This is a genomic window from Romboutsia sp. D33t1_170424_H2, assembly GCF_015669105.1.
In the GTDB taxonomy this organism is placed as follows: Bacteria; Bacillota; Clostridia; order Peptostreptococcales; family Peptostreptococcaceae; genus Romboutsia_C; species Romboutsia_C hominis.
This window is the reverse complement of record NZ_JADOZQ010000001.1, coordinates 115,344-575,642: the sequence shown is the minus strand read 5'-3', so window position 1 is coordinate 575,642 and position 460,299 is coordinate 115,344. Positions and strand designations below refer to the sequence as shown.

Below are 460,299 nucleotides of genomic sequence, written 5' to 3'. Positions count from 1 at the left end.
ATAAGATTTTTATATAACTTCTATATAAAATTAATTTTATGTTTAATGTAAAAAATACATAAACTATAATAGAATTTTTTATGTATTTTTTAACTAAAATTTAATATTATATATATAGAAAAAGTTATGAAAATAAATATTCTCATAACTTTATATATTTAAATTTTATATACTATCTTTTTGAATATCTTAATATGACAATCCCATTGTCTGAAATATACTCATCTAAGTGTAAATCTATTTTAGGGTTATTACCCAAGAATAATGGTCTACCTTTTCCAAGTATTGTAGGTATTATTCCTATTATATATTCATCTATAATATCTGCTTTTATAAAGTTGTCTACTAATTTCCCTCCTCCAAATAAAAATATGTTCTTTCCTTCTTTTTTTCTTTCTTCTTCTATTACTTTACATATATCGCCATTTATAAAATGTATATTTTCATAATCTTCTAGCTCCTTTGATGTAGCTACATACACCTTTTTGCTTTTGTAGTCATTATGAAAATTTTGGTCATAACATTTTTTTCCCATTACTACAGTATCTACTTCACTTAGAAATTCATTAAAATCCCACTTTTTATCACTATTTAAAGAATTATCTCCATCTCCAACTATCCAGTCAAATCCTCCATCTTCACTTGCTATATATCCATCTATGCTAATTGCTAAGTTTAATATTATTTTTCTTTTCATATTTATGTCTCTCTTTCTTACTAATTTTTTTAGTTTAATTTACATTTTATCATAAAATATTTTAAATTATAAATATATTATAGTACATAGTTTCTTATATTCTATTAAAAATAGATATTATATTAAATTATCAACTTAAAATCATTAATTGTTAGTATTACTATATAAAAAGAGCACCTCTTTTTTAGAGGTGCTCTTTTTTAGCTTATATTAATTTATTTTACATAGCTAATTCAAGATATCCACTTGGGTGGAAGTAGTATATATTTGATGTATTTTTATCTACAAAGAAACCTAAGTCAGTATCATAGTCTGGGAAAAATACATATCCACTTAATCCTTTTTCTTTTAATGCACTAAAGTTATTTTCATCACCTTGGTATGTATAGTTTGCGTCTTGATTATACATTTTTAATAAATCTTTAGCTTGTTCTTGATTTAATACTTTTATAACTTCAACTTTACTTTCTTCTTTTATGTCTGGTTGTACTTTATCATTTGAAACTACTACATTTTCTTCTTGTACTTTATCATCTTCAGTTTTTTGTTTATTTTCAACTTTTGCATTTTCATTAGTAGTTGTATTTTCTTCTTTAGCTACTTGATTATTTTCTTGTTTGTTTTCTTCTTTATTTATTTTATTATCATCTTTTTTAACTTCTTCTTTATTTTCAACTTTTACTGCTTCATTATGTACTTTATTATTGCTTTCATTTTTTATTACTTGTTTATCTATGTTGTTATTTTCTTCTTTATTTACTTCTTCTTTTGTATTAGTGTTTATACCTTCAACTGCTTCTACTTTAGGTTTGTTATTAGAATTTTGTGCAAATATTATGTTGTTTATTGGACTTACAAATAACATCCCTCCACATAATACTGATAATGCTGTTATAGCTCTTTTCATTTTAATCACGTCCTTTTAATTTATATAAATTTATGTAAGTTTTTATTTTATTTCCTTCTATGTATTTATATTAACATATTAAAATTATATATAACAGTTACACGGCTGTTACCTTAGATTACAAGTTCGTAATTAAGGTAACAAGGATGTAACTTTTATATTTATACTTTTTGGGTACAACAAAAATTCGCTTTGCTTGAGCGACGTGTCGGCAAAACACTTCATGTCGCCCACGACTTCGTCTGTTGCTCAAAATATCTTTTTTTGCATTTTAATCTTATTGATATATGTTGTCTATGTAAGCTATCAACAGCTTTATGCTTAATATAAAGTACTGGTATATAAAAAAAGATAGCATAAGCTATCTTTTTAATAAATATCTACTGTTTTAGCACTAACTACATCAATACCTGTGTCTAGTATGTTTTTAACTATAACATCTCCTACACTTATTGGTGCACTTACCTTTATAGTATCTAATTCTCTCATTATTTCAAACATCATATCTTTTGGTATAGATTCTTTTGTTTTTACTGGCAGTAGGTTTAAATATGAATTTTCAAGTCTTACAGTAGTAGTTATAACTCTTTTAGGATTAGTTAACTCTTCTACTCCATACTTTTCTCCTCTTTTACAAGTATTTCCTTCTACTTTATATCCATCATCAGTCTTAGTTACTACTAATGGACATCCCATAGGACATACTATACAAGTTATATTTGCCATATTTAAGCCTCCTTAACACTTACAGTTATATTTTCTTTTATATCTTTAAATAAATCTTTAGATAATTTTATATTTTCCATTTCAGATGGTATCATATGTTTTCTTTTCTTTTCTAATATTACTTTACCATTACTTTCTACTACTAATTTTTTGTTACTGTATATATTTCTAACTCTCATAAATAAATTTATATCTTCATCACAAGTTGTGTCTATATTTTGTGGTACTATATAAGAAATTCCTTCACTTGCTAAAGTTTTTACACTTTCATTATTTTTTAATTTATTTAATGAGTATAGAGCTGCATTTTTACCAGCTATTCTACTTTCTTTTGTAACAAAATCTACTAAGTCATGTACATGAACTACATTACCACAAGCAAATACACCATCTATATTAGTTTCCATGCTATTTCTAACTATTGGTCCACTAGTTTTACTATCTAGACTTACTCCTAAATCAACACTTAACTCATTTTCTGGTATAAGTCCTACTGATAAAAGTACTGTATCACATGGTATATATTCTTCTGTTCCTTTTATAGGCTTTCTATTTTCATCAAGTTTTGAAAGTGTAACTCCTTTAACTCTTTCTTTTCCATGAATATAACTTATACCTGTGCTTAACATTAAAGGTATATTAAAATCATCTAAACACTGTACTATATTTCTAGTAAGCCCACTACTGTGAGGATTAACTTCTACTACTGCCTTAACTTTAGCGCCTTCTAATGTCATACGTCTTGCCATTATAAGACCAATGTCTCCTGATCCATATATAACTATTTCTTTACCTACCATATATCCTTCCATATTTGATAGCCTTTGAGCTGCTCCTGCGTTATATACTCCTGCACATCTATATCCTGGTATATCGATTGCACCTCTAGTTCTTTCTCTACATCCCATAGCAAGAACGATTGAATCTGCACTTATATTTATAAGTCCATCTTCTCCAAGTGCTTCTATAGTTTTATCTTTAGTTATATTAAGTACCATAGTATTTAGCATATAATCTATATTTTCTTCTTTTATCATTTCTATAAATCTATGAGCATACTCAGGCCCTGTTAGTTCTTCTTTAAATTCATGAAGTCCAAATCCATTGTGTATACATTGATTAAGTATTCCACCTAATTCTCTGTCTCTTTCTATTATAAGTACATCTTTTGCACCATTTTTCTTAGCTTCATAAGCTGCTCCAAGACCTGCTGGTCCTCCTCCAACAACAACAACATTATATTTCAACTAACTCACCCCTCATTTCCTTAACTTTACCTACTACCATGTTTGATTTGTCATAATCTTTTAATACATCTTCAACATTTATCTTAAGTTCTCTAGCTATTATTTCTATAACTTTAGGACCACAAAAACCACCTTGGCATCTTCCCATTCCTGGTCTTACTCTTCTTTTAACTCCATCTACAGTTTTAGCTCCACATGGAGATTTTATAGCATCTATTATTTCACCTTCTGTTACCATTTCACATCTACATATTATCTTTTTATATCTTTCATCTTTTTTTGCTATTTCTTCTTTTTCCTTAGTGCTCATATGTGAAAATGGCTTATTTTTTCTTCTTATTGGGTTAAAGTTTGTGTTTTTCTCTAAGTTTAATCCCTCTTCTTTTAGAATTTCTACTACATATTTTGCAATAGCTGGTGATGAAGCTAACCCAGGTGATTCTATTCCACCTACATTTATAAAGTTTTTGCATTTATCTGATGCAAATATCATAAAGTCTCCTGTATTTGGTGTTGCTCTAAGTCCTGCAAAAGATGTTATTGTCTTTCTAAAATCTATATTTTCTATACTTTTTCTTGAGGCATTAACTACTTCTTCTATACCTTCTCTACTTGTAGATATATCTTCTTTGTCATCTACAACATTTGCATTTGGACCAACTAATAAGTTTCCATGAACTGTTTGAGTTACTAATACACCTTTACCTTTTTTTGTTGGGCATTGGAATAATGTATGATTTGCTATTTTCCCTTCAGATTTATCTAGTATTTTGTACTCTCCTTTTCTAGGTATGATATAATACTCATCTCCGCCTATCATATTGTTTATTTTGTCACTGTATACTCCAGCTGCGTTTATTACATATTTTGATTTTATTATTTTGCCATTTTTTAGTTTTATATTAAATTCATCATCTATTTTATTAATATCTACTACTTCACTTTCTAATTTTAAATCTACTCCATTTGTTATAGCATTTTCCATAAGTGCTATATTTAAATTAAATGGACAAACTATACCTGCTACTTCACAAAGTAGTGCACTTACTACGTTTTTATTTACACTAGGCTCAAGTTTTAATACTTCTTCTTTGTTTAGTATTTTTAGACCTTCTACACCATTTTTTATTCCTCTATCATAAAGTTGTTGTATATGTTTTTTATCTTCTTCATCGAAAGCTAAAACTAAAGAACCATTTTGTTTAAATTCTACATTTAGCTCCTTACAAAGTTTAGGATACAACTTGTTACCTTCTACATTTAATCTTGCCTTTAAACTTCCTTCATGTGCATCATATCCACCATGTACTATAGCACTATTTGCTTTAGTAGTTCCTTGACAAACTTCAACTCCCTTTTCTAGTACTACTGTTTTTAAATTATATTTAGATAATTCACGAGCTATAGAGCTTCCCACAATTCCAGCTCCTATTATTGCTATATCATACATAACTTTCCCTCCAACTTATGTTTTTTCTAAAAAAAGACAGAGAGCCCCCTATACGTTGTATAGAAGGCTCTCTCATCTCTTAGCCAAAAATATTTAAATATTGTACTTAATAAAATTCACTTTGTTATAATTTGTAAATTATAGATATTACTTTAAAATTGTAAACATTTTCCTTCATATATTAATTATATACTATAAAATATTTTTTGTCACTAATTTTATATTAACTCTCAACTGATGCTAATTCAGATTTAAGTTCTTCATCTTCTCTTGCCCAATCAAGACTTCTTTGTACTGCTTTTTTCCATCCTTTATATAATAAGTTTCTCTTTGCATCACTCATATTAGGAGTAAACTCTTTATCTATTATCCAAGATTTTTTAATATCTTCTTTGCTATCATAAAATCCTACAGCCAATCCTGCTAGGTAAGCTGCTCCTAGTGCAGTAGTTTCTACTACTTTTGGTCTATTTATATTTGCATCTAATATATCAGACTGGAACTGCATTAAGAAATTATTTGCACTTGCTCCTCCATCTACTTTAAGACCATTTAGCTTTAGTCCTGAATCTTCTTGCATAGCATTTAATACATCTTTAACTTGGTATGCTATTGATTCAAGTGTTGCACGAACTAAATGTGCTCTATTAGCACCACGAGTAAGTCCCATTACGCTACCTCTTGCATACATATCCCAATATGGTGCTCCAAGCCCTGCAAATGCCGGTACTACATATACTCCATTAGTATCATCTACACTTTGAGCATAAAATTCACTTTGGCTAGCATCATATAATATTCTAAGTTCATCTCTTAACCATTGTATAGATGCACCACCTATAAATATACTTCCTTCTAATGCATATTCAACTTTCCCATCTACACCCCAAGCTATTGTTGTTAATAATCCATTTTTAGATTCTACCATATTTTCTCCAGTATTCATTAACATAAAGCAACCTGTTCCATAAGTGTTTTTTGCACTTCCTTCTTCAAAACAAGTTTGCCCAAATAGTGCTGCTTGTTGGTCTCCTGCACATCCTGCTATTGGTATTTCAGCTCCTGCTAACATTTCTTTGTCTGTGTGTCCATATACACAGCTAGATGGTTTTACTTCTGGTAACATACTCTTTGGTATGTTTAACATTTCAAGTATTTCATCATCCCATTTTAACTCTTTTATATTATAAAGCATAGTTCTAGCAGCATTTGAGTAATCAGTTACGTGTACCTTTCCACGAGTTAAATTCCATATTAACCAAGTATCTACTGTACCAAATAATAGATCTCCATTTTCTGCTTTTTCTCTTGCACCTTCTACATTATCAAGTATCCATTTTATTTTAGTTGCTGAAAAATATGCATCTAGTATAAGTCCTGTTTTTTCTTTTATAGTATCTTTGTATCCTTTAGCTTCTAATTCATCACATATACCTGATGTTCTTCTACATTGCCAAACTATCGCATTGTATATTGGCTTTCCTGTATTTTTATCCCAAACTATTGTAGTTTCTCTTTGGTTAGTTATACCTATTGCACAAACTTCATCTGGTCTTATAGAATTAGTTTCTAGAACTTCTCTCATAACTCCACTTTGGCTTCCCCATATTTCCATAGGGTTATGTTCTACCCATCCTGCATTTGGATAAAATTGAGTAAATTCTTTTTGAGAAGTTGCTATTATGTTTCCACTCTTATCAAATAATATTGCTCTTGAACTTGTTGTTCCTTGATCTAGCGCCATTATATACTTTCTTTCCATACAAATCCCTCCCTGAAATTTTAAAATTTATATTTATAATTATTGTTGTATTTAATGTTTCTACTTAGATGTTTCTGTAACCTCTTCATCATCTAAATATCTTTTTACACCTTTGTCATATACAAATCCTGCAAGTAAACCACCTATAATTGGACCTACTATTGGAACTAAGAAATACATATTTTCTCCTAATGCATTAGTTCCCCATCCTGCTATCATTGCAAATAATTTTGGTCCAAGATCTCTTGATGGATTCATTGCAAATCCTGTTAGTACTCCAAAACTTGCACCTATTATAGCTATTGTTAAACCTATCATAACTGGTGCTAAATTAGCATGAGGCTTGTTTGAGTTTTTAGCTTCTCCAACTGCAAGTATAACCATAACTAAAAGCATTGTTATTATTATTTCTGTAAATAAAGCTGTCATTATACTTATATCAGCATGTGGGTATGTTGAGAATATTCCCGCTGTAGTCATACCACTTGCACTTGCTCTTACTATATTATTAGCATTTTCAAAAGATATGAATAAGTTCTTAAATAAAAAGTAAACTGTAGCAGCTCCTACAAAACATCCTAGTATTTGAGCTATTATGTACGGTAAGACCTTTTTCTTTGGAAAATCCCTATACACCATTAAAGCTATAGTAACTGCTGGGTTTATATGTGTACCCGACACTGCTCCTGTAACATATATTGCCATGGTAACAGCAAGGCCCCATATTATACCGATTTCCCACTGTGAAATACTAGCTCCATTTAATACAAGTGATGCAACTGATCCACAACCTATAAATATTAGTATCCAGGATCCTATAAATTCAGAGATACACTCTCCCATCAATGTTTTTTTCAACTTAATTCCCCCTTAATTTTTATAAAATCAATTTTTTGTAAAAAAACAGAGAGAGCTCATAGTAAAAAAACTATTAGCTCTCTCGTCTCCAGCCTAGTATTGATTTAATTAAATAATAATAAAAAAACTTTTTCCCGTCAATATTTTTTAAGGTTAAGTTTTTAACATTGCAGTTAAGTTTTTAACAGCCTTTTTTTAATCCTTACCATATACTTTTATCTGTAGTTGAAACTGCCATAGCACCACAAGATAATATATTTATAACTTCTTCTTTTTCATCTATAAGTCCACCACATATTATTGGTATATTAGGATAAGTTTTATTTATTCTTTTTACTATCTTTGGCATTATTCCAGGCATTATTTCTATAGCTTGAGGCTTTACTTTCCTTAAGCTTTCTATAGCATTTTCAAGTGACATTGAGTCTATAAAGAAAAACCTTTGCACAACATCTAGGTTTAGCTCTAATGCCCTTTTTACAATATTAGTTTTAGTAGTTATTATTCCATCTAATTTTACTTCTCTTTTTATATAATCAACAATAACCGGATTTGATGCTATTCCAGATATCATATCTATATGAACAAATACCTTTTTATCATATTTATGAAGATATTCGATTATTTTTTTTAAATTAAGTATATCTCCATTTAATAAAAATACAATATCACAATCTGATTTTGCTACAGCTTCTAAGTTTTCGTCATTTTTAATTGCACCTATTATAGGATTTACTTCTAAAATTTCTCTCATTTTTTCCCTCCAAATTTGTATGCGTCTATATTTATTATACATTAATAAAAAAAAGTGCAATATTAATTATTTTTTTAACAAATTTTAAAATATAAAGGAGGAACGATTCGTTCCTCCTTTATATTTAGTCCATTTAATTATTTATAGTCATTTTGATTTCGTAAATCATCCCAAAAATTTTCTACATTAACTACTTCTTTATTTATCCCTTTATAACCATCCTAATAAAATTTTTGATTAATATGTATTCAACTTTTAGTTACATTAGCTTTATATAATAAAAAAGTTGGACTATAGATTAGCCCAACTTTTATTTATTCTTAATATTAGTATATTTTTATAAATTCTTCTAATAATGAACTAGCATTTTTAGCTGCTATTGGTAAGAATTCCTCATATGATAAATCAGCTTCTCCATTGGCTTTATCAGATATTGAACGAAGTATAACAAATGGTATATCATTTAAGTAAGCTACTTGTGCCATAGCTGCTCCTTCCATTTCTACTGCCTCTACATCTTTAAAATTATCTTTTATTTTTTTAGCAATATCTCCACCTGCTACAAATTGGTCTCCTGTAGCTACCATTCCATCTACTATATTTACACCTTTTACATTCTTAGCAGCTTCTTTTGCTTTATTTATCATATTTTTATCTGCATCAAAGAATCTTTTATTTAATCTTGATATTTCTCCAAGTGGATCTCCAAATGCTGTTGTATCAAAATCATGCTGAACTGTAGTTGTTGATATAACTACATCTCCTTGATTTAAATCTTCATTCATAGTCCCAGCAACTCCAGAATTTACAAGAGCTGATACATTAAATTTATCAACTAAAACTTGAGTACACATAGCCATATTAACTTTTCCTACACCAGAACGAACTAACACTATATTTTTATCATGTAATGTTCCTTTGTAAAATTTTATACCTGCTATAGTCGTAGTTTCTTTTATATCCATCTTTTCTTTTAATATTTCTACTTCTTCTTCCATAGCCCCTATTATACCTAATACATTTTCATTTCCTGTTTCTGATTGTGATGTACATCCTACCATTAAAAATATTGATAATAATATTGTTGGTAGTAAAACTAATATTTTTTTCATTTTCTAATTACTCCTTAATTTTATGTCAAAATCATTTTACAATATTATTTATATCATTATTTTCATACATTTTCAATATTTTTTTATATTTTTTATGTATTATTATGAATTTTTATATATTTAAATTAAATAAAGTTCGTTTTTTTACTTTGTAATATATCTATTAGACACTTTAATTTTTATAAAAAAATAGATATAATAAGTTATTGAAAAACTTACTATATCTATACTTTTATCATATATTTTTTATGTTTTGATTATATGTACTTAAAATAACTGACTAAATATATGTGTATGTTCATTAAATATATTTATACCTATGCCTATAAGTATAATTCCACCTATAAGTTCTGCATATCCATTAAATACGTTTCCTATTTTTTTACCTATAAAAACTCCAAATAAACACATTATAAATGTTATAACACCTATAGCTATTGATACCTCTACTATGTTTATACTTAAAAAAGCAAAACTTATTCCCACTGCTAAAGCATCTATACTAGTAGCTACAGATAACACTAAAATATCCTTTGTAGAAAGCTCTTCTTCAGATGTAGCAGCTAACAAAGTATCTACTTCATTTGCTTCTTTTCTTTCATCTATAAATCCTTTTATCATTTTATATCCTAAGTAACTTAATAATATAAGTGCTATCCAATGATCTATAGATTTTATGTACTTTTCAAATCCAATACCCATAACCCACCCTAAAAGTGGCATTCCACCTTGAAATATTCCAAAGAATAAGGCTATTTTTATACCTAAAGATTTTGTTAAATGTTTAATAGTCATTCCTTTTGTTACCGATACAGCAAAAGCATCCATTGAAAGTGCTAAAGCTGTAAATAATACTGCTGTAATACTCATAATTGCCTCCTAATTTTTTATTTTTGCAAAAAAATAACGAGACTCTAGGTATGCAAAATAAGCATACCTGAGTCTCGTTTTTTAAGATTAGACCAGACTATTTAGTCATTATGTTGACCTAATCACACAATACGTGCAAACTACTCCCTCAGTATGATAGGATATACATCTTATTATAATACAAATTTATATATAAATAAAGTTTTTAATCATTTAGTATATAAAAAATAGATAGACTTATTTTTATATAAGTCTATCTATTTTTAACTAAGTATATATTATTCATTTATAGGCTTTTTTAAAGCTGCTAATGCTATCATACCTACTACTGAACCTATTGCTATTGCAGCTAAGTATCCTAAAGGGTTACCAACAACTGGAACAACAAATATTCCTCCATGTGGTGCTCTTAGTGTTGCGTTAAACATCATACTAAGTGCTCCTGCTGTTGCTGAACCTAATACACAAGCTGGTATAACTTTAAGTGGGTCTGCTGCTGCAAATGGTATTGCCCCTTCTGTTATAAATGATAATCCCATTACATAGTTAACCTTACCTGATTCTCTTTCTTCTTTTGTAAATCTATTTTTAAAGAAAGTTGTAGCAAGTGCTATTGCTAAAGGAGGTACCATACCACCTGCCATAACTGCTGCCATTATTTCAAATTGACCTGATTGTAGTGATGCTACTCCAAATACATAAGCTGCTTTATTTATTGGTCCACCCATATCTATTGCCATCATACCACCAAGTATTAATCCAAGTATTAATTTAGAGCTTGTTCCAAGTCCATTTAAGAAATTAGTTATTCCTAAATTAAGTGCTGCTACTGGAGGTATTATTATAAATGTCATTATAATACCCATTAAAAGTGTTCCAAATAGAGGATATAAAAGTACTGGCTTTATACCATCTAGTGAATCTGGTAATACACTAAATACTTTCTTAAGTCCTACTACTAAGTATCCTGCTATAAAACCGGCAAGTAATGCTCCTAAGAAACCTGAACCACCAGTATTTGCTAATGCGCCTCCAACAAATCCTACTACTAAAGCTGGTCTATCAGCTATACTATATGCAATATATCCTGCTAGTACTGGTAACATAAATTTAAAAGCAGTATCTCCTATTGATTTAAAGAAGGCTGCAAGTGGTGTGTTTGACCCAAAAGTATCTGGGTTTATTGAGTAATCATCAAGTAAAAATGCTAAAGCTATTAGTATACCTCCGCTTACTACAAATGGTAGCATGTTTGATACACCATTCATTAAATGCTTATATACTTTTCTAAATGTACTTTCGTCACTACTTTCTTCTTTTGTTTCTACATTGCCGCCGTGATTATATATAGGTGCATCTCCATTTTCTGCTTTAGTTATTAACTCTTCTGCTTTGTGTATTCCATCAGCAACTTTAGTTATTATAACTTTTTTTCCGTTAAATCTAGCCATATCAACTTTTTTATCTGCTGCTACTATTATAGCTGTTGCATTTTCTATTTCTTCTTTAGTTAATACATTTTTAGCCCCAGATGAACCATTAGTTTCTACCTTTATGCTAACGCCCATTTTATCAGCTTGTTTGTTTAGGCTTTCTGCCGCCATAAAAGTATGTGCTATACCTGTTGGGCAAGCTGTAACTGCTAATACTTTTGGGTATTTTGAAGCTTTTTCTTTAATTACTTCTATTTTTTCTTCTTTTTCCTCTGGAAATTTCTCTTTTTCTTTTTTATCTATTAAACTTAAAAACTCATCTTCACTTTTAGCATTTATAAGTTTTTCTCTAAATTCTTCATCCATTAGTATTGTAGATAATTTTGATAATACTTCTAAGTGAGTATTATTAGCTCCCTCTGGTGCTGCTATCATAAAAAATAAATGTGATAGGCTACCATCAAAAGATTCATAATCTACACCATCTTTACAAACAGCTGCAGCTAAACAAGCATTTTTAACTGAACTAGTTTTAGCATGAGGTATAGCTATTCCCTCTCCTATTCCTGTTGTACTTTGATTTTCACGAGCTATTATTGCTTTTTTATATTCTTCTTTATTATTTAAATTGCCACTATTTTCTACTAAATCTACTAGTTTATCTATTGCATCACTTTTATCAGCTGCTTTTAAGTTGAGATTTATAGATTTTTTATTTATTAAATCTACTATTTTCATAGCTTATCTCCTTTCTACATTTATTTCATCTATTAAGCTATATATATGTTCTTTATTTGCTAAATCATTAGAAAAAGCTGTCGCACCTCCACTAGCTGCTCCTAGCTTTAAAGCTTCCTTGTAATCTTTTGAATTTAGATATCCAGCTATAAATCCAGCTACCATAGAATCTCCTGCACCTACTGAGTTTTTAACTTTTCCTTTTGCTGCGTTACTTATAAATGTTTCTCCATTTTCTGTTATAAGTAATGCTCCATCTTTTCCTCTTGATACTAATACATTTTTAGCTCCCATATCTTTTAACTTTCTAGCATAAGTTATTATGTCATCAGTAGTTTCTAATTTAACATTGAATAATTCTTCTAATTCATGGTTGTTTGGTTTTATTAAAAATGGTTTATGTTTTAACACATTTATTAATAAATTTTTAGTTGCATCTACTACTATTTTTATATTTTTATTTTCTAGCCTTTTCATTATATTTTCATAAAGAGAAGAATCTAAAGTATTGGGTATACTTCCTGCTAATACTAATACATCATTTTCTCTAAGAGCATCTAATTTTTCATATAATCTATTTAAGTCTTTGTCACTTATATTTGGACCTTGACCATTTATCTCTGTTTCTTCATCACTTTTAACCTTAACATTTATTCTTGTAAATCCATTTTCTATATTTATAAAATCTTCATTTAATCCTTTGTCTCTTAATACATCTTTTATATAATTACCAGTAAATCCACTAACAAATCCTAGTGCTCTACTTTCATATCCTAGTTCTTTTAATATTAAAGATACGTTTATACCTTTACCACCTGGATATACATGTTCTTCTTTAGTTCTATTTACTTCTCCATTTTTTAGATTATCTAGCTTTATTACATAATCTATAGATGGATTAAGTGTAACTGTATAAATCATTTTATCACCTCGTTGTGTTATCCTATATATTTATAATATTTCAGAATACCTTTTCCTAAAAGACAAAAAATTTCTCTTACTTAAAAGAGAAATTTATCTATTAAATATAAATGCATATTTTTGCCTTTATTATATTAAATTTTTTACAAGTTATAAGTTAAACTAGATTTACTTAAACATAGCTATAAACTTATCATAATTTTTAGATTCACATATACTTATAACTTTAGCTATAGAATCTATTCTTTTGTATATATTTGAAAGTAAGTCTTCATAATTTAGCGTACTATCTTTTTGTATACAAAGCATTACTATAAGCCTTACGTCTCCTACTTCCCAGTTTATGCTTTTTTTAAATATTCCTATTGCTATAGCATTTTTATAAACCTTTCCTTTAGCTCCATGAGGAATAGCTACCATATTCCCAATTTCTGTTGTAGCTATCTTTTCTCTATCTATATAAGATAATTTCATTTCTTCATCTATATAGTTCTTTTTAAGTAATTTATCAGACATATAATCTATTACGTCATATTTATTATCAAAATCTAAGTCTGTAAAGAATAAATCCTTATCAAATATTTCAGATAAATTTATATTATAATAAATTTTACCTGTATCTATAAACTTTTCTATTATCATTATTTCCTTTTCATCTAAAAATGGTGATACATTTATAACAGGAATATTTTTAATATCTATAGGTACCGTAGATATTATAAAATCTACATCAAGTACTCCTATAAAATCTATTAAGTAAGAAGGAATTACTTTTAGTATTTCAATTCTTTTATCAAATTTAGCTTCAATCTTTGCCTTTATAAGCATAGATGTTCCAATGCCTGATGCACATACTATTATAGCTTTTAATACTTTTTTGTTTTCTTTATGAGAAGTTCTTTGTAATGCTCCTCCTATATGAATTGCAATATTTGCAATCTCATTTTCATCTATTTTAATATCTAAATCTTTTTCTAATGTATTTTTTGCAATAGTTGCTAGTTCAAATGCAAATGGATACTTAGCCTTTATATCGCTTGCTATTATACTTTGAGTATTTATGTTTAGTTCTTTATTAGTACAAAAACTAAGTATATGCTTATATAAATACTTTTTAAATATATTATCATTACTTAAATCTATAGATGTAGCTAATTTTAAATTTTTAATAAACTCATCTATAGAGCTTAGTACTTTTTCTTCATATTCTTTATTGTAATTACTGTTTATTTTTTCTTGGTAGTTATTAATATATATTTTTATAAATTCTTTATAATTATTATTATCTTCTAATGATAGTGATAGTAGTATATAATTGAATATATTATTAAATTCATAATCAGTAAATATTATATGTTTTTTATGTATATTGTATAATATTTCACTTCTTATTGAAGATATATTTGAAGCTACAATGTCACTAAAAAAGTCTTCAATATTTATGTTTTTGTACTTTAAGCTACTTTCTATTATACACTTTATTATATTTTTAGTATCTCCTGAAATACTAATACCTAGCTTATGTTTTGATATAGTTTTTAAATTATAATTTTCAAGTATAACTTTAACTTCTTTTAAGTCATTTTTTATGGTAGATAGACTAACATACATTTCATCTGCTAAACTTTCTATTTTCAATGTTTTATCTTTATAAAGTAGTAGTATCTTTTTTAATATATATCCTACTCTATCTATATTAACGTTAGTTTGTTCATCATCTTTATCAATAATAGAATCTACATTTCCAACTAATATATATCCTTTTCCTCTTATAGAATCTATTTTTACATTTTCTAAAGTAGAGTTTATCTCTTTTATTTCTCCTTGAACTGTTTTTGTAGAACAATCTAGTTCATATGCTAAAGCCTTACTAGTTATAGGTTGTGTACTTTTGTTTAATATATTAATTATCTTAACTTGTCTACTGTTTAAAATATATGTCAATATCATCAATCCTTATTATAATTTTTTATCTATTATTTTATTCTACTATAAGTGTAATTATAGTTTCAAATAAAAATTTATTTTCATTTACTAAGTATTTATCATTTATTTTTAAAGTAAAGTAACCTATACATAAGCATCTTTAAAGCTTATATACAGATTACTAATTAATATACATCAGACATTTCTAAATCTACTATTTTATTTATATCTTTTATACTTGAACCTTCATTTTGCATTTCATTTACTTTCAAATGTCTAGGAAGGCATATCTTAAAAGTAGAACCTTTATTTATTTCACTTTCTATTTGTATTTTTCCATCATGAATATCTATTATTTCCTTTACTATACAAAGTCCTATTCCACTACCTTCATTGTGTCTAGTATATAAGTTGTCCACTTGATAAAATCTATGAAATATATAATCAACCTTTTCTTTTGATATACCTACTCCATTATCTTTTACTTCAATAACTACATTTTCTTTTTCTTTATAAATATACACACTTATAACTCCATTTTCAGGTGTAAACTTTATAGCATTTGATAACAAATTTAATATAACTCTTTGAATTTGAAATATATCTATAGCTACTTTTACCTCTTCACATTCTGTGTCAAATACCATATCAATATTTTTTCTTCTTGCAAAATCTATACTAGACTCAAATATATCTTCTACAACACATACTATATTGCAATTTTCTAAGTTTAATTTTAACATTCCAGATTCAGCTTTAGTCATATCTATTATATTATTTGATATTTTAAGCAGTCTATAGGCATTTTTATCTACATTTTCTAGCTTACTTAATATATAATCTTTATCTAGATTTCCTTTTTCAAGACTTTTTTCTAATACTTTAGTTGTTCCTAATATTATATTTATAGGTGTTCTTAATTCATGGCTTAGATTAACTATAAAATCTGATTTTAATTTCTCTCTTTCTTTTGCTCTTTTTTGTATTTCTATTCTTTTTAATTTATCATTTCTAAATCTAATAAAAATTATGATTATACCTATAATAATTATTATTGATATGATTTGTAAAAATATTAAAACTCCTTTCATCCATGTAGGAATTAGTAATTCAAAAGGATCTTTATTTAAAACAACTACATCCTTTATTACAGAAAAAGGATTAATATTATACTCATATATACTGTTATAATCTACGTATGATTTTACTTTAGGTTCTGGAACACTTTTAATATTTTCTATTTTTTCTCCACTTTTTAACTTAATTATCATCTCTCCAATTATACTACCTTGTTCTTGCCCTATATCCATGCTACCACCTAATATCCCAGCATTCATATAGGTTTGATCGTTAGAGTATATTGGTGCACTGCTATAATTTTTTATTGTGCTTATAACTTCTATAGGAGCTATATACTTTCCTGAATTCTCGTACTGAAATTCTCCTCCTATTACATTAATAGTATCTTCTGAGTTTTTAATCTCACTTAATTCTTTTGTTATATCTTCTAAATAATTACTTTTTATATGTCTTATTTTTACTTGATCTTTTAAGTATCTATCTACTATCCTTGTTACTTCCTTATAAATAGAATATCCATATCCTGATTCTTCTGTTATTATATTTATATATCTTGCTTTAGGAGTTAAGTCTTTCATTAAAATCATTAAATCTAATGTATCATCACGGTGATATATACCTGCCATATTTTCTTTTTCTTTGCTAGTTTCTTCTAAATTGTTATCTACTCCACTAAATAAAAGAGGTAATTTATAAAAATTACTATTTATATTTTTTACTTCATTTTTAAAAACTTCATAAGCTTCATCATTTACTGTATATATAACATCTATACTTCCCTTTGGGTACTTTTTACTTAACATATCTTTTAATGATTTTATATATTCTTTATTGTGATTAACTCTAAAATCTAAATATTCAACTTTAAAGTTTATATTTGACTCATTATTATTTGATATATAATTTTTAAGCCCCATTGTTATATTTGATTCCCAGTAATGTCCTTGATGATAAGAGTTTAGTACTAAAACGTTAAATGACGCATCTTTTGTACTTTTTGCATGTATTTTAGATATAAACATCTGTGTCATTAATATAACAGTTAATATGTATATTATTTTCTTAAATTTTGTCATTTATTAAATCTCCCTGTCTCAAAATATACTCAAGATTTAATAATTCTACATTATTTGTTTTTTCCCTTTATTATTTTTATTTAAAATAAATAAACCTAAGGAAATAATCCTTAGGCTATATATTAATATTTATATTTATTACATAGATAATTTAAGTATTTCTTTTATTTCTTCATGAGTAGCAGTTATTGAATTAGTTAAACCACAAGCATCTTTTAATACATTAGCTGCTAAAGTGTCAAAATCTTTTTCTTTCACTCCAAGTTCTTTAAGTCCTGTTGGTATATTTACAGCTTTTGATAATTTTTCTATAGCATTTATACAAGCATTAGCCCCTTCTTCATCATTCATATTAGATACGTCTATGCCCATAAACTTAGCAACATCTTTTAATCTATTTGCACATACTTTAGCATTAAACTTCTCAACTCTTGGAAGTAATACTGCATTACATACTCCATGAGGTGAATCATAAAATCCACCTAATTGATGAGCTATAACATGAACATACCCTAATGATGTATTGTTAAATGCAACTCCTGCTAAACACTCAGCATATGCCATATTTTCACGAGCGATTAAATTTTGTCCATCATTAACTGCGCATATTGGAGTCATATTTTTCTCTACTAAAGCCATTTTAACATGTCTTTCTTCATCTGTTATTATAGAGAATATTGTTAACTCACTACCTGTTCCTGCTGTTGTGTTTACACATATTAGTGGTAATTGAGGTAGTTTTGATTTATTAACACCTTCGTAATCTTTTATTTCTCCTCCATTAGTATGCAAGTATAGCTATTATAGATCATAAAAAGATAGTTGGGCCTATACTATCTAGTAATATTAATAATTTAAGTTTATGCTGTAATAACTTATTTAAGTCTTTGAATTTAAAAGAAGTAGGATATGAATTTATTGCTCAAGGTTCATTATTTAATAGGAATTATATTAAATAATGAACTATATATTCTTAATAGCAATATTTTCTATAGATATACTTTTATTATTAAAGCTTTTATTGTTACATTTGGTAATTATATCGACTGAATAACTTTCGCTATCTTCAAAAACTAAGACGTGTTGTTGATTTAATTGTATAGTTAAAGGTTCTGTTTGAGTATATAAATATCAAATATATTATGAATAAGCTTTATATCATTATTAGTTAATGGTCATCTTACTATAACTTCACTTATACCAATGATATCATTGTCTCTGCTATTTGGAATCATATATTCATTCATAAACTTTCGAGATTTTTCATCATTCATTTGTTGAAATCCAATTTACAATGGAATTCCTTCAAAAAAATTAATATAACTATTTTGCCAAGGCATAGTTCTTGTAAGCATGTTGAAAAACCATTTAAATTTTAAATGCTCAGGTTTTGTAATTTCAATACTTTTTTTATTTAATAAGTTATAAACTTCATCTATATTAACTACATCTAACATAATACAAATTAATCCTCTATGCCCATTGTTGTATAAATCTACCCATTCAGTTTTCCAACCACCTCCATTAGATCTTAAAATATTTATCATCTCAAAATATTCATTTCCAATCCATAAGTTAGAGGCTTTGTTAATAATAATGATATAATTTTTTTCAAGATATTATCCTCCTTATCTCACTATCTTAATTACATATTTTATTTTCTAATTACATTGTAATCATAATACGTATCAAAAAGTTTGAATTTTAGAAATATATTTTAAAATTAGTATAAAACAGGAGCATCTGCTACTATTTTTTATTTAATTATTAATAGATTTAACAAACTCTTCTAAAAATTTAAAATCTATGTTTTTACCAATAATGTTGTATCTAGATACAGTGCTATAACTTAAACTTTTAGCTTTGCCCAGTATTATTTCTAGTAATATACTTTCTTAAAATATGACTATTTTCACTTTTTATTAATTTGTAATTGTGATTACTTTTGAAGTAAAAAATAAGGAGGAACGATTCGTTCCTCCTTGTAGTTTTAGAATTTATAAAGTTTAATTATTTTAATTTTATTCTATTATAATCAAACATTAAGAAACTAAATTTTTCGTCTAATATTGTTCATTACAAATCCACTTTTAGGCAACGTAGGTATCCTTTCTAGGCTATAACTTAAATCCTGATTAGGTACTTCAAACTCAATCTTATTAATAAGAAAATCAATACTAGCTTTCATGATTTCAATTGTAATTTTTTCCCCTGGACAGCGATGACCTTTTGCAGGATCTCCGCCACCTTGAGGAATAAAATCAAATAAGCTCTCATTACGCTCTTTAAAACGCTCTGGTATAAATTCAAAAGGCTTCTCCCATATTCGTGAATCATGATTTGTACCATAAATATCAAGAATAACAAGCATGTCTTTTTTAAATTCGTATTTATTCCAAGCAAAATCCTTTTTTACTCTTGCCCCTAAAAATGGCCCAAATGGGTAATAGCGTCTAACTTCTTGCACAAACATTTCAAAATCTTTACTGTTACCAGACAAAAGTTTTTCTTTACACTCTGGGTGCTCATATAAAGCCAAAGCCGAAAATGTAATAAATGTTGAGATAGCAACAATTGGACGTAGTATGTTGATAAGTTCCACCGCAGCAATTTTAGTATCTAGTTGACTACCATCTAACTCTCTATGAAAAGCCATAGCATAAAGTGCTGAGCTTTCTTCAACCTTAAGCTTACCAGAACGAACATCTTCTATGACTTTTTCTATCCACTCTTCGGCTCTAGATCTAGCTATTTTACCTTTCCAATATCGTGGCCCTACTGCTCCAAGGGCATCAACCATTGCACTAAAATCCTCTGCTCTCTCTTTTACCTCAGATTCTAAGAGAGGAACCCCAGCCCAATTACATGCTACCCAGCATAAAATATACTTTGCCTCATCAAAAAGTACAATCTCCTTATTATCTTTCCATTTACTAATTGATGATTGCAATTTATCCATTAGAAGTTTTGAAAGTTGATTTTGATGATGTGAGTTAGCCAATGACATAAAAAGATTTTTACGATGCCTATGTGATTCTCCATCCATAGACTGTACACCACCTATACCAAACAATGTTTTTTGTACTCGTTTTGGAGCAGCACCATTTCGCTTAAATAACTCTGAATCATAAAAAATCCTTGCTGCTTCCTCTCCAACTATACAGATTGCTTTTTCTCCTAGCAAATGTGTCTCAAATATATCCGACTGATATTTATCTACCCTATTTTTTATAAATAGATATGCCTCTTGGGACATAGCTATAGTATGGTCAATACCTTTATCTTGTGGAACTTGTTCTTTAATTGGCATTATCTTATATACTCCTTTATATTACATGTTTTAAAAATTACTTTGCTCTTTTATTTTTTCCATACAAATTATAAGCTATTCTACTTGTTTATAAAGATATAATAAATGATGGTGTTCTATATAGCTTATTTATCTAATATTTCTTTAAAGTAAAAAATAAGAGGAACTATTCGTTCCTCTTACTAAAATTATAATTTATATAGCTTATTTTTAATTTTATATTACCTAAGCTCATCTATAACAGAACCAATTATCTTAATTCCTTTTTCAATATCCTCAAAATCAAGCCTTGAAAAACCAAGTCTTAATGTATCATGCCCACTATCATCTGTATAAAATACATCTCCACACATAAATATAACGCCTTTTTCATAACACCTAGTTAATAACTCTCTACTATTTATATTGTCTAATTTCAAAAATATATGAAGTCCACCTTCGCCCATAATGTAATCTGTATGTATATATTTTTTTACACATTCTAGTGCAAATTCATATTTTTCTTTATAGAATTTTTTAATTTTTTTCATATACTTTTCAAAGGATCCATTATTTAAATAATCATATAAAATAGCTTGATCTAAAAAAGATACATGAATATTTTTACATCTTTTAACACTTTCTAATTTACTTATAATACTCTTATCAGCTAATATCCAGCCTATTCTCATGCCAGGGAAAAGTACCTTTGAAAAGCTTCCTATATATAATACTCCATTAGATTCACCATCAAGGGCTGCAATTGGACATATGTGAGAACCTGTATGAAGTAGTTCTTCATTAAACCCATCTTCTATTATAGGAACATTGTACTTTTTCATAAGATTATAAAGTTCATATCTTTCTTTGTGTCTCATAACTATACCCGTTGGATTGTGATAAGATGGAACTACAAATGAAAGCTTAACATCATTATTTTTAAGCTCTTTTTCTAAAATCTCTAAATCCATTCCATTGTCAGTCATATCAATTCCTACTATATTTAAATCATAAACCTTAAAAAGCTTTATAGCAGTATTGTGAGTAGGATTTTCACATATAATAGTGTCCCCACTTTTAGTAAATGAAGATAGTATTATATCAAGACCTTCTGTAAATCCATTAGTTATTAATATGTCTTTGTTAGAAGTGTCAACGCCCTTATCCTCCATATATGAAAGTAAATAGTTAATAAGTGGTTGATATCCTTTTGCATAGCCATAGTTAAGTAGCTTATGACCTTCAAGAGATATTCTATTTAAAAATGATTTTTTTATTTCGTCAATATCAAACAATTCTCCTTGAGGAGATATGCTTTTAAAAGATATTAAATCTTTCTCCCAAGGTATTTCACTTTTTACTATATCAAGTTCTTCGCATAAATTTGCGTATTTATTATATTTTTCATCCCAATTTATATTCCAAGTATTTTCCTTATATACATTAGATATACTTACAAATGTTCCTTTTCCTTTTTGAGAGTGTATAACCCCTTCATCCTTTAATTCTTCAAAAGCAGATATTACTGAATTTCTACTTACATTTAGTATTTCGCTAAGCTCTCTAGTAGAAGGTAATTTGCTTCCTTTATTAAGCATTCCCTTTGATATCATATCTTTTATGTTATTTTTTATTTGTATATATATTGGTTCTTCATCATTAAAATCTATATTTGAAAATATCAAGTGTTATATCACCTCTATATTAATAAGTATTTTTATTATTTATTTAAAATCCTATTTAAAAGGAAAGTTATAACTAATGTAACTATTGAAAATATTAGTCCAATCATTAAAAAAGATATTGTATATATGTTAAATTTTATAATTAAATCTAATAAAAAAATACTTTCATTTTTTAACATTGTACTAATTATAGTTAGTATTATAGATATAATGTAGCATATAACTAATCCATTTAAACTTCCTTGTATATCTTTTTTGCTTAATGTCATATGAGTTGAAATAAAGTAAACTAATATAAGCATTATTATATGACTAATACTAAAAATATCTTTAGTTAAAAACATACTATCTATTATTACTTTTGTTTGTATTAATAAAATATTTATTATACTATTTATATCTATATTATTTAAACTATTTAAATAATCTATGACATTTATATTATTTATAAGATCATTATAAGTATTAGGAGTTAAAATCATCATTATTAACCATATTAAAGCTGTTCCAAATATCATAGGTGCTATTCCTATAAAAAAATCACCTACCCTTTGATACAAACTATTTGATTTATAAGAGTGCTTAACGTATCCAAATACCCCATCTGAAAGTGCTTTTTTAGGTCTAAATAATTTAAAATCAACTATTTTATGATTAAATATTTTTGCCATTATCATATGACTTAACTCATGTACTACCGTTCCTATATATCCTGTAATTACTAGTCCTTTAAATCCAAATGTAGATACTATAAGTCTTTCATTGATAATTTGAATTACATTAAATATAAATCCAAAAACTATAAAAGTACCTAAAACTGCAAATAGATTTTCAAGACTAGTTATTAGAATTTCTATCATTTAATACTCTCCTTATTTAGTTTTACTTAGATAACAAATATAGGAGGAACGAATCGTTCCTCCTTATAGTTTTAGAATTTATAAAATTTTATTAATTACTTTTAAGCTAGTGAATATTCTATTATCTTATCTATTAACTCACTATACTCTATACCTCTAGCTTTTGCACTTTGAGGTATTAAACTAGTAGCAGTCATTCCTGGTAATGTGTTAAGTTCTAAAACGTAAGGTACTCCTTCACTTATTATAACATCAACTCTTACATAAACTCTACAGTTAAAAGCATCCCAACATTTTTTAGAAACTTCATTTACTTTTTCTTGTAAATCTTTATCTAAGTATACTACTTCTTCTTTTGCACCTTTTCCATCTTGTGAGTATTTAGCTTCATAATCAAAGAATTCATTTTCTGTTTTTATAGATATTGTTGGGAATACTTCTCCGTTTAATATAAATGAAGTGTATTCTTCACCTTTTATATATTTTTCTATCATAGCTTCTTTATCATATTTTAATACTTCTTTAACTGCATCATATATTTCACTTTTATCTTTTATTAAAAATGTAGCTACACTAGAACCCCCACTATTTGGCTTTATAAATAAAGGATATCCAATCTCTTCTATTTTGTCATAATCTATTTTATCTAAGTCCTTTACAGTAGTCCAAGGAGCTGTTGGTATGTTTCCTTCTTTTAATATTTTTTTACTCATATTTTTGTCCATACATAAACCACTAGTTAAAGGTCCACATCCTGAGTATGGTATATCCATTGCTTCAAGTATTGCTTGAACTGTTCCGTCTTCTCCAAATTCTCCATGTAGTGCAAGTAGTGCAAAGTCTAATCCTTTTGCTTTTTCAAATATATCTTGTTTTGAATCTAATATTACTTCTACTACTTCATATTTATTTTTATCTATGCTACCTAGTATTCCTCTTCCTGATTTTAGTGATACTTCTCTTTCTGAAGATACACCACCCATTATAACTCCAACCTTCATCATTTTATCCATCTCCTATATGTCAATTAGTTCTTTTCTTGTTTATATTAAGATTATATGATTAAATGAGCTTTATTTAAAGTACCACATATATGTAAGTTTTAAGTAGTAGTGGTACCACTGTTATTTTCATATAAAAAGCCATATATAAGTATGAATATATTTCTACTTATATATGGCTTTTTTTAAATTAATATTATTTGCAAAGTTATATTAAGCATTATTTAGTTTATTTTTATTGCTAATGCAACATTTATTTTAGTATATACATATATATTTAACATTAAAATATCATATTGTAAATAAATGCTGAAACTATAGCTCCACATATAGGTGCTATAACTGGTATTGGAGCATATTGCCAGTCAGAATCTCCTTTATTTGGAACTGGTAGTATAAAATGTGCAAGTCTTGGCCCTAAATCTCTAGCTGGATTTATAGCATATCCTGTAGGTCCTCCTAAACTTAAACCTATGCCCCATACTACTATACCTACTGCAATCGGACTTATTCCTTCAGCTAATGTATATGCTCCTATACCTAATATTGCAAACATTAATATAAAAGTTCCTATAAATTCAGTTATAAAGTTTGACTTTAAGTTTCTAACTTCTGGAGCTGTACAAAATACACCTAATTTAATACTTTTATCTTCAGTTAATTTAAAATGGTCATAATAAGAAATTAATACTAATGAAGCTCCTATAAATGCTCCTATAAATTGTGCTATTAAATACATTGGAACATCTTCCCACGGAAACTTTCCAATAGATGCAAGAGCTAATGTTACTGCTGGATTAAAATGAGCTCCACTTATATTACCAAACATAAATACTGGTATGGTAACTGCAAATGCCCACCCAGCTGTTATAGATATTATTCCACCATTTACACCTTTTGTTTTTTTAAGTATTACATTAGCTACAACTCCGTCTCCTAGTAATACTAATATCATCGTTCCTACTAATTCTGCAAAAAATCTTAAATCCATAATATTTCTCCCATTAAATTCCCCCCTCATTTCTGAAGGGGGATAATACTAGCTAATAATGATACATAAGCCATATTTATTCTAGCTTATAAATTCTCACAAATATCAACTGCTTGTCTTATGTTATTAGCTATTAACTTTATGAAAAGCATCAACAGCAGCTTGTGCTATTAATCTATCTTCTTCTACTGATCCTCCACTTACACCTACAGCTCCTACAACTTGTCCATCTACTACAATTGGTAGACCTCCACCAAAAGGAACTATCCTAGCATTGTTTGTAAGTTGAAGTCCATATAAAGATTCTCCTGGTTGAACAACTTCACTTATCTCATGAGTTCCTTGTTTTAAACAAGCAGATGTAAATGCTTTGTTTATTGAGATTTCTATACTTGTTATAAAAGCATCTTCCATTCTATGCATTAACATAAGGTTTGCACCTTTATCAACTGCTGAAAATACTACAGGTACATTTATTTCTAAAGCTTTTTTTTCTGCTGCTTTAGCCATTTCTTTAACTATTTCTAAGCTTAATTCTTTATATTCATTTAATTTTTTCAAGTAATATCACCTCTTTATATTTTCTTAAGTTCAATTCCTTTAACTAATCTTGCTCCGTTAGCTCCTAGGTTTCTAAATGATCTTAATTCTTGATTAAAATCTATACAAAATAATGGTCTATCTTTTTTTAATTTATTAGTTGTTAAGATTATCTTTTCTTTATTTATACCAATTCCTACAGACAACCTAGATTTTAAAGATGCTTCATGACTTAAAGTTTCACAGTTATTAAATTTCATTTGTTTTACTATATACGGAATTCCTTCTTCTTCTATTCCCCACAAAACTTCCTTAAATTCATCTATATCTGTATCAGCTGAGTGATATACATATATACTAGGTGTATCTAAATCATAACTCTTTATAATCATAGCTTGCTCCTTATTTAGATGCTAATATAAGTCCTGTTGCTACTGCATTTCTTGGACCTTCTATTCCTCTTATATTTCCTCTACCTGCTACAACTCCATAGTGAGATAGTGCATCAGTTATAAGTTGTGGTACTTCAAAGTCTAGGGATGAGCCTCCAACTAATACTACAAATTCAATATCTCTAATATTGCCTGTAGGAGACACTATACTAAGTGATCTTAGACAGTTAGTAACAAACACTTTTTCTTTAGCTAATCTTCTTATATTTTTTATTTTTTCAACTGAATTTTGACCATCTATAGGAATCAGTTCATTATCTTTTATAATTACAACTTTTGCAAAAACTGATGGGTCTAGTGGTTTTTCAAAAAATTCTACACTTCCATCTTCATGTCTTATATTAAATAGCGATTCTACCTTTGCTAAAGAATACTTCTTTATATCTTCAGCTGTTGAAAAATCTTCAAGGCCAAGTTCTGATTTTATAAGCATAGTTACCATATTTCCTGCACCTGCTAAATGTATTGATTTAACTTCACCTTTATTATTCATTATAGAAGCATCTGTTGAACCTGCTCCCATATCAAGTATTGCAAGAGGTACGCTAGTACCTGGAGTTGTTAATGCTCCTTTTATAGCAACGTCAGCTTCTACTCCACCAACTTCTACTTTTATCTTTAGCTTTTCTTCAAGTTCATCTGCTATCATTTGCATTTGGAGTTTATCTGCTTTAACCATAACTGCTATTCCTACAGCATTTTCCATTGAAAACTCTTTTGCAAGTCCACCTTTTACGTTTTGTGGAGTAAATGTATCTACCGCTAATAAATCTTGAATCTTTATATCTGATATGTTTTGATTAGTAAGCTCACTCATTACTTGCCTTACTCTTTCAATCATTCCACCTGCATTAGTTCCAGCTTCACCTTTTATATCACAAACTGGTAAACTTAAATTAACTCCATCCATTATCTTCTTAGCACCTTGGTCAACATCAACTATTTCTTTTCTTCTTTCCCCTTCGATAATTATCTTACCAGCAGGAATTTTTTTCTCCTTAACATCCCCTTTAGGAGTCTTTATAACTACTGCAGATCTATTTCCTATAAGTGCTCTAGATATAGGAACAATCATCTTAGTTTCTTCAGAAGTTAAATTAAACACAGTTGCTATTCCATAAGGATTTGACAACTTATCTATAACCTTTCCTTGCATAGCAACTTCAACTGCACATAGCATGCCTATAGGTACTTTTTCAAGTAGAGTTACTTCATCTACTATTGGTATTTTTTTATCTAACCTATTATTTATTAATACTGCATCATCTCTTTGAACAATGGCACCAGTTATATTTATTCCTCTTTCAACTGCAAAATTTATTCTATATGATGCTTCTAAAAAATTTATATCTTCTAACACAAGAGGAATATAACTTTCTTTTAAATCTATATCTTCTAAATTTTCTAAATCTCTTATATCTATGGTTTTACCTATACCTAAACCTTCTCCACCAGGTGTAGCTGGGTTATGCCCTATCATAGTTGATTCAGTTATTATAGTTTCAGTTATAGTTTCCATAGCTACATCTCCTATAACTGGAGCTGCTTCATTTATTTTTACTAAATCTAAATCTTCCATTTTTAGCTTTGCATTATTAAGAGCAATATTTAAAGATGAAATTACACCATTTATATTCTCTTTTGTTCCTTTTATTCCACTAGTTGGGACAATACTACTAGAAATAAAATCTACTTTATCATCATAAACTTTTGCAAGTGCTACTTCGGTAGTAGCATTTCCAATATCTACACCTGCTATTATTTTCATTTTGCTTACATCCTTTTATTTATTATTCTATTCTTAGTTTTTTTCTAACTTCATAAACCTCTGCCGCTTCTCTTATAAAGTCTGCATTTACTTTAGCGTCATAAATGTTTTCAAGTTCATCAGCTATTTCAAGTAATTCTTCTTTTGTAGATCTAAAAGGTCTTAATGCATTATATATTTCTAATATTCTTTCATCAGGAACACTTATAAGTTCACCTGCTCTTCTAAAATTTCTTGCTATTGCATTTCTATTCATTCCTTCAGCTATTTGAGCTTGCATTTCTAAAGTTTCTTTAGATATTCTTATATCTTCAGGCTTTATATCTTGTGACATAACACTTTCTAATGTTATATCTTCTAGTTTTTTACCTGTTGGAGTCTTTATAAGATTTGGTATCTTAGTTGCTAAAGGATAATCCTTAGGTGTTATTCTATTTTTTTGCATGAAATTTCTCCTTTCTATAATTAGAATTTAACTTTTATATCATTTGGTTTTTTATTTTCTATAATATGTTTCGTTTCCTTTATATGAAGTAATGCAGCTATTGCCATAAACTTTGGTCTAGCCATTTGATCATTTTTAGTTGGTACTGGATTTGGTGACTCTCCCTTTGCATATTTTGCTGCATTTTTTCCTATTGCTCTAAAAGTATCTAAATCTAAAAGAGGTGCTTGTGGAAAAAGTTCTACATTGTTTAGTGGAAGTAAATCCTTTTGATGTATAACTGTTGTTCCCTTAGATTGAATACCTATACCAATTCCTGAACCACTTAATTTCGCAGCATCATTTGCCATAAATGAGACATCAGAAGTTCTTAGTATTCTAACAACACGAGCATGTAATCCCTCTTCTTCTATACCTGCTATAAGTTCTCTTAATACTTCATCATGTTTTATATTAACTATAGTTTTAGTTTGATATTTTAAAAATGCAGGTCCTATCCCTATAACTACTTCATCTGATCTTGTTCCAACACTAGCTTCTCCCATTTCTTCTATTTGAAGAGTTGGCATTATAAACTTATCCATCTATATCAACTCCTTAATCTATATCTTCTGGTTTTATTACATTAGGTATATTCTTTATTTCATTCCATCTTTCTTCACTTAATCTATATCCTGTTCCAGGACCTTTATAGTCATTAATGTCATTAACGGCACTTATAACATCAAAGTTTTCATCTAATATAGCTGATGTTTGTAAATAATCTCCTGTAACTCTTTGCTTAAGCATGTTTAATACATTATTTGCAACATCATCAAATCCATGTTTACTTAACGCTTTAACTATATCAAGTCCAGTTATTTTATTTTTTAACATTTCTTCTGCTGCTTTTAAATCTTCAACTATGTTTCTTTCTGGCATATCTTTACTTCCATGTGCATAAGTTGCAGCTTCTACCTCTTCATCAGTTACATCAGGGAATCCTAATTCCTTAAATACTGCTTGTATAGCTTTTGCTGCTTTATTTCTAATAGCTATTATTTCCTCTTCACTTACTGGTCTAAGTCCACCATCTACCATTAAATCTCTTTGAAGTATATTATAGTCATCAAAATCTTCTGCATCGAAGTTTGATCCAGCGAACATATTATCATAGTTTGGAACTGCACTATATCCTGAGAATATAAAGTCCGTTCCTGGAAGCATTTGCATTAAAGTTCTCGCAGTTCTTCTTATATCAGAATGTGAGAATGTTTGATCATTTGCAGATGCTACTTCTATATCTAACATAGATGCAATTAGATTTTCTGCAAGTACAGCTCTTATTCCTGATGGAACAGCTCCTGTCATACCTATACAACTAACAGCTCCATTTTGAAGTCCTTGAACTCCAGCACCTTTAGTTATATATATACATCTTGCTTCTAAATAAAGCATTGATTTACCTTCTGCATATCCCATTAATGCTTCTGATCCAGTACCTGATGTATATCTCATTTTTAATCCTCTTGAAGCATAAGCAGATGCTAAAAATGCTTTTGACCAAGGTGTATCATCTCCATCTGTAAATACTGACTCTGTTCCATATACTGAAACTGTTTCAGCATAACTTGTAAGACCTCTCATTCCTAAGTCAAGTTCTGTAGCTTCTTCAACAGAACATTGAGTTAATATCCCTCCACGGCCAACTTGAGAACCTACAAGTATAGCTAATGCATTAAAAGGTGCATATCTAACTATTGCAACAGTAGTTTCTTGTTCTGAAAATCCTCTTTTTGCTGCTTCTGCTGCATCTGCTGCTATTTGAACTGGATTGTCTTTTAGGTTAGTTACATGGCATTGATTTGACGGAGTTTTTCTTGCTCTAGTCTTTTGAAGTGCCATCATCATCTCAACAACATTCATATGAGATACAACTTCAACAATCTTAGCAGGTGTTATAGCTGTACTTATATCAACTATTTCCTCTCTTGAAACATTTATATCTACTAATTTTTTAGCTATTTCAACTGAATCTAAATTCATGTATTCTTCTGCTTTTTCTAAATTTATAGCGTAGTCTGCTATAAATCTATCTATCATATCAAAATCTTCTCTTTTTTTACTATCTAACTCAACTACCTTACCATTTTCTATCTTTATAGAAGGCTTTGGATCATTTGGGCTACCCATTGCTATTAATCCTTCATCTGCCCACTCTCCAATAAGACCATCTTGATTTACTGGGCGCTTAGCTAAAACTTCAAATCTTTTTGACTTCATATTCTCATCTCCCTTAGTTAAATCGTTTTCTCGGTTTCACTTGTTATAATTTTAACTTATTTTTATATTTATTCCATTACAATATTTTGCCTTTATATGTGATTTTTTTATCAATTTATACGTATTTAAATAAGATTATTTTGTCTTTTATGTATTTTTAAATAAAAAAATAGTCCTATATTTAAATAGAACTATTTTTAATATGTAAATCTCTATATTTTTTTGGGGTAATGTTTTCTGACTTTTTAAATACTCTTATAAAATAACCACAATCTTCAAATCCAAGATTTATTGCTATGTTATTAATTGGCTCATCTGTACTTACTAGTAATTCTTTTGCTTTAGATATTTTTTTAGAATTTAAGTAGTTTATAAAATTTAATCCAGTTTCTTTTTTAAATAACTTACTAAAGTAACATTGGCTTAAATTGCAAACAAGTGATATCTTATCCAAAGTTATATTTTCATTTATATTATTATCAATATATTCAATAGCTTGTATTATAGGTGACTTAATTTCATTTTCTTCGTTAATCTTTAAATTAACATTTTCATCTATGTTTTCTTCTTCTATTTCTATATTCACTTCTTCTAATTGGTTTTTCTTATTTTCTTCTTTTAATTTATGACTAGCTTCATTTAATGACATTTTAAGAATTGCTTCTTCCACTATATAGTTACTAATATGAAACATCATTTGTGCTATGGCTTTTATCTTCGTAATACTAACAACAGGTAAGTTTTTATATTCTTTTTCTAGCTCTTTTTTTAAATCTTCACCTAAATTATCAAAGTCTTTATTTACCCGTACAATTTCTTCTAATTCGATATTTTCATTATCTTCAAGTAGAACTTGACCAGCCATAACAGCACCTAAGTATTGATCTTTAACTATTATTGGTGCAGCAAAGTCTACTAAACCTTTATGGCATATATATATATATGAATTTTTCATTCTTACAGATTCTAGTCCACCTCTTGAATCACATTTTTCACAAATGGCTGAATATCTATCTATTTTTCTAATCATAGAACAAAATTTAGTACAATTACTATGATTTGTTATTGCCTTTCCCTCGTAATTAACCATTATTATAGCTATTCCTGTAGCTTGTGCTATATCATCTTGTATTTTTTGGAATGATTCTATGTTTATTATTTTTTCTAATGATAATGTATTGTTCAATGTGACACATCCTTTTTACATTTTATAGACTCTTTTTATGTCTTTATTATATTGTTATGTGCAAACTTTTTCAATACCTTAATACTAAGCATACTAAATAAGGAGGAACAATTCGTTCCTCCTTTAATGTTTCATCTATAAACTAAATAGTTCATTAATATCCTCTTCACGTAAACTAGATAATAATGAAGAGTTATTCATATCACCACTTATAATATTTTCAATTAAATCTTTTTTATCATCTTGAAGCTTTATAATCTTTTCCTCAATAGTTCCTTTAGCTATAAGCTTTATGACTTCTACAACATTTTTTTGACCAAATCTATGTGCTCTATCAGTTGCTTGGTCTTCAATAGCTGGATTCCACCAAGGGTCAAAATGTATAACAATATCTGCACTTGTTAAGTTAAGACCTGTTCCTCCTGCTTTTAGGGATATTAAAAATACCTTATTTTTATCACCTTCATTAAATTCATTAACAAGGTTTATTCTCTTGTTTGCACTAGTTGAACCATCTAAATAAGAATAATTTATATTCTCTTTATCTAATCTATCTCCTAGATTTTTAAGTACTGATGTAAACTGAGAAAATAGTAATATCTTATGTCCTTCATTTATATTTTCTTTTATTAATTCTAAACAAACATCAATTTTAGAACTTCCACCACTATAGTCTTCTATTAGTATAGATGGGTCTAGACAAAGCTGTCTAAGCTTTGTTAAATATGAAAATATAGTTATTTTATCTTGTTTGAACTCTTCATTTTCCCTTTTTTTGTTTATGTCATTTACAAGTGCTGTGTATGCTTTTTTCTGAGGTTTGTTCATTTCAACGAAGAACTTCTTCTCAATTTTTTCTGGCAATTCTTCTAAAACATCTTTTTTAAGTCTTCTTAATATAAATGGATTTATCATTTTCTTAAGTTCATCTATATTTTTATTATCGCCTTTTATAAATTTTTCTTCAAAAGACCTTCTATTGAATAAATATCCTGGCATTAAAAAATCAAATATAGACCAAAGTTCTATTAAATTATTTTCAATAGGTGTTCCAGTTAAAGCAAATTTAACCCCTGCATTTATATTTTTAACACATTCTGTGTTTTTAGCAAATGGATTTTTTATATTTTGAGCTTCATCTATTACTAAATAATCAAAATACATTTTTTCATAATACTCAAAATCATTTCTAAGAGTTGAATATGTAGTAAGTACTACATCTACTTCACTAATTTCCTTAAATAATTTAATTCTTTGATTTTTATCTCCATGCATAATTAGTACTTTCATACTTGGAGCAAAGTTTTCTATTTCATCCTTCCAGTTATGTACTAGGGAAGTTGGAGTTATTATTAGACTTTTTTTATTTTCCTTTGAAAGTAAAAAAGATATTGTCTGTATAGTTTTACCAAGTCCCATTTCATCAGCAAGTATACCACCAAATTCATAATGATTTAAAGTGTTAAGCCACTTATACCCATCTATTTGGTAATCTCTTAATGTTGCATTTAGATTTTTAGGTACTTTAATATCTATACTATCAATAGTATTTATTTTATCTGATATTGATTTTAAATACTCTTTTCCGCTTATAAATTCTAATTCATCATTTTTTAAAAGTTCATTTAAATATATAGCTTTGTTATTATTTATCTTTAACTTACTACTACTTATATCTTTACTTAAATCACCAACTAATGTATCTAATAATTTAAAAAATTCTTGTACTTTATCATCTTTTAAATCTATTATAGTATCATTTTTAAGCTTGAAAAATCTCTTCTTTTCCTTAAAGGCTTTTAATATTTTTTTGTACTCTTTTTCATCGACATTTTCAATATTAAAGTTAATTTCTAAGTACTTTCTATCATTATTTTCATTTATACTTGCATTTATATTTGGATTTATTATATTATATTTAAACTTATCAGAATAATAAACTTCACCAATTTCTTTTAGTTCTCTTATTTTATCGCTTAATAATATATATAAATCAAGTTCACTTCCTACAAATACAAACTTATTATCAGTTTCTTCTTCAAATTTTAAATTATTTAAAACTTCTTTTATATTATTTTCTTTGTTAACATCTCTTATTATATAGTAATCTTTATTTTCTTTTTCATTACCATATATAAATTTTAAATCAAGAATTATTAAATCTTTTTTTCTATCTAAGTAAATCTTAGTATTTAAGTCTTTTCTTATCTTTTTACTTATGTTTTCATCAATTGATACATTTAAACTAGCTTGTTCTAACTTTGGTATTACTTTAGTTATAACTTCTTGTGCTTTTGATTTATCAAATTTTATACTATTATCTTCTTTTAAATGCTTATAAAAGTGCTTATATGAACTATATTGATTTATTGAAGGTAGGTATATATCTCCATTATAGAAAAATACATCTGCCTTTTCATTTAAAGGAATTGGCATATTTTCATCACTACTTATAACTAATTTATCATTTTTATCTTCTATATTAAAAGATATTGGTAAGTCTTTATAAAGTATATTAGGTTCATATATTATGTCATCTATTTTTATCTTAATTCTTTTATTTCCTAAAGTAGTTAAAAATCTTTTTAAAGAATCTCCAATTATATTTAAAATTTTTCCCTCTACTAATTCTATTTGATCTTTATCTTTTTGTAATACTTTAAATTGTTCGTTTATAGTTACCATTTCATCTATATATGAAGCTATTGCCTCATCTTGTGATGAAAAAGTATGTTTTTTAGGCTCATATTTAAAGTCTTTTCCATAAATTATGCTACTTCCAAATTTTCTAGCTTCTGTAAAATCACTTAGGCTTTTTAAAACATACATCTTGTTTTTTCCTATCTTAAATTCAACTTTTGCATATTGTTGATTTGTAGATGTATCTATTAATACCTCTAGATTTATTTTTTCTTCAGTCTCTATACTTTCAAGTATCATATCTTGTGGAGTTTTCTTTTCTATTATATCTATTGTTTCTATACTTTTTATATTTTCATGTAAAGCTTCAAGTGGAAACTCTTCTTTTGATTGTTTTATATCATAAATAGCTTCTAAAAATGTTGCTACTAAGTGTTTACACATATATGGATGACCATTAGGCTTTTTATTTTTAACATAATCATCACATGTGCAAGAGGTATCTTCAAGGGCTAAGTTTTCTAGATTTAAAGCTAATTCATTTTTATAGTCTATATATGCCTTAGATCCTTCTACTATTGAATGTATGCATATATATTTACCTTCTATAAATATATTTAGGTTGTATACATTTCCTATTTCATAGTATTCTTGTCCTCTACTCCATCTAGTTATATTAGTTATTTTTTTTGCATTTGAATTTATTTTATCTAGTATCACGAATTCACCCCTAACTACCTTTTACTATTTTGTATTATATCATACATTGTATTCTTTAATACGATATAAAAGGTCTACCCCAATAAATTAGGCATAGACCTTTTATATATTTTTAAATAATAATCTATATATTATATTAAACTTTAAGTAAACAATATAATTAAACAAAATATTGTTATAATATTACAAATTGCACTTACTATCCCTTCGTGCTTACCAGTTTTAATATTTGCCACACTTATTCTATGTTTACTGTATGGGTAAAGTATTGGTACACCTGTTGGGGTTAACATATCTAAAAGAAGATGACTAATATATCCAACAGTCACTCCCCAAGCAAATATATCTAAACTATTATAAATCATATTAGAAAATATTGTACATAAAACTATTAACACTATTAAAGATGGATATTCTAAATCTAATAACTTTTTTATTTTTTTGTTATGTACAAATTTAGGTCTCATTGAGTTTAGTGCTGTATCTAATGCTATCCATATTAAAAATCCACTAATTATTCCTATTGCTACTCTTGATGTTATGTCTTTAGTATAGAAATTTTTAAGTATATATATGCCACCAAGGGAAAGTATAGCTACTATAAGTGCTGCTACTAAGGTATGTGTAAATCCTCTGTGTTCTGTATGCTTTGCTACAAATTTAGATATTGGCTTTAGTTTTTTACCTACCTCACTACCTTTATGATCTATATCTGGTAGTAATGCTCCAAAAGATGCTCCTGTAACTAACATTACACCTTGTTCTATTGATATATTTTTAAATCCCCCTAGTGCTACCACCGTAAGAGTTGCTAGCGCTACTCCACCACACTTATGTGTTGTTCCATTCATTATATTTCTCCTAGTCTATATACTATCTTTTATTTAGCTTATCCTAAAGCTATTAATTCTAATTTTAATACTTATATAATATACACATTAAAATCTACTTTAGTCAAATAATTATTATATAATAAAAGAGCTTCTTAAAATATTTAAAATTTTAAGAAGCTCTTTTAATTTTATTTAATTATATTAACTAAGCATTAAATTTAATACAGATAATGCTCCTATTATCCAAAGTGTTAAGCTAATCTTTTCAGTTTCCTTAGAAACAACATGCATTATAATGTATGAAATAAATCCAAAACATAATCCTATACTAATACTATAAGTAAGTGGCATTAATAAAACTGTTACAAATGCACTAACAGCAATCTTACTATCATTAAAGTCAACTTGTCTAATACTTGAAAACATAAATACTCCTACCATTACAAGTGCTGGAGATGCAGCATAAGATGGTACTACACCTAAAAGTGGTGTAAATAGTAATGTTATTAAAAATAGTGAAGCTGTAACTACTGATGCAAGACCTGTTCTAGCACCAGCTGCTATTCCTGCTGCTGATTCTCCAAAAGTAGTAACAGTACTTGTTCCAAGCATAGAACCTATTAAAGTAGACGTAACATCTGCATATAACATTCTTGATAAACCTTTTATGTTACCATCCTTATCTTCAAGTCCCATTTGCTTACAACAACTTATTAAAAATGCTAAAGAATCAAACATATCTATAAACATAAATGAAAATATTGGTCCTATTAATGAAAACTTAAGTGCCCCTAATATATCAAGCTTAAAAGCAACTGGATCTATACTTGGAGGAGCTGAAATTATAGATGTAGGAAGTTCTACATATCCTAATACTATAGATAAAACAGTTGTTACAATAATACTTATTAAAATTCCACCTTTAACTTTTTTAACTTCAAATATTCCCATTAAAACAAGTCCAAATAAAGCTATTAAAACTGTTGGTGTAAAATCAGCTAAAGCAACTAATGTATCAGGATTACCAACTATTACTCCCATACCTTTAAGTCCTACAAATGATAAAAACAATCCAATACCTGCAGCTGATGCTATGCTAAGTTCTTTTGGTATTGCATCTGCAATATATTTTCTAACTCCAGTTATTGCTAAAATTAAAAATATCGTTCCAGATATAAATACAACTCCTAGAGCTTGTGTCCAGTGAACCCCTTCTCCAATAACAAGTGAATATGTGAAAAATGCATTAAGCCCCATACCTGGTGCAAGTGCAAAAGGTGCATTACCTAAAAATGCAAATATTAATGTTCCAATAGCAGTAGCAAGTATTGTTACAGTTATAAGTGCTGATTTATCCATCCCTGCATCAGATAGTATTGCAGGGTTTACAAATACTATGTAGGCCATAGTTAAAAATGTTGTAACTCCACCTATTACTTCAGTTTTTGCATTTGATCCACGTTCAGTGTATTTAAATATTTTATCCAAAAAAGATAAAGATGCCTTACTTTGTTGTTTTTGTGCTATCATACTTTCCTCCTAGATTTTAATTTAAAAAAAGATATATATTCTAATTGAATAGAACATATATCTTACAAATCTAGTCTATAAGTATGTGTAGCTATTCATAGCAAACTCATTTACGGCGAGTTCGTAGAAACATATGGACCATATCACCATATTATACGAATAATATATCTATATTTTGAATTAATTATACATCATCACTGAATTTTTATCAATATTTTTATTTAAAGGTTTGTATTTTTAATAAAATTTTAGTTATATTTTCATATTTTAATATATAATTTTATATTATTTTTCAAAAATTAAATTAAAATCCGAACTATTTTATGTAATTATAAATTATATTCATAAAATCTAAGTCGTACTTATCTACACATTCATTAAAATCATCATTTATATAATTTTTTTCATCTACATTTTCTTTTATATATTTTTCTGTGTCAATTTTATCAATTACATCTTTTTTAACTATCTCTGACTTTATTATTTTACCTCTGTAGATAATATATATTTTATAAGTGTCCTCACTAACTTCATTTAATGCAATTTTTATATTTTTGTCTATACTACTATTTATTACTTTTTGCTTATTAATTAAGCTTTTTATCTTGTCCATATCGTCTTTTATCTTAGATGCTTTTTCAAAGTTAAGACTCTCTATTTCTTTATTCAGATTATCTTTTAGTATGCTAAGTATATTATCGCTCTCACCTTTTAAATCACTTATTACTAATTTTATTATTTTATCATATTCATCTTTAGATATTTTTTCTCTACAAGGTCCTATACATTTATTTAAGTCATAGTTTATACACTTATTCATTTTTTTGCATCTTCTTAGTTTATAGTTTTCGTTTAGTATTTCTTTTATTTTCTCTAGGTTACTTAACTTTGTATATGGACCAAAGTATATGCTATTATCATCTATTTCTTTAGCTACTTCAAGGTATGGGTAGTCTTTATTTGTATCTATTTTTATATATGAGTAATTTTCATGGTTTTTCATTAGAGTATTGTACATTGGCTTTATTTTCTTTATATACTCACATTCTAGTAATAGTGCATCTAGTTCTGTATCTGTCTTTATTATTTCTATATCATGTATTCCCTTTACCATTCTTTGTATCTTTCTTGAGTGATTTTTAGAATTTGCAAAGTAGCTTTTTATTCTATCTTGAAGCTTTTTTGATTTTCCTACATATATTATATTGTTATTTTTATCTTTCATAAGATATATACCTGGTGTTTTTGGAAAGCTATTTATTTTTTCTTTTAAATTCATAATATCCTCCAATAGCTTATTTTTTATGATTATACAATAAAAATATAGATAGTTTAATGATTTATTGATTTAAATATCTTATTTTGTTAGACTATTATATATTATTGTTTAAAGGAAGGATATATTATGGGGAAAAAAATTTATACATTAATAATTATTGCTGTAGCTATAGTAATTATAGCAATTCCTGTGTACTTCATATATTCTATATTTTTTATAAAATCTACTTCTAAAAACTTTGAAACAACAGGTATTATTACTGAAATGGAATTTGAAGAGGGTAAATGGGAAACAAAAGAAGTTACTAAAAAGGTTAAACAAGAAGATGGAACAACGAAAAAAGTAAAGGAAAAGAAAAAAATATACGATTATGAAGAATGGGACTTAGAAATTGAATATACTGATAGTGAAGGTAGGGAAAGAGTTTATAAAGAGGAGCCAATCGAAAAGTCTGATTTATATAAAAGCTTAGAAAAGAATAATTTAAAAGTTGGAGATAAGGTGAAGTTATTAATTGAAGAACGTTTTAGAGGGGATTCATTGGTAGGAACAGATATAATAGGTGTAATAGAAGATAAAAAATAAGGAGGAACGAATCGTTCCTCCTTATTTTTTAATATTTCATCATGTCTGGTATAACACCTCTTACTTCACCACAATTTACATCAATATTATATTCATCTGAATTATACTTTTCATATAGTAGCCTTTTACCTTCATCTACTAAATCAAATATAGCATATGCTAATTCATTTTCCAATGTATAATTATCCATTTCACAAAGTCTATGATAAATTAGTTAGATAAAATCCCACAGATTTTAGAACCTATTTATAATAAGTGTTAAGTTAAAAATATTTCTGATGAGGTAGCTCTTACTTATCTTTATATGTTATTTTATCTCAAAATATCATCTACTTCTCATATAATTTTTCGACTTTACTCCAATCAATTACATGCCATATATTTTCAACATACTCAGCTCTACGATTTTGATAGTTTAAATAATAAGCATGTTCCCAAACATCTATTGTAAGTATAGGTGTTAACCCTTGTTCAAGAGTTGTATCTTGATTAGATGTAGCTTTTACATATAAATTTTTATTTTCATCCATAAGTAAAGATGCATAACCTGAACCAAACTTAGATATAGCAAGTTTGTTTAACTCACTCTTTAAGTTCTCAACACTACCGAAAGTATCATTTATCTTATTTAGTAAATCTCCTTTTGGTATTTCGCAAGGGTTTGGAGATAAATTTGCAAAATATAAATTATGATTGTAAACTCCACCACCTTGATTTATTACAGACTGTCTAATTTCTTCTGGTAAACTAGATACATTTTTTAATATATCTTCTAATGTTTTTCCTTTAGTAAATTCTTCATAGCCTTTTAATATATTATTTAGATTATTAACATAAGTTTGAAGATGCTTTCCATAGTGAATTTCTAAAGTATCCTCGTCTATATACGGTTCTAAATCGTGAAATCCATAAGGTAATACTATTTTATCAAACATTTTAAACACCTCTTATTTTAATGCTCGTACTTATTAAAAAAACATAAGTATCTAATTCCTATTGATTTTTAGTAAATACTTCATTATTATATTTTTATTTTCTTATATTTATACCCAAGTAAAATATATTTAACAATATTTTAGTTTGTTTTCTAATTTTTAATCTTATTTATATATTATTTTTATTTACATATATTTTAACTTCACTTTCATTAATTTCATATCCAATCAACAACTTCTTAACTATCCCCATAATACTATTAGCATTTAGATTTATCTCTAAATATAAATCTACTTCACTTAAATAATACGGTGCTTTCATAGTACTACTTTCTCTTGCAAAGTAAAGTCTTTTCTTTCCTCTTATGTCCATAGCCACTTTTATAAACTTTTCCTTATCTCTATCTATTAAATACTCACACACTTTTATATAGATATCTTTCCAAAATGAAACAGTTATTTTATTACTCTCTATTTCTATACAGTTTGGAGATTTTCCTGTAAAATCAGAATCTAATCCTAAACACTCACTGTTTATATCTGTACTAGGAGAATTTTCACCCTCATCTTTTATACCTTCTGGTCTATCCACATCTAATATATCATTTAATTCTTTTTCTGATACTACTTTGTCTAGCCCATTATGTACCACTTGATTTATCTTTATGCTATGTAATACTACTCGTACAAAATCTTTGAAGTTTTTATTTATACTAAATAACTTGTTTATAGTTTCACCATCAAGTTTTTCTTTTCTTCTTGGTTGAATTAATATTTCACTATCTTCTACATTAATCAAATTTAATTTTATAATTCCTATATTAAATGCACTAGATAATCTCTTTATCTCTTGCATTAGTTCTATATCATCAGTATTTATATCAACACCTACCAAATACCCTTCATTTGCCCAACTAGAGTTAGATACAGCCTGGAAAAATTGTTCTCTTAATGTTTCTATAGTTATAGTTTTTTTTAATTCAAAAGAGTATATAGTAGCTCTATTTATAGAAAAGTTACCACAAAGTTCTAATACCTTTTCATCCCAATTTTCAACTGGTAAATTAAAACCAACTATATCTGGATGTAACCATTCACTTTTTCCTTTTCCTAATTTAGTTGATACTTCGTGAAATATAGTTTTTGTATATATGTTCATCTTTTTAGCAAGATACCTTACTAAAAATGGATGTAATTCTCTTTCATGTATATCATTTAAATCTATATGTATATTGCTCATTTACTTCTCCTTCTTTATTCTATCCTCAGCTTCCTTCATCTTAAGCTCAACAGTAAACAATAAAGCCCTTACAAGGTCATCATAAAACTCCCTCTTAAAATCATCAAAATATGTATAACTATCAAAGCTTATAACACCATTGTTCTTAACACCAAACCTCTTACAATACTCCTTATGGCACATAGAAATAAGCCTTCTGTTAACTCCTAAATCTCTATTTTCATAAAGCACCTTCTTTAACATTTCCTCTTTATCAAGATACTTAATATCCTTTTCCTTAAACATTCCATCTAGCTTTTTCATAGCCTTTTCATATACCTCATCACCAAATTTAATACCTTCTTCATAAGGAGGTGCTGCTTCTATTTCTAAATTAGCATCTTGTGCTACTTCCCAAAAGTCCATTTCAAGTTCATCTATAATACTTGTAAGTATTTTTAAATTAGGTTCTCTTTGCCCTTGTTCATATTTTGCTATTGCATGTTTGCTTATTCCAATCCTTTTAGCTAGTTCTTCTTGAGTTATATTTTTTCTTTTTCTAGCTTCTTTGAGTTTTTTTCCTAAATTATCCATTTTTATCACCCATTAAATAATAACCCATTTTGGGTTATTATTCAATATTATTGGGTTATTTATTAAATAAAAAAGAGGAACGTTTCGTTCCTCCTTATTAATAAATATTAACTATCTTATTCTAAACTCTTTAATTATAGTATAATTGTAAAATATATAAGAATAGAAAACTTACCAAATAAGATATATTTTGTAGAATATATAAACTAAAGAAATAACTGAACTTTAGCATTTATATATTTAAATCACTAAAGTACAGTTATTTTATAGTCTATTTTTAATTTTATCTACCTTTTACATACTAGTTTTATAAATACGTTCAATTAATTTTTTATAAATTAGTTATTAAACCATTCACTAGGCGATTGATTAAAATAATGAGGTAAAAATTCTATAACGTTGTAATCTTGTATACCAGAAAGTTTAAGTGGCTCATTAGATAGGTACTCATCTATTTTTTCAATAGATTCTGCCTTCATAACAAATAGTCCTCCACTCATATTTTCTTTAAGTCCAGCCATTAATATTAATCCTTCATCCATTGCCTTTTGAGAATAAGCCATGTGCTTTTTCATGATATTTTCATCAATTGGATTTTTATTTTTTAGTTTTCCTTCAACAATAAAATACTTCATTTTTATTATGCTCCTTTAACTATGTATGATAAATATATTTGACTAGCATTTCTATAATTAGACTTAACTTATTTAAAATGATAAATACCCTTAAAAATACATTTAAAAACTATTAACTAAACAAAATAAAACAACTCTTTCATAGTTTTTGTAATATACCTACTAAGATAGAGTTTGTAATTAAATTTAGTAAACTTCTACCACCCTTCTTTGCTATACTTATCTATTAATTCTCTGTACCTAGATTTGCTGAACGTATTACAACTATTAATTATCATTTTTTATATACTCGATTAAATCATCTAAGGAATTCATATATAAATCTAATGATGTTCCATTTTCTAAATTACTGCTTCCATCTGCATTTAAACCTTTCTCTGCTGTACTTCTAACAACTAGACCACTATTTGGTAGTTTAAATACTATAGGGTCAATACCTACGCCGTCCCCACCGCTATTTTCATTTCCTACAACTTTTGCCCAGCCACTATCTTTACAAAATATAGCCAATCCTTCAGCTGCTGAAAATACTCTTTTATCTACCAATAAATATATATTTCCATTATAACCTTCTTTATTTTTTATACCATCAAATATACTTTCATTAGAAAATTTTAATTTATATTCAGTGTAATATTTAAAATCTTCTATATTTCTCACTTTTTTTAACATATCCTTGTTAGGAAATTTATTTATATCCTTTAAATCATTTCCTCTTGCTTCATAATATTCTTTTGTTATTTTTCCATCTTTATGAAGTGCATATGTTGTGCTTTCATATGTATTGTTTACTATAGGACTTACTATATGGTCAATCCATAATTTACTATTACCACCTCCATTACCTCTTATATCTATAATATAGTCCTTATAATTATTAATCTCTTTATATAACTCATTTATTTTATTAATATCTTCATTAGTAAATTCACCAAAACTATTGATTTTAATATACGCTATCTCATCATCAATTATCTTTGTTTCTATATTACCCTTATAATTTTTAGAAATCTTTTCATTAATTTTTTTATTTAAACTTTGTAAATTATTATTTTCACCTATGTAGTTTTTCCATTTTTTATTTTTATCTATTAAATCTTTATCATTTAAAACATTACCTTGATAGCTTCCTTTATATAAATTTATATACCAATCTATGATATCTGGTGGTATTAGATTGGTATGACCATCTCCAAGTAAATTTATTAAAGTGTTCATTATGTTATAAAATTCTTCATTGCTATTACTGTTTTCTACTTCTTCTTTAAAAACATCATATAAATCTAAGTATTCTGTATTGTATTTATTATAAAATACATCGAAGTTGCCGTAATTTTCTTTCATTGTATTTATATAATAATCAAAATCCTGTACTTTTTCTTCTTTAGTTAATTCTTTTAATTTATCATTACTGCTACATCCAATTAATAGACATAATAAAAAAATTATTACAATTAATTTTATTATTTTCCTCATACAATCCCCCTAATTAACCTTAATACAAGTAAAAGAATGTTTTTATATATTTACTTTGAATTTATAAACTTTAGTACCTTCTTTTTATATTTATCATTATAATCCAACCAAATCTTAACATGCTCACTATCATTAACCGTTATTTTGACCATATACTTAGTAACATCGACATCATCATAACTTAATCTTATTTACGATATTTACCGTAAACAACAAGTAATTCATTCTTTAAATAAAGTATATATATTCTTAGATGAAAATTCATTTGTAATTTTTAATGGCTATAAACTTTGATTAAAATATAAACTTAAATAATAGGTATAACTAAAAAAGAGTATGTCTGTTGAAATTAATATATTTCAGCAAACATACTCTTTTTTAGTTGGTTTTAACGTATATAACAATATCTTATGTATTTTTTGCTTGTTATTACTATATACACTAAAACCATCTGATATCTATATGTTAATCTTTTTTAATACTTTTTATAAAAATTATTTTCCTTAATTTCTAGTTAACTGAATAAGTTACTAGCTCATTTTCTCTAACATTTTCTAAAGAGAATTCCATTGTATCTATATGATTAAAAACACGTAAATATAATTTACCTAAATTTTGATCATATGCACACATATAACTTGAAAAATCTGAGTCATCTTTCTCTTCAAAAAAGCGTTCGACTCCCTTTGGAACCCAAACAGAATTTAAAATACTAAATAATTGAGCAGGTGATTCTTCATCACTAACTTCTCCTATAAGATTTCTTAAATATACTGCACGTACAAATCTTGATGGTGAAGTATAATCTCCTGGTAATCCAAGTAGACCTGTACCATTTGAAATTGGCGTAATTACAGTTTTATTGTTTAAATGATTTTGTTGTCTATTAAATCCTTGTGCTTGAATATAATTTGCTAAATTAGTCATATGCCAATCAAATGTTGGATCATTAGCCATTACACCTACATTATTATCAAAAACTCTAAAACGTCCATTATTTGTTGGTTCTAATACAACTGAATTACCCATCTTGTCTGTAAAAGTATAATGAGCAGTGATAGGGTTTCCTTTACCTAACTCTCCTAATGCAGGAATATCATCACCAGTAACTGCAACTTTTGATATATTTTTCTTTATATCACTAACATTTTCAAAGTTGCTTAAAATCCAAGGAATTACTTCACCACTATTAATAGCTGTAAGTCCTTCATTTTCTATGTTGTCTTTTTTATCCCATGTACATGCATTTAAAAATAAAAGTCCTCCAGCAAGTCCTTTTTCATTTACTCCATCAAAAAATAAAGTAGAGCCTGATAGACTTATACCTAAAAAAGCATATTTTGTTTTCCATGGTTTACTTTGTGTATCTAAAGTAAAATTTTTAGGAACAATAGTTACTTTTGAACCAATATCAAATGGATTAAAAGAAGTATCTAAAGTTCTTCCCCAATAAAAGTTATTTTTGTTGCTTGAAATGTGAACATGCGTACACATTTAAATCATCTCCTGTCAATTTATTATAATCTTTTATTTAATATTTTTTATACCCAAGATTATCCATTCAAAACAGAAAAATTTCTATTATTAATTTTCCCTTTAAGTTGTCCTGTACTCTGTCTAGACATTAAATTTACTCTAGTTCAAGTACTCTTCCTTATAAAAAACTATCTATTTAAATTTTGCTTATATACGTAAGTATTTCTTTTATCATCTATTCCTTAATCAATTTTTATTATTAAAGGACCGTGTATACTTGTTGTAAAGTTTTATCATATATACCCTGTTTAATTCCACTTAAATGTGTCCTAATGTCATTAATTTTATACAAAATACGTAACTAATCTCTAAAGTGAAATTTAGTAAATAGTTATATTATAATTAAATTACAAAGCATTTATTTTTCCTATAAAGTTTAGGAATAAGACAATAAACATAGATAAATTTCCTAATAATGAAATTAATAATATTGAATATCTTATAGTGAATACTTTATAAGGACAATTTCTATAATTGAATGTAAGCTTTTTTCCAGAATAAGATATCATAGCAAAAAGTGTAAATATTACTAACAATCCTTGTGCACTTACACTAAATAATTTAAATAAAGAATCAAGATTATTGTTTGTCCAAAATGAGTAATTCAATAAGCTTAAAATAGCGGTAATTATTGCAATTAATTGTGATATTTTAATCAGATCCTTTCTAGAAATCTAGTTTTTTTAATTATTATAATATATCATAATAATTAAACTAAACTTAAACTAAGCTTAAATTATTATTAAATTTAATTTTAACTAATCTTAAAAAACATTTAAAGATATCTAGAAAAATACTCTTAGAATCTTAATTTATCATAATTGTATGGGATACTTGTTCCAACCAATACATCTTCAATTTTATCTATTATTAACCAGTCATCCATCTTACTTTGTTTTTCAAATTCTACAAGACACATACATTTTTTATGCCAACCTTGCGTCTGTTTATTAGTAAGATTCAACTTCTCTTGATTATCGGTAAGAACAGTATTTATTTCATCTTCCGATAGCTTTACATAATTAGCATTTTGTATATGTACACTAAAACAGGTGTTTTCATGATAAATTTTAAAAATAGCTCTGTTAGATAACTTCGTGATAGATAGTAAGTAAAAAGGCTAGAAACATTGAAAATACATCAATTTCTAGCCTTTTTATATTTAAAAATAATAATTCGTAATATATTAAAATTGTTCATAAATCCAAGTGATAGATTGGTATATTATTTATCTTCTTGTTCATTTAAAATCAATCCATATTTCTTCATTAACACTAAGTATATAAATGATAATAAAGATCCTGCTAACCCATATATAGCATCAACAATATCTTTCGTGTTTATAATGCTTAAAAATAATTCATATGCAAAATTTCCTAAAATCAAACTTATACCTAATACAATTACATACCGAAATTTAATATCAAATAAGACCATAATATAACCATAAGCCAAGTAAAAAAGCATACTTAAAGAAAAATTTGATATATGTGAAGTAATAGTGTTATTAATAAATACAATATCACTATTAAAACTATTAATCCACCTAATAATAGTTAAAATGAAACAAAAACAAACTAATGCAAAATAACATATATTAAATCCCTTTTTTATATTGTATTTAGATTTTGGTTTCATATTATTCTCCAATTCAAATTTATATTTACTTAATAATATAATAAAGTTCTAATTCCTGTAATATAACGTTTGCAAACTTTATTATATTATACTAAATATTCAATTATTTTCCAATTACCAAATAATTGAATATGTTCATTAAATCATATGTTTTTTGAATGAAAAATAGAGTAATAATATTATTACTCTATTTATATTTATTTAGTTATAATATAATTTTAATTTCATATGCAGTATAGGGAATGGATTACCCTGTTCATCGAACTTAGATTTTAAGAACTCTAGTAAAATATAACAAAAACAAGTTATTTATGAGTGTGTAAATGTTTGTCCCTTAATTAATATAAAAATTCCCTAGAATTGATTATACTGATTATTTTCTATAAGTTTTTACTATATATAAAAACTTCTTAGTGACTAGTTAAATTTTACGCTTAAAGAATATTAAATCTCCAAAATTTACTCCTACCGAGCTTCCAAAACTTATACTAAAAATACTACCTAAATTTATACTTGAACTTTTCAGAATAAACTCTAAAATAAATAATACTATAAATGAACATAAAAAATCTTTTAAAGCATTAATTAATCTTCTTTTTCTATCCATTGAATTTAAATATATGATTTTTATTATTAATGAAATTCCTCCTATGACTAAGCATGAAATAAAACTTATGACAAAAAAACTTATACTATACTGTACTATTTCTCCCTCTCCTATAATAAATCCATTAAAAATCAATACAAGTACGGAAAGTATAAATAGGTATATTAATGCCCTTGTCAACTTAAATAATTTATTGTATTTATCCATCGAACCCCCCATTAATTTGTATTACTTTAATAATATATCTTTGAAAAATAATTTACAATCCATATAATAATTCTAAATATATCTTAAATTTTACTTTAGGAATTAATTATCTACTTTACATAAAGTTAAAATTAACACATTATTTATTCAAATAAGAATAATTTCCATTAATTTGGAAAATATATTTTTAACCAAAGATCAAATGGAGGTACATATTTAAATGTTTAAGCATGATAAAAAGTTATTAAGAGAAGTAAAAGTAGAAAAACCAAACCCTCAATATGCAGTTTTAATGCAAGAACAATTAGGTGGAGGTAATGGAGAGCTTAAAGCAGCTATGCAATATATGGCACAAAGTTTTAGAATAAAAGATCCTGTTATAAAAGATTTATTTTTAGATATAGCTGCAGAAGAACTTAGTCATATGGAAATGGTAGCTCAAACTATAAACTTACTTAACGGACATGATGTAGATTATAAGGCTGTTGATTCAGGAGAGATAGAGACACATGTATTAACTGGATTATCACCTGTATTAATAAATTCATCAGGAGCACCATGGAGTGCAAATTATGTAACTGTAACAGGTGATTTAGTTGCAGATTTATTATCTAATATAGCATCAGAGCAAAGAGCAAAAGTTGTATATGAATACTTATATAGACAAATTGAAGATAAATACGTTAGAGAAACTATTGATTTCTTACTTAATAGAGAGGAAGCACATAATGCTTTATTTAGAGATGCATTAAATAAAGTTAAAGATACAGGCTCAAATAAAGACTTTGGGGTTACAGAAGATTCTAAGTTGTATTTTGACTTATCTACTCCTGGGCCTAACCATGATACTAAAATAAATATTACACCACCATCATTTGATAACCCTATAAATAATGATAGTATTCCAGTTGGAAAAAATTCTAAAAAGTAACATTAAGTATATCAATTTAAAATATACACTGTAATTAGGTATTTATAAAATAAAGTTAAAGCCCTTAGAACCCAAATAAATGGATTTCAAGGGCATTTTTCCTAGATATATTTACTTTAAATGTGTTTTAGATACTAATTGAAATTAAATTTATTTGTAAATTGTACCATATTTTTACATTTATTGTTTTTTAATTATAAGTCTATATTTTTTATTCATCATTATCATTATAATTATGATCTTTATCATCGTCTTTGTTATTATCTTTATATTTAAGATCTTTATCGTCATCATCTTCGTTATTATCATTATAATCACGATCTTTTTCATCATCTTTGTTATTGTCATTATAATCACGATCTTTATCATCGTCATCTTTGTTACTGTCATTATAATCACGATCTTTATCATCGTCATTATCTTTGTTGCTGTCATTATAATCACGATCACTATCGTCATTATCTTTATTGTCTTCATATCTATCTTCAAGTTCATCTTTTATTTCTTTATTTAAATAAACTGGAGTAGCTTTATTTTTTAGTAGATTTATAAGCTCATCAACAGACATATTTTCTATAGTATCTTCTAATAAATCTTCATTTATTATCTCATCTACTTTATATCTTCCAAGGCTTATCCCTTTTTCAATTGCCTTTTCTCTATCTTGTGATGAACCATACATATAAACTATTTCAACTCCACTAAAGTTTTTTCTTATTATATTTTGGATATTTTTTTCAAATACTTTATTGTTTGTATTTTCTAAAAATGCAAACCCTACTATCATTGAATCTTTATTCTTTATATCTTTATTACTTTGTACATAGGATCTAATAATCTTAGTTGCTTCATCAAGACTTTTCCCATTTAAATCTTTCATATTCATTTTCTTTCCATCTTTATTTAAACCTTTTGCATTAACTACTATTTTATTCTCATCAACTTCAATCCCTATACTTGGATTTATATCTAATGTCACTAATGCATATGGATTAGATATAGGTTCTTTGTCTTTACCTGAAAAGTTAAATATAATTATAAAGAAAATTGATGCAACTAATACCAATGGCTTTATCCATTTTTTATTTTTAAATTCTATAACTTTGCTTTCTTTAATTATATCTTCTTCAGTAAATATAATTGCATCCCCAATCAATAACCCCTTTTTAATTTTTATTTTTAATATATCCCCACTATTTATCATAACTATTGCATGGTCTTTGTTTAATTCCATAACGATACCTTTGTAATACATAAGCTTAGTCACCTCTATTTCCCTATCCATAACATTAGGTTTCTATATTTTTTAAAGAAAATTATTATAAGTGAAATTATAAACTTTTTACTTCTCTTTATCACTTTTTCTGTAACCATATATTTTAAAGAGATTTTTTTTATTGGAAGTCTCTTTTTTTCATACATAAAATCAGTAACCTCAAGGTATTTACTTGCTTTCTTTGATACATTAATAGCATTTTCCCTTGTATCACTATGCTTTGGTGCCTCTTTTATTAAATCTTCCATTGTTAATTTAAATAAATTAAGTTCTTCTTTAAATTGTTGTATTTCATTTATAAGTTCTGTTTTATCTTCAATTGGATTATATAAGATATTATTTATGTCTATCCCTATCTCCTTATATAAATCTATTGATACAACATCAACCTTTTTTTTCTCTTTTACTAAATAATTTTTTACTCTGCTTTCAATTACTATCTTTGCAAATGATAAAAATGGACCTTTTTCTTGATTATATTTATCTAATGCTTCAACAAAAGCCATAAGGCCTATGCTAAATTCATCGTCATTTTCAATTGAAACATATTTACCTGTAACTTTTGAAATTGTATTTATTATAAATCCGATATTTTCTTCAACGATCTCATTTATATCACCCTTTAGAAATACCTCTTTTGACATAATTATTATTCCCATCCTGATTCTTGAAATATATTTGCTAGTTTTATATAATAAATAACTTTCTATTTAATTAACTACATATACTTTTCTTATTGATAAAATTAATATTAGTAATGTTCAATTACATTACTAATAGAAGTTTCTTAATTTAAATTATTAATTTATATATCATCCAATAAGTAAAAGCAGATATTTTAGTAAACTATCTGCTTTTGTACTTTATATAACTTCTGTACTTGGTGCTAATACATTTACACTATCTATTTTTTCAAACTTTAGTAAGTCATCTATCAATAAATTATCTTGATTATTTGATACCTTTATCTCGTAAACTATTTCAAAGGAATCACTTAATATATTTTTAGCTTTTATATTATTTTTAATTTTATATTTATCAAGTATCTCTTGAATTATATTTAAATTAACTTCTTTACCTCTTACAACTAGCAATAATTTATTTCCACACTTACTTTCTTTTCCCGTAATAATCATAAATAAAGCTATTAAACAAGAGCTTATTAGACATAAAAAAAGATTTTGTGTGGCTGATGCAAGACCTACTGACATACTCCAAAAAATAAATCCTATATCTCTATAATCTTTTATATTTGTTCTAAATCTTACTATTGATAATGACCCTAGCATTCCTAGAGATATGGCTAAATTACTTTGAATTAAATCCATAAGAACAGTACTTATAAAAGCTATCATAACAAGTGTTATATTAAATTTCTTATTATAATTTAGCGTATCATATGAAAGCTTATATGTATAATAAATTATTGCAGAAAAAACAATAGTCATGATAATACTTTGTATAATAAATTTTGGTGTTTGTGCATTTTGAATTATTGAGTTTATATCTATATTTCCTTTTAAAATTTGATTCATAATATCATCTCCTGTCTAATAATAATATCTATTTAATAATTGTCTTGATGTTCCATACTTGCTTGGAGGCTTCCCAATAAAATTACATTTTGATAAAATTTCTTGTATCTGATAAAACAAGAATCTATCATATTTAACTTCAAGAATAGTTTGATCCTTAGGCATAGCTTGTTTGAAGTTTATATCTTCATCAAATAAATTATAATTAAAGTTTGTATACCTTAAATTGTTATCAAGAGTTATTCTTGTATTAAAGCTTTCATGTGTGAATGCTCTCCTATCATACTCAACCATAGAAACTGGTCTATAATTATGAGTTTTCATTAGATTAAATGCATAATGTGAAAGAGGATTATTATTATATTTTAATAGTACAGAATAATCTCCATTTATTAACTTTATTGCATCTTCTTTAGAAATTGTTATACTTTCTTTTAATTCTCTGTCTAAATGTTTTCGCTTAATTTCAAATTTAGCAAAAGTATCCGTAGTGTTGTATATTCTTAGTCTTACACGCTTTCTTTTTTCAGTTTTTACTAACTTTTGTGTAAAATCTTCATTATCAATACTATCAAAATATACACTTCTTGTTTTATAGCCATTATAATCACCATATTTATCTGGAGTTAATACTTTACTTAAATAATTTAACAAGTAAATTCTATCTATAAGAGAAACTAAAAACTTTACTTCTTTTCTTGATACAGATAACATGTCAATATTACTCATATTTTCACCTCCTAAATTATCTTTCGATATATAATACAATTTTTTTTAAATATTTAGGGACTTTTTTCTAATATTAAAGAAATTTTTAAATAAAAATATAATTAATTTAGAATATACTGATACTATGAATGCTCATTTAAGATTTATCAAATAAATATATTTATAGATTTTACATAAAGTTAAAGCCCTTAGAATCTATTTATTTAGATTTTAAGGGCTTTTTTACTATATTTCTTTAGGATGTATTTTTTAAGAATAATCAAAAATGTATCTCTTTTGTTACCACATAAATGAATCTATAGTTTAAAATTAGCATAAATTACATTTTTAAAATATATACGAAATGAGGGGTATCTATTATGGATATGTATTTTTTTGATCCAACTTTTGACTTATTTACGGTCATGTTTTTTATAATCTTTTTTCTTATTTTAGGTACAATTATAATTAATATAATTAGAGGTGTTAATCAATGGTCTTACAATAATAAACAACCTATATTAGATGTAAAAAGTAAAGTTGTTTCTAAAAGAAGTGAAGTTATAAGACACGCTGGACATGTTGACTCAAATGGAGTACATCATAACGGAGGTTCATCTACAAACTATTATATTACATTTGAGTTTGAAAGTACTGATAGAATGGAGTTTAGTGTTTCAGGAAAAGAATTTGGTATGATTGTTGAGGGAGATGTAGGGACTTTGAAATTTCAAGGGAGTAGATATCTAGAGTTTAAAAGAGATATTTAATCTCCAGAATATGTTTATTTATAAATTTTTATACAGGTTTTATTGAATAATTATCCTATAATTAAAACATCTACGACTAATAAAACAGATATAGGGGAATTATTATTTGAGAAATATCTAAAAGATAGTTATGAGAATTATATAAATGGCGAATATGAAACTATAAACATACTTAATGGCTATAATATAATTAGTTCTGAATTAACAAATATTTGATGTAAATAAAGAATTAGGTTATGAAGGAAAAGAAATACATGAAAGTGTTGATAAAAACTTAAATAAAATGCTTAATAGACTTAATTATTTAAAAGAAGTGTATTCTAAGCCTCTAAAATAAAATATCTAATTATAAGTTAGATAATATATATAGCTTTAACTCTTGAAATTTTAGTAGTAAGCTTTTGTTCACTTACTTTATTTATAAAAACTCTAAAGATATATATAATAATTCTTCATACATAAAGTTTATAACAAGTTTCTAAATTAAAATTCTCAAAATAGTAAAAAAAGAGTGTATCTATTGAAATTGCTACATTTTAGTAAATACGCTCTTTTTTCTTTTCTATGAAATTTTATTTATTAATTATTATACTAATTTTGATTTATTTTTATCTATATTATTTGCATTTATTATATATTTTCTTTAATTATCTAATCTTTAAAATTTAATCCTCTTACTATTCAGGTACTATAGTAACTGTACATTTAGATTTTTTTACCACATATAAAGTTACAGAACCTATAGAATCAATAAAGTTCTTTTTAGTAGATTTGGTCATTATTATTTCATCAAATTTACCATCTATTGATTTTGATATAATTTCTTTGCCTGGATCTCCCAATATCCAATATTTTTCTACTTTATATCCTTGCAATTTATTCTTAAACTTTTCTAACATAATACCTGCTTCTTTTTGAGATTTTTCTATCTTCATGTCTATAATCATTGGATTTGTAATATTAGTTAAGCTAATATCACTAACAGTTATCAATACTATTTCAACTTCATCTTTAGAAAAATTATTTGATACAAAATCTAAAGATTTTTGGCTTCTTTCTGTTCCATCAATAGGAATTAATATTTTTTTCATTTCTCAACACATCCTTTTTAAGAAATATTAACTGTATAATTAATATATTATCAGAAAATATTGTAGAAAAATAGTCTTTTTTGGAAAACATTTCCCAAATTATTATAAAAATTTAAAAATTAAAAGGAATGGTTATTATGCCAATGATTGAACTTATTGATTCTATTATAACTTCTAGAATAGGAGGATTTAGTTCATTGTTTTATAAGTATTTTATAAATAATAAAATTTAAGAATGCAAATTTAAACTATTACTTAAATTTGTATTTAGGTAATAGTTAAAAAAAATCTAATATCTTCAATCCTTGTAAAGCCTATCAAAATAAAGAAAAGTCAAACTTAATTTTATTAATTCATCTCTAAATGTATTTAAACCATTTTTAACTATATAATAGTATGTATACTAAATGGCTTTATACCTGTACAGTGGTAAGTATAAAAATCCATATTTTTATTTGATAGTTTCTCGCTCATTAACTCAATAAATTCAAATCTCTCACTTTTCATTGATACAGTATTGAACAAGTGAAATCCAGCAATAGTCATATCTAAATTGTTACCAATTATCTTCTCTGCTGTTTCTATAATATTAGTTATACCACGATGAGAACAACCTGCAATAAGTGTATATTTATTGTTTTCTTTTAAAATAAGATTTTGCTCATGATTAAAATTATCTTGAACATATCTATCTTCTTCTTTTTTTAGTAGTGATTTATTTGAATTTGGAATTAAATTATTTCCTTTAACATTTGAAAATAAATATATACTATCATCTAATTTATAATTACCATCAATTAAAACAATTCTATGATTATTCTTAATTTTAGCATCTAGCCCTACATAATATTTTGCAAACTTCATTATTGAAGTATAGTCCGTGAGAAATAATAACTATATCAACATCAGAAATATCAATGTTTAGCTTTCTAGCGTTTTTTATAAATGTATCATCTGGACCTACATCAAACAAAATACTATGTTCTCTAGTTTTAATATGTAAGCACAATCCATGTTTTTTCTTATATTCTTTTGATATTGTAGTATTCTCAACTAAAGTTGTTATTATCAAATATAATCCCCCAATCTTTTCCCCAATAAATTAGTATCTAAATTATTTAACATATAACCATCTCATTTATTGATATTATACAATACAAAAGTTATCTTTTTAATATATAATAGCTTAGTTAGGGAAAATATACCAATTGTACAAGAAAAATTCTCCTAAAACAGATAATATAATATATATGATAGCCTCATTTTTAAATATGGACATAGTGGTTTTATATGTATCCACAGTATCTTCACTTTTAGATATAAAAGCAATTTCTTTATTTATGCTATTAAATAAATTGCTTACAAGTACCCATATAAAATACCCCAAAACAGCACCTAAAGAATTCATTACTAAATCATCAATATCTGTAGCTCTATGGTTGAATAGTTGACAAATCTCAATTGCTAATGAAAAGCCTACTCCAGTTAGAAATACTCTAATAGGATTTCTAAATCTCTCCCAAATCAAAGGAAGTAAAAATCCTAAAGGCATAAACATAATAATATTTAAAATATAAGTCAAAATACCATTTGAGTTAAATAAAATTAAATTTATTTCTTCTAATCTAATAATTCCACTATATTGACCTATATCCCATACACTACCAATCCCTGCTACACTAATTGCTAAATAAATATAAATTAAGAAAATATATACCCATATTAAATGTGGTACTAGATATGTTTTTTCTTTTAAATCTCCCTGTTTTATAGCAAATATTTGGTATATTACACAAGGTAATATTACACAAATAAATGGATAAAGACTCGACATAATTATAAGTTATCTCCTTTCAAAATTTGATTTGTTTATTAATATAAATACTAGCATAATAGTAATTTTTAAATATTAAGAAAATATTAAGAAGCTCTTAATATTTATTAAGGTGTATTTTTTTAATTTAAGTCATATATAAAGTCAGTGTGATATATGTGTAATATAGAGATATAAATATATCACATTAACAGGGGGTATTTTTAACTTATAAATTTGATACAGGAAACTAAAATTATGGCAAAATTTATTAGTAACTTAAAAAAGTATCGTCAATTTAATGAATTAACCCAAGAAGAATTAGCTAATAAAGTTAATGTTAGAAGAGAAACTATAGCTCGCTTAGAAAATGCAAAGTACAATCCTTCACTTGAATTAGCTGTTAGAATTTCAAAGGAGTTAAATACTCCCCTTGAAAAACTATTTATCTTTGAATTTTAAATAGTATTGAAAAATATTGTAATTAACCAATTAATAACTTAAAATATAAACTTGTTATACTAAATAATATATAAAATTATAAACAATAAAAAGACTAGAAAAAACTGGTCTTTTTTTATTTTGCTCTATTTTAAATAATTGTTGATAATTAATTACTTTTTTTAAATTAAGTTGTAATATAGATATATAAAGTTTTAAAAAGATATTTAATAAAGACCAAGTATGTATTTAAATTAAATAGAAATTTCGGAGGAAAAGAAATATGAAGATAAGGGAATATAAATCAAGTGATTGTGATAAAATAGCAGATTTGTTTTATAATACTGTTCATTTCATTAATGCAAAAGACTATACACAAGAACAATTAAATGTATGGGCTACAGGAAATATTGATATTTATAAATGGGATAAATCTTTTTTAAATAACTATACATTGGTTGCAGAAGAAAATAATATGATAATTGGCTTTGGTGATATTAATAATGAAGGATATCTAGATAGATTATATGTACATAAGGATTATCAAAACATTGGTATTGCTACTGCTCTTTGCGATAAATTAGAAAAGCGATACCATGTAGAATACATTATAACTCATTCATCCATAACTGCAAAACCATTTTTTGAAAAGCGTAGATATAAAGTAATAAAAAAACAATTTGTTGAGAGAAATGGTATAAGGCTAACGAATTATATAATGAAAAAATATATAAATTCCAGTTTATCTGCATATTAAATGAATAATCTTAAATTTATAAGCATTTTACTCCTACTATAAATTTTATCTCTAGTATATAACACATCCTAATAAAAAAAGAGGAACGATTCGTTCCTCTTTTTTTATTAGTTATTTATAACGTACCCATCATCTGGAACAAATTTTATTGTAACTCCCTTTAGCTCTATATTAGTGCCATCCTTTAATACTACATTTTGTTCTTCTCTTTGATAAAAATCATCATTTCCACTTACGCCCATTATTAGATTTACTCTAAAGTCAGATGACATTACATTTCCTCCACCTTTTACAGCATATAAATCATATACACCTTCTGGTATATCCTTACCTACTAAATAAGTTCCATTTCCTAAAGTTATACTTCTTGCATCTAATTCAGCTTGTTTTTTTGCTTCTTCTTCTTTTTTCTTCTCTTTGGCTATTCTTTCTTGCTCTTTTTTATTTTCTTCTTCTTTTTTATGAGTTTCTATTTTCATAGCCTCTTTTTCTGCATCTTTCATTTCGAAAAATGGCTTTGCTTCATCTACTTTTGCTTGTAATTCATTTACTGTGTTCTTTGAGCTTTCTAGTTCATTACTTACTTTATCATACTTTGATTTTAATTCGTCATAGTCAGCTTTTGATACCATACCAGATGCTCCCATACCTATTCCTAGGAAAATTGCTACTACAAATGTAACTATATAGCTTATTACTTTCTTTGCACCCATTTCCCTAATTTTAGTTAAAAACTTATTCATATAATTGCTCTCCTTAATACAAAATTTATTATTCCTATTTAAAAATTTTTATACTGCATCACTTATTAATCTACCTATAGCCATTACATCTATGCCTTTGCCTAGTTCAAACTCATATTGAACACTACCTATTACTAACTTAACTTCACTATCTAAATCAAAACTTCCAGAACTCTCTATTGCATAGCTGTTTATTTTGTTGTAATGGAAAAACCTAAATTCTTTTTTCTTTCCTGTTAATCCTTGGATATTAAGCATTATTACTCTTTTGTCTGTAAATACAAGTTCATCTCTTATTCCTTTAAATGAGTATATTATTTCTTCATTAGTTCCTAAGAAGTGATTGAATCCTTCATGTTCTTTTCCCATATTTTCATATCCGAAAAATCCTAATTTTACTATGTTCATACTTTATCTCCTTTTCTTTATTGAATACCAGATATTGTTATTTTGATTTTCACCATATTAATTATACATATCTACCTTGTCGAAATTTGCCATTTTTAGTCGTCTTATTAATTTTTTTATATTTTTTTGGTAGAATTTACAGTTAAATATATTAATATATTAATTTTTTCATTTAATATATTGTAAAATAAGACCTTTTAAAAATGTTTAGTTAAATAAAAAAAGTGACTAGAAATTATTCTAAATCACTTTTTATTTATGTTATTAAGTTATAAAAATATATAAATAATTTAATTACGATTCACAATTATTTATATACACCCTTTTAAAGACTCAATATTCTCGTTAAGAGTATTTAAATATTTTATTCTTGCTTCATATTGTTTAATTGTTAATGACCCTAACTGTGTTTGACTGTACATAATAGATGAGTTTTGAACCTCATAAAAATTATCAAATTTTATATCTAAATTATTTTCTTTACAATAATCATTAAGGATACTTACATATTCTTCAACTTTATTAAAGTGTTTCTCATGAAGTTTAACAAAAGGTGTCATTAGCATAAACATAATTGCGTTAGTTGTATACATAAATACACTTAGATTAGACTTTGATTTTTTTATATGATTTTGAATAATATTACAATCATTTTTAATATTTGACATATAAATCTCCCCTTTTATTTATAATTATATAATAGATTAGGTTAGATATAATAGTTACGATTTATATCAAATATATACACATATATTAATTTTTAAAATTAATTAAACAAGAATATTATTTCTTTTTCCATAATACTTTATATACCTTTCATATATTGCTTTTTTAATCTTTCAATTATATTTTTACATATTATGCAAATAAAAATAAGGAACGAATCGCTCCTCCTTATTCTTATTTTTCTGATTTTATATTTAAAACTAATTACTAGCTTGTATATACGCTTTAATTTCTTCTATATTTGGATATTCTCCACATTTGATAATCTCATCATTTATAAATATTATGGGTAACTTTTTATTGCTCATTTCCTTGACTAATTTATTTCCACCTGTATTTATTAAAAAATCTATTTTTTTAGGTCTAGCTCCATATACATCCACCTTATAAGTTAAAACTTCTATATCGTTATATTGAGACTTTAACATATTTAAATCTTGATAAAATTTTGAAGCTTTCATATCCTTAGATGTATCCGTTAAACCTTGTATTCCATAATTCATTGATTCAAAAATCTCTATTCTCACAATTATTCACCTTCTATATAATTTTATTTTACAAACTAGTATCTGGTTTTATTTGCTACTTCAACAAATACTTCTTACTTATATAAACATATTCAAATTTATGAATATGTTTACTTATATTTAATATAAATATATTATCTTAAATATAGATTTATTTTGAGTTACCCTCTCTTATAAGTCTTGCAAATTTATTTGGAAGTATTTCATTTTCCTCAATTTCTTTTGCTAGTTTCTCAAAATTATATTCTACTTCAATTATTTCAACTTCAACACTTGAATACGTTTTTGCTAACTCATCATCATTTTTTATATCTATAATTACATAATTTGCATCAGGTCTATTAGTTTTTGGCTTTCCTACACTTCCTGCATTTACAAGTAATTTTTCTCCATGATACTTTGCATATGGTATGTGCGTATGACCACAAACTAATATATCCTCTACCAACTCGTTCATAACTTCATCTGCTTCTTTAGAGTTTTCCTTTAAGTATTCATTTATTACTCTAGTACTTCCATGAACAAATCTTATAGTTTTATTGTTAAAAATTAATACTACTTCTTTCGGAAGATTTCTTAAATATTTTTTATTTTCTTCAGTTATTTCTTTCCCTGTAAAATGCATTGAAAGTCCAGCATTATGAGCATCTTTAGGATCTGGATAATCACATCCACATACTATTTTAGAGTTTCCTATAGCATCATCATAATTTCCCATTATAGTAAGTATATTTTCTTCCTTTATCCTATGTATAACTTCATTTGGTCGAGTTCCATATCCTACTAGATCACCTGTGCATACTATCATATCTACATTTTTTTTGTCAATATCTAATAAAACTTTATCAAGTGCATATATATTACTGTGTATATCTGATATTACTGCTATTCTCATGTTCTTCCCTCCTAAAGTGATTTTCTTTTGTTAATTTTACAAATTATATCTTTAACTTTAGATACATTTTCACAATTTAATCCAGCATCTTTATAGGCTGTTAAAATATCATAGTCATATTTTAATTTTTCCTCTTTATCTAATTCATTTTCTAAAAAAACTTTTATAAAGTTATATTTTTTTAAAGTTTTTTCATCTAATTTATAATACACATATTTTGCCTCTTTGTAATAAGTAACTATATTAGCATTCATTAACTTATTCAAATGCCTAGATGCATTAGATTGTGTAATTCTAAGTATTGATTCAATTTCACAAACGCATAATGGACCTTCTCTTAAAATATTGACTATTCTTATTCTAGTTTCATCTCCTAGAGCCTTTAACATTCGTATTATCTTCATAAAATCTCCTTCATCAAATTATCATATTCACTTTTAATCATATGGTATGCTAAAAAATTAATTTTGTAAACTATTATATCAATTCTTTTTTATATCCTTCTTCTTTATAATTAGCTTAATATAATAAAAATAGCCAAGGATAAAAATCCTTGACTTTATTTTTAGTGTTGAGCATTAAGACGCTTTACATAACTTGTTTTTCTTAAAGAGCAAGTAATAGGAACTGCTATAACTATACTTGTTATTCCTTGAACTATGTTTGCTGGTATAGAACCTGCTGAAACTAAAACACCTCCATTTAATAATATACCTGCTAAAAAGTAACCAATTACCATAACTATACTTCCTAGTAAAGTTGAAGAAACCATATTTATCATTGTATGTCTTTTTAATATAGTAACACCTACTATATATCCTTCTAAACCTTTTATAATAAGAGTAAATAATGCCCAATGAGAATATCCACTTAAAATATCTGCTAGTGCTGAACCTACTCCCCCTGCAATCATTCCTGTAAATGGTCCAAATAAAATTGATGAAATAAATATTACACTATCACCTACATTTACATATCCTTGTGTTCCAGGTATTGGAATTTGAATAGTCATTGTAGCAAGGCATACTAAGGCTATCATAAGTCCATTTATTACAATTTTTTTAGTTTTATTATCCATTTTACTCCCTCCAAATTTTTAGTATCTTATAAGTTAATTATATTTGTGTTTATAAAAATTCTCAATATTAATTGTAACCATACAATTTGTTTTTTAAGGACAAACTAAACTCATACACATATATTAATTTAACTTAAAGCATCTCTCTAATAGAATCTAATAAAAAGGAGTTGATAATATGAAATGGTACTTAGACTTTGGTCATGGTGGCAAAGACCCAGGAGCATTGGGAGAGTTTTCAAAAGAAAGCGACGTAGTCTTAAAGGTAGGAAACTTAATAAAAAATACATTAGAAAAATCAAATGAAACTATAATAACAAGTAGAACAAATGATACATACCACACACTAGAAGAAAGAGTAAATAAGGCAAACAAAGAAAAATGTAATTACTTTATAAGCATCCACCTAAACTCATCAAGTAATAAATCAGTAAGAGGATGCGAAGTATGGGTATACGACAAAAATTCAAAACTATATAATCTATCTAAAAACATTTGTAATTCCCTATCAAAATCAATAAATACTAAAAATCGAGGAGTGAAAATATCTAAGGAATTTTATGTGCTTAGAAAAACAACAATGCCTGCACTATTAATAGAAATAGATTTTATATCAAATATAGAATTTGAGAAAAATCTATCTAATAGTTATTTCCTGGAAAATATAGCAAATACAATATCAAAAGAGCTTTTATCTTTTGAAAATAAGGAAGTGAATAATAAAAAACTATATCGTGTGTGTATAGGAGCTTTTGAGGATAGTGAAAATGCTATAAATCTTAAAAACAAAGCTATATCTAAAGGATTTAGTGATGCTTATATAATATAAGAGATAGATGTGTAAAAAAGTATAAAATATATTATCTAATTATATTTATTCTCAATTTTAATAATATATAAATCAAGGAGGAACGATTCGTTCCTCCTTCTTATAAATATTAAACCTTATACTTAATCTATATTCAAATACATCTTATATTGATAATATTATCTGAAAATTATAGACTTAAAGAAATTAAAATGAATTTAAATTATCAGTTAGTTTATAATTATAGTAGTTTTATCTAATACATTATTATAAATCCACCTAGCATTTTCTGTAGCTAATCTAACACATCCATGGCTCAAAGCCATACCAAGTCTATCATCAATTATTTCAGTTCCTGCTGCATTAAATAAAATTGAATGATAATAGTAGCTACCTCGGATTCTAGTAGCGTATTTTACCCTATAAATATCAGAACCAAAGTAAGGCTTTCTACCGCTAACATAAAAAGTTCCCTTAATAGTTGGTGTACTAGGTTTTCCTACTGTACATGACCACTTATAAAGTAATTTCCAGGAACCATCATAATTTTTTTCAAATATATAAGTAAGCTTATTTTTTAAATCTGTTGTAATTAAATTTGTAGTAGGGCTTTTAATTTTATTATCATTTACAAACTTTGTCATATCTGTGTAAAAGTACTTAAAATCATATTCTTTAGGTGGGTTTCCATCATCAGAAAGGAAATAGCTAAATATATATCCTTCTTGATTATTATACATAACATGACTCCAATCTCCATTTACAGACAGAACTTGTACTATAGATTTTGGAGGAATTGTAGTTACTGGATTTGATTCAGCAGATGGATAAGATCTTAAAGTAACATCTGTCCATGTATATTTCGTTTTGGATAAATAATCACTATATATATATCCTCTTTTTCCATTATATAATACTTCATACCAATATTCTTCAGCTTCAATAACTTGAACCTTAGACCTTGCAGGTATTACAGTGATTACATTTGAAGAAGTAGACTTTTCTTCTCTTAGATTAGTGTTAGCTAAGGTATACTTATATAAATTTTGTTGTTGTCTTTTATATTCTTTCATACTTCACCTCTAAATTTACTTTCTTATAATATCCTATGAGGCTTTTTCTTTATTTGGCACCATTATACTCAATACTAGCTAATACAAAATTTTTATTCTTAAATATAAAAAACACATTGACTAATTAATCAATGTGCTTTTTATATTTATTTTTTATAAAATATATATCCTTTTCTTTTACGCATTCTATTTGTAGATATTTTCCTATACAATATTATAGACATTGCTAAAACAACTCCTACAACAGCAACAAAAATACCATATGGTACTATATTAGCTTTAATTAAATCAAATAATGATATATCCACTTTTCCTGGTACCTTTGCTTTATAATTTGGTAATGAAAATGTTAGCTCTACTTCTTTATCTGCTAATTTCCATGCATTTTTATCTTTAGTGTTATATTCTATTTTTGCATTTTTATCATTGATAGGATTTTTATAATACATTATATCTTTTGATACTACAATTGGAGCATCTACAGTCTTTTTAGGCCCGAATAACCCAAATAACTTGTACTCTAATTTTAGAGTATCAATCTTTTCTCCAGCTTTTTTAAATACTTGCTTTTTAGCATTATATCCATCATCTGCAATTATCTTTGTATCATTAAATACATCTACATCATTTGCCCCATACACAGAATTAAGAGCAACTGTAACTAATTTTCTACCATCTCTTTCAAAGAAACCAACAAAACATCGACCTGCTTTAGCTTCATTTCCTGTCTTTCCACCTATATTGCCATGTTGGCCAAGCATTTTATTTCTTGTTTCAATAATAACAGATGATCCTGCTAGGTTAACAGTTACCTTTTTATTTTTTTCTGATATTGTATCTCTAATCCATTCATTCTTAAAAGCTTCTCTTGCAATTATTGCTATATCATATGCACTTGATAAGTTTATTTCTTTATTTTCTGGATTTAGAGCATTGCTTTCTAATCCACATGGATTTACTACATGTGTATCTTTTAATCCCATAGACTTTGCTCTGTCGTTCATCATCTTTACGAAATCTTTAGTATTTCCAGCTACAGAGTCTGCCATTAAATATGCAGCATCATTAGCAGAAAAAATCATAACGGCTTTCATAAGATCATCACTTGAAATTTTATCTCCTGGATTAACTTTTTTAAAGTTATTTAATGCAGTTTGAGTAGTTTTAAGTGCATCTTCAGTAAACGAAATCTGCTCTGACTTTGAAGTATTTTCTGCATAAATTAATGATGTTAGTAATTTTATAGTACTTGCTACAGGCATCTGCTTATCGGCATTTTTTGATGCTATAATTTCACCAGTATCCATATCCATAACTATTGCCGACTGAGCAACTATTCCTTGGATTTGACCTGTGTTATCTTGGGCATTAGCTAAACTACTAACAGATGTTAGTGCTAATATTAAAATTGTTAGAATTATTGTCTTAAAAGACTTAAATTTTTTCACTTTAAACCTCATTTCTATCGTATATTATTAGTTGCTACTTTTAAAGTTTTATAGCTTTTTTCTTGGTCTTAGCCTAAATATAGCCTTCTTAGACGTAAGAAAGCACTCTTACTAATAGAATAAGAGTGATTTAATCGATTTCTTTTTAATTATACTATATTAATAATAAATAAACAAAAACTTATTTATAATGTGAAAAATAACAACTATCTTCTATTATCTAGAGATATATTTTTTATATAAAATTAAAAAGCTATTGATAATTTATCAATAGCTTTTTCGTAAATTTCAATGTTAAAGATAATTCTCAACAATCAAATCCACAATTGTATTATTAAATATAATATTCTAGTATATATATCTATATAAATATTAATAGTTATATTTTTAGTTATTGTATTGTCTATCTCTAACTTTTTCTTTAATATATTTTTCTACTTCTTCTCTAGGTATTCCTAAGGCAATTGAAAATTCATCATTAATTAATCCTTGAGCTAGTTTCATAAACTTTTCATCTACTTGACCTAGTTTTTTTCCATTATATTTCTTCTTATAAACACCTAATATTACAGCTAATAAATCTACACACTCATAGTTTTTAATAAAACGTTTATATTTAGATTGCAATAAATTTACACTTTTCTCATTACAGTCCATTTCCTCCATGGAAGAAATACCCTCTATTAATTGTTGAACTTCTTCATACGTAGAAATTGCTCTCATAAATACATCTGTATCTATTGGTGTGAATATTTTTCCATTTTCATATATTGGTTTTAGTGTGTAATAATCCTTTTTATTGTTAATACCTGAAATATTAAGTGGACCTATATCCTCTACTTCACATAATCCACAATTACTATAAATAATAAATTCTCCAATTTTGTACATGCTTTTATCTCTCCTCTTTTATTTTATATATGAAAATAAAACTTAGCCTATTTAACTAGATTTATCTTTCTAAAGCTGTACTGTATACTAATATAGTATTTTATTTAAAGTTTACTAGTAATGTAGATTTTAAGTTTAAATTATTTTCTATATTAAATATTATTATTAATATTATATTCAACTCTTTATACTGTTATAAATATAAAAAAGACCCCACTAAGGAATCTTTCTAATAACAATGTATATATTATAATATAGTTATATTTTCTGCTTGAGGACCTCTAGCCCCTTTAACTATATTAAAGCTTACTTTTTGACCTTCTTCTAATGATTTGAATCCATCTGATTGTATAGCCGAAAAATGAGCAAAAACATCATCTCCACCTTCAACTGATATAAATCCAAAACCTTTTTCATTATTAAACCATTTTACTATTCCGTTATTCATATAACTTCTCCTATTGAACCTGCATCAAGATATTCTTGACTTGCTTTTGTATCTCTACAATATTTATTATATCATAAATATATAATAATAGATACTATTATATATTTTTTATTTTAAATCTGTCTTATTTATTTTATATTAGTGTATATTTTTAATTTATTAAATCTGACTCAGCTGCTAAAGGTATCGCTTAGAATTAACAGTGTGTGCTCACATTTTAATATATAGTCTATACAACCTAAATAGGTCTTAAAATTATTTCTTATATAAATGCTGAAAATGAATTTGAAACTATCACCCCTAGCAGCTTAGGTGGCACAATTAAAAGTGGTATAACAAATATAGCTTTTTATAAAATATTTGTTCATGCCAAGGGGTTTCATTATACTGATAAATTCATTTGCTGCGGAAAATGTGTAGAACTCTGTTCTTTAAATAATATTAATTTAAATAATCAAAAGCCAGTTTGGAAAAATAATTGTACTCATTGTATGGCATGTATTTGTGGTTGCTCTACTGAGGCTATTGAGTATAAAAATAGTACTCAAAATAAAGAAAGGTACTATTTAAAATAAACCTTCTAAGACTTAATATACTCGTCTATTCTTATATTACAAATTATTATAGATACCTACCAAAAATACGCTTCTATCAATATTTTTAAGAAGCGTATTTTTTATAGTATTAAATATGTCCTCCATAATCAAAGGAATTACAATATGCATCGACTTTATCTATTTCAACATATTCTGCATGGCACTTTTTATTTTCATTATATCTACAATTATGAGCCTCACATTTTATATCAGATGGTTTTGTAGTTGAATCCCCTGTACTATTTACAAAACTGTTATTAGAACTATTAAAAAATGATTCTTTCTCATTAGGACTTCCAGCTAAACTATTTGCTAAACTACTACTCTCTCTATCTACAAAGCTTGTACAACTAGTCCCTTTAACCTCTACTGCACCAAGCCCACTTACATGTATGGCACCTGCCTTACAGTCATAATTTATGTTATGTATACAATCAGTTGCATTACATTTTAAATTCCCACTTTGCATTTTGTTTTCCTCCTTAATAAATATCTATTTTATTATTTCCAAAATGCAAAATATAATTCGATTTGATGTGTTTAACTTTATCTAAAAAAATAAATAATATCTATAAAACAGACTATATATGTCCTATTTAAGGTTTATATTAAAAAAAACACTTTATATCTTAAAGAATTTTTTACTGTATATAGTGAAAAATATAATATAAGCAAATTTTTTATCAAAATTAATAAAGAGGTGCATATATATGAATGACTTTATAAAACAAGCAGATTTAATAAAAGATGAAATAGTAAATTATAGAAGAATAATTCATAGTAATCCAGAAGTTGGGGCTAAATTACCTAAAACAAAGACTTTTGTAATAAATACATTAAAATCATTTGGATATAATCCAAAAGAAATTTGTGAAAGTGGTATAATAGCTACTATACAAGGAAATAAACCAGGAAAAACATTTTTATTAAGAGCAGATATGGATGCACTTCCAATGGAGGAAGTTACTGAGTGTGATTTTAAATCAACAAATGGATGTATGCACTCTTGCGGTCATGACATGCATACTGCAATGCTTTTAGGAGCAGCTAAACTACTTAAACAAAACCAAAATCAAATTGAAGGTACAGTTAAATTAGTATTCCAACCAGATGAGGAAGGATTTACTGGGGCTAAAAATATGTTAAAAGCAGGTGTGCTTGAAAACCCTAAAGTTGATGCTGCTATGGCTATGCATGTTCACTCTGGAACACCTTCAAATGTTGTATTATATGGATTAGGAACTAGTATAGCAGGATGTATTAGATTTAGAATAGTTGTAAAAGGAACTGGATGCCATGGTGCTCTTCCTGAAACAGGCGTAGACCCTATAAATATTGCTTCTCATATATATTTATCTTTACAAGAGATAATTAGTAGAGAAATATCTCCAACTAAACCAGCAGTACTAACAATTGGTAAATTTGCTGGTGGAGATGCTCCAAATATAATACCTGAAGAAGTTGTTATGGAAGGTACAATAAGAAGTTTAGATAAAGAATTAGGAGAATTTATATTTAATAGAATGAGTGAAATAGTAACTTCAACAGCACAAATGTTTAGAGGACAAGCACAACTTATAGAATTATCCTCTGTTCCACCTCTTACAAATGATACAAATTTAGCTAATGAACTTGGAAACTATGTAAAAGATTTAGTTGGAGAAAAATCTGTTGTTTCATTTGAAGGTGGAGGTATGGGCTCTGAAGATTTTGCATCTTACTCATATGAAGTTCCAAGTGTTTACTTTATGCTAGGTGCAGGTACTGAACAAGAAAATCCACTATATGGACTTCCTATGCATAATAATAAAGTTGTATTTAATGAGGATATAATGGTTACAGGAGCAGCAATGCATGCTTATTGTGCTATTCAGTGGCTAAAAAATAATAAGTAATTAATTAAAAGGAGAAAGATATGAGATTATTAGAAATACTTTTTTATCTATTAAAAATCAACTCTAAAACTACAATAAAGAATTTAGCAGAGATGTTTAATGTATGTGAAAAAACTATACAGAGAGATTTAGATAAATTATCGCTATTGGGTATTCCTATAATTTCATATCGAGGTGTAAATGGTGGAGTAGAAATAGATAAAAATTATATAATAGCTAAATATATATTAACTGACAATGATTATAAAGATTTAATATTATCACTATATATTTCTCAGCATATAAAACCAGACTTAAAAAAGACAGATCTTATTGAAAAATTTAGGCTAGTTGACTCTGATAGATGTAATAAAATATTAGAAAAATTAAAAGAAATATTTATAATAGACTTAGATGAAGACCAAAGTATTAATAAAAAAGATGTATATAAAGTAATTGAGGATGCTATAGATGATAAGTCTTTTGTAAAGTTACAGCTTGAAAATACTGTCATGGAAGTATTTCCTATTTCTTATGTTTTAAAAAAGGAAGGATTGTATTTATATTGTTATGATGAGGAGTATAAATTAGTTTTAATGAATATGGTATTTGATGCTTTAAAATGTGATAAATATTACACCGGGCCTATAATTAAATACAATGATAACATGAATAAATTAAAAAATTATCTATAATTTTTAATTGATGTAACTAGTATACCAAAATTGATTTTTACCAAAATACTGTCATCATACCTAAAACTTGGTAAATTCTATTTTACGTATAAATAAGGAGGAACGAATCGTTCCTCTTTATTTATCCTATAATTTAATCTCTTCCCCTTAACACTTACCAAGTACCCCTTACTCATCTTAAATAGTCCTACTACCAATATACTCATCAATATTAATAATCTCATTAAAGCTATATATATTTTTACAATACCATACTAGATTTAATTCTACAAAACTTTATTCTTCAATAAATTTTACCAATTCTTCGTTAAATCTCTCTTGCTGATCATAAAAGGATGCGTGACCACTAAATTCAAATGGTACAAGCTTTGAGTTTTTAATACTTTGATTTTGTACTTTGCCTAGTGAAAATGGAACAACTTTGTCATGAATTCCATGAATAATTAAAGTTGGAACATTAATTTCTCTTAGATCAGTAAATAACACTTCATTTATCCAAGTATTTGCAATAGCTGCTGTTGACCAACCTGCTGCCTGTAAGCCTAATTGCAAGAACCAATCAGAGAATGGTTTAGTTATATACTGAAAGAAAAAAATGTCACCAAAATCACTCAACATTTTAGGACGATCAGTATATGTTCCCTCAATAATTTTGGTAACCTCCTCTTTTTCTAAACCATATGGAAAATTTGAACGTTTGATAAGGCTAGGAGCTGCTGCTGCAAAAAGAGCAAGTTTAGATACTCCGTATCCTTTATGGCGAGACATGTATCTGATAGCTATAGCTCCTCCAGTTGAATGTCCTGCCAGTGTAAAATTATGTAGCCCTAATGCATTAACCACACATCTAACATCGTCTGACAATCTATCGTAGTCATAACCTTCATAAGGCTTATCTGACTTACCAAATCCTCTCTGATCTATACCAATACATCTATATCCCATTTTAGGAAGCTGATTAAACTGATATTCAAACAATTTATGACTCCCTGGCCACCCGTGCAAAAACAAGATTGTCTTCTTCCCCTCTGGGTTAAGATCTTCTACGTAAAGTTTTACATTTGATTCTACTTTAACATAATATCCCATACAAATACCTCCATTAATAGAAAGTCTTTATTAGTAGCTTATTCTTATTGATATAAATATGTAAGTTGTCTTTTGCCTTTTTATCCTGTATTTTAATTTTCAAATATCGTAAGTTAAAATACTAAATGCTTTTAATCATACTAATATTTTATTTTTAAAGAACTATCATAATTTAGGGTATAATATATATCATTAATAGTAATTTTCACATGTCAAGAGGTAAAATTATATGAAAAATAATAAAATAAAACAGAAAGTCCCTCCTTGGGAAAAACCTATATTTATAATGATAGTAACCATTGTTGGAGGGTATATGAATGGATATACCTACATTACAAGGCATCATATATTAGCTAATATGCACACTGCTAATATGTCTAAATTAGGAATTAACATAGCACTTGGTCAGTGGCAAGGTGCACTAAGCTACTTTATTCCAATTGTTGCTTGTATATTAGGTGCTGCATTTAGTGAACTAGTTAAAGCTCTACTTGTAATACATAAATTTAAAGGAGATTGGAGAAAACTAGCCCTAATCTTAGAAGCAATTGCACTATTCTTTATAGGACTTATACCTACTTCTTTCCCGGATATTATTGTTACTAATCTAGTTTCTTTTTTTATGGGATATCAGCTGTGTTTATTTAGAGAATGCCTTGGTATTGCATTTAACACAACTATATGTACAGGAAATATTAGAAATGTTGGTCAATTATTATATAGTGCATTAGACGAAAAAAGTAAAGATTCTATAAGAAAGTTAATTATTTTTACATGTCTTACTTTCTCTTTTGCATTAGGAGCTATTCCAGGGACTTTAATATCTATTGCTATAAGTACTAAGGCTGTATGGGTTTGTAGTTTTATATTATTAACACAAGCAGTTTGGATAAATATCTATGAATGTAGTATGGTTTAATTTTATAAGAAACTCCCATACCTAAGAAATTCATCTTAGGCATGGGAGTAAAATTTACTTTTATTTAGTCATATAATCATTCTTCCATTGTCATCATACCATATATACAATAGTTATTTTTCAACTTTACTTTGCTATACAATAATACCCATGATTCTCTATATAAAAATATAGATTATCTAGCTATTTTTCCAGCTCCATATTGCATTAAGTTTTCTACATCATCTACATTAACTAAGTTTGCATCTCCATATATACTATGCTTTAAAACTGATGATGCGGTTGCAAATTCTACCAGGTACTCAGCTTCTTTATTATTTAATATAGAATATAGTATTCCAGCAGTTAAGGCATCCCCTCCACCTACTCTATCTACTATATCATCTATAATATATTCTTTAGATGTATAAAACTTCCCTTCAGTATAATAATTGCACTGTAAAGTATTTACTGATACTGACTGTATAGTTCTTATGGATGAAAACATATGATTTATATTTGGATAAATCTTATTTATTTCATTATAATAATGACTTAACTTTTCATACTTATCTTCATATTCACAATTCATTTTTAATATATTTTCAGCATCTAATATCCCTGCTGATAGTATATTTACGAAAGGCAATATCTCTAATGTAGCTTGTCTTGCTTCTTCTATAGTCCAAAGCTTTGCTCTATAATTTGAGTCATAACTTACTAATATATTGTTCTTTTTACAATGCTTTAGTATATTCATAGTTAATTCTCTTAGTTCTTTAGATAAAGCTAAAGTTATTCCTGAAAAATGAAATAAATCTACATCTTCTAAAGCTTTTTCTATATCTAAATCAGTAACTTTCATATTACTAAATGCTGAGTTTGCTCTATCATAAATTACTTTTGATGCTCTATTTCCACTTCCTACTTCTAAAAAGTATATTCCCGTTCTTTCTTCACCTTTTTGAACTTGGCTAGTATTTACTCTATGGCTATTTAAATAATTTATGATTCCTTCTCCAATGTCATTATTAGAAACTTTTGTTATCATTTTTGTATCTATTCCAAACTTTGATAAAGATATTAAAACATTTGCTTCTCCACCACCATAATTTGCATTATAGTTGTTTGTATTAGATATCATAAAACCTTTATTAGTTGCTAGTCTAAGCATTATTTCCCCAAATCCAGCTACTCTCATTCTATTATCCTCTTGCTTTGTTTAATTTTTCTATATATTTTTTGCATATTGATGTTATTTCATCAAATTTACCTTCTTCTCCGATAGTATTTAACTCTCCACCTATTCCTACTAAATCAGCTCCAGCATTTATCCATGCATCTAAGTTATCTATGTTAACTCCTCCAGTTACCATTACATTTGCATATGGAAGTGGTCCTTTTATAGCTTTTATATAGCTTGGTCCAAATGCACTTCCTGGGAATAATTTTATAACATCGACTCCACTTTCATGTGCTAAAACTATTTCATTTATAGTCATAACTCCTGGTATGTAAGCTACTTTATATCTATTACATAAAGTAGCAGTTTCTAAATTAAATGATGGTGATACTATATATTCAGCTCCTTGTAATATAGCAAGTCTCGCAGTTTCAGGGTCTAGTACTGTTCCTGCTCCTATCACTACATCGTCTTGAGTTTTAAATTCTTCACTTAATTCACGTATTATTTCATTTGCAAATTTATTAGTATAAGTCACTTCTATTGCTTTTACATTTCCTTTTATACAAGCTTTTGCAATGTTTATTCCTGTTTCTTTTGTATTTCCACGAACAACAGCAACTACGCCACACTCTTGTAGTGCTTTTAAAACTTTCATCTTTTTCATAATAAATTCCTCCGATTAAATTTTTATATTTAAAAAGAGAATCTCAAATAATTATATATTAATTTTGAGATTCCCATTTATTTAAAAGCTAATTACAAAAGACCTGGTAAAACGTTTTGGAATAAAGATAGTATAGATATAAATGCAAGTGCTGATAAACCTGCTATAAATCCACCTACTGTCCAACCTCTTATAGTGTCTTGAACTGATATTTTAAAGAATCTACTTATAGCCCAGAATCCTGAATCATTTGGAAGTGATAAACCTATTCCACCTGCACATATTGCTATTGCACATAATATAGGAGATACAGAACTTGCTGCTATTGTTCCACTTAATATAGATGCTGTTGTCATAAGCGCAACTGTTGTTGAACCTTGTGCACAACGTATAATTTGAGATATTAAGAAACAAAGTAGTAATATTGGTATACTAAATTGTGATAATGAACCAGCTATATAATCTGCTATTCCTGTTGCTTGTAAAACTTTTCCGAAAGCTCCACCTGCTCCAGTTATTAGTAATATAAGACCAATTTGGTCAGCTGCGTCATTCATAATATCAGATATACTTCTAGTTATATATGGTTTTGATATAAGCGCTGCATATATAACACCTATCAACATTGCAACATTTTTATCTCCTAAGAACTTAACTAAAGGTACTACCGAATTATTATCTCCTAATGCTAAAGGTACAAAACTACCTAAAAGTATAAGTATTATTGGAACTAATAATATTGATAAAGACTTCATAAAAGATGGCATAGGTCTAGTTTCCTTATTCGCTTCTAATTCATCTTCTATCTCTTCTATATCTTCAAAAGTATAGAAATGTCCATTTTTCTTATCTTGCTTATCTAAAAACTTACCATATAATATACCACCTGTAATTGTTGCTACAAAAGCTGTTAAAATTGCATATACAAAGAATATTCCTACATCAATTCCTAAACTTTCTGAAACAACAAGTGGTGCTGGTGTAGGTATTACTAATGAATATGTACAAGTAGTTGCTACTGATATTGCACATGCAAATGTTACCATTGATATATTAGTTTTTTTAGATAAAACTCTTAACATAGGTGCAAACATTATATACACTACATCCCCAAATACTGGTATACCAGTTAAAAATCCTGATATAGCTATTGCTGCTGGACTATTTTTCTCACCAAACTTATTAAGTATTGCATTAGATATAGTTTCTATTGCTCCACATTCAAACATAAACTTTCCTAACATTACACCTAATCCAGTTACTATCCCAATTCCACTTAATGTAGATCCAAATCCACCTGAGATAGTAGAGGCTATATCTCCTATTGGCATTCCAACTAAAATAGATGTTACTAATGATGTTATTAATAATGCTATAAATGCATTAAGTCTAAACTTTATTATTGAAACTAGTAATATAGCGATTGCTAATAAAAATACACCTATTAATAATGGTCCAGTTAACATATTTTTCCCCCATTTTATAATTAATTTTTAATTATTTCATATATCCACCTAACATTGGATCAACTGCACTTTTAGAATATATACTTAGTATTCCTGATTTGTATTTTTCCTCTTTAGGAACCCAATTTTTTCTACGTTCTTCAAATACTTTTTCAACTTCTTCTAAGCTACATTCCTTGCCATTAATTCCTATAACTTGTAACGTTCTACTTTGTATATCAATTTCTATTAAATCATTTTCACAAACTAAAGCTATTGGTCCCCCTACTGCAGCTTCTGGTGATATATGCCCTATTGCAGGACCTTTAGATGCTCCAGAAAATCTTCCATCTGTTAATAATGCTATACTCGCTGATAATTCTTCATCTGATGATATAGCTTCTGTTGTATAAAACATTTCAGGCATTCCACTTCCTTTTGGACCTTCATATCTTATGATAACTGCATCACCTGGCTTTATAGCTTTTGTTAATATTGCATTTATAGCTTCTTCTTCACTATCAAATGGTCTAGCTTTTAATATAGCTTTGTGCATTTCTTTTGGAACTGCAGAGTGCTTAACAACAGCTCCTTTTGGTGCTAGATTACCTCCAAGTATAGCTATTGCACCATTGTCACCTATTGGATTTGTATTTTTACGTATTACGTCTTCTCTTTTTAATCCAACTTTACTTAAATACTCATCACACTTTTCATAATACCCATTTGTTTTTAAATCTTCTAAGTTTTCACCTAATGTTTTTCCTGTAACTGTCATAACATCTAAATGTAAATAATCTTTTATTTCTTCCATTATTGCAGGAACTCCGCCAGCATAGTAGAAGTACTCTGCTGGCCATTTTCCAGCAGGTCTGATGTCTAGTAAGTACGGTATATTTCTATGTATTTTATCAAATTCATTTGCATCAAGGTCTATTCCAAATTCACGTGCAATTGCTGGTATGTGTAATAATGAATTAGTTGAACCTGAGATTGCTGCATGTATCATAATAGCGTTTTCAAAAGATTTATAAGTTACTATATCTCTTGGCTTTAAATTTAACTTAGCTAACTTAACAGCATAACGTCCTGCTTCTTTAGCTACATCTTCTAAATCTTTGCATGTTGCTGGCATTAAAGAACTTCCTGGTAACATTAATCCTAATGCTTCTGCCATAACTTGCATTGTTGAGGCTGTTCCCATAAATGAACATGCACCACATGAAGGACATGCATTATGCTTGTAATATGTTAACTCTTCTTCTGTTATTTCTCCCCTTTGATACATAGCACTATACATTCCTATTTGCTCTAATGTAAGTAAATTAGGCCCAGCTTCCATAACACCACCAGTAACAACTATTGATGGGATATTTACTCTACCTATTGCCATTAAATGAGATGGAACACCCTTATCACAACTTGAGATAAATACTCCACCATCAAAAGGTGTTGCATTTGCATGTATTTCTATTAACGCTGCTAGCGTATCCCTTGATGCTAACGAATAATTTATTCCATCATGGCCTTGTGCTTGACCGTCACATATATCAGTTGCATAAAATCGAGAACCTTTTCCTCCAAGTTCATTAACACCTTTAATAGCTTGATTTACAAATATATCAAGATGTGCACTTCCTGGATGACTATCTCCAAAAGTACTTTCAATTATTATTTGTGGCTTAGATAAATCATCTACACTCCATCCCATCCCTCTCCTTAAAGGATCCATTTCAGGAGCTATTTTTCTAACTTCTTGACTAATCATATCCTACTCTCCTTATTGGTTTTTATAATACGTCTGACGTCTTTCTTTACTTAATATTAACACGTCTGACGTATTTTTACAATATTTTATCTAATTTTTTCATAAAAACTTTTTCCTAATGTATTTAAGTAGGTTTAATCAGCATATAATTAAATACAAAAACAAAAATACATCTGATTAATCAGACGTATTTTTGTTTTTGTATTTAATTTGTTTTTCAGCTACTATTCTATTTATATTTCTACGGTTGTATGCTAAGTGAAGTAACATAGCATCATGTGCTTCATTTGCATTCTTATTTTTTATTGCATTTAAAATCTCTTTATGAGTTTCTATTGTTTCATTTTTTAATTGTGTATTTGTAACGTCTATAAATACTGCTATAGATTTATTTATTATTGGAACTAAACTTGTTGTTACTAAGTTTTTACTGCTTCTAGCTATTGCTGTATGAAATTCTATATCTTTTTCCATATGTGGTATTCCATTTAATATAAGTTCTTCAACTTCATCACATAATTTTGATAGCTCTTCTATATCTTCTTTAGTTGCATTTATAGCTGCTAAACTTGCTATTTTAGGCTCTATCATAAATCTTATTTCTAATAAGTCAACTGCTAGTTTTAGTTTGTCTTTTACAAACATTAATCCTAATGGATCATCTGCTACCCCACATTTTATAAATGTTCCTGAACCTCTTTTTATTTCTAGTATATTTCTTGATACTAATGCTTTTATCGCTTCTCTTATTGTACTTCTACCTACACCTAATTTATCTGCTAGTTCATATTCATTTGGTAATTTGTCTCCTATTTTTAGGTTTTCATCTACTATTAACTTTATTATTTTTTCTGAAGTTGTTTCTCCTAATGGTTTTGTTATTTCTTCCTTCATATTTTACTCCTCTTGTTTTTTGATATGTTTTTTGTAGAGTCTTTACGCTTAATTATGTAATTGCTTATTCTAAGTTTTTATGTCTCCTTATAAAATAAAAAACCACTTATCTATTAACCGTAGAAAAAGTGGTTTAAAGTTTTACTTTAAATTAAATAAAAATAATTTATACTAGAAATCACTACTCTACATGACTAGATTGTGATTTCTTTTTTTTCTTACAACTATATTATACTATATTAAATTTAAAAATAAAGTACCTGGAGATAATAAATTTACTATCTTCAGGTATTTTTTATCTTATCTATTAGCTTCTGCATATATCTTTTCAGCCAAATAATGAATCATATAATTTTGTAAATTATTATTAGTTAATATTTCTTTTACCAATCTATCATTTCTATTCTTGGTCTTAACAATCCCCCTCTTAAAATGACTCTTAGCAAAAGTGTTAACTAAATCTTCATAACTATTAGCCTTAGCTATATCCATGATATTCTTATCATTTTTAAACATCTCTTCATACTGATCTATTATAATTCTATCTTCCTCTGTAAGTCCTACTCCAAAAACATCATTTATCTTTTTAATTATATCTTCTAAATATTCTTCATCATCTTCACTTACACGAGAAGTAGCAGTTTCAGATATACCAACTAATTCACCTTCACCATTATAAAGTGATATATCATTACCTTTTTTATCATCATCACCTAACTTTTGTAACTTATAATAATCCAAGCTTAACATATCATCTATATCAATTCTTTCCTTACCCTTTTTAGGTAATTTCTTTAAAAGTGCTACTAAGTAAACTTGTAATCTTAAAAGATTTAGATTTTTAATAGGGTAAATCTGAATTAAGAAATTATAAAAAGTAATATACTTTTGACACTTTTTCTTAAACTCATCTGCTCTTTTTTCGTCTTCTTCCTCTAGATAACAATATCTCTCTACAGCTTTATCTATTAAGCTATTCATATTAGCGTCTTGTGAACTTGTTCTTTTGTCCTTATAAAACAACACTGTAAAATCATTTACCTCTTCATCAGTATATATTCCATACTCATGTAACTGATACCAAAGGTCATTTACTACATTAGGATCTGTAACTTTATCTATATTAGTCATTTCAAAATATGGCTTATAGGCTTCTTGTATATCCTCTACACTATTTTGGAAATCTAAAATAAAAGTATGTTTATTAGGATAAGTTCTATTAAGTCTTGATAAAGTCTGAACAGTTTTTACACCATCTAACTTCTTATCAACGTACATAGCACAAAGCTTAGGTTGATCAAATCCCGTTTGATACTTTTCTGCAACTATAAGTAACCTAAAATCACTTTTTTCAAAAATACTTGGTAAATTTGAATCAGTAATATCAGGTGCTACTTCCTTATTCATACTTACTTCTGTATATTCAATATCTTCATCTTTTACAGTGCCTGAAAAAGCAACCAATGCTTTCATATTGTACCCTTTTTCTTTTATGTACTGATCTATTGCTAATTTATACTTAACAGCATGTAATCTACTTGCTGTAACTATCATTCCCTTAGCTCTACCTTCTAACCACATAGACCTATTATATACAAAATCATCTACTATAGTTTCAACTTTCTGTCTTATATTATGTTCATTTAAGCTAACAAACTTATTTATAGCTCTTTTAGCTTCTCCCTTATCAAACTCAGGATTATCAGCTATTTTCTTTCCAACCTTGTAGTATACACTTACTGGCATAAAGTTTTTTAATACATCTAGTATAAATCCTTCTTCTATAGCTTGTTTCATAGAATATAGATGAAATTCATGAGGAAGTCCATCTTCACCTATTCTACCAAATACTTGCATAGTCTTATTCTTAGGAGTAGCAGTAAATGCAAAGAAACTTATATGGTCTAAATTAGTTCTCTTTTCTATAAGGTCATTCATCTTATCTATACTAGATTTTTCATTCTTTTCATTTTCTGCATCAATTTTTTTAGCTTCTTCTAATGTCTTTCCTGCTAAAGTTTCTTTTAATGCATTCATATTCTCTCCAGATGTAGAAGAATGTGCCTCATCTATTATTACTGCATAACGTCTTTTTTCTAATTGTTCTATCTTAGGTAATGCATATTGGAATTTTTGTATAGTTGTTATAATAATTTTTGCTCGATTTACAATAGCATCTGCTAAATCTGATGAATTTTTATTATCATCAATCTTAACAACCAATCCGTTTTTATGCTCTAATTGATATATAGCATCTTGAAGTTGCTTATCAAGTACCTTTCTATCAGTAACAACTATTACAGAATCAAATATAGCGTTGTTATCTTCATCATGAAGACTTGATAACCTATGTGAAGTCCATGCTATAGTATTAGTCTTACCACTACCTGCACTGTGTTGTATAAGATAATTTTTACCTGCTTTATTTACTTCTAAATCTGCTACTATCTTTCTAACTGCATCTAACTGATGAAACCTAGGAAATATGGCTCTTTTATTTCTCTTATCATCTTCTTGTATAAAATAAAATCTTTTTATAATATCAAGTAAACTATCCTTAGTAAGTATTTCTTCCCATAAATAAGAAGTCTTTTCCTTACCTTCTACCACAGGATTTCCCTTTCCTCTGTTGTTACCTTTGTTAAATGGTAAGAAAAATGTTTTATCTCCCTTTAACTCTGTTGTCATATATACTTCATCTGTATCTACTGCAAAGTATACTAATACTCTTTGGTTAAATCTAAATAAGTTTTCATTTGGATTTCTATCTTCTTTAAATTGCTTTATAGCATTATATACGTTTTGATTAGTAAATTGATTTTTAAGCTCCATTACTACAACAGGAAATCCATTTAAAGATAATACTATATCTAAGGTATTGTTGTGTTTAGAACTGTATTTTAATTGTCTTGTTATTTTGAATATGTTTTGCTTATAGTTTTCATATGCTGTTTTGTTAGTAGTTAGATTTGGTTTATTGTAGAATAGTTGAAATTTTCCGTTCATCATTATATCTTCTACACCATTTCTAAGTACACTTATAAGTCCTCTTCTTTTGATGTTTGTGCTAAGTAAATCTATAAAAGCTTTTTTGTAGTTACTTCCTCTATTACTCTTAAATTCCTCTAATAATTCTTTCTGAGTGTTTTCTAAAAATCTAAATAAATCGTCTATAAATAAAGAATTTTCAAGGTCAAATTCTTGTGAGTGTCCTTGTTCATAACCAATTGAAACTAAGTGATTTTCAATTGATTCTTCTAAATGTTTTTCCTTTGGTAGCATGTTTCCCCCTCCTATTAATTTCTAATAGTTAAATTATAAACCCTCTATCAATTAATTGATAGAGGGTTTTATTGCAATTCTAGAATGTATGCTTAACTAATGAGTATATGGTTATTTGCTCACACATTTTTATAGCTTTTTCAAGCTCCATACTATTTAATCTATCTATAAACAAATCTGCAACTAAGTTATTGTATCTTTTTTTCTTAGGTATCCGTTTATAATCATTTACATCTTCACATACCTTTATAACCTCTTTAGTTCTATACTCTGAGTCATTTAAATTAAATCTAATAATATGATTATTTATAAAATCTTTTTCATAATCATTATATTTATATTTTTCGCTAACTATAAATTCTTGTTCTAATAAATTGTATTGTAGTTTATATTTATTATTTGTAGTTTTATTTGTAACACCAAATGGTTGTAATATAATCTTAGCTTCCTCTTTTTTCATATATATATCTTTTATATCTTCATATGCTTTACAAGGTATATTGCAAGTTGATTCACATTTACAATTGCTTTCAAATTCTTTTACTTCACAATCTTTAAGTTCTCTTTTTTTCTCTCCTACCCTTTTAAAGGATAAATTACACTTCATACAAGATATAGCTATATTTATATTACAATCTTTTAATTTATCCGATTTTTTCTTTTCTATAGAATGTTCTAGATGAGCTGATAACTTGTTATCAACAAGTACTTTACTATAACAATACATGCAATAGTTATCAGATGTTTCAAGTAATACTTTTTTAAGATTTTGTTTTCCTTCCTCACTGGAGTAAATATAATTTTTATTCAAATCGTACTTAGGTTCAAATATTGGTATATCTAATAAAAATAAATCTTCTCTCAATTTAATCACCAATTTTTAATTTGATGTAATAATAATAATTGAGAATTTGTTAAATTCTTATTTTCTATTTCCTCTAAGTCCTTTTCTTCTTGTTCACTCCACTTATCACTAATCTTTAAACTTAACAATCTACGTAAAGTAGTATTAACATCACTTTTACCTTCATCTATATTCTTATTATATAAATTTCTAAATATTTCTTGTACATCTGTAATTGTATTAAAATCATTACTATCTAAGTATTCATAGTTATTTCCTTTTAAAATAATTAAGTTAAAGTTTTTACTACTTGCTATTACTTCAGCTGAATGTGTTGTAAATATCCAATTAAAGTGTTGAAACTCATTTTTTAAAAACTCAACTATTCTAGACTTATTTTTAGACGATAAATATTCATCTACTTCATCTATCACTAAAGTTATCTCATTAGAGCCTTTATTTTTATCTAAATAAATTATTTCTAAAAACAATCTAATTATAGCTTGATATCCATTAGACAAGTTTTCTATTTCACCATTTATAATAATCTTTTCTTTTGATGAAAACACACCATACTTTACTTCTTCTACATCAATATCAACCTCTAAAAACTTCCTAAGTAAAATCTTAAGTTCATCTAAATATTCAAAAAATATCCCCTCAACATGTCCCATTCCATCTGAATATAAATCAAATGAATCATTTAAGTTAAAAATATCTTCTTCTACTCTACGTTTGCTTATATTTTTGTAGTCTCTTTTACTTTTACTATCATTATTAGTAATTTTTGAACTATCAAAAGTTCTATTTATAGCATCTATCAAATAATACCTCTTAAATGATAAATTAACTAAAGACTTTAGTATTTCTGATTTTCCACTTGAGTTATCACCTACTATAATACTATTTTCATGAGTTAGGTTAAGATTATGTATTTTATCTATTACCTGATTTAACATACTCTTGTAACTTGTTGTAGACATACTCAAATCTCTCCTTTACTTTAATCTTTGCTGATGAAGGAGACTTTATATAACTTTGGTATTGTTCATCTTCTATAATACTTATACAAAAATCATCACTTATCTTATAATTCCCTAGCGTATATATACTTGCTAGATATAAACTTTCTAGTAGTAAATGTGGTATCTTCGTCTTACCTTCAAATCTATCTATAAAGCTTTTTATATTTAATTCATATTTATTTATTTCATATTCATTAAATGTTATAGCTTCATCTGAAAAATCATTTAATAACGATGTATATGAGCCATTATAGTTATTTATAATAAATTGCTTATTATCATTTAACTTAAAATATCTTTCAATAGATGCAAACCTTAAAAGCAGCTCTACATCCTTACTATGTTTATGCTTATCACCATATAAACTTCTCCATTTTTTATTGAAATTATTTATTTTATGAATCATATCATAAAATGCTGATTGATAAGCACCATTTCTAACTTCCTGATTTTTAAGCTTTGTACCTCCAGTATTCAGGTTTTTAAACACTGTATAAAGTATTCTGTTTTTGTACATGTTTTGACCAACATTTATTTCTATTATTGTTATTGGTGTAAAATCTAATTTTCTTTTTACTACTTTATCTAATTTATCATAGTTTATATTTTCTATTTTTTTAGTACTTTTAATTTTTTCTATACCATCTTCTATATATTTTTCATTTTCTATATATTCAAACTGGTATTTAACATCTCTTAATAAGTTTTTTCCTATAAGTAAATCTTCAAAGCTTATATCATCATTTGATAATATAGGATCTGTCATTATGCATGATAAATCTACGTTATTTTTTTCTAAATTCTTAAAATATTTACCTTTGTAGTATAAAAATAAACTTAGCATTCTTTGCTGACCATCTAATATCTCTAGCTGGTTGTAATCATTTCTATATGCATAAATAGGAGGAATTGGAAGACCTCGTAATAAAGATATTGCCAACTCTTGAACTTGCTCTTTTTTCCATACAAACTTTCTTTGGTACTTTGGAATTACAAAGTTCATAGAGTCAAACCCTTCTACTAATGTTTTAAATCCCATCTCACTTCTTACTTGTGTTATATTCATATTAGTCATTATGCTACAATCACTTTGCTCTGTTGTCTCTTCTATATCTTCATCTATTTTGTTTTGAATATTTATTTCTTTTTCTAGGTTATTCATTGCCTCACCACCTTAAATAAAATTTATTATAAACACCTTCTAGTCAAAGTATTAATATTGTACATATTTGGTATATTTATCAATTTAATTATATCATATATACTTATATTTTATTGCATGCTAAATTTACTAAAGCCTAGATATTTAGACTTTAGCAAGTTCATTGTATTATATATTTATCTTGCACTAGCTAATATTTTATCTTCAGCAATGATATCTTCTATTGTAAATGAGTAGTTTATTATGTCTTTAATCATATTATAAAAGATATCATTATGCTTTTTTTCTTTGTTTAAATCTTCTTTACTTATTTTATTTATAACCATCCACTCTTTATTATCAAAAAATTTAATCTCACTATTTAACCTTTTTACTAATCTATCTCTTCTCTCATATTTTGAGCTCTTATCTTTTAATCCGCTATTTAGCCTAGCTATAGCTCCTTTACCTGCTAAATCAGATATATTTTTTACTAGATATATATACTTATCCTCTTCTAGAGCTTGTGATATTTCTAGTTGTGAAAAATATTCCTTTGCACTACCAAACTTGCTAGTACTTACACCTAAGGCTATATGCATTTTTTTAATTCTATAACTATAGTTACCACTTAGTCCCCACTCACCAATATTTATATAGATTACTTCTTGCCTTCCATTTATTTCAAGGCATGAATATTCATCTTCTGTATTTTGACTATTTAAAAAATTGTACATTTTCATATCTCTATCAAAAAATACTAATGATTTTTCATATCCACTTACATCATCAATCCTTATTTTAGCCTTTATATTTTTATATTCTAATTCTATGATATTGTCTAAATTGGCATTAAGTAAGATATCTTTTATTATTTCTGCATTATAATTTGTGATTAACTCCATAGTTCTCCCTCTGTTATATATATTTTATTCCACTCTAGTCAATATTTGTACATCATTCTTTATAAAGTCATATTATATATTCATTCTTTGGTTGTGGCCTTATTTTCATCTGCTAATTTACTCCATATATTTACTGGATTATTATCTAATGTTAAATCATTTTTTAGATATTATAATCCATTTAATATATATTCTTTGGTTTCTACAGAACCTGTATAGTTTCCTTTGGCACTCCCTTTATGAGTCCTTCTTAGCACAGAACTAAAATCACACTCTTTTGACAATTTTTTGATACAGAAAAAGGACTTCCTTTAAATATTTCTCCTGCACTTATTTGCCATTCACCTCTAGATTCTATATTTTCTTTTGTTATTATCTCTATAGATTTTATTGCTACTTGTGAGAATTTAACCATTTTTCCTTCTTATGTAGAAAATACTAGAAGTTAATCTAGTATCTCTATTTTTCCTGTAACTGCTTCACTTATTAAACTTTGTTTAGCTTCTTTTAATTTCTCTATTTGTTGTTTGATTTTATATAAAATATTATCTACTCTTTCAAGTTCTTGAGATAAATACTCTACTATTGATCTTTGAACATTCATATCTCTAGTAAATGTTATAAAAATTTCTTTTAGATGAGTTATAGATATTCTTGGTAATGCAGCTCCTTTAATAAAGCTACTTATCTGTTCTTGAGATATATTTGAGTTTAACAAGTATTCAAAGTATTTAGATTCTAATCCTTTAATAGGTGTTAATATAACTAATGATGATGCTACTACAAAATCTTTATCATAATCTATAGTAACAGTTTTACCTATAGTACCATCCTTACTTATTAAAACATCCCCTGGTTTTGGATTGCAGGAATTTCTCTTAAGATATTCATAATTAGATACAGATGTAAGTAAACAATTATCAAAATCTAGGAGTCCATTTTTTAAATCTTTGACAGATAAAAATGGATATACTCCATTTTCTATTTCTGGAGAAATATGCGCTCCATCAGTAATATAACCACACAGATACTTTAGTTGTCCATACTCCCAATCTTTAGGTATATCCCCTAACCATTCAACTCCACTATCCTTCATCTCTTCACTACTTCTCTTAACTATCTCATATCCATCATCAGTCTTAACAACCTTCACCTTACCAGTAACAACCTCACTTATAAGGCTCTTTTTAGCTTCTTCTAATTTTTTTATTAGTTCTTCTTTTTTAGATATTATTAAGTCAAATTGTGAAGTCTTTTCATCAAGAAAGTTTGCTATTTTTTCATCTTCATTTTTTGAAGGAATTGGAATACTAATTTTTTTCATTTTTTCAATGTTAGTAGACCATAGGTCATCAACTATTCCACTTCCCCATCTATAAAATTCTTCAGAAAAATAGTAATTTCTAAATAGACTATGAACATACTGAGGACATAACTTTTTTGATGTTAGTACATTGCATATTAATGAAACCGAACCATCATAAGATGAAACACCACAAGACCCTTTTCTATCAGCTCTACTATTTATAACAAAATCACCTACACATACCATTTTTCTATTATCACTATTATCTGATTTTGCTACATTCTCCAACTGTGGTAATATCCCTTTCTTTGTAACAGATAACGGTGGATATTCTTTATCACTTACTTTTTCATTTCTTACTTTGAATTCTTTATCTATCCTACTTACAGTCCAGTCCTTAGGAATCTTACCTATCCACTCAACTCCACTATCCTTCATTTCACTTTCATTTCTATATCTATACTTCATTACCCAAGCACCTTCCTTATCTCTAGTGCTATCTCACTTTCCAACTCTTCTACCTCCTTCATAATATCCTCAAAAGCTCTAAGTTCCTCATACTTATAAAAATGTCTAGTAAAAGGTATCTCATACCCTATATTATTTATTGTACTTTCGTCTATATAAGCATCTTCAACATGAGGTTTTACCTCTTTTTCAAAATACTCATACACATCTTCTTTAAGTGCTATACTTTCAGTATCTTTTAAGCTACTATCACTTTCTATATTTCCTTTAGTATCTTTGCAAACTACTGCATCTTCATTTCTTACTCCAATAGCATTAACTATAGCTTTTATAAGTCCTGCAGATAATGCTATATCATATACCTTAGATTTGGATTTTAAGTCCTTAATAAACTTATCTCTATCCATATACTCAAATTCACTATCAAAACTTTCTAAAAGCTTTAATAATTTTTCTTGTTTTATTCTTCCCTCAGCTTCTTCTATTGCCTTCACTTCTTCATCTTTTTTCTTAGAAACTGCAAGATTTATAAATTGAGTAGTACTTTTAACATTTTCTATAGCTTCTTCATTAACTATAAAACTTAACTTTAAAGGTCTTTCTATTGTTACTTTTCTATATCCAAAATCTTTATTATCAAATATTTTACTTTTTTCACTTTCTTCAAAGCTTATATATATCTCTTTTATTTCTTTTATTTGTTCAAGAGTTATTTCTTTTCTCTTGTTTCCTAAGCTTTTTCTCATAGGTTGATAATATTCAGTAGCATTTACTAATTGAATCTTACCTTTTCTTTTAGCTTCTTTTTTATTAGTAAGCACCCATATATATGTTGCTATACCTGTGTTGTAGAACATATCAGTAGGTAGTGCTATTATACCTTCTAATAAATCATTTTCTATTATATATTTTCTTATATTACTTTCTCCACTTCCTGCATCTCCAGTAAATAATGGACTTCCGTTAAATATTATAGCTATTCTACTTCCATCTTCATCATCATACATTTTGCTTATCATGTTTTGTAAGAAAAGTAATGAACCATCACTTACTCTTGGAGTACCTGCTCCAAATCTTCCATCAAAGCCTAAGTCAGCTTCTTCTTTTACTTTCTTTTCTTCATCTTTCCAAGTTACACCAAAAGGAGGATTTGATATTAAAAATCTTATTTTTTCTCCACTAAATCTATCTTGAGTTAGAGTATTTCCAAGTCTTATATTATCTGGGCTTTGTCCTTTCATTAGCATATCTGCCTGACATATTGCAAAAGATTCGTCTAGTAATTCTTGTCCATATACGTTTACTATTGCACTTGGGTTTATTTTTTCTACATATTCTTCAGCTATTGAAAGCATACCCCCAGTACCACAACAGAAGTCTGCTATTGATATTACTTTTCCTTCTTCTGTAAGGAAGTTTTCTTTACCCATAAATAGCATTTCCATACAAAGTTTTATAACTTCTCTTGGAGTGTATTGTTCTCCTGCTGCTGAGTTTTCCGTAAATCTTCTTAACATTTCTTCGTAGATGTATCCCATTTTATTGTTAGATACAGCGTTTATGTGAAGATCTACTTCATACATTTTGCTTAAAACTGCATATAGTTTGTCCTTTTTGTCTAGTTGGTTTATTTCATCTTTAAATTTGAATTTACCTATTATTTCTTTTACATTGTTAGAAAATCCATTTAGGTATTCTTCAAAGTTTGATTTTATATTTTCACTATCATCTAATAGATTTTTCCATGTAAAATCACTTACATTATAGAATTGTAAGTTTATATTATGATTTTCTTTTAAATCTACTATTACAACTTCATCTCTTTCTTCTTCTGGTAAGAAGTCATATTCTGAGTATACTGATTTTATTGTTTCTCTATTATAATCATCTAGTAGACAATCAAATCTTCTTATTACTATCAGTGGTAACATTACTTTTCTATAATCTTCTTCTTTATATGTTCCTCTTAAACTTTCTGCTATGTTCCATAAAAATGCAACATGATTGAAATTCTTATCTATGTTCACTTATACTATCTCCTTTTATAAAATTTTTCGTTAATTTATATTATATTTTTCATTAATTTATATCATAATTATATCATTCAAGAATGCAAAAAAACATACTGACTGTTTAAACAATATCTTTTTCGTGGATTTCAATGTTGGAGACGAGATAAGTCGAACACCTGTCAACCATTTAAATAAATCCTATTTAAATACTTATCATTTATATAATAATAAAAAAACCAACATAAGTAAACAAAGAGGAACGATTCGTTCCTCCTTATCCATATATCCTATAATTTAATCTTTTCCCCTTAACACTCACCAAGTAATCCTTACTCATCTCAATAATCCTACTACCAATAGCCTCATCAATTTCAACAAGCTCATCAAAGCTCTTTTCCGTACTTACAATCATTGGCAAATTATTAAAGTATCTATAATTAACAATCTCAAATACAATATTTATATCACTTTTACTAATCCCACCCTTAAACAAATCATCAATAAGTAGTACCCTAGCCCTTTTATACCTGCCAACAGCTTTTCTATAATACTCCTCATCCATAATATTTTGCTTAAGAGATATAATAACATCCCTATATGGCATATACAAAACCCCTACCCCACTATCCATCAAATCATTGCTGATAGCTAGAGATAAATGAGTCTTTCCACTTCCTACTTGACCCATAAATATTATAGAGTTTTGTCTAGTCTTTTCTATATCTTTAAAATTCTTTTTATAACTTAAGGCCTTGTAATAAGCATCTATTGTCTGAACATCATAAGCATAGTTAAAGTTTTTAAAAGTCTTTTTTCTAAACTCATTACTTATACCACTATTTTTTAATATATCTTCACACTCTCTTAAAGCCCTACACTCACAGGGTATAGCAGTATTATCTTCTATTATAAATTTTAAATCTCTACACTTAACACATCTATACTCATTGTAGGAGTCTTTGTATTTCTCTGATTTGTTCTTTACTTGGCTTTTGATATATTGGCTCGTCTTCAAGTTCTTTGATACATCTACTCTTTCCATTTATCCTATCCCCTTTGTTTTTAGAACTTACTTCATAAGCATTTAAATCCTTTAAGCTTCTTATATTATTAGTTATCCACTTATTTATAATGCCATTTATATATCCTTTATTAACATGTCCTCTATCAATAGCTACTTCTATAGCTCTTTTAAATAATTCTATATCTATATTTTCACTTATATAAATTAGCCACTCACTAACTAATTGATTTACAAATCCTATATTTTCTTCATATAATTTAGCATACCTACCTACATCATTTACTTCTTCTTCTTTATATTCTTCTTTATCTTTTTCTTCTTCTTTTTCTTGTCCTATATTTTCATACGACTCGTTATACGTATGGTGGTACGAGTCGCCATTGCTATACATATCAAACAAATCTTTTATTTCTTTTTTAGGTATACTCTCACTTACATATTTTATAAGTGATTTATCTTTTACTTCTTTTAACTCTTTATTTATACAATCCATCATTGGCTTTCCAGTTCTATCTAGGTTGTACTTTCCCCAATGTTTAATGGCCAATTCCCTAGTTTCTTCATTATATTTTATAGTTTTGTATTTATTTATAAATATGTCCATTAAAGTATTTATAGTTTCAACAGAATAGCCTAGTTCAAAGGCTATCTGTTTTTTAGTTATTTTATATATTCCTATTTGAGTAGTATTTTGATTGCTAAGAATATAGACCATAAATATTTTACATTCTGGAGTATATTCTTCTAATACTTTATCATCTCTCCAAAACTGTGTATGTATCTTTCTAAATATTGCCACAACCTCACCTACTTCATTCTAAAAGTTCTAGATGTACTTGTTTTTGTATAATTTTTAATTATTTCTGGATAATCTACTTTTAATTTTTTAGTGTCTATACTATTTTTAATTACTTTCTTCCAAGTTATTTTTCTATCTTTACAAAATGCTGTTTCATACTCTCTCATTTCACTTTGAATAATATGTTCTATTGTCTTTTTTTCTTTTTCAAGCTTGTTTATATTATCTACTATGCTATTGTACTTTTCTATTTTTTCATATAGACCATCATCTAGCACCACTACTTCATTTAAAGTATCTTTATAGGTTTCTTTTAAAAACTTCCCAAACTCATCACTTCCAAATGGTAGATTTACCTCTTTTTCTTTTTTCTTAATGAAATCTGTAATTTTTCTCATATCCAAATTCCTCCCCTATAATTTTTATAAAATATTTTTGACCTTTCCCTGTTATATAAGTAGTTACTTTTATCTTTTGACCATTATTTGTATTTACTACATACTGACGAGTTTTAAATAGTCCTTGTTCTACATACTTTTGCTTTGGTTGATTTTCATCTCCTTGATTCATAATATATCCATTTACTCTAAACCAATAAAAAAGTCTATTTCTTCCTATATCTATTCCTAGTGAATTTAGCATTTTAGCAAATGCCCCTATACTTATAGCATCTTCACATTCCCCTACTACTTGTCCTATTTTTATATATGGTTCAAAGTCTTTTATAGCTTTATTTAGTGCTTTTACTTTTTCTTTTTCACCTTTTAATTTTTGAGCTAGTTTTAATAGAAATTCTGGATTTTTAAGTATTTCATCTACTGTTTCATCACTCATATATCCCCCATTTCTTCTTATGCTTGGTAAAATCTCTTCTACTACCCACTTTTCAAATTTCTTTGCACTAGGTAGTTTAGATTTTAATACTAGCCTATATAGATTTGCTTCATCTATAAATTTTTTATTTATATTTTTAGTTTTTAAACTTCCATCTTTATTCTTTCCAGTTATTACTTTTGCCCTATAAATTGTCCCCATATCTTTATCACAATGATCTCTTATTGCTTTTCTAGGATTAGTGTATCCTAGTATTTGTGCTACTTTAGTTGCTTCAAAGTATTCTTTATTGTTTTCAAATACTACACTTATTTCTCCATATTCACTACTTTTAAATACCTTTAAATCAAACATTTTATCCCCCATTTTTTAATTAAAATTTATTTCATATTTAGATAATTTATTTGTTACCTAAAAATATGCTTTCCACACTAACTCCAAGTATTTTAGCTAAATCTAATGCTTCATAAACTGTAAATGAGCTTTTCTCATTTTCTTTTTTTACATAAGTTACTTTTGACATATGTATAAGTTTAGCTATCTCCTTTTGTGTAAATCCTTTACTTACCCTTAACCCCTTTAAGTTTCTTTTATATCCCATATTTACTCCTTTATATATTTTATGATTATTTTTATTTAAACTTTGGTAACTTCCCTTGATAATTTAATAGTATTACCCTTTAGGTAAAATATCAACATGTTTTTATCCAAAAGGTAAAAATATGGTAACAAGTTGTATTTTTAGATAATTTTGTTATACATTTGGACTACTTCTGCTATAATTAAATTAAGGTGGGTGAAAAAATGGAAACTTTATCTATGAGATTAAAAGCTTTAAGAAAAGAAAGAGGGTTGACTCTTGAAGAGTTAGCTAAAGAATTAGATACCACTAAGGTAACTCTATCTAGATATGAAAATGGAATAAGAGAACCAAAAGGTGAAACTTTAAATAAATTAGCAAATTATTTTAATGTTTCTACTGATTATTTGTTTGCTAGAACTGATGATAAAAACTACTTATCAGATGAAGGAATAGCTGATGTTAAATTAGAAATGGATAAAATGCTTAAAAAGATTGGAGCTCATGGTAGTTTAATGTTTGATGGTGAGCCTATGACTGATGAAGAGCTAGATAGTTTTTTACAATCAATGGAGGTTGTTCTTACTTTAGCTAAGAAAAAGCAAGAGTCAAAACTAAGGGGAAAATAATTAATATTATTGGGGAGATTTTATGAATGCTAAATATGAAGCTAAAAAGCTTATAAATAAATATAAAACTAATAATCCTTTTGAACTTATGGATTATTTAGATATACTGTATATTCGCTATCCTCTTAAGGGAAATCTTAGAGGATATTATACTAAAGAATTTGGTGAGAAAGTTATATGTATTTCTAGTCGTCTTTGTGATGAGGAAGTTAACTTAGTAGCAGCTCATGAACTTGGTCATGCTATACTTCATGAAGATAAAAATATATTATTTATATCTAGAAATACACTTCAATCTAAGGATAAACTAGAAAAACAAGCTAATAAATTTGCTGCTGAAATACTTTTAGATGATAATATATTTAGTGAGTATTATGGTTATTCTTTAGAGGAAATTTCAAAGTGTGAATGTGTTTCTTATGAATTAGTTGAGCATAAGTACAATAATCTTAATAAGTAAATTTTATAAATAATAAAGAGGGCTAATTTTAGCCCTCTTTATTTGTAATAACTGAATATAAAAAGATATGTATTTTTGAACGCAAAATAGAGATTAAGCCTTATACAAAAATGCACCTAGCAAGGCTTGATTACATTTGTAAAATAATTAAATTAACTATAAATTAAAAGATTTATCATCACTCTTTATATTCTTCTTATCAGCAACCCCAGTAAGCATAAGAGTCAACGCACCATCTCCAACAACATTACAAGCTGTTCCAAAACTATCTTGAAGAGCAAATATAGTTAATATAAGAGCTGTTCCAGTTTCATTAAATCCAAGAACACTAGTTATCAATCCAAGAGATGCCATAACTGTTCCCCCAGGAACACCAGGTGCACCTATTGCAAATACTCCAAGTAATAATATAAATAAAACCATATTCCCAACACTTGGAAGATGACCATAAAGAATTTGAGATACAACCATTACAAAGAATACTTCAGTTAAAACAGAACCACAAAGATGTATATTTGAACAAAGTGGAACAGAAAAATCTAATATATCTTTTCTTAAAACTTTAGACTTCTTAGCACATTCTAGTGCTACAGGTAATGTTGCAGCAGAGGACATACTTCCAACAGCTGTTAAATAAGCTGGACCATAATATTTTATAACTTCCATTGGATTTTTTCCTGACATCATACCTGCAATAAGGTATAATACTGACATCCATATAAAGTGACCAATAAGTACAATAACTATAACTTTTAAGAATACTGGAAGATGATTAGTTATAGAACCTTCATATGCTAAACTAGCAAATGTTGTAGCTATAAAGAAAGGTAATATAGGTATTACAACTTTATTAACCAAGCTTAAAACTATATTTTGAAACTCATTTAGAAATTTTTCAACTAAGTCAGCTTTAGTCCAAGTTACAGCTAAACCAACTATTATAGATAAAAATAAAGCACTCATAACAGGCATTACTTGAGGTATGTCTAATTGAAAGATAAGTTCTGGTAATTCACGTAAAGACCCTGTAGTTGAAGCGATTGATAACTTTGGAATTAATATGTAACCAAATATTGCAGAAAATGCTGCTGCACCTACTGATGATATGTAAGCAAAACCAATTGCAAATCCTAATAATTGAGAAGCATTATGTCTTAATTTAGCTATGGATGGAGCTATAAATCCAATGATTATTAATGGAACTGAGAAGAATATAACCTGACCTAAAACGTATTTAAGAGTAACTATTACGTTCATTACGGACTCTGAAGATATAAATCCAACTATAAGACCAATAGTAACTGCTAGTACTAGCTTAAATATTAAGCTATCGAAAATCTTTTTCATAATAAATCCCCCTTTTAATATGAATAAATTTTTAAAATAAAATATTTAGTATGACAAAATATTATCATCATCAACACAAATGATAGCAAACTAGTACTTAATATTCAACAAAATTTAAGTATTTCTATAATATTAAATCAGATACACAAAAACAGAGTAATAAATTTAGATTACTACCCTGTAAGCTCACAATATATTAAATAAATAAACTACTTAATTTTATCTAACTTATCAAAAAATATTGAAATCTCACCACAATTTGGACAAACAGTAGCCTTTACTTTTCCTTTTGTATCTGAAAAAACTCCACTTCCCTTTCCTAATAACACTGAAGCTTGAGCTGTAAAATTTTCAGTTTTCAACATGTAATCTTCAACCATAGTTTCATTACATCTTAAACACTTTCTCATACTATCTCCTCCATTTGAATATTAACAAAAAACATTTTTTGAGCATCATTTACTTTGTTTTTGTCCTTTTTAAAATATATTTTAATCTATCATAAAATGTAAACTTATGATTACATTCAGTACAATTTACCACAATAGTTTCCCCTTTCAACCTTTTATTGTAATATATAACAATTGATAATTTAATTATAGCAGAACTTATAGTTAAACAACTGTCCACTAAAAGAAATAATTTGTTAATGATTTAGTATTTATATCTCCATATGCTTTTTAATATTTTATTTTTTAACTATCTTAAATAATTACATGATAAACAAGCAATAAAAATAGCTAGACCTATGGGAATTACCTAATATCTAGCTATTTTAACTATATAAATAATCTGATTAAATATGCCAATACTATAGAAGTCATTAAACTATATATAGATCCCTTTGGAGTATCGTATAAAACAACTAATATAGTTATAAAAAACACTGTATTTATTATACTTGTAAAATCAAAATACCACATTCCTATACTAAAAGAACATAATATCATAACTGTAATTATACATACCTTAATCATAAATGGTACAATTCCATTTCCTTTAGCATACCAACAAACAAATGCCAATAATGGAGAAATAATTGTTACTGCATACCATATCATCATGTAATTCATAGGATTAAATCCTGCAAAAATAATACTATATAGATGATAGCTAACACACATACCTAAAAAGAATAAAAATACATTAATGCCTGCTCGTAAAGGTGTATTACTAAAAATAGATATACATACTGCTATTAAAATCCACACTCCAAGTAAAGAGAATACATTTCCTAAATCGAGTATACCTAAAATATGTTGCCACCAAATACCATCATCTATAGATAAAGTATCTAGCCACTTTGAAAAAATTCCAAGTCCAATTCCAAGAAAAAAAATTATGATTGAATTTATTATCTTTTTTGAAGTCGTCAAATCATACTTAGGAATTCTTATTTGTTCTAAAAATTTTATCACTGTCTAACTCACTTTCTTATGTAAATTCCTATTTATATATATTATTTAAAATATTTCCTAAATGATAATCCCTAAAGATAAAAATATTTTAAATCCTCTATTAGTTTACTTTTTATGCTTATTTTTATTATATAAAAATAAGCCAACTCCAGCTATCAATATACCAAATACTGCAATTGCCCCGTATGGAATTGTAAAAAAATATGTAGTCATTTTATACCCCCTCTATTTAACACTTTGTCCACTAAAACTCCATTCATCGTAAAACTCATTTAAAAACTCTTCCATAAATTTATGTCTTTTTTCTGCTATTTCTTTTTCTGCTTAATATTTAGCTAAGTTATAAACCCTTTCTATGTGAAACCAATCATGTCCACTTCCTTCACCATATAGTTTGTTCTTTACAAACTTCTTAGTTTTTTCTATCATTAAAATCTTATTCATATCTCTTAGCCCTTCATTTAATAATAAAGTTTATAATAACATACATTTAATTTTTTATGGATAGTTTTTAACCTATATATTATTATTTCTTCTTAAATTTATTAGATTTTAAAACTCTCATAGCTATTATATATCCACATTCTGTACATACACTAGCTACTACTTCTTGTGTTTTAGGAATTAAACTATTCGAATTAATTAATCCACCATAACCTACAAAACTACCTTCTCCAATTTCATTACATTCGCATAATGGACATTTTTCTAAATCCATTGATAATCCCCCTAAAATATGTCTTATTTAAATTAGCATTATATTAAAATTGTTCAGTATTTATTATGCTAATTTAGCTAATTTTCTCATCCACCAATCCTTAGTTAAATACATATATCCATTTGGAGTTATTACAATATATTCATCATTTACATCTAGTACATCTGGTACTCCCGTATATACTATATCTATATAAAGATTAAATCCCTTAACTTTTCTATTTAATTCACATCTTAATTCATCTATATAATCACAAAATCTATTTTCTACCATAATTTCATAGTAAGAAATCGCACTTTTACCTCCAGCTTGCATATCCCACCACTCAATGAAATATGGATATGCTTTTTTACAGCATTCCCTAAGCTCAATATATTCCAGCTCTAAAAAATTATCTACATTATATATTTCACTAACAAGTATACTCATTCTATTATGGTTAATATTATTACACCTTTCTTCTATAACTCCATTAAACCATAATTTCCACTGTGATTTTAGCTTTTCAATATGTAAATCATCGAAAACTAGATTTGATAGATTAGTTGGCCAAGGTGTATTTGATTCATTAAAGTTTTCATTATCAATTAAATTATACATACACCCAGTAAATATAATAAAGTTTAATAACTCATCCTTAGATGTTCTAATAGACCAAGATTCATTAGTATCTTCACTTATCATTTTAAATACCCCCTTACTATTATTTTTTATTTTGTGTTATATAATAATTGTAAACAAATAATATACATAATTATACTATATGTTATAACTATTTGTATATTTCAACATAATTGACTTTAACTTGTTATCTTATATCTTTAAAATGATAATATACATAAGATTAATGTAAACCTTAATAAAGATATAATTTTATTGTTAATTATTACGTTTACTGATATAATTTTATTACAGTAAACGTAATAAAGGTTACTGTAATAAAGGAGACATAAAATGAGAGATAATGTAAAAGGTGGTGCTTTAACAGAAACGACACTTTTTATCCTATTAGCACTTTACAAGCCTAACCATGGCTATGGGATTATGCAATTTATAGAATTAAAAACAAGTGGTCGTTTATCATTAGGGGCTGGGACTCTCTATGGAGCTATTAATACTTTGTTAAAAAAAGGATGGATAGAGCCATACGAAAGTAAAGATGATAGTAGGAAAAAGGAGTATTTAATAACATCTAAAGGTAAAATCGTAGTTGAAAATGAAATTGCACGATTAAATGATGTTCTTAATATCTCTTTAAAAATAGTAGGGGATGATAAAATATGAAAAAAATAGTGTTTAAGTATTTCTTTGATTTTTTAGAGGGTCAAGAAAAATGGTTAAATCAAATGGCTAAACATGGATATAGACTTGTTAAGGTAGGAAAATTAACCTATGAGTTTGAAAAATGCAATCCATCAGAATATATATACTGCGTTGAATTTGTTGCTGATAAATCAAACTCTGAAATAAAAAAATATAAGAATTTTTTAGAAGATGATATTGGATATAAAAGTTTTATAAAGAATATAAATATAAATTGGTCATTTGGAAAAATGAAATTTAGACCATGGAGTAATGGCGGTAAAATTGCAACTTCCCCAGGAAGTTTTAACAAAGAATTACTAATATTAGAAAAGCAAAATGATGGAATGGATTTTAACCTACACACAAGTAATGATGATTTAATAAAATATCTTACTCCAATACGAAATATGTATTTATTTACAACTATACTTCTTGCAATAATTACTTTTGTAAGTAAATACAAAGCTTCTAATCATTTATTATTAAATACTCTATTATGGGGATTAATTTTAATTACTCTATTTTTAGGAATACAAACTATAAAATACTTTAACTTAGTAAAGAAATATAAAAAAGATAAAAAGCTTTATGAATAATTCAATATTAAAAGAGTTATAAAAGAGTTATATATGATATAAAGTTTAAACTATATATAATTAAATTTATCACATAGCTATACCACCTGACTAAATCAATTTTAGTTACTGTGATATAGCTACTTTTATTATTGTTTTAACTTTTTCCACTTTCGTATTTTCATTCTAAATTATTTAAATTCTTATATAAATAATTTTAAAAAAATTATTAATAAAATTTAATAAACTGGTTAAAATAATAACTGTAACAGACAGGTAAAAATTTTCTTCCCTATCTAAAATATATGGGAGTATGGCTCAGTTGGTAGAGCAATTGACTGTTAATCAATGGGTCACAGGTTCGAGCCCTGTTATTCCCGCCACTTTAAAAACTCTTAGTTTTGGCTAAGAGTTTTTAAAGTGGATATTTAAATATTTTATCAATTATATTATATAAAGAGTCAACAAAGTTTAATTAACATAATTCCATTTTGTATATCACAGACTATTTATAAATATTTTATAATAGTTAAATAATTTAAAAAAAATATTAATAAAATTTAATAAACTGGTTAAAATAATAACTGTAACGGACAGGTTAAAATTTTTACCCCATCCAAAATATACGGGAGTATGGCTCAGTTGGTAGAGCAATTGACTGTTAATCAATGGGTCACAGGTTCGAGCCCTGTTATTCCCGCCACTTTAAAAACTCTTAGTTTCGGCTAAGAGTTTTTTATTTGGCTATTTAAATATTTTATCAATTATATTATATAAAGGGTCACCAAAGTTTAATTAACATAATTCTCTTTTGTATATTAAAGCTATTTATAAATATTTTATAATAGTTAAATAATTTTTAAAAAATATTAATAAAATTTAATAAACTGGTTAAAATAATAACTGCAACGGACAGGTTAAAATTTTTACCCCATCCAAAATATATGGGAGTATGGCTCAGTTGGTAGAGCAATTGACTGTTAATCAATGGGTCACAGGTTCGAGCCCTGTTATTCCCGCCACTTTAAAAACTCTTAGTTTTGACTAAGAGTTTTTTTATTTGGCTATGTTTTAATAACAAAAAAGTAATTGTATACCTACTTATATACTCCTACTTTTTATTCACATTTTTACAATGAATATCCATACAATCTTTCAGCCGCAAATTAGCTACATCTTACCATTGTTTCACCAGTTTTAATTCTATCTTTATCATAAACATCCCATATTTCCATACTTTCACACCTTCAAAATATATATTTAATTATAATTTAACTATATAAACTTAACATGATTTTTTCTTTTCCTTTTAGTGCCATTTTTACAAGAAGTCCATGTTTTATAACCTGATGAATTAGGTCTTTCCCCAGCACCATATCTCATAATCAAGCCTGCAATTATCATTAATATACCTAGATAATATGAATGTTCAAAGTAATTCACATTATACCCCTCCTATTTTTCTACTTATATATAAATATATTATTTATTAAAACTTATCTTACTCTTAAAAATAAGAAATGTTTTACCTAAAAGATATCCAATTCCTATCGCTCCCATGCTAGGAAATAAGTATTTAAATAAAAATGCTATATTATGAATTACTAATTATTTAAACTTCTAGATTTCTTAATTCGTAATATAACAAAATTATAATCTAAATCAGAACTCATTTGATATCATACTTTTTACTTCTTCAATACTATGAAATTTCAAGTATTGATCTATAAAGAATTTATTTTCATCACTACTCAATATATAAACTTTATTATCTTTAATATTTTGAATATATCCTATTTTATTACCTATCCATAAATTATAACGATGGACTCTACTTGATACTCCCTCAATTTTATTATATAAAAATAAGGACATAGTATTTGTTGGTTTTCCTAATTTTCTAGCATTTTCTGAGTTTATATCTATACCATTTTTTCGTTTTGTGAAACAAACCCTAATGATATATTCTTCATCTTCTTTTGAGATGTTTTCATTTTTATCAAGGTTAAGTGCACCAATACTTCCACTTATTACTGCTCCACCAAACTCTTCATTACTTTTTACAAATACTTTTATAACAATAAACATAATAATTATTATCAAACCTAATATTAGGATTATCTTGTTTTTCTTCGAATTCATTTTTCCCCCTTGTATAATACTGTATAGCCTATTATATAATTCATAATATATAACAATTTCTAATTAATCTTTTCGTATCTATGCAACCTATGAGGTAATAAATCAAACAAAGGAATAGTTATAAATAATATTAATATTTGCAATTTAAATTTTAGCATAAAGTCATTTAAAGTAATGATATTATTAAATACAAATATATTTGACATAGTAATAATAAAAATGTATATTCCCCTATATACATTTGCTTTAGATTTATAAATTGAGTTACATTTTGAACATTTCAAATGTCCTTCTAAACTAAAAAAACATTTTAATCTATCATAAAATGTAAACTTATGATTACATTCAATACAATCTCTCACAATAATTTCCCCTTTCAATCTTTTATTGCAATATATAACAATTGTTAATTTAATTATAACAGAATTTACAGTTTATGAAGTGTCCACTAAAAGAGATGATGTCAGAAACACAAATAAGACAATCACTTAAATTTATATAATAACTTAACACAAAAACATAATAATTTTAGATTACTACTCTGTTAGTTCAAAATAAATTAAACTAATTTATATCGTACTCATTTTAAAATTCTACTAGCACTCTAGTTGGAAGAGCATCTATACCCTCTACTTTTATAGGTAAGCAATATACTTTAAAATTTTCATCAGGTATACTTTTTAAATTACATAAGTTTTCTATAGCATAGATTTTATTTTTTGCTAAGTACTCATCTATAATACCGTGGTTTCTTTTCAAACCTAAACCTAAAGTATCTATACCTATCATATTAACTTTTTTATTCACTAGATATTCAATTACCTCCATAGAAATTTCAGGATGATTACTATATTTTTTATCATCATCTAGATAATCATCCCAGTTAATTTGAAAGAATACATATACTCCCTCTTTAATACGAGAAATATCTAAATCACTTAATTTAACCTGTCTATTCTCTACATTAGAAACATCAAACTTTATACCTTCTGATATCAATCTATTATTTTCTATTACTACATCTGCTCCCATTACATCTATGTGAGTTCCCATGTTGTGAATATCTCAAGAAAAATTAATTGTAGTATATTCATTTCCACTTCTAGAATATCTCTTCACATGCTCTACTTCCAATGGCTTTGAACCCACTCTATATACTTTTCCAATTTGAGTTGTTTGTGTTATATCTACTATCATATAAAACTCCATTTCTAATATTTAGTTAACTTATATTTTACCACTAATACTTATAAAATTTAATTAACTATATAACAATTGTTAATTTAATTATGTCAAAACTAAAACTTAATAATATGTCCACTAAAGCAGATGATTTTATAAACAATACTATTACATAAAATTATATTTATCAAAATCTTATAAAGAAAAACTAGGCTTAAAGCCTAGTTTCTCCTATTTTAATATTTACTTTTCACTTTTAAGCCACTTTAGAGCATTTTTAAGTTTTATTGGATTTCCATACATTAAAGTAGCCATTCTGTATATCTTAGCACCACCTATTCCTGCTAATACTGTTGATACTATTAATATTAATGCAGATATTATAAATTCTACTGATGTAACAGCTCCTGTTGCAACTCTTACTATCATTGTCATTGGAGATGCAAATGGTATGTATGAACAAACCTTTATTAGTGTACTATCTCCATTAGTTAATCCAAATATACTAATCATAAATACTACAATAAATATCATCATTATAGGTCCAACACTTGACCCTATGTCTTCTGTCTTTGATACTAAAGCTCCCAATGCTCCAAATATAAATGAATAGAATAGGTAACCTAATATTCCAAATATAGCAAATGTAGCTATTAATTCTGGTGGAATTTTAAATAAATTATCTAATATTCCATTCCAGGCTTCACTGTTTACCTTATATGCAATAAGTACTGATGACATTATTACTCCAACTTGTATTATACTTGCTATTGCACCTGCAATAACTTTACCAAATATTAAATTATTTGTATTTGTACTTGTAACTAATACTTCTATTGCTCTATTGCTTTTTTCTGCAGTTATTCCCATGGCAATTAATTGACCATACATTAAAATCATCATATATATAACGAAGATTAGTATATAAGCATAAAAATAATTATTTGCACTATCTTTGCCTAGTATTTCAACATTAGCTGCTATTTTGGTATTATAAATTGCATCTACCTTATTAAAATCCATTCCTTCGCTAGTAATTTTATTTTTTCTATACTCTTTTTGTAAAAGTTCATCAAATATATACTTATTTTCATCATTAAACTTAGTATTTTGAACAACATAATCATACTCAGTTGGATTTTTAACATTAAAACCTGCTTCTACATCTTTATTTTCAACTAACTTATCTAATTCATCTTTATTTTTTACCACTTTCCAATATGAGTTTGGAAAATAAGTCTTTAGCTCTCCTTTATTAGGAATAATATTCTTTTCATCATATATTGCAAAATTAGTTTTATCTTCTTCTATAAGATCCTCTACTTTAGCTTCACCTTTATTTCCTATTGGCAATATAGATGACATATCTATAAAATTAGGTAGGGATAATCCAATTATCATTACTAATGAAATTATTATAGTACTTATTATAAAAGATTTTTTATGAAAGTAGTTTCCAAGTTCAAATTTTAGTACTGTGAAAAATTGTTTCATTACTCTTCACCTACTTTCTTTACAAATATATCTGTTAAGTCTGGTTCATATACAGAAAACTTCTCTATATCTATATTTTCTTTTAATATACTTTCTAAAAGTTGGTTTTTCGTTGTATTTTCATTTAGCACTAATATTAAATAATCCTTTTTAACTTCATCTACCGTTACTAATTCCTTAAACTTATCTTTACATATAGATTCTAAATCATTTAATGTAAAATTCTCTGCACTTAGTATTAATCTATTGTTACCAAATTCTTTTTTTATTTCTTTAAGATTTCCACTCAGCACAATCTCACCTTTATTTAAAATAGCTATTTCTTCACAAAACTCTTCAACATAGCTCATTTGGTGGCTAGAAAATATTACTAGTTTATCTTGATTTATTAATTCTCTCACAGTATCTTTAAGTATCTGTGAATTAACTGGATCTAATCCACTAAATGGTTCATCAAGTATAACTATTTCTGGATCACATACTAATGTTTGTGCTAATTGAACCTTTTGCTGATTTCCTTTTGATAAACTCTCTAATGTTCTATTTGCATATTCTTCTATACCTAATTTTTCAAGCCATATCTTTGTACTTTCTTTTGCTCTCTTAGCATCTGCACCTCTTAACTGAGCTAAGTAAACTATCTGTTCTGTAACTTTCTTTTTAGGATATAATCCTCTTTCTTCTGGTAGGTACCCTATCTGGTAATCTCTTGGGTTAAACTTCTTTCCATCTATTAATACCTCTCCTGAATTAGCCTTGAAAACGTCCATTAATATACGAATTGTTGTAGTTTTTCCTGCACCATTTCTCCCTAATAGTCCAAGTGCCTTTCCACTTTCAACTGAAAAGGATATTCCATGTAATACTTCATTTTCTGAAAAACTTTTTCTTAGATCCTTCACTTCTAGCTTCATATTTTCTCCCCTCTTTAAAGATGTTATCTACTATATAGTATATTAACGATTATTTATATTCAACTATTTCCCTTAACAAATCTAATTCACTAAACACTTTATAATTACCCATGAAACTTCTTAAAGTATCAGTTAAGTTGACTTTATCAATTTTTTATTGTAATATATAAAATAAGTTCCATGAATTTCAACATCTTCTACTCTCAATTATCAGAAAATAAAATCATAAGAATTTAAGTTTCTAAATTATTCATTATGATGTTTAAAATTTAAATTTATATTAAGGAGGGTAAACTTATGTTTCAATTTTCAAATGAATTAAAAATGCTGACCCTAAATTTAGATATAATTCAAAGTATTGCATTTACTACTGCTGTACTTTTAATAGGGTCTTTTATAAAAAGTAAAATCTCTATATTAAATAAATACTGTATACCATCACCAGTTGTAGGAGGATTTTCTTTTGCAGTAATAGCCTTTATATTAAGGCAAACAGGAATAATTACGATAGTATTTGATACAACGCTACAAAATATATTAATGACAGCCTTCTTTACAACGGTTGGATTCACTGCAAGTATGAAAGTCTTAAAAAAAGGTGGAACACAAGTAATTAAGTTTTTAATTATATCAGTATTATTGATATTAGCTCAAAATATAGTTGGTGTTTTCTCTGCTAAGTTAATAGGTGTAGACCCACTATTAGGACTTGTTTCAAGTTCTGTTTCTATGACAGGTGGTCATGGAGCTTCTGGTGCATTTGGACCTCTTCTTGAAGCAAATGGACTTAAAGGTGCTCTTAGTATAGCTATGGCCTGTGCTACATTTGGATTAGTATCAGGAAGTATTATAGGTGGTCCTCTTGCAAATAGATTAGTTAAAAAACATAATCTTCAACCAGAGGAAATAGAAGTAAAAGAAGAATTAGTATCAACAAACGTAAATGAAGAAGTATCATACAATGAAATATCTATAGGAAAACTTTCAGAAAGTAAATTGACAAGCTCAATTATACAAATAATAATAGCTATGGGACTTGGGACTATAGTATCAGGCTTATTTTCATATATAGGTATAACAATGCCATCTTATATAGGTTCTATGATTGTAGCAGCTATTATGAGAAATATTTCAGATGCAAAAGGGATACATAATGTATCAAGCAATGAATTAGAATGTATAGGTTCAATATGTTTATCATTATTTTTATCAATGGCTATGTGTAGCTTAAAATTATGGGAGCTTGTAGACCTAGCTATACCTATACTAATACTACTAACTTTACAGACATTATTAATGATACTATTTGCCTACTTTGTTACATTTAACGTTATGGGAAAAGATTACACAGCAGCAGTGCTTGCAGCAGGACATTGTGGATTTGGTCTTGGAGCTACACCAAATGGAATAGCAAATATGGAGTCTGTAACTTCTAAATATGGTCCAGCACCTAATGCATTTTTCATATTACCACTAGTTGGAGCATTATTTATAGAATTTATAAACTCAGCAGTTATAACGACTTTTATGAATCTACTATAAACATATTTATTTACAAAAATAATGTATAAGATATTAGAATATATAAAAATAATGTATTTAAAATAATTGTATATTTATTTCAAATATATATAATAAAAACCGTATCACTTCTTGTGATACGGTTTTTCCTTTGTAATTCTAAATCACTAATTTATAATGTATAATTATATAGGATATATTGGAATTTCATATGAAAGTATATATTAGGGGGAAAACATAATGTCATTTATAATTTTTGTAATATGGGCATATTTATCAACACTATTATTTAGTTTTTTATTTTATAAGTTAAATCATATCAAACCACAATTATTTCAAAGAGTACAAATAAAAATAAATAATTTAAGTGAAAAAAAGAAACGTAGATTAGGAATAATTGCAAATATATTATTTTTAATAATAATTTTTATTTTACCTATATTTAATGATAGTGATATTATAGCTGGTTTAATTATAGGTTTTTTATTTTCATTCAAGGATATATGTTTTAATAATAATGTTATTGAATATGCGTTAAAAGATCATAATGGGATAAAGTAATATATAAAACAATACACAGTATAAAAGAATATCAAAATTGCCATTCTTTTTAGTTATTATAATAGGTGTAAGTTATCATTTAATATATAACAATTATTTGGTTAATTAGGGGGTGATATATTATGGATAATGTTATTAATTTTAAATTAGTTATTCCATTTATGATTTTAATAATTATGTTTTTAGGGAATTATATATCAGAAAAGAAGTTTAAACCAAATAAAGCACTTTTAGAAGAAATTGAAAATTTAGAATTTTCAAGAAGATTTTTTATATTAGGTATAATACTAGTTATCTTAATAACTTCTCCTCTAAATAAAAATACTTATTTTTCTTTATTAATAATTATAGTCGCTTTAATAGCTGAATGGATTAGAATTAAATATGCTTTAAAATTTTTAAGTGATAAAGATGAAAGTGAAAGCACTAAAAAATATATATCAACTATGGCTATTTTTCAATGTGTATATGCGATAGCTTTAGCTTTCTATTTTATATTTTTTTAATAAAATTATACTTATATAAAGATTGTATTAGGTATTATACCATTATTCATTAGTTTATATAAAGTTAAAAAAGTATACACCAAGATAGATGATTTCATAAATACTAACAATACTATTAAATAATCTTAGTAAATAAACATACATAAATTAATACTCCCTTATTTCACAATCTATTATTTATTAAAACTTATCTTACTCTTAAAAAATGTTTTACCTAAAAGATATCCAATTAGTCCTAATCCAATTCCCACCACCCCCTGCTAGGTAACAAAAATAAGAGTAATAATTTTTGATTATTACTCTATAAGTTCATAATTAATATGACACCATAAAATAAGATTAGAAATACTTCTAACCTTATTTTATATATACTAATTTAATTAACCGCTCCTAACTTATCAAAAGGATATAAACGTATTGAAACTTTACCAACAACATCATCTAAAGATATAGTCCCTACCTCACTATTTCTACTATCTCCACTATATGGTCTATTGTCACCCATAGTAAATATGTGATTTTCAGGTACTATAATATCTATATCACCAGATGTATATACACCATTTATGTAACTTTCATTTAAAAGCTCACCATCTATATAAACTTCATTATTTTTTATGACTATATGTTCCCCGGGCAATGCAATTACTCTTTTTACTAAGTTTTTTTCCTTATTACTTTTTGGGTCAATTAACTTAGTATTAAAAACTATTATATCCCCTCTTTTAGGACTTTCAACTTTGTACGCTAACTTATTTACAAATAAATAATCTTTATTTTCTAATGTTGGATACATAGACTGTCCATTAACTATAGTTGGTTGAACTATAAATGTTATTCCTATTACAAGAACTAACGAAAAAAATATGGTTTTAATCCATTCTAATATCTCATATTTTACTTTTTTATTCAAAATTAACCCCTCCCTAATATAATTCTAGGATAATTATATATAAAAATACAATTAAAATACAGAATTTTTTCCAATATATTCTTTATAAGGCCTTTTAAGTTCTTTATGAGTCATTCTTCTATAGCCTTGGTAAACATAGGGATAAAGCAATACTAGATATGTTACTACAAAAGAAACTTATATTGCACAATATAATATCAAAAATATACATATCAAATTAACATAATGTAGTATAATTTATAATAAAATATAAGGGGGTAATATTGATGAATATAGGGAATAAATGTAAAATAAAAGACATTTCAAAATGTTTAGCAGATGAGTTTAAAGCTCAACAAATTACTAAAGAAGATCTTTTAAATTTAAGTGGAAATCTTTCTACTATTGAGTTAAATGACAATTCAATAATATATAAAATAAGTGATTTAGATTTCATTCAATCACTATTAAGTGAAAATGAAAAATCAGAAATACAAATAACTATAAATCATTTAAGCGAAAATGTTAAAGATATAGATTGCTCATCTTATGAATATCAAATAAGTACTGGAAAATTAATAATTATTGTTTTAGAAAGCGAAGATGGAGATAATTTATCTAGTTTTATAATGGATGGAAATGGAGAACTATTATTTAATTATTTATCAAAATTTATTGGAGATGATATTGAAAAAATCGAGAATCCTTTAGATGAAGTAATTGAAGAATTAAAACATTTTACGCCTTACGGAAAATATTTTAAATAATATAAAAAGTAGATCTATTACTATGATAAATAATCTAAACTTTTATGCTATGTTTAATTATAATGTTGAAAAATACAATGATTAAAAGGACCGTTATACGGTCCTTTTAAATTAGAATTCTTTATTATATTTATTTTCATGTACGACTTTTTAAATTACTTTATTTTATAAAATTATTATCTAAACCTAAATTTAGAAACTACTAAAGAAATTGCATAATTATCAAATAAATTAAACTATAACAATTTTTCAAAAGCTATTCTTTTACTTGAATCATCTACATATATTATTCCGCAATACTTAAATCCATTTTTCTTAAGTACCCTTTGCATAGGAATATTATCTTCATGTGTATCAATTTTAATACTATGTACACCACTATCTACACAAAGTTGTTCTACACATTTAATGATCTCAGTTGATAGACCTAACCCTTTGTGGTTATTACTTACAGCTACTCTATGGATAGCTGCATATTTATTGTTACTTAGCCACTTTCCATCATAGATAGAGTCATACGTTGGCTCTCCTTTAAATGTTACCATTGAAGTAGCAACAACCTCACCATCTTTTTCTAGTACATAGCTTTCAACATTTTTTATATCCCCAATAATTGTATCTTCGTTTGGATAACCATTTTGCCATTGGTCTATTCCTTTATTTTTAAAGAATTCTTGGGCTTGATTGATAATTTTCATTATACTTTTTACATCATTTGTTTTTGATTTTCTAAACTTCACTAATATCCTCCTTGTCAGTTACGCATTCTTTAACAAATGCAAAACACTGTTTTATATCTTTATGATTTAAATTTTTAACATCAAAATTAAATACTTTATACATCATTTGAACACAGTAACCTATCCCAAATACAGTTAATAAAGTACCCAGTCCAACAGTCCCACCTAATATCCATCCAGTTATTAGAGCCAGACCTTCTATAAAAAATCTTATTATACTTACAGGCTTTGATGTAAGCTTTACTAAGACTACCATTAATCCATCTCTCGGACCACATCCCATTTCACACCCTATATATAAATAACTTCCTATTGCATTAACAAACATACTTCCTATCATAAGTAATACGCCGTAAAATAAATTAGCACTTGTAGGAATTATATCTATATAGATTATTAAATCTATGAAACATCCAATCATAATCATATTTGCTAATGTTCCAAATCCTATTTTTATACCTAATATACTAACTATAATTACAATTAATAGACCGACAATTATACTTGCCTGACCGATTGTAAGGCCAACTAAATTAGACAAACCTTGATGAAAAACATCCCATGGACTCAAACCCAAATTTGATTTTATTAACAGTACAGTAGAAAGTGCACATAATAAAAATCCTGATAACATTCTTAGAAAAAGCATTAATATTCTTTTCATAATTAATCTCCTAAAAAATAATAGCTGAACTTTAACTATTATTTTTAACTATTCTCCAATACCTTTTTTTAATATATCTCTATGATATAATTATATTATAACTGTTTATATATATCATCATAATTAATTTTAATCTACTCTTTAAGTTCTTTATTTTCTTATTCAAGTCTGTTTATTTTTCTTTTTGGCTATGTGTTAGCTAACTTTGTGATAATATTATGATAAAAGTAAACATACCTTAGTATTTTCAATATTTTTCATCACTTCATCTGAAGTAATTTTTTCTCCTTTTATATCATCTTCTATCATTTCAAAATACACTTGTTTTAAGCTCTTTATTTTTTTCCCATCATTACCCTTCATATATACCATAACCATTCCTACTATTCCCAATAAAAAACATATCCTTAAGACAATATTTCTTTTTTTGTTCATGAATCTCCCCCTAGATTTAATAATTTTACTAGCTTTTATCTTTAATAATATTGTACTATCAATAGATTAATTTTCTATAATTTTATTTAAATCAAAACACCAATAATATTAAATTATGGTACATAATTATTTTACCTATTTTTAAAATTTAACTAGTTTATATGCACAAAAAAAGTATCTTAAAAATTAAGATACTTTTTTGAATACATAATTTGAATACATAATTAAGGGTTTAAGGATTTATTATAGTTTGGCTACTTCCTCACCAAAGTATATATATCCATTAAAGGAAATTGATTATCTTTATCAAACTTTCTAATTAAATGATAATATTTTTCAATTAATTTGTCAATATTTTTTTTAAATTTTTATCATTAAATTCTCTAATAAATCTACTAAATAAAATTTTGTTAATAATCTTATAAATATTATTAAAGAAGGCTAATTTTTGTCCTCTTTATATACAATATGCTATGCAAAAAAATACCCATTTAATTTCTTTAGCTAACTTAAATCAAGATACTTTACTTCAAGTTTAATGAAACCATTTTGTAATAGGAAAACGATTAAATATTATGTATAATATAACTAAAGTTTGAAATTGTTATAAATTGTAAATAATATATGTGGGTAAATAATTTAAGGGGTGGAGATGTATAATTTAAAGCAAATATATGAAAATGAAATAAAAATTAAACCAATATCTTTATTAAAATCACTTTTTGCTATAGCTATATATATTTTAGTTCAAAATATAATAAGTTTGTTATCAGTTTTTATCAGTGTTTTAATAAATCCAAACATGTCTTTTGGAAATAATATTATACTTGTAATGATATTAACAGTATCTATAAGTATAGCTATGGTAATATTGGCAGGGCATATATTTACCGAAAAAGGTAGTACTAAAATAAATAACAATAATTTTAAACCTAACAAGAAAGATTATTTACATATTTGTTTAATAATAATAGGGTATATTTTAATTAGAGAGGCTGTATTGTTTGAAGTATTAACACAGTTTGAAGGACCTATACCTGATGAAACTATTGATTTTATTATTGAAAATTCTAGTGGTATAGAATTTTTTGTACTAAGTTTAATGTTATTTTTACAAACACTTATAGAAGCACCTATATTTGAAGAACTGTTTTTTAGGGGAATATTATTAAATGGATTTCTAAGTAAATATAAAATAAATCATAAAAAAGCTATAATATATTCTGCGATAATATTTGCCATTGCACATTTAAATATACCTCAAGGGATAAATGCCTTTATATTAGGAGTAATACTAGGATATATTTATTATTATACAAAATCTATGAAACTATCTATTTTCGCTCATTTTATAAATAATTTAATTATATTTATACCAGTACCAAGTAATATAATAATTAAAATTGCATACATTTGTTTAGGATTATATTGTATTGTAAAAGGGCTGAGCTACATAAAACAATTACAAGAAAAAAATAACAAGCTAGCTATAGATAATTAGTTATAAATTTACGGTGGGAGGTATTTTATCATGTTATTATGGATTATGGTGTTTCTTGGTACTTTACTCTTTGTTGTGGGACTTTATTTTATTGTAAAAAATTATAAAGATGGAAAATACATAAAAAAATATGGAGTAATTTCTTATATAGGCTTAGGCATAGCAGTTCTTGGAACAATATTATTAATGGAGCCTGTATTTACCAAATTACCCCCAAATTTATCTGGAGTTGTACCAAGTTTTATATCTTTAGCTATTTTTATGATATCAGCTCAATTATTGCTAAAACCTACATTTTTAAAAAAATAATTACCAATTTATTGAGTAGATTAAGTAAAGAATCTTAACATATTTAAACTAAAGTATATAAAAATGGCTAGACTTTTGATAATTCAAATAGTTCTAGCCATTTTTTTCTTATTTATAATACAAAATTCTAATGAGGTCTGAATTTAATAAAAAAGACATTTATTATGCTAATAAATTATACATTATTTTTATTATCTTTTATTGCCCGTGTTAATTTACGTAAATTATCATTTATAGAAATTAATAATATTAGAATTAAAATACCTATAATCCCTGTTCCACCTGAATTATTTATACTATTATTTACATTGTCTACACTATTTTGCAAATTAGATATTTCACTAGATATATCTTTAAGTTGCTCTATTATTTGATTTTGTTCTTCCACTGTCTATCTCCCCATACCCTTTTGTTAAAAATTTTAAGAATTACTTATATAGTTTTTGATATATAGTAATTGTTGCTTTTTTATATTATATACTTTTTAGAATTTTTTTCCAATAATTAAATAAATTAAATCTAGCCCTTATAAATTTAAACTAATTCAATGAATCTATTCTTGAATTAACGAAAATATTTCCACATCCAAAAAGACGCCTTCTTTAAACATACTTTGTCTAAGCATTCCCTCTTTTTTAAATCCAAGCTTTGTTAATAAGTTAGAAGATGAATTATTCCCTATAACAACTTCAGCTTCTATCCTATGCAAATTTAAATCATAAAATGCGTATCTAATTATTTCACTAACAGCTTCCATTCCATAGCCATTGCGCCAATAAGCACTATCTATATCATATCCTAAATTACATTTTTTGTTTTTAAAATCTATGCTATTATACCCTGCTAACCCAATTAATTTATTATTTTCCTTAAGAACAATTCCCCATCTCATACCATTACTTTCTGAACTAGCTTTTAAAATTTTATCAATTAATATTTTAGCCTCATTTTCACATTTAAGTGATGTTTTTCCTAGGTATTTAGTCACTTCATCTTTTGATAGGTAGTTAAATATATCTGATGAATCATTCTTTGATATGCTTCTTAACAATAATCGATTGGTTTCTAAATTCTTAAAATTCATATTCTAATCCCCTTATTAAAATATTAAGTCTACAATATTTCTTTTTTTATTCATAAATCTCCCCCTAGATTTAATAATTTTACCAGTTTTGCTCTTTAATCAAATAGCTATGTTTTAAATTAATATTGAAAATGATATTATTAAAATAAATATACAATTATTATATAATGCGAATTTAAAAGCAGGGGTTATACTCCTGCTTTTGTTGTTAAAATAATTTATAAAATCAACATTGGTTTAAAACAAAGCCAGTACAATAAGTACAATTGATCAAACTAATTAAAATAATCAGTTTTCTATATAATTTTAAGGCAACCTCTGTTTATGGTATTAGATAAAATTTTATGCACATTGTTTAAAAAACTTTTTCATATCTAAATAAATAATGACTATTATAGCTACAATTATTACAATAGTTTCACAAATACCTCCTTCAGGTCCAAACTGTCCACCTGACAATGAGGGATTTCCAACCAGGTTTAAATCAAATAGTGTACCAACAGAAGTATTAGTTCCACTAACTTCAAACCCAAATATATTTCCCATAAAGAAATTCCATGAACAGTGAATGCCACAAGCCCCCCAAAGGTTATTAGTTTTTAGAACATAAAGTCCAAATAAAAATCCTGTTAAAACTAAATTTATAACCGCTATATAGCTAACATTTGGATTAAGTAAATGCATAAATCCAAAGTAAGTAGATGATACAATTAAACCAACCCATACATTGTACTTAGCACTTAAAACATTCATAAGCCATCCGCGAGTTACAATTTCTTCGGCAGAACTTTGAACTATCCATCCAATTAGTATTATACTTATATACTTTATAGCAGATAAGCCTACTGGTTGGCTAGGATTATGATTTACACTTATCAGTCCAAAAGAATACAATAAAGCTATTTCTGAAACAGTTAATATAGCGCCTACTGTAAAGCCAATTAAGTATTTTTTTATCCATCCTTCCTTACAAAAACCGATAGAAGAAAAAGGTCTTATATAGTAACATATAAAATTAGATTCCTAAGAACTAAAAATATTTGAAAAATTCAAAAATAGGAGCATCTCTATGCTGAGATATTCGCTTAAATTTACACTATTGTATTTAGTTTATCTATGGGTAGAGTCAGCATTTTGAGTATTTACAATGTTAATCAAAGTACTGACTTTATATCTTTAAGTAACTATTCTAAAATTGGGAAAGTATAGGTTTTATGCAATTACAAGATTATATTTTATAATTAGAATGAATTGACATTAGAAACTAAAATATTATGGTATATTTTTCTATATTTAGCATTGCAAAGTAAAGTCTTTGAAAAATAAAGTTAATATAGTTTTAAAAAAAATACAAAAGAGTATATCTAATGAAATATAGTTATTTCAAAGGATATACTCTTTTGTATATACAGCTATTCCGAAAATCTAAATTTCGGGATTAGTGATTTATTTTATGTATTAAAAATTATAATTAAATAAATATAGATTATCTGATTTATACTTAAACATTCTATTTTAGAGGTTTAGAATATATGTCTTTTAAATAGTTAAGCCTATCAAGCATTTTATTTAGATTTGCTTCAACATTTTTTTGATTTTTCTTTCCTTCATAACCTAATTCTTTATTTACATCAAATTCATCATCTACTGCATCAGCATTAACTTTAATTGTTGCAGACATGACTTTCCATTTCCCATTTATTTTTGAAAGATATACTACATAATCATTTCCTGCCCCGGCTTCATATATTTCCCTAGTATTTTCATCTTTAAAAGAGTAATATTCCTCTATATAAACATTAATTTTTACACAGTTTCCAGAGCTCACAAAGTTTCCATAATCAAATTTAAAATTTTGAGAAAGTACTTTTGTATAATTTGTTTTATTATTAGTAGCTTTTACAGTATTTCTTGCTAATAGATATTTCTTTAATTGTTCATTTCCAACTGTTGAGAAATCATTTTTTCCTCCATTATAATTGTAATCATCTTTGATAAAAGTTTCCAATACTTCTGTTATAGAACTTCTTTCAAAAATAGCATGTTTATATACATATACACTAGAAATAAGAAGAATTGATAACCCTAGCAAAAGAATAAACCGTTTGTTTTTCGCCTTTATCATGTGATAGCCTCCATATATATATATAACTAGTCTCTAAAGTAAAATTTTAAGACTACTTACTTTAGTTTCAGGGAATAGTTATTTTATTTACTAAGTTTTTTAAACACCCGAGTTATATGCAATAACATATAGCATAGGAATTGTTATATATGTGATTGCTATTAAGCAATAATGAATTACCATATTTATATTTTTATTTATTATCCAATATATTACTGATAAAAAGCAATATATTAAAAATACACCTGCTACCATTATAGGAATATTATATGGGTAATCATAAACTGTTGCCATTATAGGAACCACATATAGATTGTGGTCTATAATCCAATTAGGTACTGATACAGAGGAGAAAGCTAAAATTCCTGCTATAATCCAATCTATCATCTTCCAGTCTTTATACTTACTCATTTCTGAATTCACTCCATTCAAGTTAGCTTATTTACTAATTTTACCATAAATAAATTAAATTCACAAAAAATGACTAGCAATTTCTAATTATGAAATTCTAGTCATTTTTGTGTTTTTTATGTATATCTACTGATATAAAACCAAATCCTTTTTCATTGCCAAACCATTTTACTATTCCGTTATTCATAAAAAATACCCCTGTACACCTATTTCTAGATTTCTCTAAATTTATTAAAATTCAAAAATAAATAATTCTTCAATGGGAGTATTTAACTCCCTTGAAATTCTAACAGCTAATTCAAGTGAAGGATTGTATTTTGCATTTTCTAAGCGAGCTATAGTTTCTCTTCTAACACTAACTTTATTAGCTAATTCTTCTTGAGTTAACTCATTAAATTGACGATATTTCTTTAAATTACTAATAAACTTTGCCATATTTTTTACTTCCCTAAATCAAATTTGTAAGTTAAAAATGCCCATAAATTCATTGATATTGCAAAAGTAAGTGCTACTATTAATATTTGTAGTCTATAAAGTGTTAGTACATCTACTGTATATAACTGAATTAATACACTTGATACAATTGCTATAGCAAAACATGCAGGAAATACTATAGAAGCTGCTCTATGTTTATTGTAAATTAATCTCTCATCTTCACAATCACCTAGCTTGTACCACCAATAATTAGCTAATTGACCAAAGAAGGCAAAATATATAAGTCCTAGTGGGTCACCGTTTAATTCTTTAAAACCTAAAAATCCAAAAAGTGCAAAAAAAATTGAATACTAGTTTAACTCTTTCATAAATAAATCCCCCTTCATATATGTGATATATTTATATCTCTATATTACATATATATCACATTGATTTTTATATTATGACTAAAGTAAAAAATATATATTTTAATATTTGGCTATATTAGCCAACTTTGTGATAAATTATAGATAAAAAAAGATGTACCTTAGTTATTTCAATATATTAAAATACTAAGGTGCATCTTTTACTAAATTTAAGATTTTATTTTACAATATATAGAACAAACAATAGCATTTAGTGTAATTGTAATTACAAGAAGTAATGCTGATGCAAGTGCTACTGTACTTAAAGTATCCATCATTGCTGTCCAGTCCTCTATATTAACTAAATGACTTATGTAGAAAATTTGCATACATAATGAAATAGCACATGCACTAGCACTAGCTATAGAGAAAATACTCCAATTCTTATTAATAGACTTATTCTCCCTCATAAGATTAATTATTGGAAGTATAACAGCAATCACTCCAAATAGTAAGCTTCCCCTATTTAACAGACCATAACCCATAATGATATTTACCCCCTAGCTTTCTAACTTATGTATTTGTTTAACGAAAAATAATTGACGTTAAATTACAGTTACTAACTTTGATTATATTATACATTTTATTGAATTATTTACCAAGTACAAAATAGTTCAAAATTTTTTAGATAAAGCATACTTAAACTTTACATCCATTATTTATCAATTTAGTGTTCATTAAATAAACTAGTTATTTATATTAATAAGCAAATTAAATCTACATTACTTACTTCTTCTTTTTATTATTCTTCTTTATCTTATTCTTTTTCTTCTTCTTTTTCTTGTCCTATATTTTAATACGAGTCGTTTTAATTTTTTTCACTACTTGTTAACGATTGGTTATACGTATAGTGGTACGACTCGTTACAATTTTAAAACAAGTAAAACTTAGTATATAAATATAAAAAGGAAGGGATTACATGTTATTTTGAATCCCTTCCTTCATTAAATCTTAAACCTATTTTATTAGTCTCCAATAATTTTAATAAATACTTTATTATAAATTTACCTTATTAGTTAAAACATCATATCCTGTGTATGCTAACGCTAGTGATGCCGTTAGTAGTCTTTCATGACCAAGTAGGGTTATTGTAGCATCTGCTAATTCTTTTTCCTTAATTTCAGTAATCCCAAGAGCTCTTAAATTTTCATTAAATAATAATTCTTTAATATAAATCCCCCTTTATTTAATTAGCTTTGTCTAATTAATTTAGCTGTTGTTATATCTTCTTTTAGTATTCTTTTTATATGAGTAACACTCATATTGTACTCTCTAGCTAAATTATTTACATTAAACCCATTGTATTTTTTTATAATCTCTCTATTTCTAGCATTTTTTATAGCGCTAGTATATGTTGGTATATAAACATTACTTCCTCCATACATTCTAGCTATTTCTAAAAACTTCTCCTTACCTACTATTTCAAGTAGCACCTCTAATCTTTCACTAACATCTTCATTTTTTATCTTCATATTTTCCTCCTAAACAAAATTTGTACACTTATGTTTTAACTACATGTGTTTAATCTTAAGTATTATCTAATTATAAGTAAGGGAAGTTACTTATAGTTTAAATTTAAAGGGGGAATGAAAATGGCAGTAACTATAACTAAAAATCCATCATATTTAAAGCTTAGATTTGATTGTGGAAAAGATGATGAAACTGGTAAAACAGTAGTAAGAACAAAGTCTTACTCAAATGTAAATCCAGATGCAACTGATCAAGATGTATATGATGTAGGTACTATATTATCATCACTTCAAAATCAAACATTACTTGAAGTGGCTAAAGTTGATAACAATACTTTATCAGCTTAGTATTAATTATAATTTTAAGGAGGTATGCTATGGAAATCAAGAAAAAATTAATTATGTCTTTTAAAACTTTATCTGGTAAAAAAATATCTATATCAGTTGATGACCCTAGAGAAAATTTAACTGAATCTGAAATAAAAACAGCTATGACTACTATATTATCTAAAAATATATTTAAGGTAAATGGTGAGGATTTAGATTCTTTAGTTGAGGCTAAAGTTGTTGAGACTGGCACTACTGAATACGATTTAGTATTATAATATAGGTAATATTATGGAATTTGATATACAAACTTTAATATCTAATATTGGATTTCCTATCACTTTGTCTATGTATTTACTTATACGAATTGAAGGAAAGCTATTAAATCTTACTGATAGTATTAATAATTTATCTAACAATATATTAAGTATAAAAAAGGGATGAATTTCATCCCTTTTTATTTTAATTCTTTTTCTTCTCTAGGCATTTTTCAGGGTAAATATAAATTAATTCCCATTTGCCATCTTTACCTTTTTTATAATCAGCTATTTTTATATCAACACCATTAGTTAACTGATAAAATAAAACATAGTATTCATTTCCATCTTTATCATTAAAATAAACTCTCTTTTCATATCCTTCTTCCTTAACATCTATATCACCACTAACTAAAGAACACCAATCTCCATACTCAATGGCAACAAGACTCCTTGCATCATATGACCATCCATGATAAGGTGCACACAAATAGTTTTCAGCTGTATATTTTATATCTTTAATTTTATAATATCCATTTTCTTTATCTAAATAAATATATCCATAATAATATGTAAATAATCCCTTTTGCTCCTTAGAGCCTTCTATTACTTCTAGTTCAACAAAGTACTTAATTTCATTAGGATTATTTTCACTTGGTGGAACTTCATTTAGCTTTATTAAATTAATGTGTAGCTTGTTTTCAAATGATTTTAAATAATCTTTATATGAATATTTTTCTTTATAAGAGTCTGATAAAAAGTTATATGAAACAGGATAAGGACCCTTTGCTTCACCTAATGTACCACATCCAGTGTTTGTGCTTTTAGTAGGATTTGCTGCTTCTCTTAAAACACTAAAATAGTTTATTATAGTGTCCCTTGGATTTTTTAAAAGCTTTTTAGGTAATTTTACATCAGAAGGTTTGCCATTATAGATATCGTAAAGTGAAGTTTCTATTCTATCGTTTAATATAGGCATATTAGATGGTCTAAAAAATCTTTCTAGGCTATAATGTTCTTCACTATTATCAACATCATGTTCATCTTCTACTTTTCTTTCTTTTATATATTTTCCACCTAGTGTTAATTTATCATGTTTTCCTTCACATATTCCTATTATAGGTGTGCTTATTAGTGCTATTGTAATTAAAAATATAACTTTGATTTTAAACATAGCTGTCCTCTTTTCATTTCTTAGTAAGTTCATTACTATGTTTAACAAATAGAATTAAATTTATTATTAAATTTATAAAAATAAATAAATCACAACTAAAAATATAATTATTTATATATTGGATTATTTTGTATTTACCTATTTACACGTATTCAAATACGTGTTATTTTATATATAAATAATAAATTAAAAAATTATCTTAAGTCTATTTTTCTTTATATTAACAAACCAATTATTATCAAAGGAGAAAATAAAAAATGAAAAAAGATTTTTATACTTATATAGCCGTAGTATCTTTAGAAAAAGATGATTCACGTCCTGATAAATATTATGCAGCATATGTCCCAAATTTCGGTGAAGTATATACAGATGGTGAAAACTTAGAAGAACTCTTAAGAAATATAACTGAATGCTTAGAATTTGGAATATATGGAAGAGAAAAAGACAATGAAGATTTACCAGATCCAATAAATCCTATTGAATATAAAGATAAGTTAAATGATAATGAGTTTTTAATGTCTGTAAATGCAATAATGCCTAGAGTGAGAAAGGCTTTTGATAATATATCTATAAAGAAAACTTTAACTATTCCACAATGGTTAAATATAGAAGCTATGAAACAAAATTTAAATTTTTCTCAAATACTACAAGATGCTTTAAAAAAAGAACTTGGAATAATAGAAAAGTATTAATATTTAAATAATTTTTAAAAATATATTCACTATTCTTATTATACTTTTTATAAAATTTATGATATAATGTTAAATGTTCAATTTTAATACAGATACCTTTCTGTGTTAAATTTGTTTTCTGTGTTAAAGCTGGTAGGATTTTTTCCTGCCAGCTTTTTATTTTTTCTGTTATATGAATTCTTCAATTCTCTCAAATTTAAGTATGTCACTTTTTAAATTATCCCAATCTTTTTTTAATAAATCCATATATATTACATCTGCAAACTTACCATATCGACTATCAAAATAAGCCTCTCTAATTATACCAATTTCTTTAAAGCCTAATTTTCTATATAATTGTTGTGCTCTTTTATTATCACTCATAGTAGTCAGCTCTATTTTATTTATATTTAAGAACTTGAACATAAAATCTATAAAGTGATATAAAGCATCTACTCCATTACCTTTACCTTGCTCTTCAATATTGCATATTTTTATGCCTAACTCAGCTTTCTGATTCCTACTATCCCAATTACAGTAATTTATTTCCCCTATCGGAACCAAAGTATCTTTTTTACAAATAATAAATCTTTTAGAATTTGGAAACATTGTTGTATCTTCAATATCTTTTAAAATGCTCTTCTTTATCGATTCTTTACTCTGTAAAGTTCCAAATACATGAGTAGCATGTTCCATCATATCTCCATCATTCCACCATTTATATAAGTATTCTTCATCTCCTAGTTCCAATTGTCTTATTATTAAATTTTTGCTATTAATCACTTTGCTTATCCCCTTTTAATAAAAATTTTATAATAAACACTGCTACATAAAATTTTACATATTAATTTAATATCCTTTAATAACTTATAAGAAAATTAGTGTACATAAAAATAGATGTTTTCGTGAACATTCATATTTATAACCTTTTTACACTCTTTATTTATTATCTAATTTACTAAGTATTAGTTGAGTACAATAAATTATGGTAAATATTATAGTTGCAAACATTGATACATATATCCCAAGCTCTCCTAATACAGAATTTAAAATCATATTTACAACAAACAAACATACCAAAACTATACCTATAGTAATTAATAATGAATATAGTATTTTTTTATCCAAACTATCACCCCTTATCTCATATTTACTATCCATCGCCATAGTAATCAGCAAAGTATAAAATTCCTTTTTTTACTACTTTATAATTGCTAAGTATCCCTTGGGTTGCTTTTTCTACTGGTGGATTAGTTAACGTATAACATTTTGCCTTTTGACTTTCTAAAAACTCTTTGTCTATTTTGTTGTGAAATTCATCATCAACTATATCTTTCGTAATGGCTTCTATAAAATATCCCCTGCAATTTTTGAATACTTATATTATAGCTTAATATTAGTATAATACATTTAAAAAACAACATCTCTTTTAAACATATAAAATAAAAAAGGGAATGAAATACATTCCCTTTTTTATCTATTATTTTAATGTTGGCCAGAAATCTTTATTAGCTTCTATCATATCATCTAATATAGCTTTTGCAGTATGAGCAGAACCTATAGTCTTATTAACTATAAATGCCTCTAATACTTTTTGATAAGAACCAGTTATAGCTCCCTCTACTAATAATTTTTCTGAAGCTAATTGTTCTTCTATTAATCCTTTATAGAAATCTCCTATTGGCTCTCTAGATATAACTTGTGGACCATCCTTTGTTATATATGCTGGCACTTCAACCATAGCATCATATGGTAAGTTTGGTATAGTACCTTTATTTTCTACTATTACTAAGAACTTTTTACCTGTATCATTTTTAAGTGCAACAGCTAAGTCCATTATAAAGTTACCATGTTCACCATGATAGAATGTCTTTTTGTCCATTTCTCCTGTTTCTAAATACTTTTCAACACCTTTAAATAGATTAGATTCTCTCCCATCCATTACCTCATTTGCTCTAGTTCTATCTTTGTTAGATTGAGATACTACAAGATCTGATAATAAGTAGTATTGAAGATAACTGTTTGGGAAATACTCAGGCATTAATTCAACCATTGTTTTCATATTAGCCCAAGTTTTTAACCAAGAAGCATCATTGTGTCTTATTCCAGCTTCTTTTGCTTGTTCTATCTTTTGTATTATATCTTTTGATAATAATGTTCCATTTTCAATTACATAGTCTTTTGCCTCTTTAAGTATATCTCTTCCTTGATACTCTAACTTTGTAAACCATCCAAAGTGGTTAAGTCCAAAGTAATCATACTCCATTTCATGAGCATTTATATCTAGGCATTGTCCTATTTGGTCAAGTATAGCTATTGGCATATCACATATATTTATTATTCTTGCATCTGGTCTTAATCTTCTACAAGCTTCTGATACTATTGCAGCTGGATTTGAGTAGTTTAATATCCAGTGATCTTTTTTAGCATATTTATTTGCATAGTCTATAACTTCTATCATTGGGAATATTGTTCTAAGTCCATATGCAAGACCACCAGCTCCACAAGTTTCTTGACCTACACATCCATGCTTTAAAGGTATTTTTTCATCTTGTTCTCTAAGTGCATATTTACCAACCCTCATTTGAGCAAATATAAAGTCTGCATCTTTAAATGCTTCTTCTGGTTCATTTGATAATGTTAATTTAGTATCTACATTACACTCTTTTATTATATAATCAACTATTACCCCTACTTTATCTTGTCTTTCTTTATCTATATCATATAAAACTACTTCATCAACTTTTAAATCCTTATTTCTAAGTACTATTGATTTTACTATTCCTGGAGTGAATGTACTTCCCCCACCTACTATTGTTATTTTCATATTTAATTCCTCCCTTTATATTAATTTAATACATTAGCTTGCTTTTATTGTTTGTAAGTATTTATCCACTAATTGTCTTACAGATGATACTTGAAGACCAAATATTATTTGGATATTTTTACCCTTTTTAACTATTCCACTATTTTCAACTTTATTTATTAAATCATCTTTTATTAAAGATTCATCCTTTATTTCAACTCTTAATCTAGTAAAACAGTTATCAACATTAACAATATTATCTATTCCACCTAATCCATCAACTATATAGGATACATCTATATCATTATTTACTTGATTTAGCTTTTCTTCTTTACTTTCTTTTTTATCTTCTCTTCCTGGAGTTTTTAAATTTAATTTATTTATTAATACTCTAAATAAAGCGTAGTAAAGACCAAGTTGAGCTATACCAACTGCAAAGAAAATTGGCCAGTTAGTTTTATCTACTCCTGCTGCTAAGTTCATTATTATTACATTTATTATTCCGCCCCCAGCAATTGAAGTAACATCTAAAACGTAAAGTGTAGCAAGTGCTAAACCTGTAAGTAAAGCATGTACTACTAAAAGTATTGGTGCTGCAAATAAAAATGCAAATTCAAGTGGTTCTGTTATTCCAACAAGTACTGAAGTTATTGTAGCTGGAAGTAATATTGATTTTACTTTTTGCTTATTTTCAGGCTTTGCACAATGATACATTGCAAGAGAAGCACCAACTAATCCAAACATCTTAGATATTGATGTCGCTTGGTATATTATAGATGTTGAGAATTTCGTAATTTCTGGATTATTCATTTCCATCATTGCTATTGGCATTGCACCTGCATATATTTTACCACCAACTTCTATAACTCCACCTAAGTCACTAAATAAAAGTGGTGTGTATACTAAGTGATGAAGACCTGTTGGTACTAATATTCTATCTAAGAATCCATAAGTAAACATTCCAAGTGCTCCTGAATCTGATATAAATCCAGTTGTTTTAGATATTACCCCTTGAATTGATGGCCATACAAATGTCAAACCTACTCCTAAAAATATTGCTATTGGTATAAGTGTTACTAATGTAAATTTTGTACCTGAATACATCTGCATTGCACCTTTAAACTCTTTATCACAAGTTCTGTTATATATAAATCCTACTAAACATCCTATTAATATTCCTATAAATACTCCCGTATCTAATACTTGAACTCCTAAAACTAATGCTTGTCCTGAACCCATAAGATTTTGAGGATCTACTAATTTCCCCATCATACTTAACATTGTGTTCATTGATTTTAGATATGTAAAATATATCATTAATGATATAAGTGCTGCTCTATGCTTGTCTTTTTTAGCATATGCTGAAGCTATTCCTATTGCAAATATAATACCTAAGTTTTCTATTATAAACATCATAGATGAATATAATATATTCCCTAACATTTGAAATGGTGCAGCTTTTAGAAATGGTATAAAATTACTTATAGTAGGGTTTACTATTAAAACCCCAAATGTAGTTATTAGACCTACTATAGCTAAATACATAAGTGGCTGTACCATAGCCTTTGAAAAACCTTCTGTTATCTTAAGAATTTTTTCTTTCATATTTTAGTCCCCCTAATTTTATTTTCATAAATAAATAAGGCAAGAACCAAACTACAACTATCTAAAGTCATAATCTAGGTCTTGCCTTATTTAAAAGTAACAATCCATCGTATTATTAATTTTTACTACTTACTTTTTTTATATGTAATATTAAATATATTATTTCCTGCTTTGAAAGGGTATAATTAAATGATCGTTCTGTGTATTTAGATATTTTATCTACACAATTTTTTTCTTCTTTATACTTACTTACAATCATATTATATATATCGTCATCTTCTAATTTTAGCTGTTCTTTTTTAAATACTCTTTGAGAAAAGAACTTTAAATGAGTTACTAGCCTTATATAATCAAGTGAATCTTCATTAAAATCTAAATTAAAATGAGTTTTTATAATTTTTAATATATCCTTTGTTAATATAGTTATATTCATAGTGTTATACATTTCTTCTCCAAGAGATGCATTAACTATATGAAGTGCTATAAATGCTGCTTCATCCTCAGGAAGTTCTATGTCTAACTTGTCTTTAATTAAATTAATAGACCACTGTCCTAATCTATATTCATCTTTGTATAATGTTTTAATTTCCCAAATCATAGGATTTTGAAGTACAATATTTTCTTTAAATCTATCTACTGCAAATACTATATGATCTGTTAAAAGTACATATATAGATGAATTTAATTTTTTCCCTAATACATCTTGAGCATGCTTTACTATTTCCTCTGTTATTAAAAGATACTCACTTGGTGTATTTTCTAATAGTTCTATTAATTTTTGATTTTTTGAAGGATTATCCATAGTAAATATTTTTTCTATATTATCTTTATCTATAAGGTCCCCTGGCTTTTTTTTAAAACCTATACCCCTTCCCATAACAACTGCTTCTTTACTTTTGGAATCAAGTACGGTTACAACATTGTTATTAACAATCTTGTCTATAATCATATTTTCCCCCCTAATTCATAAGTCTATAAACTCGGATGTCTTTTAACTATATAACATTTATCATTAAAATAAAAAAATCTATACCAAGTCTAACGTAATATCGCGACTCAATATAGGTTTTGCCTTCTAAAAGTAACAATCCTTTTTCGTATTTTAACTTTTTATTATGTCTATATTATATATGCCACAGGAAAACATTGTCAATATATTTTTATAGAATTTTCTTAAATTTATTTTTATTTATTCAATTGACAATTTTTACATATATTTGCTAGAATCTAAATAAACGTGTTACTGTTAAATCAGGCATAAGTTTATTTGATAAACTTATGCCTTTTTTTATTATTAAATAAAATAATATATATTTTTTATAAATTATAATATGAAAGGATGGTGAGGTTCCTACTTTAGGAACTAACTTATGTTTAGTATATTTAAAAAGAAAAATTTGGCTTTAAAAGCACCTATATCAGGGAAAGTTATAGATTTATGTAATGTTCCAGATGAAGTTTTTTCAAATAAAATGTTAGGGGATGGAGTTGCTATTGATACTACTGGAGATGTTGTAGTTGCTCCTTGTGATGGTACAATTGAACTTATAATGGATACTAATCATGCTTTTGCTATGAAAAGTAATGATGGTTTAGAATTGTTAGTTCATGTTGGTATTGATACAGTTACTCTAAAAGGACAAGGATTTAAACTTTTACGTAAAGTTGGTGATAAAGTTACTGCTGGTACTCCTATTTTAGAGCTTAATAGGCAAATTTTTATTGATAATAATATATCTTTAATTACTCCAGTAATAATTACTAATAATGATGCATTAAAAGAACTTAATCCTATGATTGGATCAGATGTTAAACATGGTGATGATAATATAATTGAATATAAACTTTAGATAAAGAGGAACGAATCGTTCCTCTTTTATTTTTCCATTTTTTATATTTTAATTCTTCTTAATAAACAGTTGCAATTGATAATAAATATCTATAAAATTGTAAATATATAAGGAGGTTTAAAATGGACAATATTAATAAATTTCAAAGTTTGATTATATTATTGATGGTTTTAATAGGAATAATACTCGGGCAAATAAATATTATACAAACCTATTCTGAATATTTAATTATGCCTTCTTTGATAATAATGTTATTTTTAGTATTTATACAAATACCATTAAAAGATATTACAAAATCATTTAAAAATATAAAGTTTACATTAACAGCAATACTTATAAATTTTGTATGGACACCTATTTTAATATTCTTTTTAGGGAAATTTTTCTTACAAAATAGTCCAGAGCTTTTAATTGGATTTATAATGCTTATGGTAACACCTTGTACTGATTGGTATTTAATATTTACAGCTATAGCAAAAGGTAATGTTGCATTAGGAGCATCAATTTTACCACTAAACTTTATGCTTCAATTACTACTGCTTCCTGTGTATGTATTTTTAATTGGAGGCTCAAGTGTAAACATAGATGCATTAAGCCTTACTCAAGGAATGGTTGTAAGCTTATTTATACCTCTTTTATTAGCTACTATTTTTAGAAAAATTACAATTAATAAAAAAGGTTTAAGTTATTTTGAAGAAAATATATCTCCAAAGGCTTGTGATTACCAAGGTTATTTTTTAAATTTAGCAATAATTTCAATGTTTGCATCTCAAGGTAAAGTATTACTTAAAAATCCTCAAGTGCTTTTACAGCTTTTACTACCAGTACTACTATTTTTTATAATTAACTTAGTTATTGGACAAGTTGTTGGTAGAAAAATAAAATTAAGTAAAGAGGATAATGTTGCTTTAAGCTTAACTACTTTAGCTAGAAACTCACCTATAGCACTTGCAATAGCAGTTTCAGCCTTTCCTAATGAACCTTTAATATCATTAGCACTTGTAATAGGCCCTTTAATAGAATTGCCTGTGTTGTTTTTAGTATCTAAAATATTATTAAATATTAACAATAAAATAAATGCAAAAAATATATATTAAAAGCTAGGAGGAACGAATCGTTCCTCCTTAGCTTTTATATCTATATAAAATACATATTAAGTTTAATAGTTTCAATGCTACCATAAACTTCATTAATAGCTTTATCAACATCTTATTTATTGAAACCTATGAAAAAAACTTATTTTTATTTCTCAAACAACATCTTATTGAATTAACTATACTTAATAATAAAATTTACAAATTTAATGAAATCATTTTGTGATTGGAAGGTAATTGAATATTATGTATAATACTACTTAGGTCACAATTATTATAATGTGAAATTAAGCTAGAAATAGATATATTAAATAGAAAGGTGAATATTTATGATATACTGCAGTAACTATAAAATTGGTTTAGAAGATATAGGAATAAATAATGAAGCGACTAATAAAGCACTTCTTACAATAATGGAAGACGTAGCAGGGCTTCACAGTGCATCTGTAGGCTATGGAGTTTTAGAAATAGAAACTAAAAAGAGAGTATGGATGCTTTTGGATTGGAAGGTGAAGGTCATAAAAAGACCTAAATATAATGATGATATAAAGGCAGAAACATGGTCAAGAAAAGTAGAAAGACTCTATGCATATCGTGATTTTCAGCTTAAGGATAAAGAAGGAAATATAATTGCAATTGGAACATCAAGATGGATATTTGTTGATACAGATAGAAGGAGACCAGTAAGACTTACAGCAGATATTGCAGATTTATATGAATCAGAAACAGATAAAAATGTATTTCCAGAAAAAATAGAAGATATTGAATGTGAAGATTACCTTTTCAAAAAGGACTACTATATTCAAAGAAGAGACATTGATATAAATGAACATATGCATAATTTAAGCTATCTAGATATGGCCTATGAAATTTTACCAGAGGATATTTATAAGAATAAAGTTTTTGACAATATAAGAATAGTATACAAAAAAGAAATATTATATGGCGAAAAGATTGAATGTTATTATGAAGAGCAAAACAATAAGCATATTATTACAGCAAAGACCGAAGATAAGATAAATGCTATAATAGAATTGTCATAGAAACATAATAGAAAGGACTTAAAATGGAAATCTATTTACCAAAAATAATAGCTAATTCACCAACTAAGCTACCTATACTTGAGAAAACAATACTTTACTATATAATAGACAAAGCCTTTAAATCTAAAAATGAAAATACTAAAAATTTAAGCTTAGAAATTAATATAAATGAAATAATAGAAATTATAAAAAATACATCAATAGAATGTATTGATGTAGTATTTCAAACTAAACAAGCTATAAATAATCTTAAAAACATAAAGTTAAGTTTAGTAGATAATGGTTTTCATATAAAGCTTAAACCAATTGAAAATATCTCTTTATACGCTTCAACAGTTTATGTTGACTTAAATCCAATAGTTATAGAATATTTAGACCAAATCCTATTTGGAAACTACATTAAATTTGACCTACTTAAAAATTCTATAGTTAATAAAACTAAAACCTTTATATAAAATTTTATATTAAAATAAAAATACCAAATATAATCATAAATATATTTGGTATTTTTATTTTAACATTCTACTCTCTTTTTAAAAAAAGTTTTTTTATTGTATAAGTAATCAACCAAATAACCCATAACAATAACTCCAACTATATCAATTACAAGTCTAACAAGAGTAAACTCATATCCAATAGCACTTATTTCAAATGTCAACGTAGAAATCTTAACAACACACCAAGCATTTAAAAATATAATTATATTTGAAAACCTAACCCCTTTATCCATAAGAACTTTGGCAAAAGGAAATGCTGCATACATAGGACCTGCTGCAAAACATGCTAAAGCAAAAGATAAAAATATACCAAGTAAGCCTGATTTATTTCCCATATACTTAATAAAATACTCTCTAGGAACCCACTCATCCAAAAGAGAAAGTAAAATCATAACCCCTGGAAGTATACCTAACATTTGTAAAATACTAGATTTTACGTTACTAAAAATATTAGTTCCCAAATTATTATTAAAAAAATATATAAATATGCAAATAATAAATCCAATAAGTACATATTTATATCTATTTAAAATAAATCTTATATTTATCATCCTAAAATTCCCCCTACAAAAGAAGCTACTACAAAAGCAAATAAAAATGCTACAACATTTCTATAAAAAGCAGCCTTCTTTCCTATAAATTTTGATTCTAGTGGAAGTGTTAGTATTCCAACCATAGTAGAAGTTGATATAAATGCTGCTACTTGTGCATATCCAGCCCCACTTTTAAGTAGAGAATCCCCTACTGAAAAAGCCACAAATGTAGGCATCATAGTAACTGCACCTATCACTGATGATATAGTTGTTCCAATAAATTTTGATTCTTCGCCAATAAGCTTTGATATAGACTCTGTGTCTAATACAGATAAGATTATAGCAATTATAATTACAATAAGAAAAAATTGAGGCATTATCGCTTCTAATGATTTCACACCTTTTACAAAAGCACTTTTTGTTTTTTTTGAATCTCTTATAAATGAAAAAATAAATAAAATAATACACATTAAATAAATAATAAAATTAATCAAACATACTCCCCCCGTAGCCATGCTATAATTAGAATTTAATTATAATATGCAATATTTATTATCATTGCCACTTAAAGAAATTATAGAAAAAATTCTATTTATTATTTAACAAATCTCTAACAACTTCAGATGCTATAATAAGACCTCCAGAAGATGACATAAAAGATATACTTCCAGGAATTATTCTATGACCATCTGATATTTTTTCTTTTAACTCTAAAGGGTTTTCACTTGAAAAAACTACTTTTAAATGATCAATATTTCTGTCCCTTAATTCTTTTCTTACTACTTTAGCTAGAGGACAAGTATGAGTTTTTGAAATATCACTTACTTCTATTTTTGTTGGATCTAATTTATTGCCCATACCCATAGAACTAATTATTGGTATATTTCTTTTTTTACACTCTTCTATTAAATGAATTTTAGATGATACCATATCTATTGCATCTACTACATAATCATAATCATCATTAATTATTTCTTTGCTAGTATCTTTATTAAATATAGTATTTATAGCTTTTATATTTAAGTTTTTATTTATATCTAAAAGCCTTTCTTTTACTACTTCTACTTTGTCTTTGCCTAATTTTGAGTTAAGCCCTGGTAGTTGCCTATTAAAATCACTTTCACAAACTTTAGCATAATCTACTATAGTTATATTTCCTATTCCAGCTCTTACTAAAGCTTCTACACAAAAGCTTCCTACTCCCCCTACTCCTATAACTAGAATATTTGAATTTTTAAGTTTCTCTAATCCATCTTCACCTATTAAAATGGCTGTTCTTTTTATAAATTTATTTTCCATTTTAACTCTCCTTTTTATTTATATCTTAATTAGTATAACAAAAAAAGAAGGAACGATTCGTTCCTCCTTAATAATCTTATTTATTTAATTATATAGCTATTATTAATCCAACTACTAATGCACTTAGTACACTAACGAAGAATCCACCTAACATTCCTTTGAATGCTAATTTAGCTAATAAACTTCTCTTTTCTGGACAGAATACTGATATTCCTGATATACATATACCCATACTTGATATATTAGCAAATCCACAAAGAGATATTGCCATCATAAGACCAGTTCTGTAGTCTAAGTTTGGTAACATTGTACCTAATTGTCCGAAAGCAACGAATTCATTTAATACTAACTTACTTCCTAAAAGCTGAGAAGCTGTTAATATCTTGTCTGTAGGAAGACCCATTAATGCTCCTATTGGTGCAAATATATATGATAATATTTGTTCTAATGATAATCCTACAACTCCTAATATACCATTAACAAGTGCAACTAAAGCTATTATAGCTATAAGTGAAGCACCTATACCTAATGCCATTTGAAGCCCGTCATTAGCACCTTGAGATATTGCAGATATAAGGTTTGGATTATCCCCTTTATTATCTATGCTTATTTCTTCTTTAGCACCTTCATGTTCATGACCCTTAGCTACAAATTCATGTTCAACTTCTGTTTCTGGAAGTATTATCTTAGATACTATTATACTTCCAAGTGGCACTAATGCTCCACCTATAAGTAAGTATTCCATAGGTATTCCAAGACCTGCATATCCCATTAAAACAGTTGCAGACATACTACCCATACCAGATACTAAAACTAACATTATTTCACTTTTAGTCATTCCTGATAAGTACTTTGAAACTAATATTGGAGATTCAGTTTGTCCTAAGAACATATTAGCAACAGCAACGAAACTTTCTACTTTAGAAGTTCCAAGTACTTTACCTATAACCCCACCTATTGCTTTAACAACAGCTCCTATTATACCTAAGTAGTATAATGCAGCTACTAACGCTGATATAAATATTATGTTACCTAAAACTTGTATACCAAATATCATCCCTGTTGGAGCACCTGAATCTGCTAGTGGCCCAAATACAAATGATAAACCTTCAAATCCATAACTTAAAGTAGCAGTTACTACATCAGATACCTTTTGTAGTGCAGCTCTTCCAAGTGGGAATTTTACCAGTAAAAATGCTAGGATAAATTGTATTATAAATGCTTTAGCTATCATCTTTTTATTTATTGCTTTTTTATCAGATGATAATAGATACAATATTCCTAACAAAATAATTATGCCTAGTGCATTTATTAGTATTGTCATATTTTCTCGCCCTCTACTTTTGTTTAATTTCTGATAAATTTAGTTTATTTATCTAGTCTAAGTATTTATGATATGCACCTCTTAAAAATTAAATATTAGAAGCCTTGCCCCATACATGTCATTTTTCAATACTTTTCGACAATTAATAAAACTTTATTTACCAATATAATTAAAATGTAAATGTTATTTTTCTTTAATATTATAACCTTTTCTTATTTATTATGACAAGACTTTTATTTTATTTATTAATTATTTATTTACATTTTTATATATATTACCCATTTTTAATCTTTATATTATCTAAATTTATAACAATTTAATCTAAGTATTAGTATAAAATATATTAGCTTACATATACTTTTAATATATAATTTATTATTAAAGGAGTATAAAATGAAAAAAAACTCTAACAAAAAACATGATAATTTATCATTTTTAAATCATTTTGATGACCAATACAATCAAATAATAGATAATAACGACGTTTTTGAAAGTTCTGATAGTGAAACTACTGATTTAATAAATTTTAGAGTAATAAATACAAATAACTCTTATCCATCTCAAGATCCTAATATTTACGAAAGTAATAGTGAAGATAACAAATAATAAAGTTACTTAAAAGGCATGTAAAAACATGCCTTTTAATATTGTAAAATATTAAATTTTTATGATAAGCTAAAATTATTATATATTTAGGAGAAAGTTTATGAAATTTATAAAAGATTCTTTTATAGTTAATGACTATGTTAAATTAGCAATAGTAGACAAAAGAATTACTCCTACTATGGAGAAAAATCTAAGAGCTAGAGGTATAGATTTAATAAAAACAATTGGATGTGAAAATTCTTATGATGCTATAAAGTTTCATCCAGATATAAGTATATTTAAATTAAATGATGAAAATATAGTTGTATCTCCTGATGTCTATGATTATTATAATGATAAACTTAAAAAGTATAACTTTAATGTCATAAAAGGAAATCTACCTATAGAAAGTAAATATCCTAACAATATACAATACAATGTTTGCTTGTTTGGAAAGTATGCTATTCATAATTTTGATTATACAGACAAAAACATTTTAAAGTACATAAAAGAAAATAATCTTACTATGATTAATGTAAATCAAGGATATACAAAATGTTCAGTATGTATTGTTGATGAAAATTCTATTATAACTTCAGATGAAGGTATATATAAAGAAGTAATAAAACATAATATTGATTGTTTACTTATATCTAAAGGAAATATTGATTTATTTAATATGAATTATGGATTTATAGGTGGATGTAGCGGACTTATATCTCATAAAGAATTAGCTTTTTACGGTAATATAAAGCTTCACCCTGATTATGATAAAATTTGTGATTTTGTTAAATCTAAAAATAAAGAAATTATTTCTTTAAGTGATGAAAAATTATTAGACTTAGGCTCTTTAATACCTATTATGTACTAATTTTTGAAAGGTGTGACATATTTGAGCGTTGATAAATTAAAAATAACCTTTAATAATGGCTTTACTAAAATAGTAGAAAGAAATAACATTAAAAACTTTAATGCCCTACTTGATTGGATGGACAAATTTAATTCTAATCAATATGTAAGTTTACTTACTGTCTCTGGATTTGAACTTGGTAGTTCTATATCTTTAGATAAAAATAATATAAAATCTATAGAAATAATAGATTAATAAAAAAAGAGGACTTAAAAGTCCTCTTTTTTATTATCCTTAAGATTTTTAACTTTATTATAATTGTAGTATAATCATTAATAAGCACAGTACATACTAAAATAGAAAGGAGTATTTTATGAATATTGTTGAAGTTTCAAATATATCTAAGAAAATATCTAAATCTATAATTCTAGATAATTTAAGCTTAAATATAAAAAAAGGTGAAATAGTTGGTCTTATAGGACCTTCTGGTGCTGGTAAAACGACTTTTGTTAAAGCTATAATAGGTATGGAAAAAATAGATAGCGGATTTATAAAAGTATTTAATAAACCCATTCCTAATTTAGATGTATTACAAAACATAGGATATATGGCACAGTCAGATGCTTTATATGAAGATTTAAGTGCAAAAGAAAATTTAGATTTCTTTGGAAAAATATTTGGATTAAATAAATCTAAAATAAAAGAAAGAATAGATTATACTTCAAAATTAGTTAATCTTGAAAATCACCTTTCTAAAAAAGTTAAAAGTTTTTCAGGAGGTATGAAAAGAAGACTATCACTTGCTATATCTCTAATTCAAGACCCTGCTCTTTTAATATTAGATGAACCTACTGTAGGTATAGACCCTCGCCTTAGATTTGATATATGGAATGAGCTTTATAACTTAAAAAATGAAGGAAAATCTATAATAGTAACAACTCACGTTATGGATGAAGCAGTAAAATGTGATAGATTAGCTTTAATAAGGGACGGTAAAATAATTGCTACTGGTACTCCTAATAATTTAATAAAAGAATTTGAAGTTAATACTATAGAAGAAATATTTTTAAAATTAGGAGGTGAAACTAAATGAGAGTTAAAGCATTAGCAATTAGAATTATAAAACAAACTATAAACGATAAAAGAACCCTAGCTCTTATGATGTTTGCACCTCTTATAGTTATGTCTTTAGTATATTTTTTATTTAATTCAAGTAAAGATGTAAAACTAAATGTAGGTGTTTATAATACTAATAGTGAATTTAATGATAACTTAAAGGAAACAGATTTAAATATACTAAATTATTCAAATAAAGATAATATAAAAGATAAAATATTAAAAGATGATTTAAGCGCATTTATATATTTAGATGATAATACTTTAAATGTTACTTATGAAAATAGTTCTCCTCAAAATAGTAAACAGATAGAAGCTAAGATAAATGCTACATTAGCAAAAGACGAAATGATTAATATTAAAAATTCACTTAGCTCATATCAAAAGCAATTTGCCTTTTCTAAAAATACACCTAACTTAAGCACTAACTTAGATATTAGCAAAGTATCTGTTAAAAGTAACTATATATATGGAGATGAAAATTTATCTTACTTTGATACTTTAAACCCTATACTAATTGGATTTTTTGTATTCTTCTTTGTATTTTTAATATCAGGTATATCTCTTTTAAAGGAAAGAACTTCAGGTACATTAGACAAACTACTTTCTACTCCAATTAAAAGAAGTGAGATTATAAGAGGTTACTTACTAGGTTATGGATTATTCTCAGTTATACAAACTATAATTTTAGTACTATTTTCTGTATATATACTAAATATAAAAATAGTTGGAAGTGTATTTTTAGTAATAATTATAAATATATTAATAGCCTTTGTAGCATTAACTTTAGGTGTTTTAATGTCTACTTTTGCAAATTCAGAATTTCAGATGATGCAATTTGTACCAATTATAATAGTACCTCAAATATTTTTTACAGGAATAATTCCAGTAGAATCTATGGCTAATTGGTTACAAGTTTTATCTAGATTTACACCATTATACTATGGTTCTAATGCACTTAGTGGTGTAGTCCTAAAAGGATATACCTTTAATGATATATATATGGATATAATTATATTGCTACTCTTTGCTATAATACTTTCATTATTAAATATAGTAGGTCTAAAAAGATATAGAAAAATATAAAATTCATTTTTTAATCAAATAAAGCGTACCTTATAAAATTATAAGGTACGCTTTATTTTTAGTCTACTCTTCTAAATTTAAATCTAGTTCTTTCATCAGCATTTACTGCCCTTGCTACTAGTCTAGCATCATTTTCTCTAACTCTAACAAAGTATCCATTAGGTGCCCTTAATACATATTCTCTATCGCCTGTTCTATATATTGTAAACTCTGTAGCTCCTCTTCTATCAGTATCTGCAATTAAAAAGTCTCTATTATCTACTCTTACGAAACTTCCTCCTGCTTCTCTTATTCTTGCTTTATTACCATCTATTATAAGTCTAAATGTATCACCGCTATTAGCACTTTGAGCTGTTGCATATAAAAAAACATCTCTTCCAATTACTACAAATTTATCGTCAAATACTGACTTTATCTTTACTCTTGACCTTTCATTACCACTATCAGGCTGTGGCTTTGACTTTAGTTGTTGTTGTTGTTGCTGTGGTTGTGGTTGCGGTGGCATGCTTGGTAAACCAACTTGTCCTGGGGATCCTCCTTGAAATTGTTGATTTGTTCCTTGATTTTGGGATCCTCCTGGAAATTGTTGGTTTGTTCCTTGATTTTGAGACCCTCCTGGAAATTGTTGATTTACGCCTTGATTTTGAGATCCTCCTGGAAATTGCTGATTTGTTCCTTGATTTTGAGCCCCTCCTGGAAATAATTGATTTGTTCCTTGATTTTGAGATCCTCCTGGAAACTGTTGATTTGTTCCTTGATTTTGAGATCCTCCTGGAAACTGTTGATTTGTTCCTTGATTTTGAGATCCTCCTGGAAACTGTTGATTTGTTCCTTGATTTTGAGACCCACCTGGAAATTGTTGATTTGTTCCTTGCCCTTGTAAAGATTTATTATTCATATTATTTTTATTCATATTGTCATTATTTAATTGCATGTAAAATCCCCCTAGTTGATTTTTTTATTTTGTATATGTATATGACAATATATAATTAAAAGTTACTCTATTATGTATATCAAATAGATACTATTATTTTTTATAATATTATAAAAAGGTGTAGAATAATCTACACCTATAATATACTTATTTGAATATCTTCTATTCTTCTTTTATTAATTCTTATTAATTTAAGAATTAACTTCCCTAAATTAATCTGTATGTCTTCGTTCTCATTTGGAATCTTTCCTAGCTGATTTATAATATAACCGTTTAAGGTGTCATAATCTCCTTCTTCAATGTTAACATTAAATATTTCGTTAAAGTCACTTACACTTAATACTCCTTTAACCATAAAGTTGTTGTCATCTATTTTTTTGATTTTATCATGGTGTAAATCACTTTTGTCATAAGTTATACCCTTGATCTCACAGATTAAATCTTCCATACTTACTATGCCTGAAAATGCTCCATATTCATCTATTAATATAAATAAATTATCATTTTGTGAATCTATTGAATTGAATAATTCACTTACATTTTTAGTTTCTGGTATGAAACACGGTTTATGAAGAATCTTTCTTATGTCTATATTTTTAAATCCTTCTTTTCTAGCCTCAATCATTAAATCTTTTACATGTAAGACTCCTATTATATTGTCTACATATTCTTCGTATACAGGTATTTTTGAATAATTTATTATAGATATATCATCTAATATAGTATCTATATTTTCATTTACATCTATTAAAAATGCATCTTTACTTGATACCATAATTTCTCTAGCTACTTTATCGTTTAATTCAAACTTACTATCTACAGCTAGATTATCTAATTCATTATTTTCTTTTTTACCTGTTATAATGTGAATAATATTATTTATAAAGTCCTTCACATTTTTAAAAATTGATTGTAAGATGGTCCTTTCGGGTTCAGGTTCTAACATACTCATATCTCCTTTAAATATAAATTTTTAAATGATTTTATCACAGTTAATTATATAAGTCAATTTACCTATAGTATATACTATGACTTATGTCTGTATAAGTTGTTAGACAAATATTTACTACGTCTATACTTATATCTTATAATTTTATTTTATATTAAAATTAAATATTTTAAAACCAATTTTTATAAAATTTACTTTGAACTTTTATTCATATTTTTTACTTAATAAATTCACTTTAGGATTGTTTCATCCTACAAAAATAATTCATTATACATTTTTTACTTTTATACCCTAATTTACTTAGAATAAACATTTTCCTTTACAACTTTTTTAATAAATACACTTTTATTTATCTTAATTTACATACCATATTAAATAGTATAAAATTATATTAGGGGAAAATTTTAACATATTAAACTTTTTAGGGGGTATCCATGTTCATAAAAACTACTAATCCTGCCTTTAAAAATTTTGGGGAACTAGTTTGTGAAAATTTAGATAGAGATTTTTCAAAAGATATAAATATAAAAAATAAAAGTATTAAGAAATTAAAATTAACATCTGATAACTCTACCTTTTTAAAAGTAAATAAAGGTGTTGTTATGATACTAGTTTCATTAGATGGAAAAGATATAAAATCTTTTATAATAAATAGGATAATTAACTTAAAAAAAGGAATATATTTCAATTTAATATCAATTTCAGATGAAAGTGAAATAAGCATAATATCTAAAGATGAATTTAAGTCTATAAATCTAAAAGAAGAATATACTTATACTAAAATTTCATCTTCCCTTAATATTGATCAAATTTATACTAAGTTTTATCAAGAAAAGGGGACTAACTATTCTTTTGCTGGTGAATCTCACCCTTATTGGGAGCTTACATATGTTGATAAAGGAAACCTATCTACTAATGTAGATGGTAAAGAATATAATTTAAAACAAGGCGATCTCATATTTTATGCTCCATTTCAATTTCATACTCAAGCTACTTCAGATAATATTAGCTCTTACTTAACTATTAACTTTAAAATGGACTCTAATGACTATGAAGTACTTTGTAATAAAGTATTTACTTTAGAAAGAGAATCCTACAATATTATAAGTAAACTTATAGAAGAACTTTCAAACGACGATATATACTCCAATGATTTATCTATTTGTTACTTAAAACAGCTTATTATACATACTGCCAGGCTAAAAAATACCTACTTTCAATCTAAACCAACGACTCACATGCGACAAACTTATGAAAACAGCTTATTAAATGAAATACTTTCATTTATAGATGAACATATATACGAAAAATTATCTATAAATACATTATGTAGTCATTTTTGTATAAGTCCATCTATGATACACTCATTATTTAAAAAGAATATGGATAATACTGTAAAAAATTATATAAATGAATTAAAATTATCAAAAAGTAAAGAACTTATTAAAAACACTTCTTATACTATTAGTGAAATATCTGAGATGCTTGGGTTTTCTTCTATTCACTATTTTTCTAAAAAATTTAAGACATCATTTGGTATTTCTCCAACTGAATACTCAAAGTCAATATATGATTAACCTCATTTTTATTAATTCTAAACAATTTTATACTTAACATAAATTCTATATATATGAAAAAGCTGGCTTATATGCCAGCTTTTAATTTATCTATTGATTACATTTTGATCTTTTAAAATAATTTAATCCTACTCTAACTAATACTCCTATTATTCCTATAAATAAAAATAGATATCCTATAGGTATTAAGAAAAATGGCTCTACTAAAGTACCATCTGGTGCTACTTCACTTCCTATAAAATTAAAACTTACAAAACATCCTATACTTATAATAAATGGTATTAAATTTAAAATATATTTTTTCATATTTCCTCCATACACGATATATAATTATTGTTTTTCGATAAATAGATTATATAATACATAAAGATATATTCCAATACTTTTTTATTGTTTTTCGATATTTTTTTATTACATATTTGCAATTATATTATCTAAAATATTTATATAACCTTATTAAAAATTCACAAAAGTTTAATAAAAATAAATAATACCAATGACTATTAATAATCATTGGTATTATTAAAAAATATTAATTTAAGGAATATCTATTTCTATTTTTTCATCTTCAAAATATTTAGTATTATTTTCCGAATAGATTACAGGAATTATGGTAATCTTCTTTTCGCTACCTTTACGTTCAAAATTATGGTATATACCATTTCCATTTGAATTACCAATTCCCCCACCAAATAATCTATTTCCACTTTCATCTTTTACAGAGACATCTGCATTATGTATTAAGGATGTTACATTGGACTGATCTCCTTCTAATTGTGTTTTAATATTCACTGAAGTAGGAGAAATTCTTACTTGATCAATTTTAAATTTAACTCCTTTACCTATATCTATAACTTTGTTAATATCGACAATTTTTAAATCACTAGATATATTAGAACTATTTATAGTTGTATTAAACTCCCAATTGCCAAAACTTTTACTTAATAACCTTCCTTTTTCAGTCTTTGATTCCCCTATATCAAAATCTTTAAATTTAATTTTTAAATTATAATCTTTATTTTTTTCTAGATTATCAAGTATCTCAAAGTCAGTATCCACAAGTCCATCTCCGTCAGTGTCAATACTAGTTAAATTAACAGTATATAAAAACTCTTTTTTATTTTCAGCTCTTAAATCTCTTTGCATGATTCCCCCACCTTGACCAGGGAAAGACATATTTCCTATAGTTACTATTGGTATATCTGGTATAAAATCTTTTTTATTAATGCCATACTCTTTAAAATCAAAATTAGTATAATCCATACTTAAACTTATAATTAATTGTCTATCATCAAGCATTACATCTCCTAGATTAAGAACTAATCCATTATCTTCTATTGATTGATTCCCTTCAAATTTGTACTTCTCAAATTCACCATAATCTCTATCTAGGAAAGATTCAATATGATTTACTAATCTATCAATATATGCCCATGTAGTTTCATTAGTTAGAGCCACAGAGCCTAGTATAAGTGTTGCTGATATACTTGCTGCTATTAATTTTTTATTTACTTGTTTTCTTGACTTTAACTTAGATTTCATTATATTTTTCATTTTTTCATTATCAGTTTTTACTTCATCATATCTATCAAATTGAATTTTTTCATTATTTAATACTTTATATTTATCTATCATATTATTTTCCTCCTTCATTTAATAAAGCTTTTCTTATTTTTGCCTTACCCCTAGATAATTTACTATGTATACTTGAAATAGCTAACTTTTTATCATTTGCTATATCTACTACACTTTCATCATCTAGATAATATCGTCTAAATATTTCTTTGTCTTCTTCTGATAAGAAGTTTAATGTCTCATTTAATTCCTCTTGAATTTCTACCTTTAGTAAATTTTTGTCTATATAATATGTTTGTTCATCTAAACTAGATGTCTCTATCTTATTTAGATATTTTCTTTTGTAGTCAATTGCTTTATATTTAGCTATTGCACATATCCAGTTTTTAAAAGAGTTTTTATCTTTTTCAAATCCTTCTATATTATCCCAAATGGCTAGTAAAGTATCACTAACACATTCTTCTTCGTAATTAATAAGTGTACCTAAATGATATCTAACTACTGAAGTAATAAGGGCATTATACTGGTCTATTAAAATTTCCATTCCTTTTTGATTTTTCTTTTTGATATATTTAATCATTAATTTGTCTTGCAAGTTACTTCCTCCTAACTATAAAAGCTTTTACACTAATTAATTCGTAAATAAAATTAAAAAACTTGCATGTTTAAATATTTTTTTATTTAATTATTTATTTGTTATATAATCAAAATTTTGACACTAACTAAATTACTCTAGCAAAATCAATACATTTAACAGTGCCATAAACTATTAATTTATAGATTTTATCACAAAGAACTTTATACCAAATGATTTATAGATACGCAAGTGTAAGTAAAAAACACAAGAATGTATTATTGATTTTTATACAGATAAGTCACTTAGAAAAGAAGTTAAAAATATTTTAAATAAAAAGTTGATATTTTTGGAAGGCATTTATTTGAAGGTTATAATTAATAATATATAACTAAAAATGTACATAAATTAACACCAACTAATATCAGAATAAATTCTATGATATTACTTGGTATTACTTATCTTTAATAAAGTTTTATAGTTTTTGAAAAATATTTAATAATAGATATTTACTATAAATATTTTATAATTTTAGCAGGATTTCCACCTACTACTACATTATCCAAAACATCTTTTACAACTACAGCTCCTGCTGCAACCACTACATTATCACCAATTGTTACCCCAGGCGCTATAACTGAATTTCCACCAAGCCAAACATTATTTCCAATAGTAACTGGCTTACCATATTCTAAGCCAGATATTCTTAATTCTACATCTAATGGGTGAGTTGCAGTATATATGCATACTCTTGGAGCCATCATACAATTATCTCCTATTGTTACTTTACAAACATCTAATATAATGCAATCATAATTTGCAAAGAAATTTTCTCCTACATAAATATTGTATCCATAGTCACAACGGAAAGTAGGTTTTACACAAAAATTTTCACCTGTTTTTCCAAATAGAGATTTTAATATTTCACTTCTATTTATATCTGAAGAATTGTTAAATTTTCTAAGAATGCTTTGAGCTTTCTCATGTTCTTTTACTAATTCACTATCTAAAGCACAATAGAGTTCTCCTGATAACATTTTTTCTTTTTCTGTTTTTTGATGTATTATTTTCTCCTTCATTACAAATATCTCCCTAACTAATTTTGATTATAAATTTATCTGCTTTTCCATTCTTATATCACTATACCAATTTTCATTGTAATACACAAAATTTTCAGATTTTCCTATTGCTCTATATCCATTTTTCTCATAAAAATTTATAGCTTTAGTATTGTATTCAAACACTCCTAACTCTATTTTATTTTTACCTAACTTCATTACCTTATCTTCTAATAGCTTCATTACTTTTAGTCCAATACCTTTACCCCTATATTTATTATCCCCTACACATATACTAATCCAAGCAGTGTCATCACTTTCATTAAATAACATTTTAAAATTTGTATTAATAGTTACAAATCCAACCTTTTTATCATTTTCAACTATCATGTATGTATGCTTGTATTCATTTATTCTAGTTCCTTCTATTAATTCCTCTAATGTTATATCTTCTATTTCTCCTTCTTTAAAATTTGGTCTAAGTAAATACTTTATACTGTTGTCATTATTCCATTTTTGTATTAATTTAAAATCATCTATATCTTTATGCGTTATCTTTTTTAATTCTACACCCATTAATTTTTCCCCCTTTATACAAATAAAGTATATAGATTAATCTATATACTTTTACTTCTATTCTTTATAAACATAATACAAACAATCATTTTCAAAATTAGTTAATGACTCATATTTGCTTTCTTTTAACTTACTTATTAATTCATCACTTGGATTATGTATATATATTTCAGCTTCACTAGAATTTTCTTTTAATAAATAATAATTTACACAGTCATTAATACCTTCAAAAGTATTATCTATACATATTATAGAAGGATTTCCTTTCACTTTAACTATACATCTATGACCATTTACTATTACTAAAGAATTACTTTTAACTAACTCCTCATATATTTCTTTACATAAATTAAAATAAGTAAATCCATAAGTTATTCTATTTTTATTTTTCTTAAAATAATCTAAGTTTTTAAATTCTTCATATGATATGTCCCATTTTTCAATATTAATATCATTTATATCTTTATTATAATTATCATTTTCTTTAAATACTACCATACAACTATCTTCTAAATAAAAATTCTTTGCCTTCATCATATTTATGCTAGCTACAGTATCTTTATGAGTGCACATTGCTATATTAGTTATCTTATTATTTCTTAAATCTTCTCTTGCTAAATTAAATAGCATATCGCAAATTGCATGTGCATATTGTCTCCCTCTATAATCAACATGTACTCTAAGCCCTTCAAGCCATCCTTGTCCATCTATTAGAATACTATATTTTCCTACTGCTACCACCTTATCATCTACAACTAGCCCTAAAAAACACCCATCTTTTTCATCTACCCATTTGTGAAATACACTAGGTAGATAATCATTTCCTTCCCAAATATTTCTTGATATATCCACTATATCATCATAGTCTTCATGTGTAAGTATTTTATAATTCATTTTTTCACCCTTTTTACTTCTTTGTTTTAATAAAATTGATTTATTTTAATTATACATCTTATTTACTTATTATTAATACATAAATATATTTTATCCTAGGAGGAACGTTTCGTTCCTCCTTCTTTAATCATGAAAATGTGTCCACGATTTTATAAATACTTATATATTATTTTGACTACTTCACAAGGCTTTATATATTCTTAAAATCAAATAAACAATAAAAAGAGCAGTAATTTCAATCTTACTACTCTCAATATAATAATTTTATTTAAATAGATAAATATTACTCCTCAATATTTTTATATAAAGTATATCCACTCATCAACATCCCTAATCCACCTATAAAAGAAAAAACAAATCCACCTGTTCTAAAATTATCTATATTAGATTTAACAATCATTTCATATTGAGATGTTTCCATTCCTCCACCACTAGCTTGAATTGCATCATATCCCATTTTTAGCCCTATAGATGTCGATAAAAATATTAATATCATACCGATAATAAACGAAATTACCATACACTTTAATGAACCAATTAAAAATTTATTTTTCATACTTCCCCCTTAGTTTAATATTGACTGCTAATTTAATTATAACACACAACATTTTTAACGCATATTCATTCAAACAGAGGTTTTGTATTTATATTATTTTATAATTAAAAAAGCTATAAAATTTAGTATCTTCCCTAATTTTATAGCTTTTTAACTTATTTTAATTTTTAGTTTACATAACCTAATTATATTAGATTTTACTATACTCTAATACTTCTATCTCTTTAAATAATTTTTCAACTTCATTTACATTTATAAATCCAGTTTTAATATTCATAGCATTAGACATTCCACAAGCATTAGATAACCTTAGACAGTCCTTTAATGAATAATCATTTAATAATCCATATGCAAATCCTGCTATTGATGAATCTCCACTACCAACTGTATTTTCTATTTTTATACTTGGTATTTTTACTTCATATATACTATCCTTATTTACAAGAATCATCCCTTCTTTGCCCATAGATATACATATATTTTCTATATTATATCTTAATAATTTATAAGCTTCTTTTATAGCATATTCTTTATTATTTATATTACACTTACATAAAGCCTCTAGTTCATCTATATTAGGTTTTATCATATATATATGACTATTTATTGCACTTTCAAGGTATTTACCGCTAGTATCTAATATAAATTTTATATTTTTAATCCTACATATTTCTCCTAACAATCCATAATAATCAATTGGCAATCCTTTAGGTAAGCTTCCACTAGCTACTAGTATTTTAGTTTCTTCTAATATATTTTCTAAATGTCTTTCAAACTTTATCATGTCGTTTTCTTCTACTGTAGGACCACTTTCAAGTATTTCTGTACTTACTTTATTTTTATCTATTATATTTAAACAAACTCTAGTTTCACCATCTATTTTTATAAATTCATCTCTAAGACCAATCCTTTTTATTTCATCCTTTATATAAAGACCATTGTATCCACCTACAAAACCCATACATATAGGATTATGCCCTAATTGATTTAGTACTCTAGCTACATTTATACCTTTTCCACCTGCACTTTTTTTAACATCCCCTGCCCTTTGAACTTTTCCTATTTCAAAAGTTTCTAGTTTGTAAAGTGTATCTATTGATGGATTAAATGTTACAACTGTTATCATAAGCTTTGTCCTCCCTTTTTATGATTACACTAATATTATATAAATTTGATTTATTTATGTATTTGTAATTTCATTTGATTAATTTGTTATTTTCTTCTTCATATTTAATATATTTTTCATATTGTTGTTCTAAAATTTCTAAGTTTTATAAATTATTTTACTTGTCATAATTTCAAATTGATTTTTATAAATATTTGTCCTACACTTAACTTGAATACAGTTAGCAATACAATCTAAATTTTTAGGGGGAAAAGGGAATGAAAAAATTAGTTGTTACAGACAGATCTCTATGTCAAAATTGCTTAGCTTGTGAAATGACTTGCTCAAATGCATTTTATAAGCATTATGGATTAAACACTCCATGTATAAAAATAGGATTAAAGAAAGATGATTCTTTAGACGTTAAGGCATGTAATCAATGTGGTCTATGTGCTAAAAAATGTCCTCAAGGAGCAATAACTCAAAATCCTAAAGGTGTTTATATGATTAATAAGAAAAAATGTAATGGTTGCCTTACTTGTGTTGATGCCTGTCCTAAAGGCATAATAGCAAAAGTAGATGATAAGCCTGTGCCATCTAAATGTATAGCTTGTGGACTTTGTGTTGATGCTTGTCCTATGGGAATTCTTGAGATTAAAGAAGGTTAATTTTATAATAAAATATATTAATAACCCCTGTTTAATATAAAAACAGGGGTTATTAATATATTTTATATTTAATAAATATTATTTTTTAATATATAATAGTTATTAATAACAGATATACAATTTTATCTACCTAAAGGGGGATTTTATGAATCATTTAACAATTTTAATAAAGCCTAGTTCTAGTGCTTGTAATTTAGATTGTAAATATTGTTTTTATAAAGATATATCAAAAAATAGGGATGTTTATACTAATGATTTTATGGATATTTCTACACTAGAAAATATAGTTAAAAATGCTTTAAGTAAAAATGTAGATTATATAAACTTTATATTTCAAGGTGGAGAGCCTACTTTAGTAGGTATTGATTTTTATAAAAAGCTTATAACATTACAAAATAAATATAACAATAATAATATTAATATTGTAAATTCTATTCAAACTAATGGTATAAATATAGATGATGAATTTGCGATTTTCTTTAAAGAAAACTATTTTTTAGTTGAAATATCACTAGATGGTTTAAAAGAAACTCACGATTTATATAGGACATATAAAAATGGATCTTCCACTTTTGATGAAGTTATATCAGCTATTAATATATTAAAAAAATATAAGGTTAATTTTAATATACTATCTGTTGTAACTAAAGAAAGCGCTAAAAATATAGATGAGATTTATGAGTATTTTAAATCTAATGATTTTCCATATATACAATTTATACCCTATATAAAAAACTTCGAGATAGATAATCAAAATAAATATATAGAAAATGAGTTTAAAAATTACTTAGACACTACTAGTTTTTATATATTTTTAGATAAATTATTTAATCTTTGGTATAAAGATATTAAAAACGGTAAGTTTGTAGAAATAAGAAACTTTATGGATTATATAACTGTTCTTAAAGGATATAATCCAACTAGCTGTGGTATGAATGGATTTTGCAGTCTTAATATAGTTATTGAATCCAATGGTGATGTTTATCCTTGTGACTTATACTGCTTTGATTATTGGAAATTAGGTAACATTAATAAAGATTCTTTAGACGAACTTATGGCTTCTTCTAAGGCATTAGAATTTTTAAATCGTTCTTTATACATACATAATACTTGTAAAAAATGTAAGTACTTTAAGCTTTGCGGTGGTGGATGTAGACGTAACCTAGAGCCTTTTGTTGATAATATACCTTCTTTTAATTATCAATGTAAAGCCATCAAACAATTTTTAGATAAAAACTTAAATAAATTAGTATCTATATCTAATATGTTTGATTGAATATAGTTTTATTTAAAAATTTTAAAATTTAAATATATAAAAATGTATCCTATGTAAGTAGATAATTTAAAAACTACTCTATAGGGTACATTTTTTTAATTTACTTATACATTAATTTTTACATATTTAATTAGGCTAATATATTTTATAGATTATTTTAATCTTCATCTTCTATTTTTATCTTTTTGCTAAGATAGTGCCAAGAGTTCCAAACAGATACTAACTTCCATCCATCACTTCCATATTTATTTAATATTTCAGCTGTCTTTTTAGCATTTTCATTTATTACTACACATTTATATTCATATGTTTTTTTGCTCATAAAAAACCCCCTTAAATATACTCTTATAATTGATATATTTAAGAGGGTTATAATATATGCTATTTTTACAAATTTTTAAGTTAATTTTGTTTGCTTAAATTGTCTATGTTATTTTATTTTTGTTATCATCACTTTGTATATAATATAAGCTATAAAAATATCCTTTAAGGTCGATTAATTCTTTAAAGCTTCCTTTTTCTATAACCCTTCCTTCTTTCATAACTATTATCTCATCATAATTTATTAATATATTTTTTATAAGCTTGTGAGTTACAACTATCATCGTTAAATCATTAAGACTTAACAGTGATGTTTCTAAGTTATAAGCAGTTTCATTATCTAATGCAGATGTAGACTCATCTAGTATAAGTATCTGTGTATTATTTATAAGGGCTCTGGCTATAGCAATTCTTTGTTTTTCTCCACCTGATAACTTATTTCCATTTTCTCCAACATGTGACTCTATTCCATTTTCAAGTTTATTTATAAGAGGTAATATCCCTGACCTTTTACAACTTTCTAACACTTGTTCATCGCTATAATTTGCAAATAATTTTATATTTTCCTTTATAGAATCATCAAACATAAATACATTTTGTTGTATCATTGATATATTTTTATATAAATCTAAACTGTATATTTCTTTTAAATCTTTATTATCAAAATTTATACTTCCTTCATAGTCTGTATAATACCTCATAAGTAATTTTATTAAAGTACTTTTACCGCATCCACTTTCTCCAACTATTGCATACTTTTTATTTTTCTCAAAAGTTAAATTTATATTATCTAAAGCTTTTCTATCACTAGTATATGAGTAATTAAGGTTTTTAACTTCTATAGAATTTTCAAACTCATTAAGCTTAACTTCTTCTATACTTTCATTGGATGTTTCAAGTATTTCTTCTATTTTATCTGCTATAAGAGATACTGATTTTATTTGATTTATGAGAGATATACTTGTTTTAACTGGAGATACTATATGAGTACTTAATTGTATTATTATTATGGCAGTACCTACTGATATACTTTTTTTATACATTAAATACCCACCTAAAATTAATACTCCTAGGTATATAGTTACACTAAAAGATAGAGAAAATCCTTTTATTATTGCTTCAAGTATTGCATATCTTCTTTTACTACTTTCTACTTTAATCGAACTCTCTTTAAATATTTTATTTATCTTATTACTTATATTAAAGCCTTTTATAACTTCAAATCCTGTAAATAAATCTTTCGTTAATGAAGTTATTTCTTCTAGATTTTTTGAGTATTCATTCTTTTCTATAACTAACTTCTTAGATAAAGCATTTGGTATTATAAATCCAAGTGCTCCAAATACTGCTATAAATACAACTATAGATGGACTTATAAAAAATAATACTCCCAATGATATTGTAAAAGATATTAATGATGATATTATTAAAAATATATTATTTAAAAAATTATCTTCTATCATTTTTACATCATTGTATAATACTGATATGTACTTACCACTGTTATCTAGTGAAAAGTCTTTTATATCTTTATTTATTACTTTAGAAAATATATCACATCTTAAGTAATTTACTGTATTTTTTATATATTTAGACATTACAAGACCATCTAAATACTCTGTTATAAACATTATAATTATTAATCCAATTGTTGCCACTATTATTGGTATAAATTTATTTACATCCCCACTTGCAAATATGTCTACTATAAATCCCATCATGAAATCAAAACATATACTAGCTAACGCTACTAAAGATATCGTAGCTATTCTTGTAAAAAACTGCCCTTTGTATTTTAAAGCATATTTCAAAAGCATTTTCATAACTATTTCTCCTAATATTAACAATCAATTTTTAACTTATCTAAACTATTTAAATTTAAACTTTAATATAAAAACTGTAGTTTAGACTACAGTTTTTATATATCTATATTATTTAATAGTTCTTTACTCCATCCTGAAGTTGTACTAGATATCACTCCTATTTCTTTAACTATATCGTATTTTATACTTGCCATAATTCACATCTTTACCTTTATTATACAATGATTATACCACAAAAATGATTGTATAATACTTATACAAACAGTATATTGTTATATGGAATTTGTGTAATTTATTACTCACTACAAGATTTTAAAACTTCCTGTAATGATATTTTTTCTATTTTTTTCTTAGCTGCATATGTTCCTAGCATAAATATAAATAATATTATAATTAAGCCAACTATACCTTGCCATATTTCAAATTCAAATGGCATAACCATTCCAAACTCACTAGCTAGGTATCTAATGCCAAATCCTAACCCAAGTACAGTTATTGGTATACTTACAATATATGAAATTATAGAATAAACTAGGTAACTACTTAACATCATAGAATTAACTTCTTTTTTAGAATATCCCATTACTTTAAGTAAAGATATTGAATAATAATTATCTTCTACAGTCATAGTTGTAAGCACATATAAAACTATAACAGCTATAAATACTGCAGTAATTATCATTGAATATATAGCTACTTTTACAAATCCTTGCATTGATTTTGTTTGTTCTAATATATCATTTTTATTTATAACTGATAAATAATCACCTTTATCCAATTTATCTTTTGAATATACACCAGTATAAAAATCATCTTTATCTATATTTTTAAATGCTTCATCTTTAGTTATTATATTACTTAAATTCTTTCTATCCATATATACTTTAGGCTCTCCATAATCCCTAGATATTCCTACTATCTTTTCTTTATATACTTTATCATTTATAGTTATATTTATAGTTTCACCATTTTTTACTCCATAAGTTAAGTAAAAACTATTATTTACTACAATACCATCTTTTAATTCTTTAGTTATATCATTAATTTTTTTATCATATATTTTATGTAATTTATTATCACTGTCTATTCCAGTAATGTTTATATTGTCTTCTTTGTATATGCCATTAGGTAAACTTATAAATTTCTCATCATCATTGTTAAGCTTTGGATATTCTTTAGACATATCGACAATTCCCTCATATATATATCCTACTGATTTATAATAATCTACACTCATTTTATCAAAGAAATCAGACATCATAAGACTCATTATTATAAGCATTGATGAAAATACTATTCCTAAGAAAAATACTATAAATTTATTAGTATTTGCAAGTATAAATGAGTATTTAAATTTTGTTTGAGGTTTAGCATTTTTTAATAATTTACTAACTAATTTATTAAGTTTTCCTACCTTTTCATTATCACTTGATTTTATAAGGTTTATTGCCTTTTTAGAAAGCATCTTATTTATAAGTATAGTTGAAAGTCCTATTATAACTACTAATGGTACTACTATTGCTACTAATAATACACTTAAATTAGTTTTTATTTCTCCACTAGGTATTAAATAAAACTCTAAGTAAAAATTACTCATATATGGTGCTGTATATACCCCTAATATATATCCAATAAGTAAAAGTGGTAAAGATATTATTGTTAGTATCATTATATATGGTTTAAGTATTTCATATTTTGAATATCCTAGTGCTTTTAAAACTCCTATTTGAGTTTTTTCATTTTTAACTATTCTATAAGTTATCATAAGTACTATTAAAACAGCTATTGTACTAATACTTACACTTATACCTATAGTCATAGCTTGACCGCCCTTTATTTCTTCATATATTGCTCCACTTTTCATTTGATTTTTTGTAAGTACTATACTAGTTATATACTTTAAATCATTTTTATCCTTATATGTTTTAATAATATCTTCATTGAAGTTTTTTAAGCTTTCTTCATTATTAGAAACTCCAGATAAATAAAAATCTTCTTTTCCCTTTATACTTTCATATTCTGTATTATTTACTAATCCTAAAGTCATTTTAGAATTATCTATATTAAAATCTGTTCCACTTATAGGCAGTGTATTATCTGCAAACAATACAAACCCTGTTATAATGTAATTCTTTCCGTTTATGTCAATACTATCGCCTATATCTAAGTTATTTTTCTTAGCATATATATTAGTTACTGCTATTTCATTATCTAATTTAGGCTTATTTCCTTTTTCTATATATGATAGGTTTATATTTTTACTATCTTTAAATAATGTTATCTTATTACTTTTACCATTATTTTTAAAGTTTACTTCTTTGTAAGATCTATTTTCTAATTTAAAACCTTTATAATCTTTTTCAAATGCATTTATTCTATTTTCTATTATCTTATTATAAATATTAATATCTGACTTTTTTATATCACTTAATGTATATATAAGCATACTACTTGCTTTCATTTTTTCTTTATCTGATAAATTATTAATATCAAATTCTGTTAAACCATTTATCATACTTATAGAAAAATCTTCTTGATTAGTTTCATTAATAAAATTTTCCAAAGGTGTTTTTAAGCTATCAATAGCATAAAACATGGTTGTATATAAAAAAGAACTAAGTGCTATTATTATACCTATGGCAAGAATTTGTAATTTCTTTTTCTTAAATGTATTTAAAGTATTTTTAAATAAAACTCTTACCCCCATTTTATTTCACTTGCCTTTCTTTTTTTGGTATTTAAGATTTCTTCGACTATTTTTCCTGAATTCATTTTTATTACTCTATCAGCCATAAATGCAATATTTGGGTTATGAGTTATAACTACTGTTGTTGTTTTAAATCTTTCATTCATATTTTGTATCATTTCTAATACTTGCTTTCCAGTTTCTTCATCTAATGCACCAGTTGGTTCATCACAAAACATTATCTTTGGATTTTTAGCTATACTTCTAGCTATAGAAACTCTTTGCTGTTGCCCACCACTTAATTGGTATGGATATTTATCTTTTTCATTTTTCATACTTACTGCATCTAACACTTCATCAATATTTAATGGATTTTTTCCTATACTTGAACCTATTTCAATATTTTCTTTTACTGTAAGATTTTGAAGTAGATTATACTGTTGGAATATAAACCCTAAATTATTTCTTCTAAATTTTGTAAGCTTATCTTCATTGTAATCACTTATTTTTTCATCATTATAATAGATTTCTCCACTACTTGGTGTATCTAATCCACTTATAACATTTAACATTGTACTTTTTCCACTACCACTTGGACCTAGTATAACTATAAATTCACCATCCTTAATTTCTATATTTATATCTTTTAATGCTACTGTTTCAACTTCTCCACTTTTATAAATTTTCCCTACATTCACTAATCTAATAGACATGACAAAGCCCTTTCATTTTTAAATTTTTTATAATTAATTATATTCATACATTTTTAAGTACTTTTAATAAAGTTATTATATATTTATATTCTCAACTTTTATTATATAAAACACCATGTATAACTTTAAACATTAAAATTATTAAATAATAAAAATCACATTTAATGCTTTGTTCATATGCTATATTAGACGCTAAAAATTATTAAATTTCAAAGGAGGTGTTTGGTATATCATACTACCAAGACAATGAATATAATTGCAGCTGCTTATCAAAATATAGTATAGTTGGAGCTAATTCTTTAGATATTGATGTTGACTACTGTGAGCCTGAAATAAGATCAGACATTGTTATGCCCGAGCACAAATCAGTTAGACTTTGGGGGCAAATAGTAAATCATAAAGGAGAGCCAGTAGAAAATGCCTTAGTAAAATTGTTAGGAGTTGAATGTTATGACGATCAAATTTACTATAAAGGAATAGCTCATACTATAAGCGATTGTGAAGGATTTTATCAATTTGATTTATCTGACTATGAAGATAAATATTCTAGTTTCAAATTATTAGTAAACAAAGCTACTTATGATTCAGAAAAGGTAGTATCACTTGAATCTAACAACTGTGATTCTTGTTGTAACCAAAATTACTGCGATGATTACTCTAAGTGTGATATTTCATCATTTAGTTCTCTAAACTATTACCCTAGAAAATTTTCTACTTTTTATGAAATAAAAAATAATTTTAATTGCATATGTAAAAAAAATCACAACTGCAAAAACAGGATAACTTGTAACAAAAAACATGATAAAAATATCTCCAGAAGCTAGTTTGCTTTTGGAGATATTTTTTGTGTATAAAATGCTATCTTAAATCCATCATAAAATAAAAATATATAAATATGCTAAGTTATCTAAGTTTTTACTTCAATATAAAAAATATATAAACTAAAATTTCTATATATCCATATTATTTAATAATTCTTTAAGAGATTTTAATTCCTCTGCTGTTAAAGTTATTCCTTTTCCCATTTTTTCATGTTCTGATGACCAATCTCTTAAATCATACTTAGGTTCCCTATTGTTCCAACTTATAATATTTAATTCTTTTTTCCACCCTGAAGTTGTAGTTGATATTATCCCTACCTCTTTTACTATATCATATTTTATACTTGACATGATTTCACCTCTTTATGTTTGTATATATAGTAATTATACCACGAAAAGTTTTATATAAAACTTTAATAAATAATTTAACAAATGCTTTAATTTACTTAATTTTTATTAAAAATATCAATCTTTATTAATTAAAAGTTATTAAATTACTATAAATGTATATTTTATTTATTTTGGTAAATAATCCTAATAGCAATATTTTATTAAAGGAGTATAATATGAGTTTATTAAAAGATAGTAGAACAAAAGAAAATTTAATGAGGGCTTTCGCTGGAGAAAGTCAAGCTAGAAACAGATATACATTTGGAGAAAGTTTAGCTAAAAAGCAAAATTTATATGTAGTTCAAAAAGTATTTAATTATACAGCAGAACAAGAAAAAGCTCATGCTTGGGTTTTTTATAATCATCTAAAAGAACTTTCTGGCTCTTCTATAACTATAGATGCTGGATATCCTGTTGAAGTATATGACGATTTAATTAAAACATTAAAAGATTCTCAACATAATGAATACGAAGAATGGGATAAAGTTTACAAAGAATTTGCTAAAACAGCTCGTGAAGAAGGTTTCTTAGAGGTAGCTAATAGTTTTGAGAAAATATCTGAAATAGAAAAAATTCATGGAGATAGATTTGGAAGATTTGCTAGTGACCTTGAAAACAATACTCTATTTAAAAAAGATACTGAAGAAAAGTGGATTTGCTTAAACTGTGGTCATGTTCATACAGGTACTAAAGCTCCAATGGCTTGCCCAGTTTGTTCATATCCACAAGGATATTTTATATTATATTCTAATTCACCATTTGAAAATTAATAAAAATCCCTAGTTATTCTAGGGATTTTTATTATCTACAATTACATACACATTTACAATTTAAGTTACACCCGCAGTTATGATCATTTGAATTACACCCACAGCTATGATTATTCGAGTTACATTCACAGTTATGACCATTTGAGCTACATCCATCATTCTCTTCATGACAATTTTTATGACATTCATCACTTTGTTTCATAAGTCTTCGAGCTTCACACATTAACTCTTCACCCTCATTTGATAATCTTTTACAATCATTCCATAATCTACGAGCTCTTTCACATTCTTCCATAGCTTGTCTTTTTAATTCCTCTGCTCTTCTTTCTGATTGTTGTGCTTGCTGTGCAGCTTGATTTGCTCTATTTATTCTTTCATTAGCTTCATCACATTTTCTTTGAGCTAAACATTTAAGTCTTCTACATTCTGAGCAATCAATATCATGATCACATTTACATTTATGATTTTTTTCACACTCTTTTTTATTTATGTTTATGCCTTTACAACAAAAATTTTTATGACATCCACAATTATGCTTTTTATGATTTCCTTTTTTGCATACCATAATATCCACCCTTTTTTTTTATTAGACATGATATATTAAATATCATCTTCTTAATAATATATATATGCAGTCTTCTACAAAATGTGAGTCAACTTTTATAAATACTTATATTTTTTTGTACTTAATAACTAATTATATAGAGGAAACTCTATATATTATAAAGAATACTTATATAATCTTTTAATTTGGAGGTTTTTATATTATGAGAAAGTTATTTATGGCTTTTTTATTATTTTCATTAAGTATGTATTTAATAGGTTTTAATTCTTTTGATAATAATATAGACCCTAATTTGAAGTTTGAATTATTAGGTTATATAAATGATAATAATTGCACAAAAATAAATATAAGATTAAAAAATGAATCGAACAATGAATTTATAGATCCAGATATTAGCTTAATATTAAGCGATAAATACGAAAAACAATATGGCTATACTATAAAATCTAAAGATATAAATAATATTACTCCAAATAGTTATGTAGATTTAGAATTTGCTTTTGAAAATAAATTAAATTTAGAAAAGTATAACCTCAAAGATGGAAATGTAATATTTAAATCTTTTATAAAAGATAAGTCTCCTTCAAATTCTATTAATATGCTTTTTACTATAAATTAGGTATAAAGTAAAATATGAGATAGTTATAGTATAATTTAAAACACTACTATCACTATCTCATATTTATTAAATATTTTTAATTATAATAACATCATCCCTATTGATAATATAATAGCTGATGATATATATATACAAATGATTATCTTACTTGCAAACTTAACCCATGTACTATATTCAACCTTTGCTATAGCAAGTCCCCCCATTATAACTCCAGATGTTGGTGTTATAAGATTTACAAGTCCGCATCCAGCACCAAGAGTTGATATAATTAATTCTGATGGAAATCCTAAACTTTTTGCTAATGGTCCAAATATAGGCATTGATACACTAGCTAAGCCTGATGTAGAAGGTATTAAAAATGATAAACATATATATATTAAAAATGCTATGTTTATAAATAATATAGGTGACATTCCACTTAATGCATGTGATGCATTATTAAGAACATAAACATCAAGTCCTGTACTACTCATTATAACAGATACTCCTCTTGATATACCTATTATAAGCGCAACTCCTACCATCTCAGATGCTCCGTCTATTATAGCTGAAACTATTTCTTTTTCTTTTAATCCATATACTACACCAATTACAATAGCCATTAATGTATACCATGTAGCAAGTTCTGAAAACCACCAGTTTCCAAGTGCATTACCTGTTAAAAAGTCAGTATGCTTAAATATAGTTATTCCAAACTTTTCCCAAGGAATAACTCCACATATCATAACTACAAATGATAATCCAAATAAAGCTAATACTATTTTTCTCTTAGTTGTAAATTCTAAAGTCTCTTTTTTTGAATTTATAAATGCACTTTTAGCTGATTCTACTTCTTCTTTTGATAATAAAGTTGCATTAGGATTTTCTTTAACCTTTTTAGCATGCTTCATAACAAAGTATATAGATATTAATAGTGATGACAACCAAAGTGCTGCTCCAATTCCCATAACTACCGCTTGATTAACTTCAACTCCAACACCTTTAAGAGAATCTATACTTATTGAAACCACAAATGGGTTTACAGTTGAACCTAAAACTCCACATCCAGCACCAAATAATATAGTAGCAACTGCTGTTAAAGAATCAAATCCAGCAGCTAACATAGTAGCTGTTATTAATGCATAAAAGGCTAATGTTTCTTCTGACATACCAAAGCAAGTTCCACCTAATGAAAATGTAAACATTAGTATTGGTATTAATATGAATTCTTTCCCATTTAGCTTTTTTACTATTGAACCTATTCCTGCATCAAGTGCCCCTGTTTTTGCTACAACACCTAAAAATCCACCCATTAAAAGCACATATAAAGATACATCTATAGCATCTTTTAATCCTTTTATAGGAGACATTACAACGTCTGATATCCCTGCTTTATTAACCTGTGGTATAAACTGTGTAATTATACCTATTACTATAATTATAGAAAACAATATAGTATATGCAGTAGGCAGGTTAAACTTCTTTTTGTCAGTTTGTCTTCCCATAACTTCCTCCGTATATTTTTTTTCTAAAATAGTTATAGCATACTTAATAATAAATTAAAATACTTTACTTTTAAATTTATGTTATATTCAGTAGTTTTTTTTAATATTTTGTCATATCTAATTAGTAATAAGTTTTTATATTTTACACAACCTATATTTATATAATTTATTTAAAGGATATGGTTAATTTGGATTTTAAAAATATTTTAGAAAAATTAATAATTATTTTACAAGGTTTATCTACAATAGTCATAATATGGGGTATAGCAATTCAATTTGCTTTATGGTTAAAATCAGAAATTGTATCTAAGACTAGAAAGACTGCTGTTGAAAATGTTACTACCATCAAAAACTTTTTGGGCACATACATACTATTTGGCTTAGAAATTCTAATAGGTGCAGATATTATAGAATCAATACTAGACCCTAGCCTTAATCATATATTAGGCCTTGCTGCCATAGTTATAATAAGGACAATTATCTCTTATTTCTTAAATAAAGAAATTGAATCTATTAATAAAAACTAATATATTAATTTTTAGTATTAAAAAAAAATATTGACATAAATAAAAAATAGATTTATTATTTAAAACAATAAAGTTAATTACATAACTAAATGCAATGATAAGAAATAGTAAAAGTAAGTATCTTTAACAGAGAGTTACCGGTTGGTGAGAGGTGCAATTGATTTTACTTTGAACACATCTTTAAGCAGAGCACCGAAAAGATATCTTAGTAGGCTGTTTCCGGATTCCCTGCACCCGTTATAGTGCTAGAGTATAAACAATTTATTTGTCGTACTCAAAGAGGTTAGTGTCGTGAGGCATTAATAAATAGAGGTGGAACCACGTGAGTTAACTCCCGTCCTCTAGCAATAGCTAGAGGCGGGAGTTTTTTTAGTTTATTTCCTTATGCGCGCAAAGAAATACACTTAAAAAATTAAATTTACTATAAGGAGATATTATATGAAAAATATATTAAAAAAATTTAGTTTAATGATATTAATTATAATCCCTCTAATATTAATTGGAGGTTGTGAGAAAAAATTTACTAATTATAAAAATAATAATCAAGATAATACAGTCGTTATAGGGTATGACAATACCTTTGTACCTATGGGTTTTTTAGATGAAAATAATGAAGTTGTAGGATTTGATATAGACCTTGCTAAAGAAGTTTTCTCTAGGCTTAATATGAATGTAAAATTTCAAAATATAGATTGGAGCATGAAAGATACAGAGCTAGACTCTGGTAATATAGATGCTTTATGGAATGGTTATACACTAACAGAAGAAAGAAAGAAAAAAGTAGAGTACTCTAATCCTTATCTAACTAACAAACAAGTTATAGTTACCTTAGATAATTCTTCTATAAAAAATAAATCTGATTTAAAAGGGAAATTGCTAGGAACTCAACAAGGTAGTGCTGGTTTTGATGTTATAGAAAAAGATACTAATATAGTTAATAACTTACAGGATAAAACACCTATACTTTATGATAGCTTTGACAATGCATTTAGAGACTTAGAGTTTGGTAGAGTTGATGCAGTTGTAGCTGATGAAGTATTAGCAAAGTATTATATAAGCAATTCAAATAAACAAAATTTTGTTATCTTAAAGGATAACTTTGGAGAGGAAAGCTTTGTTATCGGATTTAAAAAAGGAAATACTTCACTTTCCAATAAAGTAAATAAAGCTTTAACTGAAGTTAAAGAAGATAAAACTTTCGATAAAATTTATAAAAAATGGTTTAACTAGATTTAGGAGGATTTAATATGTTACAAGGATTAAAAATAGTGTTTATTGTATTTATGCTAACACTTATAATATCAATACCTCTAGGTATAATTATTTGCACATTAAGATTATCTAAAAACAATATTTTAAATGGTATTTCAAAATTTTATATATTAATCTTTAGAGGTACTCCACTTTTACTACAACTAATATTTATATTCTACGGACTTCCTCTTTTAGGAATTGTATTTGATAGATTTACAGTAGCAATACTTGCCTTTTCTCTAAACTATAGTGCATATTTTGCAGAAATATTTAGAGGAGGCATAGAGTCAATAGATAAAGGTCAATATGAAGCCTCTTTAGTACTTGGATTTGACAGATTTACAACTTATAAAAAAATAATAGTACCCCAAGTAGTAAAAAGTATTTTAGCTCCAATGTCTAATGAAGTTATAACATTAATAAAAGATACATCTTTAGTTTATATATTAGGACTTAACGATATACTAAGACTTGCTCAGATAGCTTCTAATAGAACTTTAAGTTTAATTCCCCTACTTAAGGTTGGTCTTATATATTTAGGATTAATTTTCATACTAAGTAGTGTCTTTAAAGCTTTAGAAAATAAGTATTCATATTATAGATAGGAGTTTTTATATGTTAGAAATAAAAAATTTAAATAAATCATTTGGTAAAAATAAAATATTAAATAATATATCATTTAATATAAATAAAGGTGAAATTGGAGTTTTACTTGGAAAATCAGGCGCTGGTAAAACAACTTTACTTAGATGTATATGTGGACTAGAAGATTTTGATAGTGGAAGTATTATAATAGATAAAACCACTATGAAAAGCTCTATGGATATACTAAAGTTAAAAGGTCAAATTGGAATGGTATTTCAAAATTTCAATTTATTTCCACATATGTCTGTACTTGAAAACATTACCTGTGCATTAGTTAATGTACTAGGTCAAAGTGATAAAGAAGCTTTAGAAAAAGCTACTAGTATTTTAGATTTAGTTAACTTAAAAGATAAACTAAATTCATATCCTTTTGAACTATCTGGTGGACAAAAACAAAGAGTAGCAATCGCTCGTGCAATAGCCCTATCCCCAAAGATATTATGCTTTGATGAACCTACATCTGCACTAGACCTAGAATCTATAGAGGATATAATAAATATCATGTATAAGTTAAAAGAAAATGGTATGACTATTTTAATAATTACTCATGACTTAGATTTTGCAAATAAAATTTCCGATAAAAGCATAACTATAAAAAATGGATTAGTTGATAATTTAGCCATACTTTAATAAAAAATTTCCTTCACTTGAACTACGTATAGGCAAAGTGTTTCATATCACCGACAACTACTTCCATTGCTCAAGTTTAGCGATTAATCTAAAAAAAGTATATCTTAACAATTGTTAAGATATACTTTCCTTAAAATGCAGTATTCGTAGCAGTTATTTCGTAGCTATCAAAATCATCTTTTTCACATAATATTTCAACTTTTCTTTTTTCTCCTGGTGCTATATCACTTTCATTAGTAAAAGATTTTTCTATAACAGTACCATCTTTTCCTAATAGCTTATAATCAAACTGAACATAATCTATCATTTCATTACTTGTATTTTCAAAAACTCCAACTATTTTAGTCATGTAATCTTCTTTTTTTATTTCCCAAGTAATATTTTTAGCCATCTCTTCTATTTTCTTATTTTCTTTTTCTGATTGTGATTGTGTTTCTTCTATAGCATGGTTAACACTAGATGCACCTTGTGCAAGCATTAGAGCGCAACCTCCTATTATAACTACAAATCCTATTATAACTCCTAGTAAAACTTTTTTCATAAATAACCTCCATAATAACTATTTCATTATTTATTATAAAGTTTATTTATAGCCTATTGGTATGCTCATAGCATACAACTACCCTACAATATAAGTTAATGGTATACCTAGGCTCCAAAATATTATATTAGAATATAGTACATATCCAAGTATCTTTATATGTAATTTATTACTTTTTATAATTGGTAACTTGTTTTTTATATCTAGAAAATTAGTATATAATAAAAAATACATTAAAAGCATTATTACTACTATTAAGTTTTGTATTAATTCACCAATGCTACTTCCAACAAATAGTCCTATTATTAAAAATATATAAAATACTGTAGATAGTGTCATATTGATCCTATTTCCATTTCTAAACCCTGGTATATACTTAGATTTTAACCTAGTGTTTTTATTAATTTTTTTAGTTTTAATATTTATAGGTTTACTACTATCTTCATTTATAATTTTTTCTTTTAATTTATATCCTATTTTGTTTATATTTTTTTCTTTACTGGCTTGTGTTTTATAAATTAATTTTATTAAATCACTCTTTAGTGCTGATACATCTTGATACCTATCATCTGGAGATATCTTAGTACATTTCTTTATAACATTTTCCAATAACCCTTTATTTTCAACTTCTTTTATATGCTTTCCTGTAGTTAGCACATTCATCATAATACCCAATGAGTATATATCGCTTCTACAATCACTTTGTTCAAATCCAAATTGTTCAGGAGATGCATAACCTTTAGTGCCTAGTAAAATTGTATCCATATTTTCTCCATATTTATAATTTCTAGATATATCAAAATCAATAAGCTTTAATACATTATCATTACTTATCATTATATTAGATGGCTTAATATCTCTATGTATTATTGGCGGGTTTAGATTATGTAATATATTTAATATGTCACATAAAGATATTATATAATTTATAACTTCTATTTCTTCTAAATGACCTGTTTCTTTTAATTTTTCATGAAGAGTTTTACCATTTACAAACTCCTCTATTACTACCAACTTATTATCTATTTCAAATACTTCATATATTTTAGGCATATTTTCACTTTTTATATTCTTTAAAGCATCATATACATCTTTATTACATTCTTTTAATAATCTTTTTATATATGATTTATTTTTTATATTATTATGAACAAGTATTACTTCACTTTTACTACTTTTATGTATTGTTTTTAGTTCTTCATATAAAGACAACTCTAGTTCTGCTTCTAAATTCAAATTTAATCCCTCTTTATCTACATTTTTCAGTAAAATTATATCATACATAAATACTATTTTGTTAAACTTCTAATTTAATGATAATATTATACTATCTATAAGGAGGTTTTATATGAACGTAAAAACTATATCCCCTTTTTCTATATTATCAAAATCTATAATTTTATTTATACTAGGACTTATTATGTTATTTAGTTCTGATTTTATAGGAAGTATAACAACTGATATGATACTAACTTTTTTATTACTTATAGGTGCATTATCTATGCTAACTTATATTTTTAACAAAGAAAAGCGCCATATAAGTACACTAGTTGAAGGTATTCTTTGTATTTCTCTTGGGCTTTTTATTAAATATAATCCTATTTTTTTAACGGTATCTATTATAAGAATAATAGGTCTGTATGCATTATTAAATTTTGTAGGTAGAATTACTGCAGCTATTATTTTATACAAAAACAATGTAAAAGAATGTGTAAGGGGCTTTATTTTTAGCTTAATATCATTAGGATTTGGTGTTGTTTTATTATTTTATCCACTAGATTATATATCTATAGTAGATAAAATATGCAGTATATATGTAATACTAATATCTCTTACACTTTTTTCTGATTTTTTAAGGGAGATTTTAGATATTAATACCTTTAAATCTAATTTAAAAAGGAGATTTAGGATTACACTACCAATAGTTTATGCAGCATTTATACCTCAACATCTATTAGATAAAATTAATAATTTTATCAAGGTAAATCCTAATAATAAAGTTTTAGTTGAAAATAGTGACTATGATAATTTAATAGATAGTTCTTTTTCAACAATAGATATATTTATTCATCTAGCACCTGATTGTGCTAATGGATTTGGTCATGTTGATATATCTTTTGATGGAATAACTTATTCATACGGAACTTATGATAGTAGTTCTAATAGATTATTTACACTTGTTAGCGATGGTGTTTTATTAGAAGCTGATACTAAAAAATATATTAATTTTATAAATTCTAAATGCAATCGGTCTCTAATAGGGTTTACTTTAGCATTAAATAAAATTCAACATAATGCTATTAAAGATAAAATATCATCTATTAAAAATAATTGTATTCACTGGGAATGTAATTCAAAGAAAGATCCTTTTAAAGAGTATACTGATGAAACAAATCTAATGTTTTTAGATACTAATTGTAAATTTTATAAATTCAAATCTGGGTATTTTAAAACATACTTTACTCTAACAGCAAATTGCGTAAGACTTGCAGATACTATCGTAGGTTCTATAGGTTTAGATTTAATAGCAATAAATGGTATAATAACACCTGGTACTTATTATAATTATTTAGATAATTTATTTAAAAGAAAAAATACTATAGTTGTAAAAAAACAACTTTATATGAAACAATCTTCTATATAAATTGGAGGTAATAGCTTGAATAATGAAACAATAGAGTTAATGAGTGTTTTAAAAAATATAAAAGATGAAAGTTGTTTAGATGAATATCTAGTAGATATCTATGATAAATATAAAGGCTTAGAATTCAAGACATTTTTTGAAGATATTTTAAAACATAAACAAATTACTAAAAGTGAGCTTATAAAAAATGCTCGTATAGATAGAACTTATGGTTATCAAATTTTAAATGGAAGCAAAAAGCCTAGTCGCGATAAAGTTATAAAACTTTGTATAGGAGCAAATCTAGATATTAAAGAAACTAATAAAGCCTTAAGACTTGCCGATTGCGGTGAACTATATTCTAAAAATTTAAGAGATGCTGTGATTATATTTGGTTTAAACAAAGGAATTGGTATTCTAAAATTAGATGAACTCTTATACGATAGGAATTTGGCTTGCTTAGATGATTAAGATTTAAAAAGGTAATAAGTTTATGTTGTTACATACTTATTACCTTTTTTATATTTAGGATTAAATTATATATTTTATTTATCTATACTCATTTTTATTTACATTAGCTTCTTCTTTTATTTCACTACGCATATTATTAAGAGATTCTTCTCTTCTTTTATTTTTTTCCTCTAATTTTCTTCTTTCTTCAGGATTATCTACCTTTTCAATCATTTCATTTGCTAATCTAATATTTTTTAGAGTATGATTTATATTACATTGTATTTTCTCAACATTGTCTCTTCTATCGTCTGGATTTGGTTTCATTTTATATCTCCTTTTAATTAATTTTCATTAGTTATATTGTTCAATACACATATTTTTATTCTAGTTTGATTAAGTCAAAAAATATATATTATAGAAATTATCCTAAGATTTTAAATATCTAGTTTATATAGCTAAAGTGTTTAATTTTATTTTTTTTGATTTGACATTTGATATTTTTTTTTGTACTATTATAGAAAATGCAATAACAAATCAATACCCGATTGAAGCTTTATAGAAGAGCTGTCATTTTGACACACCGAAGGAGTCGCACTCTCAGGTACTTTTATAAGTAGGACTGTAAAGCTTAGGGAACTCTGGAGAGACCTATATAGGCGCCGAAGGGGCAAGGCAATTTTGCTCAATCTCTCAGGCAAAAGGACAGGGATTATGTACTATACTTACTTTTTGTATAGTTTTATAGTTGTAGTTTATCCAGAGCTAAGTCTTAAGACTTGGCTTTTTTTATTCAAGCAATTATTATTCTTATTATTTAGAAAATTAAAAATTTCTAAATATCTTATCTTCCTGTCAATTAATTCATTTTCCTTTATTGATTTATTAAGGCATAAAATTCACTTCGCTTAAAAAATAAGCGAATATATAAGGAGTGTATTTTTATGAATTTAATTGATGTTTTATCTCAAATTAACTCATTTATATGGGGACCACCTTTACTAATACTATTAGTTGGTACTGGTATATTATTTACTTTTAAACTTGGATTTTTACAAATAACTAAATTACCTACTGCTTTAAAATTAATATTTAAATCAGAAAATAATGGTAGTGGAGATATTTCAAGCTTTAGCGCTTTATGCACTGCTCTTGCTGCTACAGTTGGTACTGGAAATATAGTTGGTGTTGCTACTGCTCTAAAAATAGGAGGTCCTGGTGCATTATTTTGGATGTGGGTTGCAGCATTTTTTGGAATGGCTACTAAATATGCTGAAGGAGTACTTGCTATAAAGTATAGAACTAAAAATGAAAAAAACGAAATTTCTGGTGGTCCTATGTACTATATAGTAAATGGTATGGGATCTAAGTATAAACCTCTTGCTATTTTCTTTGCTATAAGTGGTATTTTAGTTGCTCTTTTAGGTATAGGTACATTTACTCAAGTTAATTCTATAACTGATTCTATTAATGGAAGTTTTGGAATTAATCCTAAAATAACTGGAATTATATTAACATTAATTGTAGCCTTAGTTATATTTGGAGGTATTAAAAATATTTCAAAAGTAGCATCTACAGTAGTTCCATTTATGTCTTTTGTATATATACTAATGTGCTTTTTAATTATTTTAGGCTCATTTAATAAAATACCATCTACATTTATCTTAATACTAAAAAGTGCTTTTACACCTACATCTTCTATAGGTGGATTTATGGGAGCTAGTGTATCTATGGCTATTAGAAATGGTATTGCTCGAGGCGTATTTTCTAATGAATCTGGACTTGGTAGTGCTCCAATTGCAGCAGCTGCTGCTAAAACTAATCATCCAGCTGAGCAAGGTCTTATATCTATGACTGGGACATTTATAGATAGTTTGATAATCTGTTCTCTTACTGGATTTTCTCTTATATTATCTGGTGTATGGAAAGGAGATTTAAATGGTGCTCTTATGACTCAAAGTGCATTTGAAAGTGTTCTTCCACATATTGGACCTTTATTTTTAACTATTAGTTTAAGTTTATTTGCTTTTACTACTATACTTGGTTGGTGTTATTATGGAGAAAGATGTTTTGAGTTTTTATTTGGTATTAAGTTTATAAGCGCTTACAGGGTTGTCTTTGTTTTAATGATACTTATTGGGTCATTTTTAAAACTTGAAATGGTTTGGATAATTGCGGATATGGTTAATGCTCTTATGGCTATACCTAACCTTATAGCTCTAATTTATCTTACTCCTGTAGTTATAGCTGAAACTAATACCTATATGAATTATTTAAAATTAAAAAAAGAAGATTCTTATGCTATTAATATATAAATAAATTACATTAATAACTTATATTTTATATGTATTATTTTAAATAAAAAACCTGTATCAATATTATTGATACAGGTTTTTTATTATTATATCTAAAATTATATTATACATTCTATAAGTTCTTCTTTGTTCACTCGATAGAAATACTTATTTATATCAATATTTTCTAATATATCTAATATATCTTTTTTATTATATCTACATCCATATAGTAAATTTGATATATCCTCTATTTCGCCTTCTCCAAAAAAGTCTCCATTTATTTTACATTCTTTTATTATACCTTTATCTACATTAATCCTAAACTCTACTTTCCCACCATCTAATCTTTTTCCTTTAACAATCTCAAATTTAGGAGATTTTCCGTAGTTCCATTCCCAAGTTTCAAATTTTTCTTTAGCTATTTCTTCTACTCTCTTTATATCTTCTTTTGTTAAATTATAAACTCCACTAGATTCTTTAAGTAAACTCTCTAGCATTATATCTTTAAACTTTAAACTATCCATATCTTCCTTTAAATAGTTTTTAAGATTTGCAACCCTATCTTTAACTGATTTTATTCCTTTAGATATTATCTTATCTTCAGCTACAGTTATACTTCTTACCATTTCCTCTATGTTAGTATCAAATAGTATAGAACCATGGTGTAATTTACATCCATTTTTAACACATTGTGCATTTCCAGAGAATTTTTTGCCATCTACTAATAAATCATTCCTACTATTAAAGTATGCATCTATTCCTTGACTTTTTAATGCTTCAATAATTGGCGTTGTAAATGTTTTAAAGTCTATTCCATTTCCATTATAATTTTTAGTTATAAAGCTAAATTGCCATCCATTCATATCCGTATATATAGTTCCGCCACCTGTTATACGTCTAACTACATTTATATTATTATTTTTTACATAATCTTCATTAATTTCTTCTATTGTATTTTGGAATTTTCCTATCATAAGTGTTGGATTTGTTCTCCAAAACATAAATATAACATCATCTTTTAAGTCTTTCTCATTTATAAGATAATACTCTAGTGCAAAATTAAAGTATGGATTAGTTGAATTATTTTCTACATATATCATGGTTTTATCCCCTTTTGTCTATTTAATAGCTTCTTGTGCATTATACGAACTTCTAACTAAAGGACTACTTGCTATATACTTAAATCCTTTCTCTACTCCAACCACTCTATATTCTTCAAATTTTTCTGGTGTTACGTATTCATAAACTTCTATGTGTTTGTTTGATGGTCTTAGATATTGACCTATTGTAAATATGTCGCATCCTACCTTAAGTACATCATCCATAACCTTAAATACTTCTTCATCACTTTCACTAAGGCCAACCATTATACCAGTTTTTGTTAATATGTGAGGTGCTACTTCCTTTACATATTTTAAAACATCTATACTTCTTTCATATATTGCTTCTGGACGAACTGTATCATATAATCTTTCTACAGTTTCGACATTATGATTTATTACATCAGGATTTGCTTTTATAACTATATCTAAATTTTCTTTGATACCTTTTAAATCTGGTATTAGCACTTCTACAGTAGTATCTGGATTTAAACTCTTCACAGCTTCTATAGTTTTTGCAAAGTGACTAGCTCCACAATCCTCTAAATCATCTCTTGTTACACTTGTTATAACTGCATGAGATAATCCTAGTTCTTTTACTGCTTTTGCTACATTTTCTGGTTCATTTATATCAAGATTTTGAGGTTTACCATTAGTTACATTACAAAACCTACAATTTCTAGTGCATTGACTTCCCATTATCATAAATGTAGCTGTTCTTTTTTTATAGCATTCACCTAAATTAGGGCATTTTGCTTCTTTGCATACTGTATTTAATGATAACTGTTCCATCATAACTTCAATCTCTTTTATAGATTGACGTTCATAATTTACTCTTAGCCACTTTGGCTTTCTTCTTACTTTTGTTTTTTCCATATAATCCCCCTGATAAACGTTTGTCATATACCTTTCTTTATACAATATTAGATATTAACATATAAATTCCTTCATACTTATTCAAATTTTAAATAAAAGTTCATTACTTTTTTAATTATATATACTATATCTATTTCTTCCATTATTTTTAGACTCATACAATGCCTTGTCTGCTTTATCTATTGCTAAATATATATCTTCTTTCATATTTTTCTTTTTAGTATATATACCTATACTTGTAGTTACTATGTCATTAACTAATGAATACTTATGTTCTATTGCCTTATTTTTTATATCTTTTTGTATTTTTTCTACTATTTCTATGGCTTCATTTTCACTAGTGTCCTCTAGTATAATAACTATTTCTTCACCTCCAAATCTTATTCCTATCCCTTTCTTTCTAATATTCATAAGAACTGAATTTGATACTTCTTTTATTACTTTATCTCCTTCTATATGTCCATAATTATCATTATATTTCTTAAAGTAGTCTATATCTAGTAATACTATAGAAATTTCCTTTTCTTCTAGTTTCTTTATATTTCTCTGTTCATAATCATCTAGATATCTCCTATTATAAAGACCTGTCATACTATCTTGATAGTGTAATTTTTTTAATGCTTTCACACGAACTATTCTTGCTATTAAAATAATAATTAATATTACTACTATACATGTCATAATTAATACTTTTATTTGTTCGTTTTTCTCTTTCTCTTTTAATACTTCATTTTCATATGCCTTTATTGAATATTCAATATAATCATTTTTTATAATTTCATCTAAAGATTCTTTCTTTTCTTTTAGTATTTCATTGTATTTTTTATATGATTCTAGATCTCCTATTTTACTGTATATTTCAGCTATATCAGAATAGATATCAATTTCTATATATTTAGCACCTTCATTTTTTAGCTTTAGTATTTTATTATATATATCTAAAGCTTCTTTATAATTTCCTTCTTCTTTTAATATACTTGCATATGATAATCCTAAGAAAATATCTTTATGAATAAAATATTCTACTTTATCTTCTTTTAATAACTCTGAACCTTTTTTTATATATTTTTTAGCTTCTTCATAATTTCCTTTATGTATATTTATATTGGCTATATTATAATTTAGAAGAATTTCTACATCATCTTGTTCATTTTTATCTAGATATTTTATATATTTTTTTGTCTCATTTACTACATCACTACATTTATCGTAATCACCGATACTTAAGTATGCATGCATCTGATTTATATATGTATTTACCTTTGCTTCTGCATTGTTTAATTTATTTGGTATTTTTATATTTATTGCCATATCATACCAATCTATAGCTTCTTTATGAAGACCTAATTCATATACTATATTACCTATAAGAGTATATGCTTTAGCTTCATACACACCAGCTTTATCTATATTTGGATGTTTCTTTGCTAAATTTATAACATCTAAATAATTATATATAGCTTTGCCATACTTTCTATCCATAGTATATATTATAGCTAAATTTCCTCTTAATGCCATTTTAGTCTCTATATCTAAATTGCTAGTTTCTTCTATATATGATTTTAGTAATTTTATTGATTCATCCTTAGTTTTTGCATTATAACTTAATGGAAATATTACTTCCCAAACTACATTACTATTATTTTTATATGACTTATCTTCCTTTATATATGTAATTGCCTTCTTAGCATTAGTTATTAAATTTTCACTTTTGCCTTCTTCTAAAAGACAATTATTTAAAAGTATATAATTGTATACTTTTAAAAATGTATCCTTAGAATTTTTTATATCCTTTTTGGCTAATTCAAAATTTTTTATTGCACTTTTATAATCATGTATACTATAGTCTATATAACCTTGTATAAAGTAATATTCACTGTCTTTTACTTCACCCTTTAAATTAGCCCTAACTTTGTTTATATAGTTTTTTTCTAATTCTTTTTTATTATATGTACTCTCTATACTATCTATTATGCTATCTTTACTCAAATTACTATCATTTAGTTTTTGTGCATATACACTATTATTTTTTATTGATACACAAATTATAAATAAAATAGTAAGAAGTAAAAAAATACTTTTTATATTTTTTATCATTATATTTTTTCCCCTCATTTTCTTACTTAGATATTTTTTGATATTAACAATTATTTGGTTATTAAATATATATTTAACTATTTTTTTATTAAATTGTACAAATTAAAACACATAATAATTAACATAGTATATGTAAAAAGATTTTTTATATTGTTTTTCTTCATCTTTCCTAATAAATAACTTCCTATAAATCCTCCCATAATACCACCTACAACCATGAAAGGAAGTACCTCTAAGTTATATACACTAAATCCTTCTGATAAAAACACCGATAAAAGTTTAGACCCTTGTGAAAAAAATATTATAAATATAGAATGTATAGAGCTTTCCTTACTTCCCATACCTAATATATACATTAATGCAATTACATTTATCGGTCCTCCACCTATTCCTAAAAATGAAGAAATTATACCTAATATAATACCTATCAATGCACAAAATCCTATATTATTAACTCTAAAACCTTTAATTTTACCTTCATTAATATATAAAATTAAAACTACACCCATAAGTATAAATAATGTAGTTGATTGTATTTTTTGGCCTAGTAAATTGTTGTTTAAAGCCGCTAAAAATAAGGTAAATAAATTTTTACCTAATATCCCACCTATTATAGAACCTATTGCTAGAGATATAGTTCTCTTTCCATCTAATTTAACTTTATTTTTTATGCTTTTTAATAAAGCTACTATTGACATAGAAAACACAGTAAAGCTAGATAATATACTTATCGTACTTATATCATAATTTCCTAATGTATCAAGTACTGGCTTTATTATAACTCCTCCACCAATTCCTGATATTGCACCAATAGTCGTCGCTATTATTCCTACTAAAAAATATATGATATTCATTAATTCCCCTCCCTTATGCAAAATATCTTAATTTATGGTCTATAGTCATATTTTATCATAGTATTATTTATTTTTTATGATAAGTTTATAATACCATTTCAATGAATCCTTTGATTTTAGCCAATCTGTATTATTATTTATCTTCATCTTTTTTCATATTTTTAAATTAATCTTATCTTATTAATTCTTGCAGTTTTTACAAAAAGTACATATAGCAATTCAATCGCTTTAGCTGTATCATTTATAACCCCTCTTATTATGGGCAGCGCATTCTTCTTTTTATTTAAAGGAAGTAAATTTTGTTGTTCCTATGAAAGTAGCAATTCATTTGAAAGATAGGTAAGTTAACTTTGTGTAATATGTCTAATACATTGATGTTTAAAAAATACAAACTACAAAAACTTAATAAATTAAATAATATTGCTATATAATTATAATCATGTTTATTTACTGCATCTAAAAAAGTAGATATATCAAATATTTTTTATTACTTGATATATCTACTTTTTTAAGATTCTATACATTACTTTTTGTAAATTAAAGCATATAAGATGTATATTTTATATTCTTTAATTATTATCAGTAAACTCCATATTCCATTTATTTTCTATCTAATTTACTATAAATACATTTATAGTCTGCGTAAGCAACTATACAAAGCATCGATAATAATAATATAATTCAAAAAAGGTTTTCACTTTAGCTAGTGAAAACCTTCATGGTTTATAATTAATTATTCATTAATTTATTATATATATTTTTAAATATTATATATATCTGAAAACTCTATATTACACTTTTCTATTTGTGAATCTCTTAAATTTTTATCTAATATAGTTACTTCTTCATCTTCAATTAAAGATACAGGTATTTCAAATATAAATTCACTTCCTATATTTAATTCACTTTCTACCCTTATAGAACCTCCATGCATTTCTACTAAAGATTTAACTAAGGATAAACCAATTCCACTACCTTCTCTTCTTTTTATTAGTGCATCATTTACTTGTCCAAATCTATCAAATATAATTCCTATTTTATCCTTAGGTATTCCAGTCCCATTATCTTTTACAGATACTATTACCTTTTTACCATCTGATTTTAAACTTACTATTATTTCTCCATATTCTCCTGTATATTTTATTGCATTTGATAATAAGTTTAGCATAACCCTCTCTATTTTATCAGGGTCACATGCTAATATTTCACACTCTGTATCAGTATCAAATATTAAATTTATATTTTTACACTCTACATAATTTACAACTGATAGAGTTATATCCTCTATTATATTAACTATATTATTATTAGAAAGTTGTAATTCATAGTATCCTGTTTCTATTTTACTTATATCTATAAGATTATTTACAAGTCTTAAAAGTCTATAAGAATTTTGCTTTATTGTACTTATATGATTAATAAGTTTTTCAGTAGTTATGCTATTTTTATATATACTTTGATTTAATAACTGCATGCTCCCAAGTATTATATTAAGTGGAGTTTTAAATTCATGTGATATATTAGAGAAAAATTCATTTTTCATACTCTCTATTTCAATAGCTTTTTCTAGTTTTTTAGTTTGTTCTTCAACATACATTTCTTTTGTTATATCTCTTCCTGTAACTAAAAAATGATTTTCTTCCTCTACATACTTGCTACCTATATGTAACCATATATATTTACCATTTTTGTTTAAATATCTATACTTAACATTTTTTCTAAATTTAGAACCTTTTTTAAAATCTTTAACTGGTAATACCTTTTTCATATCTTCAGGATGTAGTAAATTTTTTAAATTAATATTTATTAATTCTTCTTCTGTCCATCCTAATACTTCACTCCATTTTGAGTTTGCTTTTTTAAAATATCCATTTTCATCTATAACCCCTACTAAATCAACTGCTGTTTCTAAAAACAATGCCAATTCTCTTTCTGTATTGCTTCTTTTTTTATTTTCTATTTTTATTTCATTAGTGAGTTTTAAGTTTTTGATTAATATAGCCATCTGACCACATATAGCTTTTATAAAATTACTTTGGTCATATTCTGGTGGTTTATTATCATATTTATAATATATAGTTAATATGCCTATAATGTCATCTCTTAATTTTATTTTATAAGTTCCTATGTATTTCACTCCATCATTTTCCATTTTTTTACATATATCTATATGGCTTACTTCATTTATATCCCTTAAGCCATCTGACATATTATTAAAAATTTCCAACTCTATTGTATCTTTACCTAGCTTTATTATACCTTCATGCTGTGATACAACAGAATAACCTCTTCTTATATATGATTTTAATTCTTTTTTATCTTTATCATACAACCATATAGATATTCCATCAATACTTAAGTATTTTAAGAGCTCATAACAACCATTTTCTAATAATCCTTTTATATCACGATTAGATCTATTTAAAATATTATTCAAAGTTGATACTTGATTGTGGTTATTAAATACCTGCTTTTCTATCTTTTTTCTCAAACTTATATCCCTTGTAGCTCCTACCGTATAAATTACATCTTCATTTTCACCAAGTATAGGTGCCTTATACGATTCAAACTCTTTGCTTATTCCATTTACTATTATAGCTTCTTCAAGTAGCCTTGGCTTTTTTGTATTTATTACCTCTTCATCTACCTCTTTATATAAATGTGCATATTCATCTTTAAAATTATCTATATCATAATTTCCTATCATATTTTCTTTTTCTTTGTTGGCAAGACTTGCTAGATATCTATTTGAGTATAAATATTTACCATCTATATTCTTAATCCATAATCCTATCGGTATACTATCTAGTAGATTATCTAAGTCTTCTATTGTATATGATTTGCTTATTTCTTTACATAATATAAAAATTACTTCTTTTTCTTCAAAAAAATCTATTATTATATCACAGTTAAATTTGACAATGTCTTTTGTCTTTCTATAAAACAACAAATCTATATTTTCTTCTTTTTTTATACAATCAATATCTTCTATATTATATAAAATATTATTTATATTATTTTGTATTATATCCTCTTGTTTATACCCTAATTTTTCTAATAATACTTCATTACAAAATAATATATCTCCTTTATTATTTATAATTATTATATTCTCATTTAATTTATTAAATATCCTTTTCATCGGTATATTTCCCCCTGTTATATCTTTCCCTATTATAATTATATATAACTTATACCTAAATTTAAATAAAATTTTAACACATATATATAAAGTTTTTTATAAAAAAATAGCTATTTTTACATATAAAAATAACTATCTTTTATTTTGTATTAAGATATTTGACCTTCTAATTTAACTTCTAATTCTACAGATTTTTCTTCTTTTGGAAGTACTATATTTAAAACTACTGCTATAATTGCAACTAATACAAGTCCTGAATCTCCAAATATTAATTGTATAGATTCTGGCATATTAGAAAGAACTCCTGGAACAAATGATAATCCAACGCCAACTCCTAATGAAAGTGCTACTATTGTGCTATTTCTATTATTAAGAGGCTCACTAGTTATAAGCTTTATCCCACTAACTGCAATCATTGCAAACATCATTACACTAGCTCCACCTAATACACTTGAAGGCATTAAAGATATTATTGCTCCAAATTTTGGAAATACTGCTGCTAATATTAAAAATACTGCACCTGTTGCTACTACATTTCTATTTATAACTTTAGTCATGGCTATAATCCCTACATTTTGGCCAAACGAAGTATTTGGAAGTACACTAAACATTGCCCCTATAACACTTCCTATACCATCTGCCATAACTCCACCTGCTATTTCTTTATCAGTAGCATCTCTTCCTATCCCTGAATGGGCTATTGATGTTATATCCCCTACTGTCTCAACAGCTGAAACTATAAATACACAAGCTACTGCAAATATTGCGTCTAGATGGAATTCAAACCCGAATGTAAACGGCATTGGAACAGATATCATAGACATCTGAGATAGTTGCGAAAAATCTATCTTTCCCATTGGTATTGCTACTATATATCCAACTATAAGTCCTATAAGTATTGATGCTAAACTAGTTATCCCTTTAGTATATTGATTAAAAATTAATACAGTTAGTAAAACTACTGTTCCTAATATAAGATTTGATATTGAACCAAAGTCACTAGCTCCTACTCCACCTGCAAAATAATTTATACCTGTTGGAAGTAAAGATATACCCATAGCTAAAACTACTGTTCCTGTTACCACTGACGGGAAAAATCTCCTTAATTTTTTCATACTTTGACCAAACATTACTTCTATAAGCCCACCTACTAGACATGCTCCAAGTATCGTTTCATATCCATACTTAGCACCTATTGCTGTAAGTACTGGTACAAACCCAAAACTAGTTCCCATAACTATTGGTAACCTTGCTCCAAATGGACCAACTTTATAACATTGTATTAATGTTACTATTCCAGATACAAACATAGCACATTGTATTAAAGAAGTTTTATCAGCTAATGACAAGTTAAGTATATTAGAAATTATTATAAGTGGTGTAACATTTCCAACAAACATCGCGAGTATATGCTGAAGACCTAAGGGTATAGCTTCTGTTAATTTTGGCTTACCATCTAGTTGATAAATAACCGAACTTTGATTCTTCATTTTATATTTCCTCCCCTATGAAACCGATTATTATTCCACAAATTTATTTAATAATTCGTATTTATAGGTTAATTATAGCATAACAGTATTTTTTTTCAATAATTTATGAACTTTTTTTAAATTTTATCTATTTAAGTACGATTTAATAAGTACTTTATTCTTAATATTCATATTAATTTCTATTTTTTATACTAGTTATTCTTCATTTATTTCTAATTTAAGTTTTTTTAATATTAAAAGTCCGAATGCTCCTATAAAAGAAGCCAACATAACTACTATCCACCCTATAGATATAGAGCTTGAATCTATAATTTTCCCCATTATCATAGGTCCCATTGCATATCCCATTCCAGTAATTAATGGTATTACAGAACTTATCCTTCCCCTATGAGATATAGGAGTATTGTTCGCTATAAAAGCCGAACTATTAATAGCTATTAAAACTTCGCCTATAGTTAATAATATTATTGCTAGGAAAAATAATGGCATCACTTTTGAAAAACTAACCACTAAAAAACATAACCCATATAAAATTCCTCCTATAGACATAATGTTCATAGATTTATATTTTTTAGTTTTACTAGTGAGTATAGGAGTTAATATAATTACTATAAATCCATTTAATCCTCCTAATAATCCATACAATCTTGCCCCATCCTCTCCAAATATTTCTCCCATTTGAAGAGGAAGAGAAAATCCCCATTGAGAATATGAAAATTGATATAATAGCATTATAATAGGAAATGCTATTAGTATAGGTCTTTTAATTAATACTTTTAAAGTAGAAAAATCTTTATATTCATCATTATATATTTCTTTTGACTCTATTACATTGCTTTTTTTAATTTTTGTTGGCTCTTTTACATAAAATATAAATAGTGTTAAGGCTATTAAGGTAGTTATAGCATCTCCTATAAATATTAAAAATAAATAATCTTTATATAAAAATCCACCAAGTATTGGACCTATAGAAAAACCAATATTCACTCCCATATACAATAGTGAGTATGATTCTTTTCTATTTCCTTCATTAGTTAAATCTGCATTTAACGCATCATAAGCAGGTGATGATATTGAATAAAAACATGATGATAATATCATTATCTTAGCTGTTAATACAGTAGTATCCATAAGCCCACATATAATTAACATAAGTGCACCTAAAGCTTGAAATGTTATTATAACTTTTCTTCTTCCAATCGTATCACTTAACTTTCCTCCAGTTATCATACATGGAGCCTGAAATACTGCAAGCATTGTCACAAATTGACCGGCTTCAAAAGCTGACATTCCTATTTTTTGTGTAAGTATCAATGACATAAGAGGATGTACAAAAGAACCTATACTATTTACTATTTTACCTATAAACAATATGTATATCTCTTTTGGGAGTCCTTTATATGTATTAAGTAATTTATTAATAATAATCCCCCCTAAACTCTATTACCTCATTCATTAATAATTAATATTAGTATTTCTATTTATATTTTTCAATAATTTATATATCTAAATGCGCCTACTTAAATAATTTATTCAAATAAAATAGTAGGTTATTTAATATAAATATTAATTAACCTACTATTTTATAACTATATTATTGTGTTACTAATTTAATTATCACTTACTTTTTTATTATCGTCTTCTTTTTCTAATTCATTTATATTCTCAGCTATTTCTTTTATAGAGGAACTATTTGAAAGTATATATTTTGCATACTCAATTGCGTCTTTATAATGTCCATTTGAAAATTTATTCTCCATTAGTTTCCTCCTAAATTTAATTTAACATGGTGGGAAATGATGTTTTTTAGCTAATCTTTCGCCTACTATGTCACCTATTTTTTTATTAGTACTTATTTCTTTTGCAATTTCCATTCTATTTTTATTTTCTTTTAATAACTTATCCATATGTGGATTATTATCTGACCTTCCTTCATTTACTTTAACTTCTTTTTTCATAACTTTATCCTTTCTTTTAAATTGTGCTTACTTTTAAGTTATCCATATATTGAAGTTTTATTATTATAAGTTTTTTTATATTTTAGATAAATTTGTTTAAACTAATACTCTAAATATTTCATATACTATTACATAACTATAAATAATTAAAAGCGCTACTTAAAATTAAGTAGCGCTTTTAATTATTTATTTTTATAAGTCTAATTTTTTTATATTTTCTTTCATTATCTTTATAGAATCATTTAACTTTTCTTTTTCTGTAGCATCAAGTGGTAAATGTATCACTTCTCTTACTCCATCTTTATTTACTATACTTGGAACTGCTATATACACGTCTTCATTTCCATATTCTCCATTTAAATATGATGATACTGTAAGTACTGTATTTTCATTTTCAAGTATAGCTTTAGTTATCTTAGTTAAAGCCATTCCTATACCATAATATGTCGACTTTTTACAATCAATTATTTTATAAGCTATATTTCTAACTTCATCTTCTATTTTTTCTAAATCATCAAAATCTATATTCTTATCTTTTCTAGATGCTATTTGATATATTGGTTGTAATCCACAAAGTGCATAACTCCAAGCTACAAATTGAGAATCTCCATGTTCACCCATTACATATGCATTTATATCTTTAGGATTTACATTTAATCTTTCACCTAATGTATATCTAAGTCTAGCTGAATCTAGTGTCGTTCCTGATCCTATGACTTTCGATTTATCATAACCAGATAATTTCCATGATACATAAGTCATTATATCAACTGGATTTGTAGCTATTAATAATATTCCTTTAAAGCCTGTCTTTTTTATTTCTCCTATTATAGACTTCATTATTTTTGTATTTTTATGTAATAAGTCTAATCTTGTCTCTCCTTCATTTTGTATAGCACCTGCTGTTATGCATATTATGTAGGCATCACTACAATCGCTATAATCCCCCGCATATATCTTCATTTTTCTTGGTGCAAAGCTAAGTCCATGATTTAAATCAATAGCTTCTCCTTCAGCTCTTTTTTTATCTAAATCTATAAGTACTAATTCTTCGCATGTTCCTTGGTTCACCATTGAATAAGCATAGCTCATTCCCACCATTCCTGTTCCTACTATTACAACTTTACTTTTATTCATTTGGCCCCTCCTAGTTAGTCTTTTCATATTATATACCATTTTTTGCAAATTTTAAATCTTTAAAATTGTTTTTATAATAGATTTCACTTTTTTGGATATACATATTCTCATATATTAAAATAAAATATTTATTTTTTAGTAGCTATAGATATACTTACTTTTAACTCAAAAAAAGGTCTTCTATTTAAATAGAAGACCTTTTTTTTTATTTCATATAATTTTTTATATTAGCATTTTCATCTATAATACCTTCTATAGTGTCATCTTTACAAGTCATTATAACTGTTACCCCTGGCCCATGACCTGATTTCACACAATCACTATGAACTACAACTCCTATACTTACAGCACCTTTTAAATATCCTACACCATATGTGTTATCACAATCTTGAAGTAATACTAAATCACCAAATTTTAACTTATCAAGCCCTAATCTCTTTATTTCTTCCATATCAGCTGTCATTATGTCATAATCACCATCTGTAGCAGCACTTTTAGAACCTATACCAGACCCCATTAAATATGCTGGAACTTTTCCTACAACATTAACTTTAAGCTTTCCATTTTCTTCTTTTATGTTTAATTTTTCAAATAAATTAGGATCTATATTCATTATGTGTACATTTTCATAATTATTTAACTTAAGCCCTTGTCCATATGCTTTTACCATTATTTTATCATCGATTGCTAAATCTTCTAAAGTTTCATCATCGAAATATATTAACACATGGTCTATACCTCCATGCATGCCTGTTACATATCCCTTTTTACCTTTAGCATCCCCTGATACTATTTTAGCTTCATTTCCAATACATGCAAATGTCATTAATGCTGCATTTTCTGAACTATTTTCATTTCTTATAGATACACCTGGCTCTACATGGTCACCTGCCCAATTAAAAACACTATCACCAACAGATACATTATATGATATTCCACCTGTTGCTGGAAGTATCATAGGTTTTCCATCATAACTTATTCTATAGTTTCCACCTATTGGATGATGAATTTTACCTTGTACTGACCATTTAACTACATGTTCTTTATTAGTATTTAACATATATCCCCCTCCTATTTTTAGATAATTTTTTATTTTCATTTATTTTATATTATAGCTATATTTTGGTAAAAGTTGAACAACAAAAATTGACTTTACTCATACTACCTACACTTTTTCTTAGTATTCACTAAGAAAAACCTTCGCTTAAATCTTTTAAAATTAATAGAATTTAAAATTCACTATATTATAAATAAGGATACCTAAGTTTAGATATCCTTATTATTTTCTAAGACTTTCATTTATTCCATCAGCTACGAATTCAACTTTCGTACCAACTATAACTTGAGCACTAGTCTTGTTTAATTTAACAACACCTTTTGCTCCCAATAATTTTAAACCTCTTTCATTCATTTTATCAGTATCAACTAGTTCTAATCTTAATCGAGTTGCACAGTTTTCAACCTTAATTATATTCTCATCTCCACCTAGATATTCTATATATTTTCTAGATATTTCATCTTCACTAGTTGCTGCTACTTCACTATTTTGTATTGGATTTGAACTAAGTTCATCATCATCTTCTCTACCTGGAGTTGGTAAATCTAGCTTAACTATTAAAAAGTAAAATACTACAAAGTATAAAGCACCAATTCCAAGCCCTACTAGTAATATATATATTGGATTAGTAGCTAAGTTAAAGTTTAGTAAATAGTCTATCGCTCCTGCTGAAAATGTAAACCCATGAAGTACTCCTAGTGAATCTGTAATAAACATAGATATTGCTGTAAGTATTGCATGTGCTACTAATAATGCTGGTGATAAAAATATAAATAAAAATTCAAGTGGCTCTGTAACACCTGTTAATAAAGCTGTAAGTCCTAAAGATAAAAGCATACCTGCTACTGCTTTTTTCTTTTCTTTCTTAGCTGCACAGTATATAGCAAATGCTATTGCTGGTAAACCAAACATCATTACTGGGAAAAATCCTGCCATAAAGTGTCCTGCTGTAGGATCTCCTGCAAAGAATCTGTTTAAATCTCCTGTTGTCCCATTAAAGTTTCCTAATTGGAACCAGAAGAATGAATTAAATACATGATGAAGTCCCATTGGTATTAATAGACGATTAAAGAATCCATATAATGCTGCTCCCATAGCTCCAAACCCTGCTATAGCTGCTGATATATCTCCTAAAAAAGCTTGAATACTAGGCCAAACTATAGCTAAAGGTATAGCTACTATAGCTGATATTAATCCAGACATTATAGGAACTGCTCTTCTTCCACCAAAGAATGCTAAAAATTCTGGCAGTTGAACTTTTCTATATCTATTATATGATAATCCACCTATTAAACCTGCTAGTATACCTCCTAAAAATGATATATTTAATGTTGATGCTATTTCTGGTGCAAAATTTATACCCCAGTATTTAGTAGTAACATTAGTTAAAGTTAAATAAGATATAACACCTGCTAGAGCTGATGCACCATTTTGATCATCAGATAAACCAACTGCAACTCCTAGCGCAAATAATAATGGTAAATTATCAAATAATGCAGACCCTGCTGCTCCAAAAAATGGAAGTATTTGAGACATAAATGGCACTGCATACAATGCTTTTATTACATCAGGTTGTCCAATTCTTAGCATAATACCTGCTATTGGTAGTGCCGCTATAGGTAACATAAGTGATTTACCTATACGCTGTAAAAATTTAAGCATATAATTTCCTCCTGTTGATGTCATTATTTATTTTAATTTAATTTTATTACATATAAAAGGTCCTTAGATATATCTAAAGACCCCCCTATTTGTTAGTTATTTAACTATTTCTATTCTATTTTCTTCTTTAGCTTCTACAGCACCTGTTACAATTTTTACAGACTGTCCATCTTCTAAACTAGTAAATATTATAGGACTTATATCCGATGTTGCATTATTTTTTATAAAGTCAACATCCATTTTCATTATTTTATCTCCTGCTTTAACTTTATCTCCAACATTTGTGAATATCTCGAAACCTTCACCTTTTAAATTCACTGTATCTATTCCTAAATGTATAAGTAATTCTAAACCATCATCAGTTTTTAACCCCATAGCATGTTTAGTATCAAATATCATCTCAACTGTTGCATCTACTGGTGATACTATAACCCCATCATTTGACTTTATAGCAAATCCATCTCCCATAATCTTGTTGGAAAATACCTCATCTGGTACATATGATAACTCTAATATTTCACCATTTGTAGGCGATAATATAATACTGCTTTTATTTTTCTTTTTGAAGATATCAAATATTCCCATTGCTCTTTGCTCCTGTTCTTTTGTTAATTTAATTTTCTTTTTAGTTGTAGTTTACCATAAATACCGTCAAATTTTATACTTTTTTTATATTTTTTTTACTTTTTATGAAATATTCCCCATTGAATTTAAATTTATATTTTAATACTTATTTATTATTATATATACTAAAAAACTATAAAAATAAATTTATTTTTATAGTTTTTTAGTGTACTCTAAGTATTTTAATTTTTATTTCTTACTTTTAAATCTATTCCAAGCTTATTTGCTAACACTTTTGACATTTCTATTTCTTCTTGCGATATTTCATCTACAACGGAAAAAGCTACTTCACTTATATACTCTTTACATTCTTTTGCAAAATTTATCATATATTCAAATGATACTTCCCCGTATTTAGGTCTTGTAACCTTTGTATAAACCTCTTTATTTGGAGCATTTAAGCTAATTGATATAGAATCTATATTATCCTTTAATAGTATTGCTGTTTTCTTTTTATGAATCAAATCACTTAAACCATTGGTATTAACCCTAACTTTTACATTACTTTTTTCTTTTATAAACTTACTAATTTCTATTACTTCGTCTAGTCTAACTAAGGGTTCTCCATATCCACAAAATACAACTTCATTATAATCGCTTAAATTATAATTTTTAAAAGCTTCCTTTATTTCGTCAATACTTGGTTCATGTTCTAGCCATAAACTTCCACTTTTTTCAATTTCATCCTTCTCATCTCTTATACAAAATATACATCTACATGGACATTTATTAGTTAAGTTTACATAAAGACTATCACCTATTGTATATAATATATTCATATCTATCTCCTTTTTATTAAAATTTTTTCTTTATTTCTAATTTATCAAAAGTACTTCCAATTAATAAAAACACTATAAAGCTTCCTATTGGTTGTACAAAACCTACAAGAGACAATACAAATGCACCTACAAATGTACCTGATATAATTCCCCCTGCTATCATATATAAAAACCATCCTACAAATCCCGCAATAAAGCTTCCTATTATATTTCTTTTAGTTATTATTTTTTCGCTATTTGAGCTTATAAATAATACTAATATTGGCTTTATTATTATTGTTGGTATTAGCCATATAGCTGCACCACTAACTAAATCTGCCATTCCAGCTCCTATTGCTGCACAAATCATTGCGTAAGGAGTAGGAAGTATAGCTGCTGCTAAATATATAAATGAATCCCCTATATGAACATACCCTCCATTAGCTCCTACTGGAATATGTAATATATATGCTGTTGTTAAACAAACTAGTGCGGCAAATAAAGATGATGTCACTAAAAATTTTGTTTTAGTTTTACTTACTTCATTCATTCTATCCATAATTATTCCTCCACTTTTAATGAATCCTAATTAAATATTACTACCTAACCCATACAATTTCCATATATGGATCTTAAATATATAATAAATATAAAATGTAATGATACAATTTTATTTAAATATTAAAAGAGCTAAATAATTTAGCTCTTTTAGGTATTTATTTATGTTCTTTTTCCATTTGTTTTTTTAAATTTTTAGCAAATTTTTTTTCTTTATATCTTTCCATTCCATCTTCCACTTGATTTTCCATATTAGCCATAAATCCTAGTACATTTTCTTTTACATCTTCTGCTTTTTCTTTAGCTCCATCAAGTCTTTTTTCCATATCATTTTTCATATTATTCATATAATTTTTCATAGTAGTCATATATCCTCCTTTATTTATATTATTTTTTGCATTTTATTAAAAATTATTACTTTCTTTTTTTGTACAAAATCTAATTTATTATTTTATAAATTATACATTTTACTTACAATTAAAAATATCCCCTATATAAAATATAGGGGATATAAATAATGGCAACCCATAGGAGGATGTGAGGGAGTGTTGCCATTATTTTAGGGTATTATATTATGGTTTTTAAGCTAGTCTTTCTATACTTATATATTAACTTTTTAATATGAATTTAATATGAGTTTTAAGTGAATGAACTTTGAAAGTTTAATTAAACTCTATAGTAAATATTACTGAATTCTCTTTATTTTTTATGTTATGCTTAAATCCATGACTTTGAAGTATTTTACTAACTAAATATAACCCTAGCCCACTTCCTCCAGTTTTTCTAGATCTTGATTTTTCTACTCTAAAAAATGGCTTAAATATCTCATTTAGATATTTTTTATCTATAGTAATGCCTGTATTTTCGACTTCTAAATATATTTTTGAATCAGTTTTTCTTCTAGCAATTTTTACACTTTTAGTATACAGCTTCACTATTATAGTTTCTTTATTTGGTGAATATTTTATAGCATTGTTTATTATATTACTTATTGCTTTTTTTATTCTATCTGCATCACATTTTACATACAAATCTTTTTCTATATCTATTACTGTATTTAAATTTTTATCTTCTATTAAAAATGCTTGTCTTTTTATTATATTTTCAACCATATTGCTTAAATTAACAGTATCTAAAGTCAAATCAGTTTCTAATATTTCACATTTTGATACTTCTATCATCTCATTTACCAATTCTTTTAACTCTTGTGTAGTATCATATGATTTTTCTAAATATAAATCTCTATCTTTATATTTCCCTATATTATAAATCATACCTTCTAGTTGTCCACTTATTATAGTTATTGGCGTTTTTAGTTCATGAGATATAGTAGCTATAAATTCTTTTCTTTTATTTTCAGCTTCTCTTTCAGTTTCTATTATATCTATCAAAGGTTTAGTTATTACTTTTGTATATATGTATGCACCTATTATAGCTATTAATATAGCTACCCCTATAATATATGGCATAAGATTTCTTATAACCTCAGTAGCTTCATCTATAGGCTGAAGCGGCATTACTATACTTAAATTATATGGGAGTATTGAATCTTTAGTATATATAGTAATGTTCTTAGGGTATTCTCTACTATTATTTATTACATATTTACTATGATTAAGTATTAATAATTCTGTTCTACCATAAATTCTTCTTCCACTTTGGTTAGTTAAAAGAACAGATAGATTTTGACTCGCTTCTAGTTGATGTAGCTTCTCTTTTAATTCATCCGTTGTATAAAATACTGATTCTTTCTTAAGTCGTGCTACACTTTTTTCGAAATTCCCTATTTTATACTCATAATAATATGTTGGTAATAAAAAATATAAGATTAGGTATATTATTATAGCTAATGCTAGTAATAACCCTGTTGTTATTGTAAATAGTTTATACTTTATATTTAATTTTTCCCATTTACTAAATATCTTTTTCAAGAGTATATCCTATACCTTTTACTGTTTTTATATATGGCAATACTATTTTTTTTCTTATATTTTTTATATGTGCATCAACTATTCTTGTATCTCCATAATAGTCATATCCCCATATACTATCTAATAAACTTTCTCTAGTTACCACTTGTGGATATTTTTCTATTAAAGTCTTAAGTATATTAAATTCCTTTAAAGTAAGTTCTATAGTTTCTTCTTTTATTTTTGCTGTATACGTATTTAAATCTAATTTTAAGTCTTCAAAGATTAAACAGTCACTACTAGTTTGTGATGTCCTTCTAAGCACTGCTTCTACTCTTTTTATAAGTAACTTAAATGAAAAAGGCTTTGTTATATAATCATCACACTCTAAATCAAACCCTTTTATCTGATCTGATTCGTCAGTTAATGCTGTTAAAAATATTATAGGTACATTTGAATTTTTTCTAATCATTTTACATACTGAATGTCCATCTAAATTTGGCATCATAATATCAAGTATTATTAAATCATATTCTTTTTCCTTAAACTTTTGTATACCTTCTACTCCATCATTAGCTGAGTCTATTTTATATCCCTTAGAACCTAAAAACTCAACTATGAGTTCTTGTATATCTGAATCATCTTCAATAACTAATATAGATTCACTCATTTTATCAACTCCATTTGATCTTTATTTATATTTAATTTTATCATAATTAATTTATAACTATATGAATTTTTTATGAAGTATATAATTTTTTCCGTAATTAAAAATAAGGAACTATCAATTGATAGTTCCTTATTTTTATAATTTGTGTACATTTATAGCTGACATTCCTTTTGGAGCCTCTACCATATCAAAGCTAACTTCTTCACCTTCATGTAAATTTTTTTCATCATTTTCTTCTTTTATATTTGTAAAGTGAACAAATACGTCTTCACCAGTATCACAAGTTATAAAACCATATCCTTTTACACTATTAAACCACTTTACTACACCGTTGAACTTTGCCATTTTGTCTACTCCTTTAATATTATTTTAATTAATAATATTATTTCTTTACTTATATATTTTATACTATTAACTATTTAAAGTTCATCTTGTTTTGATTTACTAATACCAAATAATAGCTTGTCTAATTTATAAACTTTATTTTCATCATTTTACACTATTTTAAATTAATTTTTTATAAACTAAAAAGAGTTACTTAAGGTAACTCTTTTTTATTATTTGTATGTTTTAAAGTTTTTTAGTCTAAGTGCATTACTTACTACTGATACTGAACTTAAACTCATAGCTGCTGCTGCAAACATTGGATTTAGTAGCGGTCCTCCGAATATATAAAGTAGCCCTGCTGCTATTGGTATTCCTATTGTATTGTATCCAAATGCCCAGAATAAGTTTTCTTTTATATTCTTAATTGTCTCATTACTTAGTTTTATTGCATTACATACATCAATTAAATCACTTTTCATTAAAACAATATCTGCAGATTCCATAGCCACATCTGTTCCATTTCCTATAGCTATACCTACGTTAGCTTGTGCTAGTGCTGGTGCATCATTTATACCATCTCCAACCATAGCAACAAACTTACCTTCATTTTGAAGATTTTTAACTACATTTGATTTATCTTGAGGTAATACTTCTGATACTACTATATCTATTCCAACCTCTCTAGCTATAGCATTGGCAGTCTTTTTATTATCTCCTGTTACCATAGCTACTTTTATTCCCATTTCATGTAATTTGTCTACTGCTTTTTTACTATTTTCTTTAACAGTATCGGCAACTGCTATTATTCCAGCTATATTATTTTCTATAGCTATATACATAGGTGTTTTTCCTTCTTGTGCTAACCTATCAGATTTTTTATGTAGAGATTCTAGACTTATATCTCTACTTTCCATTAATCTTTTATTACCAAGTAATATATTTTTATTATCTATGTTTACTTCTATACCATGTCCTGGTATAGCTTTAAAGTTTTTAACTTCTACAAATTTTATTCCTATTTCTTCACCATACTTAACTATAGCTTCCCCTAATGGGTGTTCTGATGTTTTTTCTGCACTTGCTGCTATTTGTATTATATATTTTTCATCTATATCATCACTTACTATAACATCTGTTACTTTTGGCTTACCTTCAGTTATAGTTCCTGTTTTATCAAATATTACAGTATCTACTTTATGTGCAAATTCTAAAGCTTCTCCACCTTTTATAAGTATTCCATTTTCTGCCCCTTTTCCTGTACCAACCATTATAGCTGTTGGTGTTGCAAGTCCTAATGCACATGGACAGGCTATAACTAATACAGATATAAATATTGTTAAGACAAACTCTAAATCTTTATTTCCAAATAAAGCCCAAGCTGCTGCTGACACTATAGCTATTATTATAACAACTGGTACAAAATATCCTGATACAGTATCTGCAAGTTTTGCAATAGGTGCTTTTTTGCCTTGTGCATCTTCCACTAATTTTATAATTTGAGATAAAGCTGTATCACTACCTACTTTTTCTGCTTTAAATTTTATACTTCCATGCTTATTTATACTAGCTCCAGTTACCTTATCACCAATATTTTTTTCAACAGGTATACTTTCCCCTGTAAGCATTGATTCATCTACTGATGTAGTACCATCTACTACAACACCATCTACTGGTATCTTGCTACCTGGTTTTACTATTATTATATCTCCAACTTCAACTTCATCTATTGGTACTTCAATTTCTTTATCACCTTTTAATATAAGTGCAGTTTTTGGTTGAAGTCCCATAAGTTTTTTTATTGCTTCACTAGTTTTTCCTTTTGATCTTGATTCTAAATATTTCCCAAGTAATATTAAAGCAATTATTATTCCTGCACTTTCATAGTATAACTGATGATGTCCGTGAGGCATTTGTCCATTATAATTTGCTATTTTAAATGTTGTATATACACTATATAAAAATGCTGCTGATGTACCTATTGCAACTAGAGAATCCATATTAGGACTTTTTGTTAGTAATGCTTTAAATCCATTTACATAGAATTTATACCCAGCTCCCATTACAGGTATAACAAGTAACATTTGAATTAGTGCATAATTTAAAGGGTTTGTATTAGGATTTATTATGCTTGGTACTGGTAATGGACCAAAGGGTTTTGTTATCATAGGTCCCATCGCTATATAAAATAGTGGTATAGAGAATCCTACAGCTATTATAAACTTAGTAAATAAAGTTTTCATTTCTTTTTCTTTTCTTAATTTATCTTCATCTATTTGATTTTTATCTTTATTATTCTCTAATACTTCATATCCTGACTTTTTAATAGCTTCTTCTAATTTAGATAATTTAATCTTGCTTGGATCATAACTTATTGATGCTATTTCTGTAGCTATATTCACACTTGAACTTTCTACTCCATCTAATTTCTTAGTAGCTCTTTCAACAGCTTTTGCACATGCTGCACATGTCATTCCACCAATTTTTAAATCAACCTTTTTATATGTTGTATCTTCTAATATATCATATCCTGATTTTTGTATAGCTTTTTTAAAGTCTTCAAAACCAACTTTACTATCATCGTATACTATTTCTAACTTTTCTGTCACCATGTTTATACTCTGACTTTGTACTCCATCTAGCTTTTTGACGGCTCTTTCAACAGCTTTTGCACATGCTGCACAAGTCATTCCTGTGACTTTATACGTTTTTGTAATTATATTACCCATGTCATTTGACTCCTTTATTTTTTAATTATATTTTTTCTATACCCTGTATAGGTATATTAAAACATTTTTTATAAGTCTATAAATTTTTAAGTGTTATCACTTAACAAATAAAAAATATACTTTCCTAATATCATAATAATTTCCTCTTATACTTAAAATATCCATTTTATAACCTATTTTTTATCAATACTTTTATACTAAAAAATCCTTATCTGTAAAAAAATAACCTATGTATAGACTTATTATCTACCATAGGTTGTTTTTTCTTTACTAATATTAATCTCCGTCTCTTCTATTTTTTATAAAATCTATTGCTATATATAACACTACTACTATAGTTAATATAACTACTAGCTTTACTATCCACGAACTCATTGAAAAACTATAAAACATTCTTCCAAAAGGACTAAATCCTCCGCTATAATATCCTCCTCCAAATATAGGCCTACTTGATTTAGGCTCATCATAGTCATAATATTTTTTATTGGTATTAGAATTATTTTCATTACTTTCATTTTTAGGCTTTGTATAAAAACTTCCTGAGTCTGGTTTTATAGTGCTATTTGATTTGCTATCTGTTTTACTGTCTATATTGCTGTTATCACTTGGCTTAGTCGTAAAGCCTCCTGAATCTGGCTTTATAGTACTTTGTGGTTTGCTACTTTTACTGCTCTTTAAGCTACTACTTGGTTTACTAGAAAAACTACCAGAACTTGGCTTTATACTCTTTGGCTTAGAGTAACTTTTACTAGAACTACTTGAATGAAAAGAGCTCCTACTTCTTGAGTAAGCTACTTCACCTAAATCTTTCCCATAGGCCTCTGATTTTATCATTGAGAGTGAATTAAATGTAACTAAAAACGTAAATAAAGCTACTAATAATAGGGGAAATAATCTTAACTTATTTTTCTTCACTATACTGTAAGCCCTAGTTCTATAAATTTATTATTAAGTCTTATAAGTTCATCTTGACTATCATCAACTATTACAGAATCATAATTTTCTTCCCCTTTAAATTTAGAGTATCTTAATAAATGTTGATTATCATAGTCTTTTGAATCAATTAAATATACATATCTAAATATATTGCTATCACTTTTTTCTATTAAGTATCCTGCTACATTAAATATTATTTCTTTATTACCATCGTATAAAGTCACAGTTTCCTTTGTTTTAGTAAATGCATCAGTTTTTTTATCACATCCATATACATATTCTTCTTCTCTACAATTTAAACAAGAATTAACCATGCAATTTGATGCACAATTTATACACTTACATTTGCTACACTTTTGTAGTTTATCTATATCCCTTTTTTTATCTATAGTTAAATAATTATTAATTTTTGATTCTATATCATCACTTTTACTGAATAATTTTTTAAAAAAGCCTTTATCTTTTTTACTTTCACTTTCTAATCTATCTAAAAAGTCCATATAATCTTTTAATGTTTCAACTTTATTTATAAATGTTCTTTTATTTAATTCATTTTCATCTAACATTTGTCTTAAGTCATCATAAGAAAACATTATATCTGAGTAAATCTTTTTATATTTGTCTTTTTCGCTTTGTATTATTTCATTTGCCATAACTTTGCACCCCTTACATTAACTAATAAAAAAAATTTGCTTCGTCTATATAACCAACTTTTATGATTTGGTATTTAAACGAAGCATTCATCTACAAATATTTAAATAGATTAATATAATCTACTTATTTTTTCATTTGTTCTTTTATTCTTTCTAATTCTTTAGCTACTTCATCATCAACTGATGGAGAACTACTTATATATTCATCTAAAAGTTCATCTTCGTCTTTAGGTTTTAAATCTTCTAATGCTTTACCATAGCTTTCCTTTTGAGCAACTTTCTTTTCTAGTTCATCTAAGTTTATACCATGATCATCATTTAAACCAGCTAATGTCTCATTTATATCATTATTTATTTCAGCAACATCAAGTCTTGTAGCTAATTCTTGCTTTTTAGATTTCATTTTAGATATTTCTATTTCTAAGTCTGATATTTTATTTTTTACAAGTTGTATTTTTTCATCTTGTTCTTTTATTCTAGCTTCTGTTTGAGTTAATTTTCCTTGAAGTTCTAATTTTTGTTTTACAAAGTTTTGCGCTTTTTCATTGTCTTCCTTTTGTATAGCAACTTTAGTGGCTTCTTCATATTTATCTATTTTTTCTTGTATATCTTTTTTCTCATTTCTAATTCCATCTACTGATGCTATAAAGTTTGCACATTGTTTTTTAGCATCTTGTAATAACTTTTCTTTTTTAGTTATAGATAGTTCTAACATTTCAATTGGATTTTCATGCTTATCTAACGCTTTGTTAGCCTTTGCATCCACTATATTTTTTAGTCTTTTAAAAAAGCTCATTTTTCATCCCATCCTTTTATTATTGTGATTATACATTGATAATCATGACCTTATAATATATTGTATATTTATATATAACATGTGTCTATACTATAATTGGTATAAATACTGTAACCTTTTAACTTAATATATAAATATATGTTATATTTCATTTTATAATATTTATATGAATTCTTTATGAAATATTTGTTAAAAATTAGTATAAATATACTTGGAGGTAAACATTTGAGATATGTAATAGTTAGTGTTTTAAAAAAAGATGCAGGCAAATTTAATAACACTTTAAGAAAGGATGTCTTTGATAAGTTTGGTGTTAAATCTTCTAAACTGCCTGCTCACTTTACTATAAAATCCCCTTTTGAAAGTGATGATATTTCGCAATTAGAAAAAACATTAAATATATTTTCTAATTCTAATGATGCTACACCTTATGAAATCCATGGATATGATCATTTTGATGATCGAGTTATATATATGAAAGTTTTTATGAGTAATGATGCTAAATTTGTTCATGATAAACTTATAGATGAACTTTCCTCTATAAATTATATAAACTTTGATAGCCATGATGGTAAGGATAAAATATTCCATGTTACAATAAGTTCTAAAAAAATAAGAAGTAAGTTTAATGAACTGTGGGATTATGTAAATAATATCCCTTGTGATTTCTATTGCAGTTTTGATAATATTTCAATATATAAGTGGATAGATAATAATTGGATACTTCACAAAGAATATATTCTCAAATAAATATATTTTTATATAAAATTCCCCTTTAAAAAATAAAGGGGAATTTTATAATTATATACAGTTTCTAATTTTTGGACCACCAACTCTATCTACTTCACTACTTTCGTATAAGTTTACTATCGTATTAAATCCTTTTGATATCTTAAAATATATATTATCTATTGATAGATTTATATTCATTCTTGCATTTTAATTTTGTAGTACTACAAATTGATCAACATTTGAAGTTTTAGTGGAGCTACATCCTACCAACATAAGTGACGAGATAAATGTAATTCCAAGAACTGTTTTTGCCTTCTTTGTTCATATTACCCACACTAATATTTCCCATGTTTTTGTTTTAATTTATATTGTATATTTATAGATAGATTTTTTTATCGATTTTCTGAATTATATATATTAATTAATTTATATATATCCCTTTCCTTTTATATATGATAAAAAATTTACTTCGCCTAAGCGACGTGTCAGAGAAACACTTCGTGTCGCCAATGACTTCATCAGTTGCTCAAAATATCTTTTTTTCGATCAACTAAACTTATTGGTATTACTTGACTACAATAATTATACACAGTTTTTAAAGTATCATAATTTCCTTAAGCATAAAAAATACCATGATTAATCATGGTATTTTTTTATTTTTTTATCATATCAAATAGCTCTTTTTCTGTTTGCTTTATAACAAGATTTCCATCAATCTTAGCTACAGCCTCTTTTGAATACATTCTACAAACACCTATACATCCTGTACTTACATTTTCTTCTCCAGCTATTTCTTTTAATTTATTAACATCAACGTTTGAGCAATATGGACACACTCTAATCATTTTCATTCTCCTTATTTAATTAATTATTTTAAATTATTATTACCCTATAAAAATATACAGTAAACATTTGTATATTTTTATAAATTTTATTCAATTTGAATTTTTTTGAATTTTCTCTTGCGTTTTTGTCAATAAAGATGTTATTATAGTTTAGTCTTTGTTATGAATAAAGTATATTGTATACAAAGATGAACTTATATAATTATAAATAAATTTTTTTGGAGGAAATCATGAACGAAACTAAAGTTAAAGTTGTAACTGCTGATCCTTCAGCATTAGGGCTTTTTGGATTAGCAATGATAACATTAGTTGCATCATCTCAAAAGTTAGGATTAACTTCTGGTGTATCTTTTGTTATCCCATGGGCAATATTTTTAGGAGCATCTGCCCAATTAATGGCAAGTATAAACGATTTTAAACATAACAATACATTTGGAGCTACTGCATTTGGTGGATATGCATTTTTCTGGTACTCAGTTGGATTAGTATGGTTAATTCAAAATGGAGTATTTGGACAAGCTTTAGCTTCTACTATAGATGTTAAGCAATTAGGTTTTGCATACTTAGGTTACCTAATATTTACTTTATATATGACTATAGGTGCAATGGAGACACATAAAGTATTATTTATAATATTTGTACTTATAGACTGCTTATTTATAGGGCTTACTTTAAGTTCATTCGGTATAATGTCAGAAGCAACTCATACATTTGCTGCATACTCAGAAATGCTTATAGCAGTATTCTCATTCTATGGTTCTGCTGCTTCAGTACTGAATGCTCATTTTGGAAGAGTATTTTTACCTGTTGGTAAGCCATTTGGAATATTCAAAAAATAATTTAATATTAACTAAGATTTTTAAATTTATATTATAATAATTTTTAGACATATTTTAGACATTAAAATCCTACCTATATAAATAGGTAGGATTTTTTCATTTAATTAATATTTTTTATTTGTATTTATTGATTTCCTCATTGTTATTTTCATTAAACTAAAAAATGCAATCTAAATTCTATTCAAAATTTTTAATACATATCTACCCTTTACCACAAACATTTTCCCTTAGATAAAAAAACTAACTTTTATTTTTTATCTTTAAAATTAACTTTAAATTATTTTTTTTTACATAAAATATATTCATTGTTATACTTTTATTTTAAGTTTTAGTATCTTGTATACACAGTTATACTGTGCTATACTAAATAAGTTATTTTAATGCGAAAGGAGCATATTCAATGTCAAAAAACAAAATAATAAACATAGCGGTTATAGCCCACGTTGATGCTGGTAAGTCAACTTTAGTTGATGCTTTCTTGCATCAATCTGGAACATTTAGAGATAATGAAGTAGTTAAAGACTGTGTAATGGATAGTAATGACCTTGAAGCAGAAAGAGGTATAACAATATATTCTAAAAACTGTTCTATAAACTATAAGGACTACAAGATAAATATAGTAGATACACCAGGACATAGTGACTTCTCTTCTGAAGTTGAACGTGTTATAAAGACTGTTGATACAGTTATATTACTAGTTGATGCTAGTGAAGGACCAATGCCTCAAACAAGATTCGTTTTACAAAAATCTTTAGAAGCTGGACTTAGACCAATACTTTTCATAAACAAGATAGACAAGCAAGATCAAAGAGCTGAAGAAGTTGTTGATGAAGTATTTGACTTATTCGTTGACTTAAACGCAACTGATGAGCAATGTGAATTCCCAATAATATACGGTATAGCTAAACAAGGTATAGCTAAGAAAGAAATGGACGATGAAAGTACTAACTTAGCTCCATTATTTGAAACTGTTGTTGAACATGTTGAAGCATACCCTGATTACAGTGAAGAACCTCTTCAATTACAAATATCTGCACTTGCTTATGATGACTATGTAGGTAGACTTGGAATCGGTAGAGTTTACAAAGGAACTATAAAAAATGGTTCTCAAGTTTCTATATGTAAAGCTGATGGTTCAGTAGCTAAAGGAAGAATATCTAAGCTTACAGTTTATGAAGGATTAAACCAAGTTGAAAAAGATGAAGCTTATGCTGGAGATATAGTTGTTATAGCTGGTATAAGTGATATATCTATAGGTGAAACTATATGTGATAGTGACAATCCAATTCCAATGGAAATGATACACATAGAAGAACCTACTTTATCTATGAACTTCTTAGTTAATGACTCTCCATTCTGCGGAAAAAGTGGTAAGTTCGTAACTACAAGACACTTAAAAGATAGATTAGACAAAGAATTAGAAGTTAATGTTGGTCTTAAAGTTGAGCCATTAGACACAACTGATGGATACAGAGTATCAGGACGTGGAGAGCTTCACTTATCTATCCTTTTAGAAAACATGAGACGTGAAGGATACGAAATAGGTGTTTCTAAACCAGAAGTTTTATTTATAAAAGAAGATGGTAAGTTATTAGAGCCAATGGAAAGAGTTATAGTTAACTGTCCAGAAGTTTACTCAGGAACTGTAATAAATAAATTAAACCTAAGAAAAGCAATGATGGAAGCTATGGAAATAGAAGGTGACTATGTTAAAATAACATTCATCGCTCCAACAAGAGGATTACTTGGATACAGAAGTGAATTCATAAACGATACTCGTGGAGAAGGTTCTTTAGTTAGATCATTTGAGAGATATGAAGAACATAAAGGTGAAATACCTGGAAGAACTAACGGAGTTTTAATAGCTCAAACAGCTGGTACTACTATGGCTTATGCTCTTAATGCATTAAGCGAAAGAGCTCAAATGTTTGTTGACCCTGCTGTTGAAGTTTACGAAGGTATGATAATAGGTATGAACTCTAGAAAAGATGACATGACTGTTAACCCTTGTAAAAATAAGAAATTAACTAACGTTCGTGCTTCTGGTACTGATGAAGCAGTTAAGTTACAAGCTGCTAGAACATTCACATTAGAAGAAGCTTTAGAATTTATAGAAGATGATGAGTTAGTTGAAATAACTCCAGATGCTATAAGACTTAGAAAGAAATTCTTAAATGAGCATGATAGATTAAAATACAACAAATCTAGACAAGCTAATAAATAGTTTATAAAAAGAACACTTTAGTAATTCTCTAAAGTGTTCTTTTTTATATTTCTAAAATATTAATTCTAGATACTATTTATTATTCAACATTTTTAACTTTATACACTTTAGTCATATAGAAATAGAATGGTACAGCTATTAGTAATCCACCTAGTCCCCATACTATCTTCATAGGGTCACTAATTCCTGCTTCTATTAATAGCCATAAACTAATTAATACTGCAAATATTGGTACAAATGCTCCACCTGGTATTCTAAATCTTACTTGCTTATCTTTATATTTCTTTCTAAATACTAATACTGCTATACATGTTGGTATATATTGTATAAATCTAGATATAACACTTATTTGTAATAAAAATTTAAATGAACCTGACCAAGCTATTAAAAGAGTTCCAACAACTGTTATTATTATTGCTATATATGGAGCACCTTTTTTATTATTTTTAGCTATGCACTTTGGAACTAATCCTTGTTCAGCTAATGCAACCCCTGATCTTGGTGTTAAGAAAGATGCTGCTATATTTATACCACCAACAGATATTACTGTTCCTATTGTTATTATATAAGTTCCAATATTACCTACCATTGATTTAGCTGCATCTGCTACAGGTGTTGCTGCTCCACTTAACTTAGGACCTAATACACCAACACTTATAGCTAAAACAAACACATATACAATTGATACTATTGCCATCACTGTAATTAAAGCTTTTGGAACGTTTTCCCTAGGATTTTCCATATCCTTTGCTGCAACTGCCAAAGATTCAAATCCTGTAAATGCATAAAATAATGATATTGCAGCTGCAACAAATGCTGTTGTTGTAGCTTCACCAGATGGTACAATTACAAACGGTTTAAAGTTACCACCTTTTACAAAGAAAATTCCTACAACTATAAAGAATATTAATGGAACAAGTTTACCTATAGTTATTATATCATTTAAAACTTTTGATGCTTGTACACCCATTATGTTTACTATTCCAAGACCTATTAATACTACACCTATTATAACATTTTTAGTAAATGGATCTGCTGCTTGAGGCCAAACAGTAGAAATCGTTATTGCAAAAAAGTTTGCCATAGCTGCCCAAGCTATCATACCTATAGCCCACTTCATAAATCCAACTTCAAAACCTATAAATTGACCAAACGCTTCCTTAGCATAAAGATATGGTCCACCATTTTCATCAAACCAACTTCCTGCCTCAGCAAAACAAAGCGCTATAGATACTGCAAGTACTGTACAAAATACTAGTACAACAATACTTGCAGGTCCTATCATTTTATATGCCTCTCCTGGCAATCCAAATATACCTGAACCTATGATTGAGTTAATGCCTAGAAGTACTATACTCCAAAAACCTAATTTTTTACTACTTTCCATAGTCTTCCTCCACCAAAATATATATTTATAATTATTTAGTTGCTTCTGTTATTAATGCCTTAAATAGCTTTTGCATGATAGGATAATCCTTTGTCATCATTTCTGGATGCCATTGAATTCCTAATACAAATTCTTCTCCTTCTTTTTCTATAGCTTCAATTACTCCATCTTTAGATTCTGCACAAACTATATATCCATTAGCTAACTCATTTACAGCTAAATGGTGAAAACTATTAACATGTATCTCACTTTCTCCTAATATATTATGTAACTTCGTACCTTCTCTTATTATGGCTGTATGTGTAGCTACATTTGATAAATGACCTTGATTATGTTTTATATAACATCCATCTATTAGAGATAAGTCTTGATATAAGCTACCTCCTTCACATACATTTATAACTTGTTCTCCTCTACATATACCTAAAATTGGCTTCTTCATTTCTAAGGCATATTTTAATAATTTAAAATCATAAGCATCTCTTTTAGGTAATATTCCACCTAATTTTTGATGTGGTTCTTCTCCCCAATTTAAGGGATTTACATCATGCCCTCCAGATAAAATAAGAGCATCTATATTTTTTACTTGTTCTCTTATTATTTCATCATTATAAACCATTGGAACTATGTAAGGTACACCCCCACACATAGCGACTGATTGAACATAGTCATTATTTACATATGCTCTTTCGTATCCTGGAAACATTCCTCCTTCATCTATTATAAGGCTACCTGATATACCTACTATAGGCTTTTTGTTTGTCATAAATTAATGCACTCCAATTCTTCTATTATTTTTAGATTATAACTATAATCTTTTGTACATCAATTACTTTAAGCAAACACTATGCCAAATTTGTATTTTATTTTTTTATATTTAGATATTTTGTATAATTTTTAAGTCCATTAACTTAATATATTTTTTAATTTTATACATTTTCAGATGTTCTTCTAATAAAGGTATACACTCATTTTATGAGTTAATTTAGTCTAGTTTCATGAATATTTTCAATAGAAAAATAGCAATAATCATAAAAATTTTTTCAATATTTGTTTTAGGAAAACTTTTACTTTACTTATTAAATAATACATAATGTTAAAATATATTTATAGGTTAAATAGGCAGTTAAATCTGCCTACTTAACTGCCTATTTTAATAACTTAAGCACCTCTATTCCCTTTTGACTTAATTCGCTTCCTTTCCTACCACTTTTTGATACTACAATATTTCTTCCTTTTAATACTTCTAATATATGTCTAATTTCACCTTCACTTATTAGTATATCTTCTTTTATAAGTTCTTTAAGTATAGCACTTCTTCCTAATGATTTATTTAAGTCATTATGATTTTTGATACATTTCATTACCTTTACTGTCTTTTCTAAAGATGTTCTATTTTTTATATAATCTATATCTTTTTTATAATCCTTTTTTATATTAGTTAGATTATGAGGTAAATCATTTGTAGTAACTTCATCTTTTGATGCCATAGTATCTATATACATAGCTGTATTTCTTAACTCTCTTATATTACCTGGCCAATCATAATCATTTATTATAATTTTTACATCTTCACTTACCTTAATTTTTCTTTTTATAAAATGTTTAAGCATCATATCTATATCTTCTTTTCTCTCTCTAAGTGGAGGTATGTGTATAGGTAATACATTTATTCTATAATATAAATCTGCCCTAAACTTTTCTTCTTTTATCATTTTAAGCAAATCTCTATTTGTTGCTGCTATTACTCTAACATCAATATCTATTACGCTTTGTCCTCCAACTGGCATAATTTGATTTTCTTGAAGTACTCTAAGTAACTTTGTTTGAAGATACATAGGCATATCCCCTATTTCATCTAAAAATATAGTTCCATTATGAGCTTGTTCAAATAGTCCTTTTTTACCACCTTTTAATGCACCAGTAAATGCTCCTTCTTCGTATCCAAATAACTCACTTTCTAATAAATTTTCAGGCATAGCAGCACAGTTTATAGCTATAAAAGGTTGTTTACTTCTATTTGAATCATTATGTATAGACTGAGCTAACAACTCTTTTCCAGTTCCACTTTCACCAGTTATTAAAACTGTATAATCTGATTTAGATATCTTTCTGGCTAACTTTTTTGTATTTTCCATATTTATAGAATTAGTTTTAATATCATCAAAAGTATATCTAGCTACTTGACCTTTATCTTTAAGAACTTTACTTAAATTTTGTTCTAATTTTTTTATATAAGTTACCTCTTGTATACAAAAATATGACCCTATATTTTTACCAAAGCTATTTATTGTGTGCTTGTTTATTGTTATATACTTATCTTTATATTTAATAACATTATCATCTTTTGTCTTATCTTTATTTAATATATCTTTTAATTCTTTATCATCTAAATTTTTAATGTTTTTACCTATTATATCTTCTTTTATATCTAAAATATTTTTCACACTTTCATTAAGGACTTTTATAATACCTTCATTTGAAAGTAATATCATACCATTTTTAGATAACTTTATAATAGATTTTAGCTCATCATTTTCTACTGTAAGATTTTTATAGGTATGATTTATTCCTGAATGTATACTAATAACTTCTTCAGAGTATTTTATTAGTCTTTGTGTTACTTCTTTTTCATCGATTTTTAGTTTGGTTATTATTTGTAGAAATGTAGATATGTCTATAAATCTATGCCCTATATCAATTACTTCTTCTATATAATCAGGAACTAAGTGTGTTTCACCAGGAGTTACACAAACTTTAATATCCTTGTATTCTTTTTCTTTATCATAGGGAATTAAATTTAAGTGATTTATACCTATGTGGTATAGCATGGATATAGTTTCAAGTATTGTTTCCTTGTTATCGTTTACAACTAACACATCTATATTTCTAGGTAGTGAAAACAGTCTGTATATATCTTTTTGCTTTACACTTCTATTTATTATTATTATTTTCTTGCTATCATCTATATAATTTTTTAGTTTTATAGACCTATCTCTAAGCATGACAAGAATTATATCATCATCGATTTTTTGACCTTTTTGTAGATTATTAAAAAAATAATTGTTTATTTTTAATTTGTCTTTGAATATCATCTTTATATTGTTGTTTAAAAAGACCTCTAATGTGGATAATCCATCTGTAACTATACCTATTGTTTTCATATTAAGTCTCCCTTTTTACTTTGTATTATATATTTTTTAATTTTTGTTATCTAATTATCCACTATTATATCTAATTTATACTTAATTTGTCTTTTATAAAAAAGAAGTTTGCTATTTTTATAGCAAACTTCTTTTTTATGTTTATTCTATATCTATTTAATATTTTATTTTATGTCGTCTATTGGTTTATATCATCTAGTATGTGATTCTCGCTTAAACATGATAAGAATGTTAATCCATACATAACACAAACTATTACTGCTGTTATAAGTATTATACCCATATCTATCACTCCTTTGCTTATATTATATCTTTAATATATGAAGTATTTATGAATTTATTTTGAAATTTCATGTATATTCATTAGTTTTTCCTATTTTTTACTATGTATACATTATAGTACTTTTTTATTATTTATTTATAGTTTAAATATTGTAACCTTTTTAAATTTTTATAATATATCATTATACAATATCTTTATTTTTCTAAAAATTTACTTGTTATTTTCTTACAATTTATTATATAATATTATTAGTACCTGGTATTAATATTTGATATAATTTTTTTTATATTAAGGAGGCGTTTTTTATTAAAGCATTAAAAATTGGAGATTTAATAGCTAAAGTTCCTATAATACAAGGTGGAATGGGTATAGGAGTATCTAGATCTTCCCTTGCAGCTGCTGTAAGTCGTGCTGGTGGTATAGGAGTTATATCTGGCGTACAAATTGGCTATGATGAAAAAGATTTTGAATATAACCCTCTAAGAGCTAACTTATCGGCCCTTAGAAGTCATATAATAAAAGCTAAAGAAAATTCTAATAAAGGAATAATAGGTGTTAATCTAATGGTAGCTATGAACTACTACGAAGAACATGTAAAGGAAGCTATTTCCTCTGGTGTTGACCTTATAATATCTGGGGCTGGTCTTCCTATTAAATTACCTTCTTTAATTAAAGGCTCTAAAGTAAAAATTGCACCAATAGTCTCAACTGCTAAAGCTTGTAGTGTTATCCTAAAAATGTGGGACAAAAAAGACAAAACTACAGCTGATTTAATAATAGTTGAAGGTCCAAAAGCTGGAGGTCATTTAGGTTACAAAAAAAGTGAACTAGAAAATATAGATAGCATTAATTATGATAAAGAATTTGTAGATATACTAAAAATTACCAAAGCTTATAGTGTTAAATATAATAAAGAAATACCAGTGGTAGCCGCTGGCGGCATATTCAGTGCTGATGATGTTTTAAAATATATAAATCTAGGTGCTAGTGGTGTACAAGTAGGTACAAAATTTGTTGCAACTTATGAGTGTGATGCATCTTATGAATTTAAACAAACCTATATAAATTCTACTAAAGACAATATAAATTTAGTTGTAAGTCCAGTTGGAATGCCTGGTCGTGCAATACACAATAAATTTATAGAACGTAATTCTATATCATCACCTAAAATAACTAAATGCTATAATTGTTTAATTCCTTGTAATCCTAAAACTACTCCTTATTGTATATCAGAAGCTCTTATAAATGCAGTAAAAGGAGATGTTGATAATGGATTGCTATTTTGTGGTGAAAATGCCTACAAAGTAGATAAATTATCTTCTGTTGATGAGGTTATAAGAGAATTAACTTCTAAGTTATAGATAATTAAATTTTAGCTTTAATTGTATTTAAATGCTCTTACACTCCTAAATCTAGGGCTATTTCCTAATTCTAAAGCTAAAAATTTAAAATAAAAATAGACTAACATATGTTAGTCTATTTTTATTTTCTAAAACTAATATATTTTTATCATTTAAATGTATCTTTAACTTCTTTTAACTTTTCTATTATATTTATATGTTGAGGACATTTCTCTTCACATAATCCACATTCTACACATTTTTTTGCATCATTTCCCGACCCTACTAAAAACATATTGTATTGTTCTTTATTTTTTCCTATATCATTAAACATGAATGCATTATTTAATAATTCAAAGCAGTTTGGTATTTTAACACTGTTTGGACATGGTATACAATATTTACATCCAGTACAATTTACTCTTATTTTGGATTTAAACATATCTCTAAGCTCTTTTATCGTTTCTTTTTCATATTTACTCATAGATTCTTTTATACCTTCCTTAGAAGCTATATTTATATTCTCTACAACTTGTTCTAAACTTGACATTCCACTTAAAACTACATCTATCTCTTTCTTATCATATAAAAACTTAAAAGCCCATCCTACAGCATTTCTACTAGTTGAGCTATTATTAATTATATTTGTTATATCACTAGATAAATTATTTACTAATGCTCCTCCTCGAAGCGGTTCCATTATAACTATACCTAATCCTTTTTCTCGAGCATACATAAGTCCATCTGTACCTGCCTGATAATCTTCATCTATGTAATTATACTGTATCTGGGCAAATTCCCAGTCATAGTCATCTACTATTTCTTTAAATACATCTAATGTATCATGAAATGAAAAACCAATATGTTTTACTATTCCTCTTTCTTTTATATCTTTTATAAAATCAAATAACCCATTTTTCCTTAATCTAGTATAATCTTTCTTATTTAGATTATGTATTAAATAAAAGTCTATATAGTCAGTTTGTAATTTTTCTAATTGTTCATATATATATTTATACATATCTTCTCTTTTATTTACTAGCCATGAAGGTAGCTTTGTCGCTAATTTAACCTTTTCTCTATATCCATCTTTTAATACTTCTCCTACAAATATTTCACTTTCTCCATTATGATATGGGTATGCTGTATCTATATAATTTATACCGTTATCTATTGCATATATAAGCATTTCCCTTGATTTTTTCTTGTCTATTTTATTATCCTTTAATGGAAACCTCATACACCCAAATCCTAATATAGACACTTTTTCACCAGTATTTCCGATTTCTCTATATCTCATATTACTTCCTCCCCCTCTAAAAATATTATCTACTTATATTATATTTAATAATTTTTCCTATATATTACAATTTTTTATTATTAATCAAATAAATCATGCTATATTCTTTATTTTTTTAATATATTTTTAACTGAAAACTTGATTTATGTTTGATAACAAGGTATCCTATTTAAAGGATATAAAATTTTTAATATTATTTTTAATAGGAGAGTGATGGAAAATGGATCAAAGTCCTTTGGGGGATATTGATTTAAAAAGCATCACTTATTATTATCTTTTAAATGGCTAATTTACTTATCTTCTTATATAAATCAGTCATTTAATTAATAATACTAAGTGATAAGATTTATATAAAATTGAATAAAGGATGTGTTGCCATGATAAGATACTATAAGACTATTGACAACAAATTAGAAAAGTTAAATTCATTTGAAAATGGCTGTTGGATAAATCTTGTTGAACCTAATCAAAATGAAATAAGTGAGATAGTTGATTTATTAAATATAGATGAAGATAGTGTAAGATCTGCTCTTGATGAGGAGGAACGCTCTAGAATAGATGTCGAAGATAATCATACACTTATACTTATTGATATCCCAGTTGATGAAAGTGATGTAAATTCAACTCATTATACTACTATTCCTATTGGTATAATAATGTGTGAAAATGCAATACTTACTGTATGTTCTGCTCAAACTAAAATTATAAATGATTTTATTGTAGGCCATATAAAAGAATTTTACACTTATAAAAAAACTAGGTTTATACTTCAAATTCTTCATAAAAATGCTAGTTATTATTTATATTATCTAAGAAAAATAAATAAAATAACTACCGTTATAGAAAAAGAAGTTACTAAATCTATGAAAAATAAAGAACTTATACAGCTTCTAGAACTTGAAAAATCATTAGTTTATTTTTCTACTTCTTTAAAAGCTATAGAACTAGTTTTAAATAAAATGGTTCGTACTACTAGTATAAAAAAATACTCTGACGATGAAGATTTGCTAGAAGATGTTATAGTTGAAAATAAACAGGCTTTAGAGATGGCCACTATATATGGAGATATATTAAGTAGAATTATGGATGCTTTTAGTGCTATTATTAGTAATAATCAAAATAATGTTATGCAGTTTTTAACATCTGTTACTCTTATAACTACTATACCTACTATTGTATCTGGTTTCTTTGGAATGAACGTTGGAGGTATTCCTTATGCAAATCATATTAATGGATTTTGGATTGTAATGGTTATTACTGCTTTAATTTGCTTAGTTGTTACATTCTTTATGTCTAGAAATAAGCTATTATAATATAACAATTAATTTTAATATATTCTATAATATAATTTTCATATATTATAGAACCCTTGTAAAATAACTTGATTAACAAGTTTTTTATAAATCAAGACCTTCGAGGCAGACATGCTCTACCTTGGAGGTTTTTTATTATAAAGTTGCGTGAACTTATATTTACTTATTTATTTTTGGGAGGTAATTGTATGAATTACATATTACTAATTTTCGGTTTTTTACTGCTTATAAAAGGGGCTATCTACTTTGTTGACGGTTCATCAGATATTGCCACTATACTAAAAATTCCTCCAATTTTAATTGGACTTACTATTGTAGCTTTTGGTACATCATTACCTGAAGTTTCAGTTAGTATAATAGCTTCTATAGATAATCAAAATGGTTTATCTCTAGGAAATATTATTGGCTCTAATATATTTAATATATTGATGGTTTTAGGTACAACTGCTTTTATTAAAAATTTACAGGTTAGAAAATCAATAGTAAAAAAGGAGATGCCAATACTTATAATTACCTCTATGATAGCTTTATACTTGTCAATAGACTTAACTATAAGTCGTATTGATGGTATGATACTTTTATTGTTATTTTTACTATTTTTATATGATATGATAAAAGAAGCATTAAGAAATAGAAACTTGTCACTAAAAGAAAGTTATGAATTTTTAGAAGCAAATACAAATATAGCCTCTATATCTATAGATAATTCTTTAGCTAAGTCTTTATTAATTTCAGGAGTTGGTCTTATAGCTATTATAATTGGTGGGAAAATGGTTGTAAGTTGTGCAACTAATATAGCTTATTCCTTTGGCGTAAGTGATCACTTAATTGGTATCTCAGTTGTAGCACTTGGTACTTCTTTACCAGAATTTATTACATCTGTTATTGCAGCCACTAAAGGTGAAAACGATATTGCTGTTGGGAATGTAATTGGTTCTAATATATTTAATATTTTATTTATTTTAGGTGCATCAGCATTTATCTCTCCTTTATCTCTAGAGCCTGCACTAATATTGGATAGTATATTTATGATATGCGCTATAATACTTTCTTATATATTTGTTGTTCAAGATAAAGAAATAACAAAGTACGAAAGTTTATTTTTAATAACTACATATTTTATATATATGATATATTTAGTTTCAAGGTAAAAATACCTCAAAGTAATATATTTTACTTTGAGGTATTTTCTTCTATTATTTATCTATTATCATTTCTTCTAATGGTTTTTCAAATTGTAATTTTAAATTCTCATCTTTTTCTAATATATATATTGGTACATACTCTTCTTCTTCCTCATTTAAATCAATTTCTTTAAATGGCGGAGTAAGTACTTCATCAAAGTTTATGCTCAGATCTGGCATTGTCTTTAATATTTGCTTAGAATTATCATATTCTTCTTCTGCTAGACTTTTATACATATCTAAACTTTTCTTATAATATATACCAGCTAGCATGTATTCACATTTTTTATTTCCTAAATTAAAACCTTCTTTATAGTATTTTTTAGCTTCTTCATCTTCATTTAATTTTAAACTTAATTGCCCTAAGTTATATATAGATTCTTCGCACTTTTGGTTTCTAGCCTTTTCGTACCAATACTTTGAATTTGTATAGTCTTTATAGAAAATATCATATATAAGACCTAGCATGTGTTGTGAATATATATTTGAATCATTCGCTGGTGTTTCAAACATTTTCTTTGCTTCTTCATAATTTTCTTCTGCAAAGTATATTCTACCTAAATGTATTCTTGAATTTATGTGATTTTTTAATATGGCAATATTAAAATACTTCTTAGCATTTTCTATATCATTATTAGCTTCATATATACATCCTGCTTTATAGCTAGATTCTACATCTTGATTTTCACTAGCTCTTTTATACCACATTAAAGCTTTCTCAAAATCACACTTATCTTCATATATCTTCCCAAGCTTAACTTGACATGATAACTTATTTTCTATTTTTCTATAACAAGATATGGCATTGTCTATATCATTTATCTTATGATATAAATCACCCATATTTTCAATAGATTCTATTAATCCTCCTTCTATACATTCCTCATAATATTTTTTCGCTGTTTCATAATCCTCTTCTTCAAAATATAAACCTGCTAAATTATTTTTAGCTTCTATTATATCTGAATTTGATGCTATCTCATAATACTTTTTAGCATTTTCTATATCATTATTTCTATTATATAAGTTTCCTAATCTATAACTTGCTAAAGCACATCCATTTTTTATACTTTCTTCATAATATTCTATAGCATTTTTATCATCTTCATCTCTATCATATATATATGCCAATCTATATTGAGACTTTGTACAACCTTTGTCAGCACTTTTTATATAATATCTTTCGGCCTCTTCAAATTCTTCATTAATCTCCATTATAAGACCTATATTAAAGCACCCTTTTAAATTTCCTACTTTATGTAAATGTTTATATAAGCTTATTGCTGACTTATCATCACCCTCTATATAGTTTATTATCGCTAAATTATACTTAGATTCTTCATTTAATAATACTGAACCCTTCTTATAATATTCAATAGATTCTTCTTTTTTTCCTAATTTATCATAAAGTATACCTAGATTAAAGCAAGCTAAACCAAAATTACCTTTAGCTGCTTCTTTTAACCACTTTTCACTTCTTATATAATCTTTAAGCTTATAATGAACAACTCCTAAATTATTTTGGGCTTGTAGATCTCCTAAAATAGCCAATTTTTCATACCAATAAAGTGAATATTCATAAGCATTAGATATAAAATATATATTGCCTAGACTAAGAGCAGCTTCTTCTTGTCCATTCCTAAATGCCATAGAATACCACTTTTCTGCTTCATTGTATTGACCTCTAGATTCAAATATATTACCTAATGCATATTGAGATTTTACATATCCTTCTTCTGCAGATTTTATATATACTTCTATAGCTTTATCTATTTTACCCATTTTCTCAAGCAAACTTGCTTTAGTATGATGTATTGCTGGGTCTTTTGGAATATTTTTTATATTTTGTATTGAAAATTTTGTACTTCTCATATTTAACTCCCTATTTAAACTTTACTTTTATTTTAGTAATCTGTTTTAATAATTATATATTATATAACAAACTTACAATTTTTAGCTAATTTTTTGTCTTTCTGTAATAATATTGTAATAGTAGATATATTTAATTAATTTTTATGTAGTGTATAGCCATGCATACTAATATCTTATATAATTTATGTATAAATTATATTTATTATGAGTTTAAGTGGCTTGTTCATTTATGTATTAGCATTATAATGTTTTTTAATAAATATTTATAATTTAGTAAATAGGAGTGATTTTATGAATATAGATTTAATTTTTAAAATAGTTATGGCTATTGTATTAATTGGTATCGCTATAAAAGCAATTAAGTTTTTAGGTGGATTAGTCTTTAAGATAGCACTTGTGCTATTTATAATACTTTTAGTTTATAGAATGTTTATCTAAAATAGAAAATACCCCACTTGATTTACTTTAAGTGGGGTATTTTCTATTTTAATGTTTTTAAATCTATATATGCTTCAATTTGAGGTATATACAACATATGATTTTCTTTTATATGTGTATTACCAAATTCCTTAAGTTCTTTTCCTTCTTTATCTTTAGTTATTTTGTATCTTACAACTTCATTACCTTCATTTATACTTGCATTAAAAAACATTCCTTCATACTGCTTAAATCTAAAATTAAAATTATCTCTTGTAAGTTTTATAGTTATTTCTGCCATAACTCTTCCTTTCTTTATATATTTTAATTTTGTCTTATTATATCATAATTATAAATCATAAAAAAGAGCCATCTAATATTAGATAGCTCTTTTTTATATTAAAAATATAGCTCTTTAATCTTCATAGCATCATTTGTCCAACCATTGTTTTTACGTATTAATTTTAAATTTTTACCTTTACTTACTAATATTGTAACTAACTCTTCTTTCCCCTTTTCTTCTACAATAAAATCCTCAACATTTTTTAAGGGTATCTTTGATAAATTGTTTACCTCGGATAATCCCCCTAATGGTACATGATATATTCCTTCTAAGTATAAATTTTTATCTGTTAATGTAACTATGTATTCATTAACGATTTCTCCTGCTGCAACTAGTGATTGACTCGCTACAAACATATTGGTTAAAAAATTTAATACTAATTCAGTATTGCTTACTTTCCTATAACACTTCATACTAGCTCTTACTATTTCGTTGTCTTCTAATTCTAACTCCCTACTCATAAGACTTTTCCTCCTAATGATGTGATTATTATGATTAATAATTTATAGCTAAGTACTCTTATATAAAATAAGCTTTTCCTCCATTATACAATGTATAATTGACTCAATCAAGTAAATTATTTTTTTATGTATATTTATATTCTTTTTGTCAATAATATAAATGTTATTACGTTACTCTCAGAATTTATAACATTTAAGAGGCTGTTGCAAAATGATTAGATTTAATCATTCTACAACAGCCTCTTTGCATTACATATATTTTTCTGTATCTTCTGGCAGCCCTTTTTTCTTTAATCTATATTCCACTATCTCTTTTACTATAGAGTATAGCCAAGCAAATAAAGGAACGCCTATTATCATTCCAACTAATCCTAATAACTTTCCTGCTACTAATAATGAGAATAATATCCAAAATGCTGATATTCCTATTGAATCTCCTAATATCTTAGGTCCTATTACATTACCATCTAATTGTTGTATAATAATTATTATTAATATAAACCATAATGCTTTAATTGGAGATACAAACATTATTATTATAACTGAAGGTATCGCTCCAAAGAACGGCCCAAAGAATGGTATTATGTTAGTTATACCTATTATTACTGATATAAGTAATGTATATGGCATTTTAAATATTGTAAGTACAATGAAAGTTAATACACCTATTATAGCTGAATCTATTATCTTTCCACTTAAAAACTTACCAAATGTATCATTAGCTCTATTTGTTAACTCAATAGCTTTGTCAGCACGTGCTTTATTAAATATCGCATAAGTTACTTTTTTGCTAAGTCCACAGAACTTTTCCTTATCTATTAACATATAAATAGATATTATTAAGCCTAATACTATATTCCAAACACCTGATGCAGTAGTTTTTAACATGCCTCCAAGTACCGGAATTAAATTAGATATTATTTTTATAGTATAGTCTATAAATTCGTTCCACTTACCTACAGCTATAGTCATATATTCATTGTTTAAATCTATATTTTTAGTTAGACTTTCTATGAATACAGTTACATTATTTACATATGTTGGTATGTCATTAACAAGTCCTACCACACTGTCTACTAACTGTGGTAACACAAATTGTATAAATAAATAAAGTATTATAAAAGCTGTTGTGTAAGTTAATAATAAACTTATAGCTCTTTTACCTTTTTGTTTCATGTTTTTAATTGAATCAAACACTAAAATTTTTTCTTCAAAAAATACTAGTATAAAGTTAAGTAAATATGCTATTACAAATCCTATAACAAAAGGTTGTAATGTTGACATAACCCAACTTAAGTTTTCAGTAAATGCTGGTAGTTTGTCTAATATATTAAAAAACAATAAACTACAGCATATAACTATAATCGCATACACCGATATAGTAGTATATTTGTTATTCCATTCAACTTTCATTTACTTTGTGATTCCTCCTAATTAAATTTACCTTCTAATAGATGATTATTTTTTACCTATCATATAATTATAACCAATATAACATATTTATTGTCAATAAATTGATATATTTAATATGAATTTATCTTCATATTAAAATTTAATCTTAACTACATAGTGTTTCATCTTTGTCTGTTTTAGTAAGACCACTTATATATTTTAATATTATTGATTTACCCACATCATTTATTCCAAGTAATGCTGTTATCTTTCCTTTTTATATATTTTCATTTTATGTTGAAATACAATAAATTCGACTTTTGCTTTTTTACTAAGCTTAATTTATATATTAGTAATTTGTTAAATACTTTTTGTATAATTTTAAATATTTTTGTCGAAATTAGTAACTTTTTCTGTATTTAGTACATATTATTTATTAGATATATGAAAATATATCTTTTGATTTAAATCTTAAATAATAAAAATATAGTGGAGGTTTTAATATGTTTGGAAACGACTTTAATGGATTTGGAAGAAATAATGGTTTTTGTGATGATAACTTTTTAATAATATTACTTTTATTACTTTGTAACGATGGATTTGGCTGCGGTCACGGTAGAGGCCATGATGGAGACAATTGTGAAGATAACAATAGAAGATGTAATAATAACGAATTCTTTATATTTATAATAATCATTTTATTCTTCTGTAATAAAAAAGGACATGGTAATTGCTTAAGATAATGTAAGTTATAATATATATTAATTAACAAAAGGCACCTATTATAGGTGCCTCATTTATATATATATTTATTTTTTATTTAAATTAATTACATAATTCATTAATTTACTCCAATCACTTTGTCGAAATTAGTAACTTTTTCTGTGTTTTATACATATTATTTATTAGATATATGAAAATATATCTTTTAATTTAAATCTTAAGTAAAAATATAATGGAGGTTTTAATATGTTTGGAAATAATATTTTTTGTAATGATAATTTTTTAATAATATTACTTTTATTACTTTGTAACGATGGATTGGACTGCGATCATCATAATGAATGTAATCACCATAATGAATGTGATCACCATGATAAATGCAACGATAGAAATGTATTCTTTATATTTATAATAATAATTCTTTTATTCTGCTGTAACAAAAAAAGACATGATCATTGTTAAGATAATATAACTTATAATATCTATTAATTAAAAAGGCTCCTATTATATCATAGGTGCCTTTTATATACAATTTTTTATATTTTTAATTGATTTAATTACATAACTAATTCACTCTATTTTTTTTGTCGAAATTAGTAACTTTTCCTGTATTTAGTACATATTATTTATTAGATATAAAAAATTATATCTTTTAATTTAAATCTTAAGTAAAAATATAATGGAGGTTTTAATATGTTTGGAAAAAATAATTGTTTTTGTGATGATAACTTTTTAATAATATTACTTTTATTACTTTGTAACAATGGATTTAACTGCGACTTCGACTGCGATGATAATAATAAATGCTTTATATTTATAATAATAATCCTTTTATTCTTCTGTAACAAAAAAGGACATGATCATTGCTAAGATAATATAACTTATAATATATATTAATTAATAAAAGACACCTATAATATTATAGGTGTCTTATTTATATATGCAATTATTTTTTAGATATCTTTTTTATCATTCCCATAATTTCTTCCATAGACTTTCCTTCTACTTCTTGCTTTAGTTTATTTATATCTATGTCTTCTAATATATTACTTATATCATTATTCATATTTGGTTTGCTTTTATCATTTTGTACATTATCAAAATCTATATTTGATGCTATTTTTTTAGCCATTTCTACAATTTCTTCCATAGACTTTCCTTCTACTTCTTGCTTTAGTTTATTTATATCTGCATCTTCTAATATATCACTTACATCATTATTCACATTTGATTTATTTTCTTCATTTTGTCTATTATCGAAGTTTATACTTGATGATACTTTTTTAGCCATTTCTATAATTTCTTCCATAGATTTTCCTTCTACTTCTTGTTTTAATTCATCTATATTTACGCTTTCTAGTATTCTTTTTAAATTTTCATTTATATCTTCATTATTTTTATTACTTTTTTCATTTCCATAATCTAGTTCCATTTTTGATATTCCTCCATTCATTAGTTTTATAATTTCGCCAATTGAATTATTATTACTTTCGTTTAGTTTATAATCACTCATTAACATATTTGATAATAAACCATCTAATACATTTACACCTTCTAAATTAGATTTTGAATATATATTTTCATCTAAACTCATTATGGTTAATGGATTAATTTTATTATTATTAATATATTGTAGTAATAATTCTACCAACTTGTTTGTGTTAATTTTCTTGCCTGACTTTTTGTTGTGCTCTTCTCCTTTATGATTTTTATTACCATTAATTCTAGTATTGTTATGCAAGCCTGTTGCTTTATATCTATTGCTACTCTCGATTGACTTTTTATTGTTCTCTTTTTCTTCTTTATCATTTTGATTTACATTACTTTTAGTGTTATTATTTGATTCTATTACTTTGCATTTGTCACTACTCTCGTCTGATTTTTTGCTTTGCTCTTTTTCTTCTTTATTATTTTGATTTACATTACTTTTAGTACTGTTATTTGATTCGGTCACTTCGCAGTTATCACTACTCTCGTCTGACTTTTTATTATATTTTTCTTCTTCTTTACAATTTTTGTTGTACTTTCTTTCAACACTCTTGTTCAAATTGTAAAAAGGAGATCTTTTAGAAATGCTATCCATTAACATATAATCTTCATAGTCTTCATAACCTTCTATTCTATTATTTTTCTCTTCAGAGTTCACAAAATAAGCCTCCTTTTATTAATTAAAGTATCTATACGACACCTTACATCATTATATGTATTAAATTTCTTAAGGGTGACTTATTTAAAATGCTTGATAAAATGAATATCTCTTATATTTTCCCATCACTTATTGTATATATATTTTACTTATTTTGGTGACTTATTGTTTCCTTTTAAATGTTTTTATCATATATGTATATTATGTAGTATTACTACTAAATTAAAATATTTGACATGGGGTGTTTGTATGCATAAAGATTGTATGAATAAAACTAAGAAGTGTAAAAAGTACTATGATTTAGATGATTGCCATTGTGAAAAAGAATATAAAAAAGATAAGGGTGCAAATTTAAAAATGTCCCCTATGTTTGTATATCCTGTCGATTTGTGCAACTGTGAAATATTTCATATATTATGTAATTGTATAGGAAGGATTGTTGGATTAAAGTTAGTAGATAATAATTGTATATTAAGACTTTGTATATGTGATGTAAATAGTTGCGGAGTTGTTGGTAAAACTCCATCCGGTAAGGGACCTATATACGTAAAACTTAATGCCATTCAATATATAGATTTTGGTAAAGAAACCTATGTTAATCCTCTATGTGGTACAAATTTGAGTATAGGTGTACAAGTACCTAAGGGTGAAATGGGACCTATGGGGCCTGCTGGTCCTAAAGGCGCTAAAGGTGAAATGGGACCTATGGGACCTGCTGGACCTAAAGGCGCTAAAGGCGAAATGGGACCTATGGGACCTGCTGGATCTAAAGGTGAAATGGGACCTATGGGACCTACTGGTCCTAAGGGTGAAATGGGACCTATGGGACCTGCTGGTCCTAAAGGCGAAATGGGGCCTATGGGACCTGCTGGATCTAAAGGTGAAATAGGACCTATGGGACCTGCTGGTCCTAAAGGCGAAATGGGACCTACTGGGCCTAAGGGGGCTCAAGGTGAAATGGGACCTATGGGACCTAAAGGATATGAAGCTCCTGGTAAAAAAGTAAAAGAAAAATATATGCCTCCTAAAAAAATCCCTTATAAAAATTAATATAAAATATATAAAGAGGAAGCTTGATTATTTTAAAGCTTCCTCTTTATATATTTTATATTCTTCTTTATCTTCTAATTCATTTACAAACTCTTCATTATTTTCTATTAGCCAAAGCTTTTTATTTCTAGAAAGTTTTTTTATATAACTTTCTAATTTCATAGCTTTACTTTTCGTATCACTTACAAAACATACTTCTAGTTTTAAAAAACCTCTTGATCTTGTGTATTTAGAATTTATACCTTTTTCGTGTTCTTTCATACGTCTTATTACATCAGTTGTGTATCCTGTATATAAAGAATTATCTCTACATCTTATTATATATGTAAAATGCATAAAATCATCCATCCTTAATTTTTAACTTTATAATATATAATAACATGTTTTAGATATATTATGTTACTTTTTGAGATTATCTTATCTTCACAACTTTACCAGGTATTCCAACAACTGTAGCTCCATTTGGTACATCTTTTAAAACAACTGCATTTGATCCTATTTTTGAATTTGATCCTATATTGATAGGACCTAAAACTTTGGCTCCTGCCCCAATTATTACATTATCACCAACAGTTGGATGTCTTTTTCCCTTTTCTTTTCCTGTTCCACCTAAAGTTGTTCCATGATATATAGTTACTCTACTTCCAACCTCAGCAGTTTCTCCAATAACTACCCCCATACCATGATCTATAAGTATTCCTCCACCTAATTTAGCCCCAGGATGTATTTCTATACCTGTTAAAAATCTTGAGATTTGTGATACTAACCTTGCTAAAAAAAATCTCTTATGTCTATATAAAAAATGAGAAATACTATGCCCTATCCTTGCATGTATAGATGGATAAAGTAAAAATACCTCTGTTTTGCTTCTTGCTGCTGGATCATTCTCCATTATATACTCAATATCTGCTTTAATTTTCTCAAACATATAATCATCCCTCTATGATTTAATTAAATATATTCAAAGACATATATTTATCTAACCCATCTGGTGATACTGTAACTATTTTCTTATTAGGAAATCTCTTTGATAATTCTAGTGCACCATAAACATTTGCACCTGATGATATTCCTACTAATATCCCTTCTTTTTTAGCCATTAATCTTACTCCTTCATAGGCCTCTTCATCACTTACTGTAATAACCTCATCTACTATACTATCGTCATAATTTTTAGGTATAAATCCTGCTCCTATACCTTGAATTTTATGAGGTCCTTTAATATTTTTAGATATTACAGGTGAACTTTTTGGCTCTAATGCTACCACCTTAATGTCTTTATTTTTTTCTTTTAGGTATCTTCCTATTCCTGTCAATGTTCCTCCTGTCCCTACACCACAAACAAAAATGTCTATATCTTTAACATCATTTAATATTTCAACTGCTGTTGTATTGTAATGAGCATATGGATTATCTTCATTTTCAAATTGATTTAAACTTATATAGTTTTCATTATTTTCTATTAACTCTTTAGCTTTATTTATAGCACCATCCATACCTAGCTTGCCATCTGTTAATATTAATTTGGCACCATAACATTTCATAAGTGTCCTTCTTTCTTCACTCATAGTGTCTGGCATTACTATTATAACTTCGTATCCTTTTAAAGCTCCTACCATTGATAGAGCTATACCTGTATTCCCACTTGTAGCTTCTACCAATACACTTCCATTTTTTAATATATTTCTTTCTTCTAGCCCTTTTATCATATTTAAAACAGCTCTATCTTTTATACTTCCTCCTGGGTTGTATTTTTCTAGTTTTACATATATATTTTTATTACCTATATTGTTAAGTTTTATCATAGGAGTATTTCCTATTGTAGATAGTATATTTTCATTAATCATAATTTGCTCCTTATATTTTAGTATTTATTTCTATTATTTTATAATATATAAATATAAATCCCATAAATATATATATTTATACTATAAAAAAAATCACTTACTTAATCTTAAGAATATCTGCCTATAAAATAAGTTAAGCTATATCATAAACTTATGATACATCTTAACTTATTTTATAGGTAATTAATTCTATGGTCTTCTGGCTCCTCTATAGTGTTTTTCGTAATAACCTGTTAGTTTAGATTTTTTAACTCCATCTTTTGGATTAGATGCATGTATAAATTCACCATTTCCTACATACATTCCCACATGACTAACTCTGCCTTTATTCATAGTATCGAAAAATATTAAATCTCCGACTTGTAAATCCTTTTTGTCAATAGCTTTGCCAAACTTACTTTGTTCATAGGATACTCGAGGTATATCTTTACCTAGTGCATTTTTATAAACATATTGAACTAGCCCAGAACAATCAAAAGATTTTGGTCCTGTTGCCCCCCATACATATGGCTTTCCTATTTGGCTTTCTAGCAATTTTATTGCATCATCCATCTTATTATTACTTTTTTGAGCATTATTTATATTACTACTATTATTAACTTTACTTACGTTAACATTACTTAAAAGTGTATCTAAACCATTAAGTTTATTTTGATTCTCATTACTACAGCTACAACTACAGCTACATGTTGGACTATCATTAAGTATACTATTAAATGTACTTTGTAATACAAAATCAAATACATTTGAATTATTGTTTGTACAAGCTTTATTTTTTGAATTAGATTTGCTTATAGCATTTAAAAGCTCTATCATAACTATTTGGTTAACATTCATACTAAATCTCCCTACTTACTTATATATAAAAAACCGTACATTAAATAATACGGTTATCATATATATATATTTAGTATTTATATAATATAATTAATGAAATAGTTTTTCACCTAAGTTTATAAACATTTGAAGTAGTAGATATGATTTTATATCTATTTTTTCTCTTCCGTTTATTATTTCTTTAGCTTCTTCCTTTGATACTAAAAATGCTTCTATATCTTCATCTTCTTCTAAAAATTCTTTACTTAAATTGCCATCACATAAACAATATACAAATGCTACTGATTCATCAGTCATTCCTGGAGATAAATATAATTTATCATTACTATTTATATTATTTATACTTATAAGTTCTAGACCTGTTTCCTCTTTTAATTCTCTTTTTACCGCTTTTTCTATACCCTCTTCATTATCCACAAGTCCTGCTGGAAGTTCATATATATAACTATTTATAGGTACTCTAAATTGTTTTATAAGTACTAACTTCTTTTCGCTTTTATGATATGCTGCTATTACTACTGCATCTATTTTATCTTCTTTATCGTTTATATATATTTCCTTTAGATTATTTTCATCTTTTCTTGATGCTACCATCCAGTGTCTTATGTCATTATTTTTATTTTCATATTCAACATCATAAAGCCCTACAAATTTAGTTTTAACTAATGTGGTTACATCTTTTATTTTAGTCATGTTTTACACTTCCTTTTTATTTATTCTATGTTAATATTATACTAATGTATAATATATTTTTATAGTATATAAGTTATTATATTCATTTACGATTATTAATATTTTAATTAAAAAGAAAGGATTATATATGGAAAATTTATTTTTATTTTATATGTTAATTATAAATATAGCTTCTTTTTATTCAATGTATATAGATAAGAAAAAGGCCATAAATCATGAATATAGAATAAGCGAAAATACTCTTATGATGCTATCATTAGTAGGTGGCAGTTTAGGTATATTAATTGGAATGTATAGATTCCACCATAAAACGCAAAAAAACAAGTTTAAAATAGGAGTTCCAATAATTTTAATTATTCAGATGCTAATTTTAACATAATAAAAAAGCCTACAAGGTAATAAATACCTGTAGGCTTTTTATAAAATTAAGATAATGTTTTAAATTCATATCCATTTGATTTGAAATATTCTATTATTTGAGGTAATGCTTTTGCAGTAGCTTCTTTTCCATATGTATCATGCATTAATACAACTACCATTTCTTTACCTTGTGCTGTCTTTTTAGCATATTCTACTAATTGAGCTGGAGTTTTTCTTCCACCTTCTGCATCTCCACTTAAAGCATTCCAGTCTATAGATGCCATTTTATTTTCGTTTAAATACTGATCTAATGGTTCCATACCTTTCCATGACATATGTCCACCTGGACATCTTATAACTCTTGTTGAGAAGTTTGGACCTAAAGTATCCTTTAATATCTTATCAGTTTTTGCAAAGTCACCTTTAAAATTATCTAAATTTAAAACTCTATTAGGATAAAGTATTTTATAATCATGGCTATAAGAGTGATTAGCTATTGCATGACCCTTATCAAATTCTTCTTTTATAAGTTCTTTAGCTTTTGATCCGCCACGTTCAATATTTTCTCCTGTTAAGAAAAATGTTGCTTTAACTCCGTACTCATCTAATATTTTTAATATTTGTGGAGTAACTGTTGTTGATGTTCCATCATCAAAAGTTAAAAATACTACTTTTTCTCCATTGTTGCTATAATCGTATTTCTTTAATTTGTCAGCCACTTTTAATGCATCATAAGTATATTTTTTACCTTCATGATTAACTCCGACCATTCTCTTTTTAGCTTCTTCTTCTTCTTTACGCTTCTTCTCAGCTGCTAATCTTTCTGCCTCAGCCTTTTTTTGCATTTCAATTTTTTCTTGCTTTTGTTCAGCTATAAATGATGCTGTCGCTCCGACTAACTTATAGCCTCCAAATATTATGACTATTGATGCTACTGAAACTAATGCTACTTTTTTAACATCAACGCGACCTTTTTTCTTAGAACCAAAGTTTATATTGTTCTTTTTCGGCATAAAAAATTCCCCCGTTCTGTCTTTTATTGTCTATAATTGTTCTACATTTAATTATATAGCACTTATTTGTAAAAAACCACATGATAAAATTTACAATTTTGTATCCAACTATTTTATACTAATGGTTTTTAATTTATCAAATAATGGTATCTAATTTCTTTAATTTTCATTATATCTAAATATTTTAAATTATAGAAATCTTACTATTTTATTCCATATTGTTTACAAGAATTTTTTTTAGTGTTATATTGATGTTGAAAACTTAACAAAACGTTTTCAAGAAAATTGTAAGACACTACTATTTAATCAAATTTAGGAGGGAATTACTATGGAAAACTTAAGAGGGAAAAAATTTGCTACAAAAGCTATTCACGGAGGACATCATAAAGATCCAGTATCTGGTGCTTTAACTACACCAATATTCCAAACATCAACTTTTGTATTTGATAGTGCTGAACAAGGTGGTAGAAGATTTGCTCTTGAAGAAGGTGGATACATATATTCTAGATTAGGAAATCCTACAAATTCTCAATTAGAAGAGAAAATGGCTTTACTTGAAAATGGAGAAGCTTGTATGTCAACAGCTTCTGGAATAGGTGCTATAAGTTCTGCTCTTTGGACTGCTTTAAAAGCAGGAGATCATGTTGTTGCTTCAAAAACATTATACGGTTGTACATTTGCATTACTAAATCATGGTATAAGTAGATATGGTGTAGATGTAACTTTCGTAGATGCATCTAATATAGATGAAGTTAAATCTGCTATGAGAGAAAATACTAGAGTTGTTTATTTAGAAACTCCAGCAAATCCAGATTTAAAGATAATGGATATTGAAACTATATCTAATATTGCACATGAAGTTAAAAATTGTATAGTCATAGTAGATAATACATTCTGTACTCCATACATACAAAGACCTCTAGAATTAGGTGCAGATGTAGTTGTTCATTCAGCTACTAAATACTTAAACGGTCACGGAGATGTTATAGCTGGTTTTGTAGTTGGTAAACAAGACTTTATAAATCAAGTAAGATTATTTGGAGTTAAAGATATGACTGGTGCTGTTTTAAGCCCATTCGATGCTTATTTAATACTTAGAGGTATGAAAACTTTACAAATTAGAATGGATAGACATACTCAAAATGCTATGAAAGTTGCAGAATTTTTAGAAACTCATGAAAATGTTATAAAAGTAAATTATCCAGGACTTAAAAGCTTCCCTCAATATGAACTAGCTAAAAAACAAATGGATATGCCTGGTGGTATGATAGCCTTTGAAGTTAAGGGTGGATTAGAAGCAGGTAAGAAATTATTAAATTCTTTAGAATTATGCACTCTTGCTGTTAGTTTAGGGGACTGTGAAACATTAATTCAACATCCAGCTTCAATGACTCATTCTCCATATACTCCAGAAGAAAGAGCTGCAGCAGGAATTTCAGATGGATTAATTAGAATATCTGTTGGATTAGAGGATTGTGATGATATAATAGCAGATTTAAAACAAGGTCTTGATAGACTATAGTAATTTTTCTTTAATATAACTAGAGAGGTAAACGCCCTCTCTAGTTTTTATTTAGATAACTTTTATAATTTAAATACTAGTTGCTTACCATTATCTATATAATTTTTATTACCATTTTCTATTTTTTCTTTAAGCTTATTTATATCACATTCATCATTTATAACTATACAATTTTTATTATCTATAATCTCTACATTTCGCTTAATATTTATACAAGATAAAATCCTATTTTGATTTATGCAAAAATTAATGGTATGATTTGTACCAGAATTTTCATTTGTCTCACATACTATTAAAGCATTGCTTAATCCACTTTGAAGTCTATTCCTTCTTATAAAATTGCTTTTATGTATATTACTTCCTAATGGATATTCGCTTACTAAGCACCCTTTATTATCTACTATATCATTTGCTAACTTTACATTACTTTTAGGATATATATTATCTAAAGGACATGGTAAAACCGCTACTGTACTTCCAAATGCATCTAAGCAACCTTTATGTGCTTGTTCATCACAACCTTTAGCTAGTCCACTTATAATACTATATCCATCTTTCCCTAGTAAATAGGCCATATTGTAAGATGACTTTAGCCCTTTTACACTAGCTTTTCTACTTCCTATTATAGCTATTGATTTATTATTTGTCATAGCACTATAATTTCCTTTATAAAAAAGTAATAATGGTCTATCATTTATATGTCTTAACTTTTCAGGATAGCTACTTTCTAGTATGCTTACAATTTTTATATTTTGTTTTATACAAGATTCTTTAATTTTATATGTTTTATTAATAGCTATTTTTATATCATCTAACGTATATATTCGTTTTGTTTTACCTTTCAAATTTGCCTCTTCCAGTAAATGTAAAATCTCTTTTTCATTATGTTTTGTACTTTTGCTAATATGTAGTATGTATTCTATTGTTTTATTTCCTATGTATTTTAAATTAAGCAGCGTAAGAATTAAATCATTCATATCTTTCTCCTGATTTATCGTTTTAATTAGTTTAACCAATCTAAATAGTAATTTTTGCTTTTCAGCAAATTTTTTTGCATAGTTGCTTATTTTTTTGCAATAACGCGTTTTATATTTTTATAATTTTTTTAATTTTTAGATAATTTTCTAATTAATTACATATATAATACTTTTTTATTTATTATCATATACATCTGGCATATTATTTGCTTTATTTAATTGTAATCATATTTTTATTTACTTCTAGTGAAAATTATAAATTTCTAAGGGGGACTTTTATTTTATGAGTAAAAGAGAAAAAAAGCAAGCTACCTTAGTTGATGCATTAATACCAATTGTATGTTTAGCTTTATTTCTAGGTATATCTATATTTAAATACGGAGCTTCTCCTCATGTTCCTTTAATCGGTGGAGCTATAGTCGCTGGCTTAGTAGCTGTTTACAGACTTGGATTTGAGTGGAGCGAATTAGAGGAAAGCATGTTTTCTTCTATAAAAATGGCCATGCAGGCTATTCTTATCATAATGATAATAGGTGTGCTTATTGGAACTTGGATAATTAGTGGTGTTGTTCCATCTATGATTTATTGGGGATTAAAAATCTTATCTCCAGGAATATTCTTAGCAGCTACTACTATTATCTGTGGTATAGTTTCTTTAGCTACTGGTTCATCATGGAGTACTATGGGAACTGTTGGAGTTGCTCTTTTAGGTATTGGGCAAGGTCTTCAAATTCCAGCACCTATAGTTGCAGGAGCAATAATATCAGGTGCTTATTTTGGAGATAAACTTTCTCCTCTATCAGATACAACAAACTTAGCTCCTGCTATGGCTGGTGCTACTTTATTTGAACATATAAATTATATGCTTTATTCAACTATACCTTCTCTTTTAATATGCCTTGTACTTTACAGTATAATAGGTATGAGATATGGAGGACAAGAATTAGACATGTCTAATATTAATTTAATAAGAGATACTTTGGCTAGTTCATTTAATACTCTATCACCTATATTATTTATACCTCCAATAGTGGTTATTGGTCTGGTAATATTTAAAGTTCCTGCTATACCTGGGCTTATATTTGGTGCTATTTTAGGATTTGTATTTGCTATAGTATTTCAAGGTGCATCAGTTGGAGATATAATAAGTGCAGCTCATACTGGTTTTGTTTCTAATACTGGTGTTGCAGAAGTTGATGAATTATTATCTAAAGGCGGATTAATGAATATGATGAGTACTGTTTCTTTAACAATATCTGCTCTAGCTTTAGGTGGAATACTTGAAAAAACTGGTATGTTAGAGGCTTTAGCTTCAGCTTTACTTAAATTTGCAAAAGGTACATTTGGAGTTGTTTTTTCAACTATGGTTACATGTGTAATGACTAATACAGTAGCTGGTGAACAGTATTTATCTATAGTTATACCTGGAAGAATGTTTAAAGATGAATACGCAAAAAGAGGTCTTCATCCTAAAATGCTATCAAGAGCGCTTGAAGATAGTGGGACTATGAGTTCTGCCTTAGTTCCTTGGAATACATGTGGAGCTTACATCTATGGTACATTAGGAGTTAGTACTTTTGCCTATCTTCCATATGCATTCTTAAACTTAATAAATCCTATTGTTTCACTATTTTTGATAGCAATTAAATTTAAAATAGCTACAATCCCTAAAAAAGAAGTAAATAAATAAAATACTAAAAAATAAAAGCATCCATATGGATGCTTTTATCTATATATATCAGAAAATTCTATATTACACATTTCAATCTTACTATTTTCTGATATAAATTTCTTTATATTTGTTTTGCTTTTTACTAACTTGCTTGGTAAATAAAATTCAAACTTACTACCTTTTCCTACCTCACTTTTTACACTTATATCTCCGCCATGAAGATTTACTAAAGATTTAACTAGTGATAAACCTATTCCACTACCTTCATAACTACTTGCTATATTACTCTTTACCTGTGTAAATCTTTCAAATATACTTTGTAATTTATTACTATCTATACCTTCTCCATTATCACAAACAGATATATACACTCTATCTCCTTTGCTTTCTACATTCACATAAATACATCCATTAATACTTGTATGTTTAATAGAATTAGATAATAAATTTAAAAGTATTCTTTCTATTTTTTCTGGATCAAATGCAAGTATCATTTCCTCACAGTTTGTATCAAATACCAAATCAATTTGTTTATTTTTAGCATAAGGAGTTACAGATAAACTTATCTCTTCTACTACATTTACTATATTATAGTTTCCAAGCTCTAATTCATAATATCCTGCATCTATTTTTGTTATATCTATGATATTATTTACCAATCTTAGTATCCTATATAGGTTTTGCTTAAATAATTTAATATAATTTTCTAAATCTATCTTATCATTAAATTTTATATTTTCTTTTACTATATTAATATCTATTAACTGTATTATTCCAAGCATAATATTAAGCGGTGTCTTAAATTCATGGGATATATTTGCGAAAAATTCATTTTTCATTGACTCTAAATATATATTTTGCTCTAATTTTTGCCTAGCTTCTACATCTTCTTTTTCTTTATCTATATCTCTTACAGAAAATGCTATGATATCTCTTTCTTTTATATATTTTAAGTGCCATCTCAGCCATTTATAGCTATTATCTTTACATATCATTTTATTTTCTATTACCTTTACATTTCCATCCTTTAAACTTAAGATATTTAAAAATTCTTCTTTATGATCATCATATATTTTATCTATTATACTAGTTGATGTTAATTCTTCTTCATTAAATCCTGTTATTTTATTACATTCTTTTGTAAAAAGTTTAATGTAAGCATTTCTATCTATAGCTCCTATTACATCTGCAGATATACTTAAGAATACCTCCAAATCCTTTTTTATAAATTCTACTTTTTTTATTTCATCTATAAAGTTAATTATAGTACCTTCTAAATCTATATTTTCTAAGATTTTATATATATCGCTGTCTTTTTTTATTTCATCTAAAATAGCACTCATATCATATATTAATTTCTCTGAATTTTTAAACTCCCTTTTTCTATTGTTATCTATATTAATTACCATATTATCTATATTATTGTCAGTTATATCTCTTACTAATATATATGTACCATTATCTTTCGTTTTAGTTATATTAGTGCTTAATTCAAATTCTCCATTTGATGTATTTAGTTTTATACCTATATCGAAGTAGTTTTTAAACTCTAATTTTTCTATTTTTACTTTACTACTTATATCTATGTTTAAGGAATTAATGTCTTTTTCATTTATATACTCTAATAACTTATTGTTACAAAATATTATATTAAAATCTTTATCTAATATAAATATACTATCACTCAAATTATTAAAAAACTCTTTCATTCTTATCTCCCCCAAATATAACCCTTAATAAGTATTCTACACTTTTAGGCAATTTCCTTGAATTGTATTACCTTTTTAGAGTTTAATTTATAATAAAAAAGAAGATACTTTTAAAAGCATCTTCTTTTTTTATATTATATAACATCCATAAATTTTTTAGTTTGACCATATATATCATCATATTTTAATATCTCTGATACTATTGCATATCCATCTATATTTTCATTTTTTAAAGCAGATATATTAGATAGATTTATACCACCAATACATACTATTGGTATATCTATATTTTCTTTTATACTTCTTAATTCTTCTATACTCACATGTTTTGCATCCAATTTAGTAGTTGTAGTAAACATTGATCCTACACCTATATAATCTGCACCATCATTTTTTGCCTTAAGTGATAATTCTAGATTTTGAGTAGATACCCCAATTATCTTATCATTCCCTATTAAATGTCTAACTTCACTACATGGTATATCACTTTGTCCTATATGAACACCGTCTGCACCTACTAACATTGCTATATCTACTCTATCATTTATTATAAAAATTGCATTATATTTTTTTGTAAGTTCTCTTAATTTATAAGCTTTTTCTAAAAATTCTTTTCCTGATGCTTTTTTCTCTCTTAATTGAACTGTTTTTACGCCTGCTTTTAATGCTTCTTCTATAGACTCATAAAAATCTCTACCTTTTAAAATATCTGAGTCTGTAACTAAATATAATTTTAATTTTTCTCTCATCTTTATCTCCTATATTAATTTTTTAGTATTTATTGGCTAATTGATATATTTAAAACCTTACTAAACCTCTTTATAGGTATAAATAATATTAATATGCTAGTTAATAATCCTTCTACACCTGCACTTGATATATTATATACACATGAATATACTATAGGATTCATTCCTTTAGGTGCATATTGTGCAAAATATAATACTCCTGATATTATATACATTAAAACACTAAGGCTAGTTGCTAATATGCATCCTGCAAATATATTAAGTTTTTTATCTCTTCCAAATATTCCTGCTAACCCTAGTACCATCATTGGAAGTATATAATCTAATAAAAACTGAGCTGGATGTATTATTGTTGGTCCACTTATTAACTTTATTAAAGCAAAAACTAAACCTGCAGTTATCCCAACTTCTTTACCGTAAAGTATAGCAAGTAGCATTGTAGGTAACATTGAAAATAAAGTTATTCCCCCGCCTTGAGGATATTTTATAAATTGAATCATAGAAAGTATATAAGACATTGCTGAAAACATACCGATTAGTACTATTTCTTTTGTGCTTAATTTTCTATTTTTCATATCTTTTAGATACAAGCAAAACCATCCTATACTAACGATTAATATAACTATTCCTAATATATTATTTAAACTAGACATAAGTCTCCCTCCTTAGTTTCTTTATAGGCCATATTCCAAAATTCTAATTCATGTAAACTTGATTTTATAAATATTTCTTTTAAGTTTTCTCTTTCTTCATTACTTATATCTCTACATAAATAGTTAACATAATCTAACCACTCCCTTAGATTCTCGTCAAATTTTCCTTCAGAGTACATATCTATCCATTCTTTGTAGTAATTTCCTTCTAATGTCTCTTTGTAATTATCTAGTAGATAGTGTCCTATATAATTATAGCTCCAGTTACAAGGCATTGTAGAGATTACAATTTCTCTTAAATTTCCTTTTAAGGCTATAGCTTGCATATAACTAGTATAATTATCTGTTGTTATTTCATATTTACATGTTTCTGCTATTTTTGGTGGTACTCCTAATTTGTTCATATAACTAACATGTACTGCTGTTTCATATTCTATCGATGCACTTATGGCTCTACTGAAAAAGTTCATTTCCTCTATAGTCTTTGACTTTATTAAGCACATTGCAAATACTTTACCAAATTCTTTAAGGTATAAATAATCTTGTACTAAATAATTTTTAAATTTCTCTTTAGGTAAAGTACCTTCTCCTAGTTCTTTTATAAATGGATGTTCTAAGTATTCTTGCCATATATTTTTAACTTCTTCAAATAAATAATCTGTAAATTTCATTATATAACCTCAACCTTTCCAAATTTATTTAGCTTTTCTTCATCTAGGTCATATATATTATTCATAAGCTCAACTTTGAAGTCTCCTATAGATATATTTTCTTTATCAGCTAGCTGTCCGCATAAACTCATCGTCATTATCCCCATAGAGATAGCCTCTAAAGTTTTATCACTACTCCCAAGATATGATCCCATTAAGCTAGCACACATACACCCTGTACCAGTTATATACTTTAACTTAGGTGTTCCATTATATATTTTAATTATTCTATTTCCATCAGTTACACTATCTACTTTTCCAGTTGCACAAACTACACATTCTAATTTGTTAGCAATCTTTTTTATAGCCTCATCAATATTTTTGTCATCATCAAAAGAGTCAACACCCTTGCCTTTAACATCAAATCCACCTATATATTTAATCTCAGCTACATTTCCTTTTATTGCAGTAAATCTTACTTCATTTAATAATCTTTTTACAAAATTTGCCCTAGTTTTTGTAGCAAATACCCCTACTGGGTCAAGTACAACAGGTTTATTGTACTTATTGGCCATTTTACCTGCTTGTAAAAATAATTCTAAGTTAGAAGATTTCATAGTACCTATATTTATAACCACTGCACTTGCTACCTGAACAATCTCTTCTACTTCTTCATATGAAAAACTCATTAAAGGACTCGCTCCTAGTGCCAATGTTATATTAGCACAATCATTTATAGTTACTTCATTAGTATAATGAAGTACTAATGGATTAATTTCTTTAACTTTATTTATTAAACTATACATATTCTCTACCCCAATACTATATTTTCTTATTTTCTATTTCATAGAAATGATGAACAGGTCCTACTCCACTTCCTATATCAAAACTATATCTTATTGCGTTTGTTATATACTCCTTACTTCTTTTTACGCTTTCACATATATCATATCCTAATGCTAAGTGTGCAGCTATTGCTGAAGATAGTGTACATCCTGTTCCATGCGTATTTTTTCTATATAGCCTTTCACTCTTATATACTTTAAATATATCTTTGCCTATAAGTATATCTACAGCATCACCGTCTAAGTGTCCCCCCTTCATAAGTACAAACTTCGGACCTAATTCTAATATTTTTTGACCTGCTAATTTCATATCCTCAACATTGTCTATTTTAATACCTGTTATTTCTTCTGCTTCTGGTGTATTTGGTGTTATTATGTAGGCCATTGGTATAAGATACTCTATCATACTTTGCTTAGCTTCTGGCTTAAGTAGTGAATATCCACTCTTTGATATCATTACCGGATCAATAACTAGATTTTCTGGTTTGTATTTATCTAGAGTTTTTGCTATTTCTTTTATTATTTCTTCACTAGATACCATACCTATTTTTAAAGATTTTGGACGTATATCATCAAATACAACTTCTATTTGTTTTTTAATTATCTCTTTGCTTAAATCTTCTACCATGAATACACCTTTAGTATTTTGGGCTGTTATAGCTGTTATAACACTCATCCCATAAGTTCCTATTGCACTAAATGTTTTTAAATCAGCTTGTACACCTGCTCCACCAGACGAGTCTGAACCTGCTATTGTCAGTGTAGGTATTTTGTAGTTTTTCATATGATCTTCTCCCTTTTATTTATTAAATATTTAATTTGCTAAAGCTTGTTATCTCCTCAATTAACTTCAATATCATATATTTTTGCAATTAAAAAGCTATACCCCAACATTGGAATATAGCCTTAATTTCTAATTTAATATATAATATAATAATATATTATCAAGCTTTCCTACGCTGGTATTATCCAGATCAGGTACAAGGGTTAACGTTTCGTCTCTCAGCCTTTCGGCACCCCTAGCAAATATTTTATTTTATACTTATAGTATATTTCTATAATCTAAATAAATCAACTTTAATTATAATTTATAAAATCTTCTGTATATTTATAAATACTAACATTTATTTAATACCCATTAATATATAAAACTAACATTAATATTTTATATTAATAAATAATATTATTAGTATTAATTATAACTATATGATATTATTTATTAATACGGAAAATATAAATAAAAAGTTTACTTCGTTTAAGCGATATTCAGGATAACTATTTCTATGTCGCAACGATATAACGTTCACTAATGCTTTAAGCAACGTGTTGGCAAACTATTTCGGTCAAATCCGTTGCTCAAATTATAAAGATATTAAGAGGTAATATATAATGAATTTTGAAGAACTTGGAATTAGTAAAGATTTAGTAAATGTACTAAAAAATAGGGGAATTAACTCTCCTACACCTATACAAAAAGAAAGTATTGGATTTATAAAGTCTGGAAAAGATGTTATAGCAGAAGCTCAAACTGGTACGGGAAAAACTCTAGCATTTTTACTTCCTATATTTGAAAATATTAATCCAAACGCTAATTATGTTCAAGCACTTATATTGTCACCAACAAGAGAGCTAGCTATTCAAATAACTGAACAAGCCATTGAACTTTCAAAAGGTAAGAATATAAATGTATTATCAGCTTATGGTGGAAAAGATATAGCAGGTCAATTAAAAAAGTTAAAGGGAAATATACACCTTATAGTAGCTACACCAGGAAGACTTTTAGATCACTTAGATAGAAAAACTGTAAATCTTAGTAAGTTAAAAACTTTTGTACTAGATGAAGCTGACCAAATGTTATTTATGGGATTTAAAAATGAAGTTGAAGCTATATTAAAGGAAGTTCCTAAAAAGCGTCAAACATTGTGTTTCTCCGCTACTATGAACTCACAAGTTAAAAAATTAGCTTATAGATATATGACTGATCCTGTTGTTGTATCTATAGAAAAAGAAGAAATAACACTTGAAAATATAAATCAAGAAGTTGTAGAAACTACAGATAGAAGAAAACAAGATGCACTATGTTCTGTACTTGATAAAGATAATCCTTTTTTAGCTATAATCTTCTGTAGAACCAAAAGAAGAGCAGATGCTTTAGATGAAGCACTTTGTCAAAGAGGGTATAATTGTGCTAAACTTCACAGCGACATCCCTCAATCAAAACGTGAAAGAATTATGAAATCTTTTAGAAATGCAGATATACAATATCTTATAGCTACTGATGTTGCATCTAGAGGTATTGATGTTACTGGTGTTACTCATGTATATAACTATGATATACCAGAAACTTCAGAAGACTACATACATCGTATTGGTAGAACTGGTAGAGCTGGTGAAAAAGGTTATACTTGTCTATTTGTTGCCCCAAAAGATGAAAGATATTTAGAGCAAATTGAAAATGCTATTCAATATACTATCCCAAGAAGAGAAATAGATAATAACTAATAGTAATGTTAATAAAAATACCTAAAGGAATTATTCCTTTAGGTATTTTTATTTTCTATATCAATATTCTCTAATTCTTCTTTAGTCAATATCTTCTTTCTAGATATAAGCATATTGCACTCCATGCAATAATAATTAATAGTACCTCATCCATCTAGTACATCTAATTTAGATTTACAGTATGGGCAATAATAATCCTTGTTCATATTGTCACTTCCTTAATGTTTATTATGATTATTATTTTACTAGTCATGGAAATGCTATTCAATATTTATTTGTTAAATAATTACCATTATTTATAACTATAAACCAGACTCCTTAAACTTATCATTCATAAATTCAGTTATATTATGGAAAGTTTTCTTAAATATGACTAATGATATAAATATTACAAAGAATATTGCTAACATAGATAAATCATAATATACAGCACTCATGCTAGGTCCTGCTATAGCTTCTCTAAATCCATCTATAGCATAAGTAAATGGCCAATATGGTTGTAATATTTCAAATATCTTAGGGTTAGTTTGTATAGGATATATCCCTCCAGAACCTGCTATTTGGAAGACCATAATAACTATAGCTATAGCTTTACCTAAGTTCCCAAATAAAGAAACTAATGTAAATATAATTGTAGTAAATAGTATAGAAGATACTATAGTAAATAAATACATTAAAGGTATACTAACAGGCTTATCAAATATAAATATATTACCTGTTGCAATTATTAAAGACTGTATTAATGATACTGTCATAAATGTAAGCATTTTACCAAAATGTTTTTGAACTAAATTAGTTTTTTCTCCCGCTAATTCTTCACACTCTGTTGTAAGTAGTGATGTAGATAAAAGTGCTCCTACCCATATTGCAAGTACTGAGTAAAATGGCATTAAAGCGACTCCAAATATACCTGCCTTATATAACTCTTCTGTCTTAACATTAACAGGTGATGATATAAAAGATGCTATCTCTTTTGAATTTTTATCTAATATTGAAATTAACTTGTCTAAATTTTTATCTGTTAATATCTTAGTTTTTTCTACTAACTTATCTAAATCATCTTCAAACTTATTAAGTTCTTTTGATATATTACCTGCTTGTTTTACAAAAACATCACTACTTGATATTCCATAAGTAGAAAGTGCATCTATTTGAGGTATTATAACATTTATACTTTCTAATATGTTGTTTATATCAGAAGAGCTAGAAATCATAGCATCTCCTACACTATCTAAAACATTAGATACATCAGAAGTAAATATAGTATTTGTTAAATTTAACTTATTGTTAAATGAATTTTCTAATTCTGATAAAGAATTAAGTTGTTCATCTATTTGTTCTTTAGTTCCACCACTTTCAATTACTGATTTTAACTCACTTAATTTATCTTTTTCTGAAGAAAGTATAGTTTTTAAAGTATTAAGTGAATCTATTATATTTTGTGTCTTAGAACTTTCATGTTTGCTATTTATATTTTCAAGATCACTTATAACTTTATCTATCGTATTTTCCATAGTTGATATCAATTTTAATACCGACTCTATCGTATTTTCTACATTTTCAATTGAAGAACCATCATTTATATTTTTTAAATTATCAATTTCATTTTGTAATTTAGTATTTATATTATTTATAGTATTCATATTATTATTCATATTTTCTGATGCATTATTCACACTATCCTTTGTAACTAATACTAAATTTTTACTATTTTTTACTACATCTTGAAGACTATTTATTTCTTTTTTTATCTGAGGAAGATTTCCTTTTGTATTATTTAAATACTTTTTAAGTGTATTTGCATGAGAATTTGCTTCTTTTACATAATTATTTATTTTCTCTAAATTATTATATGTACTATCTAAAGCATTTTTTAATTCTATTATCTGCGGTTTATTGTCTTCTAACTTAACTCCTAATGTTGATAAAAATGAAAAAGCTTCTTTATTTAAAGTATCAACAAAATTAGCTTTTATTTCTTCTACTAACTTATTTTTAGCAACATCTGTTATTTTAGTAGCTATTGCATTAACTTTTTCATTAGCCTTATATATAATATTTGGCTTTTGAGGGTCTTTCGTTGTAAGTGTTGACAAATCTTTAGAAAAATCAGGTGGTATTTCAATTAATGCATAAAATTTTCCTTCATTTAACTGATAATTTCCTTGCCACTCATCTACAAACTGCCACCCTATGTCTTTATTCTTTTTAAGCTCTTTAACTATTTCATCACCTACATTTATAAACTTTCCATCAACGGAAGTTCCCTCATCTTGATTTACTATAGCTACTGGAATATTTCCCGTGTTTGAATAAGGATTCCAGCAAGCCTCTATATTAACCCACGCATATAACGATGGTATCAAACAAAGCCCTCCGATTATTATAAAGGCTGACTTAATAGTTAATATATTTTTTAAATCTCTTAAATAAATTTCAAAAATCTTTTTCATATGTTCACCTCTATAATTATTCTGATAAACCAGATTCTTTAAATTCTTTCTCAAATTTTCTAACTGATTTATTAAGCTTTTCTTTAAGTAAATATCCTATGAGTATAGTTACTACTCCAAACACTATAAGTATAGACACATTAAACATAACTGTACTTAAAAGTGGACCTGCTATAGCTTCTCTTAAGTTGCTTAGTGTATATGTAAATGGGAAAAATGGTTGCATTATTCTAAATATTAAAGGGTCTACTTGTATAGGATAAGTTCCTCCAGATCCAGCAATTTGTATAACCATAAGCACTATACCTATTGCTTTTCCTATATTCCCAAATAGAGAAACCAATGTATATAAAATAATTGCAAATGCTGCTGATGAAAGTACTGTAGTAAATATAAATAGTCCTAGATTTTCAGTTTGAACGCCAAGTACAAATTTATCTCCAAGACCTACTATAAAACCTTGTATCATTGCTAAAAATACAAATGTAATCATTTTTCCAATGTATTTTTCTTTTATACTTAATTCTTTAAATTTATCCACTTCAGTTGTAAGAAGTGATGTAAGTACTAATCCTCCAACCCATAGTGAAAGTGTTGTATATATAGGTGCCATACCAGATCCATAATTTTCAATAGGATATATTGGTTCTGATTTTAAATTAAATGGATTAGATATATAATTTCCCATAAGTTGTGGCTTACTTTGAAGTATTGAAATTATAGAATTTAAATCATTATCACTAACTTTTTTTAATTCTGTACTTAATATATGTATAGTATCTTTAAATTGATTTAATTTAGAGTCTAAATCCTTAGACATTTCTGCAGTTAAACTACTTCCTTTAGATACATACCCTAGCATATCATTTAAAGCTTGAACTAATCCCTTTGAGCTATCTACTAATGTAGCTGCATTTTTAGCTGCATTTACTAAACTATCCGCAGTATTGTTTAGTGCTGGTCTAACCTTAGAATCATAGGAATTTATTGCATTATTTACATTACTTGATAAATTACTTGCAGTTGAATTTATAGAGTTTAATGTATCTTTCATAGATTCTATTGATCCATTTAGTTGATTTTTAAGATTCCCTATGTTTTCTTGCTGTTTACTTAATTCATCTTTTATTATATTTAATTCATTAATTAATTTATTTATATTTTTATTAGATTTAACTTCATTAAATTCTTCTAAATATTTAATAATTGAATCTATTTGGTTTTTAGTACTATTAATTTGATTATTTATCTGCGATATCGCTGATGCAACATTTGCTTTTGAAATATTACCAGAATTATGACTAATACTATTTACTATATCCTTTGTCTGATTATTTTCATTATTAATCTGGTTTAAAGTTGATTTAATACCATTAAATGAGCTATTTAAATTATCTTTTATGTTTTCTATATTTTTACTTGTATTCATATTATTATTAGATACTGCATCTAGCCCACCTGTAACTTGTGGTAGTGTACTTTGTATACTTTTTAAATATGTAGCTAAGTTCTCAGAATTATTATTGACACTATCAAGTATAAAATTAATAATATCCATGTGTTCATCTAAACCTATCACAGCTTTTTTTAATTCTAATATTTTATCTTTACTATCTTCAATATATTTTCCATATGTATTTAATGAAGAGAATAAAGTTTTATTTACAGTGGCTATAAAATTTGAATTAATCTCATTTACAAGTGTTTCCTCAGCAACCTCTGTTATTTTACCTGCTACTGGATTTGATTTAGTGTTTACTTTATAAATAATGGTTGGCTTTATAGGTTTTCCACTTGTAACACTAGTTAAGTCCTTTGAAAAATCGCTAGGTATTTCTATCATTGCATAATAGCTTCCATCTAATACACCCATATTACCCTTTTTAGAGTCAACGAATTTCCATCCAATGTCCTTATTTTTCTTAAGTTCACTTATGACATCGTCTCCAACATTTAATTTTTTGCCATCTAGAGTCGTTCCCTTATCATTATTTACTATAGCAATTGGAACTGTACTAGTATTTTCATAAGGGTTCCAACAAGCTTTTATATTTACCCATGCATATAACGATGGTATGAAGCATAATCCTATCACTATTATTAGAGCTATAGGATTTTTAATTAGATTCTTCATATCTGTTTTAAAAATTTTAATGGAATTTTTCATATTTACCTCCATTTTAGTTTGATTCCTAAACATACTTCATGTAGTATTATATCACTTTTCACGTTATAATTAAATTTTTTTAAAATCATAAATTTACTTATTCTATAAACTTAAAAGCCATTTTTATATAAAATATTATAAAAAAAGCTATCTTTAAAGATAGCTTTTTACCTATACCAGTTGTATTTGAGTACTTAAGTTATATACTACTTTTTTTTCTACATAATTACTTGTGCAAGCTGTTAATATTCCACCATAGCTAGTAACTACAAACCCTAGTATATCTCCTATATTATATATACTTTCACTATTTGTTATATCTAGTATCATATGGTCAGAACTTGCACCTATTATCTGTATATTTTCATCAGTTGGAAATATTGATTCAATATCTATATCTTGCTTTCCTATGCCAACTATTGCTCTTTTTATTATACCCTTATCCTCATAATGAGGTACTTTTCCAAAGGCATCTTTACCTATTTCTCCTATTGGCATTGACGGTTTATCTTTTATTTCTATAATTTCACAATATAATTTAAAACTATCATGATATGTTTCTTCTATGAAGTTTCCATATGCAGTTTCTTTTCCAAGAAGTATGGCTTCTCCTAGTCTTAGATTTGTTATACCTTTTGGCAATTTTCCTTCTTGAAGTAAATATATAGAACTTGAATTTCCACCAGATATAAATTCTAATTTTATCTTATGTTTATCTTCTATATTTTTAGCTATTTTTACTAACCCTCCTAAATTTTCCTGTGATGGAAGTATAGCTCCATAGCAAGTTAAATTAGTGCCTATCCCTATAAGTTTTATATTTTTTAGGTTTAATACGTTATCTACTACATTACATAGCTCTTCTTCATTAAAATATCCTTCTCTTAAATCCCCTAAATCGACCATTAAAACTATATTATGAACTTTATTAATGTTTTTAGCTTCTTCATTTAATCTATATATAGTTTCTATTTCAGAATTAAAACTTATATCTGAGTATTTAACAACTTCTTTTGATTCACTTATCATTGGTATTCTAAGTAATATTTTAGGAAGTTTTAGACTTTGAAGTTTCTTTAAATTTTTAATTCTTGAGTCAGCTATATAATCTACATATTCGTTACTTATTTCTTCTACGACTTCAGGAATTGCACAATATGCTTTTGTTACTATAGCCATTTTTAAGTTCTCTTCATTTAATATACTTTTAAGCCTACATACATTGTGTTTAAGTTTAGTTATATTTATTTCTAATCTTGGATACACAAAGTTTCCTCCTTAAAATTTAAACTCTTTAACATAAGCTTAAGAGCTGCATCTTCGTATTTTTTAGATAATACTCCAAGAGATGCCATTATATAGTCATTATCTACTAATACCTTTACAGTTTCTTTTGGAAACAATAAGTCCTTATTTTTGTTGTTTTTAGGTATTTCTTTCATTATTTTAACTCTGTTAGGAAGCCTAGTTAAAGCACCACCAGTTCCTACAATATATCTAACTTCTGTTAAGTCCTTACCTTCAGCTATCCTACTTTTACCACTAGTAGAATATATACTCCTTATAATTCCTGAATGTCTTTTAGTGGCACGAAGAGCTGCTTCTTTAGTAAGTCTTTCTACTAAAATTATTTGTTCTTTAGTTTTCGGTATTGGTAAATAATTTTCTATAACTTCATCTAAGTTTATATCACTTAATTCTTCCTGTAGATTTTCTTTTCCTATGGTATTTACTATATTTCTCATATTAACGTAAACTCCTAAGTCACCTTCAACACTTCTTTTAGCTATTGGTTCTGGATTTACAAGTATTCTACTTATTCCATCATTTCCTTCTGTTACAGAATGTATATCAGTAGTTGCACCTCCTACATCTATAACCATCAAATCTCCTATATTTTTTCTAAGTAGCTTTGATGCCTCCATAACAGCCCCTGGTGTTGGCGTTATATGAGAATTGACTAATTCTTTTATATGTTCCATACCCGGCGCATTAGTTATATGTTCTTCAAATACATTTTGTATAACGCATCTAGTTGGTTCTATATTTAGATAATCAATTTTAGGATATACGTTGTCAACTATATATAGCTTATAGTTTGTATCTTCAAATATTAATTTTATTTCTTCTATATTTTCAATATTTCCAGCATATATAACAGGTATTCCTAGATTAAGTCCTGCTATTAATTCTGCATTATAAATTGCAGTATCTCGCTCTCCATAGTCTACCCCACCAGCTATAAGTATTATATTAGGGCTTATCTCTTTTATTTCTTTTAAATCCGTTCTTCTTAGTTTTCCCGCTGTTACCTTATGTATAACAGCTCCCGCTCCAAGTGCTGCTTCTTTGGCAGCTTTAGCCGTCATATCATATACAAGTCCATGAACAGTCATTTTAAGACCACCTGCTGCACTAGATGTAGCAAAAAAGTCATTATATTCTATACTGTCTACTCCTAACTTCTTAGCTAAATCATCTATTGCTCCATTTAGTCCATTTCTTACATCTCCACCTTCAAATACAGTTGTTGGTGCTTGACCTTGACCAATAAATTTTGGACTGTCTGTATGTATGCCGAAAAAGGCATTTACAACAGTTGTTGTAGAGCCTATTTCAGCAACTAATACATCTACTTTCATGTTTAATTATTTCCTTCTAGTGCTAATTTTTCTCTTCTTTTTTCAACTAAGAACGTAGCTACGTTAACCCCTCTATCACTTCTTCCAAATCCAGCATCCATTCCATTTTCAACTGCTATATCAGGCGTTACTTGAGTTCCTCCTGCTGCTACCATTACCTTATCTCTTATTCCCTTTTCTACACAATATTCATGTAATTTTTTCATATTTTTGTAGTGTATATCATCATGACTTATTATAGTTGATGCAAGTATAGCATCTGCATTTAACTCTATTGCTGCATTTACTAATTTTTCAACTGGTACTGATGTTCCTAAGTAGTGGCATTCTATACCATATTTTTCTATACCACCATGTTTTATGTCTATAACTTCTCTAAGTCCAACAGAGTGTTCATCTTCTCCTATTGTTGCACAAACTATCTTCATAGGCATTTTTTCTATATCTTCTCTTATTTCATCATCTGTCATTACCTTTTGCTCTTCTGGTATATCAAGTTTAGCTATATCTATGCTAAATGGAACTTTACCTTTTAACTCTATTCTAGTTCCTTCTGCACTATGCATAACTTCTCTGTGGATAACTTCTACTTCTTCTAGATTCATTTTCTTAGCAAATTCTATAGCTGCAAATTCAGCAGTTCTCTTATCTGTTGGTAGCATCATAGTAAGCATTACTGTACCATCTGCACACCATTCCATTTCTGGCTTTATCTTAGTAGAATTTCTAAATTCTTCTACCTCTTTAAGTCTTACGTTTACATTATCCATATCATCTAGTTCATCTATATATATTATTTTATCAGGTTCTTCAAAAGTACATCCATCTATCAACTTAGAAGGATTATCTACTAAAGTTTCATCATATTGAGCTACATTATTGTATCCAAAGTGAGCTGTAACTGGAGCTAGATAATCTTCATCTCTTTCATATACACTTCCTGCTCCTACTCCTTCTCTTATCTTTCTACTTATTCCGTCTCCATTTCTTTCTGGGTAGTTACCAGAATCAACAAAGAATCCTTTTTCAACAGCTTCGAAATATCCACCTTCTTCTAATATTTCTTCCATATATAATACTGCTCTTTCTTTTAACTCTCTTGCTTTATCTCTAAGTGGACCTGTTTTTTTAAGTTCTATCATATCCATAAGTCCATCCATACCAACAAGTGCTTGTTTTGCAGTATCACAAGCTTCTATGTTGTACATATGCCAAGGAACGTTTCTTCCTTCGTCTGGAGTTATAGTAGATTGTATATCCGCTCTTGTTAAAACTGAAGTCAATAAGTTAAGTACATGAGTTACTGTTGCTTCTCTAGTTGATGAATCCATATATTTAGTATTCATTTGTGCTCTCATTTTATAGTCACTAAATAACTCTCTTAAAGCTACTGCATAAGGTAGGTCTAGTGTTAAACATGGTGCTGGAGGTGCTGTTGGTGGTACTGTTGATAGGCATATATTGTCTTTATTAATTCCTACTTTTTCTGAGAATACTGAGTTTAGTGCATGTTGAACCATAAGTTCAGGCATAACCTTCCAAGCTTCTCTAGCTGTTGCATTTGCATTGTGTGCTCCATCTATTTGAGCCATATTAGCAAAAGCCATTATATTTTTTGCTTCACAAGCATCAACAAATGATCTTATCATATTTATATTTCTATATAATACGTTGTATTGTGGGTCTTGATGAGCTCCGTTTATTCCTTCTTCTGCAAACATTACAGCAACCTCAGGTCCTGCAACTCCACTTACATAAGAATGATAGTTTATTGGTCTTCCAACTTCTTCTTCTATAAAATCAAGAGCTTTTCTTTGTGCTCTAACTTGCTTTCTTGTTATAGGAACTCCTCCTATTCCCTGTGGTGTTCCTTCTATTAATCCATCAAAGTGAGATTGACCAGCCGTTCTTATAACCATTAAATGGTCTGCTCCATGATGTGCTGCCATTCTCATTCTTCTTATATCATCTTCAAATCTTCCTGATGCTATTTCTGTTGTTATAACTGCATTAGGTTGAGGGTCTATATTATTAAAGTATTTAGCTGAAGGAAGTGCTACACTTTCTTTTAAAGGTGCTGAACAATCCTTATATTTAAAAGGTCCCATTTCTAAATCTTTTTCATTTTCTCTCCATGTCCAGCCTCTTCTTTTTGGTCTATAATTTTCTAGATCTTTTAATATATATTCTATATCTAATTTTTTATTTTCTTTTAACATTGTGCTCCCTCCTTCGCAAATAAACTAACTGCTTCATCCCAATACTTATTTTCTATAAGCATAAGACCAGCTTCGCGAACACTTATATTTTTTTCTTTGGAAAATTTATAAACAACATGCCCCGCACCTTTTCCTATAAGTCCATTTTCAAGTACACCATTTACTATTTCTTTAGCTTCTAAAGAAGAAAATCCCATTCTTAGTAGTACTGATCTTTCTATTGATGGTGTGGTATTTTTTCTTCCTAGTTCTATCATCGGTTCAACTATTTCACTTGCTAAGCTCCAAAATCTATTCTTTAATTCTTCATCACTTAAATTTGCTAGATGAACTCTTCTTTCATTAAAATCATCATTTCTCTTTTTCATACGTCTCCCCCTATTCTCTATTACTTTCTATTTATGAATCTCTATATTATAATTTTAAACCCTAATTTTTAGTTTTTTACACTCTATACCAACTAATCATGATAAGTGAAATAATTAGTATGTAAGGCTATTTCCCTTTAACTAGTACTTCATTAGCAACCTTTTTTACAAACTCTATATCACACTTACAATCTTTAGCTAAAAATTCTATATCTTCATTATTTAACTTACTTACATTATTATTTTTTATTGCATTTTTTATATAAGATTTTTTTATCTTATTCATATCCAAATCAACTGCTTTTATCATACTTGGATGTGATGGTAATATTAAATTTTCTCCACAAACTTCATCTTGTGGATTTCCGAACTTAATTTCTATCCCATTTTCACGCGCAAATGTAAGTTGTGGATTTATATGTTTTCCAGCTCCTGTATACTCTGTTTCTTGAACTACTATTATTTGGTCTTCATCTAGTTCTCTAGCTAAACTAAATGCTACTGCCAAAGATGTATTTCCAGCTGGACCTCTCTCTATACCTTCAAGTTGTGCTAGTAGTTCTGTCATATAAAATACTTCCCCCTGACTTACTGTTAAGTATCTATCCATATATCTTAGTGGTCTTGCAGCTGACCTTGGTACATCTGAACGGTCTGGCCAAGTACAAAATGGTATACCAAACCCAGTGTGCCCTGTAGTAAATGATTTTTTATTAAATTGAGTATCACTAGCCATATGAAGTCCTTTTAGGTTGACGCTTGCACCTACTACTTTAACATCTGTAGCCCCAGCTTTTTTTAGTCCTCTAGCTGTTCCCGTTAAATTTCCTCCCCCTGCATTAGTGCATACTACTACATCTGGATCTTTTCCTAATTTTTCTCTACACTGCATAGCTATTTCATATCCTAATGTCTCAACACCAGCTATCCCAAATGGAGAATAAAGTGATGCATTAAAATATCCTGTTTCTTCTAATAATGTTAAAAATGTATAAAATAACTCAGGTCCTACAGTTAATTGAACAACTTCTGCACCATAGGCTTCACATTTTCTTGCTTTTTCTATTATTTCAGGCTGACCTATTCCATTACTGTCATAACACTCCTGAACTATTATACATTTAAGGCCTTGCATAGCTGCTTGAGATGCAACTGCTGCTCCATAATTTCCACTAGTTGCTGCAATTACTCCCTTATATCCCATCTTTTTAGCATGATATACTGCTGTTGCTGCACGTCTTGCTTTAAAACTTCCAGATGCATTACATGCTTCATCTTTTACAAATATCTTTGCACCTTTTCCCTTTGGCGATACTTTTCTAGCAAGTTTAGTTATATTTTTAAGCTCTATTAATGGAGTATTTCCTACTGCGAAATTTCCTTGGATTTTTTCTATTTCGCTTAAAGAATATCCTGTTTCTTTCATCATTTTTTCATAATCAAAGGATATTCCTTCGTTTTCAAACTTTGTATAGTCTATCCCTATTGCATTTTTCATTATTTCATTTTTTCTACTCATTACAGCACTATAACTATTATCTTTCATTTTCTTCACCTCCAAATAGTATATTTCTTGCCTGTAAACCTATTTGAAGTAATTCTGGTATACACTTTCCATAATCATGTTCATAATATGGTTCTACTTTTAGTAATTTTCCACTTACATTTCTTCCTGTTATAGTTTTTATATTGACTAGTTCCCCAATATTAGCATCTTCTTCTATAAATCCTTTAACCCACATTTCAAGAGGATGTAATTTTGTATCATCTGGAACTTGTGGCGCCCTTTGGCTAGATTCTAATACTATGTTGTGAATTATTACCCAATTTCCACGCTTAGCATCCATAAATCTACTCTCCTTTTTTTCCAATACTAGTAAAATTAATTTACTAGTATTGGTTTGTTATATTCTTTATTTATAAATTTATATTTAAGCCTTAACAGTTTCTTTTAAATTAACTAATTCTCTCATATCGCCCATTATTGCTCTTGGAACAGGTATATCAAGCATTGTTCTAAGTCCTGGTATTGCATTTATAACATGTGGTATAGAATTTACACACATTGCTATAGTACCTATCCCTCCTGGTATCTCTGGAGTTATTTGTAAATTTATATTTGGAGTACCTTTTATAGTTACATAATCTCCTGTTGATTGCCCTTCTAAGTGAGGTAATATTTGTTGTGGATGTTCCATTTCTATTTTAACTTTTCCATCAACATATCCATATCCACATTGTCTACAACCTGCAACATTTCCTGCTTCTACCTCAGCGTACTCGCTCTTTCTATATACACTACTCATTATTGGTTCTCTAGTTTCCTCTACTTTTTCTAAATTCCATCCTATACCATGTGTTATCATGTTTATAGATTCAGGAAAACCTACATGACCTGCTATTGATCCATCTTTAACGCCATTTTCAAATTCATCTTTTGTAACTCCAACCCCCTGTTCTATCATAACTGCTTTACCAAATGGAGATAAGTCATTTACTCTAGCAGCCTTTATATACTCTACTTCTTCGCAAGTTCCAGTTAAAGCAAGTATTAGTAAATCAAGTACAAATCCTGGGTTTATTCCTGTACCAAGTACACTTACTCCATGTTCTTTAGCTATCCTATTTAATTCTTTAGCTAATTCTGGTTCTTGTGCTTTTGGATAAGACATTTCTTCTGCTGTTGATATAACGTTTATTTTTCTTTCTAATATGTATTTTATCTTATCAAATGCTCCTTTAGTGAATGAGTCAGTTGCAAGTAACACAACATCTGCACATTCATCAGTGAAAGCTTCTTTATAATCAGGCTTTATTATAACTTCTGGCCTTTCTCCTCTTTCACACCCTAGTACATCATATACACTTTTATTTACTCTTTCTGGATGCATATCACAAACTGTAACTATATCTACTCCATTTTTTTTAAGTAACATTTTTGCCATTCCACTTCCCATTGCTCCAAATCCCCATATTCCAACTTTTATATTTCTCATATATACTTCCCCCTTATATTTATTTTTTTATGTTTTATATACAAAGCAAGGATAATGCCAATTTTTTAATTTTTCCTATTTTTTAAAAATTTATCTATTTTTATCCCCGTCGTTTTTTATACATAGGGTATCTTTCCTTTTTTACATGCAAGAATTTTATATTAATCATAAAACTTTTGATACCTCATACAGATTATATATATCAATAGGTTTGAAAATGAAAAAAGAGCATTAAATTTTGCATGTACTGCAAAATTTTTTGCTCTTATACTATCTATTAATTCTTATATTATATTTTTTCATTTTATACTGAAGGTTTTGCCTTGTTATTCCAAGTATAGCAGCTGCTTTTGTTACATTTTCTCCTGATTTTTCTAAAGCTTCATGTATATATCGTTCTTCTATATCTCCTATTATCCAATCTAAAGGCTTTGAGCCTATATCTATTATATATGTATTTTCTGATAAATTGGTTTTATATTCATTTATATTTATCATATCTTCATCTAAAACATCTTCATTTTCCATAAGACTCATACTAGAATATATAGTGTTTTCTAATTCTCTTACATTTCCTTGCCAAAAGTGATTTTTAAGTACCTTAGCTCCCTTTTCAGATATACCAATTAAGTTTTTATTTAATTTATAATTATATTTTTTTATAAATTTATTTGCAAGCAATATAATGTCTTCACCTCTTTCTCTAAGTGGTGGGATTTCTATATAAATTACATTTAATCTGTAATATAAATCTTTCCTAAGTTTTCCTTCATTTAATATATCTACAGGATTTTCATTAGTTGTAGCTATTACCCTTACGTCAACTGGTATATCCTTTGTTCCTCCAACTCTTCTTACATATCCTTCTTGAAGTACCCTAAGTAGCTTTGCTTGAAGTTGAAGTGGCATAGAATTTATTTCATCTAAAAGTATTGTACCCTTATTAGCTTGTTCAAATAAACCTGGCCTATCTATTGCACCTGTGAATCCTCCTTTTACAGTTCCAAATAGTATTCCTTCTAATAAGCTTTCGGGAAGTGCCGCACAATTTTGTGCTATAAATGGTTTGTCTCTTCTTTTACTTTCATAGTGTATAGATTGACTTATAAGTTCTTTTCCTGTTCCTGTTTCCCCATATATAAATACTGTTGCATCACTTTTAGTTGCTTTTTTTGATATGTTAATTGCTTTTTTTATACATTCACTTTCACCTATTATATCGCTAAAATTATATCCTTCTTTTGTCTTATTTTTTCTATTATTTTCCTTAATATCATTTAATTTTATAATCTGTTCTGATAATGTTTGAATTTGAGTCATATCTTTTGAAACTTCTAATGCGCCAATTAGCTCCCCATTAATTTCAACTGGTATTGTCGTATTTATAGTAGTTATTTCTTTTCCATCTTTGTTTAAGTATTTTTGTACATTATCTTTTATCTCTTTTTTATTTCTAATAACCTTAAGTAGCGTACTATTTTTTATTTCCATATTTTTTAATACATCTTTGAAAGATTTATTTAATACATCTTCTTTATTCATATGTTCTAATTTTGCCATAGCATTATTATATATTAATGTTTTTCCATTTTTATCTATAAAATGTATACCTTCATCTATGCTTTCTATTATTTTTTCTATAACTTCTTTATATATATTATTTTGCATAGCCCCTCCACCTAAATATCTATTTTATAATATAAAAATTTTTTGTATCAAACTTTTTCTTAAAATTACAACATACTTTTAAGAATTTAACTTTTGCACCCTATTTTCCTTTTTTATCAAATATATTTATTAGATATATAATTTTATATTATTTCAATTATTTATATATGTGTTATAAAATATCTTTCTATTTTTGATGTAGGTATTTATACTTTTTTCTGCTATAATTTCTATATAATTACAATTTTTTTCAAAAGGGTGTATAAAAATGTTGAATAAAGTTAAAAATAATTTTAGGTATTTAATATTACCTACATTAATAGTTTTATTTTGTCTAAATACTACAAATACAAATGCAATTTCAACAAAAAATGTATTATTCATCAGTTCATACTCTCCAAGTTTTATAACATTTGATGACCAATTAAATGGTATCTGTGATTCTATCGATAGTAACTACGAAGTTCAAATAGAATATATGGATATAAAAAAATTTAATGATGAAGAATTCAGAAAAAATTTCTATAATTTAATAAAATTTAAAACTAAAAATTATAGAAAATATGATGGCATTATTCTCGGGGACGATGCTGCTTTAGATTTTGCACTAAATAATTTAGAGTTATTTAAAAATACTGCTGTGGTATTTCTTGGTATTTCAGATGAAGATAATATAAAAAGGGCAATGGAGAGTAATATAAATGGGGGTGTTATTGAAAAGCCATCTATATCAGAAAATTTAAATCTAATACATAATTTATTTAATGAAAATAAAAACTTAATCTTAATAAGTGGTGATGAAAGTAAGTATAAAAAAGAGATTGATGAATTTTATAGCTTTAAATCTAAATACAAAAATTTTAATTATAAAAATATTGTAATACCCGATAAAATTGATGAATCCTTTTTATCTAAGCTATCTAATATAGATAAAAATAAAGATGTTGTTTTGTATCTACATCCATATATAATCAACTCACCTAAAGACTTATATATATATGAATCAGTTGAAACAATCTCTAAGTATATAGATGCACCTATGTTTACAACCTTAAACTATAATCTTTATGATAATATGGTTGGTGGGAAAGTAGTAAGTCATTATGAACAATCTACTCTTGCAAGTAAATTACTTAAATCGATATTAGATGATAAAGTAAATACAAAACAACTTATAACCAGTGATGAGGCTAATGTATGGTGTTTTAATTATGATAATTTAGTTAAATATAATATACCAAAAAATAAGCTTCCAAAAAACTCAATAATAATAAATAAACCCATTCCATTTTTTGAAAAACATAAGGAACTTATTTTTCCTGTTACTTTGACTTTAATTGGACTAGTATGTATAATAATTGCTTTACTTATACATGCCCATAAAACTTCAAAACATAAAGAGGAATTAAATAAATCTAAAAAGATTGCTGAGGATGCTAATATTGCAAAAAGTAATTTTATAGCTAATATAAGTCATGAACTTAGGACACCAGTTACTGTTATTTCATCAGCTAATCAACTTTTAAGTATATTATTATCTAAAGAAACTTTACATAATGATGATAAAATACTTAGCAACTTAAATATTATTTCTCAAAATTCAAATAGACTCATTAGACTTATAAATAATGTTATCGACGTAGCTAAGTTTGACTGTGGGTTTTATAACTTAAAACTTAAAAATATCGATATAATATCATTTATAGAAAATACTGTTTTATCTGTAATTCCTTATGCTAAATCTAAGAAACTAAATATAATATTTGACACTAATATAGAAGAACTTAATATGTGTGTTGATCCTGAAAAAATTGAAAGGATAGTACTAAACCTTCTTTCAAATGCTATCAAATTTTCAAGTGAAGGAGAAGATATATTTGCAACAATAATTTTAGATGAAAATAATTTTAATTTTATAGTTCAAGATAATGGTGTTGGTATAGATGAGGCTAACTTAAATAAAATATTTGAAAAGTTTACTCAAATAGATAGTGTATTTACCCGACAAAATGAAGGAAGTGGAATAGGACTTTCTATTGTTAAATCATTTGTAAAACTTCACCAAGGTACTATAAGTGTTAACTCAAAATTAGGTGAAGGATCCTCTTTTATAGTATCATTACCTATAAATTCTACATTAACTACTGGTGATGATTTAGAAATACCTTCTAACTTAGATGGTGCTAGCATTGAACTATCTGATATATTTAAATAAAAAGATACAAGTTAAAACTTGTATCTTTTATTATATTAAAATTTCATCTATATCTCTTATAAGCTCTAATTTCTTAGTGTCACTTATTTCTTTATTAACTTCTATTTTCTTTTTTAGTGCTAACAATTTCTCTTTTTTTATATCTAGTCTAGATTTTCTTATGTCCATTTCATCAAAACTTTTACTTAACATATTTATAAGAGACGCCATTTCATCAGAACTTCCTGCTATTCTATTTAATAACATTAAATTTTGTTCTAATAACTCTGGTATTTCGCTTAATGAATATCTAAGTTGATGATCTATTTCTCCATATCCTTCTTCAAATATAGTTCTAACTTGTATCTCAGATATAACTTTTTGCGTCGTAGGGTAAGATTCTATAAGATAATGTACTGACCTATACCCTGATATTCTTGAACACACTTCTATACCCAATTCTTCAAATTGCTTAGTATTATCCCCTTCTCTAACATTTGCTACTATTTCATTAACACGCCACATAAGGCTTATAAAATCATGTATTTCTTTCCAATCTTCCTTAAATATATGTATAACTCTTATTCCTAATAAATCTGTTATTTCTTGTTTATAGTTTGATACAGTAAAATTAAAATCTTCTCCATACTTTTTTCTTCTGTCTGGTGTTTTTCTTATTACTTTTTCTAATAAGTGTTCTTCATCTTTAACCCTAGTTTTAACTGAGTGTACTTTTTTATGTGCCCTTAATATATTTGCTATTAATTCAGCTTGCGTTTCATAACTTTTTCTATAATTTTTAAAGTCCTCATATATATCTACTAGATCATTCCAATTTATATTATTTTCAATTAAAAAATCTTCACTTATATTGTAACTATTTAAAAAGTCTGTTTTATTAATCATTTCAGCCTCCACTTAAGTTCGTATAAATAATATTATAACCTATAAAAAACTTTATTTGTAAGCAATCTTTCTATAGGCTAATAGATATATTATTTTGATTGTCTATAATAAATCCATATTTTTTATATAAATTTCTTAAATCCTTTTCACTTATAATATTCTCATCTGCTACTAATAGACCTTCTATAATTTTTATTTCCTTTAGATTATTCTCTTTAAGTACCTTATTAATATCTCTAATTATATCTTTTAAATTAATAAGTATCTTTCTACCATATCCTTTTTTTGATTTAATAGCTCTAAAATTATTTATGTATAAACTAGATCTTTCTTTGTATTGATAGTATACACATTCCATATATGCCTTATTTTTACTGCCACTTAATGTTTGTATATTCACAGGTATACCTACAGATATAGTATTTATATCTATACTAATGATAATATACATTAGTCTATCTAAATTATCTTTATATTCTTTAATTATTATATTTTTTTTATCATTTGATTTTATATACCTTTTTAAATTTCTTAAAAATTTAACATAGTAATTATACTCATCAATATATTTAAAATCATCTTCATTTAAATTGTATTTATTATTATCTTTAATCACACTAAGTTTTAGTTTGTTTATAGCACTTATGTCTTTAGTATTTATATATTGTTTCATTTTATTTATCTTAATATCTAAAGTTTCCATATGCTCCCCCCTAAAAATAGTATTTTTACAATTTTATAGGAGTATAAAACAAAAAAGAACTTACTCATATGAGTAAGTCCTTTAATTTATTTAATACTATTTATATTTTGAGCTACTATAATATGCTTATAAGTATTGCACCTTTTGAAGTATATGTTCCCATAACTGATCCAACTTCACTTATAGTTATATTTTTAAAATCATATTTATCTTTCATTATCTCTTTTATTTTTTCTGCTTTTTCTATACAATTCGAATGTGCTATTGCTAATGATTTTTTATCATCATTTATATATTTACTTACACTATCTATTACTTTTTTTATACAATTATTATCTCCTCTTGCTTTATCTACTGGTTTAACTACACCATCTATTACCTGTATTATAATCTTAAAATTAAGCACATTTATTATTTTCCCAGCTAAAGGATTTACTCTTCCTCCCTTTATAGCATTTTCTAGAGTATCTAGTGCTCCAAAAAATATAACTTCATTTTTTAATTTTTCAATTTCACTAACTATTTCCTCAAGAGATTTCCCTTCCTCTGCTAATTCACATGCTTTAACAACTAATAATCCTTGACCAATTGAGCCATTTAATGTATCTATTATTTCAATCTTTTTGTTGTTTTCTTCTAAAAACATATTTTTAGCAAGCAATGCTGTTGAGTATGTAGCTGATAATTTAGATGTTAATGTAAGTACTAAAATTTCCTCTTCCTTGCAGTCATAATGCTTTACAAACTTTTCAGGAGATGGACAAGAAGTTTTTGGAAGTTCATTAGAATTGTCCATCCTTTTATAAAATTCACTTTTTTCTATGTCTCCATCTTCATAAACATCTTCTCCAAAAGAAACATTAAGTTTTACTATGCCTATATCATATTTTTCTATTGTATCTTTATTTAAATCACATGAGCTATCTGTTATTATTTTTACCCTTTTCATAGATCTTTCCTCACTTTATTATTTTTAAATTCACCATAATATTAAAAATATAAATCAGTCGGTCGGTTGACTGATTTATATTTTCATTGTATATTTACTATATATAAAAGTCAATAGTTAAAATATATTATTGAGATCTTCTCAATTATATGATTTATTGACAATAAAATTTTATGATATTATAATTTACTTGTTATAATAGTAGTATTTGAAAGGGATATCACATGAAACCAAATAATATGAAAGAAAATATTTTGCTTACTGCAACAGATTTGATGATTAAAAATGGTATTAAAAATACAAGTCTAGCAGATATAGCAAAATCTGTTGATATAAGTAAAGGAACTTTGTATTATCATTATTCTTCTAAAGATGATTTAATATCAGATATAGCCAACATGCATTTAATGGCTATTACAAATGCTGCTCTTGATTGCGTATGTAATATAGATTCTGATGCTTCTAACGAGCAAATGATAAATCTTATAATGGATAAAATATCAACTATTGAAGGAAGAGGCAGAATTCACATGTATATACTTTGTGAGGCTATAACTAGTAATGATAATTTAAGAGAAGAAATAAAACTTAAATATATTGAATGGAGAAATACTATTAAATCAGAGCTTATAAAAACTAATAAAAAAGATGCAGAAGCCCTTTCTTTTTTACTAGTATCTATAATAGATGGTTTAGTTGTACAAGGTTTATTAAAAACTGAAAAGATACCATATGAATCTATAGCTAACTTTTTAGTTAGTCGTTTTATATAAAAGACATCTTAAATTTAAGATGTCTTTTTTATATAATAGTGATTTTCCTATATTTAAAATACTGTTTTTATATTAAGAAAATAATCTTACATTATAGTATAATAGTACTCTCGTCTTCAAATACTATAAGCTTGTCTAGATTTTTTATATCACTCACTAATCTTTGTAGTGCTAAATCTTTTTTCTTAGCCTCTATCATTACATCTACATCCTTATTTACATTATCTTTTATTAAATATATAAACTTTAAGAATTCTTTAGCATCTATATAATCAGAATGTCTTCTATCATTTTCAAATTCTCTAGGCGTAGAAAAATGTATCTTAGGTTGCAATTTTTCATTTTTCCACGTATTAAATATATCATTTAACAATCTATCTATATTTTCACCATTATTGTTACAATTATGGTGATGTATGTCTAAAACCATAGGTAAATTCAGTATTTTACATATATACAAAACATCTTTTACAGTAAATATTTTATCGTCATTTTCTAAGATTAACTTATTTTTAACTATAACTGGAAGTTTATTAAAATTTTCTATAAATCTTTCTATAGCTTTTTCTTTTTCTCCCTTTGCTCCACCAATATGAATAACCATCTTAGCATCCTTACAATTTATATCTTCTAAAAAATTAGCTTGCATAGTTAAATTCTTAGATGTATTTAAAAATACACTTTCTCTATCAGTATTTATTACATTAAATTGGTCTGGATGAATATCAATTCTTAAGTTATTATCATTTATGATCTTACCTATATATTCAAAATCTTTTTTAAAATACTTTCTATAGTCCCACATAACTTCTGGATGAGTTGCTAATGGTATAAGATTTGAAGTTATTCTATAAAAGTGTATATTATTTTTTATATTATATTTTAATATTTTCTCTAAATCAATTATATTTGAATATGTTACTTTTTTTAATTTGTTCAATCTTTCTTCATCACTATTCATACTAGAATATCTTTTAAATGTAAGAGTACTTGATGAAGTTACTTTTGGTAAATTAAGTGCTATAGCAACATATCCTAGCCTTATTCTCATATCTATTCTCCTTATCATCTTTTATATTTACTATTAATTTTTGCTTTTTTTTTAATTTTATTAATAGATAATATTTACTATTAATTTTTCATATATATATACATGTCTATATTAATATAATTATTTTTATAGACTATATATTAACTTAATGAGGAGATAAATTTTATGAACATAGTTAAAAGAAGAAAACTTTTAATAAATGCGTTTATTTTAACGTTTACCACCGTTACACTGGGATTTATAAATACTGGATTTCGAGTGTATATTTCTAATGAAATTGGTGCTGAAGGTATGGGGTTATATCAGCTTATAATGAGTATTCATATAATGACTTCTACTTTTGCCATATCTGGTATTAGAGTAACTACCACTAGGCTTATAGCTGAAGAACTTGGAAAAAATAACAGAGCTAATATAAAAAAAATTATGAATAGAGCCTTTGTATATAGTCTTTTCTTTAGTTCTTTAACTACATTTATAATTTACAATAGTTCAGAGTTTATAGCTATAAAATTTATCGGAGATGAAAGAACTATATTCCCTCTAAAAATATTAGCTTTAAGTTTACCTTTTATCGGTATTTGCTCTTGTCTTCATGGATATTTCTATGGAATGAGAAAAATTGTAAAAAGTATAACTTCAGATATTCTTGAAGTATCTTCATCAATGATAATAATAATAACTTTTTTAGGTTTATATTTGCCTAAAGGTCTTGATTATACTTGTATTTTAGTAGCTATAGCTATGACTGTGGCTAATATACTAGCAGCTGTTTATTCTTACATTCTATATTTATTTGAAAAAAAATCCGGATTTAGGCGCATTGATAGTACTAGTTCTAATTGTAGTTTATTGACTATCTCCAAAATAGCTTTTCCTATTGCTTGTAGCGCTTATATACAAACAGGCCTTAGGACTTTAGAAGATATTTTAATACCAAATGCTCTTAGACAATTTGGTTCTACTACTTCTGCTTCTTTATCTATATTTGGTATGATTAAGGGTATGGTACTTCCTATTCTCTGCTTTCCATCTATATTTTTAGCTTCGTTTTCTACGCTAATAATACCTGAAATAGCCGAAGCTAAAGCACTTAATCAAACTAATCGAGTAAATAGTATAATATCTAGAGTTTTTAAATTTACACTTATGATAGCAGTGTTTGCATCAGGACTTTTTATTATATACTCTAAAGAAATGGGCATTACTATATATAATAGCGCTAAAGTTGGAGATATGATGAGAATTCTTGCTCCTTTGATACCTTTTATGTATCTAGATAGAGTTGTTGATGGTAGTTTAAATGCTCTTGACCAACAAGTTAGTACATTAAAATATAACCTTATAGATATGAGTGTTAGAATTGCATTAATATTTTTTGTAATCCCTAAAAAGGGTATTGAAGGTTTTATATTAGTATTATTTGTTGGTACTTTACTAAATGCAACTTTAAGTATAAATAAACTATTAAAAGTTACAAAACTTGAGTTTCTTATAGGTGATTGGATTTTTAAACCAGCCATATCTGTTACTTTGTCTGCTACTATAGTAAAATATATTTTTGATGTCACAAATATAAAGACTCTAATTATACCACAAGTATTACTAGTTATTTTGTTTTATTTTATATTTTTAATATTATTTAAATCTATAAGAAAAAATGATGTTATGTGGTTTATAAATGCTTTTAGAAAGGATATAAATCCTACTAAAATTAGTGACGTAGGTTTTTATAAATTTTACAATAATATGTAAAAATAAAAATACTATAGGAATCCTATAGTATTTTTATTTTAATTTATCTCTTTTAAGAATTTAATTATACTCTTAGCAGTTTTGTTAATTTGCTCTTTTTCACTTATTAATGCTTCATTATCTCCATTTTGAAGTCCATAATCTCCAAAATAGGAATGATTAGCACCTTCTATTTCTACATAAGTAGTATTGTTGGGTAAATCTTTTTTAGAATCTATTAGTGATTCAAAGTTTACTACACCATCCTTACTTCCCCATATAGACAATACGTCTTTTGTCATATTTTTTAACTTATCAGTCATAGGATATGATGAAAGTAATACAACTCCATCTACTAAGTTGTTTTCAGCTGCAAAGCTTGAAGCAACTACTCCCCCTAAAGAATGTCCTCCTACTACCCAATGTGTTATATTTTTATATTCCTTCATTACTTTACTAGCTTCATTTTCTCCAAGAAAAGCTATATTAAGTGGCATTTTTAATATAACTACTTCATACCCAGCCTCTGATATCTCTTTGCATATTGGTGCATAAGCTTCTGGATTTATTTTAGCCCCTGGATAAAATATAAACCCTTTAGTTACATCCTTATTTTTTGGAGTAAACACTATATTTTTATCTATTTTAACTTCTACCTTCTTATCACTTATTAACGCTTCTTTTGCCAATGTTCCTGGTTCATATGTATTTCCTATCCATATAAAAAATCCTAAAAGTGATATTCCTAACATTATAGAAATTGTTATAAGTATTTTTCTTTTGATATTTTTTCTTCTTAATTCTTTTTCCTTTTGTTCAGTATGCTTATTTATCTGATCTATTATTAGTGGTCTTTCTAATTCCATAGTTATGCTAAAAGTATCGTCTGATATTCTTTCTTTTCTGTCTTTTCCCATATGCTCCCTCCATAACTCAAAATACTATTATAGTTTATCATATATAAAGTATATTTTCATTAAATTAAGTAACTATTTTTTATTAAATTATCCAGTAAAATCTTTTATCCACTCTTTTATAGACCTATCCATTTCTATTGAAAATTCTGAACTAATTTTATTTTTGTATATTAATTCACCAAAGTTTTTAGCATTTTTTTGGTTATTTTTTATCATTTTTTCTTCTTTATATTTATACATTTTATTTAAATCATCTTCATTTAATCTTTGGTATTTTTCTTCAAAAACAACATATTCTTTTTCAAATCTATCTCTATAAATCTTTTTAAAATTATCAGGATAATAGCCTAGTGTTATCATACAAGCTGGGAATGTATAGCTTGGTAAATCTAATATTTCTTTATGCTTTTCATAATTTTCCATAATATCTCCTATATAGCAACTTCCTATACCTAGGCTTTCAGCAGTTAAAACTGCATTTTGACATGCTATTATAGCATCATTTACTCCTAACATAAAATCATTTATTCCTGGTGTTTTTATACCTTTAATATCACATATCTTAAAATAGTCAAACCATTTTCTCATATCTGCTAAAAATAATAATATTACTTGTGCATTTTTTATAAATGGTTGATTATCACAAGTTTTACTTAATAATTCTTTAGTATTTTTATTTGTTATCTTTATAATAGAATACATCATCATATTTCCTGCTGTTGGCGCTTTTATTGCACTATTTATTATTAAATCTAAATGTTCTTTCTCTATCATTTTATCCTTGTATCTTCTTAATGACACTCTTTTATTTATAGTATTTATTACTTCATTCATAATATCCCCTCCCTATATAATTATATATCTATATGCAATTTATATTAATAAAAAATAAGCACCACGTAAAATTTACGTGATGCTTATTTTTTAATTTATTTTATTTCCACAACATGTGCAATATATGGAATCTATATCTATATTCATATTACATATTTCACAAGTTATATATTCTTTTTCTTCTAGCTCAAGTTCTACCTTTTTGCCACATTCTGCACAGAACTTAGCACCTTTACTTATTGTGTTCCCACACTCGCATATACTCTCTTTCATAGATTTATTCAGTTCTTCTATTATTTTCATATTTTCATATATTATTTTATCTATTTTTACTATATCATTACTTATTTCATCAAAGTCAGTATCTACGATTTCATTTTTTCTTATCTTATCATAAAGTAATATTCCCATATCTAAAAATAACCTTGCTTTTAATTCTTGATTTTCATTTATAATCTTATTTATACTATTTTTTTCTTTTATTAAATCTACTTTATCTTTAATCTTTGATACTTCACCTTCTATTTTCTCTTGTAAATTTTCCATATTTATCCTCCAATTATACTTATTCAAAATTATAAAGTTTATATCCTATAAAGGCTAATATATAGCTGTATATAAATGAACTTATAATTGTAATTATAATAGGTAATCCAAATGTAATAACATTATGATTATTTGCATTTGTAGTTAACATTCCCACACCAACATCAATTTTACTTAACATAGATATTAATACCATAATAAAAGAATACATTGTACTAAATATAAGCAATACATTTTTATCATTATTTTTAAAATTTTTCTTTAAATTACATCCAGCTATTAATATTATAAGACTTACTAATATAAATACTATTATAAATATAATCTTAGTATCAAAAAATAAATCAGAATTAAATATATTAAATATAGATATTGTATAATCACCTATAACCATAGGAATTAAATTTGCAAATCCCCACATATAAACAGATAATTGACTTACAATTATTCCTGTGTTTATATATTTCATATATTCAGATATACCAAACTCGTATAAATATGTACTATCGGATATAGTAAGTATACCAACAATTATAAATACTAATATGTAACCTATTATAAATATATTTATAACTTTTTTAAATATATTTATATATATGTTTTCTTTGCCTATTCTTTTTTTATATCCTATAGTAAATGTAGATAAAAATCCTATTAAAAAACTATTTATAAATATACTTGTTGTAGCAAACTTTACTTTAAGTAAAGTAGCTATGTTCATCATATCATATGAGTTTAATTCAATTTTTGATATCATACTTATAACTGCCATAAATAAAGCGTAAACTATTCCAACCCCTATAGAATTTATAATAAGTTCATTAGGTGTGTTACTTTTATTTTTCATAAATAATATATTACTTATAACTAAGGATATTATAGGTGCTATTAATAAAGATATTACTCCTAAATGTACGCTTACTTCACCTACACCTATTAAAGATGATGATGTTATATTAATACTACCTAAATTCATACCTAGCATTGTATGAAGTGGACTTATACTAATCCCTAATTTTCCTAAACTTATATCCATCATACCATTAAAAATTACAGATAAAATAAATAAAATCAATATAGATGATACAGAGGTTATAAATATATTAGTCCTACTAGCATAGCTTTTTATATTATTAATATTAAATTTACTTTTTTCTCCTATATTAAATAAGTTTTTATCTACTACTTTAAAAAGCTCATTGCCGCATTGTTTACAATAATTACTTCCATATTTACTTTCAGTATGGCACTTAGAACAATTCATTTCATTATTTATTTCTAGTCTATAATAATTTGAAATTTTATTTAAGATTTTCCCATCCTCTTTTGAATAATTACTATATTTTTCTTCTGTATTCATTCTTACCTCCAATACAAGCATTTAACTTATTTATTGCTATACTCATATTATCAAGTATACTATAAAACTCTAGCTAAAAGCTAGAGTTTACAATCCAATTATTCCCTTTTCTAAATTATATAATTTGTTGAATCCTTCCATATGAAGTAGATTACATGCTGTTATACTTCTATGTCCACTTCTACAGTAAACAATAACATTTTTTTCTTTGTATTCTTCTAATTCATCTATCTCAAATAATAAATTATTTAATGGTATATTTATAGAGTTTTCTATATTATTCTCTTCATATTCTTCCCTTGTCCTTATATCAATTAATATAGTATCCTCTTTTTTCATTAATTCTTTTAATTTTTTATTATCTATATTTATATAAGCCATATTATCCTCCTTAAATCTTTAATCTATCTATTTAATACCCTGAATATTTTGTTAAAAACATTGTATTAATTAACTTTTCTAGATTTCATAAGCTTAATATGTCTTATTATAAATGATATTTCCATAGTTATAGCTGCACAACTTATAAGCCTTTGAACTATATCTGTTGTATCAACTGCATAGTTATAAAAATATATAATTAATAAAATATCTATTATCAACATTATATTGTCAAGTATCTTTATCATTTTGCCTCCAATTTTTATTATGATTAATAATTATAACATAAAATATAATCTATTTTTCTATATTTTATTAAATTAGGACTTATACTACTCATATATTATTTAGATAATTTGTTAAATTTTTCTGTATATAAAGTTCGCTTATATTTAGTAACGTGTAGATAATTCGATTTAAAGCCGAATAGTAAAATTAAAAGCTTAGGATATTCCCTAAGCTTTTAATTTTACTATTCAATTGTTATTGCACTTACTGGACATCCTTCACATGCTTCTTGTGCACTTTCTTGTAAATCCTCACTTATTTCTCCTTCTATAGCTACTGCTAATCCATCATTATCCATATCAAATACTTCTGGGCATATTCCTACACATGCTCCACATCCTATACATACGTCTTTATCTACAAATGCTTTCATTTTAAAGCCTCCTATTTAATTTGTTTACATTATGTATATATCCATATTGTGATGGTCTAAACAGATTTTTTTATATAACTAATTTTTTATTTATTTTTTAAATATTATTATAATATAAAAAGCACTAAACATAAGTCTAGTGCTTTAATATATAAATATTAGAATTCAGCATTTTTAGGAGTTCTTGGGAATGGTATTACGTCTCTTATATTAGACATTCCTGTCATGTACATTATTATTCTTTCAAATCCTAGTCCAAATCCTGAGTGAGTAGCTGTTCCGAACTTTCTAAGTTCTAAGTACCACCAGTAATCTTCCTTGTTTAATCCCATTTCTTCTATTCTTTCTAATAGTTTTTCTTCTCTTTCTTCTCTTTGAGAACCTCCAACTATTTCTCCTACTCCTGGAACTAATAAGTCCATTGCTCTAACAGTCTTTCCATCTTCATTCATTCTCATATAGAATGCTTTTATGTCCTTTGGATAATCAGTAACAAATACTGGAGCTTTAAATATTTGTTCTGTTAAATATCTTTCATGTTCTGTTTGAAGATCATCTCCCCAATTAACTGGGTATTCAAATTCATGTCCGCTTTCTTGTAATATTTTAACAGCATCTGTATAAGTAAGTCTCTTAAATTCAGAGTTTACTACGTTGTTTAATCTATCTAATAATCCTTTGTCTATAAAGTTATTGAAGAATTCCATTTCTTCTGGAGCATTTTCCATTACGTAGTTTATTACGTATTTTATCATGTCTTCAGCAAGTTCCATATTGTCTTCTAAGTCTGCAAAACATATTTCAGGTTCTATCATCCAGAATTCTGATGCATGTCTTTGAGTAAATGAGTTTTCAGCTCTAAAAGTTGGTCCAAATGTATAAACATTTCTAAATGCAAGTGCCATTATTTCTGCATTTAATTGACCACTAACTGTTAAGTTAGCTTCTTTCCCAAAGAAGTCTTTAGAATAGTCTATATTTCCTTCTTCATTCTTAGGTATGTTGTTTAAATCCATAGTAGTTATTCTAAACATTTCTCCTGCACCCTCACAGTCACTTCCTGTTATGATTGGAGAATGTGCATACACGAAGTTTCTATCTTGGAAGAACTTATGTATAGCGTATGCTGCTAAACTTCTTACTCTAAATACAGCAGAGAAAGTGTTACTTCTTGGTCTTAAGTGAGCTATTGTTCTTAGATACTCTAATGTATGTCTTTTCTTTTGTAATGGATATGAAGAATCTGATTCTCCTTCTACTACTACTTTAGTAGCATGTATTTCAACTGGTTGCTTAGCACCTTCTGTTGATACTAATTCTCCTTCTACAAGTATTGATGAACTTATTGGTAATTTAGATATTTCTTTGAAATTCTCTAATTTATCTTCTGCTATTACTATTTGCATGTTCTTAAAGAAACTTCCATCATTTAACTCTATAAACCCAAAGTTTTTAGATGCTCTAGATAATCTTATCCATCCAGCTACATTTACAGTTTTACCTACATACTCTTCTTTTTTTCTGTACAAGTCTTTAATTTCTATAAATTCTTTTTGCATTTTGTTTCCTCCATATTTTATTTTTGTACTTCTTATTTTATTTATTACTAAAATATTTATTATTTTGTATTAAAAAAGCCCTTCATCCCTATAAAAAGGGACGAAAGGCTGTTGCTCTCGCGGTACCACCCTAATTGCCAAAACTGGCCTCTTAGTAAGCATTGCTTATAGTCTGTAACGGGACTTCCCGTCTAAGTCTACTCTCTTTCAAGATTTCGGTTAGAAACTCCGAGATGTTCTTCAATATAAACTTCGTATTGAGCTTTCACCATCCTCAACTCGCTATGACTACCTTTTATATTTACTCTTCTCTTCACAGTCTATTATTGTTATATTATTTCAACTATTTAAAAAGATTATACCAACTTATATTTTTTTAGTCAATAATTTATTTTCTAAATAATTATCACAAATGTTTAATACTATATTTATTTATCAATAATATTAGCTAGGAGGTGCATTGCTTGAAATATCTATTTATATTTTTATTTATAATAACATTTATATCACCATCAGTTGATAAAGAATATTCTTCTAATATCATACGCTCATCTGTTTATAATTATATAACTTCTCTAGATAGAGCTAAAGATTATTTTGTAGAAAATGTTTCATTTTTTTCAAAGCTATCTAAATTAAGCTATAAAAAAGCATACGATAATGTCATGAAAGATAGAATATTAGTTAAACACTTAGTTTTATCCGGCGAGACTTTAGACGATATAATAAAAATTTATAATTCTGATATTGAGAATATTGAATATTTTAGATTAGTAGCTCTTAATGAAAATCCTGATACCATTTCCAAAGATTATCAAATATCTTATGGTGATTATATACTCGTTCCTAGTGAATAATTTATATTTTATGTAGACCTATTAAAATAGGTCTACTCATCTTAATATTTTAGCTAATTGTATAAATGTATTTTGCAAATCAAGTACTCCATAACCTCTTGTTACATTTGGATATATATATAAATCTTTCTTTCTTGCTCCAAGCATTAAGTAAGTTTTTAAAACTTCTGTAAATAATAAATTTCGTTTAAACGTACTCTGACTTGATACATATTCCATAAGTATAGCTACAACCCCACTTATCATAGAACTACTTACTCCTGTCCCCGTTGATGTTGTATAATTCCCGTTTTTAGATGGAGATATTATATCAACCCCTGGTGCTAATAAATCTGGCTTTATAGGTCTACCTCTTACTGGGCCTTTTGATGATCCTATCCATACACTATCAATCTTATCATCATATGCTCCTATAGTTATTGCATTTGAAACTGCACCAAACAAAGTTATAGTTACAAATGAATTTGGATCTATAAATCTAGTTTCATTAGAGATTAAGTTTTTATTTGGTAAATAAGCATCGTACAATCCATCTATAATAAATTCTGGAAATAACCTTAAAGTCCATACACCTGGCTTAACATTATTCAATTTTATTGTTAATTCTTGAGTCGCTGATTTTATCCAAGGATATAAATATCTCATTTCATAAAATGTATTTTCTATATTAAACTTGCCTCTATATATATAATCATCTGGTGCATATACAACTCTATAGCTTATTTCTCCTGATGGTGATATTATTGCTGCTGCTATTTTATCTGGACCTGCAACACTTAATGTTATATCTAAATTTTTTTGCTCTCCAATTTGAATTGGTATGTCTTGAATATCATTTAAACTACTTACCTGTCCTTGGTAATGTATATCCGTATTTCCTTCATTTCCAGCACCACTAACTACTATTACACCACTTACTGTTAAATAGTTAAAAGTATCTAATAATGTAGTTACTACTACAGACCTTGATCGTTCACCTAAAGTTAAATTAATTATCATATTTTTTTCTTCTTTTTGAGCTATATCTATAGCATATTTTATGCCTGCTAAAAAGTCTGATAAACCATAATTAATTTTTCCTTCTTTATAAGTATCTTTGTATTCTCTTAACTTTATTACTAATAATTCACTATCTACTGCTACCCCTTTGTATTCTCTGTTTAAGTTTCCTCTACCACATGCTATTCCCGAAGCTACTGTCCCAGTTCCAATAGTGTCTTCACTTAGACTTGGGTCATTATTTCTTATATATTCATTTATAATATCTTTCTTAAACTCACTTCCAAATTTTAGCCCTGTTGGTGGAGTTCCAAACTGACTTTCTTGATCCCATATAGATACTATTTTTGTGGTACCGTCTGGGTTTAAAAAATCAGGATGTAGATAATTTATTCCAGAATCTATAATTGTAATTATACATCCTTTTCCTGATGAACTTATATATGGATTTTTATCAACATAGTCAATACCTGATGCTATTTTTACGCTTGTTCCACTTTCTAAATTATCAGTTATATTAATTAATGAACTCATAGGTACTGATGGTATCCAATCTGATATGCTTTTTATAATTTTTAATGTTTCTTCTTCAAAACTTTCATTAACATAAATTGCTGCTATTTGACTATTTAGTATAATATATTCATCTATGTTATATAAATTTAAATCAGCCTCTAAACGTTCTAAATTCTCATAAACAACCACATATGATTTTTCCATATAGATATATTCTCCCTAAAATTACCTTAATTGTTCAAACAATCCTCTTATATCTAACTCTCCATATCCATAGCTATAATTAGGATATCCAACATCTTGATTTCTTCTGGCTCCTGCACTTAGATATGTTCTTATCTTTTGTACAAATGCTTTATTTTCATAATTCCCATTTACTTGTATATATTGAAGAAATAATGCAACTGCTCCTGATGTATAGGCTGATGCTATACCTGTTCCAGTACCTGTTGCATATGTTTTATTTATATATGGACCTATTATATTTACACCCGGGGCTACTATATCTGGTTTTAATACTGATTCTATAGTAGGTCCTCTTGAAGATGATGCCCATAAACTATTATTTATAGTATCGTATGCTCCTACACTTATTACATCATTTAATGTTGATGGATAATTTATAGTATTTTCCGGGTCACTCTTTGAAAATTTAGTTCCTGGTTTGATGAATTTTCTATTTTCTAGATACATATTATATATTCCATTTGTTATATATGCTCCTATTAATCTAATTTTCCAGATTCCCTTTTTAGCATTGGCTAAAGTTATTACTGTTCTTTGTTGGCCTGAGTAAGAAAATGGATACGAAAAAGATATTGTATATCTAGTATTTTCAAAATTGAATAGTCCACTTATAATATTAAAATCAGAAACAAATGCAAGCTGACTTTCCTCTCCACTTGGAGATATTATATATAAATCAATTTTATCTGGTCTATTTACCCATAGCTCTATATTTAAGATTTCTTCATCCTCACCTATATCTATCTCCACATCTTGTATATCTCCATTAAATCCTAATTTTCCTGATGCATGCGTCTGTGTATTACCTTCATTTCCTGCTCCTATTACTTGGCATAATCCATGCTCAAAAAACAATTTATCATAAGAAAGCCTAGAGCTAATTCCTACCAAACTATTATTTCCCAGGGAAATATTGTTAACAAGAGGTTTTCTTTCTTGTCTTGCCTTTTGATTCATATATTCCATAGCCGCTATTAAATAACCATTATTATAATCATTTTCTATTTTCTTTAATTTTACTATTATTAGATCTGATTCTTCTGCTACTCCTTTATACTCTGGATTTAAGTTTCCTAATCCTGCGCATATTCCACTTATCATAGTTCCTGTACCTTCTTCATCTACAGATAAAGAACCATCATTTTCTAAAATTGCTTTATTTATATCCTCTCTATTATACTCTGTACCTATATAAAATCCATTTGGTGGTTTTCCTTCTTTTGTTTGATCCCATAAATATAAAATTTTAGATGTTTTATCTGGATATATAAAATCGGGATGTAAATAATCAATCCCAGAATCTGCAATACCAATTATAACTCCTTTGCCGCTTATTGATAAATTAGGATTTTCTTTAATAAAATTTGCCCCTATATCTTCGTTAGCCACAACACCATTAAAAGTACCTCTATTTATATTCACTAACGATGATAATCTAACACTAGGTTCTAATCTATATATTGATTTCAAGTTGAAAAGATATTCAAAATTGCTAACTTCATAATTCTCCATAAATAATATACCAAAGGTATCTGAAATCTTTTCAAACTTAAATTTATCTCCTAGTTTTTTTAAATCTTCTTCAAAACCTTCTCCATAAACAACATTACCCACTAAGGTATAATTTACTCTAAAGTCTTTTTTCATAGTATTTATATCACCCCCGTATATACCATTATTTTTGTTAAAAATTTTTAGATAAAAATTTTAATCTTCTCTATAAAAAAGTATGCTTTAAATTCTTAAAGCATACTTTTTTTATTATAATCTACTTCCATTATCAACCCACTCTTTAGCATTTTCTACATTATTTAAAGATGGTATTGATACATTAGTTACTTCTTGTAGTTCCTGTGTATTTGCCCAAGCAGCTGTGCTTTCTTGATTTGTTGGCCTATTTGATTTTAATCTTTTATTATTTTCTCCACTTAATGCTTTACTTTTTTCATTTTGCAAAACTATCACCTCTTTTCATTTTTAGTTTTTGCATTATTTCTTATAAAATACGCTTTATTCAAAGTTATTTGAAATAGAAATAATGGTATCTTTGAGATTTAAAACTCCATATCCTTGAGATACATTTGGAAATGTATATATCTCATTCTTAGTCGCACCAAGCATTAAATATGTTTTTAACTGTTGAGTATATAATGCTTCTTCATACTCATTAGTTTGTTCTTTTATAAACTCCATCATTAATGCTAATACTCCACTTACTACTGATGAACTTACTCCAGTACCTGTTGCTGTATTATATGATTTGTCTTTGTATGTGGAAATTATATCAACACATGGTGCTACTATATCTGGTTTTATCCCACCATTTTTTATAGGTCCTTTTGATGAACCTATCCATAGGCTATCAGTCCTTCCATTGTATCCACCTATTGTTATTACACTTTCTGGTGTTGCATACATAGTTAGAGTTGCTACTGAATCTGGATCTAGAAATCTAGTATTTTCAGACATTAAATTTTTATTTGGCAAATATAAATCATACTCACCTCTAATTATAAATTCAGGTGCAAGTCTTACATTCCATATACCAGGCTTAACGTCTAGTAGTCTTATTATTAATTCTTGATGTCCTGATTCTAGCCATGGATAAGTAAATTTCATTTCATAGGCTGTGTCTTCTAAGTTAAACTTTCCTCTATATACGTAAAAATCTGGAGAATACATTATTTGATAGCTTACTTCTCCGCCTGGAGATATTATTGATGCCCCAATCTTATCTGGACCAACTGCCACTATTGTTATGTCTAAATTTAACTGTTCTCCTACTTGAATTGTTATATCATTTTTTTCTTCTAAAGATGTAATTATTCCTTGATAATGTATATCTGTATTTCCTTCATTTCCTGCACCACTTACTACTATAATTCCTGGTTTACCTATATCCGAAAATGTTTCTAACATAGTAAGATTTACTATTGATTTTGACATAAGACCTACTGTAAGATTTATTATTAATTCTTTTTTCTCTTTTTTAGCTATATCTAAAACATACTTTATTGCAGCTAAAAAATCTGTTTTTTCATAATTTGTTGTACCTTTTTTGTATCTATCTTTGTATTCTCTAAGTTTTACTATTATTAGTTCACTATCTACCGCCACACCTTTATATTCTCTATTTAACCTTCCATTGCCTGATGCAATTCCAGCTGCCATTGTTCCTGTGCCTATATTGTCTTTAGTTAATGTATCATCATTTTCTTTTATAGCTTGATTTATTTCATCTCTTGTAAATTCACTTCCATATAATAATCCTTTTGGAGGATTTTTTTTCATACTTTCTTGGTCCCATATCGATACTATCCTTGTTGTACCATCTAAATTTATAAAATCTGGGTGTAAGTAATCTATTCCAGAGTCTATTATAGCTATTAATATACCTTTTCCTGTAATATTTATATACGGATTTTTATAAATATAATCAGTTCCAGCAGCGCTAGTAGTACTTTCTCCTTCACTCATATTATTTGTTATATCTATTAATGAACTCATTGGAGCTGAATTTTGCCACCATGCAATAGTATCTATTTTAGTTAATTTTAATTCATCAAAATCTATAGGAACATATATTACTAATATAGTATCATTTAATATTATATATTTTTCTATTTGATTTTTTAATAAATCATTTATTACTTCATCTAAACTACCTTGATACACTATAATATAAGATTTTTCCACAGTGATTTTACTCCCTATCTAACTTTATTTTAATTGATTAAACATTCCAATTATATCTAGCTCTCCATATCCATAACTTTCATTTGGATAAATTATTTCCTTATTTCTTTTTGCACCTGCCTGAAGAAAAGTTCTTATCATTGTTGTGAATGATTTTTGTTTATAATAGCCTTCAACTAATGTGTATTGTAAGTAAAAACTAACAGCTCCAGATACATACGCAGCTGATGCTGCAGTTCCAGTTATAGTGGCATACTTATTATCTGGGTATGTTGATATTATGTTTACCCCTGGAGCTATTATGTCTGGCCTTAACAAACCATTTATAGTTGGTCCTCTTGAAGTAGGTGGCCATAAACTATTATTTATTATGTTATATGCTCCTACTGATATAACATCACTATATGTAGAAGGATAATTTATAGTATTATTTGGACTTGAATCTCTAAACTGAGTCCCTGGTTTTATAAGCACTCTATTTGGTAGATATATATTATAGATTCCATTACTTATGTATTCTCCTCTTAATCTAATCTTCCATACACCTTTTGTTACATTCTTTAGTCTTATTATAGTTTTTTGCTGACCTGAAAACGATGTTGGATATATATAAGTTATTGCATACCATGTACCTTCAAAATCAAATATTCCCGTTACCTCATTAAAATTTTCAACTTCAATGAACTTACTTACTTCTCCACTTGGTGATATTACTGCTACACTAGCCTTATCTGGTTTATTTATCCATAAATTAATATCAAGAAATTCTTCATCTTCAGCAAGTTCCAATTCTATATCTTGCTCATCTCCATTAAAATTAATCACTCCTGTAGCATGAGTTCTAGTATTGCCTTCATTTCCAACTGCAGATACAAGGCATACTCCTCTACTAAATAATGGTGTATCTGATAATATCCTCTGTGTAGCTCCTACTACGTCATTACTTCCTAAAGATATATTTATTACCAAAGGCATTTTCGCTTCTGCTGCTTTTTTATAGGCATAATCCATCGCAGCTTCTACAAGTGCATTATTATAATTTCCATCAATTTTTTTTAGTTTTACGATTATCAACTCTGCATCTGGAGCTACACCTTCATATCGTTTATCTATATTTCCAAGTCCTGCACATATACCACTTAACATTGTACCTGTTCCCTCTTCATCTACTGACAAAGACTTATCATTTTCTAAAATTGCTTTATTTATTTCTTCTCTTGTATATTCTGTACCTATATAAAACTCATTTGGTGGTCTACCATCTTTAGTTTGATCCCATAAATATAATATTTTAGATGTTCTGTCTGGATATATAAAATCTTCATGTAAGTAATCTATTCCAGAATCGATTATAGCTATTAATACACCTTTACCGGTTAAATTTATATTTATATTATCTTTAAAAAAATTTGCACCAATTTCCTCTGTGGCTACAACTCCGTTCTCTATCCCTCTAGTTATAGTTCCTAGTGAGTTCATTGTTATTATAGGTTCTGAGGTTTTATAAGAGCTTAAACGTTTTATTGTACTAATCTTATTTTGTTCTCCTAAAGGTATCATTAATATTCCATTTTTATCACTTATAGGATAAAACTTATAATCTAAATTTGTTTTTTTTAATTCTTCTTCAAATCCAGGTCCATGAAAAATTTGAATATATGTTTTTATATCGTCTGGAATTTCTAGTCTTCTAAGCTTTTTCGCTTTTTTTTTATTACTTCTATATAAAAAATCGTATTCATTATTCATTTGAGACATACTACTCAAATCTACATTTGATAAATCAAAAAGGCCGTATCCCATAGAGTTATTTGGGTATCTATATACAGGGTTTCTTCTAGCTTCCTTTATAAGAAATGCTCTTAACTTTTGACCATAAAAAAATAAATCATTTCTATTTACAATTCCCCATTCCATTAAGAGCGCTGCCGAGCCAGTCACATGTGGAGTAGCCATACTCGTTCCTGTTAAGGCACCTAAACTCCCACCTGGTAATACTGATAGTATATCTTCTCCTGGAGCTAGTAAGTCTGGCTTAATTACATTTCTTTCTATATCCCCTTCTCCTGAGAATACAGATACATTGTCAGTTCTTGAGTTAAAACTTCCAACAGTTATTACCTTACTTGCAGTTCCTGGAACAGTTACAGTCAAATTTTTATCTGCACCTAAAAATCTAGTATCTTTGCTTATTCCCTCTGACGTTGGTAGGTATATATTTACATTTCCTACGACTACATCTATAGGCGTAAATACCAATTTCCATATTCCCGCATTTATAAATGTATTCGATGTCATTTGAAGAGTAACCCTTCTTATAAGAGAATATGGTGCTATAGGGTAAAAGTATCCTTTTATTCTAGTTGCACCTATTATATTTCTTATTTCTCCTGATGTTAATGATATTTCTTGCGTTTTAGCGTTAGATGGACTTACCAACCTAACACTAAAATTATCAATAAAGTCAGGCCATATATTTATATTTAGTATCTTTTCTGAATCACCTACTACAAATTCAACTTCAACTTCTCTATCTTGCTTTATGTTTATATTTCTATGTCCGCCTTTGTCTGCATTATTTCCAGCTGCAACAACTATATTATTCTTCCAAAATGAACACATATCATCTATATATTGTTCAAATAACGATAATCCTCTATGAGATCCTTCATTACTACCATAGCTTATATTTATAACAATTGGCATTAATAGTTCTAATGCTTTATTTAATACAAATTTTATAGCCCTCATAAACTCTGTACTTCTAGAAAAAACATCAGTTGATCTATTTCCAACTCTTACAACTATTAATTTAGCTTCATTTGCAATTTGAGCGCATATCCCTGCTACATGAGTTCCATGGGCACTAGTTGCAGATATCGGTATTATCTTTTCTCCTCTTATTGCACTATTTATATCTTCATTTGTATAAAGAGTACCATTTCTAAATCCTTCTGGAGGGTTTCCTTGTATTGATTGGTCCCAATAATAAAGTATTTTTGAATTTCCCTGATTATCTTTAAATACATCTAAATTGTAATCTATCCCCGAATCAATGATACCTATTATTGTTCCTTTTCCACTTAGATTGTTTAAACTCTTAAACCTAGTTATTCCAGTTCTCGAAAAACTTTGTACATCTTGAGTGGTTAATATAAATGGTTTTTCTATAAATACTATTTGAGGATAATTAAGTAGCGCATCAATTTTTTCTGCACTATCAGCTGTTATTATGGCGTAGTTATATTCTAAAATTTCTACGAATACCCCTAATTCTTGTTGTATAAACGAAATATCTCCATTATATCTGACAATTACTTCAAATTCGATAAAAACACCCCCTATGCTTATACCTATATTTATTTTTGCTATTTCTAATATTTATAATATATATGTATGTATTTATGCTAAATTTATTGTATAATACATATATTGATTTATTTTAAATCAATTAAGATAAAATATTAGATTAGAAAGGATGTATTAATTTGAAAAATAAAAAAATTAATCTAAGTCTCGTACTTACATTAGTAGTTTCTTATATAATAATAAAACTTATAGATAATTATCAGTACTTCTTAGGTATTTTGAAAGTTTTATTTTCGCTTTTAACTCCATTTGTTATAGCATTTGTATTAGCATATATATTCACTCCTATTGTTAGTTTCTTAGAAAATAAGTTTAAGATTAAAAGGATATTTGCTTTATGTATAACATATGGATTTTTACTTCTTATAATAGGTTCTTTCATATTCATTACAGTACCTATATTAATAAGTAGTTTAGCAGATATAATAAGTCAAGTTCCTTTATATGCTGAAAAGACTCAAACTTTTCTTATACAGATTGGTGATAGCTTAAAAAATGTTGATCCAAATACTTTAAAATCAGTAGGAGATAAACTATTTTCTGCTATGCCACAAATAAGTAATTTACTAATAGGATATTTAGGACAAGTATTTTCAACTACATTCTCGATATCTAAATTTATTGTACAATTTGTATTAGCGTTTATAATATGCTTTTACATTATTCTCGAAAAAGAAGATTTCTTTTCATTTTATAAAAAGACTCTAAACGTAATATTTGGTCAAAAGTTTTGTAATTTAACTTTAGATATTGGAAGTACCTTAAACGAAAATATAGGTAAATATTTCACAGGAAAAATAATAGATTCTGCTATAGTTGGTTTAATATCAGGTATAGGTCTTCAGCTTATTGGGTCTCCATATTCTTTATTATTTGGAGTTTTAATGGGAGTTACAAACTTAATTCCTTATTTTGGACCTGTTATTGGTATGACACCAGTCGTATTAATAAATATATTTTATAACCCTAGTATAGCAATATTTTCATTAGTATATTTAATGCTAGTTCAACAAGTTGAGATTGCCTTTATAGAACCTAAAATAGTCGGTGGTCAGCTAGGGCTTAGTCCATTTTTAACTATACTTGCTGTAACAATTGGTGGCGGTTTTTTTGGTATACCAGGTATGATTTTATCAGTTCCTATAATGGGTGTTATAAAGATATATCTTAATAAATTTTTTGATTATAAACAAAATCAACTAAATATATAAAAAATGAGTAGCATATGCTACTCATTTTTTATATATTTACTGTTTATGTATAAATTAATTACGATATTGTAATCATAAGTAACAGGGGTGTAACTATTATATTTTGATAATTATGTTAATATTTAATTATAGAAATAATATTTATATAATTAAAATAATTTATGAAAGTTGGTGTATTATGAAAAAGGCAATTATAGTTTTATCTATCTTATGTGGTTGTTTAATTATTCAACAACCTTTACAAAAAGTTGTTTTTGCTCAACCTGCTATCACAATTTCAAATAATCAACATGAACTTACTAAAGAAGATGCTAAAAACCTTCTTATAAAATATAATGATAAAGTAGATTATATATATCAAGGAGATGCTAGTAAATTCGAATATCTAAAATCTAAAAATCTTGAAGGATATGTATTCTTACCAGATGTAGAAACAGATATTGGATATTTTGTTGATAAAAATACTAGTGATATATACTATTTCCATCCAAGTGGATATTTAGAACTAGTAAATGATATAAAAAAATAAAAGGAGTGGGTAACCACTCCTTTTATTTTATGAATTTTCTTCGATTTTTTTACTAAGCCTAGATAACATATTCTTAGAAAAGTCTGATATATCTTTTGGGATACATGTATACGTAGATAATATTGAATAGATTTCAATGGCTCTTTTGTAGTCTCTTTTGCCTGCATATGACTTAAAAGCTTCTTCTGCTAAATCTTTAGAAGCACTACTTATTTGTTCATATCTTCTTCTCAAAACCATCTCTCCTCTAATAAAGTATATCTACTTATATGTTTTTTATTACTGATTTATTACTGGTTCTTCTATATCTACATCTTCATCGCTAACTTTTCTTTTTATAATTTCAATATTACTATGTTTTGAATATTTATCATCCTTGTTAGCCTTTACATAAACTTCTAGGTCTACATTTTCATCAGAAAGTTTTATTGTATATTTATTACTTTCTATATTACTTTCAAGAAGTGTAAACCCTTCATCTTGATTTAAATTGTTTTTAACATAAATACTGTATTTAACATTTTTTATATCTAATTTATCCCAAGTAAGTGTTGCTAAATTATTATTACTATCTATAGATGCTTTTAGATTTTTAACTTCTACATTCTGTATATCTTCATCTATTGGCTTTATATCTATAGTGCTACTTGGATTTGTCATACCATATTTAGTCTTACCAACTACATATATGTTTATATTTGGTATTTTACCATCTATTAAATCAATCTCTATATTTTTATGTATAGTATTTGAATCTATTTTATCCTTTTGTACTTTTATTGAATCGTATAAATTAAAATCTGAATCATTTAATGAATTATTTTTTAAGTATATATAATATTCATTTACATCATTTATATAATCCCATGATAATTTAACTAAAAGTTTACCATCTACTATCTCATATAAAGCTTTTATATTCTCTACTTTGTTACTTGTAATTGACTCCTTACTAACCTTTATAGTTACTATTTTTTCTTTTTCACCACAGATTATTCTTACCTTTTCTTTTCCTTCTTTTATTCCGGTTATAACTCCTGTGTTTTTATCAAGACTTATATTTCTGTCTAATCCTAATTTATTTTCAACTAGTTCATATCTTACCTTAGGATGTTTAAGTCCAACAGGCATAGTTATTATATCTGGTTTCAACGTTTTACTTTTTTCAAGTCCTACTTCTATAGTACTACTTATAGATATTTCTGCAATCTTTGCTTGTATATTATACTTTAAAGTTTCTACCATATCTTTAGACTTTATATACACCTTAGCGCTACCTACACCCACAGCTTTTATTTTATTGTCATCTATTTTTATAACATCTTCATTACTACTTTCATAAAATACTTTTTCTTTTTCTTTAAATTTGTCATAATCTACTTTAACTTCTGATGTTATAGTAGCACTATCTCCTACATACTTTAAATTATTATCAACACTATATGTTATATCCTCAACTTTCGGATCTATAACTCTTATGTTGACTTTCCTTAGCACTCTTTGATTTTTCATAACACCTATTGTTGATATTCCTTCTTTTTTACCTATTAATTCATTTCCTTTTATCTCTAGAATATTCTTACTATCTAATACGTTAAACCAAATATCAGGTTTTTTTGCATAAGATGGTATACAAATATAGTCTCCACTAGATAATTTAACTTTATCATTTAATTTTATAGTATATTCATCTATATCTGTAACATAATCTCCATTTACTACTTTAAGTTCTATACCTCTTACAATAGGGCTTAAAACTCCAAATTTAAAAAGAAAGTACTGCAAAAATACTAATATAGGTAAAGATACTAATATGAATAACCACTTGCTATTTTTACTAACCTTCTTCATTTAACCACATCCTTTATGACAATTCATTTTATCTATGATTAAATCTTAGTGTACTAATATCTATATTAATTCCATATGTTTACTAAAATCCCTTTAAAGCACTTTTTATTATCATATTTGATTATTATCCATAAAGTTAAACTCTAATCATTCTTGCATTTAAGTATAACTTTATAATTTAATAAAAAAATTTTACAATAAATAAAAGCTACAGATTTAGGAATACCTATATCTGTAGCAAAATATTATCTATCTTTTACTTGGACATTATACTTTTCTATTAAATTATCGACAACATTATTTTGTTTTTCATATGATAGCTTATACTCTAATTCTTCTTTTATATCATCAAAGTTTTCTTGCTTTTCATCAGTCTTTTTTATTATGTGATATCCAAATTGAGTTTCTACGGGTTCTTTACTTATTTCACCTACTTTTAAAGCAAATGCTTCTTTTTCAAATGGCTCTACCATTTGCCCCTTTGTGAAGAAATCAAGGTCTCCTCCATTATCTTTACTACTATCTTCAGAATATTCTTTTGCTAATTTAGCAAAATCTTCTCCAGCTTGAGCTTTTTTAAGTATTTCATCTATTTTTTCTTTAATCTTTTTCTTTTCATCTTCACTTAAAGCATTTCCATCTTTATCTGTAGTCTTAAGAAGTATGTGAGATGCTCTAACCTTTAAGAATTCATCTTTGTTTTTATCATAATAGTTTTTAGCTTCTTTATCACTTACTTCTGAAGCCTTTTTTATATATTTAGTAGCTATAATTTCCTTTTCTAAATCTTTTTCTGAATCTTTCTTACTTATACCAAATTTATTTATATATTCTTCTTCTGATATTCCAAATTGTTTACTAATACTTTCCATTAAAGAACTATATTCAGCATCAATTTCTTCTTGTGTAGCTTTTATGCCATCCTTTTTTCCTTCTAAATATAATACTTCTGTTGTAGTCATATAATCTATCATACTATCTTCATAAGCTTTTATTTGTTCATCCGTCATTTCTGTTTTACCATTTATATAAAATAAAGGTTCCATCTTTTTTTCAAGTTCTTTTCCAGTTATTTTAGTATCTCCAATTGTTGCTATTACCTTATTGGCACTATAGTTTTTGTGTGTCGCTGGTAACTTTCTTCCAGCATTTTTTCCAGTAGTAAATCCTACGCCTATACATAATATACCTACTAATGAAGTTATTATAACAGTTTTTATCATTCCTTTATTTTTTTTTGCTGGTTTTATTTCACTTTTTTCTACCTTTTCATGTTCATCTAAATTATTTATCTTCTTATCTTCAGACATTTACATCCTCCCTAATACCTATTTTTTATAACTATTTATATTTTACATCATTTGAAATGTAAATAAAATTAAAATTTAATAAAGTAGTGTATTCTTGTCTCTATCATTAACTATTTTAGTATATATAAGTGAATGGTAATTGAAGTGCTTATGAATTTATTATGAATTTAAATATTTCTTAAACTATATCTTATTTCATATCTACCTACTTTTGTATCTTTTTCTTTTAGCATTTTAACAACTTCTTTTTTATCTTTTTTTAAATGATTCGCACATTCATCTAAAGACTTAAATATCTCTATTACTTCTCCTTTTGTGTCTATAAGTTCTACTTTCTTTTTCCCCCCTCTTTTAATTATTGATTTATATTTATTAAAATACTCATCATACTCTTCATCTATACACTCAAATATATAGTGCATTTTCACAGGGTCTAATTTATCACTACATAATATTTCTTCTCTTTTTTCCTTTGATATTTTTGAAGTAAATATTTTATTATTTAATATCGTTAAAATCTGAGAGGGCTTTTTATTACTATCCAAATAACTTTCATACTCTTTTTCAAGATTTAACTCTTTACTTAAATACTTTATAGCTCCTCCTAGATAATCAGTATATCCATACTTTAGGTTTTCCTTTATATACTCAATAGGAATTCCTAGATTTTTAGCACACTCTTTATGTGTCTTAAAAACTCTCTCTTCTTTTGTATATACATCTATAGCTTTAATAGACATACCTCTTTTTATTTTTATATCTTTTATATAACATTTATCGTCTTCACTAACAATTTCTATACTTTTATTTTCAATTTTTTCTTTTTTATGTTCTTTACTTTCATTATAAGTCCTATCTTCATTATGTATTCCATCTTTTTTAACTTCTTTTATTTCACTTATTTTATTATTTTTATCTGGTTTTACAATCTCTTCTTTATATACTACTTTATCTTTTTTATGTATTTTTGAGTTATCTTTATTTTGTTCTACTAAATGTTTTACCTTATTTATAAATTTCTTTAACAACACTTTTCCTCCCTAAAATTGTCGATATTATATGTATTATGCCTTATAATATATTACTAAAATATACGTTATTAGTAAACTAATTCCATAATTTTATTAATTAATTATTTAACACAGATTTTTGGGTATCATGTAATAATTTCTGTATATAATTATCCTTTTTTCTGTTATAATATAACATAATATAACTTATTTCGAGTTAATTAGTGTACTTTATATTTATATATAATATACCTTTAATATAATTTAGTACATTATATTTTATATCATAATATAATAAAGGGTGGTAATATAATGCTTAAAAACTTAAATGAAGCCAACAAATGTATTAATTGTAAAAATGCAAGATGTCAAAATAATTGTCCTATAAATACTCCAATCCCTCAAATTATTGAGCTATACAAGGATGGTAAAATAAAAGAAGCTGGTAAAATACTATTTGAAAATAATCCTTTATCAGCAATATGTGCCATAGTATGTCCACATGAAAACCAATGTAGAGGTAATTGTATAAAAGGCATAAAAGGTGAACCTGTACGTTTTCATGATATTGAACATGAAATATCTAGCGAATATTTAGAAGATATAACTCTAAAAAAACCAAAACAAAATGGTGTTAAAGTTGCTGTTGTAGGTTCTGGTCCTGCTGGTATTACAGTTGCACTTAACTTAGCTTTAAGAGGCTATGATGTTACTATATTTGAAAAAAATGAAAAAATAGGTGGAGTATTAACTTATGGTATACCATCTTTTAGACTGCCAAGAACTAATATTGATTTATTAGAAAAAAGACTAAAAGAATTAGGCGTTAAAATAAAAATAAACTCGCTTATAGGTCCTGTAGTTACTTTATCTAAACTATTTGAGGATGGATATAAATCTATATTTATCGGTACTGGTGTTTGGAATCCAAGAAGACTTGATATAAAAGGTGAATCTCTTGGACATGTTCACTATGCTATTAACTATCTAAGATCCCCTGAAAGTTATGACCTTGGAAATAAGGTTATAGTAATAGGTGCTGGTAATGTAGCAATGGATGCTTCTAGAAGTGCAAAATACTTTGGCTCAGATTGTGTAGAAATATTCTATAGAAGAGACTTTGATAGTATGAGTGCTACAAAGCATGAAATACATGAAGCTCAAAATGAAGGTGTTTTATTTAAAACTTTCAAGGCCCCTGTTGAAATAGTTGATGAAGGTATAATATTTGAAGATACTGAAGTTGTATTAAATGAAGATGGCACTGAGTCTTTAGTTTCTATAGAAGGAAGTCAAAAGCTATATGAATGTGATAGTATATTAATAGCTATTAGCCAAATTCCTAAAAACAATATAGTTATAAACAATAAAGGTCTTGATACTAAAAATAATGGACTTTTAATGACTAACGAGTTTGGCCAAACTACAAGAGAAGGTGTATTTGCCTGTGGGGATGTTACAAATGGAGCTAAGACTGTTATAGAAGCTGTTGTAGATGCTAAAAAAGTTTGTGATTCTATGGATAACTACCTTAAGCAATTTATAAAATAAAAAAAAATTCCTAGATATCTAGGAATTTTTTTTTGCTTTAATAAGATTTAACTTCTTATAACTACTCATTATTATAGGGATCATAACTAAAGAACCAATTAGAGCATCTATCATATCTATAACTGTATCCTTAAGCCCACCTACTTGCATATTAGTTCCTATAAAAGTATCTAATAAAAATTCAATTATTTCCCATAAGCTCGCTACCCCCATGCTAAACATAAATAGGTATATAATTATAAATATTTTGCTTATAGATTTTATTTTGTTATCATTAAAAAATAACAATAATGAATATGCTACACTACAACTTATAAGACCTGACCAAACATGTAAAAAATCATCATAATGATTTATGTCGTAAAAATCATAGCAAGAACCTAATAAAGAAGATATCATTATAAATAAGGCTAATACTAAATATAAATTGTCATTTATAAGCCTTTTATTCTTTTGATTTATCTTATGAAGCGCTATTGTAGCTATTAAGCAAAAAGATGCTATACCTATGTTTCTTATTTCACCATTTTTAAAAAATAATATAAGAGATATTGAGTATAAAATATATAAAGCATATGTTGTATATTTCGTTGATTTTTTATTACCCATAATAATCACTCTTTTCCTATTATTGTATTATTTATATATTAATTTTAATATGTGTTTATAACTTACTATTTTAACATTTTTTTATATTTTACAATATTGATATAGTCAATATTGTAAAATATAAAAATGTAGGAATTACTTTCTATAATTCCTACATTTTGTATTATCCATTATTAATTACATTTTTATCTATAAAGTTAAATATTCTATTAAAATATTCATCTCCTAATACGTCATATCCGTTTACATGCTCTACATTATCTATAAGCCATAATTCTTTTTTATCATGCGGTATATTTTCATATATTATCTTACTACTTTGTGGTGAGCATACCTTATCTTCTTTTCCATGTATTAAGAACATTGGAGTAGTTATATTTTGAACTTCTTTATAAGGTTTTACATCTTCATAAGAAAATCCTGATTTTACTTGTGTGTATATATCTCCCATAAATTTTGCATATCCTACAGGGAGTAGTGGTATATTTTCAGCCTCTATTCCAAGTCTTATTGCATCAGCCATTTCATGATATGGTGAATCTACTATATAAAAGTCTACATATTTATTTTTTTCATTTAAACTAGAGTGCATAAGTGCAGTACCTGCTCCCATTGAATGTCCATGTACCCCAAGTAATCCATTAGGGTATCTTTCATGTACAAATTTAGTTACATTTTCTAAATCATATCTTTCATATAGTCCAAATGTATAATCATCTCCTCCAGTATTTCCTGTATGTCTTTGGTTGTATATAACTGCATTATATCCTTTTTCTAGGTACTCATATGCCTTATCTAGATATTCATAATAATAACTTTCTATGCCATGAACTAATATAACAGTCTTATCTGTTTTTATGTTTGACTTTATAAGCTTAGCTTCTATTTTATAACCATTTTCTGGTGAATCTATAAATACATCTTCATTTTCATAATTTTTAAGTCTTTCTAGTGGCTTATTTTCTCTACTTGAAAATACTTCTACAACATCTTCATTTTTTATTTTCTGACTAGAACCTACCGAACCATCATAAACTAAATATCCTATAAATGTAGATACTCCTATAAATACTGTCAAAGACAATCCTATTACTTTTAATCTTATTTTATTGCTTTTATTCATATTTTTCTCCTTTGTTACCTAGTACTAAAACCTAGTATACAATATTTTTTATTATTTTTCTACATGTTTACAAGTTTTTTATTTTAAATTAAAATAAAGCATCTTACTATGTTTAGTAAGATGCTTTATTTACTATAGGTAATAATTTATAAATTCTTTAATATCTATACTTAGTATACTATTTCTTTAACTTAGCTAAAGCCTCTGCAAATGGATTATTAAATACTTCCTCATTTTTGTTTTGATTTTTTAGATACTTATTAATATCTTTTTTAGATGCTTTATTTTTTTCTTCACTTTTTCTTTTGTTAAAGGCACTTAACTTTTCTCTATGACCACAGCTACAAACAAAAGTCTTTCCTTCTCCTTCTCCACGAAGTTCTAATCTCTTATGGCATACTGGACATCTTGCATTAGTAGTTTGGGATATAGTCTTTCTAGTATTACATTCTCTATCTTCACATACTAACATCTTTCCTCTTTTACCTTTAACTTCAAGCATATATTTTCCACATTCTGGGCATTTATTTTTGGTTAAATTATCATGCTTAAATTTACTATCACTATCCTTTATTTCTCTAACTATATCTTTTGAGTATTCTTTCATTTCATTTATAAATACATTTTTATTAAGCTTTCCTTTTGATATATCTGTAAGCTTAGTTTCCCATGTTGCTGTTAATTCTGGTGTTTTTAATTCATTTGGTACTAATTCTAATAATTGTTTACCCTTTGATGTAATATGTATTTCTTTTCCTTTTTTCTCTACTACAAACGTATTAAATAATTTTTCTATTATATCTGCTCTAGTGGCTACTGTTCCAAGATTACTTTTTTCCATAAGAGTAAGAAGGCTTCCTTCATTTAGATATGATGGAGGATTAGTTTTTCCAATAGTTTTATTAATATTTGATATACTTAAAATTTCGCCTTCTTTTACTACTATTACATTACCATAATCTTCATCATCATCTAAGTCTTTATAGTTTTCTCTATATCCTAGATTTATCACTCTATTTCCTTTAAATATAAAGTGCTCATCTTCAATACTAGCATTTATTAACGTTTGTTCATACTCAAATGGAGGGCAAAGTACTGATAAGAACCTTTTAACAACAAGGTCATATATTTTTCTTTCTTTGTCGCTTAACTCACCTAAAAATACTCTTTCTTCTGTAGGTATTATTGCATGGTGGTCTGTTACTTTTTTATCATCTACAAATGATTTATTTGCCTTTATATTAGACTTTAGTATTTTATTACATACTCTAGAGTAATCACTTATACTAACAGCCTTAACTCTATCTCTTAAGGTTTCTACTATATCAGATGTTAAATATCTAGAATCTGTTCTTGGATATGTAAGTACTTTATGGTGTTCATATAGCTTTTGCATTATAGATAGCGTTTCTTTAGCAGAATATCCATATATTTTATTTGCATCTCTTTGTAATTGAGTTAGATCATATAATCCTTGCGAATATTTTTTCTTTAGAGTTTTATCTACCTTTATTATCTTTAAATCTTTTCCTTTTATTTTGTTTATTATTTTATCTATCTTTTCTTCATTAAAACTACTACTTTGATTATTTTTATCTATCCAAGTAAATAAAATATCTGAATTTCCTTTATTGGATTTTAGATTTATTCCATAATAATTTCTTGGCTTAAACTCTATTATTTCTTTTTCTCTTTTATATATCATTCCTAATGTTGGTGTTTGTACTCTACCACAAGAAAGCTGTGCATTATACTTTGTTGTGAGTGCTCTAGTTGCATTTATACCAACTATCCAATCAGCTTCTGCTCTAGCTATTGCTGAGTAGTATAAATTGTCATATTCTTTTGCATCTTTTAATTTGTTAAATCCATCTTTTATAGCTTTATCTGTATTTGACGATATCCATAAACGCTTTAAAGGCTTTTTGACTTGTATTTTATCTATTATCCATCTAGCTACAAGTTCTCCTTCACGCCCTGCGTCTGTAGCTATTACTATCTCACCTACATCGTCTCTTATCATTTGAGATTTTACTGTATTAAATTGTTTGCTAGTCTTTTTTATAACTACTGTTTTCAAATATTTTGGAAGTATTGGTAAGTCATCTATATTCCATGATTTATACTTTTGACCATAGCTTTCTGTATCTGCTAGCGTTACTAAGTGTCCTAGCGCCCATGTTACTATATATTTACTTCCTTCTATATATCTATTTTTATCTTTATTGCATCCTAATACCCTAGCTATATCTCTTCCTACTGAAGGCTTTTCTGCTAGTACCAATGTTTTTTTCATATTTATTTCCTTTCTTCTAGGCTAAATTTAAATAAGCCTCTACGTTGTTCTATTTATAATATTACCATATTTTATACATAAATAATAAAAATAAGTAAAGGATAGTTAACTTCTAGCTAACTATCCTCTATATTATATTTTTAGTTTATCTATAAAAAATTTCTTCAAATGATGCATGATCAAAAACTTCTTGTTTTTTACCATCTATTAAAACATTCACACCCTTTATCCACTCACCATCATAATCTCTTTGTAGTAGTGTTTCTACTATTGTCTTTTGATTTATATATCCACCTGTTGAACCCTGGAAGTGTTGTCTCCAAGAATTTTCATCTACTAGGTTTATTGTAGCTATCCCATCATTTATTGACTCTAATTGTATATTTGCTTTTTCATCTTTAAAATAGTCTTTCTTTAAAGATAATAATAAAGCATTTATTTTGTTTTCTAGCGTATCGTCTTTATCTATATTATGTATGTCTTTTAGTACTATCCTTTTTTCATTATCTTCAGAGTCAAATGTGTATAATTTAAAATCTATTTCTCCTTTAGAATTTTCAATATTTATATTTTCCTTATTGATTTCTTCTAGATTTTCAATAGGTTCTTCTTTTTCTGTATTTATACTATTATCATTTTTATCACTATTTTCTATTCCTTCTTTATCAATTTCTTGTTCTTTATTATCTTTATATGTATCTTTATTTTCCTCTATACTAAGTTTGTTTGTACTATCATTATTTTCTATTGTTGCGTCTGAACATCCTACTAATGTTATACTAAGTGCTAATGCTAGTAACCCTATTTTGATTTTCATATGTATCTCCCCTTTTGGTTATATTATTTATACTATCATACCAAATTTTATGCATAATATGATTACAATAAAAAAACAAAATAAAAGACAATGGATTTAATGGTGTAACCATCAAATCTATTGCCTTTTACAAAGCTATATGCTTTTCCCTCTTTTTGACTTTTATTAGATAATACTTGCTTCTTAGCATTTAGCCATCTATTGGTTTTGACCTTATTAGCTAACAGCCATAGATTAAAATGAGGTAGTTTTAGCCTAGGTGAACTATCTAATATGATAAAATATCTCGTCTTCTAAACACCCAATAGTTACTAGCAAAAGGTTCGGCAACCCGAGCTTTTATCTAGTGTGCTTAGATGCACAATTAATTGTGTAGTTATATATTAACCATTTTTAAAAAAATAATTCATATTTTTTTAAATTTTTATTAATATTTATAAAAATTTAAAAACGAATAATCATAATAAGAAAATTTTCTTTTATTATAAAAGTTAAATACTCTTTTTAATGGTGATACATTTTATTTAAACCTAATATCAAATCCTTAAGCGCACTAATCCTATTAGATTTAACAACTTATTATATTAATCATATAAAGTTTAAGATTTTAACTACTAATAATAATGAATAACTCCACATGCCCATCGCTTTCCTGAATTTCCTGCAGGTTGTGAAGTAAAATCATCATATCCTTCATGAAGTATAAAAGATTTTCCTATAACTTCATCTACAGTAAACCTATTGGTAAATACAGAAAGTATCCCTATTCCATTAGCAGATAGTATTGGCGGTAAATCTCCTGCATGCATAGGGTGTTCTGTGTTGGTTGAATTATAATGAGATTTTGCAGAAGTAAATGGATTATTTTTATCTTCTATTGAACAATCGCCTACTTCATGGATATGAAATCCATGAAACGAACTAGTTTGATTATTTATACTAGGTATTCCTGTTATATATGCCTTTACATATACCCCCTCTTCTAATTGATACAGGTATACTATTCCTTTTATACAAGATGCTAATGGTCCTCCATTTATTTGAGCATATGCATTTGGTTTAGATGGTTTGTATCCAGAAAATATTTTTTGAATATCATATTTTGGGCAAGAATTATCCATGATGCACCTCCTTATAATGAAATACATTTCTATCGCTATATATCTTATGATTTACATTAATAGAATGTTAATATTTATTTCATATAATTTTAGATGCTTTTTATGAGGTTTTGACGTAATTAATTTTTAATGATTTAAAAATAAAAAATCTCCATCTTATTTTGATGGAGATTTTTTATTTAAAAGTGTAATAGCCCAATATCACATTCTATAGAGAACTTATCTCTACTCATTAGTCCGCCATAAGATATATTCATGAAAAATATCTGACATCCTAGTCTTTTATTTATTATTATCTTATATCCATCAACTTCATGAAGTTCATCATCTTCCTTTATTTCATCTAACATAAAGTCTAATTTTGCATCTTCATATATAGACGGACGATTTTTATATATTCTTATATATTTATGCTCGCTATTTTCTAATATTTTATCAAATTGTTTTTTAGCTTCTTCAGTTATTAATATGTCCATATTATCAGCCTCTCCTATCCTTCTGTCTCTTTAATATTATACCATATTTATATAAATAATTATTTCTAATAGTTTAAAATTTATTAATTGAATATAACTTTTATATTTTGAGTAAAATATATTCAATTACGTATATATGGAGGTTTTTTATGGAATCAAATCATAAACATTTACTAGACCCACAAGCAGCAAATTTCAATGATACTGTAGTTCCTAAGACACCAGTCTTTTCTGGTAACGATATAACTTGTGAAGTTTATTATTTTAAACCAAATCAAGATTTAGCAATGCATAGACATCCAAATGGCGAGCAAATATTTTTCTTTTTAAAAGGCTCTGGAGTTATGACTGTTGAAGAAAAAGAACATAATGTTCATACTGGATGTACAGTTTTTGTAAAAGCGAATGAATGGCATGGCATTAAAAACTCTGATAAAGAGGATATGGTTGCTGTCCAAGTTACTAAAGTTAATGCTGGTGCTGAATACAAAGATAAATAAAATTTTTATTAAAATTTTTAAATAATTTTATACTTAGCGTAAAATCCTTGCAAACAAAAAAGCTTGATTATTTAAATCAAGCTTTTTGTATACTTACAATTTATATTTAGGTTTTACTGAATTACTTTTTTACTAACTTTAATTCAACTGGTATATATTTATTTATTTTCTCACCTTTTATAACCTTATTGGCAGCTTCAACAGCCGTCTCTCCTATAAGTATTGGTTGTTGTGCTACTGTTGCATCCATTTTCCCACTTTTAACAGATTCAACTGCATCATCTGTTGCATCAAATCCAACTACTAATACATCTTTCATATTAGCATCTTCTAATGCTTTTTGAGCTCCTAAAGCCATTTCATCATTTTGAGCAAATACAGCATTTATATTATCCTTTGATTGAATAATATTTTCCATAACAGTAAGTCCCTTACTTCTATCAAAGTCTGCACTTTGTTTAGCTATTAACTTAAACTCACTATTTTTTATACCATCTTCAAATCCTTTACCTCTATCTCTTGTAGCTGAAGAACCTGCTATACCTTCAAGTTCTACTACATTTCCTTTTCCACCAAGTTTTTCTATTAAAAAGTCTGCTGCCATTTTTCCTCCAGCAACATTATCAGATGCAACATGAGATATAACTTCTCCTCCATTTGCTGCTCTGTCAACTGTTATTACTGGTAACTTTAAATTATTAGCGACCATAACAGATGCTATTGCTGAATCTGAATCAACTGGGTTTAAAAGTACTATATCTACATCTCTAACACTTATATCTTCCATATTAGATACTTCTTTAGCTGGGTCATTTTGTGAATCAAGAACTACTACTTCATATCCTAATTCTTTTGCTTTTTCTTCTACTCCAGCTTTTAGATCTACGAAAAATGGATTGTTTAATGTTGATACTATAAGTCCTATCTTTTTTACTCCATTATCTTTAGAACTACATCCTACTAGTAGGCTTGATGATAATATTATAGTTATTATTATAGAAAGAAATTTTTTCATTTTATTTCCTCCTAGTTACTTCTTCTGTCTAAAAGTACAGCTATTAATATAACTACACCTTTTACCATCATTTGATAATATGATGATACATCTAATATATTAAGTGCGTTACTTAATACACCTATTATTAATGCACCTATTATAGTTCCAGTTATTTTACCTTTTCCACCTGTTAAACTAGTTCCACCAAGTACTACTGCTGCTATTGCATCTAACTCATATCCAGTACCTGCTGTTGGTTGTGCAGAATATAATCTAGAGGTTATTATAACTCCAGCTAGTGCTGATAATATACCACTTATTGTGTATACCCATATTTTTATTTTATCTGTATTAAGTCCTGATAGCTTTGTTGCTTCTTCATTAGAACCTAATGCATAAGTATATCTTCCCATTTTAGTACTATTTAGTATATAAGCACATACTAAAAATACTACTATCATTATTATTGCTGGAGTTGGTATAGAGAATATTTCTCCTCCACCTATTTTACCAAAGTTTATTGCTAAATCTCCACTCCCTAATGTTATAGGCTTTCCATCTGTAAATACTAAAGTTAAACCTCTAAGTATTGTCATAGTTGCAAGTGTTGCTATAAATGGTTGAAGTTTTCCTTTTGAGATTACAAATCCATTTAAAAAACCAACAACAGCTCCTATTAATATAGATATTACTATAGCTATTACTATATTTTGTCCTGATACAAGTAAACTCGCACAAATTGCTCCACTTATAGCAAGTATTGAACCTACAGATAAATCTATTCCTCCTGTTAATATAACAAAAGTCATACCAGCTGCTATTATTGCATTTACTGATGTTTGTCTTAATATATTAAAAATATTTTTAGTGCTTAAAAATGATGGACTTAATATTGAAACTATACCTACTAACAATAATAATCCTACTAAACTTTTATACTTTATTAATATATTTTTTATATCTAATTTACTATCTTTCGTATTTTGTATACATTGTGATGACATAACTATACTGCCTCCCTAGTTTCTACTGCACATTTTAATATTGCTTCTTGGCTTACTTCTTCTTTCTCAAACTCTCCAGTTATTCTTCCTTGGCTAAGTACTAATATTCTATCACTTAATCCAAGTATTTCTGGCATTTCTGAAGATATCATTATAACCGCTTTTCCCTTTGACTTAAAATCATTTATTAAGTCATATATCTCTTTTTTAGCTCCTACATCAACACCTCTAGTAGGTTCATCAAGAATTAAAACATCTGGATTTGTAAGTAGTGCTTTTGCTATTGCTACTTTTTGCTGATTACCACCACTTAAATTTCTTATAAGTTGTTCTTGGCTTGGTGTTTTTATATTTATCTTATCTATATAGCTATTTACTATCTCTTTTTCTTTTTGCTTATTTATTTTAAATAAAGATGATATAGTATTTAATGAAGATATGGTCATATTTTCTCTTATAGATAAATCTAAGATTAATCCATCCCCTTTTCTATCTTCACTAACATAAGCTATTTTATTTTTTAAACCGTCTTTTGAGCTTCTGTTAAATATCTCTTTTTTATTTACATATATACTTCCACTTTCTTTTTTTATATGTCCATATATAGTTTTTGCAAGTTCCGTTCTACCTGCCCCCATAAGTCCTGATATACCGACTATTTCTCCACCTTTTACATCAAAACTTACATTATCTACAAATTTATTTTTTAGATTTTTAACCTCTAGTATAGGCTCTCCTTTTTCACATTCAATTCTAGGGAATTGGTCTGTAAGCTTTCTACCTACCATCATCTCTATCATTTTATCTTCGTCTATATCTTTTATTTCTTCTTGACCTACATATTTTCCATCTCTTAGTACAGTTATATAATCACATATTTCAAATATTTCTTTTAGTCTATGTGATATATATACAATTGCTTTTCCTTCTTCTTTTAACTCATTTATAACCTTAAATAAACTCTCAGTTTCCTTATCTGTTAGTGCATCTGTTGGCTCGTCCATTATTATTATCTTTGCATCTAATGATAAAGCTTTTGCAATTTCGATCATTTGCTTTTGACCTATGCTTAAGTTTTTTACAAGACATTTTGAACTAGTCTCTACATTTAACTTTTGAAGTAACTTTTGACTATCACTATGTAGTTTATTAAAGTCTATTTTAAGTCCATTTTTAGGTTCTCTTCCTAAAAATATATTTTCGCCTATGCTTAAATCATTTACTAAGTTAAGCTCTTGATGTATTATTGCAATTCCTTTATCAGCTGCATCTTTAGGCCCTTTTATATCTTCTTCTTTTCCATTATAGTAAATTTGGCCTTTTGTCTTTTTATATACACCACTTAATATTTTCATAAGTGTAGATTTTCCCGCTCCATTTTCTCCCATCAAAGCCATAACTTTTCCTTCATAAAGCTCTAGATTAACCCCGTCTAGTGCCTTAACTCCTGGAAATTCTTTTACTATATTTGTCATTTTCAAAATAGGTGTTTTCATGTTAAAATACAACTCCCGATTTTAATATTATATTAGCATAAGGACTGCACTCCCCAGTTCTAACAAAAGCTTTACTGTTATTAGTCATCTTTTTAAATTCTTCATGACTCACTTCTGTAACTTTTACATTTTCAAATCGTTTTAATATTTCTTTATATATTTTTTCGTTTTTTTCTTTAATCTCACTAGCTATTATTATCTCTTCAACACATAGTTCTTCTAATATTACATCTAAAGTATCTATAAAACTTGGTACGCCGTGAGTTAATGCTAGATCTATCTTTTTAACATCATCACTTATCGGAAGTCCACAATCTCCTATAGTTAAACTATCAGTATGACCCATTTTAGATATAGTGTATGATATTTCACTATTTATCAGTTTAGTTTTTTTCATAATTTACCCCCTAAAGTTCTCAACTTCTATTAATGTTGGTAAGCTACTTTGAGCACCCTCTTTCATAACTGATAATGCTCCAACTTTTGAAGCAAAATCCATAGCATATTCCATATCTTTGCCACATGCTATTGCCACAGCCAAAGCTCCAGTATAACTATCACCAGCTGCTGTAGTATCTATAGCTTCAACTTTATATGCCTTTTTAAACATTGATGTTTCTTTATTTATATATAAACTTCCCTTAGAACCTAAAGTTACTATAAGTTCTTTTACACCTTTGTTTATCATTATTTGTGCACATTCATTTATATCATCTTCATTACTTATTGATTTTTGGCTTATTATTTCAAGTTCAGTTTCATTTGGAGTTAATAAATCGACATTTTCTATTATCTCATCTTCTAAAACTACTGCTGGTGCTGGGTTTAATATAGTATACTTACCTAGTTCTTTAGCTTTTTTAAGAGCATATTTTATAGTTTCTAGTGGAGTTTCAAGTTGAACTACTACTATATCACTATTTTTTATTGCATCTATATTTTTATCTATATCTTCTTTAGTTAATTTATAATTAGCTCCTGGTGCTACTACTATAGAGTTTTGTGCATTTTTATCTACCGTTATAAGTGCTACACCACTTGGACCTTCTTCTACTTGTATGTAATCAGTATTTACATTATCTTTTTTTAATGAGTTTACTAAAGTTTCTCCAAAGCTATCATTTCCAACTTTACCAATCATAGTTACATTTCCATTTAACCTAGCCATAGCTACCGCTTGGTTAGCTCCTTTTCCGCCTGGAACTTCTTTGAAATTACTTCCTAATAAAGTTTGTCCTGCTTTTGGCATCTTTTCTACATTTACAACTAAATCCATATTTAGACTACCTATAACGCATATATTCTTCACAATGTTCCTCCTAATTTTTATAATATATATATCATTTCTATTTTAATATTCATTTTATCTTTCCTATAGAGTATCATATTTATTTATTAAGTGCAACATATTTATATATTTATATATATTTTTTTACATTTTATATCAATTACAACTCTAATTTTATATAAAAGTATATAATTATATTTTAATAATATACTCTTATATAAAAAATTCGCTTAGCTTATGTCCGCCAACAAATTTGTCCGTTACTCAAAATATCATTTTTTACATTTTAAACTTATTAGTATATCTTACTTATTATCAATAGTTTTATAACTAATATAATTTCCTTGTATGTAAAAAATTCGCTGCGCTCATGTCGCCAACGACTTCGTCCGTTGCTCAAAATGTCTTTTTTACGCTCATAAAACTAATTAGTATTACTTAATTTCAATAGTTATCCACAATTTATGAAGTATCATAATTCCCTTAAGCGAAAAAAATGAACTAAAACAATTATGTTTTAGTTCATTTTTACTATCACTATATACTTATTTAAAGCTTTATGCCTTTATTAATCTCTAAATATCCCTTTTATATTTCTTTATTTTACTACTATATTCATGAGTTTAGTTAATTCTAAAGCTTGAATAGGTGTAAAAATTCCACCTGAAACATCTTTTATACTTACTTCTAAACTATCTATATTACAAGTAGTTAAATCTACTTTATCAAGAGAACTTCCTCTAAAAACTGATTTTGTTAAATCTGTAGATTCTAAAATTAAACCTTTACTTTCTATTTCCTGAAATACTGAATTTCTAAAATTAGAATCTTTAAAACATATATTTTTTAATTTAGCATATGAAAAATTTGAATATATCCCTATAGTATCCTTAAATACTACATTTTTCATTAAAGAATCATCGAATCTACTGCCTATTAATTTACAGTTTATAAACTCTGTTCTGTATATACTACTATCTGATATATCTATATTAGATAAATCACAGTTTTCAAATATACAATCTACTATATCTATTTTTTTTAAATCGCACTCCTCAAATATTATATTCTTAAAAACACAGGAATTAAAACTAATTCTTATATTATATATATCACTTATTACAGTATCCTCTATTATTTTATTTTCTATACTTTCCTCATTTATTATAAGTTCTACTATATTGCTACACTCTTGTAGATCACTATATATTTTTGGCTTTTCTATTTTATACACAACAGACATTTATATCTCCTTTATATCCTCTAATTCTTTTTCTTTCTTATTGTATTTTTTATTTTTACTACAATACCCATATATATTTTTATATTTATTTATAAATAATATAGATATTATTACCGTCAATAGTTCTGCTAATGGGACTGCTAACCACACTCCATTTACATTTAAATATTTAGGTAAAAAAGTTATTCCACATACTATAAATACAAAGGTTCTTAAAAAAGATATAGTTGCAGATATTTTTCCATTTGAAAAAGCTGTAAACATTGCAGAAGTAAATATATTAGTTCCCATAATTAAAAAACCTATAGCAAATAGCCTAAATCCATTATAAGCAATATTAAAAACATTACTTTTAGATTCTGAGAATAATCCTACTATTATTGGAGATGCTAATATCGCTACTGTAAATAATATCACAGAACTTAACAATATAAATATTATACTATACTTTATTATCTTTTTAAGCTCATGCTCATTTTTATTCCCATAATTGTAGCTTATAATAGGTGCAACCCCTGATGAAAATCCTATATATGCAGATGTTATTAAAAACTCACCATATAAAACTATAGTTATAGCGGCTACTCCATCTGATCCTAAAAGTTTCATCATAACTATGTTAAATAACATTGTAGTTACCCCTGCCGATAAATTCGTAACCATTTCAGATGAACCATTTGTTATTGTAGTTAATATAACGTTAATGTCTAAGCTAGGCTTTACAAAATATAAAGAAGCTTTTTTTCTGCTAAAATATATTATTCCAAGTATTGCTGGTATTAAATTTCCCATACCTGTTGCATATGCCGCTCCTGATATTCCCATATCCATAGGAACTATAAATAAATAATCTAATATTATGTTACTAAATCCGCCTATTAAGGTAAATAATAATCCTATATTTGGCTTCCCTGCAGTTATTGTAAGATATTGAAATAATAAATTAATTATAAACGCTGGAACAAATATTAAAGTTGCTGTTAGATAATCTCTACAATACCCATATAATTTATTATTGCCACCAAGTGTATATATTATCTTTTCCAAAAATGTATATCCAATAAATGATATTAAGATTCCTAAAGTAGCTCCTAAAAGTATTATTAATGTAAAATTCTTTTTAGCTTCTTCAGTTTTCCCTTCACCAATTTTTTTAGCTATAACTGCGCTACTTCCAGTTGCTAACATTACACCAACTGCTATTACCACATTTATAAATGGATATACTATATTTACAGATGATAATGCGTCAGTATTTACAAATCTAGATACAAATATTCCATCTATTATTGTATATAAAGACATAAATACAAGCATTACCACCGATGGTATAGTAAATTTTATAAGTGATAAAAAGCTAAAGCTTTTTGCTATTGAATTATCCATTTTATCCTCCTAAATTTTGTATCTTATCATATTATACAATAAAGTATATGGTTACAATACAGTCAATAGATATTTTAGTAATGAATATAATAAAAAACTACTTAGCATAAATTTATACTAAGTAGACTTTTATTATAATATATTTAATTTTATAGCTTCTAAAACTCCATTATCATCATTACTTTTTGCAATAAATCTAGATACTTTCTTTAAATCATCATGAGCATTTTCCATAGCATAACTGTGATAAGCTGCTTCCATCATCTCCAAATCATTTAGATAATCTCCAAATACCATAGTTTCATTAAAATCTATACCCATTTTCTCTTGAAGTGCTTTAATTGCCATTCCTTTATTGGCGCCTTTATTCGTTATATCTAACCATATCTTCCCAGATATAGATACTTGTAAATCATCTCTATAGTCGTCGTAATATTTATTGCTATTTTCTTGAGCCCCATTAAAGTCACATATAGTAACCTTTAATATATCATCTTCTATTTCATTTACATCTTTTACTACTTCATACTTTTCATAGTATTTTTCTACTTCTTTTATAAATTCTTCATCAGTAGATTCTATATATGCAGAATTTTTACCACAAAGTATTACATTTGAATTTTCTATATTTCTTCCTATATTAACTAATTCTTTAGCTATATTTCTATCTAATGAGTTTATAAATATCTCTTCTCCCTTATAAACTACAATTGTTCCATTCTCAGCTATAAACATCATCTTATCTTTAACATCTTCAAATCTTTTTAACAAATTAAAGTATTGTCTTCCACTAGCAGCTGCAAATATTATATCTTTTTCTTGTAGTTTTTCAAATACATCTATAAAATCATGGTGTATTTCATTATTATTATTTAATAGTGTTCCATCCATATCTGTTGCAATAAGCTTTATCATCTGACTCCTCCTTTGATGCTTTATGTATATTATATCAAATGTATTTGCTTATTTTAATTATAAAATCTAGGTTAATAAATGTGAACACTATTATATAATTTATAGGTTATCTAATTCTTCATATATTCTTATAAATGGTATATCGCCAATTACTGCTATATCCTCTGCATTAAAATAGTGCTTTATATTTGAGTCAAATAATATATTAGATGCTGATTCTATTTCATCATCCCCACTCCATAAAATATATATAATATATGTATCATTTAAAAATCTAATTTTATAGGCACTATCTCCCATATTTATTTTACTTGCTCCAATATTTTTCATTACAGATTTAAATTTTTCTACATTTCCTCCAAATTCTTTAGTTAATCTATTTATACTAGTTCTTAAAAATGCCGGATAATATACATGTCCTCCATCAATTTCTTTAAATGTTATATATTTATTAGTTGGTGGTATTGGATTAGCATTGACTAAAAATCTTATTACTAAAATTTCTAAAGCTATTTTATCTAATTTTTCTCCATTTTCTTTATATATATCTCCACTAGGATATTCTACATATAAAGTAAAATCCATACACTTTACATGAAATATACTGGTGCTTTTATCATAGTATGAATTTGATAGCTTTGCCATAAGAATAGGATCTTTTTTACTAAATTCATTTTTAGCATAGTCTAACGGTATATTATAATTTCCAACTTTATTAAATTTCTCCATGATAATTCCCCCAAAATAATTTATATTACTACTTTCTACATAAAGTAGTTTAAAACCTTTTAATTATACTAACATTTCATACTATATTTAATATATTATTAATAATTAGTGTCTACCTAGTAAATTTGATGTTGTTATTTGTATATATTTTTTACTTATGCTAATATTATTAATTATCAATAAAGTTTTATTTTAATTTGGAGGTGAAGTATGAAAATACTTTTAATACTAACTCTAATTTCATTTTCTATCTTTTTAATCTCTTATAATCTAGATAAAAGAAAACTTTATAATGGCTTTTTATTTAATATTTCATTATTTATGTTTTTATTAACTGCAACATACATAACCTTCTCTACTTCTAATATATTATTGATGGTTATATTTTTTATATTTTTTATTATAGCAATTTTTATTTTAATATTTGGGATTTATATACTCATAATTGGATTATTTATAAATGCACGAATTGTAATAAAAAGGGAGAGTAGAAGCTTATCTAATCTATTAACATTTTTCTTAGGCTTAGTTTTACTTTTTCATGTAATACTAACTATAATTAATCCTGAAAGATTTTTACCTAGTGATATTAATATATTTATTGGTGGATTTATTCTTATAGAAATATATTTCTTATTTAGTGTTTTTAACTTCTTAATGATTTCACTATTATATCAAATTAATAGACCTAAGTTAAATCAAGATTTTATAATTGTTTTGGGTAGTAGGGTAATTGGAGATAAGGTTCCTCCTTTACTTGCTAGCAGAATAAAAAAAGCAATTGAATTTTATAACAAGCAAGCTAAAGCATCGAAACCACCTAAAATAATATTTTCTGGTGGTCAAGGTAAAGATGAGAAAGTTTCTGAAGCATTTGCTATGCAAAAGTATGCTATAGAAAATGGTATACCTATTTCTGATACAATACTTGAAGATAAATCAACAACAACATTTGAAAATATGAGTTTTTCTAAAAATATAATGGATAAAATTAAGCCAAGTGGATACAACAGCATTTTTGTTACTAATAATTATCATCTATTTAGAGCTGGACTTTATGCCAAAAAAGCTAATTTAAAAAGTGATGGCATTGGTGCAAAAACTGCACTTTACTTTATTCCAAATGCTTTAATAAGAGAATATATTGCTATTGTAGTAATGAATAAAAAACGTCATTTTATAGTTATATCATTTATATTAATCTGTAGCTTTATATTAGCCTTAATAAATTATTTTTTAGTAGGCTAAAGTATAAAAAAGCAGTATACATAATTTATGTATACTGCTTTTTTATTTTTACATTTATCTTAATATTTCTAAAACTTTATTATAATTTGGTTCTTCAGTTATTTCTTCTAGATATTCTACATATATAATTTTATCATCTTCATCAACTACAAACACTGCTCTTGATAAAAGACCTAATTCATTTATGTATACTCCATAATTTTCCCCAAATTCTCTATCTTTATAATCTGATATAGTCTTTACATTTTCTATACCAGCTGCACCACACCATCTAGCTTGTGCAAATGGTAAATCCATTGATATTGTATATACTGTAACATTGTTTAATTTTGAGGCCTCTGTATTAAATCTTCTTACTTCCATATCACAAACTGGTGTATCTATTGATGGAACAGATAAAAATACTCTTTTTCCTTTAGTATCATCTAATTTTAATGGGTTTAATTCATTGTCTATAACTGTAAAGTCAGGAGCTTTATCTCCAACTTTTAATTGTTTTCCTTTTAATGTTAATGGTGCTCCTTGAAATGTTACTTTCATTATAATTACCTCCTAATTATTTATATAAACCTATATTATTTTTAGTATTTGTTAATATATTTATACCTTTATATTAACTATATAAACAACAAAATATAGCTTTTTATAAATATTAAAGTAATACTTATTTATCTATCTTAGGAAAGACTAATATAGATTTAAATAAATCACCATCTATTTCTACACTAAACTTACCACCTTGAAGATTTACTAAATCTTTGCTTATAGCAAGTCCCAGTCCACTACCTTCTGTGTTTCTTGACTCATCTGCTCTTTTAAATCTTTCTGTTATCTCTGTAGCATCAAAGTTAAGTTCATATGAAGATATATTTTTCATAGTAATGATTACACTTTCATCAGACTCTAATAAATCTATATATACTCTTGTACTAGGTAGTGAGTACTTTGATATATTTGATAATAAGTTTTCAAATACTCTATACATTCTTCTACCATCTGCATATATATTAATTTTTTCACTACTCAATTTTAATCTTATATCTAAGTTAGAATTTGTTAATTTTTCTTCCATTTCTCCTATACTTTGTCTAAGTAGCTGTACTATATCTATATTTTCCATATTAAGCTCTAAATTTCCACTACTTGCTTTACTAGCTTCAAACAAATCTTCGATTAATATTTTTAACCTCTTAGACTTTTGGTCTAATACTTTTATATAATCATTTACATGTTCTGGGGTTACGTCTTCTTTTTTTATTAGCTCTATATAATTTATTATAGATGTAAGTGGGGTCTTTAAATCATGACTTACATTAGTTATAAGTTCTGATTTCATTCTCTCACTTCTTAATTGAGTTTCTATTGATTTTTCTAGTCCTTCTCCAATATTATTAATATTTTCTGCTAAATTAGTGAAACTATCATTTCCCAATAAATCTATTTTGTAATCTAATTCTCCATTTTTTATTCTAGAAGTTCCTTCTATTATATTACTTAAATAAGCTAATTTTTTAACTATATATAAGGTAAATAAAATCATAGACATAGGTATTCCAAATAAAAGCATAACCTCATTATAGATAAGTTCATACAATAAGACTGACACTACCCCACCTATAAATGTTATACCTATTGATACTATTATTATTCTTTTTATTAAAGGTATTTCTTTAGATGCTTTTAACCCACTGATAACAGTATTTTTTAATATTTTATATAGTTTATATACAATAGTTTCTTTTAATATATATATTTTTTTATCATATTTTTTGCTTCTTCTATTTATAGTGTAAGCTGCATATATAAGTAGATATGCTCCTATTACTGCACATATTTTTTCTATCATATACCTATAACCTTGATAATAAGAAAGTGAAAATGGTACATATAATAAAAAGTCTATAGCCATTAACCATAGTATAATATCTATTGGTACTTTTTTTGATAACTTAGTTAATATGCCTTCATCATGGTCTTCATTTATTTTTATTTTTTTATATGTAACTGCTGATATAATAAATACAATTATATTTACAATCATTAAAATTAAACATATATACACTTCTTTTATAGTTTGTGTATATTGGTGATACTCATTATATACCTTATCTGAAATTTCTACATTAGATAATAATTTAGGAAAAGACATATGTACTTCTAAATTTTCTTCTGGTGTAGCATCTAATAACTTACCCTCTATATAATGGGTTGGATTTTCTGATACTTTTTTATTTATTGTTTTTATGTAACTTCTATTTGAATTATTTTTGTCTATTTTTATATTTGTATATTCATCTATATTTTTATCAAATTCATCAAATGTTTTATATTCTGTATTAGTATAATACTCATTAGTTTTAGTATTTTTAACCATAAATTTAATATTTTGTATTTGATTTAGCTGGTTTCTACCATAATTAACCTTATTTAAAAGATCATTTTTAGCTTCTTCTTTAGTAGGCTTTCTTTCCTTAGTTTCTATTATTTCATTTCCATATTCATTTAAACCCTTACTGACATCTTCATAATATGTATTTTCATTTATATAATTACTTATATTTGAATCTACATCTGATACACTTTCCCCCATCCAATACAAAATAGGTCTAAGTACATTAAATTCAAATACATTACTTTTATAAAAATCTGTTTCTAGTATTTGCTTATCCTTATGCATATAACTTGTCCATAGTCCCATATTTTGACTATAGATTGAAAATGTAGTTGGTATTACTGTAAGTAGTATTGATAATGAAATCATAGATAACATTAAAAATACATTCTTTAATCTATTTTTTTTCAAATTTATCCCTCATCTCAATTTATTTAAATTATTATCTATAATATAGATAGTTTTCTCATTATTTTGTATATAACAAAATTTATCAGTGATAAATTAGCTAATATCATAAATAAATTTTGGCTAAAAAATTTAAAACATGTTATTATTCCTATTATTTGTGTAACCATAAATATAGTTAGTATAAGTATTAAATTAAACACTAAACTTTTATTTTTTATAATTTTACCTCTACAATTTTTCAACTTTATATCCAACTCCCCACACCACCTTTAAATATTTTGGCTCTCTAGGATTTATTTCTATTTTTTCCCTTATTCTCCTTATATGAACTGCTACGGTATTTTCCGCATTAAAACTTTGTTCCTTCCATACTTTCTCGTATATTTCATCAATTGAAAATACTATTCCCTTATTAGATAATAAAAGCCTTAATATATTAAATTCAATTGGTGTTAGTTTAACATTCTCTCCTTCTACTAAAACTTCCTTTGTCAATAGATTCATAGAAAGTTCTCCGCTTTTTATTACTTCTTTATCTTCATTTTTATAAGTTCCTAAATTAACATACCTTCTAAGACTTGACTTTACTCTAGCTACAAGCTCTAGTAAATTAAATGGTTTTGTTATGTAATCATCTGCACCAATATTAAGTCCAAGTATCTTATCTGTATCTTCACTTTTTGCTGATATTAATATTATAGGTATATTTTTTTCTTCTCTTATTTTTATAGTAGCTTTTATGCCATCTAATTTTGGCATCATTATATCCATTAAAATAAGATGTATTTTTTCATTTGCTATAATATCTAATGCATCTAATCCATTATAAGCTTTGTATATTTTATATCCTTCATTTTTTAGGTATATATCTATTGACTCAACTATTTCTTTATCATCATCCACTACTAATATATTGTACATATAAATTTTCACCTTCTTTATTATTTTCTTTAATATTATACAATAATTTCACATCCTTTAAATATTAATAATATAAATTCATTTCCTATCCTACAAATATATAATAGAGTATAAATCTTAAAAATTTCTTAACCTAATTCTTAAGATTTTATTACAAAATATGTAAACATAGAGATATTCGGCAAATGCTATTTTACTTTGAAGATATAAACATGTAATCTTTGGTTAATATCTACGGTGTCGCTTCTATGGCAGATTTTGATACTTGTTCTAAGGTAGAATCATTTATATTATTTAGTGCTATAAAGTGAGATGGTTACTCTTATAAGCTATACGATATCTTATAGATCGTAAGGATACCTGCTTGATATTTATTTTCTAATTTCTTTGGTGTAAATGTTATATTGATGGGAATTCCTGTTGGTTAGATAATTGAATTTTTTATAAAGCTTGAAACTAGAAGAAAAGACAGTTATTTATAATCAGTATAAATCCATATTAAATTTTGAAATAGTAAATACTTATAATGAAGAATAAATTGAATTTTTGCTCAAATAATATTATTATAAGTTTATGTCTTTCATCTTAGGAGTGTATATATGTCAACAATATTAAAAAAGTACAGACATAAAATAATCGAATATATAAAGTTCAATATAATAGGTATAAGCAATTTTGTAATATCTCAAGGTATATATCTTACTTTGTTTATTTACTTTAAACTTCACTACCTATTAGCCTATACTATAACTAGTGTTATTAGTATAACAGCATCTTATATATTAAATAGTAAATATACTTTTAAAGAAAAGAAATATTCTTATAAAAAATTTTTCTATTCAATCTTAATATATATATTTGAGTATATATTAAATATGGGAGTTATAGTAATACTTGTAAATGTATTTAAACTTGGAGAAATATTATCACCAATAATTGCTCCAGCTTTTACTACTCCCCCAATATTTCTTCTTATGAGGAAAGTAATAAAAAAATAGTTAGCAATATTGCTAACTATTTTTTATCCTTCTATATTTTCATATAAATTAAATTATATTTTAGATAAAGCAGATACTATAATCTCTTCCTTAAAAGGCTTTACTATAAACCCTTTTGCTCCATATATTATAGCTTCTTTCATTCTTGCCTCTTGTCCTAATGCAGATACCATTACAACTGAGGCAGATGGATCAATTTTCTTTATTTCTCTTAGTGCTTCTAATCCATCCATTTCAGGCATAGTTATATCCATAGTAACAACTTCTGGCTGTAATTCTTTATATTTTTCAATTGCCATTACTCCATTTTCAGCTTCTCCAACTATCTCAAATCCATTATTTTCAAGCATATTACGTATAGACATACGCATAAATGCTGCATCATCAACTATTAATACTCTTTTCATATTTTTTCCTCCAATTACTTGTTATAAATTTTTTCTATATACAGATGGTCTCACTCTTTCAAAGTCAGTTTGTAGATTAGATAAATTTTCTGACATACCTATTATCAGGTATCCTCCTGGTTTTAATGAATCATATAATTTCTTACATAATTTTTGCTTTGTAGGATTATCAAAATAAATCATAACATTTCTACAAAATATGACATCATACTTAGAATGATTCCAGCCTATATTGTCATTTAAGTTAAAGTATTTAAATTCTACTATGTTTCTTACATTATCTGTAATTTTATAATTTCTATCATTTAATTTCCTAAAAAAGCTCTTAATCCATGCTGGTGGTAGTTTAGCTATTTTGTCTTGTGAATAAATCCCCATTTTAGCTTGATTTAAGACATTATTTGATATATCAGATGCAGTTACAGAAACTTTTAACCTAGGATTTTTAGACATCATTTGTTGAGCTAACATGGCTATACAATAAGGTTCTTCTCCAGTAGATGAAGCTGCTGACCAAATTTTAACTCCTCCTATTGGAGGTTTTTTTAAAGCATGTGTTAAAACTTCATCCCTTAAAAATTCATAATGTTGTTCCTCACGCATAAAATATGTAAAGTTTGTAGTTAACTTTTCTACTAAAACTGCTGCTTGTTCTCCACTTTTATCTTGCATTAAATTGTCTATGTAACTCTTAAAATCTCTAAAGCCTAATCTTTTTACCATAAGACCTAATCTAGTTTCTATCAGGGTCCTTTTTTTGTCAAGATTTATCCCATAATTATTATACATAAAGTTCTTTAGTCTTATGAAATCTTTATCTGTTAAGTGCATAATCTATATCCTCTACAATTTTTACTAATGAATCACAATCTAGTATTAATTGAACTTCATTATTTATTTCGCTAACTCCCTTTATAAAATTAGGCTTATCATCACTATCATTTGAATCCATTTTCATACTTTGACCATCAGGAATATGAATAACCTCATTTACTGCATCTACAATTAAACCTATTTTTTCATCATTATTTTCAATTATTATTATGCAAGTTCTCTCATCATATTCTTTTGGACTAATTCCAAATCTCATTCTTGCATCCATAACAGGTATTATATTACTTCTTAAGTTTATAATTCCTTTTATATATTCAGGTATAAATGGAACTTTAGTTATAGGTAGCATTTCAATAATTTCTGTAATATATTTTGATGATAAAGCATATTTTTGATTATCTATAATAAATACCATACATAAATCATCAATTTTATTATCTATTATTTCATCATTTGTGCTCATATATAAGGCATCCTCCTTTTTAAATGACTTTTTCACCTTTTCCTACACTTTTGATTTTTAGTTTACTTGTTAATACATCAAAAGTAATAGTTCTACCACATGTTCCTAAAACATCTTCAGATACAATAGGTATATGTAATTTTTTTAATGTTTCTTTACATGCCTTTACATTTTTTTCTCCAATAGTAAATATACTACTATCTGCATTTTTAAAAGTAAACATGTGAGCTCCACCCGCTATTTTAGCTTTTATAAACATTGGATTTGCTCCTGATTTTTTCATTTCTTCATACAGTAAACTTATTCCAGTATCTGCATATTTAGCTTTATTTACAACTTGTCTCTCATTCTTTGAATCTGATAATAAAATATGAACTAAACCTGCTATCTTTTTTGTTTCGTCATATAATACTATTCCACAACATGATCCTAATCCAATAGTCGTAATTTGGTCTGGAGCCTTAACAATATTAAAATCGGCTATACCAACCGTTATATTTTTCATTTTTTATCTCCTAAACATTAAATCCTAGTGATGCTAATAATTTATCACATGATTCAGCCTTTGGAAGGAAATAATATTTTCCTTCTATTTCATGATCTTCCGTGAAAAAGTCTGTTTCTATACAAAGTATAGAATCAAATACAGGCCCATATAATGACATTGGTAAATTCATAATAGCCATGACCATATCTACACTAAAATATGGAATAGAAGGAGTTACATTTAAATTTGTCATATCCGAAATTGCTGTTAAATACGTTCCACAAAGTATATTACAAACTTCACCAATAGAAGATAATGTTTCACAAACTTTATTATAATCATTTCTATCGCAATCTATTTTACTTCCTGAAAGTCTAGATAATAAATTGAATGCAGAATCTACCTTCATTATCACCATAATAAAACCTTCCATATCTCCTGATAGTTGAAGTACCGTTCCAACAACTAACTCCTCTGGTGATTCATAGCTATCTGTTATATCAGAAAAACCTACCATATCACTTTTAGGAATACCTATATCTACTAACTCATTTAACATAACTGCCAATGAATTAGATGCATTTCCTGATCCTATATTACTTATCTCTCGAAATACATTTAATTTATCACATTCAAATTTCATATATATTATCCTCCAACTATCCTTTTACTTTCGATGTTAATTGTCTTCTTTTTAACTGATTTAATATAATATTTGGCATCATATCTAAAGATGCTTCTTTTAGCACTGCTCCAATTTTCTTAGCAACCATAGGCATACCATATACAACACAAGAGTTTTTATCTTGTCCTATAGTATATCCGCCTTCATTCTTTATACTTAAAAGTCCTCTTGCTCCATCTGACCCCATACCCGTTAAAATAACTCCTATTGAATTATCCTTTGCTTGCTTTGCAACGGACATAAATAAATAATCTACTGACGGACAATGACCACTAATCTTTTGGCCTTTTTTTATATCTAAGATATATTTTCCATTTCTTTTTATAATTCCCATCTGTAATGCTCCTGGGGCAATATAAGCATGTCCACTTAATAGTTCTTCTCCATCTTCACCTTCTTTTACTTTTAATACGCACCCTCTATCTAATCTTTCTGCATATTTTTTTGTAAATATTGGTGGCATATGTTGTGTTATTACAATTGGTGGCAATCCTAGTGGTAGTTGTTTTAATAACTTTTCTACTGCCTCAACACCTCCCATAGAAGCTCCTATGGCAATTATATCTTTATCATTTTTTCTTACTATATTATTTTCTAATAACTTACGTTTATTTTGAATAATACTAGATTGAACTTTTGTTTTCTTGTCTAATTTTGCAATAGATGCTTCCTTTATTTTTGTCGATAAATCATCAAAAAACTGGTTCATCGTATCTGCAGTAGGCTTTCCAACAAATCCTACTGCTCCTGCATCTATAGCTTCGAAGCATCTTCCATCTGCTCCACTTATTACAATAGTTGGTACTGGATGTTGTTCCATTAGTATTTTTAAAAACTCAATACCATTTATACCTGGCATTTCTATATCTAAAGTTAATACATCTGGCTTAAGTTGTATTACTTTGTCTTTTGCTTCAAAAGAATCTTTAGCTGTTCCTACAACTTCTATACCTGAATATTCTCGTAATCTAGTTGACACTACTCTTCTAAATACCATAGAGTCATCTATTACTAAAACTTTTATTTTTTTACTACCTTCCATAGATATCTCTCCTTAGATAACTAAATTACTTGTGTATTATTGCATTTACATCAAGTATTAAACTAATTGAGCCATCTTCTAAAATAGAGCATCCTGACATATAAGATTGAACTTTGTCAAATTGAGTAAGTAAAGTCGGTATTGGCTTTATAACCACTTGTTGTTGACCTAAAATTCCATCTACTATGATACACACATTTCCCATTTCAGACTCTACTAATATCATAATACCTTCATCATTTTTCTCAGAGTTAATACCTAATACATTAGAAACCCTTACTATTTCATAGCAATTTCCTCTTATAATGCTATGTTCTTGCCCATTAGGATTTTTAACTATTTCATAGTCTCCTTGTCTAAATACTTCTTTTATACTTAGAGCTGGTATAATATAAATTTGATCCCCTATATTTACCTTCATTCCATCTACTATCGCTAATGTTAAAGGAATTCTAAGTATAAATGTTGTACCATTTCCTGGCTCGCTATCAATACTTATTGAGCCTCTTAACTTACGTATATTGGTATATACAACATCCATACCTACTCCTCTTCCAGAGTATTCACTTACTGCTTCTTTTGTTGAAAAGCCTGGTGCCATTATAAAGTTATATGCTTCTTTGTCACTTATTTCATCTATACTTTTAGTTGTTATTCCTTTTTCAATAGCTTTTTTTACTATAGTTTCTTTATTTAAACCTCTACCATCATCTTTAATTATTATTACAACATCTCCACCAGTATTTTTAGCTTCTAATGTTACAGTAGCTCTTTCTGGCTTAGTTGTATTTTTACGTTCTTCCAAAGTTTCAATACCATGATCCATACTATTTCTAATCATGTGCATTAAAGGATCTGAAATATTTTCTAATATGTTTCTATCTACTTCTGTTTGCTCTCCTATTAAAACTAAGTCTACTAATTTTCCAGTTTTTCTACTCATATCTCTTACAACTCTTTGCATTTTAGTAAAGGTTGAAGATATTGGAACCATACGCATAGACATTACAACATCTTGTAATTCATTAGTTAATTGGTGAAGCCTTCTAGCTTGTTTTTCAAAGCTATCTCTGTCAAAGTTTTCTACTTGAGATTGCTTTTCTACCATTGACTCTGTAGTAACTATTTCTCCAACAAGGTTCATTAATGTATCTATTTTATTAATATTTACTGTTAGATAGCTATTTTTACTATGTGCATGACCTTGATTTTGTTCTTCTTTTTTATCTTTCTTTTGAACTTGTGCTTGTTTTTCCTCTATTATATTTGTACTTTGTTCTTTTGACTCTTCTACTACCTCTGCACTTTCTTCTTTTGGAGCTTCTATTATTTCTTCATTAATATCACAATTTTTTTCTTCCTTTATTTCTTCTTTTGGAGCAATTATTCCAAATACACTTTCTAACTCTTCATCATTTAGTCTATGTATTTCGTATTTATCTAAAAACATTGTATCTTTTATAGCTTCTTCTATTAATGATTGTTCCTGAACTGTTCTCATATATAATACAAATCCGTCTTTAATTATTACATCATCACAGTCTGAATCTAAATCTTGTGGTATATGCTTTACTTCAGAGCATAGACTTTGTAATATTGTTAGTACACCTAAAGCCCTTATGCTTTCCATTGCACATCCTTTTTCAAAGAATACTTTTGCACATAAATAATTTTCATTACTATTTTTAGCTGTAATTTTTTCTTCTTTATTTTCCGCTAACTCTTGTATATTTTCATTTGATTTATTATCTATATCATCTTCTTTATTTGTTGCACTTTTTAAAAAATTAATTGCCTTATCATGTAGTTCTTCAATACTTGCTTCTGGAAGAAGACCATCTTGAATATTTAACATTTCTTCTTTCAAGAAATCTATACTCGCTAAAACAAGATCAACAACTTCATCCCACTGATTACTTGAAAGTTCTAACCCATTACGTATTGCATCAAATATGTCTTCTACACTATGAGTTAATTTTGTTAAACTATCATACCCCATCATTGCAGACGAACCTTTAATAGTATGCATCGCTCGGAAAATTTCTTCTATATGCTCTTTATCTAACTTCCCATTTTCTGATTGACCTGCAAGTAAAATCTCTTCCAATTGTTCTAATAACTGCATATTTTCATGCACATAAAATTCATTTAAAGAATCTACTCCACTCATATTTCTCTCCTTTATTAAATAAGATAACTCCTTTAAAACTAACTTTTAAAAATGGAAGCTAAAAGCTTCCATTTTTTAAATCATAATTTATGATATATTATTTTTTACTAAAACTCATTCATTTCAAAATAGCTAGCTTCGTCAGTATTAAAGTTTATTGATCTATTTGAACTATTTACATCTTTTAATCTAAAGTTTTCAATAAGTGATTTTAACATTTGTGCTTGACCACTTAATTCTTCACTTGCTGCAGCACTTTCTTCTGAAGTTGCTGAATTTGTTTGCACCACTTCAGAAATTTGTTCAACACCTAATGTAACTTGAGCTATAGCAACAGCTTCTTCTTCTGATGTTTTAGCTATATCATTTACTATAACAGTAGTTCTGTTTGTTGTATCTATTATCTTTTGAAGAGATTGTGCTGTATTATCAACTATTTCAGTTCCTTTATTTACAGCTTCCATAGAATTTTCAATTAATGTAGCTGTGTTCTTTGCAGCTTCTGCTGATTTAGCAGCTAGATTTCTTACTTCATCTGCAACTACAGCAAATCCTTTACCTGCAGAACCTGCTCTAGCAGCCTCAACAGCAGCATTAAGTGCTAGTATATTTGTTTGGAATGCTATATCGTCTATAGTTTTTATAATTCTGCTTATTTCGTTAGACGTAAATGATATTTCTTCCATAGCATTTACCATTTGTTTCATTTGTTCATTACCTTCTTGAACTTGTTTTGCAGAACTGTTAGTTAATGAGTTAGCATTTCTTGCATTGTCAGCTGTTTCTTTTATCTTATCTGATATTTCTATTATTGTTGCTGATAATTCTTGTATAGCACTTGCTTGTTCTGTAGCACCTTGAGCTAACATTTGTGATCCACTTGAAACTTGATTTGATGCTGCTTCAACTTCTTCTGCAGCTGCATTTATTTGTGCTATTGTTTCACTTAAATCATTACTTATTCTTGTAACAGACTTTTCTATATCTTTAAATACGCCTATATATTCAACATTAGTTTCAACATTAAAGTTACCTTTAGCAAGTTCTCCTAGTACACAAACAGTGTCATCTACTATTGATTTTACTTCTTTACTCATATGACGCATACTTTCAGATAATAAACCTAATTCATCTTTTGATTCGTATTCTATATTTATATCAAAATCTCCATTTGCCATTTTATTTGAAGCTTCTTCTATTTCTTCAATTGGCTTTGTTAAAGATTTTGTTATATAAATTGATATAGCAAGACCGACAACTATAGTTAATACACTTACGGCTACAGATGCAATTATTGCATTTTTTACTGTTTCATGGATGTTTTTATTAAATTCAATACCTCTTTGGTTAGATCCTTCGTTTAACTTTACAGCAAGATCTACAGCTTTGTTATAATCATTATAAAATGGAGTATTTTCATCACTCATTTCCATAGCTTTTTTGTAATCACCAGTTCTTGCCACATCATAAATATTTTGACACTCTAATTTATAATTATTTACAGCAGTTCTAACCTCTTCAAGATCACTTTTATCTCCTGTAAATGTTTTAGATATTTTATCTATTCTATTGTTTATACTGTCAAAATTTTCTTTTGCCTTTTGGAAGTAAACATCAGGCTTTTGTCTAAGTACGATATTAACTGTATTTCTTCCGGCAGAAACTAAATCCCTACGTATACCCATAGTTTCATTAGTTCCTACATACGGTCCATTAAATAGCTGAGAATTTAACTCTTCCGCTTCTTTTAATTTCGATATTGTATATATACTTGAAAATGTAGCAAGTAGTAATACAATTATAAATGATATTGCAAGTTTTCTACCTATTTTTAAATCTTTAAACTTTCTCATAATCGTCTCCCTATAATTCATATTAGATAATATAGATTTTAAAATTATACATAAGTATATAAACTATTTTAATTCCTTATAAAATTTTGAGCTTTGATTATATTAATATATGATTCTATGTTATTAGTTTATATTTCATTAATATTAATTCTTGAAGTTCGTGCACGCTAAATCCTAAATATACCTTTAATAAACATACCAAATATATTAAATACATTTAACATATATTTTATACGGATACTTAATTTAATACTTTAGATTTTATATATTATGTTTTTAATAATTACATAATATGAATAAATTTTATATTCTATTTATACGGATAAAAAACAAATACTTTATATATTAAATATTTTTTTATATTTAATATATAAAAATAAAGCATATGAAGCTATTTAATATATTTATAATAGACTCATATGCTTTATTTTTATATTTTTTTTATACTGTAGTCTTTAGATCTCTTACTTTTATATTCATTTAAAAGTAAAGTAAGGGTTTGAATTATTTCATATTCACTAGGTAATATTATTGCACGTCTTGAATCTAATACAAACTTAGTTTCCTTGGTTACAAGAGTATTACTAGATACTTTCTTATTTACACTCCCCTTCATATCCATAAGAAGTTTAGTAACTTCACCCTTTGTAATGTTTTTTAGTATAAGTTTTACTTCTTTTTCAGTCAATAAATTTTCATAGCTAACTTTTTCTAATTCTTCATCGAATAATTCCATTATGGATGATGTACTATTTTTTACATATTTTTTCGTGATAAAGTTTATACTTTTTATCATAATAAAAGCAACTATAGACATTGTAATAGCATTTAATAATAGATATACTATTTCATTTGAAATATTTTCTCCAAAATTAGTAGCAATCTGTACAATCATAAACCCTAGTAATCCACCTAAAAAACCTAGTGGTAAATCTAAACTTTTAAAAATCTTATGTTTTGGATTTAAATCATTTTCTTCAATTTCATTATCTATACTATAGTTTTTAGATTTATATAGTTCTACATCCATTAGATTTTCTATTGAAAATATACTCTTTGCAAATTTTAAGTACTCAACTTCATCTGAGTCTTCATCTAGAGTTATCCCATATATAAAGTCTTCACCATAAACTTTTATAGACCTAATTACTGCTTTTTCTAAAGCTTCAATCTTACTTTCTCCATTCCAAATAGATAGTGCATACTCTATACTTCCTGATATGCCAAGTATGTGTTCACATTCTACACTTCCATCTATCTCAAAAAAATCTAAACCTTTAATTTTTCCATCTATAGCTAATTCTTTAGCTTGATTATAACTTATAGTACCTCTTTTTAATATTGCTTTAGGATTCATATCCTTTTGAGCTATACCTTCTTTAATCCTATCTTGAAAATCACTTATAGCTTCCTCATATTTATCAAAAGGTATCTCTATATTAACTGGTGATCCATCTTCATTTACATATCTTAGCATCCCATAATTTAAACAAGCATCTACACACCTTTCCCCCGTACTGCTGTATTTACTTTTTAATATTTTTGCCATGTGCTGCTAACCATCCTTTACTATATAGGTTCTTAGCTTAAAGTTTTTACTAATTCTTCTTCTCCTAATATACTTGTTATTCTTATACCGAAATTTCTATCTACTACTACAACTTGTCCATAACCTATTTTTCTTCCATTTACATATATTTCTACTTCTTGATCTTCGAATGTATCTAATTCTATTAAAGATCCTTTAGATAACTCAAATATATCTTTTAAAGACATCTTAGTTCTTCCAAGTATAGCACTAACTTTTAATTCTATATCTAATACTCTATCAAATTTTTCACTCATATCCTACCCTTCCTTTCTTATAGAGTTTGTTATTATAACACCTTTTTTATTTTTTATAAGTCCAGGTTTACACTTAAATGCTTTAGCCCCTGCAACATACAAATCTAAATCTCCTGCTACTTTTGTATCTAGTGATAAAATATCACCAACTTGTAAGTTTAATAAATCCTCAACACTTATATTTGTTTCACCTAGTCTAGCTACTATATCTACATTTGCACCACAAACATTGTTATAAATTGCATTTGTAAATTCAAAATCATACTCTATATTCTTATTTCTAAATAATATCTTCGTTTCTAGTTGATCTAATATTGGTTCCATGCAACTATAAGGGTTGCAAAAGCGCATTTTTCCGATTTCTTTGTCTCCATACATCATTTTCATATGAGCTATAAGTACTGATTCACTTACTGGATACTTTTTACTAGCACCTGCATTTGAATGTACTCTTAATACTTCTCTTGATTTACAAGTCTCAACTATATATAACCTAGTTAACAATTTTGTGCATAAATGAAAAATTAATTGCTTATCAATTTCTGTTAAATCTCTTTCATAATTTTCAAATACTCCATCTCCACCTAGCATTAAATCTATGTATGTTAATGCTACAGATTTATCAATTTGATAAATAAGATCCTTTACTAGTGGTTGTATTGCATGTTCTACGATAACTGATTTTGGACTTATTGAGTTAATAAATTCTTCATAATTTGTTTGTTCTACTTTTTCAACCTTGCAAGTTATATTAGGTCTTTTTAACTCATATGCTAAAAATAAATTTGTATTTTTGCAATAGTCTTCAGATATAACAGATAAAAATCTCATGTTATCAGTTGAATATCTTTGTGGTTTTTTAAAATCATATGTTTTTACATTTTGTTCCATAAACTGTATATATCTAAAATATATAATTATACATTTTAGAATACTAACTCCTTTCTATAAAAATTTATCTACTTTGTAGATTATTTATCATACTCCACATATCATCAGTAGCTTGTAGCCCCTTACTATTAAATTGGAAACTTCTCTGAGCTATGATTAAGTCTGTCATTTCAGTTTCCATATTTACATTAGACATTTCCACATATCCTTGTAGTATATTTGAATTAGTTACTAACTCAATTTTAGCGCCATCTCTTAAATTAAATAAATTATCACCTGCAGGAATAAAATCTTTATCGCCTTGTACTTTATATAAATTTATCTTACCAACTTCTTCTTTATCTACAAATATTTCTCCCAACTTATTTATGCTTACTTCTCCTTTTGATAAATCAACATCATTTCCATTTATAACTTGTATATCTAATTTATTTCCCTTATCATCAACTAAATCACCATTTGAATCTACATTAAATTCTCCATTTCTAGTATAACTAAATGTACCATTTGGATTTATAACTCTAAAAAATCCATCTCCATCTATAGCTAAATTACTTTTTATTCCTGTATCCTTTATTGCTCCTTGGGATAAGTTTCTAAAAGATTGAGATACTTTTACTCCAGTACCAGTATTGTTATTATTATTGTGTGGATAGTAGCTTCTATCTAATGTTTCATTATACAAATCTAAAAAACCAATGTCTAATTTCTTATACCCTGTAGTCTGCACATTCACCATATTATTTGAAGTTACCTCTATTTTCCCTTGACTTGCAGACATTGCAGATACGCTATTTTTCATTATATTGTACATATTTTATCTCCCTTATCTTACTGTTCCAATTTCATTTGCGACTTTACTAAGAGTAGAATCTATCGTTTGAATAACTTTTTGATTTGCTTCAAATAGTTTTACAGTCTCCATTAATGATGACATTGTACCTATACTATCAACATTTGAACCTTCTAAATACCCTTGTTTGATCTTTATATTATTGGTTTTTATTTCATTTTTACCATTATATAGATTATTTCCACTCTTTGTTAAATCATGTTTATTATCAAACTTAACTATATTAAAATCATACATTTTATTACCATCTATGCTTATACTATTATCTGGATTTATAACTAGCTTTCCATGTCCGACATATATAGGCTCTGAATTATTTGTATTTCTGTTTGTTCCAAGTACATAATCCCCTGATTTTGTTACTAAATACCCTTGATTATCAATATTAAAAGATCCGTTTCTCGTATAAAATGTTTTATTATTATGATCTAATACCTTGAAAAATCCATCACCATCTATAGCAAAGTCAGTATTGTTTTCAGTTGAAATATGTGCACCTTGTTTATGATTTGTAGCATTCTCATCTATTCTTGTACCAAAGCTTAATCCACCTAGCTTTTGTTTATGAGCAATTCCATTTATGTAATTGTCATTATTTGATAGCATAATTTCATCAAAACTTTTCTCAACTAAAGTATCTTCTTTATAACCTACAGTATTTACATTGGCTAAATTATTTGTAACAATACTTTGTTTAGCTTCTAATGCCATCATGGCAGATACAGACGTATATAATCCTCTTATCATTTTTTCTCCCTCCAATTAGTCTATATATTTTAACTTTTTCATAGCTAACTTTAAATTCTTTATGGCTCTACTATTTAATTGGGATACTCTAGACTCAGAAACCCCTAATATTAATCCTATTTCTTTTAATGTTAATTCCTCATAATAGTATAAAGATAAAACAAGCCTATCTTTTTCATTAAGGGTATCTATAGCCTTTGCCATTATTTCTTGTAGCTCATCTTTTTCAACTAAATGTGTCGGAGATAACTCTTCTTTTTCTTTTAAAGTATCTATAAGCTTAACTTCATTTTCATCATCAAAAATTACATTATCAAGATATACGTTGTTTAAATCTAACATTTTTACATTTATATCATTAATTTCATTTTTACTAACACCCATATGATTTGCTATTTCATCTATAGTTGGTTTTCTAAAAAATTTATTTTGCAAAATTTCTACAGCCTTATTATATTCTTTTATTTTGCTCATATACATTCTAGATATAGGTGAGTATTTTCTTATTTCATCAATTATATAAGATGATATTCTTATAGATGCATAAGTTGAAAATTTCACTCCTCTACTTTCATCAAACTTATTAGTTGCGTCTATAAGTCCCATGACTCCATAACTAACTAAATCTTCATATTCCATTCCCATTTTGCTCGTATAGTATTTTGATGCAATATGCTTAACAAGAGGCATATTACTAATTATAAGTTCTTCTTGTTGATGTGACTTCATTATTACATTCCTCCATATTATATATTTACTACACCTTGAGCTTTTATCTGAATATCACTTGGAACTTCATTAAGAGATAGTACTGAGACATTTGGAAATACAATCTCAACTAATTTTCTAAAAGGTGCTCTTATCTTTGGTGATACCAGTAATACTGGTCTGTTATTCGTAAAGTTAATTTCTTCTATTGTCATTTGTATACTATTAAATATTTTATTAGTAGTGTCTGGGTCTATAGCTGGATATGTTCCATTTACTGACCTTTGAAGATTATTTCCGATTAAATTTTCTATTTCCATAGATAATGTAGCTACTGTAATAGAGTTATCCTCATCTATTAATTCCGAGCATATGCTTCTACTCATTGCCATTCTTACATATTCGGTTAAAAGTTCTATATCTTTAGTATTTCTTGCATTATCTGCCAAAGTTTCTAAAATAGTTACTCTATCTTTTATAGCAATTTTTTCTTTAAGAAGGTTTTTAAATACCTTTTGAATTTCACCTAATGTCATTAAATCCGGAATTAGCTCTTCAACAACAGCACTATATCTTTCTTTTGTTTCATCTATTATTTCTTTAACTTCTTGTCGTCCTAAAAGTTCATGAGACTTCGACTTTATAACTTCTAATAGATGTGTTACTAAAATTGTAGTAGGATCTACAACTGTAAACCCATATAATTCTGCTTCTTCTGCTTTATCTTTATTTATCCATAAAGCATCAAGGCCAAATGTAGGTTCTTTTGTTTGTATACCTTCTATACTTGAATCTATTCCCATTGGATTCATACAAAGTAACATAGATGGCATTAAATCATATGTTGCTACTGCAATTCCTTTTATTTTTATACTATATTGATTTGAATTTAGCTGTAAATTATCTCTTATTCTTATTGGTTGAACTATTATACCCATATCAATAGCACATTGTCTTCTTACTGATACAATTCTTTGTAGTAAGTCTCCTCCATTACTTTCATCTACTAGGGGAATTAGACCATATCCTATTTCTACTTCTATAGGTTCTACATTTATTAACTTAGATACATCTTCTGCGTTTTCTAAACTAGCTTGAGCATCTTCTTCTTTATATTCTAAGTCATAAGATTCTGCTTCTTTTTCTTTTTCTGCTTTATTTAATAAAAACGAAATTCCTACTGCTCCTATACCTAATGAGAAAAATGATAGTTTTGGAAGCCCTGGTAAAAAACCTAATACTATAAGAACTATTCCTGTCATTCCTATAGCTTTTGGTATAGATATTAATTGTTTTCCTAGTAAATTTCCAAAACTTTCATCTGAGTCTGATCTAGTTACTAATATACCTGCTGATGTAGATATTAATAGTGCTGGTATTTGACTAACTAGACCATCTCCTATTGTAAGTCTAATATATGTTTGCACAGATTCTGAAAAACTCATCCCAAGCATTATAACACCTATAATAATTCCACCTAATACATTTATAGTTGTTATTATTATACCTGCTATAGCATCTCCCTTTACGAATTTAGATGCTCCATCCATAGCTCCATAGAAATCTGCTTCTTGTTGTAATTCTCTTCTTCTAATTCTTGCCGTTTTTTCATCTATTGTACCTGAGTTTAAATCAGCATCTATACTCATTTGTTTACCTGGCATGGCATCAAGAGTAAATCTTGCTGAAACTTCAGAGACTCTACTTGAACCATTTGTTATGACTATAAACTGAATAATTATTATAATTAAAAATATTATTACTCCAACTACATAATTGCCACCTACAACGAAACTTCCAAATGATTCTATTACATTTCCTGCATAACCTTGCCCTAATATAAGTCTTGTAGATGATATATTTAGAGCTAGTCTAAATAAGGTTGTAACAAGCAATATAGTAGGAAATATTGATAGTTGTAATATATTAGTTGAAAAAAGTGTAAGTAATAATATTAGTAATGAAAATGCTATATTTAATGTTAGCATTACATCCAATAGAAATGGAGGTAGTGGTATTATTATCATTAAAACAATGCCGATTATTCCAAATCCTACTATTATATCAAATCTTTTCTTCAAATCTAGTTTTTCCATCTATGACCTCTTTTTAACTATTTGTATTTATTTTTAATTTTATAAACAGCCACTAATACTTCTGCTACTGCTTGATACATTTCTTCTGGTATTTCTTGATCTATTTCTACCTCTTTATATATAAGTCTTGCTAGAGGTTTATTTTCTAAAATAGGTATATCATGTTCCTTGGCTATTTCTCTTATTTTAAATGCTACTACATCAGCTCCTTTTGCAACAACTATAGGAGTTGTATCTTTTCCTCTTTCATACCTTATTGCTATAGATATGTGTGTTGGATTTGTTACTATTACGGTAGCTGATGGAACAGCTTGCATCATTCTCTTACTAGCCATTTCTCTTTGTCTTTGTTTTATCTTTCCTTTTATATGAGGATCTCCTTCAACTTGCTTAAATTCCTCTTTTACTTCCTGTTTAGTCATTTTTAGACTTTTTCTGTAACTATACTTTTGATATACAAAATCAATTACTGCTATTATTACTACTGCTAAAACTATATTTATTAGTAAATCTTTTATTATATTTACTATAGTGTATATAAGGTATGGAAGATGTATGTCTCCACTGTTCATTATTAATTCGAAATTTTTTTTCATAAAACTGTATCCTATTTCAAAAAGTACAGCTATTACAACTATACTTTTAATCAACATTCCTACAGATTTCATAGAAAACATATTTTTAAATCCATTTATTGGATTAAGTTTTGAAAATTTTGGCTTAATGCTCTCAAAGTTAAACATAAACCCTGTTTGCATAACATTTCCTATTACAGAAAATACAATTATTATCAATCCTATTGGTAAAAATAACTTCATAAATGAAATTATTAAATTTACTGTCAAAGTGTGTAATATGTTATAATCCATATTAAATTTAAAATTATTACTTAAATAATGTATTATATTATTTTTAAAATCTGATATCATATAATTTGACATTGTACCAATTATAAATAATATGGCTATTAGGGTTATTGCAGTTGTTACTTCTTTACTTTTAGCTACATTACCCTTTTTTCTAGCGTCTTTCTTTTTCTTTGATGTAGGTTCTTCTGTTTTATCACCACTAGAAGATAAAATCATACCTACAGGTCCAATAGAGCTTAACACTCCATGCTTTACTTTTAAAGTTCCATCTAGTATAGATGGTAATTGATTAAATAAGTTATGAATTTCTTTTAGTATAAATGGCATTCCTATAATAAAAACTGCTATTCCTACTAAAAGTTTAATTGGCATTCCTATAACCATTACATTAAATTGTGGAACACTTCTTGATATTAATCCCATTATTATCTCAGTTATTATTAAGCAAAGTACAATAGGAACTGCTATTTTAAAACCAATTGCAAAATATTCAATAAATACATTTATTACGTAATTGAAATTTCCAATTAGTATAGATTTTCCTACAGGTATTATCTCGAAGCTATGTTGTATTCCTTCTATTAAACTATGATGTCCGTTCATAGTAAAAAATACCAAAATACCTATCCAATACATTATATTTTCTATAAGTGTTGATTGATTTTTACTGTTAGGATCATATATGTTTATCATAGATAATCCTAACTGTTGATCTATTAAGCTACCTACAATTTTTAAGCTATTAAAACACAAACTTGTTATAAATCCTAATACTAATCCTGTTACTATTTCAACTACACTGTAATTTATTAATTGTAAAACTGTAGTAATGTGTACATTTACATGTACCGAAAAAGCTATTATTGTAGACATAAATAATGAAAATACTACTTTAAATATATTTGGTGTTCCTGCAGGAAATATTACATTTATGATAGCAAAAAAGGTTATTATTCTAATAAATATAAATATCAATTTTTTATCCTTTTATATTAGCTATTATACTCATTATTTTTGTTGTAAATTTTATAAGTTCCTGCAACATCCAATTTCCACCTAAAGCTAATGTTAATGCTATAACTATCAACTTAGGTACAAAAGTTAATGTTTGTTCTTGAATCTGAGTAGTTGCTTGAAATACACTTACTAGTAGTCCAACAACTAAAGATAGTATAAGAATTGGGCCTCCCACCAACATACTTGTATATAATGCTTCTTTTACTATACTCATTACCATAGTTTCATTCATAATATTCTCCTCATTATTTAAAGCTTAAAAGTAAAGATTTTATTAATAAATTCCATCCATCTACCATAATAAATAATAGTAATTTAAAAGGTAATGAAATCATAACCGGAGGGAGCATAAACATCCCCATAGACATAAGTGTGCTTGATACCACTAAATCTATTAATAAAAATGGTAAATATATTAAAAATCCTATTTGAAAAGCTGTTTTTAATTCACTTATAGCAAATGCTGGGACTAATATATATAATGGAATATCATCTCTTGTGACTTTTTTTCCATCCATATTAGACATTTCTAAAAATAATTTTATATCTTTTTCTCTTGTCTGCTTTAATAAAAATTTTCTTACAGGTACTTCAGCTTTTTCTATAGCTTCTTTAAATTCAACCTTTTTTTCCATATAAGGTTTTATTGCAGTTTTATTTATATCACTTATAGTAGGTGCCATTATAAATATGGTAAGTGCCATGGCTATACCAATTAAAATCTGATTAGGTATAGATTGCTGTGCTCCTAATGCTGATTTTAAAAATGAGAGTGTAATAATTATTCTAACAAAGCTTGTCATCATAAATATTACAGTTGGCAAAAACATTAAAAATGTTAAAACTATAAATAATTTTATTAAAGGAGCTAAATGTTGCTGATTTTTTAACATCATACTAGCGAAATCTTCCATATTTATTCCTCTTTAAGTTTAATTTATCTATCTTGTATTTACTAAGATTTAAATTATTATAATCTGATTTATTTACTTTAAGGCTTTTATATTTTGATTTATTTCCAAAAAAATTAAATTTCTTATATCTTGGAGCAAACTGCCCTAAGTTTATTTCAGAATCATCTTTTATTTTTTCTATTGAATTTATTTCTTCTTTAGTTAAATCCTTAATTTTATCTACTTTAGAAGGTGATGATACTAATACACATCCCTCATCACCTATCTTTAAAACAAATAAATCTATGTCTTTTTTTAAATTTGTAACTTCTAAAACTTTAGTATATTTTTTGCCTGCAATAGTTGACATACTTGCTTTACTTAATCTTAAAGAAACTACTATTAAGATTAAAATTAGTGGTACAAATATCAATAAATTTATTATATATTGCAACATATTATCCATGATGTTTATTATCACTTCTCCTTTTGCTCAACAATTAAAATATCTACTCTCCTATTTGTTGCCCTGTGTTCTGGTGTATCATTTTTAACTAATGGTTTAAATTCTCCATATCCTTTTGCAGAGAATCTAATAGGATCTAGTTTTTGCTCATCTACGAAATATTCAACTACACCTACAGCTCTTGCAGTTGATAGTTCCCAGTTAGAAGCAAACTCTTTATTATGCATAGGAACATCATCTGTATGACCTTCAACTAAAACGTCATTATCAGTGCTTTTTATTATACTCGTTATTCCATCTAGCACTTTTTTTCTATCTTCTTTTAAATTTGCTTTTCCTGGGTCAAATAATATATTTTCTCCTAATTGTAATACTATACCCCTATCTTCTTCTCTAACTTTTATGTCATCTTTAAGACCTTTTTCATCTATTATTTTATTTAATTTTTTAGATAAATCTTCGTATTTTGATGCTAATTTATCTCCATCTTTTTCTATAGCTACCTTTAGCTGGTCTATATTTTTTAAATCAGTTACTTTTGTACTTCCTTGAAGTGAATTTTTTAATGCAGCAGTTAACTCATTAAGTTTTTGAGTATCTACTGCAGACATTGAATATAGCAATATAAAAAATGTAAGAAGTAAAGTTATTGTATCGGCATATGTGTCCATCCACGCATTTGTATTGACATCATCGCCTTTCTTTTTTTTACGCGCCATCTAAATCTGCTACCTTTTCATTTCCTTCTCTTTTATAATATTTTGCTCTTTCTTTTTCATCTAAGAATGCTATTAATTTTTCTTCTATTACTCTTGTACTTTCTCCATTTTGTATACTGCTAATTCCACAAATCATCATTTCCATAAATACAACTTCTTTTTCACCTTTTCCTTCTATATTAAATCCTATAGGGTTTAATACTGCATTTGAGAATAATGCACCGTAAAAAGTAGTTATTAATGCTTTTGACATACCACTTGCTATTACTTCAGGAGAACCCATGTCTGTAAGCATTTGTATTAGACCTATTAGTGTCCCAACCATACCAAATGCTGGTGCATAAGATCCCCATACTTTAAACATTTTAGATCCACCCGAATAAAGTACTTCTTTTTCTGCTATTTCTGTTTCTAATATTTCTTTTATACTTTCAGTGTCCACACCGTCTATTACTAATTCTAATCCTTTTTTTAAAAATTCATCTTCTATCTGCGAAACTTCCTCTTCTATAGCTAGTACTCCATCTTTTCTTATCTTTTTAGAAATTTCTTTAAACTGGTCTACTAAATCCATCTTGTATAAATTGTTTGATGTTGTACATAACTTAAAGTACTTAGGAATCTTTTTTATATCAGCAACCGAAAATGTTACTAATACTGCAGAAAATGATCCTCCTAATGTTATTGCTAAAGAAGGCATATCTATAAATGGTTTGATTCCAGTCCCACCCATAGATATTCCAAACATTACAAGAGCAAAAGCTAGCACTAGTCCTATTGGTGTTAAAATATCAAGCTTTTTCATTTCTTTATCTTTCTCCTCTTTTATCTCTTAAGGTTTATTATCTCTTGTAATAATTCATCACTAGTTGTTATAACTTTACTAGAAGCTTGGAATGCTCTTGTTGTAACTATCATTTCTGTAAATTCTTCTGATAAATCTACGTTAGACATTTCTATGGCTCCTTGGTTAATTTGACCATGAACAGCTGTCTTTAACGGTTGTCCTGAGTTTGCAGATTCTGAATAAAGATTTCCACCTAATAACTTTAATCCTTCTGGATTTTGAAAAACTGCTATTTTAAGTTTTTGCTGTGTTCCTTTAACTATATTTCCATTTTTATCAACTAATGGCATTTTTGTACCATCCTCTAATAAATAAGATATTTTACCTTCCTTATCTATATTAAAAGATAATACCTTTTTAACATTCTTAGCTCCATCTGGTGCTGGATTTCCATTTGCATCTACTGCCTTTGGTATTTCTATAGGATTTCCATCCTCTCCTAATACTTTATAACCATCAGCTGTTACTAAATTACCATTTAAATCTAGACTAAATGATCCATCTCTTGTATATGCATATTGATTAACTCCTGTTTGAACTGTAAAAAAACCATCTCCATCCATAGCTAAATCTGTTGGTCTTCCTGTTGGTTGTATTGGTCCCTGTATCATATTTTTAAAGATACCACTAACTTTAGTACCTATACCAACTTGTCCAGGGTTTACTCCACCAATTACTCCACCTGGAGCACTTGCATATAAAAATGTTTGGTTTAAAGCATCAGAAAATCTTGCAGATTCTTTTTTAAATGCACTTGTTCCAACATTCGCGACATTATTACCAACAACATCCATCTTAGTTTGGTTTGCTTTCATACCGCTTATTCCTGAGTACATTGATCTTAACATAAAACTAATCTCCCTTAACTTCTAATTTTTTTCATTTATTTTCATTAAAGCTGCATATTCAATAGATGCAACTTCGCCTGTATCTTTATCTTTTACGTCCATATATACAGTCCCATCTTTTATATGAACACCTTCTACCATACCTTTTATAGTTTTATTTTCTGACTTTGTGTTATTTGAACTTTCATCTAATTTTGTGGCATTCATTTCGACTTCCTTACCTATTAAAGATGTCGCAGAATTTAATGCTGAATTAGTTAATAACCCACTAGTCATTCCCATCATTTGTTCCATATTATGATTAAGAGTCATTGTCTGTTCTAGCATAGTAAATTGAGATAATTGTGTTACATATTGAGTGGGATCTTGAGGATTAAAAGGATCTTGATTTTGCATTTGAGCAACTAGCATTTTTAAAAATAATTCTTTGTTATTTTCTTCCCCCGGCATTATTATAGGAGTGTTATTTTCTGTTTTTTGACTTTTTTGATTTTTAGATACTTTTTGACTTCCTATTATATCTTGTTTATTCATACTTACTAATCCACTCATTTTGTATTCTCCTATACTAATATATTTAGATTATCTTCTTCTATATTAGAGATTTCATTTATATCTTCTAACATAATATCTCTTATACGTCTTTGGTTATTTTTCTGTCTTTCTTGCTGGCTATTTTTATTATTAAAATTTTGGTTTAGATTATCTGAAAATACATTTTGATTTTCTGAATTTATATTTATTGATACATCTTTTACTTTTATGTTCATATCATTCAAATGTTTAGTTATATCATTTATATTTTTATTTACCAAGTCAAATATATTATTTTTACTAACAGTTATAGATAAACTATTTTCTTCTCCATGCTTTACAAGTTTTATAGTCATCTCTCCTAATTCTATTGGATTAACTTTAATTTTTATTTCTTCATTACCACTTCTTTTTAAGTAGTTTACTGTTTTTATAATATCTTCATTTATAAATGTTTTTCTAATCTCTTTAACTGAGCTATCATTTAAATTATATGTATTTTCATTTTTTAAAATATTATTTGTATTTAGATTTCCTATGCTTCCTTTATTAAGGATGTCTTCTAACTTACTTATTTGTAGATCATTGTTATCTAAACTACTACTTTGATTTAAGTTTTTTTTATTTATTAATGAATTAATTTCTAATTCTCTATACTTAGTTTCCTTTATTAAGTCATTTTTTTTATAATTTTTAGTATCTTCAAAATCATTATTTAATAATTCATTGCTATTTGAAGTTGGTTTTGATTTGATATTATTACTACTTTTGTTTTCGTTTATATCAAATTTTTTTATTATATTTTCTGTATCATTATTTATTTTCTCTAATAAATCATTTAATTTATCTTTATCATTGTTACTTAATAAATTAGACTTAAATTCAATTTCACCTAAAGTATTTTCTAAAGTTTCTAATCCTTCTTTATTATTTATATTTATTTCTAAATTATTTTTATCTATATTCATAGAATCAAAAATAACTTGTATATTATTGATACTTTCATTTAACCCTTCTACATCTTTACCTTCTTTTAACTCATCATTTACGAAATCATATATGTATTTAAGGTTAAATATTATATTTTGAAGGAGATTAAAATCAATGTCTTTTTTATTAGATTCATCTGTATTGAAATTTAAACTCATATCTTCAAGCTTTGATTCTATTTCGCCAAAAAAACAATTGACTATATCTTTACTTCCTTCTGTTTTTTTTAAAGTATTTTCTTTTGCATTAGTCATTGCTTTTATAGACATATTTAAATTCATATTAATTCACCTTTATGATATATTTGTTCTATTTCTTATATATGCATATAATGCAAATTCGTCATTTTTTAATTGTTCTAATCTATCTTCTTCTTTTTTTAATCTATTAAGTTCGTTTTCTTTAAGGGTTTCTAAAGATTTCCTATCTATTTGTTTTTCTATAAAATCTTTTTTTGCTTTAGAAACATTAATTTCTTCTTTTCTCAAATCTTCACTAGTTAATTTTATAGATTGAGTAAGTGCTGCTAAATAATTAATAGTAATTTTTTGACTAATTATATCTTTAGACATTCCTATATCTGAGTATTTTTTATAAGAATTTTCTAAATTCCTTAAATTATTCTCTATTATTCTTTTTTGATTTTGAGCTTGTGTATATCTTAATTTACTTTCTTCCTCATCTTTTACTTTTATATCTAGCAGTTTTTGAAGTTTGAATTTAAACTTACTCACTTACATCAGTCTCCTTTAGTTGAACATATTAATTAATAACTCTTTGCTTTCATTAAATGGTGTACTATCATTAACACCTTGTTTTAAATAATCATTTACTCTGTCTATATATTTAATAGACATATCTATATTTTTATTTGAACCTTCTTCATAAGCTCCAATATTTATTAAATCTTCAGCTTCTTTATAAGTAGCAAGTATATCTCTAGCAAATGATGCAGCTTTATTATGATTATCATCTGCAATTTCTTTCATAAGTCTACTTACACTGTTTAATATATCTATAGCTGGATAATGATTTTTATGTGCTAATTGCCTAGATAAAACAATGTGTCCATCTAGTATTCCTCTTACAGTATCTGCTATTGGTTCATTAAAATCGTCTCCATCAACTAAAACAGTATAAAAAGCTGTTATAGATCCTTTTTCAGACATTCCTGTCCTTTCCATAAGCTTTGGTAACATAGCAAATACGGAAGGAGTATATCCTTTTTGTGCTGGCGGTTCTCCTATAGCTAATCCAACTTCTCTTTGAGCCATAGCAAATCTTGTTACAGAATCCATCATTAATATTACTTTTTTACCTTTATCTCTAAAGTACTCGGCAATAGATGTAGCTGTTAGTGCTCCCTTTAATCTTACTAAGGGTGATTTATCTGATGTAGCGCAAACAACTACCGACTTCTTCATGCCTTCTTCACCTAAATCTCTCTCAATGAAGTCTAAAACTTCCCTTCCTCTTTCTCCAATAAGGGCTATAACATTTACATCTGCTTCTGCCGTTCTTGCCATCATTCCTAAAGTTGTACTTTTACCAACTCCACTACCTGCAAATATTCCTATCCTCTGTCCTTCTCCACAAGTTAAAAATCCATCTATTGCTCTTATTCCTGTTGGCATTATATTTGTTATTCGAGGTCTTCTCATTGGATCTGGTGGTTCATTAAATAAACTATATCTCTCACCTTGTAAAATCATATTTTCATCTATTGGATTACCTATGCCATCAAGTACTTTTCCTAAAAGTTCATCACTACATTTAACACTAAGTGGTACTCCTTGTGCAATTACTTTGCAACCAGGTCCAATTCCTGTTAACTCACCAAGAGGCATAAGTATTACATCTCCATCTCTAAAACCTACAACTTCACAATTTATAGGGGTATTTAAATTATTGTATACAGAGCATAACTCACCTACAAATCCTTTTATACCTTCGACTTCTATTGTAAGACCTATAACTTTTTTTACTTTTCCTTCAGATATAACAGTAGGCATATCCTTTATCCTACTAAGTATTCTTTCAAAATCTATGTCTATCATAATAGCTCCTCTTTAACCTTATCTATTACAGCATCTACACCTACTATTATTCTTCCTTTTACGTTCTCTATAATAGCATTTCCAATATCTATAGATTCATCTTCTAAAACGAATACGTCGCCTTTAAGTTTATTACATTCTTTTAAACTTAATATTTCATTCTTTAAGCTATCTTTATATAAAGGATTTACTTTTATTACTATATTTTCCTTGAGTTCATACTCTTCAATTACCTTAGTTAATAAAGTATTCATAGATGATTCTGATTTGAATTCATCCCTTAGAACTTGTTGAGCTATACTTATACTAATTTTTAGTATTTCTTCTTTATTTAAATTCATATACTCAGCTACTTTATCTTTGGCTTGTATCAATAATTTACTGGCATTATTTACAATTTCTTCAGACTCTTTTTTTGCCTTTTCTATATTTTCTTCATATGATTCTTTGTATCCATCTTCATATCCGTTTTTAAGCCCTTGATTGTATCCTTCTTCATAAGCTTTTTTTTCTATTTTTTCTCTTTCTAACTTACTTTCTTCAATTATCTGACTTGCCTCAGCTTTAGCTTGATCTATAATGTCATCATATTCTTTTTGAGCTTCTTGTAACTTAATATTTATTTCTTCTTTTTTTTCGCTTAATTTTTTTTCTAAGTCTTCTCTAAGCTTTCTTTCTTCTTCACTTTCAATTTGAGAGAGGTTATTTATTGTTTTTACGCCTTTTAAATTAACATTTTTAGCTTTTATTATGTTACTACATGATAAACTCATCATCTGATCCTCTTGTTAAAGTTATTTCACCCATATCTTCAAGTCGTCTTATAACATTAACTATATTTTGTTGTGCTTCCTCTACTTGAGATATTTTTATCTTTCCTAATAAATCAATTTCCTCTTTAAGAGCTTGTGATGCCCTTTGAGATTGATTTCTAAATATGACATTTGATACTTCCTTAGATGCTCCCTTAAGAGCAAATGCAATATCTTTAACATTAACCTCTTTAAGAATTCTCTGAATAGTAGAATTTTCAAGCCTTACAATGTCGTCAAATATAAACATATTGGCCTTTATATCCTCAGCTAATTCATTGTTTCTTTCTTCTATGTAACTTATAATACTTTTTTCTGTTTTTCTATCTACATTACCAAGTATTTCAACCAAGCTATCAATACCACCAGAACTTTCCATTTCTCTTTGTCCAAGTTTTGATAGTTTCATTTCTACAGCTTCATCAATGGCCTTTATTACACTTGGTGATACTGATGATGTTGATCCTATTTTTAGTGAAACTTCATTTTTAATCTTAGGTGGTAACTCACTTAATATCAAAGCTGCTTTGTCTGATTGTATGTGAGATAAGATTATAGCTATAGTTTGTGTACTTTCACCTTGTATACATGCTAATATCTGCTCTGGTTCAGCTTTTCTCGCTGCCATAAACAGTTTTGTATAAGCATCATATCTAATTCCTTCTATTAATTTATTAGCTCTTTGGTTTCCTAAAGCTCCATTAAGCAGTGATTTTGCATAGTCTATACCACCTTTTAACACAAATTCTTTTCCTTTATTTAGTTCTATAAATTCTTGGAGAATTTCTCTTCTTTCTCTTGCGTTGACAGTGTGTATATTAGCTATTTCTACACCGATTCTTTGTATTTTCTTATCAGATAGATTTTTAACTATATCCGCTGAAACGTCAGTCCCTAATGTCATTAAGAGTACTGCTGCCTTTCTAGCACCAGTAACTCTTCTCACTTTAGGTATATCACCTAAATCAAATGCATTTCCTGATTTAGTACTCTCTACTGATTTAGTAACTTCATTTTCCAAAACAAACTACCACCCTTTACTCATTTAACCAATTATTTATTAATTCTGTAACTTCTTCTATATTTTCTGAAGCGTATATCTTAACTTCTTCCTCTAAAGTCATATTATCTTCATCATCTTCTAAATTGTGTAGCCTATGTTTTTCCATTTCTTCTAGCTTTTGATTTATCATATCTATTTCATTAGATTCATCTATTTCATCAATTTCTTTAGATTTATTCTTTTTCTTAATAACAAATATAGCTATAAGTGCTATTACTATAACTAGTAATAATCCGGCTACTATATATCCTGTTGTTTTTAATAACTTAGCCACTTCATCTTCATCACCTAATGCATTTTTTAGATTCTTTTTAGCATTTGCTTCAAAGTCCATAGCAACAACTACTACATCATCGCCTCTATTTTTTTCTACACCAATGGTATTAGATACCATATCTTTAACGTCTTTAATATCTCCCGCATCTAATTTGCCATCTATAGCAACCGAAGCAGTTATTCTATTTAATTCACCTTGAGCCTTAACAGTTTTAATTTCTGTCTTTCCTACTTCATACTTTATATCTTCACTTTTACTTTCAGTAGTTCCATCATTTACATTGCCTTTATTATTCATATTGTTATCAACAGTACCACCTGTATTTACTGGCTCTGTAGATTTATTTTCACTTTTTGACTCACTTACTATAACCTTGTTAGGATCTATTATCGTTTGAGTTTTTTCATTAGTGTCAAAATTCAAATCAGCATTAACAGTTGCTCTTACTTTTCCCTCTCCAAATATAGGTTCAAGTAATCTAACTATATCTCTTTCTAATCCTTTATCTAGATCTCTTTCTGCCTTAGTTGCAATATCAATCCCATTAGAATTATCGCTAGAATTTGATTTTCCATTTTCATCAAATATTCCTTCTGATAATAAGACCATATTTTGGTTGATTACCTCAACATTTTGTTTCGGTATATTTGGTGTACTTGCGGATACTAAAGATATTATAGATTTAACTTGTTCTTGACTTAATTGTTCTCCTACATTTAAATCTACATAAACGGCTGCTTTTCCAGGTATGCTCTCTTTAGCAAATACAGATTCTTCACCTTCTGTTATATGAACTCTTGCATCTTGTACTTGCGGAAAAGTTTTTATAGTTTTTTCTAGTTCACCTTGAATCATTCTTTGTTTTTTTACCTCAAATTCTTCATCTGTAAGACCTAACGATGATCCTTCATCCATAAGTTCAAATCCTTTAGAACCATTTGAAACTTTTCCAGATAGTTCAAGTCTTAACTTATCTACCTGATCTTTAGGTACATATATACTATCGCCCTCTATTTTCGTTTCAATTTTTTCTTTTTCTAGTTCTTTAGTTATAACAGATGCATCATTTGAATCTAAACCCGAGAAAAGAACATCATATTTATTATCATTTTTATACTTAATTCCAAATATTATAGCTAATATAATTGCAATCACTCCAACTATAATGGCTATTTTCTTTTCTTTTCTCATTTCCTTAAATTTTTCTTTTCTTGTTTTTATAAAATCTTTTATTTTTTCTATTATCTCTTTAAAATTCATCTATCTGCTCCTTATTAAGGAATTACAATTGCACTCTATTAATTTCTTGGTAAGCATCATATAACTTATTTCTAATCTCAATCATAAGTTGCACTGACATTTGAGATTCTTGTGCTGATAGCATAACATCATGCATAGAAACATCTTCACCTTTTATAAGCGCTTCTATCTTTTCATTTGAATTTATAATACTATCATTTACCTTACCTATAGCATTCTTTATAACATCTTCAAATTGCTTGTCTGGCTTTTCATTTCCTTTAACTTTATATGTAGTCTTATTATTAATAGCATTAGAGAATATATCAGAATTAATATTTATATTGCTTATTCCTGTCATTTAACCACCTACTTTCTATCTACCTATCTCTAAAGCTTTAGATATCATATTTTTTTGAGCATTTAAAGTATCTACATTAGATTCGTAAGCTCTCGATGCACTTATAAGATCTGACATTTCAGCTAATAAATCTACATTTGGATATTCTACATATCCATCTTTGTCTGCATCAGGATGATTTGGTTCATATATTTTTCTGAGAGGAGATTTATCTTCTTCAATCTTTTTTGTTTTAACACCTAACATCCCTAATTTTTCATCATAATTTTCTTCAAAGCTAGCTACTTTTCTCCTATATGCTCCTCCATTTTTAGTTCTTGTAGTCTGCATATTAGCAACATTCGAAGATATTATATCCATTCTCATACGTTCTGCTGTCAGACCACTTGCACTAATTCTCATACCACTAAAAACACTCATTTATTTACCTCCCAGATATTATACTTTTTGTCATAGCGATTTTTATATTTGTAAGACTTACTAACGCATTATATTCTAATGTCGTAGCTGCTTGATTAACCTTCTCATGTTCAATATCAACGTTATTACCATCTTCTCTGACCACAGATTCCTTATCAACCTTTAACTTTATACTAGGAATTTCTAGTTTATTCTTTAAAGTATCTTCGAAACTAACATACTTTCTTTTATACCCTGGAGTATTTATGTTAGCAATATTTTCTGCAATGGCATTACTCCTTAAATGTGTAGCATCTAATCCCATTTTCATTAAATTATAGATTTCCATATTACTCTCCTCCATTAATTTTATAAATCAAAAAACCACTCTATAAAGAGTAATTTTGTATACTACATAGCATACTATCATTGCTAGAATTTGATTATTTTAGATATAAAATTAAATCAATATATTTATTATTCGTTTTCTTATATTTAATTTTCTTATCATTTTAATTATAAACTTTTACTTATTTTTTTCTATATAATTTATACTATTACATAATTTTTCCTATAATAAAAAATGTAAGATACATAATGAACTTTGATAATATAATTGAATTATTAGATTTATTAAAATATTATTTCTTCAAAAAAAAATAACTCTAAAGAGAGTTATATAATATCAGCGTCGATAAATAGAGATGCATAATTTGGACACAAACAATCAAAATAATTTATATATTATTCATAATTCTCCAAAATTATAAACCTTATATATCGAAAACAAAAACACACAGTTTTTTGCAACTGGCTAGCATAGTTTCTACTTTAGCTCCTATAGTTTTGCGTCACTAGATTTCTCTAGCTTGCCTATTTTGTTTTTCGTTGTTTTTCGTTCTTTTTTTACACTTTTCGACATTTTTTTCCATACACTAAATATTATAGTATAATTACCATTTAATCAAGTTTTTATTTGTATTTTCTTACTATTTTTTTTCAAACTAATATTAAAAATACATTTAAACTTATTTGTTAAATCACAAAGTGTAATTTTATTTTATATTATATTTTATATTGTATTTTATATTATACGGCTGATATAATTAGAACTTTATATTTTTTATTAAAATAATACAAATTATGTATTAGACAATAAATTCTACATCACTAAAAATTTTTAACTTAAACATCCTTATTCAGATTAATTCCTAAATATTATAAATTTAGATAATATTCCTATTTTTTTCAATTATGACTGTAATTTTATTTATAAATTCAAAATATTAAAACCAGAAAATTAAATACATTTATATCTATATTAGTTCCTAAAGATATTTTTGATATAAATATTGATTTAACACTCAATTATATTAATAAAATTTCTTATGATACTTATCTACCTTATTAATAAATCAAAGCTTATTATACTAATAAAATGTATAGTAAAGTTAGTTTTTACTTAGATAAATTTTATAACATTTGCAATATTAAAATTTATTCTTTCTTTAAAGAAAATTTAATATTGTGTTCATATAATATTATAAAAATTCATGATTTTGAAAAATGATTAAAGACTTTAGTAGTAATTTAACTACTTTTAATTTAGATTTATTTTATGAACTTATCGGGATATGTATAAAACTATTAATTATTATAAATACTCTTATAGTTAAAATTATATACCTGTATTAATTAATACTTAATATTTTTAATAATAAAATACAAAAAGTCTTGTAAAAATAGTTACTTAATATAATAAGTTATTCATGACTTTTTGTATTTAATATCATTGTGAAATTTTAAAAATAATTATTTTCAATACACTGCTTTATATGTTTGTGAACTTGTTCTCCACAACTACCATCAATATTTGAAAGAACAGTATTTAGTGCATTAATTCTATTATCTTTTTTGTAATCTTTTTTATTGACTACTAAATCTATAAATTTATCTACAGTCATTTCATCTTCACCAACTATATAATTAGAAAATATATCAAATACTTTTTCATGATAGTATTCTCTGTTTAATTCTATGTCATATATTAAAACAGGTTTTCCTGTAGCCATATATTCAATTAATACAGAAGACCTATCTGTTATTAGTGCATCAGATATTTGAAAAGCTTCGTAATAACTAGGTGAATTATCAATAATTATATTTTCTGTATTTTTTGCTGAGCTTAATAACTCTTTATATCTTTTATAGCATTCTGGGGCTCTTGATTTAACATATGACAGCTCCAGTGGGTGAGGTCTATATATTAATCCATAGTTTAAATCATTTCTAATTTTATTAAAGACTTCTTCAACTTCATCTAATACTTTATCTCTTCCATTTATAACTTTCATTAAGTTTGTAGTCCATAAAAATACCTTTTTACCTTTAAATTTATTTTTATAATATTCATTTGTAGTATTTGATTTTAGACTACTAACTAAAGCATCAAATTTAGGTGACCCAAGAGGCAATAATTTCTCTCTAGCTACCCCACTATATTCTGCAATGTCTGCAAATGCATGAGATTGTACAACAACTTTATCAAATTCTCTTGTTCCTATAAATGAGTAAAAATCTTTATAAAATGAAATTGGATAAGTACCTAATATTCCATAAGTAACATATACTAGCATATCTGTATATTTTTTTAAATTATAAGAAAAATAGTTGCTATCTACTCTAGTAGCATTATTATATTCATCATATTGATTGTGTATATATATAACATCTGGACTAATTTTTTCTAAATCAAATGTTTTATAATCAGTAATAGGTACATATTTAGGCAACATATCACCTTCATATGTAAATATAGCGTCCATATTCCCATTTCTATTATAAATTAACTTATAATATGGAATTGGTACTACATAACAATTACAATTTTCATCTTCTTTAGCTTCTTTCCAAATACTTTCAAGGCTATTCCACATAGATGCATTGTATGGCATAAAAACAATATTATATTTTTCCTTAATATTTTTATTTATAATATCTATCATATCATTTATCATATTAATAATTTCTTGGCAATCATAAAGTGTATCTGTATCTTTTGTTTTATTTAAATCTTTTAATTTTTCTAATATACTATTTGATAGATTATAAAGTCTACCGTCACATTTTTTAGCATTTTCAAAGCTATTTTTAACTGTATTAATAGCTTGTATACAAATTTCAGACATAAACTCATAGTCTGTATTTAAATTTTTAATTATATAAGAAATCCCTTCTATTGAGGTTTTTAAAATTTCTATTATTCTTTGTTTTTCATTCATTTTTAATCACACTACTTTCTATAAATCCAAGATTTAAATTGTAACTTTAGTTATAAGTTTATTGTTTAACCTCTATTTAAAATAAAATAGTGTCTCTCAGTTTCTTTGTATTGTTTTTTATCAGTTAGAAACATTTCATTTTCTATAATCTTAAATCCATTATTTATAAGAACTTTAAAAACATCTATGTATTCATCAATTGTTCTATATATAACATTATATTCACTATTTAATTCATTAGAGTAAAAATCACCTAGGGTTAATCTTTCTTTTGTAGCAATTGGTGATGCTATATATATCATAGCCTCTTTATCTAAGACTTTAAGTAAATTTTCAAAGCATATGTTAAATTCTTCATCATTTATATACATTATAAGACCTGCTAAAATTACTTTATTAAACGGGGCATTACTTTTTACAACCTCATTATCATATATATTTATAAAATCACATATTTGAAAATCATAACTATTATTACAACCTATTCTTTTTCTCGCTATATTAAGTAAATCTTCTGCAAAATCAGTACCTAAATAGTATTTACTATTTAATACTATCATTTCTGCTAATCTTCCTACTCCACAACCTATATCTAAAACTTTAGAATTTTTATCTATTTTTAATTTAGGTATTATAACCTCTTTTTCATACTCATCTAATAATTTTGCATATTCAGAATCATTATCGTTACATTTTACAGCTTTATAAGGATTATCTTCTGTGTACTTTTCTGCTCTTTTATCCCAAAATAGTTTTACACTTTTTTATTTATATTTATGTTTTCTTTATATACCCTTGTATTTTTTTTCGTCATCCCATTTCTCCTAGTTAAGGTTTGATTATAAATTCATATTTAACCGATTTTATTTGTATCCATTTTTATACCAATCTAAAGCTTTTTTATATTCATTCATATTATCTATTTCCTTTAAATTTACATGAACTACTTTTAAAGGTAAATTAGGTGTTATCATTTTATATACATGGTCATTTCCGCTATTAAGTTTATGTGCATATATTTTAAACAACCCAGTCCATTCATACTTTCCATGTTGTCTTGAAAAACTAACTGCATGTTCAGTTCCATCTATAAATTCAGTATCTATATATACTGGTTCATTAGTATATGGAGAACAAACACCTATTGCTTCTTCATCATCTTCTAATATAAATCTTTCGAGGTCTTCAGGTTTAAATAATACATCTCCATCTAATGATATAATCATCTCATTAGAATGTTTTTTCCCTAGTGATAAACTAGCAGCAGTTTTTGTATTAGTATAATCATGATTAAACACAAAAGTAATATCTTTTCTATATGAGCAAACTACGTCAATAACTTCTTGGGCTTGATATCCTACAACAATTCTTATATCATCAAACTTGTCTAAACATTCTAATTGTCTTATTATTAATGGTTTTCCATCAATATCAATTAATGATTTATTAGTATTTAGACCTAATCTAGTTCCCATTCCTGCGCAACTTATAATAATCGTTTTAGAAACTGACATAATTTCTCCTCCTCATAAAACGCATAGTCACAAACATTTAATACACTCGGAGCTATTGGTCTAACAGCACCAAATCCAATTCCTATATCAGCATACTCTATCATTTTTGAGTCATTACTTCCATCTCCAATAGCTACTACTGGTCCATCTATTTCTTTTATTATATCTTCCTTTTTTATAACATTTACAACTGATTTAATATATTGACCATCCGTTAAAGCCTTTGATGAATAATATATATCATTTAAACCTAACATATCCATGAGTTCACAAATCCAGATATCTAGATTACCAGTTATTATAATACATCTATCTATATTCTCTAAAATAAATTTAATTAATTCTTCATTTAATGTTATATTTTTAACTATATTACGTACTTTTTTTATAGGTATCTCTTTTAATATTTCAATTCGTTTTAGAAAACTTTCTTCAAAAGACAACTTACCTAACATAGTATCTTCTGTTATTTTGCTAATACTTTCATGACATCCAATATACTTTGCCATTTCAGGAAGTATTTCCTGTTTTGTTAATGTTGAATCTAGGTCAAATACAAATTTATATTTACTCAAATTTGAGCCTCCTCTTATGACATAATTTTTGTATATTTTAATTTATAATCATAATTTTTTCTTTTGATTCTAGAACTATGTTTTCGTCTTCACAGTTTTTTACTATTAATTCAAAATATTTAGTGGCATCTTCATATTGTCCTAATATTTCTTTTATGCACCCTATATTAAAAACCACATTATAATTGTATCTATCTAATAAATATGAATTTTTAAACATTTTATCAGATTCTTCGAACTTTCCTTCTAACATTTTTATAATTGCTTTTAAATTTAGTATCTCTGCCTCTTCTTCTTCAAATATACTTTCATATTCATATATATTTTCTTTAGCTCCAATAATATTTCCTACCTCTATGTCATTTTGAATTATCGATTTATATTGTTTTTTAAGACCATTTAGCTCTTCATTTATATCAAATTCATTTTTAAATTTCTCTATTAATATTTCTATTCCCTTTTTGTATTTTTGATTTTTTATTAATAAGTCTTTCATTTTTTTTACATACTCTAATTTATCAGTTTTACTAAGTTTTTGAGCTCTATTTATACTTATAATGAATATTTCATCTTCATTTTTCAATAAATTTAGTAAATCATCATCTTCTAAGTCTGTATTATATAATTGCTTCAAATAATCATAAGTATAAGTTATATACATTAAAAATAAATTTTCATACTTTTTACCAACTAAACCACCATATGTTAACAATGATTTAGATACACAACTATAAATTTGAAGTTTCTTTATGTCTAAAGTATTTAAAGTATTGTCTAAGTAATCATATAAATCAAATATAAAATCTCTTTTATTTGAAACTAAATAATCTATATAACCTTGCATTTTTAAGTTACTTATATTTTTTAATATATCTTCTAATTGTAGATTTTCTTTCATAGCATAATATATTATATCTGCATAATATATTTCTTGCTCTTTTGTTAGTATCTCATTATATTGTTCAATCGTTAATTTTTCACCTAATCTTATTTTATTTAAAGTACCGTAATTTCCATCTATTTTAGAAAGCATTTTATACATTTTAGGCAAATCTTCTTCTTTTATTCTTTTTAGTATACTTTCTAACGCAACTTTAAATTTATTTTGCTGTACTATACAAGATGAAAGATTTTTATATATTTCAATGATTTTTTCTTCTTGATTTAATTTATATAAACTCATAAATATAACTAAGTAAGCTTGTTCTAAAATATTAATATTTATATCATCTATATTATTTATTATCTCTTGATACATCTCTAATTTGTAATAAATATCAATAATGTTAACTTTAGCTTTATCTTGGTGTATCAATGTATCTGCATTACACTCAACAGCATTAGCTTGTGTAGATATATCATAATTTTCTATAAGATATAAATACCTTTTATAATTTTCTAAGCTTCGCTTATATTTTCTTAAATATTTTTGACTTGTCGCTAGGTAATAATATATATCTATATTTTTATTATCATTTTTTATATACTTAGTGCATAAACTTTCACATTTGTCAAACTCATTCATTTCTAAATAAAGCATAGCTAAATCTAATGTTACAAATATTGGTATATATTTAATTTTTGTATACAAATCATACCCTTTTTCCATATAATATATTGCATCTTCATAGTTTTTAGATATAGAATAAGTTTTTCCTAATTGATAGTTAATATATGGGTTATTCGGTTCTTTCTTTATTTCTTTTAATAAAATATTTTTATTTCTATTATCTTTTAATTGTTTGATTTCTTCATTTTCAAATAAATATCCATAGTGATCAAATAAAGCTACATTTTTATATATAGGATGTTTAAATTTTGGTTGTTCGTGTATTGCTCCTTCATATCTAAAATCTTTTGAGTTTTTAAACATTCTAATTAAAGGAGTCATACTATAACTTTTTTTATCTAGCGAAAGTATATTTTTTAGATTTATACTTGCACTATTATATTTATTGAATAAGCTTTTATCAAAGAATTCTTTTAATTTCTCATAATTAATTAACTCTTCATCTGCATCTAATATAAGTATCCAGTCTCCCTTTGCATAACTTATTGATATATTTCTCATATCTGAAAAGTTATCATTCCACTTTGCAAAAAATACTTTATCAGTATATTTTCTTGCAATATCAACAGTCGAGTCAGTTGATCCAGTATCTAGTATTACTAATTCAGAATTTATTTCTTCCATTAAAGGACGTAGTGCGTTCAATGTTTTATCTAAATTTCTCTCTTCATTTTTTACCATCATTACAATACTTAGTAGCATATATTTAATACTCCTTTTAAGTGATTAAATTTAAAAATAAAGAGTAAAGCACATGCTTTACTCTTTATTTTTTAACTTAATAAAGCTATCTTAATAACTGAGTTACACTTTGAGGTTGTTGGTTAGCTTGTCCAACCATAGCTTGTGCTGCTTGATTTAATATGTTTAACTTAGATAAATTAACCATTTCTTTAGCAACATCAACATCTCTTATTCTTGATTCTGCTGCACTTAAGTTTTCTGTAGAAGTTGTTAAGTTAGCAGAAGTATACTCTAATCTATTTTGAGTTGCTCCTAATTTAGCTCTTCCTGTGTTTATGTTTTCTAATGCTGCATCTACCGTACTTACGAAAGCTTGAGCCTTTGTATTATCAGATACATCTATAGTTAAACTTCCTGCAGTCTTAACTAAATCTATTGTATTTATAGTTCTAGTTTCATTATTAGCTCCTGATTGTATTGTAAATGTACCTGCTCCACTTAATAAGTTTTTACCATTGAATTTAGTTTCTTTACCTATTTGGCTCATTTCTTGTTGTAATTGAGTTAATTCTTCTTTTATCTTATCTCTATCAGTTGTAGTTAATGTATCATTTCCTGCTTGAACTCCTAGTTCTCTCATTCTTTGAGCTATATTTCCTGCTTCTTCTAATGCACCTTCTGCTGTTTGTACCATTGATATACCATCTTGTACGTTTCTATCTGCTTGTTGCATTCCTCTTATTTGAGATCTCATTTTTTCTGAAACAGCAAGTCCTGCAGCGTCATCTCCTGCTTTATTTATTCTTAGCCCTGTTGATAATTTTTCCATAGACTTTCCTGATAATGCAGTATTTTTTGCCATTTGGTTAGTCGCTATCATAGCATTCATATTAGTATTTATTCTCATTGTTTTTTCTCTCCTTAGAACTTTACGACATCCTTGTCTTTTATTTATAAAAGTATATCTATATTATATATATCGGCATAATATAGATATACTTTATATTTTTTAATATATTTATAATTTATTTACTTATTTTAAAACTATCTTAATAACTGAGTTACACTTTGAGGTTGTTGATTAGCTTGTCCAACCATAGCTTGTGCTGCTTGATTTAATATGTTTAACTTAGATAAGTTAACCATTTCTTTAGCAACATCAACGTCTCTTATTCTTGATTCTGCTGCACTTAAGTTTTCTGTAGAAGTTGTTAAGTTAGCAGAAGTATACTCTAATCTATTTTGAGTTGCTCCTAATTTAGCTCTTCCTGTATTTATTTGTTCTAATGCTGCATCTACTTTACTTACGTAAGCTTGTGCTTTTGAACTACTAGAAACGTCCATACTAGCTAAAGTTTTAGCTTGTCCTACTAAATCTATAGTATTTATAGTTCTAGTTTCATTATTAGCTCCAGCTTGTATTGTAAATGCTCCTGCTCCACTTAATAAGTTTTTACCATTGAACTTAGTTTCTTTACCTATTTGATTCATTTCTTGTTGTAATTGAGTTAATTCTTCTTTTACCTTGTCTCTATCAGTTGCAGATAATGTGTCATTTCCTGCTTGAACTCCAAGTTCTCTCATTCTTTGAGCTATATTTCCTGCTTCTTCTAATGCACCTTCTGCTGTTTGTACCATTGATATACCATCTTGTACGTTTCTATCTGCTTGTTGCATCCCTCTTATTTGAGATCTCATTTTTTCTGAAACAGCAAGACCTGCAGCGTCATCTCCTGCTTTATTTATTCTTAGTCCTGTTGATAATTTCTCCATAGACTTTCCTGATAATGCAGTATTTTTTGCCATTTGATTAGTCGCTATCATAGCGTTCATATTAGTGTTTATTCTCATTGTTTTTTCCTCTCCTTAGGACTTTACGACATCCTTGTCTTTTGCCTTTTGTATTGTGTATTTTGTACTTGGCCAAGTACCTTACATATATATATATCGTTATAATTTATATTAACTTTATACTTTTTTGTTAAAAATATTTAAATTTTCTTTTTTCGTACTTAGATATGAGGTATTTACTCTATTTGATAGTTTGTGATTTTTTATCTCATCTTTCGTTTTTTCTATACTATCACTAAGAAATATATGTATCTCTCTATCAATTTCTAATATTCCTTCATCGATCATCTGGATTTTAAATGCTTCAAAGTCAAGTACATTACTTAATATTTCTTGTCTTTTATCAAATAAATCACCTATATTAATTAAACTACTACTTTTTAATTTATTTAATATGTCTAATGATACACTTTTATATAATTTGATACTTTCCTTCATTTTTAACACCTAGCCTTAAGCCTGCATAAAATAACTCATCTGTGAATTTAGCTTATTCATACTAGCTTCTAGGTCTGCAAATTTTTTATATAAAGCATTTTCCTTAGTATCCATTTTTCTTTGAAGATTTTTTATCATATCCTCTTGTCGTTTTATTTGTTCTGAGTAAAAATTCTTCACAACAGAAGATGTTCTCTCTAGCCCAGCTTTTCTAGCAAATATAGATGATGATCCTCCTATATTCTTGTTAAGAATATCATTCATTTTTCCCATTATACTAGATTTATCTTTTGCAAATAATTTATAGACTTTATCCGAATTATATTCTAAAGATTTAGTAAATTTATCCTCATTTAATGATATCTGACCTTTTTTATTATAGTCTTGTGGACTAGTTACACCCATTTCACTTAAAACTTTTATATTATCACCAAATATAGCATTTTGCATATCATTTATAAATCTTCTCATCTCAGAATCATTTCGAAGTATACCTTTTTTAGCATTAGCTTCCCATTTCTTTACTTCTTCTTCACTCATATCCTTTTTCTGTTCTTCTGTAAGCGGTTGATAATCTTTCTTAGATTTTTCAGTTATAAGACTATACATTTTATCCATTATTTTATTATAATCTTGTACAAAACCTTTCATGTTATCTAGGGCTTTGGTTGTATCCTTTTTTGAGGTTATCTCAGAAGTTCCTTTATTATAAATACTATAATCTATTCCATCTATTGAGAAATTATTTTTTTGCTCATTTATTACTTTACTAAATCCGTCATCTCCTGAGACTTTGATATAAGAATTACTTCCACTTGCTATACCTGAAAAATCAACCATATCAAAATCTGGTTCATTCTTTGAATTTAATACAAAACTTCCATCTGCATTTGTCTTGTATTTTTTTGTTTTTAGTCCTAAAAATTCTAGAGAATTAGATTTGCTTCCATCTTCAGAAATGATTTCAATATTACTGTTTGATCCTGTGTCAAAAGATTCAATACTAAAACTTCCAGTCATCTTGCTATATGATGCCTTTATTTTTCCATTTCCGTTACTGTTAATTTTATCAACTAAACTCTCTATAGTATCACTTGATTCTATTTTTATAGGATTTGAGTATAAAGTATTCCCTTTGTCATCTTTTCCAACAGAGATTTTGAATGATTCTCCTATTTTAGCTCCTAAATCCGCTAAATTACTTAACTTGTCTAAATTGTCTTTTGACGATACAACTTTAGCTGGTTCTGCTATTTTATTAACTTCAAAATTATAATGTATATTATCTGCTCCCGCTCTTGATGTAGCTGACATTACACTACTATTAGAACTTTGAACTGATAATGTATTCCAAGCTTTACTACTCACTATTGAATCTTTAGACGTTACTGAAAAATATTTATCATTTATATTTTTCAAATCTTTCATTACGTCTCTATAAATTTCCTGCTGCCACTTTACTATTTGTTCTTTTTGCTTGACTTTATCAATTTTATTTTGTTCACCAACAAGCATTTGCTTTACAACTGTGTCGGTATCCATTCCCGTTGCAAGACCTGGTATTCTTATTGTATTTACTCTTGTCATATAAAATTCACCTACTTACCTGTCTTTATTTTTTTGTCTACCTCATACCACATATCCCTAACATCTTCTATCACAGGAAGCACTTCATCTATTATCTTAATATCCTTTTTCATATTGGCTTTAGCAAGTTCGCCCTTTATAAAATCATATATATTATATAAATCTTCCATATATTTGCCAGCACTTTTATCCATAGTTATCATAAGTTCTAAAAATATATCTTGAACTCTAACTAATTCATTGTGAGCTCTAGAAATATTTTTTTCTAATATTGCCATTCTTGCTATTTTTGTATATTTAACTGCTCCATCTAACAACATCAACAATAGTTGTTCTTTAGAAGCCATATTTACTGAATTTTGCTTATATGTATTATATGGATTTGTTGTATACATTATTTTCCCTCTCTTACTTAAATAACTTTGTAATATCTTTAGTATTAATTATAGCCTTAGAGTTCTCTTCTTTTATACTTTCATAAACTTCTCTTCTTAGTATAACCTTATCTTTTGGCGCCTCTATGGCTATCTTTACGCTTCCATCATCAATTTTTATAATTTTAACTTCTATATCATCTCCGATTAATATAGATTGATCTTTTTTTCTACTAATTACTAGCATTATTTTCACTTCCTGTTAAAGGTTCTTTTATATTATATTTAGTATCTTCTAGTATTAATTGCTTTCCTCTGTTATTGTTTATGTTAATAATAATAGGAGCTCTTAAATTAACTGTACTTGTATCTATGCTATTACCTAATGTTATTAGGCTTAACACTAGTACATCTTTATAATCTTTTATACGTAATTCATTTATTGTATCCTCATTTAATTCTATTTCATAATTTTTTTTTATCTCAAATGGAGATACACAAACAAATCCTATATTTAAGTCATCCTTAGATATCATACTAAAAAAATTTTTATCTCCCTTAATTTCTTCAACTAAAAAAGTATTATAATTTTCAAATCCAGGTATACCTTTTTCAAATAAAATGTCCATATGATCCTCCTAGCTATTTTAAGTAGTCCATTATACTTGGTTGAATCAATCTACTTCCAACTTGAACTGACATTTGGTATATTAATTCAGCTGATTTTAATTCTATATATGCACTAACTTTATCTGTATCTTGAGTTAATGATAATACATCCTTCATGTTCATAATATTTTCATCATTTAGCTCTTTTATTTTTTCTGCAGTATTAACTTTTACACCAAATGATGTTCTTATATCTACTGAATGATTAAACAATGTATCAATATCATCTTTTATAGTCCCTAACACTTGAGCTTTATTAGTTTCTACATCTTTACCATTAACTATATCATTCATAGCAGTAGATAATTTATTTATAGATTCTAATAAATTTTTACCATCTTTGTTTAATAATTCTTTTGCTGATACATTATAATCTATATCTATTCCTTCAGATATAATTGCTTTTAAGTCTTGTGAATTTGATTTAGAATTTAGGGTAAGTTTAGCTACTCCGTCTTTTTCCTCGATAATTATAGGTAAATCTTCTACGTCACTTCCTCCAAACATATGATTACCACCATGACTTGTATTTAATGTTTCACCTAGTTCTTTTATTTTTTCATTCATTTCAGCCCTTATAGATTTCATCTCTTCTGCCGAATAAGTTCCATTACCTAACTTTATTATTTCATCTTTTATATCTCCTAATACAGTTCCTACTTCTTCTAAAGATGAATCTGTATTATTCATCCATCCTACTGCTTCGTCAATATTGTAATTATATTTTTCAGTATATTTTATTTCATTTTTTAAGTTCATTATTTTTATAGCTTTGTATGGATCATCTGATACTTTGTTTATAACCTTCCCTGTACTGATTTGTCTATTAAGCTTGTCCGTTCTTTGAAGATTTTCTTGATTATCATACATATTATTTCTTATCATTGAAGAATTGGCTATTCTCATACTATCCTCCTATCTTTTTAACCCATTTATTACTACGTCTAGTAAAGAATCTATAGTAGATATAACTTTTGCACTGGCATTATATGCATGCTGAAATTGGACAAGATTTACCATTTCTTCATCTAATAATACTCCAGATACATTAGCTCTAGAATTTTCTATTTCATTTATTATTTTATTTTGATTCTTTTCATTTCTTATAACTTCCTGCGCCTCATTACCTAGCTTTTGAACTATATTATTATAAAATTTATCTATGGTAATTTCTGGTTCATTACCAATTTTCATTTTTTTATCTTTAAATCTAAATATTTCACCTGCAACTTTAGATGAAACTGATAATTTATTTGAGTCTGTTAGATAATCATCATTAACTTTAAGTGATGGGCTGCCTTTTTTGTCAAATTCAAAAAAATTAATTCCTAAAACATCATTTATACCATTAGAAATGCCTTCTGATAGATCATCTATACTAGATGTATATTCATTAATTTTATCTACCATATCAATAGAACCTTGTATTTCACCTGAGACATCTCCTATTGCTTTTATATCCTCTAATGTAATACTTGTTCCATCATTTATTTTTTTTTCAATTAAATTCTTAACATTATTATCTTCTATATTAAATTTATAACTTAATTTATCTAACACTTTATCTTTTTCATCTAGTAAGTCATTTGGTGTTTTTCTACTACCTTCGACAATTCTTATATTTTTATTTAATCCTCTTAATTGGTCAACCATATCGTTTATTTCATTTAAATTTTTATTTATTTTATCATTTGCCTGACTTGATAGTTTTTCCAATTTATTTTTAAGATTACTTATATTAGTCGCTAAATATTTTGCATTTTGAACTACGGTATTCTTTGATCCACTATCATTAGGATTTTTTGAAATTTCATTCCAACTGCTAAAAAAGTTGCTTAGTGATGATGAAATAGAAGTGTCTGATGGTTCATTAAATATAGTCTCCATATTAGTATAATACTCACTTTTTGTACTTACTTTACCATAATTATGAGACTCATTTCTAAATTGAAAATCAAAGAATGTATTTCTAATCCTTATAATATCTGTTGCTTCAACTCCTGTACCTAGTTGACCTGCACCCATACTACTGTTATATCCAGGGTAACTATAAGCACTTCTTGCACTTTGTTGTACTCTTTGTCTAGAGTACCCTGGTGTATTCATGTTATTTATATTATGAGACGTAGTCTGTATAGAAGTTTGACTTACACTCATACCAGACTTTGCTGTCTGTAAACTTCCTAGTAATCCTGACATAATTTTCCTCCAAACAATTACTTCCCTACTTGGCCATAAGCATTATATGTTCCAATACTTTTTCCTGGCTTTATGCAGTTTATCATCTTCTTTGTAAAAAATAATCTCTGCTTTATAAGAGTTTCATTTGCTTTTTTTTGTAATTCTATCATATTTAATATTTCTTTTATTTCTTTATAAGCTTGTTTTATATTTTCATCATTGCAATCTTCTATATACTGCTTTACACTAGGCTTAGACTCCATTAAATTTCTTCTCTTTATTTCTAATCTAGCTAATTTTTTAGCAGCTTCATCTAATTCCTTAGCTATTTTATCTATCTTAATAAGATCTTTATTAATTATAAATTCATATTGATTATCTAAAAGATCTAGCATATTTTTTAGGACATTTTTTTCTTCAAAGATTACTATTTTCACCTCTGGAATCAATTATGCTCCCCCCTCATTTTTTCTATTATCTTCTTAGCTAATTCATTAGAATCTATTCTATATTGACCAGATTCTATCTTACTTTTTATTTCATTTACTCTATCTATGTTAACTTCTTCCTTAGATGAATTTACTTTATTTAAATACTTTCCCATTTGTGATATTTCAACTGTGTCACCTTTTTTCGTATTCTTTACATAACTAACATCTACTTTATTATTATTATATACTCTTTCTAAATTTCTAAATTTAACCAAATTTATATTCACAATATTCCTCCTTAGTATTTAGATTAATTAATATTAATCTTCATCTGCACTTTTTATTTTAGCTAGTCTAACAGCTAGTCTATTGTCCATTATTATACTTTCTCCACTAGCTATCATTTTACCATTTACATTTATATCCAAATTTTCTTCTACCTGCTTATCTAGTTCTATTATATCTCCAACTTTATAGTTTATAATTCTCCCTATTTTTTCACTAGCACTTCCCATAGATACAGTTATATCTAATAGTGCTCCAAATATATCCGTAGCACTATTTAATGGAGTTTTCTCGCCTTCTTTTAGCTGCTCAAACTCTATTTCATATACGTCTACATTATCTACTTCATTTTTCATGGTTATCCTCCTTACATGTATATATCTACTAAAAGTCCATTTATTTCATCTATTTTTGAAGCTATACTAATATTTTCTTTTTGCTCATAAATAAGTTCTCTAGTTATAGCCTCTAGCTTTTCATTTATAGTCCTTACCGTAGTAAAATAATTTCTATCCCAAAAGCTATTATCTTTATTTAAACTATATACATAGTCTACGGCTGATTTCAAATAATTCTTTATAGCTTTTTTATAATCTATAATATCACTATAATTTTTAGTAACTACCAATTTTTCTCCTATATTTTTAATCTCTTTCATATATACTTCGAGTTCTTCTTTGTTTTTCAGTCTATTTCTTTGATTAAAATTTTCTTCAAAATCTAGCTTTTCTTTTTTACCCTTACTTTCTATATTAATACTTTTATTTAATCCAATATTCCTTACCTTCATTTTGAAACCTCAATTTTTGTAATTTATATTATCTTGCTTTTGTAATAATACGGATATCCTTATTTTTTCTTAAGTTTTATATAACAATATATATTATATATCCTCTTGATTCAATATTTTTACCAAACTTTCATGCTCCATTGGTTTATGGAAATAGTACCCTTGAATAAAATCACACTCCATATCTTTGAGTAGTTTATATTCAAAATATTCTTCTACTCCTTCTGCTACTACTAAAGTATTGGTTGTATGTATCATATCTATCAAATTTTTTATGAATAAAGGATTATCACTTAAATACTTAACCAAAGACTTATCTATTTTTATTTCATCAACATTATAATTTTTTATATAATCAATAGAATTATATCCTTTTCCAAAATCATCTATGGAAACTTTTATGTCCATGTCTTTCATTTCACCTAGAATTTTTTGTATATTATCTATATTCTCTATATCGTCGCTTTCTGTGATTTCGATTGTTAATAAATCTCTTCTAAAATTAGTTTCTTCTAGTGCTTCTTTAATATCTTTTATGAAATCTTTATGTTCTAATTGATAAGGAGAAGTATTCACAGAAAGATGTATTTCTTTACCCAAATTTGTATTTACATAATTTATATCTTCACAAGCTTTTCTCATAACCCATTTCCATAAGGTATTTATATATCCTGAACTTTCTGCAAATTGTATGATTTTATTTGGTTCAATATATCCGTGTTCTTTGCTAAACCATCTTATTAATGCTTCGACTCCATTTATTTTCTTTGTTTTTATATCTATTTTTGGTTGATAATAAAGTGTAATTTCTTCATTTAAGATAGCACTCTCTATAGTGTCTATATTTATGCGTAAATCATGCCTTTCATTATATATTTCAAACTTATTTACACCCTTTTTTATAGAATTTGACATAGATATTGATAATTTAGAAATCGCATCTTTTGTATCAAAATCACCATTTTTATAAATAACAGATGATATATTTGTAGAAATTTTTACAGTTTCAATTCCTATATTTACATTGGAGATCTTATTAATCATCTCTTCAATTATATTTTTAACGTAATTTATATCTGTTTGTTCTATATATACCCCAAAAGTAGATCCAGATAGTCGACATACTATACTACTTGTTTTCATATTCATTAAAATTTTAGCTATTAATTTTAATGCTTCATCCCCATATTTTATGCCAATATTTGAATTTAAAAATTTAATTGACATAACCTTAATGTTTATAAGAGTTCCATTTACCTTTTTTTCTATATAATTAAAAAAATAATTTCTATTATAAGCTTTAGTTAAATGATCATGCTTATTTAAGGAAATTCTCTCCCTACGTCTACATTTATTTAATAAAGTTTTATCTAATTTCAATATCTTTCTGCTTGTTTTCATTTTTATCTCCCAATTAATTTAACATTTAATTTATTAATCAAATCCCTAAATTATATTCGATTAACTATAACTTAATTTATATAGACTTTTGATAGATATTTATAAATTATAAATAAAAAGACTGTTTAAAAACTAACTTTGAACCTTCAATTTTTATATTTCATATATGTTTTAATTTTTTATGCTCTGTAATATTTCATAACTTTAGGTACATAATTTTGAGTTTCTTTTGGCATCTTATAAATATCATTTACAGATCTAACTCCTCTTTTTACCATTCTTGTTGGTCCTCCATTATATGCCATAAGACCCATTTCGATATTTCCATGGTATTTATCTATATATTCTTTTAAATGTCTTGTCCCAGCATCTATATTTTCTTTTATATCAAATGGATTTTTAACACCTAAATCCTTTATATTACAAGGCATAAGTTGCATAAGCCCTTTTGCTCCAGCCGATGATACACAGTTTGGATTAAAATCAGATTCTACTTTTATTACAGCTTTTATTAAATTTTCATCTATACCATATTTGCTCGAAGCAATTTTTACTGCACTTTCTATTTCACTTTTAGTATCTTTATCACTTGCTGTTACACTTACTTTTTTTAAATTTTGAGAACTATTAATGGTTTCTAAACCTAAATTTCTCTCTTCAACTATGCTATTCTCTTGTTGCTTTTTTCTTACTGCATCACTTAAATTACTTACTAAATTATAATTTTCTTCATCTAACAAAGTTAATACTAAATTTAGCATTAACTCATCAAAGGAACTATTTTTTTCGCAGCAACACCCACACTTATTTTGAGTATTAATACTACTATTAGCTATATTGCTAAATAAATTTATACCATTAACCATAATGCCTCCCTGTATTTTTTTATTTTTAATAATACGGTATTTTTTATCAATTCTTTATATATTAATTATCTGTATAAAAATTAAAGAGTTAGATTTTATAAATCTAACTCTTACTAATTTAAATTTTAATTTTTTCTTATATCATCTTTTCCAACAGGAAATATTATTCTTATTTCTGTTCCTTCTTGCCGTTTTGATACTATATTTATCCCTAAACCTAACTTATCACAAAGTTTTTTGCATAGATAAAGTCCTATACCAGTTGACTTTCCAAATATTCTTCCATTTTCACCTGTAAATCCTTTTTCAAAAACTCTATCTATATCCTTTTCATTTATCCCTACTCCATTGTCTTTTATACTTAATATTATATTATTTTTATTTTTTACTGCGTTTATTGATACTTTTCCTTCACTTTCTTTTGAATACTTTATAGCATTATTTATAATTTGATTTAATATAAATTCAACCCATTTTTCATCACTGTATACATTAAAATTAATTTCTTTTATATCTATCCCTATTCTTTTATTTATAAAATCACTTGCATTTTTCCTTATTGCGCACCTAATTATTCTTTCAAGATTAAATTTTTTTATTATATAGTCTTTACTAACATCATTACTTCTTGAGTAATATAGAACTTGATCTATATAATTTTCTATTTTTTTTACTTCATACTTCATACTATTTGGTATATTGTCTTCATGATTTTCCACTATAAGCATTAACGATGCTATAGGTGTTTTTATTTCATGTACCCATGTTTCTATGTATTCTTGATACTCACTTTGCATATTTTTAAAATACTTAACATGTTCTTGCATATTGCGATTGCTTGATTTTAAAATATTATATACCAATTTACCCTCTATAAATTCTGGCTCACTTATTACTTCAGATATTAAATATTTCTTATCTAAGTTTTCACTTATACTTACAAGTTCATCATAATATTTTTTATGCTTTATCATCTCCATTAATATATATATACTAATTGGTGTAAACCATATTAAAAACACCATAGTTATAATGCTTATATTAACTTTAACAAATAACATTATACTTGCTGTGATTAAAAATAGTACTATATTCACTATAAAAAATAATGTCCTCTGCTTTAAATATTCATATACACTCATTTTGCTCTCCTAACATATTGTTATTTATTATTTTGTCCTATCTTTTATATTATATATCAACTTAAGCCTCTTAATATATTTTAATAAGTAAGTTATCTAATCATATAAATTAATAAATTTAAATCAATACATAAAAATAGCATCTTTTTGATTAAAAAAGATGCTATTTCTTTAAGTTTTAATTTGGAGTTTTATATTAATTATCTTATATAGCTAATTTAAGGTATCCACTTGGATGGAAGTAGTATATATTTGATGTATTCTTATCAACAAAAAATCCTAAATCAGTATCATAATCTGGGAAGAATACATATCCACTTAAACCTTTTTCTTTTAACGCATTAAAGTTATTTTCATCACCTTCGTAAGTATAGTTTACACCTTGATTATACATTTGTATTAATTCTTTAGCTTGTTCTTTGTTTAATACTTCTATAACTTCAACTTTACTTTCTTCTTTTATATCTGATTGTACTTTATCATTTGAAACTACTTTGTTTTCTTCTTGAACTTTATTGTCCTCAATTTTATTATCTTCAACTTTTTTATCTTCAGATACTTGTGGTTTTTCTACTACTTGATTATTTTCAGTAGTTTTAGTTTCTTCTTTAGTTACTACATTTTCTTTGTTATCTATTTTACTTTGTTTTTTATCTATGTAATCATTTTGATTGTTTAATTTATTATTTGTAACTATTTCTTGTTTTTCAACTTTTTTTACTTCCTTTTGTAAATTATCTTTATTTTCTTGCTTTGTTACTTCTTCTTTAGCATTGTTATTTATATTTTCAACTACTTCTGTAGTAGGTTTTTTATTAGAATTTTGTGCAAATATTATGTTGTTTATTGGACTCATAAATAACATTCCTCCACATAATACTGATAATGCTGTTATAGCTCTTTTCATTTAGATCACATCCTTTTCCTTTATATAAATTTATGTAAATTTTTGTTTTATTTCTTTCTATGTATTTATATTACCATAGTAAAATAATATATAACAGTTACACCGCTGTTACTTTAGATTACAAATTCGTAATTAAAGTTACAGCGGTGTAACCTTTGTTAAAACATGTTTTTAAATAATTAAAAAGGGTATGCAAATTTGCATACCCTTTATATATTATAATTTTAATGAAGCACCTTCCCAGTCTTTTATAAAGCTCTCTATTCCTTTATCTGTTAAAGGATGTTTAGTCATTTGCTTTATAACTTTAAGTGGAACTGTTGCTATATCTGCTCCTAATCTTGCAGCTTGTGATACGTGTATTGGATTTCTAACACTTGCAACTATTATTTGTGTATCTATATCATTTTGTGCAAATATATCCACTACTTCTTCTATTAATTCAAGTCCATTTTGACCTATGTCATCAAGTCTTCCAACGAATGGGCTTACATATGTAGCTCCTGCTCTAGCTGCTAAAAGAGCTTGAACAGAACTAAATATTAAAGTTACATTAGTTTTTATCCCTTTTTGAGATAATATTTTAGTAGCTTTTAGTCCTTCTTCTGTCATAGGTAATTTTATTACTATATTTTTATGTATTTTAGATAGTTTATCAGCTTCTTCTACCATTCCTTTTGCATCTAAGCTTATAACCTCTGCACTTATAGGCCCGTCTACTATTTCTGTTATTTCTTTTACTACTTCTATAAAGTCTCTTCCTTCTTTAGCTATTAATGATGGGTTTGTTGTAACACCACATATTACACCTAAATCATTTGCTTCTCTTATTTCTTCTACATTGGCTGTATCTACGAAAAATTTCATATTAGCCCTCCTAAAACTTATTTATATATTTATATTATTTTTTGTTTATATATTATAGTTAATATTATTTACTAGTCATAATTAAATATTCTAATAAGTAATATCATTTATATAATATACCATATTATACATATTTTTTCACGTTAATTAATTATTTAACTTCTTATATTTTATTATATAAATCTAAAAATCCTACATATTATATATTCTCTAATTGTAAGTAATAAAAAAGTATAGGACAAATAACATATTAAATACTTTATCCTATACTTTTATATTATAATCTAAATTAAATTTCTATTTTATTTTAAATATTATATTATCTAAATTTTATAACTCCATTTTCTATAGAATCAAGTATTGCTAATGATTCAAGTCTTATACCTTTACTTAATAAAAGTTCTCTTCCTTCTTGGAATCCTTTTTCTATAGCTATACCAACTCCTACTAAATTAGCTCCTGCTTGATCTACTAAATCTTTAAGACCAATTGCTGCTCTCCCATTTGCTAAAAAATCATCTAGAACTAGTATATTTTCACCTTCATTTAAATATCTTTTAGATACTTTTACACTATATTCTTTTCCTTTTGTAAATGAATATACTTTTGTTTCATATACTTCTTTATCTAAGTTCTTAGATTCTACTTTTTTAGCAAAAACCACAGGCACATTTCCAAAATGTTGTGATGCTATTGAAGCTATTGCTATTCCTGAAGCTTCTATTGTTAATATTTTATCTATTTTTTCATCTTTAAATCTATTTTTAAACTCTTTTCCCATTTCATTTAAAAAAGCTATATCTAATTGATGATTTAAAAAGTTATCAACTTTTAATATATCATTTCCTTCTATTCTTCCATCTTTTAATATTTTCTCTTGTAGTAATTCCATATTTATCCTCCAAACATTATGTTTAACTCTGATCTAATAAAAAACTCCTCTCTATTTATAGACAGGAGTTAATAATCTAGTTAAATATATAGAAATAGTCATTATGTAAATATTAAAATTACTAACAATGATTATATTACTAAATAAAACTATACTTTATATTAAGCTCCTGTAGTCAAGCTATTTACGGTAGCTATGTAGAAACATTTGAACCATATCTTCAAAAATATACAGGTAATTTTTTATGTATCTATTTATTTATATAATTATATTATATATATTTACTTTATTCAATATAGTTTTATTTAAATTAAACACTTTCACTAGCATCTAAGCTATATTCTAATTTTAATAATATAAATATTTTTACTTCTCCTTTTCTTTCAAAAGTATTGTAATCTTTTAATAATTATCCATTAACTTCTTTATATAAGGGTCTTAGTTCAATTTATTTAAAAGTCACCACTTTTCTCCAATTTTGATTTAGAACTTGAGTTATAGTACCTTCTTCATATCTAGTTAATGTGTTTGTAGTTTTTATTTTATATGTTAATTCTATATTGCCTACTTTTTCATTAAATATTAATATAAACTATAAAATTATATTAATTAAAACTATAGGTCCTGTACAACCCATACCACTTTCTGCATATATATCATTTTCCCATAAATCTATGATTGCATCATCTAAATCCATAATATCTATTCCACTTATTTGTTCTGTAACTATTTCTTTTTTAGGCATTTTAACTTCTTGTTTTACTTTTATTTCTTTTTTTGTAGATTTAGATATTATATCATTTAATTTAGCTTTTTTAGTATTTCAAATTCATTTTTAGTTAATTCACTTATACTTCCTTTTACTATATCATAATCATACTTTATTGCATTTTTTACTACTGGAGCTCCTGATGCTCTAGATAATATAAGCATTTTTCAACTTGTCTAGCACCATCAACATTAAGTATACCTACCTTTGGATTTCTTATCCCTATGCTTTTTGCAGTAGCTATACCACATATTGCATTTCTAACCATAGACTCTATTCTATTAGTTGCACTAGTTCCTGTTGTTGCAAGTATCATTTCTTTTCCTTTGCCTGGTGTTATAACTCTACCTACTGTGGATACCCCTATAGGAAAGTTATAATGCATTGTAACACAAGCATCTATATATCAGCTATCTAATAACTCTTCCATTTTTTATGCATTTCTTTTTCACAACTTACTTCTACAACTTCAAAGTTAGTATCTACTTTTTTACCTATTAAAACTATATAAAATAAGCTAGACTTAGCTAAATTAGCTCCATTTACTAAATTATCTATTCCATGTTCACTTCCTAATGTAGTCAGTCCTACTCTTATTTTTTTACCAAATTCTCCACTTTCTATTGCATCAGCTATCTCTAGAAGAGTTTGCCCTATTATCTTTTTAGCCATAATATTACCTCCTATTCTTCTATCATATCTAATGCTAATTTTCTTAGGGACTCTGCTATTATCTTTTTAGCTTCTTCTTTAGATACTCCATTATTTTATTCACTTATTCCTATATTTCTCTAAGCGCATCAACACCATATACATACGTATCATGAAGCAATCCTTGAGTTTGAAGCATATAAACATATGCTACTTTTGGAAGGTGTGGATACTCTTTTATTGATTCTAAAAGTGGCTTAGTTTCATAAACCTTAACTTCATCAGGAGTTAAATTTCTAGCAGTTTCCCCTAAATATGCTGCAACTTTAAATCCTATCATTCTTATTGCTTTTTCATGGTCATGTTGTTTTAATTCATCTACTGGTTCTGCTATAGCAACTATATTGTTAAGATTAGAGAAAGGGCAATATTTTGCCCCAGGTCCTGTCATATCGATAATACCTTCTTAGAATCCTACTATTTTACCAGTAGTAACAACAGCACACCCATAAATTGCATGAGTTTTTTCACTTCCAACAATTCAATCTTAGATATTATTCCTGGGAATATTCCTCCATTACCTTCTACTTTAACTCTTGGTTCTATAACATCTTTTACTGGTACTATTCTTACACTTTCACCTGAATGAGCTAGTTCTAGATCTATAGACTTTATATGCTCGTCCCCACCAATTTCTTTAAGCATTTCTTCCTTGTTGATGTATAATGTAGCATCTTTAACTTTAGTTACTTCCCAAACTGAATATCTCTTATAAAAATTTTACCTAACTCAAGACGCATGCTTGCACCCCCTAATTATTTAAGTTTTAAAAAACTAAAATTTATATTTCTCAACTAACTCAATATATAACCTTTAATATTTATCAAACTAGTTGTAAGTAACTATTTTATATAAATATTAAAGGTATTTCTTTATCATTTCTTCTATATTAATCCTAGTTGCATCATCTTTTGTAACCTCATCTATTTTTTGACCCTCTTTGTATATAGCTATTGTTGGAAGTCCTAATACCTTTTCTTTTATAGCCAATCTTCTAGCTTTTGTTGTATCTAGTTTACAGAATTTAAAATTTTCCTTATATTTATTATCAAGTTCTTCAACCTCTGGAAGCAATGCTTTACACGGTTCACACCCTTCACTCCAAAAATCTACAACAACTATACCTTCATGTTTTAAAACTTCTTCTTCAAAGGTATTTTTATCTAAAATTATCATTCAAACTCCCCCTTTATAATTAAATAGTTGATTTTTCTAAATTCCATTCTTTACTTTCTATATATTTTTCAGCACTTATTGTAGCTATAGCTCCATCATTAGTAGCTGTTACTACCTGTCTTAAAGCTTTAACTCTGCAATCTCCTGCTGCAAATATCCCTTCTATATTAGTCTTCATATCTTCATCTGTTATTATATAGTCATTTTGGTCTGTATCTATTTTATCTCTAAATATTTCTGTTTCTGGTTTGAGTCCTATGAATACAAATACCCCCATTGTTCCATCTTCTTCATCTGCTTCATATTCACTTAATTCACCTGTTAGAATATTTTCAAATACAACTTTTTCTAATATTCCATCACCGCATAATTCTTTCACAGTCGTATTGTGTACAAATTCTATATTAGGATTGTTTTGTGCTTTTTCTGCTATTGATTTGGCACAAGTTAGCTTTTCATTTCTATTAATTATTGTTACCTTTCTAGCAAATTTTGTTAAAAAAATCTCTTCTTCAACTGCGCTATTTCCTCCACCTATTGCAAATACTTCTAAATCTGTGAAAAAATCTCCATCACATGTTGCACAATATGATACTCCCTTACCTGTTAGCTCTTTTTCTCCTTTAACACCAAGCTTTCTAGGTATAGACCCAGTAGCAATTACTACAGCCTTTCCTCTATATTCGCCTTTTTCACCTTTTAATACTTTTATATCAGATTCTAAATCTACATCTATTATATTATCTTTTTTCATTTCTGCCCCAAAACCTTTGCATTGTTCCACCATTCTTGCTATTAACTTAGGTCTACTAGCATTTTCTACTGAACCTGGATAGTTAGCAACATCATGAGTTGTTACTATTTGTCCTCCAGTTTTTCCTTTTTCAAGTATAAGAGTTTTTAACTTTGCTCTTGCACCATAAAGTCCTGCCGAAAGCCCTGCAGGCCCTGAGCCTATTATTATTAAATCATATATATTTCCCATAAATTTCTCCTTTATATTTATTTTTTTAACATTTTTATAAAAAAATATTTTATTATTTTGTCACATACAAATATTATTTTTAATTTCTATAATATATATTGAATTCTTTCTAATGTATTACTTAAGATATCTAAGTCTATAACTCTAAAGTCATCTATTACATTATATGTCCAATTAGGTGTTTGTTTATTATTTTGAAATTTATTAGAAATGTATATTGCTTCTTCAATTAATAGTACTGAATTTGTATCTAACTTGTTTGATTTTTTTAATATTATACTTCTGTATGGAGTTTCATTTGGCTTTATACTGGAATACATCGGATGTGATAAAAGTTCGTAACCTTTGTGAATTAGATTTCTACTTTCTTTTAAAACTTCTAAATATATGTCATTTATATATTTTACATTTTTGTGCTTTATTTTGTTTTTGACAATAGTATTATCGGTTATTATTATTATAAAAATCCTCTCCTTTTTAAGTCTATTTAATAAAAAACAGAGAAAACAAATCCCATTTGTTTTCTCTGTTAATATAATCTTCAGAATTCCATCTGAATATAGTATTTTTACCTGAGAATTTCATTTGATTAAATTAGGATTTAATCAAACTTGTACCTTCGGTCACTTCTTTTTAGAAGTAATCTCCTATATCCTTCAACCGGAATGTTTAATTTTTTTATACTTTCTAAGTTAAGAAAAGAAACTTTCAATTTAAATTCCAATATATTTTTCTATAAATATTGCTACATATTTCTACAGTATATATATTATAAAGCTTTATCATCTATACTATCTAAATAATTTTTAATAACATCTATAATACTTTCTACACATCCATCTTCAAATGGAGATTTTAAATCACCTATCTTTACTATTTCTAAGAATGACTTTGTTCCTCCAACTCTACATATGTCTAGATAATTTTCCCATCCATTGATTCTGTCCACCCTCATTTTTTTCCAAAACTGTAATGCACATATCTGAGCTAATGTATAGTCTATATAATAAAATGGATTTTTAAATATATGTCCTTGCTTAAACCACCAAGTTCCTTTTTCTAAAAAATCATTATCTTCAAATATTCTATGTGGTAAATATTTTTTCTCTAGTTCTCTCCAAATATTTTTTCTTTCTTCTTTAGTCATATTAGGCTGTTCATATATATAGTGCTGGAATTCATCTACTACTATTCCATATGGTATAAACTTAATAGCTGATGATAGATGAGTAAATTTATATTTCTCTGTATCTTCTTTAAAGAATAATTCCATCCAAGGCCAAGTTATAAATTCCATACTCATAGAGTGTATTTCACAACTTTCATAAGTTGGGAAGTTTATTTCTGGCATATCAATCCAAGTTGACATATAAAGCTGAAAAGCATGACCTGCTTCATGAGTTAATACATCTATATCATCTAATGTTTGATTAAAGTTCGAGAATATAAATGGAGATTTATAATCTGGTATATATGTACAGTATCCACCTGCTGCTTTACCTTTTTTAGTTACTAAGTTCATAAGTTCATTTTCTAGCATGAAATTAAAGAATTCTTTAGTTTCATTTGATAGCTCAGAATACATTTTTCTTCCATTTTCTATTATGTATTCGTCACTTCCCTTAGGTGTTGCATTCCCACTTAAAAACTCAAGGTTTTCATCTACATATGTAAGTCTATCTACACCTATCCTTTTAGATTGTCTTTCGTAAAGACTATTTGCTACAGGTACAATATAATCTAAAACTTGTTTTCTAAAGTTTTTTACCATGTCTTTGTTGTAATCAGTTCTCATCATTCTTATATATCCTAATTCTACAAAGTTGTCAAAACCAAGTTTTATAGCCATATTATTTCTTACTTTAACTAATTTATCAAATACTTCATCAAATTCATTTTCTTTTTCTTCAAAGTAATTGTAATATGCCTTAGATGCCTTTATCCTCATATCTCTATCTTCACTTGACATAAATTTTAAAAGTCCAGATAGGTTTCTTTCTTCTCCTTCAAAATGAATTTTAGCAGATGCTAATAGTTTTGTATATTTAGAACAAAGCTTATTTTCCTCTTGAAGGTCTTTTATTATTTCGCTACTAAAAGACTTTAAATTAAAGCTTGCTATATTTATAAACTGTCTTCCAAAATCTTTTTGAATATCTTCTTTAAATTTTGAGTTTACTACTGATTTATAAAAAAGTGAATTAAGTTCTTCATATAATGGAGAATATTCGTCCCAATACACTTTTTCCCTTTCATAAAACTTATCTTCAACATTTATACTATGTCTTATAGAACATAATGTACTCATAGTTTCTATATTATTTCTAATGCTATTTAGTTTATCAATATTTTGTCTTTGCTCTTTGTAAGTTTTTGAATTTTCTATATTATTTATTATTTTTATTATTTGATTTTTACTTTTTTCATAATTTGGTCTTTCATATTTAAAATCTGAAAACTTCATTGAAATATCTCCTTTATTTATATTTATTTTTAATATTTATATTATAGCATACACTCTTTTTTAATTTTCTCTATATAAATTCTGCATATATTGATATAATTATAACTATCTTTATGTAAATATCATAGGAGGATTATATGTATAAATTAATAGCACTAGATATTGATGGCACTTTATTAAATACCGAAAAAAAAATAACTAAGGAGGTTTTTGACTCTATCCAAGAAGCTAAACAAAATGGGAATAAAGTAGTTTTATCTACTGGTAGACCACTACCTGGTGTAACTCCACTACTTGAAGAGCTTAATTTAACTGATGAGGGGGACTATGTTATATGCTTTAACGGAGCTGTTGTTCAAGAAGTTAAAACTAAAAAAGTTATATCTAATATAGAAATGAATTATGATGATTTTAAATCTATATATGAACTTTCTAAAAAACTTAATACTTATCTTCATATAAGTACACCACTTGATGTTGTAACACCTAACAAAAAACCTAGTAAATACACTGTTTTAGAATCTGATTTAAATAAAATACCTTTAGTTTATAAACCAGAAGAAGAAATAGATGAAACTATGACATTTTGTAAGGTTATGATTGTTGACGAACCTGAAAAATTAGAAGAAATAATAAAAAATGTACCTCAAGAATTTTTTGATAAATACACAGTTGTTAGATCTGCTCCATTTTTCCTAGAATTTTTAAATAAAAAAGCTAATAAAGGAAATGCGCTTAAAGCTTTATGTAAAAATATAGATTTATCTATAGATAAAGCTATAGCTGTAGGTGATGAAGAAAATGACAAGCATATGATAGAGTATGCAGGGCTTGGTGTAGCAATGGGTAATGCTCGCGATAGCATAAAGAATATTGCAAACTATATAACTAAAACTAATAATGAACATGGAGTTGCACATGTTATCAATAAATTTTTACTAAATAAATAAGTATTAATATTAATCATGTAATATAATTCTTTCTTTGTGGATATAAGTCGCTTTATGTAAACTAACTTATATCCATTCTTTATATATTCATATGCGTTTAAGTTCTTGTATTACATTATTTTTTATTATTAAATGTTATATCTTTGAGTTTAAATTCTCTTTATTTTGTTATCTTCCTAGACAATGTAGCTGTCCAAATACCAACCATAGTAACACCTAAAAGCATTTCTATTGCAGATAATAAAGTACTAAAAAATCCTACTGGAGTTATATCTCCATATCCAACTGTTGTAAAAGTTACTATACTAAAATACAATGAATTAATGAAGTCTTTATTTATAGAAGATACATCTATATTTCCCATTAATGCACCTTTATAATTTATAAATTCTCCACCTATATTAAGACCTGTTATCATGTATAATATAGCAAATACCAATACAATTTCTAAAGATGTTATAAGCGCATATGTTGGACGTTCTCCATAACCACAAAGTGCCCAGTATATTATGGACTTTAACTTAGCTATTCCTTTTAAACCATCTTTCTCTATTAATTTAGCTATATAATAATATTCTCCACCTATGTTTAATAATCTATTAGCTTCAAATTTTGTTGATATATCCTTATATACCTTGTATATATCTATACACTCATTCTTATCTTTTTTCTTTAAGTCAACTTTATCTATAAATGTATGCTCGTCAAATTTACTTAAATAATAATCTTCAAAAGATATATCTAAATGCTTTGGACGTAATATTTTAATAGCACTTAAATCACTGTCACAAATTATAACCTCTTTCATTATGCATTTATTAAATATAGAACCATTTAGATTACTTTCCTTTATATATACATTTTTTAAACTCATGCTTTCAAATTTTGTTTTTTCTATATTACTATTAGTAAATCTAACATCTCTAAACTTACATTCATCTTTAAATATATTTATATCATCTTTTTCATTATAGAATTTACAATCTTTAAATATTACATTTTCAAAATCACATTTAAAAAACACATTTCCTATAAATATACAACTTATAAATTCTATATTTTCAAACCTACATTCTTCAAATTCACAATACAATACTCTTAAATTTTTTAACTTTTTTTCATTTCTTTCTTTACTAGAAAATTTACCAATACTTTTTTTGTGTATTCTTAAATTATATAGCTTTTCTTCATCATATATATTATATAAATCACTATAATCTTTATTTTGAGTTTCTATTGTATATATTTGTTCTTTTTCTATTTTAAAATTTAACTTATTTATATATTTCATTTCTTTCTTCATTTTTTCAAGTTCGTTGTATGAATCTTCTCTTACTTTCTCAAAATTATAAGTTCTCATTTCATCACCCTAGTTTTAATTAATATAACATAATTACTTTATTTTTTTATAAAACCCTTTATTTATAGAATATATATCACTATTTTTTAATATATCTTATAAAGAGTGTTTATCAATGAATTCTAAGTTTCACTATATATTGTTTATTAAAGTATATAAATTATTGGAGGTTACATATGAATAAAAATGTTGAGAAACTTAAAGAAGTATTACCAAAGAAATGTTGTTCTTATTGTACTCATCTTTCTCTAGATGGTCCTGATAAAAATTACAAATATAATATAAAATGTATATTGCTAGATTCACCACCTAACCTATATAATGATTGTGATTATTTTGAATGTGAATATTCTAATCTAACTAGCTTTGACTTAGATAATCTGTATAGTGAATATTTAGAGGCATGCCTTAAAGTTAAGTATAAGGAATACTTAAATAGCATACATTGGCAAATATTTAAAGATTATGCGCTTAGAGAAAATGATTATACTTGTTCTATTTGTGGACAAGAACACAACTTAGATGTGTATCATATTAATAAAAATTTAGGCAGAGAGACTCTAGAGGATGTTGCAGTTTTATGTGACAATTGCCTAGAATAAATATATACCTTAAATGGATTAAATCTTTAATTTTTTCACATACTAAATTAGATAAAATTCTAGGAGGTATATTAATTATGAATGGAAATTTAGTATGTTTAGCATCTACATGTTTTTATAATAAATGCAGTAGTTGTTATGCTAACGGTATAAATATCTCAGGTTCTATAGCATCAAATACAAATGGTACCCACTGTCTAACTTTTGAAGATAGAAAAAATGCAACTTTGACTAACTCAACTAGTAATGAAGACTATGCTAAAACTCACAATATAGCTTGCCAGGCCAAAGAATGCAAACATAATGACGAAGGCTCTTGTGTTGCATTAAATGTTCAAATAAACAACGAAAATCAAAGTTGTGAAACATTTTGTCCTAGATAATAGCTATAAATAGATTAACTATAATTATTAAGTTGTAATATATAAGTTATATTTTCTTTTATTTTTCACATACTAACCTAGAAGATAATTTTAGGAGGAATGTAATTATGAATGAAAATTTAAATTGTTCTGCAACTAACTGTGTGTATAATAATAGCAAAAAATGCTATGCTGGAGGCATAAATGTTGCTGGTAGTAGAGCAGATTCTACATCTCAAACTACTTGTTCAACTTTTGTCGAGGGTTCTTTTGGATCTTTTACAAATAGTACTAATGATGAATATATAACACCTGAAAATATAATATGTCAGGCTGAGAAGTGTAAATATAATGTTAGTAAAGCATGCAAAGCTGAAAAGGTTCATATAAACTCACAGGATGCAAGTTGCGAAACTTTCATATCTAAATAATTATATTTTAATATTTATTTAATCTAAAAATCACTGGATAAGTATCCAGTGATTTTTTCTATAGTTTCAGTAAAAACGCATTAGTATGTATTAAAATTAAAATTTACTTAAGTTTATAACACATTTATGCATTAGCTAATATTTCTTCTTTATACTCTCTTGCAGTTTCTTCATTATTTAAAACTCTTAATGTGCCAAGTGCTAATGAATCTAATTCATTTTCTCCTGGCATTATTTCTACATTAGATATAAACTCTACTCTTCTCTTTATATGTTTTGTTACAAGCTTTGAGTAAGCTATTCCACCTGTCAATATTATTGAATCTACTTTTCCTTCTACAACTGTCGCTAATTCACCTATTGCTTTAGATACTTGATAACACATAGCATCATGTACTAATTTAGCTTCTTTATTTCCTTCTTCCATCATTTTTTCCACTTCTCTAACATCTACTGTATCTAAATAAGAAACTATTCCACCTTTTCCTCTTATCATCTTTAACATTTCTTTATGTGTGTAATTTCCAGAAAAACATGTATTTATTAATTTTTTACAAGGAATCCTACCTGATCTTTCTGGTGAAAATGGTCCTTCATCATCTGATACAATGTCAATCATTTTTCCTTTTTCATGAATACTTACAGTTATGCCCCCACCTAAATGAGCAACAATTAGATTAAGTTCATTGTATTTTTTATTATTGTCTTTTGCAAACTTTATAGCCATAGCTCTAGAGTTAAGTGCATGGCTTAAGCTCTCTCTATCCATATTTTTAATTCCTGATAATCTAGCTATATCATTTAACTCATCAACGGCTACTGAGTCATATATGTATGCATTTACTCCTATAGATTTTGCTATTTCATAAGAAATTATAGCTCCCAAATTAGATGCATGTTCAATAACTGGTCTGTTAACTAATCTATCTATCATTTCATCATTTACTAAATATGCTCCTGATTTAACTGGAGGAAGCAATCCCCCTCTTCCTACAACAGCACTTAAAGTGTTTATATCTATATTATTTTCAGCTAGTACATTTAATACTTCTTGTTTTCTCATTTCAAATTGGTCTTGTATTCTTTCATACTTTGCTATTTCTTCTGATTTATGATCTATTCCTTTTGATAAAATTTGATTTTCATCATCATATACTGCTATTTTAGTTGATGTAGACCCCGGATTTATAGCTAATATTCTATAATTCATAATAATCCCCTTTTCCCTTTTTTTAAGTTATATATTAAATATGTTCTAATTTATCCCTAGTTTTAATGCATATTTAAATTAAGCTATTATAAGTACTAACTTATAATAGCTTAATTTTTATTTATATAATTTGTGTGCTTTTTGATTTTTAAGCTAAAGCTTCCTTACTTACTAGTTTCATCCCTTCATTAAATGCTTTTATATTTATATCAACAAATTTTTCTTTTACATTGTCTTTTATTATTTGTTCCCAATTTATATCTTCTAAGTTCATAGATTTAACTAATGCCCCTAAAAGAATTATATTCATTACTTTAGCATTTCCAATTTCTAGTGCTTTTTCTGCTGCATTTAATAAGCTTCCATTTAATCTATCTAATTCTTTTTCAATTTCTTCTTCTTTGTATTCAGCCTTTCCTGTAAGTATTGGCATAGAATCCATTCTATAGTTATTGTATATTATTTTTCCCCCTGGCTTTAAATACTCTAACCATCTTAAAGCTTCCATTTTTTCAAAAGAAACTAATATGTCAGCTCCACCTATTTCTATAACTGGAGAATATACTTCAGATCCATATCTAACTTGAGAGGAAACAGAACCTCCTCTTTGGCTCATTCCATGTATCTCACTCATTTTTACATCATATCCAGCTTCCATAAGCCCTGTAGTTAATAATTTACTAGCAAGTATAGTTCCTTGCCCACCTACTCCAACTAAAAGTATACTTTTTGTCATATTAGTTTACCTCCTTAGCTAATCCATTATTAGATATTGCATCTTTAGGACATACTTGAGAACATACATTACATCCTACACATTGATTTTTATCTATATTTACTTTCTTTTCATCCTTGTCAAATGATATAGCAGGACAACCTGTTTTCATACATATCTTACATCCTATGCAAGCATCTTTATCTATATCACATTTATTTGTAAATGGATTGTTAAATTCTTCTATGTCTTCTTTAGAGAATCTCTTAAGTACACATGGCCATCTAGTTATTATTACTGAAGGTTCATCTAATTCAAATGCCCAATCTAGCGTCTCTTTTACTTCTTTTAAGTTATTTGGATCTATTGTTCTAACTTGCTTAACACCACAAGCTCTAACTAAACCTTCTATATCAACTATTTCAGTAACCTCTCCTTGTAATGTATACCCTGTTCCTGGGTTTTGTTGATGCCCTGTCATTCCAGTTATTCTATTATCTAATATTACAGATATTGAATTACCTTTGTTGTATACTACATCTAATAATGAGTTTATTCCTGTATGGAAGAAAGTGGAGTCACCAAGTACACCAACTACTCTCATTTCGTTATCTTTTTTCATATTAAATACTTTTTGAGCTCCATGACCTGCACTTAAACTAGCTCCCATACATACTACTGTATCCATAGCATTATATGGAGGTGCAAATCCTAATGTATAACATCCTATATCTCCTGATACTAATACATTTTTTCTCTTTCCTAACTCATAGAAAAATCCCCTGTGTGGACATCCTGCACATAGACCTGGAGGTCTTGGCACTACTAATTCCTTATTATATTTTATTGTATCGTTTGTTTTCCCAAATACAGCTTTTCTAAGAACATCTGGAGTCATTTCTCCCATTTTAGGGAATAAGTCTTTACCTATACAATCTATACCAGCTGCTTTTAGTTGATCTTCTATAAATGGATCATTCTCTTCTATTACATATATTTTTTCAACATTAGATGCAAACTCTTTTATTCTTTCTATAGGTAATGGATTTGTAAATCCTAGCTTCATATATGATGCATCATTTTTAAATACTTCTTTAGCAAACATATAACACATTCCTGATGCTATTACACCTACTTTGCTATCATTCATTTCACAATAATTTAAAGAAGTATTATTAGAATATTCTTCTAGTTTTTCTAATCTTTCTTCTACTGAATGTCTAAGTACTCTTGCATGTGCTGGTACTGTTAATGTTTTTTGAGGATTTTTAACATAATCTTTTATTCCAACTTCAACTCTATCACTGCACTCTACTATTCCCTTTGAGTGACATAATCTAGTTGTAACTCTATATAATACTGGAGTATCAAATTCTTCACTTACTCTATATGCTTCTTTTATCATATCCTTAGCTTCTTGGCTATTTGATGGCTCAAATAAGGCAATTTTTGCAAATTTAGCATAATTTCTGTTATCTTGTTCATTTTGAGAAGAATGCATTCCTGGTTCATCAGCAGAAACTAATATCATTCCCCCATTTACTCCAGTATATGCAAATGTAAATAATGGGTCTGCTGCAACGTTAAGTCCAACATGTTTCATAGATGCTATTGTTCTAGCACCTGCAATAGATCCTCCTATTGCAGCTTCAAGTGCAACCTTTTCATTTGGTGCCCACTCAGCTACTATTGAATCTTTATATGTAGCTATATTTTCTAATATTTCTGTACTTGGAGTTCCAGGATAAGCAGATGCATATTTTACACCAGCTTCATATGCTCCACGAGCTATGGCTTCATTACCAGTCATTAGTTTTTTCATATTAAATTCCCCCATATATCTTAGTTTTAAATCTATTTCCTTTATATTTTTAACTAATTTATATATAATACATTTAGTATTATTATCTATTTTCTACCAACTTCTGACTTTTTACATATTCAAGCGCATTTTTGATTATACTTGGTGCTATCTTACATTTATTTTCATTTACTGCACAAACAGCAAATCTAAGCCCTGCTTTTAAAGGTACCATATATACATTATCTTTAGTTAATTCCTCGCATACTTCTCTTGAATTTTCACAAGGTATGCTTACAAAAAATCCATCTCTATATGGAAGTATATCAAGCCCTACTTTTTCAGCTTCTTCTACAAATGCATTAGCTCTTCTTTTTAACATTTCCTTATACGTATTTTTTTCCTCATTATATTTCTTAAACTTCTCTGAATTATTTACTATATTGGAAAGAATTGCCATAGCTCCTCTATTGCAATTTGACCAATTTGCTCTGCAAGAGTGTACACAAGCATAGTAGAATTCTTCTGCTACATTTTCACTTGAAGTTATACAAACTGCTGCTCCCATTCTCATACCATAAGCTGTAAATCCTTTAGACATACTAAATCCTACTATAACCAATACATTTTCTGGTAGATTTGAGAACTTTTCAAAGAACATTCTACTAGCATTATCATCACTAGCAAAATCAATATATGCTATATCAACAAACAATATTATTTTCTTTTCTTTATTTTGAGCTACTTCTTTTGATAATCCTATTATTTTATCCCATTCATTATCTGATATGCTGTATCCTGTTGGGTTATGTGCTGGTGTGTTTAGAATTGTAAATATTCTTTCTTGTTTATCTGCTATTCTTAAAAATTCTTTTTTAAATGATTTGAAGTTGAAATTATTATTTTCATCAAATAACTCATAAGTTCCTACCGTTCTTCCTATTTCTTCTGTAATGCTTACATATGGACTCCAAAACCAATCTGATGTTAATACTTCATCACCTGGATTTGTATAATTCCAAGTAGCTAATTTTATAGCTCCACTTCCTCCTGGAGATGCTACTGCTCTTATATAACTATTTGGCATGTAATCTTTAAAAACTACTTTTTTAACAGCTTCAAGATAATCTGGCTGACCTTCAAGTGCTGCATAAGCAGATATTTCTGCATTTTCTAAGTTTTTATACTCACTATAAACTGTATCTAAAGTTATTAATCTTCCATAGTCATCCATTAATGCTCCTATAGTAGCATTTATAACATTTTCTCTTCCTATATTCTTTTCAGCTCTTTGAGCTCTCCCTGATAAATCAAATATTATATCTTTCTCTCTTGGCCATATAGAATGCTTAGCCGCCATACTTTGCATAATATTCCCACCACCCTATAATTATTTACTTTCACCCTTAATATAAAGCAACATTTATGCCAAATATTTAAAAATTCAAATTAGTTTACTATAATAAACTAATAATTAATATAAACTAATAAAAAACAATTTTTTTTAAGTAGGCTTGTTTTTTATTAGTTTCATATTTATGTGAATCTTATTATTTATAATGACTTACCTTCGATGATAATTTTTTATGTTAATAAATCTTAACATTAGTTACTATTTTTTAACACATTAATCATTATCTTTATATTTTTTCCAAAGAGCTGTTCTGCTTATCCCTAAGATACTTGCCACCTGTGTTTTGTTTAGTCCTTGAGATAATAATATATTTATAATCTTTGTTTCAACATATTTATTTATCTCTTTTATATCAATACCTATTTTTTCGTAATTTATATTTTTAAATTGACTATTACATGTATTCAAGTTATATTCATCCACTTTATTATCTTCATCTTCCACATATAATATTTCTATTTTACCTGTTAATACATATTTTTGTGCTACATTCTTTAGCTCTCTAATATTTCCCAACCAATTGTGATTATTTAATAGATTAACCTCTTCTTGCTTTAGCTGAAAGTTATCACTGATAGAAGATAGATTTGAAAAACCACCTTCTTCTATCATTTTTCTCACAAAATATTCAAACAAAAATACTATGTCTTTTTTTCTTTTTCTAAGTGGAGGTATATTTATCTCTAGGCTACTTAATCTATAAAATAAATCAGCTCTAAAAGTTTTATCTTTTATTTTTTGTCTTAGATTTTCATTAGTAGCAGCCATTATCCTTATATCTAGAGGTATCACCCGATCTGACCCCATTCTCATTATCTTTTTTTCTTCTATAACCCTAAGTAATTTAGTTTGTATATTTATAGGTAAGCTATTTATTTCATCTAAAAATATACTCCCTCCATGAGCAAGCTCAAAAAGTCCTGGCTTCCCACCTTTTTTTGCTCCTGTAAATGCTCCTTCTTCATATCCAAATAATTCACTTTCTAATAAACTTTCTGATATAGTGGCGCAATTTATAGCCACAAAAGGTTTATCTTTTCTTTGACTAATATTGTGCATACTTTGTGCTAACACTTCTTTTCCACAACCACTTTCTCCATATAATAAGGTCGTAAATTCTGTTTTACCAATCTTTTTAGCCATTTCTACAAGTTCTTTACTTATTTCATCTTTGAATATATAATCATCAAATGTATATTTAGCACAGAGCCCCTTATTATTTAAATCCATACGTATTTTTCTTTCTAAACTTTGTATATTAGTTATATCTTGAAGTATTCCAATTATTCCTTGAACTTGTCCATCAACTATTATGGGTACTGACCTTGTGTTTACTGTCAATTTATTTATATTTCTTATCTTACGCTTATGACTCTCATTTTTAATCATAGCTTCTACTAACCAATCCATACAAGGAAATACATCTTTTATATTTTTCTTATATACTTCTTCCTTTTTTGTATTTAATATTTTCTTTGCACTTTCATTAAATAGTATTATTTTGCCTTTTGTATCTATAGCTATTATTCCATCTTTTACTCCATCTAGTATATTTATAAGCATTTGATTGTTAAATTTCTCATTTGATAATGAACTTATTATATTTTTAGCGTATTCTATAACCTCTGTTATAGATTCTTCACTAGCATTTATAAATACATTATCTATGTTATACTGTCTAGCAAAAGAACAAGCTATTCCACTTCCAACTATAACTATACCTTCTTTTTTATCGATGTATTTTAATACCTTGCTTCTTATTTCATATTTAGATTTGAACCATTCTTCCTTTATACGTATATTTATTACATCCTTTAAACTTATATAATCAAAATCTACTTCATCATACCCTAATATAAGAACTATTTCCTTTTTATATGTACTAGCTAATTTTATAGCTTTTAGTAAATCTATAGATTTCATATTTAAAGGTATTATGGGTACATTTACAGTATCTAATATAAGCTTATATCCTCCACCTCTACCTATTATTACTTGAGCTCCTTTGTCAACTAATATCTTTCCTTGTTCTTCTAATAAATCTAATTCTATAATATCTATTATAATTTCTTTATTTTTTATTTCCCTTGGGTAAAGTGTTTCTATTTTTTCTTTTAACTCTATATTTGACGCTATAACCCCTATTACATTTTCCACCTTTAGTTCCCCTTTTATCTCATTTTAAAAATTTATATTAATTATATCATATTAAATTTCTATTAATTAATATAATTTAAAGTATACTTATTTAAATATATAAACTTAGTAATAAACTATAAAGTATGGAGGTTTTGTTTATGCAATATAAAAATAGCCTATTTAATATGCCCTCTGACAAGGGCTCGTTAACAGTTAGAGGTGTAAGTTCTTTAAATATAGAATCTGATATGGCAAAAATTAATGTTAGAATCTCTTCTCAAGATAAGAGCTTAGAAATAGCAAAAGATAAAAATAGCGAAATTTTAAACAGACTTTTATATAGTCTTTCTGATTATGGTGTTTCAAAGGATGATATTTTTAGTAAAGACATTTCTGCTACTCAAAATTATGATTATGAAAAAAATACATTAATTTCTTATACTGTAACTCAACTTATAACTATAATAGTTCATGATTTAAGTAAAGTTAATGATATTTACTCTTTAGTAGTTGAAAATGGTGCAAATGATGAAATATATATAGATTTTTCTTTATCTAATCCTAATGAATACTATAATAAAGCATTAAAAAAAGCTACTCAAGATGCTAAAGATAAAGCTAGTATTTTAGCTAAAAGTTTTTCTCTTAATTATAATCCCATACCTTGTAAAGTTACTGAAATAAGTTCTCAGCTAAATAATATTAATTATTCATCTAAATCATCTATCACAAATGTAGTACCTGGTATAGTTAAGATAACAGCACAAGTAGATGCATCCTTTTTAACTTATTGTATGTAATAAAAAAAGTCTACCAGATCAATGGTAGACTTTTTTTATTTATACTATACAGTTTTCTATTTGTATTATATAATCTTGGCAGTTTTCACATATTATTATACTAACTATATAACTGTCATCAACTTTACCTGCTCTTAATAATTTGTTAAAACTTAATCCTTCATAACTTTTATCTATATCACTTATAACAAACTTTCCATTTTTAGTGAATATATAAAAATGATATTCTAAAAAACCAAAAAACTTTTGCTTTTCCTTAACTCCTTTTAGACATTCTGGGCAAGCTTCTTGGTAATATTCCATATCAAAATCTATTTCACTGCCATTAGATAACATTTCTAATATATTTTCTAATTTTATGCCATCTACGGGCTTTTCTTCATCATTTAATAAACCACTACAGTTATCTAAACTTAATACATATTCTTTATCTTCATAATTAAACTTATACTCTTTCATATTACACCTCTTATTTACCTATTTCAGATACAAAAGTTACTTCTTTAGTTAATGCATCTTCATATTCTGCATCATTTATATATCCAAGTTCATGCATTTTATAAAGTATTGTTTCTTGTCTTTTCTTTGCTTGTACAAATTGACCATATTTTGCTGGACTATTAGTTATTCCTGCTAACATAGCGCATTCAGCTAAGTTTAAATCTTTAACATCTTTACCAAAATACACTTTAGCACCTTTTCCTACCCCATAGGCTGATTTACCTAAATATATATTATTTAAGTATATACCTAATATTTCATCCTTAGATATGTTTTTATCCATGGAAGTTGCATTAAACATATCCTTAAGCTTTCTTTTTATAGTTTTATCATCACTTGTAAGTAAGTTTTTAGAAATTTGCATTTCTATAGTGCTTCCGCCCTGAGTTGTATTTGTTAGTAAATTATGTACTACAGATCTTACTAAAGATATAGTATCTACACCATTATGTTTATAGAATCTTTCATCTTCTATAGATACAATAGCATCTTTTAAATACTTTGGTATATCATTATTATCTACCACTTCACTACTTATATAGTTTTGCTCTAATAGCTCTTTAGTTACTTTAGGTGAGCCTTTGACCACTGTAAATACATAAATACTAGAAACTATTGATACTAAAGCTAATACTAATAACATTGCTATTAGTAAATTTTTAAATAATTTTAATAACTTTTTATTTTTTTTCCTCTTGCTTTTTTTAGTTCTTGAACGAGAACTATAAGTACTACTTCTTGTTCCTCTATTTATAGTGTTTTCATTTTTTATTTTTTCACTTACACTTCTATTATTAAATACTTTATTATCCGTTTTATTTGTTGTTTTACTTGTACTTGAGCTTACTCTTTTCCGTCTTATTTTATTATCATCATTATTATAACTCATAAAACCTCCTTATTTATAAAGTAATTATACATTGTTATACAAAATAAATCAAAGAACAAATTTGTAAGATTATGACTATACTTAGTTTATGCAACTTTATATATTATTTGTATATTATTTGGCTAAAAAAAATGATTTTTGGAAATTATATAATATATAAAATAATCAAAGGAGGCTTTATTATGGCTTATTTTATACATGATACTTGTATAAGTTGGTGGCTTGTGAACTAGAATCTTTTGACAAATGTATATAGACCAGAGATGAAAAATACGTTATAGACCTAGATATATGCATGAATTGTTCTACATGTAATAGCATATGCCCTGTTGATACTCCTCAACTGAGGAATAATATATAAAAAAAGAAAAGCAACGCTTTTCTTTTTTACTTTATATTTATGCTATGTACAATTTGTTCTTTACTTTTATCTTCTATATTATTTAACTCTAATTTTATAGGATCTTTAGTATTATGAAGCGTTATTCCCATTTTTATATCTTTATCATCTCCACCTTTTATATTTCCTATAAATCCTTGTATATCTTCATTAGCTGTTGAAACAAAATACTTAACTGGTTTTCCGCCTTGATATGGATATACATCTATATTAGATAATTCTATGTCGTATTTACTATTATTTCTAACATTCATACTTATTATAGCAGAAGAATTGTAAACATCTCCTACACTTATTTTTTCCTCTACTATATTTATGTCCTCTATGCTTATTTTTATATCATCTTTTTCTACATTATTTATTAATATATCTTTATTTAGTATATTGTTTTTTTCTATACATATTGATGTATTTGACATAGCTATAAAAAATAATAAGGTTAAAAGCAAACATTTAGATTTTTTCATATATACCTCCTAGATTTTTATAGTTTATCCAGAAGATGTATTTTTATACATTTTTATTTAAACTAAATTTAATTTTTAATTAAATTTAGTTTAAATAAAAATTTTATAAAACTTTTTTTAAATTTACTATTGCTTTTTTTGTCGAATCTTGTTATTATAAATACAAGGTTATTCCCCTAATAACCGATTATTTACTCCCCAAATAAAATATATTCCCTAATAAACCCCTTTTTATAATATATTTTACCCCTTTTTAATGACCTTACTTGATCGGTTTAAAGTAAGGTCATTTTTTTATTCTTTATAATACTTCTTATAAGCTTATATCCCTTAGCCTTTGTGTCTACTGTATAAATTTTCCCATCACTCAATACTTTCCATACTGTATCTTCTTTGTATAACCTTATATAAGTATTGTAGTTTTTATCTTCTAGTTCCCATACAAAGTCATTTTCTTCTAATTTTTTATATCTCCAATCTAAGTTTCTACTTACACTAGATAAATCATTCATTATTTCTAAAACATCTTCATACCTATCCCTTGGATCTATCATAAGACATTTTTCTATTATATTTATAATTTCTCTTGGTACATGAGGCAAATATTTTTTTCTTATAGGGAACTTCCCTTTAGCGCATGCTATTTTTAAACTATTTAAGTCCTTATATTTTCTGGCTTGATTATTATATTCTTCATTTCCATTACACATTCTATATAATGTAGTACCTATTTGATATATATCAATTTTTTTATCTATTATAGAATTTGTACACTGCTCTGGAGCTATATGCTTATAATATACATTTCTAAGCCTTGCATTTCCTGAATTATTTAAATACAATGCCGAACCAAAATCGGTTATTATTGCATTATCATTATCACTTATAAGTACATTATTTGGCTTTATGTCACAATGTATTATACCCAAAGAATGGATATATTGTATTGCTGATAAAAAGTCTAATGAATACTTTATAACTTCTCTAATGGTTAAGCTTTTATTCTCTAATAAATTATATAAAGATCCTCTTTCTAGGTATGGCATTGTTATATATATATTATTTTCATCTTGAGATGCTGTATTTATATTCATTATATTTGGATGATTGCACCTATATATCTTCTTAGATTCGTCAAAGTATTTATCTGCAGATTTTAATTTTTTTTTACTTATTTGCTTTAGTATAAATTTACATCCAAGCTGAGTATCTTCTACTAAATATAAATTTGAATTAACCCCTTCAGATTTAATCTTTTTTATTACCTTTAAGTTAACATTTGGATTTATTTGCATATTTCCACCCCACAATTAAATAGAAGTTCCTCTACTATACCTTCTATCTTTATTAACTGTATAGTATCTTCATTTTCTGATTCATTTTTATTTATATAGGATTTATTAATATCATGCTCTTTTATAATAGTACTTACTAATTTTTTTATATAATTTAATCTATTCCCGATATCAAAAGACTTCGGTATAATTAATTTATTTTTAACGATATATATCTTCTTATTTTTTATTTTTTTAAATATTGAAAACTCTATCTCACTTACAGATATATTAAATTCTATAAAATTCATATGTCTAACCCCCTAAAGGTTTTTTAAGATACTATATACTATGAGTTTTAATAAAAATTAACCACTAAATATAATTAGTTTTAAAAATTTTTTATTTTGAATGATATAAATTTATGTCTTATATGAAAATAATTTAAATCATAAAATTCTAACAAAAAAGCAAACTATATTTAAATAATAGTTTGCTTTTTTGTTCATTTTATTTTTAAAAATAATTTAGCTGTAGCTAATGTATCACTATCTGCTCTATGTGCATTTTTATTTTCTATTCCATAATATGCACATGCTGTTTCTAATTTTTTATTTTTGCCTTTATAGTCCTTATTAGCCTTTAACATTTCTAATGTACATATATGGTTAGTTATAGGTTCTAAATTTAATTTATCTAAATAATAATTTAAAAATTTTAAGTCAAATTTAGCATTATGAGCTATTATAGTCCTATTTCCTATATATTTTCTAAATCTAGGTAAAACTTTTTCTATAGGGTCTTCATTTTTAACCATATCATTAGTTATGTTAGTTATATCTGTTATAAATGGCGGTATATCTGAAGTTGGTTTTACAAACCTTGAATAATTCCTAATTATTTCGTTATTTTTTATCTCAGTTATTCCGATTTCTATTATTTCGCAACCCTTATATGGGTCAAGACCCGTGGTTTCTAAATCCACAACTACATATTCTTCCATGTGTAAAACTCCTTTTAGATTCTTGTTTATCTAATCATATATTATATGATAACATGTATTATGTTTTAGCACAAAATTTGCTAATATTTATTTAAATGTACAACTTAATTCATTTATTTCTAAATAAAAAAATAAGTATCTATTAAATTATTTTTTAATAGATACTTATTTTTTATTACCCTATGTATGGCATAGGATTTGTATGCTTTCCATTTATTCTTATTTCAAAATGTAAATGTGGCCCTGTTGATCTTCCTGTATTTCCTATTTTAGTTACTGCTTGTCCTTTTTGAACCTTCTGTCCAACAGATACTAGTAATTGATCGTTATGTGCATATAATGATACCTTTCCATTATCATGTTGTATCATTACAGTATTTCCATAACTTCCTTTAGGTCCTGAATATATAACTGTACCACTATCAGTTGCTACTGCTGGGGTTCCTTTTGGTGCGGGTATATCAATACCTGTATGTATCTTTTGAACATTTAATACTGGATGAAGCCTATATCCATATGGAGAGCTTATTCTAGTATGTCCTGGGACTGGCCAAGATCCACTTGATATTATTGCTCCATTTAAATTTTCATCAATTGATGCAGCACTTTGTTGTGCTTCTTGTGCTTGTTTAGCTGCTGCTTCTGCTGCTAATTTTTCAAGTTCATTTTGTAAATTATCTTCTTCAGTTTCTAGTTCTCTCTTTAAAGCTTCTAGTTCACTTTTATCAGATTGTACCTTTTCATTATTTTCTACTAGAGATATTTTTAAATCTTCTTGCATTTTCTTTTTATAATTTAAATCTTTTTCTTTTTTCTCTACTTCTGATTTATTTTCATCTAATTCTTTTAGTATCTTCTGATCTTGTTCTACAACTTGCTTAACTACATATATGTTATTGAAAAAATCTGATATAGAAGTACTACTTAATATAACCTTAATATATCCCATAGAATAATTATTGTTTATTGCTTTTAATCTTTTACCTAGAGCTTCTTCATTTTTACTTATATTTTCGTTTAGTTTTTCTATTTCAACTTTAGTAGTTTCTATTTCACCATTTAAATTTTCTATTTTATCATTAGTTTCTTTTATATTTCCTTCTATTTCTTTCACTTTAAAATCTAAATCTCTTATTTTAGATTCTAAAGTTGTTTGCTCTTCTCTGTTTTTGTTTAATTTATCATCTACACTCTTTTGTTTAGTTTCTATATTTTTATCTTCAGTATCTGCATATATATATGTTGTTCCAAATACTAAAGAGCATACTGTTAGCACTGTCAATATTTTTTTCACTCAATCTTCCCCCTATTACTTTATACTTTTAAATGTCTTTTAACTGATATAACACTTCCTAATACCCCTATAACTACTCCTGTTATAAGCAGCGTCGATATTAGTGAAGATGATATAGAAGCCAATGGAAGGACTGCACCCGACATAATATTGTTTATTGGATTTATAAATTGCTTTAAATTTTCTACTATATATCCATACATAACCAAACATATACCAATAGCTAAAGTAGCTCCTACTAATCCAATAAAAAAGCCTTCTACTATAAATGGAGATACTACAAATAAGTTACTACCACCTACATATTTTATAATTTGTATTTCTTCTTTTTTACTATATACTCTACTTTTTATCGTATTAGATATTATTACTAGGCATATTAATAGTAAGCCCCCTATTAAAATTGACCCAAATTTCTTAACTGTACTTGATATACTTAAGAAATTTTGTATTATATCTTGAAAATAAGTTATCTCTGTTACACCTTCTAACTTAGATATCTCTCTTGATATTTGCTTTATATTCTCTGGATTATCTATTGTAACAAGGAAGGAATCCTCTAAAGGATTTTGTACACCTTCAAGTAGATATGCTTCTTCTCCAAAACTTCTTTTAAGATCGTTAAAAGAAGCTTCTTTTGTTTTAAACTCAACACCTTTAACACCATTTATATCTTTAATTTTATTTTTTAATTCTATTCTCGCATCATCATTAGTGAATTCTTCTATAGATACCCTAACTTCATTTATTTCGTCTTGTGCATATTTTATAAATTGGTTTATATTTAATACTATAGTTAAAACTATTCCTAGTATTATTAAAGATGCAGATATAGAAATTGTAGATATAATAGTCATAGTTTTATTGTGAAAAGCACCCTTTATTCCTTGCTTTAGACTGTATAAAAATTTAGACATTAATTTCATATTTTTCCCTCTTTGTATCTTTAATTATTTTTCCTTCTTTAAGCTCTATGACTCTCTTTGGAAATAGCTTTAATATTTCTATATCATGTGTTGCCATTATGACGGTAATACCTTCTTCATTTATTTCATTTAATAATTTTAAAATTTGAATAGAATTATGTATATCTAAATTTCCCGTACATTCATCTGCAATTATTATAGATGGTTTATTGACTATAGCTCTAGCTATACCAACCCTTTGAGATTCCCCACCTGATAATTCATGTGGATATTTACTATGTTTTTCAGCTATGCCAACTCTTTTTAACACTTCCATAACTCTTGGTCTAATTTCTTTGGCATTTGTACCTACAACCCTAAGCGCTAATTCTACATTTTCATAGACTGTTTTTTCATTTAATAGTCTAAAATCTTGAAATACTATTCCTAAATTTCTTCTGTAATTATGTACTTTGCTTGCTTTTATTTTAGTTATATCTTCCCCTAAAACAGAAAGTCTTCCTGATGATATTTTTTCTTCTCTAGTCAATAATTTAAGTAAAGTAGACTTTCCTGCTCCTGAATGTCCTACTAAAAACACAAATTCGCCTTGTTTTATTCCTAAATTTACATTATCTAGTGACTTATTACCATCTGAATAAAATTTATCTACATTAGTAAATTTAATCATTTTCATCACTCCAATTTTGCTTTTGTTGCCCTATTTTTTATTTACTATACCATTATACACAATTTAGCATTTTTTTGTAACCTTTTTGTAACTTTAATTGCAAATTTTTATCATTTAATATCAAAAAACTTCGCATATCTAATTTTTTTATAGATATGCGAAGTTTTTTAATTCTTTTTCTTATTTTTAGTTTTAACTTGCGCTAGATATACAAGCCCATTACCTTGAATAGTTCTTGGATAGTTAATAGATTTTGTATGCTTTATAAGTTGAGCATATAATTCAGTTTCACTTAAATCTCTTTGGAATTCTTCCCTTGACCAGTTTTTAAGTAAAGCTAAGCTTCCTGTCACATGCGGTGTTGCCATACTTGTTCCACTTAGTACTTCATATTTGTTATTTGGATAGGTTGAAAGTATTTCTACCCCCGGCGCAATTACATCTATAACTAAATTTGCATTACTAAAACTAGCAGGATTTCCTTTTTTATCAACTGCACCTACTGATATTACTTCTTCATAAGCAGCTGGATATGAATATTCAAAACTATCAGCATTTCCATCACCACTATTTCCAGCTGCACATACTACTAATATTCCTTTTTTGACAGCTTCCTTTACTGCCCTTTCTAATTTATCTGAACTTCCACCCATTCCAAGTGACATAGATATTATATCTACCTTTTTTTCCACAGCATAATTTATGGCATTAACTACCCAACTTAATTTTCCTAGTCCATTACCTTCTATAGCTTTTAATACATATATCTGTGCACTAGGTGCTATACCTACTATATTATTATTTGGATTATTTGCCACAATAGTGCCTATAACATGAGTACCATGTCCTACTCTATCAGTTACAATATTTGGATTTTTATTATCTTCATTTGTAAAATTTCTAACTTCTACTATATTATTTTTTAAGCTTTCATGATATATATCACATCCTGAATCTATTACTGCTATACGTACTCCACTTCCTTTATTAGATTCTTTCCACATATCTCTAGCTTTTATCATATCCACTCCGTATTGGTTGATTGTATTTTTTCCTCTTGAGTTTGATTCTATTTTAAATGGCAACAATTTAATGTTTAAATCTTCAGGTTTATTTTTCATAGATACCACCCCAAAATTTATTCTTATAATTAATTATATATTTTTGAAGTGATAATGTGATTCTGTTCTTTATCATTTTCGAGGTAGTTTTCTATATTATTTAATAAATATTTTTCATTTATTTCACTTACATCTATATTATGTAGGTATCTTTTATTTTCATTACATATATATACACCTTGTGTTATAATATTTTCTTCTATAATTACTTCTAAAATAATATTATTACTTAAGTAGTAGGTTCCTACCTTACCTTTTTTATCTTCTTTAAATTCGCCTACATATTTATATAACTCACAAGTGTATGTTCCTACTCCATGTTTTTTACCTTCTTTAAACTCTCCTTCATAAGTACTTTTATCTTTATATGTATATCTTCCTCTTCCATTTATAATATCATCCTTAAATTCACCTTCATATATTTCACCATTTCTATATTTCATCATACCCTTGCCTTTTTTTAATCCATATTTATACTGACCTTCATATATATTCCCATATTTATCTATGTAGCATCCATGACCATGATATATATTGTCTTTAAATTCACCATTATATTTGCTTCCATCTACAAATTCATATCTGCCTTGTCCATTTTTTTTGCCTTCTACAAAATCCCCTTCATAAATCTGCATATTTACATCAATAAGCCTTCCTTGCCCATGTTTAAGGTTATCTTTCCACATTCCATTATATTTGCTTCCATCTTTACAATATAAAATTCCCTTTCCATGTCTTTTTCCGTCTTTAAAATATCCTTTATATATGTCTTTGTTTTTATAAGTATAAGTTCCTATTCCTTCTATCTTATTTTCTTTAAAATCACCACTATACGACCCTTTATCATGATAAGTATATTTACCTATTCCATGCATTTTATCATCTTTCCAAAGCCCTTCATATCTATCTTTATTCATGTATATACATATACCAAAACCCTCTCTTTTTCCATCTTTGATCTCCCCTTTGTATACATCCCCATTATCATATTGCATAGTTTTCTCTTTACTTGATATACTAGAGTTTTCTATTTGTCTTATATTTTCTTTTACTTTCTTTGTATCTACATTGCTTCTGTCGTCTATCATTAAACTATTTCTTGTATATCCTCTTGTATGTCCTTTATTTTTAGGCTTGTTATATTTTGCTTTTAATATAATACTTACACCATAAAATAATATAAATATTGATGATAAAGATATAAATACCTTAAATATTATAGAAAAATAATTACTTATTTCTTCCACAAAAACTCCTCCTATTTCCTTTTTTGGTTTCTTATAATTTATATTTATTCTTGTACATATTTATTCATATTAAAAAGCTGTTGATATTTAATTTTATCAACAGCTTTTTTCTAGTATATAGTCAAATTCTATTTCTTCATACTTTAAATCATCAGAAAATAAGTTTATTATACTATTTATTTCTTCTACGTATTCCTCTTGCTTTAGCTTATAAAGCATTAAATCGTCTATTAAATCTTTCATATCAAAATATATATTCTCAAGTATATAAAAATGCCCAGTTCTAATATCTTTTAACTTATCTATTGTGTCCATTTTTCTACTTATATCTCTTATTATATCTATATTGTATATGTCTATGTTATTTATAGATTCCAAATACAAATATACAGTTTTTATAACTTCTATGGATATATCAAATTTGCTAGCCTCTTTTGGATTTTTATAGTATATATTTGTGTATTCATCAAAAACTTTTTCTAAGTTTTCATTTAATATTATAAATGGTGGTCTTATAAAATCTTTTATTATTAGTATGTCCCTTATCCCTTCATTTTTTTCTAAAACTTCATCTAATACATATAAATTATATGCATCATATAAAGGATCATGTGCGTCTCCTTTAAATTCTACGTTTGCACATTCGAGTAAATTTTTTAACGAAACATAATTCATACATTTTATCCCGCATTTTAAATATTTGTCCTTTATATCTACGAATAAACCTTTTATATTATTTATAAATCTTGGGTGATTGTTTTTTTGAGCACTCTTTTTATCTGTATTATTAAAGCAAGTTAAATCTAGATTTCCAAAGGTATATATACCCTCTATTTGAGAAAATGTACCTAACCATTTTTTAAATTTTCTCATAACTTCTTCATATGTTGGAGCATCTTTAACATCATCTTGCTTTATATGAGTTAATTCTTCTATATGTGGATATATTTCTTGGTTAGTTACAGGCTTTATTAATGACTTAAATTCTTCTATATTACCTGTATCCGTATCATATTGTATAGCTCCAATTGCAATTATATCTGCATTTAGCATATCTCTTTTATTTCTTACACTTGGCATATTCATTTCAAAGTCTATATAAACTCTTTTCAATCCAAACTCCCACCTTCTAAATATCTTTACTTATATTTTATCATTTTATGCTATTTTTTCACTATACATTTATAAAATTTTCGCTTTTCTTGCTTATTCAAATATATTTCATAAAATCAAAAATAAAAGGAAGAATAAAAATTCTTCCTAAATCTATAAATATATTATATTTAATTATACTAAAAATAAATAATGTAAACTTTAAAGAATTTCTAGTTAGTCTTCAAAATTTTCCATAAATGAATGCTTTACTCCATCTTTTTGCCATCCAAGTACAGAATCTATATTTACATTTTCCGCTGCTTTAAATATTGATTTTTCTACATCCTTAAAGTTTTCTCCAAGGCTTTTGATTAAATCTTTTATTTCATATCTCTTATTACCAGTCTTTTTAGCCGCTACCATACATGCACAATTTAGTGGCCATATACCACTATTTTGTATAAATCTTACTATATGCTCTTCTCTTATATAATAAAGTGGTCTTATTATTTGTATACCATCAAAGTTTGTTGAATGTAGTTTAGGTAACATTGTTTTAAAATTAGCCGAACATAGTAGGTTAAGCATTGTTGTTTCTATAACATCATCATAATGATGTCCAAGTGCTAACTTATTACACCCTAGTTCTTCAGCTTTAGAGTATAGTGCTCCTCTTCTCATTCTTGCGCACATATAACATGGATAATCTTTAGCTATTTCATCTGCTATTTCAAATATTCTTGAGTCAAATAAGTGTATTGGTATATCTAAGTACTCACAGTTATCTACAAGTAACTTTCTTATGTCTTCATGATATCCTGGATCCATAGCTATAAACTCTAATTCAAAGTTTACTTGTCCATGTCTTTTTAACTCTTGAAACATCTTAGCCATAAGTAGACTATCTTTTCCTCCAGATATTGCAACAGCTATTTTATCGCCTTCTTCTACTAGATTATAATCTCTTATAGCTTTTATAAACTTTGACCATAAATGTTTTCTATATCTTTTTATTATACTTCTTTCTATATCTTTTAATGGTTGTCTTTCATCAAAAGGTACTATTATCTCACAGCCTTTTCCCGCTAAGTTGCTCATACTATCACCTCTTATTTATATTTTGGTTATATCTATAATTCATTTTCATTAAATTTCAAATTTAGACTATTTTTAATAAAACATGCAAATTATTTTATCATATATTAAGCTAATAATTCAAGTAATCTACTCATTTATTTTAATGTGTATTTTTGCCTTAAATATAGTTTATGTATTTATTAGTAACACTTTTTTACAACTACAATGTATTATTATTAAGTTCATTCTCACTTTAAGACAGGAGGTTTAATTATATTCAACTCCACTAAGAGAAAAAGGAGGTGGAGATTAATTATGAGTGACTCTAGAAATGAATTAATGCAAAGAATTTAAGAGCTTTGTTTTGTATGTGTAGATATGAATCTATACTTAGATAATAACTCTTGTGACAAAAATGCAATTACTACTTTCAATTCTCTATGTAATCAATTTTTAGAAGCAAGATGCTTATATGAAAATAAGTATGGACCTTTAACTAGTTTTGGATTTTCACCTAGTAAATATCCTTTTAGATAGGTAGAAAGCCCTTGGTCTTGTGAAAAAGAATTTAACGACTAATAATTAAGGAGGATTTAATTTATGTAGATATATCAAAAAACACTAGAACATCCTGTTAATCTTAAAACTAAAGATATAACTATGGCTAAATATCTTATAATTCAATTTGGCGGACCTAATGGAGAATTAGCAGAGGCTCTAAGATATCTTAGTCAAAGATATACTATGCCTACAGGGAAATCTAAAGCACTTTTAACTGATATTGGAACAGAAGAATTAGCACATGTTGAAATTGTAGCTACTATGGTTTATCAACTAACATATGACGCTACTCCTGATGAGTTAGAAGAAGCAGGTCTTGGTTCTCATTACGCTCAAAATGGATTTGGTATATATCCAACAAATGCAACTGGAAATCCATTTAGTGTTTGTCCTATTGCTGTTATTGGAAATGCTGTCACTGACTTACATGAGGATATGGCCGCTGAACAAAAAGCTCTAGCTACCTATTATCAACTTATAAACCTAACTGATGATGCTGATATAATAGAAGTTTTGAGATTTTTAGGTCAAAGAGAAATTACTCATTATCAAAGATTCGGAGAAGCTTTAATAGACGTTTATGATTTTGTAGAAAGTAAACATACATTTTAATCTATAAGTTTGTTTTTTTTAATGTCTAAGGCAATCTTTTGATTTGCTTTAGACATTTTTTATGTATAATATTTTTTAATTTAGAGCTTTATAATTTAACTTATAATAAAAAGGAGCTAAACTCTATTTTGTTTGAGATAGCTACTTTTTAATCGGATTCATTATCTATATTCACTTTATTTCTCCTTTTGATATATAATATTACTTATGCTTTAATTATTATTCATTTTTATGTTCAGGTATATAATCATATTCCATTTCCTTTTCATATTCAAATATCATCAAATCTATGTTGCTCTCCATTTTTTACCTCCATTTTTTATTTATATAAATTATATTAATGATTTAGCAAGATAATTTTTATTTTATTCTTTACTTAATTTAAACTTGAAAAATCCTTTTTGATTTATTCACTTCCACTATCTGGAGTATAATCATATTCTATTTCTTTTTCATATCCAAACATTACTAATTCTAATCTATCATCCAAATTAATATCCCTCCTTCTTTTTATAATACATTAAATATGAAGGATTAATTTTAAATATTTCATATTTAATGTATTATATGCAAGATATTTAGAAATATTTCCTTTTTTTGAATTTAATTATTTTATATATTTGAAAGTATCCTTATCTTTACATCTTCACTTAATGTTATAAAATTTGCTATATTTTCTATGTCTTCTACTATATATAAATGAAAATAATCGCTTAACTCTTTCAGAGCCCTATACTCTTTTCTATCAAAAAAATATAGATATAAATTATTTATATATCTCAAATAACATTTGTGTATTTTTATTTCAGCATAAACATGACTTGTACTTTTCCTTGCCTCTTGAAATAATTCTTTTAACTTCATATATGCACATTGAGAGTCTTTAGGTATATATTTATCACTTAGAATTTCATTTAAGGCTGATTCAATATTTGGTATTGCTCCTTTATTTATAAATACATCTAAATAGTAGTCATCTTTTCTGTATTTGAATTTATAAAAATCTGTTACTACACCCATAGAAACACTCCTTGTTAATCTATAAATTTAACTTACACTATATATTATTTTCAATATATTAGATTATTTATTCATCAAAAATCTTTTCTACTTAAAATATTAGATTTTTTTATTTTCAAATTTATTCATCTGCATATATTCACAAACTATCAATTATTTTATGCTTAATATAAGATTATTGCATAAAATAATTGATGTTTTATTAATAATACATCTATTTTTTATATAATGAGAAAATTTTTAAGTTATTTATAAGACTCTTCTTGCATTTACATATGCATTATTATAATAATTACTTAATTCAGATATAACTACTTTTCCTTTACTCGATGATGCATGTATCATTTTATTATTACCCATATATATCCCAACATGACTTACACTTCCATCATTTGAACCACTTGTATCAAAAAATATTAAATCTCCTTTTTGAAGATTATTTTTATTTACATATTGTCCAAATTTTGATTGATCTTTTGATACCCTTGGTATATTTATCCCCGCAGAATTTTTAAATACATATTGAGTAAATCCTGAGCAATCAAAACTATTAGGCCCTTCTGCTCCCCATACATATGGCTTTCCTAGTAATGTTTGTGCTAAATTTATTACCTTGTCGGCGCTTTGAGATGTTGTTCCACCACCATTAGATATATCTGCTGTTAAATACGCGCTTGATACATATCCTATTTGTCCATTATATTTTATCTTTGCCCATCCATTTGATTCTGATATTACTCCTACCTCAGCACCATATGGTATTGAACCTATTTTTGAGTGACTTGTGCTTGGTCCTTTTCTAATATTTAGTGAGCTTGCATTTACTTTTCTATTATATTTTACTTTTTCTTCACTTGGTGTAGTTGAAGCTTCACTGCTCTTTAAATATTGACTTGATACATATCCTATTTGTCCATTATAACTTACCTTTGCCCACCCATTTGACTCAGATATTACTCCTACTTTTGTTCCATTAGGTATTGAATCTATCTTTGAGTAACTAGTCCCCGGACCTTTTCTAACATTTAAGGAACTTGCATTTACTATCTTATTGTATTTTATAGTATTATCTGATGTATTTCCTTCAGAAGAGTTTGAAACGTAATTTCCATGTACGTATCCTACTTTTCCATTATACTTAACATTTACCCATTCTCCACTTTTTCCTATGTACTCTACTTTGTCTCCTTTATAAAACTTACCAATTGAACTATAGCTAGTACTTGGTCCTTTTCTAAAGTTTACCAAATTTCCAGTTATCGTTTTATATTCTATGTTTGCTTTTTGTATAGTATCAGCATTTGATACACTAACTGACATTGGAAGTAATATTGATGTTACTACCAATCCCATTTTTATACTTTGTTTATTCATATTTTATTACTACAGCTTAGAAGCTATAGTATACTCAACTCCTCTCCTTAATTGGTATTTATACCCTAGTTTTAAATTTCATTTTATAATACTTTTTTATTTTATATTTTAACGTTTTGCCCATGCTAATATTATTTCAAATTTGTAAGTTTTTGTCTATATTTTTCGATAACTGTTATATATTTACAATTTATATATATTTTTCTTCTTATAAAATTTTCTTAACATTTAAATCTTATATATCATTTTTAGCTTATAACAAATTGGCATAAAAAAAGAACCTTAAAATAAGGTTCCTTTAAATAAATATGACCTAATATCCAGTTGATCCAAATCCACCATTTCCTCTTTCAGTGTCATCTAAATCATTAACTTCTAATATATTTATATCATATATAGGTTTAACTACCATTTGAGCTATCTTCATGTTTTTATTTACTGTGAAATCTTCTTTACCATGGTTTATAAGTATTACACCTATTTCGCCTCTATACCCTTCATCTATAGTTCCTGGCGTATTTAGTACTGTTACAGAATGTTTAAGTGCTAATCCACTTCTTGGTCTAACTTGAGCTTCTGTATTTTTAGGAAGTGCTATACTTATTCCTGTTTTTATAAGTCTAGATTCTGAAGCAGGAATAACCACTTCTTCTATAGAATATAAATCCATACCAGCATCTCCCTTGTGGGCGAAATTTGGTATTATTGCATCGTCATGTAATTTCTTTATTTTTAATGTATACATTTTAATGTCTCCTTTTATAATTTAATTAAGGGTTATTTTAATATTGTATTAAAATACATTAAATTTAAAATACTAATTCTAGGAGGAACAAATATGAATTTATTACATGCCCCTTGGATGAAAAAAAAACTTGAGGTTATTTACAATAAGAGTATAAACGGTAATCTCTATATTATGTATAATGATATTAAATTTTTAAATTATACTCCAACTACAACTAGTATTTTGATTAATCTATTAGAAGATTATAACATAAATATAGACATAAATAATAAACTTTATCTATATTTACCATTTAACTTAAATATCTTTTTAAAAGATTTAATAATTAATCTAAAATCACTATATGAAAATAACTTATATATAATACTCTGTGGATATAGTGAAGAATTAAATAATTTAAATCAAGATAATACTTTAAGTAATATTTATTATAAGTATCCAGAACTTAAAGGTCTTATTGATTATTTATTAATTACTGATAAATCAAAATGCTATGAAATATTTACAGCACTATATGATACACAAGGTATTTATATAAGTCCAGATTCATCTTTAACTATATCTTGTGTTACCTTAAATAAACTATGTGATTTAGAGGTAAGTGACTACAACCACATCTCTTTTGTTGATATAATAGATAATGAAGATAGCAACTATTATTTTAACTCATATATAAAGGGACTTACTAATCATAATAATAATTTTAACTATTATTTATAAAAGACTGCCTTGCAGTCTTTTATTTTTTTATGATAATATATTTAAGTTACAAATGTAGTATTTAAGCACCTTGAAAGGAGTTTTACATGAAACTTATACTAGCAGAAAAGCCATCTGTGGCTAAAACTATCGCATCTTTTTTAGGAGCTAAAACTCGTCTTGATGGTTATTTTGAAGGTAATGGATATATAGTTACTTATGCTGTTGGGCATTTGGTGAGTCTATATGATGTCAAAGACTATGATAAAGATAAATACTCTGGTTCTTGGAAAATGGCTAATTTTCCATTTATTCCACCAGAAAAGTTTAAGTTCAAAGTAGATAGTTCTAAGAAAAAGCAATTTAATACAGTAAAAAAACTGTTACATAGAGATGATATTGAATATGTTATAAATGCAACAGATAATGATAGAGAAGGCGAATTAATTTCTTTTTTAATATTTTTATTATCTAAGAACAAAAAACCTGTAAAAAGAATTTTAGTAAACGAATGGACACCAGAAGATATAACTAGGGGTCTTAATAATTTAAAAGATGATAATGAAATGAGAAATTTACAATCAGCAGGTTACACTAGACTTATAACTGACTGGCTAATAGGTATAAATTTTACATCAGTTGCCACATTAAAGTATGGTAACGGTAAACTACTAAATATAGGTCGTGTAATACTACCTACAGTCAAATTAGTTTATGATAGAGATATGGAAATTAAAAATTTCGTACCAAAAACCTACTATGAAATAGAAGGAAATTTCAAATGCCAAAATGGAAAATATAAAGGTAAGTATATAAAAGGAAAAGAAAGTAAATTTGATACTATAGAAGATGTTAATAAAATTATTAATAGCATAACTTCTAATCAAGGTAAAATACTTGATAAAAAAGTTACAATGTCTAAAGAATATGCACCTAAACTTTTCAGTTTAACTTCACTACAAGGATATATAACTTCTAAACATGCTAATTTCACTTCAGATAAAGTTTTAAGCGTGTGTCAGTCTCTTTATGAGGGTAAAGGTAAGGGTGGTTATATTACTTACCCTAGAACCGATTCTATTTATTTAGAAGAAAGTTTAGCAACTAAAGTGTCTCAAGCTTTAGATAAATTAAAGGCAACAGTTCCTTATAGTGACAAAATCAAATTTACTAAAACTAGAAGGGTTTTCGATTCTTCTAAGGTAGATAGCCATAGTGCAATCATACCTACTTATATAATACCTACTAATCTAACACCTGATGAACTTATAGTATATAACGCCATCAAAGATAGATTCATAGCAAACTTTATGCCTCCTGCAGAATATGAAAATACTGAAATTAAAACTGATGTAGATAAAAATATATTCTTAACTAAGGGTAAAGTACTTAAAACTAAAGGATACTTAGAAGTATACAATAAGGAAGAAAAAGATGATTTACTCCCTATGGTAAATAAGGATGAAATAGTTGATGTCATAGATATTAAACCGATAACTAAACAAACTACACCACCTAAGCCTTATACAGAAGATACCTTACTTAAAGCTATGAAAAATTGCGGTAAAAATGTACCTGATGATGATACTACAGTTTTATCGGGTTATTCAATAGGTACATCTGCTACTCGTGCTGATGTATTAAAAAAGATATCACAAGTAGGATATGTTAATAAAAAAGGTAAGTCTTATTCTGTAACTGATTTAGGTAAAAATTTAGTTGAAATATTCCCAGTAAAAGAGCTATTTGATGTTGATTATACTGGAAAATTAGAAAAAAGTCTAAGTGATATCCAAAAAGGAACTTTCACTAGAAAAGAGTATTTAACCAATATATTTAACTTTATATATAAAAATGTTGAGCTAATAAAACATGATAGCCCTAAAAGCATAAGTACAGAAAATTATGTTTATAATCCTAAAACTAAAAAATTTACTAAAAATATATCTAATACTAAATCTTCTAATAAAAGTGGTGCTAAGAATGATTCTCCTTCAAATGAATCTCTTGGGAAATGCCCTATATGTGGTGGCGATGTTGTTGAGATTCCTAAAGGATATATATGCAACAACTACAAAGAATGTAAATTTGGTATATGGAAAAATGATAAATTTCTAGAATTTTATAAGAAAAAACCTAACAAAACAATGGTTAAAGGTATATTAAAAAATGGTCAAGCCAAAGTTAAATCACTAACAAGTAAAAATGGTACTAAATTTGATGCTATACTTAAATATTCCAAAAAGGCTAATGGTTACTTTGGATGGGATATTGAAATAAAAAAATAATTACTTAAGTGTAACTAATATATAATAATTTACATACTTATATATTAATAAATGTTTTCTTTTCATGTATTAAGTCCTATCTTAAAGAAACCAATTTATGTAAACTTCAATTCTTTCCAAATAAAGGTTGCTCTAAATGCAACCTTTATTCTTTTTCATTTAGTTTATCATCTATTTTACATCTTGCCATTTTTATAAATTCTGTTAAAGTATAATTTTTTAACTTACAGCCACATTTTGGGCAATATTCAAACTTTTTAGATACTAATGCTCTGCAACTTGTTTCTGGGCATCTTATTTTTTCGTTTACTTCTGATACTTTTAGCCCACATCTAGGGCATATACTTCCTGGTCTTGATGATACTTCCTTTGAGCATCTTGGACACTTAATCATACAATCCCCTCCTTACTTATTTATACATCTTATAAGTACATTAGTATATTGTATGATAAATTTATTTTACTGTGATATATGTTAAAATCATATTTTAGTTAGTATGATTAAATCATACCATTTTTAGTATCTTCGCAAAGCTCTTTACTTGCGCTAATTAAAAAACTATGCATAAAATTTGTATTTTGTTTCCTAATAAATTTATATAGTTTGCATCTATATTGTTAATAATTATAATAAGGCATTATTGTGTATAAAAATACAGGTTTGTGATATAATCACAAACCTGTATTTTTATAGATATTTTATTAAATTTATTTATTTTTCATTTTTTATTACTGCTTGTGCTGCTGAAAGTCTAGCTATTGGTACTCTATATGGTGAACAAGATACATAGTCTAATCCAGCTTTGTAACAAAACTCTATTGATGAAGGTTCTCCACCATGTTCTCCACATATTCCAAGCTTTATATTTGGCTTAACGCTTTTACCTAGTTTAGCTCCTAGCTCTATAAGCTTTCCTACTCCTCTTTGATCTAACACTTCAAATGGATCTTTTTCTAGTAACTCTCTATTTACATATTCGCCTAAGAATTTACCTGCGTCATCTCTTGAATATCCAAATGTCATTTGCGTTAAATCATTAGTACCAAAGCTGAAAAAGTCAGCTTCTTTAGCTATTTCATCTGCTGTTAAACAAGCTCTTGGTACTTCTATCATTGTACCTATTGTATAATCTATTTTCATATTTTCTTTTTCTAATATATTATCTATCGTTTCTTTTATATCTTCTTTTATAACTTTTAATTCTTTAGCTTCTCCAACTAAAGGTATCATTATTTCAGGCATTACTTTTATACCTTCTTTAGTAGCTTCTATTGCACCATTAATTATTGCTTTAGCTTGCATTATATATATCTCAGGGAAAGTTATAGCAAGTCTACAACCTCTATGCCCAAGCATTGGGTTAAATTCATCTAGATCTACTATTCTTCTTTTTATTTCACTAACTGAAACTTTCATTGACTCTGAAAGGCTTTTTATAGTTTCATCATCATGTGGTAAGAATTCATGTAGTGGTGGATCTAATAATCTTATGTTTACAGATTTACCATCCATTACTCTAAATATATCTACGAAGTCTTTTTGTTGCATTGGAAGTAATCTTTCAAGTGCTACTAGTCTTTGTTCTAATGTTTTAGAAAGTATCATCTCTCTTACTGCTGGTATTCTATCTTCGTCAAAGAACATATGCTCAGTTCTACATAATCCTATACCTTCGGCTCCAAACTTTATGGCAGCCTTAGCATCTCTTGGATTATCTGCATTAGTTCTTACCATTAAAGATTTATATTTATTTGCCCAATTCATTAATTTTTCGAAATTTCCAGTTAAAGATACTTCAGTTTTTTCTACCTTACCTATATATACACATCCACTAGAACCATCTAAAGATATATATTCTCCTTCTTTTATAACTACATCTTCAGCTCTTATTTCTTTGTTATACTCATCAACCTTTATGTCTGAACATCCTGCTACACAACATTTACCCATTCCACGAGCTACAACTGCTGCATGAGATGTCATTCCACCTCTTGCTGTAAGTATACCTTCTGCACATACCATACCTTCTATATCTTCAGGTGAAGTTTCAAGTCTTACAAGTATTGATTCTTCTCCCCTATTTTTAGCATCTACTACATCTTCTGCATTAAAGTATACTTTTCCACAAGCAGCACCAGGTGATGCTGGAAGTCCTTTTGCTATAACTGTTGCTTCATTTAAAGATTTACTTTCAAATCTAGGATGAAGTAATTGATCTAATTGCTTAGGCTCAATTCTCATTATAGCTTCTTTTTCATTTATTATACCTTCTCCTACTAGGTCTACAGCTATATTTATAGATGCACCAGCTGTTCTTTTTCCACTTCTAGTTTGTAATATATATAATTTTTCATTTTCTATAGTAAATTCTATATCTTGCATATCCTTGTAGTGATTTTCAAGTATAGAAGTAATTTTCATAAATTCATCATAAGCCTTTGGCATCACTTCTTTTAGTGAAGATATGTCCTTTGGTGTTCTTATACCTGCAACAACGTCTTCACCTTGTGCATTCATTAAAAATTCTCCAAATATTTTATTTTCACCAGTTGAAGGATTTCTAGTAAATGCTACTCCAGTTCCACTAGTTTCTCCCATGTTTCCAAATACCATTGATTGTATATTTACTGCTGTTCCTAAATCACTTGGGATATCATTTAATTTACGATATACTATTGCACGTGGATTATTCCATGATTTGAATACTGCTTTTATAGCTAACATTAGTTGTTCTTTTGGATCTTGTGGGAATTGACTTTTTATTTCTTTTGTATATATTTCTTTATATTTTTTTACTAATTCTTTTAAATCTTCTACATTAAGTTCTGTGTCTAAAGTGTATCCTTTAGCTTCTTTTATTTTATCTAGGGCATTTTCAAATTTATATTTTGGTATTCCCATAGCTACATCAGAAAACATTTGTATAAATCTTCTGTAACTATCATATGCAAATCTTTCATTTTGAGTAGAATTTGCTAAAGCTACTACACTTGTATCATTTAAACCTAGATTAAGTATTGTATCCATCATTCCTGGCATTGAAAATACTGCACCAGAACGAACTGATAATAATAGAGGATTAATTTCGCCTCCTAATGTTTTTCCTTGCTTTTCTTGTAATTCTTTAAGCTTTTCTTCTATTTCATTTATTATATTATCACTTATAGTCTCATTATTTTTGTAATAATCATTACAAGCATCTGTGCTTATTGTAAAACCTTGTGGCACTGGTAGACCTATATTTGTCATTTCTGCTAAGTTAGCACCTTTACCACCTAAAACATATCTCATGTCTTTGTTACCTTCTTCAAAACTATAAACATATTTAGCTTCCATTATTTAACCCCCATCATTTTGTATTTTGGTTAGTTTAATATAATTAGCCTTTATGCATCTTAGTTAGTTTAATATAAGGTTTTATTTACTATAAATAACTTGTATTAAATTAACTAAGATGTTTTTAAGGTTTTTCTCTTTAAATTTAACTATCTATCACTATCTTTGTATATGTTTAATCCATTTTCTTTGATAATATCAAGAATTATTCCAGCTGTTTCTTCTATTGCTTTACTTGAAACATCTATTACTGGACATCCTATTTTTTTCATGACTTGTTCTGAGTAGTCTAATTCTTGTAGTATTCTATCTAAGTTAGCATAGTTTGCATTACTTGATAGTCCTAATGCTTTAAGTCTTTCTGCTCTTATTTGATTTAATTTCTCTGGAGTATTAGTAAGTCCTATTATTTTTTTATTATCTATTTCAAATACCTCTTTAGGTATAGGTATTTCTGGAACTAAAGGTACATTTGCTACTTTTATGTTTTTGTTTGCTAGATACATACTAAGTGGTGTTTTAGAAGTTCTAGATATCCCTACTAAAACTATATCTGATTTAAGTATACCTCTTGGGTCTTTACCATCATCATACTTTACTGCAAACTCTATAGCTTCTACTCTTTTGAAATAGCTTTCATCTAACTTTCTGATTATACCAGGCTCTCTTTTAGGTTTCATTTTAGTTTTATTTGCTATTTCTTTTAAAATTGGTGTCATTAGGTCTATATTACTTAAATTTTCTTTTTCACAGAATTTTTTAGTAACATTTAAAAGATTTTCGTCTACTAATGTATATACTATTATAGCATCTTCACTTTTTCCACCTTCTAAAATTTCTAATAAAAAGTTTTCATCCATAACATATGGGAATCTTCTTATTTCACACTCTTCACTAATTTTAAATTGAGAAATAGCAGCTTTTGTTACTTGTTGCGCAGTCTCACCTACTGAGTCTGATATAACATATATAATTAAATTTTTCATTTATTCCTCCTTAATTGTCAGCTAATTCTAGGAAAAATTTTGTTATATTAGTCTTAGATATCCTTCCTACTACCCTTAAGTTGTTTTTGTTATTTTCATCACGTTCAACAACAGGAATAGAATCAACTTCGTGTTCTATTATCTTTTTAGCTGCCAATACTATATCCTCATCTTGATTTATAGTAACTATGTTGGGCATCCTAGTCATTATCATGCCTATTGGCATATGATTTATATCACTAGCACCTATAGTAGCTTTAAGTAGATCTTTTCTAGAAACCACTCCACATAGTATGTCGTCATTATCTATTATGAATATACTTCCTACATCTGATAAGAACATATTGACTATAACTTCATATATACTCATATCTTTTTTTACTAATACAGGTAGACTCATGATGTCTCTTACTTTTTTGTCTTTTATGTTATTGCCTATTAAATTTAATTCGCTAACTCCAGAGTAAAAATATCCAACTTTAGGTCTTGCATCTAATATTCCTGTCATAGTTAATATGGCTAAGTCAGATCTTAGTGTAGCACGAGTTACGTTTAAATGAGCAGCAATGGCTTCACTTGTTATAGGCTCATTCTCTTTTACTATATCAATTATCTTTAATTGTCTATCATTAAGTTGAATAATAGTCACCCTCTTCCTTATGTGCTATACTTTATATTACTTTTTCTTTATATAGTATATTATATACCCATATATATGTAATTGTAAATCTTTTTGTTATACAATTCGCATACTTTTTATATATTTATTATATACTATTTATTCTTTTGTATATATTAATGGTTTATATACTAAATAATGTAGCTAAATTGTTTATACTAAATCTATTATAATATAACATTGTATATATTAAATAGTTTTAATATATATTATTGATATTTTTTTAATTATTTTAATATTTATTATTTGTATTTTTTCCAAATAAATTATTTTGAATCTTTTTAGGAAAATGTTATTTAAAATAATATAGGGACTAAAAGTGTCCTCTTAGCCCCCGATATATTATTTATAAACTATTTTTGATAAATCACATATACTTAACATTGTATCATATATTTGTTTTAAAAGTCCTAGTCTATTGTTCTTTATAGCTTCATCCTTATCCATTACCATAACAGAATCAAACATATTATCTATTGATGGTCTTAGTGATGCAAATGCATCTAATGACTCACTATATCTCTTTTCACTTAATAAAGATTTTACGCTTTCTTTAACATTTTTAAATTCATTGTATAAAGCCTTTTCAGCATCTTCTACTAATAACTCTTCCTTCACTTCGCTAGAAGTAGCTTTTTGAGCTAATGTAGAAACTCTATTAAATGCTGTTAGCATTTCAACTAACTCATCTTTTTGTAGCCAATTATTAAGTTCTTCTGCTCTTATATACATATCACTTACATTGTCTATGTTTGCACTTAATACTGCATCTATAACATCATATCTTATTCCTAGTTCTCTAAATAAGTTCTTGATTCTTTCATTGAAGAATTCCATCATTTCATTAGCTACAGTTTGCTTGTCAAATTCTAAGTTTGTATAATTTTCTAAAGATATATCAACTAATGATTTTAGACTTATATCTAACTTTCTATCCATTAGTATATTTATAACACCTAATGCTTGACGTCTAAGTGCATATGGATCTTGAGATCCTGTTGGATGTATTCCTATTGCAAAAAATCCTGCTATAGAATCTAATTTATCAGCTATAGATAAAGCTATACCAGCATTAGTTTGTGGAAGTATATCTCCTGCAAATCTTGGTAAATAATGTTCAAATATTGCTTCACTAACAGCTTCATTTTCTCCACCAACTTTTGCATACTCTCTTCCCATTATCCCTTGAAGTTCAGTAAATTCAAATACCATTCCTGTTACTAAGTCAGCTTTACATAATTTAGCTGCTCTTTTAGTATCAGCTTCATCTTGACTTAATCCTAATAAATCAAGTATCTTAACGCTTAATTTTTCTATTCTTAAAGATTTGTCATAAACTGTACCAAGTTTAGCTTGGAATACAACACTCTTTAATTTTTCTATGTAACTTTCTAAGTCTTTTTTAGTGTCTTCTTTGTAGAAGAATAATGCATCTGCAAGTCTTGCTTCTAAAACTTTTTCGTTACCTTTTTTAACATTCTCTATTTTATAGTCATTACCGTTTCTTACAGCTATAAAGTTTGGTAATAATTTCCCATCCTTTAATACTGGGAAATATCTTTGATGTTGCTGCATTGGAGTTGTTACAACTTCTTTAGGAAGTTTAGCGTATTCTTTGTCAAACTCTCCATAAAAAGCTGTTGGATATTCAACTAAATGAGTTACTTCTTCTAGTAAATCTTCGTCAAATTCAATTTCTCCACCTAAAGTGTTAGCAACATTTATGCATTGTTCCTTTATTATAGCTTTTCTCTTATCTTGATCTAATATTACGAAGTTTTCTTCTAATTTAGTTAGATAATCTTCTAAAGAGTTAACTTCAAATTCACTTTGTCCTAAGAATCTATGTCCTTTAGTTACATTTGAAGATATTATACCTTCTAAGTCTATTTCTAGTACCTTATCATTTAGTAATGTAACCATCCATCTTATAGGTCTAGCAAATCTCATGTTTTTTCCACCCCAACGCATAGCCTTAGGGAATACTACCATCTTAACTGCTTGTGGTAATATAGTTTTTAATACTTCACTAGTCTCACAACCAGCTTGTCTTATTGTTCCAAATATATATTCATCTTTTCCAACAGTTTTAAATATTACGTCTTCTTCTTTTAAACCTTTACTTTTCATAAATCCAAGTGCTGGCTTTGTGAAATTTCCATCAGCATCTATTGCTATTTTTTTAGATGGACCTTTTACTTCTTCTTCTAAATCAGTTTGCTTATCACTTATACCTTCAACTATAAACGCTAATCTTCTAGGTGTTCCATAAGCTTTTATATCATCAAATTTTATTCTATTTTCGTTAAATAATTTTGTTAAGTTACCTTTGATTTGGTCTAATGTAGAACTTACAAATCTTGATGGTAATTCTTCAACTCCAACTTCAAATAAAAGATAGTTATTCATATTATTTTCCCTCCTTTATAAGCGGGTATCCCATTTCTTCTCTTTGCTTAACGTAAGCTGAAGAAACATTTCTAGCCATTGTTCTAACTCTTCCTATAAATGATGCTCTTTGACTTACTCCAACAGCTCCTCTAGCATCTAAAGTGTTAAAGGTATGAGAACATTTTAACACATAATCGTATGCTGGTATTACAAGTCCTCTTTCTATAAGTCTAGTAGCTTCTTTTTCATATGTATCAAATAAATTAAATAACATATCTGCATCACATTCTTCAAATGCATATACAGAGTTCTCATATTCAGCTTGTCTAAATACATCTCCGTAAGTTAACTCATCATTCCACATTAGGTCATAAACACTATCTACTTCTTGTATATACATAGCAAGTCTTTCTAGTCCATATGTTATTTCTCCGGTTTCAAGTTCACACTCTATACCTCCAACTTGTTGGAAGTAAGTAAACTGAGTTATTTCCATACCGTCTAACCAAACTTCCCATCCAAGTCCCCAAGCTCCAACTGTAGTTGATTCCCAGTTATCTTCAACAAATCTTATATCATGTTCATTTGGATCTATACCTATTTCTTTTAAACTATTTAAATATAATTCTTGTATGTTATCTGGTGATGGTTTTAATATAACCTGGAATTGATGATGTTGGTAAAGTCTATTTGGATTTTCCCCATATCTACCATCCGCAGGTCTTCTTGATGGCTCTACATAGCAAACCTTCCAAGGCTCTGGTCCTAATGATCTTAAAAGAGTATTAGGGTTCATTGTACCTGCACCTTTTTCAACATCATAAGGCTGCATCATGATACATCCTTGCTTTGCCCAATAGTTTTGCAATGTAAGTATCATATTTTGGAAATTCATATGAATACCTCCTATAAATTTTTAATTTTATGTATATTGTTAAAACTATAATTTTTAGTTTAAGTCTTATTATAAGTTTTAAAATATAAATTCCTATATGCTTAACAAAGCCTTTCGAATTAACGAAAGGCCTTTAGTATATTTCAACTTTTAGAATAACAAATACTTGAATTTTTGTCAATCTTATTGAAAAATCATAATTTTATCTCTATTTGTTGTTATCTAAATTTGAATTGTCATATTCATTTATAAGCTCATCTGTTATGTCTTTGTCGTCTTTTTTGCTTTCCACTACAGTATCTTTTATCCCTTTAGCAGTATTACTTAGCATTTGCTTTAACATACTTAACTTTTCTTCATTTAATTCCCCTAAATCAACTATTGAACCATCTTGTTCATTTTGAATCATTATGTTATATTTTCCTATAACTGCAGCTGAAAGTCCAACTAATGTTACCAATGGACCAAGTGCTAAACCTACTACTCCTACTGTAAGAGGTATATTCATTATATTTTTACCATTTTTTTCTACTATAACTCTTATGACGCTACTTTTTTGAAGTAAATCTTTTACTTTATTTTTAAGTTCTTTCATATCTTCACTATCTTTTGAAAATACTTGTTCTACATTCTTTTTAACCTTTTTACTTTTACCACTAAAGCCTATCTGTCCTTCTAGAGATATTATCGCTTCTATAACATCTCCATTAGTTTTTGTTAATGCACTTTTAGCTTGTTCATACGTAGCACCTGGTACTCTTTGTATAACAGCATCTAGTTTTTCTATTGTAATATTTTCATTCACCATTATCCACTCCCTTATAATTATTCTAAACTTACTCATTCAAATCTTCTTTTGAAGATTTTTTCATTTCTCTTAACATGTATAAAGATTTTTGATTTATATTATCTACATGTACCGCTAAGTATTGTTTTAGTATTTTTTCTAGTTCATATATGATATATTTAGATACTTTAGCTTTGGAACATCTTAATATATCGTTTGATAATATATATTCCATTAATTTTAACGTTGTTACATCTATACTTATGTTGTCTTGTACATTTTCACTACAACTACTACATAATGCTCCACCTTCGTATACATTAAATACTGGTGATTTTAAGTCTCTAGTACCACATATTGAGCACCTGTTTATTATTGGTCTAAGACCTATATAATCTAAAAATTTTAATTCAAATACATGTGTTACAAATTTCTTGTCTACATCAACTTGAGTATATAGATATAAAGTTTGTGCAAGTAGTATAAATAACCTATTGTTAGTTTGATTTTCTAAGGTTGAGTTTTCTACTAACTTAGTTATATAGGTAGCATAAGAAAATGCATCTATATCGTAGGATATATCATAAAAACTTTTTATAATATCACTTTGACTTACCCTATACATACTTCCTTGTTTTCTTAATGTATAATTACAATAAGCAAAAAGCTGCGAAGATGAAAGTAGAGCGCTCTTGTTTTTTTTAGCTCCTTTTGCTAATGCTGATACTTTTCCAAGCTTTCTTGTAAATAGAGTTAATATAACATCGTTTTCTTCATATCTTACTGCCTTAAGTACTATCCCCTGGGTGTTCAATACTATCATAGTCTGTTTCTATCTCCCTCATAGTTTCTACTTCTTCATTTAGTGTTTTATAATCTTTTAAATATAAATAGGCTTCTATGTTTCCAGTCTTTTTAAAAATTTCCCAACATAAATTGTTCATTTTTAAAAAACCCCCTTCTTACAGTTATATTTATATTTTAAGTAAGAAGAGGGTAAATCATACATTAAGTTATTAAACAATTTTTGCCAAAATCAAAGTTGTTATCATTAAATATATAGCAATTCCTACTATATCAAGAAGTGTTGCTATTATTGGTGCTGATATTATTGATGGATCAACATCCATTTTTTTAAATAAAAATGGCATAAATGCACCTATCATAGCTCCAACTATCATGTTTATAAATAGAGATAAGGATACTACTAACACTATATCTATGTCTCTCATAAATATAAATATTACTATTCCTATTAATATACTACATATTATTCCTGTTATAAGACCTACCATACCTTCTCTTATAACATTTTTAAATTCTAAATCTTTATTCGAAAGAACCATAACAGCAAGTGCTGATGACTGTGTTCCAATGTTTCCTCCCATACCTATAACAACAGGTATAAAAAATACTAAAGATGCATAAGTTGGGTTCATTATAAAATCCAAATTAGAAAATATTACCATAGATAATAATCCACCAAGTAAAGTTATTATAAGCCATGGAATTCTCGCTCTAACTGATGATATTATTTGTTCTTTTGATGTTGGATTAACTTTTTCTACAAAGTCTCTTTCTTGTTCCGAAGTACCTGCAAATTTATACATATCTTCACTTGCTTCTTCTTCCATAACATCTATTATATCATCCACTGTTATTATTCCTTTAAGTCTTTTTTGTCTATCTATTACTGGTATTGCTATTAGATTATACTTAGATACTAATCTTACAGCCTCTTCTCTATCTTCATCTACATATACAGATATTATGTTTTCACTCATTAGATCTTCTATAATACTAGAATCTCTAGCTGTTATTAACTCTCTTAGAGATAGTACTCCCACTAGCTTTTCAGCATTATCAACTACATATATATAATATATTGTTTCTGCTTCCTCAGCATGACTTCTCATATGTTCAATTGCTTCTTTAGCAGTCATGTCTTTATTTACTTCTATGTATCCAGTGGTCATTATACCACCTGTAGACTCTTCTTCATATATTAAAAGTTCTTTTATATCATCTGCATCTTCTTTACTTAGAAGTTCCATTATATTTTCTATCTCGCCTTCTTCAAGCTGACTTAAAATATCTGCCATATCATCCAAAGACATTAATTCTAAGATATTTTTTCTATGATCAATATCTATCTTAGATAAAGTACTACTGAAAAACTGAGCATCACTTTCTTCTAATATAGATGCTGCTACATCAAGGGGAAGTACTTCAAATAATTTTATTTTCATATCTTCCTCTAAATGTTCCATAATATCAAAGATATCAATTGTATGATATTCTTCTAATAATTCTCTTAATTCTAGTATTTTATTATTTTCAATTAAACTCTTGACTTCGCCCAACAAATCCTGGGAAGCATCCTGTTTCCTATCCATATAATCCACCTTTATTATTTATCAGTATATCCAAAGTTACTCACATAATTTTGTAAGTTTCTCCAGTTTTCTTTTACCTTTACCCATAATTGAAGATTTGCCTTAGAACCTAATAATAGTTCCATATCTTCTCTTGCTGATTTCCCTATACCTTTTAATTTTCTTCCATTCTTACCTATTATTATACCCTTATGAGATTCTCTTTCACAATAGATAACAGCTGATATATCAACAATTTCTTTATCTTTTCTTGATTTCATTTTTTCTATTTCAACTGCAACTCCATGAGGAACTTCATCATGAACATAGTGTAATACTTTTTCTCTTATAAGTTCAGCTACTAACACTCTTTCTGGTTGATCAGTTATCATGTAGTCTGGGAAGTACTTTGGTCCTTCTTCTAAGTAAGTTTTTATTACTTTTATAAGCTCTTTTATGTTTCTTCCCTTAAGTGCTGATATTGGCACTATTCCTTTAAACACATTTTCTTTGTGATACATTTCCATTAATTCAAATAGTTCATCTTCTTGTAATTGATCTATTTTGTTTAATACTAATATAACTGGTCTCTTTACATTTCTTAATTCTTCTATTATTTTTCTGTCTCCAGGTCCTATCTTTTTAGAATCATCCACAACAAATAATACTAAATCAACATTTTTAAATGCATCAGTTGCTGATTTAACCATGAATTCTCCTAATTTATTTTTAGGTTTATGTATACCTGGCGTATCTAAGAAAACTATTTGAGCTTCTTCATCCGTATATACTGCTTGTATTGTATTTCTTGTAGTTTGAGGTTTATCACTCATTATAGCTATTTTTTCTCCAACCACATTATTCATTAAAGTAGACTTACCAACATTTGGTCTCCCTACTATACTAACAAATCCTGATTTAAACATATAAATGTCTCCTGTCTTTTCTTTTGTTTTATTTATGATTATCTACAAAGTCTATTCCTGAGAAATAGTGAGGAACTAACTCTTTTATGGTTGTTTCCTTTATAGTTCCTTCAGAATAACCTGTTATTATTCTTATATCTAACCCAAATTCTATTATAACCTGTCTGCATATTGCACATGGGTATGTTGATTCATTTTTTTCAGAGTTATCACTAGCTACTGCTATTGCTTCTATATCTCTATGTCCTTCTGATATAGCTTTAAATATTGCTGTTCTCTCAGCACAGTTAGTAGCTCCAAAAGATGCACACTCTACATTACATCCTGTGAATACTTTTCCATCTTTAGTTAAAAGAGCTGCTCCAACTCTAAACTTTGAATATGGAGAATAAGAATGTTTTCTCGCTTCTTCTGCTATTTTTAATAATTCTTTATTATTCATAATATATGCCTCCTGATATATCTTATAAGTCTATATTATAAAATATATATAATAAATATTCTTATTTCCGTATTTTATATTTAATATATTTATTTAGTACCTTACATTATAACACAAAATTGATAATTTAAGACTTATTTTTTAATAAAATACTCTTAATTTGAGTACTTTAATATATATTTTATATTATTTACAATATATTTTTGTATCTGCCTAATTTCTGCTTTTTAATTCAATATATCTATTAATATAATCAATATACATAACTTACTCATAATATAGGTAGTTAAAATGAAATATAAAAAGAGCCTCCCTAAAAAGATTAAAAGAAGACTCTTATATATTTAATAAAACCATCCTATTTGATATACTGCTAACCCCACTAAAACTCCTAATATTGATCCTGCTACTGTTTCCCAAAATGTATGTATCTTTCCTTCAATTCTACTTTGTGCAACTAAAAACGCCATTAAATATGATAGCGTGGATTGTATAAGTCCACCTGTCATCATAGTTATCATTGTAGCCATTGCAAATGCTAATGCTGAATGTCCGCTTGGCATTCCACCTTTTAGTGGTGTTCCTGTATTTGTCAAGGTTTTTACTACTACAACTGCTATTAAAACTACTACTATACATATTAAAGTTATATGAAGTTCTGACCTTCTTATAGAGTTTATCAAGTTTTCAGCCGGTTTTGATATTTTATCATAAAACACTAAATAGCCTACTACAACTGAATTTAAAGTAGCTATTAATACTCCTCCAGCTGCTACGTCTTTTGATATTTTAGCTAATGGATGATGTTCTTCTGTTACCATGTCTATAGCTTTTTCAATAGCCGTATTAAACATTTCTGATATTACAACTAAGCTTATAGCCATAATTAAAGCTATCATCTCCATTCTAGAAGGCTTAAAAAACATACTAGCTACGAGTACTATTACAGCAACACAATAATGTATTTTCATATTTCTTTCTGACTTAAATGTATATAATATACCTTCTATAGCTACATTAAATGCCTTAACTATCCCCTGACGTTTTTTTGTCCCCTTCATAAACTTACTCCCTTGTTATACTTAACTTATTTAGTATATGCTCTTCCTTTTGTCTCATTTCTTTTGTATTTTCGTCAGTATCATGATCATATCCTAAAAGATGGAACATGCTATGACATACTAAAAAACATACTTCTCTTTCAAAGCTATGATTGTATTCTATACTTTGTTCAAAAGCTCTTTCTAAAGATACTACTATATCACCTAGTGATTTTTCTTCTAATTCTATATCAAAATCATCTTCACTTATCATTGGAAAAGATAACACATCTGTTGGTCTATCAATCCCTCTAAATTGCTTGTTTAACTCATGTATTTCTTTGTTGTCTACAAAAGATAAACTAACTTCATAATCATCGTCATATCCTTCATAGTCCAAACATTCTAATATGATATCTTTTATTTTCTCTATTAATTCTTCATTTATGTCCATTTTATCTTGTCTATTATCCATTATTAATTCCATTTTATTCACTTCTTCCTTAGTTATTTTCTTTTACTTTTTTTTATCTTTTTTGCTTTCTTTCTTATCTAATTCCTTATTGTCAAATCTATCATAAGCTCTTATTATTCTTTGAACTAATTCATGTCTTACTACGTCTTTGTCTGTTAATCTTATACTTCCTATTCCTTCTACTTTATCTAGTACTTTTATAGCATGAAGTAATCCACTTTTACTTTTTCTAGGCAAGTCTGTTTGAGTTAAGTCACCATTTACTACTGCTTTAGAGCCATATCCTAGTCTTGTTAAAAACATCTTCATTTGTTCTGGAGTAGTGTTTTGAGCTTCATCTAGTATTATAAAAGCATTATCTAATGTTCTACCTCTCATAAATGCTAAAGGTGCTACTTCTATAGTTCCTCTTTCTAAATATTTGCTAAACTTTTCAGGACCTAGCATATCAAATAATGCATCATATAATGGTCTTAAATATGGATCTACTTTATCTTTTAAATCCCCTGGTAAAAAACCTAAACTTTCGCCTGCTTCTACCGCTGGTCTTGTAAGTATTATTCTACTTACTTCATCCTTTTTAAAAGCTTTAACAGCCATTGCTACTGCTAGATATGTTTTACCTGTTCCAGCTGGCCCTATTCCAAAAGTTATATCATTTTTCTTTATTAAATCTATATATGTTTTTTGACCAAGAGTTTTTGGCCTAACAGGATTACCTTTTTTAGTTAATACTATAGTTTCTTCTAGGTCTTTTATCTTTTCTTCACTACCTTCAAATAAAAGAGATAAAGAATAAGATATACTTTGCTTGTCTAAATGTTTTCCATTTTGTACTGTTGAATGTAGTTCATCCATTAGTCTTAAGGCTTTTTCTACATATTTTTCTTCACCCATTAAAACTATATTGCCTTCTCTTAATATTACATCTATATTTAAAGCATCCTCTATCAATTTAATGTTTTCATCAAAGTTACCAAATAATTCTCTTTCAAACTTCTCTTCTGATACTATAAATTTCTTTTGTACTATCAATTTACGTCCTCCTTAGTTTGTATTTGAATTTTTATCTTTTTCTTTGCTTTTATCATTTTCTTCTTTATCTTTATCTTCAAATTCATTTCTTATATCATTAATCGGTCTTTTATCAGGATTTTTAGGAATTTCTTCCTCTGACTCATTTTTTTCACTTTCTTTTATATATTCCTCTGCTTCTGACTTGCTAAGTGCGTAAGTATGCGCAATATTCTCAGTTGTTTGTACTGTTAACACATATTCTAACATATTATTTTTATTTACTTTATAATCATGGTCTACTTTTATGATTCTAGCTGATGGAGGTATAATATATTCTATTTCTTTTTGAGCCCTTTCTGATATTTCTTTTTTCAATTCTTCTTTATTCTTGCTTATCTTTTTATTCTTAGCTTCATAGAAAGTACTTACTTCAATTTTTATAGGAAAAGTATAATCTCCTATAGATAATTTATGTGTTTTGTTTTCTATAATATAATCCTTATACTTTATATTTCTCCTTAATGTATATTTTTTATCATAGAAACTTATGGTATATACTCTTTTTTTATTTCCTGTTTTTTCTTTTATAGTATCTTCATAGCTATCAGTTTTTTTAACTTCATAAAAAGTTGTTGCCCATATTTCAGGGAGAGACTTTGTATTTGCGCCACTTACTAACACATCTCCCTTTTTTACTATATCTCCAGGATTTACACTTGGGTTTCCACTTCTTGGTATTACCTTTTCTATTATACCATTTTTACTAGCAATTATATTACAATAATTTGAATCTTTAGTAGATTTTAGAGTTTCTGCTTTTTTCGTTACAGTTACAAATATATTTGTACCTTTAACATTTATAGATATGTATGCTATATCATTAAATTCTAACATTATATGGTCTCTTATTTCTTTTCTATCAATATTCTTTTTATAAACTCCAGGCTTTAGTCCTGCATTATATAGCTCTTTTCGTACATCATCTTTGTTTATCCCTTCTGGAACCTTTATGTATATATCTGTTACAAATTGAGATGTCATAATAAGTAAAAACAACGATATTATAGCACAAATCCACATTCCCTTTAATTTATAGATTCTCTTAAGTATAAAGGGTACACCTGTTTTTTGCTTTACCTTTATATCAAAATTATTTCCCCTATAAGCTCTTTTTAAATCCTTCATATCTTCTCTATTTACACAAAATTCTATTTTAGTCTTACTTATTCTTTTTACATTATAAACTTTTACATTACTTCTTATTAAAAGGTTTATAAACTTTTCTATCTCCACTCCCTCTACACTTATAACATAATATCCCCTTATATAGCTTATCATACGTATTTCCCCCTAATCTATATATTCTACTGTGTATATAACTCCTTTTACACCTATTTCTTCTTCTTGTATATATTTAAGTGAAAGATCACTTCCACATATTTTTATTGTTTTTTCTCTAGTTTTTATTTTTATTAAATCTGATTCATAGGTGATTATAGATATATAATTTTCTATACTTACGAAGGTATTTGAAATTATAGTAACTGTTGGTTTATTTACTAACAATTCTTCTGAAATATCTATCATACTATTCCTCCTTAATTTTTTTACTTATTTTTCTTTTATGGAATTTAAGCCTAATAACTCAATACTAATATGATTATTTTTTTATTTAAATAAAGTCAGCGTGTAAACTTATAATATCTATTTGAATAAAATATCTATATATTTATGTTATTAAAAAAGAGGTGATTAAATGAAAAATATTTTTGTAAAAATCATACAAAATTGCATTTACCTAGATATATATTTAAGCTATCTCATAGATTATTCTTATTCGATTGATACGTTAACTTCTATAAAAGAGGAAAATAGTAGGAATACGAAGCTACTCTCTCAACTTTATAAAAATATATATCATAATTCTCTAGATAATGAATTTATAAGAACAACAAATTCATTATCCATAAATGAGGTAGATTTAAATTCTATACTTATACTTAGCTTTAATATACTTTCTGATCTAAAACGTTTAAAAAAATATGCGATAAGTAATTATTCGAAAAATATACTTACATCTCTTAATAATAGTTATTTTAATTTAATTTCATCTATGCAATCTTTATATCCATTAATTAAACCTAAATCTAAAATTAACTTAAGAAATTCTTATAATTTATCAAGTGACTCACGCATATTAAATATATGCGAAAAAACAAAAGATGATACTTTAGATACTACTTCCGATGAATATTTACGTTTTATTTGTATAAAAACTATAAATGCTATATTTGATGATTCTCTTTGTGAAGAATCTATAATAGATGAAGATTTTGATATATTTTTCGATAATAATGATGCACTTAAGTTTTATCAGTATTTTTTTAAGACTAAAAATAAAATTTACAAAATAAGAATTTCTAAAAAAGATAATAAAATATTTTATATCTATCAGCGACCATATTTTAATTTAAAAATTCTTCCTATTCAAAGCAAAGATTTTTATCAAAAAATAGTTGATGAATTTTTAAAAAATAAATTAAGTAATTCTTATAATGATTTATACTATGATAAAAACTATATAAAAACTTATCAATATGATAATATAATTGAAAGTTATACATTTAAATATGATTATAAACATAATAATCTTAATAAAAGTTTATATATAAATATAAATACTCTTAATTCTCTAGTATATGAGTTGCTTCTTCTAGAGAATAAAATATAAAAAATACTGAGAAAAATCTCAGTATTTTTTATAAGCTACATATCTTTATTCATGCTCTATTAATCCATACCCACCATTTTTCCTTTTATATACAACATTTATTTCATAATTATCTTGATTTCTAAATATAAAAAAATTATGTCCTAAAAGTTCCATCTGAAGTACTGCCTCTTCTATGCTCATAGGTTTTAGATTGAATTTTTTTCTTCTTTTTATTATTATTTCATCATCTTCTTCAGCTTCTTCTGAGTCTTTTATTATTAATGGGTCTGTACTAAATTTCAATTTTGATTTATACCTTATTAGCTTGCTATATACTTTTTCAAAGGCAGCATCTACTGCAGAGTACAAGTCTTCATTTATACTTTCCACTTTTCCAATATTTACATTATCTTCACTCATTAAAACCTCAATGTTATACATGCTTTCATCTTTTTCTATAATAACTTTGACACATCCATCTTCTAAAGAGCTTTTTAACTTATCAAATTTTGAATTAATATACTCTTTTATACCATCCCTTAATTCTACATTTCTACTACATATACTACGTTTCAATCAAATCCTCTCCTTAAAGTCTAATAAAATTGTATTTTATTTTTCACTTTATAGTCTCCCTTAATTTAATCATTGGCTTCTACTAATGTTTTATATTATAAGTTTTTTAATTATGATTAATTAAGTATATGTAGTATGTTATATATTGTTGCTTGTTCTATTTATTTATTATCCATATAAAATAATTTAAATATAAAGCATACATAAGCCATAGAATATACGGTATATTTATATAAGTTGCTTTTTTATTTATTTTAAAGAATTTATATGTCATAACTATTACAATTAACAATATTATTACAAGCACTATTAATGCTGTTAGTCTTAAATCAAATCCAAAAAATAATATGCTCCATAAAAAATTAAGTCCAAGTTGTAACCAATAGTAAAACATTGCATCTTTTACTTTAGTAGATTCATAACCTTTTTTTAATATTAAATAAGCTGATATTCCCATTAATATGTATAGAATTGTCCATGCTATTGGAAATATAAAGCTGGGTGGTGCAAAGTCTGGTTTTATTAAACTTGCATAGTTGGCTGCTGTATTTGTTCCTGCTATTATTTGAGATATCATACTACTAGCATATCCTACTACTAGTGGTATGAGGACACTTATAAAAAAATTTATAACTTCTTTTACGGATATAATCAAAGTTATCCCCCTCTTTTCATTGTTTTCTTATTTATAAGTATGTACAAGTTCTCTTTTTTATGACAAGTTTATTTTCGGTATGTCAATATAAAAAATCATATATATAATTTCATAAGCAGTATTTCTATTTCTCAAATTTTATAGTTTTTAATTATAGATTATCAACAAAATAGGTAACTTATGATTTCTTAATATAAATAAAAGCCAATTCTAATTAGAACTGGCTTTTATTTATATATTATTCTTTTTTCTTTTTTTTATTATAAATACAATGATACCTATTAAAGCTATAATACCAACTACTAATATAGCTATATTTTTTATATTAGGTATTTTAACTTTAGCATATATATTATCTACTTTTCCTAAGTTAAAATTCCAATTATATGTATGTATACCATCTTTTTCTGAGTTAGATGTTGCATTTGATTCTATCAATTCTAAAGGTGTATTTAAGTGGAAATTCAAATCAAAACCAGAACCAAGTAGACCTAACATACCTACTTCTTCACTACTCATATTTTTTTGCATATAATCTTTTAGCATTATGTTAACATCATATATATTATATAAAAATTTATCTTCTTGATTTATTTTTATTAAATCAGCGTATTTGCTTAAATCCTTGTTGTTATCAATTTTTATATCTTTGATATTTCCTATGTTTTCTGTTATTTTATAACCTGTTTTTCCTGGTTCTGTTATTTTTTCTACATTAGAATATGATTCTTTTAATTTGGCTTCATCTATACCTTTCATTAGGTAATCACTACTTAATATTTGTGCCGATGCACTTATATCTCCCTTTTTGTCTATATCTAATGTTATGTCTGTATTTACACAACCTGTCAAAACAAAAATAGATATAAATATTGTTATTAATGTTGTTAGTTTTTTCATATTATCCTCCAGTTGTTATTGCTATGATTATTTTACCATATTATATGGAAAGTATTTAAATTTTATATTTTAATTCATAATTTATTCCATTTTTAATATAATATAAATACAAGCAAAAGGATATACAAATCTTAATTAGATTTATCTTTACTTTCGTTTTTAGATTTTATAGCTTTGTATACAACTCTTTCAATAGAAGCGTTACATCTTCCACATCCCATACCAGCTTTTGTTTTTTTCCTTACTTCATTTATAGATGTTATCCCTTCATTTACCGCATTTTGTATATCAGCTTTAGTTACTTCAAAGCAACTACAAACTACTTTATTTTTGTTGTCTTTGTTTTCTTTATACTTTTTAATTATATTCTTAAGCATTTTATACTCCTTAAACTTTTATAATATTTATATTGTACCCATAGTTTCATACTTAAAAAACATCTACTACAAAGTGTTTTCTATTTAGTAAATACATTTTTCAAGTATTTTTAATTTTATCTAATAGATAAGTATTACTATATTTAATATAAATTTAAATAACTAGACAATATAAACTCCTTATACTATAATAGTTGCAAAGTAAATGAAGTATTTTATATTATGTAAATTTAAAATATAGAAAGGATAATTATGAATAAAATAGGATTAATATTAGAAGGTGGTGGTATGAGAGGAATTTATACTGCTGGCGTATTAGATTTTTTCATAGAAAAGAATATAGGAGTTGATATGGTTGTTGGAGTTTCTGCTGGAAGTTGCCATGCTTCTTCTTATTTATCAAAACAATATAAAAGAGCTTATCATGCTACTGTAGATTATGTAAATGATAAAAATTACTTAAGCTTTCGTAATTTAATTAAAACAGGTTCTATATTTGGTATGGACTTTATGTTTAACAAAATACCTAATGAGTTAAATGTTTACGATTACGATGCTTTTAATAAATCTACTACTAAATTTATAGCTGTTGCTACTAACTGTGAAACTGGAAAACCAGAGTATTTTACTTTAAGTGATTTAAGAAAAGATATTATTTATCTTCAAGCCTCTTGTTCTATACCTATGTTTGCAAATATAGTTGAGGTAGACAATTATAAGTTGGTTGATGGTGGAGTATCTGATTCAATTCCTATTGAATACGCTATAAATCAAGGATATAGAAAAAATATAGTAGTACTTACTAGAGATTATACTTACAAAAAAAATAAACAAAAATTTACTTCAATTGTAAAAAGAAGATATAAAGCTTATCCTAATCTTGTTAGTGCTATTGAAAATAGACATATTAATTATAATAAAAGCCTTGATTTAGTAGATGAATTATCTAAAAAGGGAGATGTCCTTGTTATTAGACCTAAAAAACCTGTTAAAGTTAGTCAAGTTGAAAAAGATGTTAATAAACTTACAGCATTGTATGAAGAAGGTTATAATGACGCAAAAGAGCTATACGATGAAATATTAAATTTTATAGTTTAAATTTAAAATTCAAATAAGGACTAGAAAAATTTCTAGCCCTTATAATAATCTTCTTTAGTTATCTCACATCTATGGATTTTTCCCATAACCATTTTACCTTGTAGCTTTATTTCTCTTTCTTCACTTCCTAAATATTTCATACCACATTTTTTCATTACATTACCTGATTTTATATTTCCGTCATAAAATTGTGCTTCTATTTTTCTAATTTTAAATCATCAAATCCAAATTTTATTAGCCTTGTTACAACTTCAGTCATTATGCCTTTATTCCAATAGTCTGGGTTTAGACAATATCCTAGTGTTGCTACTTTATTTTCTATTCTACAAAACCCTGATGTTCCTATAAATTTGTTATTTTCTTTGTATGTTATACCATAATCATAAGATATTCCTTGTTTATACCTTTCTATAAAAAAGCTTTCTATTAAATTTTTAGTATTTTCTAAACTTTCATGTTTTGGAAATGTCATATACCTTACTACTTTCTCTTCTTTTGCGTATTCATACATATCTTTTGCATTTTCTAAACACACCTCTTTTAAAATACACCTTTTAGTTACTAATATTGGTAGCATAATATCCCCTTTAATTAAAAATTTAATACACGCCATATATTAATGATTTTAAAATCCTTCGATTATATATATATATCTTAAGATTGTAGCAGAACATTATATATATTTCATTAGTCTTTATCTTTATTTATATGGATATATTGTTTTTCAATGGCTATAATTTAAGTAAGTCTTATTTTTTTATATTAATATGGTATGATTTTTATTTAAACTCGCTTTTAGAAACTCTATATCTATTTTTTTATATAATATTTTAAAGGAGGATTTTATATGGATATTCTATTGGATATAGGTGAAATTATTGCCGACTTTATATTAACTATATTTTCCGGTGATGACTTAAAAAAATTAAATAAGCACATTAAAAAACCTAGAGACTAGTCTCTAGGTTTTTCTATCTATTGTAAGTTAGCTTTCACTAACTCGTTTATTAGTTTTCCATCAGCTCTTCCCTTAACTTTAGGTCTAACAACTGACATAATTTTTCCCATATCCTTCATAGAAGTAGCTCCTACTTCAGATATAGTTTCTTTTATAATTGTGTTTAGCTCTTCTTCGCTTAACTGTTGAGGTAGGTACTCTTTTAAAACTTCGATTTCAGCCTCTGCTTCACTTACTAAGTCTTCTCTTCCAGCTTTTTTAAACTCAGCTAAACCATCTCTACGCTGTTTTAACTGCTTAGCTATTATATCTATAATGCCTTCATCATCAAGCTCAACTCTATTGTCAACCTCGAATTGCTTTATAGAAGCTCTTATTAAAGTTACCACAGATTTTCTTACTGTATCTTTATTTTTCATAGAAGACTTTAAATCTTCTTGTAACTTTTGTTTAAGGGACATTACCCTCACCTCTTTATTTCTTTTTTAACTATTTCTTAGCGTTTTTTCTTCTAGCAGCTTCTGCCTTCTTCTTACGTCTAACGCTTGGCTTATCATAGTGCTCTCTTTTTCTAACTTCAGACATGATGCCAGACATTGCACATGAACGCTTGAATCTTCTTAACGCGCTGTCTAATGTTTCGTTTTCTCTTACTCTTACTTCTGACATTTCATTTTCCCTCCCTCCGATAGTGCGAATTCTGCTGTGTCTATAACAAAGATTATAACATTTATATGTATTATAACCTCACACTTTGTTTATTATAAACTACTTTTATTTTTTTTTCAAGTATTTTATTTAAGAAGAATTTTTTAAATTTTTCTTACTTATTCATAGCTTCATACATCGGTAATTTTTGGCCACCTAGTATATGATAATGAAGATGTTTTACTTCTTGACCTCCATTTACGCCACAGTTGTTTATAACTCTGAAACCATCTTTATCAAAGCCTTGTTCTTTAGCTATTTTGTTTATCACCTTATGTATATGCGCCATTATGTCCATTTGTTCCTCAGATATATCTATTAAACTATCAAAATGTTCTTTTGGTATTACTAATATATGTATAGGTGCTACTGGATTTATGTCATTAAATGCTAATACTTTATCATCTTCATAAACTTTAGAACATGGTATTTCTCCATCTATTATTTTACAGAATATGCAACTCATAATATTTCTCCTTTTTGTTTATTATTTAACTTTTTAGGCTACTTAATCTATTTGTATATAATATTTTACCTACTATTATTTAAAATGCCTTACACAAACCTTTAAACGCGTATTACGCAATTTTTTTAATATATACTGTATTTAATTAAATGTACTAAAAGAAATTATGACAGTTTTTATAAATAGCCATAATTTCTTTTAAGTCATTTTATATTTCTACATATTATACTAAAATTCCTTCTACAAATTCATCATTAACCTTAGTTATCTTAACTTTAAGTATTTGACCTTGTATATCTTTTTCACTATCAACTATAACTCTTATATAATTAGTTGTTAATCCTTCAAATTTATTATCCTTCATTCTATGTTCAAATAGTACTTCTACTTCTTTACCTTCATATTTTGATGCAAACTTTTTAAAGTTTGTATGACCTAAAGCTATAAGCTTATCACTTCTTAACTGCTTCATTTGAGGATCTATTTGATTTTCCATAGTTGCAGCTGGTGTCCCTTTTCTTGGTGAATATTTAAATACATGCATTTGTGAAAGTTCTATTTCTTCTAAGAATTTATTTGTTACACTAAATTCTGCATTAGTTTCCCCTGGGAAACCTACTATAATATCTGTTGTTATTGCAACATCAGGTATATGTGCTCTTAATCTATCAACTATTTCTTTGTATTCTTTAGTTGTATATCTTCTATTCATTCTCTTTAGTGTTTCGTCACATCCACTTTGTAATGATAAATGATAGTGAGGACACACTTTGTCCATTTTAGAAACTTCTTCAACAAACTCTTCTGTGAATAATACTGGTTCAACTGAACTTAATCTTATTCTTTCTATGTTTTCTATTTCATCTATTGCTTTTATAACAGTTAATAAATTCATATTAGCATCTGTTACATCTTTTCCATAAGATGCAACATGTATACCTGTTAGAACTATTTCTTTGTATCCTTTATCTGCTAATTTGTTAGCTTCATTTACTATACTTTCTAAATCTCTACTTCTTACTTTTCCACCTCTAGCATAAGGTATTATACAGTAGGAACAAAATCTATCGCATCCATCTTGTATTTTCATAAATGCTCTAGTTTTTCCGTTTGTTTGATTTATTTCTATTTCTTCAAAGGCTCTTACCTTCATTATATCATCTACTGTACTAGCTTTTTGAGATGCATCTAGTTTTTTAATTTCTTCAACTATTTGTCTTCTTTCGTTAGTACCCATTACTAAGTTTACTTCTTCTATCTCAAGTATTTCTTCTGGTGATACTTGAGAATAGCAACCAACAACTGCTATTATTGCGTCTGGATTTTTCTTTTTCATTCTTCTTATATATTGACGTGATTTTCTATCACTCATATGTGTTACTGTACAAGTGTTTATAACATAAACATCTGCATAGTCTTCGCTTTCAACTTGAACATATCCATCTTTTTTGAACATTTCAAGCATAGCTTCTGTTTCGTATTGATTTACTTTACAACCTAATGTGTAAAATGCTACTTTTTTCACTTATGCTTGTCCTCCTAAGTCACTTAATTCATATAAAACTATAGAAGATGCTACTACTGATGCCGTTTCAGTTCTTAGTATTCTAGGTCCAAGAGATACCGATTGACCATTTATATCTTCTATTTGTTTAATTTCTTCTTCTGCAAATCCACCTTCTGGGCCTACAAATATTCCTATATTATTTATATCTATATCTTTTATAGCTTGTTTTATAGACTTCGTTCTTTCATTTTCATAAGGAACTATATTAAAGTCATTATTTTTCATATCAGCTAATGCTTCTTCGAAACTTAAAACGCCTCTAAGTGTTGGTATTTTTCCTCTTTTACTTTGCTTTGCAGCTTCGTATATTATCCTTTCCCAACGCTCTATTTTTTTGTCTTCTTTTTTATCATCAACTTTGGCTACACTTCTTTTAGTTTGTACTAAGATTATTTCATCCACTCCAACTTCTGTTAACTTTTGAAGTATCATTTCCATCTTAGGACCTTTTGGTAACCCTTGGTATAGCCTTACTTTAAGGTCTGATTCTCTTTTTATATCTATAGTTTCTACTATATCTAGAGTTACTTCTTCTTTAGATATACCCGAAATCTCTGCTATATACTCATTATTGTCATTGTCACATATTTCTAGGCATTCTCCAACTCTACATCTTAAAACTTTTGATATATGTTTTACGTCTTCACCTTCTATTATGCAAGTGTTATTTTCTAGGTTTATGTTTTTCTTTTCTACAAAAAATCTATCCATAATTTCACCTACTTAGCTATTTTAGATACTATAGCATTCCACTCACCTAAAGATTCTACATGTACTATTTCTAATCCATTTGAAACTAGTGCTTCTTTAACTTCATCAACCTTTGCATGTATTATTCCTGAAGATATAAATACTGCATCATCTTTCATAAAGTTTTTGATATCTTTAGCTAATAATTTTATTATATCTGCTATTATGTTTGCAACTACTATATCAGCTTTATCAGTTACAACTTCCATTAAATTACCGTGAAGTGCTTTAACACTTTTAGATACATTGTTAAGTTCTATATTTTCTTTAGATACTTTAACTGCTACTTCGTCTAAGTCAACTGCTAGTACATCTCTAGCTCCAAGCTTTGCAGCCGCTATTGCAAGTATCCCACTTCCACATCCGATATCAAATACTTTACTTTCAGGCTTAACGTATTTTTCTAATTCTCTTATACACATGCTTGTAGTTTCGTGAGTTCCTGTCCCAAATGCCATACCTGGATCTAGCTCTATTATAAGGTCTTCATCACCAGCTTCATATTCTTCCCAAGTTGGTTTTACTACTATTTTTTCTCCTATTTTAGTTGGCTTGTAGTAGTTTTTCCATTCATTAGCCCAGTCTTCTTCATCAACGTATGATAATTCAACTATTGCTTCTCCTACATCTATACCGAACTCTTTTAATCCATCTATTCTTTCTTTTATAGATTTAATATCTTCACTTACATCTCTTTCTTCTGTTATGTATGTTTTTATTATTACTCCGTCGTATCCACTATTAAATATTTCTTCTTCAACGAAATCCCAATCAAATTCATTTTTCTTTTGGAATTTGAAGTCTTTAGGATCTTCTATAGATACTCCTCCTACATTGTGTTCGTATAATATATTAGTTATAGCTTCAACTGCTTCTGTTGAAGTTTTTATTGTTATTTCAGTCCATTTCATGTACTACACCATCCTTTTAGAATTCCTGTTTTTACGTAAATTTTATTATATCATATTTAGTATTATCTTTAAAAATAATCTTTTATACTTTTAAAGAAAATTAATTTTTAAAATTAGTTTTCTTTGAAAGTATTATTAATTAATTTTATAATATTAAAAAAGGCCAAGAAAATTCTTGCCCTAATTTACATTAGCACATTTACCTGTATATTGTATATTTGCCTTTTATAGCTTCTGTTGTCTTTAATTTATTGTCGTGTGCTATGCCACCCATATCTTTGACTACTTGTGTATATATAATATCCAATACAAACATCTGAGCAAGTTTTGAATACATTGAACCACTTTCAAATACTCCTTCATTTGAAATATACGATAAACATATGTCTGATAAGCTCCTAACCTTAGAATCTTTATCATTAGTTACTGAAATTACAGTAGCTTCATTTTTCTTTGCCATTTCTACTGAACTTACTATATCTTCTGTCTCTCCTGTATGAGATACACAAACTATTATATCTCCTTTTTTCATTAAAGAAGACATCATTAATATAGTATGACTATCACTAAAGTAATTACAATTTATCCCTATCCTCATAAATTTATAGTTAATATCTTGTGCTATTATTCCAGAATATCCAACTCCAACGAAATACACTTTATTTGCTTCTCTTATTAGTTTTGAGCACTTATGAATATCTTCATAGTTTATTATTTGTGCTGTATTTTCTAAAACATATATGTTGTTATGTAAAAGCTTTTTAGCAGTTTCTCTTGCATGTTCCTTATTATCTATACTGCTATCTATTATATGCTTGTTCTGGATATTCGTAACTTCTTGTGCTAAGGTTACCTTAAAGTCTTGAAATCCACTAAACCCTATCTTCTTAGCAAATCTAGTTATAGTAGCTTCTCCAATATTATTATCTTTAGCTATTTCTGATATAGATTTATATGAAAAGTTTTCCATATCATTTTTTATGTAATCTATTATTTGTCTTTCTGATTTAGTAAATTTTAAATTTTTATCATCTAATTTATTTATTATACTCATTTAACCAGCCCTTTTTATAATAATTCTTTAACTTCCTTTAATTATTTTTAATATTAAAAGGTGTATAAAATATTATACACCTTTTAAGTATTTAGAAACTATATAAATTATTCATTAGTTCCTAATATATCATTTATTATATTTTTATATAAAACTGCTTTGGCTCCAAATACTGCTTGTATTCCTCCACCAACTTCTAATACATCTATTGCTCCTATTTTTTTAATTTTAGCTTTATCTACTTTATTGACATCTTTAACCGATACTCTAAGTCTTGTTATACATGCATCAACTTCTTCTATATTTTCTGCTCCACCTAATGCTTCTATTATAACAACTGCATCGTCCTTTAAAGAATCTTTATCAGTTACTTTAACTTCTTCAACTTCATCGTCTCCTCTTCCTGGCGTTGGTATATTAAACTTTGTTATGAAGAATCTAAAAGACACATAATATATTGCAAACCATAATAATCCTACTGGTATTACTAACATCCAATTTGTTTTGTCATTTCCTTGTAATACCCCAAATAATGTGAAATCTATTATACCGCCAGAGAAAGTATTACCTATTGATATGTTTAATATGTCTGCCACAAAGAAAGATATACCATCTAGTACTGCATGGAAAACATATAAAAGTGGTGATATAAATAAGAACATAAACTCTATTGGCTCAGTTATACCTGTTACAAATGAAGTTAAAGCTGCTCCTAAGAATAATCCACCTACTAAATTTCTTTTTTCTTTAGGTACACAGTGATACATTGCTAAACATGCTGCTGGTAACCCAAACATCATTGTTGCGAATCTACCTGCAAAGAATCTTGTTCCTTCTGTAAATAACCCTACATGATTTGGATCTGCTAATTGTGCAAAGAATATATTTTGAGCTCCTACTACTTGCTTTCCTGCTACTGTTGCTACTCCTCCAAGCTCTGTCATCCAAAACATTGGATATATCATGTGATGAAGTCCTACTGCTCCACAAATTCTCATTAAGAACCCATAAAAAAATGTTCCTACTGGCCCAAGTACTGCTATCTTCTCACCTAATACTACTAACCAACCTTGGAATGTTGGCCATACTATAAAGAATATCGCTCCTACAAATATTGATGCAAATGCTGTTGCTATTGGAACAAATCTTGAACCACCAAAGAAACCAAGTACTGCTGGTAATTGTATGTTATTGTATCTATTATGTAGCCATACTGCAACTGATGCTATTGCAATTGAACCTATAACTCCAGTATCTATTGCTGGTGCATCTGGTGTAAATATTCCAAGCATTGCTTTTATAGATGCATTCATTATAACGTATCCTACCAACGCCGCTAATGCCGCTGTTCCCTTATCTTTTTTAGCTAACCCTACTGCTAATCCTACTCCTAATATTAATGCTAAATTTCCAAATACAGCGTCTCCTGCTGATGACATTATAGTAAATATTGCTTGTAGCCACGGTATATTTAAAAATGGATAAGCATTTATAGTATTTGGATTTGATAATGCTCCTCCTATTCCTAAAAGTAAACCTGCTGCTGGTAATATTGCTATAGGTAGCATAAATGACTTTCCTACTTTTTGTAAGTATTTAAACATATTTGTCTCCCCTTTATATGATTTTACTTTATAGCATTTACAAACTTTGCTGTTATAAGTTGTGGTCTAGTTATAGCTGAACCTACTACTGCTGAAAATGCCCCATTTTCATATACATCCTTTAAATCCTTTGGTGTATTTATTCTTCCTTCTGCTATAACTGGTATATATAATTCATTTGATAATTTTTTTATAAGCTCTAAATTTGGACCTTCATGCTTTTCTGAGTAAGAAGTATATCCACATAATGTTGTCGATATACAATCACACCCTAGATTTTGAGCATTTAAGGCTTCTTCATATGTTGATATATCTGCCATTACTAAAATACCAAAGCTATGTATATAATCTATTAAATCTTTTAAAGTTTCACCATTTGGTCTAACTCTATCAGTAGCATCTATTGCTATCATTTCACATTTTGTCTTTGAAAGTTCTTCTACTTCTTTTTTGGTAGGTGTTATATATATTTCTGAATCACTATAATTTCTTTTTATAATTCCTATTACTGGTAAATTAGTTGTTTTTTTTATTTCTAATATATCTTCCACGCCTTGTGCTCTTATAGCTACTGCTCCACCTTCTTTAGCTGCTTTTGCCATCTTTCCCATTACAAATGAACTATGTAATGGTTCATTTTCTAAAGCTTGGCACGATACTATAAGTTTTCCTTTTATTTGTGTAAACATCATCTTCCCCTCTTCGCAATCGTTTTTTATGTTCAAATTTTATCATATCATTTTTATTTCTGCAAGTTTTTTTCCTTTTTTATTATTTTTCTCAGTCTATTATTTATATTTTAGAAATATATTTTCATTTTTGAAATTAATCAAAATATCTATATTAAATTCAATTGTGAGTATTATCTTCTTTGTATATAAAAAGCTGTCTAAAAGTATTTTAACTTCTTTTAGACAGCTTTTTTCTTATGTATCTTGATTAGATATTTGCCTTGGCCACGAAAGTAAATCTTTTCTAGATATTTCTAATTCTTTTTCTTTAGGAAAATGTATACTACAGAAATAATTATGATAATTTGCAGTCCATACATACTTGTCCCATACTCTCATGTTTTCTCTATTTATAAATAATTGTTCTTCTATTTTCTTTTTATGTCTAAGTAATAATTCATATTGAACTCTCTCAAATTCATATTCATTACTACACTCTGTATAATATTAAATATAGTATTTAAGTAATTTAAAAACCAATTTCCATCATTATCTATAAGTATCTTATTTTTCTGAGGTGCTACATCATAATGGTTCATATAAGTTTGTACTTTTGATACGGTATTGTTATCTAATATAATCCTTGGGTAACAAGCAATCTTACTTTCTGTGTTGTGGGCATCCAATAGCGCTGGTCCAAAAACTATATCTTCATTTATATAAAAGTCCCCCATGCTTATACCACCACGAACGAAAAGTCCTTCTAAGGATAGTTTAAACTGATACTCTGCTACATTTTCTAATATTTCATCTAGTTCTTTTTCTCCATCCCCTTTTATAGGATAGGCCACTACCATGTTATCCGTAAATATTTTTATTTTACCTTTACTGTATTTATTAGGTATTATACATTGTTTATTTTTATTTATAAGGTAGTTTATTTCTGTTAGTAGATTATTCCCATATCCATTTTTAGAGGAATTCACTATCATTTGTGAAAATCCTAGTATGTCTATTGCACATACAATAGAGTTTACCAACCTTGGATTGTCTCATCATATTTTATTACATTCATTTTTACACATCCTTAACTAATAATCATATATATTATACTTTATTTTTTAATAATCTACTATAAGCTTGTATGCGCACATAAATAAAATTATACTACCTTTAACTTATATTTTTTAGTATAAAAATACTCCATATATTTTTTAATATAAAAATATATGGAGTATTTTAGTAATTCTAAGATTTTTTTCTTTATTTATGTTTTTCTATTAATTCCTCAATTTTAGAAATACATCTGCTGCCTTTACATGGACCAGTTGTTGCTTCAGTCTTTTCTTTTACAGCTTCTATACTTGTTGCTCCTTCTTTTATAGCTTTTACTATTGCTTCCTCACTTATGCTTTTGCATAGACATATTATATTTTCACTCATATTTTCCTCCTTATTTTTGCTTGAATGTAGAACATTTTGTTTCCATATATAAGTTTACATTTTCTCCACTTACTTGTACTACATCTGCATTGCATAATTTGTTATTGTTATATGTACATGTAGCTACATTGCATATTAAACAATCACAAGCATTACTTGAATTTTTACCTTCACTTGCATTATTTATTAACGTTGAGTAATGTCTTTTGTCTAAGAAAGAACCACAACATGTTTCTTCTGTATTTTTTGCTCCTTGTCCACCTATATTTACACGATTAGCATAACAAGTATCTTGACAATTATGAGCACAGTTTGTTACACTACAACTTATTTTTTTCATATATACTCATCCTTCTTTTTATATTTTAAACTAATATTATTTTTAACAATTTAAAAAGTATTATACAACTGTTTACTTAAAAATCTTTTCTGTACTTTATTTTTCTTTTGTATAGATTATAATTTAGATGTCTTATTAGAAGTTTCATACTTTAAAATAAATAACATATGCTAATTATATAAACATAGATGCGATAACTTTTTAAGACATAATATTTTAATTTTTATGATTGAACACCTTTTCCTTGGGTATCTACAATTGTAAGAATACATTAAAGTTTAAAGGAGAATTTAAAATGGAAAATAAAACAGTATGTTTTTGTAAACAAGTTAAATATTTAGATATAAAAAAAGCTATAGAAGAAGGCGCTAAAACAGTAGAAGATATTAAAAATGCTACTGGTGCAGCTACTGGATGTGGTAGATGTGTATCTTCTATAGAAGAAATCTTAAAAGAAAAATAATAAATAAATCTTAAAAATGTTACTCATACAAAAAAAGTGCTTAAATTAAGCACTTTTTTGTTTTATTATTTTTTATTTTTAAGTTTAATTATTTGTTTATAAAATTTATATAATAATTTAACAATAAATGATATAACTTTATATAAAGCTTGTATGTGACAGGAAACTGGAGTTTATTACTATACTACTTACAACAACAGTCAAATAACTGCTATTGATATATTCAAAGAAAATTTAGATGCAGATACTTTAAAGTCTTTTAAATATATTAATAAACCTGTTATACATTTTGCTAGTTAGTTTATGTAATCTAAAACATACTTTAATTTATTTAAATAAAAAAGAGGATAAGTATCCTCTTTTTTATTTTCTATCTAATTTAGTATAAATACATTTTAAATATATAAATTACGCTCATTTAAGTTTTATTTTTATGCTCCTTTTTTCTCTTTTCTATTTTTAGCATATTCTGCCACGGCTGTAAAAAGCACATCCGTAGAAGAATTTAGTGCTGTTTCACAAGAATCTTGTATAACCCCTACTATAAATCCTACTCCTACTACTTGCATTGCTATATCGTTTGATATACCAAATAAGCTACAAGCTAGAGGTATTAAAAGTAGTGACCCTCCTGCTACTCCAGATGCTCCACAAGCACTTACTGCTGACATTAAACTAAGCAATAATGCCATACCCATATCTACTTCTATTCCTAAAGTATTGACTGCTGCTAATGTTAATACTGATATTGTTATAGCAGCTCCTGCCATATTTATAGTTGCTCCTAGTGGTATTGATACTGAGTATGTGTCTTTATTTAAATTTAATTCTTCACATAGCTTCATGTTTACTGGTATATTTGCAGCTGAACTTCTTGTGAAAAATGCGGTTATTCCACTATTTTTCAAACATTTAAATACTAAAGGATATGGATTTTCTCTCATGTATACATAAGCTATTATAGGATTTACTACTAATGCTATAAATGCCATACATCCTATTAATACTACTATTAAATGTCCATAACTAAGAAGTGATTCTATTCCTTGTGTTGCTATAGAATTAAATACCAATCCCATTATACCAAGTGGTGCAAAATTTATTATCCACCTTACAACCGTTGATAGAGCATCTGATACATTTGATATTACTAATTTTGTTGAACTTGAGGCATTTTTTAAAGCTAATCCTAGCATTAATGACCATGATAATATACCTATATAATTTGCATTTAAAAGTGCACTTACTGGATTATCAACCACATTCATTAGTAATGATTTTAATACTTCTACTATACCTTCTGGTGGTACAACATCTTTAGCTCCCTCTACTAATGTTAATGTTGTTGGAAATATAAAACTTCCCACTACTGCTGTTAATCCAGCTAAAAATGTTCCTAACAAATAAAGTACTAAAATTGATTTCATATTTGTTTGCTGACCTTTTTCATGGCTAGATATCGCTGACATTACTAAGAAAAATACAAGAATTGGTGCTACTGCTTTTAATGCCCCTACGAATAAAGAACCAAAAATCACTATTGGACTTGCTATGTCTTTAGCTGTAAGCGCAAGTATTATTCCTATTATCAGTCCTATTAATATTCTTTTTACCAAACTTATTTTATTCCATTTGTTTATTAAACCCTTCATGATCTCCCCCTTTTTCTTTCTTCTATTTTTAGTTCTTATAGAGTATATATGCTTTTTTACTAATCCTATTCTATTTATTTTTAACTTTATATATAAAGTTAAGTAATGATTTGATTGTATAGATTCTAAATTTGTTAATAGTTAATTTTTATAATATTTTTTGAATTTTTAGATATGTTTTTTTGATGTGCTTTAGGGTAAGTACACTACTAATAACAAATTTTATAAAAAAGGAAGCGATTTTTATGTTTGATTTACTAAACAAAATAGTTAATGAAAACAAAAAATACATAAAAAATGGTCATGTAGCTACCTATATACCAGCACTTGCTGAAGTTGATGAAAACCAGCTTGGTGTAGCTATTGTAGATTTGAGAGATTGCAATTGTAAGGAATACTTTGCTGGAGATTATAATAAATCTTTTGCAATAGAAAGTACTTCTAAGGTCATAGCTCTTATAATGGCTATGATGGATAATTCACCACAGTATGTTTTTAGAAAAATAGGGGTTGAGCCTAGTGGTTTTGCTTTTAATTCTATTCTTAATATGAAAATAAATAATAAGCCTTATCCATCTAATCCATTTATAAATGCAGGTGCTATTATTGTTAATTCACTTATAATGGGTAAAAATAGTAATGAGAAAACCAATAGAATATTAGAATTTACTAGAAAGTTAACTAACAATCCTAATATTCATGTAATTGAAGATATTTATTTATCTGAAAAAAGAACTGGTGATATAAATAGGTCTTTAGCTTATTACATGAAGGGGCATGGCCTAATTGATAATGTTGAAGATGTTTTAGACTGTTATTTTAGACAATGTTCTATTTCTGTTACTGCTATGGATTTGGCAAGGATTGGGGCTATTTTAGCTAACAAAGGAGTCAGTCCTTTTACTGGCGAAATGATTATACCTAGAGATATTTGTACTATTGTTAAGTCTATAATGGTTACTTGTGGCCTTTATGATGAATCTGGTGATTTTGCAGTACATATTGGAATACCTGCTAAATCTGGTGTTGGCGGTGGTATACTTGCTACTGTACCTAATAAAATGGGAATAGGTGTATTTGGACCTTCACTTGATGCTATGGGTAATAGTGTTGCTGGTGTTAAGATTTTACAACAGTTGTCTAACGAGCTAGTTTTAGATATATTTGATTAAATTAAAAAGATGCTTAAAATAATTATTTTAAGCATCTTTTTATGATTGTATGTTAAGCATATAGATTATTATGTAATCTATTAATTTTCTCTATTGTTGTTTTTTCTCACTTAGCTCTTCTATTAAAATATCAAAACCTCTTTTATTATTTATTGATTTAACATATGCAGTTCCTATATTACTATTAAGACTAACTATATTTACTGGCTCATTTTGATAATATACTACGATATTTTCCTTTTGCTTTGAGTTCATTATCTCTGCTGCTCTTCTTAATTGCATGATGTTCCTCCTAAATGTTGTTTTAGTCTTAGTTTTTCATTTTTAAATTATTTTATTCTTACATACATATCATAATCCTATATATATCTTTAATATGTTTAATCATATTCCAGTATACTTTTATTTCATCTGCTGCTTTAAATAAATCTCTTTGTCATTCCATAACTCTACTTGTCTATTTATCTTTTCTTGAAGCTCTTTTTGGGTACTTGCCTTTATAATTTTAGTTTCTTTTAAATAAGTATTTTCTATAACTTGTAAACAATTATGTTTCTTTAGCATAATTCCTCCTAAAAACTTTTACATTAGTTTTTTCAAAATTTATTCTATTTATCCATGATTTATCCTTCTAATATTTTAATATTACCATCTGCATATCGCTTTATATGAAACTATTATAAGTTTAGTTGATATATACATTTGTAATTCCTTTTTTTATATGTATAATATATATATAACTTACATTAGATAAACTTTGGTGAATTCAAAGAGATTTATTGCAAGATAAATGTGATTTTTTATTGTTATATAAAAAATCACTTATATACAAATTTAATAGTTTTTTGTAAATTTGATAGATACTATTTTTTATTTCGAACTTAATTAAAAGAGTTGAAAATAGACATTTTTAAATAGGGGTGGTATTATGAAAAAAATAAGTAAAAAGCCTAAAAATCTTTTGCAATACATTTTTTTAATCCTTTTAATGACAGTAACCACTTATTTAGTCGCTAGTACATTAGATATAAATATTTTATCTGATATTTTAAAAGTAATTGATTATAAGTATATAGCTGTTGGATTTTTATTAATGATTTCATATATAATTTTAGAAGGTTATATTTTAAGAGTTATAATAAACTCTATACATGGAGCTAAAACCAAATTTTTAGGATATAAAGTAGGTATATTAGGTCTTTATTATAACTTAGTTACTCCTATGGCATCTGGTAGTCAACCTATGCAAGTTTATGAGTTATCAAAATCTAATATATCAGCTAGCAAAGCTGTTGCAGTTGTCTCTAATAAAACTGTTATATATCAAATTATGGTAACTTTATATTGTATTTTTTTAATGGCTTTTAATGTAGATGTTCTTAAATCTACTTTAAAACCTGTACTTACTTTCATTGCTATGGGTATGTCTCTTAATATAGTTACTTTATGCTTCGGATTTTTTATAGTTTATAGACCAACTCAAACTAAAAAGTTTGTTCACTTTATTTTTAATTTATTAAGTAAAATTAAATTTTTAAAATTTTTAGATAACAAACGACCAAAAGTGAATAGCTTTATAGATGAGTATAATTTTTCCATTAAATCCTTTATAAAGGATAAGAAAGCTTTGTTTAAATCTACATTACTTACAATTGTTCAGCTTACTATTTACTTTAGCATAGCATTTTGTATATATAAAGCTCTTAGATTAAGTGGTGCTTCTTATTTTTATATGCTGTCACTACAAGTCTTTTTATATATGGCTGTTTCTGCTATGCCTACACCAGGCAATGTTGGTGCTAATGAAATAGCATTCTTTACAATATTTGGTGGTATATTCTCTAAAGCTATTATTGGTTATTCTGTATTCTTATATGGAATATTTGTATATTATTTTATTTTAATAGTTTGTGGATTATTTACTATATTATCTCAAGGTAATGTATTTAGAAAAATAAGATTATGGCTTAGATTTGCAAAGTATAAAATGAACACGGCTACTAGTAAGTAGTAGATTCTAATATAAAAATCCAACAGCTTTTACTGTTGGATTTTTATATTTATTTAAAATTACATAATTTATTAATTTATCATATTTATTTTATTACTTTAAAGTTAGTTGTTAAGTTTATATTAGCTTTTTTTCTTATTTTTTCTGCTTGATTCTTTACTTTTTCTAAAAGCTCTACCTCATCTAATACTAATATTTCTTTTTCTTTCATTAACCACTTACCATCACATATTGTTGATTCAATATTTTCACTACTCATAGAGTATACTATATTTCCTATTGGATTATGCATTGGCAGTGAATGTATAGTGTTTGGGTTAAGTATTATCATATCTGCTTTTTTACCAACTTCAAGACTTCCTATTTCCTTTTCTAATAATGCACACTTTGCACCGTTTATAGTAGCCATTTCTAATACTGTCTCTGCATTTACAACTTCTGGGTTTAACGTTCTACCTTTATGTATTAATGATGTTAGGTACATATCTCTCATCATGTCCATTCTATTGTTTGACGGAGCTCCATCTGTTCCTATTGATACAGGTATTCCCTTTTCTAACATTTCAGGTACTGATGCAAACCCTAATACTACTTTCATAGCTGCTGCTGGATTATGTGAAACTTTAACATCATAGAATCTAAATAGCTCTATTTCTCTTTCTGTTAACCATACTGTATGAACAGCCAATAAATTTTTATCTAGCACTCCTAATTTATTTAGATGTTCTACTGTTGTAAGCCCTGCTCTAAGCTTTGCAAATTCAACTTCATCTTCTATTTCAGCAACATGCATATGTATACCTGTTTTGTATTTATCTGCTAATTGTTTAGTTTTAAGTATTAATTCATCAGAGTTATTAAATATTGTTCTAAGAGCAAACCATATTTTTACCCTTTCATTAGATGTATTGTTATATTTATTATATAACTCTTCTTGTGTATCTAATTCTTCTTGTGCAGCTTTATCAAATGCTTTAGGTAATCCTTCCCCCTCATCCATTACTGATTTTGCTAAACATGCTCTTATTCCTGTTTTATTTACTGCTTCTACCATTGCATCTACATATTGTCCGCCTGATTCTAAGAAAGTTGTTACTCCTGAACGTATTAATTCTATACAGCAAGCTGTTGATGATATTAATGAATCTTCATAATCAAAACTACTTTCATAAGGCCATACTCGTTCTCTTAACCAAGTTAATAAATTTACATCATCTGCTATTCCTCTGCCTAGTTGTTGAGACAAATGAACATGAGTATTTACTAATCCTGGCATAAGTATTTTCCCTTTTGCATCATACACTTCTGCACCAGAACTTACTATACTTTCATCAAAATTTCCAACTGCCTTTATTTTATTATCTTCTATTAACAGTTTGCCATTTTCATAAACTTCCCTTTGTCCATTCATTGTTATCAAATATGCATTTTTTATAAGTATCTGCTTCATAATAAACTCCCTTTTTCTCATTTTTTAAAATTATATATTAATCACGAATATTTTTCAATATTTTAAACTTAAAATACGATTTATTTATTTATTATTTTTATTTAATACATCATACTTATTGAATATTTTTTATTAGTATATCATATTTTGTATTTTTTTATAAAAAACTGTTGTATTTTATATAAGTTTTATATTAAAATAAAATCAATCAATGAACATTGGAGGTAAAATATGAGGTTTAAGAAAATATTGACAGCAGGGGTTGTTTTATCATTGATGTCTTTTGCTCTTGTGGGATGTAGTTCAAGTAGTGGTAGTAAAGAATCTGATACTTTAAAGATAACTATGATATCTGACTTAGGTGGTATAAATGACCAGTCTTTTAATCAATCAGCTTGGGAAGGACTGCAAAAAGCTGAAAAAGAGCTTGGAGTTGATGTTGAAGTCATACAATCTAAACAAGTGTCTGATTATGCTCAAAATGTTGAAACAGCTGTAGATAATGATTCTGACTTAGTAATTGGTATAGGTTTTCAAATGGATGAAGCTATAAGAGAAGCTGCTGAAAACTATCCAGATCAAAAATTCGCTATTATAGATCATTCTTATGAAAAGCAACCAGCAAATGTAAACTCTATAATGTTTAATGCTGAAGAAGCATCTTATTTAGTAGGATTAATAGCTGGTATGAAAACTGAAACTAATACTGTTGGTTTTATAGGGGGTACTAAAAATCCAATAATAGAAAGTTTTGAGTATGGTTTCTTAGCAGGTGTTGATGATGCAGGAAAGGGTACTAAAGTTTTAAGACAATATGCAGATACTTATTCAGATGCGGCTAAAGGAAAAGCTATTGCTAATCAAATGCATTCAAATAATGTAGATATAATATTTACAGCAGCTGGAGATACTGGTTCGGGAGCTATAGAAGCTGCTAGAGAAAATAATAAAATGGCAATAGGTGTTGATAAAGACCAAAACTCTTTAGCACCTGACAATGTTATAACTTCTGCTATTAAAAGGGTTGATATGGTAGTATATAATACGGTTAAAGATTTAGTTAACGGAGATTTTAAAGGTGGGGAAATAAGTGTTTTCGGAATTAATGAAGATGGAGTTGGAATAGCTCCTACTACTGAAAAAAATGTTAATGAAGAAATTTTAGCATTTGTTAAAGAACAAACTGAAAAAGTGAAAAAGGGAGAAATAACTATTCCTGTTAATCAAAAGGAATATGATAATAGAAAATAATATTTAAAATATATATGACATTTTAGGAGGATTTAGACATGGGATTAACACCACATAACGCTGCAAATTTAGGAGATATAGCTGAAACTATACTTTTACCTGGAGATCCATTAAGAGCTAAATTTATAGCTGAAAATTTTTTAGAAAATGCAGTTGAGTATAATACGGTTAGGGGAATGTACGGATATACAGGATATTACAAAGGTAAAAGAATATCAGTTCAAGGTACTGGTATGGGTGGACCTTCTATGGGAATATATTCTTATGAATTAATACATTTTTATGGTGTTAAAAATCTTATAAGAATAGGTTCTGCTGGTGCTTTAAATAGCAATCTAAAAATACATGATATAGTTATAGGTATGGCAGCTTGTACTGATTCAAATTACGGGTCTCAGTATAATTTACCTGGTACATTTGCTCCAATAGCTAGTTTTGAATTAGTAAAAAAAGCTCATGATATAGCTTTAGAAAAGGGAATAACTCCAGTAGTTGGTAACATATTCTCTAGTGATGTTTTCTACAACGATGGCGGTTTAGATGCATTAAAATCATGGAGTAAGATGAATGTATTAGCTGTTGAGATGGAGGCTGCTGCTTTATATATGAACGCTGCTCGTGCAGGAGTTAATGCATTATGTATGTTAACAATATCTGATTTACCTTTTGAAGGTGTTGCTACTACTGCTATGGAAAGACAAACTGCTTTTACTAAAATGATGGAAATTGCTTTAGAATTAGCTTAATGTTATTATCTATGAAATTATTTCTTTAAGCACTACAATCATGATATAATACCTAAATTTTTACAATCAATTTCAAATTAAATTAAAAAGCTATATAAACTTTAAGTTTATATAGCTTTTTAATTTAATTTTATGAAGACTATCTTTTAATTGAGATATGACTTTACGTATTAATTATTAATTCTAAATATACCCCACATACCTGATTCTATATCCCATCTTATAAGCCCAGATCTATATAAATAGTCCCCAGGTATCATGGATGCTCCATTTAGTAATTCTATATTAAACACATTTCCTATATTCATAGCTCCTTGAGCTGATATGATTCTTGTAAATGGTTCTTCTGGTTGGGCTTTCCATTCATGTCCATGAAGTACAAAGCAAGTATTTCTAGGCTTATCGGCTGGCATTAGAAGTCTTATTATAACTTTTTCTCCTGGTGAAGCTTCAAATATTGGTGTAGCTGGATCTCCATGAACTTTAGAGCTAAATATTTTTGATATATCATAGTTAGGATTATATTTTAATCTATTAAAAAATCTTTCTGATCTGTAATTAAATCCTTTTTCACCTCTATCTTCAAAATCTACTGGTTCAGGTACTTCACCATCTTCATTTACTTGATTAGTTTTTATTAAATTACCATGTGCATCCAAAAGTCTTATTCCATTGTGCATAAACATTACAAACTCTCTAAATTGTTCATTTCCATCTACAGATACTGTTACTTGTTCTTTATAATTGTCTTTATTTCCATTATTGCTAGAACTACGTATTTGTGATCCTTCTGGCTCTATTATTATTGCTCCAAATAAACCATGATATCTATGATTTCTTATATCTGTAAATGATGATAATAAGCAAGTTCCATATTCTTCATCTGCGTACCATAAATATTCTATACTTTCTCCAGGTCCTACAGTTTGATCTACATCGTTATATCCTATATTTATACCACTACTATTTATTGGATCAAATTTTAAAAATTGTGGGCTAATTCCTACCCTCATAGACGGCTTAATTTCTTTATCCACTGGTACTCCTGGAAAATCTTGGTATGGTATTGGTTTAGTGAATAAATTAGTTAAAGTTACTTTTATATATTCACCTTTATTTGCTCTTAATATTAATGGAATTGGTTCCATCGTTCCATTAATTATAGCATCTTTGTGTTCATATGGCACAAATAACAATCCATCTGGATCATGATCTTTAAAATTATTATATAGTATATCTTTTTGGATGGCTGCTATATGAAACTCTCTAGTGATTATATTTTTATTTTTCATTGTATCCATATTATTTATACAATTATTATTATTACCTATAGGCAATAATTTTTCAGTTTTATCTTTATAAACTCTTATTATTCCCCATAAACCTAACCAGAAATCATCTTGTCCTCCAAAGTAATAAATATAATCACCTGCTTTATAGTCATCTGTTATTTTTATATTAAATGCTTCTGATATTCCTAATGTTTGAGATTGAACTAATGGTGATTTTTTATCTGTTATTTCTTTTCTCCACTTCATTCCATTTATATTAAATGCATGTTGCTCTTCTTGTGCTCCATCTAATAATCTTATTACAATTTCATCTCCTGGATATGTTTCTAGTAATGGTGTCACTGGGTCACCATGTACGTTAGAACTAAATACATAAGCTGGATCATTAAATACATGATTTGGGTCATTACCATTTAATCTTTCTCTTAAGGGTTCGCATTTATAATTTATGCCCATAACACCTGGATCATCATGTGACCCTGAAAATGGCGGTGGATTTAATGGATTTTTATCTTTATCAAATAGTAATGCAAAGTCATGAACAAATAATCCAAACTCCCTGAAAGTTCTACCTGAAGGTGTTTTTATTACTGCTTTTGTCCCATATTTTATTGGATTACCTGTTTTCGGATCATGGTATGTGGATCCTTTAGGTTCTATTATAAGACTTCCAAACACTCCATGTTGTTGATGTGAATTTGGATTAAGATGGTCGTGGAAGAAACAAGCATTTAATTCTTCATTAGCATAATATCTTTCTACTATAGTTTCTCCATAAAAAACAGAAGCCATATTATTATATCCATTTGCACCACCATCTGAAGCTATAACATCAAACTTAACTAAATGTATATGAAAGCCTACATTATCAGTTAAAGTTTCTAATTGAAATTCTGTTTTCGGTAATGTTTCTGGTAAGAAATTAGTAAGTCTAACTTCTATACAATCACCCTCATTAGCTCTTATAACTAATGGCTCTACATTAATCTCTTCATTTTCTATTCCAGCTACATACATTTTAGCTAACTTTTCTTTATTTTCATCTGTCATCTTATGTCCTGTATATTCTTCTATTTGCTCTTTCATAACATAAAATCTTCCATATGGATCATTCCACCCTGCATTGTTATATATCAATTTTGCTTGTAGTGCAAATAGTTCAAAAATAGCATCTGGCTCTTTAAAGTAGCATTTACTTGTATCTGGACAAGGTTGAGTGTATAAAGCTCCTCTAGTAACATCCTTCGAAAGGTTTGCTCTTTCAATATCAGTTGGGCACATTTTATTTTGACCGTTTTGATTAAGTATTCCTAAAGGCGGCTGTTTTGCCCTTTCTTTAAACACTCCATTTATAAACCCTGGATACCCTGGATGGTCTAAATCTTTTTTAGGTGGTTTTTCTCTATCTGGTAAAGGATTTAGAGCTTTTATATAAGTTCCATCTGGATATAGTGGACGTATGATTTCTCCATTTTCAAGTATTACATCTTTGCCTGTTTCTAATCTATCAAATACTCTCCATAAAGACCACATTCCTTCATGAAAGTGAGGGTATAAATGACAATGCCATATGTGATCTCCTATAGACCCAGGTAAGCTTCCTGCTCCGTGTAATATATCTATAGTATGACTTTCTTGAGGGCTTACTGATATAGAGTCTATTATAATAGAATTCGGATCATCTGGTTCTAACTTCCATTGATGTGTATGAAGATGGAATACATGTGTTTCTAATACACCTCCATGTATAAGTCTAAATTTTGAGGGGTCTCCTTTATATGCTCTTGGTATAAAAGTTGATGGATCTCCATAAGTCCATGAGCTCATAGAAACGTCTTCACCATCTACTAGCATATGATTAGGCTCTATTATATCTGTACGGCTGCAGCTATCCTCTGGATTAAAAGGATTACAACATTTAATACCTCTATCTTTTAGCGGTATTAAATTAGCTCTATTTACCATTGGCTCTGATCTATAACTGATAGCAGTTACTGCCATTGGTTGATTAGTATGAGGATCTATTATTTGATTTCCAAATCTATTTACAACTTCAAGTTCATCATGAAAATACACTGCATATTCTCTAAAACTTGGCTTAAATGGATTGTGTATATCAGCAAATATACCGCTTCGAAGTTCAGATCCATCTACAGGGTCTGTCCATGTAGATCCTTTAGCTTGTACTATAAGTGCTCCAAATAGGCCATGTATATTAGTTGCATCTTCACTAAATCTAGTATCTCCCATATCACTAAAGTAAAATATTCCTTCTCTATCTGCATACCATTCATATATTATCTTTTCACCTGGACCAACTGTAGAATCTTCATTGTAACCTACATTAGCACCATCAGATTTTATATTTCTGTACTTAAGTCCTTGCATATGAATTGATAACCTTCTATTTTCATTGTGCTCAAACTCTATTCTTACTGTATCTCCGACATTTGCCCTTATTGTAAGAGGTTGAACTTCTTCTGTAGGTATTGGAAGTGGATCTCCTTTTTGATCTTTATTGTTGAAATTTTTCAAAGCCTTCTCTTTCACTTTCCCTTTATCTTCACTTAATATATACATCATTCCATTTGGATCATAGTCACCAAAAAAGTCATATACAATCGGAATGGATAATACTGTAACATTAAATTTTCTAGTTATATTGTCAAAGTTATTACTATACACCTATATTCCTCCCTTAATTATGTGTTTATATATTAATATGATGTATAGTTTCAAACAGTTACACTTTTATTGCTTTTTTGACATATTATAACCTTGGAAGAATTTAAGTAATTTATAATCTACTAATATATAAAAAAGCCGTATCATTTGATTGTGATACGGCTTTTTTATTATTTTAATTTTTCATATATATTAGTTATTCTATTTATTACATATACATCTTATAAATTAGATAACTCATCATAACTTGATATAACTTTACTTACTATACCATAATCAACTGCTTCCTCTGCATTTAACCAGTAGTTTCTATCTGTATCTTTTTCTACCTTTTCTAAGGATTGTCCTGTAGCAGCACTAATTATATTATTAATTCTTTTTCGAACTCTTACTATCTCTTTTGCTTCTATATGTATATCTGTAGCTTGACCTCTACATCCACCTAATGGTTGATGTATCATATATCTAGTATTAGGCAGTGAATATCTGTCTTCTTTGTCAGCAGCAAGGTAAATTGTTATACCTGCACTTGCAACCCATCCAGTACCTATTATAATAACGCGAGGTTTAATAAACTTAATCATATCATGTATAGTATCCCCTGCTTCTACATGACCACCTTGACTATTAATAAATATCTTTATTGGTTCGTCTCCCATTTCCTGTAGAATTAATAATTGTGTTGCTACTTTTTCAGCCAACTCTTGGTTTATCTCTCCTGAAATGATTATTGATCTAGAATTTAATAGTTTTTCTACTACTACACTAGATGTATCTTTTACATTCTTTTGATTTTCCCCTTGATTATTCATATGTTCCCCCTATTATTTAGTAAATTTAATAATCTGTTAATAATAAGTATAGCATAATTATTCTAAATTATATTTATATTTTAATACTATATAAATATTTTCATATCCATAATAATATTAAAACTAAATCTTTTATAAAACTCATAATTAGTACTTTCTTTTTTGACATATTACACATAATACATTTATTTATAAGTTAAAAACCGCATCACTTATAGTGATATGTTTTTAACTACTTTGCTTCATTATATATAGTATTAATCGGAGGCTTTGATACAGATACATAATCGCCCTCATTTAATGAATTAATAGCTTCTATATCTTCATTTGAAATTTCAAAGTTAAATATGTCTATATTTTCTTTTATTCTATCTTCATTTGACGATTTTGGTATAGGTATAATTCCTCTTTGTATATGCCATCTCAATACTATTTGAGCTATTGTTTTTTTATATTTTTCTGATAAGTTTACCATTAAATCACTAGAAAATACCCTCCCCCTACTTATAGGGCTCCATGCAATAACTTGAATATTATTGTCTTTACAGTAATTTAAAATTTCATTTTTAGTACTAAAAGGATGAATTTCTACTTGATTTATCATTGGCATTATTTTTGCGCTTTTCTTTAGATCTTCTAAGTGATTTACTTTAAAATTGCATACACCTATAGCTTTTACTTTTCCTGTTTCGTATAAGTATTCAAATGCTTTCCATGTTTCATTATTTAATTTATTTGGCCAATGAATTAAATATAAATCTATATAATCTACTTGCAAATTATTTAGTGATTTATTAAAAGCTTCAATAGTTTTTTCATATCCATGGTCATCATTCCAAAGCTTAGTTACTAAAAATATTTCTTCTCTATTTATTTCACTATCTTTTATCCCTTTACCTATGCCAACTTCATTTCCATAAAAATAGGCAGTATCTATCATCCGATATCCTGCATTTAAAGCCTTTATTACTAATCTAGCCGTTTCTTCATCATTTCCTGACTTGTATGTTCCAAAACCAACTAAAGGTATTTTTACATCATTGCTTAATATTTTAAACTTTTCATGCATAATTAATTTTCCCCTTTTAATTAATATCTCATCTATTGATATATTATTTAAATCAATAAAAAAACATTGCCTAGATATATGCTTTTTTTGCATTATTTCATTATCATCTGAGTATTTAACTAGTTACCTTTTAAGTATAGATTACACATTAAATATTATCAATTCTATTTTCAAATTACTTATATATAAGAGAATATATTTTTAATCTACTTTGTGTTATACTATATGTCGTGAAATTCTTACATAAAAATACAAAATTTTACAATATATATTGTAAATATAGTTACTATTTATATAGCTCATAAGCTTAAGTAACTTCATTAACAAATAATTGAGATCATAGTAAGTTTTTTCTTATCAGATTTAAATCTAATAAAAAAAGAAGGTATGATATGGGTAAAATAAATTTTTTTATTACTAAGGAAAAATTAAATTCCAAGACTGGAATTTCGAATTTAAATTATAAATCTAATTTTTATGAATTTATATATTTTCATATACATATGGCTTCATCATGAGTTTTTTAATGATGAATTGTATTTTATAAATTTTTTGATGAAGTTACATAAATCAACCATTTGAGTAGTATAAGTATGTATTTAGATATTATTAAACTAAAGTACTAAAATTAAGACATATATTTGATGGAGATATATATTATGAATCAGAGAGAAAGTGAATATTTATTAAGTGTTGCCCTTGAAATTGGAAAATCAATGTTAAGTGCTGGTGCTGAAATATGGAGAGTTGAAGATAGCATTAGACGTATTTGTAAGACTTATAGTATAGATAATGTAGAAATTTATGCTTTAACAACCTTAATAATTGCAACTATAAAAACTAAAGAAGGATATCATTCTACTCAATCAGTAAGAATAGAAAAGGTATCAAATAACTTAGGAAAATTAGAGTCTTTAAATGAATTATCAAGATATATTTGTAAAAATGCCCCAAATATAAAAGATATTGAGTATATGACTAAAAAGGCTGTTTCCTCAGTCAATTCCGGCTATTATAACTGTGTTGGATATATTTTATCTTCTCTATCCTTTGCTATATTTTTTGGAGGAAGCTTTTTAGATGGTATATTAGCAGGGGTAATAGGTGGGATTGTTTTCTTTATGGAAAAATATTGTAATTTGAATGGTTCTAATAATTTGATATATACAATGATTTTAAGTTTTATAACAGGATGTTTCGGAATAATTTTAGTTAAATTTGGACTAGGACAAAATGTAGATAAAATTATGATAGGAAATATAATGTTATTTATTCCTACATTAGCGCTAGTAAATGGTGTTAAAGATATATTTTATAGAGATATTATAGCCGGTCTTTATAGAATAATTGAGTCTGTCTTAATTGCATTATCCGTTGCATTAGGATTTGGCTTATCTCTTGTAGTATTTGGTATTTTTCATATATAGTCTTGGAGGATTTTAATTATGGATAGTAATTTAATACAAATTATAACGGCTGTCTCTGGTACAGTTGGCTTTGCTATTTACTTTAATGTAGATAAGTCAAAGTTAATACCAATCTCATTTGGTGCATTTATTTCATGGATAATGTATTTATTCGTTTTGAATATGAGCAATAGTTTATTTCTAGCAAATTTTTTATCTGCTATATTGGTATGTATATATTCTGAGATTATGGCACGTGTGTTAAAAACACCAGCTAATATTTGTTTAATTCCTTCAGTTGTTCCATTACTTCCAGGTAGTAGCTTTTATTATACAATGTTAGCAGCAATAAGTATGAATATGAATGTATTTAGACAAAAGGGAATGGAAACTTTTATGATAATTTTAGGAATATCTCTTGGAATAGTTATTGGTTTTTTCATATTTGTACAATCATTAAAAGTTTTTCATAAAATTAAATCTTATAATCTTAGTTAAATAATTAAAATAAGTACAAAAAAGACCCTATATCGAAAACACGTAAAAGGTATTTATATGAGGTCTTTTCTGTATAATATTAAACTAGGGTATTTTGCTAATTAAAAAGCTGACTCCTATTAAGTTTAGTAGTCAGCTTTTAGATACTTAATTATACTCTTTATTATATTAATTTTAATTTGATATTAGTTCACTAAATATATTTATACTACATCATAAAGTTCATATATATCTGAAAACTCTAGCTGTATCTTTTGTATATCTACTTTGTAAACATTACTTACTATTTTTTTGCTATTTTCCTCTTCTAAAACTTCATTAGGTAATAAAATAGTAAACTCTGTTCCTCTTACCCCATCACTTTTTAAGTTTATATTACCACCCATTAACTCAACAATAGATTTTGTTATACTTAACCCTATTCCACTACCTTCATTTTCTCTTCTTAATGACTTATCACTCTGGACAAATCTATCAAATATCTTATCTTGAATCTCAATAGGTATACCGATTCCCTCATCCTTTACCTTGATACTTACCCACTTGTTTGTAGTTGACATATCTACTAAAATAGTTCCACCATTATCACTAAATTTTATAGCATTTGATAATAAATTTAACATGACTCTTTCTATCATATCTGGATCACATTTTATGTTAAGCTCTTCTACATCTGTATCAAATATTACATCAATTTCTTTTACCTTAGCATAATTTACAACAGATGTACTTATCCCCTCAACAAGTCTTACTATATCATAGTTACTAAAGTCTGGAACTTTAAACCCTACTTCTAATTTAGTTATATCCACTATATTATCTATTAATCTAAGCATTCTTTTGCAATTTATATCTAAGCTATTTTTATATTTTAAGTATATTTCCTTAAAGTTATTTTTATCTAAGCTATAATTTAATAGTTGCATAGTTGAATATATTATATTTAAAGGAGTTTTAAGTTCATGACTTATATTAGCAAAAAATTCATTTTTCATTCTTTCTTCTTTTTTCATATTTTTATATTCTAATAAAGCTGTTTGCATTTTATACTTTTCAGATACATCCTTAATAATTACAACTTTATATCTCTTATCATTTTTTTTAAATAATTGTATAGATATATCTATGAATATATCTTCACCTTCTATGTATATTTCTTTGTTATAATGATCATATTTTTGTAAACATTCTTCTATTTCATCAAAAAGTATTTTTCCCTTAAATATCTTGTCAATATTAAGTTTATATTCTCTATCACGGCATAAATAATCTGAATACTCTTCCTTCCTACTTGATATAGCCTTTTTATTTAAATATTTAATGTTATATTTTTCATCACAGATTATTATATTATTATGTTTACTTTCTTCTACTATACTAAAAAATAGACCTTTTTGCTCTTCTAGTTTTTTGTTTTTCTTTACATTTTCGCTAAGTTCTATAAATAATCCTAATATAAACATTATAAAACCTATATAAGTTATTGAAACTGATGTTAATCTAATTTCATCATTCGTATATATATAACTTGCTATAGAATATATAGACTTTGTTGCAAACATGAGTATACTAGATGCTATTACTCCATATATATATTCTTTTTCTGATATACTTTTTATATAAAAAATAACAGCTATAAATAAATATATAAAAAATAGTAGTATATTATATGCTATGAAAAATTCCATATTCATTATACTTTCTGAAATTTTGTAGTTATACTCTATATACGTAACCATAAAAGTGCTAATTACCACTATTATAAATGCTTTAACTTTATTTTCTATAATAAAGCCTTTAAGATTTTCCATGTTACTAATAGATATAAGTGCGATTACAACTCTTATAAACGTTGTCCCTATTGCAAGATATACCTCAACATTATTACTTTCATAGTTTAATTGATTAGAAATACATATATCTAATAAAAAAACTATATACATTAGTGATATTAAAAATAACTCTTTTTTCTTATTGCTACTATATGATAGTAAACAACTTAAAACTCCTAATGCAGCTAAAATCGCATTGAAAAACCTTATAAACTCTGATCTTGTGAATTCAAAATTTGATTGTCCATCTATAAGTGATCCTAATCTTATTATATAAACCCCAAATACTATAATAGATATTAGAAATATAATTATCATATTATTTTTATTTTCTTCTCTTATATCCTCAAAAACATTAAAATTTTTCATTAAAATCCCCCTTCAATACTATGATATGTGATTATATCATATAAATTGTAAATTTTTGTTTTTTAGATTATATTTAATAATATATCTTATTATTTACCATACTAAAAAACTATATATAAACATTAGATTTTATATATAGCTTCTTAGTTTATTTTTTTAATTTTATTATTCTAATCCCTTCATAAACTCCACCTATAATTATACCTAAAAAAAGCCCTAGCATTATTAAAAATTCGATTTCATAAGATTTTACTCCAACCCTAGTTGATAGTACATAAGTTACTAGAACTATTGATGGTACTGTTAAAAATACTATCCATCTAAATACTATCTTTTTCATCTATCTAGTTCCTTTGTTTTAAATATTATTAATAATATTTATGCTAAATTGTAAATATATTATTATAATTAAAAAGCTTTATAGTATATAAGAACTTTCATTATATAACTCATATATATCTGAAAATTCTAATTGTATTCTTTGTATATCTATATCATAATCTTTATGTATAACTTTATTTTTATTGTATTCTTTTAATACTTTATTAGGTAGCAAAATAGTAAATTCTGAACCTATATTTTCCTCGCTTTTTAAGTAAATTTTGCCATCCATCAGCTCAATTATAGATTTTACTATACTCAATCCTATGCCACTACCTTCATTTTCTCTTCTCAAAGATTTATCACATTGAACAAATCTATCAAATACCCTTGATTTAATATGAGAAGGTATACCGATACCTTCGTCCTTTACTTTTATTTTAACCCATTTTTTATTAGTTGATATATCTACTAGGATAGTACCACCTTTATTACTAAATTTTATAGCATTTGATAGCAGATTTAACATAACTCTTTCCATCATGTCTGGGTCTAATTTTATATCAAGTTCCTCTACATCTGTATCAAATATAACTTCTATATTTTTAATACTAGCATAGTTTATAACAGATGTAGTTATCCCCTCAACAATTCCCACTATATCATAGTTTCCATACTGAGGAACCTTATATCCTACTTCAAACTTAGTAACATCTACTATATTATCTATTAGCCTAAGCATTCTTTTACAATTTATATCTAAGCAACCTTTATACCTTAAGTATATATTTTTAAAATCACTTTTTTGTGTACTAGCCGTTAATAATTGCATAGTCGAGTATATTATATTTAATGGTGTCTTTAGTTCGTGACTTATATTAGCAAAAAATTCTGTTTTAATTTGTTCTTGTTGTCTTATATTTTCATACTCTAGTAATGCTTTTTCCATTTTGTACTTTTCAGATACATCCTTTAATCTTACCAACTTGTATATGGTGTTATTTTTTTCAAATTCCTGTATAGAAACATCTACTATCATATCATTTTCTTGTATGTATATACTTTCACTATAATTTTCATCTTTTCTAAGTTTTTTTTCAACTTTATCAAGGACTGATTTGCTTGAATGTATAAACTTTAAGTTATGTTTATCATTATCTCCTTTTGATTCTTTAATATTAAATGCTTTTAGGTTATTATTTCTAGCTCTTTTATTAGCATATTTTATATTGTATTCTTCATCACATATAACAATACTACTGTACTCATTTTCTTCTACTATTTTAAAAAATAAGTCCCTTTGTTCATCTAATTTTCTATTCATCTTTATATTTTGACTAAGTTCTATAAATAGACCTATTATAAATATAATAAAACCCATATATATTACCGATGTTGCAGTTAAGCTAATTTCTTCATTATGTTTTATCAAACTACTATAATCATATATAGATTTTATAGAAAACATTATGGCACTAAAACCTATTACCCCATATATATAATCTTTTTTAACTATACTTTTTATGAAAAATATCCCTGATATAATTAAATATATTATAAATAATGATATGTTATAATTTTTTATAAAATTAATATCTAGAAAATTATTATATAAATTATATTTATACTCTAAGTATATAAATAAAAACGTTATCAATACAATTATTGATGTAGCCTTTATTTTATTTTCATCAATTATATTTTTTAATTTTTCTAGGTTACTAGCTGCTATGCTCATAACTATAAGCCTTATAAAAGATGTTCCTATTGCAAAATATGTATATGTTTTATCACTTTTAATATATATTTGGTTTGATACAAATATATCTATAAAAAATATAGTGTACATTAATGCAACTATAAACAATTCCTTTTTTTTGTTACTATTATAAGATATAATACAACTTAAAATACCTAGTATTGACAAAACGGCATTGAAAAATCTTATAAAATAAGACCTGGTAAGCTCAAATGATACTCCCTCGTTTACAAGCAAATTTAACCTCATTATGTATAAGCTAAATATTATCATTGATATTAAAAGTATTATTACCATACTTATTCTTTTTTGTTCTATGGAATTATTAAAGACATTTCTCACCCTCACTAAAAGCCCCCTTTTATAAATATCTTTACCTAAATTATAACATATAAATTATTCTTTTAACATAAATTGACAAATGCTTTAATTTTTAGAATATGTTTTAATATAGTATTAATTTTTTTAAGATATAATAGCAGAGTATCCATGCCCTTTTTATATATCAATTTTATAATATTACGTTGTAGGTGTTAGTGTCATATTGTAGCCATGTTGTCTAGATAAATAAAAAAATGTTATAAATCTTTTAACATTTTCATTTTCTATATTTAGTTTTTTCATTTCCTTTTTTGCTACTCTTTCTAAAAAATCTATATGATTAAGATTAAATAACATAACCATTCCTGATGTAAAATTTACATCACCTATGCTTATTATTCTTGTAAATACCAAATGGTCTTTATCTAAAGTTCTTGAAAGAGATATATCTATTATATTTATTATTTCTTTTGTATTTATATCTTCTATTTTAATTTTAAAGTCTTTTTTATCTATATCTATTACTTTGTAAAGAGAAGTTTTTGAGTTTTTCATTGATTCTATAAGCTCTATTTCTGATTTGTCTTCTAATTTATGACTTTCTAGAAATAAGTCCACTCCGCTTTTATTATTTAGAGTTTTTTCATATAATATAAAGTCATGACAGTAGTCAAATTCTATATTCTTATCTAAATATACTCTATTATTTTTAAGTAATCCCATTATATTAATATCATTTAACCCTTTTTGGGTAGTTTCTAGATAATCAAATATTTTATCATTTAGTATCTTACTTATTTCTCTATATTCTCTGTATGACTTTATAGATTTTTTTGATTCTAGATAAAGTGTATTTATATCTATCAATTTTAAATCTCCTTTTTTCTTTTTATTGGTATTATGAACTTAATACTACAGATTATACAAATATATATCTTTAAATAAATTAAATTTAATATTTATCATATTGAAAATATATAGATATTACTATATAATAATTTAAGTTATAATAGATATTAGTATCTAGTGCTAAAACTAGATTAAAAAGGAGACATAATGAAAAAGACATCTAAGAAGAAAGTGTTATTTATAGCCATTATAATGGTGTTATCTCTACTAGGTGGTTCCTACTACTTAGGAAAACTAGTGTATTACGGATCTGTTGGTTCATCTGAAGTTAATAAAAGTGAAAATATAGTTGAAGTATTCTCTCAAAAACCTGATAAACCTTTAGATAAGTTAAAAAACTACAAACATGAAAATTTAATGATTAAAACTAAAAACAATTATAAAATAGAATCTTTACTTATAAAGTCTAATAAGAAAACTAATAACACTATAGTAATGGTTCATGGTATTGGTCGTTCTTATTATGATATGCTAAGATACTCTTTTAACTATTTAGATAATGGATATAACGTATTAGTATACAATCAAAGACACACAGGAAAAAGTGGTGGTGATGATTATAGTTTTGGACTTTATGAAAGATATGATTTAGATAGTGCTGTTAAATATATTAAGAAAATATACCCTGATGGAAAAATAGGTGTTCATGGATTTTCTATGGGAGCTGCTACTTCCACTATGCACGTTGCTTTAAATGAAAAGGATAAAAATGTTGATTTTTATATATTAGATTCCCCATATTCTAAAATGGAAGATGCTGTTAGATTAGGTATCGAGGCAGAAAATATTCCTCTTATTCCTACTAGCTATATTAGTTTTTGGGGTGATATTTATACTAAGCTTCATTCTGGATTTAATTTTGATGATGTTATGCCTTATAAAGCTGTTGAAAATTCAACTGTTCCTATAATGCTTATTCATGAGAAAGGTGATAAGGTGTGTGCTTCTGATAATAGTGAAGAAATATATAAATCTATTCCTCATAACAAAAAAGAGCTTTGGATTATAGATGGTAATAATCATATTGGTGGATATGATGATACTGGTAATGAGTATTTTTTTAGAATTTTTAAATTTATAGATAAGTACGCAAAATAATTATAGCACTTTATTGTATAAATAAAGCCTATTTTTCAAAGTTACAATTTTCCTAACTCAAAATTATTTTTTATAATTCTATCTCTATGATTTCTAGCGATTGATTTTATACTTATAAAATTCATTATATTAACTTCAAAGTATTATACTTTTTTGGTATAAATTTCAAAAATATAACTCATATACTACATTGCTAATAACAATATAATATATGAGTTATATTTTACTATTTTTATAGCTACATAATTTATAAAAACTATTAAATTATTAAAATATGTAATTTTAAGCTTTATATTAGTCTTTTAATAATATTATTATTTTGAAGCATCCATTATTTTATCATAATAATTATCCTCTATAGACTTAAATCCTACTTCAATTAAAGATACATAATCATAGGCATTAAAGTTTTTTTCATTTGATATGTAAGTGATTCTAGCCATTATTGTATTATCCTCATGTAAAAAGAAATTAAGTACTAAATTTTCTTCATTAAAAGCATTAATAAGATTTAATAAGTCATTCTTCTTATGTAGATTATCTAATCTACCTATACAATAATATATAGGAGCTAAGTTACCACCATTTAAACTTAAAGATATAATACAATCACCATTCTTTAAAGTTTGCTTAGCTTGGAAAAGTACACTTTTAGAAGTTTCCCTTGAAATAGTAAATATATTGTCTAATCCTCTTTCCTCAAGTGCTTTTATTACTTGAACTTGCTGTAGTTGGTAATTCATAAAAAGACCTCCCCTAAAGTTGATTTGTATAATTTTTTATACCCTATGCAATTTATTGTAAACAAACTAAAAAAAATAGGCAGTATTAAAAATTTTCACAAAATTTTATAATAAATACTTTTCAAGCTTCAAAAGATGATGGTTTAAAGTTAGTTTAGATATGTATAAATTATTTAAAACTTTTGACATACTCTTTAAATACACAATTTAATAAAAATAATTTAAACTACTTATATGTATATTACGCTACCACCAATATCTAATTACAAAGTTTAAAATCATTATCCATTATATTAAATGTTTCTTTAATTCCCTCTGTTATATATACTTCTTTATCATTAGTTATAAATATTGCATCTATATTTTCTAGACTTTCTACAAAATCAAATCCTTCTTCTAGTCCTTTTGTAAAAACTAATGTAGATAAAGCATCTGCATCTACTGAATAATCAGCTATTATTGATACACCTGCTATTTCAGTTTTATAAGGATATCCAGTTTTGGGGTTTAGTATGTGATGATACTTTATATCATTTTCTTCTATAAATCTTTCATAAACACCTGTTGTTACTATAGATTTATTAGCTACTTCTATAGATCCTACTACACTTCCTCTATCGTCAAATGGATTTTGGATACCTATTTTCCATTCTTTATTCCCTTCTTTACTTCCTAGAGCATATATATTTCCACCTAGATCTATTATAGCTTCTTTAACACCCTCTTCTCTTAACAAATTTGCAAGTTCATCTGCAGTATATCCTTTTGCTATACTTCCTAAATCTAGCATCATACCTTCATCACTTAGAAATACTTCTTTGGTTTTATCGTTTATCTTTACTTTTGAATAATCAATAAGTTTTATAACTTCATCAATTTCTTCTTTTGTCGGGACCTTTGCACCTTCAAGGCCTATACTCCAAAGTTTAACTAATGGACCTATAGAAATATCATATCCACCATCAGATAGCTTTGAATATTCTATTGCTTTTTTTATAATTTTATAACTAGTATCACTTAGTTTTACTGAAGATTTACCTGCATTTTTATTAAGTTTATATAATTCTGTACCTTCTTTGTTTATACTCACTAGGTTTTCTATTTCTGAAACTTTACCAAATGCTTTATCTAATATTTCTTTGCTACCCCCGCTATGCAAGGTAATTGTTATTGGTGTCCCCATAAATATTTCCGTTCTTCCTATTTGTTCACCTTGTTCTTCTTTTTGACATCCCACTAAAATGATAGTTAAAATTATTATTATTATACTAACAATCATTTTTCTGCCCATATTTAATTTCCCCTTATATAATAATATTTGCTATCCCTATAATCTCTAATTATAACTATATTCTGTATACACAATAATTAAAATACTTACCCTTTTTTATTTTTATGATACATAAGTACATTCTTTTATATATAGATTTATCATTATTTGATTGTAAAGTCAATATTTAAACAATTATTTAGTTATAAAAATAATTATATATATTAATAGTTTTTCTTTTTACTTAATTTGTAGTTTTTTTGCTCTTTGAGTTTTAAATTTTTTCTTCAGTTGAAGAACATTCCATTTATAATGGGATTATACACTCTAATTTAGTAAACATATTAATATTTTTTTATAAAATATATTTTTTAGATTGCCATTTATATTTTATATCCTTTAAAATTCAATTATATGAAGATTTAATATTTTTGAATAACCTAAAGGAGAAATCATTTATGAAAAGTTTAAAAAAGCTTGATATTATTATTATTGTATCATTACTTATTTTATCTTTTGTACCGAGTATAATTTTCTCAAAATCCCTTTCTAAAAATTTTAATTCAACTTATGTTAGTATAAAAGTTAATGGTAAATTTTATGATAATATACCTTTATCTTCTTTTAAAGATGAGAAAACCTTTACTATAAAATCTAAACATGGTACTAATGATGTATTAGTAAAAGATAATAAAATAAAAATTATAAAAGCAAATTGCAAAGATGAGCTTTGCATAAAGCAAGGTGAAATATCTAATGTAGGTGAAAATATTATTTGCCTACCAAATGAATTAATAATTGAAATTAAAGGAGCTGAAAAAGATAGTTCATCTGATGATATGATACTATCACACTAATTATGAAATTAAACAAAACTTCTAAAATGATTTATATGTCATTACTCGTGTCAATGGCGTTAATACTATCCTTGATTGAACGAATGATGCCAATTCCATTTGTAACTCCTGGTGCTAAACTTGGACTTGCAAACTTGATTATAATAATATCAATCTATACATTAGATAATTATAAAGATTCTTTTATTATACTTATATTAAGAGTATTTTTAGCTGCAATCTTTGGTGGTAATATGTCTACACTGTTGTACAGTGCTACTGGTGGTATATTTAGTTTTATTGCCACTATAATTACTAAAAAATTAGGTGGTAAACATGTTTCTGTAATAGGTGTTAGTTCTTGTGCTGCTGTATTTCATAATGTAGGCCAATTACTTGCAGCATCTCTTATTTTAAATAATTTTGGAGTATTTCTATATCTTCCAGTATTGTCTACAATAGGTATTATTACAGGTATATTTATAGGACTTTCTGCAAATTATCTCTTGAGCCATTTATCCCAATTACCTTATTTTAGAAATAGATTAAATTTGGATAATAAAAAATCTTCATTAAAATATAATTAAAAAAGGAGGTATCTCAAATCGAGATTCGCTCCTTTTTTAATATATTTTTAATATTTGCTTAATTGTTCCATGGACCAAATATTCATTATAAGATAATATATCCCATATTTAGTTACATAATTTCACTAAAAAATAATACAGATATTACATGTCAAAATAGATTAAACTTCCCCCCTTGAAGTTATACAGAGCTCTTGCAAATAGCAAGTTCATGTCCACCTCCCTCTGTATTTCTAGACTTATCTCCTCAATAGTCATATTTTTAAAGGTAATTTGAACATTTTTATATTCATCTACTATATAAATATACTCTCAAATTTTCCATAAGATATTTACTTATATTTACAAGTAAATTTATAAATGATATATTAAAATAAATTTGTAATTTCCCCAGTATACATATCTACATTATACCATCCTAGAGTAGCTATATGTGAACCCTCTCCCTCTATTTCAACAAGTTCATAAACTTGTATAACATAATTATTACCTTCTATATGATCTACTTTAATTTTTGCATTCAACCCTTCTCCTATTAATTTATCTTTAACTAGATAAATAGCCTCTTCTTCTGATAGTTTATTTGTCATATTTTCAGTAGGTTTTAAATCTTCATTTTTACTATTATCTACATTTATTTTTACTGTTTCTCTTTCTATCTCTGTTCCATCTTTATTAAATCCATAAGCTACTACATAGTACCCTTTATTACCTAATTCATCAGTCCAAGTTATGCAATAGTTTGGTATAGTTTCTGGTTCATGTAGTCTTATTATTATTGAATTATTTTTATCTAATATTACATCCTCAAGTTCTATATAATTAAGTTCACTATATTTTTCTAAGTATGCATCTATATCAACTCCTACATCCATAAATTCTTCACCTAACTCATGTACTCGTATATTTTTTATGGCTCCGTCAGTTTCAAGTAATAATAATACATTTCCTTCTATTTGCGTATTTGTGTATATTTTACTGCTTTTAGATTTTGATTTTAACTCATCTATACCTTCTTTAGAAGTATCATAAGATTTTTCTATAAATAATGTCTTTTCTTTTAATTCATTACTGTCTTTAGTTATTTTCAAATCTTTACCTGTTTTTCTAGCTGATTCTTTATCTTCTTTTTTAGCTGCCTCCATGACTTCTACCGATACATTTGACTTAGTACTTGTTTTTTCTCTAGGTTTTTCTTCAGCCTTAGAACACCCCACTAATAATAAAGAAATTATTAAAATTAATAGATTTAATGTTATTTTAATTTTACTAACTAATATATTTTTCATATAATACCACCTCTATTATATATATGTCCTAATTGAGTATATGATTTTTAATTATTAATTAGTATAAAAGTTTTCTACAATAAGTTGTAATCCTCACTATTTTTCTAAGAATCCTAATTTTGGATAATTCATAGCCAAAGTATACTTAAATATAGTTATAATTTTATAATAATTATATTTAGATTTTCATTTTAATTTTTCACCCCTTGTAAGTTTTATTATTATATAGTAATATGTATAATCAATAATTCGATAAGGAGTCATATTATGAATAAATTTTTAAATGAGTTTAAAGAATTTGCTGTTAAAGGAAATATAATAGATTTAGCAGTAGGTGTTGTTATCGGAGGTGCGTTTTCTAAAATAGTCACTTCTTTAGTCAATGATATTATAATGCCAATAGTAGGAATGGCTACTGGTGGAATAAACTTTTCAGAGTATAAGATAGTATTAAAAGAATCTATAGGATTTATTCCTGCCGTTACTTTGAATGTAGGTAATTTTTTACAGACTTCAGTTGATTTTTTAATAGTAGCATTTTGTATTTTTATATTTGTTAAAGCTATAAACAAGTTAAAGTTTACTAGAAAAAAAGAAGAGGCTGCAACTAAAGAGGAAAATGCTCCTCAAATATCTGAGGAAGTTTTGCTACTTAGAGATATTAAGGATTTATTACAAAAGCAAAAGTAATAAAAAAGGATAGACAAAATAAGTCTATCCTTTTTTATTACTTATTAATTTAGTATAGCATTCTTTAAATTTATACTGAAATCGCTTAAATTTTTAACTATTTTATTTTTTACCACAAAATTAAAGTTTACTTATATTATTTAATTTACTAAGTTAATACTATGCAAAATATTCATTAGTGGCTTTTTTTACTTTTGGAACTAATACAATCAATGCTAAAAGATTTGGTATTATAAGAAGCCCAAGAGCACAATCCTGTATCAGCCATACTATATCCATACTAACTAATGCTCCAATAATACTAAATATAGGAAAAACATATTTGAAATTAACTGCTACAGTTTCTCCCAGTACATAATTTAGCCCTACATATCCAAAATACCACTGACTCATAAGAGAAGTTAATGAGAATAAAATTAAACTTAAAGATACAATATACCCCATTAATGGATGTATTGTTTTAAACGCATTTATTACTAAAATAGATGGATGTTCACCACTATTTAATACACCTGTACATCCTAAAATCAATCCTGTTATGGTACATATTACAATTGTATCTATAAATACTTCAGTAACACCAAATATAGCTTGTTCTACAGGATGTTTTACATTTGCTGCCGAATGAATTACTGGAGCAGAACCCTCCCCTGCTTCGTTTGAGTATAATCCTCTGGCTACACCAAATCTCATAGCTTCTTTGATAGTATGACCTGCCATACCACCTACACCAGCTTCAAATGTAAATGCACTTTTAATTATATCCTCTAATACACCTGGAACTTTATCTATATTAACTAATATTAAAAATGAGCCAAACAATATGTAGAATATAGCCATTATAGGAACAATTTTTTGAGTAACAGTTGCTAATCTTTTAAGTCCACCATAAACTATGGTAAAAACTATAGTAACTAATAATATACCAGTTATCAATGGAGATACGCTAAATGTATTCTTCATCACACTAGATATAGTATTAGATTGTATAAGATTACCACCTATTATTTGAACAGTCATAAGTATAGCAGTTATACTTCCTAATATAGGTAGATTTAACCCTTTAGAAATATAATACATAGGTCCGCCTATATATTCACCTTTATTATTTTTTTCTCTATATAAAATACCTAAAATAATTTCCCCAAACTTAGTTGCCATTCCTAAAAATGCAGCTACCCACATCCAAAAAATTGCACCTATTCCCCCAGATGCAAGTGCAGTAGAAACACCTATAATATTTCCACTACCTACGCAACTTGCTAAAGCTGTGCACATTGCTTGAAATGACGTTATAGACCCCTCAGAACTTGATTTATCTCCTTTAAAATTTTGCTTCATAGGATTTATTATTGTCTGGTTTATTATATACCGAAATTTTTTAAATTGAACAAATCCTGTTGCAAAGGAATATAATAAACCTACTGCTAAAAGGGTAAATAATAACCAATTTCCCCATAAGATACTTGCAAGCTGTCTCAAAAAAAGTTCCAAATTTTCCATACTTCTCCCTCTCAATGTCAATACATTTATTTTGACTTTATATCATCTATAAATATAGGATTGCTCCATGCTATTTTACCATATTTATCAACACATTCTATTCTTATATATGTTTCATTTCCTCTTAGCTCAAACTCTGCTCTTGTAATACTATCTTCTTTAGGCTCTCCCCAATATGAAAAACCACCATTTATAGCATTTCCAGACATAAAGTTGACATGATTTACAGGAGAACATTCTACATATGCAACTCCATCTTTTATACCAAAATCATATATTTGAGGACCTGATGAAGAATAGTAATCTCCATTTATTAATGCATTTATTATATTATCATGTTCTAGAGATTCAGCTTTAACCATTACCCATCCTCCAAATGAATCCGGTAAGAAATCTTCATTATGATTATCATCTGATGCAAATGCAAATACTTTATTTCCTTTTCTCAACATAGTATCCCAATGAGTTGTATCATATCCTGTATTACTTTCTAATACTGTACCATGATTATATATTTCTAAAGCAAAGATTCCTTTTGTATCTATAAAATCTACTTGGTCTACTCTTGACCATAAAGGGTGATTATAAGTTGATATACACCCCTTAGCTTCCATAAGATTAGCTATGTCTTGAGCGGTTTTAGCACCTTCCCATACTAGAGGTTCTAAAATTTCCATATGTTTGAAAAGCTTACCCTTAGCCTTTTCTTGCATTTCTGTAGTTCCCAATAATCCATGCAAATGATGTATTTTTTTTCTTTGATTATCCTCATCATATAATACACTTGAGCATTCTATCCCAGGTAATATTATAAATCCTTCACTATTTAATTCTCCTCTAAAATCTGTGTATATATCATGCTCACTTAAGCACATAAAATCATATCCATTTCCTTTATACAGATTCACTGATTCCTGTGGAGTTAATTTTCCATCTGAAACTGTAGTATGACTATGTAAATTTCCTTTAAACCATTCTCCATTTCTCTTAAAACCATTTATATTTATATTTTTCATATTATTTTTCTCCTATTTTAAATAATATATGTTCTATGATTTTATATATAATTACTTCTATAACCTATGTATATATCCACAGGTTATAGAAAATTTTTTAATTTTTTATTTAACATATCTCTTATACTTATCTTGCATCTTCTGCTTGCTTACGTTTTATAACTCTAACTAAGTAAGAACTTATAAAAAATCCTAAAATTGAGAATCCTACCATTGTCATAAATACCATTTTATATCCTGATAATCCTGGACTTTTATCTAACATACTTCCATAAAGAGTGTATGCAAATGTTGATGGGAAGTACCCTACAAGAGATCCTATAGACATTGCTGCACCACTTATTTCTTTTGGTACTTTTATTTCATCCATCGGAGCAAAAAATACTGCCCTCATTGTGAATATTATAGCTCCAAATCCTAGTGTTAAGCTCATACCAGTATATATACTCATTGATTCATGAGGTAAAAATATTATTATTGTCATAGCTATTGCTGCTACAACAAATGCTGCTCTTATATATTTAGTTGTAGATTTAGTAACTTTATCTGCTAGGAATCCTCCCACTGGCCCTCCTACCATCTTTAGTCCATATTGGTTTATTATACCATATGCCCCTACTAATGTTGCTGGCATAGCATATACATCACTTAAAAATGGTATAAAGTATGTAAGGCCACAATATACACAATATACAGAGAATATTGTAAATGCAACAACCCATATTTCTTTCATCTTTATAGCATTAATCATGCCTTGGAATGCAGCTGCATTTTTACCAATTTTTTCGCCTGATTCATTTACTTCCTTTATTTCATCATGTGGAACTGTAAAAAACGATATTATCCCAACTACTATAACAACAGCTGAAAAAAACAGTATACCAGCTTTAAGACCTTGTGCACTTTCACCCATTGCTGAGAATATAGCTAAAGCTGAAAATGCTACTATTGTATCAACTATACCACGTCCAGCTTCTAAAAAACCAAATATTCTACCTTGCTCTTTTTCAGTAGCTATAAGTCTAACTGCTTTTAAAAGTACTGGCCAATAAATAACCTCTCCGAATATAGCAAGTACGGCAAATGCTGCTAAAAATCCTGCATACGGAGGAAATGTTGATAAATAAATACCTACAAGTCCTACTCCTATCAATGAGAAAGATATCATATATTTCTTAGAAAATCTATCTGCTAAATAAATTGAGAATATTAATCCAACCGTTTGTACCATCCCATATGTAGATAAGGCCATACCTATTTGAGTATGATTTAATCCCATATATTGTTGCATAGGTATGTAAAATGCATCTTTAAGTGAACTAAGCTTAAATATAGTTCCTGCACCTAGTACAAGAATTGCAAATGTAAACCACCTATTACAAGCATACTTTGTTTTTATTTGTAATTCTTTTTCGTTCATCTTAAACCTCCATGATTAATTTTATAAAATCGTTTTCAAGGTTAAATATATTTACCCTTTTCTTGTTACGGTTATAATTATAATTGGTTTTTTTTGTAAATACAAGTTTTTTATTGTTTTTTTTTGTTTTAAATTGTTTTTTATAGCTTTTTATATTGTTTTTTATAGCTTTTTATCCTTTTTCCATTACTTTTTTCTATAATAAGTGGATTTTTATAAATTTTTGATATATAATTTATAATTAATACCAAAAATATACAATCTAAAATTGTTTTTATCCAATTAAATCAACATTTTTTGATGTCAATATTTTTAAATTTATTCTGGAGGTGGTATTTATAATAGCTGAAGAAAGATATGCCATAATTTTAGATAAGCTAAAATTTGATGGTATAGTAAAAACATCTGATTTAAAAAAAGAATTAAATGCCTCTTCTGAAACTATAAGAAAAGATCTTAAATATCTTGATGAGGCAGGATACTTAGATAGAGTTCATGGAGGAGCTATTCCTAAATCTGATGTAAAACCTGATGATAATGATGATGATGTATATATATCATTTAAAGTTCGTCAATCACAAAATTCTGATATGAAACAATCTATAGCCCTTAAAGCTGCTGAATTAGTCAAAGAAGGTCAATCAATTGGACTAGATTCTGGGACTACCTCTTATGAGCTTGCTAAGGTTCTAAAGAAAAAATTTAATAACCTTACAATAGTTACTAATTCTTTAATAAATGCTTATGAGCTAGTTGATAAAAAAGGATTCACTGTAATTGCGACAGGGGGAGTACTTACCCCTGATGAAAATTCATTTGTTTCTGATTTCGCTACCCTTATACTGGATAAAATAAATCTGGATATGATGTTTTTAACAACATGTGGCGTTTCCTTAGAAAATGGTATAACAGACCAAAGAATGGATGAAGTTGTTATACATAATAAAATGAAAGATTGTTCAAAAGAAGTTGTGGTTTTATCTGATAGTACTAAATTTAATGAAGTGTCACTTATAACAGTCTGCCCTCTTGAAAGTATAGATTGTATCATTACTGATTCTAACATTGATATAGAATTGGTAGAAAAATTTAGAGCTCAAGAACATAATATAATTATCGCTGAATAATGGTTGTACTAATCAGCAATAAAACGAATTTAGAAGTATAATTGTATATTCTTAAAATTTAATTTAAGTGGTTAATTAAATTTTATATAGGGCTATAACTACTTAGATATAGTCCTTTTTCATAATTTCTATAAAAATAAATTTTATTGCTTATGATATCATTTTAAGTTTAATGTCCTTATATACTCTCTTTTCCAAGTTAAAATTTTTTAATACAAATAAAAAAGGAAGTTTTAAATCACTCCCATTTTTACACTATCCTACAATTCTGTATTAGTTTCAAGTGCTTCCACTATCCTTATAATATCAACCTTAAAAAAATTAACTCCACCTATACACATTCTATCATCTGTATTTTCGTCAACTAAATAAACTAATTCTTCTAATTTTTCCTTAGATAAGCCTTTTAAATGTTCTTCTAATGCTTTAACTTCTTGTTCATATGTTGGTCTCATTTTAATTTCTCCTATTTATTTAAAATTTGATATGAATATCCCTATTTTGAGTAAGAATCTGTAAGTTATTTAATATTCTCACTTTTTATAATAATTTATACCCAAATTAATCATTATAATTCTAACTATATTTCTTAATATATATTATATATAATACTAAGAGAATACTTCAATAATTTTCTTTAGCTTTTAAACTTACTCTTAAATCAAATAAGATTTTATTAGCTTAATAAATATAGTAAATAAAAAAGATATAAGCATCTTAGTCATAGCAGACTATACAACCTATATCTTTAAATATTATATTTAAACACTTAGATTTACTTATTATATTTTTTACTATAATCTAATTGTACATAAATATCCCTATTAATATAATAGATACAATCAACATAATTATAGTACTACAGATAGTTATAAAGCTTTTTACTTTATTATCATATTTAAATATACTTTTAATGATAGTATAAATACCTATTCCAATAATCCCACCAATCGTATTTGTTATAATATCAGTTATATCACTAGCACCTATACCTAATATATATTGACTAATTTCAAATATAAAACTTATTATAACTATTATACATATACTTTTAGATATCCTTACATCCTTTATTATCATATTTATATATATCCCAAATGGTATAAATAAAATTATATTCCCATATATATCCATTTTATTAAATTTACCCTTAAATATATCATTAAATGGAATTATATTAAGTGTCTGTGAAAAAAACCTATCATTACTGAATATCTCTAATGGAGATACATATTTAAACAAAATATTCCACAAAATAAACAATAAATAGAAAATAAATCCCATAATAAATAGAGTATTAATTATTTTCTTGCGCATTTAATTTCCCCCTAGTTTTATATTAAACGTCTTATACCTACAATATAATTATATTGTAGGTATAAATTATCATATTTAATTATAACTTAAACTCTACTTAGTATCTATAACTTCATGTGCCATTTTAACTAATTCATCTTGTGATAAATTGCCATCTCTAACTAGGAAATTATAGTAAATACCATTTTGCTTCCAATTTAAATATTTAACCTCACTTACCTCTATTTCTTTAGATCCATAGCTAAACACATATTTACCAGATAACTCATCTTTTTTATCTTGTTCTGTCATTTCATAATCACCTGGTACAAGCTTATTTTTATATACATTATAATATATCTCTATACCTTTATAAGTATCAACCACTGTTTCTCTATTGGATTTTTCACCTAATATTCCTTCTTGCATTGAAAGATTTATTTTATCCTTGCCATTTTTATAAACAAAATCTATTGTTTTTGACTTCTCAAGTGAACTTCCTTCCTCATCGATACCTTCATAATTTGTAGTGTATCCATTTTCAAATACATATCCATTACTAAATTTATCTACTAACTTCGGTTCAAAACCAAAATCTTCTTTTACTTCTTTATCTGTTGGCATATCAGTATAAATTGGTATATTACTAGAGTGTCCAACTATAGAAAGCATTTTCCCTGCTGCAAATACAGTTGTCCCTAATGCCATAGTTGCCACTAAAGCGGCTATAATCCTTTTTTTAGCCGATACCTTCTTATACACTTTTCTATCTTCCATTTCACTATTCCCCCTTTTTTCTGGTAAGTTATCTAAAGTATCTCTTACCATATTTTTAAAACTTTGTGGTGTATCTAAAAAAATATTATTTAAATTTTTTTTATTCATAAATTACCTCCATATTTTTTAACTTTATTTTTAATAGCTTTCTTCCTTTTGATAATCTACTTTTTACAGTTCCTGAAGGTATTTTTAAAATTTCTTTAATTTCATCCACGCAATACCCTTCTATATAGTAAAGAACTATTGTAATACGAATTCGTGGAGGTAATTTACAAATAGCCAAATATAGTTCACTATAGTCTTTTTTATCATCATTGTAAACTTCAATGCATTCTTCATAAGGTACTACTTTACTTGCTCTACGTTTTAAACTATAGCATTCATTTATAAGTATTCTAATTAACCAAGTTTTAAAATACTTCTCTTCTTTTAATGTATTCAATTTATCATAAGCTTTTAAAATTGCTCCTTGAACTGCATCCTCACAATCTTGGTCATAAATCAAGATTGACTTAGAAACATGATATAAAGTATGTTCAGCTTCAAGAACTTTCTCTATAAATGTACTTTTATTCAATATACTTCCTACCTTTCCTTGCAAATTATAGCGCTATTTCTTTGCTTTACACTAATTAGATGTTTTAATAGAACAAACGGTTCATTTTATTTTAAAATTTTTTAAACTTAAATTTGTAATTTAATTGCAATCAAAAAGCATCTAGCTTTAAACTAAATGCCTATATTTTATATTATTAAATTATTTTTTATTTTTAAATATGTATTTTATATTCTCTCTACTTTGTATCTAAGCACTGTTTTTAACTTTTCAGGTTCAGTCTTTCTAAAATCTGATAAATATATTTCTCTATGAACTTTAGTCCTTAATCTTAAATTATTTTCATCACAAAACTTTTGCATGATTTCAAAAGTTATAGGCTCATCATCATAAAATCCAATATGTAACATTTGTACAGATAAACTATCTTTAATACTTTCAAATTTCACCTTATCTAATAATCTATGTGGCTTTTACCTTTTTACTTTTTCCATGGCTCTATTAAATACTTCATCATTTACAAAGCTAGGTTGTCTAATCATTAGTGTATATATTAGCTCATTTTTATCTAAATATTCTAGCCCTCTTCCATTTTCTTTTAAATCCCATAATCCTTCTAGAGGATATACTGTATATTCAAAATATCCTTCTGGTATATTATCACTTTTATGCATCATTCTAACTGTATAAGCTAATTAATATAACACTCCTATAGCTTCACTAAATTCCTCACTATTTGGATTACTTCGCCCCTTTATAGTAAAAAATTTAAACTCTGGTATTTCTATTAACTGCGGTTTTTGCTTTGGTATGTAATATTCCTTTTCTTTTTTTCTCCACTCGTGCTTCATACTTACCTCCTTTATTATTTAATAGCTATCTAAATAATATTATACATTCTTTTTGGTTCAAATTGGCAACACTAAGTGTTTAACTAAAAGAGCCTACTATCTTTGTCATAAAAAATAAAAGAGTATCAATATATTAATACTCTTTTATATAAATAGCTATTTATTTCCTTTTAAAATTTTTTTTAATTTACATATATCTAATGGCCTATAATAAACATACCCTTGTACCATGTCACATCTAAACTCCCTAAGTATATCTACTTGCTCTCTACTTTCTATTCCTTCACAAACTACATCGATGTTATACTCCTTGGCTAAATTAATAATAGCCTTTAATAAACTCTTAGTCTTTTCATCTTCTTCTATATCAATTGATAAAGTCCTATCTATCTTTAAAACATCTATATCAAGTCTCTTTAAATTGCTTAGATTTGAAGAACCTGTTCCAAAATCATCCATAGAAACCTTGATACCTAGGCTTTTTATATCTCTTATTCTATTATTAATATAATCAATATCATTTAAGGCTGCAGTTTCTGTTATCTCAAATTCTAAGTATTCTGGTGAAATATCATATCTCTTCATAGTATTTCTTATATAATCTATTAGATTATTTTGATAAAGCTCTACCCTCGATAAATTTATAGCAATAGGAACTATATTATCTTTATTTACTTCGCATTTTTTTATTTCTTTGCAAACTTCTTTTATAACCCATCTTCCTATAAGATTTATATCTCCATTTTTCTCAGCTATTGGTATAAATATATTTGGTGATATATATCCTACATCTTTATGTTTCCACCTTATTAAAGCTTCTGCAGATACTATCTTTTCACTATTAATATCTACCTTAGGTTGATATAATATTTCAAATTCTTCATTTTTTAAAGATCTTTTTAAATCCCTTTCTACTATCAGCTTTTGTTGTATCTTATACTCTAGTTCATCATTATATAAATAGTATAATTTATCTCCTACTTTTTTTGATTCTATCCTAGACTTATTTGCATTATCTAAAGCCTTATCAATTTCAATACATTCCTTTTTCATCTTAAATACACCTATATGGGTATTTAATTCTAATTTTTTATTAATATAACGTTGCTTTGTAACATGCTTATTTATATACTCGATTTTTTTTTCAAAGTCTTCATCGTCCTCTATTTTGAATAATAGTGTGAATATATCTTCCCCTATTCTTGCACTAATATTTTCAAACTCTATACTTCTTATATTATCAGCTATCATCTTCAATACCTTATCTCCCTTATCATAGCCAAATAATTCATTTATAGCTTTGAAATTCTTTATATCAAATGCCACTATTACACAAACATAATCCTTAGCCCTATTTAATATTATCTTTTTTGCATCTAATTTAAACTTTAACAAATTTCTAAGATTAGTTAAGGAATCTACATAACTAGCTTCTTCTAATTCTTTTTTATTTTTTATATCTTCATAAGTACCAATAATTACGTATAAGAATAATGACAATATAATTGTAAATAAAGATAATTTTATTGTACTATGTGTTCCTGTAAATACTTTTGCTATAGGAACTATAGATATAGCATACCAATTGTTACTGTTTTTTACCTTATTATAAGCAATTACATTTTTTTCCCCATGTTCATCAAAACTATCTATACCATTATTTCCTTTTTCATTGATTAATTTTAATATTATATCTCTATACATGCCTAAATTTTCTTTAGACCCTAACACTATGTTCCCATTAGAAGTAACAATATATACCTTTACTTTATCTGAAAATGTATTATTTACTAAATTTTTATCTAATATCTCCTTAGGTTCAATCCCTACAATTGCTCCTTTGATTTTTCCATTTATAATTAATGGTCTTGAATATACTGTATCTAGTTCATATTCTAATCTATTTTCTATAAGTTTACTTACATGGTTACCCCCAGATATGGCTTTTTTAAAATACTCTCTATCCCCTACATATACCTTTTTATCATTATCACCTATATTTATGTACCCATCCATACCCACTATGCCTATGTACTTAAATAAACTTCCACTACTAATTCTATTTATATTTTTTAAAAATATGTCTTCATTATACTTATCTTTGTATTTTTTCATATCTTCGTTTATATATTTATTTATATAATCTAATTTCTCCATTCCATTGTATATATCTATAGATACTTTATTCGAAACCTGCCTATTAAACTCTCTTATACTTCTTTTAGATTCTTCATACAGGTTCATTTCTACTTTGGTTATAAATATTATACTTATTAATGTTATTAACAATATCCCCTTCATTCGCTTTAACATTGATTTAACATTAAATACACTCATGCTTGTGTTGTTGCTATCCATTCTAATTCCTCGTAATTTTTTACATTAGATTTCTTATTTTTAATTATTATACTATATTTTTTAATCCTTTTATATGTTAAAATTAAAATACCACTTCAAAAAAATTCCTCTGAAGTGGTATTTAACTTAATTTATTTGCTTTTTTTAAAACTTTCTAATAATATAATTTTATCTATTCCCTTTTAACTACTATGACATTTAACTATAATATACTGCCCCTTATTTATTGATATTTATTACTCATATATAAACACATTATAAAACACCCCATATAAATTACAAACAAAATTGCTAGATTCATAAAATACTCTCCCACACTTTAATATTTATTAGCATTTTTTTGATATTATTAATCTACCTTATATGTATTATTAAAAAATTTATTTTCCCCCAACTCTACACACATAATTATTTATTTAATTCAAAGTTTTTTTATTTTTCATTAAATATCTAAATTTATATAATATAAATAATATATCTATACTTTTTATAATCATCTCGATGTTGTTTACATATAGATCCCACCAAATATATGATAATCCTAATCAAAATCAAAATCAATTTATTTCCTTTTCATTTTCAATAATTTTATGTAAATAGCAATTTTAAAGTATAATTTAGATTTATATATTAATAATAAATTTACCTATAGACATGTTCATCAAATACTATTTAGCATGAACAATTTCCAAATAAATTATCTAATCTTATCTTAAGTTCTTTATTCTTAGATCTACTTATAGGTATTTCAAATCCTCCTATAATTATAGATTTTTCCCTTAGTTCTTGGATTTTCTTTAAATTTACTAAATAACTATGATGACATCTGTAAAAGTTATAACCTAAAACTTTTCCTTCTAATCTTCTCATACTAGCTTCGATAGTATAAGTTTTTTCTTCTGTATATATTGTAACTTCTTTTTTCCTAACCTCAGCATAAAGTATATCTCTAACTGGCAATACTAAAGTTTTTTTCCTAGATTGTATGGATATTATACTATGTTTTTCTAAATATTCTTTTATAG

The 460,299-nt window shown here is 26.7% G+C and carries 468 protein-coding genes, 3 tRNA genes, 4 pseudogenes, 6 riboswitches and 2 other annotated features (1 of these 483 cut by a window edge); of the genes and pseudogenes, 99 read left to right on the top strand and 376 right to left on the bottom strand.

The annotated features are described in order from the left end of the window. Positions 1 to 172: 172 nt before the first annotated feature. The 32 genes from I4U66_RS02960 to I4U66_RS02805 form a co-directional block, all read right to left on the bottom strand. A complete protein-coding gene (locus I4U66_RS02960; RefSeq protein WP_166505242.1) occupies positions 173 to 697 on the bottom strand; it encodes a dihydrofolate reductase family protein in 525 nt (174 codons plus the stop codon). A gap of 220 nt (positions 698 to 917) precedes the next feature. Further along, the gene (locus I4U66_RS02955) at positions 918 to 1,604 is read right to left on the bottom strand and encodes a hypothetical protein (RefSeq protein WP_195928446.1); all 687 of its coding nucleotides are present in this window, start codon (positions 1,602 to 1,604) and stop codon (positions 918 to 920) included. A gap of 369 nt (positions 1,605 to 1,973) precedes the next feature. After that, a complete protein-coding gene (locus tag I4U66_RS02950) occupies positions 1,974 to 2,330 on the bottom strand; it encodes a DUF1667 domain-containing protein (protein WP_166505241.1) in 357 nt (118 codons plus the stop codon). A 2-nt stretch (positions 2,331 to 2,332) separates the two neighbouring features. Then, positions 2,333 to 3,577, bottom strand: a complete 1,245-nt coding sequence (locus I4U66_RS02945; RefSeq protein WP_092926306.1) for an NAD(P)/FAD-dependent oxidoreductase — start codon at positions 3,575 to 3,577, stop codon at positions 2,333 to 2,335. After that, on the bottom strand, positions 3,567 to 5,027 hold the full coding sequence (locus I4U66_RS02940; RefSeq protein ID WP_195928445.1) for an NAD(P)/FAD-dependent oxidoreductase: 1,461 nt from the start codon (positions 5,025 to 5,027) through the stop codon (positions 3,567 to 3,569). The genes I4U66_RS02945 and I4U66_RS02940 overlap by 11 nt, the downstream gene beginning before the upstream one ends. Positions 5,028 to 5,250: 223 nt before the next feature. Further along, positions 5,251 to 6,789 carry a glycerol kinase GlpK gene (gene glpK, locus I4U66_RS02935; protein ID WP_166505239.1) on the bottom strand — a complete coding sequence of 513 codons (1,539 nt, stop codon included), beginning with the start codon at positions 6,787 to 6,789 and terminating at the stop codon, positions 5,251 to 5,253. A gap of 60 nt (positions 6,790 to 6,849) precedes the next feature. After that, on the bottom strand, positions 6,850 to 7,647 hold the full coding sequence (locus I4U66_RS02930) for an MIP/aquaporin family protein (RefSeq protein ID WP_092926312.1): 798 nt from the start codon (positions 7,645 to 7,647) through the stop codon (positions 6,850 to 6,852). Between the two features lie 202 nt (positions 7,648 to 7,849). Next, positions 7,850 to 8,401: a glycerol-3-phosphate responsive antiterminator gene (locus tag I4U66_RS02925; protein ID WP_092926313.1), complete on the bottom strand. Its 552-nt coding sequence runs from the start codon at positions 8,399 to 8,401 to the stop codon at positions 7,850 to 7,852. Between the two features lie 326 nt (positions 8,402 to 8,727). Further along, positions 8,728 to 9,513, bottom strand: coding sequence for a 5'-methylthioadenosine/adenosylhomocysteine nucleosidase (locus I4U66_RS02920; RefSeq protein ID WP_242871329.1), 786 nt, complete (start codon positions 9,511 to 9,513; stop codon positions 8,728 to 8,730). Between the two features lie 267 nt (positions 9,514 to 9,780). Beyond that, positions 9,781 to 10,383, bottom strand: coding sequence for a manganese efflux pump MntP (locus tag I4U66_RS02915; protein WP_092926315.1), 603 nt, complete (start codon positions 10,381 to 10,383; stop codon positions 9,781 to 9,783). A 278-nt stretch (positions 10,384 to 10,661) separates the two neighbouring features. Further along, positions 10,662 to 12,554, bottom strand: coding sequence for a PTS fructose transporter subunit IIABC (locus I4U66_RS02910; RefSeq protein WP_195928444.1), 1,893 nt, complete (start codon positions 12,552 to 12,554; stop codon positions 10,662 to 10,664). A 3-nt stretch (positions 12,555 to 12,557) separates the two neighbouring features. Beyond that, the gene (gene pfkB / locus I4U66_RS02905) at positions 12,558 to 13,475 is read right to left on the bottom strand and encodes a 1-phosphofructokinase (protein ID WP_195928443.1); all 918 of its coding nucleotides are present in this window, start codon (positions 13,473 to 13,475) and stop codon (positions 12,558 to 12,560) included. Between the two features lie 168 nt (positions 13,476 to 13,643). After that, the gene (locus tag I4U66_RS02900; protein WP_271970330.1) at positions 13,644 to 15,425 is read right to left on the bottom strand and encodes a BglG family transcription antiterminator; all 1,782 of its coding nucleotides are present in this window, start codon (positions 15,423 to 15,425) and stop codon (positions 13,644 to 13,646) included. Between the two features lie 161 nt (positions 15,426 to 15,586). Beyond that, positions 15,587 to 17,557, bottom strand: a complete 1,971-nt coding sequence (locus I4U66_RS02895) for a sensor histidine kinase (RefSeq protein ID WP_195928442.1) — start codon at positions 17,555 to 17,557, stop codon at positions 15,587 to 15,589. 138 nt (positions 17,558 to 17,695) lie between these two features. Continuing rightward, positions 17,696 to 18,349: an iron-containing alcohol dehydrogenase gene (locus I4U66_RS02890; protein WP_195928441.1), complete on the bottom strand. Its 654-nt coding sequence runs from the start codon at positions 18,347 to 18,349 to the stop codon at positions 17,696 to 17,698. A gap of 497 nt (positions 18,350 to 18,846) precedes the next feature. After that, positions 18,847 to 19,104 carry a hypothetical protein gene (locus I4U66_RS02885; RefSeq protein ID WP_195928440.1) on the bottom strand — a complete coding sequence of 86 codons (258 nt, stop codon included), beginning with the start codon at positions 19,102 to 19,104 and terminating at the stop codon, positions 18,847 to 18,849. 503 nt (positions 19,105 to 19,607) lie between these two features. Then, positions 19,608 to 20,867 carry a cytochrome P450 gene (locus tag I4U66_RS02880; protein ID WP_207743602.1) on the bottom strand — a complete coding sequence of 420 codons (1,260 nt, stop codon included), beginning with the start codon at positions 20,865 to 20,867 and terminating at the stop codon, positions 19,608 to 19,610. Between the two features lie 221 nt (positions 20,868 to 21,088). Next, positions 21,089 to 22,531 (bottom strand): MocR-like pyridoxine biosynthesis transcription factor PdxR, encoded by a 1,443-nt coding sequence (gene pdxR / locus I4U66_RS02875; protein WP_195928439.1) that lies wholly within the window; start codon positions 22,529 to 22,531, stop codon positions 21,089 to 21,091. A gap of 35 nt (positions 22,532 to 22,566) precedes the next feature. Further along, the gene (locus I4U66_RS02870) at positions 22,567 to 23,391 is read right to left on the bottom strand and encodes a hypothetical protein (protein WP_195928438.1); all 825 of its coding nucleotides are present in this window, start codon (positions 23,389 to 23,391) and stop codon (positions 22,567 to 22,569) included. 101 nt (positions 23,392 to 23,492) lie between these two features. Next, positions 23,493 to 24,392 carry a D-alanine--D-alanine ligase gene (locus I4U66_RS02865; RefSeq protein WP_195928456.1) on the bottom strand — a complete coding sequence of 300 codons (900 nt, stop codon included), beginning with the start codon at positions 24,390 to 24,392 and terminating at the stop codon, positions 23,493 to 23,495. Between the two features lie 283 nt (positions 24,393 to 24,675). Then, positions 24,676 to 25,383 (bottom strand): MIP/aquaporin family protein, encoded by a 708-nt coding sequence (locus tag I4U66_RS02860; protein WP_195928437.1) that lies wholly within the window; start codon positions 25,381 to 25,383, stop codon positions 24,676 to 24,678. A 126-nt stretch (positions 25,384 to 25,509) separates the two neighbouring features. Beyond that, positions 25,510 to 25,944 carry a GlcG/HbpS family heme-binding protein gene (locus tag I4U66_RS02855; RefSeq protein ID WP_195928436.1) on the bottom strand — a complete coding sequence of 145 codons (435 nt, stop codon included), beginning with the start codon at positions 25,942 to 25,944 and terminating at the stop codon, positions 25,510 to 25,512. A 14-nt stretch (positions 25,945 to 25,958) separates the two neighbouring features. After that, positions 25,959 to 26,315 (bottom strand): glycerol dehydratase reactivase beta/small subunit family protein, encoded by a 357-nt coding sequence (locus I4U66_RS02850; protein ID WP_207733512.1) that lies wholly within the window; start codon positions 26,313 to 26,315, stop codon positions 25,959 to 25,961. Between the two features lie 10 nt (positions 26,316 to 26,325). Then, positions 26,326 to 28,143, bottom strand: coding sequence for a diol dehydratase reactivase subunit alpha (locus tag I4U66_RS02845; RefSeq protein WP_092926340.1), 1,818 nt, complete (start codon positions 28,141 to 28,143; stop codon positions 26,326 to 26,328). Between the two features lie 22 nt (positions 28,144 to 28,165). Next, on the bottom strand, positions 28,166 to 28,588 hold the full coding sequence (locus tag I4U66_RS02840; RefSeq protein WP_195237064.1) for a diol dehydratase small subunit: 423 nt from the start codon (positions 28,586 to 28,588) through the stop codon (positions 28,166 to 28,168). Between the two features lie 20 nt (positions 28,589 to 28,608). Next, entirely contained in the window at positions 28,609 to 29,172 is a 564-nt protein-coding gene (locus I4U66_RS02835; protein ID WP_195928435.1) for a propanediol/glycerol family dehydratase medium subunit, read from the bottom strand. Between the two features lie 13 nt (positions 29,173 to 29,185). Next, a complete protein-coding gene (locus tag I4U66_RS02830; RefSeq protein ID WP_166505226.1) occupies positions 29,186 to 30,850 on the bottom strand; it encodes a propanediol/glycerol family dehydratase large subunit in 1,665 nt (554 codons plus the stop codon). Between the two features lie 181 nt (positions 30,851 to 31,031). Next, positions 31,032 to 32,036 carry a PocR ligand-binding domain-containing protein gene (locus tag I4U66_RS02825; protein ID WP_166505225.1) on the bottom strand — a complete coding sequence of 335 codons (1,005 nt, stop codon included), beginning with the start codon at positions 32,034 to 32,036 and terminating at the stop codon, positions 31,032 to 31,034. A gap of 135 nt (positions 32,037 to 32,171) precedes the next feature. Next, positions 32,172 to 35,396, bottom strand: a complete 3,225-nt coding sequence (locus tag I4U66_RS14810) for a DEAD/DEAH box helicase (RefSeq protein ID WP_195928434.1) — start codon at positions 35,394 to 35,396, stop codon at positions 32,172 to 32,174. Between the two features lie 143 nt (positions 35,397 to 35,539). After that, positions 35,540 to 36,247, bottom strand: coding sequence for a metal-dependent hydrolase (locus I4U66_RS02815; RefSeq protein ID WP_195928433.1), 708 nt, complete (start codon positions 36,245 to 36,247; stop codon positions 35,540 to 35,542). A 183-nt stretch (positions 36,248 to 36,430) separates the two neighbouring features. Further along, the gene (locus tag I4U66_RS02810; RefSeq protein ID WP_195928432.1) at positions 36,431 to 37,759 is read right to left on the bottom strand and encodes an NCS2 family permease; all 1,329 of its coding nucleotides are present in this window, start codon (positions 37,757 to 37,759) and stop codon (positions 36,431 to 36,433) included. 78 nt (positions 37,760 to 37,837) lie between these two features. Next, a riboswitch (purine riboswitch) is annotated at positions 37,838 to 37,938 on the bottom strand. A gap of 137 nt (positions 37,939 to 38,075) precedes the next feature. Further along, positions 38,076 to 39,038, bottom strand: coding sequence for a GIY-YIG nuclease family protein (locus tag I4U66_RS02805; protein WP_195928431.1), 963 nt, complete (start codon positions 39,036 to 39,038; stop codon positions 38,076 to 38,078). 126 nt (positions 39,039 to 39,164) lie between these two features. Here I4U66_RS02805 and I4U66_RS02800 point away from each other — a divergent pair, with 126 nt between their 5' ends. Further along, a complete protein-coding gene (locus tag I4U66_RS02800; protein WP_195928430.1) occupies positions 39,165 to 39,623 on the top strand; it encodes a hypothetical protein in 459 nt (152 codons plus the stop codon). A 28-nt stretch (positions 39,624 to 39,651) separates the two neighbouring features. On the opposite strand, the gene I4U66_RS02795 is transcribed toward I4U66_RS02800, so the two are convergent. From I4U66_RS02795 to I4U66_RS02755, 9 genes are all read right to left on the bottom strand, one after another. Beyond that, positions 39,652 to 39,798 carry a hypothetical protein gene (locus tag I4U66_RS02795; protein WP_207743601.1) on the bottom strand — a complete coding sequence of 49 codons (147 nt, stop codon included), beginning with the start codon at positions 39,796 to 39,798 and terminating at the stop codon, positions 39,652 to 39,654. Between the two features lie 154 nt (positions 39,799 to 39,952). Then, on the bottom strand, positions 39,953 to 40,558 hold the full coding sequence (locus I4U66_RS02790) for a superoxide dismutase (RefSeq protein WP_092926355.1): 606 nt from the start codon (positions 40,556 to 40,558) through the stop codon (positions 39,953 to 39,955). A 169-nt stretch (positions 40,559 to 40,727) separates the two neighbouring features. After that, on the bottom strand, positions 40,728 to 41,798 hold the full coding sequence (locus I4U66_RS02785) for a hypothetical protein (protein ID WP_195928428.1): 1,071 nt from the start codon (positions 41,796 to 41,798) through the stop codon (positions 40,728 to 40,730). Beyond that, positions 41,799 to 42,371 carry a helix-turn-helix domain-containing protein gene (locus I4U66_RS02780; RefSeq protein ID WP_195928427.1) on the bottom strand — a complete coding sequence of 191 codons (573 nt, stop codon included), beginning with the start codon at positions 42,369 to 42,371 and terminating at the stop codon, positions 41,799 to 41,801. A 338-nt stretch (positions 42,372 to 42,709) separates the two neighbouring features. Next, complete coding sequence (locus I4U66_RS02775; protein WP_195581013.1) at positions 42,710 to 43,006, bottom strand: YciI family protein; 297 nt, start codon at positions 43,004 to 43,006, stop codon at positions 42,710 to 42,712. A 267-nt stretch (positions 43,007 to 43,273) separates the two neighbouring features. Next, the gene (locus I4U66_RS02770; RefSeq protein ID WP_195928426.1) at positions 43,274 to 44,482 is read right to left on the bottom strand and encodes a S41 family peptidase; all 1,209 of its coding nucleotides are present in this window, start codon (positions 44,480 to 44,482) and stop codon (positions 43,274 to 43,276) included. Positions 44,483 to 44,992: 510 nt separating this feature from the next. Next, positions 44,993 to 45,976: a linear amide C-N hydrolase gene (locus I4U66_RS02765; protein WP_195237054.1), complete on the bottom strand. Its 984-nt coding sequence runs from the start codon at positions 45,974 to 45,976 to the stop codon at positions 44,993 to 44,995. Between the two features lie 841 nt (positions 45,977 to 46,817). Continuing rightward, a complete protein-coding gene (locus I4U66_RS02760) occupies positions 46,818 to 46,982 on the bottom strand; it encodes a hypothetical protein (RefSeq protein WP_330615388.1) in 165 nt (54 codons plus the stop codon). 260 nt (positions 46,983 to 47,242) lie between these two features. Beyond that, the gene (locus I4U66_RS02755; protein ID WP_243278772.1) at positions 47,243 to 47,404 is read right to left on the bottom strand and encodes a hypothetical protein; all 162 of its coding nucleotides are present in this window, start codon (positions 47,402 to 47,404) and stop codon (positions 47,243 to 47,245) included. Between the two features lie 1,286 nt (positions 47,405 to 48,690). Between I4U66_RS02755 and I4U66_RS02745 the strand changes: the two genes are divergently transcribed. After that, positions 48,691 to 49,401, top strand: a complete 711-nt coding sequence (locus tag I4U66_RS02745) for a manganese catalase family protein (protein WP_195928424.1) — start codon at positions 48,691 to 48,693, stop codon at positions 49,399 to 49,401. Between the two features lie 211 nt (positions 49,402 to 49,612). On the opposite strand, the gene I4U66_RS02740 is transcribed toward I4U66_RS02745, so the two are convergent. From I4U66_RS02740 to I4U66_RS02725, 4 genes are all read right to left on the bottom strand, one after another. Continuing rightward, the gene (locus I4U66_RS02740; RefSeq protein ID WP_207743600.1) at positions 49,613 to 50,656 is read right to left on the bottom strand and encodes an anti-sigma factor domain-containing protein; all 1,044 of its coding nucleotides are present in this window, start codon (positions 50,654 to 50,656) and stop codon (positions 49,613 to 49,615) included. Positions 50,657 to 50,670: 14 nt separating this feature from the next. Further along, on the bottom strand, positions 50,671 to 51,321 hold the full coding sequence (locus tag I4U66_RS02735; RefSeq protein ID WP_195928422.1) for a sigma factor: 651 nt from the start codon (positions 51,319 to 51,321) through the stop codon (positions 50,671 to 50,673). Between the two features lie 219 nt (positions 51,322 to 51,540). Beyond that, on the bottom strand, positions 51,541 to 52,212 hold the full coding sequence (locus I4U66_RS02730; protein WP_195928421.1) for a DUF4956 domain-containing protein: 672 nt from the start codon (positions 52,210 to 52,212) through the stop codon (positions 51,541 to 51,543). Positions 52,213 to 52,227: 15 nt separating this feature from the next. Beyond that, the gene (locus I4U66_RS02725; protein ID WP_240275970.1) at positions 52,228 to 52,941 is read right to left on the bottom strand and encodes a polyphosphate polymerase domain-containing protein; all 714 of its coding nucleotides are present in this window, start codon (positions 52,939 to 52,941) and stop codon (positions 52,228 to 52,230) included. A 359-nt stretch (positions 52,942 to 53,300) separates the two neighbouring features. On the opposite strand from I4U66_RS02725, the gene I4U66_RS02720 reads away from it, so the two are divergent. Next, on the top strand, positions 53,301 to 53,690 hold the full coding sequence (locus I4U66_RS02720; RefSeq protein ID WP_243278771.1) for a DUF2500 domain-containing protein: 390 nt from the start codon (positions 53,301 to 53,303) through the stop codon (positions 53,688 to 53,690). 677 nt (positions 53,691 to 54,367) lie between these two features. On the opposite strand, the gene I4U66_RS02715 is transcribed toward I4U66_RS02720, so the two are convergent. The 4 genes from I4U66_RS02715 to I4U66_RS02700 all read right to left on the bottom strand — a co-directional run bounded on the left by I4U66_RS02715 (position 54,368) and on the right by I4U66_RS02700 (position 56,615). After that, entirely contained in the window at positions 54,368 to 54,781 is a 414-nt protein-coding gene (locus I4U66_RS02715; RefSeq protein WP_195237047.1) for a universal stress protein, read from the bottom strand. A gap of 384 nt (positions 54,782 to 55,165) precedes the next feature. Continuing rightward, positions 55,166 to 55,645, bottom strand: coding sequence for a hypothetical protein (locus I4U66_RS02710; RefSeq protein WP_195928420.1), 480 nt, complete (start codon positions 55,643 to 55,645; stop codon positions 55,166 to 55,168). After that, complete coding sequence (locus I4U66_RS02705) at positions 55,608 to 55,853, bottom strand: hypothetical protein (protein ID WP_195581004.1); 246 nt, start codon at positions 55,851 to 55,853, stop codon at positions 55,608 to 55,610. Before I4U66_RS02705 ends, I4U66_RS02710 begins: the two co-directional genes overlap by 38 nt. A gap of 114 nt (positions 55,854 to 55,967) precedes the next feature. Then, on the bottom strand, positions 55,968 to 56,615 hold the full coding sequence (locus I4U66_RS02700) for a VanZ family protein (protein WP_207743599.1): 648 nt from the start codon (positions 56,613 to 56,615) through the stop codon (positions 55,968 to 55,970). 237 nt (positions 56,616 to 56,852) lie between these two features. Here I4U66_RS02700 and I4U66_RS02695 point away from each other — a divergent pair, with 237 nt between their 5' ends. Both I4U66_RS02695 and I4U66_RS02690 read left to right on the top strand, forming a co-directional pair. Further along, positions 56,853 to 57,056, top strand: a complete 204-nt coding sequence (locus I4U66_RS02695) for a helix-turn-helix transcriptional regulator (protein ID WP_092926387.1) — start codon at positions 56,853 to 56,855, stop codon at positions 57,054 to 57,056. A gap of 262 nt (positions 57,057 to 57,318) precedes the next feature. After that, positions 57,319 to 57,792, top strand: a complete 474-nt coding sequence (locus I4U66_RS02690; RefSeq protein WP_166505189.1) for a GNAT family N-acetyltransferase — start codon at positions 57,319 to 57,321, stop codon at positions 57,790 to 57,792. A 107-nt stretch (positions 57,793 to 57,899) separates the two neighbouring features. Here the strand turns inward: I4U66_RS02690 and I4U66_RS02685 are convergent, their stop codons facing one another. From I4U66_RS02685 to I4U66_RS02655, 7 genes are all read right to left on the bottom strand, one after another. Continuing rightward, a complete protein-coding gene (locus I4U66_RS02685) occupies positions 57,900 to 58,535 on the bottom strand; it encodes a hypothetical protein (protein WP_092926391.1) in 636 nt (211 codons plus the stop codon). Between the two features lie 48 nt (positions 58,536 to 58,583). Further along, a complete protein-coding gene (locus I4U66_RS02680; protein WP_092926393.1) occupies positions 58,584 to 58,943 on the bottom strand; it encodes a PH domain-containing protein in 360 nt (119 codons plus the stop codon). 311 nt (positions 58,944 to 59,254) lie between these two features. Beyond that, a complete protein-coding gene (locus I4U66_RS02675; RefSeq protein ID WP_092926395.1) occupies positions 59,255 to 59,611 on the bottom strand; it encodes a hypothetical protein in 357 nt (118 codons plus the stop codon). A gap of 258 nt (positions 59,612 to 59,869) precedes the next feature. Then, positions 59,870 to 60,196 (bottom strand): arsenic metallochaperone ArsD family protein, encoded by a 327-nt coding sequence (locus I4U66_RS02670; RefSeq protein ID WP_092926397.1) that lies wholly within the window; start codon positions 60,194 to 60,196, stop codon positions 59,870 to 59,872. A 151-nt stretch (positions 60,197 to 60,347) separates the two neighbouring features. Beyond that, entirely contained in the window at positions 60,348 to 61,091 is a 744-nt protein-coding gene (locus I4U66_RS02665; protein WP_092926399.1) for a metallophosphoesterase family protein, read from the bottom strand. Positions 61,092 to 61,102: 11 nt separating this feature from the next. Next, the gene (locus tag I4U66_RS02660) at positions 61,103 to 61,495 is read right to left on the bottom strand and encodes an ArsR/SmtB family transcription factor (RefSeq protein ID WP_092926401.1); all 393 of its coding nucleotides are present in this window, start codon (positions 61,493 to 61,495) and stop codon (positions 61,103 to 61,105) included. Between the two features lie 161 nt (positions 61,496 to 61,656). Then, entirely contained in the window at positions 61,657 to 62,169 is a 513-nt protein-coding gene (locus I4U66_RS02655; RefSeq protein ID WP_092926403.1) for an ECF transporter S component, read from the bottom strand. 178 nt (positions 62,170 to 62,347) lie between these two features. Between I4U66_RS02655 and I4U66_RS02650 the strand changes: the two genes are divergently transcribed. Further along, positions 62,348 to 62,998, top strand: coding sequence for an N-acetylmuramoyl-L-alanine amidase (locus I4U66_RS02650; RefSeq protein ID WP_195928419.1), 651 nt, complete (start codon positions 62,348 to 62,350; stop codon positions 62,996 to 62,998). A gap of 209 nt (positions 62,999 to 63,207) precedes the next feature. On the opposite strand, the gene I4U66_RS02645 is transcribed toward I4U66_RS02650, so the two are convergent. From I4U66_RS02645 to I4U66_RS02630, 4 genes are all read right to left on the bottom strand, one after another. After that, positions 63,208 to 64,050 carry a L,D-transpeptidase family protein gene (locus I4U66_RS02645; RefSeq protein ID WP_195928418.1) on the bottom strand — a complete coding sequence of 281 codons (843 nt, stop codon included), beginning with the start codon at positions 64,048 to 64,050 and terminating at the stop codon, positions 63,208 to 63,210. Between the two features lie 146 nt (positions 64,051 to 64,196). Further along, positions 64,197 to 65,498: a D-alanyl-D-alanine carboxypeptidase family protein gene (locus I4U66_RS02640; RefSeq protein WP_271957177.1), complete on the bottom strand. Its 1,302-nt coding sequence runs from the start codon at positions 65,496 to 65,498 to the stop codon at positions 64,197 to 64,199. A 387-nt stretch (positions 65,499 to 65,885) separates the two neighbouring features. Then, positions 65,886 to 66,389: a CarD family transcriptional regulator gene (locus I4U66_RS02635; RefSeq protein ID WP_195928416.1), complete on the bottom strand. Its 504-nt coding sequence runs from the start codon at positions 66,387 to 66,389 to the stop codon at positions 65,886 to 65,888. A 247-nt stretch (positions 66,390 to 66,636) separates the two neighbouring features. Next, the gene (locus tag I4U66_RS02630) at positions 66,637 to 66,837 is read right to left on the bottom strand and encodes a cold-shock protein (RefSeq protein ID WP_166505180.1); all 201 of its coding nucleotides are present in this window, start codon (positions 66,835 to 66,837) and stop codon (positions 66,637 to 66,639) included. 242 nt (positions 66,838 to 67,079) lie between these two features. Here I4U66_RS02630 and I4U66_RS14980 point away from each other — a divergent pair, with 242 nt between their 5' ends. After that, on the top strand, positions 67,080 to 67,412 hold the full coding sequence (locus tag I4U66_RS14980; protein ID WP_334298728.1) for an EFR1 family ferrodoxin: 333 nt from the start codon (positions 67,080 to 67,082) through the stop codon (positions 67,410 to 67,412). Positions 67,413 to 67,521: 109 nt separating this feature from the next. Here I4U66_RS14980 and I4U66_RS02620 read toward each other — a convergent pair whose 3' ends face one another. Continuing rightward, complete coding sequence (locus I4U66_RS02620) at positions 67,522 to 67,902, bottom strand: DUF1540 domain-containing protein (RefSeq protein WP_195928415.1); 381 nt, start codon at positions 67,900 to 67,902, stop codon at positions 67,522 to 67,524. A 241-nt stretch (positions 67,903 to 68,143) separates the two neighbouring features. On the opposite strand from I4U66_RS02620, the gene I4U66_RS02615 reads away from it, so the two are divergent. Further along, positions 68,144 to 69,328 carry a M20 metallopeptidase family protein gene (locus tag I4U66_RS02615; protein WP_195928414.1) on the top strand — a complete coding sequence of 395 codons (1,185 nt, stop codon included), beginning with the start codon at positions 68,144 to 68,146 and terminating at the stop codon, positions 69,326 to 69,328. A 20-nt stretch (positions 69,329 to 69,348) separates the two neighbouring features. Beyond that, the gene (locus I4U66_RS02610; RefSeq protein WP_195928413.1) at positions 69,349 to 70,002 is read left to right on the top strand and encodes a helix-turn-helix transcriptional regulator; all 654 of its coding nucleotides are present in this window, start codon (positions 69,349 to 69,351) and stop codon (positions 70,000 to 70,002) included. A gap of 276 nt (positions 70,003 to 70,278) precedes the next feature. Here I4U66_RS02610 and I4U66_RS02605 read toward each other — a convergent pair whose 3' ends face one another. Then, positions 70,279 to 71,091, bottom strand: coding sequence for an alpha/beta fold hydrolase (locus I4U66_RS02605; protein WP_092926421.1), 813 nt, complete (start codon positions 71,089 to 71,091; stop codon positions 70,279 to 70,281). Between the two features lie 229 nt (positions 71,092 to 71,320). Here I4U66_RS02605 and I4U66_RS02600 point away from each other — a divergent pair, with 229 nt between their 5' ends. Next, complete coding sequence (locus I4U66_RS02600; protein WP_092926422.1) at positions 71,321 to 72,010, top strand: YoaK family protein; 690 nt, start codon at positions 71,321 to 71,323, stop codon at positions 72,008 to 72,010. A 175-nt stretch (positions 72,011 to 72,185) separates the two neighbouring features. On the opposite strand, the gene I4U66_RS02595 is transcribed toward I4U66_RS02600, so the two are convergent. From I4U66_RS02595 to I4U66_RS02510, 18 genes are all read right to left on the bottom strand, one after another. After that, entirely contained in the window at positions 72,186 to 73,190 is a 1,005-nt protein-coding gene (locus I4U66_RS02595) for a sugar kinase (protein WP_092926424.1), read from the bottom strand. Positions 73,191 to 73,194: 4 nt separating this feature from the next. Further along, the gene (locus I4U66_RS02590) at positions 73,195 to 73,839 is read right to left on the bottom strand and encodes a bifunctional 2-keto-4-hydroxyglutarate aldolase/2-keto-3-deoxy-6-phosphogluconate aldolase (RefSeq protein WP_092926426.1); all 645 of its coding nucleotides are present in this window, start codon (positions 73,837 to 73,839) and stop codon (positions 73,195 to 73,197) included. A gap of 92 nt (positions 73,840 to 73,931) precedes the next feature. After that, positions 73,932 to 75,305: a GntP family permease gene (locus tag I4U66_RS02585; protein ID WP_195928412.1), complete on the bottom strand. Its 1,374-nt coding sequence runs from the start codon at positions 75,303 to 75,305 to the stop codon at positions 73,932 to 73,934. A 31-nt stretch (positions 75,306 to 75,336) separates the two neighbouring features. After that, a complete protein-coding gene (ilvD, locus tag I4U66_RS02580) occupies positions 75,337 to 77,052 on the bottom strand; it encodes a dihydroxy-acid dehydratase (RefSeq protein WP_195928411.1) in 1,716 nt (571 codons plus the stop codon). A gap of 177 nt (positions 77,053 to 77,229) precedes the next feature. Then, positions 77,230 to 77,946 carry a FadR/GntR family transcriptional regulator gene (locus I4U66_RS02575; RefSeq protein WP_195928410.1) on the bottom strand — a complete coding sequence of 239 codons (717 nt, stop codon included), beginning with the start codon at positions 77,944 to 77,946 and terminating at the stop codon, positions 77,230 to 77,232. 300 nt (positions 77,947 to 78,246) lie between these two features. Next, a complete protein-coding gene (locus tag I4U66_RS02570; protein WP_195928409.1) occupies positions 78,247 to 81,228 on the bottom strand; it encodes a type I restriction endonuclease subunit R in 2,982 nt (993 codons plus the stop codon). A gap of 79 nt (positions 81,229 to 81,307) precedes the next feature. Next, positions 81,308 to 82,093 (bottom strand): hypothetical protein, encoded by a 786-nt coding sequence (locus tag I4U66_RS02565; RefSeq protein WP_195928408.1) that lies wholly within the window; start codon positions 82,091 to 82,093, stop codon positions 81,308 to 81,310. A gap of 5 nt (positions 82,094 to 82,098) precedes the next feature. Beyond that, positions 82,099 to 83,055 carry an AAA family ATPase gene (locus I4U66_RS02560; RefSeq protein ID WP_195928407.1) on the bottom strand — a complete coding sequence of 319 codons (957 nt, stop codon included), beginning with the start codon at positions 83,053 to 83,055 and terminating at the stop codon, positions 82,099 to 82,101. After that, positions 83,009 to 84,259, bottom strand: coding sequence for a DUF262 domain-containing protein (locus I4U66_RS02555; protein ID WP_195928406.1), 1,251 nt, complete (start codon positions 84,257 to 84,259; stop codon positions 83,009 to 83,011). Before I4U66_RS02555 ends, I4U66_RS02560 begins: the two co-directional genes overlap by 47 nt. Positions 84,260 to 84,435: 176 nt before the next feature. Beyond that, positions 84,436 to 85,143 carry a hypothetical protein gene (locus I4U66_RS02550; RefSeq protein WP_195928405.1) on the bottom strand — a complete coding sequence of 236 codons (708 nt, stop codon included), beginning with the start codon at positions 85,141 to 85,143 and terminating at the stop codon, positions 84,436 to 84,438. Positions 85,144 to 85,393: 250 nt separating this feature from the next. Continuing rightward, on the bottom strand, positions 85,394 to 85,558 hold the full coding sequence (locus I4U66_RS02545) for a DUF6979 family protein (protein ID WP_195928404.1): 165 nt from the start codon (positions 85,556 to 85,558) through the stop codon (positions 85,394 to 85,396). A gap of 30 nt (positions 85,559 to 85,588) precedes the next feature. Next, positions 85,589 to 86,917, bottom strand: a complete 1,329-nt coding sequence (locus tag I4U66_RS02540; protein WP_195928403.1) for a restriction endonuclease subunit S — start codon at positions 86,915 to 86,917, stop codon at positions 85,589 to 85,591. Continuing rightward, positions 86,917 to 88,944 (bottom strand): type I restriction-modification system subunit M, encoded by a 2,028-nt coding sequence (locus I4U66_RS02535; protein WP_195928402.1) that lies wholly within the window; start codon positions 88,942 to 88,944, stop codon positions 86,917 to 86,919. The genes I4U66_RS02540 and I4U66_RS02535 overlap by 1 nt, the downstream gene beginning before the upstream one ends. 259 nt (positions 88,945 to 89,203) lie before the next feature. Continuing rightward, the gene (locus tag I4U66_RS02530) at positions 89,204 to 89,971 is read right to left on the bottom strand and encodes an ATP-binding protein (RefSeq protein WP_195928401.1); all 768 of its coding nucleotides are present in this window, start codon (positions 89,969 to 89,971) and stop codon (positions 89,204 to 89,206) included. Then, on the bottom strand, positions 89,874 to 90,752 hold the full coding sequence (locus I4U66_RS14915; protein ID WP_195928400.1) for a DnaD domain protein: 879 nt from the start codon (positions 90,750 to 90,752) through the stop codon (positions 89,874 to 89,876). Before I4U66_RS14915 ends, I4U66_RS02530 begins: the two co-directional genes overlap by 98 nt. A gap of 8 nt (positions 90,753 to 90,760) precedes the next feature. After that, complete coding sequence (locus tag I4U66_RS02520) at positions 90,761 to 91,150, bottom strand: hypothetical protein (RefSeq protein ID WP_195928399.1); 390 nt, start codon at positions 91,148 to 91,150, stop codon at positions 90,761 to 90,763. Further along, on the bottom strand, positions 91,125 to 91,940 hold the full coding sequence (locus I4U66_RS02515; protein WP_195928398.1) for a BRO family protein: 816 nt from the start codon (positions 91,938 to 91,940) through the stop codon (positions 91,125 to 91,127). Before I4U66_RS02515 ends, I4U66_RS02520 begins: the two co-directional genes overlap by 26 nt. A 46-nt stretch (positions 91,941 to 91,986) precedes the next feature. After that, positions 91,987 to 92,187: a helix-turn-helix transcriptional regulator gene (locus tag I4U66_RS02510; RefSeq protein WP_092926452.1), complete on the bottom strand. Its 201-nt coding sequence runs from the start codon at positions 92,185 to 92,187 to the stop codon at positions 91,987 to 91,989. Positions 92,188 to 92,390: 203 nt separating this feature from the next. Between I4U66_RS02510 and I4U66_RS02505 the strand changes: the two genes are divergently transcribed. Continuing rightward, positions 92,391 to 92,795, top strand: coding sequence for a helix-turn-helix domain-containing protein (locus I4U66_RS02505; RefSeq protein WP_092926454.1), 405 nt, complete (start codon positions 92,391 to 92,393; stop codon positions 92,793 to 92,795). Positions 92,796 to 92,817: 22 nt separating this feature from the next. Next, positions 92,818 to 93,255 (top strand): ImmA/IrrE family metallo-endopeptidase, encoded by a 438-nt coding sequence (locus I4U66_RS02500; protein ID WP_195928397.1) that lies wholly within the window; start codon positions 92,818 to 92,820, stop codon positions 93,253 to 93,255. Between the two features lie 156 nt (positions 93,256 to 93,411). On the opposite strand, the gene I4U66_RS02495 is transcribed toward I4U66_RS02500, so the two are convergent. The 5 genes from I4U66_RS02495 to I4U66_RS02470 all read right to left on the bottom strand — a co-directional run bounded on the left by I4U66_RS02495 (position 93,412) and on the right by I4U66_RS02470 (position 97,422). Then, positions 93,412 to 94,602, bottom strand: a complete 1,191-nt coding sequence (locus tag I4U66_RS02495) for a dicarboxylate/amino acid:cation symporter (protein WP_195928396.1) — start codon at positions 94,600 to 94,602, stop codon at positions 93,412 to 93,414. 209 nt (positions 94,603 to 94,811) lie between these two features. Next, the gene (locus I4U66_RS02490; protein WP_166505150.1) at positions 94,812 to 95,012 is read right to left on the bottom strand and encodes a hypothetical protein; all 201 of its coding nucleotides are present in this window, start codon (positions 95,010 to 95,012) and stop codon (positions 94,812 to 94,814) included. A 369-nt stretch (positions 95,013 to 95,381) separates the two neighbouring features. Beyond that, positions 95,382 to 96,020 (bottom strand): hypothetical protein, encoded by a 639-nt coding sequence (locus tag I4U66_RS02485; protein ID WP_195928395.1) that lies wholly within the window; start codon positions 96,018 to 96,020, stop codon positions 95,382 to 95,384. A gap of 526 nt (positions 96,021 to 96,546) precedes the next feature. Further along, positions 96,547 to 96,738, bottom strand: a complete 192-nt coding sequence (locus I4U66_RS02475) for a transcription initiation factor TFIIIB (RefSeq protein ID WP_195928394.1) — start codon at positions 96,736 to 96,738, stop codon at positions 96,547 to 96,549. A gap of 63 nt (positions 96,739 to 96,801) precedes the next feature. Continuing rightward, entirely contained in the window at positions 96,802 to 97,422 is a 621-nt protein-coding gene (locus I4U66_RS02470) for a hypothetical protein (RefSeq protein WP_195928393.1), read from the bottom strand. A 270-nt stretch (positions 97,423 to 97,692) separates the two neighbouring features. Between I4U66_RS02470 and I4U66_RS02465 the strand changes: the two genes are divergently transcribed. From I4U66_RS02465 to I4U66_RS02445, 5 genes are all read left to right on the top strand, one after another. After that, the gene (locus I4U66_RS02465; RefSeq protein WP_166505147.1) at positions 97,693 to 98,022 is read left to right on the top strand and encodes a PadR family transcriptional regulator; all 330 of its coding nucleotides are present in this window, start codon (positions 97,693 to 97,695) and stop codon (positions 98,020 to 98,022) included. Continuing rightward, a complete protein-coding gene (locus I4U66_RS02460) occupies positions 98,019 to 98,639 on the top strand; it encodes a DUF2812 domain-containing protein (protein ID WP_195928392.1) in 621 nt (206 codons plus the stop codon). Before I4U66_RS02465 ends, I4U66_RS02460 begins: the two co-directional genes overlap by 4 nt. 286 nt (positions 98,640 to 98,925) lie before the next feature. Beyond that, positions 98,926 to 99,001 (top strand) — tRNA-Asn (locus I4U66_RS02455). Positions 99,002 to 99,245: 244 nt separating this feature from the next. Continuing rightward, positions 99,246 to 99,321, top strand: a tRNA-Asn gene (locus I4U66_RS02450). Between the two features lie 243 nt (positions 99,322 to 99,564). Further along, positions 99,565 to 99,640 (top strand) — tRNA-Asn (locus I4U66_RS02445). Positions 99,641 to 99,893: 253 nt separating this feature from the next. Here the strand turns inward: I4U66_RS02445 and I4U66_RS02440 are convergent. The 5 genes from I4U66_RS02440 to I4U66_RS02420 all read right to left on the bottom strand — a co-directional run bounded on the left by I4U66_RS02440 (position 99,894) and on the right by I4U66_RS02420 (position 104,350). Continuing rightward, on the bottom strand, positions 99,894 to 100,061 hold the full coding sequence (locus I4U66_RS02440) for a hypothetical protein (protein WP_166505145.1): 168 nt from the start codon (positions 100,059 to 100,061) through the stop codon (positions 99,894 to 99,896). A 219-nt stretch (positions 100,062 to 100,280) separates the two neighbouring features. Beyond that, positions 100,281 to 100,760 carry a hypothetical protein gene (locus tag I4U66_RS02435; RefSeq protein WP_166505144.1) on the bottom strand — a complete coding sequence of 160 codons (480 nt, stop codon included), beginning with the start codon at positions 100,758 to 100,760 and terminating at the stop codon, positions 100,281 to 100,283. Between the two features lie 585 nt (positions 100,761 to 101,345). After that, the gene (locus I4U66_RS02430) at positions 101,346 to 101,813 is read right to left on the bottom strand and encodes a cyclase family protein (protein WP_195928391.1); all 468 of its coding nucleotides are present in this window, start codon (positions 101,811 to 101,813) and stop codon (positions 101,346 to 101,348) included. A 372-nt stretch (positions 101,814 to 102,185) separates the two neighbouring features. Continuing rightward, positions 102,186 to 103,436, bottom strand: coding sequence for an ABC transporter permease (locus I4U66_RS02425; RefSeq protein WP_195928390.1), 1,251 nt, complete (start codon positions 103,434 to 103,436; stop codon positions 102,186 to 102,188). After that, positions 103,436 to 104,350, bottom strand: coding sequence for an ABC transporter ATP-binding protein (locus tag I4U66_RS02420; RefSeq protein ID WP_195580975.1), 915 nt, complete (start codon positions 104,348 to 104,350; stop codon positions 103,436 to 103,438). The genes I4U66_RS02425 and I4U66_RS02420 overlap by 1 nt, the downstream gene beginning before the upstream one ends. A gap of 297 nt (positions 104,351 to 104,647) precedes the next feature. Between I4U66_RS02420 and gltS the strand changes: the two genes are divergently transcribed. The 3 genes from gltS to I4U66_RS02405 all read left to right on the top strand — a co-directional run bounded on the left by gltS (position 104,648) and on the right by I4U66_RS02405 (position 106,938). Then, on the top strand, positions 104,648 to 105,892 hold the full coding sequence (gene gltS / locus I4U66_RS02415; RefSeq protein ID WP_330617291.1) for a sodium/glutamate symporter: 1,245 nt from the start codon (positions 104,648 to 104,650) through the stop codon (positions 105,890 to 105,892). A gap of 219 nt (positions 105,893 to 106,111) precedes the next feature. Continuing rightward, positions 106,112 to 106,432, top strand: a complete 321-nt coding sequence (locus I4U66_RS02410; protein WP_195236993.1) for a hypothetical protein — start codon at positions 106,112 to 106,114, stop codon at positions 106,430 to 106,432. Between the two features lie 122 nt (positions 106,433 to 106,554). Then, positions 106,555 to 106,938, top strand: a complete 384-nt coding sequence (locus I4U66_RS02405; RefSeq protein WP_195928389.1) for a hypothetical protein — start codon at positions 106,555 to 106,557, stop codon at positions 106,936 to 106,938. A 376-nt stretch (positions 106,939 to 107,314) separates the two neighbouring features. On the opposite strand, the gene lepB is transcribed toward I4U66_RS02405, so the two are convergent. Further along, a complete protein-coding gene (gene lepB, locus I4U66_RS02400; protein ID WP_195928388.1) occupies positions 107,315 to 107,851 on the bottom strand; it encodes a signal peptidase I in 537 nt (178 codons plus the stop codon). A gap of 266 nt (positions 107,852 to 108,117) precedes the next feature. On the opposite strand from lepB, the gene I4U66_RS02395 reads away from it, so the two are divergent. Continuing rightward, on the top strand, positions 108,118 to 108,597 hold the full coding sequence (locus I4U66_RS02395) for a hypothetical protein (RefSeq protein ID WP_195928387.1): 480 nt from the start codon (positions 108,118 to 108,120) through the stop codon (positions 108,595 to 108,597). Positions 108,598 to 108,833: 236 nt separating this feature from the next. Here I4U66_RS02395 and I4U66_RS02390 read toward each other — a convergent pair whose 3' ends face one another. The 3 genes from I4U66_RS02390 to I4U66_RS02380 all read right to left on the bottom strand — a co-directional run bounded on the left by I4U66_RS02390 (position 108,834) and on the right by I4U66_RS02380 (position 110,436). Further along, positions 108,834 to 109,337: a GNAT family N-acetyltransferase gene (locus I4U66_RS02390; protein WP_195928386.1), complete on the bottom strand. Its 504-nt coding sequence runs from the start codon at positions 109,335 to 109,337 to the stop codon at positions 108,834 to 108,836. Then, complete coding sequence (locus I4U66_RS02385) at positions 109,327 to 110,001, bottom strand: YczE/YyaS/YitT family protein (RefSeq protein WP_195928385.1); 675 nt, start codon at positions 109,999 to 110,001, stop codon at positions 109,327 to 109,329. The genes I4U66_RS02390 and I4U66_RS02385 overlap by 11 nt, the downstream gene beginning before the upstream one ends. A gap of 216 nt (positions 110,002 to 110,217) precedes the next feature. Beyond that, positions 110,218 to 110,436 carry a hypothetical protein gene (locus I4U66_RS02380; protein ID WP_166505138.1) on the bottom strand — a complete coding sequence of 73 codons (219 nt, stop codon included), beginning with the start codon at positions 110,434 to 110,436 and terminating at the stop codon, positions 110,218 to 110,220. Positions 110,437 to 111,088: 652 nt separating this feature from the next. Here I4U66_RS02380 and I4U66_RS02375 point away from each other — a divergent pair. Both I4U66_RS02375 and I4U66_RS02370 read left to right on the top strand, forming a co-directional pair. Then, positions 111,089 to 111,937: a CPBP family intramembrane glutamic endopeptidase gene (locus I4U66_RS02375; protein WP_195928384.1), complete on the top strand. Its 849-nt coding sequence runs from the start codon at positions 111,089 to 111,091 to the stop codon at positions 111,935 to 111,937. A gap of 30 nt (positions 111,938 to 111,967) precedes the next feature. Beyond that, a complete protein-coding gene (locus I4U66_RS02370; RefSeq protein WP_195928383.1) occupies positions 111,968 to 112,246 on the top strand; it encodes a hypothetical protein in 279 nt (92 codons plus the stop codon). A 175-nt stretch (positions 112,247 to 112,421) separates the two neighbouring features. Here I4U66_RS02370 and I4U66_RS02365 read toward each other — a convergent pair whose 3' ends face one another. The 10 genes from I4U66_RS02365 to I4U66_RS02320 form a co-directional block, all read right to left on the bottom strand. Continuing rightward, positions 112,422 to 112,634 carry a hypothetical protein gene (locus I4U66_RS02365; RefSeq protein WP_092926504.1) on the bottom strand — a complete coding sequence of 71 codons (213 nt, stop codon included), beginning with the start codon at positions 112,632 to 112,634 and terminating at the stop codon, positions 112,422 to 112,424. A 165-nt stretch (positions 112,635 to 112,799) separates the two neighbouring features. Then, the gene (locus I4U66_RS02360) at positions 112,800 to 113,330 is read right to left on the bottom strand and encodes a GNAT family N-acetyltransferase (protein WP_195928382.1); all 531 of its coding nucleotides are present in this window, start codon (positions 113,328 to 113,330) and stop codon (positions 112,800 to 112,802) included. 342 nt (positions 113,331 to 113,672) lie between these two features. Further along, a complete protein-coding gene (locus tag I4U66_RS02355; protein WP_195928381.1) occupies positions 113,673 to 114,224 on the bottom strand; it encodes a CPBP family intramembrane glutamic endopeptidase in 552 nt (183 codons plus the stop codon). A gap of 616 nt (positions 114,225 to 114,840) precedes the next feature. Continuing rightward, positions 114,841 to 115,455 (bottom strand): hypothetical protein, encoded by a 615-nt coding sequence (locus I4U66_RS02350; protein WP_195928380.1) that lies wholly within the window; start codon positions 115,453 to 115,455, stop codon positions 114,841 to 114,843. A gap of 99 nt (positions 115,456 to 115,554) precedes the next feature. Next, on the bottom strand, positions 115,555 to 115,866 hold the full coding sequence (locus tag I4U66_RS02345) for a hypothetical protein (RefSeq protein WP_195928379.1): 312 nt from the start codon (positions 115,864 to 115,866) through the stop codon (positions 115,555 to 115,557). A 97-nt stretch (positions 115,867 to 115,963) separates the two neighbouring features. After that, complete coding sequence (locus I4U66_RS02340) at positions 115,964 to 116,053, bottom strand: cold-shock protein (RefSeq protein WP_195928378.1); 90 nt, start codon at positions 116,051 to 116,053, stop codon at positions 115,964 to 115,966. A 44-nt stretch (positions 116,054 to 116,097) separates the two neighbouring features. After that, complete coding sequence (locus I4U66_RS02335; RefSeq protein ID WP_166505131.1) at positions 116,098 to 116,301, bottom strand: helix-turn-helix transcriptional regulator; 204 nt, start codon at positions 116,299 to 116,301, stop codon at positions 116,098 to 116,100. A gap of 5 nt (positions 116,302 to 116,306) precedes the next feature. Next, a complete protein-coding gene (locus I4U66_RS15005) occupies positions 116,307 to 116,645 on the bottom strand; it encodes a DUF3796 domain-containing protein (RefSeq protein WP_195928452.1) in 339 nt (112 codons plus the stop codon). Between the two features lie 230 nt (positions 116,646 to 116,875). Continuing rightward, a complete protein-coding gene (locus tag I4U66_RS02325) occupies positions 116,876 to 117,190 on the bottom strand; it encodes a hypothetical protein (RefSeq protein WP_195236980.1) in 315 nt (104 codons plus the stop codon). Positions 117,191 to 117,895: 705 nt separating this feature from the next. Further along, positions 117,896 to 118,177: a Mor transcription activator family protein gene (locus I4U66_RS02320; protein WP_195928377.1), complete on the bottom strand. Its 282-nt coding sequence runs from the start codon at positions 118,175 to 118,177 to the stop codon at positions 117,896 to 117,898. A 120-nt stretch (positions 118,178 to 118,297) separates the two neighbouring features. Between I4U66_RS02320 and I4U66_RS02315 the strand changes: the two genes are divergently transcribed. The 3 genes from I4U66_RS02315 to I4U66_RS14975 are packed head-to-tail and all read left to right on the top strand — an operon-like array spanning position 118,298 to position 118,945. Continuing rightward, on the top strand, positions 118,298 to 118,522 hold the full coding sequence (locus I4U66_RS02315) for a DUF1659 domain-containing protein (RefSeq protein WP_166505127.1): 225 nt from the start codon (positions 118,298 to 118,300) through the stop codon (positions 118,520 to 118,522). A 29-nt stretch (positions 118,523 to 118,551) separates the two neighbouring features. Next, the gene (locus I4U66_RS02310) at positions 118,552 to 118,779 is read left to right on the top strand and encodes a DUF2922 domain-containing protein (protein ID WP_195928376.1); all 228 of its coding nucleotides are present in this window, start codon (positions 118,552 to 118,554) and stop codon (positions 118,777 to 118,779) included. Positions 118,780 to 118,792: 13 nt separating this feature from the next. After that, positions 118,793 to 118,945, top strand: a complete 153-nt coding sequence (locus I4U66_RS14975) for a YvrJ family protein (RefSeq protein ID WP_092926520.1) — start codon at positions 118,793 to 118,795, stop codon at positions 118,943 to 118,945. An 18-nt stretch (positions 118,946 to 118,963) separates the two neighbouring features. Here I4U66_RS14975 and I4U66_RS02300 read toward each other — a convergent pair whose 3' ends face one another. Continuing rightward, complete coding sequence (locus tag I4U66_RS02300) at positions 118,964 to 119,932, bottom strand: hypothetical protein (protein ID WP_195928375.1); 969 nt, start codon at positions 119,930 to 119,932, stop codon at positions 118,964 to 118,966. Between the two features lie 257 nt (positions 119,933 to 120,189). Here I4U66_RS02300 and I4U66_RS02295 point away from each other — a divergent pair, with 257 nt between their 5' ends. Then, complete coding sequence (locus I4U66_RS02295) at positions 120,190 to 120,624, top strand: type II toxin-antitoxin system HicB family antitoxin (protein WP_195928374.1); 435 nt, start codon at positions 120,190 to 120,192, stop codon at positions 120,622 to 120,624. Positions 120,625 to 120,792: 168 nt separating this feature from the next. Here the strand turns inward: I4U66_RS02295 and I4U66_RS02290 are convergent, their stop codons facing one another. The 5 genes from I4U66_RS02290 to licT all read right to left on the bottom strand — a co-directional run bounded on the left by I4U66_RS02290 (position 120,793) and on the right by licT (position 125,963). Then, positions 120,793 to 121,386 (bottom strand): GNAT family N-acetyltransferase, encoded by a 594-nt coding sequence (locus tag I4U66_RS02290; RefSeq protein WP_195928373.1) that lies wholly within the window; start codon positions 121,384 to 121,386, stop codon positions 120,793 to 120,795. Between the two features lie 156 nt (positions 121,387 to 121,542). After that, complete coding sequence (locus I4U66_RS02285; RefSeq protein WP_195928372.1) at positions 121,543 to 121,731, bottom strand: hypothetical protein; 189 nt, start codon at positions 121,729 to 121,731, stop codon at positions 121,543 to 121,545. A gap of 352 nt (positions 121,732 to 122,083) precedes the next feature. Beyond that, the gene (locus tag I4U66_RS02280) at positions 122,084 to 123,430 is read right to left on the bottom strand and encodes a 6-phospho-alpha-glucosidase (RefSeq protein WP_195236973.1); all 1,347 of its coding nucleotides are present in this window, start codon (positions 123,428 to 123,430) and stop codon (positions 122,084 to 122,086) included. 33 nt (positions 123,431 to 123,463) lie between these two features. Beyond that, positions 123,464 to 125,014, bottom strand: coding sequence for a PTS transporter subunit EIIC (locus I4U66_RS02275; protein ID WP_195928371.1), 1,551 nt, complete (start codon positions 125,012 to 125,014; stop codon positions 123,464 to 123,466). Positions 125,015 to 125,129: 115 nt separating this feature from the next. After that, entirely contained in the window at positions 125,130 to 125,963 is an 834-nt protein-coding gene (licT, locus tag I4U66_RS02270) for a BglG family transcription antiterminator LicT (RefSeq protein ID WP_195928370.1), read from the bottom strand. A 421-nt stretch (positions 125,964 to 126,384) separates the two neighbouring features. Between licT and I4U66_RS02265 the strand changes: the two genes are divergently transcribed. The 4 genes from I4U66_RS02265 (at position 126,385) to I4U66_RS02250 (ending at position 129,456) form a co-directional block, all read left to right on the top strand. Next, a complete protein-coding gene (locus I4U66_RS02265) occupies positions 126,385 to 126,864 on the top strand; it encodes a PTS sugar transporter subunit IIA (protein ID WP_195928369.1) in 480 nt (159 codons plus the stop codon). 122 nt (positions 126,865 to 126,986) lie between these two features. Beyond that, a complete protein-coding gene (locus I4U66_RS02260; protein WP_195928368.1) occupies positions 126,987 to 127,961 on the top strand; it encodes an arsenic resistance protein in 975 nt (324 codons plus the stop codon). Between the two features lie 326 nt (positions 127,962 to 128,287). After that, positions 128,288 to 129,001, top strand: a complete 714-nt coding sequence (locus tag I4U66_RS02255; RefSeq protein WP_195236964.1) for an acyl-[acyl-carrier-protein] thioesterase — start codon at positions 128,288 to 128,290, stop codon at positions 128,999 to 129,001. Positions 129,002 to 129,024: 23 nt separating this feature from the next. Beyond that, a complete protein-coding gene (locus tag I4U66_RS02250) occupies positions 129,025 to 129,456 on the top strand; it encodes a hypothetical protein (RefSeq protein ID WP_195236963.1) in 432 nt (143 codons plus the stop codon). Positions 129,457 to 129,515: 59 nt separating this feature from the next. On the opposite strand, the gene I4U66_RS02245 is transcribed toward I4U66_RS02250, so the two are convergent. From I4U66_RS02245 to I4U66_RS02230, 4 genes are all read right to left on the bottom strand, one after another. Further along, the gene (locus I4U66_RS02245) at positions 129,516 to 130,049 is read right to left on the bottom strand and encodes a permease (protein WP_195928367.1); all 534 of its coding nucleotides are present in this window, start codon (positions 130,047 to 130,049) and stop codon (positions 129,516 to 129,518) included. Further along, positions 130,046 to 130,525, bottom strand: a complete 480-nt coding sequence (locus I4U66_RS02240) for a permease (RefSeq protein ID WP_166505117.1) — start codon at positions 130,523 to 130,525, stop codon at positions 130,046 to 130,048. The genes I4U66_RS02245 and I4U66_RS02240 overlap by 4 nt, the downstream gene beginning before the upstream one ends. Positions 130,526 to 130,619: 94 nt before the next feature. After that, positions 130,620 to 131,330: a tRNA threonylcarbamoyladenosine dehydratase gene (locus I4U66_RS02235; protein ID WP_166505116.1), complete on the bottom strand. Its 711-nt coding sequence runs from the start codon at positions 131,328 to 131,330 to the stop codon at positions 130,620 to 130,622. Between the two features lie 88 nt (positions 131,331 to 131,418). Beyond that, on the bottom strand, positions 131,419 to 132,654 hold the full coding sequence (locus tag I4U66_RS02230) for a NupC/NupG family nucleoside CNT transporter (RefSeq protein ID WP_092926548.1): 1,236 nt from the start codon (positions 132,652 to 132,654) through the stop codon (positions 131,419 to 131,421). Between the two features lie 393 nt (positions 132,655 to 133,047). On the opposite strand from I4U66_RS02230, the gene I4U66_RS02225 reads away from it, so the two are divergent. From I4U66_RS02225 to I4U66_RS02205, 5 genes are all read left to right on the top strand, one after another. Next, entirely contained in the window at positions 133,048 to 133,260 is a 213-nt protein-coding gene (locus I4U66_RS02225; protein ID WP_092926550.1) for a hypothetical protein, read from the top strand. 100 nt (positions 133,261 to 133,360) lie between these two features. Beyond that, positions 133,361 to 134,110, top strand: coding sequence for a DUF6873 family GME fold protein (locus I4U66_RS02220; protein ID WP_195928366.1), 750 nt, complete (start codon positions 133,361 to 133,363; stop codon positions 134,108 to 134,110). 21 nt (positions 134,111 to 134,131) lie between these two features. Next, positions 134,132 to 134,344, top strand: a complete 213-nt coding sequence (locus I4U66_RS02215) for a hypothetical protein (RefSeq protein ID WP_092926554.1) — start codon at positions 134,132 to 134,134, stop codon at positions 134,342 to 134,344. 118 nt (positions 134,345 to 134,462) lie between these two features. Further along, positions 134,463 to 135,182 carry an ABC transporter ATP-binding protein gene (locus I4U66_RS02210; protein WP_092926556.1) on the top strand — a complete coding sequence of 240 codons (720 nt, stop codon included), beginning with the start codon at positions 134,463 to 134,465 and terminating at the stop codon, positions 135,180 to 135,182. Then, complete coding sequence (locus tag I4U66_RS02205) at positions 135,179 to 136,291, top strand: ABC transporter permease (protein WP_195580956.1); 1,113 nt, start codon at positions 135,179 to 135,181, stop codon at positions 136,289 to 136,291. Before I4U66_RS02210 ends, I4U66_RS02205 begins: the two co-directional genes overlap by 4 nt. A 58-nt stretch (positions 136,292 to 136,349) precedes the next feature. Here the strand turns inward: I4U66_RS02205 and I4U66_RS02200 are convergent, their stop codons facing one another. Both I4U66_RS02200 and I4U66_RS02195 read right to left on the bottom strand, forming a co-directional pair. Further along, positions 136,350 to 137,225: a hypothetical protein gene (locus I4U66_RS02200; RefSeq protein WP_195928365.1), complete on the bottom strand. Its 876-nt coding sequence runs from the start codon at positions 137,223 to 137,225 to the stop codon at positions 136,350 to 136,352. Positions 137,226 to 137,361: 136 nt separating this feature from the next. Beyond that, positions 137,362 to 138,171, bottom strand: coding sequence for a transporter associated domain-containing protein (locus tag I4U66_RS02195; RefSeq protein WP_166505108.1), 810 nt, complete (start codon positions 138,169 to 138,171; stop codon positions 137,362 to 137,364). A 437-nt stretch (positions 138,172 to 138,608) separates the two neighbouring features. On the opposite strand from I4U66_RS02195, the gene I4U66_RS02190 reads away from it, so the two are divergent. Further along, positions 138,609 to 139,751 carry an AraC family transcriptional regulator gene (locus tag I4U66_RS02190; RefSeq protein WP_092926564.1) on the top strand — a complete coding sequence of 381 codons (1,143 nt, stop codon included), beginning with the start codon at positions 138,609 to 138,611 and terminating at the stop codon, positions 139,749 to 139,751. A 90-nt stretch (positions 139,752 to 139,841) separates the two neighbouring features. Here the strand turns inward: I4U66_RS02190 and I4U66_RS02185 are convergent, their stop codons facing one another. From I4U66_RS02185 to pfkB (I4U66_RS02150), 8 genes are all read right to left on the bottom strand, one after another. Next, a complete protein-coding gene (locus tag I4U66_RS02185) occupies positions 139,842 to 140,057 on the bottom strand; it encodes a DUF3955 domain-containing protein (protein WP_092926566.1) in 216 nt (71 codons plus the stop codon). 231 nt (positions 140,058 to 140,288) lie between these two features. Then, a complete protein-coding gene (locus I4U66_RS02180) occupies positions 140,289 to 141,386 on the bottom strand; it encodes a DUF4179 domain-containing protein (RefSeq protein ID WP_195580953.1) in 1,098 nt (365 codons plus the stop codon). A gap of 1 nt (position 141,387) precedes the next feature. Next, positions 141,388 to 141,921, bottom strand: coding sequence for a sigma-70 family RNA polymerase sigma factor (locus tag I4U66_RS02175; protein WP_195928364.1), 534 nt, complete (start codon positions 141,919 to 141,921; stop codon positions 141,388 to 141,390). A gap of 491 nt (positions 141,922 to 142,412) precedes the next feature. Continuing rightward, entirely contained in the window at positions 142,413 to 142,979 is a 567-nt protein-coding gene (locus I4U66_RS02170; RefSeq protein ID WP_176579604.1) for a maltose acetyltransferase domain-containing protein, read from the bottom strand. A 27-nt stretch (positions 142,980 to 143,006) separates the two neighbouring features. Continuing rightward, positions 143,007 to 143,534: a GNAT family N-acetyltransferase gene (locus I4U66_RS02165; RefSeq protein WP_195928363.1), complete on the bottom strand. Its 528-nt coding sequence runs from the start codon at positions 143,532 to 143,534 to the stop codon at positions 143,007 to 143,009. Between the two features lie 57 nt (positions 143,535 to 143,591). Beyond that, a complete protein-coding gene (locus I4U66_RS02160; protein ID WP_195928362.1) occupies positions 143,592 to 144,428 on the bottom strand; it encodes a GNAT family N-acetyltransferase in 837 nt (278 codons plus the stop codon). Between the two features lie 283 nt (positions 144,429 to 144,711). Next, a complete protein-coding gene (locus I4U66_RS02155; RefSeq protein ID WP_092926576.1) occupies positions 144,712 to 144,984 on the bottom strand; it encodes a hypothetical protein in 273 nt (90 codons plus the stop codon). A 190-nt stretch (positions 144,985 to 145,174) separates the two neighbouring features. Further along, positions 145,175 to 146,110: a 1-phosphofructokinase gene (pfkB, locus tag I4U66_RS02150; RefSeq protein WP_195928361.1), complete on the bottom strand. Its 936-nt coding sequence runs from the start codon at positions 146,108 to 146,110 to the stop codon at positions 145,175 to 145,177. A 257-nt stretch (positions 146,111 to 146,367) separates the two neighbouring features. Here pfkB (I4U66_RS02150) and I4U66_RS02145 point away from each other — a divergent pair, with 257 nt between their 5' ends. After that, complete coding sequence (locus I4U66_RS02145; protein WP_092926580.1) at positions 146,368 to 146,757, top strand: 4Fe-4S binding protein; 390 nt, start codon at positions 146,368 to 146,370, stop codon at positions 146,755 to 146,757. A 145-nt stretch (positions 146,758 to 146,902) separates the two neighbouring features. Beyond that, positions 146,903 to 148,033, top strand: coding sequence for an anaerobic sulfatase maturase (locus I4U66_RS02140; protein WP_092926582.1), 1,131 nt, complete (start codon positions 146,903 to 146,905; stop codon positions 148,031 to 148,033). 157 nt (positions 148,034 to 148,190) lie between these two features. On the opposite strand, the gene I4U66_RS02135 is transcribed toward I4U66_RS02140, so the two are convergent. The 4 genes from I4U66_RS02135 to I4U66_RS02120 form a co-directional block, all read right to left on the bottom strand. Then, the gene (locus I4U66_RS02135) at positions 148,191 to 148,355 is read right to left on the bottom strand and encodes a DUF4177 domain-containing protein (protein ID WP_141664391.1); all 165 of its coding nucleotides are present in this window, start codon (positions 148,353 to 148,355) and stop codon (positions 148,191 to 148,193) included. A gap of 103 nt (positions 148,356 to 148,458) precedes the next feature. After that, entirely contained in the window at positions 148,459 to 150,177 is a 1,719-nt protein-coding gene (locus tag I4U66_RS02130) for an ABC transporter ATP-binding protein (RefSeq protein WP_092926584.1), read from the bottom strand. A 295-nt stretch (positions 150,178 to 150,472) separates the two neighbouring features. Further along, positions 150,473 to 152,884, bottom strand: coding sequence for an ABC transporter permease (locus I4U66_RS02125; protein WP_195928360.1), 2,412 nt, complete (start codon positions 152,882 to 152,884; stop codon positions 150,473 to 150,475). Beyond that, entirely contained in the window at positions 152,875 to 153,576 is a 702-nt protein-coding gene (locus I4U66_RS02120) for an ABC transporter ATP-binding protein (protein ID WP_195928359.1), read from the bottom strand. The genes I4U66_RS02125 and I4U66_RS02120 overlap by 10 nt, the downstream gene beginning before the upstream one ends. 218 nt (positions 153,577 to 153,794) lie before the next feature. On the opposite strand from I4U66_RS02120, the gene I4U66_RS02115 reads away from it, so the two are divergent. After that, on the top strand, positions 153,795 to 154,400 hold the full coding sequence (locus I4U66_RS02115) for a hypothetical protein (RefSeq protein WP_195928358.1): 606 nt from the start codon (positions 153,795 to 153,797) through the stop codon (positions 154,398 to 154,400). A 126-nt stretch (positions 154,401 to 154,526) separates the two neighbouring features. Here the strand turns inward: I4U66_RS02115 and I4U66_RS02110 are convergent, their stop codons facing one another. Beyond that, the gene (locus tag I4U66_RS02110) at positions 154,527 to 154,748 is read right to left on the bottom strand and encodes a YdbC family protein (RefSeq protein WP_092926592.1); all 222 of its coding nucleotides are present in this window, start codon (positions 154,746 to 154,748) and stop codon (positions 154,527 to 154,529) included. Between the two features lie 215 nt (positions 154,749 to 154,963). On the opposite strand from I4U66_RS02110, the gene rbr reads away from it, so the two are divergent. Continuing rightward, entirely contained in the window at positions 154,964 to 155,557 is a 594-nt protein-coding gene (rbr, locus tag I4U66_RS02105; RefSeq protein WP_092926594.1) for a rubrerythrin, read from the top strand. 31 nt (positions 155,558 to 155,588) lie between these two features. Here rbr and I4U66_RS02100 read toward each other — a convergent pair whose 3' ends face one another. After that, positions 155,589 to 156,122 carry a hypothetical protein gene (locus tag I4U66_RS02100; RefSeq protein ID WP_195928357.1) on the bottom strand — a complete coding sequence of 178 codons (534 nt, stop codon included), beginning with the start codon at positions 156,120 to 156,122 and terminating at the stop codon, positions 155,589 to 155,591. A gap of 202 nt (positions 156,123 to 156,324) precedes the next feature. Between I4U66_RS02100 and I4U66_RS02095 the strand changes: the two genes are divergently transcribed. Next, on the top strand, positions 156,325 to 156,741 hold the full coding sequence (locus I4U66_RS02095; RefSeq protein WP_195928356.1) for a hypothetical protein: 417 nt from the start codon (positions 156,325 to 156,327) through the stop codon (positions 156,739 to 156,741). 80 nt (positions 156,742 to 156,821) lie between these two features. On the opposite strand, the gene I4U66_RS02090 is transcribed toward I4U66_RS02095, so the two are convergent. Continuing rightward, positions 156,822 to 158,225, bottom strand: coding sequence for a YfcC family protein (locus I4U66_RS02090; RefSeq protein ID WP_195928355.1), 1,404 nt, complete (start codon positions 158,223 to 158,225; stop codon positions 156,822 to 156,824). Between the two features lie 179 nt (positions 158,226 to 158,404). Between I4U66_RS02090 and I4U66_RS02085 the strand changes: the two genes are divergently transcribed. The 4 genes from I4U66_RS02085 to I4U66_RS02070 all read left to right on the top strand — a co-directional run bounded on the left by I4U66_RS02085 (position 158,405) and on the right by I4U66_RS02070 (position 161,281). Next, the gene (locus I4U66_RS02085; protein ID WP_092926602.1) at positions 158,405 to 158,752 is read left to right on the top strand and encodes a DUF1622 domain-containing protein; all 348 of its coding nucleotides are present in this window, start codon (positions 158,405 to 158,407) and stop codon (positions 158,750 to 158,752) included. 85 nt (positions 158,753 to 158,837) lie between these two features. Next, positions 158,838 to 159,097: a binding site (T-box leader), on the top strand. Between the two features lie 93 nt (positions 159,098 to 159,190). After that, positions 159,191 to 159,982: an amino acid ABC transporter substrate-binding protein gene (locus I4U66_RS02080; protein WP_166505095.1), complete on the top strand. Its 792-nt coding sequence runs from the start codon at positions 159,191 to 159,193 to the stop codon at positions 159,980 to 159,982. 17 nt (positions 159,983 to 159,999) lie between these two features. After that, positions 160,000 to 160,611, top strand: a complete 612-nt coding sequence (locus tag I4U66_RS02075; protein ID WP_195580936.1) for an amino acid ABC transporter permease — start codon at positions 160,000 to 160,002, stop codon at positions 160,609 to 160,611. A gap of 10 nt (positions 160,612 to 160,621) precedes the next feature. Further along, complete coding sequence (locus I4U66_RS02070; RefSeq protein ID WP_195580935.1) at positions 160,622 to 161,281, top strand: amino acid ABC transporter ATP-binding protein; 660 nt, start codon at positions 160,622 to 160,624, stop codon at positions 161,279 to 161,281. Positions 161,282 to 161,411: 130 nt separating this feature from the next. On the opposite strand, the gene I4U66_RS02065 is transcribed toward I4U66_RS02070, so the two are convergent. Together I4U66_RS02065 and I4U66_RS02060 are read right to left on the bottom strand one after the other, a co-directional pair. Next, positions 161,412 to 161,822: an FxLYD domain-containing protein gene (locus I4U66_RS02065; protein ID WP_092926610.1), complete on the bottom strand. Its 411-nt coding sequence runs from the start codon at positions 161,820 to 161,822 to the stop codon at positions 161,412 to 161,414. Between the two features lie 78 nt (positions 161,823 to 161,900). Beyond that, positions 161,901 to 163,058, bottom strand: coding sequence for a serine/threonine-protein kinase (locus I4U66_RS02060; RefSeq protein ID WP_207645321.1), 1,158 nt, complete (start codon positions 163,056 to 163,058; stop codon positions 161,901 to 161,903). 112 nt (positions 163,059 to 163,170) lie between these two features. Here I4U66_RS02060 and I4U66_RS02055 point away from each other — a divergent pair, with 112 nt between their 5' ends. Together I4U66_RS02055 and I4U66_RS02050 are read left to right on the top strand one after the other, a co-directional pair. Then, complete coding sequence (locus I4U66_RS02055; RefSeq protein ID WP_092926614.1) at positions 163,171 to 164,466, top strand: HdeD family acid-resistance protein; 1,296 nt, start codon at positions 163,171 to 163,173, stop codon at positions 164,464 to 164,466. Positions 164,467 to 164,481: 15 nt separating this feature from the next. Then, positions 164,482 to 164,916 carry a hypothetical protein gene (locus tag I4U66_RS02050; protein ID WP_092926616.1) on the top strand — a complete coding sequence of 145 codons (435 nt, stop codon included), beginning with the start codon at positions 164,482 to 164,484 and terminating at the stop codon, positions 164,914 to 164,916. Between the two features lie 78 nt (positions 164,917 to 164,994). Here the strand turns inward: I4U66_RS02050 and tlp are convergent, their stop codons facing one another. Next, entirely contained in the window at positions 164,995 to 165,222 is a 228-nt protein-coding gene (gene tlp, locus I4U66_RS02045; protein ID WP_092926618.1) for a small acid-soluble spore protein Tlp, read from the bottom strand. Between the two features lie 304 nt (positions 165,223 to 165,526). Next, a riboswitch (glycine riboswitch) is annotated at positions 165,527 to 165,614 on the top strand. A 225-nt stretch (positions 165,615 to 165,839) separates the two neighbouring features. Between tlp and I4U66_RS02040 the strand changes: the two genes are divergently transcribed. Further along, positions 165,840 to 167,210: an alanine/glycine:cation symporter family protein gene (locus tag I4U66_RS02040; protein WP_195580934.1), complete on the top strand. Its 1,371-nt coding sequence runs from the start codon at positions 165,840 to 165,842 to the stop codon at positions 167,208 to 167,210. Between the two features lie 98 nt (positions 167,211 to 167,308). Here the strand turns inward: I4U66_RS02040 and I4U66_RS02035 are convergent, their stop codons facing one another. From I4U66_RS02035 to I4U66_RS01925, 23 genes are all read right to left on the bottom strand, one after another. Further along, positions 167,309 to 168,292: a lipoate--protein ligase gene (locus I4U66_RS02035; protein ID WP_195928354.1), complete on the bottom strand. Its 984-nt coding sequence runs from the start codon at positions 168,290 to 168,292 to the stop codon at positions 167,309 to 167,311. A gap of 18 nt (positions 168,293 to 168,310) precedes the next feature. Next, positions 168,311 to 169,168, bottom strand: a complete 858-nt coding sequence (gene lipA, locus I4U66_RS02030; protein WP_092926624.1) for a lipoyl synthase — start codon at positions 169,166 to 169,168, stop codon at positions 168,311 to 168,313. Positions 169,169 to 169,279: 111 nt separating this feature from the next. After that, complete coding sequence (locus tag I4U66_RS02025; protein ID WP_195928353.1) at positions 169,280 to 171,265, bottom strand: tetratricopeptide repeat-containing diguanylate cyclase; 1,986 nt, start codon at positions 171,263 to 171,265, stop codon at positions 169,280 to 169,282. 77 nt (positions 171,266 to 171,342) lie between these two features. Continuing rightward, positions 171,343 to 172,119, bottom strand: a complete 777-nt coding sequence (locus I4U66_RS02020) for a sulfite exporter TauE/SafE family protein (RefSeq protein WP_092926628.1) — start codon at positions 172,117 to 172,119, stop codon at positions 171,343 to 171,345. Positions 172,120 to 172,879: 760 nt separating this feature from the next. Beyond that, positions 172,880 to 175,261: a PAS domain-containing sensor histidine kinase gene (locus I4U66_RS02015; RefSeq protein ID WP_195236938.1), complete on the bottom strand. Its 2,382-nt coding sequence runs from the start codon at positions 175,259 to 175,261 to the stop codon at positions 172,880 to 172,882. 149 nt (positions 175,262 to 175,410) lie between these two features. Further along, positions 175,411 to 176,751: a uracil-xanthine permease family protein gene (locus I4U66_RS02010; RefSeq protein WP_195236937.1), complete on the bottom strand. Its 1,341-nt coding sequence runs from the start codon at positions 176,749 to 176,751 to the stop codon at positions 175,411 to 175,413. A gap of 195 nt (positions 176,752 to 176,946) precedes the next feature. Next, a complete protein-coding gene (locus I4U66_RS02005) occupies positions 176,947 to 178,122 on the bottom strand; it encodes an MFS transporter (RefSeq protein ID WP_195928352.1) in 1,176 nt (391 codons plus the stop codon). A gap of 239 nt (positions 178,123 to 178,361) precedes the next feature. Next, positions 178,362 to 178,511: a hypothetical protein gene (locus tag I4U66_RS02000; RefSeq protein WP_176698697.1), complete on the bottom strand. Its 150-nt coding sequence runs from the start codon at positions 178,509 to 178,511 to the stop codon at positions 178,362 to 178,364. Positions 178,512 to 178,532: 21 nt separating this feature from the next. After that, positions 178,533 to 178,709, bottom strand: a complete 177-nt coding sequence (locus tag I4U66_RS01995; RefSeq protein ID WP_176698698.1) for a hypothetical protein — start codon at positions 178,707 to 178,709, stop codon at positions 178,533 to 178,535. A gap of 192 nt (positions 178,710 to 178,901) precedes the next feature. Then, positions 178,902 to 179,846 carry an L-lactate dehydrogenase gene (locus I4U66_RS01990; protein WP_092926636.1) on the bottom strand — a complete coding sequence of 315 codons (945 nt, stop codon included), beginning with the start codon at positions 179,844 to 179,846 and terminating at the stop codon, positions 178,902 to 178,904. 205 nt (positions 179,847 to 180,051) lie between these two features. Next, positions 180,052 to 180,906: a DUF4438 domain-containing protein gene (locus I4U66_RS01985; RefSeq protein WP_092926638.1), complete on the bottom strand. Its 855-nt coding sequence runs from the start codon at positions 180,904 to 180,906 to the stop codon at positions 180,052 to 180,054. 219 nt (positions 180,907 to 181,125) lie between these two features. Further along, positions 181,126 to 182,565, bottom strand: a complete 1,440-nt coding sequence (nagE, locus tag I4U66_RS01980) for an N-acetylglucosamine-specific PTS transporter subunit IIBC (RefSeq protein ID WP_195928351.1) — start codon at positions 182,563 to 182,565, stop codon at positions 181,126 to 181,128. A 96-nt stretch (positions 182,566 to 182,661) separates the two neighbouring features. After that, a complete protein-coding gene (locus I4U66_RS01975; RefSeq protein WP_092926642.1) occupies positions 182,662 to 183,150 on the bottom strand; it encodes a PTS sugar transporter subunit IIA in 489 nt (162 codons plus the stop codon). 221 nt (positions 183,151 to 183,371) lie between these two features. After that, positions 183,372 to 183,968, bottom strand: coding sequence for a TIGR04100 family radical SAM protein (locus tag I4U66_RS01970; RefSeq protein WP_092926644.1), 597 nt, complete (start codon positions 183,966 to 183,968; stop codon positions 183,372 to 183,374). A 16-nt stretch (positions 183,969 to 183,984) separates the two neighbouring features. Beyond that, complete coding sequence (locus I4U66_RS01965; protein ID WP_092926646.1) at positions 183,985 to 184,506, bottom strand: TIGR04002 family protein; 522 nt, start codon at positions 184,504 to 184,506, stop codon at positions 183,985 to 183,987. A 157-nt stretch (positions 184,507 to 184,663) separates the two neighbouring features. Continuing rightward, complete coding sequence (locus I4U66_RS01960; protein ID WP_092926648.1) at positions 184,664 to 184,873, bottom strand: hypothetical protein; 210 nt, start codon at positions 184,871 to 184,873, stop codon at positions 184,664 to 184,666. A gap of 294 nt (positions 184,874 to 185,167) precedes the next feature. Next, positions 185,168 to 186,436 carry a sensor histidine kinase gene (locus tag I4U66_RS01955; RefSeq protein WP_195928350.1) on the bottom strand — a complete coding sequence of 423 codons (1,269 nt, stop codon included), beginning with the start codon at positions 186,434 to 186,436 and terminating at the stop codon, positions 185,168 to 185,170. Beyond that, entirely contained in the window at positions 186,420 to 187,085 is a 666-nt protein-coding gene (locus I4U66_RS01950) for a response regulator transcription factor (protein ID WP_195928349.1), read from the bottom strand. The genes I4U66_RS01955 and I4U66_RS01950 overlap by 17 nt, the downstream gene beginning before the upstream one ends. 135 nt (positions 187,086 to 187,220) lie before the next feature. Next, the gene (locus I4U66_RS01945) at positions 187,221 to 187,430 is read right to left on the bottom strand and encodes a cold-shock protein (protein WP_092926654.1); all 210 of its coding nucleotides are present in this window, start codon (positions 187,428 to 187,430) and stop codon (positions 187,221 to 187,223) included. Positions 187,431 to 187,642: 212 nt separating this feature from the next. Next, entirely contained in the window at positions 187,643 to 190,138 is a 2,496-nt protein-coding gene (locus tag I4U66_RS01940; protein ID WP_092926656.1) for a heavy metal translocating P-type ATPase, read from the bottom strand. A gap of 276 nt (positions 190,139 to 190,414) precedes the next feature. Beyond that, entirely contained in the window at positions 190,415 to 191,053 is a 639-nt protein-coding gene (locus I4U66_RS01935; protein ID WP_207743598.1) for a hypothetical protein, read from the bottom strand. Continuing rightward, the gene (locus tag I4U66_RS01930) at positions 191,053 to 191,727 is read right to left on the bottom strand and encodes a hypothetical protein (protein WP_092926660.1); all 675 of its coding nucleotides are present in this window, start codon (positions 191,725 to 191,727) and stop codon (positions 191,053 to 191,055) included. The genes I4U66_RS01935 and I4U66_RS01930 overlap by 1 nt, the downstream gene beginning before the upstream one ends. Before the next feature lie 124 nt (positions 191,728 to 191,851). Next, positions 191,852 to 192,523 (bottom strand): PspA/IM30 family protein, encoded by a 672-nt coding sequence (locus I4U66_RS01925; RefSeq protein WP_092926662.1) that lies wholly within the window; start codon positions 192,521 to 192,523, stop codon positions 191,852 to 191,854. A 225-nt stretch (positions 192,524 to 192,748) separates the two neighbouring features. On the opposite strand from I4U66_RS01925, the gene I4U66_RS01920 reads away from it, so the two are divergent. Then, positions 192,749 to 193,273 carry a 2'-5' RNA ligase family protein gene (locus I4U66_RS01920; RefSeq protein WP_092926664.1) on the top strand — a complete coding sequence of 175 codons (525 nt, stop codon included), beginning with the start codon at positions 192,749 to 192,751 and terminating at the stop codon, positions 193,271 to 193,273. A 51-nt stretch (positions 193,274 to 193,324) separates the two neighbouring features. Here the strand turns inward: I4U66_RS01920 and I4U66_RS14800 are convergent, their stop codons facing one another. Both I4U66_RS14800 and I4U66_RS01915 read right to left on the bottom strand, forming a co-directional pair. Then, positions 193,325 to 193,453: a hypothetical protein gene (locus I4U66_RS14800; RefSeq protein ID WP_271891992.1), complete on the bottom strand. Its 129-nt coding sequence runs from the start codon at positions 193,451 to 193,453 to the stop codon at positions 193,325 to 193,327. Between the two features lie 455 nt (positions 193,454 to 193,908). Continuing rightward, on the bottom strand, positions 193,909 to 194,100 hold the full coding sequence (locus I4U66_RS01915) for a DUF1450 domain-containing protein (RefSeq protein WP_092926666.1): 192 nt from the start codon (positions 194,098 to 194,100) through the stop codon (positions 193,909 to 193,911). Positions 194,101 to 194,330: 230 nt separating this feature from the next. Between I4U66_RS01915 and I4U66_RS01910 the strand changes: the two genes are divergently transcribed. Both I4U66_RS01910 and typA read left to right on the top strand, forming a co-directional pair. Next, positions 194,331 to 194,939 carry an acetate uptake transporter gene (locus tag I4U66_RS01910; protein WP_092926668.1) on the top strand — a complete coding sequence of 203 codons (609 nt, stop codon included), beginning with the start codon at positions 194,331 to 194,333 and terminating at the stop codon, positions 194,937 to 194,939. 400 nt (positions 194,940 to 195,339) lie between these two features. Then, the gene (gene typA, locus I4U66_RS01905) at positions 195,340 to 197,163 is read left to right on the top strand and encodes a translational GTPase TypA (protein WP_092926670.1); all 1,824 of its coding nucleotides are present in this window, start codon (positions 195,340 to 195,342) and stop codon (positions 197,161 to 197,163) included. 79 nt (positions 197,164 to 197,242) lie between these two features. On the opposite strand, the gene I4U66_RS01900 is transcribed toward typA, so the two are convergent. The 3 genes from I4U66_RS01900 to I4U66_RS01890 all read right to left on the bottom strand — a co-directional run bounded on the left by I4U66_RS01900 (position 197,243) and on the right by I4U66_RS01890 (position 201,714). Beyond that, entirely contained in the window at positions 197,243 to 198,550 is a 1,308-nt protein-coding gene (locus I4U66_RS01900) for an APC family permease (RefSeq protein WP_092926672.1), read from the bottom strand. Positions 198,551 to 198,581: 31 nt separating this feature from the next. Then, complete coding sequence (locus I4U66_RS01895) at positions 198,582 to 199,316, bottom strand: gamma-glutamyl-gamma-aminobutyrate hydrolase family protein (protein ID WP_092926674.1); 735 nt, start codon at positions 199,314 to 199,316, stop codon at positions 198,582 to 198,584. A gap of 382 nt (positions 199,317 to 199,698) precedes the next feature. Then, positions 199,699 to 201,714 carry a sigma-54 interaction domain-containing protein gene (locus I4U66_RS01890; protein WP_195928347.1) on the bottom strand — a complete coding sequence of 672 codons (2,016 nt, stop codon included), beginning with the start codon at positions 201,712 to 201,714 and terminating at the stop codon, positions 199,699 to 199,701. Between the two features lie 588 nt (positions 201,715 to 202,302). Here I4U66_RS01890 and I4U66_RS01885 point away from each other — a divergent pair. Beyond that, on the top strand, positions 202,303 to 203,358 hold the full coding sequence (locus tag I4U66_RS01885) for an NAD(P)H-dependent flavin oxidoreductase (RefSeq protein ID WP_166506228.1): 1,056 nt from the start codon (positions 202,303 to 202,305) through the stop codon (positions 203,356 to 203,358). A gap of 148 nt (positions 203,359 to 203,506) precedes the next feature. Here the strand turns inward: I4U66_RS01885 and I4U66_RS01880 are convergent, their stop codons facing one another. After that, positions 203,507 to 204,637 (bottom strand): aldo/keto reductase, encoded by a 1,131-nt coding sequence (locus I4U66_RS01880; protein ID WP_195928346.1) that lies wholly within the window; start codon positions 204,635 to 204,637, stop codon positions 203,507 to 203,509. A gap of 377 nt (positions 204,638 to 205,014) precedes the next feature. Between I4U66_RS01880 and I4U66_RS01875 the strand changes: the two genes are divergently transcribed. Beyond that, positions 205,015 to 205,950, top strand: coding sequence for a magnesium transporter CorA family protein (locus tag I4U66_RS01875; protein WP_092926682.1), 936 nt, complete (start codon positions 205,015 to 205,017; stop codon positions 205,948 to 205,950). A gap of 188 nt (positions 205,951 to 206,138) precedes the next feature. Beyond that, a complete protein-coding gene (locus tag I4U66_RS01870) occupies positions 206,139 to 207,101 on the top strand; it encodes a calcium/sodium antiporter (protein ID WP_166505075.1) in 963 nt (320 codons plus the stop codon). 45 nt (positions 207,102 to 207,146) lie between these two features. On the opposite strand, the gene I4U66_RS01865 is transcribed toward I4U66_RS01870, so the two are convergent. Further along, complete coding sequence (locus I4U66_RS01865; protein ID WP_195928345.1) at positions 207,147 to 209,006, bottom strand: SEL1-like repeat protein; 1,860 nt, start codon at positions 209,004 to 209,006, stop codon at positions 207,147 to 207,149. A 291-nt stretch (positions 209,007 to 209,297) separates the two neighbouring features. Here I4U66_RS01865 and I4U66_RS01860 point away from each other — a divergent pair, with 291 nt between their 5' ends. Further along, entirely contained in the window at positions 209,298 to 209,444 is a 147-nt protein-coding gene (locus I4U66_RS01860) for a hypothetical protein (RefSeq protein ID WP_166505074.1), read from the top strand. Between the two features lie 43 nt (positions 209,445 to 209,487). On the opposite strand, the gene I4U66_RS01855 is transcribed toward I4U66_RS01860, so the two are convergent. The 3 genes from I4U66_RS01855 to I4U66_RS01845 all read right to left on the bottom strand — a co-directional run bounded on the left by I4U66_RS01855 (position 209,488) and on the right by I4U66_RS01845 (position 211,640). Next, entirely contained in the window at positions 209,488 to 209,715 is a 228-nt protein-coding gene (locus I4U66_RS01855; RefSeq protein ID WP_166506227.1) for a hypothetical protein, read from the bottom strand. Positions 209,716 to 209,822: 107 nt separating this feature from the next. Further along, the gene (locus tag I4U66_RS01850; RefSeq protein WP_092926688.1) at positions 209,823 to 210,227 is read right to left on the bottom strand and encodes a hypothetical protein; all 405 of its coding nucleotides are present in this window, start codon (positions 210,225 to 210,227) and stop codon (positions 209,823 to 209,825) included. 249 nt (positions 210,228 to 210,476) lie between these two features. Next, on the bottom strand, positions 210,477 to 211,640 hold the full coding sequence (locus I4U66_RS01845; RefSeq protein WP_092926690.1) for an AI-2E family transporter: 1,164 nt from the start codon (positions 211,638 to 211,640) through the stop codon (positions 210,477 to 210,479). A 482-nt stretch (positions 211,641 to 212,122) separates the two neighbouring features. On the opposite strand from I4U66_RS01845, the gene I4U66_RS01840 reads away from it, so the two are divergent. From I4U66_RS01840 to I4U66_RS01830, 3 genes are all read left to right on the top strand, one after another. Beyond that, a complete protein-coding gene (locus I4U66_RS01840) occupies positions 212,123 to 212,362 on the top strand; it encodes a hypothetical protein (protein WP_092926692.1) in 240 nt (79 codons plus the stop codon). 226 nt (positions 212,363 to 212,588) lie between these two features. Next, entirely contained in the window at positions 212,589 to 212,804 is a 216-nt protein-coding gene (locus I4U66_RS01835) for a hypothetical protein (protein WP_092926694.1), read from the top strand. A 231-nt stretch (positions 212,805 to 213,035) separates the two neighbouring features. Continuing rightward, positions 213,036 to 213,212, top strand: a complete 177-nt coding sequence (locus tag I4U66_RS01830) for a hypothetical protein (protein ID WP_176698699.1) — start codon at positions 213,036 to 213,038, stop codon at positions 213,210 to 213,212. A 76-nt stretch (positions 213,213 to 213,288) separates the two neighbouring features. Here the strand turns inward: I4U66_RS01830 and I4U66_RS01825 are convergent, their stop codons facing one another. Next, the gene (locus tag I4U66_RS01825) at positions 213,289 to 214,488 is read right to left on the bottom strand and encodes a hypothetical protein (protein ID WP_195928344.1); all 1,200 of its coding nucleotides are present in this window, start codon (positions 214,486 to 214,488) and stop codon (positions 213,289 to 213,291) included. A gap of 249 nt (positions 214,489 to 214,737) precedes the next feature. Between I4U66_RS01825 and I4U66_RS01820 the strand changes: the two genes are divergently transcribed. Next, the gene (locus tag I4U66_RS01820) at positions 214,738 to 215,538 is read left to right on the top strand and encodes a collagen-like protein (protein WP_243278769.1); all 801 of its coding nucleotides are present in this window, start codon (positions 214,738 to 214,740) and stop codon (positions 215,536 to 215,538) included. Positions 215,539 to 215,565: 27 nt separating this feature from the next. Here I4U66_RS01820 and I4U66_RS01815 read toward each other — a convergent pair whose 3' ends face one another. From I4U66_RS01815 to I4U66_RS01795, 5 genes are all read right to left on the bottom strand, one after another. After that, complete coding sequence (locus I4U66_RS01815) at positions 215,566 to 215,874, bottom strand: GIY-YIG nuclease family protein (protein WP_092926701.1); 309 nt, start codon at positions 215,872 to 215,874, stop codon at positions 215,566 to 215,568. Positions 215,875 to 215,950: 76 nt separating this feature from the next. After that, on the bottom strand, positions 215,951 to 216,466 hold the full coding sequence (epsC, locus tag I4U66_RS01810; protein ID WP_092926703.1) for a serine O-acetyltransferase EpsC: 516 nt from the start codon (positions 216,464 to 216,466) through the stop codon (positions 215,951 to 215,953). Between the two features lie 19 nt (positions 216,467 to 216,485). After that, the gene (gene cysK / locus I4U66_RS01805) at positions 216,486 to 217,385 is read right to left on the bottom strand and encodes a cysteine synthase A (RefSeq protein WP_092926705.1); all 900 of its coding nucleotides are present in this window, start codon (positions 217,383 to 217,385) and stop codon (positions 216,486 to 216,488) included. A gap of 189 nt (positions 217,386 to 217,574) precedes the next feature. After that, positions 217,575 to 218,222, bottom strand: a complete 648-nt coding sequence (locus I4U66_RS01800) for a C40 family peptidase (protein ID WP_166505064.1) — start codon at positions 218,220 to 218,222, stop codon at positions 217,575 to 217,577. 90 nt (positions 218,223 to 218,312) lie between these two features. Beyond that, positions 218,313 to 218,915 carry an NUDIX hydrolase gene (locus I4U66_RS01795; RefSeq protein ID WP_092926709.1) on the bottom strand — a complete coding sequence of 201 codons (603 nt, stop codon included), beginning with the start codon at positions 218,913 to 218,915 and terminating at the stop codon, positions 218,313 to 218,315. 127 nt (positions 218,916 to 219,042) lie between these two features. Here I4U66_RS01795 and I4U66_RS01790 point away from each other — a divergent pair, with 127 nt between their 5' ends. After that, positions 219,043 to 219,294: a DUF1294 domain-containing protein gene (locus I4U66_RS01790; protein ID WP_092926711.1), complete on the top strand. Its 252-nt coding sequence runs from the start codon at positions 219,043 to 219,045 to the stop codon at positions 219,292 to 219,294. A 46-nt stretch (positions 219,295 to 219,340) separates the two neighbouring features. Here I4U66_RS01790 and I4U66_RS01785 read toward each other — a convergent pair whose 3' ends face one another. Continuing rightward, complete coding sequence (locus I4U66_RS01785) at positions 219,341 to 220,288, bottom strand: polysaccharide deacetylase family protein (RefSeq protein WP_092926713.1); 948 nt, start codon at positions 220,286 to 220,288, stop codon at positions 219,341 to 219,343. A 328-nt stretch (positions 220,289 to 220,616) separates the two neighbouring features. On the opposite strand from I4U66_RS01785, the gene megL reads away from it, so the two are divergent. Next, the gene (gene megL, locus I4U66_RS01780; protein WP_166505063.1) at positions 220,617 to 221,810 is read left to right on the top strand and encodes a methionine gamma-lyase; all 1,194 of its coding nucleotides are present in this window, start codon (positions 220,617 to 220,619) and stop codon (positions 221,808 to 221,810) included. Positions 221,811 to 221,872: 62 nt separating this feature from the next. On the opposite strand, the gene I4U66_RS01775 is transcribed toward megL, so the two are convergent. Continuing rightward, on the bottom strand, positions 221,873 to 222,787 hold the full coding sequence (locus I4U66_RS01775; RefSeq protein ID WP_166505062.1) for a DNA-processing protein DprA: 915 nt from the start codon (positions 222,785 to 222,787) through the stop codon (positions 221,873 to 221,875). A gap of 283 nt (positions 222,788 to 223,070) precedes the next feature. Between I4U66_RS01775 and nhaC the strand changes: the two genes are divergently transcribed. After that, positions 223,071 to 224,477: a Na+/H+ antiporter NhaC gene (gene nhaC / locus I4U66_RS01770; RefSeq protein WP_092926719.1), complete on the top strand. Its 1,407-nt coding sequence runs from the start codon at positions 223,071 to 223,073 to the stop codon at positions 224,475 to 224,477. 35 nt (positions 224,478 to 224,512) lie between these two features. Here nhaC and I4U66_RS01765 read toward each other — a convergent pair whose 3' ends face one another. The 6 genes from I4U66_RS01765 to thiD form a co-directional block, all read right to left on the bottom strand. After that, positions 224,513 to 226,168: a sensor histidine kinase gene (locus I4U66_RS01765; protein ID WP_166505061.1), complete on the bottom strand. Its 1,656-nt coding sequence runs from the start codon at positions 226,166 to 226,168 to the stop codon at positions 224,513 to 224,515. Positions 226,169 to 226,302: 134 nt separating this feature from the next. After that, positions 226,303 to 226,917, bottom strand: a complete 615-nt coding sequence (gene thiE / locus I4U66_RS01760; RefSeq protein WP_092926723.1) for a thiamine phosphate synthase — start codon at positions 226,915 to 226,917, stop codon at positions 226,303 to 226,305. 29 nt (positions 226,918 to 226,946) lie between these two features. After that, positions 226,947 to 227,570, bottom strand: coding sequence for an energy-coupled thiamine transporter ThiT (gene thiT / locus I4U66_RS01755; protein ID WP_092926725.1), 624 nt, complete (start codon positions 227,568 to 227,570; stop codon positions 226,947 to 226,949). Next, a complete protein-coding gene (gene tenA, locus I4U66_RS01750; protein WP_166505059.1) occupies positions 227,558 to 228,241 on the bottom strand; it encodes a thiaminase II in 684 nt (227 codons plus the stop codon). Before tenA ends, thiT begins: the two co-directional genes overlap by 13 nt. After that, positions 228,241 to 229,026 carry a hydroxyethylthiazole kinase gene (thiM, locus tag I4U66_RS01745; protein ID WP_195236924.1) on the bottom strand — a complete coding sequence of 262 codons (786 nt, stop codon included), beginning with the start codon at positions 229,024 to 229,026 and terminating at the stop codon, positions 228,241 to 228,243. Before thiM ends, tenA begins: the two co-directional genes overlap by 1 nt. A 16-nt stretch (positions 229,027 to 229,042) precedes the next feature. After that, entirely contained in the window at positions 229,043 to 229,849 is an 807-nt protein-coding gene (thiD, locus tag I4U66_RS01740; RefSeq protein WP_092926731.1) for a bifunctional hydroxymethylpyrimidine kinase/phosphomethylpyrimidine kinase, read from the bottom strand. Between the two features lie 150 nt (positions 229,850 to 229,999). Further along, positions 230,000 to 230,096: riboswitch (TPP riboswitch) on the bottom strand. Positions 230,097 to 230,454: 358 nt separating this feature from the next. On the opposite strand from thiD, the gene I4U66_RS01735 reads away from it, so the two are divergent. Continuing rightward, on the top strand, positions 230,455 to 231,567 hold the full coding sequence (locus I4U66_RS01735; protein ID WP_195580921.1) for a DEAD/DEAH box helicase: 1,113 nt from the start codon (positions 230,455 to 230,457) through the stop codon (positions 231,565 to 231,567). 302 nt (positions 231,568 to 231,869) lie between these two features. On the opposite strand, the gene I4U66_RS01730 is transcribed toward I4U66_RS01735, so the two are convergent. From I4U66_RS01730 to I4U66_RS01685, 10 genes are all read right to left on the bottom strand, one after another. Beyond that, complete coding sequence (locus tag I4U66_RS01730; RefSeq protein ID WP_166505056.1) at positions 231,870 to 234,020, bottom strand: YhgE/Pip domain-containing protein; 2,151 nt, start codon at positions 234,018 to 234,020, stop codon at positions 231,870 to 231,872. A gap of 16 nt (positions 234,021 to 234,036) precedes the next feature. Continuing rightward, positions 234,037 to 236,187, bottom strand: coding sequence for a YhgE/Pip domain-containing protein (locus I4U66_RS01725; RefSeq protein WP_195928343.1), 2,151 nt, complete (start codon positions 236,185 to 236,187; stop codon positions 234,037 to 234,039). A 171-nt stretch (positions 236,188 to 236,358) separates the two neighbouring features. After that, complete coding sequence (gene orr / locus I4U66_RS01720) at positions 236,359 to 237,453, bottom strand: ornithine racemase Orr (protein ID WP_092926739.1); 1,095 nt, start codon at positions 237,451 to 237,453, stop codon at positions 236,359 to 236,361. Continuing rightward, the gene (locus tag I4U66_RS01715; RefSeq protein ID WP_092926741.1) at positions 237,438 to 238,829 is read right to left on the bottom strand and encodes a GlmL-related ornithine degradation protein; all 1,392 of its coding nucleotides are present in this window, start codon (positions 238,827 to 238,829) and stop codon (positions 237,438 to 237,440) included. The genes orr and I4U66_RS01715 overlap by 16 nt, the downstream gene beginning before the upstream one ends. 2 nt (positions 238,830 to 238,831) lie before the next feature. Further along, positions 238,832 to 241,048, bottom strand: coding sequence for a D-ornithine 4,5-aminomutase subunit OraE (gene oraE, locus I4U66_RS01710; RefSeq protein ID WP_092926743.1), 2,217 nt, complete (start codon positions 241,046 to 241,048; stop codon positions 238,832 to 238,834). Next, a complete protein-coding gene (locus tag I4U66_RS01705; RefSeq protein WP_092926745.1) occupies positions 241,042 to 241,416 on the bottom strand; it encodes an ornithine aminomutase subunit alpha in 375 nt (124 codons plus the stop codon). The genes oraE and I4U66_RS01705 overlap by 7 nt, the downstream gene beginning before the upstream one ends. Positions 241,417 to 241,543: 127 nt before the next feature. Beyond that, positions 241,544 to 242,962: a 2-amino-4-oxopentanoate thiolase subunit OrtB gene (gene ortB, locus I4U66_RS01700; protein WP_092926747.1), complete on the bottom strand. Its 1,419-nt coding sequence runs from the start codon at positions 242,960 to 242,962 to the stop codon at positions 241,544 to 241,546. Then, positions 242,952 to 243,263 carry a 2-amino-4-oxopentanoate thiolase subunit OrtA gene (gene ortA, locus I4U66_RS01695; protein WP_092926749.1) on the bottom strand — a complete coding sequence of 104 codons (312 nt, stop codon included), beginning with the start codon at positions 243,261 to 243,263 and terminating at the stop codon, positions 242,952 to 242,954. Before ortA ends, ortB begins: the two co-directional genes overlap by 11 nt. 84 nt (positions 243,264 to 243,347) lie before the next feature. Further along, positions 243,348 to 244,412 carry a 2,4-diaminopentanoate dehydrogenase gene (gene ord / locus I4U66_RS01690; protein ID WP_195580918.1) on the bottom strand — a complete coding sequence of 355 codons (1,065 nt, stop codon included), beginning with the start codon at positions 244,410 to 244,412 and terminating at the stop codon, positions 243,348 to 243,350. A 270-nt stretch (positions 244,413 to 244,682) separates the two neighbouring features. Continuing rightward, entirely contained in the window at positions 244,683 to 246,080 is a 1,398-nt protein-coding gene (locus I4U66_RS01685; protein WP_092926753.1) for a sigma-54 interaction domain-containing protein, read from the bottom strand. A gap of 268 nt (positions 246,081 to 246,348) precedes the next feature. Between I4U66_RS01685 and I4U66_RS01680 the strand changes: the two genes are divergently transcribed. Beyond that, positions 246,349 to 248,295 (top strand): sensor histidine kinase, encoded by a 1,947-nt coding sequence (locus I4U66_RS01680; protein ID WP_195928342.1) that lies wholly within the window; start codon positions 246,349 to 246,351, stop codon positions 248,293 to 248,295. A gap of 30 nt (positions 248,296 to 248,325) precedes the next feature. On the opposite strand, the gene I4U66_RS01675 is transcribed toward I4U66_RS01680, so the two are convergent. From I4U66_RS01675 to I4U66_RS01665, 3 genes are all read right to left on the bottom strand, one after another. After that, complete coding sequence (locus I4U66_RS01675) at positions 248,326 to 249,180, bottom strand: RelA/SpoT domain-containing protein (protein WP_207733503.1); 855 nt, start codon at positions 249,178 to 249,180, stop codon at positions 248,326 to 248,328. Between the two features lie 70 nt (positions 249,181 to 249,250). Beyond that, entirely contained in the window at positions 249,251 to 249,883 is a 633-nt protein-coding gene (locus tag I4U66_RS01670) for a hypothetical protein (protein WP_092926759.1), read from the bottom strand. Between the two features lie 115 nt (positions 249,884 to 249,998). Then, positions 249,999 to 250,832: a DegV family protein gene (locus I4U66_RS01665; protein ID WP_092926761.1), complete on the bottom strand. Its 834-nt coding sequence runs from the start codon at positions 250,830 to 250,832 to the stop codon at positions 249,999 to 250,001. Positions 250,833 to 251,056: 224 nt separating this feature from the next. Between I4U66_RS01665 and I4U66_RS01660 the strand changes: the two genes are divergently transcribed. Continuing rightward, a complete protein-coding gene (locus tag I4U66_RS01660; RefSeq protein ID WP_092926763.1) occupies positions 251,057 to 251,605 on the top strand; it encodes a TetR/AcrR family transcriptional regulator in 549 nt (182 codons plus the stop codon). Positions 251,606 to 251,696: 91 nt separating this feature from the next. Here I4U66_RS01660 and uvsE read toward each other — a convergent pair whose 3' ends face one another. Next, positions 251,697 to 252,656, bottom strand: coding sequence for a UV DNA damage repair endonuclease UvsE (uvsE, locus tag I4U66_RS01655; protein ID WP_092926765.1), 960 nt, complete (start codon positions 252,654 to 252,656; stop codon positions 251,697 to 251,699). A 165-nt stretch (positions 252,657 to 252,821) separates the two neighbouring features. On the opposite strand from uvsE, the gene I4U66_RS01650 reads away from it, so the two are divergent. Next, a complete protein-coding gene (locus I4U66_RS01650; protein WP_092926767.1) occupies positions 252,822 to 254,411 on the top strand; it encodes an oligosaccharide flippase family protein in 1,590 nt (529 codons plus the stop codon). Positions 254,412 to 254,449: 38 nt separating this feature from the next. On the opposite strand, the gene I4U66_RS01645 is transcribed toward I4U66_RS01650, so the two are convergent. From I4U66_RS01645 to asnS, 8 genes are all read right to left on the bottom strand, one after another. After that, a complete protein-coding gene (locus I4U66_RS01645; protein ID WP_092926769.1) occupies positions 254,450 to 255,307 on the bottom strand; it encodes an alpha/beta hydrolase in 858 nt (285 codons plus the stop codon). A gap of 87 nt (positions 255,308 to 255,394) precedes the next feature. After that, positions 255,395 to 256,141: a nitroreductase family protein gene (locus tag I4U66_RS01640; protein ID WP_207741681.1), complete on the bottom strand. Its 747-nt coding sequence runs from the start codon at positions 256,139 to 256,141 to the stop codon at positions 255,395 to 255,397. A gap of 90 nt (positions 256,142 to 256,231) precedes the next feature. Beyond that, positions 256,232 to 256,687, bottom strand: a complete 456-nt coding sequence (locus tag I4U66_RS01635) for a double zinc ribbon domain-containing protein (RefSeq protein WP_092926772.1) — start codon at positions 256,685 to 256,687, stop codon at positions 256,232 to 256,234. A gap of 19 nt (positions 256,688 to 256,706) precedes the next feature. Beyond that, complete coding sequence (locus I4U66_RS01630; protein WP_092926774.1) at positions 256,707 to 258,047, bottom strand: hypothetical protein; 1,341 nt, start codon at positions 258,045 to 258,047, stop codon at positions 256,707 to 256,709. An 87-nt stretch (positions 258,048 to 258,134) separates the two neighbouring features. Continuing rightward, complete coding sequence (locus I4U66_RS01625; protein ID WP_092926775.1) at positions 258,135 to 258,428, bottom strand: rhodanese-like domain-containing protein; 294 nt, start codon at positions 258,426 to 258,428, stop codon at positions 258,135 to 258,137. 65 nt (positions 258,429 to 258,493) lie between these two features. Continuing rightward, positions 258,494 to 258,676, bottom strand: coding sequence for a hypothetical protein (locus I4U66_RS01620; RefSeq protein ID WP_092926777.1), 183 nt, complete (start codon positions 258,674 to 258,676; stop codon positions 258,494 to 258,496). Between the two features lie 224 nt (positions 258,677 to 258,900). Beyond that, positions 258,901 to 259,089 (bottom strand): ferredoxin, encoded by a 189-nt coding sequence (locus tag I4U66_RS01615; protein ID WP_092926779.1) that lies wholly within the window; start codon positions 259,087 to 259,089, stop codon positions 258,901 to 258,903. A 158-nt stretch (positions 259,090 to 259,247) separates the two neighbouring features. Beyond that, entirely contained in the window at positions 259,248 to 260,648 is a 1,401-nt protein-coding gene (gene asnS, locus I4U66_RS01610) for an asparagine--tRNA ligase (protein WP_166505037.1), read from the bottom strand. A gap of 93 nt (positions 260,649 to 260,741) precedes the next feature. Continuing rightward, positions 260,742 to 260,974: a binding site (T-box leader), on the bottom strand. A 138-nt stretch (positions 260,975 to 261,112) separates the two neighbouring features. Between asnS and I4U66_RS01605 the strand changes: the two genes are divergently transcribed. Continuing rightward, positions 261,113 to 261,505 carry a hypothetical protein gene (locus I4U66_RS01605; protein WP_195928341.1) on the top strand — a complete coding sequence of 131 codons (393 nt, stop codon included), beginning with the start codon at positions 261,113 to 261,115 and terminating at the stop codon, positions 261,503 to 261,505. A 36-nt stretch (positions 261,506 to 261,541) separates the two neighbouring features. Here I4U66_RS01605 and cspC (I4U66_RS01600) read toward each other — a convergent pair whose 3' ends face one another. The 5 genes from cspC (I4U66_RS01600) to cspBA form a co-directional block, all read right to left on the bottom strand. After that, positions 261,542 to 263,224 (bottom strand): bile acid germinant receptor pseudoprotease CspC, encoded by a 1,683-nt coding sequence (cspC, locus tag I4U66_RS01600; RefSeq protein ID WP_195928340.1) that lies wholly within the window; start codon positions 263,222 to 263,224, stop codon positions 261,542 to 261,544. Between the two features lie 21 nt (positions 263,225 to 263,245). Beyond that, positions 263,246 to 264,913, bottom strand: coding sequence for a S8 family peptidase (locus tag I4U66_RS01595; RefSeq protein WP_195928339.1), 1,668 nt, complete (start codon positions 264,911 to 264,913; stop codon positions 263,246 to 263,248). A 114-nt stretch (positions 264,914 to 265,027) separates the two neighbouring features. After that, entirely contained in the window at positions 265,028 to 265,222 is a 195-nt protein-coding gene (locus I4U66_RS01590; RefSeq protein WP_092926787.1) for a CDIF630_02480 family spore surface protein, read from the bottom strand. A gap of 54 nt (positions 265,223 to 265,276) precedes the next feature. Further along, positions 265,277 to 266,962 carry a bile acid germinant receptor pseudoprotease CspC gene (gene cspC, locus I4U66_RS01585; RefSeq protein ID WP_195928338.1) on the bottom strand — a complete coding sequence of 562 codons (1,686 nt, stop codon included), beginning with the start codon at positions 266,960 to 266,962 and terminating at the stop codon, positions 265,277 to 265,279. Positions 266,963 to 266,986: 24 nt separating this feature from the next. Continuing rightward, positions 266,987 to 270,292: a bifunctional germination protease/germinant receptor pseudoprotease CspBA gene (gene cspBA / locus I4U66_RS14795; RefSeq protein ID WP_271970323.1), complete on the bottom strand. Its 3,306-nt coding sequence runs from the start codon at positions 270,290 to 270,292 to the stop codon at positions 266,987 to 266,989. Between the two features lie 158 nt (positions 270,293 to 270,450). Between cspBA and I4U66_RS01575 the strand changes: the two genes are divergently transcribed. Together I4U66_RS01575 and I4U66_RS01570 are read left to right on the top strand one after the other, a co-directional pair. Then, a complete protein-coding gene (locus tag I4U66_RS01575) occupies positions 270,451 to 271,542 on the top strand; it encodes an AI-2E family transporter (protein ID WP_092926793.1) in 1,092 nt (363 codons plus the stop codon). A 178-nt stretch (positions 271,543 to 271,720) separates the two neighbouring features. Further along, a complete protein-coding gene (locus tag I4U66_RS01570) occupies positions 271,721 to 272,071 on the top strand; it encodes a hypothetical protein (RefSeq protein ID WP_166505029.1) in 351 nt (116 codons plus the stop codon). Positions 272,072 to 272,098: 27 nt separating this feature from the next. Here I4U66_RS01570 and I4U66_RS01565 read toward each other — a convergent pair whose 3' ends face one another. From I4U66_RS01565 to I4U66_RS01550, 4 genes are all read right to left on the bottom strand, one after another. Further along, a complete protein-coding gene (locus tag I4U66_RS01565) occupies positions 272,099 to 272,305 on the bottom strand; it encodes a hypothetical protein (protein WP_092926795.1) in 207 nt (68 codons plus the stop codon). A gap of 45 nt (positions 272,306 to 272,350) precedes the next feature. Next, a complete protein-coding gene (locus I4U66_RS01560; protein ID WP_195928337.1) occupies positions 272,351 to 273,922 on the bottom strand; it encodes a hypothetical protein in 1,572 nt (523 codons plus the stop codon). Positions 273,923 to 274,167: 245 nt separating this feature from the next. Further along, the gene (locus tag I4U66_RS01555; RefSeq protein ID WP_195928336.1) at positions 274,168 to 275,232 is read right to left on the bottom strand and encodes a peptidylprolyl isomerase; all 1,065 of its coding nucleotides are present in this window, start codon (positions 275,230 to 275,232) and stop codon (positions 274,168 to 274,170) included. 167 nt (positions 275,233 to 275,399) lie between these two features. Then, positions 275,400 to 276,260 carry a hypothetical protein gene (locus tag I4U66_RS01550; protein WP_092926800.1) on the bottom strand — a complete coding sequence of 287 codons (861 nt, stop codon included), beginning with the start codon at positions 276,258 to 276,260 and terminating at the stop codon, positions 275,400 to 275,402. 294 nt (positions 276,261 to 276,554) lie between these two features. Between I4U66_RS01550 and I4U66_RS01545 the strand changes: the two genes are divergently transcribed. Next, a complete protein-coding gene (locus I4U66_RS01545; RefSeq protein WP_092926802.1) occupies positions 276,555 to 277,793 on the top strand; it encodes an NAD(P)-dependent oxidoreductase in 1,239 nt (412 codons plus the stop codon). An 18-nt stretch (positions 277,794 to 277,811) separates the two neighbouring features. Here I4U66_RS01545 and I4U66_RS01540 read toward each other — a convergent pair whose 3' ends face one another. From I4U66_RS01540 to I4U66_RS01515, 6 genes are all read right to left on the bottom strand, one after another. Continuing rightward, complete coding sequence (locus tag I4U66_RS01540; RefSeq protein WP_092926804.1) at positions 277,812 to 278,402, bottom strand: hypothetical protein; 591 nt, start codon at positions 278,400 to 278,402, stop codon at positions 277,812 to 277,814. Positions 278,403 to 278,565: 163 nt separating this feature from the next. Then, a complete protein-coding gene (locus I4U66_RS01535) occupies positions 278,566 to 279,525 on the bottom strand; it encodes an alpha/beta hydrolase (RefSeq protein WP_195928335.1) in 960 nt (319 codons plus the stop codon). Between the two features lie 178 nt (positions 279,526 to 279,703). Continuing rightward, positions 279,704 to 281,821 (bottom strand): DNA topoisomerase III, encoded by a 2,118-nt coding sequence (locus tag I4U66_RS01530; RefSeq protein ID WP_092926808.1) that lies wholly within the window; start codon positions 281,819 to 281,821, stop codon positions 279,704 to 279,706. Positions 281,822 to 281,966: 145 nt separating this feature from the next. After that, positions 281,967 to 282,638: a hypothetical protein gene (locus I4U66_RS01525; RefSeq protein ID WP_092926810.1), complete on the bottom strand. Its 672-nt coding sequence runs from the start codon at positions 282,636 to 282,638 to the stop codon at positions 281,967 to 281,969. Positions 282,639 to 283,252: 614 nt separating this feature from the next. After that, positions 283,253 to 283,759, bottom strand: a complete 507-nt coding sequence (locus I4U66_RS01520) for a superoxide dismutase family protein (protein WP_092926812.1) — start codon at positions 283,757 to 283,759, stop codon at positions 283,253 to 283,255. Positions 283,760 to 283,938: 179 nt separating this feature from the next. Then, positions 283,939 to 284,235 carry a hypothetical protein gene (locus I4U66_RS01515; RefSeq protein ID WP_166505022.1) on the bottom strand — a complete coding sequence of 99 codons (297 nt, stop codon included), beginning with the start codon at positions 284,233 to 284,235 and terminating at the stop codon, positions 283,939 to 283,941. Positions 284,236 to 284,384: 149 nt separating this feature from the next. Here I4U66_RS01515 and I4U66_RS01510 point away from each other — a divergent pair, with 149 nt between their 5' ends. Further along, positions 284,385 to 284,735, top strand: coding sequence for a cupin domain-containing protein (locus I4U66_RS01510; protein ID WP_092926816.1), 351 nt, complete (start codon positions 284,385 to 284,387; stop codon positions 284,733 to 284,735). 121 nt (positions 284,736 to 284,856) lie between these two features. On the opposite strand, the gene rbsB is transcribed toward I4U66_RS01510, so the two are convergent. The 9 genes from rbsB to I4U66_RS01465 form a co-directional block, all read right to left on the bottom strand. Continuing rightward, entirely contained in the window at positions 284,857 to 285,750 is an 894-nt protein-coding gene (gene rbsB, locus I4U66_RS01505) for a ribose ABC transporter substrate-binding protein RbsB (RefSeq protein ID WP_092926818.1), read from the bottom strand. A gap of 11 nt (positions 285,751 to 285,761) precedes the next feature. Next, complete coding sequence (rbsC, locus tag I4U66_RS01500) at positions 285,762 to 286,736, bottom strand: ribose ABC transporter permease (protein ID WP_166505021.1); 975 nt, start codon at positions 286,734 to 286,736, stop codon at positions 285,762 to 285,764. 2 nt (positions 286,737 to 286,738) lie between these two features. Further along, a complete protein-coding gene (gene rbsA, locus I4U66_RS01495; RefSeq protein WP_166505020.1) occupies positions 286,739 to 288,232 on the bottom strand; it encodes a ribose ABC transporter ATP-binding protein RbsA in 1,494 nt (497 codons plus the stop codon). Position 288,233: 1 nt separating this feature from the next. After that, a complete protein-coding gene (gene rbsD / locus I4U66_RS01490; protein WP_092926824.1) occupies positions 288,234 to 288,629 on the bottom strand; it encodes a D-ribose pyranase in 396 nt (131 codons plus the stop codon). A gap of 3 nt (positions 288,630 to 288,632) precedes the next feature. Continuing rightward, positions 288,633 to 289,541, bottom strand: coding sequence for a ribokinase (rbsK, locus tag I4U66_RS01485; RefSeq protein ID WP_092926826.1), 909 nt, complete (start codon positions 289,539 to 289,541; stop codon positions 288,633 to 288,635). A gap of 577 nt (positions 289,542 to 290,118) precedes the next feature. Continuing rightward, positions 290,119 to 290,763, bottom strand: coding sequence for a pentapeptide repeat-containing protein (locus tag I4U66_RS01480; RefSeq protein WP_092926828.1), 645 nt, complete (start codon positions 290,761 to 290,763; stop codon positions 290,119 to 290,121). Continuing rightward, entirely contained in the window at positions 290,764 to 292,149 is a 1,386-nt protein-coding gene (locus I4U66_RS01475) for an MATE family efflux transporter (RefSeq protein WP_092926830.1), read from the bottom strand. Positions 292,150 to 292,281: 132 nt separating this feature from the next. Continuing rightward, positions 292,282 to 293,064 (bottom strand): HAD family hydrolase, encoded by a 783-nt coding sequence (locus I4U66_RS01470; protein WP_195236897.1) that lies wholly within the window; start codon positions 293,062 to 293,064, stop codon positions 292,282 to 292,284. A gap of 99 nt (positions 293,065 to 293,163) precedes the next feature. After that, positions 293,164 to 293,793, bottom strand: a complete 630-nt coding sequence (locus I4U66_RS01465) for a DUF3786 domain-containing protein (RefSeq protein WP_166505015.1) — start codon at positions 293,791 to 293,793, stop codon at positions 293,164 to 293,166. A gap of 210 nt (positions 293,794 to 294,003) precedes the next feature. Between I4U66_RS01465 and I4U66_RS01460 the strand changes: the two genes are divergently transcribed. Beyond that, a complete protein-coding gene (locus tag I4U66_RS01460) occupies positions 294,004 to 295,041 on the top strand; it encodes a YdcF family protein (RefSeq protein ID WP_195928334.1) in 1,038 nt (345 codons plus the stop codon). Between the two features lie 54 nt (positions 295,042 to 295,095). On the opposite strand, the gene tpx is transcribed toward I4U66_RS01460, so the two are convergent. The 3 genes from tpx to I4U66_RS01445 all read right to left on the bottom strand — a co-directional run bounded on the left by tpx (position 295,096) and on the right by I4U66_RS01445 (position 298,765). Continuing rightward, complete coding sequence (gene tpx / locus I4U66_RS01455; RefSeq protein ID WP_195928333.1) at positions 295,096 to 295,581, bottom strand: thiol peroxidase; 486 nt, start codon at positions 295,579 to 295,581, stop codon at positions 295,096 to 295,098. A gap of 124 nt (positions 295,582 to 295,705) precedes the next feature. Continuing rightward, positions 295,706 to 297,844 (bottom strand): sensor histidine kinase, encoded by a 2,139-nt coding sequence (locus tag I4U66_RS01450; RefSeq protein WP_243278768.1) that lies wholly within the window; start codon positions 297,842 to 297,844, stop codon positions 295,706 to 295,708. Positions 297,845 to 298,072: 228 nt separating this feature from the next. Then, positions 298,073 to 298,765, bottom strand: coding sequence for a response regulator transcription factor (locus tag I4U66_RS01445; protein WP_195236892.1), 693 nt, complete (start codon positions 298,763 to 298,765; stop codon positions 298,073 to 298,075). Between the two features lie 599 nt (positions 298,766 to 299,364). On the opposite strand from I4U66_RS01445, the gene I4U66_RS01440 reads away from it, so the two are divergent. Then, a complete protein-coding gene (locus I4U66_RS01440; RefSeq protein WP_092926839.1) occupies positions 299,365 to 299,763 on the top strand; it encodes a GtrA family protein in 399 nt (132 codons plus the stop codon). 53 nt (positions 299,764 to 299,816) lie between these two features. Here the strand turns inward: I4U66_RS01440 and I4U66_RS01435 are convergent, their stop codons facing one another. The 62 genes and pseudogenes from I4U66_RS01435 to I4U66_RS01130 all read right to left on the bottom strand — a co-directional run bounded on the left by I4U66_RS01435 (position 299,817) and on the right by I4U66_RS01130 (position 356,645). Beyond that, positions 299,817 to 300,170 carry a response regulator gene (locus tag I4U66_RS01435; RefSeq protein ID WP_092926840.1) on the bottom strand — a complete coding sequence of 118 codons (354 nt, stop codon included), beginning with the start codon at positions 300,168 to 300,170 and terminating at the stop codon, positions 299,817 to 299,819. A 21-nt stretch (positions 300,171 to 300,191) separates the two neighbouring features. Beyond that, positions 300,192 to 301,001: a CheR family methyltransferase gene (locus tag I4U66_RS01430; RefSeq protein WP_195928332.1), complete on the bottom strand. Its 810-nt coding sequence runs from the start codon at positions 300,999 to 301,001 to the stop codon at positions 300,192 to 300,194. Next, positions 300,985 to 301,467: a chemotaxis protein CheW gene (locus tag I4U66_RS01425; RefSeq protein WP_092926842.1), complete on the bottom strand. Its 483-nt coding sequence runs from the start codon at positions 301,465 to 301,467 to the stop codon at positions 300,985 to 300,987. Before I4U66_RS01425 ends, I4U66_RS01430 begins: the two co-directional genes overlap by 17 nt. 19 nt (positions 301,468 to 301,486) lie before the next feature. Further along, on the bottom strand, positions 301,487 to 301,972 hold the full coding sequence (locus tag I4U66_RS01420; RefSeq protein ID WP_166505011.1) for a chemotaxis protein CheD: 486 nt from the start codon (positions 301,970 to 301,972) through the stop codon (positions 301,487 to 301,489). 10 nt (positions 301,973 to 301,982) lie between these two features. After that, the gene (locus I4U66_RS01415; RefSeq protein WP_092926844.1) at positions 301,983 to 302,597 is read right to left on the bottom strand and encodes a chemotaxis protein CheC; all 615 of its coding nucleotides are present in this window, start codon (positions 302,595 to 302,597) and stop codon (positions 301,983 to 301,985) included. 16 nt (positions 302,598 to 302,613) lie between these two features. Then, entirely contained in the window at positions 302,614 to 303,681 is a 1,068-nt protein-coding gene (locus I4U66_RS01410) for a protein-glutamate methylesterase/protein-glutamine glutaminase (protein WP_166505010.1), read from the bottom strand. A 25-nt stretch (positions 303,682 to 303,706) separates the two neighbouring features. Beyond that, positions 303,707 to 305,851 carry a chemotaxis protein CheA gene (locus I4U66_RS01405; RefSeq protein ID WP_166505009.1) on the bottom strand — a complete coding sequence of 715 codons (2,145 nt, stop codon included), beginning with the start codon at positions 305,849 to 305,851 and terminating at the stop codon, positions 303,707 to 303,709. Between the two features lie 107 nt (positions 305,852 to 305,958). Continuing rightward, the gene (locus I4U66_RS01400; protein WP_240276099.1) at positions 305,959 to 307,704 is read right to left on the bottom strand and encodes a methyl-accepting chemotaxis protein; all 1,746 of its coding nucleotides are present in this window, start codon (positions 307,702 to 307,704) and stop codon (positions 305,959 to 305,961) included. Positions 307,705 to 308,134: 430 nt separating this feature from the next. Then, positions 308,135 to 309,253 (bottom strand): hypothetical protein, encoded by a 1,119-nt coding sequence (locus I4U66_RS01395; RefSeq protein ID WP_166505008.1) that lies wholly within the window; start codon positions 309,251 to 309,253, stop codon positions 308,135 to 308,137. 32 nt (positions 309,254 to 309,285) lie between these two features. Beyond that, positions 309,286 to 309,549 carry a flagellar motor switch protein FliN gene (fliN, locus tag I4U66_RS01390; RefSeq protein WP_092926849.1) on the bottom strand — a complete coding sequence of 88 codons (264 nt, stop codon included), beginning with the start codon at positions 309,547 to 309,549 and terminating at the stop codon, positions 309,286 to 309,288. Between the two features lie 3 nt (positions 309,550 to 309,552). Then, positions 309,553 to 310,440, bottom strand: a complete 888-nt coding sequence (locus I4U66_RS01385) for a flagellar motor switch protein FliM (RefSeq protein ID WP_092926851.1) — start codon at positions 310,438 to 310,440, stop codon at positions 309,553 to 309,555. Positions 310,441 to 310,504: 64 nt separating this feature from the next. Then, entirely contained in the window at positions 310,505 to 311,254 is a 750-nt protein-coding gene (locus tag I4U66_RS01380) for a flagellar hook-basal body complex protein (protein WP_092926853.1), read from the bottom strand. Between the two features lie 12 nt (positions 311,255 to 311,266). Further along, the gene (locus I4U66_RS01375) at positions 311,267 to 312,040 is read right to left on the bottom strand and encodes a flagellar hook-basal body complex protein (RefSeq protein ID WP_166505006.1); all 774 of its coding nucleotides are present in this window, start codon (positions 312,038 to 312,040) and stop codon (positions 311,267 to 311,269) included. A 15-nt stretch (positions 312,041 to 312,055) separates the two neighbouring features. Beyond that, on the bottom strand, positions 312,056 to 312,769 hold the full coding sequence (locus I4U66_RS01370; RefSeq protein ID WP_092926857.1) for a sigma-70 family RNA polymerase sigma factor: 714 nt from the start codon (positions 312,767 to 312,769) through the stop codon (positions 312,056 to 312,058). Between the two features lie 17 nt (positions 312,770 to 312,786). Beyond that, a complete protein-coding gene (gene flhA, locus I4U66_RS01365; RefSeq protein ID WP_092926859.1) occupies positions 312,787 to 314,844 on the bottom strand; it encodes a flagellar biosynthesis protein FlhA in 2,058 nt (685 codons plus the stop codon). A gap of 17 nt (positions 314,845 to 314,861) precedes the next feature. Then, the gene (locus I4U66_RS01360; protein ID WP_166505004.1) at positions 314,862 to 316,688 is read right to left on the bottom strand and encodes a fused FliR family export protein/FlhB family type III secretion system protein; all 1,827 of its coding nucleotides are present in this window, start codon (positions 316,686 to 316,688) and stop codon (positions 314,862 to 314,864) included. A gap of 4 nt (positions 316,689 to 316,692) precedes the next feature. Then, positions 316,693 to 316,962 carry a flagellar biosynthesis protein FliQ gene (gene fliQ / locus I4U66_RS01355; RefSeq protein ID WP_092926863.1) on the bottom strand — a complete coding sequence of 90 codons (270 nt, stop codon included), beginning with the start codon at positions 316,960 to 316,962 and terminating at the stop codon, positions 316,693 to 316,695. A 13-nt stretch (positions 316,963 to 316,975) separates the two neighbouring features. Further along, on the bottom strand, positions 316,976 to 317,644 hold the full coding sequence (fliP, locus tag I4U66_RS01350; protein WP_092926865.1) for a flagellar type III secretion system pore protein FliP: 669 nt from the start codon (positions 317,642 to 317,644) through the stop codon (positions 316,976 to 316,978). Further along, the gene (locus I4U66_RS01345; protein ID WP_207743597.1) at positions 317,628 to 318,104 is read right to left on the bottom strand and encodes a hypothetical protein; all 477 of its coding nucleotides are present in this window, start codon (positions 318,102 to 318,104) and stop codon (positions 317,628 to 317,630) included. The genes fliP and I4U66_RS01345 overlap by 17 nt, the downstream gene beginning before the upstream one ends. Then, positions 318,101 to 318,808, bottom strand: coding sequence for an OmpA family protein (locus tag I4U66_RS01340; RefSeq protein WP_195236884.1), 708 nt, complete (start codon positions 318,806 to 318,808; stop codon positions 318,101 to 318,103). The genes I4U66_RS01345 and I4U66_RS01340 overlap by 4 nt, the downstream gene beginning before the upstream one ends. Continuing rightward, entirely contained in the window at positions 318,798 to 319,613 is an 816-nt protein-coding gene (locus I4U66_RS01335) for a motility protein A (protein ID WP_092926871.1), read from the bottom strand. Before I4U66_RS01335 ends, I4U66_RS01340 begins: the two co-directional genes overlap by 11 nt. A gap of 20 nt (positions 319,614 to 319,633) precedes the next feature. Further along, a complete protein-coding gene (locus tag I4U66_RS01330; RefSeq protein WP_166505001.1) occupies positions 319,634 to 320,503 on the bottom strand; it encodes a flagellar hook-basal body complex protein in 870 nt (289 codons plus the stop codon). A gap of 21 nt (positions 320,504 to 320,524) precedes the next feature. Further along, positions 320,525 to 321,055, bottom strand: a complete 531-nt coding sequence (locus I4U66_RS01325; protein WP_195580897.1) for a flagellar hook assembly protein FlgD — start codon at positions 321,053 to 321,055, stop codon at positions 320,525 to 320,527. Between the two features lie 11 nt (positions 321,056 to 321,066). Then, positions 321,067 to 322,308 (bottom strand): flagellar hook-length control protein FliK, encoded by a 1,242-nt coding sequence (locus tag I4U66_RS01320; protein WP_195580896.1) that lies wholly within the window; start codon positions 322,306 to 322,308, stop codon positions 321,067 to 321,069. 12 nt (positions 322,309 to 322,320) lie between these two features. Next, a complete protein-coding gene (gene fliJ, locus I4U66_RS01315) occupies positions 322,321 to 322,761 on the bottom strand; it encodes a flagellar export protein FliJ (protein WP_166504998.1) in 441 nt (146 codons plus the stop codon). A gap of 15 nt (positions 322,762 to 322,776) precedes the next feature. Next, positions 322,777 to 324,084 carry a flagellar protein export ATPase FliI gene (fliI, locus tag I4U66_RS01310; RefSeq protein WP_092926881.1) on the bottom strand — a complete coding sequence of 436 codons (1,308 nt, stop codon included), beginning with the start codon at positions 324,082 to 324,084 and terminating at the stop codon, positions 322,777 to 322,779. Beyond that, positions 324,081 to 324,857 carry a FliH/SctL family protein gene (locus I4U66_RS01305; RefSeq protein ID WP_195580895.1) on the bottom strand — a complete coding sequence of 259 codons (777 nt, stop codon included), beginning with the start codon at positions 324,855 to 324,857 and terminating at the stop codon, positions 324,081 to 324,083. The genes fliI and I4U66_RS01305 overlap by 4 nt, the downstream gene beginning before the upstream one ends. Further along, positions 324,841 to 325,917: a flagellar motor switch protein FliG gene (fliG, locus tag I4U66_RS01300; protein ID WP_195580894.1), complete on the bottom strand. Its 1,077-nt coding sequence runs from the start codon at positions 325,915 to 325,917 to the stop codon at positions 324,841 to 324,843. The genes I4U66_RS01305 and fliG overlap by 17 nt, the downstream gene beginning before the upstream one ends. 16 nt (positions 325,918 to 325,933) lie before the next feature. Then, positions 325,934 to 327,496, bottom strand: coding sequence for a flagellar basal-body MS-ring/collar protein FliF (gene fliF, locus I4U66_RS01295; RefSeq protein WP_166504997.1), 1,563 nt, complete (start codon positions 327,494 to 327,496; stop codon positions 325,934 to 325,936). A gap of 22 nt (positions 327,497 to 327,518) precedes the next feature. Beyond that, on the bottom strand, positions 327,519 to 327,836 hold the full coding sequence (gene fliE, locus I4U66_RS01290; protein ID WP_166504996.1) for a flagellar hook-basal body complex protein FliE: 318 nt from the start codon (positions 327,834 to 327,836) through the stop codon (positions 327,519 to 327,521). Positions 327,837 to 327,851: 15 nt separating this feature from the next. Next, a complete protein-coding gene (gene flgC / locus I4U66_RS01285) occupies positions 327,852 to 328,256 on the bottom strand; it encodes a flagellar basal body rod protein FlgC (RefSeq protein ID WP_166504995.1) in 405 nt (134 codons plus the stop codon). Positions 328,257 to 328,260: 4 nt separating this feature from the next. After that, positions 328,261 to 328,584, bottom strand: coding sequence for a flagellar basal body protein (locus tag I4U66_RS01280; protein WP_166504994.1), 324 nt, complete (start codon positions 328,582 to 328,584; stop codon positions 328,261 to 328,263). 453 nt (positions 328,585 to 329,037) lie between these two features. After that, a riboswitch (cyclic di-GMP riboswitch) is annotated at positions 329,038 to 329,119 on the bottom strand. A gap of 918 nt (positions 329,120 to 330,037) precedes the next feature. Further along, a complete protein-coding gene (locus I4U66_RS01275) occupies positions 330,038 to 331,516 on the bottom strand; it encodes a CDP-glycerol glycerophosphotransferase family protein (protein WP_195580893.1) in 1,479 nt (492 codons plus the stop codon). A 65-nt stretch (positions 331,517 to 331,581) separates the two neighbouring features. Beyond that, positions 331,582 to 332,106, bottom strand: coding sequence for a class I SAM-dependent methyltransferase (locus I4U66_RS01270; RefSeq protein ID WP_240276285.1), 525 nt, complete (start codon positions 332,104 to 332,106; stop codon positions 331,582 to 331,584). A 273-nt stretch (positions 332,107 to 332,379) separates the two neighbouring features. Continuing rightward, positions 332,380 to 333,030: an NTP transferase domain-containing protein gene (locus I4U66_RS01265; RefSeq protein ID WP_166504992.1), complete on the bottom strand. Its 651-nt coding sequence runs from the start codon at positions 333,028 to 333,030 to the stop codon at positions 332,380 to 332,382. After that, positions 333,003 to 333,605, bottom strand: coding sequence for an HAD-IB family phosphatase (locus I4U66_RS01260; protein WP_166504991.1), 603 nt, complete (start codon positions 333,603 to 333,605; stop codon positions 333,003 to 333,005). The genes I4U66_RS01265 and I4U66_RS01260 overlap by 28 nt, the downstream gene beginning before the upstream one ends. A gap of 37 nt (positions 333,606 to 333,642) precedes the next feature. After that, positions 333,643 to 335,877: a glycosyltransferase gene (locus tag I4U66_RS01255; RefSeq protein WP_195928330.1), complete on the bottom strand. Its 2,235-nt coding sequence runs from the start codon at positions 335,875 to 335,877 to the stop codon at positions 333,643 to 333,645. Positions 335,878 to 335,962: 85 nt separating this feature from the next. Then, the gene (locus I4U66_RS01250) at positions 335,963 to 336,766 is read right to left on the bottom strand and encodes a flagellin N-terminal helical domain-containing protein (protein WP_166504989.1); all 804 of its coding nucleotides are present in this window, start codon (positions 336,764 to 336,766) and stop codon (positions 335,963 to 335,965) included. A 137-nt stretch (positions 336,767 to 336,903) separates the two neighbouring features. Beyond that, the gene (locus tag I4U66_RS01245; protein WP_166504988.1) at positions 336,904 to 337,710 is read right to left on the bottom strand and encodes a flagellin N-terminal helical domain-containing protein; all 807 of its coding nucleotides are present in this window, start codon (positions 337,708 to 337,710) and stop codon (positions 336,904 to 336,906) included. 117 nt (positions 337,711 to 337,827) lie between these two features. After that, the gene (locus I4U66_RS01240) at positions 337,828 to 338,148 is read right to left on the bottom strand and encodes a hypothetical protein (protein ID WP_195928329.1); all 321 of its coding nucleotides are present in this window, start codon (positions 338,146 to 338,148) and stop codon (positions 337,828 to 337,830) included. A 15-nt stretch (positions 338,149 to 338,163) separates the two neighbouring features. Beyond that, positions 338,164 to 339,735: a flagellar filament capping protein FliD gene (fliD, locus tag I4U66_RS01235; RefSeq protein WP_195928328.1), complete on the bottom strand. Its 1,572-nt coding sequence runs from the start codon at positions 339,733 to 339,735 to the stop codon at positions 338,164 to 338,166. Positions 339,736 to 339,746: 11 nt separating this feature from the next. Beyond that, complete coding sequence (gene fliS / locus I4U66_RS01230) at positions 339,747 to 340,130, bottom strand: flagellar export chaperone FliS (protein WP_092926913.1); 384 nt, start codon at positions 340,128 to 340,130, stop codon at positions 339,747 to 339,749. A gap of 13 nt (positions 340,131 to 340,143) precedes the next feature. After that, on the bottom strand, positions 340,144 to 340,356 hold the full coding sequence (csrA, locus tag I4U66_RS01225) for a carbon storage regulator CsrA (RefSeq protein ID WP_195928327.1): 213 nt from the start codon (positions 340,354 to 340,356) through the stop codon (positions 340,144 to 340,146). After that, positions 340,343 to 340,738 carry a flagellar assembly protein FliW gene (gene fliW, locus I4U66_RS01220; protein ID WP_195928326.1) on the bottom strand — a complete coding sequence of 132 codons (396 nt, stop codon included), beginning with the start codon at positions 340,736 to 340,738 and terminating at the stop codon, positions 340,343 to 340,345. The genes csrA and fliW overlap by 14 nt, the downstream gene beginning before the upstream one ends. Positions 340,739 to 340,751: 13 nt before the next feature. After that, a complete protein-coding gene (locus tag I4U66_RS01215) occupies positions 340,752 to 341,684 on the bottom strand; it encodes a flagellin N-terminal helical domain-containing protein (protein WP_195580888.1) in 933 nt (310 codons plus the stop codon). A 9-nt stretch (positions 341,685 to 341,693) separates the two neighbouring features. Further along, positions 341,694 to 342,977 carry a flagellar hook-associated protein FlgK gene (gene flgK / locus I4U66_RS01210; RefSeq protein WP_195928325.1) on the bottom strand — a complete coding sequence of 428 codons (1,284 nt, stop codon included), beginning with the start codon at positions 342,975 to 342,977 and terminating at the stop codon, positions 341,694 to 341,696. A gap of 17 nt (positions 342,978 to 342,994) precedes the next feature. After that, complete coding sequence (locus tag I4U66_RS01205) at positions 342,995 to 343,408, bottom strand: flagellar protein FlgN (RefSeq protein WP_195928324.1); 414 nt, start codon at positions 343,406 to 343,408, stop codon at positions 342,995 to 342,997. After that, positions 343,405 to 343,677, bottom strand: coding sequence for a flagellar biosynthesis anti-sigma factor FlgM (gene flgM / locus I4U66_RS14790; protein ID WP_092926926.1), 273 nt, complete (start codon positions 343,675 to 343,677; stop codon positions 343,405 to 343,407). The genes I4U66_RS01205 and flgM overlap by 4 nt, the downstream gene beginning before the upstream one ends. 33 nt (positions 343,678 to 343,710) lie before the next feature. Continuing rightward, positions 343,711 to 344,031, bottom strand: coding sequence for a FliM/FliN family flagellar motor switch protein (locus tag I4U66_RS01195; protein WP_092926928.1), 321 nt, complete (start codon positions 344,029 to 344,031; stop codon positions 343,711 to 343,713). An 11-nt stretch (positions 344,032 to 344,042) separates the two neighbouring features. Next, entirely contained in the window at positions 344,043 to 344,465 is a 423-nt protein-coding gene (locus I4U66_RS01190; RefSeq protein ID WP_092926930.1) for a YaaR family protein, read from the bottom strand. Positions 344,466 to 344,558: 93 nt separating this feature from the next. Further along, entirely contained in the window at positions 344,559 to 345,866 is a 1,308-nt protein-coding gene (locus I4U66_RS01185; RefSeq protein WP_166504980.1) for a GGDEF domain-containing phosphodiesterase, read from the bottom strand. A gap of 179 nt (positions 345,867 to 346,045) precedes the next feature. Then, on the bottom strand, positions 346,046 to 346,732 hold the full coding sequence (locus I4U66_RS01180; RefSeq protein ID WP_195928323.1) for a lytic transglycosylase domain-containing protein: 687 nt from the start codon (positions 346,730 to 346,732) through the stop codon (positions 346,046 to 346,048). A gap of 125 nt (positions 346,733 to 346,857) precedes the next feature. Beyond that, positions 346,858 to 347,874, bottom strand: a complete 1,017-nt coding sequence (locus I4U66_RS01175; RefSeq protein ID WP_195928322.1) for a sensor histidine kinase — start codon at positions 347,872 to 347,874, stop codon at positions 346,858 to 346,860. A 205-nt stretch (positions 347,875 to 348,079) separates the two neighbouring features. After that, positions 348,080 to 348,781, bottom strand: a complete 702-nt coding sequence (locus I4U66_RS01170) for a hypothetical protein (RefSeq protein ID WP_195928321.1) — start codon at positions 348,779 to 348,781, stop codon at positions 348,080 to 348,082. A gap of 216 nt (positions 348,782 to 348,997) precedes the next feature. After that, complete coding sequence (gene fsa, locus I4U66_RS01165) at positions 348,998 to 349,648, bottom strand: fructose-6-phosphate aldolase (RefSeq protein ID WP_092926940.1); 651 nt, start codon at positions 349,646 to 349,648, stop codon at positions 348,998 to 349,000. 319 nt (positions 349,649 to 349,967) lie between these two features. Then, positions 349,968 to 350,540, bottom strand: a complete 573-nt coding sequence (locus tag I4U66_RS01160; RefSeq protein WP_092926942.1) for a xanthine phosphoribosyltransferase — start codon at positions 350,538 to 350,540, stop codon at positions 349,968 to 349,970. A 152-nt stretch (positions 350,541 to 350,692) separates the two neighbouring features. Next, positions 350,693 to 350,794: riboswitch (purine riboswitch) on the bottom strand. 338 nt (positions 350,795 to 351,132) lie between these two features. Continuing rightward, positions 351,133 to 351,981, bottom strand: a pseudogene (locus I4U66_RS14970) (glycine/sarcosine/betaine reductase complex component C subunit alpha). Positions 351,982 to 352,105: 124 nt separating this feature from the next. After that, a pseudogene (locus I4U66_RS14965) lies at positions 352,106 to 352,760 on the bottom strand (glycine/sarcosine/betaine reductase component B subunit); the annotation flags it as partial. A 118-nt stretch (positions 352,761 to 352,878) separates the two neighbouring features. After that, a complete protein-coding gene (gene trxA / locus I4U66_RS01145) occupies positions 352,879 to 353,196 on the bottom strand; it encodes a thioredoxin TrxA (protein ID WP_195928320.1) in 318 nt (105 codons plus the stop codon). A gap of 19 nt (positions 353,197 to 353,215) precedes the next feature. After that, the gene (gene trxB, locus I4U66_RS01140; RefSeq protein WP_195928319.1) at positions 353,216 to 354,181 is read right to left on the bottom strand and encodes a thioredoxin-disulfide reductase; all 966 of its coding nucleotides are present in this window, start codon (positions 354,179 to 354,181) and stop codon (positions 353,216 to 353,218) included. A gap of 86 nt (positions 354,182 to 354,267) precedes the next feature. Continuing rightward, a complete protein-coding gene (locus I4U66_RS01135; RefSeq protein WP_271957186.1) occupies positions 354,268 to 354,633 on the bottom strand; it encodes a GrdX family protein in 366 nt (121 codons plus the stop codon). A gap of 98 nt (positions 354,634 to 354,731) precedes the next feature. Continuing rightward, positions 354,732 to 354,841, bottom strand: a riboswitch (glycine riboswitch). Between the two features lie 109 nt (positions 354,842 to 354,950). Then, the gene (locus I4U66_RS01130; protein WP_195928318.1) at positions 354,951 to 356,645 is read right to left on the bottom strand and encodes a M3 family oligoendopeptidase; all 1,695 of its coding nucleotides are present in this window, start codon (positions 356,643 to 356,645) and stop codon (positions 354,951 to 354,953) included. Positions 356,646 to 356,782: 137 nt separating this feature from the next. On the opposite strand from I4U66_RS01130, the gene yidA reads away from it, so the two are divergent. Then, positions 356,783 to 357,595: a sugar-phosphatase gene (yidA, locus tag I4U66_RS01125; protein ID WP_092926949.1), complete on the top strand. Its 813-nt coding sequence runs from the start codon at positions 356,783 to 356,785 to the stop codon at positions 357,593 to 357,595. Between the two features lie 160 nt (positions 357,596 to 357,755). Here yidA and I4U66_RS01120 read toward each other — a convergent pair whose 3' ends face one another. Further along, entirely contained in the window at positions 357,756 to 358,955 is a 1,200-nt protein-coding gene (locus I4U66_RS01120) for an ion channel (protein ID WP_092926951.1), read from the bottom strand. Positions 358,956 to 359,131: 176 nt separating this feature from the next. Here I4U66_RS01120 and I4U66_RS01115 point away from each other — a divergent pair, with 176 nt between their 5' ends. The 3 genes from I4U66_RS01115 (at position 359,132) to I4U66_RS01105 (ending at position 360,350) form a co-directional block, all read left to right on the top strand. Further along, positions 359,132 to 359,557: a hypothetical protein gene (locus I4U66_RS01115; RefSeq protein WP_195928317.1), complete on the top strand. Its 426-nt coding sequence runs from the start codon at positions 359,132 to 359,134 to the stop codon at positions 359,555 to 359,557. A 77-nt stretch (positions 359,558 to 359,634) separates the two neighbouring features. Beyond that, a complete protein-coding gene (locus I4U66_RS01110; protein ID WP_195580883.1) occupies positions 359,635 to 359,940 on the top strand; it encodes a DUF1540 domain-containing protein in 306 nt (101 codons plus the stop codon). A gap of 107 nt (positions 359,941 to 360,047) precedes the next feature. Continuing rightward, positions 360,048 to 360,350, top strand: a complete 303-nt coding sequence (locus tag I4U66_RS01105) for a DUF1540 domain-containing protein (protein WP_207741678.1) — start codon at positions 360,048 to 360,050, stop codon at positions 360,348 to 360,350. A gap of 124 nt (positions 360,351 to 360,474) precedes the next feature. Here the strand turns inward: I4U66_RS01105 and buk are convergent, their stop codons facing one another. The 5 genes from buk to I4U66_RS14680 form a co-directional block, all read right to left on the bottom strand. Beyond that, complete coding sequence (gene buk, locus I4U66_RS01100; RefSeq protein WP_195236866.1) at positions 360,475 to 361,560, bottom strand: butyrate kinase; 1,086 nt, start codon at positions 361,558 to 361,560, stop codon at positions 360,475 to 360,477. A 148-nt stretch (positions 361,561 to 361,708) separates the two neighbouring features. Further along, positions 361,709 to 362,296, bottom strand: coding sequence for an indolepyruvate oxidoreductase subunit beta (locus I4U66_RS01095; protein ID WP_195580882.1), 588 nt, complete (start codon positions 362,294 to 362,296; stop codon positions 361,709 to 361,711). A 1-nt stretch (position 362,297) separates the two neighbouring features. Continuing rightward, positions 362,298 to 364,097 carry an indolepyruvate ferredoxin oxidoreductase subunit alpha gene (gene iorA / locus I4U66_RS01090; protein WP_195580881.1) on the bottom strand — a complete coding sequence of 600 codons (1,800 nt, stop codon included), beginning with the start codon at positions 364,095 to 364,097 and terminating at the stop codon, positions 362,298 to 362,300. Positions 364,098 to 364,179: 82 nt separating this feature from the next. Continuing rightward, positions 364,180 to 365,445: a pyridoxal phosphate-dependent aminotransferase gene (locus I4U66_RS01085; protein ID WP_207741677.1), complete on the bottom strand. Its 1,266-nt coding sequence runs from the start codon at positions 365,443 to 365,445 to the stop codon at positions 364,180 to 364,182. A gap of 258 nt (positions 365,446 to 365,703) precedes the next feature. Next, the gene (locus I4U66_RS14680) at positions 365,704 to 367,647 is read right to left on the bottom strand and encodes a sigma 54-interacting transcriptional regulator (RefSeq protein WP_195928316.1); all 1,944 of its coding nucleotides are present in this window, start codon (positions 367,645 to 367,647) and stop codon (positions 365,704 to 365,706) included. 140 nt (positions 367,648 to 367,787) lie between these two features. On the opposite strand from I4U66_RS14680, the gene I4U66_RS01075 reads away from it, so the two are divergent. Next, positions 367,788 to 368,429 carry an SIMPL domain-containing protein gene (locus I4U66_RS01075; protein WP_176698701.1) on the top strand — a complete coding sequence of 214 codons (642 nt, stop codon included), beginning with the start codon at positions 367,788 to 367,790 and terminating at the stop codon, positions 368,427 to 368,429. 39 nt (positions 368,430 to 368,468) lie between these two features. Here the strand turns inward: I4U66_RS01075 and I4U66_RS01070 are convergent, their stop codons facing one another. Then, positions 368,469 to 368,888, bottom strand: coding sequence for a DUF3785 domain-containing protein (locus tag I4U66_RS01070; RefSeq protein WP_092926971.1), 420 nt, complete (start codon positions 368,886 to 368,888; stop codon positions 368,469 to 368,471). A gap of 10 nt (positions 368,889 to 368,898) precedes the next feature. Further along, positions 368,899 to 369,819: a biosynthetic peptidoglycan transglycosylase gene (locus tag I4U66_RS01065; protein ID WP_195928315.1), complete on the bottom strand. Its 921-nt coding sequence runs from the start codon at positions 369,817 to 369,819 to the stop codon at positions 368,899 to 368,901. Between the two features lie 277 nt (positions 369,820 to 370,096). Here I4U66_RS01065 and I4U66_RS14960 point away from each other — a divergent pair, with 277 nt between their 5' ends. After that, complete coding sequence (locus I4U66_RS14960) at positions 370,097 to 370,180, top strand: hypothetical protein (RefSeq protein ID WP_442971176.1); 84 nt, start codon at positions 370,097 to 370,099, stop codon at positions 370,178 to 370,180. Between the two features lie 26 nt (positions 370,181 to 370,206). Here I4U66_RS14960 and I4U66_RS01055 read toward each other — a convergent pair whose 3' ends face one another. From I4U66_RS01055 to I4U66_RS01005, 11 genes are all read right to left on the bottom strand, one after another. Beyond that, positions 370,207 to 370,686, bottom strand: coding sequence for a hypothetical protein (locus tag I4U66_RS01055; protein ID WP_195928314.1), 480 nt, complete (start codon positions 370,684 to 370,686; stop codon positions 370,207 to 370,209). A gap of 275 nt (positions 370,687 to 370,961) precedes the next feature. After that, positions 370,962 to 371,981, bottom strand: a complete 1,020-nt coding sequence (locus tag I4U66_RS01050) for a serine/threonine-protein kinase (RefSeq protein ID WP_195928313.1) — start codon at positions 371,979 to 371,981, stop codon at positions 370,962 to 370,964. Continuing rightward, positions 371,972 to 372,271 carry a hypothetical protein gene (locus I4U66_RS01045; protein WP_092926977.1) on the bottom strand — a complete coding sequence of 100 codons (300 nt, stop codon included), beginning with the start codon at positions 372,269 to 372,271 and terminating at the stop codon, positions 371,972 to 371,974. The genes I4U66_RS01050 and I4U66_RS01045 overlap by 10 nt, the downstream gene beginning before the upstream one ends. A gap of 194 nt (positions 372,272 to 372,465) precedes the next feature. Beyond that, positions 372,466 to 372,963 (bottom strand): 3'-5' exonuclease, encoded by a 498-nt coding sequence (locus I4U66_RS01040; RefSeq protein ID WP_092926979.1) that lies wholly within the window; start codon positions 372,961 to 372,963, stop codon positions 372,466 to 372,468. 175 nt (positions 372,964 to 373,138) lie between these two features. Further along, entirely contained in the window at positions 373,139 to 374,257 is a 1,119-nt protein-coding gene (locus I4U66_RS14880; RefSeq protein ID WP_092926981.1) for a murein hydrolase activator EnvC family protein, read from the bottom strand. A 20-nt stretch (positions 374,258 to 374,277) separates the two neighbouring features. Further along, a complete protein-coding gene (ftsX, locus tag I4U66_RS01030; protein WP_092926983.1) occupies positions 374,278 to 375,183 on the bottom strand; it encodes a permease-like cell division protein FtsX in 906 nt (301 codons plus the stop codon). Beyond that, positions 375,167 to 375,853, bottom strand: a complete 687-nt coding sequence (gene ftsE / locus I4U66_RS01025) for a cell division ATP-binding protein FtsE (RefSeq protein WP_092926985.1) — start codon at positions 375,851 to 375,853, stop codon at positions 375,167 to 375,169. Before ftsE ends, ftsX begins: the two co-directional genes overlap by 17 nt. Before the next feature lie 167 nt (positions 375,854 to 376,020). Next, positions 376,021 to 376,974, bottom strand: coding sequence for a S8 family peptidase (locus tag I4U66_RS01020; protein WP_195580878.1), 954 nt, complete (start codon positions 376,972 to 376,974; stop codon positions 376,021 to 376,023). Positions 376,975 to 377,003: 29 nt separating this feature from the next. After that, the gene (locus tag I4U66_RS01015; protein ID WP_092926989.1) at positions 377,004 to 378,221 is read right to left on the bottom strand and encodes an MORN repeat-containing protein; all 1,218 of its coding nucleotides are present in this window, start codon (positions 378,219 to 378,221) and stop codon (positions 377,004 to 377,006) included. Positions 378,222 to 378,317: 96 nt separating this feature from the next. Further along, positions 378,318 to 379,334 carry a 3'-5' exonuclease gene (locus I4U66_RS01010; protein ID WP_195928312.1) on the bottom strand — a complete coding sequence of 339 codons (1,017 nt, stop codon included), beginning with the start codon at positions 379,332 to 379,334 and terminating at the stop codon, positions 378,318 to 378,320. Between the two features lie 216 nt (positions 379,335 to 379,550). Then, a complete protein-coding gene (locus tag I4U66_RS01005) occupies positions 379,551 to 380,414 on the bottom strand; it encodes a tRNA 2-thiocytidine biosynthesis TtcA family protein (RefSeq protein ID WP_092926993.1) in 864 nt (287 codons plus the stop codon). Between the two features lie 348 nt (positions 380,415 to 380,762). Here I4U66_RS01005 and I4U66_RS01000 point away from each other — a divergent pair. Next, positions 380,763 to 380,930 (top strand): annotated as a pseudogene (locus I4U66_RS01000) (spore coat protein CotJB); the annotation flags it as partial. Between the two features lie 69 nt (positions 380,931 to 380,999). Further along, positions 381,000 to 381,566, top strand: a complete 567-nt coding sequence (locus I4U66_RS00995) for a manganese catalase family protein (protein ID WP_271957188.1) — start codon at positions 381,000 to 381,002, stop codon at positions 381,564 to 381,566. A gap of 612 nt (positions 381,567 to 382,178) precedes the next feature. Here I4U66_RS00995 and I4U66_RS00990 read toward each other — a convergent pair. From I4U66_RS00990 to dut, 3 genes are all read right to left on the bottom strand, one after another. After that, on the bottom strand, positions 382,179 to 382,586 hold the full coding sequence (locus tag I4U66_RS00990; RefSeq protein ID WP_092927001.1) for a hypothetical protein: 408 nt from the start codon (positions 382,584 to 382,586) through the stop codon (positions 382,179 to 382,181). A 249-nt stretch (positions 382,587 to 382,835) separates the two neighbouring features. Continuing rightward, positions 382,836 to 383,960, bottom strand: a complete 1,125-nt coding sequence (locus I4U66_RS00985; RefSeq protein WP_195928311.1) for a C40 family peptidase — start codon at positions 383,958 to 383,960, stop codon at positions 382,836 to 382,838. A gap of 313 nt (positions 383,961 to 384,273) precedes the next feature. Next, positions 384,274 to 384,705 (bottom strand): dUTP diphosphatase, encoded by a 432-nt coding sequence (gene dut, locus I4U66_RS00980; protein WP_166504962.1) that lies wholly within the window; start codon positions 384,703 to 384,705, stop codon positions 384,274 to 384,276. Positions 384,706 to 384,798: 93 nt separating this feature from the next. Here dut and I4U66_RS00975 point away from each other — a divergent pair, with 93 nt between their 5' ends. Both I4U66_RS00975 and I4U66_RS00970 read left to right on the top strand, forming a co-directional pair. Next, on the top strand, positions 384,799 to 385,428 hold the full coding sequence (locus I4U66_RS00975; RefSeq protein WP_195928310.1) for a hypothetical protein: 630 nt from the start codon (positions 384,799 to 384,801) through the stop codon (positions 385,426 to 385,428). An 86-nt stretch (positions 385,429 to 385,514) separates the two neighbouring features. Beyond that, positions 385,515 to 387,695, top strand: coding sequence for a DNA topoisomerase (locus I4U66_RS00970; RefSeq protein ID WP_195580871.1), 2,181 nt, complete (start codon positions 385,515 to 385,517; stop codon positions 387,693 to 387,695). A gap of 145 nt (positions 387,696 to 387,840) precedes the next feature. On the opposite strand, the gene I4U66_RS00965 is transcribed toward I4U66_RS00970, so the two are convergent. The 17 genes from I4U66_RS00965 to I4U66_RS00885 all read right to left on the bottom strand — a co-directional run bounded on the left by I4U66_RS00965 (position 387,841) and on the right by I4U66_RS00885 (position 404,632). Continuing rightward, positions 387,841 to 388,089, bottom strand: a complete 249-nt coding sequence (locus I4U66_RS00965; RefSeq protein ID WP_092927011.1) for a zinc ribbon domain-containing protein — start codon at positions 388,087 to 388,089, stop codon at positions 387,841 to 387,843. A 318-nt stretch (positions 388,090 to 388,407) separates the two neighbouring features. Then, entirely contained in the window at positions 388,408 to 391,032 is a 2,625-nt protein-coding gene (gene ppdK / locus I4U66_RS00960; RefSeq protein ID WP_092927013.1) for a pyruvate, phosphate dikinase, read from the bottom strand. 149 nt (positions 391,033 to 391,181) lie between these two features. Continuing rightward, a complete protein-coding gene (locus I4U66_RS00955) occupies positions 391,182 to 392,018 on the bottom strand; it encodes a pyruvate, water dikinase regulatory protein (protein ID WP_195580870.1) in 837 nt (278 codons plus the stop codon). Between the two features lie 10 nt (positions 392,019 to 392,028). Continuing rightward, positions 392,029 to 392,667, bottom strand: a complete 639-nt coding sequence (locus tag I4U66_RS00950; protein WP_092927017.1) for a helix-turn-helix transcriptional regulator — start codon at positions 392,665 to 392,667, stop codon at positions 392,029 to 392,031. Positions 392,668 to 393,039: 372 nt separating this feature from the next. Further along, entirely contained in the window at positions 393,040 to 395,106 is a 2,067-nt protein-coding gene (gene glyS / locus I4U66_RS00945) for a glycine--tRNA ligase subunit beta (RefSeq protein WP_195236851.1), read from the bottom strand. 1 nt (position 395,107) lies between these two features. Then, positions 395,108 to 395,983, bottom strand: coding sequence for a glycine--tRNA ligase subunit alpha (gene glyQ, locus I4U66_RS00940; RefSeq protein ID WP_092927021.1), 876 nt, complete (start codon positions 395,981 to 395,983; stop codon positions 395,108 to 395,110). A 208-nt stretch (positions 395,984 to 396,191) separates the two neighbouring features. Then, the gene (locus I4U66_RS00935; protein WP_242871345.1) at positions 396,192 to 396,827 is read right to left on the bottom strand and encodes a DUF4342 domain-containing protein; all 636 of its coding nucleotides are present in this window, start codon (positions 396,825 to 396,827) and stop codon (positions 396,192 to 396,194) included. After that, positions 396,820 to 397,593: a DNA repair protein RecO gene (recO, locus tag I4U66_RS00930; protein ID WP_195580869.1), complete on the bottom strand. Its 774-nt coding sequence runs from the start codon at positions 397,591 to 397,593 to the stop codon at positions 396,820 to 396,822. Before recO ends, I4U66_RS00935 begins: the two co-directional genes overlap by 8 nt. Continuing rightward, positions 397,559 to 397,714 carry a YqzL family protein gene (locus tag I4U66_RS00925; RefSeq protein ID WP_092927025.1) on the bottom strand — a complete coding sequence of 52 codons (156 nt, stop codon included), beginning with the start codon at positions 397,712 to 397,714 and terminating at the stop codon, positions 397,559 to 397,561. Before I4U66_RS00925 ends, recO begins: the two co-directional genes overlap by 35 nt. A 72-nt stretch (positions 397,715 to 397,786) precedes the next feature. After that, positions 397,787 to 399,166 (bottom strand): magnesium transporter, encoded by a 1,380-nt coding sequence (gene mgtE, locus I4U66_RS00920; RefSeq protein ID WP_195580868.1) that lies wholly within the window; start codon positions 399,164 to 399,166, stop codon positions 397,787 to 397,789. 14 nt (positions 399,167 to 399,180) lie between these two features. Beyond that, on the bottom strand, positions 399,181 to 400,071 hold the full coding sequence (gene era / locus I4U66_RS00915) for a GTPase Era (protein ID WP_092927029.1): 891 nt from the start codon (positions 400,069 to 400,071) through the stop codon (positions 399,181 to 399,183). A gap of 28 nt (positions 400,072 to 400,099) precedes the next feature. Beyond that, a complete protein-coding gene (cdd, locus tag I4U66_RS00910; RefSeq protein ID WP_092927031.1) occupies positions 400,100 to 400,513 on the bottom strand; it encodes a cytidine deaminase in 414 nt (137 codons plus the stop codon). Positions 400,514 to 400,857: 344 nt separating this feature from the next. Beyond that, positions 400,858 to 401,574: a diacylglycerol kinase gene (locus tag I4U66_RS00905; RefSeq protein ID WP_092927033.1), complete on the bottom strand. Its 717-nt coding sequence runs from the start codon at positions 401,572 to 401,574 to the stop codon at positions 400,858 to 400,860. 4 nt (positions 401,575 to 401,578) lie between these two features. Beyond that, positions 401,579 to 402,040, bottom strand: a complete 462-nt coding sequence (gene ybeY / locus I4U66_RS00900) for an rRNA maturation RNase YbeY (protein WP_195580866.1) — start codon at positions 402,038 to 402,040, stop codon at positions 401,579 to 401,581. 30 nt (positions 402,041 to 402,070) lie between these two features. After that, positions 402,071 to 403,063: a PhoH family protein gene (locus I4U66_RS00895; RefSeq protein WP_195236850.1), complete on the bottom strand. Its 993-nt coding sequence runs from the start codon at positions 403,061 to 403,063 to the stop codon at positions 402,071 to 402,073. Between the two features lie 12 nt (positions 403,064 to 403,075). Then, positions 403,076 to 404,383: a sporulation protein YqfD gene (gene yqfD / locus I4U66_RS00890; RefSeq protein ID WP_092927039.1), complete on the bottom strand. Its 1,308-nt coding sequence runs from the start codon at positions 404,381 to 404,383 to the stop codon at positions 403,076 to 403,078. Positions 404,384 to 404,395: 12 nt separating this feature from the next. After that, the gene (locus I4U66_RS00885) at positions 404,396 to 404,632 is read right to left on the bottom strand and encodes a YabP/YqfC family sporulation protein (protein ID WP_092927041.1); all 237 of its coding nucleotides are present in this window, start codon (positions 404,630 to 404,632) and stop codon (positions 404,396 to 404,398) included. Between the two features lie 169 nt (positions 404,633 to 404,801). On the opposite strand from I4U66_RS00885, the gene I4U66_RS00880 reads away from it, so the two are divergent. Next, on the top strand, positions 404,802 to 405,776 hold the full coding sequence (locus tag I4U66_RS00880; protein WP_092927043.1) for a hypothetical protein: 975 nt from the start codon (positions 404,802 to 404,804) through the stop codon (positions 405,774 to 405,776). Between the two features lie 45 nt (positions 405,777 to 405,821). Here I4U66_RS00880 and I4U66_RS00875 read toward each other — a convergent pair whose 3' ends face one another. The 4 genes from I4U66_RS00875 to I4U66_RS00860 form a co-directional block, all read right to left on the bottom strand. Beyond that, complete coding sequence (locus tag I4U66_RS00875) at positions 405,822 to 406,334, bottom strand: HPF/RaiA family ribosome-associated protein (RefSeq protein ID WP_092927045.1); 513 nt, start codon at positions 406,332 to 406,334, stop codon at positions 405,822 to 405,824. Between the two features lie 157 nt (positions 406,335 to 406,491). Then, positions 406,492 to 406,989: a TspO/MBR family protein gene (locus I4U66_RS00870; RefSeq protein ID WP_092927047.1), complete on the bottom strand. Its 498-nt coding sequence runs from the start codon at positions 406,987 to 406,989 to the stop codon at positions 406,492 to 406,494. Positions 406,990 to 407,220: 231 nt separating this feature from the next. Then, complete coding sequence (locus tag I4U66_RS00865; RefSeq protein WP_195928309.1) at positions 407,221 to 407,889, bottom strand: LPXTG cell wall anchor domain-containing protein; 669 nt, start codon at positions 407,887 to 407,889, stop codon at positions 407,221 to 407,223. Between the two features lie 131 nt (positions 407,890 to 408,020). Next, positions 408,021 to 408,266: a (2Fe-2S)-binding protein gene (locus tag I4U66_RS00860; RefSeq protein WP_092927051.1), complete on the bottom strand. Its 246-nt coding sequence runs from the start codon at positions 408,264 to 408,266 to the stop codon at positions 408,021 to 408,023. A gap of 252 nt (positions 408,267 to 408,518) precedes the next feature. Between I4U66_RS00860 and I4U66_RS00855 the strand changes: the two genes are divergently transcribed. Then, positions 408,519 to 409,364 carry a patatin-like phospholipase family protein gene (locus I4U66_RS00855; RefSeq protein WP_166504952.1) on the top strand — a complete coding sequence of 282 codons (846 nt, stop codon included), beginning with the start codon at positions 408,519 to 408,521 and terminating at the stop codon, positions 409,362 to 409,364. A gap of 32 nt (positions 409,365 to 409,396) precedes the next feature. On the opposite strand, the gene I4U66_RS14780 is transcribed toward I4U66_RS00855, so the two are convergent. From I4U66_RS14780 to I4U66_RS00790, 15 genes are all read right to left on the bottom strand, one after another. Further along, positions 409,397 to 409,519 (bottom strand): hypothetical protein, encoded by a 123-nt coding sequence (locus I4U66_RS14780; protein ID WP_271957181.1) that lies wholly within the window; start codon positions 409,517 to 409,519, stop codon positions 409,397 to 409,399. Positions 409,520 to 409,560: 41 nt separating this feature from the next. Next, a complete protein-coding gene (locus I4U66_RS00850; protein ID WP_195928308.1) occupies positions 409,561 to 409,941 on the bottom strand; it encodes a GNAT family N-acetyltransferase in 381 nt (126 codons plus the stop codon). Positions 409,942 to 410,339: 398 nt separating this feature from the next. After that, complete coding sequence (locus I4U66_RS00845) at positions 410,340 to 410,783, bottom strand: GatB/YqeY domain-containing protein (protein ID WP_092927056.1); 444 nt, start codon at positions 410,781 to 410,783, stop codon at positions 410,340 to 410,342. A gap of 28 nt (positions 410,784 to 410,811) precedes the next feature. Further along, positions 410,812 to 410,991, bottom strand: coding sequence for a 30S ribosomal protein S21 (gene rpsU / locus I4U66_RS00840; protein ID WP_021125460.1), 180 nt, complete (start codon positions 410,989 to 410,991; stop codon positions 410,812 to 410,814). Positions 410,992 to 411,145: 154 nt separating this feature from the next. After that, positions 411,146 to 411,496: a histidine triad nucleotide-binding protein gene (locus I4U66_RS00835; protein ID WP_092927058.1), complete on the bottom strand. Its 351-nt coding sequence runs from the start codon at positions 411,494 to 411,496 to the stop codon at positions 411,146 to 411,148. A gap of 223 nt (positions 411,497 to 411,719) precedes the next feature. Continuing rightward, positions 411,720 to 413,021: a tRNA (N(6)-L-threonylcarbamoyladenosine(37)-C(2))-methylthiotransferase MtaB gene (gene mtaB, locus I4U66_RS00830; protein WP_092927060.1), complete on the bottom strand. Its 1,302-nt coding sequence runs from the start codon at positions 413,019 to 413,021 to the stop codon at positions 411,720 to 411,722. Continuing rightward, a complete protein-coding gene (locus I4U66_RS00825) occupies positions 413,022 to 413,774 on the bottom strand; it encodes an RsmE family RNA methyltransferase (RefSeq protein ID WP_092927062.1) in 753 nt (250 codons plus the stop codon). An 8-nt stretch (positions 413,775 to 413,782) separates the two neighbouring features. Continuing rightward, the gene (gene prmA, locus I4U66_RS00820) at positions 413,783 to 414,724 is read right to left on the bottom strand and encodes a 50S ribosomal protein L11 methyltransferase (RefSeq protein ID WP_092927064.1); all 942 of its coding nucleotides are present in this window, start codon (positions 414,722 to 414,724) and stop codon (positions 413,783 to 413,785) included. A gap of 199 nt (positions 414,725 to 414,923) precedes the next feature. Beyond that, complete coding sequence (locus I4U66_RS00815) at positions 414,924 to 415,778, bottom strand: MurR/RpiR family transcriptional regulator (protein ID WP_092927066.1); 855 nt, start codon at positions 415,776 to 415,778, stop codon at positions 414,924 to 414,926. 107 nt (positions 415,779 to 415,885) lie between these two features. After that, positions 415,886 to 417,382, bottom strand: a complete 1,497-nt coding sequence (locus I4U66_RS00810) for a PTS transporter subunit EIIC (protein WP_092927068.1) — start codon at positions 417,380 to 417,382, stop codon at positions 415,886 to 415,888. Between the two features lie 23 nt (positions 417,383 to 417,405). Continuing rightward, positions 417,406 to 418,071 (bottom strand): N-acetylmannosamine-6-phosphate 2-epimerase, encoded by a 666-nt coding sequence (locus tag I4U66_RS00805; protein ID WP_092927070.1) that lies wholly within the window; start codon positions 418,069 to 418,071, stop codon positions 417,406 to 417,408. Between the two features lie 237 nt (positions 418,072 to 418,308). Then, complete coding sequence (locus I4U66_RS14670) at positions 418,309 to 418,452, bottom strand: hypothetical protein (protein WP_240276131.1); 144 nt, start codon at positions 418,450 to 418,452, stop codon at positions 418,309 to 418,311. Between the two features lie 29 nt (positions 418,453 to 418,481). Further along, a complete protein-coding gene (locus I4U66_RS00800; RefSeq protein WP_243278766.1) occupies positions 418,482 to 419,045 on the bottom strand; it encodes a hypothetical protein in 564 nt (187 codons plus the stop codon). 271 nt (positions 419,046 to 419,316) lie between these two features. Continuing rightward, entirely contained in the window at positions 419,317 to 419,496 is a 180-nt protein-coding gene (locus I4U66_RS00795) for a (2Fe-2S)-binding protein (protein ID WP_092927072.1), read from the bottom strand. A 10-nt stretch (positions 419,497 to 419,506) separates the two neighbouring features. Continuing rightward, positions 419,507 to 419,836, bottom strand: coding sequence for a DUF1540 domain-containing protein (locus tag I4U66_RS00790; protein ID WP_092927074.1), 330 nt, complete (start codon positions 419,834 to 419,836; stop codon positions 419,507 to 419,509). 295 nt (positions 419,837 to 420,131) lie between these two features. Between I4U66_RS00790 and I4U66_RS00785 the strand changes: the two genes are divergently transcribed. Continuing rightward, positions 420,132 to 420,299: a (2Fe-2S)-binding protein gene (locus I4U66_RS00785; RefSeq protein WP_092927076.1), complete on the top strand. Its 168-nt coding sequence runs from the start codon at positions 420,132 to 420,134 to the stop codon at positions 420,297 to 420,299. Between the two features lie 174 nt (positions 420,300 to 420,473). Next, a pseudogene (locus I4U66_RS15000) lies at positions 420,474 to 420,599 on the top strand (choloylglycine hydrolase); the annotation flags it as partial. Positions 420,600 to 420,730: 131 nt separating this feature from the next. Here the strand turns inward: I4U66_RS15000 and sstT are convergent. Then, a complete protein-coding gene (sstT, locus tag I4U66_RS00775) occupies positions 420,731 to 421,951 on the bottom strand; it encodes a serine/threonine transporter SstT (RefSeq protein WP_092927080.1) in 1,221 nt (406 codons plus the stop codon). A gap of 245 nt (positions 421,952 to 422,196) precedes the next feature. Between sstT and glsA the strand changes: the two genes are divergently transcribed. Continuing rightward, a complete protein-coding gene (gene glsA, locus I4U66_RS00770; RefSeq protein WP_092927082.1) occupies positions 422,197 to 423,123 on the top strand; it encodes a glutaminase A in 927 nt (308 codons plus the stop codon). 90 nt (positions 423,124 to 423,213) lie between these two features. On the opposite strand, the gene I4U66_RS00765 is transcribed toward glsA, so the two are convergent. Both I4U66_RS00765 and I4U66_RS00760 read right to left on the bottom strand, forming a co-directional pair. Then, the gene (locus I4U66_RS00765; protein WP_092927084.1) at positions 423,214 to 423,405 is read right to left on the bottom strand and encodes a small, acid-soluble spore protein, H family; all 192 of its coding nucleotides are present in this window, start codon (positions 423,403 to 423,405) and stop codon (positions 423,214 to 423,216) included. A gap of 120 nt (positions 423,406 to 423,525) precedes the next feature. Next, positions 423,526 to 423,687 carry a hypothetical protein gene (locus I4U66_RS00760; RefSeq protein WP_166504944.1) on the bottom strand — a complete coding sequence of 54 codons (162 nt, stop codon included), beginning with the start codon at positions 423,685 to 423,687 and terminating at the stop codon, positions 423,526 to 423,528. A gap of 364 nt (positions 423,688 to 424,051) precedes the next feature. Between I4U66_RS00760 and I4U66_RS00755 the strand changes: the two genes are divergently transcribed. Further along, on the top strand, positions 424,052 to 425,134 hold the full coding sequence (locus I4U66_RS00755; protein WP_166504943.1) for a lysylphosphatidylglycerol synthase transmembrane domain-containing protein: 1,083 nt from the start codon (positions 424,052 to 424,054) through the stop codon (positions 425,132 to 425,134). Positions 425,135 to 425,219: 85 nt separating this feature from the next. Here I4U66_RS00755 and I4U66_RS00750 read toward each other — a convergent pair whose 3' ends face one another. Further along, positions 425,220 to 426,584 (bottom strand): amidohydrolase, encoded by a 1,365-nt coding sequence (locus I4U66_RS00750; RefSeq protein WP_092927088.1) that lies wholly within the window; start codon positions 426,582 to 426,584, stop codon positions 425,220 to 425,222. Positions 426,585 to 426,815: 231 nt separating this feature from the next. On the opposite strand from I4U66_RS00750, the gene I4U66_RS00745 reads away from it, so the two are divergent. Next, positions 426,816 to 427,835 carry a BMP family lipoprotein gene (locus tag I4U66_RS00745; RefSeq protein WP_092927090.1) on the top strand — a complete coding sequence of 340 codons (1,020 nt, stop codon included), beginning with the start codon at positions 426,816 to 426,818 and terminating at the stop codon, positions 427,833 to 427,835. Between the two features lie 38 nt (positions 427,836 to 427,873). After that, a complete protein-coding gene (gene deoD, locus I4U66_RS00740) occupies positions 427,874 to 428,581 on the top strand; it encodes a purine-nucleoside phosphorylase (protein WP_092927092.1) in 708 nt (235 codons plus the stop codon). Positions 428,582 to 428,751: 170 nt separating this feature from the next. On the opposite strand, the gene I4U66_RS00735 is transcribed toward deoD, so the two are convergent. The 3 genes from I4U66_RS00735 to I4U66_RS00725 all read right to left on the bottom strand — a co-directional run bounded on the left by I4U66_RS00735 (position 428,752) and on the right by I4U66_RS00725 (position 434,439). Beyond that, positions 428,752 to 432,558: a multicopper oxidase domain-containing protein gene (locus tag I4U66_RS00735; protein ID WP_195580864.1), complete on the bottom strand. Its 3,807-nt coding sequence runs from the start codon at positions 432,556 to 432,558 to the stop codon at positions 428,752 to 428,754. Positions 432,559 to 432,779: 221 nt separating this feature from the next. Next, positions 432,780 to 433,370, bottom strand: coding sequence for an ATP-dependent Clp protease proteolytic subunit (locus I4U66_RS00730; RefSeq protein WP_092927096.1), 591 nt, complete (start codon positions 433,368 to 433,370; stop codon positions 432,780 to 432,782). 232 nt (positions 433,371 to 433,602) lie between these two features. Next, positions 433,603 to 434,439: an aldo/keto reductase gene (locus I4U66_RS00725; RefSeq protein ID WP_092927098.1), complete on the bottom strand. Its 837-nt coding sequence runs from the start codon at positions 434,437 to 434,439 to the stop codon at positions 433,603 to 433,605. 659 nt (positions 434,440 to 435,098) lie between these two features. Here I4U66_RS00725 and I4U66_RS00720 point away from each other — a divergent pair. Together I4U66_RS00720 and I4U66_RS00715 are read left to right on the top strand one after the other, a co-directional pair. Continuing rightward, the gene (locus tag I4U66_RS00720) at positions 435,099 to 435,866 is read left to right on the top strand and encodes a threonine/serine exporter family protein (RefSeq protein ID WP_176698703.1); all 768 of its coding nucleotides are present in this window, start codon (positions 435,099 to 435,101) and stop codon (positions 435,864 to 435,866) included. Between the two features lie 18 nt (positions 435,867 to 435,884). Then, positions 435,885 to 436,343, top strand: a complete 459-nt coding sequence (locus I4U66_RS00715; RefSeq protein ID WP_092927102.1) for a threonine/serine exporter family protein — start codon at positions 435,885 to 435,887, stop codon at positions 436,341 to 436,343. A 203-nt stretch (positions 436,344 to 436,546) separates the two neighbouring features. Here the strand turns inward: I4U66_RS00715 and I4U66_RS00710 are convergent, their stop codons facing one another. From I4U66_RS00710 to I4U66_RS00695, 4 genes are all read right to left on the bottom strand, one after another. Continuing rightward, positions 436,547 to 438,544, bottom strand: a complete 1,998-nt coding sequence (locus tag I4U66_RS00710; RefSeq protein ID WP_195928307.1) for an MFS domain-containing histidine kinase — start codon at positions 438,542 to 438,544, stop codon at positions 436,547 to 436,549. A gap of 148 nt (positions 438,545 to 438,692) precedes the next feature. After that, complete coding sequence (locus I4U66_RS00705) at positions 438,693 to 438,884, bottom strand: hypothetical protein (RefSeq protein WP_092927106.1); 192 nt, start codon at positions 438,882 to 438,884, stop codon at positions 438,693 to 438,695. A gap of 78 nt (positions 438,885 to 438,962) precedes the next feature. Next, the gene (locus tag I4U66_RS14875) at positions 438,963 to 440,972 is read right to left on the bottom strand and encodes a sensor histidine kinase (protein ID WP_195928306.1); all 2,010 of its coding nucleotides are present in this window, start codon (positions 440,970 to 440,972) and stop codon (positions 438,963 to 438,965) included. Positions 440,973 to 441,143: 171 nt separating this feature from the next. Continuing rightward, positions 441,144 to 441,812 carry a hypothetical protein gene (locus tag I4U66_RS00695; RefSeq protein ID WP_166504939.1) on the bottom strand — a complete coding sequence of 223 codons (669 nt, stop codon included), beginning with the start codon at positions 441,810 to 441,812 and terminating at the stop codon, positions 441,144 to 441,146. A gap of 189 nt (positions 441,813 to 442,001) precedes the next feature. On the opposite strand from I4U66_RS00695, the gene I4U66_RS00690 reads away from it, so the two are divergent. Continuing rightward, entirely contained in the window at positions 442,002 to 442,952 is a 951-nt protein-coding gene (locus tag I4U66_RS00690) for an alpha/beta hydrolase (RefSeq protein WP_195236834.1), read from the top strand. Positions 442,953 to 443,266: 314 nt separating this feature from the next. On the opposite strand, the gene I4U66_RS00685 is transcribed toward I4U66_RS00690, so the two are convergent. Next, positions 443,267 to 443,695, bottom strand: coding sequence for a hypothetical protein (locus I4U66_RS00685; protein ID WP_092927114.1), 429 nt, complete (start codon positions 443,693 to 443,695; stop codon positions 443,267 to 443,269). Positions 443,696 to 443,954: 259 nt separating this feature from the next. Beyond that, positions 443,955 to 444,986 (bottom strand): FAD:protein FMN transferase, encoded by a 1,032-nt coding sequence (locus I4U66_RS00680; protein WP_092927116.1) that lies wholly within the window; start codon positions 444,984 to 444,986, stop codon positions 443,955 to 443,957. Positions 444,987 to 445,423: 437 nt separating this feature from the next. Here I4U66_RS00680 and I4U66_RS00675 point away from each other — a divergent pair, with 437 nt between their 5' ends. Next, a complete protein-coding gene (locus I4U66_RS00675; protein ID WP_166504936.1) occupies positions 445,424 to 445,822 on the top strand; it encodes a NusG domain II-containing protein in 399 nt (132 codons plus the stop codon). A 35-nt stretch (positions 445,823 to 445,857) separates the two neighbouring features. Beyond that, the gene (locus I4U66_RS00670; protein ID WP_242977266.1) at positions 445,858 to 446,388 is read left to right on the top strand and encodes a Gx transporter family protein; all 531 of its coding nucleotides are present in this window, start codon (positions 445,858 to 445,860) and stop codon (positions 446,386 to 446,388) included. A gap of 368 nt (positions 446,389 to 446,756) precedes the next feature. Here I4U66_RS00670 and I4U66_RS00665 read toward each other — a convergent pair whose 3' ends face one another. After that, positions 446,757 to 447,677 carry a hypothetical protein gene (locus I4U66_RS00665; protein WP_195928305.1) on the bottom strand — a complete coding sequence of 307 codons (921 nt, stop codon included), beginning with the start codon at positions 447,675 to 447,677 and terminating at the stop codon, positions 446,757 to 446,759. 267 nt (positions 447,678 to 447,944) lie between these two features. Here I4U66_RS00665 and mscL point away from each other — a divergent pair, with 267 nt between their 5' ends. Beyond that, positions 447,945 to 448,367 (top strand): large-conductance mechanosensitive channel protein MscL, encoded by a 423-nt coding sequence (mscL, locus tag I4U66_RS00660; protein WP_195928304.1) that lies wholly within the window; start codon positions 447,945 to 447,947, stop codon positions 448,365 to 448,367. Positions 448,368 to 448,526: 159 nt separating this feature from the next. Here mscL and I4U66_RS00655 read toward each other — a convergent pair whose 3' ends face one another. The 3 genes from I4U66_RS00655 to I4U66_RS00645 form a co-directional block, all read right to left on the bottom strand. Then, complete coding sequence (locus tag I4U66_RS00655) at positions 448,527 to 449,870, bottom strand: alanine/glycine:cation symporter family protein (protein ID WP_195928303.1); 1,344 nt, start codon at positions 449,868 to 449,870, stop codon at positions 448,527 to 448,529. A gap of 26 nt (positions 449,871 to 449,896) precedes the next feature. Next, complete coding sequence (locus I4U66_RS00650) at positions 449,897 to 450,886, bottom strand: PHP domain-containing protein (protein WP_195928302.1); 990 nt, start codon at positions 450,884 to 450,886, stop codon at positions 449,897 to 449,899. 127 nt (positions 450,887 to 451,013) lie between these two features. Further along, positions 451,014 to 452,306: an MFS transporter gene (locus I4U66_RS00645; protein ID WP_195928301.1), complete on the bottom strand. Its 1,293-nt coding sequence runs from the start codon at positions 452,304 to 452,306 to the stop codon at positions 451,014 to 451,016. A 329-nt stretch (positions 452,307 to 452,635) separates the two neighbouring features. Between I4U66_RS00645 and I4U66_RS00640 the strand changes: the two genes are divergently transcribed. Continuing rightward, a complete protein-coding gene (locus tag I4U66_RS00640; RefSeq protein WP_092927132.1) occupies positions 452,636 to 453,433 on the top strand; it encodes a DeoR/GlpR family DNA-binding transcription regulator in 798 nt (265 codons plus the stop codon). Between the two features lie 260 nt (positions 453,434 to 453,693). Here I4U66_RS00640 and I4U66_RS00635 read toward each other — a convergent pair whose 3' ends face one another. From I4U66_RS00635 to I4U66_RS00605, 9 genes are all read right to left on the bottom strand, one after another. Continuing rightward, on the bottom strand, positions 453,694 to 453,888 hold the full coding sequence (locus tag I4U66_RS00635) for a hypothetical protein (protein WP_092927134.1): 195 nt from the start codon (positions 453,886 to 453,888) through the stop codon (positions 453,694 to 453,696). Positions 453,889 to 454,234: 346 nt separating this feature from the next. Continuing rightward, positions 454,235 to 454,717, bottom strand: a complete 483-nt coding sequence (locus tag I4U66_RS00630; RefSeq protein WP_243278773.1) for a VanZ family protein — start codon at positions 454,715 to 454,717, stop codon at positions 454,235 to 454,237. 126 nt (positions 454,718 to 454,843) lie between these two features. Continuing rightward, complete coding sequence (locus I4U66_RS00625) at positions 454,844 to 455,614, bottom strand: hypothetical protein (RefSeq protein ID WP_195928300.1); 771 nt, start codon at positions 455,612 to 455,614, stop codon at positions 454,844 to 454,846. Beyond that, the gene (locus I4U66_RS00620) at positions 455,607 to 456,086 is read right to left on the bottom strand and encodes an RNA polymerase sigma factor (RefSeq protein ID WP_092927140.1); all 480 of its coding nucleotides are present in this window, start codon (positions 456,084 to 456,086) and stop codon (positions 455,607 to 455,609) included. Before I4U66_RS00620 ends, I4U66_RS00625 begins: the two co-directional genes overlap by 8 nt. A 206-nt stretch (positions 456,087 to 456,292) precedes the next feature. Further along, positions 456,293 to 456,514 (bottom strand): GyrI-like domain-containing protein, encoded by a 222-nt coding sequence (locus I4U66_RS14870; protein ID WP_330405567.1) that lies wholly within the window; start codon positions 456,512 to 456,514, stop codon positions 456,293 to 456,295. Positions 456,515 to 456,538: 24 nt separating this feature from the next. Then, complete coding sequence (locus tag I4U66_RS14865; RefSeq protein WP_330617284.1) at positions 456,539 to 456,739, bottom strand: hypothetical protein; 201 nt, start codon at positions 456,737 to 456,739, stop codon at positions 456,539 to 456,541. A gap of 21 nt (positions 456,740 to 456,760) precedes the next feature. Further along, positions 456,761 to 456,916, bottom strand: a complete 156-nt coding sequence (locus I4U66_RS14860; RefSeq protein WP_330405564.1) for a hypothetical protein — start codon at positions 456,914 to 456,916, stop codon at positions 456,761 to 456,763. A gap of 156 nt (positions 456,917 to 457,072) precedes the next feature. Further along, positions 457,073 to 459,274: a bifunctional diguanylate cyclase/phosphodiesterase gene (locus I4U66_RS00610; RefSeq protein WP_166504928.1), complete on the bottom strand. Its 2,202-nt coding sequence runs from the start codon at positions 459,272 to 459,274 to the stop codon at positions 457,073 to 457,075. 672 nt (positions 459,275 to 459,946) lie between these two features. Continuing rightward, on the bottom strand, positions 459,947 to 460,299 hold the 3' portion of the coding sequence (locus I4U66_RS00605; protein WP_166504927.1) for a LytR/AlgR family response regulator transcription factor. It continues 346 nt past the right edge of the window; only the last 353 of its 699 coding nucleotides appear in the window; the start codon falls outside the window, past its right edge; its stop codon occupies positions 459,947 to 459,949.

Bases quoted from the DNA above. Each gene is read 5' to 3' on its own strand.
- I4U66_RS02960 (WP_166505242.1), bottom strand. From the start codon at position 697: ATGAAAAGAAAAATAATATTAAACTTAGCAATTAGCATAGATGGATAT.
- I4U66_RS02955 (WP_195928446.1), bottom strand. From the start codon at position 1,604: ATGAAAAGAGCTATAACAGCATTATCAGTATTATGTGGAGGGATGTTA.
- I4U66_RS02950 (WP_166505241.1), bottom strand. From the start codon at position 2,330: ATGGCAAATATAACTTGTATAGTATGTCCTATGGGATGTCCATTAGTA.
- I4U66_RS02940 (WP_195928445.1), bottom strand. From the start codon at position 5,027: ATGTATGATATAGCAATAATAGGAGCTGGAATTGTGGGAAGCTCTATA.
- glpK (WP_166505239.1), bottom strand. From the start codon at position 6,789: ATGGAAAGAAAGTATATAATGGCGCTAGATCAAGGAACAACAAGTTCA.
- I4U66_RS02925 (WP_092926313.1), bottom strand. From the start codon at position 8,401: ATGAGAGAAATTTTAGAAGTAAATCCTATAATAGGTGCAATTAAAAAT.
- I4U66_RS02920 (WP_242871329.1), bottom strand. From the start codon at position 9,513: ATGAAAAAAATATTAGTTTTACTACCAACAATATTATTATCAATATTT.
- I4U66_RS02915 (WP_092926315.1), bottom strand. From the start codon at position 10,383: ATGAGTATTACAGCAGTATTATTTACAGCTTTAGCACTTTCAATGGAT.
- I4U66_RS02910 (WP_195928444.1), bottom strand. From the start codon at position 12,554: ATGAAAATAGTAGATTTAATAAATAAAAAATCTATAAATCTCAACTTA.
- pfkB (WP_195928443.1), bottom strand. From the start codon at position 13,475: ATGATTTATACAGTTACACTTAATCCATCTATAGATTATGTAATAAAG.
- I4U66_RS02900 (WP_271970330.1), bottom strand. From the start codon at position 15,425: ATGATATTGACATATATTTTAAACAGTAGACAAGTTAAGATAATTAAT.
- I4U66_RS02895 (WP_195928442.1), bottom strand. From the start codon at position 17,557: ATGACAAAATTTAAGAAAATAATATACATATTAACTGTTATATTAATG.
- I4U66_RS02885 (WP_195928440.1), bottom strand. From the start codon at position 19,104: ATGATAAATATTTTAAGATCTAATGGAGGTGGTTGGAAAACTGAATGG.
- I4U66_RS02880 (WP_207743602.1), bottom strand. From the start codon at position 20,867: ATGCCAATTAAAGAACAAGTTCCACAAGATAAAGGTATTGACCATACT.
- I4U66_RS02870 (WP_195928438.1), bottom strand. From the start codon at position 23,391: ATGATAGAAATTCTAATAACTAGTCTTGAAAATCTATTTGCAGTTTTA.
- I4U66_RS02865 (WP_195928456.1), bottom strand. From the start codon at position 24,392: ATGAAGGTTGGAGTTATAATGGGTGGTGTATCTTCAGAAAGAGAAGTA.
- I4U66_RS02860 (WP_195928437.1), bottom strand. From the start codon at position 25,383: ATGGATTTAAGATTTTTTGCAGAATTAGTAGGAACGATGATATTAGTA.
- I4U66_RS02850 (WP_207733512.1), bottom strand. From the start codon at position 26,315: ATGATTATAAAGAGTTATGATTTAGATACACCTAGTATATATGTATAT.
- I4U66_RS02845 (WP_092926340.1), bottom strand. From the start codon at position 28,143: ATGAAAATAATAGCAGGTGTAGATATTGGAAATGCTACTACCGAAGTA.
- I4U66_RS02840 (WP_195237064.1), bottom strand. From the start codon at position 28,588: ATGCAAAAAAATAGAATAACACCTAAGGATTATCCTTTAGCAACTAAG.
- I4U66_RS02835 (WP_195928435.1), bottom strand. From the start codon at position 29,172: ATGGATAAGTTTATAATGCCAACTCTTCAAATAGAAGAAATGGGAGAA.
- I4U66_RS02830 (WP_166505226.1), bottom strand. From the start codon at position 30,850: ATGAAGTCAAAAAGATTTGAAGTTTTAGCTAAGCGCCCAGTAAATCAA.
- I4U66_RS02815 (WP_195928433.1), bottom strand. From the start codon at position 36,247: ATGAATGGAACAACACATAAGTGTGGTGGAGTAGCGCTAGCAACTCTT.
- I4U66_RS02810 (WP_195928432.1), bottom strand. From the start codon at position 37,759: ATGATAGCACAAAAACAACAAAGTAAGGCATCTTTATCTTTTTTGGAT.
- I4U66_RS02805 (WP_195928431.1), bottom strand. From the start codon at position 39,038: ATGAATTTAAAAGAAAAAATAAATAGCTTTCCAAAAACACCAGGTATA.
- I4U66_RS02800 (WP_195928430.1), top strand. From the start codon at position 39,165: ATGGGGAAAAAAATTTATACATTAATAATTATTGCTGTAGCTATAGTA.
- I4U66_RS02790 (WP_092926355.1), bottom strand. From the start codon at position 40,558: ATGTTTGATAAAATAGTATTACCTTATGGATTTCACGATTTAGAACCG.
- I4U66_RS02785 (WP_195928428.1), bottom strand. From the start codon at position 41,798: ATGAGCAATATACATATAGATTTAAATGATATACATGAAAGAGAATTA.
- I4U66_RS02780 (WP_195928427.1), bottom strand. From the start codon at position 42,371: ATGGATAATTTAGGAAAAAAACTCAAAGAAGCTAGAAAAAGAAAAAAT.
- I4U66_RS02775 (WP_195581013.1), bottom strand. From the start codon at position 43,006: ATGAAGTATTTTATTGTTGAAGGAAAACTAAAAAATAAAAATCCAATT.
- I4U66_RS02770 (WP_195928426.1), bottom strand. From the start codon at position 44,482: ATGAGGAAAATAATAAAATTAATTGTAATAATTTTTTTATTATGTCTA.
- I4U66_RS02765 (WP_195237054.1), bottom strand. From the start codon at position 45,976: ATGTGTACGCATGTTCACATTTCAAGCAACAAAAATAACTTTTATTGG.
- I4U66_RS02745 (WP_195928424.1), top strand. From the start codon at position 48,691: ATGTTTAAGCATGATAAAAAGTTATTAAGAGAAGTAAAAGTAGAAAAA.
- I4U66_RS02740 (WP_207743600.1), bottom strand. From the start codon at position 50,656: ATGTATTACAAAGGTATCGTTATGGAATTAAACAAAGACCATGCAATA.
- I4U66_RS02735 (WP_195928422.1), bottom strand. From the start codon at position 51,321: ATGTCAAAAGAGGTATTTCTAAAGGGTGATATAAATGAGATCGTTGAA.
- I4U66_RS02730 (WP_195928421.1), bottom strand. From the start codon at position 52,212: ATGAATCAAATTTTAAAAGGAAATATAGATATAAACTCAATAATTCAA.
- I4U66_RS02725 (WP_240275970.1), bottom strand. From the start codon at position 52,941: ATGAGTAATATTGACATGTTATCTGTATCAAGAAAAGAAGTAAAGTTT.
- I4U66_RS02720 (WP_243278771.1), top strand. From the start codon at position 53,301: ATGGATATGTATTTTTTTGATCCAACTTTTGACTTATTTACGGTCATG.
- I4U66_RS02715 (WP_195237047.1), bottom strand. From the start codon at position 54,781: ATGAAAAAAATATTAATTCCTATTGATGGAACAGAAAGAAGCCAAAAA.
- I4U66_RS02710 (WP_195928420.1), bottom strand. From the start codon at position 55,645: ATGAAGTTTGCAAAATATTATGTAGGGCTAGATGCTAAAATTAAGAAT.
- I4U66_RS02700 (WP_207743599.1), bottom strand. From the start codon at position 56,615: ATGTCGAGTCTTTATCCATTTATTTGTGTAATATTACCTTGTGTAATA.
- I4U66_RS02695 (WP_092926387.1), top strand. From the start codon at position 56,853: ATGGCAAAATTTATTAGTAACTTAAAAAAGTATCGTCAATTTAATGAA.
- I4U66_RS02690 (WP_166505189.1), top strand. From the start codon at position 57,319: ATGAAGATAAGGGAATATAAATCAAGTGATTGTGATAAAATAGCAGAT.
- I4U66_RS02685 (WP_092926391.1), bottom strand. From the start codon at position 58,535: ATGAATAAGTTTTTAACTAAAATTAGGGAAATGGGTGCAAAGAAAGTA.
- I4U66_RS02680 (WP_092926393.1), bottom strand. From the start codon at position 58,943: ATGAACATAGTAAAATTAGGATTTTTCGGATATGAAAATATGGGAAAA.
- I4U66_RS02675 (WP_092926395.1), bottom strand. From the start codon at position 59,611: ATGTCAAATATTAAAAATGATTGTAATATTATTCAAAATCATATAAAA.
- I4U66_RS02665 (WP_092926399.1), bottom strand. From the start codon at position 61,091: ATGAGAATAGCAGTAATATCAGATATACACAGTAATATATATGCACTT.
- I4U66_RS02660 (WP_092926401.1), bottom strand. From the start codon at position 61,495: ATGAAGATAATACGAATGTTAAAGGCTCTAGGAGATGAAACTAGAATA.
- I4U66_RS02655 (WP_092926403.1), bottom strand. From the start codon at position 62,169: ATGGATAATAAAACTAAAAAAATTGTAATAAATGGACTTATGATAGCC.
- I4U66_RS02650 (WP_195928419.1), top strand. From the start codon at position 62,348: ATGAAATGGTACTTAGACTTTGGTCATGGTGGCAAAGACCCAGGAGCA.
- I4U66_RS02645 (WP_195928418.1), bottom strand. From the start codon at position 64,050: ATGAAAGAATATAAAAGACAACAACAAAATTTATATAAGTATACCTTA.
- I4U66_RS02635 (WP_195928416.1), bottom strand. From the start codon at position 66,389: ATGTACAAAATTGGAGAATTTATTATTTATAGTAATTGTGGATTATGT.
- I4U66_RS02630 (WP_166505180.1), bottom strand. From the start codon at position 66,837: ATGAATAACGGAATAGTAAAATGGTTTAATAATGAAAAAGGTTTTGGA.
- I4U66_RS02620 (WP_195928415.1), bottom strand. From the start codon at position 67,902: ATGCAAAGTGGGAATTTAAAATGTAATGCAACTGATTGTATACATAAC.
- I4U66_RS02615 (WP_195928414.1), top strand. From the start codon at position 68,144: ATGAATGACTTTATAAAACAAGCAGATTTAATAAAAGATGAAATAGTA.
- I4U66_RS02610 (WP_195928413.1), top strand. From the start codon at position 69,349: ATGAGATTATTAGAAATACTTTTTTATCTATTAAAAATCAACTCTAAA.
- I4U66_RS02605 (WP_092926421.1), bottom strand. From the start codon at position 71,091: ATGGGATATTATGTTAAAGTAGAATCAAATGTAAAACTTTACGTAGAA.
- I4U66_RS02600 (WP_092926422.1), top strand. From the start codon at position 71,321: ATGAAAAATAATAAAATAAAACAGAAAGTCCCTCCTTGGGAAAAACCT.
- I4U66_RS02595 (WP_092926424.1), bottom strand. From the start codon at position 73,190: ATGAGAGTAGCTGGATTTGGGGAAATAATGCTTAGACTAGCAACTAAT.
- I4U66_RS02590 (WP_092926426.1), bottom strand. From the start codon at position 73,839: ATGAAAAAGATGAAAGTTTTAAAAGCACTACAAGAGTGTGGCGTAGTT.
- I4U66_RS02585 (WP_195928412.1), bottom strand. From the start codon at position 75,305: ATGTTAACTGGACCATTATTAATAGGTGTATTTTTATTAGCAATCGCT.
- ilvD (WP_195928411.1), bottom strand. From the start codon at position 77,052: ATGATTAGTCAAGAAGTTAGAAAAATAGCTCCTGAAATGGATCCTTTA.
- I4U66_RS02575 (WP_195928410.1), bottom strand. From the start codon at position 77,946: ATGAAGGAAGAAATAACAAAACCATTAGGAGAAACAACTTCAGAAAAA.
- I4U66_RS02570 (WP_195928409.1), bottom strand. From the start codon at position 81,228: ATGCTACCAAAGGAAAAACATTTAGAAGAATCAATTGAAAATCACTTA.
- I4U66_RS02560 (WP_195928407.1), bottom strand. From the start codon at position 83,055: ATGTCTACAACAAGTTACAAGAGTATGTTAAATCAGGTAATAGATAAA.
- I4U66_RS02555 (WP_195928406.1), bottom strand. From the start codon at position 84,259: ATGAATAACCTAGAAAAAGAAATAAATATTCAAAACAAAATAGATGAA.
- I4U66_RS02550 (WP_195928405.1), bottom strand. From the start codon at position 85,143: ATGGAGTTAATCACAAATTATAATGCAGAAATAATAAAAGATATCTTA.
- I4U66_RS02545 (WP_195928404.1), bottom strand. From the start codon at position 85,558: ATGGTTAAATTCTCACAAGTAGCAATAAAATCTATAGAGATAATAACA.
- I4U66_RS02540 (WP_195928403.1), bottom strand. From the start codon at position 86,917: ATGAAGTATAGATATAGAAATGAAAGTGAAATGAAGGATAGTGGAGTT.
- I4U66_RS02530 (WP_195928401.1), bottom strand. From the start codon at position 89,971: ATGGAAAGAGTAGATGTATCAAAGAACTTGAAGACGAGCCAATATATC.
- I4U66_RS02520 (WP_195928399.1), bottom strand. From the start codon at position 91,150: ATGAGAAAAATTACAGATTTCATTAAGAAAAAAGAAAAAGAGGTAAAT.
- I4U66_RS02515 (WP_195928398.1), bottom strand. From the start codon at position 91,940: ATGTTTGATTTAAAGGTATTTAAAAGTAGTGAATATGGAGAAATAAGT.
- I4U66_RS02510 (WP_092926452.1), bottom strand. From the start codon at position 92,187: ATGGGATATAAAAGAAACTTAAAGGGGTTAAGGGTAAGTAAAGGATTT.
- I4U66_RS02505 (WP_092926454.1), top strand. From the start codon at position 92,391: ATGGAAACTTTATCTATGAGATTAAAAGCTTTAAGAAAAGAAAGAGGG.
- I4U66_RS02500 (WP_195928397.1), top strand. From the start codon at position 92,818: ATGAATGCTAAATATGAAGCTAAAAAGCTTATAAATAAATATAAAACT.
- I4U66_RS02495 (WP_195928396.1), bottom strand. From the start codon at position 94,602: ATGAAAAAGATTTTCGATAGCTTAATATTTAAGCTAGTACTAGCAGTT.
- I4U66_RS02490 (WP_166505150.1), bottom strand. From the start codon at position 95,012: ATGAGAAAGTGTTTAAGATGTAATGAAACTATGGTTGAAGATTACATG.
- I4U66_RS02475 (WP_195928394.1), bottom strand. From the start codon at position 96,738: ATGGATTTAGAAAAATGTCCATTATGCGAATGTAATGAAATTGGAGAA.
- I4U66_RS02470 (WP_195928393.1), bottom strand. From the start codon at position 97,422: ATGATAAGTGAAGATACTAATGAATCTTGGTCTATTAGAACATCTAAG.
- I4U66_RS02465 (WP_166505147.1), top strand. From the start codon at position 97,693: ATGAGAGATAATGTAAAAGGTGGTGCTTTAACAGAAACGACACTTTTT.
- I4U66_RS02460 (WP_195928392.1), top strand. From the start codon at position 98,019: ATGAAAAAAATAGTGTTTAAGTATTTCTTTGATTTTTTAGAGGGTCAA.
- I4U66_RS02435 (WP_166505144.1), bottom strand. From the start codon at position 100,760: ATGAATTCGAAGAAAAACAAGATAATCCTAATATTAGGTTTGATAATA.
- I4U66_RS02430 (WP_195928391.1), bottom strand. From the start codon at position 101,813: ATGGGAACTCACATAGATGTAATGGGAGCAGATGTAGTAATAGAAAAT.
- I4U66_RS02425 (WP_195928390.1), bottom strand. From the start codon at position 103,436: ATGAAACAATTTTTCACAGTACTAAAATTTGAACTTGGAAACTACTTT.
- I4U66_RS02420 (WP_195580975.1), bottom strand. From the start codon at position 104,350: ATGAAGCTAGAAGTGAAGGATCTAAGAAAAAGTTTTTCAGAAAATGAA.
- gltS (WP_330617291.1), top strand. From the start codon at position 104,648: ATGTTTCAATTTTCAAATGAATTAAAAATGCTGACCCTAAATTTAGAT.
- I4U66_RS02410 (WP_195236993.1), top strand. From the start codon at position 106,112: ATGTCATTTATAATTTTTGTAATATGGGCATATTTATCAACACTATTA.
- I4U66_RS02405 (WP_195928389.1), top strand. From the start codon at position 106,555: ATGGATAATGTTATTAATTTTAAATTAGTTATTCCATTTATGATTTTA.
- I4U66_RS02395 (WP_195928387.1), top strand. From the start codon at position 108,118: ATGAATATAGGGAATAAATGTAAAATAAAAGACATTTCAAAATGTTTA.
- I4U66_RS02385 (WP_195928385.1), bottom strand. From the start codon at position 110,001: ATGAAAAGAATATTAATGCTTTTTCTAAGAATGTTATCAGGATTTTTA.
- I4U66_RS02380 (WP_166505138.1), bottom strand. From the start codon at position 110,436: ATGAACAAAAAAAGAAATATTGTCTTAAGGATATGTTTTTTATTGGGA.
- I4U66_RS02375 (WP_195928384.1), top strand. From the start codon at position 111,089: ATGTATAATTTAAAGCAAATATATGAAAATGAAATAAAAATTAAACCA.
- I4U66_RS02370 (WP_195928383.1), top strand. From the start codon at position 111,968: ATGTTATTATGGATTATGGTGTTTCTTGGTACTTTACTCTTTGTTGTG.
- I4U66_RS02360 (WP_195928382.1), bottom strand. From the start codon at position 113,330: ATGAATTTTAAGAATTTAGAAACCAATCGATTATTGTTAAGAAGCATA.
- I4U66_RS02350 (WP_195928380.1), bottom strand. From the start codon at position 115,455: ATGATAAAGGCGAAAAACAAACGGTTTATTCTTTTGCTAGGGTTATCA.
- I4U66_RS02345 (WP_195928379.1), bottom strand. From the start codon at position 115,866: ATGAGTAAGTATAAAGACTGGAAGATGATAGATTGGATTATAGCAGGA.
- I4U66_RS02340 (WP_195928378.1), bottom strand. From the start codon at position 116,053: ATGAATAACGGAATAGTAAAATGGTTTGGCAATGAAAAAGGATTTGGT.
- I4U66_RS02335 (WP_166505131.1), bottom strand. From the start codon at position 116,301: ATGGCAAAGTTTATTAGTAATTTAAAGAAATATCGTCAATTTAATGAG.
- I4U66_RS02325 (WP_195236980.1), bottom strand. From the start codon at position 117,190: ATGGGTTATGGTCTGTTAAATAGGGGAAGCTTACTATTTGGAGTGATT.
- I4U66_RS02320 (WP_195928377.1), bottom strand. From the start codon at position 118,177: ATGAAGATAAAAAATGAAGATGTTAGTGAAAGATTAGAGGTGCTACTT.
- I4U66_RS02315 (WP_166505127.1), top strand. From the start codon at position 118,298: ATGGCAGTAACTATAACTAAAAATCCATCATATTTAAAGCTTAGATTT.
- I4U66_RS02310 (WP_195928376.1), top strand. From the start codon at position 118,552: ATGGAAATCAAGAAAAAATTAATTATGTCTTTTAAAACTTTATCTGGT.
- I4U66_RS14975 (WP_092926520.1), top strand. From the start codon at position 118,793: ATGGAATTTGATATACAAACTTTAATATCTAATATTGGATTTCCTATC.
- I4U66_RS02300 (WP_195928375.1), bottom strand. From the start codon at position 119,932: ATGTTTAAAATCAAAGTTATATTTTTAATTACAATAGCACTAATAAGC.
- I4U66_RS02295 (WP_195928374.1), top strand. From the start codon at position 120,190: ATGAAAAAAGATTTTTATACTTATATAGCCGTAGTATCTTTAGAAAAA.
- I4U66_RS02280 (WP_195236973.1), bottom strand. From the start codon at position 123,430: ATGAAAATAACAATAGTAGGTGGGGGAAGTACATTCACTCCAGGAATA.
- I4U66_RS02275 (WP_195928371.1), bottom strand. From the start codon at position 125,014: ATGAAAGAAAAAATTCTTAAGATAACAGAAGGTTTTTCAAAGGCTATG.
- licT (WP_195928370.1), bottom strand. From the start codon at position 125,963: ATGATTATAGACAAGATTGTTAATAACAATGTTGTAACCGTACTTGAT.
- I4U66_RS02265 (WP_195928369.1), top strand. From the start codon at position 126,385: ATGTTTAGTATATTTAAAAAGAAAAATTTGGCTTTAAAAGCACCTATA.
- I4U66_RS02260 (WP_195928368.1), top strand. From the start codon at position 126,987: ATGGACAATATTAATAAATTTCAAAGTTTGATTATATTATTGATGGTT.
- I4U66_RS02255 (WP_195236964.1), top strand. From the start codon at position 128,288: ATGATATACTGCAGTAACTATAAAATTGGTTTAGAAGATATAGGAATA.
- I4U66_RS02250 (WP_195236963.1), top strand. From the start codon at position 129,025: ATGGAAATCTATTTACCAAAAATAATAGCTAATTCACCAACTAAGCTA.
- I4U66_RS02245 (WP_195928367.1), bottom strand. From the start codon at position 130,049: ATGATAAATATAAGATTTATTTTAAATAGATATAAATATGTACTTATT.
- I4U66_RS02235 (WP_166505116.1), bottom strand. From the start codon at position 131,330: ATGGAAAATAAATTTATAAAAAGAACAGCCATTTTAATAGGTGAAGAT.
- I4U66_RS02230 (WP_092926548.1), bottom strand. From the start codon at position 132,654: ATGACAATACTAATAAATGCACTAGGCATAATTATTTTGTTAGGAATA.
- I4U66_RS02225 (WP_092926550.1), top strand. From the start codon at position 133,048: ATGAAAAAAAACTCTAACAAAAAACATGATAATTTATCATTTTTAAAT.
- I4U66_RS02220 (WP_195928366.1), top strand. From the start codon at position 133,361: ATGAAATTTATAAAAGATTCTTTTATAGTTAATGACTATGTTAAATTA.
- I4U66_RS02210 (WP_092926556.1), top strand. From the start codon at position 134,463: ATGAATATTGTTGAAGTTTCAAATATATCTAAGAAAATATCTAAATCT.
- I4U66_RS02205 (WP_195580956.1), top strand. From the start codon at position 135,179: ATGAGAGTTAAAGCATTAGCAATTAGAATTATAAAACAAACTATAAAC.
- I4U66_RS02200 (WP_195928365.1), bottom strand. From the start codon at position 137,225: ATGCAATTAAATAATGACAATATGAATAAAAATAATATGAATAATAAA.
- I4U66_RS02195 (WP_166505108.1), bottom strand. From the start codon at position 138,171: ATGTTAGAACCTGAACCCGAAAGGACCATCTTACAATCAATTTTTAAA.
- I4U66_RS02190 (WP_092926564.1), top strand. From the start codon at position 138,609: ATGTTCATAAAAACTACTAATCCTGCCTTTAAAAATTTTGGGGAACTA.
- I4U66_RS02185 (WP_092926566.1), bottom strand. From the start codon at position 140,057: ATGAAAAAATATATTTTAAATTTAATACCATTTATTATAAGTATAGGA.
- I4U66_RS02180 (WP_195580953.1), bottom strand. From the start codon at position 141,386: ATGATAGATAAATATAAAGTATTAAATAATGAAAAAATTCAATTTGAT.
- I4U66_RS02170 (WP_176579604.1), bottom strand. From the start codon at position 142,979: ATGAAGGAGAAAATAATACATCAAAAAACAGAAAAAGAAAAAATGTTA.
- I4U66_RS02165 (WP_195928363.1), bottom strand. From the start codon at position 143,534: ATGGGTGTAGAATTAAAAAAGATAACGCATAAAGATATAGATGATTTT.
- I4U66_RS02160 (WP_195928362.1), bottom strand. From the start codon at position 144,428: ATGAATTATAAAATACTTACACATGAAGACTATGATGATATAGTGGAT.
- I4U66_RS02155 (WP_092926576.1), bottom strand. From the start codon at position 144,984: ATGAAAAATAAATTTTTAATTGGTTCATTAAAGTGTATGGTAATTTCG.
- pfkB (WP_195928361.1), bottom strand. From the start codon at position 146,110: ATGATAACAGTTGTAACATTTAATCCATCAATAGATACACTTTACAAA.
- I4U66_RS02145 (WP_092926580.1), top strand. From the start codon at position 146,368: ATGAAAAAATTAGTTGTTACAGACAGATCTCTATGTCAAAATTGCTTA.
- I4U66_RS02140 (WP_092926582.1), top strand. From the start codon at position 146,903: ATGAATCATTTAACAATTTTAATAAAGCCTAGTTCTAGTGCTTGTAAT.
- I4U66_RS02135 (WP_141664391.1), bottom strand. From the start codon at position 148,355: ATGAGCAAAAAAACATATGAATATAAATGTGTAGTAATAAATGAAAAT.
- I4U66_RS02130 (WP_092926584.1), bottom strand. From the start codon at position 150,177: ATGAAAATGCTTTTGAAATATGCTTTAAAATACAAAGGGCAGTTTTTT.
- I4U66_RS02125 (WP_195928360.1), bottom strand. From the start codon at position 152,884: ATGGGGGTAAGAGTTTTATTTAAAAATACTTTAAATACATTTAAGAAA.
- I4U66_RS02120 (WP_195928359.1), bottom strand. From the start codon at position 153,576: ATGTCTATTAGATTAGTGAATGTAGGGAAAATTTATAAAAGTGGAGAA.
- I4U66_RS02110 (WP_092926592.1), bottom strand. From the start codon at position 154,748: ATGTCAAGTATAAAATATGATATAGTAAAAGAGGTAGGGATAATATCA.
- rbr (WP_092926594.1), top strand. From the start codon at position 154,964: ATGAGTTTATTAAAAGATAGTAGAACAAAAGAAAATTTAATGAGGGCT.
- I4U66_RS02100 (WP_195928357.1), bottom strand. From the start codon at position 156,122: ATGGTATGCAAAAAAGGAAATCATAAAAAGCATAATTGTGGATGTCAT.
- I4U66_RS02095 (WP_195928356.1), top strand. From the start codon at position 156,325: ATGAGAAAGTTATTTATGGCTTTTTTATTATTTTCATTAAGTATGTAT.
- I4U66_RS02090 (WP_195928355.1), bottom strand. From the start codon at position 158,225: ATGGGAAGACAAACTGACAAAAAGAAGTTTAACCTGCCTACTGCATAT.
- I4U66_RS02085 (WP_092926602.1), top strand. From the start codon at position 158,405: ATGGTTAATTTGGATTTTAAAAATATTTTAGAAAAATTAATAATTATT.
- I4U66_RS02080 (WP_166505095.1), top strand. From the start codon at position 159,191: ATGAAAAATATATTAAAAAAATTTAGTTTAATGATATTAATTATAATC.
- I4U66_RS02075 (WP_195580936.1), top strand. From the start codon at position 160,000: ATGTTACAAGGATTAAAAATAGTGTTTATTGTATTTATGCTAACACTT.
- I4U66_RS02070 (WP_195580935.1), top strand. From the start codon at position 160,622: ATGTTAGAAATAAAAAATTTAAATAAATCATTTGGTAAAAATAAAATA.
- I4U66_RS02065 (WP_092926610.1), bottom strand. From the start codon at position 161,822: ATGAAAAAAGTTTTACTAGGAGTTATAATAGGATTTGTAGTTATAATA.
- I4U66_RS02055 (WP_092926614.1), top strand. From the start codon at position 163,171: ATGAACGTAAAAACTATATCCCCTTTTTCTATATTATCAAAATCTATA.
- tlp (WP_092926618.1), bottom strand. From the start codon at position 165,222: ATGAAACCAAATCCAGACGATAGAAGAGACAATGTTGAGAAAATACAA.
- I4U66_RS02040 (WP_195580934.1), top strand. From the start codon at position 165,840: ATGAATTTAATTGATGTTTTATCTCAAATTAACTCATTTATATGGGGA.
- I4U66_RS02035 (WP_195928354.1), bottom strand. From the start codon at position 168,292: ATGATATATGTAGAAAATAATTCAACTAATCCATACTTTAATTTTGCA.
- lipA (WP_092926624.1), bottom strand. From the start codon at position 169,168: ATGGAAAAAACAAAAGTAAGAAGAAAGCCAAAGTGGCTAAGAGTAAAT.
- I4U66_RS02025 (WP_195928353.1), bottom strand. From the start codon at position 171,265: ATGATAAAAAATATAAAAAGTATTTTTTTACTTCTTACTATTTTATTT.
- I4U66_RS02020 (WP_092926628.1), bottom strand. From the start codon at position 172,119: ATGAATATCATATATTTTTTAGTAGGAATAATAGCGACGACTATTGGT.
- I4U66_RS02015 (WP_195236938.1), bottom strand. From the start codon at position 175,261: ATGAAAAGGATATTTAATAAATTAAATGAGAATATAATAATTATAAAT.
- I4U66_RS02010 (WP_195236937.1), bottom strand. From the start codon at position 176,751: ATGAAGAATCAAAGTTCGGTTATTTATCAACTAGATGGTAAGCCAAAA.
- I4U66_RS02000 (WP_176698697.1), bottom strand. From the start codon at position 178,511: ATGGAGAATAAATTTTCAAATGGACATTATAAAGACGCAATTGAGTAT.
- I4U66_RS01995 (WP_176698698.1), bottom strand. From the start codon at position 178,709: ATGAAAAAAGAAGTTAAAGTAAATGAAGGAAGGTCAGATAATAATCCA.
- I4U66_RS01990 (WP_092926636.1), bottom strand. From the start codon at position 179,846: ATGAATAAAAGTAAAGTTGTAATAGTAGGAACAGGAATGGTGGGAATG.
- I4U66_RS01985 (WP_092926638.1), bottom strand. From the start codon at position 180,906: ATGTTAAATACTAATAAAGAACATGTAGTTAAATGGTCAGTACAAGGT.
- nagE (WP_195928351.1), bottom strand. From the start codon at position 182,565: ATGCTTAAATTTTTACAGCGTATAGGTAAATCACTTATGTTACCTATA.
- I4U66_RS01975 (WP_092926642.1), bottom strand. From the start codon at position 183,150: ATGGGAATATTTGATATCTTCAAAAAGAAAAATAAAAGCAGTATTATA.
- I4U66_RS01970 (WP_092926644.1), bottom strand. From the start codon at position 183,968: ATGAATATATTATATACAATAGGTGATAGTCTTTATGTAAACTTAACT.
- I4U66_RS01965 (WP_092926646.1), bottom strand. From the start codon at position 184,506: ATGGATAGAATGAATGAAGTAAGTAAAACTAAAACAAAATTTTTAGTG.
- I4U66_RS01960 (WP_092926648.1), bottom strand. From the start codon at position 184,873: ATGACTACTATGAAAAATTATATGAATAATATGAAAAATGATATGGAA.
- I4U66_RS01950 (WP_195928349.1), bottom strand. From the start codon at position 187,085: ATGAGTGAATCTATATTAGTTATTGAAGATGATTCAGATATACAAGAA.
- I4U66_RS01945 (WP_092926654.1), bottom strand. From the start codon at position 187,430: ATGGCAAAGTTCAACGGTGTAGTAAAGTGGTTTAATAGTGTAAAAGGA.
- I4U66_RS01940 (WP_092926656.1), bottom strand. From the start codon at position 190,138: ATGGGTAATATAATTACAAAAACGTATAAAGTCACAGGAATGACTTGT.
- I4U66_RS01930 (WP_092926660.1), bottom strand. From the start codon at position 191,727: ATGGCAAATGAAATAATACAAAGCGAAAAAGACAAATATAAAAAGATT.
- I4U66_RS01925 (WP_092926662.1), bottom strand. From the start codon at position 192,523: ATGAGCTTTTTTAAAAGACTAAAAAATATAGTGGATGCAAAGGCTAAC.
- I4U66_RS14800 (WP_271891992.1), bottom strand. From the start codon at position 193,453: ATGAATATAAATCTATCAATAGATAATATATATTTTAAGATATCAAAA.
- I4U66_RS01915 (WP_092926666.1), bottom strand. From the start codon at position 194,100: ATGATTAGAGTGTGTCCATATTGCTCAAACGTTGATGTTAATAAATTA.
- I4U66_RS01910 (WP_092926668.1), top strand. From the start codon at position 194,331: ATGAACGAAACTAAAGTTAAAGTTGTAACTGCTGATCCTTCAGCATTA.
- typA (WP_092926670.1), top strand. From the start codon at position 195,340: ATGTCAAAAAACAAAATAATAAACATAGCGGTTATAGCCCACGTTGAT.
- I4U66_RS01900 (WP_092926672.1), bottom strand. From the start codon at position 198,550: ATGGAAAGTAGTAAAAAATTAGGTTTTTGGAGTATAGTACTTCTAGGC.
- I4U66_RS01895 (WP_092926674.1), bottom strand. From the start codon at position 199,316: ATGACAAACAAAAAGCCTATAGTAGGTATATCAGGTAGCCTTATAATA.
- I4U66_RS01890 (WP_195928347.1), bottom strand. From the start codon at position 201,714: ATGAAAACAATAGGTATAGTTACAGATGGATTATCCACATTAGAGGTC.
- I4U66_RS01880 (WP_195928346.1), bottom strand. From the start codon at position 204,637: ATGAGATATAGAGAAATCGGAAATACTGGTGAAAAAGTGTCTATATTA.
- I4U66_RS01875 (WP_092926682.1), top strand. From the start codon at position 205,015: ATGATAAGATACTATAAGACTATTGACAACAAATTAGAAAAGTTAAAT.
- I4U66_RS01870 (WP_166505075.1), top strand. From the start codon at position 206,139: ATGAATTACATATTACTAATTTTCGGTTTTTTACTGCTTATAAAAGGG.
- I4U66_RS01865 (WP_195928345.1), bottom strand. From the start codon at position 209,006: ATGAGAAGTACAAAATTTTCAATACAAAATATAAAAAATATTCCAAAA.
- I4U66_RS01860 (WP_166505074.1), top strand. From the start codon at position 209,298: ATGAATATAGATTTAATTTTTAAAATAGTTATGGCTATTGTATTAATT.
- I4U66_RS01850 (WP_092926688.1), bottom strand. From the start codon at position 210,227: ATGAGTAGGGAGTTAGAATTAGAAGACAACGAAATAGTAAGAGCTAGT.
- I4U66_RS01845 (WP_092926690.1), bottom strand. From the start codon at position 211,640: ATGAAAGTTGAATGGAATAACAAATATACTACTATATCGGTGTATGCG.
- I4U66_RS01840 (WP_092926692.1), top strand. From the start codon at position 212,123: ATGTTTGGAAACGACTTTAATGGATTTGGAAGAAATAATGGTTTTTGT.
- I4U66_RS01835 (WP_092926694.1), top strand. From the start codon at position 212,589: ATGTTTGGAAATAATATTTTTTGTAATGATAATTTTTTAATAATATTA.
- I4U66_RS01830 (WP_176698699.1), top strand. From the start codon at position 213,036: ATGTTTGGAAAAAATAATTGTTTTTGTGATGATAACTTTTTAATAATA.
- I4U66_RS01820 (WP_243278769.1), top strand. From the start codon at position 214,738: ATGCATAAAGATTGTATGAATAAAACTAAGAAGTGTAAAAAGTACTAT.
- I4U66_RS01815 (WP_092926701.1), bottom strand. From the start codon at position 215,874: ATGCATTTTACATATATAATAAGATGTAGAGATAATTCTTTATATACA.
- epsC (WP_092926703.1), bottom strand. From the start codon at position 216,466: ATGTTTGAGAAAATTAAAGCAGATATTGAGTATATAATGGAGAATGAT.
- cysK (WP_092926705.1), bottom strand. From the start codon at position 217,385: ATGATTAATGAAAATATACTATCTACAATAGGAAATACTCCTATGATA.
- I4U66_RS01800 (WP_166505064.1), bottom strand. From the start codon at position 218,222: ATGAATGTTAACCAAATAGTTATGATAGAGCTTTTAAATGCTATAAGC.
- I4U66_RS01795 (WP_092926709.1), bottom strand. From the start codon at position 218,915: ATGACTAAAATAAAAGATGTAACCACATTAGTTAAAACTAAATTTGTA.
- I4U66_RS01790 (WP_092926711.1), top strand. From the start codon at position 219,043: ATGGAAAATTTATTTTTATTTTATATGTTAATTATAAATATAGCTTCT.
- I4U66_RS01785 (WP_092926713.1), bottom strand. From the start codon at position 220,288: ATGCCGAAAAAGAACAATATAAACTTTGGTTCTAAGAAAAAAGGTCGC.
- megL (WP_166505063.1), top strand. From the start codon at position 220,617: ATGGAAAACTTAAGAGGGAAAAAATTTGCTACAAAAGCTATTCACGGA.
- I4U66_RS01775 (WP_166505062.1), bottom strand. From the start codon at position 222,787: ATGAATGATTTAATTCTTACGCTGCTTAATTTAAAATACATAGGAAAT.
- nhaC (WP_092926719.1), top strand. From the start codon at position 223,071: ATGAGTAAAAGAGAAAAAAAGCAAGCTACCTTAGTTGATGCATTAATA.
- I4U66_RS01765 (WP_166505061.1), bottom strand. From the start codon at position 226,168: ATGAAAGAGTTTTTTAATAATTTGAGTGATAGTATATTTATATTAGAT.
- thiE (WP_092926723.1), bottom strand. From the start codon at position 226,917: ATGAGAGAAAAATTAAAATTATATTTAGTTACAGACTCAGATATTTTA.
- thiT (WP_092926725.1), bottom strand. From the start codon at position 227,570: ATGTCTAGTTTAAATAATATATTAGGAATAGTTATATTAATCGTTAGT.
- tenA (WP_166505059.1), bottom strand. From the start codon at position 228,241: ATGAAATTTACAGATTATTTATTTGAAGAAGTTAAAAATATATGGCAA.
- thiM (WP_195236924.1), bottom strand. From the start codon at position 229,026: ATGTATAGTTTAATAAATAAAGTTAAAGAAATTAATCCATTAGTACTT.
- thiD (WP_092926731.1), bottom strand. From the start codon at position 229,849: ATGAAAAACTACAAAATACCTACACTGACAATAGCAGGTTCAGACTCG.
- I4U66_RS01735 (WP_195580921.1), top strand. From the start codon at position 230,455: ATGAATTTTGAAGAACTTGGAATTAGTAAAGATTTAGTAAATGTACTA.
- I4U66_RS01730 (WP_166505056.1), bottom strand. From the start codon at position 234,020: ATGAAAAAGATTTTTGAAATTTATTTAAGAGATTTAAAAAATATATTA.
- I4U66_RS01725 (WP_195928343.1), bottom strand. From the start codon at position 236,187: ATGAAAAATTCCATTAAAATTTTTAAAACAGATATGAAGAATCTAATT.
- I4U66_RS01715 (WP_092926741.1), bottom strand. From the start codon at position 238,829: ATGAAAGTAGATGTATTAGTTGCTGAAATAGGCTCTACAACAACTGTT.
- oraE (WP_092926743.1), bottom strand. From the start codon at position 241,048: ATGTTAAAAGAAAATAAAAAATTAGATATAGAATATATATTAAAAGAT.
- I4U66_RS01705 (WP_092926745.1), bottom strand. From the start codon at position 241,416: ATGAAAAAGAGAAATGATGATTTTAATGAAAGAAGAGTTCATCTAGCA.
- ortB (WP_092926747.1), bottom strand. From the start codon at position 242,962: ATGAAAGATAATAGTTATAGTGCTGTAATGAGTAGAAAAAATGAAATA.
- ortA (WP_092926749.1), bottom strand. From the start codon at position 243,263: ATGGATGCTAAGCGTGGAAATTGGGTAATAATTCACAACATAGTATTA.
- ord (WP_195580918.1), bottom strand. From the start codon at position 244,412: ATGAGAAATATAAAAGTTGGAATATGGGGATTTGGAGCAATGGGAAGT.
- I4U66_RS01685 (WP_092926753.1), bottom strand. From the start codon at position 246,080: ATGCAAAATAATATATATAAAGAAGTTATAGAAAAAATAATAGAAAGC.
- I4U66_RS01680 (WP_195928342.1), top strand. From the start codon at position 246,349: ATGTTGAATAAAGTTAAAAATAATTTTAGGTATTTAATATTACCTACA.
- I4U66_RS01675 (WP_207733503.1), bottom strand. From the start codon at position 249,180: ATGATTAATAAAACAGACTTTTTAAATAGTTACAATATAAGTGAAGAT.
- I4U66_RS01670 (WP_092926759.1), bottom strand. From the start codon at position 249,883: ATGGAAACTTTAGATATTAAGATAAATAAAATGAAACAATATATAAAT.
- I4U66_RS01665 (WP_092926761.1), bottom strand. From the start codon at position 250,832: ATGAAAAGGGTAAAAATAATAACAGATAGCTCATGTGATTTAAATAAA.
- I4U66_RS01660 (WP_092926763.1), top strand. From the start codon at position 251,057: ATGAAACCAAATAATATGAAAGAAAATATTTTGCTTACTGCAACAGAT.
- uvsE (WP_092926765.1), bottom strand. From the start codon at position 252,656: ATGAGAATAAGGCTAGGATATGTTGCTATAGCACTTAATTTACCAAAA.
- I4U66_RS01650 (WP_092926767.1), top strand. From the start codon at position 252,822: ATGAACATAGTTAAAAGAAGAAAACTTTTAATAAATGCGTTTATTTTA.
- I4U66_RS01645 (WP_092926769.1), bottom strand. From the start codon at position 255,307: ATGGGAAAAGACAGAAAAGAAAGAATATCAGACGATACTTTTAGCATA.
- I4U66_RS01640 (WP_207741681.1), bottom strand. From the start codon at position 256,141: ATGAATGAAGTAATAAATACTATAAATAAAAGAGTGTCATTAAGAAGA.
- I4U66_RS01635 (WP_092926772.1), bottom strand. From the start codon at position 256,687: ATGGAAAATTTACAAGAGAAAATAGAAGGTGAAGTATCAAAGATTAAA.
- I4U66_RS01630 (WP_092926774.1), bottom strand. From the start codon at position 258,047: ATGAATACAGAAGAAAAATATAGTAATTATTCAAAAGAGGATGGGAAA.
- I4U66_RS01625 (WP_092926775.1), bottom strand. From the start codon at position 258,428: ATGGCTTATATAAATATAGATAATAAAAAATTAAAAGAATTAATGAAA.
- I4U66_RS01620 (WP_092926777.1), bottom strand. From the start codon at position 258,676: ATGATAAAGATACTTGACAATATAATGTTGATAATAGATATTTTATTA.
- I4U66_RS01615 (WP_092926779.1), bottom strand. From the start codon at position 259,089: ATGAAAGCATTTGTAGATAAAGACGTATGTATAGGATGTGGAGCATGT.
- asnS (WP_166505037.1), bottom strand. From the start codon at position 260,648: ATGCAAAAAGAATTTATAGAAATTAAAGACTTGTACAGAAAAAAAGAA.
- cspC (WP_195928340.1), bottom strand. From the start codon at position 263,224: ATGGAAAAATCATATGTGGTTGTTTATGAGAATTTAGAACGTTTAGAG.
- I4U66_RS01595 (WP_195928339.1), bottom strand. From the start codon at position 264,913: ATGAAAAAAGACTTTAGAGTAAATTATACCTTAGTGGGTAATGTTGTT.
- I4U66_RS01570 (WP_166505029.1), top strand. From the start codon at position 271,721: ATGAAAAAGGCAATTATAGTTTTATCTATCTTATGTGGTTGTTTAATT.
- I4U66_RS01560 (WP_195928337.1), bottom strand. From the start codon at position 273,922: ATGAAGAAGGTTAGTAAAAATAGCAAGTGGTTATTCATATTAGTATCT.
- I4U66_RS01555 (WP_195928336.1), bottom strand. From the start codon at position 275,232: ATGTCTGAAGATAAGAAGATAAATAATTTAGATGAACATGAAAAGGTA.
- I4U66_RS01545 (WP_092926802.1), top strand. From the start codon at position 276,555: ATGCTTAAAAACTTAAATGAAGCCAACAAATGTATTAATTGTAAAAAT.
- I4U66_RS01540 (WP_092926804.1), bottom strand. From the start codon at position 278,402: ATGGGTAATAAAAAATCAACGAAATATACAACATATGCTTTATATATT.
- I4U66_RS01535 (WP_195928335.1), bottom strand. From the start codon at position 279,525: ATGAATAAAAGCAATAAAATAAGATTAAAAGTAATAGGATTGTCTTTG.
- I4U66_RS01530 (WP_092926808.1), bottom strand. From the start codon at position 281,821: ATGAAAAAAACATTGGTACTAGCAGAAAAGCCTTCAGTAGGAAGAGAT.
- I4U66_RS01525 (WP_092926810.1), bottom strand. From the start codon at position 282,638: ATGAAAATCAAAATAGGGTTACTAGCATTAGCACTTAGTATAACATTA.
- I4U66_RS01520 (WP_092926812.1), bottom strand. From the start codon at position 283,759: ATGGATAATTCTTGCCCAAAATATGATATTCAAAAAATATTTTCTGGA.
- I4U66_RS01515 (WP_166505022.1), bottom strand. From the start codon at position 284,235: ATGGACATATTAATAACTGAAGAAGCTAAAAAACAATTTGATAAAATA.
- I4U66_RS01510 (WP_092926816.1), top strand. From the start codon at position 284,385: ATGGAATCAAATCATAAACATTTACTAGACCCACAAGCAGCAAATTTC.
- rbsB (WP_092926818.1), bottom strand. From the start codon at position 285,750: ATGAAAAAATTTCTTTCTATAATAATAACTATAATATTATCATCAAGC.
- rbsC (WP_166505021.1), bottom strand. From the start codon at position 286,736: ATGTCATCACAATGTATACAAAATACGAAAGATAGTAAATTAGATATA.
- rbsA (WP_166505020.1), bottom strand. From the start codon at position 288,232: ATGAAAACACCTATTTTGAAAATGACAAATATAGTAAAAGAATTTCCA.
- rbsD (WP_092926824.1), bottom strand. From the start codon at position 288,629: ATGAAAAAAACTAAACTGATAAATAGTGAAATATCATACACTATATCT.
- I4U66_RS01480 (WP_092926828.1), bottom strand. From the start codon at position 290,763: ATGTCTGTTGTGTATAAAATAGAAAAGCCAAAAATATATAGTGATCTA.
- I4U66_RS01475 (WP_092926830.1), bottom strand. From the start codon at position 292,149: ATGGATAATTCAATAGCAAAAAGCTTTAGCTTTTTATCACTTATAAAA.
- I4U66_RS01470 (WP_195236897.1), bottom strand. From the start codon at position 293,064: ATGATAAAGCTTATTGCAACAGATATGGATGGAACACTATTAAATAAT.
- I4U66_RS01465 (WP_166505015.1), bottom strand. From the start codon at position 293,793: ATGGAGAAATTTAATAAAGTTGGAAATTATAATATACCGTTAGACTAT.
- I4U66_RS01460 (WP_195928334.1), top strand. From the start codon at position 294,004: ATGAAAATACTTTTAATACTAACTCTAATTTCATTTTCTATCTTTTTA.
- tpx (WP_195928333.1), bottom strand. From the start codon at position 295,581: ATGAAAGTAACATTTCAAGGAGCACCATTAACATTAAAAGGAAAACAA.
- I4U66_RS01445 (WP_195236892.1), bottom strand. From the start codon at position 298,765: ATGTACAATATATTAGTAGTGGATGATGATAAAGAAATAGTTGAGTCA.
- I4U66_RS01440 (WP_092926839.1), top strand. From the start codon at position 299,365: ATGTCAACAATATTAAAAAAGTACAGACATAAAATAATCGAATATATA.
- I4U66_RS01435 (WP_092926840.1), bottom strand. From the start codon at position 300,170: ATGAAAAGAGTATTAATAGTTGATGATGCAGCATTTATGCGTATGTCT.
- I4U66_RS01430 (WP_195928332.1), bottom strand. From the start codon at position 301,001: ATGCACTTAACAGATAAAGATTTCATAAGACTAAAGAACTTTATGTAT.
- I4U66_RS01425 (WP_092926842.1), bottom strand. From the start codon at position 301,467: ATGAGCACAAATGATGAAATAATAGATAATAAAATTGATGATTTATGT.
- I4U66_RS01420 (WP_166505011.1), bottom strand. From the start codon at position 301,972: ATGAAAAATATAACGGTTGGTATAGCCGATTTTAATATTGTTAAGGCT.
- I4U66_RS01415 (WP_092926844.1), bottom strand. From the start codon at position 302,597: ATGAAATTTGAATGTGATAAATTAAATGTATTTCGAGAGATAAGTAAT.
- I4U66_RS01410 (WP_166505010.1), bottom strand. From the start codon at position 303,681: ATGGAAGGTAGTAAAAAAATAAAAGTTTTAGTAATAGATGACTCTATG.
- I4U66_RS01405 (WP_166505009.1), bottom strand. From the start codon at position 305,851: ATGAGTGGAGTAGATTCTTTAAATGAATTTTATGTGCATGAAAATATG.
- I4U66_RS01400 (WP_240276099.1), bottom strand. From the start codon at position 307,704: ATGAGAAAGTTTAAAGATTTAAAAATAGGTAGAAAACTTGCAATATCA.
- I4U66_RS01395 (WP_166505008.1), bottom strand. From the start codon at position 309,253: ATGGCAAAAATATTAAAAAGTAAATACAGCAGTACGGGGGAAAGGTGT.
- fliN (WP_092926849.1), bottom strand. From the start codon at position 309,549: ATGAGTGAAAAATTTGATAGAGTATTAGATATAGAATTAAAAGTTAGT.
- I4U66_RS01385 (WP_092926851.1), bottom strand. From the start codon at position 310,440: ATGGAACAAAATGTAAAAACATATGATTTTAAAAAACCACAAAGATAT.
- I4U66_RS01380 (WP_092926853.1), bottom strand. From the start codon at position 311,254: ATGTACAATATAATGAAAAATAGCGTATCTGCAATGTCTGCAAGTCAA.
- I4U66_RS01375 (WP_166505006.1), bottom strand. From the start codon at position 312,040: ATGATAAGAGGATTATATACGTCTGTATCTGCCATGATGGCATTAGAA.
- I4U66_RS01370 (WP_092926857.1), bottom strand. From the start codon at position 312,769: ATGAAGTCACATCAACAAGAAGAACTTATAATTAGTAATATGCCTCTT.
- flhA (WP_092926859.1), bottom strand. From the start codon at position 314,844: ATGGAAAAACTAGATTTGAAGAAAAGATTTGATATAATAGTAGGATTT.
- fliQ (WP_092926863.1), bottom strand. From the start codon at position 316,962: ATGAATGAAACTATGGTAATGAGTATAGTAAAAGAAGCATTATATACA.
- fliP (WP_092926865.1), bottom strand. From the start codon at position 317,644: ATGGAAGATTTCGCTAGTATGATGTTAAAAAATCAGCAACATTTAGCT.
- I4U66_RS01340 (WP_195236884.1), bottom strand. From the start codon at position 318,808: ATGGCGCGTAAAAAAAAGAAAGGCGATGATGTCAATACAAATGCGTGG.
- I4U66_RS01335 (WP_092926871.1), bottom strand. From the start codon at position 319,613: ATGAAAAAGCTTGATATTTTAACACCAATAGGACTAGTGCTAGCTTTT.
- I4U66_RS01330 (WP_166505001.1), bottom strand. From the start codon at position 320,503: ATGTTAAGATCAATGTACTCAGGAATAAGCGGTATGAAAGCAAACCAA.
- I4U66_RS01325 (WP_195580897.1), bottom strand. From the start codon at position 321,055: ATGAGTGGATTAGTAAGTATGAATAAACAAGATATAATAGGAAGTCAA.
- I4U66_RS01320 (WP_195580896.1), bottom strand. From the start codon at position 322,308: ATGAATTTAAATATGTCTATAAAAGCAATGACTAATGCAAAAGAAAAT.
- fliI (WP_092926881.1), bottom strand. From the start codon at position 324,084: ATGATAGACATAGATTTTGAAAGAATACTTAGTAGGATAAAGGATATG.
- I4U66_RS01305 (WP_195580895.1), bottom strand. From the start codon at position 324,857: ATGAGTTTATCATGTAGTAACATAATAAAAGCTAAAAATGTTAATTTA.
- fliF (WP_166504997.1), bottom strand. From the start codon at position 327,496: ATGAATTTTAAAGAGATAATAGAAAAAATAAAAGATTTTATAAAAACA.
- fliE (WP_166504996.1), bottom strand. From the start codon at position 327,836: ATGACAGGAATAAGCAATATAAATATTAATTCTGATATATTCTCTAAT.
- flgC (WP_166504995.1), bottom strand. From the start codon at position 328,256: ATGAGTGTTTTTAGTGGTATGAGAATTAGTGCAAGTGGTCTGACAGCA.
- I4U66_RS01280 (WP_166504994.1), bottom strand. From the start codon at position 328,584: ATGGAAATCTATAATTTAATGAAAATGGGATTAGATGCTACACATTTA.
- I4U66_RS01275 (WP_195580893.1), bottom strand. From the start codon at position 331,516: ATGAATGAAAAACAAAGAATAATAGAAATTTTAAAAACCTCAATAGAA.
- I4U66_RS01265 (WP_166504992.1), bottom strand. From the start codon at position 333,030: ATGTCAGTTTCTAAAACGATTATTATAAGTTGCGCAGGAATGGGAACT.
- I4U66_RS01255 (WP_195928330.1), bottom strand. From the start codon at position 335,877: ATGCTACTAAGTATTGTAATGATGGTAAAAAATGAAGAGAGAAATTTA.
- I4U66_RS01250 (WP_166504989.1), bottom strand. From the start codon at position 336,766: ATGAGAATAAATACTAATATGAATGCTATGATAGCGACTAACCAAATG.
- I4U66_RS01245 (WP_166504988.1), bottom strand. From the start codon at position 337,710: ATGAGAATAAACACTAATATGAACGCTATGATAGCGACTAATCAAATG.
- I4U66_RS01240 (WP_195928329.1), bottom strand. From the start codon at position 338,148: ATGAAGGAAAGTATCAAATTATATAAAAGTGTATCATTAGACATATTA.
- fliD (WP_195928328.1), bottom strand. From the start codon at position 339,735: ATGACAAGAGTAAATACAATAAGAATACCAGGTCTTGCAACGGGAATG.
- fliS (WP_092926913.1), bottom strand. From the start codon at position 340,130: ATGTATACAACAAATCCATATAATACATATAAGCAAAATTCAGTAAAT.
- csrA (WP_195928327.1), bottom strand. From the start codon at position 340,356: ATGCTAGTAATTAGTAGAAAAAAAGATCAATCTATATTAATCGGAGAT.
- fliW (WP_195928326.1), bottom strand. From the start codon at position 340,738: ATGGACATTTTATTTGAAAAAGGTATACCTGGATTTGAAAATTATAAT.
- I4U66_RS01215 (WP_195580888.1), bottom strand. From the start codon at position 341,684: ATGAGAATAGCCAATTCTTCAATGATAAGAAATAATATGTATGATAAT.
- flgK (WP_195928325.1), bottom strand. From the start codon at position 342,977: ATGTCAGGATTACTAGGAAGTTTACAGACAGCAAAGTCTGGTATGAGT.
- I4U66_RS01195 (WP_092926928.1), bottom strand. From the start codon at position 344,031: ATGAAAAATGAAGTAGATAATGTAGACGTATATGAAATAGAGTTTGAG.
- I4U66_RS01190 (WP_092926930.1), bottom strand. From the start codon at position 344,465: ATGAAGGTAAGGAATATTGGATTAAATAAAAGTATTAATATAGAAAGT.
- I4U66_RS01185 (WP_166504980.1), bottom strand. From the start codon at position 345,866: ATGAAAACAAGCAGAAAGATATTGAAATTAGATAAAACTTTATTAAAT.
- I4U66_RS01180 (WP_195928323.1), bottom strand. From the start codon at position 346,732: ATGGTTAATGGTATAAATTTATTTAGCAATATAGCTAATAGTAGTATT.
- I4U66_RS01175 (WP_195928322.1), bottom strand. From the start codon at position 347,874: ATGAGTGTATATGAATATTTAAAGCAGAGGACATTATTTTTTATAGTG.
- I4U66_RS01170 (WP_195928321.1), bottom strand. From the start codon at position 348,781: ATGAAAAGAGCTATAACAGCATTATCAGTATTATGTGGAGGAATGTTA.
- fsa (WP_092926940.1), bottom strand. From the start codon at position 349,648: ATGAAATTTTTCGTAGATACAGCCAATGTAGAAGAAATAAGAGAAGCA.
- I4U66_RS01160 (WP_092926942.1), bottom strand. From the start codon at position 350,540: ATGGAATTACTACAAGAGAAAATATTAAAAGATGGAAGAATAGAAGGA.
- trxA (WP_195928320.1), bottom strand. From the start codon at position 353,196: ATGATAATTTTAGATAAAAATACCTTTGAAGAAGAAGTTTTAAAACAT.
- trxB (WP_195928319.1), bottom strand. From the start codon at position 354,181: ATGGGAAATATATATGATTTAATAATAATAGGCTCAGGGCCTGCAGGG.
- I4U66_RS01130 (WP_195928318.1), bottom strand. From the start codon at position 356,645: ATGAAGTTTTCAGATTTTAAATATGAAAGACCAAATTATGAAAAAAGT.
- yidA (WP_092926949.1), top strand. From the start codon at position 356,783: ATGTATAAATTAATAGCACTAGATATTGATGGCACTTTATTAAATACC.
- I4U66_RS01120 (WP_092926951.1), bottom strand. From the start codon at position 358,955: ATGAGAACTTATAATTTTGAGAAAGTAAGAGAAGATTCATACAACGAA.
- I4U66_RS01115 (WP_195928317.1), top strand. From the start codon at position 359,132: ATGAATAAAAATGTTGAGAAACTTAAAGAAGTATTACCAAAGAAATGT.
- I4U66_RS01110 (WP_195580883.1), top strand. From the start codon at position 359,635: ATGAATGGAAATTTAGTATGTTTAGCATCTACATGTTTTTATAATAAA.
- I4U66_RS01105 (WP_207741678.1), top strand. From the start codon at position 360,048: ATGAATGAAAATTTAAATTGTTCTGCAACTAACTGTGTGTATAATAAT.
- buk (WP_195236866.1), bottom strand. From the start codon at position 361,560: ATGAATTATAGAATATTAGCTATAAATCCGGGGTCTACATCAACTAAA.
- I4U66_RS01095 (WP_195580882.1), bottom strand. From the start codon at position 362,296: ATGACAAAAAGTATACTTTTAGTTGGAGTAGGTGGGCAAGGAACTATA.
- iorA (WP_195580881.1), bottom strand. From the start codon at position 364,097: ATGAAAAAACTAATGACTGGTAATGAAGCCATAGCTCGTGGAGCATAT.
- I4U66_RS01085 (WP_207741677.1), bottom strand. From the start codon at position 365,445: ATGCAAAGTATGGCGGCTAAGCATTCTATATGGCCAAGAGAGAAAGAT.
- I4U66_RS01075 (WP_176698701.1), top strand. From the start codon at position 367,788: ATGCAATATAAAAATAGCCTATTTAATATGCCCTCTGACAAGGGCTCG.
- I4U66_RS01070 (WP_092926971.1), bottom strand. From the start codon at position 368,888: ATGAAAGAGTATAAGTTTAATTATGAAGATAAAGAATATGTATTAAGT.
- I4U66_RS01065 (WP_195928315.1), bottom strand. From the start codon at position 369,819: ATGAGTTATAATAATGATGATAATAAAATAAGACGGAAAAGAGTAAGC.
- I4U66_RS01055 (WP_195928314.1), bottom strand. From the start codon at position 370,686: ATGAAAAAATCTAAATGTTTGCTTTTAACCTTATTATTTTTTATAGCT.
- I4U66_RS01050 (WP_195928313.1), bottom strand. From the start codon at position 371,981: ATGCAAATAAATCCAAATGTTAACTTAAAGGTAATAAAAAAGATTAAA.
- I4U66_RS01045 (WP_092926977.1), bottom strand. From the start codon at position 372,271: ATGAATTTTATAGAATTTAATATATCTGTAAGTGAGATAGAGTTTTCA.
- I4U66_RS01040 (WP_092926979.1), bottom strand. From the start codon at position 372,963: ATGGAAGAATATGTAGTTGTGGATTTAGAAACCACGGGTCTTGACCCA.
- ftsX (WP_092926983.1), bottom strand. From the start codon at position 375,183: ATGAAATTAATGTCTAAATTTTTATACAGTCTAAAGCAAGGAATAAAG.
- ftsE (WP_092926985.1), bottom strand. From the start codon at position 375,853: ATGATTAAATTTACTAATGTAGATAAATTTTATTCAGATGGTAATAAG.
- I4U66_RS01020 (WP_195580878.1), bottom strand. From the start codon at position 376,974: ATGAAAAATAAACCTGAAGATTTAAACATTAAATTGTTGCCATTTAAA.
- I4U66_RS01005 (WP_092926993.1), bottom strand. From the start codon at position 380,414: ATGAGCAACTTAGCGGGAAAAGGCTGTGAGATAATAGTACCTTTTGAT.
- I4U66_RS00990 (WP_092927001.1), bottom strand. From the start codon at position 382,586: ATGGGTGTAGTAACAGATTTTTATAAATTCAAATACAGAAAAGATGAC.
- I4U66_RS00985 (WP_195928311.1), bottom strand. From the start codon at position 383,960: ATGAATAAACAAAGTATAAAAATGGGATTGGTAGTAACATCAATATTA.
- dut (WP_166504962.1), bottom strand. From the start codon at position 384,705: ATGTATACATTAAAAATAAAGAAATTACATGACGATGCAATAATACCA.
- I4U66_RS00975 (WP_195928310.1), top strand. From the start codon at position 384,799: ATGAATTTATTACATGCCCCTTGGATGAAAAAAAAACTTGAGGTTATT.
- I4U66_RS00970 (WP_195580871.1), top strand. From the start codon at position 385,515: ATGAAACTTATACTAGCAGAAAAGCCATCTGTGGCTAAAACTATCGCA.
- I4U66_RS00965 (WP_092927011.1), bottom strand. From the start codon at position 388,089: ATGATTAAGTGTCCAAGATGCTCAAAGGAAGTATCATCAAGACCAGGA.
- ppdK (WP_092927013.1), bottom strand. From the start codon at position 391,032: ATGGAAGCTAAATATGTTTATAGTTTTGAAGAAGGTAACAAAGACATG.
- I4U66_RS00955 (WP_195580870.1), bottom strand. From the start codon at position 392,018: ATGAAAAATTTAATTATATATGTTATATCAGACTCAGTAGGTGAGACT.
- glyS (WP_195236851.1), bottom strand. From the start codon at position 395,106: ATGAATAACTATCTTTTATTTGAAGTTGGAGTTGAAGAATTACCATCA.
- glyQ (WP_092927021.1), bottom strand. From the start codon at position 395,983: ATGAATTTCCAAAATATGATACTTACATTGCAAAACTATTGGGCAAAG.
- I4U66_RS00935 (WP_242871345.1), bottom strand. From the start codon at position 396,827: ATGAGTAAGTTTAGAATAATTATAAGGGAGTGGATAATGGTGAATGAA.
- recO (WP_195580869.1), bottom strand. From the start codon at position 397,593: ATGATAGTATTGAACACCCAGGGGATAGTACTTAAGGCAGTAAGATAT.
- I4U66_RS00925 (WP_092927025.1), bottom strand. From the start codon at position 397,714: ATGAACAATTTATGTTGGGAAATTTTTAAAAAGACTGGAAACATAGAA.
- mgtE (WP_195580868.1), bottom strand. From the start codon at position 399,166: ATGGATAGGAAACAGGATGCTTCCCAGGATTTGTTGGGCGAAGTCAAG.
- era (WP_092927029.1), bottom strand. From the start codon at position 400,071: ATGTTTAAATCAGGATTTGTTAGTATAGTAGGGAGACCAAATGTTGGT.
- cdd (WP_092927031.1), bottom strand. From the start codon at position 400,513: ATGAATAATAAAGAATTATTAAAAATAGCAGAAGAAGCGAGAAAACAT.
- I4U66_RS00905 (WP_092927033.1), bottom strand. From the start codon at position 401,574: ATGAAGGGGACAAAAAAACGTCAGGGGATAGTTAAGGCATTTAATGTA.
- ybeY (WP_195580866.1), bottom strand. From the start codon at position 402,040: ATGGAATTAATAATGGATAATAGACAAGATAAAATGGACATAAATGAA.
- yqfD (WP_092927039.1), bottom strand. From the start codon at position 404,383: ATGATAAGCTATATAAGGGGATATTATGTTATAAGTGTAGAGGGAGTG.
- I4U66_RS00885 (WP_092927041.1), bottom strand. From the start codon at position 404,632: ATGATAGATATTTCAGAAGAATTGTTAGTAAATAAACCAACAGTTACT.
- I4U66_RS00880 (WP_092927043.1), top strand. From the start codon at position 404,802: ATGAAAAATATTTTTGTAAAAATCATACAAAATTGCATTTACCTAGAT.
- I4U66_RS00865 (WP_195928309.1), bottom strand. From the start codon at position 407,889: ATGAAAAAACTAACAACATTAATAACAATATTTATATCTATTTTTGTT.
- I4U66_RS00860 (WP_092927051.1), bottom strand. From the start codon at position 408,266: ATGCTTAAGAATATAATTAAAAAGTATAAAGAAAACAAAGACAACAAA.
- I4U66_RS00855 (WP_166504952.1), top strand. From the start codon at position 408,519: ATGAATAAAATAGGATTAATATTAGAAGGTGGTGGTATGAGAGGAATT.
- I4U66_RS14780 (WP_271957181.1), bottom strand. From the start codon at position 409,519: ATGAAAAAATGTGGTATGAAATATTTAGGAAGTGAAGAAAGAGAAATA.
- I4U66_RS00850 (WP_195928308.1), bottom strand. From the start codon at position 409,941: ATGCTACCAATATTAGTAACTAAAAGGTGTATTTTAAAAGAGGTGTGT.
- I4U66_RS00845 (WP_092927056.1), bottom strand. From the start codon at position 410,783: ATGTCCCTTAAACAAAAGTTACAAGAAGATTTAAAGTCTTCTATGAAA.
- rpsU (WP_021125460.1), bottom strand. From the start codon at position 410,991: ATGTCAGAAGTAAGAGTAAGAGAAAACGAAACATTAGACAGCGCGTTA.
- I4U66_RS00835 (WP_092927058.1), bottom strand. From the start codon at position 411,496: ATGAGTTGCATATTCTGTAAAATAATAGATGGAGAAATACCATGTTCT.
- I4U66_RS00825 (WP_092927062.1), bottom strand. From the start codon at position 413,774: ATGGATAGATTTTTTGTAGAAAAGAAAAACATAAACCTAGAAAATAAC.
- prmA (WP_092927064.1), bottom strand. From the start codon at position 414,724: ATGAAATGGACTGAAATAACAATAAAAACTTCAACAGAAGCAGTTGAA.
- I4U66_RS00815 (WP_092927066.1), bottom strand. From the start codon at position 415,778: ATGAGTATAATAAATAAATTAGATGATAAAAATTTAAAATTTACTAAA.
- I4U66_RS00810 (WP_092927068.1), bottom strand. From the start codon at position 417,382: ATGTTTAAATACTTACAAAAAGTAGGAAAGTCATTTATGCTACCTATA.
- I4U66_RS00805 (WP_092927070.1), bottom strand. From the start codon at position 418,071: ATGTTTACACAAATAAAAGGAAAACTTATAGTATCGTGCCAAGCTTTA.
- I4U66_RS14670 (WP_240276131.1), bottom strand. From the start codon at position 418,452: ATGAGAGTATGGGACAAGTATGTATGGACTGCAAATTATCATAATTAT.
- I4U66_RS00800 (WP_243278766.1), bottom strand. From the start codon at position 419,045: ATGATAGTGAATTCCTCTAAAAATGGATATGGGAATAATCTACTAACA.
- I4U66_RS00795 (WP_092927072.1), bottom strand. From the start codon at position 419,496: ATGAGTGAAAATATAATATGTCTATGCAAAAGCATAAGTGAGGAAGCA.
- I4U66_RS00790 (WP_092927074.1), bottom strand. From the start codon at position 419,836: ATGAAAAAAATAAGTTGTAGTGTAACAAACTGTGCTCATAATTGTCAA.
- I4U66_RS00785 (WP_092927076.1), top strand. From the start codon at position 420,132: ATGGAAAATAAAACAGTATGTTTTTGTAAACAAGTTAAATATTTAGAT.
- sstT (WP_092927080.1), bottom strand. From the start codon at position 421,951: ATGAAGGGTTTAATAAACAAATGGAATAAAATAAGTTTGGTAAAAAGA.
- glsA (WP_092927082.1), top strand. From the start codon at position 422,197: ATGTTTGATTTACTAAACAAAATAGTTAATGAAAACAAAAAATACATA.
- I4U66_RS00765 (WP_092927084.1), bottom strand. From the start codon at position 423,405: ATGCAATTAAGAAGAGCAGCAGAGATAATGAACTCAAAGCAAAAGGAA.
- I4U66_RS00760 (WP_166504944.1), bottom strand. From the start codon at position 423,687: ATGCTAAAGAAACATAATTGTTTACAAGTTATAGAAAATACTTATTTA.
- I4U66_RS00755 (WP_166504943.1), top strand. From the start codon at position 424,052: ATGAAAAAAATAAGTAAAAAGCCTAAAAATCTTTTGCAATACATTTTT.
- I4U66_RS00750 (WP_092927088.1), bottom strand. From the start codon at position 426,584: ATGAAGCAGATACTTATAAAAAATGCATATTTGATAACAATGAATGGA.
- I4U66_RS00745 (WP_092927090.1), top strand. From the start codon at position 426,816: ATGAGGTTTAAGAAAATATTGACAGCAGGGGTTGTTTTATCATTGATG.
- deoD (WP_092927092.1), top strand. From the start codon at position 427,874: ATGGGATTAACACCACATAACGCTGCAAATTTAGGAGATATAGCTGAA.
- I4U66_RS00730 (WP_092927096.1), bottom strand. From the start codon at position 433,370: ATGAATAATCAAGGGGAAAATCAAAAGAATGTAAAAGATACATCTAGT.
- I4U66_RS00725 (WP_092927098.1), bottom strand. From the start codon at position 434,439: ATGCATGAAAAGTTTAAAATATTAAGCAATGATGTAAAAATACCTTTA.
- I4U66_RS00720 (WP_176698703.1), top strand. From the start codon at position 435,099: ATGAATCAGAGAGAAAGTGAATATTTATTAAGTGTTGCCCTTGAAATT.
- I4U66_RS00715 (WP_092927102.1), top strand. From the start codon at position 435,885: ATGGATAGTAATTTAATACAAATTATAACGGCTGTCTCTGGTACAGTT.
- I4U66_RS00710 (WP_195928307.1), bottom strand. From the start codon at position 438,544: ATGAAAAATTTTAATGTTTTTGAGGATATAAGAGAAGAAAATAAAAAT.
- I4U66_RS00705 (WP_092927106.1), bottom strand. From the start codon at position 438,884: ATGAAAAAGATAGTATTTAGATGGATAGTATTTTTAACAGTACCATCA.
- I4U66_RS00690 (WP_195236834.1), top strand. From the start codon at position 442,002: ATGAAAAAGACATCTAAGAAGAAAGTGTTATTTATAGCCATTATAATG.
- I4U66_RS00685 (WP_092927114.1), bottom strand. From the start codon at position 443,695: ATGAATTACCAACTACAGCAAGTTCAAGTAATAAAAGCACTTGAGGAA.
- I4U66_RS00680 (WP_092927116.1), bottom strand. From the start codon at position 444,986: ATGGGCAGAAAAATGATTGTTAGTATAATAATAATAATTTTAACTATC.
- I4U66_RS00675 (WP_166504936.1), top strand. From the start codon at position 445,424: ATGAAAAGTTTAAAAAAGCTTGATATTATTATTATTGTATCATTACTT.
- I4U66_RS00670 (WP_242977266.1), top strand. From the start codon at position 445,858: ATGTCATTACTCGTGTCAATGGCGTTAATACTATCCTTGATTGAACGA.
- I4U66_RS00665 (WP_195928305.1), bottom strand. From the start codon at position 447,677: ATGAAAAATATATTAGTTAGTAAAATTAAAATAACATTAAATCTATTA.
- mscL (WP_195928304.1), top strand. From the start codon at position 447,945: ATGAATAAATTTTTAAATGAGTTTAAAGAATTTGCTGTTAAAGGAAAT.
- I4U66_RS00655 (WP_195928303.1), bottom strand. From the start codon at position 449,870: ATGGAAAATTTGGAACTTTTTTTGAGACAGCTTGCAAGTATCTTATGG.
- I4U66_RS00650 (WP_195928302.1), bottom strand. From the start codon at position 450,886: ATGAAAAATATAAATATAAATGGTTTTAAGAGAAATGGAGAATGGTTT.
- I4U66_RS00645 (WP_195928301.1), bottom strand. From the start codon at position 452,306: ATGAACGAAAAAGAATTACAAATAAAAACAAAGTATGCTTGTAATAGG.
- I4U66_RS00635 (WP_092927134.1), bottom strand. From the start codon at position 453,888: ATGAGACCAACATATGAACAAGAAGTTAAAGCATTAGAAGAACATTTA.
- I4U66_RS00630 (WP_243278773.1), bottom strand. From the start codon at position 454,717: ATGGGATTTATTTTCTATTTATTGTTTATTTTGTGGAATATTTTGTTT.
- I4U66_RS00625 (WP_195928300.1), bottom strand. From the start codon at position 455,614: ATGAATAAAAAAAATTTAAATAATATTTTTTTAGATACACCACAAAGT.
- I4U66_RS14865 (WP_330617284.1), bottom strand. From the start codon at position 456,739: ATGCATAAAAGTGATAATATACCAGAAGGATATTTTGAATATACAGTA.
- I4U66_RS14860 (WP_330405564.1), bottom strand. From the start codon at position 456,916: ATGAAGCACGAGTGGAGAAAAAAAGAAAAGGAATATTACATACCAAAG.
- I4U66_RS00610 (WP_166504928.1), bottom strand. From the start codon at position 459,274: ATGGATAGCAACAACACAAGCATGAGTGTATTTAATGTTAAATCAATG.